At 41.8% G+C, this 461373-nt stretch carries 388 protein-coding genes, 4 tRNA genes, 6 pseudogenes, 2 riboswitches and 4 other annotated features (2 of these 404 cut by a window edge); of the genes and pseudogenes, 337 read left to right on the forward strand and 61 right to left on the reverse strand.

The window, feature by feature from the left end; translation table 11 throughout:
- The 4 genes from CDO33_RS05280 to CDO33_RS05295 all read left to right on the forward strand — a co-directional run.
- Positions 1-1202, forward strand: partial view of an ABC transporter ATP-binding protein gene (locus tag CDO33_RS05280; RefSeq protein ID WP_103083261.1) — the 3' portion only. It extends 535 nt beyond the left edge of the window; 1202 of the gene's 1737 nt are visible here — the last part of the coding sequence; the start codon falls outside the window, past its left edge; the stop codon is at positions 1200-1202.
- The gene (locus CDO33_RS05285; protein ID WP_103083262.1) at positions 1202-2992 is read left to right on the forward strand and encodes an ABC transporter ATP-binding protein; all 1791 of its coding nucleotides are present in this window, start codon (positions 1202-1204) and stop codon (positions 2990-2992) included. The genes CDO33_RS05280 and CDO33_RS05285 overlap by 1 nt, the downstream gene beginning before the upstream one ends.
- Before the next feature lie 453 nt (positions 2993-3445).
- The gene (locus CDO33_RS05290; RefSeq protein ID WP_103083342.1) at positions 3446-3976 is read left to right on the forward strand and encodes a helix-turn-helix domain-containing protein; all 531 of its coding nucleotides are present in this window, start codon (positions 3446-3448) and stop codon (positions 3974-3976) included.
- Complete coding sequence (locus tag CDO33_RS05295) at positions 3951-4538, forward strand: transposase (protein WP_103083343.1); 588 nt, start codon at positions 3951-3953, stop codon at positions 4536-4538. Before CDO33_RS05290 ends, CDO33_RS05295 begins: the two co-directional genes overlap by 26 nt.
- 268 nt (positions 4539-4806) lie before the next feature.
- On the opposite strand, the gene CDO33_RS05300 is transcribed toward CDO33_RS05295, so the two are convergent.
- A complete protein-coding gene (locus tag CDO33_RS05300; RefSeq protein ID WP_161496476.1) occupies positions 4807-5742 on the reverse strand; it encodes a transposase in 936 nt (311 codons plus the stop codon).
- A gap of 242 nt (positions 5743-5984) precedes the next feature.
- Here CDO33_RS05300 and CDO33_RS05305 point away from each other — a divergent pair, with 242 nt between their 5' ends.
- The 16 genes from CDO33_RS05305 to CDO33_RS05380 all read left to right on the forward strand — a co-directional run bounded on the left by CDO33_RS05305 (position 5985) and on the right by CDO33_RS05380 (position 26995).
- A complete protein-coding gene (locus CDO33_RS05305) occupies positions 5985-7025 on the forward strand; it encodes a hypothetical protein (protein WP_103081152.1) in 1041 nt (346 codons plus the stop codon).
- A gap of 134 nt (positions 7026-7159) precedes the next feature.
- Positions 7160-7750, forward strand: a complete 591-nt coding sequence (yihA, locus tag CDO33_RS05310; protein ID WP_103081151.1) for a ribosome biogenesis GTP-binding protein YihA/YsxC — start codon at positions 7160-7162, stop codon at positions 7748-7750.
- A gap of 127 nt (positions 7751-7877) precedes the next feature.
- Positions 7878-8927, forward strand: a complete 1050-nt coding sequence (locus CDO33_RS05315; RefSeq protein ID WP_103081150.1) for a LacI family DNA-binding transcriptional regulator — start codon at positions 7878-7880, stop codon at positions 8925-8927.
- A 222-nt stretch (positions 8928-9149) separates the two neighbouring features.
- Positions 9150-11255 carry a DUF6259 domain-containing protein gene (locus CDO33_RS05320; RefSeq protein ID WP_103081149.1) on the forward strand — a complete coding sequence of 702 codons (2106 nt, stop codon included), beginning with the start codon at positions 9150-9152 and terminating at the stop codon, positions 11253-11255.
- Positions 11256-11917: 662 nt separating this feature from the next.
- Positions 11918-12880 carry an NAD(P)-dependent oxidoreductase gene (locus CDO33_RS05325; protein WP_202849491.1) on the forward strand — a complete coding sequence of 321 codons (963 nt, stop codon included), beginning with the start codon at positions 11918-11920 and terminating at the stop codon, positions 12878-12880.
- Positions 12881-13177: 297 nt separating this feature from the next.
- The gene (locus CDO33_RS05330; RefSeq protein WP_103081147.1) at positions 13178-14005 is read left to right on the forward strand and encodes a VanW family protein; all 828 of its coding nucleotides are present in this window, start codon (positions 13178-13180) and stop codon (positions 14003-14005) included.
- 94 nt (positions 14006-14099) lie between these two features.
- Positions 14100-14693, forward strand: coding sequence for an HD domain-containing protein (locus CDO33_RS05335; protein WP_103081146.1), 594 nt, complete (start codon positions 14100-14102; stop codon positions 14691-14693).
- A 384-nt stretch (positions 14694-15077) separates the two neighbouring features.
- Positions 15078-17564: a single-stranded-DNA-specific exonuclease RecJ gene (recJ, locus tag CDO33_RS05340; RefSeq protein WP_103081145.1), complete on the forward strand. Its 2487-nt coding sequence runs from the start codon at positions 15078-15080 to the stop codon at positions 17562-17564.
- A gap of 23 nt (positions 17565-17587) precedes the next feature.
- The gene (locus tag CDO33_RS05345; protein WP_103081144.1) at positions 17588-18103 is read left to right on the forward strand and encodes an adenine phosphoribosyltransferase; all 516 of its coding nucleotides are present in this window, start codon (positions 17588-17590) and stop codon (positions 18101-18103) included.
- A 36-nt stretch (positions 18104-18139) separates the two neighbouring features.
- Complete coding sequence (locus CDO33_RS05350; protein ID WP_103102776.1) at positions 18140-20326, forward strand: RelA/SpoT family protein; 2187 nt, start codon at positions 18140-18142, stop codon at positions 20324-20326.
- A gap of 51 nt (positions 20327-20377) precedes the next feature.
- A complete protein-coding gene (dtd, locus tag CDO33_RS05355) occupies positions 20378-20827 on the forward strand; it encodes a D-aminoacyl-tRNA deacylase (protein WP_103081142.1) in 450 nt (149 codons plus the stop codon).
- Between the two features lie 804 nt (positions 20828-21631).
- Positions 21632-22243: an MBL fold metallo-hydrolase gene (locus tag CDO33_RS05360; RefSeq protein WP_103081141.1), complete on the forward strand. Its 612-nt coding sequence runs from the start codon at positions 21632-21634 to the stop codon at positions 22241-22243.
- Between the two features lie 778 nt (positions 22244-23021).
- Positions 23022-23990: a peptide-methionine (R)-S-oxide reductase MsrB gene (msrB, locus tag CDO33_RS05365; RefSeq protein ID WP_103081140.1), complete on the forward strand. Its 969-nt coding sequence runs from the start codon at positions 23022-23024 to the stop codon at positions 23988-23990.
- Positions 23991-24729: 739 nt separating this feature from the next.
- On the forward strand, positions 24730-25920 hold the full coding sequence (locus CDO33_RS05370) for a macrolide family glycosyltransferase (protein ID WP_103081139.1): 1191 nt from the start codon (positions 24730-24732) through the stop codon (positions 25918-25920).
- 2 nt (positions 25921-25922) lie between these two features.
- Entirely contained in the window at positions 25923-26468 is a 546-nt protein-coding gene (locus tag CDO33_RS05375) for a PadR family transcriptional regulator (protein ID WP_103081138.1), read from the forward strand.
- Positions 26469-26785: 317 nt separating this feature from the next.
- Positions 26786-26995, forward strand: a complete 210-nt coding sequence (locus CDO33_RS05380) for a hypothetical protein (RefSeq protein ID WP_103081137.1) — start codon at positions 26786-26788, stop codon at positions 26993-26995.
- Between the two features lie 217 nt (positions 26996-27212).
- On the opposite strand, the gene CDO33_RS05385 is transcribed toward CDO33_RS05380, so the two are convergent.
- Entirely contained in the window at positions 27213-27638 is a 426-nt protein-coding gene (locus CDO33_RS05385) for a DUF2871 domain-containing protein (protein WP_103081136.1), read from the reverse strand.
- A 518-nt stretch (positions 27639-28156) separates the two neighbouring features.
- Positions 28157-28403, forward strand: a binding site (T-box leader).
- A gap of 353 nt (positions 28404-28756) precedes the next feature.
- On the opposite strand from CDO33_RS05385, the gene hisS reads away from it, so the two are divergent.
- From hisS to CDO33_RS05405, 4 genes are all read left to right on the forward strand, one after another.
- Positions 28757-30037, forward strand: a complete 1281-nt coding sequence (hisS, locus tag CDO33_RS05390) for a histidine--tRNA ligase (protein WP_422678798.1) — start codon at positions 28757-28759, stop codon at positions 30035-30037.
- Positions 30038-30119: 82 nt separating this feature from the next.
- The gene (gene aspS, locus CDO33_RS05395; RefSeq protein ID WP_103081134.1) at positions 30120-31907 is read left to right on the forward strand and encodes an aspartate--tRNA ligase; all 1788 of its coding nucleotides are present in this window, start codon (positions 30120-30122) and stop codon (positions 31905-31907) included.
- 215 nt (positions 31908-32122) lie between these two features.
- Positions 32123-32668, forward strand: coding sequence for a signal peptidase I (gene lepB / locus CDO33_RS05400; protein ID WP_242973380.1), 546 nt, complete (start codon positions 32123-32125; stop codon positions 32666-32668).
- Between the two features lie 306 nt (positions 32669-32974).
- Entirely contained in the window at positions 32975-37300 is a 4326-nt protein-coding gene (locus CDO33_RS05405) for a 2-hydroxyacyl-CoA dehydratase (protein ID WP_103081133.1), read from the forward strand.
- 47 nt (positions 37301-37347) lie between these two features.
- Here CDO33_RS05405 and CDO33_RS21445 read toward each other — a convergent pair whose 3' ends face one another.
- A complete protein-coding gene (locus CDO33_RS21445) occupies positions 37348-37479 on the reverse strand; it encodes a hypothetical protein (protein WP_274540084.1) in 132 nt (43 codons plus the stop codon).
- Between the two features lie 324 nt (positions 37480-37803).
- Here CDO33_RS21445 and spoIIP point away from each other — a divergent pair, with 324 nt between their 5' ends.
- The 32 genes from spoIIP (at position 37804) to CDO33_RS05565 (ending at position 80083) form a co-directional block, all read left to right on the forward strand.
- Positions 37804-39093, forward strand: coding sequence for a stage II sporulation protein P (gene spoIIP / locus CDO33_RS05410; protein ID WP_103081132.1), 1290 nt, complete (start codon positions 37804-37806; stop codon positions 39091-39093).
- A 98-nt stretch (positions 39094-39191) separates the two neighbouring features.
- Positions 39192-39482, forward strand: a complete 291-nt coding sequence (locus tag CDO33_RS05415) for a hypothetical protein (protein ID WP_103081131.1) — start codon at positions 39192-39194, stop codon at positions 39480-39482.
- 161 nt (positions 39483-39643) lie between these two features.
- Positions 39644-40798 (forward strand): GntR family transcriptional regulator, encoded by a 1155-nt coding sequence (locus tag CDO33_RS05420; RefSeq protein WP_103081130.1) that lies wholly within the window; start codon positions 39644-39646, stop codon positions 40796-40798.
- Between the two features lie 1036 nt (positions 40799-41834).
- Positions 41835-43349, forward strand: a complete 1515-nt coding sequence (locus tag CDO33_RS05425) for an extracellular solute-binding protein (RefSeq protein ID WP_103081129.1) — start codon at positions 41835-41837, stop codon at positions 43347-43349.
- A 418-nt stretch (positions 43350-43767) separates the two neighbouring features.
- A complete protein-coding gene (locus CDO33_RS05430) occupies positions 43768-46605 on the forward strand; it encodes an extracellular solute-binding protein (RefSeq protein WP_103081128.1) in 2838 nt (945 codons plus the stop codon).
- Between the two features lie 24 nt (positions 46606-46629).
- Entirely contained in the window at positions 46630-47583 is a 954-nt protein-coding gene (locus CDO33_RS05435; protein ID WP_103081127.1) for a carbohydrate ABC transporter permease, read from the forward strand.
- Complete coding sequence (locus CDO33_RS05440) at positions 47576-48457, forward strand: carbohydrate ABC transporter permease (RefSeq protein WP_242973379.1); 882 nt, start codon at positions 47576-47578, stop codon at positions 48455-48457. Before CDO33_RS05435 ends, CDO33_RS05440 begins: the two co-directional genes overlap by 8 nt.
- A gap of 22 nt (positions 48458-48479) precedes the next feature.
- Positions 48480-50594, forward strand: a complete 2115-nt coding sequence (locus CDO33_RS05445) for a YIP1 family protein (protein ID WP_103081126.1) — start codon at positions 48480-48482, stop codon at positions 50592-50594.
- A 221-nt stretch (positions 50595-50815) separates the two neighbouring features.
- A complete protein-coding gene (locus tag CDO33_RS05450; RefSeq protein WP_103081125.1) occupies positions 50816-53407 on the forward strand; it encodes a DUF5696 domain-containing protein in 2592 nt (863 codons plus the stop codon).
- A 22-nt stretch (positions 53408-53429) separates the two neighbouring features.
- A complete protein-coding gene (locus CDO33_RS05455; protein WP_103081124.1) occupies positions 53430-54395 on the forward strand; it encodes a carbohydrate ABC transporter permease in 966 nt (321 codons plus the stop codon).
- Positions 54396-54399: 4 nt separating this feature from the next.
- A complete protein-coding gene (locus tag CDO33_RS05460; RefSeq protein ID WP_202849490.1) occupies positions 54400-55416 on the forward strand; it encodes a carbohydrate ABC transporter permease in 1017 nt (338 codons plus the stop codon).
- Between the two features lie 30 nt (positions 55417-55446).
- Positions 55447-56721, forward strand: coding sequence for a glycoside hydrolase family 76 protein (locus CDO33_RS05465; protein WP_103081123.1), 1275 nt, complete (start codon positions 55447-55449; stop codon positions 56719-56721).
- A gap of 280 nt (positions 56722-57001) precedes the next feature.
- The gene (gene lepA / locus CDO33_RS05470; protein WP_103081122.1) at positions 57002-58813 is read left to right on the forward strand and encodes a translation elongation factor 4; all 1812 of its coding nucleotides are present in this window, start codon (positions 57002-57004) and stop codon (positions 58811-58813) included.
- 101 nt (positions 58814-58914) lie between these two features.
- Positions 58915-60060, forward strand: coding sequence for a radical SAM family heme chaperone HemW (gene hemW / locus CDO33_RS05475; protein ID WP_103081121.1), 1146 nt, complete (start codon positions 58915-58917; stop codon positions 60058-60060).
- Between the two features lie 166 nt (positions 60061-60226).
- Complete coding sequence (hrcA, locus tag CDO33_RS05480) at positions 60227-61291, forward strand: heat-inducible transcriptional repressor HrcA (RefSeq protein WP_242973378.1); 1065 nt, start codon at positions 60227-60229, stop codon at positions 61289-61291.
- 141 nt (positions 61292-61432) lie between these two features.
- Entirely contained in the window at positions 61433-62095 is a 663-nt protein-coding gene (gene grpE / locus CDO33_RS05485; RefSeq protein ID WP_103081120.1) for a nucleotide exchange factor GrpE, read from the forward strand.
- Between the two features lie 122 nt (positions 62096-62217).
- The gene (gene dnaK, locus CDO33_RS05490) at positions 62218-64071 is read left to right on the forward strand and encodes a molecular chaperone DnaK (protein WP_103081119.1); all 1854 of its coding nucleotides are present in this window, start codon (positions 62218-62220) and stop codon (positions 64069-64071) included.
- Positions 64072-64416: 345 nt separating this feature from the next.
- The gene (dnaJ, locus tag CDO33_RS05495) at positions 64417-65571 is read left to right on the forward strand and encodes a molecular chaperone DnaJ (RefSeq protein ID WP_103081118.1); all 1155 of its coding nucleotides are present in this window, start codon (positions 64417-64419) and stop codon (positions 65569-65571) included.
- Positions 65572-65594: 23 nt separating this feature from the next.
- Positions 65595-66545, forward strand: coding sequence for a 50S ribosomal protein L11 methyltransferase (prmA, locus tag CDO33_RS05500; RefSeq protein WP_103081117.1), 951 nt, complete (start codon positions 65595-65597; stop codon positions 66543-66545).
- Complete coding sequence (locus tag CDO33_RS05505; protein WP_103081116.1) at positions 66527-67261, forward strand: 16S rRNA (uracil(1498)-N(3))-methyltransferase; 735 nt, start codon at positions 66527-66529, stop codon at positions 67259-67261. The genes prmA and CDO33_RS05505 overlap by 19 nt, the downstream gene beginning before the upstream one ends.
- Positions 67262-67532: 271 nt before the next feature.
- The gene (locus CDO33_RS05510; protein ID WP_103081115.1) at positions 67533-68411 is read left to right on the forward strand and encodes a YicC/YloC family endoribonuclease; all 879 of its coding nucleotides are present in this window, start codon (positions 67533-67535) and stop codon (positions 68409-68411) included.
- Positions 68412-68437: 26 nt separating this feature from the next.
- Positions 68438-68722 (forward strand): extracellular matrix/biofilm regulator RemA, encoded by a 285-nt coding sequence (gene remA, locus CDO33_RS05515; RefSeq protein WP_103081114.1) that lies wholly within the window; start codon positions 68438-68440, stop codon positions 68720-68722.
- A gap of 10 nt (positions 68723-68732) precedes the next feature.
- Positions 68733-69344, forward strand: coding sequence for a guanylate kinase (gmk, locus tag CDO33_RS05520; RefSeq protein WP_103081113.1), 612 nt, complete (start codon positions 68733-68735; stop codon positions 69342-69344).
- Between the two features lie 43 nt (positions 69345-69387).
- Positions 69388-69594: a DNA-directed RNA polymerase subunit omega gene (gene rpoZ, locus CDO33_RS05525; protein ID WP_103081155.1), complete on the forward strand. Its 207-nt coding sequence runs from the start codon at positions 69388-69390 to the stop codon at positions 69592-69594.
- A gap of 37 nt (positions 69595-69631) precedes the next feature.
- Positions 69632-71020 (forward strand): glycine--tRNA ligase, encoded by a 1389-nt coding sequence (locus CDO33_RS05530; RefSeq protein ID WP_103081112.1) that lies wholly within the window; start codon positions 69632-69634, stop codon positions 71018-71020.
- A gap of 366 nt (positions 71021-71386) precedes the next feature.
- Positions 71387-74011 (forward strand): pyruvate, phosphate dikinase, encoded by a 2625-nt coding sequence (gene ppdK, locus CDO33_RS05535; protein ID WP_103081111.1) that lies wholly within the window; start codon positions 71387-71389, stop codon positions 74009-74011.
- Between the two features lie 558 nt (positions 74012-74569).
- Positions 74570-75658: a hypothetical protein gene (locus tag CDO33_RS05540; protein ID WP_103081110.1), complete on the forward strand. Its 1089-nt coding sequence runs from the start codon at positions 74570-74572 to the stop codon at positions 75656-75658.
- Positions 75659-75751: 93 nt separating this feature from the next.
- The gene (locus tag CDO33_RS05545) at positions 75752-76321 is read left to right on the forward strand and encodes a DUF6273 domain-containing protein (RefSeq protein ID WP_103081109.1); all 570 of its coding nucleotides are present in this window, start codon (positions 75752-75754) and stop codon (positions 76319-76321) included.
- Between the two features lie 189 nt (positions 76322-76510).
- Positions 76511-77521 carry a 4Fe-4S double cluster binding domain-containing protein gene (locus CDO33_RS05550; protein WP_133158685.1) on the forward strand — a complete coding sequence of 337 codons (1011 nt, stop codon included), beginning with the start codon at positions 76511-76513 and terminating at the stop codon, positions 77519-77521.
- A 30-nt stretch (positions 77522-77551) separates the two neighbouring features.
- Entirely contained in the window at positions 77552-77680 is a 129-nt protein-coding gene (locus CDO33_RS21450; protein WP_274540229.1) for a hypothetical protein, read from the forward strand.
- A 213-nt stretch (positions 77681-77893) separates the two neighbouring features.
- Positions 77894-79399 (forward strand): glucose-6-phosphate dehydrogenase, encoded by a 1506-nt coding sequence (zwf, locus tag CDO33_RS05560; protein ID WP_202849489.1) that lies wholly within the window; start codon positions 77894-77896, stop codon positions 79397-79399.
- A gap of 63 nt (positions 79400-79462) precedes the next feature.
- Positions 79463-80083, forward strand: coding sequence for a cyclase family protein (locus CDO33_RS05565; RefSeq protein ID WP_103081107.1), 621 nt, complete (start codon positions 79463-79465; stop codon positions 80081-80083).
- A 155-nt stretch (positions 80084-80238) separates the two neighbouring features.
- On the opposite strand, the gene CDO33_RS05570 is transcribed toward CDO33_RS05565, so the two are convergent.
- Together CDO33_RS05570 and CDO33_RS05575 are read right to left on the reverse strand one after the other, a co-directional pair.
- Complete coding sequence (locus CDO33_RS05570; protein WP_103081106.1) at positions 80239-80490, reverse strand: hypothetical protein; 252 nt, start codon at positions 80488-80490, stop codon at positions 80239-80241.
- A 368-nt stretch (positions 80491-80858) separates the two neighbouring features.
- Positions 80859-82157, reverse strand: a complete 1299-nt coding sequence (locus tag CDO33_RS05575; RefSeq protein ID WP_103102777.1) for an IS30 family transposase — start codon at positions 82155-82157, stop codon at positions 80859-80861.
- A gap of 273 nt (positions 82158-82430) precedes the next feature.
- Here CDO33_RS05575 and CDO33_RS05580 point away from each other — a divergent pair.
- From CDO33_RS05580 to CDO33_RS05600, 4 genes are all read left to right on the forward strand, one after another.
- Positions 82431-82504, forward strand: a tRNA-Gln gene (locus CDO33_RS05580).
- Between the two features lie 430 nt (positions 82505-82934).
- A complete protein-coding gene (gene serS, locus CDO33_RS05585) occupies positions 82935-84212 on the forward strand; it encodes a serine--tRNA ligase (protein ID WP_103080153.1) in 1278 nt (425 codons plus the stop codon).
- A gap of 433 nt (positions 84213-84645) precedes the next feature.
- Entirely contained in the window at positions 84646-84993 is a 348-nt protein-coding gene (locus tag CDO33_RS05590; RefSeq protein WP_103080154.1) for a cupin domain-containing protein, read from the forward strand.
- A gap of 1097 nt (positions 84994-86090) precedes the next feature.
- The gene (locus tag CDO33_RS05600; protein WP_103080156.1) at positions 86091-87758 is read left to right on the forward strand and encodes a ribonuclease J; all 1668 of its coding nucleotides are present in this window, start codon (positions 86091-86093) and stop codon (positions 87756-87758) included.
- Positions 87759-87823: 65 nt separating this feature from the next.
- Here the strand turns inward: CDO33_RS05600 and CDO33_RS05605 are convergent, their stop codons facing one another.
- On the reverse strand, positions 87824-89086 hold the full coding sequence (locus CDO33_RS05605; protein WP_479690668.1) for a nucleotidyltransferase: 1263 nt from the start codon (positions 89084-89086) through the stop codon (positions 87824-87826).
- 459 nt (positions 89087-89545) lie between these two features.
- Between CDO33_RS05605 and CDO33_RS05610 the strand changes: the two genes are divergently transcribed.
- The gene (locus tag CDO33_RS05610; protein ID WP_103080158.1) at positions 89546-89989 is read left to right on the forward strand and encodes a DUF2383 domain-containing protein; all 444 of its coding nucleotides are present in this window, start codon (positions 89546-89548) and stop codon (positions 89987-89989) included.
- Positions 89990-90361: 372 nt separating this feature from the next.
- Here the strand turns inward: CDO33_RS05610 and CDO33_RS05615 are convergent, their stop codons facing one another.
- From CDO33_RS05615 to CDO33_RS20770, 7 genes are all read right to left on the reverse strand, one after another.
- A complete protein-coding gene (locus CDO33_RS05615) occupies positions 90362-90745 on the reverse strand; it encodes a type II toxin-antitoxin system PemK/MazF family toxin (RefSeq protein ID WP_103080159.1) in 384 nt (127 codons plus the stop codon).
- On the reverse strand, positions 90745-91053 hold the full coding sequence (locus tag CDO33_RS05620) for an AbrB/MazE/SpoVT family DNA-binding domain-containing protein (RefSeq protein ID WP_103080160.1): 309 nt from the start codon (positions 91051-91053) through the stop codon (positions 90745-90747). The genes CDO33_RS05615 and CDO33_RS05620 overlap by 1 nt, the downstream gene beginning before the upstream one ends.
- 423 nt (positions 91054-91476) lie before the next feature.
- A complete protein-coding gene (locus tag CDO33_RS05625; RefSeq protein WP_103080161.1) occupies positions 91477-91596 on the reverse strand; it encodes a cyclic lactone autoinducer peptide in 120 nt (39 codons plus the stop codon).
- Positions 91597-91598: 2 nt separating this feature from the next.
- A complete protein-coding gene (locus CDO33_RS05630; RefSeq protein ID WP_133158673.1) occupies positions 91599-92417 on the reverse strand; it encodes a hypothetical protein in 819 nt (272 codons plus the stop codon).
- Positions 92418-92780: 363 nt separating this feature from the next.
- The gene (locus CDO33_RS05635; protein WP_103080163.1) at positions 92781-92900 is read right to left on the reverse strand and encodes an AgrD family cyclic lactone autoinducer peptide; all 120 of its coding nucleotides are present in this window, start codon (positions 92898-92900) and stop codon (positions 92781-92783) included.
- A gap of 1 nt (position 92901) precedes the next feature.
- Entirely contained in the window at positions 92902-93870 is a 969-nt protein-coding gene (locus tag CDO33_RS05640; RefSeq protein ID WP_133158674.1) for a hypothetical protein, read from the reverse strand.
- Positions 93871-94419: 549 nt separating this feature from the next.
- The gene (locus CDO33_RS20770; RefSeq protein ID WP_161496430.1) at positions 94420-95454 is read right to left on the reverse strand and encodes a hypothetical protein; all 1035 of its coding nucleotides are present in this window, start codon (positions 95452-95454) and stop codon (positions 94420-94422) included.
- Between the two features lie 279 nt (positions 95455-95733).
- On the opposite strand from CDO33_RS20770, the gene CDO33_RS05655 reads away from it, so the two are divergent.
- The 31 genes from CDO33_RS05655 to CDO33_RS05805 all read left to right on the forward strand — a co-directional run bounded on the left by CDO33_RS05655 (position 95734) and on the right by CDO33_RS05805 (position 133078).
- Entirely contained in the window at positions 95734-96030 is a 297-nt protein-coding gene (locus CDO33_RS05655) for a hypothetical protein (protein WP_103080167.1), read from the forward strand.
- A 193-nt stretch (positions 96031-96223) separates the two neighbouring features.
- Positions 96224-96793, forward strand: coding sequence for a hypothetical protein (locus CDO33_RS05660; protein ID WP_103080168.1), 570 nt, complete (start codon positions 96224-96226; stop codon positions 96791-96793).
- 217 nt (positions 96794-97010) lie between these two features.
- The gene (gene pta, locus CDO33_RS05665; RefSeq protein WP_103080169.1) at positions 97011-98003 is read left to right on the forward strand and encodes a phosphate acetyltransferase; all 993 of its coding nucleotides are present in this window, start codon (positions 97011-97013) and stop codon (positions 98001-98003) included.
- A 25-nt stretch (positions 98004-98028) separates the two neighbouring features.
- Positions 98029-99225, forward strand: a complete 1197-nt coding sequence (locus CDO33_RS05670; protein ID WP_103080170.1) for an acetate/propionate family kinase — start codon at positions 98029-98031, stop codon at positions 99223-99225.
- 96 nt (positions 99226-99321) lie between these two features.
- Positions 99322-99825 carry a YceD family protein gene (locus CDO33_RS05675; RefSeq protein ID WP_103080171.1) on the forward strand — a complete coding sequence of 168 codons (504 nt, stop codon included), beginning with the start codon at positions 99322-99324 and terminating at the stop codon, positions 99823-99825.
- 32 nt (positions 99826-99857) lie between these two features.
- The gene (rpmF, locus tag CDO33_RS05680) at positions 99858-100031 is read left to right on the forward strand and encodes a 50S ribosomal protein L32 (protein ID WP_103080172.1); all 174 of its coding nucleotides are present in this window, start codon (positions 99858-99860) and stop codon (positions 100029-100031) included.
- A 226-nt stretch (positions 100032-100257) separates the two neighbouring features.
- Positions 100258-101610 (forward strand): DUF512 domain-containing protein, encoded by a 1353-nt coding sequence (locus CDO33_RS05685; RefSeq protein ID WP_422678793.1) that lies wholly within the window; start codon positions 100258-100260, stop codon positions 101608-101610.
- Positions 101611-101629: 19 nt separating this feature from the next.
- Positions 101630-102952 (forward strand): ribosome biogenesis GTPase Der, encoded by a 1323-nt coding sequence (der, locus tag CDO33_RS05690; RefSeq protein ID WP_103080271.1) that lies wholly within the window; start codon positions 101630-101632, stop codon positions 102950-102952.
- A 9-nt stretch (positions 102953-102961) separates the two neighbouring features.
- A complete protein-coding gene (gene plsY / locus CDO33_RS05695) occupies positions 102962-103567 on the forward strand; it encodes a glycerol-3-phosphate 1-O-acyltransferase PlsY (protein WP_103080173.1) in 606 nt (201 codons plus the stop codon).
- 315 nt (positions 103568-103882) lie between these two features.
- Positions 103883-104890: an NAD(P)H-dependent glycerol-3-phosphate dehydrogenase gene (locus tag CDO33_RS05700; protein WP_103080174.1), complete on the forward strand. Its 1008-nt coding sequence runs from the start codon at positions 103883-103885 to the stop codon at positions 104888-104890.
- A 169-nt stretch (positions 104891-105059) separates the two neighbouring features.
- A complete protein-coding gene (locus CDO33_RS05705) occupies positions 105060-105941 on the forward strand; it encodes a YegS/Rv2252/BmrU family lipid kinase (protein ID WP_103080175.1) in 882 nt (293 codons plus the stop codon).
- A gap of 125 nt (positions 105942-106066) precedes the next feature.
- The gene (gene spoIVA, locus CDO33_RS05710) at positions 106067-107545 is read left to right on the forward strand and encodes a stage IV sporulation protein A (protein ID WP_103080176.1); all 1479 of its coding nucleotides are present in this window, start codon (positions 106067-106069) and stop codon (positions 107543-107545) included.
- Between the two features lie 457 nt (positions 107546-108002).
- Complete coding sequence (locus tag CDO33_RS05715; protein ID WP_103080177.1) at positions 108003-109742, forward strand: phospho-sugar mutase; 1740 nt, start codon at positions 108003-108005, stop codon at positions 109740-109742.
- Between the two features lie 267 nt (positions 109743-110009).
- Positions 110010-111074, forward strand: a complete 1065-nt coding sequence (locus CDO33_RS05720) for an HD-GYP domain-containing protein (RefSeq protein WP_103080178.1) — start codon at positions 110010-110012, stop codon at positions 111072-111074.
- Between the two features lie 151 nt (positions 111075-111225).
- Complete coding sequence (locus CDO33_RS05725; RefSeq protein WP_103080179.1) at positions 111226-114738, forward strand: DNA polymerase III subunit alpha; 3513 nt, start codon at positions 111226-111228, stop codon at positions 114736-114738.
- Between the two features lie 437 nt (positions 114739-115175).
- Positions 115176-115373 (forward strand): hypothetical protein, encoded by a 198-nt coding sequence (locus tag CDO33_RS05730; protein ID WP_103080180.1) that lies wholly within the window; start codon positions 115176-115178, stop codon positions 115371-115373.
- Between the two features lie 92 nt (positions 115374-115465).
- Positions 115466-116437, forward strand: coding sequence for a 6-phosphofructokinase (pfkA, locus tag CDO33_RS05735; protein ID WP_103080181.1), 972 nt, complete (start codon positions 115466-115468; stop codon positions 116435-116437).
- A gap of 225 nt (positions 116438-116662) precedes the next feature.
- Positions 116663-117088 carry an acyl-CoA thioesterase gene (locus CDO33_RS05740; protein WP_103080182.1) on the forward strand — a complete coding sequence of 142 codons (426 nt, stop codon included), beginning with the start codon at positions 116663-116665 and terminating at the stop codon, positions 117086-117088.
- Positions 117089-117176: 88 nt separating this feature from the next.
- Complete coding sequence (gene pgsA / locus CDO33_RS05745; RefSeq protein WP_103080183.1) at positions 117177-117716, forward strand: CDP-diacylglycerol--glycerol-3-phosphate 3-phosphatidyltransferase; 540 nt, start codon at positions 117177-117179, stop codon at positions 117714-117716.
- Between the two features lie 265 nt (positions 117717-117981).
- The gene (locus tag CDO33_RS05750) at positions 117982-118878 is read left to right on the forward strand and encodes a DUF5685 family protein (RefSeq protein ID WP_103080184.1); all 897 of its coding nucleotides are present in this window, start codon (positions 117982-117984) and stop codon (positions 118876-118878) included.
- Positions 118862-119476, forward strand: coding sequence for a J domain-containing protein (locus CDO33_RS05755; RefSeq protein ID WP_103080185.1), 615 nt, complete (start codon positions 118862-118864; stop codon positions 119474-119476). The genes CDO33_RS05750 and CDO33_RS05755 overlap by 17 nt, the downstream gene beginning before the upstream one ends.
- 45 nt (positions 119477-119521) lie before the next feature.
- On the forward strand, positions 119522-120043 hold the full coding sequence (locus CDO33_RS05760; RefSeq protein ID WP_103080186.1) for a hypothetical protein: 522 nt from the start codon (positions 119522-119524) through the stop codon (positions 120041-120043).
- A gap of 150 nt (positions 120044-120193) precedes the next feature.
- Positions 120194-120481, forward strand: a complete 288-nt coding sequence (locus CDO33_RS05765; protein WP_103080187.1) for a hypothetical protein — start codon at positions 120194-120196, stop codon at positions 120479-120481.
- Between the two features lie 141 nt (positions 120482-120622).
- Positions 120623-122365: a glycoside hydrolase family 2 protein gene (locus CDO33_RS05770; RefSeq protein ID WP_103080188.1), complete on the forward strand. Its 1743-nt coding sequence runs from the start codon at positions 120623-120625 to the stop codon at positions 122363-122365.
- A gap of 49 nt (positions 122366-122414) precedes the next feature.
- Complete coding sequence (locus tag CDO33_RS05775) at positions 122415-124796, forward strand: endonuclease MutS2 (protein WP_103080189.1); 2382 nt, start codon at positions 122415-122417, stop codon at positions 124794-124796.
- A 306-nt stretch (positions 124797-125102) separates the two neighbouring features.
- On the forward strand, positions 125103-126929 hold the full coding sequence (gene typA / locus CDO33_RS05780) for a translational GTPase TypA (protein ID WP_103080272.1): 1827 nt from the start codon (positions 125103-125105) through the stop codon (positions 126927-126929).
- A gap of 15 nt (positions 126930-126944) precedes the next feature.
- Positions 126945-128084, forward strand: coding sequence for an endolytic transglycosylase MltG (mltG, locus tag CDO33_RS05785; RefSeq protein WP_103080190.1), 1140 nt, complete (start codon positions 126945-126947; stop codon positions 128082-128084).
- A 58-nt stretch (positions 128085-128142) separates the two neighbouring features.
- Complete coding sequence (locus CDO33_RS05790; RefSeq protein ID WP_103080191.1) at positions 128143-128781, forward strand: O-methyltransferase; 639 nt, start codon at positions 128143-128145, stop codon at positions 128779-128781.
- A 329-nt stretch (positions 128782-129110) separates the two neighbouring features.
- A complete protein-coding gene (locus CDO33_RS05795) occupies positions 129111-130346 on the forward strand; it encodes a peptidase U32 family protein (RefSeq protein ID WP_103080192.1) in 1236 nt (411 codons plus the stop codon).
- A gap of 202 nt (positions 130347-130548) precedes the next feature.
- A complete protein-coding gene (locus CDO33_RS05800; protein ID WP_103080193.1) occupies positions 130549-132207 on the forward strand; it encodes a peptidoglycan D,D-transpeptidase FtsI family protein in 1659 nt (552 codons plus the stop codon).
- A 127-nt stretch (positions 132208-132334) separates the two neighbouring features.
- Complete coding sequence (locus CDO33_RS05805; RefSeq protein ID WP_338053248.1) at positions 132335-133078, forward strand: rhomboid family intramembrane serine protease; 744 nt, start codon at positions 132335-132337, stop codon at positions 133076-133078.
- 22 nt (positions 133079-133100) lie between these two features.
- Here the strand turns inward: CDO33_RS05805 and sigK are convergent, their stop codons facing one another.
- Both sigK and ytvI read right to left on the reverse strand, forming a co-directional pair.
- Entirely contained in the window at positions 133101-133811 is a 711-nt protein-coding gene (gene sigK / locus CDO33_RS05810; protein WP_103080195.1) for an RNA polymerase sporulation sigma factor SigK, read from the reverse strand.
- 408 nt (positions 133812-134219) lie between these two features.
- Complete coding sequence (ytvI, locus tag CDO33_RS05815) at positions 134220-135272, reverse strand: sporulation integral membrane protein YtvI (RefSeq protein WP_242974844.1); 1053 nt, start codon at positions 135270-135272, stop codon at positions 134220-134222.
- A gap of 432 nt (positions 135273-135704) precedes the next feature.
- Between ytvI and CDO33_RS05820 the strand changes: the two genes are divergently transcribed.
- From CDO33_RS05820 to CDO33_RS06075, 52 genes are all read left to right on the forward strand, one after another.
- Positions 135705-137513 carry a sensor histidine kinase gene (locus CDO33_RS05820; protein ID WP_161496688.1) on the forward strand — a complete coding sequence of 603 codons (1809 nt, stop codon included), beginning with the start codon at positions 135705-135707 and terminating at the stop codon, positions 137511-137513.
- On the forward strand, positions 137514-139112 hold the full coding sequence (locus CDO33_RS05825) for a response regulator transcription factor (RefSeq protein WP_103080197.1): 1599 nt from the start codon (positions 137514-137516) through the stop codon (positions 139110-139112).
- Between the two features lie 251 nt (positions 139113-139363).
- Positions 139364-140308, forward strand: coding sequence for an ABC transporter permease (locus CDO33_RS05830; protein ID WP_103080274.1), 945 nt, complete (start codon positions 139364-139366; stop codon positions 140306-140308).
- 77 nt (positions 140309-140385) lie between these two features.
- Positions 140386-142113, forward strand: coding sequence for an extracellular solute-binding protein (locus CDO33_RS05835; protein WP_103080198.1), 1728 nt, complete (start codon positions 140386-140388; stop codon positions 142111-142113).
- Positions 142114-142192: 79 nt separating this feature from the next.
- Positions 142193-143098, forward strand: a complete 906-nt coding sequence (locus CDO33_RS05840; RefSeq protein WP_103080199.1) for a carbohydrate ABC transporter permease — start codon at positions 142193-142195, stop codon at positions 143096-143098.
- Between the two features lie 284 nt (positions 143099-143382).
- Positions 143383-144756 carry a family 4 glycosyl hydrolase gene (locus CDO33_RS05845; RefSeq protein ID WP_103080200.1) on the forward strand — a complete coding sequence of 458 codons (1374 nt, stop codon included), beginning with the start codon at positions 143383-143385 and terminating at the stop codon, positions 144754-144756.
- Positions 144757-144789: 33 nt separating this feature from the next.
- Positions 144790-145692: a carbohydrate kinase family protein gene (locus CDO33_RS05850; protein ID WP_103080201.1), complete on the forward strand. Its 903-nt coding sequence runs from the start codon at positions 144790-144792 to the stop codon at positions 145690-145692.
- A 59-nt stretch (positions 145693-145751) separates the two neighbouring features.
- Positions 145752-146258 carry a hypothetical protein gene (locus CDO33_RS05855; RefSeq protein WP_103080202.1) on the forward strand — a complete coding sequence of 169 codons (507 nt, stop codon included), beginning with the start codon at positions 145752-145754 and terminating at the stop codon, positions 146256-146258.
- Entirely contained in the window at positions 146251-147267 is a 1017-nt protein-coding gene (locus CDO33_RS05860; RefSeq protein WP_202972412.1) for a CehA/McbA family metallohydrolase, read from the forward strand. Before CDO33_RS05855 ends, CDO33_RS05860 begins: the two co-directional genes overlap by 8 nt.
- Before the next feature lie 303 nt (positions 147268-147570).
- Positions 147571-148428 (forward strand): DUF4438 domain-containing protein, encoded by an 858-nt coding sequence (locus tag CDO33_RS05865; protein ID WP_103080203.1) that lies wholly within the window; start codon positions 147571-147573, stop codon positions 148426-148428.
- 1 nt (position 148429) lies between these two features.
- Positions 148430-149353, forward strand: coding sequence for a metallophosphoesterase family protein (locus CDO33_RS05870; protein ID WP_103080204.1), 924 nt, complete (start codon positions 148430-148432; stop codon positions 149351-149353).
- A 112-nt stretch (positions 149354-149465) separates the two neighbouring features.
- The gene (locus tag CDO33_RS05875) at positions 149466-152321 is read left to right on the forward strand and encodes an alpha-mannosidase (protein WP_103080205.1); all 2856 of its coding nucleotides are present in this window, start codon (positions 149466-149468) and stop codon (positions 152319-152321) included.
- A gap of 485 nt (positions 152322-152806) precedes the next feature.
- The gene (locus CDO33_RS05880; RefSeq protein WP_103080206.1) at positions 152807-153475 is read left to right on the forward strand and encodes an MgtC/SapB family protein; all 669 of its coding nucleotides are present in this window, start codon (positions 152807-152809) and stop codon (positions 153473-153475) included.
- 278 nt (positions 153476-153753) lie between these two features.
- On the forward strand, positions 153754-154767 hold the full coding sequence (locus CDO33_RS05885; protein WP_103080207.1) for a LacI family DNA-binding transcriptional regulator: 1014 nt from the start codon (positions 153754-153756) through the stop codon (positions 154765-154767).
- Positions 154768-154995: 228 nt separating this feature from the next.
- Positions 154996-156018: a type II glyceraldehyde-3-phosphate dehydrogenase gene (locus CDO33_RS05890; protein WP_103080208.1), complete on the forward strand. Its 1023-nt coding sequence runs from the start codon at positions 154996-154998 to the stop codon at positions 156016-156018.
- Positions 156009-157271 (forward strand): phosphoglycerate kinase, encoded by a 1263-nt coding sequence (locus CDO33_RS05895; protein WP_103080209.1) that lies wholly within the window; start codon positions 156009-156011, stop codon positions 157269-157271. Before CDO33_RS05890 ends, CDO33_RS05895 begins: the two co-directional genes overlap by 10 nt.
- Before the next feature lie 34 nt (positions 157272-157305).
- The gene (locus tag CDO33_RS05900) at positions 157306-158154 is read left to right on the forward strand and encodes a transketolase (protein ID WP_103080210.1); all 849 of its coding nucleotides are present in this window, start codon (positions 157306-157308) and stop codon (positions 158152-158154) included.
- Positions 158151-159128, forward strand: coding sequence for a transketolase family protein (locus CDO33_RS05905; RefSeq protein ID WP_103080211.1), 978 nt, complete (start codon positions 158151-158153; stop codon positions 159126-159128). Before CDO33_RS05900 ends, CDO33_RS05905 begins: the two co-directional genes overlap by 4 nt.
- Before the next feature lies 1 nt (position 159129).
- The gene (locus CDO33_RS05910) at positions 159130-159927 is read left to right on the forward strand and encodes a 5-deoxy-glucuronate isomerase (RefSeq protein WP_202849471.1); all 798 of its coding nucleotides are present in this window, start codon (positions 159130-159132) and stop codon (positions 159925-159927) included.
- 108 nt (positions 159928-160035) lie between these two features.
- Positions 160036-161970, forward strand: a complete 1935-nt coding sequence (gene iolD, locus CDO33_RS05915) for a 3D-(3,5/4)-trihydroxycyclohexane-1,2-dione acylhydrolase (decyclizing) (RefSeq protein WP_103080212.1) — start codon at positions 160036-160038, stop codon at positions 161968-161970.
- Between the two features lie 242 nt (positions 161971-162212).
- On the forward strand, positions 162213-163109 hold the full coding sequence (gene iolE / locus CDO33_RS05920) for a myo-inosose-2 dehydratase (RefSeq protein ID WP_103080213.1): 897 nt from the start codon (positions 162213-162215) through the stop codon (positions 163107-163109).
- 22 nt (positions 163110-163131) lie between these two features.
- On the forward strand, positions 163132-164142 hold the full coding sequence (iolG, locus tag CDO33_RS05925; protein ID WP_103080214.1) for an inositol 2-dehydrogenase: 1011 nt from the start codon (positions 163132-163134) through the stop codon (positions 164140-164142).
- Positions 164143-164602: 460 nt separating this feature from the next.
- Positions 164603-165400 (forward strand): 30S ribosomal protein S2, encoded by a 798-nt coding sequence (gene rpsB, locus CDO33_RS05930; RefSeq protein WP_103080215.1) that lies wholly within the window; start codon positions 164603-164605, stop codon positions 165398-165400.
- Between the two features lie 216 nt (positions 165401-165616).
- A complete protein-coding gene (tsf, locus tag CDO33_RS05935) occupies positions 165617-166264 on the forward strand; it encodes a translation elongation factor Ts (RefSeq protein ID WP_103080216.1) in 648 nt (215 codons plus the stop codon).
- A 298-nt stretch (positions 166265-166562) separates the two neighbouring features.
- On the forward strand, positions 166563-167270 hold the full coding sequence (gene pyrH / locus CDO33_RS05940; protein WP_103080217.1) for a UMP kinase: 708 nt from the start codon (positions 166563-166565) through the stop codon (positions 167268-167270).
- A 16-nt stretch (positions 167271-167286) separates the two neighbouring features.
- Positions 167287-167844 (forward strand): ribosome recycling factor, encoded by a 558-nt coding sequence (gene frr / locus CDO33_RS05945; RefSeq protein WP_103080218.1) that lies wholly within the window; start codon positions 167287-167289, stop codon positions 167842-167844.
- A gap of 8 nt (positions 167845-167852) precedes the next feature.
- The gene (locus CDO33_RS05950; protein WP_103080219.1) at positions 167853-168092 is read left to right on the forward strand and encodes a hypothetical protein; all 240 of its coding nucleotides are present in this window, start codon (positions 167853-167855) and stop codon (positions 168090-168092) included.
- 135 nt (positions 168093-168227) lie between these two features.
- Positions 168228-168977, forward strand: a complete 750-nt coding sequence (locus tag CDO33_RS05955) for an isoprenyl transferase (protein ID WP_103080220.1) — start codon at positions 168228-168230, stop codon at positions 168975-168977.
- A 27-nt stretch (positions 168978-169004) separates the two neighbouring features.
- Entirely contained in the window at positions 169005-169853 is an 849-nt protein-coding gene (locus CDO33_RS05960; RefSeq protein WP_103080277.1) for a phosphatidate cytidylyltransferase, read from the forward strand.
- Between the two features lie 31 nt (positions 169854-169884).
- Positions 169885-171039, forward strand: coding sequence for a 1-deoxy-D-xylulose-5-phosphate reductoisomerase (locus CDO33_RS05965; RefSeq protein WP_103080221.1), 1155 nt, complete (start codon positions 169885-169887; stop codon positions 171037-171039).
- Between the two features lie 15 nt (positions 171040-171054).
- A complete protein-coding gene (rseP, locus tag CDO33_RS05970; RefSeq protein ID WP_103089957.1) occupies positions 171055-172353 on the forward strand; it encodes an RIP metalloprotease RseP in 1299 nt (432 codons plus the stop codon).
- Positions 172354-172463: 110 nt separating this feature from the next.
- A complete protein-coding gene (gene ispG, locus CDO33_RS05975; protein WP_103080223.1) occupies positions 172464-173531 on the forward strand; it encodes a flavodoxin-dependent (E)-4-hydroxy-3-methylbut-2-enyl-diphosphate synthase in 1068 nt (355 codons plus the stop codon).
- Positions 173532-173566: 35 nt separating this feature from the next.
- Positions 173567-177889, forward strand: a complete 4323-nt coding sequence (locus CDO33_RS05980; RefSeq protein ID WP_103080224.1) for a PolC-type DNA polymerase III — start codon at positions 173567-173569, stop codon at positions 177887-177889.
- A gap of 181 nt (positions 177890-178070) precedes the next feature.
- On the forward strand, positions 178071-178535 hold the full coding sequence (gene rimP, locus CDO33_RS05985) for a ribosome maturation factor RimP (RefSeq protein ID WP_103080225.1): 465 nt from the start codon (positions 178071-178073) through the stop codon (positions 178533-178535).
- Between the two features lie 31 nt (positions 178536-178566).
- Positions 178567-179673, forward strand: a complete 1107-nt coding sequence (gene nusA, locus CDO33_RS05990) for a transcription termination factor NusA (protein WP_103080226.1) — start codon at positions 178567-178569, stop codon at positions 179671-179673.
- A gap of 42 nt (positions 179674-179715) precedes the next feature.
- Positions 179716-179970 (forward strand): RNase P modulator RnpM, encoded by a 255-nt coding sequence (rnpM, locus tag CDO33_RS05995; RefSeq protein WP_103080278.1) that lies wholly within the window; start codon positions 179716-179718, stop codon positions 179968-179970.
- Positions 179960-180286 (forward strand): L7Ae/L30e/S12e/Gadd45 family ribosomal protein, encoded by a 327-nt coding sequence (locus CDO33_RS06000; RefSeq protein WP_103080227.1) that lies wholly within the window; start codon positions 179960-179962, stop codon positions 180284-180286. The genes rnpM and CDO33_RS06000 overlap by 11 nt, the downstream gene beginning before the upstream one ends.
- Before the next feature lies 1 nt (position 180287).
- A complete protein-coding gene (gene infB, locus CDO33_RS06005; protein WP_103080228.1) occupies positions 180288-183731 on the forward strand; it encodes a translation initiation factor IF-2 in 3444 nt (1147 codons plus the stop codon).
- 111 nt (positions 183732-183842) lie between these two features.
- Positions 183843-184220: a 30S ribosome-binding factor RbfA gene (gene rbfA, locus CDO33_RS06010; RefSeq protein WP_103080229.1), complete on the forward strand. Its 378-nt coding sequence runs from the start codon at positions 183843-183845 to the stop codon at positions 184218-184220.
- Positions 184183-185208 (forward strand): DHH family phosphoesterase, encoded by a 1026-nt coding sequence (locus tag CDO33_RS06015; protein WP_338053249.1) that lies wholly within the window; start codon positions 184183-184185, stop codon positions 185206-185208. The genes rbfA and CDO33_RS06015 overlap by 38 nt, the downstream gene beginning before the upstream one ends.
- The gene (truB, locus tag CDO33_RS06020; RefSeq protein WP_338053250.1) at positions 185205-186113 is read left to right on the forward strand and encodes a tRNA pseudouridine(55) synthase TruB; all 909 of its coding nucleotides are present in this window, start codon (positions 185205-185207) and stop codon (positions 186111-186113) included. Before CDO33_RS06015 ends, truB begins: the two co-directional genes overlap by 4 nt.
- An 8-nt stretch (positions 186114-186121) precedes the next feature.
- A complete protein-coding gene (locus CDO33_RS06025; RefSeq protein WP_103080230.1) occupies positions 186122-187057 on the forward strand; it encodes a bifunctional riboflavin kinase/FAD synthetase in 936 nt (311 codons plus the stop codon).
- Positions 187050-189716 carry a carbamoyltransferase HypF gene (locus CDO33_RS06030; protein ID WP_103080231.1) on the forward strand — a complete coding sequence of 889 codons (2667 nt, stop codon included), beginning with the start codon at positions 187050-187052 and terminating at the stop codon, positions 189714-189716. Before CDO33_RS06025 ends, CDO33_RS06030 begins: the two co-directional genes overlap by 8 nt.
- A gap of 479 nt (positions 189717-190195) precedes the next feature.
- On the forward strand, positions 190196-194788 hold the full coding sequence (gene gltB / locus CDO33_RS06035) for a glutamate synthase large subunit (protein WP_103080281.1): 4593 nt from the start codon (positions 190196-190198) through the stop codon (positions 194786-194788).
- 90 nt (positions 194789-194878) lie between these two features.
- Entirely contained in the window at positions 194879-196363 is a 1485-nt protein-coding gene (locus CDO33_RS06040) for a glutamate synthase subunit beta (protein ID WP_103080232.1), read from the forward strand.
- Between the two features lie 538 nt (positions 196364-196901).
- Positions 196902-197333: a MarR family winged helix-turn-helix transcriptional regulator gene (locus CDO33_RS06045; RefSeq protein ID WP_103080233.1), complete on the forward strand. Its 432-nt coding sequence runs from the start codon at positions 196902-196904 to the stop codon at positions 197331-197333.
- A gap of 2 nt (positions 197334-197335) precedes the next feature.
- On the forward strand, positions 197336-199081 hold the full coding sequence (locus CDO33_RS06050; RefSeq protein WP_103080234.1) for an ABC transporter ATP-binding protein: 1746 nt from the start codon (positions 197336-197338) through the stop codon (positions 199079-199081).
- 190 nt (positions 199082-199271) lie between these two features.
- Complete coding sequence (locus CDO33_RS06055) at positions 199272-200396, forward strand: aldo/keto reductase (RefSeq protein WP_103080235.1); 1125 nt, start codon at positions 199272-199274, stop codon at positions 200394-200396.
- Positions 200397-200578: 182 nt separating this feature from the next.
- Positions 200579-200803: a HypC/HybG/HupF family hydrogenase formation chaperone gene (locus CDO33_RS06060; RefSeq protein ID WP_103080236.1), complete on the forward strand. Its 225-nt coding sequence runs from the start codon at positions 200579-200581 to the stop codon at positions 200801-200803.
- Positions 200796-201887: a hydrogenase formation protein HypD gene (hypD, locus tag CDO33_RS06065; RefSeq protein WP_103080237.1), complete on the forward strand. Its 1092-nt coding sequence runs from the start codon at positions 200796-200798 to the stop codon at positions 201885-201887. The genes CDO33_RS06060 and hypD overlap by 8 nt, the downstream gene beginning before the upstream one ends.
- 229 nt (positions 201888-202116) lie before the next feature.
- On the forward strand, positions 202117-203124 hold the full coding sequence (gene hypE / locus CDO33_RS06070) for a hydrogenase expression/formation protein HypE (protein WP_103080238.1): 1008 nt from the start codon (positions 202117-202119) through the stop codon (positions 203122-203124).
- Positions 203125-203646: 522 nt separating this feature from the next.
- A complete protein-coding gene (locus tag CDO33_RS06075) occupies positions 203647-204447 on the forward strand; it encodes a class I SAM-dependent methyltransferase (RefSeq protein ID WP_103080239.1) in 801 nt (266 codons plus the stop codon).
- Between the two features lie 216 nt (positions 204448-204663).
- On the opposite strand, the gene CDO33_RS06080 is transcribed toward CDO33_RS06075, so the two are convergent.
- Complete coding sequence (locus CDO33_RS06080) at positions 204664-205725, reverse strand: zinc-binding dehydrogenase (protein WP_103080240.1); 1062 nt, start codon at positions 205723-205725, stop codon at positions 204664-204666.
- A 495-nt stretch (positions 205726-206220) separates the two neighbouring features.
- On the opposite strand from CDO33_RS06080, the gene CDO33_RS06085 reads away from it, so the two are divergent.
- The 7 genes from CDO33_RS06085 (at position 206221) to CDO33_RS06115 (ending at position 213470) form a co-directional block, all read left to right on the forward strand.
- Entirely contained in the window at positions 206221-206499 is a 279-nt protein-coding gene (locus CDO33_RS06085; RefSeq protein WP_103080241.1) for a hypothetical protein, read from the forward strand.
- Positions 206500-206615: 116 nt separating this feature from the next.
- Positions 206616-207173, forward strand: a complete 558-nt coding sequence (locus CDO33_RS06090) for an RNA polymerase sigma factor (RefSeq protein ID WP_103080242.1) — start codon at positions 206616-206618, stop codon at positions 207171-207173.
- Positions 207170-208684, forward strand: coding sequence for a hypothetical protein (locus CDO33_RS06095; RefSeq protein ID WP_103080243.1), 1515 nt, complete (start codon positions 207170-207172; stop codon positions 208682-208684). The genes CDO33_RS06090 and CDO33_RS06095 overlap by 4 nt, the downstream gene beginning before the upstream one ends.
- A 288-nt stretch (positions 208685-208972) precedes the next feature.
- Positions 208973-209338, forward strand: a complete 366-nt coding sequence (locus CDO33_RS06100; RefSeq protein ID WP_103080244.1) for a type II toxin-antitoxin system RelE/ParE family toxin — start codon at positions 208973-208975, stop codon at positions 209336-209338.
- Complete coding sequence (locus tag CDO33_RS06105; RefSeq protein WP_103080245.1) at positions 209331-209615, forward strand: helix-turn-helix transcriptional regulator; 285 nt, start codon at positions 209331-209333, stop codon at positions 209613-209615. The genes CDO33_RS06100 and CDO33_RS06105 overlap by 8 nt, the downstream gene beginning before the upstream one ends.
- A 183-nt stretch (positions 209616-209798) precedes the next feature.
- Positions 209799-210719: an AraC family transcriptional regulator gene (locus CDO33_RS06110; RefSeq protein WP_103080246.1), complete on the forward strand. Its 921-nt coding sequence runs from the start codon at positions 209799-209801 to the stop codon at positions 210717-210719.
- A 56-nt stretch (positions 210720-210775) separates the two neighbouring features.
- Positions 210776-211039: a binding site (T-box leader), on the forward strand.
- A gap of 64 nt (positions 211040-211103) precedes the next feature.
- The gene (locus CDO33_RS06115) at positions 211104-213470 is read left to right on the forward strand and encodes a valine--tRNA ligase (protein WP_103080247.1); all 2367 of its coding nucleotides are present in this window, start codon (positions 211104-211106) and stop codon (positions 213468-213470) included.
- A 46-nt stretch (positions 213471-213516) separates the two neighbouring features.
- On the opposite strand, the gene CDO33_RS20585 is transcribed toward CDO33_RS06115, so the two are convergent.
- Both CDO33_RS20585 and CDO33_RS06120 read right to left on the reverse strand, forming a co-directional pair.
- Positions 213517-213756: a hypothetical protein gene (locus tag CDO33_RS20585; protein WP_151898647.1), complete on the reverse strand. Its 240-nt coding sequence runs from the start codon at positions 213754-213756 to the stop codon at positions 213517-213519.
- A gap of 31 nt (positions 213757-213787) precedes the next feature.
- On the reverse strand, positions 213788-214972 hold the full coding sequence (locus CDO33_RS06120) for a cation:proton antiporter (protein ID WP_103080248.1): 1185 nt from the start codon (positions 214970-214972) through the stop codon (positions 213788-213790).
- A 53-nt stretch (positions 214973-215025) separates the two neighbouring features.
- Positions 215026-215099: riboswitch (Fluoride riboswitch) on the reverse strand.
- A 150-nt stretch (positions 215100-215249) separates the two neighbouring features.
- Here CDO33_RS06120 and CDO33_RS06125 point away from each other — a divergent pair.
- The 18 genes and pseudogenes from CDO33_RS06125 to CDO33_RS06205 all read left to right on the forward strand — a co-directional run bounded on the left by CDO33_RS06125 (position 215250) and on the right by CDO33_RS06205 (position 238145).
- A complete protein-coding gene (locus CDO33_RS06125) occupies positions 215250-215897 on the forward strand; it encodes a hypothetical protein (RefSeq protein WP_103080249.1) in 648 nt (215 codons plus the stop codon).
- A gap of 93 nt (positions 215898-215990) precedes the next feature.
- Positions 215991-216353, forward strand: a complete 363-nt coding sequence (locus CDO33_RS06130) for a BlaI/MecI/CopY family transcriptional regulator (RefSeq protein WP_103080250.1) — start codon at positions 215991-215993, stop codon at positions 216351-216353.
- 2 nt (positions 216354-216355) lie between these two features.
- Complete coding sequence (locus CDO33_RS21130; protein ID WP_202849472.1) at positions 216356-218587, forward strand: M56 family metallopeptidase; 2232 nt, start codon at positions 216356-216358, stop codon at positions 218585-218587.
- 341 nt (positions 218588-218928) lie between these two features.
- Positions 218929-219936 carry an ABC transporter permease gene (locus tag CDO33_RS06140; RefSeq protein ID WP_242974845.1) on the forward strand — a complete coding sequence of 336 codons (1008 nt, stop codon included), beginning with the start codon at positions 218929-218931 and terminating at the stop codon, positions 219934-219936.
- Positions 219937-219979: 43 nt separating this feature from the next.
- The gene (locus CDO33_RS06145) at positions 219980-220882 is read left to right on the forward strand and encodes a carbohydrate ABC transporter permease (RefSeq protein ID WP_103080252.1); all 903 of its coding nucleotides are present in this window, start codon (positions 219980-219982) and stop codon (positions 220880-220882) included.
- 67 nt (positions 220883-220949) lie between these two features.
- A complete protein-coding gene (locus CDO33_RS06150; RefSeq protein WP_103080253.1) occupies positions 220950-222539 on the forward strand; it encodes a DUF3502 domain-containing protein in 1590 nt (529 codons plus the stop codon).
- A gap of 134 nt (positions 222540-222673) precedes the next feature.
- Positions 222674-225538, forward strand: a complete 2865-nt coding sequence (locus tag CDO33_RS06155) for a carbohydrate-binding protein (RefSeq protein ID WP_103080254.1) — start codon at positions 222674-222676, stop codon at positions 225536-225538.
- 630 nt (positions 225539-226168) lie between these two features.
- On the forward strand, positions 226169-227560 hold the full coding sequence (locus CDO33_RS06160; RefSeq protein ID WP_103080255.1) for a DUF6298 domain-containing protein: 1392 nt from the start codon (positions 226169-226171) through the stop codon (positions 227558-227560).
- Positions 227561-227660: 100 nt separating this feature from the next.
- Positions 227661-227744 (forward strand): annotated as a pseudogene (locus CDO33_RS21670) (hypothetical protein); the annotation flags it as partial.
- A gap of 18 nt (positions 227745-227762) precedes the next feature.
- Positions 227763-227975 carry a hypothetical protein gene (locus tag CDO33_RS06165; RefSeq protein WP_161496689.1) on the forward strand — a complete coding sequence of 71 codons (213 nt, stop codon included), beginning with the start codon at positions 227763-227765 and terminating at the stop codon, positions 227973-227975.
- 152 nt (positions 227976-228127) lie between these two features.
- Positions 228128-229084 carry a transketolase family protein gene (locus CDO33_RS06170; protein WP_103080282.1) on the forward strand — a complete coding sequence of 319 codons (957 nt, stop codon included), beginning with the start codon at positions 228128-228130 and terminating at the stop codon, positions 229082-229084.
- A 47-nt stretch (positions 229085-229131) separates the two neighbouring features.
- Positions 229132-229962 (forward strand): transketolase, encoded by an 831-nt coding sequence (locus CDO33_RS06175; protein ID WP_103080257.1) that lies wholly within the window; start codon positions 229132-229134, stop codon positions 229960-229962.
- 19 nt (positions 229963-229981) lie between these two features.
- Entirely contained in the window at positions 229982-231517 is a 1536-nt protein-coding gene (gene xylB, locus CDO33_RS06180) for a xylulokinase (RefSeq protein WP_103080283.1), read from the forward strand.
- A gap of 74 nt (positions 231518-231591) precedes the next feature.
- Positions 231592-232848 carry a glycoside hydrolase family 140 protein gene (locus CDO33_RS06185; protein ID WP_103080258.1) on the forward strand — a complete coding sequence of 419 codons (1257 nt, stop codon included), beginning with the start codon at positions 231592-231594 and terminating at the stop codon, positions 232846-232848.
- A gap of 38 nt (positions 232849-232886) precedes the next feature.
- Positions 232887-233351 (forward strand): ribose 5-phosphate isomerase B, encoded by a 465-nt coding sequence (rpiB, locus tag CDO33_RS06190; protein ID WP_103080259.1) that lies wholly within the window; start codon positions 232887-232889, stop codon positions 233349-233351.
- Positions 233352-233382: 31 nt separating this feature from the next.
- The gene (locus CDO33_RS06195; protein WP_103080260.1) at positions 233383-234456 is read left to right on the forward strand and encodes a trimethylamine corrinoid protein 2; all 1074 of its coding nucleotides are present in this window, start codon (positions 233383-233385) and stop codon (positions 234454-234456) included.
- Positions 234457-234648: 192 nt separating this feature from the next.
- The gene (locus CDO33_RS06200; protein WP_103080261.1) at positions 234649-236082 is read left to right on the forward strand and encodes an L-fucose/L-arabinose isomerase family protein; all 1434 of its coding nucleotides are present in this window, start codon (positions 234649-234651) and stop codon (positions 236080-236082) included.
- A gap of 122 nt (positions 236083-236204) precedes the next feature.
- Positions 236205-238145, forward strand: a complete 1941-nt coding sequence (locus CDO33_RS06205) for a family 20 glycosylhydrolase (RefSeq protein ID WP_103080262.1) — start codon at positions 236205-236207, stop codon at positions 238143-238145.
- Positions 238146-238190: 45 nt separating this feature from the next.
- Here the strand turns inward: CDO33_RS06205 and CDO33_RS06210 are convergent, their stop codons facing one another.
- From CDO33_RS06210 to CDO33_RS06225, 4 genes are all read right to left on the reverse strand, one after another.
- A complete protein-coding gene (locus CDO33_RS06210; protein WP_103080263.1) occupies positions 238191-239978 on the reverse strand; it encodes a sensor histidine kinase in 1788 nt (595 codons plus the stop codon).
- Positions 239959-241527 (reverse strand): response regulator transcription factor, encoded by a 1569-nt coding sequence (locus CDO33_RS06215; RefSeq protein ID WP_103080264.1) that lies wholly within the window; start codon positions 241525-241527, stop codon positions 239959-239961. The genes CDO33_RS06210 and CDO33_RS06215 overlap by 20 nt, the downstream gene beginning before the upstream one ends.
- A gap of 206 nt (positions 241528-241733) precedes the next feature.
- The gene (locus tag CDO33_RS06220; protein ID WP_103080265.1) at positions 241734-242165 is read right to left on the reverse strand and encodes a hypothetical protein; all 432 of its coding nucleotides are present in this window, start codon (positions 242163-242165) and stop codon (positions 241734-241736) included.
- Positions 242166-242201: 36 nt separating this feature from the next.
- Complete coding sequence (locus tag CDO33_RS06225) at positions 242202-242747, reverse strand: ABC-2 family transporter protein (RefSeq protein WP_161496690.1); 546 nt, start codon at positions 242745-242747, stop codon at positions 242202-242204.
- A gap of 618 nt (positions 242748-243365) precedes the next feature.
- Here CDO33_RS06225 and CDO33_RS06230 point away from each other — a divergent pair.
- The 3 genes from CDO33_RS06230 (at position 243366) to CDO33_RS06240 (ending at position 245579) form a co-directional block, all read left to right on the forward strand.
- A complete protein-coding gene (locus tag CDO33_RS06230) occupies positions 243366-244598 on the forward strand; it encodes an MFS transporter (protein WP_103080267.1) in 1233 nt (410 codons plus the stop codon).
- 357 nt (positions 244599-244955) lie between these two features.
- Positions 244956-245138 (forward strand): hypothetical protein, encoded by a 183-nt coding sequence (locus CDO33_RS06235; protein WP_103080268.1) that lies wholly within the window; start codon positions 244956-244958, stop codon positions 245136-245138.
- Between the two features lie 126 nt (positions 245139-245264).
- Positions 245265-245579 (forward strand): hypothetical protein, encoded by a 315-nt coding sequence (locus CDO33_RS06240; protein ID WP_103080269.1) that lies wholly within the window; start codon positions 245265-245267, stop codon positions 245577-245579.
- 46 nt (positions 245580-245625) lie between these two features.
- On the opposite strand, the gene tnpC (CDO33_RS06245) is transcribed toward CDO33_RS06240, so the two are convergent.
- The 4 genes and pseudogenes from tnpC (CDO33_RS06245) to CDO33_RS21220 form a co-directional block, all read right to left on the reverse strand.
- Positions 245626-247197, reverse strand: a complete 1572-nt coding sequence (gene tnpC / locus CDO33_RS06245; RefSeq protein ID WP_103089411.1) for an IS66 family transposase — start codon at positions 247195-247197, stop codon at positions 245626-245628.
- A 77-nt stretch (positions 247198-247274) separates the two neighbouring features.
- The gene (gene tnpB, locus CDO33_RS06250; RefSeq protein WP_028992631.1) at positions 247275-247631 is read right to left on the reverse strand and encodes an IS66 family insertion sequence element accessory protein TnpB; all 357 of its coding nucleotides are present in this window, start codon (positions 247629-247631) and stop codon (positions 247275-247277) included.
- Positions 247625-247945 carry an IS66 family insertion sequence element accessory protein TnpA gene (gene tnpA, locus CDO33_RS06255; protein WP_028992632.1) on the reverse strand — a complete coding sequence of 107 codons (321 nt, stop codon included), beginning with the start codon at positions 247943-247945 and terminating at the stop codon, positions 247625-247627. The genes tnpB (CDO33_RS06250) and tnpA (CDO33_RS06255) overlap by 7 nt, the downstream gene beginning before the upstream one ends.
- Before the next feature lie 80 nt (positions 247946-248025).
- A pseudogene (locus CDO33_RS21220) lies at positions 248026-249348 on the reverse strand (tyrosine-type recombinase/integrase).
- An 868-nt stretch (positions 249349-250216) separates the two neighbouring features.
- Between CDO33_RS21220 and CDO33_RS06270 the strand changes: the two are divergent.
- Complete coding sequence (locus tag CDO33_RS06270) at positions 250217-250804, forward strand: RNA polymerase sigma factor (RefSeq protein WP_103083249.1); 588 nt, start codon at positions 250217-250219, stop codon at positions 250802-250804.
- A gap of 75 nt (positions 250805-250879) precedes the next feature.
- On the forward strand, positions 250880-251563 hold the full coding sequence (locus CDO33_RS06280; protein ID WP_103103167.1) for a DUF4367 domain-containing protein: 684 nt from the start codon (positions 250880-250882) through the stop codon (positions 251561-251563).
- A gap of 31 nt (positions 251564-251594) precedes the next feature.
- Here CDO33_RS06280 and CDO33_RS06285 read toward each other — a convergent pair whose 3' ends face one another.
- From CDO33_RS06285 to CDO33_RS06295, 3 genes are all read right to left on the reverse strand, one after another.
- Positions 251595-252086, reverse strand: coding sequence for a hypothetical protein (locus CDO33_RS06285; RefSeq protein WP_103083252.1), 492 nt, complete (start codon positions 252084-252086; stop codon positions 251595-251597).
- Between the two features lie 358 nt (positions 252087-252444).
- Positions 252445-253734 carry an IS110 family RNA-guided transposase gene (locus CDO33_RS06290; protein ID WP_103102778.1) on the reverse strand — a complete coding sequence of 430 codons (1290 nt, stop codon included), beginning with the start codon at positions 253732-253734 and terminating at the stop codon, positions 252445-252447.
- An 832-nt stretch (positions 253735-254566) separates the two neighbouring features.
- The gene (locus tag CDO33_RS06295; protein WP_338053251.1) at positions 254567-255937 is read right to left on the reverse strand and encodes a DDE-type integrase/transposase/recombinase; all 1371 of its coding nucleotides are present in this window, start codon (positions 255935-255937) and stop codon (positions 254567-254569) included.
- Between the two features lie 240 nt (positions 255938-256177).
- On the opposite strand from CDO33_RS06295, the gene CDO33_RS06300 reads away from it, so the two are divergent.
- The 12 genes and pseudogenes from CDO33_RS06300 (at position 256178) to CDO33_RS06350 (ending at position 265441) form a co-directional block, all read left to right on the forward strand.
- Positions 256178-257206 (forward strand): hypothetical protein, encoded by a 1029-nt coding sequence (locus tag CDO33_RS06300; RefSeq protein WP_103083193.1) that lies wholly within the window; start codon positions 256178-256180, stop codon positions 257204-257206.
- 7 nt (positions 257207-257213) lie between these two features.
- Positions 257214-258230 (forward strand): S8 family peptidase, encoded by a 1017-nt coding sequence (locus CDO33_RS06305; protein ID WP_151898648.1) that lies wholly within the window; start codon positions 257214-257216, stop codon positions 258228-258230.
- A gap of 123 nt (positions 258231-258353) precedes the next feature.
- Positions 258354-258794, forward strand: a complete 441-nt coding sequence (locus tag CDO33_RS06310) for a hypothetical protein (RefSeq protein ID WP_103083195.1) — start codon at positions 258354-258356, stop codon at positions 258792-258794.
- Between the two features lie 194 nt (positions 258795-258988).
- Positions 258989-259270: pseudogene (locus CDO33_RS06315) on the forward strand (transposase); the annotation flags it as partial.
- A gap of 359 nt (positions 259271-259629) precedes the next feature.
- The gene (locus CDO33_RS06320; protein ID WP_103083196.1) at positions 259630-260073 is read left to right on the forward strand and encodes a hypothetical protein; all 444 of its coding nucleotides are present in this window, start codon (positions 259630-259632) and stop codon (positions 260071-260073) included.
- A gap of 195 nt (positions 260074-260268) precedes the next feature.
- Positions 260269-261537, forward strand: a complete 1269-nt coding sequence (ltrA, locus tag CDO33_RS06325; RefSeq protein WP_103083197.1) for a group II intron reverse transcriptase/maturase — start codon at positions 260269-260271, stop codon at positions 261535-261537.
- Positions 261538-261726: 189 nt separating this feature from the next.
- Positions 261727-263049, forward strand: coding sequence for a group II intron reverse transcriptase/maturase (gene ltrA, locus CDO33_RS06330; RefSeq protein ID WP_103083307.1), 1323 nt, complete (start codon positions 261727-261729; stop codon positions 263047-263049).
- 80 nt (positions 263050-263129) lie between these two features.
- Positions 263130-263996 (forward strand): annotated as a pseudogene (locus CDO33_RS06335) (IS3 family transposase); the annotation flags it as partial.
- Between the two features lie 266 nt (positions 263997-264262).
- Positions 264263-264418: a hypothetical protein gene (locus CDO33_RS21225; protein ID WP_242974847.1), complete on the forward strand. Its 156-nt coding sequence runs from the start codon at positions 264263-264265 to the stop codon at positions 264416-264418.
- Positions 264418-264702, forward strand: coding sequence for a reverse transcriptase domain-containing protein (locus CDO33_RS21230; protein ID WP_242974006.1), 285 nt, complete (start codon positions 264418-264420; stop codon positions 264700-264702). Before CDO33_RS21225 ends, CDO33_RS21230 begins: the two co-directional genes overlap by 1 nt.
- Positions 264699-264866 (forward strand): group II intron maturase-specific domain-containing protein, encoded by a 168-nt coding sequence (locus CDO33_RS20775; protein WP_153051220.1) that lies wholly within the window; start codon positions 264699-264701, stop codon positions 264864-264866. The genes CDO33_RS21230 and CDO33_RS20775 overlap by 4 nt, the downstream gene beginning before the upstream one ends.
- A gap of 392 nt (positions 264867-265258) precedes the next feature.
- Positions 265259-265441, forward strand: a complete 183-nt coding sequence (locus tag CDO33_RS06350; protein WP_103083049.1) for a hypothetical protein — start codon at positions 265259-265261, stop codon at positions 265439-265441.
- 943 nt (positions 265442-266384) lie between these two features.
- Here CDO33_RS06350 and istB read toward each other — a convergent pair.
- The 3 genes and pseudogenes from istB to CDO33_RS06365 all read right to left on the reverse strand — a co-directional run.
- Positions 266385-267143, reverse strand: coding sequence for an IS21-like element ISCth9 family helper ATPase IstB (gene istB, locus CDO33_RS06355; protein ID WP_103083050.1), 759 nt, complete (start codon positions 267141-267143; stop codon positions 266385-266387).
- A pseudogene (locus CDO33_RS06360) lies at positions 267143-268511 on the reverse strand (IS21/IS408/IS1162 family transposase). The gene istB and the pseudogene CDO33_RS06360 overlap by 1 nt, the downstream one beginning before the upstream one ends.
- A 250-nt stretch (positions 268512-268761) precedes the next feature.
- A pseudogene (locus CDO33_RS06365) lies at positions 268762-268947 on the reverse strand (helix-turn-helix domain-containing protein); the annotation flags it as partial.
- A 571-nt stretch (positions 268948-269518) separates the two neighbouring features.
- Here CDO33_RS06365 and CDO33_RS06370 point away from each other — a divergent pair.
- Together CDO33_RS06370 and CDO33_RS21235 are read left to right on the forward strand one after the other, a co-directional pair.
- Positions 269519-270457 carry a class I SAM-dependent methyltransferase gene (locus tag CDO33_RS06370; protein ID WP_103083052.1) on the forward strand — a complete coding sequence of 313 codons (939 nt, stop codon included), beginning with the start codon at positions 269519-269521 and terminating at the stop codon, positions 270455-270457.
- 95 nt (positions 270458-270552) lie between these two features.
- Positions 270553-272286 (forward strand): phosphotransferase family protein, encoded by a 1734-nt coding sequence (locus CDO33_RS21235; protein ID WP_103083053.1) that lies wholly within the window; start codon positions 270553-270555, stop codon positions 272284-272286.
- An 89-nt stretch (positions 272287-272375) separates the two neighbouring features.
- Here the strand turns inward: CDO33_RS21235 and CDO33_RS06380 are convergent, their stop codons facing one another.
- Positions 272376-273329 (reverse strand): hypothetical protein, encoded by a 954-nt coding sequence (locus CDO33_RS06380; protein WP_103083054.1) that lies wholly within the window; start codon positions 273327-273329, stop codon positions 272376-272378.
- 237 nt (positions 273330-273566) lie between these two features.
- Here CDO33_RS06380 and CDO33_RS06385 point away from each other — a divergent pair, with 237 nt between their 5' ends.
- Positions 273567-274937 carry a DDE-type integrase/transposase/recombinase gene (locus CDO33_RS06385; protein ID WP_242973349.1) on the forward strand — a complete coding sequence of 457 codons (1371 nt, stop codon included), beginning with the start codon at positions 273567-273569 and terminating at the stop codon, positions 274935-274937.
- A gap of 250 nt (positions 274938-275187) precedes the next feature.
- Here CDO33_RS06385 and CDO33_RS06390 read toward each other — a convergent pair whose 3' ends face one another.
- Positions 275188-275394: a GyrI-like domain-containing protein gene (locus CDO33_RS06390; RefSeq protein WP_103083056.1), complete on the reverse strand. Its 207-nt coding sequence runs from the start codon at positions 275392-275394 to the stop codon at positions 275188-275190.
- A gap of 60 nt (positions 275395-275454) precedes the next feature.
- On the opposite strand from CDO33_RS06390, the gene tnpA (CDO33_RS06395) reads away from it, so the two are divergent.
- From tnpA (CDO33_RS06395) to tnpC (CDO33_RS06405), 3 genes are all read left to right on the forward strand, one after another.
- Positions 275455-275775 carry an IS66 family insertion sequence element accessory protein TnpA gene (gene tnpA / locus CDO33_RS06395; RefSeq protein WP_028992632.1) on the forward strand — a complete coding sequence of 107 codons (321 nt, stop codon included), beginning with the start codon at positions 275455-275457 and terminating at the stop codon, positions 275773-275775.
- Entirely contained in the window at positions 275769-276125 is a 357-nt protein-coding gene (gene tnpB / locus CDO33_RS06400) for an IS66 family insertion sequence element accessory protein TnpB (protein WP_028992631.1), read from the forward strand. The genes tnpA (CDO33_RS06395) and tnpB (CDO33_RS06400) overlap by 7 nt, the downstream gene beginning before the upstream one ends.
- Before the next feature lie 77 nt (positions 276126-276202).
- Positions 276203-277774 carry an IS66 family transposase gene (tnpC, locus tag CDO33_RS06405; RefSeq protein WP_103089411.1) on the forward strand — a complete coding sequence of 524 codons (1572 nt, stop codon included), beginning with the start codon at positions 276203-276205 and terminating at the stop codon, positions 277772-277774.
- Positions 277775-277820: 46 nt separating this feature from the next.
- Here the strand turns inward: tnpC (CDO33_RS06405) and CDO33_RS06410 are convergent, their stop codons facing one another.
- A complete protein-coding gene (locus CDO33_RS06410) occupies positions 277821-278390 on the reverse strand; it encodes a helix-turn-helix domain-containing protein (RefSeq protein WP_103083241.1) in 570 nt (189 codons plus the stop codon).
- A gap of 602 nt (positions 278391-278992) precedes the next feature.
- Between CDO33_RS06410 and CDO33_RS06420 the strand changes: the two genes are divergently transcribed.
- The 4 genes from CDO33_RS06420 (at position 278993) to CDO33_RS06435 (ending at position 283079) form a co-directional block, all read left to right on the forward strand.
- Positions 278993-279961: an ABC transporter permease gene (locus tag CDO33_RS06420; RefSeq protein WP_202849545.1), complete on the forward strand. Its 969-nt coding sequence runs from the start codon at positions 278993-278995 to the stop codon at positions 279959-279961.
- A gap of 17 nt (positions 279962-279978) precedes the next feature.
- The gene (locus tag CDO33_RS06425; protein ID WP_202849546.1) at positions 279979-280899 is read left to right on the forward strand and encodes a carbohydrate ABC transporter permease; all 921 of its coding nucleotides are present in this window, start codon (positions 279979-279981) and stop codon (positions 280897-280899) included.
- Between the two features lie 89 nt (positions 280900-280988).
- The gene (locus tag CDO33_RS06430; protein ID WP_103083243.1) at positions 280989-282740 is read left to right on the forward strand and encodes an extracellular solute-binding protein; all 1752 of its coding nucleotides are present in this window, start codon (positions 280989-280991) and stop codon (positions 282738-282740) included.
- 84 nt (positions 282741-282824) lie between these two features.
- Positions 282825-283079, forward strand: coding sequence for a hypothetical protein (locus CDO33_RS06435; RefSeq protein WP_103083244.1), 255 nt, complete (start codon positions 282825-282827; stop codon positions 283077-283079).
- 38 nt (positions 283080-283117) lie between these two features.
- Here the strand turns inward: CDO33_RS06435 and CDO33_RS06440 are convergent, their stop codons facing one another.
- Positions 283118-283705, reverse strand: coding sequence for a transposase (locus CDO33_RS06440; RefSeq protein WP_103083343.1), 588 nt, complete (start codon positions 283703-283705; stop codon positions 283118-283120).
- The gene (locus tag CDO33_RS06445; RefSeq protein WP_103083342.1) at positions 283680-284210 is read right to left on the reverse strand and encodes a helix-turn-helix domain-containing protein; all 531 of its coding nucleotides are present in this window, start codon (positions 284208-284210) and stop codon (positions 283680-283682) included. The genes CDO33_RS06440 and CDO33_RS06445 overlap by 26 nt, the downstream gene beginning before the upstream one ends.
- Before the next feature lie 120 nt (positions 284211-284330).
- Between CDO33_RS06445 and CDO33_RS06450 the strand changes: the two genes are divergently transcribed.
- The 3 genes from CDO33_RS06450 to CDO33_RS06460 all read left to right on the forward strand — a co-directional run bounded on the left by CDO33_RS06450 (position 284331) and on the right by CDO33_RS06460 (position 290074).
- On the forward strand, positions 284331-286343 hold the full coding sequence (locus CDO33_RS06450; protein WP_133158679.1) for a glycoside hydrolase family 2 TIM barrel-domain containing protein: 2013 nt from the start codon (positions 284331-284333) through the stop codon (positions 286341-286343).
- Between the two features lie 352 nt (positions 286344-286695).
- Positions 286696-288495, forward strand: coding sequence for a sensor histidine kinase (locus tag CDO33_RS06455; RefSeq protein ID WP_103080518.1), 1800 nt, complete (start codon positions 286696-286698; stop codon positions 288493-288495).
- Positions 288488-290074, forward strand: a complete 1587-nt coding sequence (locus CDO33_RS06460) for a response regulator transcription factor (protein WP_103080519.1) — start codon at positions 288488-288490, stop codon at positions 290072-290074. The genes CDO33_RS06455 and CDO33_RS06460 overlap by 8 nt, the downstream gene beginning before the upstream one ends.
- Positions 290075-290200: 126 nt before the next feature.
- Here CDO33_RS06460 and CDO33_RS06465 read toward each other — a convergent pair whose 3' ends face one another.
- The gene (locus CDO33_RS06465; protein WP_103080520.1) at positions 290201-290443 is read right to left on the reverse strand and encodes an MDR/zinc-dependent alcohol dehydrogenase-like family protein; all 243 of its coding nucleotides are present in this window, start codon (positions 290441-290443) and stop codon (positions 290201-290203) included.
- 969 nt (positions 290444-291412) lie between these two features.
- On the opposite strand from CDO33_RS06465, the gene CDO33_RS06470 reads away from it, so the two are divergent.
- The 6 genes from CDO33_RS06470 (at position 291413) to CDO33_RS06500 (ending at position 298042) form a co-directional block, all read left to right on the forward strand.
- Positions 291413-293392, forward strand: coding sequence for a methionine--tRNA ligase (locus CDO33_RS06470; protein ID WP_103080615.1), 1980 nt, complete (start codon positions 291413-291415; stop codon positions 293390-293392).
- A gap of 826 nt (positions 293393-294218) precedes the next feature.
- Positions 294219-295277: an HD-GYP domain-containing protein gene (locus CDO33_RS06480; RefSeq protein ID WP_103080522.1), complete on the forward strand. Its 1059-nt coding sequence runs from the start codon at positions 294219-294221 to the stop codon at positions 295275-295277.
- On the forward strand, positions 295277-295477 hold the full coding sequence (locus CDO33_RS06485; protein WP_103080523.1) for a GNAT family N-acetyltransferase: 201 nt from the start codon (positions 295277-295279) through the stop codon (positions 295475-295477). The genes CDO33_RS06480 and CDO33_RS06485 overlap by 1 nt, the downstream gene beginning before the upstream one ends.
- Positions 295467-296408, forward strand: coding sequence for a DUF1848 domain-containing protein (locus CDO33_RS06490; RefSeq protein ID WP_338053252.1), 942 nt, complete (start codon positions 295467-295469; stop codon positions 296406-296408). The genes CDO33_RS06485 and CDO33_RS06490 overlap by 11 nt, the downstream gene beginning before the upstream one ends.
- A gap of 55 nt (positions 296409-296463) precedes the next feature.
- Positions 296464-296943: a pyridoxamine 5'-phosphate oxidase family protein gene (locus CDO33_RS06495; protein WP_103080525.1), complete on the forward strand. Its 480-nt coding sequence runs from the start codon at positions 296464-296466 to the stop codon at positions 296941-296943.
- Positions 296944-297196: 253 nt separating this feature from the next.
- Positions 297197-298042, forward strand: a complete 846-nt coding sequence (locus CDO33_RS06500) for a helix-turn-helix domain-containing protein (protein WP_242973855.1) — start codon at positions 297197-297199, stop codon at positions 298040-298042.
- A gap of 229 nt (positions 298043-298271) precedes the next feature.
- Here CDO33_RS06500 and metG read toward each other — a convergent pair whose 3' ends face one another.
- On the reverse strand, positions 298272-299897 hold the full coding sequence (gene metG, locus CDO33_RS06505) for a methionine--tRNA ligase (RefSeq protein WP_103080527.1): 1626 nt from the start codon (positions 299895-299897) through the stop codon (positions 298272-298274).
- Positions 299898-301376: 1479 nt separating this feature from the next.
- On the opposite strand from metG, the gene CDO33_RS06510 reads away from it, so the two are divergent.
- The 3 genes from CDO33_RS06510 to CDO33_RS06525 all read left to right on the forward strand — a co-directional run bounded on the left by CDO33_RS06510 (position 301377) and on the right by CDO33_RS06525 (position 304411).
- Positions 301377-302951 (forward strand): ATP-binding cassette domain-containing protein, encoded by a 1575-nt coding sequence (locus CDO33_RS06510; RefSeq protein ID WP_103080528.1) that lies wholly within the window; start codon positions 301377-301379, stop codon positions 302949-302951.
- Between the two features lie 225 nt (positions 302952-303176).
- Positions 303177-303521, forward strand: coding sequence for a hypothetical protein (locus CDO33_RS06515; RefSeq protein WP_103080529.1), 345 nt, complete (start codon positions 303177-303179; stop codon positions 303519-303521).
- Between the two features lie 278 nt (positions 303522-303799).
- Positions 303800-304411 (forward strand): GNAT family N-acetyltransferase, encoded by a 612-nt coding sequence (locus CDO33_RS06525; protein WP_242974862.1) that lies wholly within the window; start codon positions 303800-303802, stop codon positions 304409-304411.
- A gap of 340 nt (positions 304412-304751) precedes the next feature.
- On the opposite strand, the gene CDO33_RS06530 is transcribed toward CDO33_RS06525, so the two are convergent.
- Complete coding sequence (locus CDO33_RS06530; RefSeq protein ID WP_103080532.1) at positions 304752-304970, reverse strand: hypothetical protein; 219 nt, start codon at positions 304968-304970, stop codon at positions 304752-304754.
- 206 nt (positions 304971-305176) lie between these two features.
- Between CDO33_RS06530 and yfmF the strand changes: the two genes are divergently transcribed.
- The 21 genes from yfmF to CDO33_RS06635 all read left to right on the forward strand — a co-directional run bounded on the left by yfmF (position 305177) and on the right by CDO33_RS06635 (position 329913).
- The gene (yfmF, locus tag CDO33_RS06535) at positions 305177-306469 is read left to right on the forward strand and encodes an EF-P 5-aminopentanol modification-associated protein YfmF (RefSeq protein ID WP_103080533.1); all 1293 of its coding nucleotides are present in this window, start codon (positions 305177-305179) and stop codon (positions 306467-306469) included.
- A gap of 52 nt (positions 306470-306521) precedes the next feature.
- On the forward strand, positions 306522-307805 hold the full coding sequence (yfmH, locus tag CDO33_RS06540; protein ID WP_170045774.1) for an EF-P 5-aminopentanol modification-associated protein YfmH: 1284 nt from the start codon (positions 306522-306524) through the stop codon (positions 307803-307805).
- A 13-nt stretch (positions 307806-307818) separates the two neighbouring features.
- Complete coding sequence (lgt, locus tag CDO33_RS06545; protein ID WP_103080534.1) at positions 307819-308922, forward strand: prolipoprotein diacylglyceryl transferase; 1104 nt, start codon at positions 307819-307821, stop codon at positions 308920-308922.
- A complete protein-coding gene (locus CDO33_RS06550; protein ID WP_242974848.1) occupies positions 308900-309118 on the forward strand; it encodes an aspartyl-phosphate phosphatase Spo0E family protein in 219 nt (72 codons plus the stop codon). Before lgt ends, CDO33_RS06550 begins: the two co-directional genes overlap by 23 nt.
- 154 nt (positions 309119-309272) lie before the next feature.
- Positions 309273-310412 (forward strand): rod shape-determining protein RodA, encoded by a 1140-nt coding sequence (gene rodA, locus CDO33_RS06555; RefSeq protein WP_103080535.1) that lies wholly within the window; start codon positions 309273-309275, stop codon positions 310410-310412.
- A gap of 212 nt (positions 310413-310624) precedes the next feature.
- Positions 310625-311056 (forward strand): division/cell wall cluster transcriptional repressor MraZ, encoded by a 432-nt coding sequence (gene mraZ, locus CDO33_RS06560; protein WP_103080536.1) that lies wholly within the window; start codon positions 310625-310627, stop codon positions 311054-311056.
- An 89-nt stretch (positions 311057-311145) separates the two neighbouring features.
- Complete coding sequence (gene rsmH, locus CDO33_RS06565) at positions 311146-312102, forward strand: 16S rRNA (cytosine(1402)-N(4))-methyltransferase RsmH (RefSeq protein ID WP_103080537.1); 957 nt, start codon at positions 311146-311148, stop codon at positions 312100-312102.
- A 246-nt stretch (positions 312103-312348) separates the two neighbouring features.
- Entirely contained in the window at positions 312349-312837 is a 489-nt protein-coding gene (locus CDO33_RS06570) for a septum formation initiator family protein (RefSeq protein ID WP_103080538.1), read from the forward strand.
- Positions 312838-312971: 134 nt separating this feature from the next.
- Entirely contained in the window at positions 312972-315155 is a 2184-nt protein-coding gene (locus CDO33_RS06575) for a PASTA domain-containing penicillin-binding protein (protein WP_103080539.1), read from the forward strand.
- 275 nt (positions 315156-315430) lie between these two features.
- The gene (locus CDO33_RS06580; RefSeq protein ID WP_103080540.1) at positions 315431-316894 is read left to right on the forward strand and encodes a UDP-N-acetylmuramoyl-L-alanyl-D-glutamate--2,6-diaminopimelate ligase; all 1464 of its coding nucleotides are present in this window, start codon (positions 315431-315433) and stop codon (positions 316892-316894) included.
- A gap of 225 nt (positions 316895-317119) precedes the next feature.
- Positions 317120-318502, forward strand: a complete 1383-nt coding sequence (locus CDO33_RS06585; protein WP_103080618.1) for a UDP-N-acetylmuramoyl-tripeptide--D-alanyl-D-alanine ligase — start codon at positions 317120-317122, stop codon at positions 318500-318502.
- 73 nt (positions 318503-318575) lie between these two features.
- The gene (gene mraY / locus CDO33_RS06590; protein ID WP_103080541.1) at positions 318576-319559 is read left to right on the forward strand and encodes a phospho-N-acetylmuramoyl-pentapeptide-transferase; all 984 of its coding nucleotides are present in this window, start codon (positions 318576-318578) and stop codon (positions 319557-319559) included.
- Positions 319560-319727: 168 nt separating this feature from the next.
- Positions 319728-320837, forward strand: coding sequence for a stage V sporulation protein E (gene spoVE / locus CDO33_RS06595; protein ID WP_202849481.1), 1110 nt, complete (start codon positions 319728-319730; stop codon positions 320835-320837).
- 37 nt (positions 320838-320874) lie between these two features.
- Entirely contained in the window at positions 320875-321984 is a 1110-nt protein-coding gene (gene murG / locus CDO33_RS06600; RefSeq protein WP_103080543.1) for an undecaprenyldiphospho-muramoylpentapeptide beta-N-acetylglucosaminyltransferase, read from the forward strand.
- Between the two features lie 266 nt (positions 321985-322250).
- Positions 322251-322679 (forward strand): UDP-N-acetylglucosamine 1-carboxyvinyltransferase, encoded by a 429-nt coding sequence (locus tag CDO33_RS06605; protein WP_103080544.1) that lies wholly within the window; start codon positions 322251-322253, stop codon positions 322677-322679.
- A 109-nt stretch (positions 322680-322788) separates the two neighbouring features.
- Positions 322789-323385: a sigma-70 family RNA polymerase sigma factor gene (locus tag CDO33_RS06610; RefSeq protein WP_103080619.1), complete on the forward strand. Its 597-nt coding sequence runs from the start codon at positions 322789-322791 to the stop codon at positions 323383-323385.
- 20 nt (positions 323386-323405) lie between these two features.
- Complete coding sequence (locus CDO33_RS06615) at positions 323406-324527, forward strand: anti-sigma factor family protein (protein ID WP_103080545.1); 1122 nt, start codon at positions 323406-323408, stop codon at positions 324525-324527.
- Positions 324528-324820: 293 nt separating this feature from the next.
- Positions 324821-327520 carry a DNA polymerase I gene (gene polA, locus CDO33_RS06620; protein WP_103080620.1) on the forward strand — a complete coding sequence of 900 codons (2700 nt, stop codon included), beginning with the start codon at positions 324821-324823 and terminating at the stop codon, positions 327518-327520.
- 35 nt (positions 327521-327555) lie between these two features.
- Complete coding sequence (coaE, locus tag CDO33_RS06625; RefSeq protein WP_242973856.1) at positions 327556-328161, forward strand: dephospho-CoA kinase; 606 nt, start codon at positions 327556-327558, stop codon at positions 328159-328161.
- 142 nt (positions 328162-328303) lie between these two features.
- On the forward strand, positions 328304-328747 hold the full coding sequence (locus CDO33_RS06630) for a lytic transglycosylase domain-containing protein (RefSeq protein ID WP_103080622.1): 444 nt from the start codon (positions 328304-328306) through the stop codon (positions 328745-328747).
- Positions 328748-328815: 68 nt separating this feature from the next.
- The gene (locus tag CDO33_RS06635) at positions 328816-329913 is read left to right on the forward strand and encodes a GGDEF domain-containing protein (protein WP_161496691.1); all 1098 of its coding nucleotides are present in this window, start codon (positions 328816-328818) and stop codon (positions 329911-329913) included.
- Between the two features lie 414 nt (positions 329914-330327).
- Here the strand turns inward: CDO33_RS06635 and aroF are convergent, their stop codons facing one another.
- Complete coding sequence (gene aroF / locus CDO33_RS06640; protein WP_103080547.1) at positions 330328-331341, reverse strand: 3-deoxy-7-phosphoheptulonate synthase; 1014 nt, start codon at positions 331339-331341, stop codon at positions 330328-330330.
- A gap of 121 nt (positions 331342-331462) precedes the next feature.
- Positions 331463-331707: a binding site (T-box leader), on the reverse strand.
- A gap of 421 nt (positions 331708-332128) precedes the next feature.
- On the opposite strand from aroF, the gene CDO33_RS06645 reads away from it, so the two are divergent.
- A complete protein-coding gene (locus CDO33_RS06645; RefSeq protein ID WP_103080548.1) occupies positions 332129-332587 on the forward strand; it encodes a chemotaxis protein CheW in 459 nt (152 codons plus the stop codon).
- A gap of 205 nt (positions 332588-332792) precedes the next feature.
- Here the strand turns inward: CDO33_RS06645 and ychF are convergent, their stop codons facing one another.
- Positions 332793-333887: a redox-regulated ATPase YchF gene (gene ychF, locus CDO33_RS06650; protein WP_103080623.1), complete on the reverse strand. Its 1095-nt coding sequence runs from the start codon at positions 333885-333887 to the stop codon at positions 332793-332795.
- 181 nt (positions 333888-334068) lie between these two features.
- Between ychF and CDO33_RS06655 the strand changes: the two genes are divergently transcribed.
- The 6 genes from CDO33_RS06655 (at position 334069) to nth (ending at position 340119) form a co-directional block, all read left to right on the forward strand.
- Positions 334069-334857 carry a glycerophosphodiester phosphodiesterase family protein gene (locus tag CDO33_RS06655; protein WP_103080549.1) on the forward strand — a complete coding sequence of 263 codons (789 nt, stop codon included), beginning with the start codon at positions 334069-334071 and terminating at the stop codon, positions 334855-334857.
- Positions 334858-334955: 98 nt separating this feature from the next.
- The gene (locus tag CDO33_RS21455; RefSeq protein WP_274540230.1) at positions 334956-335078 is read left to right on the forward strand and encodes a hypothetical protein; all 123 of its coding nucleotides are present in this window, start codon (positions 334956-334958) and stop codon (positions 335076-335078) included.
- Positions 335044-335730: a response regulator transcription factor gene (locus tag CDO33_RS06660; RefSeq protein WP_103080550.1), complete on the forward strand. Its 687-nt coding sequence runs from the start codon at positions 335044-335046 to the stop codon at positions 335728-335730. Before CDO33_RS21455 ends, CDO33_RS06660 begins: the two co-directional genes overlap by 35 nt.
- A complete protein-coding gene (locus CDO33_RS06665; RefSeq protein WP_103080551.1) occupies positions 335730-337238 on the forward strand; it encodes a sensor histidine kinase in 1509 nt (502 codons plus the stop codon). Before CDO33_RS06660 ends, CDO33_RS06665 begins: the two co-directional genes overlap by 1 nt.
- A gap of 325 nt (positions 337239-337563) precedes the next feature.
- Positions 337564-339264 (forward strand): S1C family serine protease, encoded by a 1701-nt coding sequence (locus tag CDO33_RS06670; RefSeq protein WP_242973858.1) that lies wholly within the window; start codon positions 337564-337566, stop codon positions 339262-339264.
- 207 nt (positions 339265-339471) lie between these two features.
- Positions 339472-340119, forward strand: a complete 648-nt coding sequence (nth, locus tag CDO33_RS06675) for an endonuclease III (protein WP_103080552.1) — start codon at positions 339472-339474, stop codon at positions 340117-340119.
- A gap of 5 nt (positions 340120-340124) precedes the next feature.
- On the opposite strand, the gene CDO33_RS06680 is transcribed toward nth, so the two are convergent.
- Positions 340125-340820 carry a PsbP-related protein gene (locus CDO33_RS06680; RefSeq protein ID WP_103080553.1) on the reverse strand — a complete coding sequence of 232 codons (696 nt, stop codon included), beginning with the start codon at positions 340818-340820 and terminating at the stop codon, positions 340125-340127.
- A 340-nt stretch (positions 340821-341160) separates the two neighbouring features.
- Here CDO33_RS06680 and CDO33_RS06685 point away from each other — a divergent pair, with 340 nt between their 5' ends.
- Positions 341161-341424, forward strand: coding sequence for a GlsB/YeaQ/YmgE family stress response membrane protein (locus CDO33_RS06685; protein WP_103080554.1), 264 nt, complete (start codon positions 341161-341163; stop codon positions 341422-341424).
- Between the two features lie 346 nt (positions 341425-341770).
- Here the strand turns inward: CDO33_RS06685 and rpmB are convergent, their stop codons facing one another.
- A complete protein-coding gene (gene rpmB / locus CDO33_RS06690; protein WP_103080555.1) occupies positions 341771-341959 on the reverse strand; it encodes a 50S ribosomal protein L28 in 189 nt (62 codons plus the stop codon).
- A 240-nt stretch (positions 341960-342199) separates the two neighbouring features.
- Here rpmB and recG point away from each other — a divergent pair, with 240 nt between their 5' ends.
- The 4 genes from recG to CDO33_RS06710 all read left to right on the forward strand — a co-directional run bounded on the left by recG (position 342200) and on the right by CDO33_RS06710 (position 346002).
- The gene (gene recG / locus CDO33_RS06695) at positions 342200-344302 is read left to right on the forward strand and encodes an ATP-dependent DNA helicase RecG (protein WP_479690738.1); all 2103 of its coding nucleotides are present in this window, start codon (positions 342200-342202) and stop codon (positions 344300-344302) included.
- 126 nt (positions 344303-344428) lie between these two features.
- Positions 344429-345013: a 16S rRNA (guanine(966)-N(2))-methyltransferase RsmD gene (gene rsmD, locus CDO33_RS06700; RefSeq protein WP_338053254.1), complete on the forward strand. Its 585-nt coding sequence runs from the start codon at positions 344429-344431 to the stop codon at positions 345011-345013.
- A 20-nt stretch (positions 345014-345033) separates the two neighbouring features.
- Entirely contained in the window at positions 345034-345513 is a 480-nt protein-coding gene (gene coaD / locus CDO33_RS06705) for a pantetheine-phosphate adenylyltransferase (RefSeq protein ID WP_103080557.1), read from the forward strand.
- A gap of 51 nt (positions 345514-345564) precedes the next feature.
- The gene (locus CDO33_RS06710; RefSeq protein WP_103080558.1) at positions 345565-346002 is read left to right on the forward strand and encodes an ATPase; all 438 of its coding nucleotides are present in this window, start codon (positions 345565-345567) and stop codon (positions 346000-346002) included.
- 33 nt (positions 346003-346035) lie between these two features.
- Here the strand turns inward: CDO33_RS06710 and ylbJ are convergent, their stop codons facing one another.
- Positions 346036-347334, reverse strand: a complete 1299-nt coding sequence (gene ylbJ / locus CDO33_RS06715) for a sporulation integral membrane protein YlbJ (protein ID WP_103080559.1) — start codon at positions 347332-347334, stop codon at positions 346036-346038.
- Positions 347335-347549: 215 nt separating this feature from the next.
- A riboswitch (cyclic di-GMP riboswitch) is annotated at positions 347550-347633 on the forward strand.
- A gap of 178 nt (positions 347634-347811) precedes the next feature.
- On the opposite strand from ylbJ, the gene CDO33_RS06720 reads away from it, so the two are divergent.
- Positions 347812-348969 (forward strand): HD-GYP domain-containing protein, encoded by a 1158-nt coding sequence (locus CDO33_RS06720; protein WP_103080560.1) that lies wholly within the window; start codon positions 347812-347814, stop codon positions 348967-348969.
- A 55-nt stretch (positions 348970-349024) separates the two neighbouring features.
- Here CDO33_RS06720 and CDO33_RS06725 read toward each other — a convergent pair whose 3' ends face one another.
- Positions 349025-350095, reverse strand: a complete 1071-nt coding sequence (locus CDO33_RS06725; protein ID WP_103080561.1) for a branched-chain amino acid aminotransferase — start codon at positions 350093-350095, stop codon at positions 349025-349027.
- A 457-nt stretch (positions 350096-350552) separates the two neighbouring features.
- Between CDO33_RS06725 and CDO33_RS06730 the strand changes: the two genes are divergently transcribed.
- The 33 genes from CDO33_RS06730 to spo0A all read left to right on the forward strand — a co-directional run bounded on the left by CDO33_RS06730 (position 350553) and on the right by spo0A (position 377693).
- Entirely contained in the window at positions 350553-351071 is a 519-nt protein-coding gene (locus CDO33_RS06730) for a YqeG family HAD IIIA-type phosphatase (RefSeq protein ID WP_103080562.1), read from the forward strand.
- An 11-nt stretch (positions 351072-351082) separates the two neighbouring features.
- Complete coding sequence (aroE, locus tag CDO33_RS06735) at positions 351083-351970, forward strand: shikimate dehydrogenase (RefSeq protein ID WP_103080563.1); 888 nt, start codon at positions 351083-351085, stop codon at positions 351968-351970.
- 207 nt (positions 351971-352177) lie between these two features.
- Positions 352178-352876: a prepilin peptidase gene (locus tag CDO33_RS06740; RefSeq protein ID WP_103080564.1), complete on the forward strand. Its 699-nt coding sequence runs from the start codon at positions 352178-352180 to the stop codon at positions 352874-352876.
- Between the two features lies 1 nt (position 352877).
- Positions 352878-353159 (forward strand): late competence development ComFB family protein, encoded by a 282-nt coding sequence (locus CDO33_RS06745; protein ID WP_103080565.1) that lies wholly within the window; start codon positions 352878-352880, stop codon positions 353157-353159.
- Positions 353160-353244: 85 nt separating this feature from the next.
- Complete coding sequence (locus CDO33_RS06750; RefSeq protein ID WP_103080566.1) at positions 353245-354141, forward strand: TIM barrel protein; 897 nt, start codon at positions 353245-353247, stop codon at positions 354139-354141.
- A complete protein-coding gene (aroQ, locus tag CDO33_RS06755) occupies positions 354107-354538 on the forward strand; it encodes a type II 3-dehydroquinate dehydratase (protein WP_103080567.1) in 432 nt (143 codons plus the stop codon). The genes CDO33_RS06750 and aroQ overlap by 35 nt, the downstream gene beginning before the upstream one ends.
- Before the next feature lie 677 nt (positions 354539-355215).
- Positions 355216-355773 carry an elongation factor P gene (efp, locus tag CDO33_RS06760; RefSeq protein ID WP_103080568.1) on the forward strand — a complete coding sequence of 186 codons (558 nt, stop codon included), beginning with the start codon at positions 355216-355218 and terminating at the stop codon, positions 355771-355773.
- A gap of 107 nt (positions 355774-355880) precedes the next feature.
- A complete protein-coding gene (locus tag CDO33_RS06765) occupies positions 355881-356291 on the forward strand; it encodes a CD1247 N-terminal domain-containing protein (protein ID WP_103080569.1) in 411 nt (136 codons plus the stop codon).
- Between the two features lie 246 nt (positions 356292-356537).
- Positions 356538-357551 carry a stage III sporulation protein AA gene (gene spoIIIAA / locus CDO33_RS06770; protein ID WP_103080570.1) on the forward strand — a complete coding sequence of 338 codons (1014 nt, stop codon included), beginning with the start codon at positions 356538-356540 and terminating at the stop codon, positions 357549-357551.
- A gap of 27 nt (positions 357552-357578) precedes the next feature.
- Positions 357579-358100 carry a stage III sporulation protein SpoIIIAB gene (gene spoIIIAB / locus CDO33_RS06775; RefSeq protein ID WP_103080571.1) on the forward strand — a complete coding sequence of 174 codons (522 nt, stop codon included), beginning with the start codon at positions 357579-357581 and terminating at the stop codon, positions 358098-358100.
- Between the two features lie 90 nt (positions 358101-358190).
- Complete coding sequence (spoIIIAC, locus tag CDO33_RS06780) at positions 358191-358385, forward strand: stage III sporulation protein AC (protein ID WP_103080572.1); 195 nt, start codon at positions 358191-358193, stop codon at positions 358383-358385.
- A gap of 23 nt (positions 358386-358408) precedes the next feature.
- The gene (spoIIIAD, locus tag CDO33_RS06785) at positions 358409-358795 is read left to right on the forward strand and encodes a stage III sporulation protein AD (protein ID WP_103080573.1); all 387 of its coding nucleotides are present in this window, start codon (positions 358409-358411) and stop codon (positions 358793-358795) included.
- A gap of 40 nt (positions 358796-358835) precedes the next feature.
- The gene (gene spoIIIAE / locus CDO33_RS06790; protein WP_103080574.1) at positions 358836-360041 is read left to right on the forward strand and encodes a stage III sporulation protein AE; all 1206 of its coding nucleotides are present in this window, start codon (positions 358836-358838) and stop codon (positions 360039-360041) included.
- A gap of 9 nt (positions 360042-360050) precedes the next feature.
- Positions 360051-360722, forward strand: coding sequence for a stage III sporulation protein AF (gene spoIIIAF, locus CDO33_RS06795; protein WP_103080575.1), 672 nt, complete (start codon positions 360051-360053; stop codon positions 360720-360722).
- Positions 360723-360808: 86 nt separating this feature from the next.
- Positions 360809-361429, forward strand: a complete 621-nt coding sequence (locus CDO33_RS06800; protein ID WP_103080576.1) for a stage III sporulation protein AG — start codon at positions 360809-360811, stop codon at positions 361427-361429.
- 107 nt (positions 361430-361536) lie between these two features.
- Positions 361537-362112, forward strand: coding sequence for a SpoIIIAH-like family protein (locus tag CDO33_RS06805; RefSeq protein WP_103080577.1), 576 nt, complete (start codon positions 361537-361539; stop codon positions 362110-362112).
- 175 nt (positions 362113-362287) lie between these two features.
- Positions 362288-362695, forward strand: a complete 408-nt coding sequence (locus CDO33_RS06810) for an Asp23/Gls24 family envelope stress response protein (RefSeq protein WP_103080578.1) — start codon at positions 362288-362290, stop codon at positions 362693-362695.
- 245 nt (positions 362696-362940) lie between these two features.
- Positions 362941-363492, forward strand: a complete 552-nt coding sequence (gene amaP / locus CDO33_RS06815) for an alkaline shock response membrane anchor protein AmaP (RefSeq protein WP_103080579.1) — start codon at positions 362941-362943, stop codon at positions 363490-363492.
- 17 nt (positions 363493-363509) lie between these two features.
- On the forward strand, positions 363510-363740 hold the full coding sequence (locus CDO33_RS06820; RefSeq protein ID WP_103080580.1) for a DUF2273 domain-containing protein: 231 nt from the start codon (positions 363510-363512) through the stop codon (positions 363738-363740).
- Positions 363741-363787: 47 nt separating this feature from the next.
- Positions 363788-364198 carry a transcription antitermination factor NusB gene (gene nusB, locus CDO33_RS06825; RefSeq protein WP_103080581.1) on the forward strand — a complete coding sequence of 137 codons (411 nt, stop codon included), beginning with the start codon at positions 363788-363790 and terminating at the stop codon, positions 364196-364198.
- A 141-nt stretch (positions 364199-364339) separates the two neighbouring features.
- Positions 364340-365560, forward strand: coding sequence for an exodeoxyribonuclease VII large subunit (gene xseA, locus CDO33_RS06830; protein ID WP_103080582.1), 1221 nt, complete (start codon positions 364340-364342; stop codon positions 365558-365560).
- 291 nt (positions 365561-365851) lie between these two features.
- Entirely contained in the window at positions 365852-366088 is a 237-nt protein-coding gene (xseB, locus tag CDO33_RS06835) for an exodeoxyribonuclease VII small subunit (RefSeq protein ID WP_103080583.1), read from the forward strand.
- A 1-nt stretch (position 366089) separates the two neighbouring features.
- Positions 366090-366980 carry a polyprenyl synthetase family protein gene (locus tag CDO33_RS06840; RefSeq protein WP_103080584.1) on the forward strand — a complete coding sequence of 297 codons (891 nt, stop codon included), beginning with the start codon at positions 366090-366092 and terminating at the stop codon, positions 366978-366980.
- A gap of 10 nt (positions 366981-366990) precedes the next feature.
- Positions 366991-367437, forward strand: coding sequence for a divergent PAP2 family protein (locus tag CDO33_RS06845; RefSeq protein WP_103080585.1), 447 nt, complete (start codon positions 366991-366993; stop codon positions 367435-367437).
- Between the two features lie 160 nt (positions 367438-367597).
- Positions 367598-367762: a hypothetical protein gene (locus CDO33_RS20780; RefSeq protein ID WP_161496692.1), complete on the forward strand. Its 165-nt coding sequence runs from the start codon at positions 367598-367600 to the stop codon at positions 367760-367762.
- A gap of 634 nt (positions 367763-368396) precedes the next feature.
- On the forward strand, positions 368397-369032 hold the full coding sequence (locus CDO33_RS06850; protein ID WP_103080586.1) for an Mg2+ and Co2+ transporter CorB: 636 nt from the start codon (positions 368397-368399) through the stop codon (positions 369030-369032).
- Positions 369033-369052: 20 nt separating this feature from the next.
- Positions 369053-370924 (forward strand): 1-deoxy-D-xylulose-5-phosphate synthase, encoded by a 1872-nt coding sequence (gene dxs, locus CDO33_RS06855; RefSeq protein WP_192874998.1) that lies wholly within the window; start codon positions 369053-369055, stop codon positions 370922-370924.
- Between the two features lie 29 nt (positions 370925-370953).
- Positions 370954-371769: a TlyA family RNA methyltransferase gene (locus CDO33_RS06860; RefSeq protein WP_103080587.1), complete on the forward strand. Its 816-nt coding sequence runs from the start codon at positions 370954-370956 to the stop codon at positions 371767-371769.
- Positions 371770-371879: 110 nt separating this feature from the next.
- A complete protein-coding gene (locus tag CDO33_RS06865; protein WP_103080588.1) occupies positions 371880-372761 on the forward strand; it encodes an NAD(+)/NADH kinase in 882 nt (293 codons plus the stop codon).
- Entirely contained in the window at positions 372751-373200 is a 450-nt protein-coding gene (locus CDO33_RS06870; RefSeq protein WP_103080589.1) for an arginine repressor, read from the forward strand. The genes CDO33_RS06865 and CDO33_RS06870 overlap by 11 nt, the downstream gene beginning before the upstream one ends.
- 22 nt (positions 373201-373222) lie before the next feature.
- Complete coding sequence (gene recN, locus CDO33_RS06875; RefSeq protein ID WP_479690702.1) at positions 373223-374965, forward strand: DNA repair protein RecN; 1743 nt, start codon at positions 373223-373225, stop codon at positions 374963-374965.
- 233 nt (positions 374966-375198) lie between these two features.
- A complete protein-coding gene (gene spoIVB, locus CDO33_RS06880) occupies positions 375199-376527 on the forward strand; it encodes a SpoIVB peptidase (RefSeq protein ID WP_103080591.1) in 1329 nt (442 codons plus the stop codon).
- Positions 376528-376886: 359 nt separating this feature from the next.
- Positions 376887-377693, forward strand: a complete 807-nt coding sequence (gene spo0A / locus CDO33_RS06885) for a sporulation transcription factor Spo0A (protein WP_103080592.1) — start codon at positions 376887-376889, stop codon at positions 377691-377693.
- A 283-nt stretch (positions 377694-377976) separates the two neighbouring features.
- Here spo0A and CDO33_RS06890 read toward each other — a convergent pair whose 3' ends face one another.
- Together CDO33_RS06890 and CDO33_RS06895 are read right to left on the reverse strand one after the other, a co-directional pair.
- On the reverse strand, positions 377977-378537 hold the full coding sequence (locus tag CDO33_RS06890) for a MerR family transcriptional regulator (protein WP_103080593.1): 561 nt from the start codon (positions 378535-378537) through the stop codon (positions 377977-377979).
- Between the two features lie 120 nt (positions 378538-378657).
- Positions 378658-379569 carry an RluA family pseudouridine synthase gene (locus CDO33_RS06895; RefSeq protein WP_242973859.1) on the reverse strand — a complete coding sequence of 304 codons (912 nt, stop codon included), beginning with the start codon at positions 379567-379569 and terminating at the stop codon, positions 378658-378660.
- 385 nt (positions 379570-379954) lie between these two features.
- On the opposite strand from CDO33_RS06895, the gene CDO33_RS06900 reads away from it, so the two are divergent.
- The 16 genes from CDO33_RS06900 (at position 379955) to CDO33_RS06975 (ending at position 401000) form a co-directional block, all read left to right on the forward strand.
- Entirely contained in the window at positions 379955-381247 is a 1293-nt protein-coding gene (locus tag CDO33_RS06900) for a methionine gamma-lyase family protein (protein ID WP_103080595.1), read from the forward strand.
- 122 nt (positions 381248-381369) lie between these two features.
- Positions 381370-382632, forward strand: coding sequence for a biotin/lipoyl attachment domain-containing protein (locus CDO33_RS06905; protein WP_103080596.1), 1263 nt, complete (start codon positions 381370-381372; stop codon positions 382630-382632).
- Entirely contained in the window at positions 382629-383333 is a 705-nt protein-coding gene (locus CDO33_RS06910; protein WP_103080597.1) for a YggS family pyridoxal phosphate-dependent enzyme, read from the forward strand. The genes CDO33_RS06905 and CDO33_RS06910 overlap by 4 nt, the downstream gene beginning before the upstream one ends.
- Positions 383334-383382: 49 nt before the next feature.
- Positions 383383-383838 carry a cell division protein SepF gene (locus tag CDO33_RS06915; RefSeq protein ID WP_103080598.1) on the forward strand — a complete coding sequence of 152 codons (456 nt, stop codon included), beginning with the start codon at positions 383383-383385 and terminating at the stop codon, positions 383836-383838.
- A 29-nt stretch (positions 383839-383867) separates the two neighbouring features.
- The gene (locus tag CDO33_RS06920; RefSeq protein ID WP_103080599.1) at positions 383868-384137 is read left to right on the forward strand and encodes a YggT family protein; all 270 of its coding nucleotides are present in this window, start codon (positions 383868-383870) and stop codon (positions 384135-384137) included.
- Positions 384138-384299: 162 nt separating this feature from the next.
- A complete protein-coding gene (locus CDO33_RS06925) occupies positions 384300-385091 on the forward strand; it encodes a YlmH family RNA-binding protein (protein ID WP_103080627.1) in 792 nt (263 codons plus the stop codon).
- Between the two features lie 14 nt (positions 385092-385105).
- Positions 385106-385567, forward strand: a complete 462-nt coding sequence (locus tag CDO33_RS06930) for a DivIVA domain-containing protein (RefSeq protein ID WP_103080600.1) — start codon at positions 385106-385108, stop codon at positions 385565-385567.
- Positions 385568-385620: 53 nt separating this feature from the next.
- Positions 385621-385940 (forward strand) — a binding site (T-box leader).
- Positions 385941-386265: 325 nt separating this feature from the next.
- A complete protein-coding gene (ileS, locus tag CDO33_RS06935) occupies positions 386266-389385 on the forward strand; it encodes an isoleucine--tRNA ligase (RefSeq protein ID WP_103080601.1) in 3120 nt (1039 codons plus the stop codon).
- 159 nt (positions 389386-389544) lie between these two features.
- Positions 389545-390615, forward strand: a complete 1071-nt coding sequence (aroB, locus tag CDO33_RS06940; RefSeq protein ID WP_479690739.1) for a 3-dehydroquinate synthase — start codon at positions 389545-389547, stop codon at positions 390613-390615.
- A gap of 807 nt (positions 390616-391422) precedes the next feature.
- Positions 391423-393690 (forward strand): helix-turn-helix domain-containing protein, encoded by a 2268-nt coding sequence (locus CDO33_RS06945; RefSeq protein ID WP_161496445.1) that lies wholly within the window; start codon positions 391423-391425, stop codon positions 393688-393690.
- Positions 393691-393914: 224 nt separating this feature from the next.
- Complete coding sequence (locus tag CDO33_RS06950) at positions 393915-395675, forward strand: extracellular solute-binding protein (protein WP_103080604.1); 1761 nt, start codon at positions 393915-393917, stop codon at positions 395673-395675.
- Between the two features lie 139 nt (positions 395676-395814).
- Positions 395815-396765, forward strand: coding sequence for an ABC transporter permease (locus CDO33_RS06955; protein ID WP_103080605.1), 951 nt, complete (start codon positions 395815-395817; stop codon positions 396763-396765).
- A gap of 31 nt (positions 396766-396796) precedes the next feature.
- The gene (locus CDO33_RS06960) at positions 396797-397720 is read left to right on the forward strand and encodes a carbohydrate ABC transporter permease (RefSeq protein ID WP_103080606.1); all 924 of its coding nucleotides are present in this window, start codon (positions 396797-396799) and stop codon (positions 397718-397720) included.
- 134 nt (positions 397721-397854) lie between these two features.
- Positions 397855-398592 (forward strand): PHP domain-containing protein, encoded by a 738-nt coding sequence (locus tag CDO33_RS06965; protein ID WP_103080607.1) that lies wholly within the window; start codon positions 397855-397857, stop codon positions 398590-398592.
- Between the two features lie 117 nt (positions 398593-398709).
- Complete coding sequence (locus CDO33_RS06970) at positions 398710-399999, forward strand: 6-phospho-beta-glucosidase (protein ID WP_103080608.1); 1290 nt, start codon at positions 398710-398712, stop codon at positions 399997-399999.
- Positions 400000-400013: 14 nt separating this feature from the next.
- On the forward strand, positions 400014-401000 hold the full coding sequence (locus CDO33_RS06975; protein ID WP_103080609.1) for an N-acetylglucosamine kinase: 987 nt from the start codon (positions 400014-400016) through the stop codon (positions 400998-401000).
- A 917-nt stretch (positions 401001-401917) separates the two neighbouring features.
- On the opposite strand, the gene CDO33_RS06980 is transcribed toward CDO33_RS06975, so the two are convergent.
- Positions 401918-402136, reverse strand: a complete 219-nt coding sequence (locus tag CDO33_RS06980; RefSeq protein ID WP_103080610.1) for a DUF6485 family protein — start codon at positions 402134-402136, stop codon at positions 401918-401920.
- A 128-nt stretch (positions 402137-402264) separates the two neighbouring features.
- Here CDO33_RS06980 and CDO33_RS06985 point away from each other — a divergent pair, with 128 nt between their 5' ends.
- Positions 402265-403473, forward strand: a complete 1209-nt coding sequence (locus tag CDO33_RS06985) for an IS256 family transposase (protein WP_103080776.1) — start codon at positions 402265-402267, stop codon at positions 403471-403473.
- Positions 403474-404067: 594 nt separating this feature from the next.
- On the opposite strand, the gene CDO33_RS06990 is transcribed toward CDO33_RS06985, so the two are convergent.
- Positions 404068-404853 (reverse strand): S-methyl-5'-thioadenosine phosphorylase, encoded by a 786-nt coding sequence (locus CDO33_RS06990; protein WP_103080611.1) that lies wholly within the window; start codon positions 404851-404853, stop codon positions 404068-404070.
- A 429-nt stretch (positions 404854-405282) separates the two neighbouring features.
- On the opposite strand from CDO33_RS06990, the gene CDO33_RS06995 reads away from it, so the two are divergent.
- The 3 genes from CDO33_RS06995 (at position 405283) to CDO33_RS07005 (ending at position 406986) form a co-directional block, all read left to right on the forward strand.
- The gene (locus tag CDO33_RS06995; protein WP_103080612.1) at positions 405283-405552 is read left to right on the forward strand and encodes a hypothetical protein; all 270 of its coding nucleotides are present in this window, start codon (positions 405283-405285) and stop codon (positions 405550-405552) included.
- Positions 405553-406033: 481 nt separating this feature from the next.
- Positions 406034-406345: a DUF5665 domain-containing protein gene (locus tag CDO33_RS07000; RefSeq protein WP_103080613.1), complete on the forward strand. Its 312-nt coding sequence runs from the start codon at positions 406034-406036 to the stop codon at positions 406343-406345.
- The gene (locus CDO33_RS07005) at positions 406342-406986 is read left to right on the forward strand and encodes a TraR/DksA C4-type zinc finger protein (RefSeq protein WP_242973369.1); all 645 of its coding nucleotides are present in this window, start codon (positions 406342-406344) and stop codon (positions 406984-406986) included. Before CDO33_RS07000 ends, CDO33_RS07005 begins: the two co-directional genes overlap by 4 nt.
- 161 nt (positions 406987-407147) lie before the next feature.
- Here CDO33_RS07005 and CDO33_RS07010 read toward each other — a convergent pair whose 3' ends face one another.
- Entirely contained in the window at positions 407148-407753 is a 606-nt protein-coding gene (locus tag CDO33_RS07010; protein ID WP_103080614.1) for a manganese catalase family protein, read from the reverse strand.
- 274 nt (positions 407754-408027) lie between these two features.
- Here CDO33_RS07010 and CDO33_RS07015 point away from each other — a divergent pair, with 274 nt between their 5' ends.
- Positions 408028-409392 carry a DDE-type integrase/transposase/recombinase gene (locus CDO33_RS07015; RefSeq protein WP_207655289.1) on the forward strand — a complete coding sequence of 455 codons (1365 nt, stop codon included), beginning with the start codon at positions 408028-408030 and terminating at the stop codon, positions 409390-409392.
- A gap of 371 nt (positions 409393-409763) precedes the next feature.
- Here CDO33_RS07015 and CDO33_RS07020 read toward each other — a convergent pair whose 3' ends face one another.
- Positions 409764-410006 carry a spore coat protein CotJB gene (locus CDO33_RS07020; protein ID WP_103081986.1) on the reverse strand — a complete coding sequence of 81 codons (243 nt, stop codon included), beginning with the start codon at positions 410004-410006 and terminating at the stop codon, positions 409764-409766.
- 15 nt (positions 410007-410021) lie between these two features.
- Positions 410022-410231 carry a spore coat associated protein CotJA gene (locus CDO33_RS07025; protein WP_103081985.1) on the reverse strand — a complete coding sequence of 70 codons (210 nt, stop codon included), beginning with the start codon at positions 410229-410231 and terminating at the stop codon, positions 410022-410024.
- 601 nt (positions 410232-410832) lie between these two features.
- Here CDO33_RS07025 and rpsO point away from each other — a divergent pair.
- The 5 genes from rpsO to CDO33_RS07050 all read left to right on the forward strand — a co-directional run bounded on the left by rpsO (position 410833) and on the right by CDO33_RS07050 (position 417251).
- On the forward strand, positions 410833-411096 hold the full coding sequence (gene rpsO / locus CDO33_RS07030; RefSeq protein ID WP_103081984.1) for a 30S ribosomal protein S15: 264 nt from the start codon (positions 410833-410835) through the stop codon (positions 411094-411096).
- Between the two features lie 448 nt (positions 411097-411544).
- The gene (locus CDO33_RS07035; RefSeq protein ID WP_103081983.1) at positions 411545-413653 is read left to right on the forward strand and encodes a polyribonucleotide nucleotidyltransferase; all 2109 of its coding nucleotides are present in this window, start codon (positions 411545-411547) and stop codon (positions 413651-413653) included.
- A gap of 362 nt (positions 413654-414015) precedes the next feature.
- Positions 414016-415278, forward strand: coding sequence for a M16 family metallopeptidase (locus CDO33_RS07040; protein ID WP_103081982.1), 1263 nt, complete (start codon positions 414016-414018; stop codon positions 415276-415278).
- A 516-nt stretch (positions 415279-415794) separates the two neighbouring features.
- Positions 415795-416667 carry a dipicolinate synthase subunit DpsA gene (gene dpsA / locus CDO33_RS07045; RefSeq protein WP_103081981.1) on the forward strand — a complete coding sequence of 291 codons (873 nt, stop codon included), beginning with the start codon at positions 415795-415797 and terminating at the stop codon, positions 416665-416667.
- Between the two features lie 5 nt (positions 416668-416672).
- Positions 416673-417251, forward strand: a complete 579-nt coding sequence (locus tag CDO33_RS07050; RefSeq protein ID WP_103081980.1) for a dipicolinate synthase subunit B — start codon at positions 416673-416675, stop codon at positions 417249-417251.
- 49 nt (positions 417252-417300) lie between these two features.
- Here CDO33_RS07050 and CDO33_RS07055 read toward each other — a convergent pair whose 3' ends face one another.
- Positions 417301-418158, reverse strand: coding sequence for an AraC family transcriptional regulator (locus tag CDO33_RS07055; RefSeq protein ID WP_103081979.1), 858 nt, complete (start codon positions 418156-418158; stop codon positions 417301-417303).
- 533 nt (positions 418159-418691) lie between these two features.
- Here CDO33_RS07055 and CDO33_RS07065 point away from each other — a divergent pair.
- Positions 418692-420440 (forward strand): ABC transporter ATP-binding protein, encoded by a 1749-nt coding sequence (locus CDO33_RS07065; RefSeq protein ID WP_103081977.1) that lies wholly within the window; start codon positions 418692-418694, stop codon positions 420438-420440.
- Entirely contained in the window at positions 420441-422228 is a 1788-nt protein-coding gene (locus CDO33_RS07070) for an ABC transporter ATP-binding protein (protein WP_103081976.1), read from the forward strand.
- Positions 422229-422718: 490 nt separating this feature from the next.
- On the opposite strand, the gene CDO33_RS07075 is transcribed toward CDO33_RS07070, so the two are convergent.
- Positions 422719-424893 carry a methyl-accepting chemotaxis protein gene (locus tag CDO33_RS07075; RefSeq protein WP_103081975.1) on the reverse strand — a complete coding sequence of 725 codons (2175 nt, stop codon included), beginning with the start codon at positions 424891-424893 and terminating at the stop codon, positions 422719-422721.
- Between the two features lie 352 nt (positions 424894-425245).
- Here CDO33_RS07075 and CDO33_RS07080 point away from each other — a divergent pair, with 352 nt between their 5' ends.
- The 10 genes from CDO33_RS07080 to CDO33_RS07125 all read left to right on the forward strand — a co-directional run bounded on the left by CDO33_RS07080 (position 425246) and on the right by CDO33_RS07125 (position 435218).
- Positions 425246-426391 carry an aminotransferase class V-fold PLP-dependent enzyme gene (locus tag CDO33_RS07080; RefSeq protein ID WP_103081974.1) on the forward strand — a complete coding sequence of 382 codons (1146 nt, stop codon included), beginning with the start codon at positions 425246-425248 and terminating at the stop codon, positions 426389-426391.
- A gap of 86 nt (positions 426392-426477) precedes the next feature.
- A complete protein-coding gene (locus tag CDO33_RS21055; RefSeq protein ID WP_170045778.1) occupies positions 426478-426651 on the forward strand; it encodes a hypothetical protein in 174 nt (57 codons plus the stop codon).
- A gap of 376 nt (positions 426652-427027) precedes the next feature.
- Positions 427028-427105, forward strand: a tRNA-Pro gene (locus CDO33_RS07085).
- A gap of 198 nt (positions 427106-427303) precedes the next feature.
- Positions 427304-428026, forward strand: a complete 723-nt coding sequence (locus CDO33_RS07090) for an Rv1352/Rv1906c domain-containing protein (RefSeq protein WP_103081973.1) — start codon at positions 427304-427306, stop codon at positions 428024-428026.
- 278 nt (positions 428027-428304) lie between these two features.
- Positions 428305-430365: a spore germination protein gene (locus CDO33_RS07095; RefSeq protein ID WP_242973917.1), complete on the forward strand. Its 2061-nt coding sequence runs from the start codon at positions 428305-428307 to the stop codon at positions 430363-430365.
- Complete coding sequence (locus tag CDO33_RS07100) at positions 430355-431467, forward strand: GerAB/ArcD/ProY family transporter (RefSeq protein WP_103081972.1); 1113 nt, start codon at positions 430355-430357, stop codon at positions 431465-431467. The genes CDO33_RS07095 and CDO33_RS07100 overlap by 11 nt, the downstream gene beginning before the upstream one ends.
- A complete protein-coding gene (locus CDO33_RS07105; protein WP_103081971.1) occupies positions 431457-432776 on the forward strand; it encodes a Ger(x)C family spore germination protein in 1320 nt (439 codons plus the stop codon). The genes CDO33_RS07100 and CDO33_RS07105 overlap by 11 nt, the downstream gene beginning before the upstream one ends.
- Positions 432777-433128: 352 nt before the next feature.
- Positions 433129-433734: a 3'-5' exonuclease gene (locus CDO33_RS07115; protein WP_103081969.1), complete on the forward strand. Its 606-nt coding sequence runs from the start codon at positions 433129-433131 to the stop codon at positions 433732-433734.
- Positions 433709-433930 (forward strand): DUF3006 domain-containing protein, encoded by a 222-nt coding sequence (locus tag CDO33_RS07120; protein ID WP_242973916.1) that lies wholly within the window; start codon positions 433709-433711, stop codon positions 433928-433930. Before CDO33_RS07115 ends, CDO33_RS07120 begins: the two co-directional genes overlap by 26 nt.
- 196 nt (positions 433931-434126) lie before the next feature.
- The gene (locus CDO33_RS07125) at positions 434127-435218 is read left to right on the forward strand and encodes a ComEC/Rec2 family competence protein (RefSeq protein WP_242973915.1); all 1092 of its coding nucleotides are present in this window, start codon (positions 434127-434129) and stop codon (positions 435216-435218) included.
- A 221-nt stretch (positions 435219-435439) separates the two neighbouring features.
- On the opposite strand, the gene CDO33_RS07130 is transcribed toward CDO33_RS07125, so the two are convergent.
- Positions 435440-435515, reverse strand: a tRNA-Lys gene (locus CDO33_RS07130).
- Positions 435516-435626: 111 nt separating this feature from the next.
- Positions 435627-435702, reverse strand: a tRNA-Trp gene (locus tag CDO33_RS07135).
- Positions 435703-435984: 282 nt separating this feature from the next.
- On the opposite strand from CDO33_RS07135, the gene proC reads away from it, so the two are divergent.
- The 9 genes from proC (at position 435985) to CDO33_RS07185 (ending at position 445704) form a co-directional block, all read left to right on the forward strand.
- The gene (proC, locus tag CDO33_RS07140) at positions 435985-436812 is read left to right on the forward strand and encodes a pyrroline-5-carboxylate reductase (RefSeq protein WP_103081968.1); all 828 of its coding nucleotides are present in this window, start codon (positions 435985-435987) and stop codon (positions 436810-436812) included.
- Positions 436813-436875: 63 nt separating this feature from the next.
- Positions 436876-437319, forward strand: coding sequence for a ribonuclease HI (rnhA, locus tag CDO33_RS07145; protein WP_103081967.1), 444 nt, complete (start codon positions 436876-436878; stop codon positions 437317-437319).
- A gap of 254 nt (positions 437320-437573) precedes the next feature.
- Positions 437574-438122 (forward strand): NUDIX domain-containing protein, encoded by a 549-nt coding sequence (locus CDO33_RS07150; RefSeq protein ID WP_103081966.1) that lies wholly within the window; start codon positions 437574-437576, stop codon positions 438120-438122.
- Positions 438123-438274: 152 nt separating this feature from the next.
- Positions 438275-438916 (forward strand): stage II sporulation protein M, encoded by a 642-nt coding sequence (gene spoIIM, locus CDO33_RS07155; protein ID WP_242973914.1) that lies wholly within the window; start codon positions 438275-438277, stop codon positions 438914-438916.
- Between the two features lie 318 nt (positions 438917-439234).
- On the forward strand, positions 439235-440119 hold the full coding sequence (gene xerD, locus CDO33_RS07160; RefSeq protein ID WP_103081964.1) for a site-specific tyrosine recombinase XerD: 885 nt from the start codon (positions 439235-439237) through the stop codon (positions 440117-440119).
- A 370-nt stretch (positions 440120-440489) separates the two neighbouring features.
- Complete coding sequence (locus CDO33_RS07165) at positions 440490-441542, forward strand: phosphotransferase (protein WP_103081963.1); 1053 nt, start codon at positions 440490-440492, stop codon at positions 441540-441542.
- 47 nt (positions 441543-441589) lie between these two features.
- Positions 441590-442702 (forward strand): transglutaminase domain-containing protein, encoded by a 1113-nt coding sequence (locus CDO33_RS07170; RefSeq protein WP_103081962.1) that lies wholly within the window; start codon positions 441590-441592, stop codon positions 442700-442702.
- A gap of 483 nt (positions 442703-443185) precedes the next feature.
- Entirely contained in the window at positions 443186-444352 is a 1167-nt protein-coding gene (locus tag CDO33_RS07180; protein WP_103081960.1) for a phosphopentomutase, read from the forward strand.
- Between the two features lie 149 nt (positions 444353-444501).
- On the forward strand, positions 444502-445704 hold the full coding sequence (locus CDO33_RS07185) for a D-alanyl-D-alanine carboxypeptidase family protein (RefSeq protein ID WP_242973913.1): 1203 nt from the start codon (positions 444502-444504) through the stop codon (positions 445702-445704).
- Positions 445705-445716: 12 nt separating this feature from the next.
- Here the strand turns inward: CDO33_RS07185 and CDO33_RS07190 are convergent, their stop codons facing one another.
- Positions 445717-446367, reverse strand: coding sequence for a site-2 protease family protein (locus CDO33_RS07190; protein WP_242973363.1), 651 nt, complete (start codon positions 446365-446367; stop codon positions 445717-445719).
- A gap of 159 nt (positions 446368-446526) precedes the next feature.
- Here CDO33_RS07190 and CDO33_RS07195 point away from each other — a divergent pair, with 159 nt between their 5' ends.
- Together CDO33_RS07195 and scpB are read left to right on the forward strand one after the other, a co-directional pair.
- Positions 446527-447318 (forward strand): segregation and condensation protein A, encoded by a 792-nt coding sequence (locus tag CDO33_RS07195; protein ID WP_242974849.1) that lies wholly within the window; start codon positions 446527-446529, stop codon positions 447316-447318.
- Between the two features lie 47 nt (positions 447319-447365).
- Positions 447366-448010, forward strand: coding sequence for an SMC-Scp complex subunit ScpB (gene scpB, locus CDO33_RS07200; protein WP_479690679.1), 645 nt, complete (start codon positions 447366-447368; stop codon positions 448008-448010).
- A gap of 128 nt (positions 448011-448138) precedes the next feature.
- Here scpB and CDO33_RS20785 read toward each other — a convergent pair whose 3' ends face one another.
- The gene (locus tag CDO33_RS20785) at positions 448139-448309 is read right to left on the reverse strand and encodes a DUF5412 family protein (RefSeq protein ID WP_161496545.1); all 171 of its coding nucleotides are present in this window, start codon (positions 448307-448309) and stop codon (positions 448139-448141) included.
- Positions 448310-448452: 143 nt separating this feature from the next.
- On the opposite strand from CDO33_RS20785, the gene CDO33_RS07205 reads away from it, so the two are divergent.
- The 3 genes from CDO33_RS07205 to CDO33_RS07215 all read left to right on the forward strand — a co-directional run bounded on the left by CDO33_RS07205 (position 448453) and on the right by CDO33_RS07215 (position 450456).
- Positions 448453-449142, forward strand: coding sequence for a DUF2953 domain-containing protein (locus CDO33_RS07205; protein ID WP_103081956.1), 690 nt, complete (start codon positions 448453-448455; stop codon positions 449140-449142).
- Positions 449078-449569, forward strand: a complete 492-nt coding sequence (gene ytfJ, locus CDO33_RS07210) for a GerW family sporulation protein (RefSeq protein WP_103081955.1) — start codon at positions 449078-449080, stop codon at positions 449567-449569. The genes CDO33_RS07205 and ytfJ overlap by 65 nt, the downstream gene beginning before the upstream one ends.
- Before the next feature lie 179 nt (positions 449570-449748).
- Positions 449749-450456 carry a pseudouridine synthase gene (locus tag CDO33_RS07215; RefSeq protein WP_103081954.1) on the forward strand — a complete coding sequence of 236 codons (708 nt, stop codon included), beginning with the start codon at positions 449749-449751 and terminating at the stop codon, positions 450454-450456.
- A gap of 108 nt (positions 450457-450564) precedes the next feature.
- Here CDO33_RS07215 and CDO33_RS07220 read toward each other — a convergent pair whose 3' ends face one another.
- Entirely contained in the window at positions 450565-451062 is a 498-nt protein-coding gene (locus tag CDO33_RS07220; protein WP_103081953.1) for a DUF5362 family protein, read from the reverse strand.
- Between the two features lie 503 nt (positions 451063-451565).
- Between CDO33_RS07220 and speB the strand changes: the two genes are divergently transcribed.
- From speB to CDO33_RS07250, 6 genes are all read left to right on the forward strand, one after another.
- Positions 451566-452438 carry an agmatinase gene (gene speB, locus CDO33_RS07225; protein WP_103081952.1) on the forward strand — a complete coding sequence of 291 codons (873 nt, stop codon included), beginning with the start codon at positions 451566-451568 and terminating at the stop codon, positions 452436-452438.
- Positions 452439-452462: 24 nt separating this feature from the next.
- Positions 452463-453041 carry a tRNA 5-(aminomethyl)-2-thiouridylate-methyltransferase MnmM gene (gene mnmM, locus CDO33_RS07230; protein ID WP_103081951.1) on the forward strand — a complete coding sequence of 193 codons (579 nt, stop codon included), beginning with the start codon at positions 452463-452465 and terminating at the stop codon, positions 453039-453041.
- 423 nt (positions 453042-453464) lie between these two features.
- The gene (locus CDO33_RS07235) at positions 453465-455015 is read left to right on the forward strand and encodes an acyl-CoA carboxylase subunit beta (protein ID WP_103081950.1); all 1551 of its coding nucleotides are present in this window, start codon (positions 453465-453467) and stop codon (positions 455013-455015) included.
- Between the two features lie 89 nt (positions 455016-455104).
- A complete protein-coding gene (locus CDO33_RS07240; protein WP_103081949.1) occupies positions 455105-455269 on the forward strand; it encodes a sodium pump decarboxylase subunit gamma in 165 nt (54 codons plus the stop codon).
- 50 nt (positions 455270-455319) lie between these two features.
- Positions 455320-455739, forward strand: a complete 420-nt coding sequence (locus CDO33_RS07245) for a biotin/lipoyl-containing protein (protein ID WP_103081948.1) — start codon at positions 455320-455322, stop codon at positions 455737-455739.
- Between the two features lie 119 nt (positions 455740-455858).
- Positions 455859-457256, forward strand: coding sequence for an oxaloacetate decarboxylase subunit alpha (locus CDO33_RS07250; RefSeq protein WP_103081947.1), 1398 nt, complete (start codon positions 455859-455861; stop codon positions 457254-457256).
- Between the two features lie 54 nt (positions 457257-457310).
- Here the strand turns inward: CDO33_RS07250 and CDO33_RS07255 are convergent, their stop codons facing one another.
- Positions 457311-457955 carry a hypothetical protein gene (locus CDO33_RS07255; RefSeq protein WP_103081946.1) on the reverse strand — a complete coding sequence of 215 codons (645 nt, stop codon included), beginning with the start codon at positions 457953-457955 and terminating at the stop codon, positions 457311-457313.
- A 321-nt stretch (positions 457956-458276) separates the two neighbouring features.
- Between CDO33_RS07255 and CDO33_RS07260 the strand changes: the two genes are divergently transcribed.
- From CDO33_RS07260 to CDO33_RS07275, 4 genes are all read left to right on the forward strand, one after another.
- Positions 458277-459176, forward strand: a complete 900-nt coding sequence (locus tag CDO33_RS07260; protein WP_103081945.1) for a MurR/RpiR family transcriptional regulator — start codon at positions 458277-458279, stop codon at positions 459174-459176.
- A 109-nt stretch (positions 459177-459285) separates the two neighbouring features.
- The gene (locus tag CDO33_RS07265) at positions 459286-460515 is read left to right on the forward strand and encodes a BaiN/RdsA family NAD(P)/FAD-dependent oxidoreductase (RefSeq protein WP_103081944.1); all 1230 of its coding nucleotides are present in this window, start codon (positions 459286-459288) and stop codon (positions 460513-460515) included.
- 257 nt (positions 460516-460772) lie between these two features.
- Positions 460773-461267, forward strand: coding sequence for a hypothetical protein (locus CDO33_RS07270; protein ID WP_103081943.1), 495 nt, complete (start codon positions 460773-460775; stop codon positions 461265-461267).
- An 85-nt stretch (positions 461268-461352) separates the two neighbouring features.
- Positions 461353-461373: the 5' portion of a HutP family protein gene (locus tag CDO33_RS07275; RefSeq protein ID WP_103081942.1), read on the forward strand. Its footprint extends 402 nt past the window's final position; 21 of the gene's 423 nt are visible here — the first part of the coding sequence; the start codon lies at positions 461353-461355; its stop codon lies off the right edge, out of view.

The following is a 461373-nucleotide window of genomic DNA, read 5'->3' on the forward strand; positions in this document are numbered from 1 at the left end:
AGGCTTATGGGCGGCTTAGCGACCAAAGAGCTGTGCTGAATACCACCGCACAGGAAAATATTGCCGGAGTAAGACTGGTAAAGGCTTTTGCGCGGGAAAAGTATGAAATTAACAAGTTTTTTGAGCAGAATAAGGAAAATTACAGGCTCAATGTGGAACAGGCAAAGGTGTGGGCGGATTTCTTCCCGAAAATAGAGCTTCTGTCCAATGTAGTTATTGTTCTGGTGACCGGAGTGGGAGGATTTTTCGTCATCGGAGATGAGATATCGATAGGAACCCTTGTTGCCTTCACCAACTATGTATACATGCTCATCTGGCCTGTGAGAAGTATCGGATGGATTACGAATGTTCTGGCTCAATGTAAGGCATCTCTCGCCAAGATAAACAAGATATTTGACGAGAAGCCGGAAATCCGCAGTCCTGAAAATCCGAAAACCCCGGCTAAATTCGAGGGTCATGTGGAATTTAAAAATGTTGGTCTGGAATTCGGCGGAGTACCGGTGCTGAAGAACATCAACATCGATGCCAAGCCGGGATCAACCATAGCCATCATGGGTTTGACAGGCTCGGGAAAAAGCTCCATCATCAACCTGATTGGAAGGTTTTATGACTGCACATCGGGAAGTGTGTGCGTGGACGGAGTTGACGTAAAGGATATGGACCTGAAAACTCTCAGGGACCAGATAGCGATAGTGATGCAGGATACTTTCCTGTTCTCGGACACAATAGAAGAAAACATAAGGTTTGGATCCAGCAGCTTGTCCGAAGAAGAGCTGATAAAAGCTTCGGAAGACGCAAAGGTCACCGAGTTTACAGAGCAGATGAAGGATGGCTTTAAGACTGTTGTGGGGGAAAGAGGCATTGGTTTGTCCGGAGGGCAAAAGCAGAGGATATCAATAGCCAGAGCTCTGTCAAAGGGGCGGAAGATATTGATTCTCGATGATGCCACATCTGCCCTGGATATGGAAACCGAATATGAAATACAAAAAGCACTGGAAAGCAGAAAAGGTATGACTAAGTTCATCATTGCCCATAGAATATCGGCAGTCAAAAATGCTGACGAGATATTGATAATTGATAACGGTGAGATTGTGGAAAGGGGTAATCACAAGCAGCTCCTTAAGCTCAAGGGCAGATACTATGAGACATACTGCGAGCAGTTTAACTGTGCTGAAGATATGCTGGAGGAAGAGGTGGTATAATGGCTGTCAACAATTTTAAAGAAGATGAACTTACCAAAGAAACGGTCAGCATACAGGTGGTAAGAAGGCTTTTTGCTTACTTGAAACCATATAAGCTGCCGATATTGCAGGTGCTCCTCCTCATTGGCCTGGTTATAACCGTAGAGCTTTTTAACCCTTACTTTTTAAAGCTCGGGATAGACAGGTTCATTGCCAATAAGGATGTAGTAGGATTGCTGGTATTAAGCGCGGTGATGGTAGCCTTAAATGTGGTGTCCATGGTGTGTTCAAGAATGAGAATAAAGATTATGTCGGGAGTCACTAACAAGGTGCTTATGACTATCCGGCAGGAGCTTTACAATCATATACAGAAGTTGTCCTTTTCCTTTTTCGATGAGCGGCCGGTGGGCAAAATACTGGCCAGGATAATAGGGGATGTAAACTCACTGAACGACCTTTTTACCAATAGTATTACAAGCCTTATTCCTGAAGTGACAAAAATAATAGCTGTTATGATAATTATGCTTTCTATGAATTACAAGCTGGCTCTGGCTTCGTTTGTAACATTGCCGTTTCTCGCAGCAGGCATGTTTTTGGTAGAAACGACATCAAGGAAGCGCTGGCAAATGTTCAGGAAGAAGAATTCCAACTTGAATGCCTTTACCCATGAAGATTTTTCGGGCATCAGGGTTGTGCAGAGCTTTACGGCTGAGGAAGAAACGAGCAAGACCTTTCTGGATCTCCTTAAAGCTACAAGGGATGCTTTTATGAAGGCAGTGCGGATAAACGACTCTTTTTGGCCGATGGTAGAGATGTCTTGGGGTGTAGGAACGGTAGTAGTATACTGGTACGGAATGCGCCTGATCGAAGCACAGGATATTACCGTAGGCTTGTTGGTTGCCTTTACGGGATATGTGTCCATATTCTGGCAGCCGATAATGAATATAAGCAATTTTTATAACACGCTCTTAACAAACATAGCAGGCGCTGAACGCATATTTGAAATAATGGATATCGAGCCGGACATAAAAAACGATGCAAAAGCTTTAACCATGCCCAAGATAAAAGGAAATGTGAGCTTCAAAAATGTTACTTTCAGCTATGATGGACAGAATCCGGTGTTGAAAAATGTTTCTTTTGATGTAAAAGCCGGTGAGACCATAGCTCTTGTAGGCCCTACAGGTATGGGAAAGACCACCATAGTAAACCTTATAAGCCGGTTCTATGAGACTCAGGAAGGAACAGTGTCCATAGACGGTTATGATGTCAAAAAAGTGACGATAGAAAGCCTAAGAAGCCAGATGGGAGTTATGATGCAGGATACCTTCCTGTTTTCCGGAACCATTAAAGATAACATAAGGTACGGAAAGCTGGATGCGACGGACGAGGAGATTATAGCTGCCGCAAAAGCTGTAAGCGCTCATGAATTCATCATGAAGATGGAAAAAGGCTATGACACTCAGGTAAATGAAAGAGGTTCAAGACTCTCAGCAGGACAGAGGCAGCTTATTGCCTTCGCCAGGGCTTTGCTTGCCAACCCCAGGATATTGATACTGGATGAGGCAACCGCCAGCATAGATACTCATACTGAGCGGCTGATACAGCAGGGAATAAAAAGCCTGCTGAAAGGGAGAACCTCCTTTGTCATTGCTCACAGGCTGTCTACCATACAAAGCGCGGACAGGATCATGGTTATCGATAATGGTTGTATAAGAGAGATGGGAACCCACGAGCAGCTTTTGAAGAATAAGGATCTGTATTATCAGCTGTATATGGCGCAGTTCAAGTTCCTGGAAGAGGAAGCGGTTTGAACGTGATGTGCACATAATGGGGACAGTTCTCAACTTAGGGGACAGTTCTCAACTTAAAGCACAAGGGGATGTTTCTCGAGAACTAGAAAGAGGGGACATTTGAATAAGGGAATGTTTCTTCAGAACAATAAAACTTGAAACTCAAAGCTATATTTCCCCGGAAAAATGAAACTGCAGGGTTTCGAAAAAAGGGACATTTCTCAAATAAGTAAAAGAGATAAGCTACAAAAAGCAAAAAAATATAAGACGGAGTATTTTTCTAAAGAAGAGATATATCTCAACATTGTGATAGAAATATGAGATGAGATTAAGCAATAGAAGCGATAATATTTTTAAGGTGTTTCCCGGTTTATATTTTACATTCATTGTTATAGATAACGAACTATATAGTTAAAATTATCCTGTGCAATTTTCCTCCGAAGCCCTTACAATATAGGGCAGGGGGAATGTATAATGGGTAGAAAATGTGTTGAGGTTAAATCACTTTATGGATTAACGATAGATGACTTAAATTTAATAGCCAATAGTTCTGACAGTAATTATACCAGAGACGTCGTCAAAGCTGTAATCATGAGGCATAAGGGTATCCATACGCAGGTTATTGCAGATACCTTGAGTAAATGTAACGCAACCATTGTGTCATATATCAACAACTGGAACGATAGCGGTATTGCTTGCATCGCCGACCTGCGGGGCGGCAATATTGAAAGTACTGTCACCGATGAAATGGTAGAGGATATCCGCAATATAGTTACCAGTAAGAGTCCTCATGAGTTCGGCTATGAACAAAACCGGTGGAACGCCAAGTTGTTAGTCAGGTATGTAGAAGACCACTGGGGAAAAGAATATTCCGACACCTGGATCCGTAAAATACTGGCTAATCTTGGTTTCTCGTACAAAAGGGGTGTTTATAAACCGAGCAAGGGAGACCCAAAGCTTCAGGAAAGCTTTAAAAAAAATGTCAGTTGTATTGGATATAATTGAGCCTTTAGGAGATGTCTCCCTGTGGTGTCAGGATGAAACCAGTAAAAGGCTCGAATCCAACAACTTTTATTCCTGGAGTCCTGTAGGCAAACCTACAGAAATTGAGTGTAACGGCTGTCATAAGGGCATCAATATCATTGGAGCTACGGAAGTACTGAATCATATGGGTTTTGTGTACGATGTATACTCCAAAAAAGAAGGCTCTTTGACAGCAGCTCATGTGGTCAAATATATGGAGCGTTTACTGGACTATGATAAAGCAAGAGGGATTTCTACCACCTTTGTCCAGTGGGATAATTCTCCGATTCATAAAGGCCCTTTGATACAAGAGTTTGTTGAGGCTCATAAAAGTGATTTAATAGTGTTGCATCAACCTCCTTATTCTCCACACCTGAATCCTCAAGAGGAGATGTGGCACTGGATGAAAAACTTTATTGCACAAGCCTCTGCTGTAAAGAACGAACAGGAACTATTGCATTTAGTAAATCGTTTTGAGGCATATATTAAAGCTCATCCTGATGAGGTTAGGCATCGGCTATATGCCCGGAACTACTTTCCATGATTGCCAATTTGGCAATTGTAGGCTTTAATGTTCGTTATCTATAGTTAAAGTTAAAAAGCTTGGACAGGTTTGGCATGATATAACATGACATAGGCTGATCCAAGCTTTTTATTTATATATGCAGGCACTAAAATAAAGGCATGAGCATAAGCTGTATATTTGAATAATACATAAAAATATTTGAAAAATCATGAAAATATGTGAAAAAACATGCATAACGTGTGGACTAAGTTTTCTGATGATGAATTCCGTAATGAAAGGTAATTTCTTACCAGGACACACTGCAATTTATCAAATCGTTGAAAATATTTTCATATGCAGGATTTTTGGCATTTAACAGTTCATACCCTCGCTCGCAGAGCTTCGAGCATCCTGAAAGGGTAATGTTATATATGTTGCTGCATATTTCCTTGTATCCAAGTCCGCACAGCACCTTCAGCACATAGGCCATGAATGCTCTGGCTTCATGAGTTTTTCGCTTGAGGTTGGCTGTTTTTATGTGTTTTTCTGGCATCAGCAGCTTATCAGAAATATATGAAATGACTTTTGAAGGCGATAAGTCCCTTAACACAACTTGCCTTCCACTTATGTATTCATATTTTACAGCACTTGACAATTGCTTCTTAAGCTCTTTAAAGCTTCCGATATCCCTTTGATGACTTACAAAGGCATAGTACTTCTCTGCAAATACTGATGGTTCATTTATATTAAAAAGCCCCATTATAAAGCTCATGTCCACCAGCTTGTGCAAATCTTCTCTAAGTCCCAGGTAAACTCCGTAAGAAGAGTATTTATAATTCTCCTCTCTGCCGGCAAAGCCTTCAATAGAATGAGGATTGTTGTGTATGTAGGCTGAAACTGCAAGGTTGTATTCATCGGTATCCAGTATTCTGCTTTCAAATCTGCCTTGAAATACATGCCCATGTCTTGCATACTTATTGTTATAGTACCTGACATAAGCTGTATTTAGGCTCTGCATGAATTTTGACACATCAAAACCCTTTGGGTCCAGATGTAGGTGCAAATGGTTGTCCATAAGACAATAGGCATATATGCTGCATTTATATTTGTCAGTATATCTTTTCAGGAGACTTAGATAATGCTCCTTGTCATTATCATCCCGAAAAAGCAAAAACTCTGACTCGCTTCGGCACATAATATGATAAATCGCTTCAGGGTACTTCTCGCGGGATTTCCTCGGCATGCATACACCACCAAACATATTATTTTTCAACTGCAACATACTAGTTTGTATAGGGTTACATACGTTTGAATCCTTATTTAATAGTGTTTACCAGTAATAGATAATAATAGAATTAATTATATTTTAACACAGAACAAATGTTTGGTAAAGAGTTTTTTGATTAAATCTATTTAAATAAGAAAGTCTCTACTAAAGGAGAAAAACTTGGTTAGTTGAGAAGTGTCCCCAATAAAGGAGGTAGTATGAAAGCAGCGCTTATACTGGGTGCCGGTTTTTCAAAAAACTCCGGCATACCGATACAGTCAGAAATACCAGGGATGCTGGTAACCAACGGATATGAAGGCGAATTTGAGGCTGCCGTATCGGAGGTGCTCAAAAAATTCATGGAGGAGGTTTTTAACTACGATGGAAGCCAGAACATGCCCAACCTGGATGATATTCTCACCTGTTTAGATATTTCCACAAATTCAGGACATCACCTGGGAATAAAATACTCGCCTGTTCACCTTAGAACTATCAGAAGACTGCTGGTTTACCGGGTGTTTACCATACTTGAAAAATCTTTCATACCATCTAAGGATGTGTCGGCATTGGTGCATAAGCTGAGCAAGACCTATGAAACCAGCTATATAGTGCTTAACTGGGATACTGTTCTGGAAAAATATATTAGGATGGTTTTGCCGGATACTGGTGTTGACTATTGCAGCGGAGGCTACGATTGGGAAAATGACGGCCTCTCAAAGGATAGGGTTAAAGTTATAAAGGTGCATGGTTCATGCAACTGGTTATATTGCGACAACTGCAGGGCTTTGTTTCATGATCAGAATGACAGCTTTTCTTTATTGGAAAAAGGTGGATTCCAAAATATTGATTTTGAGCTTTTTGATGAACTGCGAAAGGTTTCGGGCAAGGAGAAGATACTGTCAGGTAAAAAATGCAGGATCTGCGGTAATATAGTTTCTTCCCACATTGCAACCTTCAGTTACAGGAAATCCTTTCGGGCCAATTCTTTTCCGCGCATATGGGAAAAAGCTGAAGAGGTGCTTGCGGATTCCGACAGGTGGATTTTTATTGGATATTCTTTGCCGGAAGCCGATTATGAGTTCAAGCACCTTTTGAAAATTGCGGAGCTGAAGCTAAGGCATATGAGAAAAAAGGACTTATTGATAGATGTAGTTTTGCTCAACAGCAGCAGCACTCCTCAAAAGTACAAAGGCTTTTTTGGCAAGAGAATTAATGTCCTATGCAATGACGGCATAAAAGGATATCTCAGCTATATCTAAATCTGATTCAGAAGGCCATCTTCTCTCTCAAATGGATATAAAATCAACAATTATGTTATAATGATATTCAAGCATCAATTCAGAAGCTAATATCATTTTGTTTAACATTAAAATACGGAAAAGGAGTTTGTACGATGGTGGTAAAAAACGCTAAACTTGAGGCAACAGCTGTTAAGCCGGAGCAGTATCCAGAAAAGAATCTGCAGGAAGTTGTATTTGTAGGACGATCGAATGTAGGAAAGTCATCGATCATAAACTCACTGGCCAACAGAAAAAGTCTTGCACGAGTTGGCAGCACACCAGGGAAAACTAGGGTTATAAACTTTTATAACATTGATGATAAATTGTATCTCGTAGACTTGCCCGGTTATGGATATGCCGGTGTATCCAAAACTATGAAAGCATCCTGGGGAAACATTGTGGAAACCTATTTAAATACGAGGGAGAATATCCAACTTATAATAATGCTTGTAGACATACGGCACAAGCCTACCCAGGACGATAAAATCATGTATGAATGGCTGGCTGCCAACATGGTCCGGCATGTGGTGGTAGCTTCAAAGGCGGATAAAATAAGCCGTTCTGCCATAAAGCCAAGGCTCAAGGAAATAAAGGATGCGTTGGGAGTGCCCGATGAGGTAAAGATTATACCTTATTCTTCAGAGAACGGAGCGGGCAGGGATGAGCTGTGGACGATGATTGAAGAATCGATAAGCGGTATTTAGATTTTATAGAGAAGAGGATTTCTGCTAAACGGTGGGTAGTGTATAAAGAATTTGTTGCATATTGCACCGGTATGATATAAAATAACTTCATAGAAAAACGTTTTTTCAAAAAAGGCTGGGATAGAGAATGGCAAATATCAAAGATGTCGCAAAAAAAGCAGGAGTTTCGATTTCCACTGTATCCAATGTAATCAATGGCACTAAGTATGTGAGCGATGAGCTTCGTGAAAGAGTGAACAAAGCAATCACCGATTTGAATTATGAGGTGGACCCGGTGGCAAGGAGCCTGAAAAGCAAAAAGACCATGTCTATCGGGGTTATCATCACAGATATAAACAGAGTGTTTTTTCCCCAGGTTATCAAAGGCATTCAGGATACAGCTACCAGGAATGGGTATAGCATAACTTTTTGCAACTCCAATGACAGCTTCGATATGGAAAAACGTTTTGTCCAAATGATGGAAAACAGCCAGCTGGATGGCATAATTTTGGATTCGGTGGCCGATGCGGGACAGCAGTGCTATTTCAAAGAGTTATGCTGCCTGGGGAGTGGAAAGAAACGAATACCCGTTGTGAGTATTGAAAGAAGAATTGATGACTTTCCTATAGATTCAGTGGTGGTGAATAACGCGGAAGGGGGCAGCATGGCTGCCAGACATTTGATAGAATGTGGCTGCAGAAAGGTTGCGCATATCGCTGGTCCGGCAAATTCCTTTATGGCATTGGAACGGCTTCAGGGGTACAGAAATGAGCTTCAAAAGAGAGGTTTAGATCTGGATGATGCGAGGCTTGTTAAGGGGGACTATTCACCCTTAAGCGGCTATCAGGCTACCAAACAGTTGTTGATAAACGGGGTGGATTTTGACGGAATATTTGCAGCCAATGATCAAATGGCAATTGGTGCCATAAAAGCAATCAAGGAACATGGGTACAGTATTCCTGAACACATCAAAGTGATCGGTTTTGATAACACATTTGTATCCTCAATTGTTGAGCCATCGCTGACCACCATCAATGTACCGAAATATAAGCTGGGTAGCAGTGCGGTGGAGACTTTGATTAAACGCATGGAGAACAGATTGTGTGAAACAGCCTGCATCGAACTTCCGATCAACCTGGTTGTACGGCAGTCAACGGATTTGAAAGGTGATAAGAATTGGGATCTCTATGGATGGTAATAAGCTGCATATAACGTTTGGATTTTAAGATACTGCAATTTGGAAAATTCCCGAAGGCTTGAAACAGGTATATGAATAAATAAAGGCATAAAAACGTTTTTCTAGAAAAGGGTAAGTCCTTTATGCTGCCAAAATGATCCTGGCTTAAGAATGAATCCTTGTCAAGTTAAGGCTGTAAAGCGGTTAAGCTTATAATATAGAAATATCGGGAGGGAATCTTTTATGAGCACAATTACACTGGAAAATGAAAATTTGCGTCTGGAGTTTGATAGCACATACGCCACACTCATACGGCTTACGGCGGTAAAAACAGGATGGGAAATCCTAAACCGGCCGAGTTTGGGCCTGTCTTACCGTTTGATGGTACCTATGCCCGGAAGACGCAATAATCCTGTGTATGGAGAAAAGCAGATACCTGCTGCAATTGAGGTCTCACCAGATAAAAGAACAGCGACTTTTACCTGGGATGGAGTAACTTCGGAATACGGTGGAAAGCATGACATTAACATAGTCTTAAAAGTAAGTTTGACGCAACGTCAAGCTGTATTTGCAATGAGCATCAGCAATAACTCGCAATATACAGTAGAAAATGTATATTGCCCTTATCTGGGTGATGTGCAGCACCCACCGGAAGAAAAATGGTTCAAGACCTTTTTGTATAGCTATGCAACAGCCCAGGAATGGTCTCTGTGGCCTACATTTCAAAATTTGCGCGGATATTTCGGTGTGGACTATCCTACACAGTTCAGCCCCGGAACGCAATACGGCGGAAGCCCTATGTCACCGTTCATACTTCTGAGAGGGGAAAAACAAGGGCTGTACGCAGGGATTTGCGAGGCTAGTGCGGAGTTGGTGGCATGGCATACCGAACTGCGTCCTGGATACGGAAGCTCAATCGATTCCCGTGTGCCGGAAGAATCGGTGATTGGGGGTAAAGAAGTTTCCATAAGGTTTGCAGCCGTGCACCTGCCCTTCATTCTACCCGGAGAAACCCGGAAATTGACTCCGGTTGCCCTGGAAGCTTTTACAGGCGGCTGGCAGAAAGGTGTGGATATATACAAGGCATGGCGCAGCAGCTGGATGAAAACACCTGAGCTTCCTGAGTGGGTTAAGCAACCGCACTCCTGGCAGCAAATCCACATCAATTCTCCGGAGGACGAATTGAGGATGTCTTTCCGCGATTTGGTGAAAATCGGCGAGGATTGTGCTCGGCATGGTGTGAAAGCCATTCAACTGGTCGGCTGGAATGATGGTGGACAGGATCAAGGTAACCCTTCCCATGACCCGGATCCCCGTCTTGGAACCTTTGAAGACTTGAAGGAAGCGATTGCAAAGATTCAAGCTATGGGTGTAAAGGTGATACTTTTCGCGAAATTCACCTGGGCAGACAGAGCGACCGAATGGTTCCGCAACGACTTGAAACGCCTGGCTGTCAAGGACCCGTACGGAGACTATTATCACTATGGAGGCTACCATTATCAGACAGCAACACAGCTTTTGGATATAAACACAAAGCGTCTTATTCCCATGTGCTTTTTGAGTGAAGAGTATCTTGAAATTTGCAACCGGGAATTTAAGAAAATGGTTGACCTTGGAGCAGATGGCATTTTGTTTGATGAATGCCTGCATCACAGCCCTGCGCTGCTTTGCTTTGATAAAAGTCACGGACACCGCTATGCTGCTCCCGTGTACGCCAATGACAGGAAACTTATTGAGAATTTTAGCCTTCTGACTCCTGAAAACAAGGAATTCTTATTCGCCGGCGAGGCTTGCTATGATTGGGAGTTTGAAGCCTATCATCTTTCCTATCACCGAAGCGAGAGCAAAAAGCATATTCCACTCACACGCTATATGCTGCCTGATGTGCCGCTGATGACAGCTGTCACGGGCTTTAATGACCGAAACATGATAAACCAATGCCTGACGTATAAATATATTATCAGTTATGAGCCGTACAATTTCAAAGGCAGGCTTGAAGACTTTCCGGATACTCTGGAATATGGAAAGAAGATGGATGCATTGAGGATGGAACTCAGAGAGTATTTCTGGGATGGCGAATTCAGGCATGAATGCGGTGCTGAGGTTACCTTACAGGACGGAAATCCCCACACTCCTTATTCGGTTTTCATAAGCAGAAAGACAGGAAAGGCAGGTCTGGTGATATGCAACTACGATGAGAGAAACACTATCAGGGTACAAGCCAGGCTTGAAAATGGAGCGTTGCTGCGCAAATACCGTCTGGTAGACCATCCGGAATGGAAAGATGCTTCTTCCGGAATAACTATTCCTCCCTGTTCGGCTGCAGTTGTAATTGATGAAGGAGTATAGTAATTTTTAAAAATATATTGTATTTAAAAGAGAGTTAACATAAACATATTCATAAGAGCTCGGGTAATTATCGGATAAGTGAATTCCAGCCACATTCGTAGGTCTATATTTAGACCAAATATTTGCCCTGATTCAATCCTTAGTGCTATTATACAGGCTGAATTGGGGCATTTTATTTTGGGTACTTTTTTGGGGACAGTTCTCAACTTGTGATACATGGATTTGCAGATAGTTGCAAAACAATGAAAGAAGTATTTTCATGTAGATAATGATTCTTATATTCCCAGTATTTTAAGCGTTATACCAGTAACTGTCCTTACAAAATCATAATCTGACTATGAGTAAATAAGGATAATTGGTAAATGCCCCATCAAGTCTCGCACCGGCAACTATCCTCATAAAATCATGACTTGACTATAAATAGTATTTATAGTTAAGAAATGTCCCCATTAATTAATATATATAATTAAGAAATGTCCCTGTTGATTTATTTAGCTGTGAGTAGTATGCATAGTTGAGAAATGTCCCTATTAATGTCCCATTAAGACCAGAAATGTTTCAACCATCAGAGTAGTTTGAGAGTTGAGAAATGTCTCCGTTAATAGTTGAGAAGTGTCCCCATCTGTGGAATAATATAATAAAAAGATGTGCAAACAGATGGAGTGATATTATTGGAAAAAAACATACTAGTTCTGATACCTGTGAATGAGGAGCATAAAAAGCTGCTGGAGGAAAAAGCGCCCTCCGCAAACTTTACATATGCATCCCGCAAATCGCTTGACAAAGATCAAGTTCAAAAGGCTGATATCATAATCGGAAATCCTCCCGTGGACATGGTAAAAGGTTCGGAAAGGCTTGAGTGGCTGCAACTGGAGAGCGCCGGAGTGGGTGATTATGCAAAAACTGATGTGCTGCCGGAAAGAGTTTTGCTGACCAATGCATCGGGTGCCTACGGCCTCGCCATATCCGAATATATGTTGGGGGTTCTGCTGGAGCTTTATAAAAGGCTATACCTTTACCGGGATAATCAAAAAGAGGGTAAATGGTCCTATGAGGGACAAGTGAAAGCGATTTATAACTCCACTGCCCTGATTGTAGGAGTTGGAGATATCGGCGGTGAGTTTGCCAAGAGGATGAAAGCTCTTGGTGCATACACGATAGGCATTCGGAGAAGGGAAGCTGAAAAACCGGATTATTTAGATGAGCTTTACTTAATGGATAAGCTGGAAGAGTTGCTGCCCCGGGCAGATGTAGTTGCCCTGAGCCTGCCGGCTACAAAACTGACGGATAAGATTATAAACCAGGAGACATTGAAGCTGATGAAGCAGGACGCTGTGCTGATCAATGTCGGACGCGGGAATGCCATCGATACTGAAGCCTTGTGTGATGCTTTGGAAAGCGGGCATCTTTTTGGTGCAGCCCTGGATGTCACCGATCCTGAACCTCTGCCAAAGGATCACAGGCTGTGGAAGATAAAGAATGCCATCATAACGCCCCATGTTTCCGGTGGCTACAGTTTGAAAGAGACTCACGAACGGATAGTGAAAATAAGTGCGGATAATCTGGAAGCCTTTATGAACGGCAGAAGCCTTATCAATGTTGTTGACCGTGCAGCAGGCTATTGACAGAATATAAATAAAAAGGAACGTCCCCATAACCGTTGCGACAGCACTGCAGGCTATTAACTGACTATGAAAAGGAAAAGGGATGTCCCGGAAACCATCCGGGACCTCACAAAGAGGTGTCCTTTAACCGACTGTTTACTGAAAATGCAAAATATAAAGGAGCGCCCCCCAAGCCTTTCTTAAAAGAACCGTGCGTATAGGCTAACGCAAACGCAAGGTGGCATTAGCTGGAATAGTGTGGTATATTGATTGTAGAAATCATTATGAGCCGTGTTTTTCGGTGCGTACGGGGGCGAAATGATGCAGTACAGGTTTGTAAAGAGGAGCCCATTTCGGATATTTCTTGGCAGGAAGTGGTTTACTCTTAAAAGGTATGTTGAATGGTGTACGAACAGTAAAAAGTATGCCAAAACACGCGCTGCCGCTTTGCTGCCTGAAGTGGTATTCACCCATAAGACACCCCTTGTAAGACAGCTTGATAAGGTGGACATGTGGATGCAGCACAACAAAATCATAAACCTCAGGATTGCGGCTAAGAAGCTGGATGGTGTAATGATATATCCGGGGGAGACCTTCTCCTACTGGCGGTTGATCGGAAAGCCGACATACAGGAAAGGTTATGTGGACGGCATGGTGCTGGTAAATGGAAAGGTCAGCTCCGGGGTGGGCGGAGGATTGTGCCAGATGTCAAACCTTATATACTGGATGACGCTTCATACGCCCCTTACCGTGACGGAAAGATATCGGCACAGCCATGATGTATTTCCCGATTCGGGGAGGACGCAGCCTTTTGGCAGCGGTGCGACCTGCGTTTATAACTACATTGACCTTCAAATGCTGAATGAAACGGATATGCCCTATCAGCTCCATGTCTATTTGACCGACAGCCACCTGGTGGGGGAATGGAGAGCTGTAAAACCAACCGGCAGGCATTTTGAGGTTTATGAGAAAAAACATTGGATAACCCATGAGTTTTGGGGAGACTATATGAGACACAACATTATATTCAGAAGGGTGTACAATGCTTCAAAAGAGCTTATAGCCGATGAATACATTACCGAAAATCATGCGGTTATGATGTATTCTCCTTTTCTTGCAGAAGCCAATGAAACCTGTGAAAGCTAAAAATAGATGCCGGCATTCGGTATAAAGCGATTTGAATAAATTGAATAACAAATAGGATGACGAAATTTGACGAAATTCAAAGGAGGAAACGGAATTGTTCAACGAAAGACTGGAAAAGCAGGTGGAGTTCATCACCGAAATTGACAAGCTTAAGCATATTAACAGGCAGACAATATTAATGGATGGTTCAAGGCATGAAAACGACGCAGAGCATTCATGGCACCTGGCTGTGATGGCAATGCTGCTTTCGGAGCATGCTGTGGACAAGAACATCGACCTTCTGAAGGTAATAAAAATGGTGCTGGTGCATGACCTGGTGGAAATCGATGCCGGAGACACGTACTGTTATGATGAAAAAGCATGCGAAGATAAGGCAGAACGGGAGCAAAAAGCTGCCAACAGGCTTTTTAACATCCTTCCTGAGGATCAAGCCCGAGAAATTAGAAAGTTGTGGGAGGAGTTCGAAGAAAGAAAGACCCCTGAAGCATGCTTTGCATCCGCCCTTGACCGGTTCCAGCCACTGCTGCACAACTACAAAACTCAAGGAAAATCCTGGAGAGAGCATGGCGTCACTAAAGATAAGGTGATAAAAAGGAATAAAGCCATTGAAGATGGTTCGGTGACCATGTGGGAATATGCCGAAAGATTTATCAATGAATCTGTGGAGAAAGGCTATCTGGGAAAATGAAGGCTGGCATCAAAAGCTGATGAAACAGAAACAGCCGAAAGGCCTTATATTCCTTAGCTGTTTGACCGGAAAAACGTTTTTATAAAGGAATAAGCTCTTTTAAAAGAGTATTTCAGAGATGTTCAGGTGAGAAAATGAAAAAATTTCGAAGAACATCTCTTTCTTTTTGTGTGCCTTTTCGATTACTGCCGTGCTCCCAAACAGCAACTCGATGCTTGCGGACCACAGCTTCCGCCTTTTGCGGTGGTGATGATGCCAGGATGTTTGGAGTGTTCAAATCTGTACTTGCCGCTCCGGCATTAATCGTCTTGCACTGAAAAAAATTGAATAAAACCGGTATATACTTTATAATTAACTAAAGCGATTCGTAGAATGGGTGGTTCAATGCTGCATAATAAGCTATGGCTTTACAAGGAGATTCCTCAGGAGGATATCGACAGAGTCTCCAGTAATGCCGGAATATCTCGCTTTTTGGCCAAAATATTTATAAGCAGGGGCATGGAAGATAAGGAAAGCATAAAGAAATTCCTTAACCCTTCCTTGGACATGCTGTATGATCCTTTCCTCCTGAAAGACATGCAGAAAGCTGTCGACAGGATTATTCTGGCAATAGAGCGGAAAGAAAAAATTGTAATTTATGGCGACTATGATGTGGATGGGATAACGAGCACATCGGTATTGTACAATTTTCTGAAATCCAGGAATGCCGATGTGGATTATTATATACCGGACCGGATAGATGAAGGTTATGGGCTTACGGCAGGTACTGTAGAAAAGGTATGCGCTATGAATGCATCCCTTGTAATAACGGTAGATTGTGGTATAACCGCTATAGATGAGGTCAACTATATTAACAACAGGAAGATAGACGTGATAGTGACCGATCATCATGAATGCAAGGAGATTCTACCGGACGCTCATGCCGTGATAAGCCCATGCAGGCCTGACAGCCAGTATCCTTTCAGTTATCTGGCCGGAGTAGGCGTGGTGTTTAAGCTTGTCCACGCCATCTGCATAGCGATGGGACTGGGGACCGAATACTTGAATTATCTTGATCTGGTTGCCCTGGGAACTGTGGCCGACGTGGTGCCACTGGTGGATGAAAACAGGGTGATAGTGAGTTGTGGACTGGACAAGGTACGGAATACTGCCAACATAGGCTTAAAAAAGCTGGTGGAGAACTGCAATCCCAACAGCAAGCCCATTACATCCTGGATGATAGGCTATGTAATGGCTCCCAGGATAAATGCCGCAGGGCGCATGGGTGATGCCAGAAGAGCGGTAAGGCTTTTTACCACTGAGGATGAAACAGAAGCTTCCGACATTGTTCTGCAGCTGAATGATGAAAACAGGTTGAGGCAGGATATGGAGGCGGAGATACTCAATGAAGCAATTTCCATAATAGATGCCGATGAAAGCTATATGAAGGAAAAAGTGTTGGTAGTGGCCGGCGAAGGATGGCATCATGGAGTGATTGGAATTGTCGCTTCAAGAATAACGGAAAAATACCACCGGCCTTGCTTATTGTTTTCAAAGGAAGGGGATATTGCTAAAGGGTCCGGAAGGAGCATCGACAGCTTTGATCTCTTTGAAGCATTGACCCACTGCCAGGACCTTATTGACAGGTTCGGCGGACATGAGCAGGCTGCCGGGCTGACTGTACCGGCGGATAACTTGCCGGCTTTCAGGAAGAAGATTAATGAATATGCCGATTCGATTCTAAATGATGAGGATTTGATGCCCCAAATTGAGATAGATGTGCGCATAGACAAAGATGACCTAAACAGGGATAATATCATTGAGTTGGATGCTTTAGCGCCTTTTGGCGCCGGCAACCCGGCTCCTGTTTTTGTATACCGAGACCTTAAAATCGGCAACATCAGGACTGTAGGGGATAACAGGCATTTGAAGCTGAAGCTGCAGGATGAGGAACATCTTTTTGACGCGATAGGATTCAACATGGGTGACAAAGCTGATGTGTTAAGAACAGGAGATATGGTAGACGCCGCATGCACCCTGGAGATAAATACTTGGAACTCCATTGATACCATACAGATGAACTTGAGGGATTTGCGCTTCGGCAGTGAAACAGCCATAAAGGAGCAATATTATCTTAACCTCGATCGGTGCATGGAAATGAGGGAGTCGGCAGAGGCCGGTATTTTTAATGAGTCCTGCGACAGCATCCTGCAAAGGGTGAAGCCCATCAGCAGGAAGGAGTTTATAGATCTGGCCGGATCTCAGCAAAACATGGTCATCATTGCCAATACATTGGAGACTGTATTATATATAGAGAGTTTATTAAAAAAAATTTCGGTAGATATTAAAAAAGTGTTAGAAATTTGTTATACTATTTTTTATAACATTGATGTTAGCAAAATTTATGCATTGATCAATCCGGAGCCGGATACGCTGGACTTTAGCAAAATAGACAATGTGGTTTTTTGCGGAAGATGGGTAAAGGACAGCTATATGAAAAGCATCATAGGCAGGATTGATAAGAGCGGAATATATTTTCTTGATGATGAATTAATAGATAATATATACAGCGATGAGCTGATACCGGACAGAAGGGATATGGTGGCCGTATACCAGTATGTCAAGGCAAACTGCAGAAACAACAAGCTGGTGGATAGCCTTTTAATGCTGTCACGGCGCATATCAAACAGTTATAAAATAAATATGAACAGCTTTAAACTGAAGAGAAGCCTTGAAATATTTGATGAGTTAAAGCTGATGGAATACCGGGAGATTGGCGGGGAAAGAATTTCATTGCTGGTGGCCGACAATGGAAAAAAGAAAACCAACCTTGAAAACTCAAAGTCATACAGGTATTTACAACAGTTGAAAGCAAAACTTAAGGAAGCTTGAGAATATATACTGGGGGGATTTTAATGGATCTAAAAGCAAAGTTAAGGCATGTAATGGATTTTCCTAAGGAAGGCGTCGATTTTATTGATATCACTACGGTTCTTCAGGACGCAGAGGCATTCAGGCAGGCTTTGGATGAAATGAAAAAGAGGGCTTTGGGCTTCGGAGACTTTGACATGGTAGTAGGCCCGGAATCCAGAGGATTTGTATTCGGAACGCCTCTGGCTTATGCCCTGGGAAAAGGTTTTGTGCCTATCCGGAAGAAAGGTAAGCTGCCTTACAAGACCATCAGCGTTGAGTACCAGTTGGAGTATGGCACCGATATATTGGAGATACATGAGGATGCAATAAAACCTGGGCAGAAGGTTGTAATCGTTGATGATCTTCTGGCCACCGGAGGCACTATAGAATCAAATATAAAACTGGTTGAGAAATTAGGCGGCCAGGTGGCAGGCCTTGTATTTTTTATTGAGTTGGAATTCCTGAAGGGAAGAGAAAAGCTTAAAGGCTATAACGTAGAATCAGTGGTGAAGTTCTAAGAATGCAAAAATGTTTGGTTCCAAAGGAGGGATGTAATGAGTGACGGGTACAGCCGGTTGATTGAAAAGATTAAAGAAAACAAATTAAATTGCGATCTCAGCATAATAGAAAAAGCCTACAACTTTTCCAAGGCTGCCCATGAGGGTCAGCACAGGGAATCCGGCGAGCCATATATCGTTCATCCCTTGGAGGTAGCCGGCATTCTTGCCGAGCTGGAACTGGACTGCACATCAATTGTTGCCGCCATACTTCACGATATCATTGAGGATACTGCGTATACATCGGAGCAGCTTAGAGAAAACTTCGGGGATGAAGTTGTCATGCTGGTGGAAGGCGTTACAAAGCTGGGCAAAATTCCTTATACAACCAAGGAGGAGCAGCAGGCTGAAAACCTAAGGAAGATGTTCCTTGCCATGTCGAAGGATATAAGGGTCATCCTTATCAAATTGGCGGACAGGCTCCACAACATGAGAACTTTGAAGTACAAAGCACCGGAAAAGCAGACGGAGATTGCTAAGGAAACCATTGAAATATATGCGCCTTTAGCTCACAGGCTTGGTATATCCAAGATTAAGTGGGAGCTGGAGGATATAAGCTTAAGATATTTGGACCCCCAGGGCTATTATGATCTGGTGGACAAGATTGCCAAAAAGAGGAAAGAACGGGAAGCTTATATCACCCAGATAACCGAGACCCTTAGCGTTAAAATCAAGGAACTCGGCATAGAAGGCGCCCAGGTGGACGGCAGGCCGAAGCATTTCTACAGCATTTACAAAAAGATGAAAACAAAGCATAAGACTTTGGAAGAAATATATGACCTTTTTGCCGTGAGGGTTATTGTCAACTCGGTACAGGACTGCTATGCGGTACTGGGTTTGGTGCACGAACTGTACAAGCCCATACCAGGAAGATTCAAGGATTATATAGCCATGCCCAAGCCTAACATGTACCAGTCCCTGCACAACACGCTGCTGGGTCCGGAGGGAATACCTTTTGAGATTCAGATAAGGACATGGGAAATGCACAGGGTAGCTGAGGTAGGTATAGCAGCCCACTGGAAATATAAGGATGGTGGCGGGACCAACAGTACGGAGCTGGATAAGAAGTTGACATGGCTCAAACAACTCATGGAATTGCAAAAGGACATGAGGGACGCCAAAGAGTTTATCGACAATCTGAAAATCGACCTGTTTGCCGACGAGGTGTTTGTTTTCACACCCAAAGGCGATGTTATAAGCCTTCCGGTAGATTCTACGCCCATAGATTTTGCATATTCGATACACAGTGCCATCGGCAACAAAATGATGGGAGCAAAAGTTAATGGAAAGCTTGAGCCGCTGAGTTATAAGCTGAAAAATGGCGATATCATAGAGATCCTCACATCCTCCAGTATACACGGACCAAGCCGTGATTGGCTTAAGATTGCCAAAAGTTCCCAGGCTAGAAACAAGATAAACCAGTGGTTCAAAAAGGAGAAAAGGGAAGAAAACCTGCTAAGGGGCAAGGAGCTGGTGGAAAAGGAGCTCAAAAAGCAGGGCCTCACTTTCAGCCAGCTGTTTAAAGCTGAGTGGGTGGATATTCTTCTTAAAAAATACAATTTCAACACTCTGGATGATCTTCTGGCCGGGATTGGATACGGTGCTGTTACCGCAGCCAAGATAATTACACGGCTGAAAGAGGAATATAAAAAGACACTAAAGCCTGAAGAAATTGAGGCATTAGGTCTGGATAGCGCTGTTCAGGTGCGCCCTGAGCAAAAGAAAAAGGCTGTGCCCGAAAACGGCATTATTGTAAAAGGAATAGAAAACTGCCTGGTGAGGCTGTCAAGATGCTGCAACCCAGTTCCAGGCGACGATATAATAGGCTATATTACCCGGGGAAGGGGAGTTTCGGTTCACAGAAGGGATTGCTCCAACATGGTGAACATCATGGAAAACGATGACCGGCTTATCGAAGTAAGCTGGTATACATCGTCCAATGTTTCGTATAAAGCTGATATTACTGTCATGGCCAACGACAGGACGGAGCTTTTGATGGAGATAACGAATGTTATCGGAGAAGCGAAAATACCCCTTAAGGCTATCAACGCCAGGACTACCAGAGACCAGGTAGCCGTAATGAACCTTACCCTGGAGATAACAAATACCGAACAGCTGGATAATATAATTAAAAAGCTGAAAAAGGTCAAGAGCGTATTTGAAGTGACCAGAAACAAGCAATAAGCAAAAGACTGTAACAGGCAATATACGACGAACGATGAGGAGAACAGACAGATGCGTGCTGTAGTACAGAGGGTTTCAAAAGCCGGCGTATCAGTGGAAGGACAGGAAATAGGCCGGATTGGCAAAGGTATTGTTGTTCTGCTGGGAGTCGGACTGGATGATACTGAACAAGATGTAGAATATTTAGCTGATAAAATTGTAAACTTAAGGATTTTTGAAGATGAAAACGGCAAAATGAACATTTCCCTGATGGACATTAAAGGGGAGCTGCTTATCGTATCCCAATTCACTTTATATGGCGACTGCAGAAAAGGAAAAAGGCCGAGCTATGACAAGGCGGCAAGACCGGAAAGAGCAAAAGAGCTGTACGATAAATTTGTGGAACGCTGCAAACTTTACGGCCTGAAGGTGGAATCGGGTAAATTTCAAGCGGAGATGATGGTCGAGATATTCAATGATGGCCCTGTTACCCTGCTTTTGGATAGCAGCAGGAATTTTTAAACGGGGACTGATATCGGGGACAGTCCTCAACTTTGTGCCAATGAAATGGGGACAGTTCTCAACTTTGATTGAAATGTACCAATGAAGTGGGTACGGTCCTCAACATTATGTCTCAAGCCTTTTAAGGGACAGCTTTCAATGATTACATGAAATAGGGACAGTTCTCAATATTTGTTCGAAATGTGAAATGGGTACAGTTCCAACATTATGTTAAAAACCTTTTAAGGCACAGTTTTTCAATTATTTATATGAATAGAAGATTTTCTCTTATGGAAAATTGCTTGATAAAGTGACAAGAAGCCTATCGCTAATGCTGGCAGAAGCTGAGCTGCCCAAGGCCATTATGGTGGTTTCATTTGATTATGGACCATGATCTCTCATCTTATCTCAGAATAAAGAATTTACCATGAAAAAGGAAAATGAAAAGCCATTATTTATTCTATATTCTGTGGAAAGGGCTTTGGCCATGGGTAGCAGGAATATCAGAAAGTCCAGTAATGTCCCCATGTTAATAACTGTTCCTATGCCAGTAGGAAAGTTGAGAATTCCAGAACTGTCCCCAAGTCAAAGGGCTTAGGCCATGGGTGGCAGGAACATCATAAAGTCCAGAACTGTCCCCCATGTTAAGAGCTTTCCTATGCCAATAGGAAAACCGAAAACTTCAGAACTGTCCTTGCGGCTGAAAAAATTGGATTTATTATAGTACTATCTCCATAATATAAAATACAGGACTGTCCCCACGGACGGAAAAGTTGGAGAAATGGCAGAACTGTCCCCACAATGGAAGGAGGAGTTTAAGAAGTTATGATTTTTAAATGCTTGCCCACTGGAATGTTTGGATCAAATTGCTATATAATCGGCGACAAGGGAGAGGGCGCAATTATCGATCCGGGAGTAGAAACCAGTGAGATACTGGATGCTGCAGAAAGAGAAGGTCTTAAGATCAAATATATTATCCTAACCCATGCCCATATTGACCATATATGCTCAGTAGATGAGGTGCGGGAAAAGACAGGTGCCAAAGTGGTGGTGCATGAGGCAGATATTCCTGCGCTCAACGATCCTCGGCTTAACGTGTCCCACTATACGGGTCAGGGAAGAACTTTCAAGGCTGCTGACATGCAGGTCAGGGATGGGGATATCATAAAGGCCGGAGACATGGTGTTGGAAATAATCCACACCCCGGGACATACTCCGGGAGGTATATGTATAAAGACAGGAAATATGGTTTTTACCGGGGATACACTTTTCAAAATGTCGGTGGGAAGGACCGACCTTGGCAGAGGGAATATGGATCAGCTTATCCATTCCATAAAAAACAAGCTTTTAACCCTGCCGGATGAGACAGTTGTCTACCCGGGGCATGGAGAACCTACCACCATAGGAGACGAGAAGCGGAGCAACCCGTTTATTTAATTACGTCCATAAAGCCATCTGTTGCTCTGTGGCCAAAAATCCAGAACTGTCCCCATAGCAGATATATTTTCAGAATGGTTGCCATCAAGTGGTTGTGAGAAATCCATGGATTATGATATTCAGGTATATGGACCTGGTAATACACAGTCTGATGATTATAAGTATGGGATTTGGATTTCAATAAAAAAGATAACTAGATAAATGGGTATTACATTCATTCAACTGGTATTCTCAACAAAATGCCATTTTTATCGGATGAAATAAATAAGCGATTTCATCGTTCTAATATACCTTTTTCGACTGTATAATCTGTTAACTTAGTCGAAAAGGGCATTTTTTTGAGCATTTACGAAATTATCACAAACTGCATGTTTGAAAATATTTCGAAGCTTTTGCTTTTGAGATGTTGAGGATTTAGAACCGAAGCGTGTCAATAATGACGACATTAATTATAATGAAGATGCTGAGCATCAGATAACTTTTTTCTATTGATTCTCCAAAGCACTGTATAATTGAGAGGTGCTTTGGAGGTGCATATATACTCTTAATCCATTTTCATCGCTGAATGCTTCATTGCTATATATTACGCAGTAAAGAGGCTATAACTCAGTAAAAAAGAAAAATAATTGCTGGGAAGAGATTTTCACTGATTTATGCAGGGTATATTAAGGATATGGACAGTATAAAATAAATTTTATACATAGTAAGATCAAAATCTTACTGTTTGCTGTCGTGTGATTACTTTGGATACCTATGTGGGCATGGGAGGGTGAAAGATTTGGATAATAAAAAAGTAAAGGTGATATATCTTGCAGGAGGGTGTTTTTGGGGAACCGAAAAGTATCTTTCTCAGATATACGGAGTCCTGGAAACTGAAGTTGGCTATGCCAATGGCAATACAGAAAATCCTACTTACGAGGATGTTTGCCATAAAAACACCGGACATGCAGAAACAGTAAAGGTGCTGTATGACCCTGAGAAAATCAGCCTTGAATTTTTATTGCAGCTTTTCTATGATTCCATTGATCCAACATCAATAAATCATCAGGGAGGAGACTGGGGGACTCAATACCGTACCGGAATCTATTATGTAGATGAAGAAGATAGGGAAATCATTCAAAAGTCAATTGATGAGTTGCAGAAAAAGTATAAAAAGAAAATAGCCATACAGGTGCAGCCTCTGGAAAACTATTATCCTGCTGAGGAATATCATCAGAAATATCTGGATAAAAATCCAAGTGGTTATTGCCATATTAGCCGTGATAAATTCGAGAAAGCCAGACAGGCAAGGGAGATACCGGTGAAGTATGAACCTCTTTCCAAAGATGCTCTAAAAAACAAGCTCAGTGAGCTTCAATATAATGTAACACAGAACGCTGCTACTGAGCCGCCTTTTGAAAATGAGTATTACGATAATTTTGAAGAAGGCATATATGTAGACATCACAACCGGAGAACCGCTTTTCAGTTCCCGGGACAAATTTGATTCCGGATGCGGATGGCCAAGTTTTTCAAAACCAATAAATGATGATTTAATCAAGGAAATACCGGATTATTCCTATGGTATGAGCAGGACTGAGGTGAGAAGCAAAACGGGTGATGCCCATCTGGGGCATGTTTTTAACGATGGTCCTGCAGAAAAGGGGGGTTTAAGATATTGCATCAACAGCGCAGCCTTGGAATTCATACCTAAAAGCCAAATGGAGGAAAGAGGATATGGATATCTGCTCTCTATTTTCGAAAACTAGAAAAATATGTCTTGTATTAAGAGTGTAAATAATTTTGCTGGTTTGAATCTGGATGCTCCTTCTTGAGCAAGGAGACTTTAACTTAACTTATAGTTAAACTAACACCAGCAAGCTTGTTTTTTACGCATGAAATCAAAATTCTCTGGCAGTAATTTCATTAAGGCATGGATCCCCCTTATTTGTGGGGTCTAGCCTGCCCGGCAATGAGGGCGAGCTCCTCTGGATGATGGGGGACGGCATTTACTACAGGTACGTTTCAAGCCGTCCCTCGAACATTATGGCCAGCTGATTAAGAACTGAACTGCACCTAAAATGTTAGACTAAATAACATTTTGGGTGCAGTTCATACTTGGTGTGGGATTCTCTGAATCCCGCTCCATTATTTATAGGCTTCAGCCTGTTGAGCATGAAGCGGGTTTCTCTGCATATAATGAAGTCATTATTAGGAGTTATCTTCATATCTGTCTTGGAATGCAACAGAACACCAGCTACTTTTCCGGTTGAACTTTTGTCGCTGTCTTGACAAAGGTATATATTTGATAAATATCGCCGGATATAAAGGTAATGTTATCGAATCGGAAATCACCTGTATTGTATGCTCGTAGTACTTTGTATCTATGATTAACTTCTTGTCACCTTTGGAATTGATCATTTTGATTTAGCAAATGTTAAAAATATTTGACAAGTATATCAGAGTGATATAATATAACTATATCAGAGTGATATAAGGAGAAGAAAAATGAACATTTTGTTTGTAAATGCAAATTTGAATGGGCATATTAACCCTACGCTTGGATTGGTTAAGAAACTTACAGAGAAAGGAAACCAGGTCAGCTATTTTTGTTCTGAATCATTTTCGGAACAGGTAACAAAGATGGGGGCAAAATGGATTGGATTTAGTAACAAGTTGGATCTTTTTTTGAAAGAATACCGACCAACAGACAGACATCCTTTTTTTATGCTGATGGAATACATGCTTTTATATGATGAAGCAGTGCTGCCAGAGATATTAGAAATTATTAAAGAAGATCAGTATGATATGATTATTTGTGATTCTTATTTCGGAGGAGCATGTTTTTTAAAACAGATTGTTAAAGTTCCGGTTGTGTGTTCCCACTCCTCATTTGCGATGAGTAAAACACCAGTGCCGGAACGGATGCTTGTGCCAGGATTCCATCCTCAATTGGATCATTGCTATCAGATATTAAAACGAATTTGTGAAAGCTATAATATTGAGGAACCTTCATTAGAACAGGTTTTTACAAGTAAAGGAGATTTGAATATCGTATACACCACTCAAGATTTTAACGGAGATGATGGGGTATATGAGCCGGACTATTTATTTGCCGGTCCGTCCATCGAACGGATACAGGAAGCAGACGATTTGGATCTTTCCGTGGTAGGAGAAAGAAAGCTTATATACATATCGCTTGGAAGTTTGAATACAGCTTTTTTGGATTTCTATAAAACATGTATCTCGGCATTTCGTAATACGGATTATTATGTATGCATGTCCATCGGAAAGAAATGTGAAGTCTCACAATTAGGGGAAATTCCACAGAATTTCCTGGTAAAGAATTTTCTTCCGCAGCTGGAGATTTTAAAGCGGGCTGATGTATTTATTACTCATGCAGGTTTTAACAGCGTGAACGAAGCTCTATACTTTGGAGTTCCCATGCTTGCATTACCTCAGGTCAACGACCAGCATATGGTGGCCAAGCGTCTTGTTTCTATGGAACTGGGAATGTCAGAAAGCATAAAGGAATTGTCACCAGAAACATTGAGATCCAAGACAGAAGCGCTAATAATGGATAAAAAAATCAAGGAAAACTGCATGAAAATTTCTCGGGAAATGAGGAATTTAACTGAGTCTGAACAGACAGTATGGAAACTCGAAAAATTTGTTGATACTTGGAAAGAGAGGAAATAGGAATGGCATTGAAGAATAAATCCATATATGCTATTTTGGGTATTCTGAATCTGTCACCAAGCAGCGGCTATGACATAAAAAAGTACAGTGACAAGGTACTCTCTGGGTTTTGGAATGAAAATTTCGGACATATTTATCCAACATTGAAAATGATGCTGGAGGATGGGATGATTGAAGTCGTTTCCAGAGAAAAAAACGAAAAGAAAATAAAGTATGGAATAACTGAAAAGGGAAAGCAGGAGCTTGAGGCATGGCTTTTAGAAGAGACTACTCCGCAGCCGATGCGTTCTGAATTTTTGCTAAAATTATTGTTTTCAAGCAGCCAGCCGAGGGAGAAAGTTATCCATATGCTGGAGAATTATAAAAAACTCCATGAAAAGAATTTAGATAAGTATCTTGGAATGCTAAAGGATCTAGAACAGGGTAACCAGGACATATCGAAGGAGCGAGTCTGTTTTGTCAAAGCGGTTCTTAGAAGGGGTATCATATCCAATGAAGCTGTTATCCGTTGGTGTGATGAAACAATAGAAGAATTACAGCGCTCCTGAGCTCATAAATACAAAGCAAGCAGACTCAGTTGATATTCTTTATACCTTTTCGAACCATATTGATACAATTGCTGGAGTAAGCAATGTTATTATGTTTTTTAGCAATAGCTTGTAAGAAGTTCTCCACCTCTAAGCTAAAAGACATGTAATTGTATGTAATATTGGTCGATATGCTCCCACAAACGGCGGTTTTTCAAAAAAATAGAAAACCCCATTGACAAGCTTCTTCGAACAGATACTATAAAAATAGCATGCAGGCTTCAATTCCATATACTCGAACTGGTCGCATAAAACACTAAGTTGTTTAGGAGGACAAGATGAAAAATCATAGGATTATTTCGATTATTCTCTATTGTGTTGCAGTTGTTTTTTATGTTATTGCAGTTCTGAATATCATGAACGAAAATATGCGAACCATGGGAATTACTTATCTTTGCATCGGTTCAACGTGGTTTTGCCTTGGTTCTTTATATTTGATCAAATCAAAGAAAAATGACTCTGATGAAGAAGAGAATAAGGATAAGTAAAAAATACCAGTTTGTAGGAGAGTTTATAAGGCTCTCCTACAAAAAATCTTATTTATCAACTATTTGTTGTGACATAGCCTAAAAATATATAGCGCTATGATTGATACTCTTCCGAACCGAGAATTGATATGTGGATTTCTTTCAGATAAAGAAGAACTTATAAATCCCTTTCACTGGATGTCCAATAAAAGGGGTATAATCATATTTATAGTCTGTTTTATTTATTATCAGCATCATTGATTCTGTTAATCAATATCAGGAAGAATAAGATATAAGCTATTGTTATAATAATATGACCTAAACCTGCCATACCTGAAATTGAAGAATCTATCATAGTTGATATTTCAAGGTTTAATACCTCTATACATCCACGCATAGCCATCATTATAACTGTTAATAAAAGTCCGATATTGTAAGTTATAAAGAATTTATTGAAAATCTTATTCTTAGTTAATTCAAAGGATTTTTCCAGTAATAATACAATTAAAAAGAAAAATGCCCCTAAAACTAATACATGAGGATGTAGACCGCTTAAGACAGTTTTTCCCGTAAAGCCATTTATTTTTGTAAATTCCCTATAAAAAGCTCCAAGAAACAATCCCAACATACTATAAAAAAAGCTTAATTTTGCAATTCTCTTCATTTAATGCTCCCCCGTTCATTTTAATTTATTTGAACTTCCAACATGCTATGAAAGACCCATAATAAACATACCACCATTAGCACCAGTAAAAACAAGACATAAAAATAAGCACTTTGCACGATATTGAAAACTAGATATCCAAAGTCAAATACGCAGCATGAGTTATAGACTAAAATCTTAATAATGAAATAAGAATATAATTATCTCGGTGTAAAATTGTTATAGGATAAAAAGTACAAGAGACCACTCTTTTTTTGATAAAATGTAAGTCGCCATACAAACCAATTACCGAGGAAGGCCTTTTGTGAATAACATTATACAGCAAATTTATGAGAACTGCATGAGTGAAGTATTAAACTTTTATGGCGGAAGTGAACTAAGAAAGTTAGATGAAATAAAAGAAGTCTGCAATTCTTAAACCTACAACAAATTGACACTAACATAATCAGTTAATTTATATTGACAATATTTGCACACATGATTAAAATATATATAATATATACTATAAAAGCATTGTGTTAACAACTATGAAGGGGAAAAGTAGTCAATACTGCCTCAAGGGAGAAAGCAACGTGACTGAAATTGCTTTCAGGATAAGGTTGACGAAAGGACACCCTGGAGTTGTCCGGGTGAGCGTCTGCGGCGGGTAGTCCGGACCGTTGTACTTGCGTTAAAAGTAATAAAGTGGATACATCTATTTTCATGAAGGTTGAAGATGTATCTATTAGGGTGGCACCACGGGAATATCAGCCTCTCGTCCCTGACAAATGTCAGGCGAGAGGCTTTTATAGTATATGGAGAATAAGGCATTACATAAGGATTGCTTTTGGCAGGGAACAATATGAATTAGCTTGATGAGAAAGCCGGGCAATGTGAATCAAAAGTCTTGGGGCAGTGCCCCGTGCTTGGAGACGGATATGTATGCTGATGATAGCGCCTATATGGAGAAAAATTACCTGTGAGTTGCATCCTGGTGAATTTTAAAAAATTAAAATAATTAACTATCTATACATTCAGCAATACGCAGAATAGACCTGTTGAGTGAGCAGGTTTGCAAGGAAAAAGGAGGAAGAGAATTGAAAAAAAATATTACGACACCATCGATACTGCCGGGCTTTATGGAGCTTTTGCCTCCAGACCAGATGCTTTTCAATAAAATGCTGGACACGATAAAATCTACATATGAAAAATTCGGCTTTATACCACTGGATACACCGGTGATTGAAAAGTCGGAGATTTTACTTGCCAAAAGCGGTGGAGAGACAGAAAAGCAGATATACCGTTTCAACAAAGGGGACAATGACCTTTCCCTGAGGTTTGACCTGACTGTGCCCCTGGCCAGGTACGTCGCCCAGCATTATAACGACCTGACATTCCCCTTCCGCAGATATCACATAGGAAAGGTGTACAGGGGAGAGAGGCCGCAAAAAGGCCGTTTCAGGGAGTTCTACCAGTGCGACATAGATATTGTGGGCAATGAGAAGCTCAGCGTGATCAATGATGCGGAGATACTGAGCGTGATATATTCCACCTTTAAAGCTCTGGGCTTCGATGATTTCACCATAAGGATAAACAACAGGAAGGTGCTGAACGGTTTCTTTGAAAGCCTTGGGATTGAAGATAAGGCAGAAGTATTGAGAATAGTTGATAAGCTGGAAAAAATAGGCGTAGACAAGGTCAGGGAAGAATTGGCCGCTGCAGGCGTTGACGGGGATAAGGCCGAGAGAATCCTTGAGTTCATCAGCATTAAAGGAAATTACGCTGAAGTGCTAAACAGGCTTAAGGAGATGCAGACCGACAGCAGCATGTTTGCTGAAGGTTTGGATGAACTGGAAAAGGTCTGCGGATATATAAGCTCCTTTGGAATTCCTGAAAGCAATTTCGCCCTGGATCTTACAATAGCAAGAGGTCTGGACTACTATACCGGGACGATATATGAGACCATATTAAACCAGTATCCCGGCATAGGAAGCGTATGCTCCGGAGGACGTTATGACAACCTGGCTGAGAATTACACCGACAAAAAGCTGCCGGGGGTAGGTATATCCATTGGTCTGACAAGGCTATTCTACCAGTTGAGGGAGGCAGGACTGCTGGGTGCTTCCAAAAAGGCCACTCCTACGGATCTCCTTGTCATACCCATGCAGGATACTATGAACCATGCCCTGGACATCGCAACAAAAATGCGTGGAGCCGGCATAGCAACAGAGGTCTACTTTAATGAAGGAAAAATGGGCAAGAAATTCTCCTATGCGGATAAATTAGGCATACCTTATGTTGTAGTGGTAGGAGAGGATGAAGTAAGCAGCGGAAAGTACAAGCTGAAAAACATGAGCAGCGGTGAAGAAGTGGCTCTCAGCCTGGACGAAGTTATCGCCAGGATAAAGGAGTCGCTGTAATTCTGCAGGATGGTTTGTTGATACAGCACAATTCTTCAGGGAACTATGAGTTTATGAAAATAATGACATGGAGGTATTTATCATGGGTGAATCGATATATGGTATGAAAAGGACACACCGGTGCGCGGAACTGGGATTGGAAAACGTGGGTGAAACTGTCACATTGATGGGATGGACGCAAAGAAGAAGGGATCTCGGAGGTTTGATATTTGTATGGCTGAGGGACAGGAGCGGAATCATACAGGTGGTATTCGACAGCTCTTCCAACAAGGAGCTGTTTGAAAAGGCTTCGGGCATAAGGAGCGAGTATGTCCTGGCGGTGGTTGGAGAAGTGGCCAAAAGGGCTCCTGAAGCTGTCAACAGCAAGCTGAAAACCGGCGAGATAGAGGTTCTGGCGAAGGAACTGAGGATACTGAGCACTGCAGAAACACCACCCTTTAGCATCGAAGAGGATTCCGACGTCAATGAGGTGCTTAAGTTGAAATACAGGTACCTGGATCTGAGAAGGCCGGATATGCAGAGAAACTTTATATTAAGGCACAAAGTGGCTAAGGTTGCCAGGGATTATTTTGACGAGAAAGGCTTCCTGGAGATTGAAACTCCGATGCTCACCAAGAGCACTCCGGAAGGGGCGAGGGATTATCTGGTGCCCAGCAGGGTGCACCCCGGCAAGTTTTTTGCCCTGCCCCAGTCACCCCAGTTATTTAAGCAGCTTTTGATGGTTTCCGGCTTTGACCGCTATATCCAGATAGTGAAATGTTTCAGAGATGAGGATTTGAGAGCCGACAGGCAGCCTGAATTCACCCAGATAGACCTGGAGATGTCCTTCGTAAATGTGGATGATGTCATAGAAGTAAATGAGGGATTCATAAAAAGGCTGTTTAAGCAGGTGCTGGGAATCGAACTGGAAACACCGTTTCTCAGGATGCCGTACAGGGAGGCAATGGACAGGTTTGGCTCGGATAAGCCCGATATAAGGTTCGGAATGGAGCTGGTCAATGTATCCGACATCGTAAAAGACTGCGATTTTAAGGTTTTCACCGATGCCGTGGCTAATGGTGGAAGCGTAAGGGCTATAAATGCAAAGGGCTGTGGCGATAAATTCAGCAGGAAGGATATCGATAAGCTGGTTGATTTCGTGAAGACGTACAAGGCTAAGGGTATGGCCTGGATTACGGTGGGAGAAAACGACATAAAATCATCGCTTACCAAGTTTTTTACCCCCGAAAAGATGAAGGCTTTATTGGAAAGGATGGAAGCAGAACCCGGCGACCTTATTTGCCTTGTTGCCGACAAAAATGAAATAGTTTATGATGCTTTGGGACAGTTGAGGCTGGAGCTGGCCAGAAAGCTCGACCTCTTGAACAAGGATGAATTCAAGTTCCTGTGGGTAACGGAGTTCCCCCTCTATGAATACGATGAGGAGGAAAAACGCTGGGTGGCAAAGCATCATCCTTTTACTTCCCCCATGGATGAGGATATCCCTTTGTTGGATACCGATCCCGGAAAAGTCAGAGCCAAGGCCTATGATATAGTGTTAAACGGCGTAGAGCTGGGAGGCGGAAGTATAAGGATACATGATCAGGATCTGCAGTCGAAGATGTTTGAGCTTTTGGGCTTTACCAAAGAGCAGGCCTGGGAAAGATTCGGGTTCCTCCTCGAAGCTTTTAAATATGGTACTCCTCCCCATGGTGGTATGGCTTACGGCCTTGACAGGCTTGTAATGCTCATGGCCGGCACGAGCAACATAAGGGATGTTATCGCTTTCCCGAAGGTACAGAATTCTTCGTGCCTTATGACCAATGCGCCGGATTTTGTTGATGACAGGCAGCTGGAGGAGCTTCACATAAAGACAGATATAAAAGGTTGATTTCGAAAATTCAAAGGGTGGATGTCGCACTATAAAGCAAAAGGCATAATAGTGCGACTTGCCATTTTAACCGGTGCTGTTCATATACTGATCATGCAACTTTGAATTATTCCGTCCGCATATGGCCTGGTGCAAGCCAAAAGCCGGCGGACGGAAGCTGCATTTTCTTTGTTTTATCCATAGGTTTATTCTCAGGCAAGCAAGGGGGAATTTTTATGACCGGAAATGCTTTGAAGAAGGAAATTCTGGACTGGGCAATACATATATTGATCGCTCTGATAATAGCTTTTTTAATAGTTAATTTTGTGGCGCAGAGGACAATTGTGTTCAACTATTCCATGGAGCCTACCCTGAAAGAAGGGGACAATCTGCTGGTGGAAAAGATAAGTCCAAGGTTGAAAAAGTTCAATTATGGGGACATAGTGACAATTGACGCTCCGGAGACTGTGGGGGAGGAAAGGAGTCCTATTATAAAACGGATAATAGCTCTGGAAAATGACACTGTAGAAATAAAAGACGGCAAAGTATATGTGAACGGGGAAGCCATAAAGGAGCCTTACATTAAGGGCAGTTATACGCAGGAGCAAAACCCTGAATATAGCAAGATGACCGTGCCGAAAGGAATGGTGTATGTTCTTGGGGATAACCGGGAGGCCTTAATCGTTGACAGCAGGACCATGGGCGCCATCGATATGGATAAAATCACCGGGAAGGCCATATTTAGATTTTATCCCTTCAGCAAGTTTGGCAGCCTGAAATAAAGCATGTAAAACAATTGAGTTTATGTTATATTTTGGCACGAAAGCTATTAAAGCACTTTATTATTGTTGAAACTTGTGTTAAGATAAATAAGTATAATATAGAGGACACAAAACAGTGCAGCAGTGACTTTGGAATATGGTATTGCGGTACGGGATAAGGGCACTGCTTTTTGAATACTTGGGGGTATTCTGTATTTTGAAGGAGGTTAAGATATAAATTTTACAGCAATTGTATGTACTGAGAAAGTTTTAGGGTTTGATGCTTAATCGGAAGGATTTTGCATTGCTGTAGGTTTATATTCAAGTATGAACAATTTATTGCATTTAGGTTTGGATGTAGGTTCAACAACAGTAAAACTAGTTGTTATTGATAAGAATGATAAAATTATATACAGCAGATATCAGAGGCACTTTTCCGATATCAAGAAGACCATTTGCCAACTGGTAAGAGAAGCATACGATAATTTCCGGGATGCGAGCATTACAGTGACGGTTACCGGTTCAGGAGGTATATCCGTATCAAAATGGCTGAAGCTTCCATTTATACAGGAAGTGATCGCCGGTACTAAAGCCATTGAAAAGTTCATCCCTCAGACAGATGTGGTAATTGAACTGGGGGGAGAAGATGCAAAAATAACGTATTTTGACGGCGGAGTAGACCAAAGGATGAATGGTACATGCGCCGGCGGAACAGGTGCCTTTATCGACCAGATGGCTTCCCTTTTGCAGATTGATGCTCAGGGCTTAAACGAGTTGGCTAAAAAATACAAGGTCATCTATCCCATTGCCGCCCGCTGTGGTGTGTTCGCAAAAACGGACATACAGCCTTTGCTGAACGAAGGCGCAGCCCGGGAGGATATAGCGGCATCGGTTTTCCAGTCAGTGGTAAACCAGACGATAAGCGGTCTGGCATGTGGTAGGCCGATACGTGGAAATGTCGCGTTTCTGGGTGGACCTTTGTATTATCTTTCGGAGCTGAGGAAAAGGTTTATTGAAACTCTGGGACTTAAGCCCGAACAAGTGATATTCCCGGAGAATTCCCAGCTGTTTGTCGCCCTGGGAGCGGCTATCGCTTCAAAGAGTGAAAATTCGCTGGCTTTCAGAGAATTGAATGAACGCCTTTCGACTCTGGATGAGTTTCAGTCCAATGAGGTGGAAAGGTTAAGACCGCTTTTTATCGATCAGGCAGAATTGGATGAATTCCGGAAAAGGCATGGCAGCAACTCGGTAAAAAGAGGCGATTTGAGCACATTTAAAGGCAAGTGCTTCCTTGGCATAGATGCCGGTTCAACTACCACTAAAGCTGCTCTGATTGATGAAAACGGAGCTTTGCTCTATTCATATTACGGCAGCAATGAAGGCAGTCCATTGAAGTCTGCCGTCAGAATAATGAAGGATTTGTATTCCCACATGCCTCCGGAAGCGGAAATTGCAAACTCTACGGTTACCGGCTATGGAGAAAGCCTGCTTAAAGCAGCTTTGCATGTGGATATTGGAGAAATTGAAACTATAGCCCATTATAAAGCCGCTGATTTTTTCCTCCCCGGTGTAGATTTCATATTGGATATCGGCGGACAGGACATGAAATGCCTCAGGGTGAAAAACGGGGTTATAGACAGCATAGTATTGAATGAAGCATGTTCATCGGGATGCGGTTCCTTTATTGAGACCTTTGCCCGTTCCCTGAACATGGATGTGCAGGAGTTTGCTGCGGAAGCCTTGCATGCTGAGAATCCTGTGGACCTTGGTTCCAGGTGCACCGTATTTATGAACTCCAGGGTAAAACAGGCCCAGAAGGAAGGGGCTTCGGTGGGGGATATCTCTGCCGGGTTATCCTACTCCGTTATCAAAAATGCGTTGTATAAGGTAATTAAAATCAGAAATCCGCAGGAATTGGGAAATAAGATAATAGTACAGGGTGGAACCTTCAACAATGATGCCATACTCCGTTGCTTTGAAATCATATCGGAGAGGGAGGCGGTAAGACCTGATATCGCCGGCCTTATGGGGGCATTTGGTGCTGCATTGATAGCAAAGGAAAGATATAAAGAAGGAAGCAAAAGCACTATACTAAAAGCCGATGAGCTTAACAGCTTCTCTGCGGAAACCTCCATGAGAAGATGTGGTTTGTGCGGCAATAACTGCCTGCTTACCATAAATGAGTTTTCCACCGGTGAGGTGTTTATTTCAGGAAACCGCTGCGAAAGAGGAGCCGGACTGGAGCACAGGAAGAATGATATCCCCAATCTCTATGATTACAAGTATAAGCGCCTTTTCGGTTACAAGCCCTTAAGCGAGAATGAGGCGACGAGGGGAAGCATCGGTATTCCGAGAGTGCTCAACATGTATGAGAATTATCCATTCTGGTTCACCTTCTTTACGGAGCTGAAATTCAGGGTGGTGCTGTCGGCCAGGTCTTCCAAGAGGATATATGAGCTGGGAATGGAAACCATCCCTTCGGATACGGTTTGTTATCCGGCTAAGATTACCCACGGGCATATAATGGATCTTATCAACAAAGGGGTACAGGTTATCTTTTATCCCTGCGTGCCTTATGAAAAAAAGGAGCAGAAGGATGCCAACAACCATTACAACTGTCCGATAGTTACCTCGTATGCCGAAGTTATAAGGAACAACATGGACATACTGAAGGAAAGAAATATTAAGTTCATGAACCCGTTCCTGCCCTATGACGATAAGAACAGGCTCAAAACGAGGCTGTATGAAGAATTCAGAGAATTCGGAATATCTAAGAAAGAGATTTCCGCTGCCGTAGATAAAGCATGGCAGGAAGACATAAACTTTAAGGAAGATATCAGGAGAAAGGGAGAAGAGGTTCTTAAATATCTGGAGGAAACCGGCAGAAAAGGTATAGTGCTGGCCGGACGTCCTTACCATATAGATCCGGAAATCAATCATGGCATCCCTAATTTGATTACGGACTTTGGCATGGCGGTGCTTACTGAAGATTCGATAGCCCACCTGGGCGAAGTGGAAAGACCGCTGAGAGTGGTAGACCAGTGGATGTATCATTCGCGGCTTTACGCTGCAGCAAGCTACGTCAAGACCAGCAAGAACCTGGAGCTTGTTCAGCTTAACTCCTTTGGATGCGGCCTGGATGCGGTGACTACCGATCAGGTGCAGGAAGTGTTAAACAGTTTTGAAAAGATTTATACCACATTAAAAATAGATGAAGGAAACAACCTTGGTGCAGCCAGGATCAGGATACGTTCGTTGAAAGCAGCCATGGAGGAGAGGGACGGCAACGGCTTTGAGCCCCATAGGGTGGAGCCGCCTTTCAAGAAAATGATATTCACCGAGGAAATGAAGGCAAAGCATACTATTTTGGCTCCCCAGATGTCTCCTATACACTTCCAGTTCGTTGAAGCTGCCTTCAGGGCGGCCGGATATAATCTGGAGGTTTTGCCTTCGGTTGATAAGGAAGCCGTTAATGAAGGCTTGAAATATGTCAACAACGATGCATGCTACCCGTCCATCCTGGTGACAGGGCAGCTGATTGGAGCACTGAAATCCGGAAGATATGATGTTAACAATACTTCCTTAATAATCAGCCAGACGGGTGGAGGCTGCAGAGCTACCAATTATATTGCCTTTATCCGAAAGGCGTTGAAGGAAGCTGGTTTTGGGCATGTTCCGGTTATTTCCCTCAATGCCGCCGGTTTGGAATCAAACCCTGGCTTTAAAATTACTCCTTCACTGCTGAATAAGGCCATAATGGCTATCGTTTACGGAGACCTGTTCATGAGGGTGCTGTATAGAACAAGGCCTTATGAAAGGATTCCCGGATCAGCCAATGCGCTTTATGAAGGTTGGATAGAAAAATGCAAGCAATCAGTGATGGATGGCAACCATAGGACTTTTAAGGAAAACATCCGTCAAATCGTCAAGGATTTTGACAATCTGGAGCTTCTGAATATAAAAAAGCCACGGGTTGGGCTGGTAGGAGAGATACTGGTGAAATTCCACCCAACTGCCAACAACAATGTGGTGGATATTGTGGAACAGGAAGGTGGAGAGGCTGTAATGCCCGATCTATTGGATTTCTTCCTGTATACGGCCTATAACGCCAACTTTAAACATGACAAGCTTGCGGGCTCGAGAAAGTCGAAGATTTTGAGCAATGCAGCCATTATGGCTATGGAATTTTACAGAAAAGAAATGAAGAAGGCATTAAACAAAAGCAATAGATTTCATGCGCCTCCTTCCATATACGAGCTGGCAGAGGATGCTTCCAAGGTCTTGTCTATAGGCAACCAGACGGGAGAAGGCTGGTTTTTGACGGCTGAGATGATCGAGCTTATAAAAAGCGGAGCAAAAAACATAATCTGCATGCAGCCCTTTGCATGCCTGCCCAATCATGTAACCGGAAAAGGCATGATCAAAGAGCTGAAAAGAAGATATCCCGAAGCCAATATTGTGGCTATAGACTACGATCCCGGAGCCAGTGAGGTAAATCAGCTTAACAGGATAAAGCTGATGCTTTCGGTTGCCTTTAAGAATTTGCAGAAGGAAAGCGCTGAACTTTTAAGGGAAGAGTCTCTGGTGCGAAACAGCGCCAGAAATGCCCAGCTCGTGAAAGATGACGAGCATGGGGCGAACGCCGGCATCTAAAACGGACGACATGGATCAAAAAAACAGGAGACAGGCTTTACAACAGCCTATCTCCTGTTTTTTTTCTTCTTATTATTCATGTTATTTTTTTCGTACTTCTTTATAGATCTGTACATCATAAAACCGAGCACTGCAAATGTCGCAACAGTAGCTATCAAAACTATGATCTGTGTATCCATCGTATTCTCCTTTAAATTTTAGTAAGATATAACCCCGGAAATACAGAAAGCGGAGCTGTAAGTTACTAATCGGAGCATAAGAGGCATATATGCGTTTCCCGACCGCACAAAGCTCAGCACTGGCTAACAGGGTAAGAGTATTGCCTCATTAAGTATATATTGCGTCATTAAATATTATATATGCTGGAATCGCATAAATCAATCGAATGTTGAGAAGCTCAGAAAAAGGGCAGCCAACATACTGTCATATTGAAACATGCCTGTGAATATTAATGAAAAGGGGGATTGGTAGACAAAATATCTTGCTTTCAAACGGAGGAAAACATGAAAAAGAAATACAAAAATTATAGAAAAAATGTATTGGAGAGGGTACTTAAGACAGCAATCCTTGCGATACTGTCCTATTTGGCTGTAAGGCTTGGAATAGCGGGGGGAAATCTGTTATTTAGCACTGATGTCAATATAATCAGGAATGTGCATGTGGAATCTTTCAAATCAACTCTCAACAAGGCAATTCCCTTGATTGACACCGTTTACAACAGTGGCAATATCAGCATATCCCTTTCGAGGGAAATAAGCAATCTTATAGCCAATATATTTAACTTTAACCTGGACAATCCTGTCACCATTCTGAATGCTCAGTCTCCTATCATGTATAATTTTTATAATAACAGCTATAAGGAATATTTGGCGCAGGAAATTGAGAAGGAAAAGGAAAAAAGCAAGTATGAAAACAGCGATAGCGGCAATACCGGCGACAAGCCTGAAGGTAAAACGGATGAGGGTACGGAGCCGCATGAAGGCCCATCCGGCTTTTTGCAGGATCAAAGCTCTATTTATTACGACGGAACGGACGGGACCGGCTGGGATGATTCCGGCGGAAATAACGACTACAACAGCAATATTGCAATTAAAAATGAAAGTAAGTACGAAGTGGATGATGCCATGATAGAACAACTGCTAAAAGAGGAACTGAGCTTCAAGTTTGAGGAGAAGGGACCACAAATACTCATTTACCATACCCATACCTCGGAAAGTTATCTGCGAAAGCTGGAGGATTTGGGAAAGGAAAATGTGCCCAGCAGAACACAGGACAGCAGGTATAATGTAGTCCGGGTAGGGGATGAGCTTCACAAACATTTGGAGAAGAAGTATGGTTTTAACGTAATGCACAACGGAACAATAAATGATTATGATTATAATGATTCATATGTCAATGCCGCTAAAACAGTCGATAATATTCTTAAGGGAAACCCGTCCCTGAAGGTGGTTATAGATTTGCACAGGGATGGACTGGATGGGGTAAATAAATTGAGACAGGCGATCAAGATAGACAACAAGAATGCTGCCCAGATGTTCTTCGTCATCGGGACAAATCATGAAAACTGGAAGGAAAATTTCAAGCTTGCCTTAAAGTTACATAAATATATGAATGATAAGTATCCTGGCTTGATGCTTCCGATATTGCTGCGAAATGCCAGATATAATCAGCAGGTTTCAAAGGGTGCTTTCATTATAGAAATAGGCGGTGATGGAAACACGCTGGATGAAGCAATTGAAAGCACGAAATATCTGGCGGAAGCATTGAACGAAGTGCTGGGAGGCATGAAATAGCACAGTCTCATGTTATGAGATTTTCCTTTTTTGGGAATAATGGAAGTTGGATATATTGCCACGATACTTCCATTATTTTTTGCAAAGGATGATTTTTCATGGGCAGGGTTGAAAGATTCAGGGAGATCAGGATCAGCAGAAGAAAATTCAGATTGTCGTTTCTTTTCTTCTTTTTGCTGGTCATAACGGGATTGTGCGTTGTTGATTACTCCGTGAACAGCATTATGAAAAATGAGTATAGTGTTGAATTTGTTTCGCTGGAAAGAGAGGGTTCATCTCTTTACAGTCTGAATATATTCGATCATAAAATCTATATAAATACCGAGTATGTGGAAAAGGACTTTCGCAGGATAAAAAGCGCCATCAACAGTATTCTGGGTTTAAAATAACACAGGCCGGATATCGCTGCTGTTTTTAATGGACTATGCCAGTATGGTTTTTATATCGTTGATCCTTCGTTTATTGACATATCATTTGCAGATGTTATATCATATTGTTATTATTTAAACTAAGCCCGTGTTGCACTAATTTTTGTAAGGGAGCAGCCGCTATGAAAAAGGGTAGTCTGTCGCTATACAAAAGCATTTATAATGATTTGGAGAAAAAAATCCTGTCCGGACAATACAAGGTAGGAGACAGGATTCCGTCGGAAAAGGAATTATCGGAAGAGTATAAAGTGAGCCGGATTACCAGCAAAAAAGCATTGGAGATGCTGGCTGAAAAAGGACTGATTGACAGGGCCCCCGGTAGAGGATCTTTTGTAAAGAGCAATTCGACGGATGAAACAGATAATGAGTGTCTGAAAGATCCTAAAAATGAGGAAGACAAAGTTGCCCGCCCTCCTATGATTGGTGTGATTCTGCCTGATTTTGCCGAGTCTTATGGTACATCCCTGCTTTCGGGTATTGAAAAGGAAGCCTCCGAAAAGAATTGCTTCATCGTGCTAAAACGTTCCTATGGAAGACAGGACATAGAAGAGAACGTGATTGACTCCCTGCTGGAATTGGGAGTTGATGGCATCATAATCATGCCTGTCCATGGAGAACTGTATAACCGCGAAATTTTGCGGCTGACCCTGGATGGCTTTCCAATTGTCTCGGTGGATAGATGTTTGAGTGGGATACCGGTTCCGTTTGTAGGTACCGATAATATCAGCGCTTCAGCAAAAATAACTGATTATGTCCTCAAACTTGGGCATAAAAACATCGCCATCCTCTCGCCTCCGTATAAAAATACCTCAACAATCGAAGACAGGATAGAGGGTTTTATTAAAAGCCATGCGGAGCATGGGGTGGGGATAGATGATTCGTTGTGGCTGACCGACCTGATCAGCACATTGCCTGAAAAGGATGCGAAAGAGAACAGGCAAAGGGATATAGATAAAATAGTTAAACTCCTGAAGGAAAATCCCCAGATCACATGCATGTATGCCATGGAATACAATATCGCACTGCTGGCTATGAAGGCTGCAAAATCCTTGGGAAAGGCCATCCCGAAGGATTTATCCATTGTATGCTTTGACAGCCCATTCAATTATGCGGACGAGTATTTATTTACCTTTATCCAGCAGAAGGAATCTGAAATGGGAGAAACAGCCCTGAGACTGCTTTTGAACCTGATGAAGAAAAAGGGAGATGTGGAAAAGGTATATCTGGATGCAGATCTGGTTATAGGCACTACGACAGGCAAAGCCAGATCCGTATAGACATATAAAGCAAGATTACGTTATAAAAACAACTGCGGGGAGAAGAAAAAAGCTGTCACGTATGTGCACAGTCAGTTCATTTGCTATTCTTCTCCCCGTGCTTTTAATTTAAGAAATTCCAAATTCATTAATACCTAAAACCTGAAGATCTTTTTTACTCAAACTACGGAGCCTTCTTTAAAACTTACGAAGCTTCTTTTCCAAACTTCCAAAGCTTTTTTTGAATCAGGATGTCATCTTTCCGGATGCCCTTCCCCGAATGTGATCTCTTCAGGCTTTTTTAGAAGAGCAATGTCAAGGCCATTAAGCTTTCCTACGAGAATATATCTCCTTCTTAAAAACACAAATCCTTCGAATTTCTAAAAAAATAATGCAGCACTTAATATTTTCAGCAAACATGCATGTCTGACCTTCGGGATTCCTTTATACAAGCGCGTGGAACAGCAATGTTTTCATTGAAAAAAATTGGGTTTCAGGCGTTTCCGTAAGAAGGCATGCCAGTTTTATTTTTTTAAAGTCAAGCACGTCTGTTTTAAGATTTGCCTGAAAAGAGCATATCATGCCTTTCAAACCGTAACATCTGCCGTTGTAAATATTCGCAAGGAATATTTACCTTCAGAAATCTATGGACTATTAATATTCGATATACTAAATTTAACAAATAAAACATATAAATATCTTGACAGCGCAAAAAGCATATTATATTATATTGGTATAAATTCAGGACATATCATGCAGACATTTACGCAATAAATGCTATATATGTCATAAATGATACATACTTTGTCAATATTCGACAAGGAGAGAACGCACTAATGTCTATATCATTTAATCATCCTGATATCATGAAAAATAATGTACATATTATATACATTTCATCGTTATGTGAACATTCCACAAGTTGTTTTCATGCCTTCTTTAACATCGAATTATAAAGAAAAGGTTATAAAATACTGGCCCTGTTTTTTCGTGAAGACAAATATTTATGTCTTTACTTATCAAAATAATCACTTTAATTTTTTAAGGAGGGTTAAAAATGTTAAAGAAAAGGGGAATTACCTGGGTATTATTGCTGGCAATGATAATAGGCATCATTGCATCAGGTTGCGGAAGCAGCGATAAGAAAACTACAACGGATTCAACAACCAATGCCGGCTCAACTGCATCAACGGAGACTCCTGAGGAAACGACGCCGGAGGAACCGGAAGAGCAAGATGACGGCAGCGGCCTGCCGGATCAGGATTTGGGAGGATATGTATTTACCGTCGCAGACAACAATGCCAGCAGGTGGTTTCCGGAAGCCGGCAGCTCCGATTTGGCCAATGCTATTATTGAAAGAATCAATTGGGTACAGGAGAAGTTCAATTGCAAGATTGAAATCAGAAATCATTCAGAGGATGAGTTTGCAACTGCGGTTATGGCCGGGGACAAATATGCCGACATCATTGTAACGCCAACCTGGGAATTGGGAAGACATATCAAGGCAAAACGACTTGTGAACATGAACACAATACCTCACCTTAGATTGGATGCTGAGTATTGGAACAGATATGACAGCACATCCTACCTTTCTTACGGAGACATTAAATACGGCACTGCAGCTCCTTTTATCACACAGAGCGACGAGGTATGGGTCATAGCTTTCAATAAAGCCATTATTGAAGAGCTGGGACTGGAAAACCCCTATGATTTAGTGAAAAACAAACAGTGGACTTTTGAAAAGATGCTGGAAATGCAGCAGGCTGCCAAGAGAGATTTGAATGGTGACGGTGCTTTTGACAGCAACGACCGTTACGGTCTTGCCACAGGCCATGACTGGGACATCTCCGTAGTTCTTTACCTTGCGTCCGGCAATAAAATCATCGACGTAAAAGAAGACGGCACAATGAAATACGTGGTAAATACGCCTAAAGCTTTTGAAACTATAGATATGATTAAAAAGATGTGTAAAAGAGGCGACACCTTCTTCCCTAAGAACGACGGTGAAGATATGGATGCATATGTCAAAGCCTTTACAGAAGGAAAAGTGCTGTTCCTGGCATACTCCAGAGGCAGGGGTGTAATAGATCCGATTTATGAGATGGAAGATGATTTCGGATTTGTCCCAATGCCCATGGGTAACAACACCAATGAATACAAGTGCTGGGTAAGCCATGATGCACCTTCCCTGGCGGTACCTGTTTCCAATCCGGATCTGGATAAGACAGGTCTGATATTGGAGGCCCTTGCATGGAAATCCCAGGATGAGGATGAACTCCGCCTGAATGAAGTGGCCTATACAAAGCTCAGGGATGATGAGTCTTTTGAGATATTAAAAGAGCTGGGCAAGTATGCCGTATCGGATATGGCATTTATAGGCCAGCAGCTGGATGGCGCTATCTGGCAAGGCTTGAATGTACTGCCCCACTGCGGTTTCTATGTGCAGGATGAAGAACCGGCATCAAAAGTCGCTTCGGTTGAAGAGCAGGTAGCAATAGGTATTGAAAATGCGAGATTGATGCTCTTGGGTCAGTGGGTTGAACCGGAACCGGAGGAAAATAACGAAGGATAGTGTTGCAAATCATTAGCTGATAAAGTGGTATTGATGCAAGGAAACTCACAAAGAGCCCAGGGTTTCTTTGTGGGTTTCCTATTAGGCATATATAGGCATGTGTATGTGAATATCCCATTAAATATGTGTAGGCATGTATGTGCGAATATCCTATTTAGGCATATGAAGACATGTACATGTGAATATTTTGTTTAAGCATATGTGCAGGCATGTGGCTTTGGATATCTTTTTGGGCATATAAAGGTATGCGTGTGAATATGCCATTTGCACATATACATATATAAATGTAGGTAAGGATCCCAATTGATATATATGGTATATCATAACCGGATTATTACAATTGAGGCAGGAATTCGACGCATCACATCGCTTTTTTTTATTACAGTAAGCAGAATAAACAGTACGGAGCTGAGAAAATATGAGGAGTAAAATATCAGGATATATAGTTCTGGCGTTAGGGCTGGTACTTGCTGCCTTTTTTCGACCATGTACAGCTTATGGAAGTGAAAGGAATAGCCTTCTGGTTGAAAAAAGCTACAGGGAATATCTTGAGGATCACTCCGGCAAACCGGACGGAACGGATGACATAAAAATTCAGGCTGCCGATTTCATATCCAAGGATGCTGCCATGGAAACGGAGATTTTAGACGGGTATGAAGGTGTCGGCGGCAAGTCGATTTATACCGGTGAAACCGGATATATAGAATGGGAAGTGAATATCCAACAGAGCGGCCTATACAATATTGAGGTGCTTTACTACCCTGTACGGGGGAAAGGCAACACGATAGAAAGAGTTATATACATCGACGGAAAGGTTCCATATAAAGAAGCGAGATATGCTTACCTTTCAAGAGTTTGGAGTGATGATGGCGACATTTATCGCGATGCCAACGGAAATGAGATAAGGCCTTCCCAGGTAGAGACTCCCTGTTGGAGAAAAACCCAGATATATGATTCCCTGGGCTACTTCAATGAGCCTTTAATGTTTTATCTGGAAAAGGGGAAGCACACCATCGGGTTTGAATCTGTAAAAGAACCCGTGATTCTGAATATGATCCGTGTTTACAAGGCGGACAGAAAAAAATCTTACGCAGAGATAAAAGCTGAATACCAAAGCAAAGGATATACAGAAGCTGATGTGAAGCCTGTAAAAATTCAGGCGGAAGACACCTGGGCAAAGTCTGATAAGACCCTTTACCCTTCTTCCGACAGGTCATCGGCCATCAATGAGCCTCAGGACCCTTCCAAGGTGCGTTTGAATACCATAGACGGTGGAAAGTGGAAGATGCCCAGGCAGTGGATCACATGGCGCTTTAATGTAGAGCAGGACGGGCTTTATAAGATAGTGCTCCGGTACAGGCAAAACCTTCTTAGCGGTTTGTATGTAAACCGCAAAATAATGATAAACGGAGAAGTACCCTTTAAGGAAGCGGAAGCAGTAAAATTTGGCTACAGCACGGACTGGCAGGTAAGAGCGCTGGGGGATGACCAGCAGGAATTTGCCTTTTATTTGGAAAAAGGCGAAAATGAGCTGACCATGGAAGTTACCCTCGGAGATATGGCCGATGTGTTAAACAGGGTTAGCGACAGTCTTTACAATCTGAATGAAGCATACAGAAAAATCCTTATGATAACAGGAGCAGAGCCGGACTTGTACAGAGATTACGGCTTCAAGAAACTGATACCGGATGCGATAGAAGTGATGGCAAAAGAAGCCGCCAACCTCAGGCAGATATCTGCGGATATGGAGGAATACATAGGCCAGAAGGGCGAAAATGTAGTCATTCTGGATAAGATTGCCTTATTGCTGGAGCAGATGTCCGATGACCCGGAGGAGAATATCGCAAAATCCTTTAAGCCATTCAAGGAAAACATTGGGGCTCTGGGTACATGGATACTGACAGTGGGCCAGCAACCACTTACTGTTGACTATATCAGCATCATGCCGGTTTCAGACCCTCTGCCCAGGGCAGAAGGCTCCTTCTTTGAAAATCTGATATTCGAAATAAAATCCTTTATAATGTCCTTTTTTGTTGATTACAACAGCCTCGGCTCCTCTCTCCCAACCAAGGAGCTGAAAAAGGATGAAATATTGAGAGTCTGGCTTACTTCCGGACGGGATCAGTCACAGATCCTTCGAGAAATGATCAACGATTCCTTTACGCCGGAAACCAATGTGAATGTGGATATAAAGCTGATATCGGCAGACACCCTTCTCCCCTCGGTCCTGGCAGGGATCGGGCCGGATATATCGCTGGGCAATCCTGCGGGTGATCCGATTCAATACGCCATAAGGAATGCCGTGGTGAATCTTGAAGGAATGCCGGGCTTTGATGAAGTGGCCGGGAGATTCCATCCCAGTGCGTTAGTACCCTATACCTTTGAAGGAAAGGTATATGCGATTCCGGAGACCCAGGTATTTCCCATGCTTTTTTACAGGAAGGACATCCTGGCTGAGCTGGGTCTCGAGGTTCCGCAGACCTGGGATGATTTTTACAAGCTTATACCTGAGGTTCAGAAGCAAAACATGCAGATAGGCTTTCCTCAGGGAATATCAGGGATGCAGATATTCCTGTACCAAAAAGGCGGAGAATTGTATACCCCGGACAGGAGAAGATCAACACTGGATTCGGACATGACGATTGAAGCTTTTCAGAAGCAGACCGAGCTTTTTACTACCTATAAATTTCCCAGGGACTTCGATTTTCCCAACAGGTTCCGTACAGGGGAAATGCCGATAGGCATAGCGGATTATACAACCTATAACAATCTCATCGCCTTCGCTCCTGAAATAAGGGGTCTGTGGGAGTTTGTGCCGCTTCCGGGAACAGTTGCCGAGGATGGTTCAATTAACAGGGCTACCCCATCCACAGGAACGGGAGCCATGATGTTAAGAGGTGTGAAAAACAAAGAAGCCGCCTGGAGCTTTTTGGAGTGGTGGACCAGAGCAGAGACCCAATCCCGGTTTGCGGTGGAAATGGAGTCCGTTCTGGGACAGTCGGCAAAACATGCCACCGCAAACATGGAAGCTTTGGTCAATATGCCCTGGACCAAAACGGAATACGACCATCTTATGGAACAGTGGAAATATGTTACCGGAACTCCTGAAGTGCCGGGAGGCTATTATGTATCCCGTGCGATTGATTTTGCTTCTGCAGCTGCCTACATCAACGCTGACATGGAGACGCTGCTGGATTATGTGACGGAAACCAATGACGAGATAACAAGAAAAAGGCGGGAGTTCGGCCTTGAGTGAGAATATGCGGGGAGGATATAGAGTATGAATACCGGTTTGGCGGTAAAAAACAACATCAAAGCAAATTTTAATGCGAAGCATCGCCTTTCAAGGACATGGAAAGAGGTGAAGAAGAAGAGGATCTGCTATCTTTTTGCAGCTCCATATATGATAATATTCTTCACCTTTACAGCCCTGCCTGTTATCATATCTCTGTTTTTGGGCTTTACATCCTTTAACTTGCTGGAAGCTCCCGTTTTTGTCGGCGTGGAGAATTATATAAGGCTGTTTCTGGATGATGATATTTTCATAAAGGCAATAGGGAATACGTTTATACTTGCGGTGATGACCGGGCCGATCAGCTACATAATGTGCCTTATGTTTGCATGGCTGATAAATGAGCTGCCAAAAGCCCTGCGTACCATCCTGACACTGGTTTTCTACGCACCGTCCATATCAGGAAATGTATATCTCGTATGGGGAATTTTATTCAACAAGGATTCCTATGGCTTTGCCAACTCCCTTTTGCTTCGCTTCAACATCATTACTTCCCCCATCCTTTGGTTTGAAGATCCCAAGTATATGATGCCCCTGCTTATTATCGTGTCCCTCTGGACCAGTATAGGCACAAGCTTTTTGTCCTTTGTCGCCGGATTGCAGGGCATAGATAAAGGATTGTACGAGGCTGCGGCAGTCGACGGTGTAAAAAATCGCTGGCAGGAGCTTTGGTATGTAACATTACCCTCCATGAAACCCCAGCTCATGTTTGGTGCGGTTATGAGCATAACCGGTTCCTTCGGCGTCGGAGGCATAGTAACTGCATTGTGCGGTATGCCCAGCAAGGATTACGCAGCCCATACCATTATAAACCATCTGGAGGATTACGGGAACATACGCTTTGAAATGGGTTATGCTTCAGCTATAGCAACAGTTTTGTTCTTCATAATGATTTTTTCCAACAAGATTGTGCAGAAAATTCTGGCGAGGGTAGGTGATTAAGCTGAAAAGAATACGTTTGTCCAGAAACAAGAGCGGTATAAGGCGTTCATATTTTGTGGATTTTGGGATTTATTTGTTTTTGCTGTTTTTTGGGTTATTCATGGTTCTTCCGATGGTGTATGCAATTTCCAACTCACTAAAGCCTCTGGAGGAAATATGGTATTTTCCCCCTCGCTTTTTTGTAAGGAATCCAACCTTAAAAAACTTCAGGGATTTGTTTAGGATCATGAGCGAATCCTGGGTTCCTTTTTCAAGGTATATATTCAATACCTTTTTAATCACCGGAGTGGGTACCTTTGGGCATGTAGTGCTGGCATCCCTGTGCGCCTATGCCTTATCCAAGCATGATTTCCCGGGGAAAAACCTTATGTTCAGTATGGTGGTTCTCTCATTGATGTTCAGTGGGGTGGTTACCCAGATCCCGAATTTTATCATTGTTGCAAAGCTGGGCTGGATAGATTCCTATAAAGCCATAATAATACCGGCTTTCGGATCTTCCCTTGGACTATATCTGATGAAGCAGTTTATGGAGCAGATGATACCCGATTCGGTACTGGAATCCGCCAGAATGGATGGAGCCCATGAATGGAAGGTTTTCTGGAAAATTGTCATGCCCCTGGTTAAGCCTGCCTGGTTGACGCTGACCATTTTTTCAATACAGGGCTTATGGGGAATGGGAGCAAACAAGTTTATACAAAGCGAAGAGTTGAAAACCCTCAATTATGCGCTATCGCAGATACTGGCAGGAGGCATTGCCCGTGCCGGTACAGGTTCTGCAGCGGCTGTCCTTATGATGATCGTACCGATTGTCGCTTTCATCATAACCCAGTCCAATGTTATAGAAACCATGTCGACTTCCGGTATGAAGGATTAAGCTAAAGGGGGGATTTGACAGGATGAAAAAAAAGGCAATTTTGCTTATTGTATTGATAATAATGCTGTTGGACGGCATATCTGTTTTTGCTATGGTTCCTTATGAAACTTACTTCTATGATTCCGATGGCACTTACTTCATATCGCCGGATGCCTATGTCCCGGAAAAGGTTTTAAAGGCCAAGGACATGGAATTGGGCGACTTGGGGCTGAAGAACCCTTCCGACCTGGTGGTGGATAAGGAGAATAATGTTTATATAGCGGACAGCGGTAACAACAGAATTGTTATCCTGGACGAAAATTACCGGTTCAAATTTGAGATTAAGGAGTTCTATGCCGATGGCTCCGTTCAAACCCTGAATGCTCCAGCCGGGCTTTTTGTAACGGAGGATGGACGCATATATGTAGCGGATTCAAAGAATTTTAGAATCGTCTTATTTGAAAAGGACGGAACCTTCGTGCGGATATTTGATGCTCCGGATTCCGATGTATTTCCGGAAGGCTTTATGTATGAGCCTTCAGCTTTAGGAGTGGACCCGGCCGGCAGAATGTACGTTGTATCCAAAAGCACCAACATGGGCATTATGGCTCTGAATGCCGACGGAGGTTTCGAAGGCTTTATAGGCGCGGAAAAGGTAGTGCCCAATGTACTGGACATATTCTGGGATTTGATCACCACGGATGAACAGAAAAGGCGTACTGCCAAAAATGTTCCTACCGAATACAACAACATCACCATGGACGATATCGGATTTGCTTATGTGACCAGCAGTGCGATTCCGGCAGGAAACCAGCGCAGTGCGATGATGAACAGAGATAAAAGCAGCCATTATGCGCCGGTAAAAAGGCTGAACAGCACAGGAATAGATGTTCTGAAGCGCAATGGTTCCTTTCCCCCTGCGGGAGATATCAGAAACAACTGGTTCAATGTATCCCGGTTTATTGACGTTGCACTGACGGAAGACGGCGTATACAGCACCTTGGATACGACCCATAACAAGATTTTCACCTATGATGATAATGGAAACCTTTTATATGTTTTCGGAGGCACCGGTACACAGGAGGGTGTTTTTGAAAATGCTTCGGCCCTGGCATATCAAGGCACAAAGCTTTTGGTGGTGGACAGGAATACCGGATATATAACCGTGTTCAGAAGGACCGAGTACGGGGACTGTATCGCTGAGGCCATCCACCTGCAGAAAAACCGCAGGTATGATGAAGCGATAATTGCTTGGGAAAAAGTTTTAAAGCGTAATCCTTATTTTGAATTGGCCTATTCCGGCGCAGGGCAGTCCAATATGCGCAAGGAGAATTACAAGGAAGCTATGGCCAACTACAAACTGGCCAATGACTGGGACAACTACTTTAAAGCCTACAGTGAATACCGCAAGGATGTAGTTAGAAAGATAATCCTTCTTATTCCTGTTATTGTTGCGGCGGTAATAGGGTTATGCATGGCTTTTTTCAAATATGTAAGAAAGGTGAACGAGGCCGGATGGCAGAAAACAGGGAAAAGGACGCTCTGGGAGGAGCTTTTGTATTCCTTTCATATCATGTTTCATCCCTTTGATGGCTTCTGGGATCTGAAGCATGAGAAAAGGGGGAGCGCGAAGACAGCCACTGTGATTCTGGCGCTGGTAATGGCCGTGGATATTTTCAGAACACTGGCAGGAGGTTATGCATTGTATCCCACCGACTTTAGAGCGATTGATTTACAGGATACCGTGCTCAAAGTTCTGATTCCTTTCATGCTGTGGGTATGTGCCAACTGGGGTCTGACCACACTGATGGACGGGGAAGGAAGCTTCAAGGATATTTATACCGCTTCTGCCTATTCCCTGATGCCAATTGTTGTGATAAATATTCCGGTGACCATATTAAGCAACTTTATTGTGCTCAATGAACTGCAGTTTGTAAACTTTTTCACCACCCTTGCCTATGCTTGGGCATTTGCATTGATATTCTTCGGCGTTTTGGTTACCAATGCCTATGGATTGGTGAAAAATCTGGTCACATCCGCTCTTTCGGTAGTTGGTATGGGGTTTATCGCATTTATTTCGGTGTTGTTTATCAATATACTGCAAAGGATGAATACATTTATTACAACCCTTTACCATGAAATAGCTTTCCGCTTGTAAAACGTGTTTTACAGATGTAAAAGGGACGCAGGATGTGGTTGATACCTTCCAGGTGCTTTTTAGAAAGGCTTCTTTAACAATTAAGTTTACTTCGCTGGAAGGTTTAAGCGCGAGTTTTGCAGTCTCCGCGAACAAGCTCAATATTGCAGCTTGTGTCAATTTCTGCTCCCGCGCAGGAAGCGAGAGACTTATTGACACTTTTTAAAAGGAGGGCAGCTTGAATGAAATACAAACTGATACTGGCTTTGGCTCTTGTTATTATGATAGTAATCGCATTCAGCCCGGCTCTGTCTTACATCACACTATCGGAAGGGAACGCGACACAGCAAAACGATAGCCCAGGGGAAGGCACAGACCACAAGACGGGCGGTGGTGATGAGGAAAAGGAAATCTCCATGCAAAAAGCCAATCCTGAATTGGGTCTTGCAGCCGGTGCTGAAAATGAGCATCTGGTTTTGTACTTCGATAACACCACGGGGGGTATCGCTGTCCGCGATAAAGCTTCAGGGAAAATGTTCTATTCCAATCCCCCGACAGCCAAGGAAGACCAGAAGACCAGTGATGAAACGAAACAGCAGCTGATGTCCCAGGTGGAGCTGGTATATAATATAAAAGGAAAGGAAGGGGACTTCAGCTTAAACAGCTATTCCCAGGCCTTGCTTCTGGAGCAGGTGAGCTGGGGAAAGATCGAGAACGGGATAAGGGTTTCCATGACAATAGGACGCGCGGAACAACGGCTTCTGCTGCCGAAACAGATCGGGAAAACCAGCTTTGAGGAAAATATACTGGGAAAGATCAAATCGGAGCGGCAAAAAAAGCAGATGCAAGCTTTTTATATCTTAAATCCCAAGGAAGAAATGCCAGGAGCTGTCGAGGATGTATATACCTTAAAAACATCTGCTAACGACAGGGATAAACGGGTGCTGGAGGAAATTGTAAAGTCCACCGGCTATACTTATGAAATGCTGGAACAGGACTATGAGGCGATTGGTTATGAGCCTGAGAAGGCTGTTTTTCCGTCCTTTTCCATGGATATTGACTATATCCTCCAAGGCAATTCTCTGACGGTCCAACTGGATGCGGGTAATATTGTGTATGATGAGGACACCTTCAATCTTGTAAGCCTTTCCCTCCTGAAATATTTCGGGGCCGGAGAGACGAGGGAAAAAGGCTGGATTTTCCTCCCGGACGGCTCGGGAACTCTGATAGGATTCAACAATGACGGCACCAAAAAGACTTTATTAACCACCGGCAAGGTATATGGAGACGACAGTGCCGTTACCAGGTTTGAGAGGGGCAGCATCAAGCAGGATTTCCGCTTCCCTGTTTTTGGGATTCACAGAGGAGATTCCACGCTGCTGGCTATAATAGATGATGGCGATGCGGTGGCGGATATAAATGGAATGATGGGAGGAATTAACCACTCCTGGAACACGGCCTATGCCAATTTTACGATTAGGAACAAGGACAAATTTATTGAAGAAAATGCCTTTGAACAGGCTCCCTGGATCATCTATGAAAAAAAGCCTTACAAAGGAAACATTACATTGAAATACTATTTCCTGGTGGGTGACGACGCCGATTATCCCGGGATGGCAAAGGCTTACCGCAATTATTTGATTGAAAAGGGCGCTCTGAAAAAAATAACCGCCGGTGACAATATACCTTTTTATCTGGAAACATTAGGGTCTATAGATATGATAGTAAGAAAGCTGGGACTGCCGATATCAACCCAGGTGCCTATCACCACCTTTGAGCAGGCGGAAGGCATGATAAACCGTCTCTCCCAGAGAGGTGTGGATAATATAAAGCTGAGGTACAAAGCCTGGTATAATGGAGGCTACTATTATACCGCCCCTTCAAAAATGAAGGTGGAGAAGGTCATAGGCGGAGCCGGAGGATTATCTGAACTGTCGAAAAAAGCTCAGGCTATGGGGGCGGAAGTATATCCGGACGTGGATTTCGTACATGTGCCTTCCTCTTCGATGTTTGATGGATTTTCTCCGAGAAAGGATTCCATAAGAAACCTGTTTCAGAAGACAGCCTTCTACGCTGAATTGGACCCGGTGGAACAGGCTTATATGAACATTATGTGGTGTATCACCCCAAACAGGATACCGGAATACTTTAATAGATTTTCAAAGGCTTACGATAAGCTGAACATCCGCTCCTTCTCATTGTCTACGCTGGGAAAGAGCCTGTATTCCGATTTCAAGAGCAATAACCAGATAAACCGCCAGGAGGCCAAGGATTATTTTGTGAAAGTGTTGAAGGCAGCTTCCGAAAAATATGAAAATATCATATCGGATTATGGGAATGCTTACATTTATCCCTATGCCGACCATCTGCTGAACCTTCCGGAGGAGGACAGCTCCTTCCTCATATCCGATAAGCAGGTGCCTTTCATACAGATTGCTTTGCATGGCTACATTCCGTATGCAGGCCAGGCATTGAACCTTGCCAACGAAGTAAGGCCGGCGATGCTTAAAGCCATAGAATACGGAAATGGTGCATATTTTGTGCTGAACCATGGAGAAGACAGCATCCTTAAGGCAGCCGGAGTATACAACCAGCAGGGATCCATGAATTTCAGCTACTGGGAGGAAGAAGCTGCCGACATCTATGCCCGGATGAACGAGGCGTTAAGGGATGTGCAGGACCAGGCGATCACGGATCATAAAGAAGTTGCCGACCAGGTGTTTGTGACAACCTACGAAAACGGCAAATCGATCATCGTAAACTATAGCAGCCAAAAGGCGTCTTTTAAAGGGGTAACTGTACAGCCTCTGGACTTCGCAGTTATAAAGGACTGATAGGAGAGGAGGATTAGATTATATGAAAGAGATATCCGTAAAAACAATCAAAAAGAAAAGACGGAGGCTTTCCATGGAGCAAAAAAGGGATCTGAAAGGATGGATATTTGTCAGTCCGTTTGTATTGGGTTTTCTTGTATTGTTCCTATGGATATTTATAGATTCCTTTAGATTCAGTTTCATGAATGTCCAGCTGCAATCCCAGGGCGGCTACACCACCACCTTTATCGGATGGAAAAACTATCTTAAAATGCTGACCATTGATCCGGATTTTAACCGGCAGCTTATCGGTTCCGTACAGGATATGCTGCTGGATACCCCGATTATTGTCATGTTCAGCCTTTTTATTGCGGTGGTGCTAAATCAGAAGATGAAGGGGCGCACCTTTTTCAGGGCTGTGTTTTTCATTCCTGTTATCCTTGCCACAGGGATTATAGAACGGGCGGATATGAGCAATTCCATCATGAATGCATATCAGAACATTCAGGGGATAGATACGGGCATGGCACAGCTGCATGAAGCAACGACCGAGCTGTTTTCCAGGCGAGAGCTGGTATTCTATATGCAGAGGATTTTCGATTTCAGCCCAACGCTGATGAATATGACTGTTGGCGCGGCAAGCAACATTTACAGCGTGGTTAATAATTCCGGGGTGCAAATTTTGATTTTCCTGGCCGGGCTGCAGGCTATTTCTCCTTCCATATATGAGGCTGCCTACATGGAGGGATGCTCAGGCTGGGAGTGCTTCTGGAAAATAACTTTTCCGATGATCAGTCCTCTAATACTGGTCAATGTCATTTATTCCATCGTCGATTCCTTCACCGGAAGCAGCAATCAGGTAATGAACAGCATAACAGCATCGATGAGGGGTGGACAGTATGGGGAAGCTGCAGCCAAAGCGTGGATGTATTTCCTGGTAGCGGCGGTTTTCATAACTTTGATCAGCTTCGTTGTAAGCCGGTTTGTATTTTATCAGAATAAGGAGTGAGGATATGCGCGTAGTACAAACTTCCAGGCCAGCTGTAATTAAAGGGGATCTATCCCGGATGAAAAAAGTCAGCCGTAAGCTTATTCATAAATACTTCAATCAGTTTTTCTTAAGAAGGCTTGTGGGGATGGTAATGCGGTACCTCCTTCTTATAGGGCTTTCCTTTCTCATATTGTATCCGTTGATAGTCAAACTGACCAACACCTTTATGAGTGAGCATGACCTGATTGATGGTACGGTCCGCTTCATACCCAGGAACTTCACCCTGTTCAATTATCAGAAAGCAATAGAGCATACGAAATTCTTTGAAGGGCTTAAGAATACATTTTTAGTGTCCTTCCTCTGCGGTGTGCTTCAGATGTTTGTTTGCACGGTTATCGGGTATGGCCTGGCGAGGTTCAAGTTTAAAGGAAGGAACATTGTGTTTGCTTTGGTGGTATTTACGATATTGGTACCTCCTCAGACCTACATGATTTCTCTTTATATGAAGTTCCGATTCTTTGATGTATTTGGAATAGTAAAAGCAATAACCGGCAATACGGTCCGGCTGCTGGATACTTACTGGCCTATGGCAATTCTGTCTCTGACTGGCTTTGGATTTAAGAACGGTTTATACATACTGATAATGAGGCAATATTTCAAAGGCATGCCCAAGGAGCTGGAGGAAGCTGCTTATGTGGATGGATCCGGTTTGTTCCGCACCTTTACCACCATCATCCTGCCGCTGTCTTTATCCATGATGGTGACCATTTTCCTGTTTGCCTTTTCATGGCAATGGACGGATATTTTCTATTCCTCCATGTTCTTCAGCCGTATAAACCTTTTGTCCAATGCCCTGATGGTAGGCTTTGAAGGAATGATGCTGCCGGGCAGGACTTTGGGACTCAAGACGGGTCAGCCATTGACATCAACGCTGACCAATACCATGTCCCTGATGGTCATAGCACCCTTGCTCATAATCTACATATTCGCCCAGAGGAGGCTTGTGGAGGGTATCGAGCGAAGCGGCATAGTGGGATAATGCAAGTAATGATGAGATGGAGGTAAAAGCTTGAAATTAAAAAATGCTGTAATTGTACTGCTGGCATCAGCCGTATTTGTCATGGGCTGCAGCATGCAGACCGACGGCGGAAGGAACGGTAATGCCGGAAATGGGACTTTAAGTGCCGGTGAAAATCCGAAAAGTGAAACAGGTACAAGCTCTGTTGACGAAAACGGCGAAAAGGTTGGGAATAGTGATTATATTATAAAAGAAGAAAATGATGAGAAAGGGGCAGGAATGCCGATGGATATCAGAAACAAAAGCTATAGCGAACAAGCTGAATGGGCGCAAGAGATGCTCAAAAAGTACTACTGGAATGAATCCGAAAGGTTTATGAACAACACCTATCCTTCTGACAAGGATAACGGTCATCTAAACTACTGGTGGAAGGCCCATGCGGTTGATGCCATGATGGATGGGTATGAGAGAACCGGGGAAAAGAGATATACCGACATGGCTGAGCAAATTGTGAAAGGCATTATATGGAGGAACGGTTCCCTTTACAATGAATTTTACGATGACATGGAATGGCTGGCATTGTCGGCGCTAAGGCTTTATGATGCTACCGGCGACGAAACGATAAAGAATTATGTTTTGAAGCTGTGGGAAGAAATCAAGAAGGCGTGGTGGGAGGATGAATTGGGCGGTATGGCCTGGAAAAAGAATGATGACAACAGGAATACCTGCTCAAATGGTCCTGCGGCCATTCTTGCCGCAAGATTGTATACCCGGTTTGGGGATGAGGAAAACCTGGAATGGGCCAGGAAAATCCATGCATGGCTCAAGAAAAACCTTGTGGACCCTGAGAGTGGAATAGTATGGGACGGCCTGGCGGTAAAGCAGGACGGCACTGTGGAAGTAAATAAAAGCTGGCTGTTCACTTACGGCCAGGGTACTTATTTGGGAGCAGGGGTGGAGCTTTATAAGGCAACCGGTGAAGAGCAGTATCTTAGGGATGCGGAAAAAACGGCTGCCGCCGCTTTAGACAAGCTCGTCAATTTCTCGTCAGGTATATTGAAGGATGAAGGCCAGGGAGATGGAGGCTTGTTTAAAGGAATACTGATAAGATATCTGGTGAACTTGTATGAAGTAAACAGGGATGAAGCCATAAAAGAAATGATATATCATAATACCGATTCTCTGGTAAACATATCCTATTCCGACGGTTTGTTCGGAACCTCTTGGGATAAGCGGCGCCCGATGCCCCTCGACCTTTCCACTCAGCTCAGCGGTGTATTCCTGGTTGAAGGCGCGGCAAAAATCGATAGAATGGAAAACAAATAACGGTATCCTTTAGCAAATATCAAAGGAATTCAAAGGCGGTTTGAACCGGATGACAGTAGCCGGCTCAAGCCGCTTTTTACTGCCTGAGAAAAATATTCTATTCACAAATGGATGGGTATGTTATAATATATCGATGATAAAATATCAAGCTCCAGAATAATTATCGGTTATAATAGATACAATCACCATTGATGAATTAACTGGCACAACAAATTGATTCATTATATGTTTATTGAATTTTTACTGATTTAATATACGTTTTGCAGCGGAGGATATTTGAATGGCAAGTGAAAGACAAAGGAAGATAAGGAATTTTTGCATCATAGCGCATATTGATCACGGCAAATCAACCCTGGCTGACAGGCTTATACAGATGACGGGAGTCCTGTCGGACCGGGAGATGGAAGAACAGGTTCTGGATAATATGGATATCGAAAGGGAGCGGGGAATCACCATAAAGGCCCAGTCTGTGCGTATGCGGTACAAAGCGGAGGACGGGGAGGAATATATATTCAATCTTATTGATACCCCCGGGCATGTCGATTTCAATTATGAGGTGTCAAGAAGCATTGCAGCCTGCGAAGGAGCAATACTGGTGGTTGACGCTGCCCAGGGAATTGAAGCCCAGACACTGGCAAACGTATATCTCGCGTTGGAGCACAATCTGGAGATAATGCCGGTGATAAATAAGATAGACCTGCCCAGTGCACAGCCTGAAGTTGTAAAGAAGGAAATAGAGGATGTCATAGGCCTCGATGCCAGCGACGCACCATTGATATCGGCCAAAAACGGAATAAATATAGAAAGCGTCCTGGAAAACATTGTATACAAGATTCCATGCCCTGAAGGGGACGAGGATGCTCCTTTGAAGGCGCTGATATTTGACTCCTATTACGACAGTTACAAGGGTGTTATCGCCTTTGTGAGAATAAAGGAAGGCAGAGTAAAGACTGATGACAGGATAAGAATGATGTCCACCGGAAGGGAATTCCAGGTAACCGAAGTCGGTTATTTCAGACCGGGTTCCCTTATGCGTTGTGACGAACTGCTGGCAGGCGATGTCGGCTATATAGCAGCCAGCATCAAGAATGTAAGGGATACAAGGGTGGGAGACACCATCACTCTTGCGGACAACCCGGCAAAAGAGCCCCTGCCTGGCTATAAAAAAGCGAATTCCATGGTTTTCTGCGGCATATATCCTGCTGACGGAGCAAAATACGATGATTTGAGGGATGCTCTGGAGAAACTGCAGTTGAACGACGCTTCCCTTACTTTTGAACCCGAAACGTCGGTAGCGCTGGGTTTCGGCTTCAGATGCGGCTTCCTGGGACTGCTCCATATGGAAATAATACAGGAGAGATTGGAAAGGGAGTACAATCTTGATCTGGTGACTACGGCACCAAGTGTTGTCTACAGGATAACCAAGACCAACGGAGATGTGTTGATGATAGACAATCCCACCAATCTTCCACCTGCTGTTGAGATAGATAAAATGGAAGAGCCTGTGGTAAAGGCCAGCATAATGACCCCTACGGAGTATGTCGGCAATATCATGGATTTATCCCAGGAACGCCGGGGCGTATTCAAGGATATGAAATACATCGATGAGAAAAGGGTAATGCTCACTTATGAGATACCTTTGAATGAGATTATATATGATTTCTTTGACACCCTGAAATCGAGGACGAGGGGTTATGCTTCCCTCGACTATGAGCTCATAGGATACAAGGAATCTGATCTTGTAAAACTGGATATTCTAATAAACGGAGAACCGGTTGACGCTCTTTCCTTTGTAGTGCATTCTGAAAAGGCCTACTCCAGGGGAAGGAGAATAGCAGAAAAGCTTAAGGATTCAATACCGAGGCAGCAGTTTGAAATCCCGATACAGGCATGCATTGGAGGCAAGATTATAGCCAGAGAGACCGTAAGAGCATACAGGAAGGATGTCCTGGCTAAATGCTATGGCGGTGACATAACCCGTAAGAAGAAGCTTCTTGAAAAGCAAAAAGAAGGAAAGAAGAGAATGCGCCAGGTAGGAAGCGTGGAAGTTCCGCAAGAGGCCTTTATGAGCGTGTTGAAGCTGGATACGTGACGTGATGGCGAAAGCAAATGAAATTGGCAACTAAAGCAGAATATTAAATTCACAAAGGGGCACCCGATGAGGTTGCCCTTTATAATTAAGAAGGAGATTTTATGGGGACGGAAACCAAAAAGATAAGTTTATATATTCACGTGCCTTTCTGCAAGGCAAAATGCTATTATTGCGATTTTAACTCCTTCGCAGGCATGTCGGGCCGAATTGCACCCTATTTCAAAGCCCTTCTTGGAGAAATTGAGCTCTATGGAGAGCGTTTGAAGGGCTATGGCATAAAGACGATTTTCATAGGAGGGGGAACCCCCAGCTTTGTTGATGCTGAATATATATCAGCTGTTGCAGAGTCTTGCAGAAAGCATTTTGATTTGCTGGAAGATGCTGAAATAACTATTGAAGCAAATCCCGGCACGCTGAGCTTTGAGAAGCTGGCAGCCTACAGGAGCATGGGAATCAACAGGCTGAGCATGGGCTTGCAGGCGTGCCAGGATGATATTTTAAAGAGCATAGGCAGGATACATAAATACCAGGAATTTGTGGAGAACTTCCAACAGGCTAGAAGGGCAGGCTTCTCCAATATAAATGTGGATTTGATCTTCGGGCTTCCGAACCAGACTCTGGAGGACTGGAAGGAAACCCTTGATAAGGTTGCCGGCCTTGAACCGGAGCATATATCCTGCTATAGCTTGTCCATTGAAGAGGATACTGTATTTGGCGATAGGCTGAAAGCCGGCGAGCTCAAACCCGCCGATGATGAATTGGACCGCAGAATGTACCATATGGCAAAGGATATGCTGACCAGTTATGGTTATGGGCATTATGAAATATCCAATTTTGCCAAATCCGGCTTCGAATGCCTGCACAACCTGACATACTGGAAGGCGGAGGAGTATGCCGGACTGGGAGCAGGAGCCCATTCCTACCTGGATTCGGTGAGATTCAATAATGTTTATTCCGTCGAAGACTATATAGATTGCATATCCCGAGGGACCCTTCCGGTGGAGGACGAACATCCGCTGGATGCGGAGGAAAAAATGTCCGAATTCATGATGCTGGGGTTCAGGCTGATTGGCGGTATAAGCATAACAGAGTTCATGCAAAGGTTCGGCTCCGACGTATATGCTTTATTCGGAAATAAAATTAAGATGCTGGAAAACAAAGGATTGATTGAGGTTATAGGAGATTGCATCAAACTTACTGATTCAGGTCTCGATCTTGCAAATCAGGTTTTCATGGAGTTCATATAAGCGCAGCCTGCATAAATAGGCCAGCCTGAACAAATAATATCCGTGAATTCTGGTAATTGTAAATTTTCAAATACAGGAACAAATCTCTTGACAAAGATATGCTAAGGTGGTATTTTTAAAGTATATTAGCACTCGGCTTGCTAGAGTGCTAACAAGAGGGGTGTTAATGATGTTATTAGATGATAGGAAGATGCGAATTCTCCGCGCTATTATCGACGACTACATCAACACTGCGGAACCTGTAGGTTCAAGGACAATTGCCCGAAAGCATGAGCTGGGGTTGAGTTCTGCCACTATACGAAATGAAATGGCTGATCTGGAGGAAATGGGCTATCTGTCACAGCCGCATACGTCAGCAGGTAGGATACCTTCTGATAAAGGTTACAGGTTTTATGTGGATCAGTTGATGGAAGTGAGACAACTTACTCCAGCGGAGATAGAGAGCATACGGAGCACCATGGAGGTAAGAATAAATGAATTAAGTCAGCTTATAAGGCAGGCTGCCGCAGCTATGTCCCAACTGACAAAATATACGTCGGTAGCTGTCACCTCTCACAAGAAGAAAAGCATGATAAAAGCTGTACAGGTTGTTCCAATTGAGTCCGGCAAGGCGCTGGTTATAGCTGTTACAAACACAGGCACAGTCAGGAATGAGATCATAAGGATATCGGAGAGTACAACTCCTGACTTTTTGAATAGAATGTCAAATATGCTGAATGATAAAATCAGCGGTTTGACGGTGGGAGAAATCAATTTGCCTTTGTTGAACGATTTTTCACATCTGCTCGGATTGCCGGATGACCAGGTGTCACCCATATTGACCGGCATTCATGACTGCATTAAGCAGATTGACAGCCCTAACGTTTACCATGAAGGGGCTATAAATATATTTAATTTTCCGGAGTTCAGAGATATTGTCAAGGCGAGGGAATTTTTGCACATTCTGGACGAAAAGGAACTATTGTTTAATCTGCTGAATGACAATACCGGAAGTAATGAGATCACCATTCGTATTGGAACAGAAAATGAGCTGGAAGAGATTAAAGACTGCAGCCTGATAAGCGCTACTATTAGCTTTAACGGTATGGAACTGGGATCGATAGGCATATTGGGTCCCACGAGGATGGAATATCCGAGGGTTGTGTCTTCAATGAGCTTCATACAAAAGAAGATAAACAGGGAGATAAAAAAGCTCTTTGGAGAGAGTGACGACAGTAAAGACACATATTAGTTCAACTATTTATTAAAGAATGAAGCATTAAATGTTAAGTGTGATTATACCTGCTTTTAATGCTTCATTCTTAACTACTCATTAATCTCAGTTGCATCCGGCACGGGTGCGCGGACTAAAACAGGAGGTTGTAAGCGTAAAATGGAACAGCAAAAAGATCCACAGGATATCCTGAACAATGAGGTGTCCGGCAACAGTGGAAATGAGGAAGTACAAAAGGAAAATAACAATGCTGCAGGCCAGGAAGCTCAAGAAGTCCAATTGGAAACAGATTCCGAGGTAAAGACGGATCCTGAGGAGAATGCAAATTCCGAAGCTAAGGGGGATTCCGGGAGCAATGAGGAGCTGGAGGCTTTAAAGGCTAAGCTTAAGGAGCAGAGCCAAAAGTGCGATGAGTACTTTAGCAGGATGCAAAGGCTGGCAGCGGAATTTGACAATTACAAAAAAAGGACCGCCAAGGAAAAGGAATCGTTATATCTGGAAACAGTTGCAGATGTCGTGGCAGTGTTTCTGCCGGTTGCGGACAATCTTGACAGGGCTTTAAAGGCCGCGGAAGACAGCAGCGACCAGTCCCTTAAGGAAGGGGTGCAGCTTGTTCACAGACAGATGATGGATGTGCTAAAAAGCCTGGGTGTGGAAGAGATTAAGAGTGTGGGAGAGAAATTCAATCCCGATTTACATAATGCGGTAATGCACGTTACTGATGATTCGGTAGGCGAGGGAATTATAGTAGAAGAATTCCAGAAGGGTTATATCATAAAGGACAAGGTTGTTCGCTATAGCATGGTAAAGGTAGCTAACTAATTTTTTGAGTGAAAGAAATCATGATATGAAGCCCCGGAGGGGGTCAAACCATTTATGTCAGCTCGGAAATAGCTATAAAAATTTTATATATATTCAGGTGAAATACTTAGGAGGTAAAATTTATGGCAAAGGTAATAGGTATAGATTTAGGTACCACTAACTCGTGTGTAGCGGTTATGGAAGGTGGAGAACCGGTTGTTATCCCAAATTCTGAAGGAAGCAGGACAACTCCTTCAGTTGTTGCATTCTCAAAAACCGGGGAAAGACTGGTTGGTCAGGTAGCAAAAAGACAAGCTATTACAAATCCCGAGAGAACTATCATTTCTATAAAAAGGGATATGGGAACCGATAGAAGGATAGATATTGATGGTAAGAAATTTACTCCCCAGGAGATTTCCGCTATGATACTGCAAAAGCTCAAGGCTGATGCAGAAGCTTATCTCGGCGAAACCATTACTCAAGCGGTAATAACGGTTCCTGCATATTTCAGCGACTCCCAGAGGCAAGCCACCAAGGATGCCGGCAAAATAGCAGGGCTGGAAGTGTTGAGAATAGTGAATGAGCCTACAGCAGCAGCTCTTGCGTATGGCCTTGATAAGGAGCATGACCAGAAGATAATGGTTTATGACCTGGGAGGAGGTACATTTGACGTATCGATTCTGGAAATAGGCGACGGCGTCTTTGAGGTTTTGGCTACAAATGGTAACAACAGGCTGGGCGGAGACGATTTCGACCAGAGAATTATAGATTATCTTATAGAGACATTTAAGAAGGAAAACGGCATAGATCTGAGCACTGATAAAATGGCTCTCCAAAGATTGAAGGAAGCTGCTGAAAAAGCGAAGATAGAGCTTTCAGGCGTTACTACCACAAATATAAATCTTCCTTTTATCACTGCTGATGCTACTGGGCCGAAGCATCTGGACATGACTTTGACCAGGGCAAAATTTGAAGAGTTAACTGCCGATCTTGTGGAAAAGACTATGGTACCGACAAGACAGGCACTGCAGGATGCAGGATTGACCCCCGATAAGATTGACAAGGTATTGCTGGTAGGTGGTTCTACAAGAATTCCTGCGGTACAGGAGGCAGTTAAAAAGTACCTTGGCAAGGAGCCTTTCAAGGGAATCAACCCTGATGAATGTGTTGCCATCGGAGCTGCTATACAGGCTGGCGTACTTACAGGAGAGGTCAAGGATTTGCTTCTGTTGGATGTAACTCCGCTGTCTCTTGGTATTGAAACCTTAGGTGGAGTATTTACCAAGCTGATCGAAAGAAATACAACAATACCTACAAAGAAGAGCCAGATATTCTCCACTGCAGCCGACGGACAGACCAGCGTTGAAATCCATGTGCTCCAGGGCGAAAGGGAAATGGCTGCATACAATAAAACTCTGGGAAGATTCCAGCTTACTGGAATTCCACCAGCTCCGAGGGGTGTTCCTCAGATAGAAGTTACCTTTGATATTGATGCCAACGGTATCGTGCATGTATCAGCCAAGGATCTTGGAACCGGAAATGAGCAGAAGGTTACTATTACTGCTTCCACAAATCTCTCCGACGAAGAGATTGATAGGGCTGTTAAAGAAGCAGAAAAATATGCTGCAGAAGACAAGAAGAGAAAAGAAGAAGTGGAAATCAGGAATAACGCCGATTCCATGGTATACCAGTCGGAGAAGACATTGAAGGATCTTGGAGATAAGCTCAGTGCCGATGATAAGGCAAAGGTGGAAGCAGAAATCAATAAAGTTAAGGATGCTCTGAAAGGAACGGATACCGAAGCTATAAAGAAAGCGACAGAAGCTCTTACACAAGCATTCTATGATATTTCCGCCAAGATATACCAGCAGAATCCCGGCGCTCAGGGCGCAGGATTTAATCCTGGAGCAGGCGCAAATCCGGGAAGTGCAGCGGGTGGCAGTGATAATGTATATGATGCGGACTACAAGGTTGTAGATGACGACGATAAAAAATAAATAAAAAGATGATGCCGATATAAAATGCGGTTTCGGCGCTTGAAAGGCGAAAAACCTATTTATCAAAGGCAAGAAGAATGCTGTAAGCTTAAGAAAATAAGCCAAAGTCATGGAAATGGCATTGGCTTATTTTTAAGTTTGCTGATAAATTTACCGATGCGTCAGCTTAGTCGGTATTTCAATTGAAGTTTTAAATGGTATATTGTGATATAATGATACGGGTATTTTTGCACAATATTTAACTGGATGGATTGGACCTTTGTGCTGGTGAGCCGGGTATGCTGCAATACCTGCTCACCGGCACAAAGATAAGCTTAATACCGTTATTGGATTGGAGTTGATTGGATGGCAAACAAGCGGGACTATTATGAAGTCCTTGGAGTTGACAAAAATGCATCCGACGCAGATATAAAGAAGGCTTACCGAAAGCTTGCGAAAAAATATCATCCTGATGTAAATCCGGGAGATAAGGAAGCTGAGGCTAAGTTTAAAGAAATAAATGAAGCCTATGAAGTTTTGAGTGATTCCCAGAAAAGGGCGCAGTATGACCAGTTCGGGCATGCAGGTATGGACCCCAACAACGGCTTTGGTGGCTTCGGTGGCGGCTTCGGTGGCTTTGGCGATTTTGATTTTGGCAGTGTGGGAGATATTTTTGAGACCTTCTTCGGCGGAGGCGGCTTTGGCGGAAGATCAAGAAGCAGGACCGGCCCGCAGAAAGGCGCCGATTTAAAATACTCGATGGAGATTTCCTTTGAGGAAGCAGCCTTTGGTGTGGAAAAAGAGATAAAGGTTAACCGCATGGAGAACTGCAAAACTTGTGGAGGCACCGGTTCAAAGCCAGGAACATCACCGGTTACATGCAAGCACTGCAACGGCACAGGACAGGTTCAGTACAAGCAGAGTACGCCTTTCGGGCAGTTTGTCAATATTAAAACCTGTGATGTATGCCATGGGGAAGGCAAAATCATAGTCAACCCTTGCAGCGCATGCAATGGAAAAGGTAAGGTCAGGAACACGGTGAAGGTAAAGATCAAAGTGCCTGCAGGCATTGACAATGGACAGACGATATCCTTGAGGGGAGAAGGCGAACCGGGTGTAAGAGGAGGTCCGGCAGGAGACCTGTTCATAACGATAAGAGTGCGTCCTCATCCGTTGTTCCAGCGTCAGGGCAATGATGTCATCTGCGAAATACCCATAACCTTTGTGCAGGCGGCTCTTGGTGCCGAGCTGGAAGTACCTACCCTGGACGGCAATGTGAAATATACTGTGCCTGAGGGAACTCAAACCGGTACCGTATTCAGGCTCCGTTCAAAGGGAATACCTTATTTAAGAGGCAGCGGCCGGGGAGACCAGTATGTCAAGGTCCACGTGGAGGTTCCGAAGAAGCTGAACGAAAAGCAGAAAGAGCTGCTGAGACAGTTTGCGGAGTTGAGCGGAGATGAAAACCATGAGCAAAGAAAAGGTTTTTTTGATAAAATGAAGGATGCCTTGGGAATGTAGGATAAAATAGACGGAGGATGCACATGAAGTGGAATGAGATAAAAATTAAGACTACCGAGGAAGCATACGACGCAATCTCGGAGATGCTCACCTCGATAGGCTCCGGAGGTGTGGCCATCGAGGACCCCAATGAGATAAAAAGGGAAATTGAGAAACCTAATACTCTGGATTATGCCGATGATGAGTTTTTAAATTCATTAGGAGAGGACATAATAATAAAAGCATATTTTCCTGAAGACAGAAATATTACAGAACTGGTTGGATTGATAAAGGAAAAGCTGAATTTTATTTCGGAGTTTCTCGATGTCGGAGAGGGCTACCAGGGATACAGGGAAATGAATGAGCAGGATTGGGCGAATGAATGGAAAAAGTACTATAAGCCCGATTATATTACCAGCAGCATAGTTATAAAGCCAACCTGGGAGCAATATACGAAAAAAGGCAGCGAACTGGTCATTGAGCTGGACCCGGGGATGGCTTTCGGGACCGGTTCCCATGAGACCACCCGCATGTGTGCCCAGCTTCTTGAAAAGTACGTAAAAGAGGGTGACAGGGTTATCGACGTGGGGTGCGGCACCGGGATACTGTCGATAATTTCTGCAAAGCTGGGAGCAAGCTATGTTGCTGCTGTTGATATAGACAGCGTGGCGGTCAAGGTGGCCAGGGAGAATTGCAGAATCAACCATGTGGAAGAAACCATCGACGTATCTGAGGGAGTGCTGACGGATGTCGATATCGAGGAGCAAAAAGCCGATGTCATAGTGGCCAACATAATCGCCAGTGTGATTGTTGACATTGCGGAGGCAGTTCCAAGATATATAAAGAAGGGTGGATATTTCATAACTTCCGGCATAATAAAGGAGAGAAAGCAGGAGGTTATAGATGCATACACCGGCAGAAATTTCGTACCGGAAGAAGTAATAGAAACTGGTGAATGGGTGGCGATGGCGTTCCGATGCCTAGATTCTTTGTAGACAAAAGCAATGTGACGGCAGATTCCGTTAATATCACGGGGGATGATGTCAATCATATCAAACGTGTTCTGAGGCTGAGGCCTGGTGAAATCATAACTGTCAACGACTTAGACGGTACGGATTACCAGGTAAAGCTCGAAAGCTTTGACGAAGAAAGCATATATGGGAGCATTATAAGCTCCTGCCCCAATACAACGGAATCCATGCTTGATATAACATTATTCCAGGGACTGCCTAAGTCCGACAAGATGGACTTGATAATACAGAAAAGCGTTGAGCTGGGTGTTAAGAAAATCGTACCGGTTTTGACTGAAAGGACGATTGTAAAAATATCCGGTGAAAAGGATGCGCGCAATAAAGTTGTCCGATGGCAGAGAATTGCCCTGGAGGCGGCAAAACAGTGCAACAGGGGTTTTATCCCACAGGTGGTCGCTCCGGTGGATTTTGATGAGGCTTTGAAGATGGCGGCAGAAGCCGAACTGGGTATAATACCTTATGAGAAGGAAGAGGAAGCCAGGATGAAAAGTCACCTGAAAAGTGGAATCCGGACGGTTGCCGTGATGATAGGACCGGAAGGAGGGTTTTCTGAAGGAGAGGTGCAAAGGGCAATTGATGCAGGAATAAAGCCCGTAACCCTCGGACCCAGAATTTTGCGGACGGAGACAGCCGGCATTGTGGCACTGTCGATAATAGGGTATGAGATAGGTGATATATGACAATTTCAATCCCTATATCCGCATATATAGAAAAACGGAGCAAACAATAGAAAACAGGAAAAAAATTAATAAAAACTTCCTATATCGCATTTATTTTATTTTAAGTTGTGTTATAATATTAGAAAATTAGTTTGATGTTGGTAGTATTAAAATTAGATCGCTGTTCAGGCACAGCGTGCAGGTTTAAAGAATAATAAAATGAGTGAAGCCAAAAATTTATTTAATTTATAGCTTTGCCCATTTTAAATCCATAAAGAGGATGGCTGTTGACATGATAAAGAGCATGACTGGATTCGGCAGAGGGGAAAAGCGCGAAGACGGTAAGGAGTTTGTTGTTGAGATAAAGACGGTTAACCATAGATACAGTGATATTTACATAAAAATTCCCCGGCAGATTTCCTTCCTGGAAGACAGGGTAAGGGATGTTGTCTCAAAGAGAATATCGAGGGGCAAGGCCGATGTATTCATTTCGTATGATAACTATGGGGAAGACTCAAGGAAAGTAATTTTCGATGAAGCTCTGGCCAAGGCATATTTGAATGCGGTTGAACAACTTAGGGATAAATACGGCCTCAAAGATGATATATCGGTGTCATTGATATCCGGTTTTCCCGATGTTCTCAGAGTTGAAAAGGAAGAGGAAGATGCCGAAAAGCTGTGGGAGCTGCTGGGTGAAGCCGTAGAAAATGCTTTGGACGCGTTGGTTTCGATGAGGGAAATCGAAGGACAGGAATTAAAAAAGAATGTCCTGGAAAAAGCCGACTGCATAGAAGGCATACTGGCGGAGATCACCAAACGCGCACCCAATGTCGTTTATGAATATAAAAAGAGGCTGGAAAACAGGATAAAGGAACTCTTGGATCAGCAAACTGTGGATGAGAGCAGGATAGCGATGGAGGTTGCGATTTTTGCCGACAGATGCAGCATCGATGAAGAGCTGGTGCGCCTTGGCAGCCACATCAATCAGCTGAGGGAAACCTTTAACTTGGAACAGCCGGTAGGAAGAAAACTGGACTTTTTGCTCCAGGAAATGAACAGGGAGATTAATACGATAGGCTCTAAAGCAAGTGACCTCGAGATAACCAGGTATGTTGTGGAAGTAAAGAGTGAGCTTGAAAAAATAAGGGAACAAATACAGAATATTGAGTAAATGCCATAACACAGGGAGGTAGGCTTATGAAATTAATTAATATTGGATTTGGCAACATAGTATCGGCCAGCAGACTGGTAGCAATTGTGAGCCCTGAGTCCGCTCCGATAAAGAGAATAATTCAGGAAGCAAGAGAAAGAGGAATGCTTATAGATGCAACTTACGGAAGGAGAACAAGAGCAGTTATAATAACGGACAGCGATCATATAATCCTGTCGGCGGTACAGCCGGAAACAGTTGCCCACAGGCTGAATGATGCAAAAGAAGCTGAAGCAGAACCAATAGATGATATAATTGAAGATGGTGAATAGGAGGAGCCAGATGTCGCGTGAAGGTTTGCTGGTTATAGTGTGTGGTCCGTCGGGTGTAGGAAAAGGGACCATACTTTCTGCGCTTAAAGAAAGAAACGGCAATATCAGATACTCTATTTCCGCTACTACCAGGAGTCCCAGGCAAGGTGAGGAAGACGGGGTCAATTATTTCTTTAAGACTCGGGAAGAGTTTGAAGAAATGATAAAGAACGATGAGCTTATTGAGTGGGATGAATACTGTGGTAATTTTTACGGCACACCACGAAGCTATGTGGAGCAGACCATTAAGCAGGGATATGATGTTATCCTGGAGATCACAGTGGAAGGTGCTTTGAATATAAAGAAAAAATATCCCGATTGCGTTTCGATATTTTTGCTGCCGCCGTCCTTTGCTGAATTAAGAAGGCGTATAGTAGGCAGGGGTACGGAAAGTGATGAAATAATAACAAAAAGGCTGGAAGCAGCGCGAAAAGAAATAGAACAGGTAGACAAATATGATTATGTTGTCATCAACGATTACGTTGAGAAAACGGCAGACAGCCTTAACTACATACTGCATTCCGAAAAGCTGAAATACACTAGGAATACTGATGTTTTGCAAAGAATTGGCATGAAGGATTAATCCATATATTTTGTCTTATTTGTTAGGGAGGTTGATTATTATGATGATATATCCGCCAATTAATGAATTATCAGACAAAGTTGACAGCAGGTATACCCTGGTGGTGGAAACCGCAAAAAGGGCAAGGCAATTGGTTGACGGATCGCCAAAGCTTACAAAGTTTAATTCCGATAAGCCGGTTACAATAGCTATACATGAGATTTATGAAGACAAAATAACGTATGTGCGTACCAAGGACGGAATTAAATGAACGAATTAAGTTTAAATGATTAAGGGAGGACAAAGTAGTGGCAGTAGAAAAAACAATGGAAAAAATAGTTGCGTTGGCAAAAAACAGAGGTTTTGTTTATCCGGGATCGGAAATATACGGCGGATTGGCTAACGCATGGGATTATGGCCCGCTGGGGGTAGAATTGAAGAACAATGTTAAAAAGGCATGGTGGAAGAAGTTTGTCCAGGAGAGCCCATACAATGTCGGTGTGGATTGTGCAATTCTGATGAATCCTCAGGTTTGGGTTGCTTCGGGGCATGTAGGCGGATTCAGCGACCCTCTGATAGACTGTAAGCAATGTAAAACCCGTCACAGAGCTGACAAACTGATAGAGGACTGGAACAAGGAGAATAATATAAATCAGCCTGTGGACGGATGGACTAATGAACAGTTGATCGGGTACATAAAGGAAAAGGGAGTAAAATGCCCTGATTGCGGCTCAACTAATTTTACCGACATCAGGAAGTTCAATCTCATGTTTAAAACCTTCCAGGGTGTAACGGAGGATTCAAAAGCCGAGATTTATCTAAGGCCTGAGACGGCACAGGGTATTTTTGTCAACTTCAAGAATGTGCAAAGGACTACAAGGAAAAAGATTCCTTTTGGAATAGGACAGATAGGTAAATCCTTCAGAAATGAAATAACACCGGGTAATTTTACTTTCAGGACTCGCGAGTTTGAGCAGATGGAGCTGGAGTTCTTCTGCGAGCCGGGAAAAGACCTCGAGTGGTTCAATTACTGGAAGGAATTCTGCATGAACTGGCTTCTGAGTCTTGGAATAAAGAAAGAAAACCTTAAAATGAGAGATCACAGCAAAGAGGAGCTTTCTCACTACAGCAATGCCACCACCGACATCGAATTCAAATTCCCGTTCGGATGGGGCGAACTTTGGGGCATTGCGGACAGAACTGATTTTGACCTCAGACAGCATATGGAGCATTCCAAAGAAGATCTTTCATATTTTGATCCCAATACGAATGAGAAATATGTGCCTTACTGCATTGAGCCTTCACTGGGAGCAGACAGGGTTACCCTGGCATTCCTGTGCGATGCTTATGATGAGGAAGAAGTTGCAGAAGGCGATGTGAGGACAGTTCTTCGTTTCCATCCGGCTATTGCACCGGTCAAGATTGCCGTACTGCCTTTGTCGAAAAAGCTGGGAGATGAAGCCTACAAGCTTTATGAGAAGCTCACAAAGAAATATGTGTGCGAATACGACGAAACCGGCAGCATAGGCAAGAGATACAGAAGGCAGGATGAAATAGGAACACCTTTCTGCATTACCTTTGATTTTGATTCGCTGAACGACCAAAGCGTAACCATCAGAGACAGGGATACAATGCAGCAGGTAAGGCTGAAAATAGATGAACTGGATGAGTATTTTGCGGACAAGTTCGAGTTCTAAAGGCAGGCTTGAGTAAACAGCAAAATACATCCAAGCAATAAAAGATTCATAAGCGACATTTTTTCGAAAATGGTATATGCTTTATTCATCATGAAAAAAACCCCTGCAAAGACGGCTTAAAAGCCAAATTTGTAGGGGTTTTTTTAAGAAAATGTCATTTTTAAGAATAAAGTGGGTCAGTTATGGCAATATTTAACGTGTAACCCTGCTAAAACTCGATTTATTGTTAAAAAATAAACTTATTGCAAAAATAATGAAAAATTTTATGGATATGTTATAATGGTAACGGCAAACGGCGAATAATTCCATTACAGCATTTTTAATTACTTTTCCCTATAATATTAAAATTACATAGGAGGTTGCTTAATGACAAAGTATGTTTATCTTTTTAGTGAAGGAAATGCTTCCATGAGAAATCTCCTGGGAGGAAAGGGAGCAAACCTGGCAGAAATGACCAGTCTTGGCCTGCCTGTGCCCAGAGGATTTACAGTTACCACAGAAGCATGCACAAGGTATTATAACGACGGCAAAATTATTGCCAAGGAAATTGAAGATCAAATTTATGAAGCCCTGGCAAAGACAGAAAGCATCGTAGGAAAGAAATTTGGCGATCCTGAGAATCCGTTCTTGGTATCGGTCCGTTCAGGCGCCAGAGCTTCAATGCCGGGTATGATGGACACCATATTGAATCTGGGTCTCAATGATACCGTTGTTGAAGGTCTTGCAAAACTCACAAATAACCCGAGGTTTGCCTATGACAGCTACAGAAGGTTTATTCAGATGTTCAGCGATGTTGTAATGGAAGTTGAAAAGAATAAATTTGAGAGCATACTGGATGCCGTAAAAGAGGAGAACGGAGCTAAATTCGATACGGATTTGACAGCTGATCATCTCAAAGAGGTTGTCAGAAGATACAAGGAGCTCTTTAAAAAGGAAAAAGGCTTTGAGTTCCCTCAGGACCCCAAGGTTCAGCTGATGGAAGCGGTAAAGGCCGTGTTCCGTTCATGGGACAACCCAAGGGCTATTGTTTACAGAAGACTCAATGATATTCCCGGAGACTGGGGTACAGCAGTAAATGTGCAGGAAATGGTATACGGCAACATGGGGAACGATTCCGGCACAGGAGTTGCTTTCACCAGGAACCCAGCCACCGGTGAAAAGAAGATATACGGAGAATTTCTTATGAACGCACAGGGAGAAGACGTTGTTGCGGGAATTAGGACTCCTCAATCCATAGATCAGCTAAAGGAAGTAATGCCGGAGGTTTACGACGAATTCCTCAAAATAGCCGAAATCCTGGAAAAACACTACAGGGATATGCAGGATATGGAGTTCACCATTGAAAGAGGCAAGCTCTTCATGCTGCAGACGAGAAACGGAAAGAGAACTGCAGCGGCTGCCCTGAAGATTGCTGTTGACCTTGTTGCCGAAGGAATGGCAACCAAGGAAGAAGCATTGATGAAGGTAGATCCAAAGCAGTTGGACGCACTGCTTCACCCCAATTTTGACGAAAAAGCACTGAAGGCTGCGAAGCCCATTGCAAAAGGTTTACCGGCTTCACCGGGAGCAGCTACCGGAAGAATATACTTCTCGGCCGAAGATGCCATCGAAGCATCGAAAGGCGGAGAGACCAACGTTATTCTGGTAAGGCTGGAAACCTCACCTGAGGATATTGAAGGCATGCATGTTTCCCAGGGTATTTTGACCGGCAGGGGAGGTATGACTTCCCATGCGGCAGTTGTGGCTCGTGGCATGGGTACGTGCTGTGTGGCAGGATGCAGTGAAATAAAGATAAATGAAGAAGAGAAGTTCTTTATAGACAAGAATGGTAAGAAATATTGTGAAGGAGACTGGATTTCACTGGATGGCTCCACTGGTAATGTATATGGAGAAAGGCTGCCGACAGTTCAGCCGGAAATGACAGGGTACTTTGCTACCCTTATGCAGTGGGCTGATGAGGTCAGGAAATTAAAGATAAGGACAAATGCCGACACACCTAACGATGCAGCACAGGCACGGAAATTTGGTGCTGAAGGTATCGGCCTCTGCCGTACTGAGCATATGTTCTTCGATGCCGACAGAATACCTGCCATGAGGGAAATGATTGTGGCAAGGACAGTAGAGCAGAGAAGAAAGGCTCTCGACAAGCTGCTGCCCATGCAGAGAAGTGACTTCGAGGGATTGTTCGAGGCTATGGGAGGATATCCTGTGACCATCAGGTTCCTGGATCCCCCGCTGCATGAATTCCTGCCCCAGGAGGATGAGGATATAGCCGCTCTTGCACAGGAAATGGGACTCACCTTCGAAGAGTTGAAGGGTATAGTGGCAGACCTGCATGAATTCAACCCGATGATGGGACACAGAGGATGCCGCCTTGCGGTTACCTATCCCGAAATAGCTGAAATGCAGACCCGGGCAGTTATAGAAGCTGCAATAAATGTAAACAAGAAAGGCATGAACGTCATACCGGAGATCATGATTCCTTTGGTAGGAGAGGCTAAAGAGCTTAAGTATGTCAAGGACGTTGTTGTGAAGACAGCCAACGAGGTCATAGAAAAAGCAGGAGTCAAGCTGGAATACAAAGTAGGTACAATGATTGAGATACCGAGAGCTGCTATAACTGCAGACGAAATCGCCAGAGAAGCGGAATTTTTCTCCTTCGGTACCAACGACCTTACCCAGATGACTTTCGGCTTTAGCCGTGATGACGCCGGTAAGTTCCTTGAGGAGTATTACAACAAGAAGATATATGAGTCAGACCCCTTTGCAAGACTTGATCAGCATGGCGTCGGAAAGCTTATAGAGATGGCTGCCAAGCTGGGTAGAGGGACAAGACCTGACATCAAGCTTGGAATCTGTGGTGAGCATGGAGGAGATCCATCATCCATAGAATTCTGCCATAAAATAGGGTTGGATTATGTATCCTGTTCTCCTTTCCGTGTGCCGATAGCAAGGCTTGCAGCAGCTCAAGCTGCCATTAAAAATAAATAGTCTTAATATACAGAAAGGCAGTCCGTAAGGGCTGCCTTTCGTTATGGGCTTTAGTTTCTTAGGTTTTATAAAACTAGAGATGAGCAATTACACAAAAGTGGTTTAACATTAAAGGTGGCTTCGAAATTACTACAGACCTATAAGGGTTTAAGCAATATAGTATTTTAAACAGTATAGTATGAACTAACGGTTTAAGATAATTTTTAACATAGACCGTTTTCTATTTTTCTAGACAATGCATTTCTTTTGATAATGATAAAAATACTCTTATTTATTTACATAATTATGAAAATAATTCTATATTTTTACGGACAATAATGATAAAATATTCTATAAGAAACATTAAATATGGATAATTCTACTAGAAAGATGGTTTCTTTAGCAAAGGGATGAAAAATTCGAGCTTGTTGTAGTTATCAAATAAATGGGTATTCCCCGAAAAATTTAATTCACCTTCAGGCACAGATAAATTTTCACCCTCATTGTTCAACACCATCATATAAAAATCCACCGCAAAGATTCAGGTAACTGTAATATTTTAATGTGAGGAGTGAATTTATGCATAATAGTATTAGTGATATGGCGAGATATATAAAAAACATAATTCCGCCCAATATACCAGAAACATATACAATTAAAGCTGTGTTTAAAGACATTGCGGGAGAAGAGAATATCCGAAACGGCATTCTTGCTTTCAGGGACTTTCTCTATTTGATGTGCGACCGTTTAATTACTGACGGCAGTTTATATGACAAACCTGCCAAAACCACACAGAGTAATGATTCTCATCCAAGTTTACCGGTAAGCTATCCATTCCTGAACAACGTTAAAAGCATATTATTCAATATAGGATATCATGGAAAACTCATCGAAAACGGTGGCTCAATATTGCTTGACGATCTGAGATTGTTAACCTCCGTCATAGGTGCGGACGGCGGGCAGATGAGAGCGAAAATTTCTGCTCCGAAACTTGTCGAAGCCTTGAAATTTCTGAATTGCTGTGGTATCAATTTTGATGGCATAGACCTAGACGCGCGGGCATTGGATATGTCAAAAGCTGTATCACTAATAATTTCATATTCAAGTAATCCTGATATGCTGATAGGTTTGAAGGTTATGGCGATTGCCCAAAAAGATTTATACACCAAGGGCAATCATGATATTTTCTTGCGATGTGATTACAGTGTTTTGAAAGATGAAGATACGGAAATTACCTCTATCTTGCAGGATTTTGTTGCTCCATTGCCTGCCGTGGTACAAGATTTCGCCTTAAAACTTCATCAGCGTTATCTGGACGCGGGATTGACCTGTGTAAGGGATGTATTCTATCTTGGTATTCGCTTTATCTATTCACATAAAAATAAGGAAGTATGGACGCTTTCAGCAGCGCATGATTCCGGTTACCGCATTCTCATTAAAGCACAAAACACTCACAAATATTCTGATGTTATAGAAACATTTCCTTTGCCTTTACAGGAAAAAATCTCCCGGGGTTATGGATGCAACAAGAAATTATTCGGGGAACCCTGCCAAAAAGGTTGCCACGGTTTCAGCTTTCCTTTAGATGATTCAATAATTGATATAAGCCGGTATATTGAAGTATGGCTTGATAAAGAGGTGTCATGTATACAAAGAAAAGCCATCTGATTAATCAATGTTAAAAGTAGCTTTCTTTATAAAAATTATAAAATAATCTAACTATACATAGAGGTAACGAGGTAACGTTACAAGGAGGCAAAAATGCAAGTAGGAGATAGAATAGTATTTGACAGGTATGAATGGCGCGTACTTGACATGCAAAGCAGCATGGCTTTGATTATAACCGAAAAAATAGTGGAGCAACGCGCCTACCATAATGTTTATAAGGACACAACATGGAAGGACTGTGAGATAAGAAGATATCTTAACAGTGAATTTTATGACAGGTTTGAAGATGCTAATAAATCAAGAATCATTCAAGCATCAGTTATAAACCCGGACAACCCATGGTATGGCACAAAAGCGGGAGAAGATGTGCAGGATAACATATTCTTATTGAGCCTTGATGAAGTATGCAGATATTTTGGTGACAGCACCGAAAAACTATATAACCGAGGTAATAATAGGTATTGGAAAAAGAATGATGAGAATAACAGCAAGAGAATGGCAGTATTTGGGAATATGTATTTCTGGTGGTGGCTTAGATCACCCGGCCGTCATAACCGCCTCGCTGCGTATGTCCATGGAACCGACGGTTGCGTAGGTGTAAATGGCAATAATATAACCAACAGTAACGGGGGCATTCGTCCTGCTTTGTGGCTGAAATTATAATTTGAGTTATGGCTATAAGTTAAATCTGTGTTGAAGTATATAATTTTATTTAGAAAGCACATAAATGTGACATAATGAGAAAAGCGGAAAAATGAACCTTAGTGTTCTCTTTTTTATTAAAGATATAGTATTACTCTTGTACCATTATATTGCAAATTTGTAGATTTAACCCTGTGTTTGATTGTAATATTGAGTGAAACCGTTATAAAAAATCAAACAGATTATTTTATGGGTGGGATGCATCTATTTAGTTTTAAGAGCAATAATGGGGGGAAGAAGAAAGTGGAGAGTGTTTGTAATAGTATTAAAGAAGAGGCAATGAGATATGGATATAGGCTGCAGTTGATCGATATTAGGCATTTGGATGACCTTGAGAGGGAAATTAAAACATTTCAGCAGATAGAGGAGTTAAATGGATTTCAGAAATGGATAGTGAACGAGCTGTATGACTTTCATGTCCCAAAGTTGGAGTTTCAGGTAAAATCAATTATTATCATGGCAGTATATCATCCTATGAGTACAGATGTTACGTTCTGCTATGCAGGAAGAAATTATGAAGCTAAGGCATTGGTAAGGGCAGGGCTGGACAGAGCAAGGGAGTATCTAAAAGAAGGTTTATCCCGATGGGGATATCATGCCAAGGAAAGTTACAATCTTCCTATGAAGCGCTTGGCTGTTCATGGAGGATTAGCGGTGTATGGAAGAAACAACATCACCTATGTGGAGGGACTAGGGAGCAATGTTTCCTATCTTGCTTTTTTCTCTGATATGCCCTGTGAAGAAGATGTTTGGTTAGAACTTAAGGTGGCTGACCTTTGTGCCCAGTGCAAATGCTGTATTGAGTCATGTCCAACAGGCGCTATAAGAGAAGACAGATTTCTTATTGATAATCAGAAATGTTTATCTTTTTTTAATGAATCTGAAGGTGAATTTCCTGATTGGCTTTCCAAGGAGGTACATCATACCCTTTACGACTGTCTTAGGTGTCAGGAACACTGCCCACTTAATGCTTCTGTAGTTGAGGATAACATTGATGGGATAACCTTTACGGAAGAAGAAACAAGGATGCTCTTACAGGGGAAAGGTCCCGAGGATTTTCCAAAGGAATTTTTAAATAAGGTTGAGAAAATAGATCTGTTTAAGTGGAAGAATACCTTATCAAGGAATATGCGGGCTATTATGGAAAGCAAGAGGATGTAAGATAGAATGAAACCTTAGGAGAGTGAGCAGATGATAGGCACCGTAACGGCGAAAATTATAAACATTTTGCCGGGTAAATTTGTCACCTACGTGTCTAAAAAGATCATTGACAGATACTTAATACTGCAGATAAAGAGGGTCTTAGGAGTATATAAATAAGCAGGCTGATGTACCAATTACAAATAACTTGTCTACTCTTGCAGTTCATTCCGACGAGTAGGCATAATAAAACAGCATTAGCCCTGCCCGCTTGTAGGAATAATTAATAACCCATGTATTATTAGCAGCATAAAAAAATAAAAATATAGTTGTGAGATGTGTTGAAAATGATGGTAGAAATTATGAAAGCCTGTGTATGAAGGAAGGTAATATATGGATATGGTGAGCGGGGAAAACATAAACAAGGACTTGTCGGCGTGTATGGTCATATTTGGAGGTACGGGGGATTTAACCCACAGGAAGCTTATGCCGGCTTTGTACAACCTGGTGCACGACGGGCTGTTGCCAGAGCGTTTTGCAGTAGTTTCCGTGGGCAGGAGAGAAAAATCCCAGGAGCAATACAGGAATGAAGTGTATAATTCCTTAAACCAATACTCAAGAAATAAAATTGACGAAAATCACTGGGCAAAGCTTAGGGAATTGATATACTACTTTCAATTTGATTTTACTGAAATGGATGGGTATTTAAAATTGAAAGACTTTTTGGAGGAGCTGGATAAAAAGGCTCATACCGGAGGTAACCGGGTCTTTTATCTGGCTGTTGCTCCGGAGTATTTTGAGACCATTGTCCAAGGGATACACATTGGAAGACTTGCTGAAAATGAAGGCGCATGGAGCAGGCTGGTCATTGAAAAGCCCTTCGGAAAGGATTTGGCAACTGCAAGAAAGCTCAACAATAAGCTGCTGGAGGTATTTACGGAAAATAATATATACAGGATAGACCATTATCTGGGCAAGGAAATGATCCAGAACATAATGGTGCTTCGGTTCTGCAATTTCATTTTTGAGTCTTTGTGGAGCAACAAGTTTATTGATAATATTCAGATATCCTTAACTGAAAAGCACGGAGTCGGCACCCGGGGAGGATATTATGAAAACTCGGGAGCTATGCGGGATATGGTGCAGAATCACATCATACAGATACTTTCTCTGGTAGCCATGGAACCTCCCGTAAATCTTAAAACCGATTCCATCAGGACAGAAAAGCTGAAAGTGATTCAAGCCATTGAGGAGTTCACGCCGGAGCTTTTGAGAGATAATGTTGTGTTCGGGCAGTATGGCAGGGGCGTGGTAGATGGTGTGCCTGTTCCGGGATACCGGGAGGAGGAAAAGGTATCGCCCAATTCCATGACGGAAACCTTTGTGGCTTTGAAGCTCCATATCAACAATTTGCGGTGGGCGGGCACCCCTTTTTACATAAGGACGGGAAAAAGGCTGGGAGTCTGGTCTGCGGAGATCGTTGTCCAATTCAAATCCCTGCCTAAAATTCTGTACTTCAAGGACATGTATATACAGGAGCCAAACCTGCTGGTTATTAGAATACAGCCCAGCGTGGGAGTATTTTTCCAGTTTAACACCAAAGACTTCAGCACACATAATGATATAGTGACGACGAAAATGGACAGCAGCCATATCAGCCTCAACCAGGGCAATACTCCCGAAGCTTATGAACGCCTTTTATACGATATTCTGCGCGGGGATGCCACTCTTTTTTCCAGATGGGATGAGGTGGAAGCATCCTGGATGTTCGCTGACAGAATCATAGAATACAGGGAACAGAAAAAGCTCAACTTTCCCAACTATGAGGCCGGTACTATGGGACCGGTGAAGGCTTTTGAGCTGTTGGCCAGGGATGGACGGCAATGGTGGAATATTTAATTTAAGTATGAACCTCCAAAGCCCGTGGGCATTGAATGCAAATATTAGAAAGGAGCTGGGAAAATGAAGATATTTGATATTTCAATGAAGGTTTCTCATGATATGCCAGTCTATAAAGGGAAAGCTTCAAAAAGGCCGGTATTGAAAGTAGAAAGTGATTTTTCAACGGGGGCGGCATATGAAACCAGGCTGGAGATGAATATGCATACGGGGACGCACATAGACATGCCGCTGCACTTTCTAAAAAATGGCAGGACTATTGACACCCTGGAGCTGGACAAAGTGGTGACCCGGTGCAAGGTTTTTGATTTTAAGGAAGCGGAAGATAGGATAACCCAGGAACATCTGCAGGAAAAAGACATTGAAGATGGAGACTTTATATTGCTGAAAACCAGGAATTCTTATCTAGATATATTGGAAAAGGAATTTATATACCTTGATAAAACTGGTGCCGATTATCTAAAAGGCAAGGGGATAATTGGTGTCGGTATTGACTCTCTTGGGATTGAAAGGTCCCAACCGGAGCATGAGACTCACAAAATTTTGCTGGGAGCTGGTATTATAATTCTGGAGGGTCTTAGACTGAAAGATGTGGATGAGGGTGAATATATTCTTTATGCAGCACCGATAAATGTAGCCGGTGCGGAGGCTGCGCCGGTGAGGGCTGTCCTGATAGTCAATTAACAAACAAACCGTGTCAAAAATGCCCCCCATTCCCATGATCGGGGGTAATTAAATTTTATTGTATCGGGGGATTTGCGATTTTCTTTCTCATATGACAGTATAAGAGTCTCTATCTAACTAATAGAAGCAGAAAGTGGACTTTGATTTTTTGATATCTAACATCCTATCCCTCTGGAGGCAACGGAGGATTTTTCGATAATCATGTTCATCAGTGTCTCAATAATTTCATCCTCTGTTTCTTCCAGGTTGAAGAAAAACTTCAGATACCTTATTTTTTCACTCTTTTGCAGGTCGGATATGTCTACGGGCATCGTTTTGTGTCCACTGCTTAACAGAAAACTTCCCGTGAAGACATAATCATCTTCAGAAATGTGGAGACTGGACATTAAAAGATCGGAAGTTTTCATAAAATCCCTCCTGATTTTTTAATATATAATAATATATACCCTAAAAATACTGTTTAGTAACAAAGAATTCTGAATTTTGGTCAATTGAAAAGGTAATTTCCACTTTGCAAAAGTAAATTCCATGGATGCTGTTATCATTGAGAAAAATAGTAATTCAGCGGGTTTTGGATTAGTTTATTTAGGCAAATTTTTAATGCTTTTCAGTCAATAATAGGTTAAAATATGAGGTAGAGGAACAAGGCCAGCCCTTTTTTGGGTATATCAAACTAGAGGTGTGAAGATTAACTAACTTTTTGCAAGAGTAATTTCCACCCTGTTTGTAAATGCTTATAGAGTTGTGGCTGGTGGTGCCTCTGGTTATTTAATATTTATTTCTTAAGAAGGGATGAATGCAGGGTGACATTATCTGTCGGGATGAGTTCTACATTCATCCTTCTTAATATTTCTTCCCCGTAGAGCAATCCAAAAGCCCAATAAGGGGTTTTATCCCCGAGATTCAGTCGACTGTACGAGTTGATATGGTTCATCATAAGAGTTATGTCCCGCTGAGTAAACTCATCAAGAGAAGTACCCTTTGGGATAATGCGTCTAATCAAAGCATGGTTGTTTTCTGCTGCGCCTTTCTGGTAAGGAGCCAGCGGATTACAGTAGAATACACAGGTTCTGCGTTGCCCATGTGAATCGAATTCAATAGCGGACGGATTCGAGAACTCACTGCCGTTGTCACAAAGTAATACCGGGAACAATTTGCGGAAGGTATCCGGGCCTAGTTCCAGGTAAAGCTGATCAAAGATATCAATGACAGATTGGGAGGTATTAGCATCTCTAATGAATGCGAGCATGAGCTGTGGGACAGTAAAATGCAGTGTCAGCAGGACTTTGCCGCCTATTCTTCCTATTACCGTGTCCATTTCCACTACGGGAAGGTCCGGATGCTCTTGCATAAATTTAAGAAAGTCTTGATAAGTTCGGCCTATTCGGCATTTTTTATCCACTTTGAACTGGTCTTTTCCCTTTTTACGTCTGCCCATACGTACAACTCTTGGCATATCGATATTTTTTGCTGTAAAGATACCCTTGTCCACATAGTTGTAGAGTGTGCGTTCATCGAGCATGATTTCATCAGCATGGTTAATGCATATATGGTGGAGTGACTGGCCTTTAATTAGCAGCGGGCTAATAATGGAATCCAATCTTATCGCTTCTTCTTCAGTGATTTGTAAACCCTGACGGCACTCAGAGCGTACTGTCTCGTATTCTCTTTGTGCATGTGTTGCAGAATAAATCCTCTTCTCTAATGTACAAGACTGTTTGTCTTCACAACCATTACAAACATAGGGCGGCTTCGAAAGCTTGGGACAAATTTCCTGTTGATACTCATGACATAGTGATGAACACATGCGAGACTTGCAAGCGCGACAATAACGGCTACAACGCAAACTGCCGCAAAGATGCTTAACAGGGCAACCAATACGATGTTTACAATCATTGAACACTCTTCCATAACAGCCGGTTTTCCTAAATTGGATATGGTTCTTCACTTCCTTGGATATCGTGGTTGGGTCCTTTCCAAGCTCGCGTGCTATGCTTTTGAATGATTTCCTGCTGATTAACCTTTGATCAATTATATTTCTTTCTTCCTGACTCAAATGTTTAAAGCCACGCATATATGTACCCCCTTCAGAGGCACCACCATATATATCATAGCTTTTTGAGAGACAATATTCCAGCTTTCACAAGAAAATAGGAACAGTGTGATCTTTGCAAAAGTAACTTCCACCTTTCTCATTTCTAGCGATTTGCAAAACTAAATTCCACTGTCTATGAATTTGGGGTGGAAATAACTTTTTCAATTAAACCCTAAAAAATTTTTTAAAATTTCCGAAAGATACTATTGCATTCTTAGAATGTTGATGCTATAATATCAACTGTTGATGCGATGCGGGTTTGTGTAATGGTAGCACAAGTGACTCTGGATCACTCTGTCAGGGTTCGAATCCTTGACCCGCAGCCAAAATCTCTGAACTATCGGTTCAGAGATTTTTTTATACCTTATGGCAAAGCAGTATGGATGATGTGAGTGTTGGCAAAATAAAGACAATTTTAAGGTTTATTTATTGAAAAATAGACTTATAATATATATAATTAATAAATAATAATATGCGAAATGCGGCGATGACAAAGAAAATGGTTTAAGATTTCTTAAAGAGAGCCGATGGCAGGTGGGAATCGGTGAAATATTAAACCTTTCCGCTTTTGGAGCCGCCGATGATGAATCGGAAGGTTGGTACCCTTTACAGTACCGGTGTTGAGGGGCTGGTTCCTGTCAGGGACCGGCAACTTGGGTGGCAACGCGGATTACTTCCGTCCCATGAGTTTTGGGATGGAAGTTTTTGTTTATAGTAAAAAATAAATTTATATAAATGACCAAGGAGGATAAAAACATGCTGGACATTAAATTTGTAAGGGAGAACCCCGAAATCGTAAAGCAAAATATTAGGAACAAGTTCCAGGACAGCAAGCTGGGCTTGGTGGATGAAGTGATCAAGCTGGATGCTGAGCTCAGGGATACGAAGAAGGAAGCTGAAGCTTTAAGGGCAAACAGAAATGCGATTTCCAAAAAAATCGGAGGATTGATGGCCCAAGGTAAAAGGGAAGAGGCAGAAGAGCTGAAAAAGGAAGTTACAGCAAATTCCCAGCGTTTAGCTGAGCTGGAGGCAAAGGAAAATGAACTGGAAAAGAAAGTAAAGGATATCATGATGGTAATACCCAACATTATCGACCCCAGCGTTCCCATCGGCAGGGACGATAGTGAGAATGTTGAAATTCAGCGCTTTGGTGAGCCGGTGGTACCTGATTTTGAAATCCCGTACCACACCGATATCATGGCCAAGTTTAACGGCATTGATCTGGAAAGTGCCAGAAGGGTTTCAGGAAATGGCTTCTACTATCTGATGGGGGATATAGCCAGGCTTCATTCCGCTGTCATTTCCTACGCCAGGGACTTTATGATAAATCGCGGCTTTACATATTGCATCCCGCCCTATATGATCCGCAGCGAAGTTGTGACCGGTGTTATGAGTTTTGCGGAAATGGATGCGATGATGTATAAGGTTGAAGGCGAGGACTTGTATTTGATAGGAACCAGCGAGCATTCCATGATAGGCAAATTTATTGACACAATACTTCCGGAGTCAGCGCTGCCCCAGACATTAACCAGCTATTCCCCATGCTTCAGAAAGGAAAAGGGAGCCCACGGCTTGGAAGAGAGGGGAGTATATCGCATCCACCAGTTTGAAAAGCAGGAAATGATAGTAATATGCAAACCGGAAGACAGCATGATGTGGTTTGACAAGCTGTGGCAGAACACAGTGGATTTCTTCCGTTCCCTGGATATACCGGTTAGGACTTTGGAGTGCTGTTCCGGCGATTTGGCTGATTTGAAAGTGAAGTCGGTGGATGTGGAGGCATGGTCGCCGAGGCAGAAAAAGTATTTCGAAGTAGGAAGCTGTTCCAATTTGGGAGATGCTCAGGCACGACGCCTTAAAATCCGTGTGGATGGAGAAAAAGGAAGGTATTTCGCCCATACATTAAACAATACTGTCGTAGCACCTCCAAGAATGCTGATTGCCTTCCTGGAGAACAATCTCAATGCCGATGGCACCGTCAGCATTCCTCCTGCTCTGCAGCCATACATGGGCGGAATGACGGTTATTAAATAAGCCGTAGGAAAAGAAGCAGGCAAGCGGATGAAAGCGGATTTTTACACATAGAAGCGGTTTTTATTCAGTGCTTCCGGGAATAATGATATTGTAAAGCCTGAATTAAGCATAAAACGTTAATTACGTGCCTGATTATCATAATTAAACCCGAAATGGCATTTTATGCACATAAGGCTCCTTTTCCCGGTATGCCAGTAGACCATATACATGGGAGAACCGCATATGGGGCAAATGGATGAAGTTTTCTTGCGAAAAGCGCTGATAACTGAATTCATATAGCCTCCTAAAAACCAAATAATATTAGTCTATTTTGTGTAAGTTATCCGGATTTTACCCTTGTAAAAACTGGCAGCTTTGGGGTTGTGCAGTACCCGTTTTGGTTATATGCTTAATATAAGCAGTGGATAAACGTCAAATATACGGAGGTGTTCTTATGGTAAAAAGAGGAAGCGAAATGATTAAGGAAATAAAGGAACAGATGAGGGGAGGCAAAGGCTCTGTCGAAATTACCCATATATACAAGCAGGATGAAATGAAGGGTAAAGCCAGGCTCTTTGCAAAAATCACCATAAATCCGGGTTGTTCCATAGGATTTCATGAACATTCGGATGAGGAAGAGATTTTCTACATAATAAAGGGCAAGGGAATCTTTGATGACAATGGCACCAAGAAGGAAATAAGCGCCGGAGATGCCGCCATCACCGGAGGAGGGGCGTCCCATTCCGTTGAAAATACGGGAAACGAGCCTCTTGAAATGTTGGCGGTCATACTGTTATATTGATACCCAGGCGGCAGCTGTTATTCTGAAGCTGCCGCTTCATTTTTTAAAGGGTTTTATGTTTCACAGGAGATTTTATTTTTACAAAAAGTTTACATTACCGGGATTTTTCATAGAGAACATCTGGGGCTTATAAGGTTTTTACTTAATTCACAAATTGCACATACAACACTATTATAATCGCGATAGGCAAAAGCTCTTGCTAAGATTGCTATGTTTGGGGCTACCCACTTTTCCTTTTTTACCTTTAATGCACTAAAAATACGCCAATTCTCAGGATAATCAATTCAAAATGCAGACTCATAGTATACCTCCTATGTATGATACGGCAGATTTACAGGAGCATTATTCCTGATATAACTATATAAAACAACAAAACACAAAAAAATACGTGTTATTCTGTGTAAAATATGCTATAATATAAAAGTTGTTAAATCGGAGGAACACCCTTATACAGTATACCATATGTGGAACTCCGGATTTGGTATATAGAAGGTACTGCCGGGCGGGAGTATGTTTCTAAAATGTCTAGGAAATTTTTCGGGCATGAAACCGGTAATTTCCAGCTAGGGCGTTTTAATAGAATCTTCCTGTATTTTTGCTGGAAGGCTTTATTTTGTACCAACATCCTGAGTGAAAATTTTAATCATCGGGTTATTTTAGATTTCGCATATATGGGGAAATATATAAGCAGGGTTACAAGCTTGGCTAATAAATTACGGCAGGTAAAGTGATGGGGAAGGAGAAGCTGCACAATCACAGCGGAGGAAATTCCTTTACGGTACGGATTAAACAATGGAATTGTAAAGGAATTTTCAGATTGGCAGAGTTCCCTTCTTAATAGTAAGGTTATGGATGCCGCATCCATTGTTTTTGATGGAAAAGTCGGGGCGCCCATGAGCAGCAGAGGCTCATTTTTTCTGTTTTTTACTGCGGCTTCACTGCTCAATGCATGCAAACACATAACCTTATTATATGCTGTCTGAATTATCTGAATGTATATATGTATAACGGAAATTTTCAAGGCATGGCTGATACAGCACGTCTGAGAAGTGTTCTTTTTTACAAATAATTATAACATGAAACGTGGAGGTTTTTTTGTGGCTAAAAATAAGAAAAAATTAAAAGTAATACCCTTAGGTGGTATACAGGAGATAGGTAAGAATATTACCGTATTTGAGTATGGTGAAGATATTATAGTAGTTGATTGCGGTATGACATTCCCGGATGATGAGATGTTGGGTATTGACCTTGTAATACCGGATGTCAGTTACCTTATTAAAAACAGGGAAAAGATAAGAGGGATTGTCCTCACCCATGGGCATGAGGACCATATAGGAGCTCTCCCTTATGTTCTGAAGGAAATCAATGTGCCGGTATATGGCACCAAGCTTACGCTGGGTCTGCTGAAGAACAAGCTGGAAGAGCATGAACTGCTCTCATCAGTAAAACTGGAGACAGTAAAGCATGGAGATACGGTGGAACTGGGAGTTTTTAGGGTGGAGTTCATACGCTCCAATCACAGCATAGCCGATACCTCGGCTTTGGCAATTTACACTCCAGTAGGCATAGTTGTCCATACTGGCGACTTTAAAATTGATTATACCCCTATTGAAGGAGAGCCGATGGATCTGGCAAGGCTTGCCGAGCTTGGAAGAAAAGGTGTGCTGCTGCTCATGTCCGACAGCACAAACGTTGAGCATGAGGGTTATACCATGTCTGAACGCACGGTAGGAAGCACATTTGATGAGATATTCATGAAAGCTACGGGCAGAATCCTTGTAGCTACCTTCGCATCAAATGTCCACAGGATACAGCAGATAATCAATGCCGCAGTGAAATTCAACAGAAAAGTGGCAATGTGTGGACGAAGCATGATAAATGTATGCAATGTGGCTATGGAGCTGGGTTATATGAATGTTCCCGAGGGAGTGCTGGTGGACATAGATAATATAGGCAAATACAACCCTGAGCATCTGGTGATAATAACCACCGGAACCCAAGGGGAACCAATGTCTGCCCTCTCACGGATAGCAGCTTCGGAACACAAGAAAGTGGAAATCATTCCAGGAGATCTTGTGATAATATCCGCTTCCTCCATACCTGGGAATGAAAGGCTGATATCCAGGGTTATCAATGAGCTGTTCAAAAAAGGTGCCGATGTGATCTATGAAGCTCTGGCAGACATCCATGTGTCGGGACACGCATGCAAAGAAGAGTTGAAGCTGATACAGAAACTAGTGCAGCCGAAATTCTTCATGCCGGTGCACGGTGAATACAGGCATTTAAAACAGCATGGAAACCTCGCCCGCCAGTTGGGCAAGTCTCCTGATGAAATATTCATAATGGAAAACGGCAAGGTTCTGGAGCTCACTGCCGATTCTGCGAAGATAAACGGAAGCGTCACTGCGGGCAATGTCCTGGTGGATGGCTTAGGTATAGGGGATGTGGGCAACATAGTCTTAAGGGACAGAAAACATCTTTCCCAGGATGGACTTATTGTCGTGGTTATTACTTTTGCATCCGAAACCGGCTCGGTTATTGCAGGCCCTGACATAATATCCCGAGGCTTTGTATATGTAAGGGAGTCGGAGGATCTTATGGATGAAATGAAAGAAGTTGCAAAGGCTGCCCTGCAGAAATGTGAAGAAAAGAAGAAAAATGACTGGGCAAGCAAGAAGAGCGTCATAAAGGAAACTCTGAGGGATTTCATATATGAAAAGACCAAGAGAAAGCCTATGATATTGCCGATAATAATGGAAGTGTAGGAAATGTAAAGGCCAACCGGCAGTTTTTAAGCTGTCTGTTGGCCTTTTATGTAATCATTATTTTTCTATACAATCACTATATTCTGGGTGAATTCCTGCCCGGCAGTTCTAAAAGCCGGATTTGGATATCCCAGCACGTACATATCGGTGGCCAGGGCTTCAATCTCAAGCATCCTCCTTATGAGACGATTGTCGGAATTCTTGAAATCTGCTGCCTTCACGATCACAGGAAGGTCAGCATTGCGGGTGATGGAAGAAAGCATCTCCCGGCCTTTCCGGTTGAAGCCCAGGACCCTTATATACTGAGGGCCGCCCGAACTGTTGAACTCATTCAAATCCTGGGCAGTCAAACCTGCGAGAAAATTGAACAGTATCCTCTGTATCCGTGTTCTGGTGTATCTGCGGGTGGCTATTTTGTCAATCATTTCTTCCAGAGTGCCGGAGTTTTCGGTAGCATTCTTTATCCTGTTTTCCAGACCTTCAGTGATATAAGGAAGCTTTCTCAGACTCTCTAAAGATGCCCTTCTCAAAGCCGATAAAATTATGAGATCAAAATTGCTGCTTGAGACCGGACCTCTGCCGCATTTGAATTCCTCCTGCAGTATTGATGCGCTTGCCTCAGGAAGAGCATTAAAAAACTCTGCTTCGTTGGGTATATGGGCACTGGACAATATGCTCCTTCTTATAGCGGTAGCGCTGGAAATGCTTCCGGTTAATTCTTCGGTATGGTAGGTGTTGCTTATCCTTTTTATTGTCAGCGGAATTATGCGGCTTTTTAGCTTTTTCAGCGCTTTAAGATATTCTATTCCCAGAATATTGTTGGATGTCTTCAACACCGAAGTCATGCTGCCGTCCGATTTGCATTGAGAATCCAGATAGCCTTGCAGTGCGGCTTCCCTAGCGGCAGGGTAAGAGAGACCCTTTTCCAACTGCTGTTTTAAGAGCTTACGGTAGCACTCCGGCTCTCTGTGCAGGACATCGGCAATCATATCCAGCTCTTCGATTTTTCCGTTTTCGCTTCCAAAGCAAATATGGTCGATAATCCCAAGGCTGTCCAGAATTCTTACAGCCCCATAGGCAAAATACTCAGCACTGGAGACAGCATAGACAGCCGGCAGCTCCAGTACAAGATCTGCCCCCGACATTAGCGCCATCCTCGCCCGGGCCCACTTGTTTACCAGTGCCGGTTCACCTCTCTGTATAAAATTTCCACTCATAACACATACCAGATAGTCACAGCCGCTTAGAATCCGGGACTGCTGTATATGGTATAGGTGACCGTTATGAAAGGGATTATATTCCACTATTAAACCCAGTGCTTTCATCATAACCTCCATGAATCCGATGTACTGAAGGAATCGCTCCAGTGGACATTAAAAAGTCAATGCGCCTTTGTTCATGTTTTATGCTTGCCTTAAGCAGACGGATGCTTGGGATTTTCCGGAGAAAAACTGTAAACCGGTTCAAAACCGGCAAGTTTATCGGCATCCCATGCCATCAGCGTATTCTGTCTTAAATTTCCATTTCAATACAGCTAAACTTAAGGCAGATTTTGGCGCAATATCTATAATATTATAACCCATTATAAAAGGCATAAAAATATTAATTTTATCTTTGAAGGAGATAATATTTATGTATCGATAAAATTGCAGATCATCAAAATATGCAACTTTAGGATTTCCATGAGGACTACGGAAAATTCACCCATTCATGGTCCCGGGAAAATCCTTGTCAAATCGATACAATGAGCCTTATATCGCCAGATTACAGGAAAGGAGACGCATTGTATGGATAATCCTGCAATTACTGAACTGAATGCGCTGCTTAAGGGGGAAGAAATGGCTATTCATGCCTATGACAGATTTATAAACGACGTGGAGGATATAGATGCCAAAAATCAACTGAAGAAGTTTCAATCGGACCATAAAAAGCATTCAGAGATATTGGCAAAAAGGATAGCCGATCTGGGGGGGCAACCTCAGCATGGTACCGGTACCGCAGGCATGATGGCGAGCGTTAAGGGAATGATGGAAGAACTAAAGGGCAGGTCCACTGCGGAAATTTTAAAAGATGCATATGATGGCGAAGATAAGGGAATTGCTGCAGCGGAAGAGGTAGTAAAAGGGGATTTGGACAGTGAAAGCTCTAGGATTGTAAATCAAATACTGACGGAAGACCATGCCCATTTAAGGGAGATGGCAAAGCTGATAAACAAATATGAAGAATCTTAGGTGATATGCTCTTTACTGCAAGGTAGGGCTGTCTCAAAGCAAAGTTTGAGATGGCCTCTTTTTGTTATGATAATCATCTTGCTTTGGCATATGTCAAAAACAGCTCCATTTTAGAGTACAATGGAGTTAACACTAAAAAAGTATTTGCAGATTTAAGGACAGCTTTTCATGGGCAAATGTAAAGCGTCACCCTGGTTGCATGCCTGATAAGGGATATACCGATGTTTGCATAATGTCTGCAGTATTATGCGGGTTTATAAAAGAGGGTAGAGCAGGAAATAGAAAAAACCAGTGTAGCTCTTTTACCGACAGCAATAAATATGGCATATCAGGTAATATGGGCTATCCCAAAGTTGATTTTGGAACAGCCCCTTATGTAAGGTATGTGGCTATTTTAGCTAGACATTCATCAATTATTGCATCTATTTCTTTTATTTGTGCATCATTTGGATCGTAGTTTTTCAATATTTTTATATTACGGGCTGTCCAATCCAATGATTTAACTTGATCAGTTAAAATTACCCCTGTTATTGGGCTGCCACCACTATCAAGGAATATCCCATTAACTGGTAAGTCCACTTCAAAAGGATATCCCTTCTTCTGATTAGTGATCGGACAAACAACTACAAATCCTGTTTTTCTATTGAATTCTTTAGGTGATAAAACAATAGCATTCCTTCTCCCAGCTTGCTCATGACCAGCTTGTGGATTAAAGTTTAAAACAATAAAAGCACCTCTCTCAGGTATATCTGCCATTAAATTAATTCACGCCCTTCGCTTCCAAAATCAATTTCATTGTGTCGGTTTTCAGGAGTAATTTGTGATAAAAGATCTTCTAATGTGTATTTCTTTTGTAATCTTTTTGGTTTTAATGTGATGATTTCATCGTTTTCAGCAATAATCAATTCAATTTCGGAACCTTGTTTGATGCCTACTTTCTCGGCAGCTTCTTTTGGAATACGTATTCCCAAGCTGTTTCCCCACTTTTGGGCAATGACTGTAGCCATGTAGTCAGCTCCTTTCGTTTGGATTATTTTGGTTTCTAAATGTTCCTTTGAATCCATTATATCACCTATACACAAAAAAGTATATACATAGTATATACTTTTTTGTGTATAATGATACTCTTATTAATTGAATAAATTTAATATATGTAAACTGGTTAGAGTAATAAAAAATACTAAAGCAAAAAGTTTGAGTATTACCATTTAATATAAGAACACAGATAAAACTCAACATGCTTAGCAGGCATGCTTTATGGTAGAAAATCATTATTTGATGAAAATTACTACGCAAACTTAAAAGTAAAATTACTAAAAATCTTTATCTTCAGTGCTTTTTGAGGACGTACTGGGGATTAATGCTTTTCCATGGTAAGGATGGGGCCACTAGTTCTATTATTGGTTGAGAGGTTCAATATAAAAAAAGAGGCTATCTCAAATATTATTTTGAGACAGCCTTTTTAATTGTGATAAAACACATATGTACTACTTCCTCAAGCATTTTGGAGTAGCAGGCTGGTAAAGGAACCAAAAACATGCCGTGCTGCTTACTGTAACAGCTATAAGTGCGATCAAAGCGCCTAATAATGATATTAATTTTTTCATGCTTAAGCAACCCCCTTATTATTATTTGATATATCGTAGAGATTGAGAATGTCCGCTTCCATTTCATTGATAAGCTCGTTCACTTTTGTGTAATTTCCGTTTTCTGCAAATATTTTCATGTCATAAATAAAACTCTCTATATTTTCCTGAATCACATACCTGTCATGTTCTTCCTTGTTGAATATGTGGTAAATAGTTAATATAAATATTGCTATATTAACAATTGGAAATACCAATACCATGATTACTACAACTGACTGAACTGCGAAACTTAACTCATTTAAAATCCCGTCGAATCCAATTAATTTGCCCATTACCAACAAAAAAATGATATTAGTGATGATTGTGGCGAAAAAAGCTCCTGTAATAAATCTTCTATTAAATATGACGCGTGCAAGCCGCAATTGGGAAAAGGATGCTTTTTTCATGAGTGCATATGCAAGAATTGAATACTCAACTATCCTCTCCGGCAAAGCGCATAGGAAGGTCAACCAGGAATTGTTGCTAATATCAGTGATACTCTTTCCAGTAGCGGATATAAGCAGGGGAAGATAGGAAAACTCTATTAACATAAAAATAAGAATGCTACAGGCTGTATACACAAAAACTTTTATTGCTTTGAAATAATTTTTATAAAGGAGTAACATACTTAAAGCAACACACAAATAACCTGACAGTAATGTTAAAGTAGAATCAATTTTAAATAAATGCAGTATGTTAGAGATTGCGGCTGAAAATACCACCATGAAGACTACCTTTTTGATATCCTGCATCAGAAAAATTTTGCTATATTCTTTGTATCCGGATATCTCTTCCTCCATCAGCCTGTCCACCTTAATGTCCTCAAACCGCTTTAGCAGGATCAAGGTAAACATGACAATGAACGTTTCTTCAGGTATGGAAACAAAGGCAAAGTTTGCCAGCACATTTCCTACTTTATACCAACTTTCATTGAACATCATATATCAACCTCAAACAAGCATTTTACATCAATTACATTATATAACATTTTATACAATTTGAAAAGAACTTTTTTCAAAATTATTACATTTATTTGCAGCTTACCTTATTTAATGGTTATCCACACTGGCGCATTTAACATAGAAAATTGCCTAAATGTGGCATATATGATAAAAACCATCCACAAAGAGGATGGTTTTTATCAGTGAATTAATACATATGTACTACTTCCTTAAGCATTTTGGAGTGACAGGCTGGTAGAAGACCCAAGCAGATGCCGTGCTGCTTACAGTAACAGCTAACAGTGCGAGTAAAGCGCCTGCTAATGACAATAATTTTTTCATCTTAAGTGCCCTCCTTTATACAATTTTTTGATATATCGTAAAGTTTAAGAATGTCCGCTTCCATTTCGTTGATAAGCTCATTCGCTTTTGAATACTTTCCGTTTTCTGTAAATATTTTAATATCGTAAACATAGCTCTCTATATTTTCCTGAATCTTATACCTGACATGCTCTTCTTTATTGAAAATATGGTATATGATTAATATAAATGCCGCTATGTTAAATATAGGGAATATCATTATTAAGACGACAATAAAAACCTGGTTAAAAATGCCAAGACTACTCAAGGCTTGATCAAATATGATTATTTTACCCATTATAAGAAGGAAGAAGAAATTTATACCGATAAACAAACAGAAAGACACAGTCATAAATCTATTGTTGAATATGATGTTTGCAAGCCGCAACTGGGAAAAGGAAGCTTTTTTCATAAGCACATATGCCAGAAGGGAATATTCAACTGCCCTTTCCGGTAGGGAGCACAGGAAGTTCAACCATATATCATTGTTGAGGTCGGCAACACTCTTTCCGGCTATGGACAGAAGAAGGGGAACATATGAAAACTCAATTAACATAAAGATAAGCAAGCTACAGGCTGTACACAGAAACACTTTTAATGCGCTTCGGGTCTTAAAATGGCTTCTGTAAAGGAATAACAAACTTAAGGCAACACAGAAATAACATGATAGCAATATTATTGAGGAATCAATCTTAAAAAAACGTAGAATATTAGTCACAATAGCCGGTAATATTACCATGAAGGCCACCTTTTTGATATCCTGCATCAGAAAAATTTTACTGTATTCTTTGTATCCGGATATCTCTTCCTCCATCAGCCTGTCCACTTTAATATTCTCAAACCGTTTCAGTAGAACCAAAGTAAACATTACAATAAATGTCTCTTCAGGAATGGAGACAAAGGCTATGTTTGCCAGCATACGTACTATATTACTCCAATTCACACCGAACATCACATATCAACCTCGAACAAGCATTTTACATTACTAACATTTTATAACATTTTGCGCAGTTTGTAAACCACTTTTTTTCAAAATTATTACATTTGTTTTTTATAGTATCATCTTTTGGCTTCCTGTATTGAAATATATGGCAAATAAAATCACCATGCAAGAGGTTTTCTTTTTTATGTATCCAGCTTGTTGCCTGTAAGTTTTTATGCTAACCTCATTATGTGAAGATATTTACAAAGACAGGATCATTATCAAGGAAATCTATAGATAAGAGTTCAGGTAAGGAAAAAATAAAACTCATAGAACAGTAATATTAAACTGGAAAACAATAGCTTTAAGGCTCCTTCAATTTCCCATGGCACTGCTAAAATCCACCTGTTGAAGCTTCAGTAATATGCTTGGCTATTTCTAAGTCCATTTACTGCCTTTGGGAGAAGTGAGCCTTCCGGCAATTGTTTTCCATGTCTATCGAAATAATAAGGTGGAGTTAATGCAAATTATCTAATATTTATTTCAGGCCATCTGCCTGACATATTCGCTTTCGCTCTTCTATCTGCCTTCACCTTTTGAATCTCCGCTTTCGGAGCCGCCGTCAGAAGAACCTCCTCCGTCTTCCTCATCCATCGCTTTTTCCATCTCATCTACGTTGGACAGGGTTATTCTTCCTTTAATGTCTATGATGGGCTGGTTTTTTTCTTTTATTGCCTTTTCCAGTTCAACTATCGAAAAATCGAGCTTGCTGGCCAAATCCTGCTGTTCCTTGGATATGGTGTTCTTAAACAGTGACCAGGAAGATTTGAGGTTATCCATATCATTGTTTGCCTGTATCCAGTTTGCTGTCATTGAATTGAGCATGGCATTTCTTGCATAGTACCGAACTCTTTTTATTTCCGGAGAAGTCTTGGTTCTATATAGAGAGTAAAAGTCCGGTATATTTGCATACAGCATGCTTGCTGCCATAAGGGTGTTGGTTTTGTTCTTTGCGATTATTGTGTTTGTAAGGCTGTTTAAGGAAGTTCCGAAGCTGTCTATCAGCTTGTTGCTGGCGCCTTTTTTAGCAGCTGAGGGCATATAGCTGTTCCACTTGTAATGAAGATCGTTTATAATTGGTGTTATCTTCTGCCAAGGATCCTTTTGGGCTTGAGGCTGCTTCTGTTCCTCCTTCATTGTCTCCTCCTGCTGGGTACCTTGGCCTTCACCCTGTGAGCCTCCTTGGCCGCTACTTTGCTCCTTGTCCTTTTGCTCGCCTTGTTCCTTTTCCTTCTGGCCGCCTTGCTGCTCCTGGTTTTTTTGTCCCATCTCTTGACCTCCATCTTCCTTTATCCCTTCTTCTTTCTGCTCCTTTATACCCACGGCAGGACCGTCCAGTTCTTTTATTATTTTTTCGATATTCTCTTCAATGCTTTTAAGCTGGTCGGGAATTTTCTCCGACTGCTGCTGCTGGCTTGTTGACTGCCTTTCAGGAGTGGCTGTATCGCCACCACTGCTTCCGCAGGCTGAAAGCAGAACTACGGATAGGGAAAGGACAACAGGCAAAATTGCTTTACGAATGATATCCGGCAGTGAGTGTTTGTTTTGCAGCATAATATTCCTCCTTAATTTACATAAACCAAATGTTCCAATTTAATCTATAATAGTGCTTTAATTCCGCTTGAATTCCAATTAACGCCTTTTATTCCGAATGCTTTGGCACGTTTTATACATATTATTTCTATATAATCTATAAAAAATACTAAAATACTGTCTTATACATTCAATGAAATAATTACATAAAGGATTTCGCAGCTTTTTGTCAAATAGTTATTATGTAAACGTATGCCGATAAGCATAACAAATGACAAAATAAGCACACGGAGGTACAAAATGGCTATAACAGTTAATTTGTGTTCAAAAAGCAATGGTGAGATAAAGAAATTCCTGGAAAGTTATTACGAAAAACAGGTTAATATGGATGAAGACGTGGGTAGATGGATGTATGTATATAATAAGCCATTGGATGCGGTAGATATAATATGTACAGTTATGGATAATAAAGATAAATATAATATTACAATGTACATAGAGTTGGATTCAGGAGATGTGCATCCGGTAACATATGAAAACCACAATGATATTGTAAAGGGGCTTTTTTCTCTCTTTTACTCCGAAGAACAGGTTTAGCATAATCCTCTGCGCCATCATTTCGAGGTCTAAATCCCAGAAGCGATGCGTATAAATTTTGTATGAAGCTGTTTTGGACAAAATTGCATAAGGCAGCTCATACAATTGGGTGGAAAACATTTACAATTAGGCCGTTGCTGTGTTATAATAACAACGGTATTTTAGCATGGCTTGAAATGGACGGAGATGGATAATGAAAAAGGCACATTTGATTTTACTGGTGATAACTTCTGTAATGGTATTATATTCGGCATATTCCCTGGCAGCCATAAGCCAGGTATACAATATAGATTTTGAATGGTATTCTGCTTATGAGGGCAGATTTTCAGATAAGTCTAGAGATATGTCCGGTACTAAAAGGTCCTTGGATACTTTGCCGAAGGACCTTTTGTTTGAGGTGATTACTAATGAGGATGACCTGCTTCGGTTGAAAAATAAAGGAATAAATACAGATGCATCGATAGATGGGACCGATTTTGACGAATACATACTCCTTTTTTGCTCCTTGGGAGTGGTTAATTCGCCTGAATACGGTATAAAAGTCGAAGACATTGCCCAAAGGGGTAATTCTGTTGAAATAAAGGTAGGTATGATCATCCCTGAAGAGTCTTTCAGCTCTTTCGGAGATTATCGATATACATTTATGCCTGCAGATGTTGTCAGAATAAAAAAGTCTTCTCTTTCATCCAGGGGAAATCTCATCTTCATTTTCAAAGACAGGAGCGGAAAACCTCTGGCAGAGGTTAAATGCAAAATTGAATAGCTTCCTATATAAATAAATAGTAGTTATCTTTTGCATAATATATATTACATAATATATATTTAGGTAAGTTTTTTTATGTTAAATCTTGTATACAAAGAACAGTTTGATTATAATGGTACTGGACGGGAAATGCTTGATATAAGCAGATATTAGTACCTGGTCATAGCTATATTTTTTTACATAACGACTATATTGTATATATGAAAGGAACAAAAAAATGAATTTCTTGGAACAAATCAGCAAGAGAGCAAAAGAAAATAAAAAGACAATAGTGCTTCCTGAAAGCAAGGACATCAGAACGTTGAAAGCAGCAGCTATGGTACAGCAGCAGGGAATAGCAGATATTGTGCTTGTCGGAAATGAAGATGAGATTAAACAGCTTGCAGGGGATCTTGATATTTCAAAGGCGAAGATAGTGGATCCTCTTAAATCTGATAAATTTGAGGACTATGTAAACTCCTTCTATGAGCTTAGAAAAGCCAAGGGAATGACTTTGGAAAAGGCCAGGGAAATTATGAAGGACGAGCTCTACTGGGGAGTTATGATGGTAAAGAAAGGCGATGCAGATGGAATGGTTTCCGGAGCCGTGCACTCCACTGCAGATACTTTGAGACCAGCACTGCAAATTCTTAAGACAGCGCCTGGGACAAAACTTGTTTCGGCCTTTTTTGTTATGGTTGTCCCGGATTGTGAATATGGACATAACGGAATATTTGTATATGCCGACAGCGGATTGGTGGAGAACCCCAACGCAGAGGAGCTTTCTGAAATAGCGATTGCATCGGCTAAATCTTTCAGAAGTCTTGTACAAGCCCAGCCTAAGGTTGCCATGCTGTCCTACTCCACTTATGGAAGCGCGAAAAGCGAGTTGACGGAAAAAGTTATCGAGGCTACCAGACTTGCAAAGGAAAAGGCTCCTGATCTTATAATTGACGGAGAGCTTCAGGCAGATGCCGCTCTTGTTCCATCTGTTGGAAAATCCAAAGCTCCGGGAAGCAATGTTGCGGGAGAAGCAAATGTATTGGTATTCCCGGACCTCAACTGTGGTAACATAGCGTACAAGCTTACTCAAAGGCTTGCAAAAGCAGAGGCTTACGGACCAATAACTCAAGGCTTGGCAAAACCTGTAAATGACCTTTCCAGAGGCTGTAGCGCGGAAGATATAGTCGGAGTTGTAGCGATAACTGCAGTGCAGGCACAGAATTCATAAACATAATTATAAGGGGGATAAAAAAATGAAAGTTTTGGTTATCAATGCCGGTAGTTCATCTTTGAAGTATCAGCTCATTGATGTATCCAGCAAGGAAGTTTTGGCTAAAGGGCTTTGTGACAGGATAGGCATAGAGGGTTCCATTCTGAAGCACACCAAATCAGGTGGCGATCCCGTTATACATGAGGTAAGCCTGCCTAACCATAAGGTTGCTATAAAAGAAGTAATCAATGCTTTACTGGACAAAGAAATAGGAGTTATATCGGATGTGTCGGAAATAGATGCGGTGGGACATCGCGTAGTACATGGAGGAGAAAAATTCCACTATTCGGTGCTCATCGACGAAAATGTCATGCAGGCATTAAAGGACTGCATTGAGCTTGCTCCGCTGCATAATCCGCCGAACATTATCGGAATAGAAGCGTGTAAGAATATATTGCCCGATACACCTATGGTGGCTGTATTCGATACGGCTTTCCATCAGACAATGCCAAAGCATGCATATTTATATGCTCTGCCCTATGATGTTTATGAAAAATATGGCGTGAGAAAATACGGTTTTCATGGAACTTCCCACAAATATGTATCGGAAAGAGCAGCTGAGATGCTGGGCAAACCGTTGGAGCAGCTAAAGATAATTACCTGCCACCTGGGCAATGGTGCCAGCATATGTGCGGTTAGTGGAGGAAAATCCATGGACACAAGCATGGGCTTTACTCCTCTTGCCGGACTGGCGATGGGAACAAGAAGCGGAACCATTGACCCGGCGGTTATTTCATACTTGATGGATAAAGAGAAGATGTCCATAAAAGATATTAATGATTATCTCAACAAGCAGTCCGGCGTTCTTGGAATCTCCGGCGTTAGCAGCGACTTCAGGGATATACAGGCTGCAGCAGAAGCAGGAAATGAAAGAGCGGCTCTGGCAATTGAGATATTCTGCTACAGGGTCAAGAAGTATATAGGTGAGTATGCTGCTGTTATGGGAGGCGTAGATGCAGTAGTATTCACTGCCGGTATAGGAGAAAACAATCCTCTGGTAAGGGAAAAATCAGTAGCCGGTTTGGAGTACATGGGTATAGAAATCGACCTGGAGAAAAATCAGGTAAAAGGAAAGGAATTGGATATAAGCAAACCTTCCGCCAAAGTCAGAACTCTGGTTATACCTACTAACGAAGAGTTGGCAATAGCAAAAGAAACAGTGGCTATATTGAGCAAATAATCTCACCCCGGCACAGAATGGGTACAGTTTTAAATATCCTTGACAATGGTATTATTAGTTAGTATAATATCATTTGTCGGTTTATGAGGTGACATTATGAAAATTGATATATCTGACATTTTAAAGTTTGATGGTGCTTCTTTAGATGTCAAGTTTGAAGGCTCTCAGGAAGATTTTGATATTAAATCCATAGACGATGATTTAATATTTGCAGACCCTATCAGGTTCGACGGGAAGCTGGTAAACGTAAGCGGTGTTATAAAGCTGGACGGAAGTCTTGAAGCTGACTATACTGCTGTATGTTACAGGTGTCTGAAAAAGATTGACCGGCGTATGAAGCTTGACATAAAAGAGGAGTTCGTCGATGCCTCAAAAGACACGGATGGAGAAATGTATACCTACGAAGGTAAATATATTGATCTGGGTAAAGCTCTAAAAGACAATATAGTTTTGAATTTACCCATGAAGCAGGTTTGTACATCCGACTGCAAGGGATTGTGCCCAAAATGTGGTGAGAATCTCAATGAAAAGGAATGCAGCTGTAAGGAAGAGTACATTAATCCACAAATGGAAGTTTTGAAAAACTTTTTTAATAATTAGAAGTGGTTGTTATACGGTAGGGAGGTGTTATCATGGCAAATCCAAAGCGCAGATGGTCAAAAGCAAGAACCGGTAAGAGAAGATCCCAGTGGAAATTGTCCGTACCCGGTTTAGCAAGGTGTCCAAAATGCCATACTTTCAAGCTACCTCACAGAGTTTGCAAGGAATGTGGTTATTATGACGGTAAAGAGATTATTAAGGTGTAATCAGAATATTATCGCATAAAAAGCAGCAGATGGAAAACTGCTGCTTTTTGCTTGACTGGAATTAATTTATCGGTGATACTTAAGTTAGGGGCAGTGGAAATCCATGGGACGGTGCGCGTAAGCGCAAGGAAGCGAGACGATGCGAATTGCCCTGCCGGTCGGCATCGGCCGAAACTGGCTTGAAACACGACTTCACCGTATATTTACTGAAGGAGGAACATATCGGTTGAAAGAAAGTTTTATGGTGATACAGAGCATTATTCCGGGAAGTATCGCCGAGGAAGCAGGTATCGAGCAGGGAGATGCCCTGATATCAATAAACGGACAGAAAGTAAACGACATATTTGATTACAGGTTCTTTATAACAAACGAGGACCTGCTGTTGGAAATTAAAAAACCTGATGGAGAAATCTGGGAAATTGAGATAGAGAAGGATGAATATGAGGATCTGGGAATAGAATTCGAATCTTCCATGGATCCTAAAAACTGCACCAATAATTGTGTTTTCTGCTTCATTGACCAGCTTCCCAAAGGCATGAGGGAAACTTTGTATTTTAAGGATGATGATTCCAGACTTTCGTTCCTCATGGGAAACTATGTGACGCTGACCAACATGAAGGATGACGACATAGACAGGATAATCAGATATCATATGTCGCCCATAAACATATCGGTGCACACTACAAATCCGGACCTGAGGGTTGCCATGCTCCGAAACAGGTTTGCCGGCAATCTGATGGGAAGGATAAAAAAGCTTGTTGACGGAGGAATCACCGTCAACTGTCAGATTGTTCTGTGTAGAGATATAAATGATGGCACGGAACTGGACAGGACCATAGCCGATCTGGCTGACATGTATCCGGGGATAAACAGCATTTCGGTTGTGCCGGTGGGCATAACCAAATACCGGGGAGGACTTTATCCGTTAAAACCTTATGACAGGGAATCGGCAAAACAGGTGGTTTCCCAGGTTGAAGCATGGCAAAAAAGGCTGCTTCAAAAAAACGGCTCCAGGGTAGTTTACCTTGCCGATGAGTTTTATATCATGGCAGGGATTGGAATCCCGGATTATGAGGAATATGAAGACTTTCCCCAAATCGAAAACGGAGTCGGTCTGATCGCCCAATTCAGGCATGAATTTGACGAACGCTTTGAAGAACTGAAATCCTCGCCCGAGGGTGAAAATACGAGCAGTATACCGCAGGTTCAAAGGAATGTCGGCATTGTCACGGGGGTTTCTGCCTACGGCCATATATCGGAAATGGCCGGCATTCTGGCAGAGGAATACAAAAATTTGAACATCAAAGTATTTGATATAAAAAATGAGTTTTTCGGAGAAAATGTAACAGTAACTGGATTGCTGACCGGAAGGGATATTGTTTCACAGCTTTCCGGAAAGGATATAGGAGATGAGCTCCTTATATGCCGGTGTACACTGAAGGCCGGGGAAGATGTATTCCTGGATGACTATACCGTTGCCATGGTGCAGGATAAGCTGGGAGTAAAGGTGACGGTGGTGGAAAACAACGGCAGAGATTTTGTAGATGCGATAATTGGTGTTAAAGATCACATATATTGATTTTACGGAGGTGGATGGATTGGCTAAACCGGTAGTGGCTATCGTTGGAAGGCCAAACGTCGGAAAATCTACTTTTTTTAACTATGTGACCGGAAAAAGGATATCTATAGTGGAAGATACCCCTGGAGTTACCAGGGATAGAATTTATGCCGAGGCTGAATGGAGAGACAGAAAATTCACACTTATTGATACCGGAGGTATCGAGCCTTACTCAGAGGATATCATAATGCAGCAAATGAAAAGGCAGGCGGAAATTGCCATAGAGACAGCCGATGTCATACTTTTTATGGTGGACGTAAAGGATGGTCTTACAGCGGCCGACAAAGAAGTGGCTACATTGCTCAGAAAGACCAGGAAGCCTGTCATTCTCGCCGTAAATAAGGTAGATAGGATTGGAGAACCTCCTCCGGAGGTGTATGAGTTCTATAATCTTGGCATAGGCGATGTAATGCCCATTTCCTCGATACATGGCCTGGGGATGGGGGATCTGCTGGATGAAATATACAAGCATTTCCCTGAGGATAAGGAAGAAGACTATGATGAAGATGTCATAAAAGTAGCCGTGGTAGGCAAGCCCAATGCGGGCAAATCCTCTTTGGTTAACAGCATCCTCGGCGAGAACAGGGTGATAGTGAGCGATATCCCCGGAACCACCAGGGACGCCATAGACACCTATGTCGAAAAGGGTGAAGACAAATTTGTCTTTATTGATACGGCGGGGCTTAGAAAGAAAAGCAAGATAGTGGAGAATATTGAAAGATACAGCACTATCCGTTCCTGGTCCGCCATCGAGAGGGCGGATGTCTGCCTGATAATGATTGATGCGGTGGACGGCGTTACCGAGCAGGACACAAAAATAGCCGGATATGCCCACGAGCAGGGAAAGGCATCGATAATAGTAATAAATAAATGGGATCTCATTGAAAAGGAAACAGGTACCCTGGAAGAATACCGCAAGGTAGTGTATGAAAAGCTTGGCTTTATGACTTATGCTCCTGTCATTTTTATTTCGGCAAAGACCGGACAGAGAGTGCACAAGCTGTATGATTTGATAAAATATGTTGCCGGTCAGGCAGCCTTCAGAATATCCACAGGTATGCTTAACGACCTTGTAAATGAAGCGATTGCCATTGTGCAGCCTCCGTCGGACAAAGGAAGAAGGCTGAAAATCTATTACATGACCCAGGCTGGAGTAAAACCTCCTACATTCATCATATTTGTAAACGATGCCGAGCTTTTGCATTATTCGTATGTCAGGTACCTGGAAAATCAACTGAGAAAAAGTTTTGGGTTCGAGGGTACTCCCATCAGATTCATTCATAAGGAAAAAGGTAAGGAGTGATACATAGAAATGGGCTCAGAGGTGTTGAAACTGTGTTTTGTGGGTGTTGTCGGTTATCTGCTTGGCAGTGCGAACAGTTCCTTGATAGTCGGAAAGTTCTACGGTGTTGATGTGCGCAAGCATGGAAGCGGAAATGCAGGAGCGACCAACACTCTTAGAACTCTCGGCAAAAAGGCTGCATTATTTACGACTATAGGCGACATGCTGAAGGGATTCATAGCATGCCTTATTGGAATGTATTTGGCCGGCGATACCGGAGTTATCATAGGCGGTATGGCTGCTGTAGCGGGACATAACTGGCCTGTGTTTTTCGGGTTCAAAGGGGGTAAAGGTATCCTCACCACCCTTGCCGTCGTATTGATGATGGAATGGAAGATAGCTTTGATACTGCTGGGAATATTCATTATTATAGTGGCCATATCGAGATACATATCTCTGGGTTCAATAACCAGTGCGGCGCTGCTTCCCGTATTTGCCCTGATTTTCAACAAATCCGTTGAATTTGTCGTAGTGTCATTTATACTCGCTTTGATAGCAATCGCAAGGCATCGTAAAAACATATCGAGAATCCTGAATGGCACCGAGTCGAAATTTGGTGTGAAAAAAAGCAGCTAGCATATAGTCTGCTTATTTAATACATTTTAGTATATCTAAGCATAATATGGTACAATTTTGTACATATTAATATAATTCTACTTAAATTTAGAGCTGTTTAGGTGGATAAATCACTGGAAGGCTTGCTTCACCCTAAGGGCGGTAAATTGGTTCATAAGTCAACCCATCTTGTTCCTGCGGCTTCAAAAGGTTGATTTAAGCGCCGCCAGGGAAATTGAAGGAGCCTTAAGGTCATTATTTACGGAATGACAATGCGATACTGGTATCGTATCAACACTATGCTCATTGGCATGAATTGAAAGGTGGAATTTACATATGAAAAAGAGCATTGCAATAATAGGTGCAGGAAGCATGGGCACGGCAATATCCATTCTGTTATCCAAGAATGGAAACAGTGTAAGGATGTGGACCCCTTTTAAAGAAGAAGCTGATATGATTAATACGGCAAGGGAGCATATACACAGGCTTCCCGGGGTTATTGTGCCGGAAGGGGTAATTTGCACCGACGATCTTGAGAAGGCGCTGGACGGAGCAGAGCTTGCCGTATTGGCGGTTCCTTCCCAGACTATACGCCAGAATTCCCGGAATATTTCCAAATATATAAAGAAAAACATGATAGTGGTTTCCTGTTCCAAGGGAATTGAAGAAGGTACCCGCATGCTTCTTACGGATATAATCAGGCAGGAAATACCGCAGGCATTGCCGGTTGCCCTGTCAGGCCCCAGCCATGCGGAAGAGATAGCCAGGGATATACCTACTACCGTGGTGGCAGCCAGCGAAAACCGGGAGGCAGCGGAGCTCGTTCAGAACATATTCATGTCACCCAAATTCAGGGTTTATACCAATTCCGATGTAAAAGGCGTGGAGCTGGGGGGAGCTCTCAAAAACGTAATCGCCCTCTGTGCCGGAATATCGGATGGTCTGGGCTTTGGTGACAATACCAAGGCTGCCCTCATGACAAGGGGTATAACGGAAATCACAAGGCTTGGGACGGCGATGGGCGCAAGGCCTCAAACCTTCGGAGGGTTGACCGGAATAGGGGACCTCATTGTAACGTGCACCAGCATGCACAGCAGAAACAGAAGGGCAGGCATCCTCATCGGGCAGGGCAAATCAGTAAAAGAGGCTCTGGATGAAGTTAAGATGGTAGTAGAGGGTGTTGCTACGGCAAAGCCTGCTTATGAGCTGGGTCAGGAATATAATGTCGATATGCCTATAACTAGAGAAGCAAATGAAGTCCTGTTTAACGGGAAGAATCCCAAGCAGGCGGTGGTAGACCTGATGATGAGGGAAAAAAAGGATGAAATAGAAGAACTTATTTGATATACTAAAAGGTGGGGTTTTACCTTACCAAATAAAATCAAGCGGACGGGCAATCTAAAAACCTGTTCCGCTATAAATCTTGCCCGGGGAGTAGGGTATTGTCCGAATAATAAACCTGTAAAAAACACAGGCTGACACTGCCATATAAAAGGGGTGAAAGGATGAGACCATGAAAAAGGCAATTTTGATATACAACCCGATGTCGGGGGATCACAGTGCTGACAAAAATCTCGATTACATAATCAAGCGTTTCCAGAACGAAAATATTCTTCTCCAGCCTTACAGGATTTTCAGCAACGAAACGGAAATCCTGGAGGACGTCTTAAAACAGGAGGATTATGTTTGTGCGGTTGTCTCCGGCGGTGACGGCACTTTGAATTATTCCATCAATGCTCTTATGAAAAACGACATCAGGATTCCCGTAGGGGTGATACCGTCGGGCACCAGCAATGATTTCGCCCGATGCATAAACATGCCCCATGAAATCGATAAGTGCATGGATGTAATACTGGGCGGAAATACGATAGATGTAGATGTGGGCCTTATAAACGACAAGCAGTACTTTCTGACCACATGTGCCGGAGGGATATTTGTCGACGTTTCCTTTAATACGCACAATGAGCTAAAGAAAAACTTCGGAACCTTTGCGTATTATCTTAAAGCCATCAGTGAGGTTACAAACATCCGATCTTTTCCCATAAAAATTGAAACCGAAACCCAATCCTTCGAAGAAGAAATTCTGTTATTTATCATATTGAACGGCAAACACGCGGCAGGCTTTACCAACCTTTTGGAGATAGCCGACTACTCCGACGGCATAATGGACATCATTATGCTGAAAAACTGCTCCCACCTGGACATGGCGACGGTGTTTTTCAATGTGTTAAGCGGTAATCATATAAATAATAAAAATGTTATAAGCCTTAGGGCCAGAAAATGCATCATAAAAGGCGGCAGCAGCATCAACCTTAGCGTGGATGGTGAAAAGGGCGACAGCCTTCCTATAGAGGTGAAATTCATACAGCGCGCTTTGAAAGTATTTATACGGTAATCTTAAAGAAAACCTCCCCTAATTTTTTGTTCTATAAATTTAAGACGAACATATATTTATAATGAATAATGCGTTGTACAACATTGGCCTAAATGGCTATCCAAACAAAATTAGGGGGGTTGCGGGTGGAAGCTTACAACATATATCAACAGATCGCAGAAAGAACTCAAGGTGACATATACATAGGAGTAGTAGGGCCGGTAAGAACAGGTAAATCGACCTTTATTAAAAGATTTATGGATTTACTGGTAATCCCTAATATAGAAAACACTTACCAAAAGGAAAGAGCAAAGGATGAACTGCCTCAGAGTGCAACCGGAAGGACAATAATGACCACCGAGCCTAAGTTTGTTCCCAATGAAGCAGTGGAGATAACCATCGACGAAAATGTGAAGCTGAAAGTCCGTTTGATTGACTGCGTTGGCTATCTTGTAAAGGGTGCGCTGGGATATTTGGAGAACAATGTGCCGAGGATGGTATCAACTCCTTGGTATGACCACCAGATACCTTTTGAGGAAGCGGCAGAGATCGGAACCAAAAAGGTGATCAATGAGCATTCAACCATCGGCCTTGTAATAACGACTGACGGCTCAATTACTGATATAAGCAGGGAAGAGTATATTGAAGCTGAAAAAAGAGTGGTCAGCGAGCTGAAGGAAATCAACAAGCCCTTCGTAATAGTGCTGAACTCAACGCGGCCGTCGGACCCTGAAACCCTCAAGCTCAAGGAGGAGCTGGAAGCAAAATATTCCGTTCCGGTTATAAATGTAAACTGTGCTCAAATGAGGCTGGAAGATATCAATACGATAATGGAAAAAGTGCTCTATGAATTCCCGGTATCGGAGATAGGCATAAATATTCCCAGATGGATTGAGGCGCTGGAAGATGACCACTGGCTCAAAGTCGATCTGATCGATTCCATAAGGGAGAGCCTGAGGAATATATCCAAAATACGCGAGGTAAAAGGCTGCGTCCAAAACCTTGGGGAATATGAGTTTGTAAAGAAAGCCTACATAGAGAGAATAAACTTAGGCGAAGGCAATGTGTTGGTCGAACTGAGCGCGGAGGATGGCCTGTTCTACCGCATACTCAGTGAAGAGACAGGATTTGAGGTGGATGGAGACCATAGACTCATAGGGCTTTTGAAGGATCTGGCAAGGATAAAGAAAGAGTATGAAAGGGTCGAATATGCGCTGCATGAGGTCAGGGTAAAAGGATATGGCATGGTTATGCCTCAGATGGACGAACTTTCGTTGGAAGAGCCGGAAATTATCAAGCAGGGTAACCGATTCGGAGTTAAATTGAAAGCCAGTGCGCCATCCATCCATATGATCCGGGCGGATATTGAGACTGAAATCGCTCCGCTGGTGGGAACCGAGAAGCAATCGGAGGAGCTTGTGAACTACCTTCTGAAAGAGTTCGAAGGTGAGCCGGGCAAGATATGGGAGTCCAATATATTCGGAAAATCGCTGTATGAGCTGGTAGGCGAAGGACTGCAGAACAAGCTGTTCAGAATGCCCGAGGACGCACAGCTAAAGCTCCAGGAGACGTTGCAGAGGATAATCAATGAAGGCAGTGGCGGATTGATATGTATTATATTGTAAAAAGATATATTTCCACATGAGGATGCCTGTTAAACGCGGGGCATCTTCTTTTTTTGCAAAACAGTGAATTTTCGTCTAAGCAAAAAATAAATGTCGTTCAAAAGAATAACTGATAAAAAAGAGAAGCTGATAAAGAGAAGGTATGCTATTAAGCTAAAGGAGTGCTGAAGTCCTGAGGGGTGCCAAAATCGAAAGAGCATGGGAAGTGAAAAATAATGGGAGTAACTTAAGGGCAAAAAATAGCTGCCTGGCAAAAGATATACTATTATGCTAAAGGGATGCTGAAAGCAGGTGGGCTGAGGAAATCGAAAAAGCAGGGGAAAGGTATAAAAAGAGGGAAAAATCCACAATATAGAATTCAAATGCTGCAGATTAATATACCATGCTTTTACTTCCGTTATTGGCATAATTGTGCTATACTATTTTCCAGATATTTATGCTCTAAAGGAGGACTGCTATGGATGCATATGAAAAATTCAGGTTCTGGCTGGAGAATGAGTATTTTGATGAAGAGACCCGGCGGGAACTTGATGAGATAAAGGATAACCCCAAGGAAATCGAAGAAAGGTTTTATAAGGATCTGGAATTCGGTACCGGGGGTCTCAGGGGGATAATAGGCGCCGGAACCAACAGGATCAATGTCTATACCGTGAGAAAAGCTTCCCAGGGTGTGGCAAATTATATAAGCCAAAAAGGTGAGGAAGCAAAGAAAAAAGGTATAGTTATAGCTTACGACTCCCGCCATAAATCACCGGAGCTGGCCCTGGAGACAGCTAAGGTGTTTGCCGGAAACGGAATAAAAGCATACCTTTTTGACGAGCTAAGGCCCACACCGGAATTATCCTTTGCCGTCAGAGAACTTAAAGCTTCGGCAGGTATTGTGATAACAGCGAGCCATAACCCCAAGCAGTATAACGGATACAAGGTTTATGGGGAGGACGGCGGGCAGCTTCCGTTGGAAGGCTCCAATGCCGTGCTGAAAGAGATCGACAGCATTGAAGACATAACCAAGGTCACTTTCATGGAAAAGGATGAAGCGCTGGAAAAAGGCTTGATTGAGATAATAGGCAGTCAAGTGGATGACTCATATATCTCAAAGCTGAAGACTCTTTCCATCAATCCGGAAATAGTGAAGGAAGTCGGCAAAGATTTCAGAATAATTTATACGCCGCTTCATGGAACCGGAAATAAACCTGTCCGCAGGATTTTAAACGAAACCGGATTTAAGAATGTGCTGGTGGTAAAGGAACAGGAGCTTCCGGATCCGGATTTTTCGACTGTAAAGTCTCCCAATCCGGAGGAAAAGGCTGCTTTTGCCCTGGCAATTGAGCTGGCCAAAAAGGAGAATGTCGACCTGATTATAGGTACTGACCCGGATTGCGACAGGGTCGGCGTGGTGGTCAGAAACGCCGTGGGTGAGTATGTGGTGCTCACCGGAAACCAGACAGGATGCCTGCTCCTGGAGTATATACTGTCCCAGAAAAAAGCAAAAGGAGAGCTTCCGCCCAATGGTTTTGTGGTAAAAACCATTGTTACCACAGAACTGGCCAGAAAGATAGCAGATAACTACAATGTGGAACTGGTGGAAGTGCTGACTGGCTTTAAATTCATCGGAGAGCAGATAAAGCTGCTGGATGAACAAGGCGACAAAAAATACCTGTTTGGTTTTGAAGAAAGCTATGGATATCTGGCCGGTACCTTTGCAAGGGACAAGGATGCGGTTGTGGCATCGATGCTCATCGCGGAGATGGCAGCATATTATAAGTCCCGGAACATGTCCCTCTATGAAGGGCTCCAGGAGATTTTCGAAAAGTACGGATATTCCCTGGAAGGATTGACTACCTTTACATTGGAGGGTAAGAGTGGACTGGAAAAGATAAAATATACAATGAATAAACTCAGAACTGAGGAAATTTCAAAGTTCGGCAATTTTGAGGCAAAGGCCATAAGGGATTATCAGGAAGGTTACAGGTACGATATCGCCAATAATCGTAAAGAAAGGCTTTCTCTTCCCCAATCCGATGTTTTGTATTATGAAATTTCGGATGGTTCATGGTTCTGTATAAGACCGTCGGGAACAGAGCCGAAAATCAAGATATATTATGGCGTATCAGAAAGCAGCTTGGAATTATCTGAGAAAAAGTTAAATGAATTACAGGATAGCGTATTATCCGTTGTGAAGGAAATGTTGTACTAATATAAAAAGGGGTGAGGGATTATGTCTTCTCATCCCTTTTCAATATTATAGGCCTGAAAGACTATGTTTTTTAGGACAAAAGAAGGTAGCATTCCATGACTAATAGGGTAAATAGTCAGTATTTTGCATTTTTATGCAGGATTTATTAAACGGCTGTCGAATATAACATTCATTCGGTGCATTGTTTAGGTAGGTTGAAGTGTAATATGCAGGGAATTTTAACTTAAAAAACAGTCATTTGTCATATTATAATTGCGGAGGAAAAAAATGCACAGATTGCCTTTTGATAGCTTAAAAGCAGGGGATAAACTTGCCAAGTCGGTTTTTAGCCATGAGGGAAGGAAACTGCTTCCGGTAGGCACCGTAGTTAATGAAGACCATTTAAATATACTTTACGAAAACAATATAAATGACGTATATATAGAAGATGATAATTCCTGCTTTATTAACCTGCCCAGGGCTTACTGCGAGGATACGCAAAAACAAGCCAAAATGCTTATGGAACAGCACTTGGAAAGCCGCTCTTTAGTTCCTCCGGTAAATAATCCCAAGGTGAAGGACACAATTTGCAAAATCATGGACGAAATGCTCGGAAGCGAAGACATAATCACATGCCTGGCCAATATGAAATTCCTTGATGAATATACTTTTGAGCATTCATTGAATGTCTGCCTGCTTTCCTTGGTTATGGGTATAGGCATTGGCTATAACCTGCGCAGACTGGAAGACCTTGGGGTGGGGGCAATCCTCCATGATGTCGGTAAACTGAGAATACCCGAAAGCATTCTGAAAAAGCCGGCAAAACTTACAGATGAGGAGTTCGAAGAGATAAAGAAGCATACCATTTATGGATATAAAATCCTCAAAGAAAACAAGGATATCAGCATGATTTCGGCATTTATCGCCATCGGACACCATGAGAGGTATGACGGAAGCGGGTATCCACTCCATATTAAGCGCAACAACATACACGAATGTGCGAGAATCGTTGCAGTAGCCGATGTTTTTGATGCTTTGAGCACGGACCGCGTTTACAGGAAAAAGATGAAGCTTAATGAAGTTATAGAGTATATTACAGATTTCAGCACAAACTATTTCGACCGGGATATAGTGAATAACTTTGTGGGCTGCCTGCCGCTGTATCAAGTGGGGACAGGCGTTATATTAAATACCGGAGAGCGGGGGCTGGTGGCCAATGCTAACAAGGTTATGCCCACAAGGCCCGTTGTGAAGATCATATACAACAGGAAGGGAATTAAGCTCAAAAGAAACTATAAAATCGACCTGACCAAGAAATCCAACGTGCTGATTGAAGGGGTTTGCGAACTATAGACTGACAAGCCTGATACATAATGAATCAAATATAATAAAGCCAAAGAGAAAGGTACAAAAAGATGCACTTGATGCATCTTTTTTTGAGTAAAAACGCTATGTAATGGTATAATTAAAGAAAAAGAAGTAGTAATCTGGAGGATGTTGTATAATGAATAATTCTGAAAACGTCAATACATCCGGTGATTTTGTCCATCTGCATGTGCATACCGAATACAGCCTGCTGGACGGAGCCAACAGGATAAAGGAACTTATAAGCCGCGCGGTGGAATTGGGCATGAAGAGCATGGCTATAACGGATCACGGTGTGATGTATGGCGTTGTGGATTTTTATAAGGAAGCTGTAAAAAACGGAATAAAGCCGATACTCGGATGTGAAATATACACTGCAAGAAAGAGCAGATTCGACAAGCAGCCCAATATAGATTCGGACCCGGGACACCTGGTGCTGCTGGCTAAAAATACGGTAGGCTATAAAAACCTCATGAAGATCGTTTCCATAGGCTTCACTGAAGGGTTTTACTATAAACCTCGAGTTGATATGGAAATCCTGGAAAAGTACAGTGAGGGGCTTATAGCCTTGAGCGCTTGCCTGTCGGGAGATATACCGAAAGCGCTTATACGGAATGAGTATGAAAAGGCAAAAGAAATAGCTTTGAAATTTAATGAAATATTCGGTCAGGATAATTTTTATCTTGAGCTGCAGATAAACGGCATAGAGGAACAGAATCTTGTCAACCAGAAGCTGATTAAATTAAGCAGGGAAACCGGCATACCTCTCATAGCGACAAACGATGCCCATTATTTAAGACGGGAAGACGCCAAAGCCCATGAAATACTGCTGTGCATACAGACGGGAAAGAGCATGGACGATGAGGACAGGATGAGGTTTTCCACCGATGAGGTATATGTCAAATCCGCTGAAGAAATGAGGCAGCTGTTTAAAAACATACCGGAAGCGGTGGATAATACGCTGAAGGTTGCTGAAAGATGCAATGTGGAGCTGGAATTTGACCAGCGGCATATGCCGGAATATAATGTGCCAAACGGTAAAGATCCTTATGAATATCTGAGGGAGCTGTGCTATGAAGGTCTGGAGCGCCTTTATGGGGAGAAAAAGGATCAGAATGTGGAGAGGCTTGAATATGAGCTTTCTGTTATAAAGCAGATGGGATATGTGGACTACTTCTTGATAGTCTGGGATTTTATCAAATATGCCAAGGATAACGGCATCATGGTGGGACCGGGCAGAGGCTCCGGAGCAGGGAGCATAGTCGCTTACTGCCTTGGAATCACAAGCATAGATCCTATAAAATACAATCTGCTTTTTGAAAGGTTCTTAAATCCGGAAAGAATAAGCATGCCGGATATAGACGTGGACTTTTGCTATGAGAGAAGGTCCGAAGTTATAGATTACGTCGTGAAAAAATACGGGGAGGACAGGGTGTCGCAAATAATCACCTTTGGTACCATGGCAGCCCGGGGAGCCATCAGGGATGTGGGCCGTGCCCTGAACATACCCTATAATGAAGTGGACAGCATTGCCAAGATGGTACCCTTCCAGATCGGCATGACCATAGACAAAGCCTTGGAAATCAATCCGGAACTGAGAAACCGGTATGAAAACGATGCGGTAATAGGGGAACTGATTGATACCGCAAAACAGCTGGAAGGAATGCCGCGGCACGCGTCGACCCACGCCGCAGGAGTGGTGATATCGAAAGAGCCGATAGTCAATTATGTGCCTTTGCAGAAAAACGAAGGCAACGTGACAACCCAATTCCCCATGGGCACCCTTGAGGAGCTGGGGCTTTTGAAAATGGATTTTCTTGGTCTCAGGACGCTTACAGTGATAAGAGATGCCTTGGAGCTCATCAGGAAGAACCATGGCAAGGAAATTGACATAAGCAGGCTGAAAATGGATGACCCTAAAGTGTTTAAAATGATTGGGGAGGGAAAGACCGCCGGGGTATTCCAGTTGGAAAGCGGCGGGATGACCCAGTTCATGAAGGAACTCCAGCCATCATCCCTGGAGGATATAATCGCGGGTATCTCCCTGTACCGTCCCGGGCCGATGGATCAGATACCCAGGTATATACAGAATAAAAGAGATCCTTCCAATATAAAATATGATCATCCTTTGCTGGAAAATATCCTTAATGTGACCTATGGATGCATGATCTATCAGGAGCAGGTTATGCAAATTGTCCGGGACCTTGCAGGATATTCCATGGGCAGGTCGGACCTGGTAAGAAGGGCAATGGCAAAGAAAAAGCACAGCGTCATGGAGCAGGAAAGGCAGAATTTCATTTACGGTATAACCGATGAAAAAGGGAATGTGCTTGTAAAGGGAGCCTTGAGGAACGGGGTGGATGAAAAAACTGCCAACAAGATATTTGATGAAATGATGGATTTTGCCAGCTACGCTTTCAACAAGTCCCATGCAGCTGCCTATGCGGTGGTGGCTTATCAGACGGCTTGGCTGAAATATTATTATCCGGTGGAATTCATGGCAGCGCTGCTCAACAGTTTTCTTGGAAGCAGTGAAAAGGTATCCCAGTATGTTTATGAATGCAAGACAATGAATATTGATGTACTGCCTCCCGACATAAATGAGAGCAATGTGAGGTTTACGGTTGCCGACGGAAAAATACGGTTTGGGCTGGCAGCAGTCAAAAATGTAGGAGAAAGCGCTGTTAAGGCTATAATTGAGGAAAGGGAAAGGAAAGGCTGCTTCAAAACCTTCAGGGATTTCTGCGAAAGGGTGGACGGAAAGGATGTAAATAAAAGGTGCGTCGAAAGCCTTATCAAGTGCGGAGCCTTTGACTCGATGAAGGTATATAGATCCCAGCTTATGGCCGTATATGAAAAAATGCTGGACGGTATACAGCAGGACAAAAAAAGGAATACAGACGGCCAATTGTCCCTTTTTGAGCTCTCCGGAGAAATGGAAGCCATGCTGGTGGCGCAGGAGGATTATCCGGATATTAAAGAATATCCCCAAAAAATGCTCCTGTCAATGGAGAAGGAGATGCTGGGCCTTTACATTTCCGGTCATCCTTTAAGCGAATATGAAAACGAAATCAAAGCGCAGGTTACGCTTTACAGCTCGGATTTGAATGAAAATATGCCGGGAGACGAAGTCGAATTTGGTATGACCGATATAAGAAATATAACGGACGGTATGCCGGTAATTGTTGGCGGAATAATAACCGGCAAGAAGACAAAAACTACAAAAAATAATAATATCATGGCTTTTGTGACTCTGGAAGACAATTACGGCTCCATGGAGATAATTGTTTTTCCCGCTGTTCTGGAAAGATACGCGTCTCTTCTCAAGGAGGAAAATATAGTATTAGTGCATGGCAGAATAAGCGTAAAAGAAGAGGAAGCTCCCAAAATTATCTGCGACGAAGTCAGACCTCTTGTAAAAACGGCATTCAGGAAGCTTTATATAAGGTACAACAGAGATCCGGACGACAAAGTGATGAGATCAACAATGTGCATGTTGAAGTACTTTAATGGAAATACTCCTGTTTGTATGTATAAAGAGGGAGATAAAAAGGCAAAGGTTCTGGGCAGGGAATTTTGGGTTAACTTGAATCAAAGCCTTTTATCAGAATTGAAGCTTCGTTTTGGAGAGGAGAATGTAAAGGTTGTTTAAAGGGGCAAAATCCTCTGTTACCAAATTAAATATTGATTTTTGATGGTAAATAATATATAGTTATGACAAGGTGTTTTTTAGGACTTTTTCTACTTCTGAAGGATCAACACCCATATTTTCGGAACTTTAGACATGAGCAAGGATGCGGTAGAGCAGGAATTGTCCCAATGAACGCCTGTGGAGATGCAGATTATGAGATTGATGAAGCAGGAAGCCTACGGTTTTAATCGTGGTAGGTTCACATAGGATGATTTTTGAATACAGGTTACAGTTGCATATTATAACGACGGAAGGAACTACTATAACTGTTCCGATACACCGTTTTCACAAAGCGGGGTACGTTTTATTGCCTCGTTATTATACAAAACAGAATGACCGATAATTTTCCTATAGATTGGCAATATATGCCGACTATATTTTAAAAGGGGCGTGTTTATATGTGGACTGTAGTGTATATGGCTCAGAGCAAGGAAATCGCCACAAAGCTACAAGAGTTGCTGACAAATGAAGGCATATTAGTGAAACTCAGGCCAATAAGCAAGAACCATGAAAACAACGATAACTATTTTGAGGTGCTGGTGCCTGAAGCAGAAGTAGAAGAAGCACATAGCGTCATCATTGAAAAGGGATATTGAATCAACTTGGCCGGTAGATATACCGGAATTATGAAGTATTCCCGTGTTTGTGACAGCATTCACGGGTTTGATATTTAATAAGGAGGTAATTTATGCCTGATATAAGAACTATAGGAGTCCTTACCAGCGGGGGAGATGCTCCCGGAATGAATGCAGCTATCAGAGCGGTAGTAAGAGCCGGGATTTTTTATGGGATGAAGGTTTTTGGAATCCAAAAGGGTTATAACGGCCTCATTCACGGGGATTTTACGGAAATGACCTTGAGATCTGTTTCGGATATCATACATAGGGGAGGAACAATTCTTCAGACGGCGAGATGTCCAGAGTTTAAAACAGAAGAGGGTATCCAAAAGGCTGTAGACATGGCTAGAGTCTTTGGAATTGATGCTATCGTAGTTATAGGTGGGGATGGTTCTTATCGAGGCGCCAGGGACTTAAGCAAGCATGGCTTAGGTGTAATTGGCTTGCCGGGTACTATTGACAATGATATTGGTTGTACCGATTATACCATCGGTTTTGATACCGCCTGCAACACCGTTCAGGAGGCCATAGACAAGATCCGGGATACCGCATATTCCCATGAGCGGTGCAGCGTTCTGGAAGTAATGGGCAGGCACGCAGGCTATATAGCCCTGAATGTGGGTATAGCCGGTGGCGCTGAAGTGGTTCTGCTTCCGGAGAAAAACTATGATATCACCAAGGATGTTATAAAGCCGATAATAGAAGGCAGAAACAGAGGAAAGAAGCATTATGTGGTCATTGTTGCCGAAGGTGTGGGTGGCGCAATTGAAATATCAAATGCGATAGAGGAAAAGACAGGTATAGAATCCAGAGCCACGATCTTGGGACATATCCAAAGAGGCGGCAGCCCTACGGTTTATGACAGGGTGATGGCCAGCAGAATGGGTGTGAAAGCGGTAGAGCTTCTCAAAAATAATATAACCAACAGAATAGTTGCCCTTAAGGATAATAAGATAGTTGATATAGAGATAAATGAAGCTTTGGAGATGAAAAAGAACATAGATGAAAGCGTGGTTGAGTTAAGCAGGATACTGGCCTTATAACAATTTATGGCTTTGTTGTGATTAAATACAGCTCTTTTAGCTTCAAAGCTTAGTGCGTCGTAAAATTGGTGATGAACTTTATTTAAAGATAAGTTTTATTAAAAATGAGGCAGCTGTGAGCGAAATTTGCACAGATTGCCCATTTTGGGCATTGAGCTTGAACTTCGATCATGGCAGAGTTGTGTTTGATCTAACTTATAACAAGCTTTCCTGACAGGTGGTTTTATGTTTATATCGGAGACACATTTTACAGTGCGCTACGCGGAAACAGATCAAATGGGTATAGTGCACCACTCCAACTACCCTATATGGTTTGAAGCAGGAAGAACAGACTTTATAAGAAAAATGGGTATGCCTTATTCCAGTATTGAGAAGGAAGGCCTGATGCTCCCTCTTCTTGAGTTGAAATGCAAGTTTCAGGCTCCGGCGAGGTATGAAGATGAGGTGGTGGTGAAGACTTGGATAAAGGAGGCCACTTATACCCGACTGACCTTTTCTTACGAAGTTATCAAGGCCGGAGAGAATGAAATTCTTACTCTTGGTGAAACTATGCATGTTTGGACGAATAGGGATTTAAAGCCTGTAAATATAAAAAAGAATGCCCCCCACATTTATGCGCTCATAATGGAGTGTATGAAGCTAGGTGATTGAACTTTGCCTACAAAAGCCATATCTTGAGCGTTAAGGATTAGGTAGTGAAATATGCTGGTAGCTAATATTTTTTATAGGTGGTGAGTTGGTGAATATCCCAAACATATTGACAGCATTAAGATTCGTTCTGATACCCATTTTCGGCTATGCCCTCTATAATGAGCATTATCTCGCTGCAATAATCCTGTTCACGTTGGGCGGGATCACGGATATATTGGATGGGTACATAGCCAGAAAGTATAATCTGGTGACTTCTTTTGGAAAACTTGCCGATCCGATAGCAGATAAGCTTATGCAGATTACAGCTCTGATTCTGATGACAATGCAGGAGCTAATACCTGGAGTTGTACTCATCGTCGTTGTTGCTAAAGAGATATTTATGGGATTGGGAAGTATTTCATTATATAAAAAGCACATAATTATTTCATCAAGCTGGTATGGCAAGCTTGCAACAGTGGTTTTCTATTTCGCCATAATTATGACCATCATATTCAAAATGAGCGATTTAAGCAATGGCTATGCTGATATGCTGGTAAAGATTTTTATCGGGATGGCGGTTGCTTCTACGCTGTTTGCCTTTGTAATGTATGTAATTTCCTATAGAAAAATAAGCAACAAATCAAAATAAAAGTCTTGGGCTGGCAATCCTTGCTTGACCGAAAGGTGACGGCAATTTCTGAAGACTGTATCTAAAGTTCCTGAAATAGATATGGTTTTCATGCCGTTGACAGGCGGCAATTTGCGAAAGCTGATTTATCAATTCCTATAGATGGCTGTATAACGGTCATATGCGATATGAAGTGTGTATATTCACAAATTTATGGTTTTATTTCGACAAGGCATTGTATTAATATATGCCAATGAGACAAAATGCTGAATCTTAGGAGTTTGGAATGTTCGGGTATATTCTTCCGGAAAAGCCGGAATTAAAGATAAAAGAATATGATTTGTACAGAGCTTATTACTGCGGCGTATGCAAATCTATAGCCAAGAGATACGGACAAGTCCCGAGGCTCACCCTTAATTATGATTCAACCTTTCTTGCCATATTACTGGCCTCAGTTTCGGAAGAAAAAAGAGATATCCGAATTGAGCGTTGCATTGCTCATCCGGTTAAGAAAAAGATTGTTGTAAGAAACAGTGAAATAATTGATTATGCATCAGACATGAACATAATTCTTGCGTATTATAAACTGGAAGACGACTGGAGAGATGAAAGGTCTTTAATATCCGGAGCGGCTTCACTATTTTTAAGGAACACTTATAAAAAGATCCGGAAGAAATATCAGGAAAAATGTGATATAATTTTGAGACGGTTGAACGAACTGGCAGCGCTGGAGAAGGAAAAATGCAATTCCATGGACAGAGCTGCGGAGCCTTTTGCAAAACTCATGGAAGAGATCATGCTTTACAGAAACGACCGGATGGATGAAAAGCATGCAAATATACTTAAATGGATGGGTTACAATATAGGTAAATGGATTTATATCATCGATGCATATAATGATCTGGAAGACGATATCAGGAATAATTCATACAACCCTTTTATTTACCAGTATAATTATACAGAGGGTGCAAAGGGCGATGTCTTAAGCTTTAAAAATAAAATAAGGGATAGAGTCGAATTCAACCTGGTATATGCTCTGAACCAGATAGCAAAGAGCTATGAGTTGATGGAAACCAGATGCAACAGGGGAATACTTGAAAATATTATTTATATGGGGATGCTGAGAAAAACAGAACAAATTCTTGGAATAGGGAGTTGTAAAGAAGTTGAGAAATCCGTATGAAGTATTGGGCATAAAAGAAGGAGCCAGCGAAGAAGAGATAAAAAAGGCATACAGGGAGCTTGTTAAGAAATATCATCCGGACCAGTACCATGACAATCCTCTGTCCGAACTTGCGGAAGAAAAGCTCAGGGAAATAAACGAAGCCTATGACTATTTGATGAAGAACCAGTCCGCCGGAAACAGGAGCGGTTCTTGGGGGCAGAGCTATGGGGGTAACGGAGGTTATGGTACAAATGAGTTTTACAATCAGGTAAGAAGGCACATTCAGACCGGAAACATCAGTGCGGCAGAAAGCATGCTGAACAGTACCAACGACAGGTCTGCCCAGTGGTATTATTTAAGAGGGTTGATATTTTTGCGCAAAGGCTGGTATGATGAAGCCTATAACAGCATTCAGATGGCTGTAAATATGGATCCTACAAACTTTGAATACAGGAATGCTCTGAATAATATGAGCATGAGAAATGCCACATACAGGGAAACAGCATACGGGAGTGGATATAACCGGAATGACGATCTTTGCGCCATATGCCAGTTCCTATGGTGTGCCGACTGCTGCTGCGAGTGTACCGGTGGGGATTTGATAGGATGCTGTTAGTTTTTACGGACGGCATTTTATGTTTTCAGATACCGGAGGTACTTTATGGAAACTGGTAACAATGTATCAAATTCGAAAAAGGTCACTTTAAGCGGTTTGTTGCTTGCTCTGGTTGTAATTACCCTTTTTCTTGCAACGGTTTCGCCGGTAAACGAAATGTCTTTATATGCTTTAAGCTCCTTTTTCGTTTCAGTGGTAATTATAGAGCTGGGAATAAAAGCCGGCTGGGCTTTTTATGCTGCATCGTGCCTGCTTTCCCTTATAATTCCCAATAAGGTGGCCTTGATACCCTACATCGTTTTTTTTGGATTGTACGGCATTGTAAAATTTTATATAGAAAAACTGAGCAAGTTGGCTCTGGAGTATATATTAAAGCTTATTTTCTTTAATATCTTTGTGGCTGTGACGGTATTGTATCTGAACCAGTTAATACCCGAAGGGTTTCAAAGGTATTCTATGTGGGCTTTGATTGTAGCCGCTGAATTGGTATTCGTTATCTACGATTATGCATATACGCTTTTTATTCAGTATTACAGGCACAGAATAAGAAACAGGCTTCGTATGTAAAGAGCCGGGGGTATCCTCGGCCCATCCGAAGTGTAACGCTTTTGGATTGTCAAAGATCGGTTTGATGACGCTCCGTAACTTGTGTATTGAAAAAGAAAAAATTATGTAATAGAATTATTGGTAAAATATGTTAACGGGGTGGAGCAGCCGATGACTGATATTACATACTCTATTGGCGTTTTTATCGTGATTCTGGCAGCCGGATGTGTTGTAAACCTGCTGGAAAGGCATTATGTTGTCCAGCTATCCGGGATTGCTTTCTTTGTCCTGTTTGCTGCTTTCAAGGCTTATCAAATAGTCGCCATACATGATTCCATATCCCCAAGTCAGCTTTACCAACTGCTTTTGCCGATGTTTTCAGGGATATGTGCCTGCCTTATAAGCATGGTGCTGGGGTTCTTTTTGTTTCCATCCCTGAGAAAGCGATTCAAGGACTAGGTTTTGCAGTTTCTATGCCTTTTTAAAAGCACTCCCCTTTCTGAATCATTTTGTAAAATTATGCTTAATAAAATTGATTTTCCTCAGATATTATAATAATATCTTATAAGTGGAAGAAATAATGTTCAGGAGGAGTTTTTTATGAATATACCAAGAAGTGAGTATCCGAGACCGCAGTTCTTTCGTGACAGTTGGCAATGCCTGAACGGCGAATGGGATTTTGCCTTTGATTTCGGCAAAAGCGGAAAGGATAGAGGATATTTTAAACCTGAAACCAAATTTGATAAAAAGATATTAGTTCCCTTTTGTCCCGAATCAAAACTGTCGGGCATAGAATGCAAGGATTTTCTTAATTCTGTCTGGTATAAAAGGACGATAACCTTGACGGAAGAACAATTAAAAAACAGGGTACTGCTTCATTTCGGAGCCGTTGATTATTACTGCACTGTTGCGATTAATGGCGAGATATGCGGCAGCCACAAGGGTGGCTACAGTTCCTTTTGCTTTGAAATTACTAAGTACCTGCATGTTGGGGAAAACACCATAACCGTCAATGCCGTGGATGAGCAGAGAAATGGCAAGCAGCCCCGGGGAAAGCAGTGCGGAGGATATTACTCGGCAGGTTGTGATTATACCCGCACAACAGGCATCTGGCAGACAGTATGGCTGGAGTTCGTCCCTGAAATATATCTGAAATCCGTAAAAATAATCACCGATTATAAAAACAATTCGGTATCCTTTACTGCCAAGGTTGATGGTGAAAGCAGCAACATGTCTTTATTGACCCGGATATTTTTTGAAGGCGAACTGCAGGCTGAAAAGGAGGTATCCTTAAATTGCGGCAGCACGCCATATTCGATGACGGTGGATAATGTCCGGCTGTGGGAGCCTGGAAACCCGAACCTGTATGATGTAGAATACATACTTTATGTAGATGGAAAAATGATGGACAAGGTGCAAAGCTATTTCGGATTCCGCACCGTCACGCTGGAAAACCACGCCATATACATAAACGGAAAGCCTGTGTATCAAAGGCTGGTGCTGGATCAAGGCTTTTATCCCGATGGTATATATACAGCCCCCAGTGATGCCGATCTTAAGAGGGATATCGAGCTTTCCATGGCGCTGGGCTTTAATGGAGCGAGACTTCACGAAAAAATGTTCGAGGAGCGCTATCTGTACTGGGCGGACCGGCTGGGATACATTGTGTGGGGAGAGCATGCCAATTGGGGCCTGGACATCACTACCTACGAAAGTCTGGCTAACTTCCTGCCTGAGTGGATGGAAACTTTGGAAAGGGATTTCAATCATCCGTCCATCGTAGGATGGTGCCCCTTCAATGAAACATGGGACTATAACCACCGCCGTCAGGACGACCGCGTGCTTTATACGGTGTACCAGGTGACGAAGGCTATCGACAGTACCCGGCCTGTGATTGACACCAGCGGTAATTTCCATGTGATTACCGATATTTACGATATCCATGATTATGAGCAGGATACGGAGATATTCACCAAGCGTTATGCTGCGGTGACCAAAGATGAGGTATATGAAACATTTCCGGACAGGCAGCGTTATGGAGGACAGCCGTATTTTGTCAGTGAATATGGAGGCATGTTCTGGGCTCCGTACGAAAAAGACGGTTGGGGATATGGCAAAGCTCCGGAGGATGAAAAAGAGTTTGCGAATCGTTATGCCAGCTTGACCAAGGCACTGATGGATAATGAAAATATATGTGCCTTCTGCTACACCCAGTTGTACGATGTGGAGCAGGAAAAGAACGGATTGTATACCTATGACCGCAAGCAGAAATTCTCTCCGGAAACTTATGAGCTTATCCGCAGCGTGAACCAGGCTGTTGCCGGAATTGAAAAAAAGAAATAATAAATAATAGAATTAAAAGAAATAATGAAATATTAAGAGGAATATCTTTATGGATGAAAGAGCGCTAAGAGTACTGGAGTACGACAAGATAATAAAAAAGCTGGCCGATATGACTGCATCGGTACCGGGCCGGGAGATTGCCGAATCTCTTAAGCCTGAGACGGAGCTGTCCCGGGTGGAGCAAAGCCTTAAGGAGACCAGCGATGGTGTAAGCTTCATTGTAAGAAAAGGAAGCCCTCCGATGAGTGGAATCCACGATTTAAGGTCTATATTGAAGCGGGTTGAAATAGGAGCAATATTGAATCCCGGAGAGCTTTTGAAGGTATCCGACGTACTCGGGACGTGCCGTAGGCTGAAAGCTTACAGCTCGGAAAGCGTTTCGATGGAACAGGACAATGTAGTCACTGAGCTTATTAATTGTCTTGTGTCCAATAAAAGAGTGGAAGACAAGATAAAGATGGCGGTGCTGAACGAGGAAGAGCTGGCAGATGGAGCGAGCCCGGCTTTGGCTGATATCAGGAGAAAGATCAAGGATGCACAGAATTCTATCAAAGAAAAACTGAATGATCTGATAAGATCTTCTAAATATCAGAAGTTCATGCAGGAAGCTATAGTCACCATGAGGGGTGACAGGTATGTGATCCCGGTCAAGCAGGAATACAGAAGTGAAATACCAGGTCTGATTCATGATGCTTCCGCCAGTGGGGCAACCATATTCATTGAGCCCATGGCGGTTGTGGAGGCAAACAACAATATCCGGCAGCTGAAAATCAAGGAGCAGGCAGAGATCGAACGCATCCTGTATGAACTTACAGCTGATGTCTCAGGCATCCTGGATGGACTGAAAGGGAATGTGACTCTGCTGGCAAAACTGGATTTCATATTTGCCAAGGCAAAATTGAGCGTGGACTATAAATGCGTGTGCCCCAAGCTTAATAAGGACGGGCATATAGTGATAAAGAAGGGAAGGCACCCGTTGCTTGACCCGAAAACGGTGGTTCCGATTGATTTCTGGATAGGAGATCAGTTTAATACCCTGGTGGTGACTGGTCCGAATACAGGCGGAAAAACCGTTACATTGAAAACTGTAGGTCTTTTTACCCTTATGACGCAGGCAGGCTTGCATGTGCCGGCCAATGAAGGTACCGTCATGAGCGTTTTCGAGAAAGTTTTTGCCGATATTGGGGATGAGCAGAGCATAGAGCAGAGCCTCAGCACCTTTTCATCCCATATGAAGAATATTGTCGGCATCCTGGAGAAGGCTGACGACTCATCCCTGGTACTGTTTGATGAGTTGGGTGCCGGTACGGATCCTACGGAGGGAGCTGCTCTGGCTATGGCGATATTGGAATGCCTTCACCAGACTGGCACCATCACAGTGGCTACAACTCATTACAGTGAGCTGAAGGTTTACGCCATATCTACAAAGGGTGTGGAAAATGCCTGCTGCGAGTTTGATGTGGAAACTTTAAAACCGACATATAAGCTGCTGATCGGGGTTCCGGGCAAGAGCAATGCCTTTGCCATTTCCAAAAGGCTTGGCCTGGGAGAGGATATAATCGAAAGAGCGAAGGAGTTCCTCACCCAGGAAGATATAAAGTTTGAAGATCTGCTGATGAACATAGAAAAGAACAGAAGTGAAGCGGAAAAGGAAAGGATTAAGGCTGAGCGCTACAGGATTGAGATAGAAAACCTGAAAAAGGAGCTGGAGGAGCAGAAAAAGAAGCTTGAGCAGCAAAAGGAAAAGCTTCTCAGGGAAGCCAAGGAAGAAGCCAGGAAGATCCTTCTTAATGCCAAGGCGGAAGCAGAGGACATTCTGGAGGAAATGAGACGCATTGAGAAGGAACAGGAAACCATCGAAAAGAGAAAAGAAGCAGAACAGTTTAAGATGAAGCTTAAGAACCGGTTAAACGAGATTGAGGATTCCCTGGCTGAATCGGCAATGCCAAAACATGGATATGTAAAACCTCCGGAAAATTTGAAGCCCGGAGAAAGCGTGCTTATAGTAAACCTCAACCAGAAGGGAATTGTCATAAATCCTCCTGATCATAACGGTGAAGCCCTTGTGCAGGCAGGTATAATGAAAATAAACGTACATGTAACCAACCTGAAGCGCATCGATGAGCAGAAGGAAGAAATAAAGAAAGCTATGGGAATAGGAAAGATCGGAGTTTCTAAAGCCAGGACCATATCCACGGAGGTGGATGTCAGAGGCCAGACTTTGGATGAAGCGATAGAGGTCGTTGATAAGTATCTGGATGATGCGGCAATTGCAGGCTTAAAGGAGATTTCGATCATCCACGGCAAAGGTACGGGTGTATTGAGAAGCGGAATACACCAGTTTTTGAAGACTAACCGGCATGTGAACAGCTTCCGTCTGGGGAAATATGGTGAAGGGGAAACCGGTGTGACCATAGTTGAATTAAATTAAGCCTTCATTAAAAGGCAAATTTGCTGACATACACAACTACACAACGCTAATACTGACTGCAATCTATCTATGAGAATGCAGTTAATGGTAAAAATAACCAAATGCCGGAAGGCAAGTTTCACCGGCCCATTTAAAACGATTGATTTTAAGCCCGCAATTTGACAACTGCGGGCTTTGCTTTTACGTCAGGAGCTGTCGTTATTGGTGATTGCACAATAAAGATGTTGACAAGAAAAAGAGGTTAAACTAGAATTATTATGTTTATTATAGACATTTGATGTTAAAGGGAGAATTTAAGTGGAAGATATAAAAATAAGAGAAGACATAAGAAACATAGCAATAATCGCCCACGTTGACCATGGAAAGACTACTCTGGTGGACGGAATGCTTAAGCAAAGCGGAATTTTCAGGGAGAATGAGCAGGTTCAGGAGAGGGTTATGGACTCCAATGACCTGGAAAGGGAAAGGGGTATCACCATTCTTGCCAAAAATACCGCTGTTAAATATAATGGAGTAAAAATCAACATAGTTGATACCCCGGGACATGCAGATTTTGGCGGTGAAGTTGAACGTTCCCTCAAGATGGTGGACGGTGTGCTTCTGCTGGTTGATTCTTTTGAGGGTCCGATGCCTCAGACGCGATTTGTGCTTAGGAAGGCTTTGCAGCTTAATCTTAAGCCGATTGTTGTCATAAACAAAATTGACAGGCCGGATGCCAGACCGAAGGAAGTCATCGATGAAGTGCTGGAGCTTTTTATCGAACTGGGTGCCGACGACGACCAGCTGGAATTTCCGATAATATATGCTTCCTCCAAGGATGGGTACGCAGTTTATGAGTTAACCGATGAAAAGGTGAATCTCAGGCCTTTGTTTGAAACGATAATAGAAAAAGTGCCTGCACCGAAGGGATATTTCGACAAGCCCCTTCAAATGCTGGTGTCCACCATTGACTATGATGATTATGTAGGCAGAATAGCCATAGGGCGTGTTGAGCGCGGAGTCATCAAGGCAGGCCAGCCGGCAGTGATATGCAAAAAGGATGGGCGGATAGAAAACATAAAGATCAGCCGTCTCTATAAGTTTGAAGGATTAAAAAGAATAGAGGCCAGCGAGGCAACTGTGGGGGATATTGTATCGATATCCGGAGTCGGGGATATCACCATAGGCGAAACCGTCTGCGATGTGCAGAACCCCGAACCACTGCCATTTATAGATATCGATGAGCCTACCATAACCATGACCTTTAGTGTAAACAACAGCCCTTTTGCCGGCCGGGAAGGGACATATGTCACATCCAGGCATTTAAGGGACAGGCTGTTCAAAGAACTGGAGACCAATGTCAGCTTAAGGGTTGAGGAGACCGATTCACCGGATTCTTTCAAGGTTTCCGGCCGTGGAGAGCTTCATCTTTCAGTATTGATAGAAACAATGAGGCGACAGGGATATGAGTTCCAGGTTTCAAAACCCTCGGTTATTTATAAGGAAATTGACGGTGTGATCTGTGAACCTGTGGAGTATTTGATTATAGATGTTCCGGAGGATTACATGGGGGTAGTCATGGAAAAGCTGGGCGCAAGGAAGGCAGAGCTGGTAAACATGCATTCTGCCAATCAGGGATATATGCGTCTGGAGTTTAAAATACCTTCCAGAGGCCTTATAGGATATCGTTCGGAATTTTTGACGGACACAAAGGGAAATGGTATAATGAATTCTGTATTTCACGGTTTCGAACCTTCCAAGGGCGAAATCCAGGGCAGGCAAAGAGGTTCAATGATTGCATGGGAGGACGGGGAAGCTGTTACCTACGGCCTGTACAATGCACAGGAGAGGGGAACCCTCTTCATTGAACCCGGTGTAAAAGTGTATGAAGGAATGATAGTTGGTGAAAATGCCAGATCAGAGGATATTGTGGTCAATGTATGCAAGAAGAAGCATGTGACCAATATGCGCGCTTCGGGTTCGGATGAAGCCCTGCGTTTGACGCCTCCGCGTATTTTGAGCCTTGAGCAGTCACTGGAGTTTATCAATGACGACGAGCTGGTAGAAGTTACTCCTAAGAGCATAAGGCTTAGAAAGAGAATATTGGATACCGAACAGAGGGCTAAAGCCGAAGCAAAAGCTAGAAAAGGATAGGAATGGGGTAATTGCATGGGAGATGCAAAAATGGAGCATGGAAAAAAGAAGGTTAAAAAGAGGGGAAGAAGTGCTGTTTTCTGGCTTCTGACTTTTCTGATCCTGATGGTGATTTTTCTCGTATGTGCCCAATGGTCATACAGGTATGTCATTGAGAGCGCGACGGAAAGGGCGGAAGGGACTCCTATAACCATAGCTCCTCAAGAGGGTATCAGCGTGGATATACCTTTAGGTTCAGGCACTGAATCGATAGCCAAAATACTAAAAGATAAAGGAATTATCCGATATCCCTTTATCTTCAAAATTATATCCAAGTTTGAAGGGTATGACGGTTACTACAAGTCGGGAGTTCATATTCTGAAAAAAGGATTGACATATCAGCAGATAATGAAGATATTGACAGCCAACCCGGAGCGTTCTCCCAGCGTAAAAGTTACGATACCTGAAGGCTACACATACAAGCAAATTGCCGATCTTCTGGCTAAAAAAGGCGTGGTGGACAGGGAAAAATTCGATGAAGTCGCCAATAACTATGATTTCGATTTTGATTTCATTGATGATATACCGGAAGGACGCAAATACAGGCTTGAAGGTTACCTGTTCCCTGATACCTATGAATTTGATCCCAAAGCCGGGGAAGCAGCTGCCATCAAAAAGATGCTCACCCGTTTCAATGAAATGATTACCGAAAGTGAATATAAGAGGATGGAAAAGCTGGGTATGACACTGGATGAGGTGATAATCATAGCATCCCTCATTGAAAGGGAAGCAAAAGTATCCTCGGAGAGACCTATCATATCAGGAGTTATCCATAACAGGTTAAACAGCAAGGATCCAAGCATGAGGAAGCTCCAAATAGATGCAACCATCCAGTACATCTTCTTGAATGAGCAGGGTTCGGTAAAAGAAGTACTGCTTACCGAGGACACCAAGATAGACCATCCTTACAACACATATAAGCATGAAGGACTGCCTCCGGGACCTATCAGCAGCCCTGGAGAGGATTCCATAAGGGCGGCTCTGTATCCGGAAGGGGATTATCTGTTCTATGTGCAGAAAGAGGACGGAACAGGGGAACACTATTTTACGAAGACTTATGATGAGCATCTAAGTGCTATGGATAAAGCTAAAAAGAACAAACAATCCAAGGAATGATGAAAAAATAAAAATGTGAGGCCGAGGTCTCACATTTTTTATGAATGGAGCATCGGTGATGATATGTTACGATTATATAAATGAGTACATCAGAAATACTATAAAGAGAAACAGCGGAATATTGAAGGAGATGGAAGAGTTTGCTGCGGAAAATCACGTTCCGATAATCCAGCCTGAGGTTGCGCGGCTCATTACCGTGCTGGGAAGGCTTAAGAAGCCTGAGCGCATCCTGGAGGTAGGAACTGCCATCGGTTACTCAACCCTCATCCTTTCAGAAATCCTTCAACCCGGCGGAAAAATTGACACTATTGACAGATATGAGCTTATGCTGAATCTTGCAAAAGAAAACATAAAAAGGGCCGGCAAGGAGGATGTTATAAACGTCATAGCCGGAGAGGCCCTTGATGTGCTGAGATGCCTTGATAAAGAATATGATATGATCTTCCTGGATGCAGCTAAAGGCCAGTATCTGGAGTTTTTGCCGGAATGCTTGAGGATGCTGAAAACAGGCGGGCTTATAATATCGGATAATATCCTTTATAAAGGCATGGTTGCCAACGATGAGCTGGTGGTTAGAAGGAAAAAGACCATAGTAAAAAGGATGAGGGATTATCTGGACCATATATGCAACTGTGAACAACTGGATACCAGCATTATCCCCATCGGGGACGGCGTGGCCGTAAGCTATAAGCTGTAAGCTTAATGTTGCATGTTGGAAGCTGCAAACTGGATGTTGCAAGCTATAACTGCTAATCATAAACTAAGAGAAGAATGCAGTAAGTAAAAAACTGTAAGCTGGAAGCCGCAAGCTGAATCCTATTTAAAATTAACCGGAAATCTGTAAAATGGATTTTCTACCGCTGGATCAAAGCTTAGACGGGTAGATGAAGAGGCAGTATATTTACAAGCTTGTGAAGCACAATATTTGGCTGAGTTAATGGGAAGCAAATGATTATTGGAATGAGCCATAGATAGTGTAAGCAAATATGAAAAATGTGATATGACGCTAAAGCGGAGGATTGGAATATGAATAAAATAGAGTTGCTTGCTCCGGCAGGAAGCTTGGAGAAGTTAAAAATGGCGATTGAGTATGGTGCCGATGCAGTGTATCTGGGAGGCGAAGCGTATGGCCTGCGGGCCGGTGCAGAAAACTTTGCCCCGGGGGAAATGGAAGAAGGGGTGGAATACGCCCATTCCCGGGGGAAAAAGGTATACCTTACCATGAATATAATACCCCATAACGAGGACATTGAAGGAATGGCCGAGTATGTCAAGGTGGTTACCAAAATTGGTGTGGATGCAATTCTGGTATCCGATCCCGGTGTGTATTCCATTGTAAGGGAAGCTTCTCCGGATATGGAGATACATCTCAGCACCCAGGCCAACAATACCAACTGGAAGAGCGCAGAATTCTGGTACCGCCATGGGGTAAAAAGGATTGTGCTGGCCAGGGAGCTTTCACTAAAGGAGATCGAAGAAATCAGGGAAAGAGCTCCGAAGGACCTGGAGTTTGAGGTTTTCGTGCATGGAGCGATGTGCATTTCATATTCGGGAAGATGCCTCTTAAGCAGCTATATGGCCGGCAGAGATGCCAACAGGGGTGAGTGCGCCCATCCCTGCCGCTGGAAATATTACCTGGTGGAGGAAAAGAGACCCGGGGAGTATATGCCCGTATATGAAAATGAGAGGGGTACTTTCATATTCAACTCAAGAGATCTGTGCATGATAGAACACATTCCCGAGCTTATCAATACCGGAGTGTCCAGCCTTAAAATCGAAGGCAGGATGAAGAGCTCCTTTTATGTGGCGACGGTTGTCAAAGCTTATCGTGATGCGATTGACGCCTATTACAGCGATCCTGAAGGATACAGGTTCAATCCTAAATGGCTTGAGGAAATATCCAAGGTGAGCCATAGGGAGTTTACCACAGGCTTTTATTTTAACAAGCCCACGGAGAAAGATCAGATATATAACACCAGCTCATATATCCGGGGTTATGATTTTGTGGGAATAGTGATGGAGTATGACAGCAAAACGGGAATAGCCACCGTAGAGCAGAGAAACAGGATGTTTCTTGGAGATGAGATAGAAGTGGTAAGGCCTAAAGGAGACTTTTTCATACAAAAAATAGAGAGCATGAAGAATTCCGACGGAGAAAGCATCGATGTGGCTCCGCACCCTCAGATGACCGTTTATATGCCGATGGAAAAGTCTGTGGAGAAGTTCACCATGCTGAGGCGAAAAGCCGGAGGAGATCAGTAGAAAAAGCATTTAACAATAAATGGGATAAGGTTTGATCAAGGCTCATGTAAATAGATTTTGCTTTTTGCAATATGTGAAAACAGATACTAAAACTTGCACGAAGCAATAACCGGAACGAGCATATGCACGGGATCAAATATGTAAAGTATAAAGTTTCCCTTTCCATGGAAGAATTAAAAAATGGAAAGGGGAATTTTGCTATATGCTGGATAAAAGGAAAAAGATATTGCTTATAGGCATTTACATCATATTTGCAGCTCTCATAGCCCGTATGTCCTATTTTCAGTTGTTTCAGAGCAAGGAGCTTTCAAAAGCGGCCTCCAGCCAGAAATTTACCGACGTTGTCATTGAAAAAGCCCGGGGAGACATATTGGACAGAAACGGCATCAGTTTCACCGGAAGAGGCACAGAAACTTCCGTCGTAATCAAAACGCTGATGCTGAGGGGAATGGATTCGGACATAGACAGGCTCAGCTCCATACTGGGTGTGAATTCAGCCAAGCTCAGAAGGGAAATCGGTATTAAAAAGGAACCGATAATCCTCGAGATCAATGAGAGACAGAGAAGGGAACTGGTGGATTCCAAACTAAACGGGATATCGGTGGTGCATGCCCGGAAAAGGTATGATGACAATTCTCTGGCGAAGCATATAATCGGATATATAAACCGGTCGGAACAGGTTGGCACTGCCGGTATTGAAAGATCTTACGAAAAGGTGCTGAACAGCGGGACAAACAAAGTCATAGGAGTAATTACCGATGCGACGTATAATCCTTTGTACGGTCTGGGATACAGGATTATGGATAATGTGCAAAGCAAGAAGCTCAATGTCAAGCTCACCTTGGATTATCACATACAAAAGATAGTTGAAGATGTTATGGAAAAAAACAATGTCAGTGGTGCGGTGGTAGTTGAGGACGTAAACACCGGAGATATTGTAGCCATAGCCAGCAAGCCGGATTTTGATCAGAACAGGGTTGACGAGTACCTGGACAGCCCGGACAAGGAATTGTTCAATAAGGCTGTCGCTTCTTATAATGTAGGGTCCATCTTCAAGATAATAGATTCCGCCTGCGCCCTGGAGACCAACCAGGATGTCGACGACAGGTATTTCTGTAAAGGATATATAGAAATCGGAGATACGATAATAAAATGCGGCTCGTACAACTCAGGCGGGCATGGAGAAGTGGATTTTACCAGGGCTTTTGCCCTGTCCTGCAATCCTTATTTTATTGATCTGGGGATAAGGATGGGTCCGAGAAGCATAATTGACATGGCCAAAAAGCTCGGATTCGGAGAAGTTACAGGGATAAAAGAGCAGGGAATTGATGAGTCCGGCGGCAGCCTGCCGGATATCGGAAGCCGGGTCTTTACCTATGGGGATACGGCAAATATGTCCATCGGACAGGGTGAAGTGCTGGCAACACCGCTTCAGGTTGCGGACCTGGTTGCTACTGTGGCAAACGGAGGCATCAAAAACAAGATAAACATAGTCGACAGCATAGTGGATGAAAATGGCAACAAGGTCAGCAGTATAAAAAAGCAGGAAGGCAGAAGGGTGATGTCTAAGGAGACTTCGGACTTCTTAAGGAGCATGATGGAAGAGGTGGTGGATGCCGGTACCGGTACCAGAGCCAGTTTGGAGGAATACGGAGGATCCGGAGGCAAGACCGGCAGTGCGGAAACGGGATTGAGCGCTGGCAACGGCAATGTTGTACAGGCATGGTTTGCAGGGTATTTTCCAAGGATGAACCCGAAATATTCCATAGCTGTTTTTGTAGAAAACGGAAGGGCCGGAAACAAAACCGCCGCACCGGTTTTTGAAGAAATAGCCGGAGAGATAATGAAGAAAGGTTATTGACTTTGTTTGTATTTTCTCGTCACAAATGGTAAAATGGTGATAACCTTATCTTGATATTGGGGTGTATGCTGTGCGCTTTCTTAATAAACTTGAAAAAAGCTTGGGTAAATTTGCTATCAAAGGCTTGATGAAATATATTGTCGCTTTTAATCTGGCGGTATTTTTGCTAATGTTTGTGGACCCCACAGGAAGCTTGGTGAGTAAACTCATGCTGTATCCGGACAGGGTCATGAAAGGAGAAGTATGGAGGCTGATTACCTATATTTTTATACCTCCGTCCACATCTCCCTTCTGGATATTGTTCACCTTGTATTTTTATTACATGGTGGGTTCTGCATTGGAGAATGAGTGGGGCAGCTTTAAATTTAATGTTTACTACCTGGTTGGCATGATCGGTACAACAATTTCCTCCTTCATTACTGGTGCCGCCGGAACAGCCTATTACCTGAATATGTCCTTATTCCTGGCTTTTGCTTTCATATATCCGGATTATCAGATACTTATTTTTTTCTTCCTGCCGGTGAAGATGAAGTATCTGGCCTGGCTTGATATAATATTGCTGGGGATTTCCTTCATAGGAGGAAGCTTTGCGGCAAGGCTTGCAATAATAGCAGCGATAGCCAATTACCTGTTATTCTTCGGGAAAGACATGATGCTGGCAATAAAGAACAGGGGCAATGCTTACTCCAACAGGCAGAGATTTGCAAGGAGCATGTCCAGGATAGAGGCATTCCATAAATGCACCATATGTGGAATAACTGAAAAGGACGATAAGAATATGGAGTTCAGGTATTGCTCAAAATGTGAGGGGGATTATGAGTACTGCATGGATCATTTAAAAAATCATGAGCATATCAGGAAGGAAGCATAGGAGTATAACTAAAAAACTGCCTTTAACGGCAGTTTTCCGGCTTAAACTCCTTGCTGAGCTTCTTGATGGCTTTTTTCTCTATCCTGGAAACATAGGATCTTGATATTCCGAGCATCTTGGCGATTTCCCTCTGGGTTTTTCCCGATCCGTTGAGAAGGCCGTATCTTAACTCAAGCACAGTCTTTTCCCTTTTTTTTAGAACATCCTGCATTTTATTATATAGACGTTTAACCTGCATCTTGAGCTCTACTTCGTCGAGGACTGAGTCGGCTTCATTTCCCACCACATCTATAAGGGTGATTTCATTGCCATCCCTGTCAACCCCGATCGGGTCCTGGAGGGATACCTCGTTCTGGGTTTTCTTATTCGACCGGATCTGCATCAATATCTCGTTTTCAATGCACCGGGCGGCATAAGTAGCAAGTCTGGTTCCCTTAAGATTATCAAAAGTGGTTATTGCTTTGATCAATCCTATGGTGCCTATTGATATCAGGTCGTCAATATCATTTCCATAGGAGTTGTACTTTTTTACAATATGGGCAACCAGGCGCAGATTTCGTTCTATAAGTATGTTCCTTGCTTCTTCATCACCGTTTTTGTACATTTCCATGTATTTCTGTTCTTCTTCTGGTGTAAGTGGTTGCGGGAATGAGTTTGGGTTTGAGACATAACCGCACATTAAAAACATGCTTTTAATTGCGTTTATAAGGGCAGTAGGCAGTATAGGCAGCAATTATGGCACCCCCTGTCAATTTCACTGCTGCAAGCTTATATAAAACTCCCATCTCTGTATTTTTCTTGAGATGGTTCTTTATATATAAGTTACCTTTTCATGATATGAGGCAACCTGACGGGGTGTGCATGTACAAAGGTGGACAGAAAGCTGGTGTATTCCTGTTTTGCGGCAGTACAGCCCATTTATTTTCTTCTTTTAATAGGGTATGGGGTAGACATGCAGTAGGTTAGATCATATATGATTTGTTCACAGAATATTAACAAAATGTTATCATTATCTTAACATTTGGTTGATAATATAAGGCTGTAGAAGTACTTTTCATTAGGCCTCCTCAATATAATATAAGCACGCATAAAAAAGCCTTAGTCAAAAGGACTAGGGCTTTTTGCATACCTTGTAAACCATTCAGGTTGGTTTTTCGTCGGGTGACAGCAGTTCTTTTAAAGTCCGGTTTTTCAATATGCCGGATATTATATTCCTCAGCAGCAAAAGGGTGATAGGTCCTACAATCATACCGGCAAATCCCATTAGCCTCAAGCCTGTATACATGGCCACCAAAGTAAGCAGCGGATGAACTCCGATTTGATGCCCCAGTACCTTTGGCTCGATCATCTGCCGGACTACCAGCACAATTAGATATAAAATTACCAGGGATACGGCAAGCCTGAAATCTCCGGTGAGCAGTTCATATATAGCCCAGGGTATCAAAACTCCTCCGGTACCCAGTATGGGAAGCGCATCAATAATGCTGATAACCAGTGCCAATGTCAGGGGATGGGATATTCGAATTATCAGAAATCCCGTATATAGCTCGGTAAAGGTTATGGCCATCAGTATGAGCTGTGCCCGGATATAGCCGAAAAGGGCGGAAAACATATCATCCTTTATTGTTATGACCTTATGTACCCAGCTTTCAGGAACCTGCTTTTTAATGAAGGAATATATTCTTTCTCTGTCGCTGGTCATGAAATAGGTGGACAATATGGTTACGATGGTGAAAATCAGCGCTTCAGGCAAAGAAATTGCCGTATTCAAAATCCCTGTAAAGAGGGAGTTTATGAGATTCATCAGTGTGGATGACAGGTTGGACAGCATTTTCTCAATATTCAGGGTAACTTCCTTGGGAAGGCCCAGATATATGTCCATGCCCTTTCTGACTATGGCGTCTATGTTATTATATAGCTCGGTAAATAATTGGGGCAAGGTGGCAGACATACTGGTAATCTCCCTGATCAGGCTGGATACGGCTTTGGTGATAATAAGCCCCAGGACCAGAAGCACCAAAAGGATGGTTATGGCACTGGCAGCCTTCCTGGGCAGCCTTACTTTATTTACCAGCAATTTGACCAATGGTTCCATCATATTGGACAATGCAAAAGCGATGATGAATGGTATGAGATAAAAAGCCAGCTTAAAAAACACAAAAACCCCAAGGAATATGCCGGCTATAGCAAGCAAGAGTTTTAAGACATTTTTTGCATTTAAATCAATACCCATAAGTAGCACCTTTACTAAGTAGTTGGAAAATGTACCGGGTAAAGCCAGGGCTAAACTCCTGTTTTTCCGCCGGTTGGCACATACCCGACCGTACTATTATTAGTTTATACCAGGTTTTTACTAGAGTCAATATTGTTGTAATCCATTATAAAGCAAAGTCGGGCTGACCATCCATATCTTTACAAATATTGATGCCATTTAAATACATATTAAGGAGGACTGCCTTAATTTTTTGCATGTTATGATATATGCACCCATAAAGGATGAATTTATTGAATTTAGTTTTATAATTATGTATAATTTATGTTATCGAATTTGCTTTTTCAACAATAATCAGGCTCAGGTTCATTCCACATTCAAACAGTATTGATTTCAGAGAGGCGTAAAATGATTATGAGGTTTTATACGTTCATCAGGAACGTAATTGTAAACACCAGATATTCCGTGAAGATGATCTTTTTTGTCATTTTTTTCAGCGCTCTGCCGCTTTTCACCATAAGTACGCTGCTGGGCCATAAGATGGGACAGATAATTGAAAATGAACTCAGCCAATCCTATGAGCAAACTTTAAATCAATACATATCTAATATAAACTACAAGGTGGATATCTACCAGACGCTTCTTACAAACATTGCATCCAACTCAACAATTGGTGAACAACTGTCCTATGATGACGATACATCACCCGATGATAGCTATGATACTGCACTTAAAGTATCCAAAGAGCTTGGCATGCTGATAGGTTCAAGAAAAATCAGTGAATTATATAATTTCATGATCTATTCATACAATACCAAGAATCTCATATATGGACCAAGAGTCAGCAACATAAGTGCCATAAAGGATGAGAAGTGGTACATGGAAATGAAAGAGCGGGGAAAGGTAAATGACTATTTTATATACAAAACTGGAAATGGAAAAAAGGAAATATTGTCCTTTACAAAAGAGATAGTAAATCTTAAAGGAGAAAGATATGGAGAGAAGGTCGGATTTGTAAAGCTGGATGTCTATGCTCAGTCTTTTTTCAGTTCCATTGCCAACTTTGAAAACAAGGAGAGCATGAAAATATACATACTGGATGAAGCCGGAAATGTGATTTATAATGAATCCAACGAAAAGCTGCCTTTATTGGAGGATCAAATAAGCAAACTGTACCAGAGTGTAAGCGGTCTTGAGAGAGCAGTGGTCCCGGGTGGAAAAGTGATGCTTGTGCACAGGAACATATCTGCATATGGATGGAAAGCCTTATTTATATTTCACTATGGAGAGATAGATAAGAAAGCCAGTGACATAAATAAAACGATAATCACTTTTTTGCTGCTGGCTTCTATAGGGATTCTGATATTGGCCATCATGTTTTCAAAGAAATTTTCAGCCAGGATGAAGACGCTGCTGAACAAGATGGAAAAAGTCGAGGAAGGAGATATGGAGATCACAGAGGAGATAGAAGGAAAAGACGAAATTGGAATTATTGATACGCACTTTAACAAAATGGTTAGAAAGGTACAGTATCTGATCAACAACAATTATGTCAATCAACTGGAAAAAAGAGAAGCGGAGCTGAATGCGCTGCAGTTTCAAATCAATCCCCATTTTCTTTACAACACTCTGGAATCCATCAACTCCATCGCTGCCATGAACAAATGCTTTGAGATATGTGAGATAAGCCAGAAGCTGGGCGAAATGTTCAGATACAGCATAAACAACGGTAGAAGTGAAATGATTCCCCTTGAAGAAGAGCTAAAACATATCGCTAACTATATTTACATTCAAAAGATACGCTTTCAGGATAAGTTTGAGGTTTTTTACAATATTGAGGAAAGTGCAAAGAGCATCCGAGTGCTGAAATTCATATTGCAGCCAATAATAGAAAATGCGATTGTCCATGGCTTCAAGGACAAAACCGAGACCGGGTATATTGAAGTATCCGCTTATATCGAAAAGAACAAGCTGTTTATAAAGGTGGAAGATGACGGCAATGGAATGACGGAAGATAAAGTTGAAGCACTTAACGACTATATAAATAAAAAGGATGACAACATCACTAAGGCTTACAGAAAAAGCATAGGCATCAGAAATGTGAATATGCGCATAAAGCTTGCCTGTGGCGATGAATACGGAATAAAAATCAGCAGTGATCCCGGATCAGGCACTAAGGTTTTATACACGCTGCCGATATATGGCTTGGAGGAGGAAATCTGAATGTATAGGATACTGATAGCTGAGGATGAGTATCTGATAAGGAAAGGCATAATATCAAAGCTTGAATACTATAAATTGGAATTTGCTGAAATACTGGAGGCAGAAAATGGAAAACAAGCCTTTGATATAATCATGGAGCAAAAGCCTGATATTGTGATTACAGACATTAGAATGCCCTTCATGGATGGATTGCAGTTGATAAGGAAAGCAAAGGAAGTGGACAGCAACATCAAGTATATTATAATCAGCGGATATGCGGAGTTTGAGTATGCAGAACAGGCTTTGAATATGGGTGTCAGTGGTTATATACTAAAGCCCATCGTAGATCAGGATTTGGTCAGGACTCTGAAAAAGGTGATCGAGGAAATAGAGTATGAATACAAGGCTAAGGAGGCGAGCAGCAGAAGGGATGTACTGGAAAAATACTGTGAAGATATTGCTCTGGAAAAGAGGCTGAATCAAGCCATATATTCTTTCAGGCATGACGAAGAAGACATGGATTATTTAGATTTGCTCAAGGACTTGAAGCTGGATGAAAGCTACAGATATGTGCTGGGCTTGATCAATATTGATGGAAAGACCTACTATCAGTCTGCATTTAATTATCAGGATGTAGAATTGATTAAATTCAGCGTCAAGAACATCATCAGCGATATTGAGACAAAAGGTGTAAAAATCGCTTTCAACAGCTATAAGGATAAGAATCAGATATTGGTTATTTTATGCAGTAATGATGACAATTATCTCAAGGTTAATTCAAGCAGCTTTTTTGCAAAGGTCTACAACAGCATAGTAAAATACCTGGGTATATCTATAACCATAGGCATAAGCAGTTCGGAGGATATGATCTGCTATGAGCTTTTCCGGCAGGCCAGGGAAGCCTTTGACCAGAGGCTTATCAACGGTGATGGCAGGTTATATAGCTATGACAGCATTGCCGGTTCAATGAACGTAACAATACCCCAGGATGAGATCAACCTGCTGAGAAAATACATCGAGCGTCGAGATATCGGTAATATAGAGATAATTTTAAAAGCCATCTTTTTTGAAAAGAATTTGGAAAATTCAGCAGCGATATATATAAGGGTAGTGTGGACTGAGATTGCAAATATGCTGATAAAGGCAGCCAATGAATCAAAGCCGGATTTGGAAAGAAGCATTGATCCCGACATGCTCAACGGGGAGATACTCAACAGGTTTAATAATGTAGAAGAAATAGTCAGCTATCTGTATACATCCATAATCGATTTCTTAAAACTGGATAAAGTGGCTGATATGAAGAGCAGAAGTAAAATAAAAATGGCAATCCAATATATCGATCAACATTATAACGAAGAAATCTCAATAAATGAGATAGCATATATGTATGCAATGAGCCCCAATTATTTTTCCACAGTTTTCAAAAAGGAGACTGGAATGACAGTCGTCAATTATATAACCGATATGAGAATAAAAAATGCATGCAGGCTTCTGAAGGAGACAAGGGCAAGCATTGTAGATGTTTCCCATGAGGTTGGATATCAGGATACACAATATTTTTTCAGAGTTTTTAAAAAGATTACCGGAAAAACTCCATTGGAATATAGAAAAGGTGATTAATTAAACACCAAATCATATTCCAATCATTTCAAATTAAAATTATCCACTGAAATTTAAAGTTTTGTCTATTGTGAAAGAGGCGATAAGCTATCATAATAATGATAGAACATTGCCTAATGTCTCATGCAAGGCATCAATATGCTATTGATCATGGTTATTCCGTCGCTTTGGCTGTCGTTTCTGTGAATTAATATTAAAACTAAAAAGAAAGGTAAAGATAATACATGGATAAAAATACTAATCTTCGGACTATGCCTTTAGGAGAAAACAAGAAAAACAAAAGCAAGGGCAGAGAATTGTTAATAAACATTAAAAGGCATTTTCCGTTATATATCATGCTTTTGCCTTGTATTGCCTCATTTATAGTATTTTCATATCTTCCGATGGTTGGCCTGGTTCTGGCTTTTAAGGAATATAAATTCAATATGGGTATTCTGGGAAGTCCGTGGGTTGGGCTGAGATATTTCAAGAACTTCTTCCTAAGCTATGATGCTTACAGGCTGGTAATCAATACAGTGGTCATAGGTACCATAAAAACGATATTTGAATTTCCCTTTCCCATAATATTGGCCCTTATGCTAAATGAGGTCAGAAATGAGAGGTTTAAGAAGTTAACCCAGACCATATCCTATCTGCCCAACTTCATATCCTGGGTTATTATAGTAACAATGCTGCAGAGGATACTGGCACCGGATACAGGCTTGCTGAACCAGTTTAAAGCCTTGCTTGGAGGAGACCCCGGCACTTTCTACATGATGGAGGAGAAATACTTTTATCCCATTATTTTTCTGAGCGATTTGTGGAAAAACATGGGGTGGAGTTCTATTATATATCTAGCTGCAATATCAGGAATCGATCCTACATTGTACGAGGCTGCAAGAATCGATGGAGCCAACAAATGGAGAGAAATTTGGAATGTGACACTGCCCGGCATAAGAACCACTATAGGAGTTTTATTCATAATGGGTGTGGGTGGAATAATCTCTTCCGGTTACGACCAGATTTATCTTCTCCGGACACCCGGAAATATGTCCCTGGCTGATACTCTTGATGTATATGTGGTGAGAGTGGGACTATCCGGAGGACAGTATGGCTATGGAACTGCTATTGGCATGATTCAGGGAATAGTGGGATTGATCTTGGTCATAATCTGCAATAAGCTGTCTCGAAAATATACTGAGGTAAGCATTTGGTAGGCCAGCATACGATTGGATTTTAGGGATCAAACAAAGATACCCTGAAATAAATAAGTTAAAAAGTTAGGGGGATTAAAATGAAAAGAAAGCTTGCACTATTGCTTGCGGTTGCGCTTATTATAACCGTAATGTTTGCGGGTTGCGGCGGAGACAAGAATGAAAATTCTTCAGGTGATACTTCAAGCGGACAAAAATCTGAAAGCAGTTCATCAGATAAGCCGGATACATGGATAGCCGATCGTCATATTGTCGGCAGAGCTTTTATTGATGACTTGGGAGTATCGCTGCCGGAGGACCAGTTGAACAATCCTGTAGCCAAAAAGCTTAAGGAGCTCACGGGAATGAGCATTGAGTGGCAGTACACAGCAGGTACCAGTGACCTCGACGTTTTGACCACAGCCATAGCAGCAGGGGATTTGCCTGACTTGATTGTATACTATCTCAATGACTCAAGCCGTCCTGAATTTCCTGTAGTGCTAAAGGCTGCCCGTGAAGGTATGTTCACCGATGTGGCACCATTGCTTAAGAACACTAAAATTTATTCAAAGTATTTTGAGGAAGGGTTTTTGCCCAGTGATACCCGGGACAACGTAATGTTCAGGCCGGAATTCAACGGAGCGTGCTATATAGTACACATGAGGATACCAAGGGAACCAGGTTCCAATGATTATCCCATGATCGGCGGTATGTGGCTCCAAAAATCCATAGCTGATGCTCTGAACGTTGACCCCAGAACTATAAAAACGCAGGATCAGCTTTATGACCTGCTAAAGAGGATTAAGGCCGGAGGTTTCAAGGACGCCAACGGAAATGAAGTTTATCCTCTGGGACCAAGGATTTGGGGCGGTTCTTTCAATGCCCATGTAGTAAACAATTATAATTTTGGAGTAAGCACCGGATTTAACCTTTTGGATGGTAAAGTTGTGCATGAAGCAGAAACCGACTATGTATTCAAGCAGATAGAGTTCTATCAGAAGCTTTTGGCTGAAGGCTTAATACATCCTGAGTATTTCACCATAGACCCCACCAGAGCTGAAGAACTAAGCCTGAATAACTCCGCAGCTATAATTGGCGATGCACACAACTATCTGGAGATATTCAGAAACACTGAATACCTTAATGTTGGTCCCCTTTATGACTATAAGGGTGAAAACAAAACTTACAGAAAAGGTAAGAGCGGTTACGCCGCATGGTCCATACCATCTACGACAAAAAATCCGGAAGAAATCGTAAAGTTCCTGGACTTCCTTGCAACAAAAGAAGGAAAAATGTTATGGATGTACGGCATAGAGGGCGAGCACTATGATATGGTTGACGGAAAGCCTGTAGTTAGACAGGAAATGCTGGATTTGATGGAGTCCGACAGAAAAGCTGCAAACAACACCGGTATTTTCATGGATGGCAATGGTGCTTGCTGGCTGAACTTCATCGGCGGTACAGACGTTGATAACATTTCAGACTTTGGCGAACTGTCCTATGGTGAAAACAGAAACCCTGACCAGTATGCTTTTGCCAACAAGATGTACGAATACAATCCACCGAAGAATATTGTGTATTATGAAGGCTTCTCATCCTTTGGCTTCCTGCAAGAGCTTCCGGATATAGAGCCTCAGCTCAAGCCTTTGATCGATGAACAGGCTTATACGGAAGTAAGAGTTAAGGCAATATTCTCAGGCTCAATGGACGAAGCCAGAAAGATCATTGAGAGCTATAGAAAACAGCTGAAGAATGCCGGTATTGACGAATTCAAGGAGTTCCTGCTGAAGAAATACCAGGAGAATCCAAATCAGATAGATTTCCATTAATATTTTAAGCTGTTTATGTTATTATCGGGCTGGCAGTTAAGTTTCGCTGCCGGCCCAATTAATCAAAAAGGTGAAGAATATGAAGAGAAACAGACTGCAAAAAGAGTCACCAATTGAAAAGTTTTTTTACTGGATTATTATAATAGCACTAGCGTTATTTTCTTTATCAATAATTTTACCCTTTGTGCATATACTGGCCTTATCCTTTAACGGGGGTAAAGACACCGCCATGGGTGGGGTGTATTTCTGGCCAAGAGCATTTACATTGAACAACTATAAGGAAGTTTTCAGCGATAACCGTATAATAAATGGCTATAAGATAACCCTTGCAAGAACTATCTTGGGAACATTTTTAAGCGTCCTGCTGACCGCCATGGCAGCTTTCGCCTTAAAGAGCAAGACTTTGCCGGGGCGAAACTTCATCACATTTATGATCTTCTTTACAACGCTTTTTGGCGGTGGAGTAATTCCTTATTACATGCTTCTTAAAGAACTGCATTTAAGAAACACTTTTTGGGTGTATGTTATCCCAAGCCTGTATAGCGCTTGGAACATTATAATGATGCGTACGTTTTTTGATTCATTGGGCACTGAACTGGAGGAATCTGCAAAGCTTGACGGATGTGGATATTTCCGAATATTTTTTCAGATAATACTGCCCTTGAGCAAGCCGGTGGTTTCGGTAATTGCGCTTTTTAACGGTGTAGGTCATTGGAATGACTGGTTTACCGGAGCATTTTATGTGACGGACAGAAATCTCCAGCCGGTCCAGACCGTGCTCCAGGAAATGCTGACCAATCAACAGAAATTAAAAAGCCTTATGATAAACTCATATCAGTCAGCTATGTCGGCCAAGACCCTGGTGACCGGTGACTCGCTAAAGATGGCTACAGTAATGGTGACCACAGTTCCAATTATGTGCGTTTACCCCTTTATTCAGAAATATTTTACCAAGGGTGTAATGATTGGCGCTATTAAAGGATAGTGCGCGTAGAAATTGAACTTATTGTTTAAATAAACGGATAAATGGGAAAAAAACAGCCCTATAAAGGCTGACATAGAAAAAGTAGGGAAGAGCATTCCTTGCTTTTTCTTTACTTATACAGATTTATATATTGTAAATAACATATGCAGCAACAGCATTTAGTAATTGAAATACAGTTGAACAACATGGCAGTATATGATTTAATAGCATTGAGCAGCATATTGAACCAATCCATTATTTGCCAAATGTATGGAGTTCAAAATCTGGAAACGGAGGTAATATAAATGAAACTTGCAGTATTAGGTGGGGGAGGCGTCAGGTCTCCTATGCTGGCCAAATCCATAATGAACAGGGCCGGACTTCTGGGAATCGACAAAGTGGTTTTCATGGACAACAGCAGTGAGAAACTCAGGATATACGGTGGGCTGGCTAAAAGAATTGCCGGTATGATAGATAGCGATATATCTTTCACCCTTACCACAGATCCAGTGGAGGCTGTCAAAGACGCCGATTTTATCATCACCACCCTGAGAGTGGGAGGAGACAGAGGAAGGACGCTGGATGAGAGAATAGCCTTAAATCACGGGATATTGGGTCAGGAAACTACAGGGGCTGGCGGATTTGCCATGGCCATGAGATCAATCCCTGCTCTGCTGGAATATTGTAAATTGGTTAAGCAATATGCCAAGCCCGGAGCATATATATTCAACTTCACAAATCCATCCGGACTGGTGACACAAGCGCTGAGGGACGAAGGCTATGATAATGTATACGGAATATGCGACGGCCCCAGTGAGTTTATAAAGGAACTGGAAGCTTTAATAGGCGCAAAACACAAGGATGTATCGGTAGAGTGCTTTGGCCTCAACCATCTGTCCTGGTACAGAAGTTTCAAGGTGAAAGGTCAGGAAATTATAAAAGAACTGATAGATAATCCTATGTTATATAAGAAAACAGAAATGCGTTTCTTTGATCCGGAACTTGCCAAGTCCATGGGTATGCTTTTTAACGGTTATCTGTACTATTATTACAGCCGGGAACAAGCCATAGCCAACATATCCAAGTCAGGAAAGACAAGAGGCGAGACCATTCTTGAAATAAACAACGATATGCACGATGAGCTGGCAGGTTTGGACATAGAAAAAGAATTCGATAAAGCCATTCAGATATACCTGAAGTATTATGATAAAAGAGAGAAAAGCTATATGGCCATAGAATCAGGCACCCAAAGAGAAGAGAAGAAGCTGGAGTTTGATCTCGGCACCAAGGGAGAGGATGACGGAGGCTATGCAGGAGTAGCCCTGAACTTTATAGAAAGCCTGATAACAGGCGAGAAATCAGAAATGGTGCTGTCTGTGCCCAATAACGGGTCAATGGAAGGTCTGAACGATAATGATGTGATAGAAGTGACTTGCCATATAGATAAGAATGGTGCCAAACCTATAAAAGTTGGAAAAGTTGATGAGATGCAAATGTACCTTATCAGACAGGTGAAACTCTATGAGAGGCTGGCAGCCGAAGCCATACGCACAAAAAACATTGAAGCTGCGAGAAAAGCTTTGATGGTACATCCATTGGTCAACTCTTATACGCTGGCAAAACAGCTGGTGGCGGAATATCTGGAAGCACATAAAGAGTATGTGGGACAATGGCACTGAAGCAAAAGCGAAATTCTTTAAAGGGGAGATATTATGTACGATGTATTATGCACCGGGCTTACCTGCTGCGATTTGATATTCGCAAAGCTGGAGAAATTTCCTGAGCTGGGCAAGGAAATGGTATGTGAGGACTTCATGATAAAACCGGGTGGGGCGGCCAATACGCCTGTTGCCCTGACCAGGCTTGGGATGAAAACAGCTTATGTGACAACAATTGGAGGAGATACCGCCGGCAATATCATATATGAGTATTTAAAAAAGACCGGCCTTGACATGTCTTCCATCATATACGATGAAAGCCAGCGAACCAATGTGTCTGCGGTGTTGTCCATCGGAAAGGAAAGAGGCTTTGCCACGTATTTTGCCAAAGCAAACGAAGAGATGGAGCTAAAGCGCATCCAGGAGATAGCTCCCAGGTGCAGGCATTTACATACATATATACATGATTGCCTTAACATGCCCATGCTGGAAATAGCAAAAAAGAACAATATGACTTTGTCGGTGGATACGGCGTGGGATGAGAGCATAAAGCTGAAAGACATTAAGCATATAATCGAAAATGCCGATGTATTTATGACAAACGAGGTGGAGGCTTGCTGCCTGACCGAAACGGATGATGCGGAAAAAGCCCTTTCATTGTTGGGAGAACACGCAAAGATATTGGTTATAAAGCTGGGCGGAAAAGGCAGCATTGTAAAGCGTGGGGATAAGATCATCCGGGTACCGGCCGCAGAAGTGGGAGAAGCTCTGGATACTACCGGTGCAGGAGACCTCTATGGAGCAGGCTTTGTTTATGGGTATTTGAAAGGCTGGGATTTGGAAGAGACAGCCCGGTTTGCATCTGCATCCGGAAGCCTTGCAGTTACTTTTTATGGAGGAATGGACGAAAGATATACTCTGGAACGGGTTACGGAACTGTATGAAAGCATACGGTAAATCTGGCGTTCATGTCCGATAGCGGATGAATTTTAGATTCTGTCGTGCAGTCCGGTTATATGTATTTAGTAATAGAAGATTTGTTAATCGAAAAGGGAGTGGTCAGAACGGGAACGCTGATATTTGCTGAGGGTAAGCTTACTCCGGCATGTTCAAAGAGCCATATAAAGTATACATTCAATCTGCCTGTCCAATCCAGACGGTTGAATATCGATTTTGAATACCAACCCAAGAAGCTTTTTGATGAGGAGAGGTCAAAAATGCTTATACAGGAGGGTTTGCGCAGGTTTTGCGAGAATCCTGATGAGAATGAGCTGAACAGTTGGAAGTCCTACATGCCTTTATCTAACTTGCTGACAATTTCCATTGATGACCCAAAGGGTTTCAGAGGCAGTGTCCACAGGCACACACCGGTTCAGCACCTTTTTATTACGGAAGACGCGGCATCCCCGGGACTTATTCAAGGCAGCCTGCCTGAGGGTCAGTGGAGTGTTACCATCAGTGCGCATGCTGTGGTAACTGAAGAATGCTGCTATAAGTTGCATGTGTGGGAGGGCGATGATTAAAATGAGAAAATGGATACCCTGTGAGCTTCACACTCACACGGTAAACAGTGACGGAGAACTCACCCTTACGGAACTGGCGAAAAAGGCCAGGGATATGGGCTTCTCCTGCATTGCGCTTACCGATCACAACACGATATCCGGGCATTGGGAAAGGGACAAAGCCCAGGCTGAATCAGGCATAGACATAGTAAGAGGATTGGAATGGACTACTTTTTACGGACACATGGTTGCAATGGGAATCGACAAGTATGTGGACTGGAGGGAAATAGGCCCAAAGGACATAGATAGAGGCATTGCAAACATACACCAAGCCGGAGGATTGGCAGGGGTGGCTCATCCGTTCTGCATGGGCAGCCCGATGTGCACCGGATGTTATTGGTCCTATGAAATAAAGGACTGGAGCAAGGTAGACTATATTGAAGTATGGTCTGAGCCTTTTCCTTCTATAGAAGCAAAAAACATAAGAGCCTTCAGATTATGGACAGACCTTTTGAACCAGGGATACCGGCTGACGGCAGTAAGCGGAAGAGACTGGCACGGAGGTGATTGCGGCAGCGATCCCGTTTCAGTCACTTATCTTGGGATTGAAGAGGATGCGAAGGATATGGAAAAGGCTGTAAAAGAAGCCATAGCCGGAGGCCGGGCAAGCCTGACCATGGGGCCTCTGCTCCTTATGCAGGCCGAACTGGAGAAGGACTCATCGTTATATGCTTTGGGGGATATCGCATACATAAAATGCAGAAATCAAAAAGCAAAAGTAACGGTGAACATAGATTATTCCGTGAGAAAAGATAAATGGAGCCTGGATGATGCGGATATGAGCATTGCTCTTTTTGGCAATGTCGGCAAACTCTGTGAAGGAAAAATCTCCCGGGAAAGGTCGGAGATCAGCTTTGAGGTTCCTTTGGAGAATCTCAAATGGGTAAGAGCAGAGTTGTACGGAAGGATGAAAAATATTGACACCATGATAGCATTTACCAATCCCATATATTTTGAGGAAGGCGCATAAAGGCGGAGCAGCCGCGCCTGCATTTTAATCATGTTTTTAATGTATTCTGAATGGAATTAAAGAAATAAAGAAATGAACCAAGAAAATGTAATTTGCCATTTTGAACTGCGTTGGAATATTGATGAATTTTAGCTTTGATAGCCCTGCCCATGATTCAAACACTATCTGCAACGCTGCTTTAAGTCACAAAGCTCAACAGATTGATTTAATTTACAGGCTTGCAATAGCAGTTTTGAGTTGTGGAAAGCAGGTGTTATCAAGGCATTATTATTTATATTTTAAAACATGGGGGAATGATACAAGATGCTCAGAACCAACATAGACAAGCTGGTTATGCAATCGGTGCAGGGATGCATTAAACATCCGGTAACAGCCAATCCATATTATATAACAGGGGAAGGAAAGCCTATAACCCTGCCGGCTATGGGGGGTATTACATATAATGTAAAAACCGGAGACCCTGTATTTGGATGGGCAGGGGACCATATAGAGCCGGGAGTGACAATTAAGAATGAGGAAGATGTGGCTAATGATGCCTTGAGCCTGCTTTCTTGCATAGGCAATGAAGCAACAGTTATAAGCGGAGATGCAAAGGGTACAAAGGGATATGTGACGGGAACCCATGGCGGGGTAGAGCATGTAATAATTAATTTTGATGAAAATCTCGAAAAGATGGTAATTGGGGACAGTGTTATGATAAAAGCCTGGGGTCAGGGACTGGAGCTTCTTGATTACCCCAATGTAAAGGTTATGAACATATCTCCGGATCTGTTTTTGAAGCTCGGCATAAGGGAAGAAGACGGCAAGCTCAAAATTCCGGTAGCCGGGATAGTGCCTGCTTATTTGATGGGATCGGGCATAGGAACTGCCAGCAGCACCCGGGGCGATTTTGACATAATGACTACCGATATGGATGAAATTAAAAGGAATGGGCTGGATCAGCTTAGGTTTGGAGATATAGTACTGATAAAGGATTTTGACAGCAGCTATGGAAGAGCTTATTTAAAAGGTGCAGCCACTGTTGGAGTTGTAATTCATGGTGATTGTGTCAGAATGGGTCATGGCCCTGGGGTAACTGCCATTATGACATGCAAAGAGAGCTTGATAGAAAGCTTTATTGATAAGAATGCCAATATTTCGACATATATCAGGGGGAAATAAAATGGGAAAAGAACTGAGATTCAGACAGGATGGAACTTTTAAGATAGTTCAGTTTACTGACGTCCATATGGCCGACGGAAGTGAGAAGGATTTTAGGACGATGGAAGGCATGACCAGGATTTTGGATATGGAGAAGCCGGATCTGGTGGTATTCACCGGGGATATGACCTATGGTGAAGAAAACGAAAAGCTGCTGAGAATGGCATTAAAGCCGGTCAATGAAGCAGGCATACCCTGGGCGGCTGTATTTGGCAATCATGATGCGGAGTTAGGTTCGGGGAAGGAAGCACTGCTTAAGGTAATGCAGGAAAGCAGCTTGTGCCTGACAGAAGCCGGTGAGCCTGAAGTAAGCGGTGTGGGCAACTACTGCCTCATGGTCAAGGGATACGAAAGCGATAAGCCTTTATGGATCATGTATTTTCTTGACTCTGGCGATTACAATAAAAATAAAGCGGTAGAAGGGTATGACTATATAAAAAGGGATCAGATAGAATGGTACATGCGAAAATCCCGGGAATTCAGCAGCAGGTACGGCAAGCTTCCGGCCTTGAGCTTCTTTCACATTCCCCTGCAGGAATATAAAGTTGTCTGGGATTATAAGACATGCTACGGAATGAAAAATGAAGAGGTATGCTGCTCACAGCAGAATTCCGGAATGTTTTCAGCTATGCTGGAGATGGGAGATGTCAAAGGTGTTTTTGTAGGCCATGACCACATAAATGACTACTGGGGAGAGTTGTTCGGCATAAAGCTTGTCTATGGAAGAGCCACCGGACATAACACATATGGGGCCGATGGTTTTACTCATGGCGCCAGAGTGATCATCTTGAAAGAAAACAGTGAAGATTTTGACACATGGATTAGGCTAGAGGACGGAAATAAAATAGTGAATCCTGTGGAGCACAGGCCTGAAAAGAGATCCTGATGCCCATGAAAAGCAAACGGTGTACTTAAAGCTCACCTCTTACGGAATCAAATTAATTAAACTACGAGATATGCCAATATTATGCCCTTATTCCTCGTAAAGGAGAGATGACATGAAAACTCTTTATATAAGGACGGAACAACTAAAGAACCAAGCTTCATCAAATTACTGGGAGACTAGAATCCTTGCCGAGCTTGAGTATGCTTTGCGGCTTTCCGTGGTCAATGAGCATAAATATGACAAAGAGATTGCCGATGCTTTGGAATTTTTGGAAAAAGAGATGAAGCATTCCGGCGACATTTCCAAAGAAGCTGTTCTGGAAGCAGAAAGAATGATGTCTCCTATTTGCGAGGAAGCTAAATCATATCAGGTTATCTGCGCTTCCCACTCCCATATAGATCTGAATTTCTTATGGGGTTACGATGAAACTGTCAGTGTTGTCTTGAACACTTTCAGGACGATGCTGAATCTCTTGAAAGAGTATCCCGAATTTATTTATTCCCAAGATCAGGCGGCTGCCTATAGAATTGTGGAAGAATACGATCCGGAGATGCTGGAGGAGATAAAGCAAAGGGTTAAAGAGGGCCGCTGGGAGCTTACGGCATCTTCATGGGTTGAACCGGATAAAAACATGCCGTCGGGGGAAAGCCTGACCCGGCATATTTTATATACAAAAAAGTACCTGCAGTCGATTTTCGGTGTTGATGCAGAGGATTTAAAGATAGACTTTGAACCGGATACCTTTGGACACAATGCCAATATTCCGGAGATTCTCTCCAACGGAGGAGTGAAATACTACTATTACTGCAGAGGACACAATGACGGAGGAAACCCGGTATTTAAGTGGATGTCCCCGTCGGGCAAGTATATAATTGCCTATAAGGAGCCTCACTGGTACGATTCCCGGATTGAGCCTTCCATGGTATTGAGTGTGCCTGAATTTTGCAAAAAAATCGGACTGAAAACTATGCTCAAGGTATATGGTGTCGGAGACCACGGAGGAGGACCGACCAGAAGGGATGTTGAAAGAATTAGGGATATGGCTGAATGGCCTGTATTTCCGAGCATAAGGACGGGCAAATACAGCGAATATTTTGCCATGCTTCATGAAATTGAGGATAAACTTTCGGTCATAAAGGAAGAGCTTAATTTCATTTTCACCGGATGCTATACTTCTCAATCGAAGATCAAAATTGCCAACCGGGTATCGGAAAGATTATTAAATGAAGCTGAGCTGTTTAGCAGCGCTGCAGCTTTAAACGTATCGTCTGTGTACAATGCCGGGGATTTTGAAAAGGCATGGAGAAATACGCTTTTCAACCAGTTCCATGATATTCTTCCAGGCTCTTGTGTTCCGGAGGTCCGGGATTTTGCATTAGGACGGTTCCAGGAGATTACGGCTATGGCAAACAGCAAGAAAGCCGGCGCATTGAGGAAGATAGCCGAAAATATAGACACATCCCGATATATGGATGAGAATGAAGATATAAGCGATACCATATCCGAAGGTGCAGGGGCCGGGGTAGGTGTGCATTTATTCAGGACTGGCGAATGTGAAAGAGGAAGCGGAAAAACCAGGGTTTTTCATGTGTTTAATCCGTCATTCCATGAACGGACAGAGGTCACTGAGATAACCCTGTGGGATTGGAACGGGAATGTAAATAACATTGTTTTCAAAGACGACAGGGGAGAAAAGGTAGAACACCAATTAGTGGATAAAGGTTTTTCAGAACACTGGGGACATTATTTCCTCCGGGTATTGATCAGGACGAGGGTTCCTGCCTGCGGATACTCCACATACATAATGACAGAAGATGATGAGCGCAGGCTGGAAGATGTGAACCAGCATCACAGGGATTATCCCCTGGCGCTGGAAAATCTTCCTCCCAGCGAGCAATTCAATTTTATTATGGAAAATAATAAGATTAGAGTTGAATTTGATACTGCCGACCTTTCAATAAAATCCATTATTGACAAGCAAAGCGGGGAGGAGATGGTTGATGCTGCCAGAAGCGGAGGAATTTTTAGGCTCATTGAGGAGGATGCTTATCAACATGGGGGTAATGCCTGGGTTATAGGCCGGTATAAAAGCATGGTGAGCTTAAATGCCAATGTCAAACTGGAAAAGTCTCTGTTAAATCCAAATGCTTTAAGACAGTTCATAGTATATGCAATTGAAACAGGGAACTCGCAGCTGAAAGTTACCGTATATCTGGATAAGGATAGCACAAGGCTTAATTTTGTCGTCGAAGGAATGTGGAATGAAATGGGGAGGAAAGGCGACGCCACTCCTCAGCTGAGTTTCTTTTTGCCTCTCGGCTACAAATGCAGTTCCTATAGATATGACATTCCGTTTGGCACTATAAACAGGCCGGCATTGAACTGTGATGTGCCTGCCAACAACTGGGCATTGGCCGAAAGGGATGCAGGAGGAAGTAAAGCCTTGATGCTCATGTCCGGTTCTACCTATGGATTCAGAGGAGACGGCAATGCTTTATCCCTCACGCTCATAAGAAGTACCTTTTCGCCGGACCCCTATCCCGAATCCGGCATGCACCGGTTTGAATTTGCCTTATGCCTGGCGGATAGCTCCCGGAATAAGGAGTTAACTGATATTTCCTATGATTATGCCCATCCCTTGGAATATGTATCGGTTAAAGCGCATGAGGGTTGTCTGCCGGAAACAAAGAGCTTCATGCAGTTGGAAGAGGGAAATGTGGCAATATCCGCAGTAAAAGTGCCGGAGGCTGAAAATGACGGCAAAAGGCTCATTATAAGGGCATATGAAACGGATGGCGGTAGTGGCAAAGCAGTCTTAAACCTGCATAGGCCTGTTAAAAATGCATGGTTTGTGGATGCCAATGAAAACATGCTAGAAAGCGATGCTTTCATATATACCGATGCTACAAGAGTAGTATTTCAATTGAGACCTTATGGAGTGCTCAACATTTGTGTGGAATTTCACTAATCTAACTCTTTGTACTAAGTCTGAATTGTTAATGACAACATAAAAAATAGTATCAATTGCACAAAGGAGCATCCCTTTGTGCAATTTCTCTAACAGAAAGGAGGCGAAAGTGCTACGGATAATGCTTTACCGGCGAATTCCATAATGCCGGAGTAATTATATGCGCTGCTGACTAATATATTATTGTAGAGGCAATAAAGGTCTGCATCGGAACATAAATAATAATTTAATTTGCTGTGGTTGGTTAATTTAAGACAGAGTTGCGGAGAGTTTGGAGGTATAGGCTCGGAACTCAGTTATCGAGGTTGTTTAGGGTATATCTGTTTGGGGTATATAAGTTCCAAAGCATTGCACATATTTTAAGCTTCGGAATAAAATATGTATTATGCATTTAAGCTTGCCAAAATCAAGTTTTTTCTTATGATTGCGTATCAATCCTTGTTGCTACATATGCAGTAATTAATATTAGGAAAGAGTGATATTTTTTGAATACGTTTTCAATAATTATCAGGCTGGTTCTGGCAGTGGTTCTGGGTGGATTGGTAGGACAGGAGAGGGAAAATAAGAACAGACCCGCCGGATTCAGGACGCACATATTGGTTTGTGCAGGTTCTGCACTGGTAATGACGACTTCAGAGTTTCTTTTCAGCAGATATAACGAATTTACAAATTTGGATCCTGCCAGGCTGGGAGCCCAGGTAATAAGCGGTATAGGCTTTCTGGGAGCAGGTACCATAATCCGCCAGGGAAGCAGCGTCAAAGGACTTACCACAGCTGCCAGTCTCTGGGCCGTCGCATGTGTAGGTCTGGCTGCAGGTACGGGTTTTTATGAGGGTGCGATTGCCGGAGCAATTATAATATACCTTACGCTGTTCTTGTTGGGGAGATTTGGGAAAGCCATCGAGAGAAGAGCGTCTCATCTAACCGTATGCCTGGACTTGGAAGACAAACCCGGAAAAGTGGGAGAAATAGGACTGGCATTGGGAAAATGCGATGTGTCGATCAGAAACATAGAGTTCATTGATGAAGATGAGTCGGAAGATAAACTGGTTTCCATCAGACTGACTTTAAAATTGCCAAGAGGCGTTACCCATGATATGGTGCTGGACGCCCTAAGGCGTATAGATGGCGTGCACAATGTTGAAGCTGTGTGAAAGCCGGGGGCATAAACTTTTTAATTGACATTGTAACTTATACTTTTAAATGAAAGCGTTTTCGATGAATTTTTAACTATCTCTCAGTCAACTTGACTGAGAGATAGGTTGTTTTGAATGAAATATATAAAACCACTGAACAAAATATATAAAACCATTGAACAAGCTTCAGTTTTTTGGTAACATATAGATGTGAATTAAAGATTGATTAATTACGGATCAATAATTATTTTTTATCAAATTTATGAAAACGTTAACATTGTTAAAGGGTGCGGATTATGGATTTTTCCTATCCAAAAGTTACAATAACGGATATTGCAAATAAAGCAAATGTTTCCATTACAACAGTTTCAAGGGTATTGAACGGAAACCCGGCGGTAAGCAAAAAAACCCGTAAGAAGGTAGAAAAGATAATCGAGGAGATGGGTTATATCCCCAATGCACTGGCACGGGGGCTTGTTAACAACTCCAGCAATACCATAGGCCTTATTGTGTCAGATATTACCAACAGCTTCTTTGCGGATGTGATACAAGGAATAGAAAGCGTGCTGAGTTCTTACGGAATATCGGTTTTTCTTTGCAACACCGGGTATTCCCGGGAAAAAGAGGATTCGTATATACTGCAGATGCTGAGCAAAAGAGTTGACGGATTGATCATATTCAGTACTTATGCAAATCATGAGGATACCATAAGAAAAGCAAAGGAAATTGTTCCGATAGTCACAGTACAGTCATCTTTTGATGGCGTGGATTGCATCAACACCACCGATGAAAAGGGAGCTTATGATGCAGTAAGCTATATGATCAAATGCGGTCACAAACATATCGCCTTTTTGACATATGGCTATGACAATACCACCATCCTTGATCGGAAGAAAGGCTATATCAGGGCGTTGGAAGACAACGGCATACCGGTGGATGAGAAGTTGATTATTTCTTCCGAGTTCAAGCCGAACTGTGGATATCACATGACCCAGGAGCTTCTGGACAAAGCTCCTTATGTAACGGCAATCTTTGCATATAATGATCAGATAGCCCTGGGGGTTTACCTTTGCTTGCAGAAAAGAGGCCTCAGAATACCGGAGGATATTTCAGTGGTTGGCTATGACGATACAGAGCTTGCAACGCTTGTAAACCCTTCTTTAACCACTGTGGGACAGCCACGAAAAGAGATGGGTACAAGTGCCGCAGAGCTGCTGGTAAAAAGAATACGGGAGCGCAAGAGCTTTATACCCCAGACGGTTCTGCTGCCGACGACGCTGATTGAAAGAGAATCGGTAAGGAAACTCTAAATTGGCCAGCACAACCATTCATGCATGCAAAGCGCAACCAATTATGAAAATACCATTTTTACTTACATGTAATCAAATTAAGTTAATATAGCTTTTGCAAGAATAACAAACAGCACCTTTGCTGAGGCATAATCAATCAAACTTGGACTAACTCTTCAGAGTATGGCAATCTCGCCTTTACTCTGAAGGTTTATATTTTCTTTAAATGAATCAAAGGAGGAGTTAGTAATGGTAAAGGTTGGAGTGGCCGGATATGGTGTAATAGGCCAAAGATTAGCTGATGGAGTAGCTCTGCAAAAGGATATGGAGTTAGTTGGTGTGGCAGACATAGCACCAACCCTTGCTGTAAGAGCATTAAAGGAAAAGGGGATGCCTTACAAATTCTACAACTCTCTGCCGGAAAACCAAAAGCTTCTTGAGGATGCAGGAATCCCGGTTTCAGGAACACTGGAAGACCTGGTACAGCAGGTTGACATTATGCTGGATGCAACCAGTGCCGGGATTGGTGCAAAAAATAAGGAAATCTACGCTAAATACAATAAGAAAGCTATTTTCCAGGGAGGAGAGAAAAACAGCGTAGCGGATGTATTCTTCCATGGGTATGCTAACTATGAAAAAGGTGTAGGAAAGCAATTTCTCAAGCTGACTTCCTGCAATACCACCGGCTTGATCCGGGCGGTTGACTGTCTTGACAGAGTTGTTGGAATAGAAAAAGTTGCCATCACGATAATCAGGCGTGTCGCAGACCCCGGAGACTACCATAGGGGACTTACAAATGCACTTCAGATAGACAAGGCTCCTAACCACCAGGCAGTGGATCTGATGACCATAATGCCTCATATCAATGCTACGGGAATACTGGTACATACACCGGTGACCCATGGACACATTATTACTGTTGTAGCAACACCAAAGAAAAAAATCTCAAAAGATGAGGTGCTCAAGGCCTTCAATTCCCATGACAGAATAAGGGTTGTCAGGATAGCCGACGGTTTCCTTGGAAATGCATCCTTGTTCAGATATGCAAGGGACCTTGGAAATCCGAGGGGAGATATGTATGAGATAGCTATCTGGGAGGAATCAATAGTAGAATCCGGCAATGATATCATGTTTGCAATAAATATACCACAGGAATCGGTTGTTATACCGGAAACCATGGATGCTATCAGGGCAGCTATGGAAATGCAGACTAACGGGGCGGAAGGTGTCGCCATCACAAATAAATATCTGGGGATGGGAAAATGGAAGTAAAAACAGATATCGGAATGAAATCCATGCGCGATTTCAATTATAGCGGAAAAACAGTGTTGCTGAGGGTGGATATAAATTCACCCTTGGACCCTGTGACAAAGAGGATTGTCAACACCAACAGAATTGACATGAGTCTTCCAACCATAAAATATATTCTGGATCAGAATGCCAAGCTTGCGATAATTGCTCATCAGGGTGACACTTTGGATTACCAGAACCTGATACCAATGGAAGAACATGCACAGATCCTTAGCCAAAAGCTGGGAAGAGAGATAAAGTACATTGATGATGTTGCCGGTCCGGCAGCAAAGCAGGCGGTAAAAGATTTAAAGCCCGGAGAGGCTATACTACTGGGTAATCTAAGATATCTTACAGAAGAAATATCCACCTTTGAGGATGCGGTAAAATTAAAACCGGAAGAAATGCTAAATACATATCTTGTACGCAATCTAGCCCCATTGATGGATTTCTATGTAAATGATGCTTTTGCTGCAGCTCACAGAAATGCTCCCTCCATGGTTGCTTTCCAGGAGATATTGCCAACAGCGGCAGGAGATCTCATGGTGAAAGAGATAACTGCCCTCACCAGGGTTATGGAATGTCCGGAAAAGCCATCCATTTTCGTACTGGGTGGAGCAAAAATATCCGATGCTTTTGGTATGATGAAGCAGGTTTTAATGAACGGAACTGCCGATAAGATTTTGGCATGCGGCGTTACCGGTATTACGATGCTCATGGCTAAAGGTTATTCTGTAGGCGCTGCCAATGAAAAATTCATAAAGGACAGGTCCCTGGATGTTTTCATAAAGCCGGCTATGGAGTATTTAAGGGATTATCCTGAAAAAATCGTTTACCCGGTGGATCTTGCTTACGAAAAAGACGGACAGAGGGTCGAGGTCGATATTGAGGATCTCCCTGTGAACGAACTTACTATGGATATAGGAAAAAAGACAATAGAAATGTTTAAAGCAGAAATATCCAAGGCAGGCACCATCTTTGTGAACGGTCCGGCCGGAGTATACGAGAACAAGCTTTTTGAAACGGGAACCCGGGAGATATGGAGTGCCATCGCCGATTCAAAAGGCTACTCTGTGATAGGCGGGGGAGATACCGTAAGCGCAGCCCAAAGGTTTATTGATACGAGCAAAATAAACTATGTATGTACTGCCGGGGGAGCGATGGTAAGGTTTTTGTCGGGCAAGCAGCTTCCATTAATTGAAGCTATGAGAAAAGCAGCAAGAAAGGATGTTTAAACCCTATAGATAATGCAAGAATGGGGGCGGTGAAATGTTAAGCAAACAGGAGATAAAAGAACTGGAAATATTGGCACTAAAAATAAGGATAGAAACCATCCGGGAAATAGGCACACTGGGCTTTGGGCATCTTGGCGGTGCGATGTCCATTGTTGAGACTCTGGCAGTGTTATATGGCAAGGTTATGAATGTAGATCCCAAAAATCCCCGTTGGGAGGACAGGGATTGGTTAGTCTGCTCTAAAGGGCATGCAGGGCCGGCAGTATATGCCGCCCTGGCCATTAAAGGCTACTTCCCTATGGAAGAATTGAAAACCTTGAACAAACCAGGGACCCGTTTACCGAGCCATTGCGACAGAAACCTGACCGTTGGTATAGATATGACTACCGGATCTTTGGGACAGGGTGCATCCACAGCGGCAGGTATAGCACTGGGAAACCGTTTGAGCGGTAGGGACAGCAAAACATACCTCATATTGGGAGACGGTGAAATCCAGGAAGGCCAGGTTTGGGAAATGGCTTCCTTTGCAGCTCACCGGAAGCTGGACAACCTGATAGCCTTCGTCGACAATAACAAAAAGCAGCTGGATGGTTACACAAAGGACATCAACGACCCGAGGGACATCAGGGCGAAATTTGAAAGCTTCGGATGGTATGCCCAGGATGCGGATGGCAAGTGTGTAGCCAGCATATACGAAGCTATAGAGCGAGCCAGGAATACAAAGGGAAAGCCTTCGGTTATTGTTCTGGACACGATAAAAGGACAGGGATGCAGTTTTGCAGAGAATCTTCTGTTCAACCACCATATAGAAATCAGTGAAAGTCAAATGAAAGAAGCGATTGAGGAGCTGGAGAAAAAACTGGAGAAGGTGGTGAGCTTATGAAGGCAATTATCGCAGCAAACAAGGTAAAAGAGAGTATTGAAATGAGAAAAGCTTACTGTGACGCATTGATGGAGCTGGCCGCAAAGGATGACAGGATTGTGGCGCTGGATGCGGATTTGATGAATTCCATGGGAATGATGCCGTTTTTGAAAGCATTTCCGGACAGAGCCATCGATGTTGGAATACAGGAAGCCAATATGATAGGGGTGGCAGCAGGTCTTTCAGCCACCGGAAAGGTGCCTTTTGCTCATAGTTTCGGACCTTTTGCTTCCAGAAGATGCTATGATCAGATATTTCTTTCATGTGGTTATGCCAAGCTCAATGTCAAAATAATCGGAAGCGACCCGGGGATTACCGCTGCGTTCAATGGAGGAACCCACATGCCTTTTGAAGATATGGGAATCCTTCGCAATGTACCGGGAATAACCATCATGGAGCCTACCGACTCAATGATGCTAAAGGACATTATACGGCAGGTGGCCGATATATACGGTGTCTTCTACATAAGGCTTTTAAGGAAAAATGCCCTGGGCATATATGAAGAAGGCTCAACTTTTGAAATAGGAAAGGGAATACAGTTAAGAGACGGTAAAGATGTAACCATATTTGCCATGGGCTACATGGTAGGTGAATCCCTTAAGGCGGCTGATATGCTGGAAAAAGAGGGGATTTCTGCCAGGGTGGTGGATATGTTTACCCTAAAGCCCATAGATGTGGAAATGATAGTAAAATGCGCCCGGGAGACCGGAGCGGTTGTTACTGCAGAGAACCACAGCATAATAAATGGCTTGGGTTCTGCTGTAGCTGAAGTCCTGGCGGAGAATTGCCCGACTCCCATGGAAAGGATAGGTTCAAGGGACAGGTTTGGCCAGGTGGGTCCGGTCGATTATCTCGCCAAAGAGTATAACATGACTCCGGAAGATATTGCTGAAAAATGCAGGAAAGTGATTACAAGAAAACAGGGAGGGTGTTGAATTGATTCATATAAGGCCTGATAGGGAGTTTTCGATAGGATATAATCCAATAACAACAATTGATGAAAAAGAAGACAACACAATGATGGACTTTGGCATATTGCTCATGAGCAAGGGTATGGTGGAAACCAGTTCAGAAGGCAAGGAAAGAGCTTATCTGCTTCTCAAAGGCGAGGTCGTGCTCAACTGGGAAGGAAACAAAGTCACGGTAAGAAGAGATTCGTTCTTTGATGAAAACCCCTGGTGTCTTCATGTGCCCAAGGATGTGGAGGTAAGCATTGAATGCCTCAGGGATGGTACTGAAATTGCGATAACAAAGACATATAACGATAAAATCTTTACGCCGAAGCTATATACGAAGGAGGAATGCAGGAGCGAACTCCGGGGTGAAGGCACGATGGGAGAAACATCTACCCGAATAGTGAGGACAATATTTGATATAACAAATTCCGGTGATTCGAACCTTGTCCTGGGGGAAGTAATAAATTTCCCGGGAAGATGGTCCAGCTACCCACCTCATCATCATCCCCAGCCAGAGATTTATTTTTATAGATTCAATCCCGAAAATGGATATGGTTTTGCTCAACTGGGCGAAGATGTTGTCATGGTAAAGAACAACGATACCATCAAGATTCTCAACGATGCCAGCCATCCCCAGGTGACCGCACCGGGCTATGCGATGTTCTATATATGGGCTATTCGCCATTTGGACGGCAATCCTTATATAATACCCACATTTGAGCCGGAACACCTCTGGGTGACCGACAAGAATGCGAAATTCTGGCCTGACAGCAAATAGCATATCTTCAAAGGATGTTTAGTGTTTATAAAGGTATATAGCATAAAGAGGCTTATTATAAGCGCCAGTTGGCACTGCCAACCGGTATAAGGTAAAAGGAGGTATTAGATGAAAACCATACGATTGACGATGGCACAGGCCTTAGTGAAATTCCTGGATAATCAGTATGTGGAGTTTGACGGAGTGCAGCATAAATTCGTAAAAGGTATATTTACGGTATTTGGACATGGAAATGTACTGGGATTGGGTCAGGCTCTGGAACAGGACCCGGGTGAACTGGTGGTGCATCAGGCACGCAATGAGCAGGGAATGAGCCATGTGGCAGCAGGATATGCAAAGCAGAAGCTTAGGAAGCAAATCTATGCATGCACCTCTTCCGTCGGACCAGGCGCCGCCAATATGGTTACAGCAGCAGCAACCGCCACTGCAAACCGCATTCCTGTGTTATTCCTCCCGGGTGATACTTACGCATCCAGGCAGCCCGACCCTGTGCTGCAGCAGATTGAGCACTTTCATGATATAAGCATAAGCACCAATGATGCTTTCAAGGCAGTCAGCAAGTACTGGGATAGGATAAACCGTCCGGAGCAGCTGATGAGCGCTATGCTTAATGCCATGAGAGTTCTGACCGACCCTGCAGATACTGGAGCCGTAACAATTGCGCTTCCCCAGGACGTACAGGCAGAGGCCTATGACTATCCCGTAGAATTTTTCAAAAAGCGCGTTCACAGGATAGAAAGAAGACCTCCTACAAAGGAAATGATAAACGATGCCGTTAATCTGATCAGGACTAAGAAGAAGCCTATCCTGATATGCGGAGGAGGAGTAAGGTATTCGGAAGCTTCGGAAACCTTCCGGGCTTTTGCAGAAAAATATAACATACCTTTTGGAGAGACTCAGGCTGGAAAGAGCGCCATACCATGGGATCATGAATTAAACCTGGGCGGAATCGGTGCGACCGGTAACCTGGCTGCCAATATGATTGCCCGGGAAGCAGATCTGGTCATCGGTGTAGGCACCAGGTATACGGACTTCACAACCTCATCCAAATGGTTGTTCCAGAATGAGAACGTAGAATTTGTCAATATAAATGTCGCTGAATTTGATGCCTATAAGCTGGATGCCGTCAAGGTTGTCGCCGATGCAAAGGTTGCGTTGGAGGCATTGATGCAAGAGCTGGACAAAGTCGGCTACAAATCGGCCTATACCAATGAAATCAAGGAAGCTAAGGATAAATGGGCTGAAGAACTTAAGAGGCTTGATACTCTGCAATATACGGGCAAAGGCTTTAAACCCGAGATAGCAGGTCATATCGACCATGTCCTGGAAGAATTCGGTGAGGCAACCGGTTCATATCTGACGCAGACAAGGGTTTTGGGCATTTTGAATGAGATTTTGGATAACGATGCCATCGTAGTCGGCTCTTCCGGAAGTCTGCCCGGAGATATGCAAAGGGTTTGGAGGGCAAAAGCTCCGGAAACCTATCATATGGAATACGGTTACTCATGCATGGGCTATGAGATCAATGCAGCATTGGGAGCCAAGCTGGCATGTCCGGACAAGGAAGTATACGCAATGGTGGGTGACGGCTCTTATATGATGCTCCACTCGGAACTGCCTACCTCCATACAGGAGAGGAAAAAAATCAACGTTGTCGTCTTTGACAATATGTCCTTTGGGTGCATTAACAACCTACAGATGGGCCACGGCATGGGAAGCTTCGGTACTGAGTTCAGATACCGCAACCCTGAGACAGGAAAGCTGGACGGTGACCTGATTTACATTGATTTTGCAAAGAATGCGGAAGGATATGGATGTAAAACCTATACGGTCAGAACCGAAGAAGAATTAAGGGCTGCGGTGGAGGATGCAAAGAAGCAAACTGTTTCCACTCTTATAGACATCAAGGTTCTGCCCAAGACCATGACCCATGACTATGAGTCCTGGTGGAGAGTCGGAAGTGCCGAAGTGGCTGAGAAAGAAAGCGTTTTGAGTGCAACCAGGAGAGTTAAAAAGGAATTGGAGAAAGCCAGAAAATACTGATGTATTGGAGCATATACACGACACTTTTATCGTGTATCAAATATAAAACATCAGGGAAATTGCAATTCAATAATGAAGAGAAAGCAATTGCCGGAAGGCAATTGGCTTTCTCTTTCATGCTGACTCTTTGTTGCTGCTTATTAATTAAAGTCGTATCGATTGAATTGATTTAATTGATTTCACATGTTTAATGACGGATAAAGTTTTAACCGAGCTCACTATAAAGCTGGGAGGATGGAATTATGTTTGATAGGAACAAGGTAAAGCTTGGTATAGCCCCTATTGCCTGGACCAATGACGATATGCCGGAATTGGGTGCGGAAAACACCTTTGAGCAATGCATCAGCGAGATGGCTTTGGCAGGATATACAGGGAGCGAGATCGGAAACAAATATCCCAAGGACCCGGAAGTATTAAAGAAAGCCTTGGATTTAAGAAACTTGACTATCTGCAATACCTGGTTCAGTGCTTTTCTGACAACAAAACCCCTGGAGGAAACCGTGGAGGCTTTTATAAAGCAAAGGGATTTTCTGTATGAGTTGGGAGCAAGGGTCATAGGCGTAGCAGAGCAGGGACACAGCATACAGGGCATGATGGATGTGCCTGTTATGGCGAATAAGCCGGTATTTACGGACGAAGAATGGGAAAGACTTGCGGCAGGCTTGAATGAACTGGGCCGCCTTGCTGCTGAAAAGGATATGGTGGTGGCGTACCATCATCATATGGGTACAGGAGTACAGACCTTTGAAGAAATAGACAGGCTCATGGAAATGACGGACCCCAGGCTGGTATATTTGCTTTTCGACACAGGACATCTGACGTTTTCAGGGGTGAATCCGCAAGAAGTCCTCAAAAAATATGTGCATAGGATTAAGCATGTACACCTGAAGGATATCCGAAAAGACGTGCTGGACAGGGTGGGCAAAGAAAATATGAGCTTCCTGCAGGCAGTAAGGGAAGGAGTATTTACTGTTCCCGGAGATGGTATGATAGATTTTGTTCCGCTGTTTAAAATACTGGCTGAAAATAATTATGAAGGCTGGTTTGTGGTAGAGGCTGAGCAGGATCCGGCCAAAGCAAATCCTCTGGAATATGCAATCAAGGCAAGAAAATATATAAGGGAAAAAACAGGACTGTAAATTTTGAATGGGGGTTTATGGAATGGAAAAGAAAATTACGATTGGTATAATCGGGGCAGGAAGAATCGGTAAACTTCATGCGGAAAATATAGCCAATAATTTTAAATATGTAGAAATCAAAACCATATCCGATCTTTATGCCGATAAGATAGCTGATTGGGCAAAAAGCCTGGGTGTTAAGAATGTATGCAGTGATTACAAGGAAATCATAAATGATCCGGAGATTGACGCTGTTCTGGTGTGCTCGTCCACCAATACCCATTCCCAGATATCCTACGAGGCTGCGAAAGCAGGAAAACACATTTTCTGCGAGAAGCCTATAGATTATGATATTGACAGGATAAAAAAGGTTATGGAAGCAGTGGATGAAGCTGGAGTAAAGTTCCAGGTAGGCTTTAACCGCAGGTTTGATCACAATTTCAAAAGGGTGCGGGAGCTGGTGAAAGAAGGTAAGATCGGAGAGCCCCATATAATAAAGATAACTTCCAGAGATCCGGAACCACCTCCGATAGAATATGTAAAAGTATCCGGAGGTATGATGCTGGATATGACAATCCATGACTTTGACATGGCCAGATACCTCTCGGGAAGTGAAGTGACGGAAGTTTATACCTCTGCTGCCGTGCTGGTGGACCCGGAAATAGGAAAGGCAGGGGACGTAGATACGGCAGTCATAACCTTGAAATTTAAGAACGGAGCAATAGGCGTGATCGACAACAGCAGAAAAGCAGCGTATGGATACGACCAAAGGGTGGAAGTTTTCGGCTCCAAGGGTGGAATAACCGTTTCCAATGATACCCCCAGCTCTGCAGTTCTGAGCACAAGCGAAGGCGTATTTAGTGATAAGCCAAAATACTTCTTCCTGGAAAGGTACAAAGATTCATTTATTGAAGAACTCAGAGACTTCTTTGATGCTGTGCTCAATGACAAACCGACTCCGGTGACTGCAATCGACGGTTTAAAGCCGGTAATTATAGGGTTGGCGGCTATGGAGTCATATAAAACAGGAAAGCCTGTTAAGATAGAAGAATAGGCTGAAGTGGCTATTACAAAAATAGGGTCAATATGCAATTCTACATACTTTAGAATTAAATTTACCTGTTGTGCCAGCTAATTTGAGACAGCGTTGCGGAGAGTTAGTAGTGGATTAGGGGACATTCCTCATCGCAAAAGGAGTATATCTTATCCGAAAGAGGTGTGTCCCCTTACTGTATCAGAAGGAGATATTCCTCATCGCAAAAGGAGTACATCTTATCCGAGAGAAGTGTGTCCCCTTACTGTATCAAAAGGGGACATTCCTCATCGAAAAAGGAATACATCCTGCTCGTAAGAGGTTTGTCCCCTAACATTATTAAAAAAATGTTGATAAAAATTTTACCATGTGTTATACTACTTAGCGGAAAATACGCACGCAAGTGGATTCACAAAGAGTTGCCGAAAGGTACTTTGTGAAGATGAAGATTGCGGAGGTATTAAACAAAGGAGGTAGAAAAATGTCAGTTATTTCAATGAAGCAATTGCTGGAAGCCGGTGTGCATTTCGGACACCAGACCAGAAGATGGAATCCTAAGATGGCCGAATATATCTTTACAGAGAGGAACGGTATATATATTATCGATCTCCAGAAGACTGTAAAGAAAATAGAAGAGGCTTATTTCTTTGTTCGTGAAGCCGCAATGAACGGTGAGGATGTGCTGTTTGTAGGAACCAAGAAGCAGGCACAGGAAGCGATTAAAGAAGAAGCCGAAAGATGCGGTCAATTCTATGTCAACGCCAGATGGTTGGGCGGCATGCTCACCAACTTCAAGACTATCAGAAAGAGGATTGACAGGCTGAATCAGCTGGAAGAAATGCAGAATACCGGTGTGTTCGATGTACTGCCCAAGAAGGAAGTCATCAAGCTTAAGAAGGAAATGGCAGACCTGGAGAAGAACCTGGGTGGTATAAAGAACCTCAAGAGACTGCCGGGAGCTATGTTTGTGGTTGACCCGAGGAAAGAGAGAAATGCGATCCTCGAAGCCAGAAGACTTGGTATACCTGTAGTCGCTATTGTTGACACAAACTGCGATCCTGACGAAGTTGATTATGTAATCCCTGGCAATGACGATGCCATCAGGGCTGTCAAATTGATAGCTTCAAAAATTGCCGATGCAATAATTGAAGGCAGACAGGGCGAACAGCTTACAGATTCCGGAGTTGAGGAAACTGTAGAGCAGGAAGAAAGTTTTGAGACAGAAGCAGTAGCAGAGTTGGAAGCAGAACCTGCAGCTGAAGCACAAGTAGAAGCATAATAGTGACAGAGCCGGTCTTCGGTCTTTTGGAGGCTGGAGACCGGTTTCATATTATAAAGATGAATTGTGAGCACAGCCTTGTTTTTTACAGGCATCAAAGCCCTGAGTTTTACTAGTGCAGCTTGCAATTATACATATTTGTACCTTGCGAAGGGTATTTTATTAGTCAGATACGGAAAACTAATATATTAATTATACAAGTTTGGAGGAATTACCATGATTACTGCCGAAATGGTCAAGCAGCTTCGTGAGAGAACCGGAGCCGGTATGATGGATTGTAAAAAAGCTCTTACCGATGCAAACGGTGACATGGAGAAAGCTATTGAGTTGCTCAGAGAAAAAGGACTGGCTGCAGCTGCTAAGAAAGCTGGAAGAATAGCTGCAGAAGGTATTGTCGATGCTTACATCCACGGAGATGGAAGAATAGGTGTTTTGGTGGAAGTTAACATCGAAACGGATTTTGCAGCGAAAAATGAAGATTTCAGAGCTTTTGTAAAGGATATCGCAATGCAGATTGCCGCAAGCAAGCCGGAGTACGTTAGAAGAGAAGATGTTCCGGCTGAAGTGGTAGAGAAGGAAAAAGAAATATTGAGGGCTCAGGCTCTTAATGAAGGCAAGCCTGCAAACATCGTGGACAAGATGATAACCGGCAGACTTGAGAAATTCTATAAGGAAGTTTGTCTGCTGGAGCAGCCGTTTATAAAAGATCCAGACAAGACTATACAGCAGCTCTTGAATGAAAAGATAGCTGTTATAGGAGAAAACATTAATATAAGAAGGTTTGTAAGATTTGAAAAAGGCGAAGGACTGGCAAAGAAGGAAGAAAACTTCGCTGAAGAGGTCATGAAACAGATAAATGGTTGATCATGATAAAGGGAACATATTTTTGTATGTTCCCTTTATTGTGGACATAGGGCAATTTCGCGGGATGCTGTGGTTGACGTTGAATATTATGTGGATAGCAGGACATAATTTTACTTGAATTGTGAACAGTGCGTTGAAGTTTTTGAGTTTGAACAAAATTATTTTGTCCCGGGGCAAAAACTTAAAGGCTGCTTAACCTGTGGCAACATGGAATAGTACCGCTGGGGCAAATTTTAAATATCACAGGAAGGATTTTTAATTTCAATGTAGAAAATAAATTTAGTGGGGGTATTTATCAATGCAAACACCTAAGTACAAAAGAATAATTTTAAAACTCAGCGGAGAAGCCCTGGCAGGTGAAAAAAAGGCAGGCATCGATGAAAACTATCTCAGCTTGATATGTGATAAGATAAGTGAAGTATATAAATTAGGTGTCGAAATAGCCATTGTTGTCGGCGGAGGCAACTTCTGGAGGGGAAGAAGCGGCAAGTCGATGGATCGGACGACAGCCGACCATATGGGAATGCTGGCAACTGTCATAAATGCACTGGCCTTACAGGATGCCTTGGAGTCAAGAAATATTCCCACAAGGGTGCAGACTGCCATAGAAATGAGACAGATAGCTGAGCCGTACATCAGAAGGAGAGCAGTAAGGCATCTGGAGAAGAAAAGAATTGTCATCTTTGCTTGCGGTACAGGCAATCCGTACTTTACTACAGATACAACCACCGCATTGAGAGCTGCCGAAATAGATGCGGAAGTCATACTCATGGCTAAGAATGTTGATGGCATATATGACAGCGATCCGGTAAAAAACCCGGATGCAAAAAAATTCGACAAGCTGTCTTATATGGACATCCTCGGAAACCGACTTGGAGCCATGGATTCGACAGCTACATCCCTTTGTATGGATAACAACATACCGATTATATTTTTTGGTCTCGATAAGCCGGAAAATATTGTGAAGGTGGTACTTGGCGAAAATATAGGAACGATTATTTCTTAAAGAAAGGGAGGATTTTATGGTAAAGGACGATTATAAGCCTTTTGAAGAAAAAATGAAAAAAACCATCAGCGTGCTCAAGGAAGAACTGGCAGGCTTAAGGGCGGGAAGAGCCAATCCGGCGATACTGGATAAAGTAACCATTGATTATTACGGAACTCCCACCCCCATCAATCAGTTGGGCAATATATCAGTTCCCGAGGCCAGGGTTATTTTGATACAGCCTTGGGATGCAAAGATTTTGAAGGAAATTGAAAAAGCCATTCAGAAATCGGATATCGGAATTAACCCTAATAATGACGGAAAGGTAATAAGGCTGGTATTCCCACCTCTGACCGAGGAAAGAAGAAAAGAGCTTACCAAAGTGGCAAAGAAACATGGCGAGGATGCAAAGGTTGCCATCCGTTCGATAAGAAGGGATGCAATAGAGCATTTCAAAGCCCTTAAGAAAAAGAGCGAGATTTCTGAAGATGATCTTAAGGTTGCTGAGAAAGATATGCAGAATATCACCGATAAGTACATAAGTGAAATAGATAAAATTGTAGAAATCAAGGAAAAGGAAATCCTTGAGGTATAGATCGGACGATGGGCGGTATGAAAGCTGAAGGAAGCAGCAATCGGCATGCGGCAATACCGGACGTTGCCGGCTATACTTTTAAGAGAGCGGCCAAGCTTCTTGAGGAATCGGGAGTGGCTATACGGGCTGTGAAGATTGCTGCCCAACCAAAGGAAACAATTATGGAGCATGACGATACATTTAGGGTTATTAAGGTCAAACCCCTGGATGATAATACGGTAGAATTGCTTGTTTGCAAACCCCTCTGATACATGAGGGGTTATTTATTATTTTCTTAGTACCGGTCCAATATTTGTTAAAACAGTTTCAATAATTTTGCTTCTATATTATAATATTGGCGATGGGGTTTAACTAAATTGGCTATGGAGCAGCTGGAGGAATAGGTGTTGTTTTTTAAAGGCTTGTTTAGAAAGAAAAAGCACGAAATTGATTACGGCAAATTGCCGGAACACATTGCAATTATAATGGACGGTAACGGAAGATGGGCCAAAAAAAGAGGCTTGTCAAGAAGCATAGGGCACAGGGAAGGGTCTAATACCTTGAAAAAGATCGTAACCTTCTGTGAAGAGATCGGCATAAAATACCTTACAGTCTATGCCTTTTCGACGGAGAACTGGAAGAGGCCTAAAAGTGAGGTTGATTCCCTGATGTCTTTATTAAAGGAGTATTTAAAGAATGCGGACAAGGAGCTGTCAGGTAAAAATGTGCGCATTAATGTTATAGGTGATATCAGCAGACTTTCTCCCGAGATTCAGGCATTGACGAAGAAGGTAATGAAGTCCACCTCCCGTAATACAGGCATGCTTTTGAATATTGCGTTGAATTATGGGGGAAGGGATGAGATTTTAAAGGCAGTTAAAGCTATTGCCAAGGAAACGGCGGCAGGAAAGATTTCTGCTGATGATATAGATGAAAAAATGATTTCGGACCATCTTTATACTTCAGGGATTCCAGATCCGGACCTGCTGATAAGGACCAGCGGAGAAAAGAGGCTGAGCAATTTTCTTATCTGGCAGAGTGCATATAGTGAGTTCTGGTTTACCGACGTACTCTGGCCTGATTTCAAAAAGGAAAACATGTTGGAGGCGATATATGCCTACCAAAATAGGGACAGGCGATATGGGGGTATTTAATTGTTGAGAAAAAAGGATATTAACACGATGAAGACTAGGATTATAAGTGCGGTAATAGGATTGGTGCTGCTTTTTGCGGTTGTCCTGTCGGGGAAGTACCTCCTGGGAATAGGAATATTCATCCTTGCACTCATAGGTGTTCATGAATTTTATAATGCCATTGGGAAGGCAGGCTACAAGCCGGTAAGAATAATCGGATATATTTCCTGCCTGCCTATACTTTTTATCGGGATGGGTGTCACTTCCGCCAAAGTATACAGCTATATCAGCTTATTTAAGTCTATAAATTACTTTTCTCTGGGAATGTATGCGGCTTTAGTGTTTCTGTTTGCCATGACAATATTTTTACATGACAGGTATAACATTGCAGACATAGCACTGACGCTTTTTGGAGCTTTTTATGTGGCTTTTCTGTTCTCCTTCGTGCCGCTGACCAGGAACTTGCCAAATGGAAGCTACTTTATATGGATGGTGTTCATAGGCGCTTTTGTGACGGATACCTTCGCATATTTTACGGGAGTCTTTTTCGGCAAAACAAAGTTCCTGCCTGCCATAAGCGCCAATAAAACCCTGGAAGGCTCGATAGGAGGAATTATCGGGTGTACGGTGATGATGGTCCTTTACGGAATGTTTATAAATTCCTATAGTCCTGTAAATCCTGATATTCCACTGTACCATTTTGCCATTCTGGGGCTTTTAAGCGGAGTCCTTTCCCAGATAGGCGACTGGTCCGCTTCGGCTATAAAGAGATATGTTAAGATCAAGGATTATGGAAAGATCATGCCGGGGCATGGAGGGGTGCTGGACAGGTTTGACAGCATACTCTTTATAGCTCCTGTAGTTTATTTCTACTTAAGCTTTGTGATACTTGCATGAGTATCAACAACCGAACAGGGAGATAGGATAAATGGCTAAGAAAATAGCAATTTTGGGTTCAACCGGGTCAATAGGCATACAGACTTTGGATGTAGCCCGCAATTTAGGAATAGAAGTGCTGGGACTGACAGCAAACAAAAATATTGAGCTTTTGGAAAAACAAGCGAGAGAGTTTAAACCCCAGGCTGTGGCGGTGGCGGATGAAAAGCTCGCCAATTTGCTGTATGAAAGGCTCAGAGATTTGAATATAGAGGTATATGGAGGAGTTGACGGACTGAAAAAAGTTGCGTCAATGGATGGTACGGATACAGTGGTATCCTCTGTTGTGGGAATTGCCGGATTGCTTCCGACAATAGCAGCGATAGAAAAAGGCAAGGATATTGCCCTGGCCAACAAGGAAACTCTTGTAACTGCAGGAGCTATAGTCATGTCCATGGCAAGGAGCCGCAATGTAAGAATATTTCCTGTAGATAGCGAGCATTCGGCTATTTTTCAATGCCTTGCGGCAAATGACAAAAAGGATCTCGCCAGGATAATCCTGACAGCTTCCGGAGGGCCATTCAGAGGCATGAGCTATGAGGAGCTGGAGAAGGTTACTGTCGAGCAGGCGTTGAAGCATCCAAACTGGAGTATGGGCAGCAAGATCACCATAGATTCTGCGACGCTCATGAACAAGGGCTTTGAGGTTATAGAAGCAAGATGGCTGTTTGATGTAGGTGCTGACAAGATACAGGTTCTTGTACATCCTCAGAGCATAATCCATTCCATGGTTGAATATGTGGATGGATCGATCATTGCCCAATTGGGGGCGCCTGATATGCGCATTCCCATTCAACTGGCCCTTACATACCCGGCCAGGATGCCCAATGATTTCTCAAAGCTGGATTTCTTAAAGGTAGGAAGCTTAACTTTCGAAGATCCCTGCTATAGGACTTTTCCATGCCTGAGGCTTTCCTTTGAGGCTCTTAATGCCGGAGGTACAATGCCGGCTGTTTTAAATGCTGCCAATGAAATTTCTGTAAATTTATTTTTAAAAGGAAAAATCGGTTTTAACGACATTTCCCGAATAAATGAAAAGGTGATGGATAAACACATTTTGAATATTAGTCCAAGCATAGATGATATAATAGATAGTGACGTGTGGGCCAGGAAGAAAGCAATGGAATTGGCCGCGTCCATTAACTGATTCTGGAGGTAATTTATGAATATATTTATTGCTGTAATCGCACTGAGCTTTCTGATACTTGTCCATGAGTTCGGACATTTCATCGCGGCAAAGCTTTCAGGGATAAAAGTCGAGGAGTTTTCGCTTTTTATGGGCCCAAAACTCTTTGGAATACAGCGGGGAGAGACTATGTATTCAGTACGCCTCGTTCCCCTTGGTGGTTATGTTAAGATGGAAGGTGAAGAGGAAGCATCGGACGATGAAAGGGCTTTTAACAAAAAGCCGATACCGGTAAGGATGGCTGTGATATTCGCCGGACCTTTAATGAACCTTCTGATTGCAGTGATTTTTGTCGCTATAGTGTTTTCTGCAAGCGGTTTCAGCACGACGGAAATATCCAGTGTGGCACCGGATTCACCGGCCTATGCGGCAGGGATTAGAAATGGTGATACCATTGTAAGCTATAACGGTAAAAGGATATATCATCCGTCGGATTATGTTCTCTTTTCCTATACACAAAACAATGAACCTGTAAAGATTGGCATCAAGCGGGATAAAGAAATTATTGAAGTCATGGTGACTCCGGAGGTGATCCCGGCTAAAACCAGCTATATACTGGGATTTACCCCCAAAGAAAGCGAAGGACCGGAATCCAACGTGGTAGCTTCCGTGCTTTCGGGTACAGATGCGGAGAAAGCCGGGCTTAAAGCCGGGGACAGGATAGTCGGATTAAACGATGTGGAAATAACTAGCAGGCAGGATATTGCGGATTTCATGGCTAAAAACAATGATGCTCCGGTTCAGGTAACGGTGGAAAGAGGCGGTCAGAAGCTCACTCTTGTGATAAAACCTGCCCTCCAGACAACAAAAGAGACTATTTCCATAGGTATAAACAGGTTTAAATATGCCCGGGGCAACCTGCTGGAGAATATAAAGCAGTCGGTCATATATAACTATTCTACGGCAAGGAGTGTCTACTACTCTTTTTTGTACCTTATACAAAGGAAGGTTCCTGCCAATGAGATGATGGGACCGATAGGGATAGTTACAACAATAGGTGAAACAGTTGAAATGAGCCAGACCATTAAGGATAAACTGGTTAACCTTGTGGGTATAACTTCCCTTATAAGCGTAAATCTGGGAATTATGAACCTTATTCCGTTTCCGGCTCTGGACGGAAGCAAGATAATCATTCTCATCATAGAGGCCATCAGAAGAAAGGCAATGCCTCCTGAAAAGGAAGCGATAATCTCAATGGTGGGCCTGGTGCTTCTGCTTGTGCTTATGGTTTTTGCGACATCCAATGATATAATGAGGATATTCGGTGCCGGGTAAATAAAGAAAAGATAAAAGATTTTATTTCTAAAAACCGGGGACGGCCTGCAGGAATCCAGACTTATCAGCAGTTCGTCCCTTTACATAACTTATGAAAAGAAGGTAATAAAATGCATGATAGCTATATAAAACGCAAACCTACAAAGAAGATCCGAGTGGGAGATATATTTATCGGGGGAGATGCCCCGATAACAGTTCAATCCATGACCAATACCGACACGAGAGATGCGGCGTCCACAATAGAACAGATAAAAAGGCTGGAAGAAGCCGGTTGTGATATTGTCAGGGTGGCAGTTCCCGATAATGAAGCGGCAGCTGCCATAGCGAAGATAAAAAAGGCAATAAGTATACCACTGGTAGCCGATATCCATTTTGATTACCGCCTTGCCCTGGCCAGCATGGAAAACGGTGCCGATAAAATCAGGCTTAATCCGGGAAACATAGGGGGCAGGGACAGGGTCAAGGCTGTCGTGGAGCAGGCGAAGCAAAGAGGCATACCCATACGGATTGGAGTAAATTCAGGATCGGTAGAAAAGCCCATCCTTGAAAAATACGGTGGGGTTACGCCAGAGGGCATGGTGGAGAGTGCCTTGAACCATGCCGCTATTCTGGAAGATTTTGATTTTGACAATATCGTCTTCTCAATCAAAGCTTCCAGTGTGCCTATGACTATTGCGGCCTACCGCCTGATGTCGGAAAAGTCCCGGTATCCTCTGCATATTGGCGTCACTGAAGCCGGAACTATCAACAGGGGTACGATAAAATCCTCTGTTGGTCTGGGATGCCTTCTGGCAGAAGGTATTGGGGATACCATAAGGGTATCTCTTACCGGAGACCCGGTGGAAGAGGTCAGGGTGGGACTGGAGATTTTGAAGTCTCTTGGACTTATGACCGGAGGAATAAATTTTGTTTCCTGCCCTACCTGCGGAAGGTGTCAGGTGGACTTGATACGCATCGCCAACGAGGTGGAAGAAAAATTAAGGCCTTTGAAAAAGAACATAAAAGTGGCAGTAATGGGCTGTGCCGTAAACGGTCCGGGAGAAGCCAGAGAAGCAGATATTGGAATTGCCGGAGGGAAAGGCGAGGTGCTTCTTTTCAAAAAAGGAAAAGTCGTAAGGAAGATTCCCCAGGAAATAGCCGTTGAGGAGTTGCTGAGGGAGATAGAGAACGACTTCTAACAAACAAAGGACAAACATCAAAGGGGTAGTTTAAGGTGCAGAACGTAGCAACAAGCAATGGAAAGCTGTTGGACTTGTTTCCTGAAATCAGGCTGGAAGAGGATGTTTACAACCTTCTGGCCAATCTTTCGATACAGAATATAAATGTTTACAGAAAATCCAGAAAGCTTGAGATATTCACTTTATCAAGGGAATTAATTCCGGCAGAAGTCATACTGAATCTGGAACGAAATCTGGAAAAAAGCTTTAATCTGGAATCGGTGGGAATAAAGGTCAAATATGATTTGGATATGTCTCCGGAGAAAAAACTGGAGCTGTATCAGGACAGTATAATACATATGGCCAGCAAAGAGGTGGCCATGTGCCGCGGAATTCTCGCAGGCAGCAGATGGGAGCTTGCGGACAAAAAGCTGATGATCCGGCTAGGCACAAAAGGAGAAAACATATTGAAGTCCAAGGCCTGCGACAGCCTGATCGAGAGAATCATCGAGGAGTGCTTTTCTTTTAAGGTTAAGGTAGAATTTATTGATTGTGAGATGGATGAACAGTTGAAAGAAGAATATATCAGGCAAAAATCTGATGTGGAAGCCAAAATTATCAGCAAAGTCATAACCGGAGCATCTGTTGCTGAGAACAAGCCGGAGTACAAGGTTTCACAAAATGGACGGAAGGATGAACAGCAGGAAGGAAAAAGCTCTGATGTGATTTTGGGTAAGAATTTCAGCGACAGCATTATTAAAATGTCGGAGGTGACCCAGGACTCGGGGAAGGTATCCGTATGCGGCGAAATTTTCAGGGTCGAGTTCAAGGAAATACGGGGAGAACGTTATATATGCACTTTTGATATCACCGATAAAACCAATTCCCTTACTGCAAAGTTTTTTATCAAAAAGAATGATTATGACCTTATGAAGGAGCTGGTGAAGGAAGGGACCTATGTAAAACTCCGCGGAGAGGTGCAGTATGACAAGTTTGCGCGGGAGATCGTGATAATGGCTTCCGATATAGTGGAGGAAAAGAAGCCGGTAAGAATAGATGATGCGGAAGTCAAGAGGGTGGAGCTTCACCTTCACACGCAGATGAGTGCGATGGATGGAGTTACATCGGCAGCCGATCTGGTGAAGAGGGCGGCAAAATGGGGCCACAAGGCTATTGCCATTACCGACCACGGAGTGGTGCAGGCCTATCCCGATGCCTACAGCACAGCAAAAAAGGAAAATATAAAAATCATATATGGAGTTGAGGCATACCTTTTGGATGACAGGATACCTGTGGTATACAATCCTAAGGATCAATGCCTGGACGACTCCTTTGTGGTTTTTGACATTGAAACCACCGGCCTTGATGCGGAAAAAGACAAGATAACGGAGATAGGAGCCGTAAAAATAAAGGGAGGAAAGATAGTCGACAGGTTCAGCACCTTTGTAAACCCGGAAGTTCCGATACCGGCCCATATAACAAAGCTCACCGGAATAACTGATGAGATGGTAAAGGATGCTCCGGTGATAAGCGCTGCTTTGGATGAATTTCTGCGCTTCTCGGAGGGCAGCGTGCTGGTTGCCCACAATGCCAATTTTGATGTGGGGTTCATCAGGCACAATTGCCGGGTGCTGGGGAAGGATGCCACATTTACCGTTTTGGACACCCTTCAGCTTTGCAGAAACCTGTTTCCGGAGCTGGGAAGGCACAAGCTCAATATTGTGGCAAAACATCTGGGAGTGTCCCTGGAAAACCATCACCGTGCCGTAGACGATTCAAAAGCGACGGCCGATATCCTTCTTATTTGCTTTGATAAGCTGAAGGAGAGAGGTATACATGCTATAAGCGAGATAGATACAGCTTTTGAGGGCAACTACGATTTCACAAAGGCTGCATCCTACCATGCCGTAATACTGGTCAAAAATACGGTGGGTTTGAAGAACCTTTACAAGCTGATATCCCGGTCCCATCTGGAATATTTCCATAAAAAGCCCAGGGTTCCCAGAAAGCTTTTTATGGAATACAGGGAAGGACTGATAATCGGTTCTGCCTGTGAAGCAGGAGAGCTTTACACGGCAATCGTTAACAAAAAATCGGAAGAGGAAGTGGAGCGCATAGCTTCCTTCTATGACTATCTTGAGATACAGCCCTTGGGGAACAACCGATTCCTGGTGGACAGCGGAAAGGTGGAAAGTGAAGAGGAACTGAAAAATATAAACAGAAGGATAGTGGCGTTGGGTGAAAAGCTTAATAAGCCGGTGGTGGCCACCTGCGACGTCCATTTCATGGATCCGGAGGATGAGGTTTTCCGGCGCATACTCATGGCGGGGCAGGGGTTTGCCGACGCCGACAATCAAGCGCCTTTATATTTCAGAACAACAAAGGAAATGCTGTCCGAGTTTGATTATTTGGGACCTGAAAAAGCTTATGAGGTGGTGGTTACCAATACAAACCTGATAGCCGATATGATAGAAAACGTTCCCCCTGTTCTCCCGGGAACCCATCCTCCCAGAATAGATGGTGCCGAGGAGGAAATAAAAAACTTAGCCGAAAGCAGAGCCCGGGAGCTCTATGGTGATCCGCTGCCCCAGATAGTAAAAGAACGTCTTGACAAGGAACTTAACTCTATCATTAAAAATGGTTTTGCAGTTATGTACCTCATCGCCCAGAAGCTGGTGCACAAGTCTTTGAGCGATGGCTATCTGGTAGGATCGAGGGGATCGGTAGGTTCCTCTTTTGTAGCCAATATGACAGGGATAACGGAGGTTAACTCCCTGCAACCCCATTATCTTTGTGAAAACTGCAAGCATTCGGAATTTATCACCGACGGTAGCGTTGACTGCGGATTTGACCTGCCGGATAAGAACTGTCCGGTATGCGGCACCAAAATGAAAAAGGACGGTTACGATATCCCCTTCGAAACATTCCTTGGCTTTGACGGCGACAAGGAACCGGATATTGACCTGAACTTCTCCGGTGAATATCAGCCTGTCATCCATAAATATACCGAGGTTTTGTTCGGGGAAGGCCATGTTTTCAGAGCCGGAACCATCGGCTCCGTTGCGGAGAAAACAGCCTTCGGGTTTGTTAAGAACTACCTCGAGGAAAGGGGCAAGGTTGTTACTAATGCGGAGATAAACAGGTTGGTCAAGGGGTGTACCGGGGTGAAGAGAACCACGGGACAGCATCCGGGAGGTATAATGATTGTGCCCAAGGATAAGGAGATATATGATTTTTCTCCCATACAGCATCCTGCGGATGACACCCAATCAGATACCATAACCACCCACTTTGATTACAACTTCCTGCATGGCAGTATACTAAAGCTGGATATACTGGGTCATACGGTGCCGACAACCATACGCATGCTGCAGGACCTTACGGGGGTTGAGCCTACAAAAATACCTTTGGATGATGAGAAAACCATGCAGCTCTTCAACAGCACCGAGCCACTGGGGGTTACCCCGGAGGAGATAGGAAGCCCGGTGGGGACTTTCGGCATCCCTGAATTTGGTACAGGCTTTGCCATCGGAATGCTGGTGGATACAAAACCTAAAGCCTTTTCCGACCTTATAAGGCTGTCGGGGCTTTCCCATGGTACCGACGTATGGCGCGGCAATGCTCAGGATCTGATAAAGAACAATATTGCGACCCTTTCGGAATGTATATGCTGCCGCGATGATATAATGCTGTACCTTAAATATAATGGAGTCCCTCCCAAAACTGCGTTTAAGATAATGGAAGATGTCCGTAAGGGTAAAGGGCTGAAGGAAGAATATGAACAGGTTATGAGGGAGAACAATATACCCGAATGGTATATCGAATCCTGCAAAAAAATAAAATACATGTTTCCGAAGGCGCATGCTGCTGCATATGTCATGATGGCTTTCAGAATTGCATGGTTCAAGGTGTATTATCCTGAAGCCTTTTATGCGACATATTTTACCGTGTCTGTCGACGATTTTGATGCTGATATAATGACCCGTGGACAGGATAAGGTCAGGAACAAGCTTAAGGAGTTGGAAAGAAAGCTGAAGGAAAACACCATATCGCCCAAGGAAAAAAGCATGATAACAATGCTGGAAATAGTAAATGAGATGTACGCCAGAGGTATAAAGCTGCTGCCCGTAGACCTGTACAAATCCGATGCAGTCAAATTCCAGGTGACGGAAAACGGCATAAGACCTCCCTTTATAGCCCTCCAGGGCTTGGGAGAGGCAGCGGCGCGAAGCATAGCCGAAGCCCGCGCCCAGGGTGAGTTTTTGTCAATAGATGACCTTAAGATAAGGGGCAAAGTGGGTAAAGGAGTGCTGGAGATACTGCAGAACCACGGATGCCTGGAAGGGTTGCCGGAAAGCAACCAGTTGAGTTTCTTTTAGCGAAAAGGCTCTCTACTCATGAAAATTTGTATAATAAATTGTTGATAATTGTAAACAATAATGATATAATATAGTCGTTGTGTTATTCAAATAGCATTTATTTCAAAGAGTGGGCGTAACCCACTCTTTCGCATTATTTGTATATGACGCTGTTTGAGGCATAGAGTTACTGGAGGATTATATGGTTAAGAAGAATATCGAAGAGCTGGTTACTGAAATTGTTTTACCCATAACTGAAAAGCATAAGTTTGAACTGGTGGATGTGGAGTATATAAAAGAAGGGCCTTACTGGTATCTGAGGATATATATCGATAAGCCCGGGGGTATTACAATTGATGATTGCCAGCTGATAAGCGAAGAAATTGATCCTATTCTTGATAAAAAGAATTTTATAGAGCAGAGCTATTTTCTTGAGGTATCCTCACCAGGCTTGGAACGGCCTTTAAGAAAGGACAAGGATTTTGAAAAGTTTAAGGGCGAGCCTGTGGAAGTGAAGCTTTTTGCTCCCATCGATGGGAAAAAGGTTTTTGAAGGGGAACTCGTGGGACTGATAGATAACAAAATAGTAATTAAAAAAGATACAGCCGAGACTGTTGAGTTTGATAGAGATAAGGTTTCCTCTGTAAGACGGATTATTAAGTTTTAGTAAAAATCATTTAGGGAGGTTGTAGGAAAAAATGAGTGCAGAGTTAATCCATGCATTGGAGCAGTTGGAAAAGGAAAAGGGTATTAATAAGGAGACTTTGATCAGTGCTATAGAGGCAGCACTGATAACAGCATATAAGAAGAACTTCGGATCGACCCAGAATGTGAGAGTCAGCATTGACAGCAAAACGGGCGATGTGAAGGTTTTTGCACTTAAAAGAGTTACCAGCAATCCTCAAAATGATCAGGCTGAAATTTCACTGGAGGAAGCCAAGAAAATTGATGCAAAACTTGAGGAAGATGATATCGCAGAAGTCGAGGTAACCCCAAGAAAGTTCGGACGTATAGCAGCTCAGACAGCAAAGCAGGTAGTGGTGCAGAGAATAAGGGAAGCTGAAAGAGGAATAATATTCGACGAATTTTATAATAGAGAAAATGATATAGTAACGGGAATTATACAGAGAATAGAGAAGAAAAATGTTATAATAGACCTTGGAAAAGCCGAAGCCCTTTTGGTACCGGCCGAACAGACTCCAGGCGAAGAATATAAGTTCAATACCAGGATAAAAGCCTATATAATTGAAGTTAAAAAGACGACAAAAGGACCTCAGATCCTGGTTTCAAGGACTCATCCCGGTTTGGTGAAGAGGCTGTTTGAACTGGAGGTTCCTGAGATTCATGACGGAACGGTGGAAATAAAGAATATTTCCCGGGAGCCTGGTTCCAGAACAAAAATTGCAGTATACTCCAAAGACAGCGATGTAGACCCGGTAGGGGCATGTGTCGGGCAGAAGGGTACGCGTGTTCAGGCTATTGTAAATGAACTTAGGGGCGAGAAAATTGATATAATAAAGTGGAGCACCAACCCTGAAGAGTTTATTTCCAACAGCTTGAGCCCGGCTAAGGTGATTAGGGTGGATATAAACGAAGAGGAAAAAACAGCCAAGGTAACAGTGCCGGATTACCAGCTTTCCCTCGCCATAGGCAAGGAAGGGCAGAATGTTCGCCTGGCAGCAAAGCTGACCGGATGGAAGATTGATATTAAGAGCGAGTCCCAGCTGCGGACAACGATAGAGCAGGGTCTGTTGAATTATGACGACAGCTATGTGCAGGATGAGGATGAGTTTTCTGAAAATTAAAATGATTGAGGTGTTAAGGTGGTAAAGCAGAAGAAGATTCCTATGAGAATGTGCCTCGGGTGCCAGGAGATGAAACCCAAACGGGAATTGATCAGAGTGGTCAAAAATAAGGAAAATGAGATTTCGATAGATTTCACCGGCAAGAAACCCGGAAGAGGTGCTTATATTTGCAGGAACTTGGCCTGCTTTGAAAAGGCAAGGAAAGGGAAACGGCTGGAGAGAGCTTTTGAGGCTCCCATCAGTGAAGAAATTTACGAAGCCTTACACAAACAACTGGAGGAAGATAATGGCCAATAGGATTTACTCCTTCATTGGGCTGGCTCAGAAAGCCGGTAAGCTGGTATCCGGAGAATTTGCATGTGAGAAAGCTGTAAAACAGGGCAAGGCATATCTGGTTATTGTAGCCGAAGATGCTTCGGATAATACGAAGAAAATGTTCAAGGATATGTGCGAGTTCAGGAAAGTACCGATACGATTTTTTGGAGCCAAGAGCTTACTGGGAAGTTGCATAGGAAAGGGGACAAGAGCAGTAATAGTGATTTTAGGGGATGGTTTTTCTAATAAGTTAATGAAGTTGATGGATGACACGGATGCACAAAATGGGGGTGAGTAGTATGGAAAAATATAGAGTTTACGAATTGGCTAAGGAATTAAACACAACAAGTAAGCGCTTGATGGAGAAATTGGCTGAAATTAATATTGTAGTCAAGAATCACATGAGCCTTTTGGACGAAAAAGAGTTGGATGCTTTATATAACCATATTGGTGTGATTAGACGCGATGATACTAAAAAGGCTGATGTCGAGGAAAGAAAAACTCCTCCAGCGGTGCAGCCCAAAGCTGAAACTGCAAGAGACGTTAAAAATGCACCAAGGATTATTAGAAAAACTGAAATAATAATCGATTCAAATAACGATGGAAAAGATGAAAATTCGGATCTCAGGAATGCAAAAAAAGGTTTTGGCAAATATCAGGATAGATCAGAGCAAAAGAAGCATGGAATTATAAGAACAGCCGATTCCAATTCAGGGTTAAGGCCTGGATTTATTCGGGATACCAGACCGGTTTATCAGAAGGGTGTCAAACCTATGACAAAAAGCGAGGATAAAAAAGAGCCTGCTAAAACAGCGGCAAAAGAACTTGATAAGGTATCAGCCAAGGATTTGGTGAAGGAGCCTGTAAAGGAACCGGCCAAAGACGCAGCAAAAGAAACGGTCAAAGAAGTGGCCAATGCCCCTGTCAATGCACCGGATAAAAAGACTGTAAAGGAAGCTGAGAAAGAACAGCCCAAGATGGAAATCAAGCAGGAGGGGAAGGCTGAAGTTCAGACCGTTCCAGAAACTCAAACTGCCGAGGATGCAAAGGCAGTAGTAAAGGAAGAGCAAAAATCTGCCGTGAATATTACACAGGAACAGAAAATAATTAAGAAAGATGAGAAGATAGAGCAAAATATGGTATCAACCAATATTAAAGAAATGGAAACCACGAAGACGATAACAGATAATTCTTCTAAAACCGATGGTAATATAGCAGAAGGCCCAAGGAACTCCGATGTTCCCGCTGTTGAAACACAGCAGAGTGAAGCTTCCAAAGGAAAGCCGGATCAGAAAGCGAAGGACAGCTACAAGAATCAGAATGATCATCGGAAAAATGACGGGCCGAAAGGCCAGGCCGAGCAAAAACAGGGTGCCCACAAGCAGGGTGAGCATTCCAAAGGTCAGGGTAATAAACCTCATAATAATTTCAGAGGACAGAACGACCAGCAGAAGGATGCCAACAAGAGCCAGGCTGATCAGCAGCAGAGGGATAGTCAAAAAGGCCAGCAGAGCAAACAATATAACAACCGTCAGCAAGGCGGAAATAGAGGCCAAAACGATCTGCAGGCAAATAACTTTGACAAGCAAGGCTCAAGGCCGGCTGCCAATAGAAATACAGGCGCGCAGCGTTCTGCTTCCAGACCACTGGAAATACCAAAGCCAGATATGACACTGGTTCAGAATGAGGAAATTAACTCGCAGCGCAATGAATCAAGGCGTGAATACCAGAACAAGGATGCGGATAAGGGCGCTAAACGGGAACAGAAGAGAGAGCTTCTGAAGAATCAGATAAACGCAGGAAGAGCTAAAAAGGTTAAGCCTTTGAAGGTTGGATTGGGAGATAAAAAGGATCTTTCTGAAATCCTGTCCGACGATTTTGTGCTGGATGAATTGTATGCCGACGATGCAAAGAAGGCTAAAAAACCTTCAAAGAAAAAGGAAAATAAGGCTGCTGCGGAAGATATCCAGAAGCATGTTCCTCCTAAGGCAGTGCTTACATCCATTACCATTCCTGAAAGTCTGACGGTTAAGGAATTGGCGGAAGCTTTGAAGAAGACATCCACCGATGTTATTAAGAAGCTCATGAGCATGGGAGTAATGGCCACTGTAAACCAGACCATAGACTTCGATACAGCAGCAATTATTGCTGATGAGTACGGAGTAAAGGCTGAAAAGCAAGTTGTCATAAGTGACGAGGACATCCTGTTCGATGATAGTGAAGATGATCCGAAGGATCTTGTGCCAAGACCTCCGGTGGTTGTTGTAATGGGACATGTCGACCACGGTAAGACCTCACTTCTGGATGCCATAAGGCAGGAGCATGTGGCAGAGAATGAAGCCGGTGGTATAACACAGCATATAGGTGCGTACATGGTTACCATTAACAACAGGAATATAACATTCCTGGATACACCGGGTCATGAAGCTTTCACAGCCATGAGAGCCAGAGGTGCACAGGTTACGGATATAGCTATTCTGGTCGTGGCTGCGGATGACGGCATAATGCCTCAGACGGTTGAAGCCATAAACCATGCCAAAGCTGCCAATGTTGCCATAATTGTTGCAATTAACAAGATAGATAAACCTGGAGCCAACCCTGAAAAGGTGAAGCAGGAGCTCACAGAGTATGGTCTGGTTCCGGAAGAGTGGGGTGGAGATGTTATAGTTGTTCCTGTATCGGCAAAGCAAAAGACCAATATAGATCTGTTGCTGGAAATGGTGCTTTTGACCGCCGATATGCTGGAGCTTAAAGCAAACCCCAACAGACAGGCAAAAGGTACTGTCATAGAAGCAAAACTGGATAAGAACAGAGGACCTATAGCTACCGTATTGGTACAGAGAGGAACTCTTAAATTGGGTGATTCCGTTGTAACCGGAACTACCGTAGGAAGGATCAGAGCTATGGTAGACGAGACAGGGCGTAGGATTAAAGCAGCCGGTCCGTCAACTCCGGTGGAGATCCTCGGATTGCCGGAAGTGCCCGAAGCGGGAGAAATCTTTTATGCCATAGAAGATGAAAAGGTTGCAAAGCATCTGGCAGAGAGGAGAAAACAGGAACTCAGGGAACAGCAGCTTAAATCCACTGCTAAGGTGTCTCTGGATGACCTCTTTAACCAGATAAAAGAAGGAAAAGTCAAGGATCTGAATATTATAGTAAAAGCGGACGTTCAAGGCTCCGTGGAAGCAGTTAAACAGTCCTTGGAGAAGTTAAGCAACGATGAAGTAAGGGTAAAAATAATACATGGAGCTGTCGGAGCGATTACGGAATCCGATGTCACCCTGGCCCAGGTATCCAATGCGATAATCATTGGTTTTAATGTCAGACCTGGTGCAAATGTCATGGAAGCTGCTGAAAATGCTAATGTGGATATAAGGCTGTACAGGGTAATATATAATGCCATAGAGGATATTCAGGCAGCTATGAAGGGAATGCTGGAACCGACATATAAGGAAGTTGTGCAGGGGCATGCGGAGGTAAGGCAGACCTTTAAGGTATCAGGTGTTGGTACGATTGCCGGATGCTATGTAACAGATGGAAAGGTAGTCAGAAACTCCGAAGTGAGACTGGTAAGAGACGGAATAGTGGTATATGAAGGAAAGCTGGCTTCCCTCAAGAGATTTAAAGATGACGTTAGGGAAGTTGCCCAGGGTTATGAATGCGGAATGTCCCTGGAAAAATTCAATGACATCAAGGAAGGCGACGTTATAGAATCTTATATAATGGAAGAAATTAAACGATAAATTATCTGAATTGCAGAAACTAGGATTGAGAATTGTGAAAGGGGAGTGGAGCTCTATAATGCTGTACCATTCTGAATTTCCAGTTCTCAATTTCTTTAAGGAGTGTTTGTAATGGTGGATAGAATAAACAGGATATCGGAGGAAGTAAAAAGGGAAGTAAGCAACATCATAAGGAATGAGATCAAGGACCCAAGACTTCCTTCCATGGTCAGTGTTGTTTCAGCTAACGTAACAAAGGACTTGCGTTATGCGAAGATCTACGTGAGTGTGCTGGGGACCGATGAAGAAAAGAAAAATGCGATGGAGGCGCTAAAAAGCGCGGCTGGGTTTATACGCCGCGAGGTTGGCCGCCGCGTGCAGCTCCGCTATACTCCGGAAATGCATTTTGAGCTGGATACCTCCATTGAGCATGGTGTATATATTACAAAGCTGATAAATGAGACGGTGAAAGATGATGATGCTAAAGGAAATAGCGGAGAAAATATCTAAAGCAGGCAAAATTGCAATTCTGCCCCATATCTCTGCAGATGGTGATGCTTTGGGGTCGTGCCTCGCCTTAGGCCTTGCCTTAAGGAAAGCAGGGAAGGATGTGGCTGTTTTTTCCGAAGAGGAGGTTCCTGCTGTATATGGTTTCCTTCCCGGCCTGGATATGCTGAAGGTGTATAAAAGCGGGGGCTGCGAAGCGGAGGAAACCGTATCCGGCTGCAAATCCGGAAAGGATGAATGCAGTATGGATATCATGCCTTTCGATTTGGTGATAGCCCTGGACACCGGTGATATGGATCGCCTTGGAAAAAGGGCTGCCCTATTTAACTCTACTGAAAATACTGTAAATATAGATCATCACACCACCAATACGGAGTTCGCCGCGATTAATTATGTGGATGTGCATGCTTCGGCTGTCGGTGAAATTATATACCGGCTGGTGGAAATCATGGGAATTAGCCTGGACCGGGATATTTCCACCTGCCTGTATGTTGCTATTTCAACGGATACGGGTGGATTCAGATACAGCAATACCACTTCGGATACCCATCGGATTGCGGCGAATTTGGTGGACAGAGGCATTGATGTGGCAGCAATCTCCCAGAGGGTCTTTGACTCCACTTCCCTGCCCAAGGTAAGGCTTATGGGAGAAGTGATAAATTCACTGGAATTGCTGCAGGATGGGAAGGTTGCCTTCTGCGCCGTCACCAGAGAAATGCTGGAAAAGTCAGGGGCGAAGGAAGAAGATTGTGATGGGCTGGTGAATATTGGCAGGAATATCGAAGGCGTCGAAGTGTCAGTTTTGCTGAAGCAACTGGATCACAAGCTGGTTAAAGCAAATTTGAGATCAAAGGAATATGTGGATGTGGCTGCTATTGCCAATATATTCAATGGCGGAGGACATAAGAGAGCTGCCGGTTTTACCTTTGAGGGACAGATAGACGATATAAAAAACAGGATTCTGGATAAGATCGGAGAAGTGTTAAAATGACCGCTGGGAACGTGAATGGCATACTAAACGTTATGAAACCCCCCGGCATGACTTCCTTCGATGTTGTAGCAAGCCTTCGCCGCATCCTGAAGACAAAAAAAATCGGCCATACGGGGACTCTTGACCCCGGAGCCGTGGGGGTGCTGCCTGTGTGTGTAGGCAGTGCAACAAAGGCCATAGAGTTTATGACAGAAAAGGACAAGCTATACCGTGCAGAACTGAAACTGGGCATAACCACCGATACCCAGGACATTACCGGTCAGGTTACGGATACCAGGAAGGTTAATGTAACCAGGGAACAGGTGCTGGATGCAATCATGAGCTTTGTGGGCACTTACAGCCAGGTGCCTCCTATGTATTCCGCCGTAAAAATAAACGGGCAAAAGCTTTATGAGCTTGCCAGAAGCGGAAAGACGATAGAGAGGGAGCCCAGGGTTGTCAATATATACTATATAAATGTAATTGACATATCGGAGGAAGATGGCAGCGTCCTTTTTGATGTGGCCTGTTCCAAAGGCACGTATATAAGGACTCTTTGCGCGGATATCGGGGAAAAGCTGGGATGCGGAGGCTGCATGTCCTTTCTTATCAGGCTGAAATCCGGGCCTTTTGACCTGGAGTCATCCCTTACCCTGGATGAAATTGAAGAGCTTTATTCGGCAGACAGGCTGAAGGAGAAGATGTTTCATGTGGACAGAGTATTTGCCGACCTGGATGAGGTGGTGCTGAAAGAAGCTGAAATAAGGAAAATCATAAATGGCGCAGCTGTAAGGATGTTTAAAGGTATGAAGCCCGGTGTGCAGCTTAGGATATATGATCAGGACCATAGGTTTGTCGCATTGGGTATAACGGAAAAATACGAAGACTCTATTCTATTGAGATCAAGAAAACTATTTCTTGCGTGAGGGACAAAATGAAGGTTATATATAATGAGAAGGATAAGTTTAAATTTGATACGCCTACCGGAGTGGGGCTGGGCAATTTCGACGGACTCCATGTGGGTCATATGGCCCTGATTAATACCCTTATCGAGGAGTCACAGAAAAATGGCCTTGAATCGGTGGTGTATACCTTTGATAAGCATCCGGAAAATATCCTCAGAAAAAAGTTGATTACTCCGCTGCTTACCACCGTCAGGAAAAAGATTCAGCTTCTTCAGGAAACTCCTCTGGATTACCTCTATTTCGACAAGTTCGATGAAGCTTTTTCAAGGCTTAAGCCGGAGGAGTACGTCAAAACCGTGCTGGTGGACAGATTGAATGTAAAGCTGGCAGTAGCCGGCTTTAACTACCGCTTTGGATATATGGGACAGGGAAATACGGAATTATTAAAAAAGCTGGGTGAAATCCATGGCTTTAAGGTGATCATCATAGAGCCTGTCAAAATAGATGATCAGATTGTGAGCAGCACGCTTATCAGAAATGAGCTTTCAAAAGGCAGAATGGATAATGTCACTAAGTATCTGGGCCGATATTACTCCATCACCGGACAGGTCTGCGGAGGAAAGCAGATAGGAAATACCATAGGCTTTCCCACCGCCAACATAGACCCGGAGGACTATCTCATCATGCCCAGCTATGGTGTATATGTGACCAGGACGCTGCTGGACGGAGTTCTGCATGACAGTGTCACCAATGTTGGCTTAAACCCGACTTTTGGGGAGATAAAAAAACCGGCAGTGGAGACTCATATACTGGACTTCAATGAAAACATATACGGAAAGGACATCGAAGTTTTCTTCCTCAAAAAGCTGAGGGGAGAGATGAAGTTCAAAAGCGTGGATGAACTGGTAGCGCAGATGAAAAAGGATGTGCAAAATACGAGGGAGTTTTTGAAATTAAATGGCTAACATGTCTAGATATGAGATTATTGTAGATGGGATTGTGCAGGGTGTGGGCTTCAGGCCTTTTATACATAACCTTGCAGAATCTCTTTCTTTATGTGGATGGGTAAACAACCGGGGCAGCAGTGTGGTTATTGAGGCGGAAGGAGATAAGGACGTCCTCGACGCTTTTGTTGGAAAGATAAAGAAAGAGGCTCCGGTGCTTTCCCATATAAAAAGCATCAAGGTAACGGAAAGGGAGCCGGCAGGGTATACAGGTTTTGAGATCAGGAAAAGCGAGAAGAGCAGTGATGAAAAAGTATATATCTCCCCGGATGTTTCCATTTGTGCGGACTGTGAGAGGGAGCTTTTTGACAGAACCGACAGGAGGTATCTTTACCCGTTCATAAACTGCACCAACTGCGGGCCCAGGTTTACCATCATAAAAGATATTCCCTATGACAGGATAAACACCACCATGTCTGTTTTTGAAATGTGCGGCCGGTGTAAAGACGAGTATACCGACCCTGCCAACAGAAGATACCATGCCCAGCCTGTATCATGCTACGAATGCGGGCCAAAGCTGGAACTCCTCGACCACTGTGGCAGGAAGCCGAAGCATGTTTTGGCACAGGGAGATGTTCATGGGGATTATTGTGGTCATTCGGCATACTGTCATGAAAATATCAGAACAGAAAAGACGATAATCGAGGCAAAGGATTCCATAAGCTCTAATGCAGCTATTTGTCCGGAAGTACAGGACGATGGTGGTAAAAAAAGCCGGTTTATGCCAAAGGAAATGCTAAATGCCATAGCCCAGGCGCAGAAGCTTTTGCTGAACGGCAAAATTGTGGCTATAAAAGGGCTGGGAGGCTATCACCTGGCGTGCAATGCTTTGGACGGGGAAGCCGTCAGCAGGCTGCGCCAGAGGAAGCTTAGGGATGAAAAGCCTTTTGCCGTCATGGCCAGGGATTATGAGACCGCATTGAAGTATGCGTACATCAATGAGCAGGAGAAGGAACTCCTGATGTCGGAAAAGAAGCCTATAGTGCTTTTGAGGAAGCGGGAGAACAGCGGACTGCCGGAGGAAATTGCGCCGGGAAATCCGTATATCGGGATAATGCTTCCCTATACGGCTCTTCACATTCTCCTTTTTCACCAGGATATTCCTTGTCTGAATGACCCTTATGATGACCCTTGTCGGAAAGCCTTGCATCAGCAAGATAATGCGCACATAAAGGCTTTGCATCATGACTTTTTGCATCATGATATCCCTTGTCAGAATACAAAGTCTTTAGCCACAGCTCCGGAGTTGCTGGTGATGACCAGCGGGAACATAAGCAGCGAGCCCATCTGCTACAAAGACCAAGAAGCTATGGAAAGGCTGGGGGATGTAGCCGATTATTTTCTAACCAATAACAGGGAAATACACATGAGAACCGATGACTCAGTGATAAGAATCTTCAGGGGTAAGGAGTATCCTATCCGGCGTTCCAGGGGATACGTGCCCTATCCTGTATCATGCGAGGAAGCCGTGGGAAGCATTTGCCGGGGAAAGACCCCGTCGGTGCTTGCCTGCGGGGGAGAACTTAAAAACACCTTTTGCATAAACAGGGATTATGAGTTTATCATGAGCCATCATATAGGCGATCTGGAGAATGAGGAGACATTGATATCCTTTGAGCAGGGAATTGAGCACTTAAAAAGGCTGTTTAATATAAAAAGCGATATTATAGCTTACGATTTGCATCCGGAGTACCTATCAACCAAATATGCCCTTGATCAAGATGTAGATATGAAAAAGATCGCGGTACAGCATCATCATGCCCATATCGCGTCCTGCATGGCCGAGAACAATTTGACCGGGGATGTCATAGGTGTGGCTTTTGACGGTACAGGCTTTGGAGAGGACGGACACATATGGGGAGGAGAGTTTTTTACAGGAAGCTATGCCGGCTTTAAGAGAGAAGGGCACCTGGACTATATCCGGATGCCCGGCGGTGAAAAGGCCATAAAGGAACCATGGAGAATGGCTGTCGGATATATTCATCATATGAACATGATGGCTATGAATAAAGGAGCAAAATCCCAAATGGTGAGTATGGAACAACCGCTTTTTTCCACTGTCTTTAGCGGTATTGAGGAATACAAGTTATCAGCTGTTTGGCAGGTGCTGGATAAAAATGTAAACTGCCCTTTAACATCCAGCATGGGAAGGCTGTTCGATGCTGCCGCATCCTTAGCCGGTATAAGGCACGCGATAAATTATGAAGGCCAGGCTGCCATAGAATTTGAGCATATTGCAGAAAAAAGCCATTGTGGGATATATCCTTATGATATGCCGGATGTAGGGGAAAGCTTCAAAATAAATGTGACTCCTATGATGGAAAATATCATAAAAGACAGGTGCTGTGGTGTCTCTGCCAGCATAATCTCGGGCAAATTTCATGAAACCATTGCTGATATAGTCCTAAAAGCCTGCCTTCGAATCAGGAAGAGGACAGGCTTGAACAGGGTTGTTTTGAGCGGAGGCGTGTTTCAGAACATGACTCTCCTGGGAAAGTCCATGGATAAACTGGAAGGCTCAGGCTTCAAAGTGTTCATACACAGCCGGGTTCCCTCCAATGACGGCGGTATTTCACTGGGGCAGGCCATGATAGCTATAGCCAGGGCAAGTGGCAGCTGACTCCAATGCTCATAGGGGACTTAAATAGATGTGTTAACTGTTATATTCATTATTGGTTACGATTTGCAAGTATGAGGGGTTGTGCTGGCACAAAGAGTTTTTTTTATGCACATCTAACACCATAGGTTTATCTCTGTCAAACACCACCCCCCCTATGCTAAATATGCTCTGTACTTCAATTTTGCAAGTTTTGATTGCTAAAATTGCAAAATTCCTCTCTTTTTTTGATAAAAATATTGAATTCCCGCAACATCTATGCTATAATTATACCACTTAACGCCGGTATGGCCGGTGTGGAATTACTTGTAACAGAAAACATTATGATTTTATAAAAACAATCGATGCAATAAGACACTGAGAAAATTGCAAGACGCACTCAACGAAGAGTCAAAAGCCTTTGGTTGAGTGCGTCTTTTTTTACGCTAACAACTATGCTGTTGGAAAATAAAAGGTCATATAAGGAAAGAAAGGTGTTGGATATGAATCAAAAGGATGTACCCCAAAAACAGGGACTCTACGACCCTCAATTCGAGCACGATGCTTGCGGCATTGGCTTTGTGGTGAATATAAAAGGTAAGAAGTCCCATGCCATTGTAAGGCATGCCATTACCGCCCTCAAGAACCTTTCCCACCGTGGAGGCAGCGGATCGGAGGAAAATACGGGTGACGGAGCAGGAATATTGATACAGCTGCCTCATGAATTCTTTAAATATGAGTCCACAAAGCTGGGCTTTGATTTGCCACAACCAGGAAAGTACGGCGTCGGAATGGTTTTCTTTTCCCCGGATGCTGACCGGAGAGAACAGTGCGAAAAAAAGCTGGAGGATATCATAAGAGAAGAAGGGCAGATATTCCTGGGATGGAGAACGGTGCCCTGTGACGACAGCTCCCTGGGTGATACGGCAAAGGCATGCATGCCTTGCATAAGGCAGATTTTTATCGGACGCAGTGAAGATTTAAAAGATGACATGGATTTTGAGAGGAAGCTTTATGTGATCCGCAAGCTGGCGGAGAAGTCAATCCGTTATGCTGAAAAAGACAATGATGAATATTTTTATGTGGCAAGTCTCTCTTCCAGGACCATCGTATATAAAGGAATGCTGACGGCGGAACAAGTGGATGAATTCTATCCCGACCTTAAGGACCCGAGAGTTGAAAGCGCCATTGCTTTAGTGCATTCCCGTTACAGCACCAATACCTTTCCCAGCTGGGAGAGAGCCCATCCTAACCGCTATATCATCCATAATGGAGAGATCAACACGCTGAGGGGAAATGTCAACTGGATGAATGCGCGCCAGGCTGCTTTGAAATCCGATCTTTTCGGGGATGATATGTCCAAGGTTCTGCCGATTATAAACCAGGATGGAAGTGATTCGGCCATGTTTGACAACTGCCTGGAATTTCTTTCGCTGACCGGGCGTTCCCTGCCTCATGCGGCCATGATGATGATACCGGAACCCTGGTCCAACCATGAAAGCATGAGCGATGAGAAAAAAGCATTCTATGAATATCACAGCTGCCTGATGGAACCATGGGATGGCCCTGCAGCCATGGCATTCACCGACGGTATTGTGGTGGGAGCCGTTTTGGACAGAAACGGGCTGAGGCCTGCCCGTTATTATGTTACAAAGGATGACATGGTAATAATGGCTTCGGAGGTAGGAGTCCTGGATATACCGGCAGAGAATGTGCTATGCAAGGAAAGGCTCAGACCAGGCAGGATGTTGCTTATAGATACAAGGGAAGGACGCATAGTTAACGACGATGAGTTAAAGCATAATATTGCCAGCGCCAACCCATACCGGGAGTGGCTGGACAGATATCTTCTGGATATGGAAAAGCTGCCTGAGGTTCAGGCAAAAGAAGACAGAAGCACCGAGACTACCGTACAGCGGCAGAAGGCTTTTGGCTATACCTATGAAGAGCTGACCAAGGTTATAATTCCAATGGCCAGGGACGGGGTAGAGGCGGTGGGTTCCATGGGAACCGACACTCCTCTTGCTGTGCTTTCCGACAAGCCCCAGCTTTTATACAACTATTTTAAACAGCTTTTCGCCCAGGTTACCAATCCGCCCATTGATGCTATCCGTGAGGAGATAATAACATCCACCGAAACCATGATAGGTTCGGAAGGCGATTTAATTAATCCTTCGCCGGAAAGCTGCCGTCAGATAAAGATAAAGCTGCCTGTCTTAAGCAGCAAAGAATTTGCCAAGCTGAAAAACATTAAAGAGCCGGGATTCAAAGCTGTTACCCTGCCCATCCTCTTTAATCCTGCGGATGGAGGTCAGGGTCTTGAGAAAGCCCTGAGTGAGCTGTTCAGCCATGCGGACGATGAGATAAAGGGTGGAGCAAACCTTTTGATTCTTACCGACAGGGGCATCTGTCCGGAAAAGGCGGCCATACCTGCCCTTTTAGCGGTAGCCGGCCTGCATCACCACCTGATACGCCAGGGCACCCGCACCAAAGTCGCTATAATTCTGGAGTCGGGGGAACCTCGTGAAGTTCATCATTTCGCTTTGCTTTTGGGCTATGGTGTTTCAGCTATCTATCCCTATCTGGCTTATGAAACCATTGACAGCCTTATAAACCAGGGCATGCTGGAAAAAACGGACTATGAGCATGCCGTAAATAAATATATTAAAGCTGCTGTAAAAGGCGTGGTAAAGGTAATGTCCAAAATGGGCATTTCAACAATCCAGAGCTATCAGGGGGCTCAGATATTTGAGGCAATAGGTCTGCAGCAGTCGGTGATTGACAAGTATTTTACCAATACCCCCTCAAGGATAGGCGGCATTGATATGGATATTATAGCAAAAGAAGCTGCAATGCACCATTCGGCTGCATACTGCGAGCGCTCTCCTGTAAATATGACGCTGGAAAGCGGCGGACAGTATCAATGGCGGAGGAATGGCGAATATCATATGTATAACCCTGAGACCATCCATAAGCTTCAATATGCTTGCCGCACTAATAATTATGAAATGTTCAAGGAGTATTCAAAGCTTTTGAATGAGCAGACTCAAAGCCTTTGCACTATAAGAGGGCTCATGGAATTCAAGTTTTCTGAAAATCCGATTCCCATAGATGAGGTGGAATCGGTGGAATCCATCTGCCGTCGCTTCAAAACCGGAGCCATGTCCTACGGCTCCATCAGCCAGGAAGCCCATGAGGCCTTGGCAATTGCGATGAATAGAATCGGCGGAAAGAGCAATACGGGAGAAGGCGGAGAGGACCCGGCGCGCTTCATTCCCGATGCCAGTGGGGATTCCAAAAATAGTGCCATCAAGCAGGTGGCTTCCGGGCGTTTTGGAGTGACCAGTGAATACCTGGTGAATGCAAAAGAGATACAGATAAAAATGGCTCAAGGGGCAAAGCCCGGCGAAGGCGGGCAACTTCCGGGGCGCAAGGTTTATCCCTGGGTTGCCAAGGTAAGGCATTCAACACCCGGAGTAGGTCTGATTTCACCGCCACCGCATCACGATATTTATTCCATTGAGGATTTGGCGGAGCTTATCCATGACCTGAAGAATGCCAACCGGGACGCCCGCATCAGTGTCAAGCTGGTTTCTGAGGTAGGCGTAGGCACCATAGCCGCAGGAGTAGCCAAGGGACATGCCGATGTGGTTCTGATAAGCGGTTATGATGGTGGTACCGGAGCTTCTCCGAGAACCAGCATAAGGCATGCAGGTCTTCCATGGGAGCTGGGACTGGCGGAAACCCACCAGACCCTCCTGTTAAACAACTTGAGAAGCCGTATCGTTGTTGAAACCGACGGCAAGCTTATGACAGGCCGGGATGTGGCGATAGCTGCCCTCCTGGGCGCTGAAGAGTTCGGCTTTGCCACTGCTCCTCTGGTGGTTCTGGGATGCGTGATGATGAGGGTTTGCAACCTGGATACATGCCCTGTGGGTATAGCCACCCAGAATCCCGAATTGCGCAGGAGATTTGCAGGAGATCCCCAGCATGTGGTCAACTTTATGCGCTTCGTAGCTCAGGAATTGAGAGAGATAATGGCTAAGCTGGGCTTCCGCACCGTAGATGAGATGGTAGGCCGTTCCGATAAGTTGGAAGTCAAAAAGGTTGTTGACCACTGGAAGGCAAAAGGATTGGATCTTTCTCCCATCCTATACCAGCCGGAATCGAAGGATGAAAGGCATTATGTGAAGCCCCAGAATCACGGGATTGAAAAAGCTCTTGACTGCCACGTTCTCCTGGATATATGCAAGCCTGCCTTGGAAAAGGGTGAAAAGGTCAGCGCCATACTGCCTATACGCAATACGAACCGCGTTACAGGTACGATCCTTGGAAGCGAGGTTACAAAAAGATATGGATCCAAAGGGTTGCCGGAGGATACTATTTGCCTGAACTTTAAAGGTTCGGCAGGCCAGAGCTTCGGAGCCTTTGTTCCAAAGGGTATCACTCTGATACTGGAAGGGGATTCCAATGACTATATAGGAAAAGGACTGTCCGGAGGCAAGATTATTGTATATCCGCCCAAAGGTTCAACCTTTGCGCCGGAGGAGAATATAATAATCGGCAATGTTGCCTTCTATGGAGCTACCAGTGGTGAAGCATATATCAACGGAGCTGCCGGTGAAAGGTTCTGCGTCAGAAACAGCGGACTGAATGCGGTAGTAGAAGCTGTCGGAGACCACGGATGTGAATATATGACTGGAGGCAGGGTTGTGGTGCTTGGTTCCACAGGACGGAACTTTGCCGCAGGCATGTCGGGAGGCATCGCCTATGTTTTGGATGAAGCCGGTGGTTTTAGCAAAAAATGCAATATGGAGTCGGTAGAGCTGGAATCCCTGGAAGATATAGAAGAAATAAATATGGTCAAGGAAATGATACAAAAGCATGTGAATTATACCGGCAGCGAAACCGGCAAAAGGGTGCTTTCTCAATGGAATAAGATGGTATCCAAATTCGTCAGGGTAATACCCAAGGATTACAAGCGCATGCTAAAAGCGATAAAGGATATGGAAAGAAGCGGATACAGCGGAGAAGAAGCGCTTATGGCGGCCTTTGAAGCAAATAACCGTGATCTTGCTCGAATCAGCGGCAACTAAACATTTTATAACTATAAAAGCCAACTTTGCAGCCTATATGGGATTTATTTAACTGAAGCTGCAAAATCAAGATAAATTGGAGGAAGTGCTATGGGTAAACCAACAGGATTTTTGGAATATAAGCGGGAAGTTCCGCCTGACAGGGCTCCTCTTGAAAGGATAAAGGACTGGGAGGAATTTCATCTTCATCTGGATGAGGAAAAGCAGAGAAAACAGGGTGCCCGCTGTATGGACTGCGGCACGCCTTTCTGCCACTCCGGACTATTGATTAACGGGATGGCTTCCGGTTGCCCTATAAATAACCTGATTCCGGAATGGAATGATTTGATATATAGAGGGCGATGGAAGGAAGCCCTTGAACGCCTTCATAAAACCAATAATTTCCCCGAATTCACAGGGAGGGTTTGCCCCGCACCCTGTGAAGGGTCGTGCACCATGGGCATAAATGAGCCGCAGGTGACCATCAAGAGCAATGAATGTGCCATAATCGACCGTGCTTATGAGGAAGGCTGGATTAAGCCTGAACCACCAAAGCAGCGCACAGGCAAAAAAGTTGCAGTCGTGGGATCGGGACCTTCCGGTCTGGCATGTGCGGACCAGCTGAACAAAGCAGGGCATATGGTGACTGTCTTTGAGCGTGCCGATAGGCCGGGCGGTCTTTTGATGTATGGCATACCCAACATGAAGCTGGACAAAAAGATAGTTCAAAGGCGGATAGATCTGATGGCTGCTGAAGGTGTGGAATTTGTGACAGGCACGGAGGTGGGAAAGGACTATCCCGCTGAAAAGCTTTTGAAGGAGTTTGATGCCGTCGTTCTGTGCGGAGGGGCTACAAAGCCAAGAGATCTGCAGGTGGAAGGCCGAAACTTGAAAGGCGTTCATTTTGCAGTGGATTTTCTGGGGAGGAATACGAAGAGCCTCTTGGATTCCGGACATAAAGACGGTAAATATATAAGCGCTAAAGGTAAGGATGTCATTGTCATAGGTGGTGGAGACACAGGCACCGATTGTGTGGCTACATCTCTTCGCCACGGATGCAACAGTGTCGTTCAGTTTGAAATAATGCCGATGCCGCCGAAGGAAAGGCAAAATGATAATCCTTGGCCCCAATGGCCGAAAGTTTACAAAATGGATTACGGCCAGGAGGAAGCTGCGGCCTTATATGGCAGGGATCCCCGGGAATACTGTATCATGACCAAAAAGATCACAGGGGATGCCGAAGGAAATGTAAAGGAAGTTCATACCGTGCAGATAGAATGGAAAAGGGATGATTCCGGACGAATGATGCCTGTGGAGATACCAGGAACGGAAAGAGTCTGGCCTGCACAGTTAGTTCTTATCTGTATGGGCTTTTTAGGCCCTGAAGATACGCTTCTAAAGCAGCTGGGTATTGAACAGGACGGCAGGACTAATGTGAAAGCCGAATACGGAAGGTTTGCCACCAATGTGAAGGGGGTATTCTGCGCTGGTGACATGCGCCGCGGCCAAAGCCTTGTCGTATGGGCAATAAACGAAGGGCGTGCCGCTGCCCGGGAATGTGACAGGTATTTAATGGGAAACACAAATTTGCCGTAAATGTATGGATTTATAAGGTATACATTATATAAAGTTATAATTATATAAGATGTGTAATATGAGGGGATGTTCTTAAAAAGAACATCCTTTTTGCATGCCCTTTCTATATCCTGTTTTCAATTTCCACATCTTTTTAATATCTATAAAAGAATATTTTTCTCGGAATGGCATTTTTCTCTTTACTGAATTAGTTTATTAGTATATAATTCACATGTGAAATATTTATACCTTAATACTACATATGATAATTGTATATACAGCTATAACGAGGCTATAGGTGTCCCCCACCTCTTATAGGTGGACTTAATTTTCATAATAGACGGTGAGTTAAAATCTCCTGCCTCGTTGAAACGATGTGTTGAAATTACTACGCGATTTCTTCCGTTGTTTAAAATTGTAAGTTTACCGGTACATCACAGCAAGCTTGCTTTCTAAAAATCAAAAGGGTTTTAACCCTCACCAAAATGACTGCCATATATCTGTTCTTGTTATTATTACGCTGCAAAGTTTGCCACCGGTCAAGAAAGGAGGGGATGGGATGGATGATAATATGATTCTGGATGTTTACTATACCCTAAAGCGTACCAGCTTCAAAGTCAAAAAGGATTTAATGAATAAGCTGGCAGAGGGAGGAATTACCTGGCCGCAGTTCCATGCCCTTTATCATATAGGAGAGGAGGGTATTTCTGCCAATGAGCTGGCAAAGGAGCTTAGCTGCAATGCCAGCAACATGACGGGGCTTATTGACAGGATGATGGAAAATAACTGGGTATACAGGGAACGGTGCGCACAGGACAGAAGAATATGGCTCATCAAGCTTACCGAGGAGGGGATGAAGCTTAGGGCAAGGCTTATCCCGGAGCAAAACAGAAACATAATAAACCGCATGTCTGCCCTCAGTGAAGAAGAATTAGTGACGTTGAAAAGGTTATTGGAAAAATTGGAGCGCAATGATAGGGAGGATACATAATAATGAAAGAATTAAAAGCACTGCTGCATTTTGCAAAGCCATATAAATGGTATATTGCACTGGCTACACTGTGCATGATTACAGTCACTGCGATGAACATGGTAGCTCCATGGATGATCCGAAATATTGTCAAGATAATAACAGACGGGCCTTCCAATCAGATTGACATGAAGCAGGTTACCATCCTTGCTCTCACAGCCCTGGCTGCATATCTCATAAGAGCTGCTTCCCAGTTTGGTTCCGATTACATATCCCACTATTCGGCCTGGTATATATTGAATGATATACGGCGCTATATGTATGAGCACATGCAAAAGCTGCCTCTTAAATACTTCCAGGACAGGCAAACCGGAGAGCTGATGTCCAGGGTGATGAATGATACCCGAAACTTTGAGGAGTTGCTGGCTCATGCAATTCCGACACTGATAGTGAATGCTCTGACATTGATCGGTGTGTCCTCAATACTTTTATCCCTGAACATACAATTGACTTTGTATACCTTGATTCCAGTACCTATTCTGATATGGTTGGTTGCTAAATTCAGCAAGATTTCCAGGCCCAGATTCAAGGATGCCCAGGTGAAAATTGCGGAGGTCAATTCCATACTTCAGGACAATTTTACAGGGATCAAAGAAATAAAGGTTTTCACCAAGGAAGAGTATGAGCTGAAAAGGACAGGTAAGAGCATATATGACCATACACGGTCAATATTAAACGCAGTGAGGTTGAGCAATCTGTTCCATCCCGGAATAGAGTTTGTATCCAGCCTGGGGACAGTTATAGTAATATTTTTCGGTGGCATTCTCGCCCTTTCAAACCAGCTGTCTCTGGAGAACATGGTGGCTTTCCTGCTGTACCTGAACTCCTTCTATCAGCCGGTTATCGTCCTGGGAAGGATAAATGAAGGGCTCCAGCAGGCTCTGGCCAGTGCGGAAAGAGTGCTGGAAATACTGGATGAAGGCGTGGAAGACTATGACAAGCAGAATTCCATCCGGGTAGACAGGGTGAAAGGGGATTTGGAATTTAGAAATGTTAGCTTCGACTATATAAAAGGAATTACAGTCCTCAAGGATATTTCCTTCAAGGCAAAAGCAGGAGAAACGGTGGCATTGGTAGGTCCTACAGGAGTGGGCAAGACCACGCTGGCCAATCTGATACCCAGGTTTTATGATCCTGATGCCGGACAGATTTTGATTGACGGTAAAGATATAAGAGATATGGATTTGACGAGCCTCAGAAAGCAGGTGAGCTTTGTATCCCAGGATGTGTTCCTGTTCAATGGAACCGTAAAGGAGAATATACTTTACGGCAGGCTCGATGCCAGCGATGAAGAAGTGATAGCTGCTGCCAAAGCTGCCAATGCCCATGATTTTATAATGGAGCTGGCGGATGGTTACAACACACAGGTGGGAGAAAGGGGAGTGAAGCTTTCCGGTGGGCAGAAGCAGAGGATATCCATTGCCCGGGCAATACTTAAGGATGCTCCCATATTGATACTGGATGAAGCCACTTCTTCGGTAGATACCCAGACGGAAAGACTGATTCAGGAAGCACTGGAGAAGCTGATGAAGAACAGGACTACTATTGTGATTGCCCACCGCCTGTCTACCATCCAGAAAGCTGACCAGATTATTGTTATTAAGGAAGGAAAGATAACAGAAAAAGGCAAGCATGAAGAGCTGCTGGAGCTGAAAGGGCTTTACAGTCAGCTGTGCGAAGCGCAGAGCGGTGGTTGCATCGTTGCATGACGGTTTTTGCAATTGCGGGTCCGGATTGTCCCGATGCTTGCAATTACATCTATAGGACAGCTCAAAGCAGAATTGATAAAAAACTTTGTATGTACTATTATTAAGAGGACATAATTTTTGAGTAATACCTGTGAATGACGCATAAGGTGAGGCATAATCAAATAAAAATTCTAAGAGGAGATGAGTGTACATGCAGTATAAAGATTTCGGAAAAACCGGTATAAAGATTTCCGCCCTCGGCTTCGGAGCCATGAGGCTGCCCCAGACCAATATTGACGGAAAGAGTGTTTTTGACACGGAGAAAAGCATAGAAATGATACACAGGGCCTTTGAACTGGGAGTTAATTACATTGATACCGCACCAGGCTACTGCAATGGTGAAAGCGAAATAATTGTGGGAAAAGCTCTTAAAGGCTGGAGAGACAAGGTATATCTTTCTACCAAGAACCCCATAGAAGATGATTCCGGAGACCACTACCGTGAAAGGCTGGAAAAATCCCTGAGAAAGCTGGATGTGGATTATATTGATTTTTACCACATGTGGGGCATAAATTGGGATACTTATGTAAACAAGATTGATGTGAAGAATGGCCCGCTGCAGGCTGCTTTCAAGGCCAAGGAGGAAGGCTTGATCAAGCATATTTCCTTCTCCTTCCATGACAAGCCTGAAAACATGATTAAGATCATTGATACCGGGAACTTCGAAACCGTGCTGTGTCAGTACAACCTTCTGGACAGATCGAATGAGGAAGCCATCGCCTATGCGAAGGAAAAAGGTTTAGGTGTGGTGGTAATGGGCCCGGTGGGAGGAGGAAGACTGGGAAGCCCTTCAGAGGTTATAAGGAATCTGCTTCCAGGCAAAGTGTCCAGCAGTCCTGAAGTGGCTTTAAGGTTTGTTCTTTCAAATCCCGGTGTTTCATGCGCATTGTCCGGCATGAGCACTATAGAGATGGTGGAGGAGAATGCTAGGATAGCATCCAATGAATCGCCGCTCAGTGAAGCTGAAGTAGCGGCTATAAAAGCTTCCATGGAGGAAAACCGGCGTATGGCGGGGCTTTATTGCACAGGATGCAACTATTGCATGCCATGTCCCCAGGAAGTAAATATACCTCTTAACTTCCAGCTTATGAACTATCACCGGGTTTACGGACTGACCGAGCATGCCAGGGAGCAATACAAAAAGATCGGTACCGTGGACTGGATGAAGGGTAAAAAGGCTGAAGAATGCGTAGAGTGCGGCTTATGCGAGGAAAAGTGCCCGCAGAAGTTAAAAATACGTGAGCAGCTTAAGGAAACAGCCAAAGCATTGGCATGATGAAGCTGACATGATGAATCCGGCATGATAAAATAATACAGGATGGTTGAAGGTTATTTAGGCGCAAAAGCGATTTTTGCGCCTAAATCAATGTTTACATTAAATTTGCTTTTTTATATTATAGGTTGAGGAATGAGATATTAATAATATAGAAATTTATTATCAGTATTGGAGTGTTTAATATGTGTCTTGCCATACCCGGTAAGGTGGTTAAAATCACAGAAAAAACCTGCGTTGTAGATATCATGGGTGCTGAAAGGGAGGCTTCAACAGAGCTGCTTGACGGTGTGAAAGTGGGAGATTATGTATTGGTTCATGCAGGCTGCGCCATACAGAAAATGGACGAGCAGGAAGCGTTGGATACGATACGGATGTTTGAAGAAATGAAGGATATTGCCCATGAATAATTTGATAGATGAGTTCAGAAATTCAGATACAGCCCGCAAAATGGTAAGGATATTGTCGGAATACAAAGGAAGACCCGTAAACCTGATGGAGGTATGCGGCACCCACACCATGTCCATATTCAGGTTTGGTATAAGGGATGTGCTGCCGGAAAGCGTCAGGCTGCTTTCCGGACCCGGCTGTCCTGTATGCGTTACTCCAAACTATTTTATAGATGCAGCCATCGAATTGTCAAAGATGGATGATGTGATAATCACCACCTTCGGGGATATGATGAGAGTACCGGGCAACGGTTCTTCGCTGCTTGAGCAGAAAGCTTCCGGAAAAGACATAAGGATTGTCTATTCACCTTTGGATTCATTGAAGATAGCGGCTAATAACCCGGATAAGAAGGTGGTTTTCCTGTCCGTGGGTTTTGAAACCACCACTCCGGTTTCTGCTCTGACTGTTATAAAAGCAAAGGAAGAAGGCATAAATAACTTTTACCTGCTGTCGGCCAATAAAACCATGCCTGAAGTCCTGAAAACCCTATGCTTGGACCCTGAAGTAAATATTGACGGATTTATTTATCCCGGTCATGTAAGTGTAATAACCGGTACCGCCATGTACGATGAAATTGCCGAAAAGTACGGCATGCCGGGTGTAATAGCCGGATTTGAGCCCCTGGATATCCTCCATGCCATAATAAGGCTTGTGTCAAACATAATGAGCGGCAGGGTACTATCGGAGAACGGCTATAAAAGGGCTGTTAATCCCGAAGGCAACCCTGTGGCCCTGGCCAGGCTTTATGAAGTTTTTGAACCATGTGACGCCAGGTGGAGAGGAATCGGATTGATACCCGGTTCCGGTCTGAAGATGAGGGATGCATACGCAGATTATGATGCTTGGAAAGTGTTTGACATACAAGTTACGGATCACAGCGATCCCAAAGGGTGTCTGTGTGGAGAGGTTTTAAAAGGAAAGAGGACACCGAAGGAGTGCAAACTGTTTAATACTATATGTACGCCTGAAAATCCGGTGGGCGCATGCATGGTATCCTCCGAGGGTACCTGCGCGGCTTATTACAAGTATGACATGAAGCGGTGATGCTATTATAGAGCTGAGAGCCGACAATAAAATTCCGGGTTTTATTGCTTTGTTGACAGTGGGAAATATTACCATCAACGTTTGCGCTGGGGAACATTACTGTTAACCAGCACTGTTAACCGGCAATGCCAGGTGATAACCTAACCACATTCTGCTGTAAAGGCTGATGGAAGCTTGCGTCAGATTACGGCAGTCATAACAGCAAAGGAGAATGATAAGGAGAAAAAACATGAAAGATATAATCACCCTCGCCCATGGAAGCGGGGGTAAACTTACCCATGAATTAGTAAGAGAAATATTTAACAAGCATTTTGCCAATGATACCCTGCTGCAGGGTAATGATGCAACCTGCTTTGATGTTCCGCAGGGGAAAATTGCGTTTACCACCGATTCCTTTGTCATCAGTCCTGTTTTCTTCAAGGGGGGAAACATAGGAAAGCTTTCCGTATGCGGGACGGTGAATGATTTGGCTGCCTGCGGAGCCCACCCCATGTATTTGAGCTGCGGCTTTATTATAGAAGAAGGATTTCCCCTTGCAGACCTGGAGAGGATAGCGGCATCCATGGGAGAGACGGCCCGGGAATGCGGCGTGAAAATTGTTGCCGGGGACACCAAGGTTGTGCAGAAGGGCGCTGCGGATAAGGTTTTCATAAATACATCCGGCATCGGAGTTGTTCCTGCCGGCATAAATATATCCGGGTCCAATGCCAAACCCGGCGATAAAGTCATAATAACAGGATATATAGGCGATCACGGCTGCTCCATCCTTTTGGAAAGGGAGGGCCTGGATATTTCGTCGGATATTCAAAGTGACTGTGCTCCCTTAAGCGGGATGATGGGAGAAGTCCTGGCAGCGGCAAGCGATGTGCATGTTTTGAGAGATCCGACCCGAGGCGGCCTGGGAACCACATTAAATGAGATTGCCATCCAGAGCAATGTGGGCATACGTATATTTGAAGAAAAAATACCTGTAAGGAATGAAGTCAGGGGGGTATGTGAACTGCTGGGAATGGACCCGCTGTATATGGCCAACGAAGGAAAGATGATCATCATTGCTCCGGAAGCTTCTGTAAATACCATTTTGGAAGTCCTGAAAAAGCAAAGGTATGGGGTTGACTCCTGTGTGATAGGGGAGGTTATCGATACCCCGGCCAAAAGGGTTGTTATGAAAACTGTGACCGGCGGCAGCAGGATAGTGGACATGCTGACGGGGGATCAGCTGCCGAGGATTTGCTGAATTAACCGGATGGTAGATATTGCTGTGCCGGGTAAAGAGGCTATTTAGGAGCAAATATTTCGTTATAGCTAAATATGAGATAAGTAAGAATTCAATAAGTAATCTCTTTGAATAATTGTGATTTATGCGGAATGCAGGTTATCTACAAGAATCAAAGGCTTTAGCTTTAAGCTTAGGATATATGATTTAAGGGATTACATCGACTGATTTCTTCAATTATCATGAATTAAAGCACAGGAAACAATACTGACGTTCTCCTGTGTTTTTTCTTGATTATATAAATTTGCTGGGATAGAATAGTAACATACACCATGGCTTCTTCTTTTTACCAGATGATTAATTAGGGTGGAGTTCCAGAAAATTAGTTAAGTATAAGTCGGTGACAACATAATTGCAGATGCAATAGGTGCAGAGTATTCGGGTATAAAGGAGTGCGTATAAGAAGTCCTAGCGAAGTTGAGGTTGAATATTGATCAGTAGTAAAAGGGGATACACCTAGTGATTATATTGTGAGGTAAGGTGATGATGATGTCCAATATTAATAATGCTTCAATGTTAAGACAGCAATATAAGGATGACAGCAACTTAGATATCAGGATTAAGTTGCACCAAAAATACAGCACCAACAAATATGGGTACACCAATTGGATGTTCGATTTATATGAATTTTTCGATGGATGCAAGGTTTTGGAGCTGGGATGCGGAAACGGAAGCATGTGGGAGAACAGAATGGAGAAGCTGCCTGCCGGAACCAGCCTTGTCCTTTCCGACATTTCCGAAGGTATGATAGAGATTGTCAAAGAGAAATTCAAAGATTATTCTTTTGTCTCAACGGAGCTGATAGATATTCAGGATATACCTTATCCCGATAATACATTTGATATAGTAATAGCAAATTCCATGCTTTATCACGTTCCTGACTTGCAAAAGGCGATATCGGAAGTTTATCGTGTCTTGAAGCCGGGCGGTAAATTTTATGCCACAACTACAGGAGTGAATGGAATGCAAAAATATCTATATGATAGGTTTCAGGAGTTTAAACCTCAGTTAAATGCCTTCAGCCAGCCGTTTCCCTTTAATCTGCAAAACGGAAAGGAGATATTAGGCAAGAGCTTTTCAAAGGTAGATAAGTATGAGTATGAAGATTCGTTGGAAATAACAGAAACGGCAGACTTGATGAATTGGATATATTCCTCGTTGCTAATGTTGAGGATTGATAAGAATGATTTGGAAGGCCTTGATGAATTCTTCGAAAACTGCAAGGACGAAAGGGGAGTAATCAAAATCCCAAAGGAAGCCGGCATGTTTGTGTCTTCAAAATAAAGACTGCCTTTTTCATTTCATGCCACATGTTTTAAACGTCCTGAACCTGGTGGACGATGTAGCAAGGAGTGATCTGGGATGAAAAAAAAAGAACTGAATTGCATATGGGAAAATAGTGAAATCAAGGGCTTGTGAGCCCAAAACTGGCTCACAAGCCCCATTAAATTATCGTAGAAAATCAATTTGCATAAAAAGTTGCATGTATTTCCATATAGCCTATTCCATTATCACAATTGGTTTTATAAGGTCTTTTGGCTTTTTCGCCATGAGATAAAAGGCGTCTTCAATTGATTCAAGTCCCTTAAATCTATGAGTTATCATTCTGCTGGGATCAACCCTTCCTGCCTTTATCATGGAAAGGAGTCTTTCAATTCTCTTTCTTCCGCCAGGGCAGAGGCCTCCTTTTATGGTCTTATGGGATAGGAATCCTGCAATATATGCATTAGGGATGCTCAATACTTCAGTTTCAGTGATAACCTCAAGCATTGCCACATTTCCTCCTCCGGCTTTTACTACAGCTATGGCATTGTTCAGAGCTTCAGCACCTCCGCCTGCAACAATGGCAGCATCAGCACCCTTACCGCCAGTAAGCTTCATAATCTGCTCAATAAGGTCACCATCTTTGTAGCTTACTATGTCTGTTGCTCCATACTCTTTTGCAAGCTCCACGCAATTAGGTCTTGTTCCAACAGCAATTAACCTTCCGGCCCCACGTAATTTTGCGCCTGCTACGGCCATCAAACCAACAGGTCCGATTCCAAAGACCACCACAGTGTCCCCAAATTTCACGTCTGCCAGCTCAGAGCCGTAAAATCCGGTGGTCATCATATCTGTTGCCATAACAGCGGACTCGAGAGATACACCTTGGGGGATCAATCCCAGATTCATATCAGCAGAACGAACTTTTACCTGATTTGCAAAAGTTCCATCCTCATAATTTGAGAAATTTATGGCAGTAAACAAGCCACCTGCATCCTGGTGCGTTCCATCCTGAATATCGGGATGCTTCCATGTGGGAGTGGTACATGGGATCGCAACCCTGTCGCCAACCTTGAAGTCTTTTACATTGGCGCCGACTTCTATTACTTCTCCAACACATTCATGACCGAGTATTCTATTCTTCAAGTGTGGTCCTTCCATCTCATAGGCCGAGTGAACGTCGGAAGAACAGGGTGAAATCGCAAGAGGGCGAACTATAGCATCGTCAGGACCACAAACATAGTCTGGTTTTTCCATCCAACCTACTTTGCCTTTTTCTAATACTCCAAATCCTTTCATATATAAGACCTCCATGGGTTGTTAAAATATTGTCAATCTATAGTTCATCATAGCACTAGATGGACAATAAATCAATAGAAATATTTATGTAAACTAAGAATAAAGGACAGGGTATCGGCACAAAGGTAGCAGTATTCAAATAAAACTCTTAATGTAAATAAACCAACCTAAAAACCTAGCTTTAGTATGCCTGGTAAGAAATTTTCTTTATTCATGAGATTGAATAAAATATAGCTTCGGCAGTAGCAGCATTATTTTTTGATGTGCTTTCAAGAATGCCCTGTTAGCAACTCAATCGAAAAATCGTTGATTTGCTCCTATTTGGCCTATAGTAAAATAATGATAAAAAATGTAGCTATGGGAAAGATGGATATGCCTTTCCAATGTGTCCACTTATATGTCTATATCATGTATTAAAAAAGTTGCTATATTTTTGGCAAACTTTGCAGCCTTTCCGTCGTCTAAAGCGTATATAGGTGGAAAGAGGTGAAGCGAATGGCATATAAGTCCTATCGGCCGGAGGACTTTGAAGCGGTTGTGACAAAACATGAAAACAGACTGTATCGCACTGCCCTTGACAACCCCATCTTTCTCATAGATGAACTGACCCTTGACGCGGTACTGGCACGGACTTATGAGGTTTCAGACTCAGGGGATGAGCCTGGCCAGCGAATGAAATTCAGTGTGTTGTATGGGGATGTCCTGGTGGAACTTAACGCAAAAGGTGTTTCATCCGAAGTAATATTTGAAATCTTACAGCAGCTTTTGATGTAAGCATGGGTGGAAATAGATGAAATATTTTCAAATTTAATTTTTGTGGCGAATATTTTCATTAAAATCCTGTCTATTTAGATGAAGGCCTTCAATTTTTCGGTGAAAGGGGGATGCATATGGAGGACTTGCAAATTATTGAGCTGTATAATGCTCGCATTGAAACCGCGATCAGTGAAACCGATTCTAAGTATGGTCGGATGCTTCATGGGATTGCGTTGAATATCCTGTCCAATCATTGGGACAGCGAGGAAGTTGTTAATGATACTTATGTAAAAGCATGGAATGCCATTCCTCCGGAAAAACCAAAATCTCTTGGTGCATACCTCGGGAGAATCACCCGTAACCTTTCAATTAACCGTTGGCATGAGCAAAGAGCCAAAAAGCGGTACAATGGCGCGGAAATGCTGCTTTCCGAGCTTAGTGAATGCGTCCCCGCAACTAAAACCGTAGAAGCTGCGGTCGAAGTAAAGCAGCTGGCATGGGCAATTGACCGTTGGCTGGGCACATTGTCCACCGACAACCGTGTTCTGTTTCTGCGGCGTTACTGGTTTGGAGATGCTGTAGATTTGCTGGCCAAGGAATGTGGAACATCGGCAAATAAGATGGCAGGACGCTTGTATCGTTTGCGGCAGAGTCTGAAAAAGGCCTTGGAAATGGAGGGGATTTCGATATGAAAGAAAAGAAAATCTTTGATGCTATAACCGAAGTGCGGGATGAATATATTGAAGAAGCAAGAACAGCGAAGCTAAAAAAGCAGTCCGCAGGTTGGAGGAAATGGACAGCTATCGCTGCTTGCACAGTCATGGCTGTCAGCATTATAGCTGCACTTATACAGCAAAATTTCCTTCCTTTTGGCGGAAGATCAGGAAGCGGCGGTGCAGGACACGGAGAGGGCAGTATTTTTATGTCCTATGCGGGACCTGTATTCCCACTGATTTTGAGTGAGGAGGACAGCACAATAACTGCCCTTCGTAACATTAGCTATGATTTTTCTTTAAAAAGTGAAGATAGCGTTCGTGTCTGGGGGGCAAAGGTAAAGGACAGCTACACCTTAAGCAATTCTTCCCCTGAGGAAAAAAAGGTAAAAGTTATTTACCCTTTTGCCGGAAGCTTTAATGAACTACAGCAGCTGATGCCTGTCATTACCGTAAATGGACGGGAAATTCCATGCACACTATATGCAGGAGGCTATTCCGGAGGATTTACCGGTGTGTATGGCGCAAACGATCCGGATGGAAGCTCCAATTTGCTATTGCTAAACAGCTGGGAGGGATATAAAGCGCTTTTGGAGGATGGCAGTTACCAGAGGGACGCTTTCAAACCATATCCCGTGCTATCCCAGAAAGTTATTGTGTACAGCTTTTCAGATTTTAAGGCACCTGAAGAGTATGAAGCGGCAACACAAGCCATATCCTTTAATATTGACCCTGATAAGACCACCATTTTGCAATATGGTTTTGAAGGTAGTGCTATTGGTGAAGACGGATTCAGGCAGTTTGACTACTTTGTACCAAAGAATGAAGCTTCGAGAAAAAGTACAAAAATGCTCATTGTAATTGGAGACGACATAGGCGATTATACTTTGCAGGGATACAAAACCGGTGCCTGTGAAAAAGGCAATGAGCTGGATGGTGTATCGGCGACAATCACACGAACAGAGCGTGTTCTTTCTGATGTTTTAGTAGAGCTCATTGATGATTTCTATGAACAATATGATGATAAAAGCTTTCTTATGGTACCCAAGGATATGTTCCTCGGCGCTGTTTCAGAATTTTTACTTCAATACGGAGTGCTTTCTGAGTCGGTTCGTGACCGATACAAGTATGGAATGCTGGAGGTTATAATTTCAGAAACTAGAACTCTTCAACGCGTATTCTATCTGGAGTTTGAGGTGACGATACCTGCCGGTGGCAGTATTTCTGTCGTAGCAGATATGTATAAGAAACCAAGCTACGATTTTGCCTGTTCCGGGTCTGAAAACATCGGCATACAGGGTTACGATATGGTGACCCGGTTGGGAAGCAACTTGCATTTTAACGCTCTGACTGCGGAGTTAACCTCCACAGAAAATATCGAAATTGTCCGTCAGAATTTCGGTTTCAACTTATCTCAAGGGATCACCAAGGTGGAGCTTGATCTTATGAAAGAGCATTACTACTTAGAGATAAGACCGGTGGAAAAGTAAAATACAAAAATATGTAATACGATCGTATGTAAAGAGCATAGATTGCAGATTTATGCAAGAAATGTTTGATAAGAGTATCAAGTAAGAAGATATAATTGGAATATGATGAGGAGCATTTCTTTCGGTAAAAATACTGCAACGAAATATTTTGAAAAGATTGATACTTTATTTTTGTTTTATTATATTTAATAAATGTGTCTAATAAATATGTCAAGCCTCTTGATGTGAGTTATCATATATGATAACATATTTATATAGCATGATATACACTAATATTGGAGGTGTATCATGAAGTGGCAAGTGGAATACTACAAAAAGAAAGATGGAAGTATACCTGTCCTTGATTATTTGCTTTCATTAGATACTAAAATGCGAGCAAAAGTCTTTAGTGAAATAGAACTGCTTGAAAAACATGGACCTAAGTTGAGAGAGCCTTACGTAAAGGCTATAAAAGGTGAACAGTACAAAGGGCTTTTTGAACTGAGAGTAAAATTTGCGTCAAATATTAGCCGAATATTCTATTTTACATACCGGCAAAATACCTTTGTACTACTCCATGGATTTACGAAAAAAACTGAAAAAACACCACAAAGGGAGCTTGACCGGGCACTGCGTTATAAAGAAGATTATGAAAGAAGGTGTGATGATGAGTAAAGCTGGAATAAAGTTTTCAGAAGTAAAAGAACTTTTAATGAAAGATGAAGAATTCAAAACAGAATACGAGAAACTAAAGCCGCGCTATGATATAATTTCTCAAATCATTGAGGCGCGAACAAGCCAAAACATTACCCAGGAAGAATTAGCACTTCGGGTTGGTACTCAGAAGTCCAATATCAGCCGCCTAGAAAGTGGAACGTATAATCCTTCTCTTGACTTTCTAATTAAGGTTGCTCGATGTCTTGGGAAAGAGATACAGGTAATTTTGAAGTAAAGATATTGAGATCGTATAAGGCACTGAGAAATCAGTGTCTTTTTTGATATGTGTAATTTTTCACATGATGGTCATTTTTATTGTAAGTTTTTTCAAATTGTAATACAATTTCATATAAGTTCAGCAAAGCAAGTCAAGTAATTATTATTTATTCCTGTTACTCTATATACAGGAGGAGAAATCATGGATAGTTGGGAAAAGATAAATGCTGTTCAGCGCATGCAGGATTATATTGATGAGCATATTACGGATCCGATATCTCTTCATATGCTTGCAAAAGCTGCAGGATACTCACCCTGGCATTCCGCGAGAATTTTCAAGGAATTGACAGGTAAGACGCCCTTTGCGTACATTCGGGAACTTCGGCTGTCAAGAGCTGCTATCAAGTTAAGGGACGACAATGTGAAAATAATTGATGTAGCGCTTGACTTCGTCTTTGATTCCCACGAAGGCTTTACAAGAGCCTTCTCCAAGCAATTTGGCATGACGCCGCAAGATTATTGCAAAAATAAGCCGCCGTTGAAGCTTTTTATGCCAAGGCGTATCTGTGATTACTACCTCATGTTGCAAAAAGGAGTGAATAAAATGACAAAGAACAACAACACAAACACTGTTTTCGTTCAAGTTATTGAGCGCCCTGCAAGAAAATTGATTTTAAAACGTGGTGTAAAAGCAACCCATTACTTTGAATACTGTGAAGAAGTAGGATGTGATGTTTGGAGCATGCTTTGCAGCATTAAAGAGGCTATTTATGAGCCTATCGGCATGTGGCTGCCTGAAAATTTAAGAAAGCCTGGAACATCCATATATGCCCAGGGTGTAGAAGTGCCGGAGGATTACTCAGGTGAGGTTCCGGAAGGATTTGAAATAATTGACCTTCCACCATGCAAAATGATGGTTTTCCAAGGACAGCCCTATGAGGATGATAAATTCCAGGAGGCGATAGGCGACTTGTGGGAAGCTATGAAGAATTATAATCCTGAGATTTATGGATTCAGATGGGCAGATGAAGATGGCCCCCGGTTCCAGCTTGCACCTATGGGATATAGAGGCTACATTGAAGCAAGGCCGGTAAGGCAGCTTAATACAAAATCTGGAACATAAATGTTGACTTCCTGAGTATAATATAATATCATATAAAAAAACAAGCGAACACAAGCAAAATGGCGTTGATAAGGAGGAGTACATGCTCTCCTGAAGCAGAGAGAGAAGATGGGTGGTGAAAATCTTCGTGACGGAAGCATGGAAGTAGCCTTTGAGCTGTGAACCGAAAGGATATTGTCCCAGTAGGCTTCAACGGAAGTTTCCACCGTTAAAAGGAAAGCAATATCGGATGGTTATTAACATCATCCCGTATTGGCAGAGTGCAGATAGTCATATCTGAATTTAGGTGGTACCACGGACGCATATGGTTCGCCCTAAGCAATTACAAAAAAGCTTAAGGCGAACCTTTTGTTTTGTGTTCGTAAAATTCAAGGAGGTATTACCATGCAGAAAAAATATGACTTCAGGCTAGTAGAAAAAGAGATGCAGAATTTTTGGAAAGAAAACTCCATTTATAGCTTTGACCCGGAGAGTCATAGCGAAATCTATTCTATTGACACGCCGCCGCCGACTGTTAGTGGCAGCCTGCACATCGGGCACATTTTTTCCTATACGCAGGCGGAAATGATCGCTCGTTTCAAGCGCATGCAGGGTTATAATGTTTTTTATCCCTTTGGCTTTGACGACAACGGTTTGCCAACCGAAAGACTTGTGGAAAAGGAAGAGGGTATTATTGCCAAGGACTTTCAAAGGAATGAGTTTATTAAAAAATGCATCGCAACTACTGCGAAATATGAAAAGGAATTTAAAGATTTATGGCAGTCTCTGGGCTTCTCGGTTGACTGGTCTCTTCAATATGAAACCATCAACCCAATGGTTCAACGAATATCGCAAAAATCCTTCATCAAACTTTTACAGGATGGGAAGGCATATATGATGGAGTCGCCGGTTTTGTGGTGCACCGAATGCCAGACTTCAATAGCTCAGGCTGACTTAGAATCCATTGAAAAGGAAACAACTTTTAATTATGTTAAGTTTAAGACCAGCGGAGAAGATTTAGTGGTTGCCACAACGAGGCCTGAGCTGCTTTATGGCTGCGTTTGCCTTTTTGTAAATCCGGAGGATGATAGATTTGGGCAATATATCGGCAAAAGCGCCACTGTTCCTTTGTACAACTATGAAATCCCCATATTGGCAGACAGCAAAGTTGATATCAGTAAAGGAACAGGTGTGGTTATGTGTGCAACCTTTGGTGACAGCACCGATGCAGAATGGTATAAGTCACATAAGCTGCCGTACAGAAAAGTCATTCTGCCTGACGGCACAATAGATAAAAGTGTTCCTCTGATCGGAGGATTGGAGGTCAAGCGAGCCAGAAAAGAGATCATCAGACTGCTTGAGGAAAATGGACTTTTAGCAGAGACAAAAAGCATAACGCATACTGTTTCCGTACATGAGCGTTGCGGTAAGGAAATAGAGATTATACCCTCAAAACAATGGTATATTGATATTCTTACCAATAAAGAGCTGTTTTTAAAAGCAGCCGATGAAATCAATTGGTATCCGAAAAGCATGAAAAGCAGGTATATATCATGGGTAGAAAATCTCAAATGGGATTGGTGCATATCCCGTCAGCGTTATTTTGGTGTTCCTTTTCCGATATGGTACTGCAAGAGCTGTGGAAAGGTAATAATCGCAAGGGAGGATATGTTACCTGTAAATCCCCTTGAGACAAAACCAGATGGGCCTTGTTCCTGTGGGTGTGATGAGTTTTTGCCTGAAAGCTCGGTATTGGATACATGGGCTACATCGTCCATCACTCCGCAAATAAATGCGAAGTGGGGAGAAGAAAAGGATATTTCAGACAGGCTTTTGCCGATGAGTTTGAGAACACAAGCTCATGAGATCATACGCACATGGGCATTTTATACTATTGTTAAAAGCCTGTATCATACAGGCCAAATTCCCTGGAAGGATATAATGGTTTGCGGTTTTGTTCTCGCTAAAAAGGGAGAAAAGATCAGCAAATCAAAAGGTAATTCCGAGTTATCGCCCAAGGAGCTTATAGAAAATCATTCTGCCGATGTTATAAGGTATTGGGCTGCCAATTCCAAGCTCGGGACGGATACATTTTTCTCTGTTGATGACTTGAGGATAGCCAAAAGGTTTATAACAAAGCTATGGAATGCGTCCAGGTTCGCGCTGTCTCATTTGCAGGATATCGACATCAATGCAGATATCGAGCTGATGCCCGTGGACCGATGGATAATCGAGCGCTGCAAACAGACCATCGTTGAAGCCCGAAGCTTGCTAGAGCAATACGAAATCGGATCAGCGCGCCATAAAATTGACGAATTTTTCTGGAAGGATTTATGCGACTATTATCTTGAAATTGTTAAGGAACGCCTGTATCAGCCTGAGAAACGCGGGGTCAGGGAGCGGCAATCAGCCCAACATGCCTTGTATTATTGCATGCTTAATGTGTTGAAGCTGTATGCTATTTACGTACCGCACATCACCGAATACATTTACCAGAGCTTTTTCAGGCAATATGAGAAAAGCATTTCCTTGCACAGGCTGTGTTGGGAAACTGAAGAGATTGCTGACCATGAAATACTCGTTTTCGGAGAAAAGCTAAAGGGCATTGTTTCGGAAACAAGAAAATACAAGACCGAGAACGCTTTGCCAATGAATGCGGAAATGGAAAAGATTGTTATTGCCACCGATGAAAAATTGATGGAATTATTTCAGCAAACAATAGATGATATAAAAGCTTGCTGCCATGCAAAGATAGTAGAAATTAGCTCATAGTGGCTGAGCTACAATCAGTCAACCAATATATGGTCGCTCCATGTAATCAAAACTTTCTGATGCGTAAAGATGAGTTGGTGAGCATTGCTTTCATGCAACTAATAATGCTGCTTCTGTTTACCAATAGGAAGGCTGCTGTAGGTACCCCATCGGGATTAAAGGAACTATAGTTGAGCCTGAGAATACCTTTATCATACATGTGAGATAAAGGTATTCTCGTAAAAGACCACTGGAAAAGTGCACAGCAGTCAACTCCTTTTTCAACTGTCCACTGAGGAAACAGCATGGTTCTTTTGGAAATTGATTACTTGAACCTTCTACTCATCACTCCTTGAAAGCAACCTTTTGTATGTTGAATCAATAAAGGCCGCGCCAAGGGGGGCAGTAATTAGAATGGACAACACTGCTACAGTTAAAACAATATCGCCGCAGGCAAGTCCCATAGACAGTGGCAGACCTCCGATTGCTGCCTGTACTGTGGCCTTTGGCACATAAGCAAAGGCGGAGAAAATCCGCTCTTTCTTATTAAGCTTGGTTTTAGTGAAGCATACAAAAACGCCAAGCATGCGAAAAACTAAGACACATAATATGAGGATAATCGCCATGGGTCCTGCTTTTATGGCATAGTTTATATTTACAGTAGCTCCTACAAGGACAAACAATAAAACTTCTGCACCAACCCACAGCTTAGAAAACTTGCTGGATAAACGTTTTGAAAGCTCATATTTTCTTTGCTGCAGAGTAGCCCCCAGCGCCATTACTGCGAGAAGCCCAGAGAATCCAATTATTCCAGTAAAACTGTGCTCCAAAGTAACGAGGAGAAAGGAGATTGATAGTACGATGATTACCTTGCTGCTATCTCTAACATGTGCCTTTGAAAAGAAGGCGGACAGCAAAAGACCTATTGCAATGCCTCCCATGAGTCCAAAAGCAATGGAGGTGGGTATGGTCATAAAGCTCAAAGGTGTGATGGTACCACCTTGGGCTAATCCAGTAAATGCAGTAAATAGAATAATTACAAATACATCATCAACGGAAGCTCCTGCCATGATTATTTGAGGAATGCTCTTTTCTCTGCCATATCCGCCTTCTATAAGCTTAATCATTCTTGGAACGATAACCGCAGGGGAAACCGCTGCTACAACTGTTCCCATGATGGCGGCATCTAAAAGCGATATGCCAAGAAGCATCGGAGCGAATATCAGCATCCCTATAATTTCAAAGCATGCAGGCACAAAGCACATTAATATGGCCGGACGTCCGACTTTCTTCAAGTCTTTGATATCCAAATTCAGTCCTGCCCGTGTAAGGATGATTATTAAAGCAATCTGCCTCAGCTCGGTAGATATGTTTAGGATGGCAGGATCTAATATATTAAGTGCGTATGGACCAAGAACAATGCCTGTGACAAGCATTCCAAGCAAACTCGGCATCTTTAGTTTCTCAAGTACTTTTCCCAGCGCCATTCCACAAAGGAATATAAATGCAAGTGATAAAAGCATAGTTTTCTCTCCAATCTTTTGCAAAAATAAAAAACTGATGAGCCTGCGATTGTAAAATCACAGAAGTCATCAGCTTATAAGCGGTTTAGGGATTTACCCATGGGAGAACTTCATTCCCTGTAAAACATAAAAACATTGTAACATATTTTCGTAGTTTTGCAATAAGGTTGAGATAATATATACAGAAAATTGCTCTTTAAATTCAATCCTAAAATCACTAATGATGGAACCAATTGTAAGATTCATCGTCTGATGATATAAAGGAGTTGATTTTGGTATGAAAAAGTTTAAACATACCCTATTGTGTGCTGTCCTAATAATCTCTGTAGTATCGTTTATGACAGGGTGTGAAGACAATCATAAGGATGATGAGCCAAAAGCCGAAAAACCGGTAATCTATCTATATCCGGAAAAAACGATGGATGTGACAGTTAAGCTAAATTACAATGGAGAAGTTACCTGCACCTATCCCACATATTATGAAGGCTGGAATGTAACCGCTCATCCGGATGGAACGTTAATCAATAAAAGAGACGGAAAAGAGTATTCTTATCTGTTTTGGGAAGGCAAAAGCAATATTGAATATGATATGAGCAAGGGTTTTGTTGTGAAAGGCGAGGATACGGCTGATTTTTTAAGGGACAAACTGGAGTATATCGGTTTGACGCCAAAAGAATATAATGAGTTTATCGTCTACTGGCTTCCCAAAATGCAAAACAATCCATACAATCTTATCACTTTTCAAAATGAAGTCTATACGGACAATGCAAAACTGGAAATAATACCTGAGCCTGATAGAATTTTGAGAGTTTTTATGGCATATAAACGCCTTGACAAGGCTGTTTCCATCGAGGAGCAAAATCTTGTGCCTTTTAAGCGGGAAGGCTTTACCGTTATAGAATGGGGAGGCACGGTTGTAAAATAACATTGATTTTTACTCCAGCTATTGACATTTTGGTCTATTAAGTATAGACTTAACATATGAGGTCTATAAATAATAGACCAAGGAGGTTATAGCATGAAGGATTATAAACTTGCAAAAAGTGAAGCAAGATTTGCCGATCTGATTTGGCAGCATGAGCCCATTGGCTCCGGTGAGCTGGTGAAGCTGTGTGAAAGGGAAATGGGCTGGAAGAAATCTACCACATATACAGTCTTAAAAAAGCTGTGCGAGAAAGGTATCTTTAAAAATGAAAATGCAGTTGTATCATCTATGATAAAAAAAGATGAGTTTTACGCAAAGCAAAGCAGGCGATTTGTTGAAGATATCTTCGGAGGTTCATTGCCTAAATTCCTGACAGCTTTTATCGGGGAAAAAAAGCTCAGTGAGCGCCAGGCTGAAGAGCTTAAAAAGCTTATTGACGAGTATAAGGAGGGATAACCTTGGAGGAATTGTTCCTTTCCGTTTTGAATATGAGCCTTACGGCGAGCTATGTAATCCTTTTTGTGATACTCGTCAGGATGCTGCTCAAAAAAGCGCCAAAAGTGATTTCCTATGCCTTATGGGCTGTGGTGGCCTTTCGCCTGATTGTTCCATTTTCATTTGAAAGTATGTTCAGCCTTTTGCCACGCAGCATGAACACTGCTCCAATCACCCCAGACATCATCTATCAGCAAAGCCCTCGTATTAATAGCGGAATAGAGGTAGTCGATTCATTTGTAAATAAATCCCTTCCTGCACCGACTATCGAAGCAAGCGCCAACCCATTACAGATTTACATAGGAATTGGAGCATACATTTGGATTTTGGGAATAGTGGCATTAATCTTTTACAGTGTGATATCAACTTTACATTTAAAAAGACGGCTCAAAGGCTCACGGCTGATAGAGCACAACATATACGAAGCCAATAATTTGAAAACACCCTTTGTGCTTGGATTGATAAAGCCCAGGATATATTTGCCGGTGGGACTTAACATTCAGGAAAGAAGATATATTTTACTGCATGAACAGACCCATATCCATCGAAAAGACCACATAATAAAAATACTGGCCTTCTTAATATTGTCCTTGCATTGGTTTAATCCTCTTGTGTGGATCGCGTTTATGTTAATGAACTCAGATATGGAGATGTCCTGTGATGAAAAAGTATTGAAAGAAATCCAAGAAGATATTAAAAAACCCTATGCCTATTCGTTATTATCCCTTGCTACCGGAAGGCATGCTATAAACGGAAGCCCTCTTGCTTTTGGTGAGGGAATTATGAAGGGCAGGATTAAAAATGTATTGAATTACAGGAAACCTGGGTTTTGGGCAATTGCTTTATCAATCATCCTTGTTGCGGCAGTTGGAATTGGATTAATGGCAAACCCAAGGACAGTAACTGGTGATAAGTCAATTATAAGCAGCGTGAGGGATGTTTTAAAAATCACTGTCAAGACACAGCCAGGCGACGAAAGCAGTCTTAAAATGATTGAAGACAAAGAACATATAATGGATGTCATAAATTATATTAATGGCTTGGATTTAAAAAAGACGGCCAAAGATCCCAGTCAATACGATGGTATGTCTTATATAATAACAATTTACTATAGCAATGACACAAGCATGGAGTATATTCATTTTGGCAACAGGTTTTTTAAAGAATCCGGCAGTGATTGGTATGAGATGCCTTACAAACAAGCTGTAAAATTCGCAGGTATTTATAAAAGCTTATCCGTTGGCGTTAAGGACTCTGAGCAAGACAGGGATGCCGGCTATGAAGATGAAATCACCAGATTGGCATGGGAGTATATAAATAAAGATATCGCTAACTATGAATTAAGCCCGGGAGTAAAAATTATTGACAGCAAAATTACCCGGTTGGAGTTAATCGAAAGCTTTGACAATTTGGCAGAGGCGCCTGTTGAAGTTTATGCGCTGGAATACCGGCTGCTTCCTGAAGATTTGAGCAAAGTTGTATTAGCCGGTGGAATGCAGGTGGATGAGGAAGGTTGGCTTAAAGAAACCAGCAGCATGGGCAAACCGCTCATGGTTGTATTGCGAAATGGCGATTCAGTAACTCTTATCGGAACGCTTTGGACGGCTGAGGTTAGAACTGAAACAGAAATGAAATCCCGAATTAGGTCTTTGCTTGGTCTTACCACCATTGAATCTGCCACCTTAGTGCCTGCTGCACCTAAATTATCTCCTGAGCAAACCTTGGGAGTTGATATGGCTGAGCTCGACTATGCTTCTGATGATATATTAATCTTTCATGATTATTTCGGGCTGTTTGTATATGATCTAAACTCATCTGGCATTATACGCAGCTTGGACTTGGAACCTTTAAACTGTCATCAGACGCAAGGAGACAATTATTGTGAGGTTTCGGTTAGCATGGACGGCAATACGGTGCAGTTGCATCCCATGAGCAGCAAAAACATGTTCGTGTATACCATTTCAGATAACACATTGCAGGAAACAATCTATAAGCCAATGGACAACCGATTTGGCAATCAGTTTGTTCCCATAGAAGAGGTGATAAATTCAACGATGCTTGGCAATTACAGTCACCACGCAGTACTCTTTGACACAGGAGAATACGGATACCTTCATACGGAAGATTGGACGATCAGCACCCTGTCATATGTGCGCGGGGATAAGGTATTCAGGCTGTTTGATTTGAAAAGATAATTGCTTTGAGTTGATAATAATGCAATGTTATACATAAGAGACCCTCCTTGGTAAAAGGTGCGTTTGGCAACTTACACTTTACCAAAAGAGTGGTCTTTTGCCCATTTTATCCGATAACGATTTTACACCGGGTTTGGATATAGCAAAGAGGTATATTTATATCGAAAAATTAAAGTACTAAAAGCTTTTACTCTTGACGATCAGCTTCAAATCAAAATTTTTGATAAAAGACTTACTTTGCTTCCATGTTACAGCCTATCTATTTCATCTGAAAGATTGAGAATCCGATTGAGAGAAAAATACATTACTATTTTCCACCTTTCATAGTTTTTTTGCGTTTTATGTTATGGCTAAATGAAGTATTATTATATCATCAAGATCAGAAAATTATATACAAAGAAGGAGAAAAAATGGCTGCTAAAAGAGATTTACGCAAAAACAACTTTTTTATGAATTTAGCAAAAAACAAAACATTGCTTTTCATGCTCATGCCTGCCGTAATATATTATTTTATATTTTCCTATATACCAATGATCGGATCAGTAGTGGCATTTAAGCGATATAATTATACCGATGGATTATTCGGAAGTCCATGGACAGGGTTTGATAATTTTAAATTTCTTTTCGCTAACGGAAAAATATTCAAAGTTGCGCTCAATACAATTGCTTATAATATAGCATTTATAATTGTCAATCAGATTTTACAGATAGCTTCTGCTATTTTTTTGTCTGAGATAAATTCAAAAAGCTTTAAAAAGGTTTCACAGTCGGTAATGTTTTTTCCGTATTTCATCTCATGGGTTATTGTTGGTGGATTTATGTATAATTTTTTTAATTATGATTTTGGGTCACTGAATACATTATTAAAATCCATTGGGTTCAAACCGGTAGATATATATAGCAATGCTGGTATATGGAAATATATTATTATAGCAATAAATGCATGGAAAAATGTGGGATACGGAACTGTTGTTTATCTGGCCTCAATAACAGGCATTGATAAAGAATTATATGAGTCTGCAGAAATTGATGGAGCCGGGAAATTTGCAAAGACATTCTTCATTACATTACCATTAATGGTACCTCAAATTGTAATCTTAATTCTACTGAGCATTGGTAATATTTTCAGAGGCGATTTTGACATGTTTTATCAGGTGACAGGAAATAATCCGCTGCTATATGATTCCACAGATGTAATTGATACCTTTGTGGTAAGATCGCTTCTCCAGATTCAGGACATAGGTATGTCTTCGGCTGCCGGTCTTGCCCAATCGATTGTATGTTTTGTAATATTGATAGTTGCCAATACTCTGGTAAGAAAATATCAGGAGAATTATGCCCTGTTTTGAGATAGCCTGCAAAAAATAAGCTGCCACATGGAGGAATTAACACATGTCAAGAATAAACAAAATGCAAAAGGACGAGATAGTTTTTAATACATTAGCTTATTCGTTTATAACTATTTTTTCGTTATGTTGCCTGATACCATTCTTGTTTATTATATCTGGTTCGTTTTCAAGTGAACGCTCTATTATTGAAAACGGCTTCAGCCTTATACCAGGTGAATTTTCGCTTCAAGCATATAAGACGGTTTTTGCAGTGCCGGAAAGTATTCTTAGAGCATATGGCGTAACGATATTTATTACAGTGACAGGTACGTTAGTGGGTCTTTTCCTGTCAGCAATGACTGCTTATGTGTTGCAGAGAAAAGAATTTAAGTACAGAAACGTATTTTCGTTTTACTTTTACTTTACCTCTTTGTTCAGTGGAGGATTGGTTCCCTGGTATATTTTGATGGTACGGTACCTGAATATGAAGAACAATATTCTAGCTTTAATACTGCCTTCACTTTTTAATATATTTTACATTATTATTATTCGTAGCTTTATTTACAGTTCAATTCCGGATTCAATTTCGGAGTCAGCCAAGATTGATGGTGCTGGAGATTTCAAGATTTTCATTAAACTGGTCCTTCCGTTATCAAAGCCGGTACTTGCTACTATAGGACTGTTCATAGCAATAGGGTATTGGAATAACTGGTTCAACGCAATGCTTTTCATTGATAAAAGTAACATGCTACCGTTGCAATATTATTTGTATAAGTTGCTTTCGCAAATTACCATGCTGAGAACTCTTATCAGTAAGGTGCCTCAGCTCAGCGTTTCTGTAACGCCTCCGGAAGAGTCGTTCAAAATGGCGATGACTGTGGTGACCATAGGACCTATAATATTCTTGTATCCTTTTTTGCAGAAATACTTTGTTAAGGGAATTATGATAGGCGCCGTGAAAGGATAAAAGGAAAATGACGCACTGCGTTGAGCAGTCGTGATATAAATTAAAATAAAGTTAAGGGGGATTTTTTATGAAGAAGAAGTTGGAAGTGATCAGTTTAATGCTTGTTTTGCTTCTGTCTTTTTCACTTATTATTACGGGCTGTGGTAAAAGTGATGAAAAGCCGGATACGAAAGGAACTGCAGACCAGACCGGTACAACTACGGAAACTTCAACTACAACTACTGAAGACATAACAGCAGAACATGTTAAACTCAAGATGTATTTCCTGGGAGAACCTCAGCCGGACAATGAAAAAGTATTTGCAGAAATAAGCAAAAAACTTACGGAAAAGATTAATGCAGAACTTGAGCCGGCCTATCTTTCATGGGGTGATTGGGATAAGAGATATTCATTGTTGTTTTCTTCAGGTGAAGACTTTGATATGATTTATACAGCAAACTGGGCGTTTTATTCTGAGACAGCTTCAAAAGGAGGCTTTTACGAGCTTACTAAGGAGATGCTTGAAACCTACTGCCCACTGACAATGCAAAACCTTCCTAGTGCTGCATGGTCCGGAACTCAAATAAAAGGGAAAAATTACATGATTCCCAATAATAACTACTTTGCCAATCACTATGGCGTCATAATAAGAGGGGATCTGCGTGAAAAGTATGGGCTCCCTGAGATTAAAACAATTGAAGACGTTGAAAAATTCATGGATGAAGTGTTAAAGAACGAAAAGGGAATGATTCCTCTTAATGTTTCCAGGGATAATTGCGAGATGCTGATGCGTGCAATGGTAATGTATCCTAATGAACGTTACTATATCGCCGGAGGAACTACAGGAACTCTAACATATGACATTACTGATCCTAAGGTGTTTGATCTTAAGCCCTATTATGAAATGACTGGTTATGTAGATTTTCTGAAGCGGATGCATGAATGGAATAAAAAAGGCTATCTTTCAAAAAGCGATCTGACTACTGCCAACACAGAAAGATTCGAGGCAGGCAAAAGTGCAGTTAGGTTTGATAATATAGGAGCTGCTAATACTCTCTGGCAGATGGCAAAAAAAGACCATCCTGACTGGAAAATTGAATATGTAAACCTTCTGGAAGGAAAGAAACTTGGTTCTGCAGGATTTACAGGCAACGGTTGTGCTTTTAACGCAAGAACCAAGAATATAGAAAGAGCTTTAATGGCCGCTGATTTATTGAATTATGATCCCGACATCAATTTCTTAATCAACTATGGTATTCCAGGAGTACATCATAAAATAGCAGGAACCACTAAAGTTGGAGAACGTGAGTTCCTTAAGGTTGAAGCGATTGATGCCAATGGTTTTGGAGGTATCAGTAATTGGTGCTTTGCAAATGCTCCGGTGCTCCCGACTGAATCCTTCCCTGGGTATGCTGAGCTTACTGCAAGTTATTTCTATGATCAAATTTCATACCATCCACTTGATGGTTTCCCATTTGTGACAGATGCGGTAAATACTGAAATTGCAAATACTACACCAATTATTCAAGAGTACATACCTATAATGTACATGGGCTTTAATGATGATCCTGAAAAGACTCTGAATGAGTTTATAGAAAAGATCAAAGCAGCAGGCATAGACAAAATTAATGAAGAGATCACAAATCAGGCTAAAGTCATATTTGATGCAGCACAATAACTTAGTACTTCCAACAACAGCCACATTATAGTGATGTGGCTGTTGCTGTTGTGTACCATGATAATGCGTAATTTTAAATAAAAATTTTATTCTATTTCGTGCCTTGAGTACAACGAAAGGAGTGTGATGCTAATATGTCAAAAAGTATAAAAACATGGGCGGTCTTATTGACAGCCGCATTGGTATTCCAGGTGTTTTCATTTTTAGTTCCACAACAGGCAAAAGCAGAAGGGAACATCTACTATGTTGCAACAACAGGTAATGACAATAATTCAGGATCAAAAGACGAGCCTTTTCTTACCATACAGAAGGCAATGGATGTGGCATCTCCAGGAGACACTGTATACATAAGGGGAGGTACATATTATATTACCTCACCGATTACCATTACTAAGTCAGGAGAAGCTGGTAAACCTATCACGCTTGCTGCATATCCTGGTGAGACTCCTGTGATCGACGGACAGAATAAATATCCTGATTTCAATTTTGCAACATATACTTATAACGGACAAACTTATGAACATTCCTGGGAACCGTTGATAAAGATCCTGGCAAGCCATATAGTAGTTGATGGACTTGAAATAACGAGGTCATATGGTAAAGGTATCGAAGCAGGTAATGTTACAGGTGAAATAAGATACTCGGATATTACTGTAAAGAACTGTAAAATACATCATAACTGGGCTACCGCGCTGGAATTTGAGCACCTTGACAACTCCCTGGCTGATAACAATGAAATATGGCAGAATAACATATTTGCACCCTTCGACAGAAGGCCGGAAGATGTAAGATGGCCGGTTATTTTATTGATCGCAACCTGCAGCCATACTACTGTCCAGAATAACAAGATTTATAACAACTGGGGTGAAGCAATAGGCATTTGGTCAAACTTCAGAACGCCTTCACAGATATCGAAATATATAACCGTACAGGATAATGAGGTTTTTGACAACTATGCCGTTGAAATATATATAGATCATGGTGCGTATGTCACAGTACAGAGAAACTTGGTATATAAAACCGGCGATACAACCTTTTACAGGGATGGTGCGCCTTGTGCCGGAATTCTGATATCCGATGAGCTTTATGGAGACGGTACACCCCCTGTAGGTCATCACAGAAAAATTATAAATAACTTTGCAAAAGGCAACCTTTCCAACATAGCATACTGGTATCAGGGAGTTGAAGGATCAGCTTTAAATAACGACTTAATTGCTCACAACACATTGGTTGATGCATATAATGACGGCATATACATTGCTGCAGCTGATCATATAAATACAAGAATTGAAAACAACATCATAAAGCAAAGCAGCGGCAATTTAGTGAGGACCGAACAGGATCCGGAACTGCATTTTTCTCATAACTGTTGGTCCGGAAGTGTTTCAGGAATTGCATCCAGTGCTAATGATGTTATAGGTGATCCTAAATTAACAGGTGGAGCCTTAGGAGAAAACTATTTCAAACTTAAGAGCGATTCTCCATGTATTGGTGCTGGGAAAGAAATTACCTCGGATGTGCCGTATGACTACTTCAATAATTTAAGGTCAGATCCGGACATTGGGGCTCACGAATATAATGGTTCATCACCAACACCTACTCCAGTAATGCTATTTAGTGATGATTTCGAGGACGGATATGCTAATGGCTGGACAACAAATTATGGTACATTTTCAGTTGTAAATGACGGAAGCAATAAAGCGTATTATTCCAGTGAATCTGTTGGAGGAGCAAATTCATATGCCGGCGAGAGTACGTGGGATGATTATACAGTTGAGGCAAAGATAAAAGTCGACAGCTGGGAGGGCACCAACTCAAGAGCTGGTATAGTAGCAAGGCGCCAGAATTCCAGTAATTATTATCATATGTTTTATAGCAAAAGTGATTCTAAAATAAGCATATATAAATTGCAGGGTGCAAATCATACACTACTGGCATCTTCAAATGTGATTCCAGCACCGTCCACAGGTGTTTATCATACATACAAATTCGAGGTCAGCGGTAACATACTAAAAGCATATCTGGATGGCCAGCTGATGGCTACGGCAACAGACGACACATTCACTACTGGAAACATAGCTTGCTATACACACTTTCAGAAAGCATTCTTCGATGACATAAAAGTTGAAGGACAGGGGGTATCCCCTGAACCAGATTACCTGTTCAAGGAAGCGGAAAGCTACGATTCAAAATTAGGAGACTTGATTGCGCTTAACAGTACGACTGTAGGGGCAAGCGGAGATGCATATGTAGGATGGACACAAAACAATGATTATCTGGTATTCAGCAATATTGATCTTTCGAAAATAGACTCGGTTGAAACAAGAACAGCAACAATATATGACGATTCAACCATTGAATTCAGAGCGGGAAGCCCCACAGGAACACTCCTTGGGATCATAAACGTACCCAATACAGGCAGCTGGGCGGCTGTGGACAAGTGGGCAACTGCTTCTGCAGAGTTTTCTGACGCATCAGGGATTCAGGACATTTATGTAGTATTCAAACGCAGCGGAAGTGGAGTGGCCGACATTGACTGGATAAAATTCTATCTAAATTCTGATACGCCAGTATCAGGCAATCTGTTAGCCAATCCGGGATTTGAATCCGGCAGCGAAGACTGGGATCTTTGGGAAAACGCTTCTATCGTTACCAATAATGCATACAGTGGTTCAAGATGTGTAAGAATTGGCACGGGGATAGGCGGGTTTTCACATAGTACGATAACTTCAGGAGTTTATGAAAATACAAATTATTACATTGAAGCATGGGGAAAAGCAGATAGCGGGAACAACATTTATGTGTATGTTGATTGTAGGAACTCAAGCGGTACTACTATTCAAAGCTTTACGATGCCGATTTTCAATTCGACTTCCTATGTGAAAAATTCTTTACAGTTTACAACACCTGCCGGCACGACGCAAATTGCTGTGTGGACATGGAAAAATGGCACATCGGGTTATGTTTATATGGATGATTTTCTTTTGAGGCAGGATTGATAAGATACATGCAATAGTAGTAAAGGTATTGTTTACATTGCCTGCGGAAAAGACGCTTATAATATACCTTAACCATGATGGCATCTTTCTGCTGACTTATTCAAGTACAAAAAGTATTTTATATTTCGCGTATAATAGAGTTTCTGATTAGTACTCAACTTGGTAAATATTTATGCAGCAACAGCCACATTGTAGTTATATGGCTGTTGCTCCTTTTTATAAAGAGGGTTTTGAAACGTTAACGCTATAAATTAAAGTTCGTATAGATTGAGTGAATGCAATTGGCAAATGCATTTTACTTCAAGCATGTCTGAATAGGAAACTCCGTTTAATTTTCCACCTTTTATAGTTTATTCATCTTACTTACATAGTTGAAATGAAATATTATTTAATTGAAAGGTATACGTATCAAAAACGAAACGAGAAAAATCAGATCATTCAGTGGTGAAAAGTGCATAAAACAGCAAAATAAAAAATTACATTGGTTGTGATGTGATGCCAATGTATTGCTGCAGCATAGAATCTGATAAACTTTTTGAAAAGTTTGTACCAAAGGTGGAAGTATGAAATAAACAATTGGGAATGCAAGTGACTAATGAATGTATTTATTTAATGGTAGGAGGATTAGAGGTGCTGAAATGTGAAAAGACGATTGGGGAGCCTGTAAAGTTACATCCTGAGAACAAGCGGTATTTCTATTATAACGGTAAGCCGATGGTGCTGATCACATCCGGTGAAGATTATGGTTCAATATTGAACCTTGATTTCAATTATTCCATTTATCTTGACGAACTTAAAAGTCATAGATTAAACCATGCCAGGGTATTTTCAGGTGTTTACAGGGAAATACCGGGTGTTTCTTTCAATGTGGAGGGAAATGCTATCGCACCTCTGAAAGGACGATACATCTGCCCCTGGGCTCGCAGCAGCAAACCTGGCGCGGATGACGGAGGAAATCTGTATGATCTGGATGTCTGGAATGAAGAGTATTTTAAGCGTCTAAAGGATTTTATGCGACAGGCCCAGGACAAAGGAATTATAGTTGAATTTGTCCTGTTTTGCACTTTCTATTTTAATTACTTTGGTAATGACCTATGGCAGATATGTCCATTGAATAATCGCAATAACATAAACGGAACTGAGGAAGTAGAAGCGCATGAAGTATATAAACTCCGAAATAAAAGGCTGATGGAATATCAAGAAAAGATGGTTTCAAAGCTTGTACATGAGTTGAATGAATTTGATAATCTGTTCTATGAAGTTCTGAATGAGCCATGGAACGATAATATTGACATGGAATGGCAGCAGCATATTGTAAAACTGATTGTTTCTGAAGAAGCAATGCTTCCGAAGAAACATTTAATATCAATGGATGTAGCCTGCGGATTTGAGAAAATCAAGGAACCATATGAAAATGTATCAATATATAATTTTCATTATGCTTCTTCGTCGACGGCTATTGAAAACCAGCATTTGAACAAGGTCATAGGTTATAATGAGACCGGTTTTTGCGGACAGGATGATTATATCTACCGCACTCAAGCCTGGGAGTTTATGCTTTCAGGAGGAGCTCTTTTCAATAACATTGATTATTCCTTTTCCCCCGGTTTCGAGGACGGAACTTTTAAGTATGGACCTAATCAGCCTGGAGGCGGAAGCAAGCAATTAAGAAAACAATTGGGAATATTGAAGACTTTTCTTGATTCTCTTGATTTTATTCATATGACACCTGATAACTCACCGGTAATAAAGCTTTATGCAAACTGTCCATCATTGTATATGATGCATGACGATGGTAATCAATATGCAGGGTATATAAGAGCTTATGGTATCATCTCCATATCTCTTGATGTTCCAGCAGGAATTTATACAGTAGAATGGATAGACCCTGTGTCCGGAAGTATATTGAAGTCTGAAGAAAGATTTAGTGACGATGGTGTATTGAACTTGGAAGCTCCAAATGGCATGTATAATGAACTGGCTTTTAAAGTCTTAAGAAAGCAGCAGAAGGAGGCACTATGATGGATAGGAAGTTAACCATATAAAAGAAGAAGGTGTGTGTGAAAAGAATTACCATATCATAAACCAAAGATTACTTTGAGGTAGATGGGAGGCCTTTTTTTATCAGGCAGACACTGTCTGGGCTGCTTTATATAATGCTCCCATGGAAGATTGGCAGGAATATCTCGACTATAGAAAAATGTAAGGGTTCAATGCCTTGCAGATGATAATAATACCGATAACCAATGATCAAAGTGAATCGAATCTGAATATCAAGCCGTTTTTGGTGAATATGGAGAAAGTCGTTATATATGTACCGTTCAACATTGATGCAAAAGTGGATTTTGATGCAGGCCTGTATTACTGGACGATGTTCCGCCTGGAAAAAAGCTGGTGGGTAAACCTGAAACAAGTTATAAAGATGGAATTTCAATGATAAATATGCATGAGTTTAATGCTGAAGATATGTTGATGATAGGATTAAGGAAAAAATCATAGCAACTTGGTAATTAGCAATGAGGATAATCTTTTTTGTGGACTTACCTTTTGCAAAAAGAGTCATTAAAACAAACTTCTATAATTTTCAGAATGTTGGTGGTTATTTTGAAAAGCGCTTCTTTTAGGGATGCTTTGGGAAAAGCATTGGTTGAGATGGGAAAAGCATACCAGTCTATGGTGGTTATAACCCCTGATCTTGCTAAAGCAGTACGTATTACGGAATACAAGAAATTATATCCGGAAAGATTTATTTCGGTGGGAATCAGTGAAGCAGACTGCATATCAGTAGCAGCAGGGCTTGCAACTGTAGGTCTAATCCCTGTTGTTACAGGTTTTGCCATGTTTGTTGCAGAAAAGCCTTTTGAGCAAATACGCAATTCCATTTCCTATCCCTGTCTGAATGTAAAAATATTTGCAACCCATGGAGGAATTAGTGTTGGGAGGGACGGTGCAACTCATCAGGCCATTGAGGATATTGCCATTATGAGGACTTTGCCGAATTTCTCGGTAATAACAGCGGTGGATGCAACAGAAACCAAAGCTGCTATAAAAGCTGCTTTGAAGCATAAGGGTCCAGTATACCTGCGACTTGGAAGGGATCAGGCAGAAACTATTTATAACCAAGAAAAGGAATTTGTCATCGGGCAGTGTGATGTCTTAAAACAGGGGAAAGATGCGACGATTATTGCCTGCGGGCTCATGGTCGCTGAGGCTTTAAAGGCGGAATCTGCACTGCGTGAGGAAAGGATAAATGTCCGGGTTATAAATATGCACAGCATAAAACCACTGGACGAAGAGGCTGTAATGAAGGCTGCATTAGAAACCGGTGCTATTGTAACAGCCGAAGACCACACACGGATCGGCGGACTGGGAGGAGCTGTAGCAGAAATGCTGGTTAGAAACTGTCCTGTACCAATGGAGCAGGTTGCAGTAGAGGATTGCTTTGCAGAATCAGGCTCACAGGATGAGCTTTATCAAAAATACGGGTTAACTGCTGACAGGATTGTTGAAGCAGTTAAAAAAGTAATGGCAAGAAAAAATGTTTAGCAAATATGTATGTAGAATCAGACAAGAATACGAAAGGAAGTTTTGCTATGGAGTATAGTGATAAGGACATAGAACAGCTGCAGCTAAAGTGTAAAGAAATAAGACGGGATATATTAAATATGATATACAACGTTCAATCAGGTCATGGCGGTGGATCGTTATCAATTGTGGAAATATTGGTGGCACTTTATCATAAAAAACTTAAGGTGAATCCTAAGATTCCACAGTGGGAAGATAGGGATCGTTTTATTTTGTCCAAAGGCCACTGTACTCCTGCATATTATGCAGTTCTTGCAGACATGGGCTATTTTCCTCATGAAGATCTTATGACTTCCTATAGAGTAATCAATGGCAGACTGCAGGGACATCCTGATATGAAGAAAACACTGGGAGTTGACATGTCAACAGGTTCCCTGGGTATCGGACTTTCGGCAGGCTGTGGTATGGCTTTAGGGGCGAAGATAAAGAAAAAGGACTTCAGGGTATATGTTCTGATAGGAGACGGTGAGACAAATGAGGGCCAGATTTGGGAAGCAGCAAAGACGGCAGCGCATTATAAGCTTGAAAATCTCACTGCTATAGTTGACGTTAATGAATATCAGAATGACGGTGCAACAAAGGAAGAAATGGATATGTCACCTTTGGGTGCAAAATGGGAGGCTTTTGGATGGAAAGTGCTGGAAGTAGACGGCCATGATCTAAGGCAAATTTTAGCAGCCTTTGATAAGGCGCAGGAATGCAGGTCAGGACCTAGTGTGATTATTTGCCATACGGTCAAATGCAAAGGTGTCTCATTTATGGAGCAAGACAAGGTGAAATACCATGGAGCACCGTTAAATTACGAGCAATTGCAGCAGGCATTATCAGAGATTGGATGATGGAAGCATGGAGGGAATTATGCAGCATCAATATTTAATAGGAATTGATATCGGAACATCAGGATGCAAATCGGTTATTGTTAACGAATTAGGCAAAATAATTTCAGAAGCTTATTATGAATATGGCATGTCCACTTCTGAGCCGGGATGGTGTGAACAGGACCCTGAGGATTGGTGGCGGGCAGTTAAGATCACTGTTGGTCGACTTTTGAAAGATTTTCCTTCTGTTCAAAGTATAAAAGGTATAGGCTTATGCGGACAGATGCACGGTATGGTATTACTGGACAGTAAAGGGGATGTAATAAGACCATGCATATTGTGGTGTGATCAGAGAAATGAAAAACAATGCCAGGATATTCAGGAACGTGTCGGTGGAGTAGCTGGACTTCTGAAACTCACAAGCAATAAAATGCTAACTGGGTATACCGGTGGTAAGATTTTATGGACGATGGAGAATGAACCAGCAAACTTTGAGAAAACCAGAATCATATTGAACCCGAAAGACTACATTAGATTCCGGCTTACCGGAGAATATGCCACTGAAGTATCCGATGCGTCGGGAACAGGTTTGTTTGATGTAAAAAACAGGAAGTGGTCAGATGAGCTCTTATCAATTCTGGGAATTTCAAAGGAATTACTGCCTTCATGCTATGAATCAATTGAAATAAGTGGTAGATTGTCTAACAACGCTGCAGAGGAATTAAAACTGCCTTATGGTCTGCCGGTTGTAGGAGGTGGAGGGGATGCAATTGTCCAATCCATAGGCTCAGGTTTGGTGAAAAGCGGTGTGATGGGAGCTACCATTGGTACAGGAGGACAGGTCACTGCAAATTTGGACAGCTGTTGTAACAACCCTGAGGGTAAGCTTCAGATATTTTGCAATGTAATTCCCGGAAAGTGGCATGCTATGGGTGTTATGCTCACTGCCGGCGGTGCCTTTAAATGGTTGAAGAATTTGCTTTATGAAGACATGAAAGAGATCGACAGTAGAACAGGAAATGTTTTTGAAATGATGGACAAAAAAGCAGAAAATGTCCCGGTTGGTTCAGAAAGACTCTTTTTTTTGCCGTACCTTAACGGGGAACGATGTCCGCATAATGATCCATATGCGCGGGGGGCTTTTGTGGGATTGAATCTAAGACACAAAAAACCTCATCTTATAAGAAGTGTGCTGGAAGGGGTAGCCTTTGGGCTTAGAGATCTGTCTGAAGTGATAATGGAACTGGGAATAACTCCTAAAAGAATATATGCATCTGGTGGAGGAGCAAACAGCAATTTATGGCGGCAGATAATTGCTGAAATCTTAAACATGGATGTATACACTATGAATACTGCGGCTTTTGGTGGTGCTTACGGGGCTGCTTTGCTCGCTGGCGTAGGAACTAATACCTGGGCTTCAGTTGAAGAAGCAGCAATGGTAATGAAAGTGAAAACGAAAAACCATCCTGAAAACGAAAACACTGTTAAATATAATTCATTATTCCCGATTTACAAGCAGTTGTACGGGTCTCTTAAAGAAGATTTCAGAAAAATATCCAAAATAGCAGAGGTGTAATATAAAAAAATTAAAAAACACCATAAAAACTTGCTGTTTGCTTTCATAGCTATAGACTTGGAGGTAAAAGGATTATGAACTGTATAAAAATACAAAGCAAAACTGAAAATGTAATTCCTGCTTTCCCACTAAAAATTAGTGAAAACAGGCGTTATTTGGTTGATCAAAATAATAAGCCTTTCTTTTATCATGGGGATACTTGCTGGAAGCTCTTCTGGGAATTTACTGAAGAAGAAGCGGAGTTGTATCTTGAGGACAGGAAGCAGAAAGGCTTTACTGTGATTCAAGTGCAATTGCTACCCCACCGGAATTATCAGGCAAACAGGGAAGGCAATACTCCATTTATGGTACGGGGAGATCTTACAACTCCAAACCCTGCATATTTTGCTCATGTAGATAAGGTGATAAAAATTGCCATGGAAAAAGGTCTTGGCTTGCTTATTGCACCTGTTTGGGCAAGCAAGTGGGAGCAGGACTGGTATAAGCACCTTAACACAGATAATGCAGAAATCTTCTCCCGTTATCTGGCAAACCGCTATAAGGACTTCAAGAGTATTATCGGGTGGATACATGGCGGTGACGATGATGCGCTGGAATTGCACAATTGCATCCGTATCTTCGGCAGAATATTTAAAGAAGTTGCTCCATGGCAAATCAACACTTTTCATGCGAATCAAAAAGGCGGATGGGAATTTTTCAATAATGACACATGGTATGACATGAACATGGCGTATTCCTATAATTACAGCAATATGGTTGAACAGATGACGAAAGCCTATCATCTAAATCCAGTCAGACCTGTAATTCTGGGAGAGACCCATTATGAGTATAATACAGGTATTTCCAGCTCTCTTCTTCGTAAATTTGCCTATACCAGTGTAATACTGGGAGGAGCAGGACAAACTTATGGAAATAAGGATATCTGGATTGCGACATGCTTCTGGCGAGTAGCAATGGATGCACCTGCAGCACACCATATGAGTCATTTAAAAGAGCTGTTTACATCAGTGAAATGGTATCAGATGATTCCGGACACCACCCATGTTCTGGTTACCAAAGGATACGGCTCTGGTGAGGAATTCGCTCCTGCATGCTATTCAGAGGATGGCAGTTTAGCAATTGTTTACATTCCAACGGCATGTACACTTACGATAGATACTGATAAATTTTCAGGTGAAACAGAAGCGTATTGGTTCGATCCAACCAGTGGAATGTATATTGACATCGGAAATGTCACTATACAAGGGGAGAAAAAGTTCAAAACACCTGGTAAAAATTCTGATGGGGATGAGGACTGGGTTTTGTTATTTAAGGGAAATTGCAGTATATAAGAGGAGTTTAGCATTTACGCGAGCGGGGGTGATTATGTATGAAGCATATTGTCATTGGGTGTGATAATGCAGCCTTTGATTTGAAAATGCAAATCACTAAAATGCTGAAGCAGGATGGAGTGGAGTATGAGGATGTAGGTGTGTATTCTGTTTCCGATGAAAAAATGTATCCGTTGATTGCAAAAGAAGTAGCGGAAAGAATAATCGAAAGCGGATATAAGAAAGAAGGTATCCTGCTGTGCGGTACAGGTATAGGTATGGCCATCACTGCCAACAAGTATCGGGGAATTTATGCAGCGGTTTGTCATGATATATATTCTGCAGAAAGGGCACGTTTGAGCAATAACACTAATGTTATTACGATGGGAGCAAGAGTGATTGGCTGTGAACTGGCAAAAAAAATTGTGAAGGAATGGCTTAAATTGGAGTTCAAGCCTGGCAGTTCATCTCCTAAAATTGAAAAGATTTATGAGATTGAAAAAAGTAATTTTATGGATAAATAATATAAATCTAATTTGATAAGAGGTAAGCCATATGTATTATATTGAAAACTGGGATAAAATTCAAAAGCGTTTTGAGGAATTTTGGGCCAGGGAGAATCATGACAGGCCGATTATTAGTATTAAAGCACCAAAAAACAGACAAACTGCCGGCAAGCTTCCTTCTTTTGCAACTTTAAAGGAACGGTGGCTGGATACGGAGTATATGCTGCAGGAAGCTAATCTACAGTTTCAAAACACATTTTATGCAGGAGAAGCTTTTGCAGCCTTAAATCCCAACCTCGGGCCGGATCTGTTTGCTGCTTGCTACGGCACGGAATTGGAATTCGGAGAGGATACCAGCTGGGCAATCCACAGCATGACCGACAGCGAAGTTGAGGAATACAAAGGTCTTGTAATCGAGAAGCAGGGATTTTACTATCAAAAAATACTCGAAATGACTCGTGCAGCGGTGGAGGATGGAAAAGACAAGTATGTTGTGGGAGTTACCGACTTACATCCTGCTGCAGATGCGCTGGTTTCACTTAGGGGGCCGGAGACTTTATGTATTGATACAATCGATAATCCTCAATTTGTCCGTAAGGCCACTTTAGATCTGTTTGAAGGCTTTAAGCAGATTTTCACCGATTTGTGTGATATTACTACAAAGTATCAAAAGGGGACCACTAATTGGATGGGTATCTGGCATCCCAAAAGGTGGTATGTGACAAGCTGTGATTTTTGCTGCATGATTTCTACAGATATGTTTGAAGATCTGTTTATGGAAGAACTGGAAAAGGAACTAGATTTCCTGGATGCCAGTATATTCCATCTGGATGGGCCCGGTGCACTGAGGCATCTTGACAGGCTTCTGCAGATTGAAAAATTGAAAGGTATACAGTGGGTTTACGGGGCAGGACAGCCGACTGCATCTCACTGGCTGGAGGTTTTAAAGAAGATACAAAATGCAGGTAAGCTGATACAGGTGGCAGTAGAGCCTCAAGAGTTGGATGTTATGCTTGAGAACCTTGCTCCCGAGGGAGTGATGTATGTGATTAATGCTGACTCAGAGGATCAGGCAAAAGAACTGATGAAAAAGGCCGAGCAATATAAAAGGAAAGTTTTTTAATCGACGTGAGAAAAGCAGGCATTGTTTTGTATCAATAAAACCTAAAATCCCTTGATAGATAGCATTTAATATGGAACAAGCGTAATTTTAATTGACGCTACCATAAAGGCGCAGTGTAAAGTAACTTATGAAAATCACCCCAAAACACTATCAAGATAAAAATGAACCTTGAAAAAGTTAGGAGGCCTATTTATGAAAAATAGAATAAAACTCGGATATGCTCCGACAAGACGCTTTATATTCAGCAAGGAGGATGCATACAAATATAAGGAATTAACACTTAAGAAAATTAAAAGCTTTACAGATGCTGAAATTGTTGATATCGAAGGAATAAACAAGGAAGGTTTGCTTTTTGACGATAATGATGATATTAAAAGAGTAATTAAGAAATTCAAGGACGAGGAAGTGGATGCTGTGTTCTTCCCCCACTGCAATTTTGGCACAGAGGATTCTGTAGCCAGGGTGGCAAAAGCGGTTGGAAAGCCTGTGCTTATATGGGGTCCACGGGACGAGGCTCCTCTTCCAGATGGAAACCGTCTTCGTGACACACAATGTGGGCTGTTTGCCACAGGCAAGGTATTAAGAAGGCATAATGTTCCTTTTACATACATTGTTAACAGTACGTTGGAAGATCCGGTATTTGAAAGGGGATATATAAATTTTATCTCAGCTGCTAGTGTTGTAAAAGCTATGAGCAATTTACGCATACTTCAAATATCAACAAGACCAGCCAGCTTTTTAACAATGATGTATGATGAAGGAATGTTGCTGGAGAAGTTCGGCATAAGCGTAATTCCCACAACTTTGCAGGATATTAAGGCTACATTGGAGAAAATTGAAACGGAAAATGGGTCTGAATTCAGAGAGACCATAGAACTGATTAATTCCAAATTGGACTGCAGTGAAGCTACTGCTTCTGCTATTAGCAAAGTGGCAGCACTGAAGGTAGCCATAAAGAAGCTTGTCACCGAAAATGGATGCACCGCTGCAGCGATACAATGCTGGACGGCTTTACAGGATAGCATAGGCATTGTGCCTTGTCTTTGCAATGCGCTTCTTACAGACGAAGGAATTCCTGTTACCTGTGAGACGGATATACATGGAGCAATAACGGCAGTCATGGCACAGGCTGCAGCAATGGGAAAGGCAGCCCCTTTCTTTGCTGATCTGACAGTGAGACACCCTGAAAACGATAATGGAGAATTGCTGTTTCATTGTGGAAATTTCCCTGTTTCATTAGTCGCCAACGGATGTACACCGAAATTCGGAACACAGTTTGCATTAGATTCCCATGCTCCGGGTACGGTTGAAAATGAAATCAGAGGCGGAGATATATCTGTTGTAAGGTTTGATGGAGACCATGGCGAATATTCATTGTTTTTGGGTAAGGCAAAGGGGATCAAAGGACCTTTCACCCGGGGAACCTACTTGTGGGTTGAAGTTAATGACTGGCCGCTCTGGGAGGAAAAACTGGTAAAGGGACCCTATGTTCATCATTGTACGGGAATTCATCATGATGTTATACCTGCATTATATGAGGCCTGCAATTATATCCCTGGTCTGAAAGCCGATCCTGTGGATCCCACTGAAGAACAGATTAAAGCATGGCTCAGAGGCGGGGATTAGAATAGTTCGGAACAACAATCCATTATTCAATTAGATTGTAGTAAAGCTGATCGTCATAACAGAAAATGCAGTGAATTCGGTTTAAATTATTTAAGTTTGCCATTCGGCAAAGGGAGGTTAAAATGTCTGATATTCGACCACAATACATTAAAATTAAAGGAAACGGTAAATACGTAACAGGCAATACAGAAATAAGATGCAGCATACCAATTGTAAAAGAAATGTTTAAACAGGCTTCTGTAGGAGCTTGTTGCAGTAAAGCTGAATTTTCAAAGATTTCCTTTATGTCTGATATTCCAAAAAATATTGAAGAAGAAGTGACAAAAGAGTTTAACCTGTCTTTTGTTGACAATGAAGAGGCCTTTGTTATTGATATAGACGGAGATATAAATATTTATTCACGATCAGACAGAGGATTGTTCTATGGCTGCATAACACTGCTTCAGATGATGAAAGATCAATACCTGGACAGAATGCTGGCGTTTGATTATCCGTCATGCCCTGAAAGAGGTGTAAAAGTATATCTGCCATCGGAAAGAAATATTGAATATTTTAAGCAATTCGTTGATATGATCTGTTATTTCAAGTACAACACCATAATGATTGAAGTGGGGGGAGCAATGGAATATAAGAGGCACCCTGAAATCAACAGCGGTTGGATTGAGTACTGTAAAGAGATGTCCGAGTATTCGGGAAAAACCACAAAAATCCAGGATCATACTTATAAATGGTATAAAAATTCAATACATGTGGAAAACGGAGAGGGTAGCTTCTTAAGTCAATCCAGGGTGAGAGAATTGGTGGAGTACTGCCGGGAAAGAATGTTGGAAGTAATTCCTGAAGTGCCGTCATTAAGCCATTGCGATTATTTGCTGTTGAACCACCGGGAGATTGCAGAAAGGCAGAATGATCCTTATCCTGATACCTATTGTCCATCAAACCCGAAATCCTATGCACTTCTGTTCGATATACTGGATGAAGTTATTGAAGTATTCAAGCCTTCGGTAATTAATATAGGACACGATGAATATTATTCCATCGGTATTTGCGAAAATTGCAAGGATAGAAAGGCAGAGGACATTTTTGCGGAAGATATAAGAAAGATTCATGACTACCTCTCAAAGCGGGGAATAAGAACCATGATATGGGGCGATAAGCTTCTTAAAGATGTTTATGTCAAGGACGCAGGCCCTTTTGGTGGAGCTGAGATAAAAATGTATCATCCTGCCTGGCATATTAACGATGGTGAATATGTAGGAATGATCCCAGCTACATATAAAGCTATTGACTTAATTCCGGCAGACGTAAAGATCTTGCACTGGAACTGGGGCTTGGGAGAAAAACTGGAGGATCAATTCCTTGAGAGGGGAATGGAAATTACATATGGCAATTTTGAGGGATATGAATTTCCTGGTTGGAGCGAGCATATACAAAAAGGCATTAAGGGTGCAATAATATCCAATTGGAGTACACTCAATGAAATCATCCTTCAGAGAAATGGGATACTTTTCGGCATAGCATATGCTTATTTCATGTTCTGGAATGATAAGTACAACGATTCCATGTTCCAGGAAGTAAGAGACAGGGTTTTATCTGAGTTATTCAACTACAAGTATGGAAACATATTGGATTTGGATATGACAGAAGATAGAAAGGAACAGGTCGAGTTCATTGAGTTTCTGCATGCTACCGATTATAATGTAGCTTATAAATCATTTGTGGATGGAGTTTTTACTGAATCAGACATTTATACTATAGGACAATATGTAATTCGATATGATGATGGCACAAAGGCAGTTGTTCCTATCGTTTATGGGGAAAATATCAGTAGCAGGGATGTCTCATGGGATAGGAAGAGAAGCGAATTTGAACCGGTTTATAAGATTGACCGACACCTTGCTGAGGTTTCAATGACAACATTGCCAGTCAAAATGGGTGAAGACACCTATTATAGATTTATTTGCAGAAATCCCTATCCGAAAAAACGTATAGACACTATATCCATAGAATGTGATGAGAGCAAAAAATGTAATATTTATCTTAAAAGCATAAAGTATTTATGATTTTTATTTCAGGAACAATGCGCTCAGAGATATATGTTATATGTATTATGCTATTACAGCGGGGAGCTTTATGCGTACAGTTGTACCTTTACCCAGGATACTGCTGTAGCTAAGACCGTATTCCTGACCATAATACAGTTTGATTCTGTCGTTGGTATTTTTTACTCCATATCCGTGCCTACGGGTTGATTTGTCTTCAAGAAGTATCTGGTTGACCACTTCTTCAGGCATACCCACTCCGTCATCCTTGACTTCTAGAATGATAATATTGTTTTCTTTTTTTGCAGATATATTTATTGTTCCTGATTTTTCTTCCTTTTCAAATATACCATGTATGATTGAATTTTCTACTATCGGCTGAAGAATGGTTTTCAATGTTGAATACTCATATATACATGGTTCAATATCCAATATTAATTTTATCTTGTTTTCAAAACGTAGATTTTGTATTTGCACATATAACTGAACATGCATCAACTCATCTTTAAAAGAAATTACATCTTTTCCCTGACTGAGGCTCAGCTTGTAAAACTTTGATAAGGAAGCGACCATTTGTGTAATTTCTGGAATGCTGTGCTTAATAGCAAGACAGTTTATAAGATCCAGTGAATTATATAGAAAGTGGGGGTTAATTTGGGCCTGCAGGGCTCTTAGCTCCGCACTCTTCATTTCCTGACCCATGATGTATTTTTCTTCTATCATATCAGACATACGTGTCACCATTTTATTGAAACTGCCTATAAGCTCACCTATCTCATCTTTACCTATCTGCCTGAGCGATACTTTTAAATTACCGTTTTCAACCTTTTTCATTTCACGGTTAAGAAGGAATATCCTTTTGAGACTTGATTTGGAAGTGAAATATGCAAGAAAATAAGATACGGAAGAAATCAGAATTAATAATATTATCATTTCATTTCTTAACTTGTTCTGAAGTACGACTATATCGCTTTGTGGGATGATTGCGTGAACATACCAGTCTGTAAAATTAAGCTTCTTTGATGTGATGGCATATTTGCTATTATCGACTGTTATGAATTCCCATTGCCGTAATCCAGATTTGCCGGAAACAGTCTTCATTTTGTCCCAAAAAGAGTTTTGCTTAGCGTTCGGTATAGGAAACAGAATTTCGTCGCCATCGGTAATGAATACAGCGCTGTTTTCAGTTATTGCAGCATTTTTTAAAGCAGTTTCCACCTTTTCTGTCTTAATGTCCACCCTTAAAGCCGCAAGGGGCTGCTTAAGCGATTCCAAACTGTAAATGATTCTTACATATGAGAAAAAATCCAGGCTGGATGTGTCTGAATCCTCTAATTTGAATGGAGGTGCCCATAACTTGTTTTGATCGTTGCTGAGTAAATTTTTATACCAGCTCTTATCTGATATTTTTGCAAGGCTGAATATATTAACATTGTTTTCTGAGTAATAGGAATTAATATTTATATAAAAGCGGATAATATCAATATCTGACACTTTCTGAATATAATCAAAGCGTTTTATCAGCATTTTGTAATCTCCCAACTGTTCTATAGGGGAGTAATCTGTTGTATCCTTGGATGCGATTATATAGATATCTTCGTCAAATAATATGTTTTGCATTGCATTATTCATGCTTTGGAAATATCTCTCAAGGATCGACACACTTTCATCAAAGGACTGAGACGCAGAGTTTATTGTCTGCGTGAGAACAAGCTCGTTTATCCTGCTGTATGAAATGAGTGTGAAAATAATCAAAGGAATAATGATAAACGCAATAAATATAAAAACGATTTTTGTTTTTATCGAAACACTATCAATAATATTGGTAATTATCTTATTGAGCATTGTTTTCATTGCGATGCTTCTCCCTGAAATGTTTGGGTTTTATCCCCACAACTTTTTCAAATACTTTCGTAAAGTATTTGGCGTCATGATAACCGACATTTTTTGCAACCTTATTTAGTTTCACGCTGCTGTCTTTCAAAAAATGCTTTGCCTTCTCAATCCTTACTTCGGTAATGTACTGATTGATCGTTTTTCCGGTCTCCTTTTTGAACAAAAAGCTTAAATAATTAGGAGTGAGATATATATGTTTAGCGATTTTATCTATGGTTAACCGCTCGTCATGGTAGTTCGCCAAGATATAAGATGTAACCTTTGAAATTATGTTTTTATCATTACTATCTTCAATTCCTTGAAAAAGCAAGTCAATTACTGTGGACAGGCAGTTTATAATCTCTTCCAGAGTCGGTGCGTTGTTTATGTATTGCAACAGTGAAGTACGCATATTTGTAAGCACAGAAATATTTCTGTCTTCAGCAAAGCGTAAAAATAACAGTATAATATCTGTAAAAATTTTTTTAATGTACTCTGAATGAGTATTAGGATATAATTGAATGTCATTTCTCAGCCTTTTTATAAATAGAATAGCCTCATCCTTTTTGCCAGATTTGATATTTTCCAGTAAGTCATTTAGTCTACTTTCATTGAAAGAATAGGGGAGGCTGTTATCTGTATTATAAACATTTATACTTCCGGTAATAAAGCACCTTTTTTGTGCAATAACAGCCTTTTGAAAGGAATTATAAATATTATCCCTGCCCTGAACTTCGCATCCGATACCGATTAGCACTGTTTTTATATCGGGACGGAATGCTTTAATATCCGACTGCAGCTTTTGCATAAGGGATATAAAAAACTCCTTATTAAAAGTGCTGTCTGTTTTAAAGTGGATTATTATATATTCCTCATCTTTTAGAGCTGTAAGGCATCTTTCATTTGTAGAATGTGTGACATTATTGATGTTTTGTTCAATATAATCTCTTATCTGTTCCAAGTTTTTTTCTATTCCGTCTTTTGCAGACTGTAACCAAATTAGCGATGAAATGTAAGTACTGCATTCCGGGAGTTCGAACTCCGTAATGTGAGTACTTACAAAGGTGCTTTTGCCAGCAGGTGCTTTCTCTGTAAGCATCATACAAAGCTTTTGCTTTATGAGCGGTAAGCTAAACAGCATTTTTTCTCTTGCCATTATACATTCTGAGGCAGCTTCTCTAAGAGCATCAGTTATTTCCTCAATATTAACCGGTTTTTCAACATAATTGACTGCTTTGAGTCTAATGGCCGACTTAAGATATTCCTTGTCTGAGTATCCGCTTAAAAATATAAATCTGCATTCGGGCAACCGTCTCTGTAAATTCTCGGCTAATTCGATACCATTCATTTTAGGCATCTTTATATCACTCAAAACCATGTCAGGTTTGAAATCTGAGGCTATTTTGAGTGCGCTTAGACCATCATCGGCTTCTCTTACTTCTGCTATACCAAGAGAAGACCAAGGAAGGAAATTTACCAATATATCCCTGGTAGTTTTCTCATCATCAACCACTAAAGCTTTCAGCAAGTCAGGTTCACTCCTTTAGCAATCATATGCACAATGGGAAAACAGAGAATAGCTTTACAAATGATTATAACACATGTTGATGTTATTTTAAATATGGTGGCTGATAAAGTTTCCCAGTAAAAATATGACCCACTTCCTGTCAAAAACTCCTTTTGAGAGTTTTTAAGAATGCCTTTTCAGCAGTGCAAGGTGATGAAAATTGGGTGTCAACTAACAGCCTTTTCTGCTTGCTGTTTATATACCTGCCGGATAATGTCTTCAATATTTGCTTCCTCCAAGGTTAAATCCTTAATAGGATATTTTTTGGATATATCGGTGATGAGCTCGTGAACCGATATGGATTCTTTTTCAAACTCAAAGCAGATGTGGTTTCCGTTCTGGTACACAATTCTGGCTTTTTCATGATGAATGTCCCGGGGAGCGTTATAAAATTCCACTATGAGCCTTCTAACCGGTGCTATCTTTTTTATGATGGAATCCAACGAACCGTCTTCAACGATTACACCCTTGTTTATCACAATGATTCTTTCACAAAGCTCCTGAATATCCACCAGGTCGTGGGTTGTCAATATGATGGTGGTCTTGCTGCTTTGGTTTATATCCCTGATAAACTTGCGGATGGAATGCTTTCCATCCACATCCAGACCGATGGTGGGAAAGCAAATCCCATATCTTTATTTAGAAATTCTGCTGCCGGATAGGAAATTTACTATATAATCCCTAATTTCTCCCAGTAGGCCTAAATCTATAACCCAAAAATATAAGAGCCCAAAAATTGCCGACAGCAGCCATATAATCAAAAACCCAAGGGCCACGCTGACTAAAAATAGTATAAAGTTTATTATTGATGCAGGCATCAGACTTTTTATGAAAATGCTGTAAATGAGCAATAAAGGCAAAAACCTTTGCACAAGGTTTACGACAATTAGACCTAAGTCGTCAGCTAAATACATGGCAAACACATTGATGGGCTTTATGTAATCAACTGCCACATTCCCCATCCTGATCCGCCCGCGCAGGGTTCCTTCTATACTATGCACGTAAACATTGTTAAGAAAGGCTATTAAAATTGTAAAGGTAAGCATCTGTTCGTAGGTAACGTCCGAAACAGCAGCTTTATCGCTATACAGGGTTTTCCATAGCAATAAGTTCAGCGAAATAAATATAATCTGTTTTGGTATAGCAAAAATCAGCTCAAAACGATATGTCAGTGAAGTCAATATTCTTATTTTAATCAGGTATAAGTATGCTGCTACCAAGCTTAGTCACTTTCTTTGCATAGAAATAGATTAATCAATAATGTCATATGTGGCATAAGTTTATGAACGAGATAAGGAAATATCCTGATTGGCATGCTGATTTAATAATACTAGCACAGATTCTCATGGTTTCCAAGATGAACTTACATTATATCTAATTTTTACCATATTATAATTACAAATGTATCATCATTAAGGCTAATCACTATGCGGGTAATAAGAGTAATTATAGCAGCAATTAGCTTATTTACAGCATAACGCGAAGATGAGAAGTGATTTTATATTGAAATATGAGAATGACTGATTTATAATTATATAGGTTTTTGTGGCAGGAGGTGCGCAGGAATGTATTGCTTTGCCGGAGCAAAAGCAAATATTGCAGGTATTATACCAATAATATATGTTACAAGGGATAAGCATGTACCTTTTCAATTAAATAGTATTCCGGAGAAGACACATTCTTGCTGTTAACATATTCTGTATCGTTGTATATGAAGTGACAGTGGTTATGTGCCTCTGTCATTTTTTTGTGTCGTTCTCCCTTGGATAATAAATGAAAGGATGGATGAATCGCAATTTATGAAAACAGACATTAAACATAAGGGGAACACCCTTTTCAATAAAAAAATTTTACTATTTTTACTAAGTCAGAACATATCATTATTCGGCTCCTCTGTTGTGGGTTTTGCCATTATATGGTATATTACCCTGAAGACTTCATCCGGGCTATGGCTGATGTTGTCCACTATCTGCTCCATGCTGCCGCAAGTGGTGATATCCCTTTGGGGCGGTGTTTGGGCAGACAGGTATAACCGCAAGTATCTGATCATGCTTTCGGACGCATTTATAGCCATAGCAACCCTTGGCCTGGCTATTTCGTTCTGGGCCGGATTTCAGCGCATGGAACTTCTGCTTGCGGTTTCAGTAGTGCGTTCAATTGGTTCCGGTATTCAAGCTCCTGCCGTGAATGCTATTTATCCGCAGATTGTACCTCAGGAGGGATTAACAAAGATACAGGGCATAAACCAGACATTGAGCTCTGTTTTAATGCTTCTTGCTCCTGCTGTGGGAGGTGCCATGCTTGGCACGATGGATATTGCGTGGACTTTTATGCTGGATGTAGTTACAGCAGCACTTGCTGTCCTGATTATCAGCTTTATCAAGGTGGAAAGAATCGAACGGACCGACGAATCCACATCTGTATTTGTTGAGCTTAAGCAGGGCATCCAATATACATTCCGCCACCCATTATTACGGGGAATCGTTATCTGCTATGCATGCTCTTTCTTCTTGATTACTCCTGCGGCGGTACTAACTCCCCTTCTGGTGGAAAGAAGCTTCGGCAATGATGTATGGAGGCTGACTGCAAATGAGATGGTTTGGACAGTCGGCTCCCTGGTTGGAGGCATGTTTGTTGCGCTGTATGGCAGCTTTAAAGACAAGGTCCGTACTACTGCCATGTGTCTTGTGGCTTTTGGCATAACTTTTGGACTGTTGGGTATGGCAGGAAATTTTGTGCTATATCTGATTATCATGGGGACTTCAGGCTTCTTTATGCCGATTATCGCCACAGCACAGACAGTGTTAATCCAGGAAAACACCGAGCCAACCATGATGGGACGGGTCTTTTCCATAATACAGATTATCGGAGCCAGTGCTATGCCGGTAGCCATTTTACTTTTTGGACCATTGGCTGATGTTGTGTCGGTAGAGATCATATTGATTATAACCGGAGTTCTTTTGGCACTGGTGGGGATTGCGTATGAGCGCAGCAATAAAAAGACATCTGCGCTGCAAAAGGATATGCAATAGCTAAGGGAGTTTTAGAATGAGTGATTGTGAATTTTACAAATATAAAACAGAGTTTGTTGATTTAACTTGGCAGCATGATCTCATCGGCTCCGGTGTACTGGTGAAACTGTGTGAAAGAGAAATGAACTGATAGAAATATACCACATATACATTATTACAAAGTTGTGCGTGAAAGGTATCTTTCAAAATAAGGTAATAATTAGCAATTTGTTACTTAGATGTAATTAGATTGTAACAAACACATGATATAGTATTTTTAATAAAATAAATTATATATTGCTATCGAAAAAGCATGTAAATCCAATACTTTCATAGTAAAAGGTGAATTAAAGTCATTTATATCAGTGGAGGCTATAAATGAAAGATATCAAAATTATGTTATTTGGTATTGCTCTTATTCTGTTTGGAATTGCTTTAAAAGCAATGTTTATTGAGTATATAGAATCAGGTTTTCTATTATTTATGGAAAGAGTAATACCATTTATAGGTATTATCGTAACGGCAGTTGGTTTACTTACAACAGATTATGACAGAAAATAGGTTATTTCAAATAAGTGTTAACATGAAAATAAAAGTGTTATTTCGTGTTGACACTTATTTATTTATGTAAGTTACTTCGTTTCACGCAATATTATTACAGTAACATTGTAACTGGAGGATATGTAAATGAAAACCAGAATAGTTATTGTAATTTTACTTCTCTATTTGTCATTGTCGGTAGGTTGCAGTCGAACATACATCGATTCAATGCTTAGCGACCAAAGCACAGATGGATATGTTTTATTTCATGAAAGCAATAGTACTGACAGTGAAGTTATTATTGAAAAAAAACTAAATATTGATACTCAAAGCAGAGAAACTGATAAGCAAGTGCCAAAGGAAGACGATGAAAGCTCAACATCCAGGAAATATGTATATTATGAAGACACAATACAGACTTTGCTGGGCTATAAGCATTACAGCGGCAATGGTCCTTTGTAAGCGTCAAATAGCCCCCACCTTTGATTTAGCAGGGGCATAATATATATTATTTATTGGGCACTTTGCAATGACCCGGAAGATTTGCTGACCATGGCAACAAGGTGTCTAATGCATGTTGATCCTTGATATTTATATTCGGTAGACGTTCAAAGAGATAAGTAAGATATTCAAACGGGTTCAACCCATTCTCTTTTGCCGTCTCCACAATACTGTAAATTGTTGCGCTGGCATTGGCTCCTTTAGGCGTGTTGCTAAACAGCCAATTCTTCCTCCCGATTACAAAAGGCTTTATCGACCGTTCACTTCGGTTGTTATCAATCTCTAGCCTGCCGTCCAGCATAAAGGCCTCCAGCTTGTCCCACTGGTTCCGGCAGTATTGGATTGCTTTTCCTAATGAACTTTTGGGAGTTACTCTTGGACTCCAGTATTTGAGCCATTCCTTGAATTTATCAAGCACTGGTCGGCTGTGTTTCAATCGGCCCTCATATCTTTCTTCCGGTGTAACATCATGAAGCATTTTTTCTATCTCAAACAAGTTATTGCAAAATGCCAAACCTTCTTCTGTTACTGTGGGCTTGTCATCTTTTTTTGGAGGCATGGCTTTTAAGGCGTCGACAAAATAACGCCTTGCATGTGCCCAGCAACCAACCTGGATGATTCCGGGCATGCCACTATAACCATCATACCCATCCGTATGAAGGTAACCTTTGAATCCTTCAAGAAATTTTTTAGGATGTTTGCCAGCCCTGGTAGTTTGGTAGTCATAAAGAATAATCGGAGGCCCTTCCCGGCCGGTCCGGTATAGCCACATGTAGGAGGTTGAATCTGCGGCTCGCCCGGGTTCCTTGAGTACTTGGAGGGTAGTATCATCGGAATGGAGGATGTCCCTTTGCTGCAAGTGTTCCCGCATTCGTTCATATATCGGCCGCAGCCACCTGTCGGAGCTTTGTATCATCCAGTTCGCCATGGTTTGCCTGGATATTTCAATCCCCATCCTCTCCCAGTCCTGCTCTTGACGATAAAGAGGAAGCCCTTTTACAAATTTCTCCGTCATTACATGAGCTATGGCGGATGCCGAAGCCAGGCTTCCAGGAAGTGCCGGCTTTGGCATTGGGGCTGTTACTATCGGTGTAGATATTTCATTCTTCTCGCAATTACGGCAGCCATATACATACTGCACATGTTCCTTTACACGCACCTGAGCCGGAATAATTTCTATTTCCCGCCTTACTTCCTTGCTCATTTCATGCAGTTTGCCGCCACAGCAATCACAAACCTGCTCTTCTTCAGGCAAGCGATACTCTATGGTCTCTACAGGAATGTCTTTAAGCATTTCTTCTCTGTGCCCCTGCTTTTTACGACGTTTATATGTAATTTCCTCTAATGTTGGTTCGGGAACTGCAGGCTTGGCTTCTGATTCCGCCTCGTTGAAAAGATTTAGCTGTTCAGGGACTTCCGTCTTTTCACTTGAACGCCCAAAAAGCTTATGCTGATGCAGCCGGAATTGTTCTTCAAACCATTTGAGTTTTGCTTCAAGCTCGGCTTTTTCCTGCTTCAATATTTCAATTTCTGTTTGGAGTTTTTCTATTGTAACCGTTGATTTCACTGTGTTTTCCATAATTTTATTATATCATTTTTCTACGGTTTTTTCCAGGAAAATGATAAAAAATATAAATATTTTTGTCTTGAAAGTATTCATATTACTGCACTTACTGTCACTTTTTTGTGTGCCTGCTTCTGCTCCAAGGATAGTCCATCCAGCAGCCAACCCAGTTCACGGACACCAACCTTCATTGGAGTGCCGCAACTTTCTTTAGGCCATTGGAATTTGCCTTTTTCAAGCCTCCGGTAATATAGCCAGAAACCATTATGTTCCCATTGGAGGATTTTAAGCTTATCACGTTTTTTATTGCAGAACACAAATAGACAAGACGAGAAGGGGTCTAATGCGAAGCTTTGCTGGACGATGGCAGCCAGGCCATCGATAGACTTACGCATGTCGGTACTTCCACAGGCAAGGTAGACCTTGTCGGTGCCGGCTATGCTCAGCATAATTCCCTCAGCACCATTAGCACATCCAACAGATGCTTCTGGTCAAAGCCTGGTTTGACTTGAACTTCAGCTGGGCCAAATTTGATTTCGATTGATTGGCCTTTGCCTGTATGCTCTTTATGATCTACTTCTACCGGAATCCATTTGGGAGATTCTGATTGTATGATTCCGTTTTGTCTTTCTTTTCTCAACCAGTAGCTTAACTGACGAAGACTTATCCCCGCGGATTTGCAAAATGAAGTTTGCGTCTGTCCGCTGGATTTGTACTCTGCAATTATGGATGCCCATTTTTGATAAAGATCTGCTTTGGTCATAAAGTTATACCTCCAGTATATTTTCTGGAGAGATTATCTCATAAGCCTGTTTGCATTTAAATGTGGGTATTATTTACCGCTTACTTCAATACTATCTCCCTTTTAAATAAGGATTCTTCAGGGAAACGCGCCTGGCAAAAGCGGTCAAAATCACGTAACAGGGGTTCATACGATACACGCGTATAACCAAGGGATTCCTTGTAGGTAATCATATCATGTACGCTGTCCAGAGAAATATATTGTTTTGCAGATTCAATGTCACCATGGCCAAGCACCTGTGAGATTGTTGTAACCGGAATTTCGGCAACAGCCATATTTCTACCAATAGCGCGTCTGATTGCATGAAAACCCTTTCCATCAAAAGGTTTTCGGATAATTCCGGCTTTCTTTTGATAATCATTGAAAATATCAGCAATATATACACCGTTACTCAGATTTTGGTATGGTGCTTTTGTTCGAAGGAAAACATACATAGATTCGGAATTAGGCCTGCCATGAATAATGTAATCTTTAACTGCCTCACCGACAGCATGTGTAAGTGGTAAAGTTAATACTTTTTACGTTTTCTGCTGTACAATGTGGATTTCACCAGTCTTCCAGTCGATGTCCCTAAGCTTAAGATTTACAATATCGACAGCACGCAGTCCTGTATGTATTGCTAGAATAATGATGGCAAAATCACGTTTGCCAATGTTTGTGGTTCTGTTAATCTGATTCAGTATTTTATCTAGTTCATCGTAAGTAATGTAAGGAAATATCTTTGTTTCCCGGACGATGGGTTGGGAAAAAACCTTCTCACAATCAAAGTAAAGTCTCCCGGTTTTTTGCAGATATATGTGGAAGCTCTTGATGTACCCTCTCACATTTGACAGACTTCCGTATTTTAAATGATGCGAACAGCTTATCAGAAACAGTTGTATATCCTTGATGCTGATGTTTACAAGATCGTCATGCCCTTGTGCCTCCAAAAAAGCTAAATATTTTCGGATAGCCCAGGTGACATCTCCTTTGGTGTTTGCATGATATGAAGTCGAGGAAAGGAATTGTTCCAGAAGCTCTTCAAAATAGTCATTTAACTTGAATTTAGAGCCTCTTAACCTACAGGTCCACTGAATCTTACCAGTGGTGTAAAACTCACTCATGCGGTCTGCTGCCTTCAGTAGAGTACAATACCGGTCACGCTTGATTTCACCGTTTCTGAACTTCTCTTCGACCATAGAAATATAATCTGCCATAATCTCTGCGCTATATTGAGTTGCTCTGCGGCTGTGATAATATTTGCTGATGGACAAGTACAAATTATGATGGTACCTCCAGATACTGTGCTCTGTCAAACCGAAATTCCTTAATGCATCCATTATTTGAGGGATCATCTGATTAATATCTGTTGTTTCCATGTTCATAAATACCACTCCTAAGAAATAGAGTCAGAATTGCTATTTGCCATTCTGCCATTTCCATTATGGGTATTTCATGAACCAGATAAACACTTTTTGGAAGTTATCCCGACTTTTAATTTGATAACATAAATTTAATTGCCTTGGAACACCCGCTACGTGTATGAAATTATCCCGACTTCTGAAAATGCACTTTTACTGAAAATCTTATTGTTACACGTGTTGCAGAGATTTTATTTTTGTTTTCGGTATAATTCTTTTTTCGGGATAACTACAATATGAGACACACTGTCTTCCAGCAGTGCACATGCCGAAAAGAATAAGTGGTATGATGCAAAGCCTTATCCTTTTCGGCTGGTTTGCCATATTGTTCTGAAAAATACCTCTCACTATCCATTTCACTTTTTAGTTTAGCTAAACCGGACAGGGCTTAAATCAAAATATATTTCTTCCCAATAATCAGCAGACTTTTGGACATTTGTTGACCCCTCTGATTAAAAAGTTACGACAAGATAATTTATCCTACCGGGAGCATGTAAAATGAAAAAATGGAAATTAAGACTTCACTTTCTTAATAGTGAGGACTATTTGGCACTTTCATAAGTAACGAGAAACCCACTTGATTGAATTCCGATTTGGTATCAATCGTGCAAGATTTCGTTTATTGGAGATTATCTGGATTTTTTGTTCAGAATGAATAAATTAGTGTTCCATCTATATGCTAATAATGTTAATTTTCTATTACAAATCATATCTATTGCTTGATGGGGTTTTCCATAAAATGTATTATATTATTATGGCAAAAAAATTTTAATTTTGCTGTAACATTTTGAATACATTAAATATCTTATATATTTATTGAGGAGTCGAAGATATGATTTTTATTTTTACGAATGATAGGGACGATGAACGCTATGAGGACTCTATACAGGTATTGTTTGAGGAAAATTACGATAGAGCATTCAATACGGCAATAGCTATTCTTTTTAATAAAGAATTGGCTAAGGATGCAGTGCAAGAGGCATTTACTAGAGCCCTTTTAAAAATAAAAACGCTTAATGATAAAAGCAAATTCAATTCATGGATTTGCTCAATAACTAAAAATATAAGTAAAGACATGCTCCGGCAAATATGTATACAGAAAGGTAGAAACATATCGATTTATGATGAAGACGGTGATGTTAAAAATATAGTGGAGTTAAGTGATTTCAACGTTCCAGACAAAATATGTGAAGATTTGGAGATAAGACGAGAGATAAAAGAATGCATGGGTGAACTGGACATTGACTCACAACAGATTTTAAATTTGAGGTTTTATGAGGATCTTACTTATGAGCAAATAGCCGAACATATGAATATAAGTGTTAATACTGTAAAGGTAAAACTTCATAGGGCAAAGCATCGAATGAAAGAAAAGCTGGAAAAGCATTTTGATTCTAGGGAAGTGAGTAAAAATGTCTAAAGACTTCGATTCTTTTATAAAAGAGTTAGTAAAGGAAAGAATTGAGGAAATGCCGCGACCTCCAAAAGAGAAAGTGTGGGAGCAAGTAAAAAGCAGGTTAAGAAAAGAACGGAAAAAAGAAAAAAGAAAAAAGAAAAAAGGAGTGCCTTTAAACGGTTACGCCTGGCTTTTGTTGCCTGTGTTTTAATTGCATTGTTAACAGGATTATTTGTTAACTTTCAAACTCCCGTTATGGCGTTTACTAATAGAATTATAAAAAGCATAATAGTGATAACAGAAGATACTATTAAAATCTACAAAAAGGTTAACTCTCCTACAGATGGAAAGACTCCTGACTACCTTTTCGGCAGGGATATTGACGATCCAAGGATTGGTGAAGCACAAAAGAAAGTACATTTTAGACTGTTTATGCCGGAATATATACCGAAAGATTTCAAATTAGACAAAGTTGATGTTTTAAATAAGTATGAGAAGAAAGAAACCGTTACTTTTTTATATGTAAATACTAACAGTGATAATAAAGATTGTTTTGAAATTACGCAGCGGAGCTTCCCGAATGGGACAAATGTAGCATTAAACATTAAGAAGGATGAAAATACAAAGATTGAAAATTTAGTCATTGATGGAATAGAATATACTTTGGTGAATCATGAAGAACATCTTAATGGGTTATTATGGGATAGCGGTGAAATTGGGTGCGAAATCAATGGTAATATAACCAAGGATGAAATAATAAAGGTAGCAAAGTCAATGAAATAAGGGTGTACAAGTTGTACACCCTATTTTTTACCTAATCTACATATATGTAAGAGGATGTTGAATTTTGTGTTTCAGTTTGTGTACCATACTTGATATAGTGTACAGCCCTTGTCCTGTAATAATTTCCATGTTGGAAGCTTGTATTGGCACCTTCAGTTACACTTTTGGAGTTATATTGAGTAAAAGGCCAGCTTTGGACGTCAATCCACTGTGAACCATCCCATATTTGAAGGTATAGAGTAAGTTTTACTTGGTCTGACAAATAATTGGCTACCGTTGAGCCTTCAAGATATAAATCGCTTCCCGTATTGTCTATAGAGCAATAGTAGTTATAAAAAAGGCCGCTTGCTCTTTGAACAGATTCATTATCACTATCTGTACTACTACCATGATTGGGATCAGAGGACTCAATACCTTCAGTTGGCTTTGGAGGACGTTTTGTTTCCTCATTTGCAAATGCTATCTGTTGGAGGGATAGGACTACTAGTACAGTAAAAACAACCATTTTGATACACTTGTGCATTTTAAACTTCCCCTTTCGTGTATAAAAATATTTTTTCAATTATATTAAGACGAATTAACACTAAAAATGTTACACTTTTTCCGAAAATCAATTTGGGGAAATTTACAATAAACCTGTAACAAAATTTACCTCTAGACTGTCTTATAATATAACAAAGAAAAAAATTAACTCTCTTTACAAGCGAAAGACCAGCTAATTAAAGTCAAGAGTTTTTAAGAAAAAGCTTTATGAATTTTTGAAAACTCCTGACATAGAAAAAATGCATAACAACAAGACCACCTTTGCGAAGTAGACATAAAATAGCTGGTCTAAAATGAAATACTGATCCTTGAAAACTAAACATCAAGTGCAAGTACTGCTAAGCTGCTATATGCTTTGCTGCTAACATCTGAGCATGTTCCTGAGGACTGCGTAACTGGTACGGTTTTCTGTCCCTTAGAACAGCAAAGATGTAAATGATGATCTTACGCATAACTGCTCCCAAAGCTACCTTCTTAGGTTTGCTCTGGCACTTTTGCTTGTAGAATTCAAGTAATACAGGGTTGCAAGCCTCTTTATTCCGCTTAGTTCGGATATTGGCAAGAGCAGTTGTAAAAAGAACCCTGCGAAGTAGCCTGGAACCTCTCTTGGACATTTTATTCCGTGTGCCGGTAAATTCTCCAGATTGCATCACAGAGGGGTCAATGCCAAAGTAAGCAACCAGTTTTCCCGGCTTAGAGAAAGCGGAAAAATCGCCGATTTCTGCAAGAATGGTGGCAGCAGTAAGAAGGCCAATACCTGGCAGGCTCTGCAAAAGTTCAAGAGTTAATGCTAGCATGGGCATGTCCTTTGCCATATCTTCAGCGATCAATAGATGAATGGTTTTTAGGACCTTCGCCAAGTTATCTTCCAGAGTTCTGATCATGGATATGTAGACACCCAGCATAGCAACGTTCGAGGAATTATGAACAGTCAAAGGCGCAAACTCTCTGGCTTTGGAGACCAAAAGATTATACTTTGCAGTTGACCACTTAAGGCTTCTGCGAGAATTCTTCTGGATCAGTGCAATCAACTTGTTCCTGTTCGCTTTAAGAATATGCGCAGGCGTAGGATATTTCTCCAATACTGCAAGAGCAGCCTTTGAAAAGATGTTGGGGAATACATCCTTAAAGTTTAACATGAGTTGGTCAACAATACCCGTAAGCCTGTTTTTGTAGGCAGTAAGTTCGTCAGAGAGCTTGTAGTACTGTCGGCAAAGGCTTCGCAGACATTCAATATCCTCATCGGGGATATTAGTAGTTTTAAGCTCCTGAAATCTGTATAGCAGGGCAATTTTCCGGGCATCAACTTTATCATTTTTCACTTTCCTGATTCCAATATTTTTGATAGAATCAGTTTGGATGGGGTTTATGATGGAAACCTCAAATCCAGCTTTACAAAGTGAATGGAAAAGGATTTTGTGATAGTGCCCGGTGGATTCCATGACGACGAAAGGCCTAGAATCAAAGTCCTTTTCCGTTTTTTTCAGTAATTTAACGGCTCTTTCAACGTCAGAACTGGAATCATGGCGGATCTTCATGCGGGCAATTACTTCATTGGATGGAGAAAGAATTGCCATCTCACTAAAGAATTTACCTACATCGATTCCTGCCATAGGTCTGAAATTCATAAAAAATGCCTCCTTTACAAGATGAATGGACTTAAAAGTCTCCATTCCTTCCCATGTAAGCAAACAACCTTGCATGTGACACGAGGAACCAGCTATAAAGCTGGCCTCAACCAGCCAAATCATGTAGACTTACCGGAATGGATAAATACTCTTTTTTACGGGTAATCGGCCCGTTAGGGCCCGTCCCAGGAGGTGCCGCAAACACCTTCCAAGTCCGGATGATATTATACATGATTGTCAAAGTTCAGGCCAACAAACGCTGGCATAATGGCTAAGATGTGAAGCCGGATGATGTGCTTGATGTTTGGAAAAGAATAAAATTTGAAGTGTTATGTTAACTATGACTTTTAATGGGTCGAACAGTGGCTTTGGTCACTGATTTAATACAAAATAATTGTACAAGGAGGTGGACAAGCTATGTTACATATAAGGTCACCTGACAAGTTAAAAAGGCTCTTGCATATCCCCATATCTTGACCCCTCAAAAGTCTTATGATTGTGTGGATATTTAAGAACCTTTAACCCTATTATACGTCAGTGTTTCACTTGGTGCAACGAAAATTTTTTAAAAAGATAGTGTAAAGTAGCTTATGAAAAACGCAGGCAGCCACTATCAAGACAAAAGTGCACATTGAAAAGTGAAAAATGTACTGAGTTTCCGCATTTATTCCATGGTCCTCTTGACAATGAACCTCTTCCGGCATGATGAAAGGCGTCACGGCCTCACCCATGCTGAACAAGGTGTAGGGCTCTGGAGGATGGATGATGCTAGGCAGGATAGCCTAACATGCCGGATACTCATTATCAAGAGGCTTTCGCAGCATAAACGCTGCTAGGAGGCTTGCTTTGAAAGTATGAGTAGTTGAGAGAGCTCGATTAGCTTCTGCCACTTACCGGGAATGTTGGGAATGGATTCGAGTTCCGGGATAGAGTTCAAAGGCTGCCAGTAAGTATAGGAGTGGGGCCGCAGGAAATTGTAATAGGCGACAAACAGAGCAACATGAGTATTGGAGCCTTCTGCACTACCGTAACCATTCGTGACCTGATAAGAGAACTTGAAGGTCCGGTTAAGGCGTTCGATTATCTGTTTCAGCCAGCGGTATTCAGTTGATACTGGATCATCATTGGTAAGCCCGATGACCTGGATCAGGTTGAAATCCATACCTTGCAGCATGAATTGTTGCTGAGCGAGCTTGTAGGCAGTATAGCCGTCAGCAGCGAACTTGAGGGCCATACCAGGGAACTCTTTGAACTTGGCAAAGGCCATACGCATTGCAAGGATGCAAGGACCTACATCACGGGTACTGGATATTTGATATCCGAGGATGGACTTTTTAATAGCATCCACGATGAACCAGACATAGTGGCGGACACCTTTCACTTTTGTATAGGTTTCATCTGCAGCTAGGTAGTTAGTAGGCTTGTAGTCGAAATTATCTACGAAAGGTTTCACAATGGCAGCAGCAGTCTTGGCATAGTTAGCAACCATGGTATGGGAGATTTTAACCTGGTGCACTTCCCAGAGAGCTCTGGCAGTGGCCCGTGTAGACAGCCCCAGGTTGACGTTGTAAGTCAAGCAAAGCCCCATGATGTGAGAGGAAAAATTCCTGAAGGTAAGGTTTGTAGCACCTTTGGGCATGGAGGATAAATCCATCTTAAAGAAGTCAATGGTGAATTCCCGGTAAATGTAGTGGAGCTTAAACTTATGCTTGTCCTGCTGATATTCTGCTTGATCTTCAGGCGATAATCTGTTTAGGGCATCAAGATAATAAGGACAGCTTTTGTTAACGCACTTGTGAATGTTGAAATGCTTTCGATCCTTCTTCTTGACAAGGATATGGCCGCAGTATGGACAGACAAGGGCACCAATTTTGAAGTCGTTTTTATCCTTGTTGAATCTAAGTCCGCAAACCTTGCACAGAAGTTGTCCACGGCCGCCGGTATTGTTATAGAGGTAGTCGTGGGGTGCACCGCAGCGATGGCATACAGTATCGGTAGGCACGGGATTGCTGCCACGGGACTTGACTGGCTTAAGATTCTTGCCGTGATTAAATTTGTATTCATCAAGCAGAACTGTGTAATTCAACCTTTCAGGCTGCTTGATGACAGGGAGCTTATCGATAGTGAGCTTGTTGTATTTAGGGCTTGTAACATCGTATTTTGGAGACTTGAGAGGTATATTTTTCACTATGAACAAAAGCAATTGTTGGATTTGTAAAAGTAAAAATTGATTATATGCTACTAAAACTGATATAATTGAGTTCAAACAATGACACTTCCTTTCTGGGTTGTTGGTGTTGTAGCAGACTCAATTATACCAGAAAAGAGGGGGTCATTGTTTTTTTGTTACAAAAAACAATGAAATCCTTGATATATCAAGTTTAAGAGTCTATTTCTATGTAAATAGATTAACACTACGATTAAAAATAGGGAGGTATATTTTATGAAATTTTCATTGAAGGCTTTGCGTAAAATAGCAAACTTATCATTAGTAATTTCCTTGCTCTTTTCATTAACTCTGCCAGCTAGTGCAGCAACTGAGGAAGAATTACTGGAAAAGGTTACCGGAGACACAATAAATGCGGGAATTCCTAAACAGATAATTTCATCTACTGAAAAACTCCTTAGCCAAACTACAGGTACTACAGACGTGTCATATCATGTCATGACAAAGGAAGAACTGATTGCCGAGGGCTTAACAGAAGAGCAAGCAGAAACAACCTATGAAGTTGGTAGAATTATTAAGGAAATGGAGGTAACAGGTCAGAAAATTGATTTGGTTAACGGGAAGGTTACTATAATCAATCCAGCAGATATGAAACAGTCAATATCAAAGAAAGATGAAGCATATATTATAAAATTCTTTGAGGAAGGATTGAAAAAGCCGAAAGTTTCAAGGAAGGATAAAATTGAAAAAATTAATAGGCTTCTTAATGAAAATCCAGGTCGATCTGAATTTAAAGCTACATTTGACGACGGTTCATGGATTAGAGTTAGAGAAAAGCTAAATAGGGTCGATACAATTGATAGTGATAGTGTAAACACGTACGAAACAGTTGAAACATTGGATGAAAGCATCTTAAGTCTAGGTAACGGAACATTTATAAGAGAATTTTTATGGACAGAATCAGGAACTGGTTATTTTACTGAGCAAAAAATGGTTTACAATTTTACAATACAGAATGATAATTATGACGTGTATTTGAACTCTTGTGTAGGCTCTGTAAAAAGTTCCAATGTTTTCACTCTTGTAAGTTTGGATGATGATGTAGATGTGGGAGAAACGCATTATGATGAAAATCCTGATATTTGGACGCAAGGTCATGTTCAAGTTGTGTGGAAGTGCAGCGGTAGTGTTAGTGGAACATTATTTGGGGTTTTCTCTATCGGATTTGAAACGGGACAAACATGGACTCAAATTCAACAGGTAGCTATCAGCCTTGCCGCTCGTCACCACTACTGCGTATTCTAATGATATTGTGAGAAACGGGGTTGCAATATCAACCCCGTTTCCTATTGAATTAGGAACTCGATTACTAAATAGATTTAAGGTGATGTTAATGAGGAAAAAGTCTCTTGTTTTAATTATATGTTTTTTAGGTGCTATACTAACGTTATGCTCTTGGATGTTTTGCAGACAGCATATCATATTTGAAGCTAGTGAAAACTCAGAATGGCCATATGATGCAATTAAATATGTAGACATTAGTGATGTACCGCACAACAAATTAAACATTGCAATTATTGATACGGGAATAGATTTAACGCAGCCCGACTTTCAAAGAATTCATATAAAAACATACAGCGTATTAAATGAAAATGAGCCAGATAATGATAATGAACATGGGACAATGGTAGCTAAATTAATATGTAATAGCAAACTTATAAATCAAAAAAATGCAAACATTACAAGTAATATAACATTTCATGTTATTGATATTGGTGATGGAAAAAATTTAACTATTCAAAAACTCGTAGATGGAATAGATCTTGCATTGAAGTTAAAAGTGGACATAATCAATTTGAGTTTAGGCACATATAAGAATGATGAAACGCTTAAAGCTAAAATACAAGAAGTAGTTGATGAAAGAATTATTATAGTTTGCGCAAGTGGAGATGATGCTACTAAACAATATTTGTATCCTGCATCATATGAAGGTGTGATTTCGGTTTCATGTACAGATATGAACAATGTTAATCTTTTAAACAATAATATGAATGATAAAATAATTGTTTGTGCACCAGGAGAAAAAATTCCTGTTGGTGAAAACAGTGGTAAAATTAAAATCACGAATGGCTCTTCGGCTGCGTCAGCTATAGTTACAGATGTAATCATTGTACTAAAATCTATCAAGCCATCTTTGAATTCTTATGACATAATAGATATTTTTAAAAAGACTTCAATGGATTTAGGTGATAAAGGTAGAGATGAAATATACGGCTATGGTTTAGTAAATTTTAAGGACTGCATAATGTATGTAAAATCATCATTATAATACACTTTTTAACATAGCATATCATTGGATGTTTAGGTTTATTGAGTAAGCTGATGTATGGGTATAAAGCAACTTAGTAAACATGCAGAGTTAATTATAACATTACGGAAAGGAAGAATTATTATGAAAAGTAAAATTTTATTACTAATGATTGCAATAATGAGCTTTGCGGTCGTAAGCTGTACAAATGGAAAGAAGGAAATTAATGCAACTGAGTTTCAAAGAGAAGTTGGTAATATAGAACTAGCAGTCGCAAATATAGAAAAAACTTCTGAAGGTATGTTATATACTGTAAAAGTTATAAATAATAGTTCGTATATAATTAAACAAGCAAGTGTTTTTTTGAGTTATCCTAAAATGAAATATAAATCTGAGGCTGATGAAAAGCAATTTGATGTGGAAGCTAACAAGGATAAAGAGCTAAAAATGCTTCTGCCTGCTGGAACATATATAGGCAACGTTACTACTAATGAAGTATTTTTGGAGTTGAGAGGTTATTTAAAAGAAATTGTTGAAAAGAATGGATTTCATATGAGTGGCAGTGTTGAAGCTTATATAAAGTAATAGTATTTACGCATTAGTGTTGCATCATTAGTGTTGCATAAAATGTAATACTAAGCTTCTTGTCTTACAGTCTCCAGGTAGGAATTAATAGTATCTATAGGTCGCTTTCCATTATTCCTATAACCCTGATGTGGTCTATAATGATACCAGAAATTAAGACAGACAAAACGGCCAAAATAAGTTAGAATGGAACTATGGAAAAGAGAAGAAATTTTACACCGGAAGAAAAAGCAAAAATAGTAATTGAGGTCTTAAGGGAAGAAAAAACGCTGATTGAGATTGCTGCCGAATATGAAATACATCCGAATCAGCTAAGCCGCTGGAAGGCAGAATTCATAAGCAATGCAGGCAGGGTATTCAGCAAGGAAACCGATGAAGTAGAGAAGGTCAAGCAGGCGTATGAAAAGGAGAAGGACGAACTGCTTAAGCAAATTGGTCAACTCTCATATGAGGTTAACTGGCTTAAAAAAAAATCTGGGTGCGGCTGAGAAAGGACGAAATGTTTAGTGGGTGGAACTCCTACCTGTTTAATGCCTGAGCTGGGCAGACAGTAGCAAGTCATGGATGTATCATAGTAATAGGGTACATTAAGCGTTGACAGTTAGGTAATGGGCCTGAAAGTGATTGAGCTGCGAAATTTTTAAGATTGTAATGGTCGACGAATTCCAGATTTCGGAAGACAAAACTGGTGAATGCGTTACCGGCGAGCATTCATAAGCATTACCGCAGTCGAAGAGCCAGGCACGTTATACAATGACACTTCGTTAACTCAGGAGACCCTGCCTATTCTCCGAAAGGAGTATGATAAACAACCAATAGCACGGAAGAATATCAAATGATAGACAGGGAGTCGGATAGTTCCATATTGTGTGTGCATGGCAGCGCAGCTGCCAGGCGGGTTAAAGTCCCGCTGGACTTCGGATTGGGAAGTTCATATCCAAACTTGGGAGTAATGTCTCAGGGGCTGGCAGAAGCCAGAGGACAGGGTGTCCACTGTGAAATGGAGTCCGAAGGGTTTGAGGAGAAGTACCAGGCCGTAATCAACGGAAGCGATTCCACTGATGAACCGGTCGGCCAAAGACGGGGCAAGGTCGAGCCTGCACTATGGAGGCGAAGGCGCTCCAATTCACCCGTCGCACCAAGGTGTTTGCGGACGGCATGGTATGGAAGGAAGCTGCGTGACCCATGGAGACCTTGTATCGTCTGCATGGACAGTAAAGCAAGCTATAAAGCAACCCCGAAATGTTTGCTGACGCGATGCAAGGAGTCGGAGAGCTGAATAGTACTTTAACTGCCGAACAACAAAAACGGCGGGACTGTTTCTTGAAAACAGCTAAACTTCAACCCAAAAGGTGGAGTTCAGGGGAAGGCAGCTCACATAACAAACTGAAATCGAAGGAGAATCAGCGAGTATGAAGCAAGGAAAGGAAAGTTCCCTAAGCGAAAGACCCGGAACTTGTGGCAGAGGATACTGATGATAACGGAGACAGTAAGTGCAGGAAAGAAACTCAAGGCACATTCATTAATTGACAAGGTGTACCACCCGACAAATTTGGAAATGGCCTGGAAGAAGGTTAAGGCCAATGGAGGAGCCGGGGGAATAGACGGGATTTACATGGATGAGTTCGAAAAGGCAGCAACAGAGGAACTTAAAAGTCTCCATGAACACCTTAAGAACGGGACATACGAACCTCTACCGGTAAGGCGGGTATACATACCCAAAAGAGGAAAACCACAGGAGAAGCGCCCGTTAGGAATCCCGGCTATCAAAGACCGAGTATGTCAACAAGCATTAAAGAACAGGATGGAACCAATATTCGAAAAGACATTCAACGATTGCAGCTTTGGTTACAGACCTGGACGTTCTCCTCATGACGCTATGCGGAAGATATGGCGAGAAATACAGCGGGGGAACGAATGGATCGTAGACGGGGATCTCCGCGACTACTTTGGGACGGTCAATCATGGAAAGTTAATTGATATGGTGGCTGAGCAGATAAGCGATGGAAGAATCCTTGACTTAATCAGGAAAATGCTCAAAACTGGTTATGTAGAAAATGGCCATAGGTATGAAACCGAAGCCGGAACACCGCAGGGGTCGGTGATTAGTCCCCTATTGAGCAATATATATCTGACACCATTCGATAATGCCATGACAGGAAAAGGTTTCAAACTTACCCGTTTTGCCGATGATTGGCTGATAGTCTGCAAAAACAGAGCAGAAGCCGAAAAGGCGTTAAGGACGGCGAAAGAAGAACTTGCAAAGCTCGGTTTAATGCTCCATCCGGATAAAACGCGAATAACCAACATCAAGTGGGGATTTGAGTTTTTAGGATACAAAATCAAACAGGGAAAGGGATTGAAGCTACCGAAAGATAGAATCAAAGCGGTGGCAAACGCACTTAATCTGTATGCATTCCCAACGGACAAATCCATAAAAAGATTTATGGATACAATCCGGCAGAGAACTAAAAGAAAAATACCCATAACACTTAAAGAACTGATCAATACTATTAATCCGGTTATCCGCGGGTGGGGAAACTATTACCGTAAGTCACATGTTCGAAAACTGTTCAACAAATTGGACAGATGGATAATCAGACGGCTTTTGAACCATCAGTATAAAAGATGGAGAAATACTGGCTGGAAAAAGTATCCTGCAAAAAGGCTTTATGGTGAATACGCACTAGTTAACCTTATACAACTAATACCAGGACTTGAGAAGAAACCTGTTCTTAATTAGCATTGTTATGAGAAAGCGGACTGCGGGAAAACTGCACGGTCCGTTTGGTCGAGCGGACGGAGGAAGGCCAAGGCCGACCTCTTCCGACTCTACACTGATGAATACTGGTAATGCGGTAGGAGAGAAGGGAACTACATATCACCACCATTGGCAGTGAAACGTTAACTATACTCAGGGATAGGTGAATTAATGGAAACAAAACTGACAAGAATAGCACAAATCGCCAAACAAAGGCCAAAAGAAGTATTTACTTCGCTCTACCATTTGTTAAACGAAAACTTATTGACACAGTGCCACAGGGAGCTGAAAGGCAACAAAGCAGCGGGTATCGATCATATTACCAAAGAAGAATACGAACAAAACTTAGCCGGCAACATTGCCAACTTGGTAAACAGGCTCAAGAACCATAGCTATAAACCTCAGCCAGTTCGCAGAACCTACATACCTAAAGGAAACGGCAAGGAAGTGCGCCCATTAGGCATACCTTCGTATGAAGATAAAATTGTGCAAATGGGGTTGAACAAAATACTGCAAGCCATATATGAAACAGAATTTATGGAGTTCTCATATGGCTTTAGACCAAACAGAAGCTGCCACGATGCATTAAGAGAACTTAATAGGATAATCCATACCGGGAAAATAAACTACATTGTCGATGCTGATATCCGGAAGTTCTTTGATACTGTAGACCACGAGTGGATGATTAAATTTCTGAAGTTAAGGATAGCAGACCCGAACATCAATAGACTTATTACAAAGTTCATGAAATCAGGATGTATGGAAGAAGGCCAGTTGATACCAACCGACGTAGGCACACCTCAGGGGTCGATTGTTTCACCAACCCTTGGAAACATATACTTGCATTATGTTCTGGATTTGTGGTTTGTAAAAGTTGTGAAGAAAAGGTGTAAAGGTCAAGCTGAAATAGTAAGGTATGCAGATGATAGTGTGTTCTGCTTTCAATACAAAGAGGATGCAGAATGGTTCTATAAAGAATTAATTCAGAGGCTTGAGAAATTCAAGTTGAAGGTGGCGGAAGAAAAGACTAAGATAATAATCTTTGGGAAATATGCAGAAGAGCGCTGTAAAGCTGCAGGATTAAATAAACCGGAGACTTTTGATTTCCTGGGATTCACGCACTATTGTGGCAGGAGCGTCAATGGTAAGTTCAGGTTAATGAGGAAGACGAGTAAGAAGAAATTCAAAGCAAAAGTTCAGGAGTTTAAGCAGTGGATAAAAGCTTCAAGAAATCTGAAAATAAGCGAAATATTCAGAGCTACCTCTTCAAAGCTCATAGGCCACTATCAGTATTATGGAATTACAGATAACATGAGAATGCTCTCGAAATTTCTGTACAACATACAGAAGCTACTGTACAAATGGCTTAACAGAAGAAGTCAAAGGAAAAGCTTTAGCCTTGATAAGTTTAATTTGTATCTGAAAATTAATCCCCTGCCGAAACCCAGAATATATGCAAGTATGCACTATGTAGGCGCAAGTAGTGTTAAGTGATATGAGGAGCCGTATGCCTTAATTGGGTACGTACGGATCTTTGAGGGTTGCACGCTGTGAAGCGTGCTTCTACTCGACCCTCCTCTAAATCCCGTGAAGACCGCATGAAAATGATTGACAAAGATGAAAAGAAATTAAGCATCACAAAGCAGGCCGAACTGTTGGGAATTAACCGTACAAGCCTTTACTACAAGCCGACACCGGTAAATGATGAAGAATACCTGATAAAGCGGATTATTGATGAGATTTATACGGCTCATCCGGAATATGGCTATCGTAGGATGACGAATATCCTGAACCGGGATTATAAGATTCATATAAATCGAAAGCGAACCCGGCGTTACATGAGGGAAATGGGTATACATGGCTTATGTCCTGGACCTAACCTTAGCAAACGTCTACATGACAAGTACTCATATCCGTATCTGCTGAGAGGCTTGAACATTGATCGTCCAAATCAGGTATGGTCCATAGATATTACTTACTGCCGGATGAAACACGGTTTCATGTATATGGTAGCCATAATAGACTGGTATTCCCGCTATGTAGTTGGATTCGAGTTATCAAACACTTTAGATAAGGTATTTGTCGTAGAAGCAATACAAAAGGCAATAAAACGGTACGGTAAGCCTGAAATCATGAACAGTGATCAAGGTTCACAATTTACAAGTGATGAATACATAAATCTATTGAAAGATAATGGTATTAAAATATCTATGGATGGAAAAGGAAGAGCATTGGATAATCAACGGATAGAGCGTTTCTTCCGTACCTACAAGTGGGAAAAACTTTATCTTGAAGATTGCGAAACAGGACAACAGCTTCGGCAGATAACAAGAGAATATGTGGAGTATTATAACAACCGAAGGCCTCATCAATCGCTGGATTACAAAACGCCGGCAGAGTATTACTTCGGGGGTTGTAAGCAGCTTCCGGCAGTCGTATAAAACCTTGGGGCTCTGCCCCAAACCCCGTCCTCGCCGGAAGACAGCCGGTCTGTCATAACAGACCGGAAAGCAAAAGGATGTATGTCCATTGGATGTCAAGGGTCAAGATGAACTCGCTTACGCTCGCCCTTGACATCCTCCAATAGAGTGCATAAATGTAGAAATTATACAAAATTAAAGAAAGGAGAACCTAACTTAGAAAAGCTAAAAAATTGTCTTGACAATGGGGGGCATTATAATCCTTTGACACAGTAAACCAGTCAAAGATGATAGAGATACTGTTAAGGAGCATAAAGGACAGCAGGGTAATATCCCTCATACACAAATGCCTCAGGGCAGGGGCAGAGAAAGAGGTAGGTTTGAAGAAAAAGAGAAAGGTCTGGCATAAGGCGGGAATATCAGCTCGTTATGCAGCAACATAATGCTGAATGAACTAGATCACGAACTGGAACGAAGAGGAATCAGATTTGTGAGGTATGCGGATGACATGTTACTGTTTGCAAAGTCAAAAAGGTCAGCGCAAAGGATACAGAAGCATATTATCCCATTCATAGAGAACAAACTGTATCTCAAGGTGAACAGGAAAAAAACAGTGGTGGCATACATCGGCAATGTAAAGTTTTTGGGATATGGGTTTTATCCGTCGAAAGATGGAATAAAACTGAGAGCACACCCCAAAAGTATCAGCAAGATGAAATCCAAATGAAGGAAATCACAGCGAGAATCAACGGAAGGTCATATGAATTGCTCAAATCGAAACTGAGACAATTCATAACCAGATGGGTGAACTATTTCAAACTTGCAGATATGAGAAAACTACTAAGTTCAACCGATGAATGGCTTAGAAGAAGGCTGCGCATGTTTATCTAGAAAAGATGGAAGTAAATCCGTACCAGATACAAAATGCTAAGAAAGCTTGGGCTAAACTGCAAAGAGGCCTATGAGTTTGCATGTGCAAGAAAAGGCTACTGGCGAATAGCTAATAACCAATAACCAAATTCTAACTATCACTATCACCAACGCCCGCTTATTACAGGCAGGATACACATTTTTCTGGGATTACTACAAAACTATAACGGCGTAAACTTGGGAACCGTCTAGTACGGGTCCGTAGGCTAGGTGGTGTGAGAGGTCGGTAGGTGAATTAATCGTCTACCTCCTACTCGATGTTGTAGAACATGCTCTGTAACTCAACGGTGAAAGTATGCTATAGTATAATTAATTTTTAAATAAAAACTATTTATATCAGTGGAGGTTATAACATGAAAAATTTCAAAATTATGCTATTTGGGATTGCTCTTATTCTATTAGGGATTGCTTTAAAACTAATGTTTATTGAATATGTAGAATCAGGTTTCTTATTGGTCCTGGAAAGAGTAACACCATTCATAGGTATTATTGTTACGGCGATCGGTTTATTTCTAACAGATTATGACAGTAAATAAAAATTTTAATCAACTTGTTGTATTAGCTGAAGTTTTACAGATCGTGAGAATATTATAACGAGTACAATTGCTATAGTATCTCTATAAAAAAGATACTGTCTATGAATGTAAAGAAATAACTTTTTCTTAGCAAGAGATAAATCAAATTGCTAGAGAAAGGTATTGCTATTATGAGCAATGCCAAAGATCAGATGACGATTAATTGCAAGATGGATATATGATCCGATTGATGATTAAAAAATGTAGGCAGTATGTATATTTTACTTAACTGGTTTTCTTTCAATGTTAGTGTCCAAGTGTATTTTAAGGCTCATGCTCAAATGGGGGCGCTCTCATTGCCTGATGGCTAGACCCTGTAAAACAAGGGGTATCTGCATTTTATTAGATTATTACCAGAAAACTATGATTTCAAGCATAAATCAAGCTTTCTGGCAATATCCTAATTGTAAAATTGAAAAAGCTTCTTTGTCCTAGAAAGTAGTGTCCTAAATTTTGTGTCAACTCAAGGATAATATATTTTTTGATGTTGGGATGCCTAATTTTTTGGTATCCCTGTTGTTTTAACTCTATCATTCGCTTGCATCTTAGTCAATACATATTTGTGAATTCTGATTAAATTCCGGAATCCTGAAAAGGCGTTTATGCTGCAAAGCCTCTTGATAATGAGTAAAGCGGTATGTTAGGCTATCAGCCAGGCATCATCCATGCTGCAGAGGAGGACTCCCTTGTTCAGGAATGGGTAGTGCATGCAGGTATCTACTAACATGCCAGCAGAGGCTCATTGTAAGAGGATTGTGGAATAAATGTCCGTAGTTTATATGTCTTTTTCTGATATCCGTCCATCAAAATAAATCACAAGCTGTCCGAGAATAGTGCCCTGTAAATGTCAATAAAAATTTAGGCCAGTTACCGGAGTAAAATTAGGCCACCAATTCATAAAAAATCAGCCTACATCTGTCTGCTTTGAAAGAGCCTGCTTAAACCTGTAGCTTTCCCCATTAATGTTCAGTATATGAGCATTATGGGTCAGGCGGTCAAGCAAGGCAGCTGTCATTTGTTCATCACCTAACACCTCCGTCCATTTTGGAAATTCTAAGTTTGTAGTTATTATCAGGCTGCCTCTCTCATATCGGGAAGAGCAAAACTGGAAGAGTAATTCAGCCCCGACTTTGCTGAAAGGCACATAGCCTAACTCATCAAGAATTACTAAATGCGGGGCCAGCCATTGTTTTTCAAGCTTGTTGAGGCGATATTCCTGCTGTGCTGCAAGCAATTCGTTAATCAAACCGGCTGCCGTGTAGAATTTAACTCTCATGCCCTGCCGACATGCCTCATAACCGAGTGCAGTCGCAATATGGGTTTTACCAACCCCGGAGTTGCCTATCAACAGGACATTTTCTCTTCTTCGTATATATTCCCCCTGCATAAGTTTCAGTACTCGCGGCTTGTTTAGAGATGGTATAGCGAGAAAGTCAAAGCTTTCAATCGTTTTAATTACTGGAAAGCCAGCTTGCCGGATTCCTCTCTGGATTCGATTGTTTTCCCGCTGATGTACTTCCTGCTCAAGTACGCACAGTAGGTATTCTTCATAATCCAGATTGTTGTCTGCGGCTTCTCTTGCCAGGGATTCATAGGTTTTTGCAGCCTGGGGCATTTTCAGCTTTTTCAAGTAAGCTTCGATCAGCATTTTATTGACCGGCATTATTGTCCACCTCCTGACATGAGCGCGCTATATTTACTAAGATCAGGGGGCATTACAACAACCTCGGGGATACTCAGAAGCCTGTCCTTGCTGACTGGGGCCATCTTAGGGCTGCCTGAAACCAGTAGCTGCCCCAATATGTTCAATACACCGTCATAGCTGTATACGTTGTATACTATAGCTATTTCAACAGCTTCTGTCACTAGTGCCGGAGGATAATCCCTGTGCAGCATAAGTATCTTTACAAACTCTCTGTTGCCCTTCTGACTTCTGGCATTTAAGCTTCGGCGATACTGTTCATAAATGGGTGCCAGGGTTTGGGGCTTATATACTTTTGTGTTGCCTAATGCGCGGGATTTTTGCAGCAGTAGTTCCAGATAGTGATCCAGCTTTATTTGTTCCTGGTATCGTCCGTATATTCTTGGGTGGCTCGCTATTATTGTTCCTTTGCATAGTATCTTCACTTCATCCGCAGTAGCTTTAACGGTGACTTTCTCTCCCACATATATCGTGGGAACAGAGTATCGGTTAGTCTCAAACTGCACCATCGAATAGCGATTTACCTTTGCCTCCTTATACCTTGCTCCATCAAACCTTATCGCCGGCAATGGCCTTAATGCAGCTCTTTCAGCCTCCCATTTCGGATTCTTTTCCAGAAGCTTAACACATTCTTTATGCAGATATTCATTCAATTCCTCAAAGGAATCAACCTCAGGGTAGGGAACAAAAAACCTTCGGACAGCCTCTTTACCTGCATTTTCTACACCGCCTTTATCGCTCCCTTTTGCTGGCCGACAAAAGGTGGATTCATAAAGGTAATGAGTTCGTAAGGCGATGAATTGCTCCTGTTCTTCTCTGTTGCTGCCTTCAAGTATTTTCTTCGTAGAAACCGCCCGAGCCTCTCAATTTCATTACAAATACATGTGCCTTGGTTTCCTTGCCCTTAAGATAGAAATATGCTTCTGTCCAGTCTACTTCTGCATAGGTTCCCAGTTCGAATTCCAATGGCAAAAAAGCTTCTCTTTGCTTTCTGTACTCTTTTCTTAGGTAATCCGAAACGGTATTGTACCCGCCTGTAAAACCTTCTGCTTTAAGTATCTCAAATATTTTTGTTCCTGTGTGACGTTGTTTACGGTGTCTGGTTCTATCCTCTTCTATTATCTGCTTGATCATTGGTATGTACGGACCCAGCACCGGATGCTTTCTCTCTTTTGTCAACTTGTACTTAGGCGGTTTTGGTTCTTCCAGGGAGATATATTTTGAGATTGTATCCCTGTGTATTCCAGTCCTGCGGTTAATTTCCCTAATACTTAGGCCTTCCATAAAGTACATTTTTCTGATATCCTCTAATTGTGCCATCTTAATCATATCCTTTCCTCCTGTACGATGATGATGTCAACATAATCATACAGGAAAATTTGATTAAGGTGGCCTATTTTTTTACCGGTATGTGGTACAATTTTAGAGTAGCATTAACAGTGCCCCAACCTTGAATCCGGCCAGACCATTTTTAGTAATTTCTCGTACAGCCAGGTAGAGGTCCTTAATTAGGGCGTCATCGGAGGATATGCTGATTTTGTCTTTGTAACTTTGCAAAGCTGTCGATTGACATTAACATGCAGTTATTGAACACTCTTCCATAACAGCCAGTTTCCCTAAATTGGATATGATTCTTCACTTCCTTGGATATCGTAGTTGGATCATTTCCAAGCTCGCGAGCTATGCTTTTGAATGATTTCCTGCTGATTAACCTTTGCTCGATTATGTTCCTTTCTTTCTGAGTCAAATGTTTGAAGCCATGCATATGTGTACCCCCTTCAGAGGCACCACCATATATATCATAGCTTTTTGAGAGACAATATTCCAGCTTTCACAAGAAAATGAAACAGTGTGATCTTTGCAAAAGTAACTTCCACCTTTCTCATTTCTAGTGATTTGCAAAACTAAATTCCACTGTCTATGAATTTGGGGTCGAAATTACTTTTTCAATTAAACTTGGTATAAATTGTATGATTTATGAGACCCCAAATATTGTAACTTATAATTTTGTTTGATATAATAATAAATCCAATATTATCCATGATATAGTAATTGAATTAAGAATAATAAAATCCGCTCTAGTGTTTTCTTCAGCAAGCTTTATTATTAAATAATTACTGATCGCGAAATCAAGAATGGTCGGTTAAGTTATGGAAGTTGGTATCAGTAAATTTACAACATCCAAAATGAGCAGAAATAGGAATGCAACTCTTATTGCGCTACTCTCTGTTTTATCAATACTAGCGGTATGACATAGGAGATATTATTGGAGTTGTTTCATAGGAAAGAAGCATGAAGGATAAAATACTTCAATTATAAGTAAGGGGTATAATAATATGATAAATTCTAAGATCAACACAAGCAGTAATGAAATATGGAAGAATGCTGATAATTATGAAGATTGGGAAACTTCAAGGCCTTTGCTGTTCCGTGAAGATATGAGGGATACATTCTTTCGGTGGTTTAGAATTAAGCCATCTGACAATGTGCTTGATGGTGGCTGTGCAACCGGAGTGCTGACTCGCTTTATTGCGAAAGGCCTGGATACTGGCACAATTACCGGATTTGATATTAGTTCCAACTTTGTGGAATACGGCAACAAAAAAATTGCTGAGGAAGGGTTAACTAATAAAACAAAGATTGTACTCAATGACGGTTTTGCATTATCCTTTGCCGACAACTCCTTTGATGTAGCGGTTAACCATACATATCTTGGGGTGTTATCCGATCCGATGGCCGGACTTAAGGAGTTAATCAGAGTGTGTAAAAAGGGCGGCTTCGTTTCTGCTTCTGTTTCTGCAAGAAACTTTCCTAGGATTGTTTGGGACGGTGATTGCCCTTTTGAAGGAAATGCAAGATTGAACGAGTTGATTGCCAAGTATGAAGCTGCATACAGTAAAATTACAACGACTACTGTATTGAAGCAGGATAGCTATTGGAATGCCATGCGTTACCCAAAGATGTTCGCAAAATGCGGTTTGGTGGACATAACAATCCATCCATATGCCTCAGGATTTTCATATAATGATAGTTACTGGTCGGATGATTTTAAAGTATATAAAATCAAATCGGGTATAGGTCGCGAAATAGAAATATTGGAAAAGCAACGAAAAAATCCGCTTTATGCAGAAAATGGCTTTACGAATGCCGAATTTGATGAATTGATTGATTTATATCGGAAAAAGCAAACTCATTTGCTGAGCAATATCCATAACATCGAGAACTGGGATTGGGAAGCAAGTGTGCATTACATAGTGACAGGCAAAAAACCGTAATATATTAGCTGCAAAAGACGGAAGCTGCAGCATCAGTAAACAGGATACTATTAAAGAAAAGCGTAACATATTAGCTTTAAAGAGTCGGTGATAATATGCAGAACATAAAAGACTATAATTCTTTCAAGAAAATTGAGCCTGTAAATAAAGGCTGGTCAAAGGATAAAAAGTACTATATCGAAACTGTGGATGGTAGGAGACTTCTCCTTCGTGTTGCAGACATATCCGAATATGAAAGAAAAAAGGCCGAATTTGAAATGATGAAACAGGTTGCATCTTTGGGTGTCCCAATATCACAGCCTTTGGATTTTGGTATTTGTGATAATGGAAAGAGTGTTTACTCGATCTTCACATGGTGCGATGGCGAAGATGCTGAGACAGCCTTGCCGTGTTTAACTGAAACCGGGCAGTATGTGCTTGGAATGAAATCCGGTGAAATATTAAAGCTGATACATTCTATCCCTGCCCCAAAAGAGCAGGAAGAATGGAGTATTCGATTTAACCGCAAAATAAATAGTATTATTGAGAGATATAAGGCTTGTAAAATAAAGTTTTATGGCGATGATAAAATCATTGGCTATATTGAAAATAACCGGCATTTGCTTTCCGGAAGACCACAGTGCTATCAGCATGGTGATTATCATGTGGGCAATATGATTATCTCGTCGGATAACATGCTTTCAATCATTGATTTCAATCGTCAGGATTTCGGTGACCCCTGGGAAGAATTCAACCGGATTGTGTGGAGTGCGAAGGCCAGTCCGCATTTTGCCACGGGACAGCTCAGAGGTTATTTTGGTGGTGAGCCTCCCATGGAATTCTTCAAGCTTCTGGCCCTTTACGTTTCCAGCAACACCCTTTCGTCAATTTTTTGGGCCGTACCTTTTGGGGAAGAAGAAATCGCTACTATGATAAATCAGGCACAGAATGTGCTCTCCTGGTTTGACAACATGAGCAATCCTGTGCCTACCTGGTATTTGAAAGACTTTTATGTTCAGTATATAGACGATATTCCCTATATGTTGAAAGCGCCTTTTGATATGTCCTTTATCCGGAAGTACGGTAAAGTATTCAAGGTTTACGATGATCAGGACTCCGGTAATATTTGCTTTGGAGTACAAAATGGCGTTAATCGATATTTCATCAAATTTGCAGGTGCACCTACAGTACGGTATAAGGGGATGCCTGAAGATGCCATAACACGTCTGAAAGCCACTGTGCCGGTATATCAGGATTTGGCTCATCCCAATCTGGTAAAATTAATAAAAGCTGAAGAAGTTGGTGGTGGTTTTGCGGCAATATTTGAATGGGCAGACGGTGAATGCATGGGTAGGCAATACCCTCTCTCAAGGCAGAAGTTCCTGCAAATGCCAAACAGCACAAAACTCGATGTATTTGATGCTATATTGTCTTTTCATACCCATGTTATCGACAAAAGCTACGTAGCAATTGACTTTTATGATGGCAGCATTATGTATGACTTTTCTGCAAAGAAAACCTTTATATGCGATATTGATTTTTATTCGAAAGCCCCTTACAGCAACAACATGGGCAGAATGTGGGGTAGCTCCCGGTTCATGTCACCGGAGGAGTTTGAGCTTGGTGCCACGATTGATGAGATAACTAATGTGTATCTCATGGGAGCTACAGCCTTTGCATTGTTTGCTGGCTTTGACAGAACACCTGAAAAGTGGCAGCTAAGTAAAGAGTTATACAAGGTGGCATTAAAAGCTGTCAGCAGTGAGCGTAGCCAGCGGCAGCAATCCATACGCCAATTTATTGAAGAATGGAACGAAGCGAGGAAGCAACTATCATTATATAGAGGTTAAAACAAGTCCTGTTATCCACCCTGGCTGAATAAAAGATAATATAAGGATTATATGGATGGTGAGATGTTGAAACATATGCTGTGGTGTATCTATGTTGTGAGAGATTCCATTATCTGAACTGCTTTCTTTTCGTTTTCATATGCGGATTTTAATAATGATGCAATCCTCGCTCTGACCTCGGGTGATGTTGCATCCTCGTTTGTCTTAATTCTAAATGCTTCCATCCAGGCATTAAAGACAGCTTTGTATAATTCAGACAGTTCAGTCATTTTAACTTTTTCAAAATATTTGTAGACATATTCTTTCAAAGCTGCATATGTACCAAGAAAATATTCAGCATTCCATGACGCAGCAATTTCGGGATTATCGTCAAATACCCTGATTAATGCAGGATAAGCATCAAGACCCTTTGCGTTGTCACACCATTCTCCGCCTTTCAGGTGATTTACCGCCAGTTTCATCGTATCTTGTAAAATATCTTCCTTTGCTTTATCTGAAGTGCCTTTTATGGTCAGAACCGAAAGAATAGGAAGCTCACGTTTACCCAAGACATCATAGGGCATTTGAACATAATTATATTCGGGGCTCGTCGGATCGGCTTTATCTGCGTTGATTGGCAAGGTGTAAAACATCTGCATGGCATCATCATAGCCAGTGATAAGACCCCATTCCGGAACGCCAATGTCCCATGATACAGCGGGAATACCCCTGTCAATAGAAGATTTGATAATGCTTATTGCTTCGCGCTGTTTTTCCTTTTCGATATGCTCCTGGCCCCAATATCGCCCGGCATAATCACAGAGCAGGCCTCCGTTTTCCACCCACGGCTTTTGGCCCTCAAAGTCCCATATGCTGGTTGCTGATGGACATAGGTCTGCACTGACCCACATGCGGAAACCAAAGCCGCTGGTTGCAATAATATCTTCGGCATACTGAGACCATGGACTGTTTTTTACTGCGCAGGCCAATGATTTGGCAAAAGAAAACAGATAACCGGTCGCATCCTGTATACCGTCCCAAGAAATTTTAAGCTGTTTTTTCATTATTCTCCCTCCAATTGTATATAGTTAGTGTAAAGTTAATTACACTCTGTTTATATTGAAGTATGCTATTTGTCAAGGGTTTCAAGGATTTTTTGAAATAAAAAACAATGACCCCCTCTTTTCTGGTATAATTGAGTTTCTCAGTCCACAAAATCCAGAAAGGAAAGTGTCATTGTGAACTCAATTATATCAGTTTTGATAGCATACAATCAATTTTTATTTTTTCAAATCCAGCAATTGCTGGTCTTTATTGCGAAAAACATACCGTTAAAGTTTCCCAAGTACGATACTACAAGCCCCAAGTACAATAAACTTACTGTTGACAAGCTGCCAGTCATCAAGAAGGTTGAGCCTCTGAACTACATACTTTTGCTGGAGGAATACCACGCCAAGCATGGCAAGAGCCTCAAGCCGGTTAACTCCCGTGGGAAGAATCCTGTTCCTCCTGATTGCGTCTGCCCTTACTGTGGAGCTCCTCATACCTACCTCTACGATAATACCGGCGGTCGCGGGCAACTATTGTGTAAAGTCTGTAACAACAGATTTGCCAAAGGAAAGACTGATTTCAAGCCAATTACGCTCATATGCCCCTATTGCGGTCATACCCTGACTAAAAAGAAGGACCGAAAGCATTTCAACATCCACAAGTGTGTCAACAAGAACTGTTCCTTCTACCTGGATGCCCTTAGGAAGCTGTCTCCGGAAGATCTTGCCGAATACCAGCAAGACAAGCATAAATTCAAACTCCACTACATTTACCGGGAATTCACCATCGACTACTTCAAGATGGATTTGTCTTCCCTGCCCAAAGGCGCTACCAATCTTTCTTTCAGGAATTTCTCCTCTCACATCATGGGGCTTTGTCTTACATACCATGTCAATCTGGGTCTTTCTACCCGAGTCACTGCCAGAGCCCTCTGGGAAGTACATGGTGTCAAAATCTCTCATGCCACGGTAGCTAACTACGCCAAGACTGCTGCAGCCCTAGTGAAGCCTTTTGTTGATAATTACGATTACAAACCCACCAACTACCTGGCTGCCGATGAAACCTACACAAAAGTCAAAGGTGTTCGTCACTATGTCTGGTTTGTCATGGATGCCCTTAAGAAGTCTATCCTTGGTTATCAGATATCAAACACCCGTGATGTGGGGCCTTGTATCCTTGCTATGCGTATGGCATTTTCAAAGTTCAAGGAGTTCCCATGTAAAGCACTCAAGTTTGCTGCTGACGGTTATACAGCCTACAAGCTTGCACAACAGCAATTCATGTTACAGGGTATGGACTTTAACCTTATCCAGGTAATCGGCCTTACCAATGATGATCCTGTCTCCGAGGAATACCGCTGGCTGAAACAGATCATTGAGCGTCTTAATAGAACATTCAAGTTCTCCTATCAGGTCACCAACGGCTACGGCAGCGGAGAAGGCTCAAATACCCATATCGCTCTCTTTGTTGCCTACTACAATTTCCTTCGCCCCCATCCCTACACTTACTGGCAGCCTTTAAACTCCATTCCAGAGCTCGAATCTATCCCCAATATGCCGGCTAAGTGGCAGAAGCTGATTGAATTGTCTCAGCAACTCATTTTATCGAAACAGGCAGGTTAGTAGCGTTTATGCCGCGAAAGCCTCTTGATAATGAGCACATGGCATGTTAGGCTGTCCGCCAGGCATCATCCATCATGCAAAGCCCTGCTCCCTGTTCAGCATGGGGGATGTCCCTGATGCCATCAAACATGACATGGGAGGCTCATTGTCAAGGGGACCGTGGAATAAATTCGGAAATTTAGGTACATTCTTCACTTTTCAATGTGCATTTGTTCGTTGATAGTGTTTTCCCAATTTTTCATAGATTACTTTACACTATCGGTATATAAATTTTCTCGCTGAATGTGCGAGATTCTTCGATATACGTTTCAAACTCGTAGCCGGCTGCGCGTCTGTAGCCGCTGTTTGGCAGCCAAATGCTGTTTATATAATCCCATGTGCGATGAATGGCATTTACAAAATCATAATGTGAAGTCTTGGGAGTTGAGAAAACGTAAGCGGTAAATAATACCCACATTTAAATGCAAACAGGCTTATGAGATAATCTCTCCAGAAAATATACTGGAGGTATAACTTTATGACCAAAGCAGATCTTTATCAAAAATGGGCATCCATAATTGCAGAGTACAAATCCAGCGGACAGACGCAAACTTCATTTTGCAAATCCGCGGGGATAAGTCTTCGTCAGTTAAGCTACTGGTTGAGAAAAGAAAGACAAAACGGAATCATACAATCAGAATCTCCCAAATGGATTCCGGTAGAAGTAGATCATAAAGAGCATACAGGCAAAGGCCAATCAATCGAAATCAAATTTGGCCCAGCTGAAGTTCAAGTCAAACCAGGCTTTGACCAGAAGCATCTGTTGGATGTGCTAATGGTGCTGAGGGAATTATGCTGAGCATAGCCGGCACCGACAAGGTCTACCTTGCCTGTGGAAGTACCGACATGCGTAAGTCTATCGATGGCCTGGCTGCCATCGTCCAGCAAAGCTTCGCATTAGACCCCTTCTCGTCTTGTCTATTTGTGTTCTGCAATAAAAAACGTGATAAGCTTAAAATCCTCCAATGGGAACATAATGGTTTCTGGCTATATTACCGGAGGCTTGAAAAAGGCAAATTCCAATGGCCTAAAGAAAGTTGCGGCACTCCAATGAAGGTTGGTGTCCGTGAACTGGGTTGGCTGCTGGATGGACTATCCTTGGAGCAGAAGCAGGCACACAAAAAAGTGACAGTAAGTGCAGTAATATGAATACTTTCAAGACAAAAATATTTATATTTTTTATCATTTTCCTGGAAAAAACCGTAGAAAAATGATATAATAAAATTATGGAAAACACAGTGAAATCAACGGTTACAATAGAAAAACTCCAAACAGAAATTGAAATATTGAAGCAGGAAAAAGCCGAGCTTGAAGCAAAACTCAAATGGTTTGAAGAACAATTCCGGCTGCATCAGCATAAGCTTTTTGGGCGTTCAAGTGAAAAGACGGAAGTCCCTGAACAGCTAAATCTTTTCAACGAGGCGGAATCAGAAGCCAAGCCTGCAGTTCCCGAACCAACATTAGAGGAAATTACATATAAACGTCGTAAAAAGCAGGGGCACAGAGAAGAAATGCTTAAAGACATTCCTGTAGAGACCATAGAGTATCGCTTGCCTGAAGAAGAGCAGGTTTGTGATTGCTGTGGCGGCAAACTGCATGAAATGAGCAAGGAAGTAAGGCGGGAAATAGAAATTATTCCGGCTCAGGTGCGTGTAAAGGAACATGTGCAGTATGTATATGGCTGCCGTAATTGCGAGAAGAATGAAATATCTACACCGATAGTAACAGCCCCAATGCCAAAGCCGGCACTTCCTGGAAGCCTGGCTTCGGCATCCGCCATAGCTCATGTAATGACGGAGAAATTTGTAAAAGGGCTTCCTCTTTATCGTCAAGAGCAGGACTGGGAGAGGATGGGGATTGAAATATCCAGGCAAACCATGGCGAACTGGATGATACAAAGCTCCGACAGGTGGCTGCGGCCGATATATGAACGAATGCGGGAACACTTGCAGCAAAGGGACATCCTCCATTCCGATGATACTACCCTCCAAGTACTCAAGGAACCCGGGCGAGCCGCAGATTCAACCTCCTACATGTGGCTATACCGGACCGGCCGGGAAGGGCCTCCGATTATTCTTTATGACTACCAAACTACCAGGGCTGGCAAACATCCTAAAAAATTTCTTGAAGGATTCAAAGGTTACCTTCATACGGATGGGTATGATGGTTATAGTGGCATGCCCGGAATCATCCAGGTTGGTTGCTGGGCACATGCAAGGCGTTATTTTGTCGACGCCTTAAAAGCCATGCCTCCAAAAAAAGATGACAAGCCCACAGTAACAGAAGAAGGTTTGGCATTTTGCAATAACTTGTTTGAGATAGAAAAAATGCTTCATGATGTTACACCGGAAGAAAGATATGAGGGCCGATTGAAACACAGCCGACCAGTGCTTGATAAATTCAAGGAATGGCTCAAATACTGGAGTCCAAGAGTAACTCCCAAAAGTTCATTAGGAAAAGCAATCCAATACTGCCGGAACCAGTGGGACAAGCTGGAGGCCTTTATGCTGGACGGCAGGCTAGAGATTGATAACAACCGAAGTGAACGGTCGATAAAGCCTTTTGTAATCGGGAGGAAGAATTGGCTGTTTAGCAACACGCCTAAAGGAGCCAATGCCAGCGCAACAATTTACAGTATTGTGGAGACGGCAAAAGAGAATGGGTTGAACCCGTTTGAATATCTTACTTATCTCTTTGAACGTCTACCGAATATAAATATCAAGGATCAACATGCATTAGACACCTTGTTGCCATGGTCAGCAAATCTTCCGGGTCATTGCAAAGTGCCCAATAAATAATATATATTATGCCCCTGCTAAATCAAAGGTGGGGGCTATTTGACGCTTACGAGAAAACAGCATATAAGCCGCCTTGAATCAAAAGCTCCACCGTTCCTTCGGTATCACCATGGGCATTATCTTTTCGTATGCCGATAAAATAGTCAAGCTTATTTTCCTGTTCGTTCCATGCACTTATACCATAATCCTCGCAAACTTTTCCGCCTGAGAGCTTTTTAGACCATTTACGGCTGTTGTATTTATTCCAGAAGTTCGGCGTATAGATTTCATCGCTTTTATAAGCTGTCACCACAAAAGGATCAAGGTATATAAATTCCGGCGATATTTCAAAGGGAGGTGTTTCAAAACTAATAGCTTCGTATAACTTCAGACTGTTCAAAGCAGATTTATATTCGGTCGGCAAGATATGGTGCTCTGAGAAAAATGCCCTGGTGAAATTTTCCTTTGAATTGAAGCCGTATTCAAAGGCTATCTCAGAAATCGGTACATCCTGCCGCATGTGCTTGATAATCTCTGTAAGTCTGCGTTTTCTTATATAATCAGCCGGCGTTAAACCAGTTGCCTCCTTGAATACACGGATAAAGTGGTAATTGGAATACCGGATACACGGGCACAATCAGCTAGCGTAATTTCGTTTTTAAGATTGCTTTCAATATAATCTATCGCCCGCATAACATGGGTTTTATAATCCATAATCTTCCTCCCTGTTTCAGAATATAACATACTATAGCGGTAAATAATTGATAAAAATTGCGGGATTTTACATTTATTATATCGTTCAATCAGATGTATTTCCATGCCTGAGGGTATTAACAGATGATGAAAAATGGGTAAACCAATGCAGGCATCGCTGTTTTAAAGGGATCAATAAGCTGCTTTATGATTTTCTATAATAAAAAAATGAAGATATTTTATGCAAGTAATTTTTCAAGGGGTGCGGACAGAGTTTAATTACGAAACCAATTTTACTGATATGAATCAAAGATTATTTATATTGATAACGTATAACTCTGAATTTATAATTATAAATGACTTGAAGAAATCAGCCTTGTATCTGGTTTTACTAAGAATGCGAATATTCGTTATTCTATGATGGTATGCTTGTCAGACAGCAATAGAGATGTTCCGCAAATAACACAAAGATGAAATTGGATAGCTGAAAAATTTACCTATAAAAAACTGCTAACAATCTGCAGAAGTCATGGAAGGGTTGATAAAGTGAAAGCAAAAACTATTACCAGTTCCAGTAAATTACCAGCCAATATGAAAGAAAGAAGAAGTCATAGAAGCCGTTTTTTGCATAATATTATTAAATACCGTTGGCAATATTCTATGATTCTTCCAGGCATCATAATGATAATATTGTTTAACTACATGCCGATGGTAGGACTTCAGATAGCTTTTAAATCATATACCGTGGGCAATACTATCTGGAATGCTCCATGGGTTGGATTCAAAAATTTCTGGTTTCTGACTGATTCGGAATTTTGGCGCATTGTAGGAAATACATTATCTATTACTGTACTCAGATTTATCACTTCACTTCCGGCACCTATAATATTAGCATTGCTTATATCTGAGGTGAAACGTGAATGGTTTAAGCGTACTGTTCAAACAGTCAGTTATCTTCCTCATTTTGTATCATGGATAGTTGTTGCGTATATTATTGATGCATTTTTATCACCTAATGGAGGAATCGTCAATCAGATAATTCAATTCTTTGGTAAAGATCCAATATTTTTCATGGGTGAAATCGAGTGGTTTAGACCGATAGTGGTAATTAGCGCAATTTGGAAAGAAACCGGATGGAACAGCATAATATATCTTGCGGCAATTGCCTCTATTAACCCGGAATTGTATGAATCTGCAAAAATAGAGGGAGCTGGTAAGCTGGCGCAGCTTCGGTATATTACTCTTCCTTGTTTGATACCTACGATAATGCTGCTTTTCACCCTCTCCATACCGAGCATTTTATCCGCCGGAACGGATCAGATTTATCCGCTTATGAATAATGCAAATCTTGAAGTATCCATGGTTCTTGATACTTATATATTGATAAACGGTTTGCAGCAAGGCTATTATAGCATGGCATCAGCTGTGGGATTGTTGTCTTCTACAATTGGACTGATATTGGTGTTATGTTCCAATAAACTCGCCAAAATCATTAGCGGCGAAGGCTTATGGTAGAAAAGGGGGAGTGAAGAATGGCGAAGCGTTCAAATAGCATAAAGATGAGTATGGGAGAAAAGATTTTCCAGACATTTAACACACTCTTATTGACTCTCCTGGGTATTTCGACTCTGTACCCGATGATTTACATATTAGTAGTTTCACTTAATGAAGGACAGGATTCCATGAAGGGGGGGCTATTTCTCTGGCCTCGAGTATTCACACTTTTTAACTATCAATTTGTGTTAGGCAATGGGTTAATACAAAATGCGTATATGATTACAATAGGTCGCACCGTATTGGGGACGATACTAGGAATTGCTTTAACCGCATTTGTTGCATACGGTCTTTCTTTTAGGAATCTTCCATATAAAAAGTTCATACTGTTTTTAATGCTGATACCAATGCTTTTTAACGGTGGTCTCATACCATATTATTTACAACTCAATAGACTAAAACTCATTAACACTTTTTGGGTTTATGTAATTCCAGGTCTTTTTAATATTTGGAACATGTTTGTAATGCGCAGATTTTTTATGGACATTCCTGAAAGCCTCAGAGAATCGGCAATTATTGATGGCGCAAATGAAGTTGTTGTACTGTTTAGAATAATTCTTCCCCTTTCCTTGCCAATGCTTGCAGCATTAAGCCTGTTTACGGCAGTGGGTCATTGGAATGATTGGTTTTCAGGTGCATTCTATGTTAATGATAATAAACTGATTCCAGTTCAAACATATCTTCAACGTTTGCTATCAGCAGACAGCCTCTCAATGATTTTCGGAAACAACAGGATGATTGGAGAAGCTGCATTCAGGCAAACTCAAGTCAGCAAAATGACAGTTACATCTATAAAGATGGCGGCGGTAATGATCGGTACATTGCCAATATTGTGTCTCTATCCTTTTCTGCAGAAATATTTCATTAAAGGCGTCCTTATAGGCTCTATAAAGGAGTGATAGATATTAAGCTTCGCGCTATATTGTACAATTTGTGCAATATAGACAAGCCTAATATAAATGAGATAAAATTAAAGAGGAGGTAGACCATGAAAACTTTGAAGAAGCCTGTAGCGCTTATTGCAGTAATAGCAATACTGCTGACCAGTATGTTGGTATCCCTTTCAGGCTGCAGCAAAGAAAGCGGTGCACAAAACACTTCAAGCTCTCAGAATACGACAACTCAGGCTAAATCCGGTGGCGAGGACATTACGGAAAGCGAAGGGGCTGTTCCTGAAAGTGAAGGCGGAAAGATTTCCGATGAATTCACCATATGGGTTGGATGGAACAAGAACAGTCCTGATGAAACCACATGGCAAAAAGTCATGCGGGAAAAGTTGAACATTAACATCAAATGTGAGTATGTTCAAGGAGACGATGCCTTAACCGCGGTCAACCTTAAACTCAACAGCGGTGGATTTGAAGATTTGGCTGTATTCTGGATGGATCAAACTATAAAGAAAGCTATGATTAATTCCGGTAAAATACAGCCGGTTGAGCAGTATTACCAAATGCCGGATAAGCTTCCTAATTTAGCCAGTGTTCCGGAAGCAATAAAGAAGTATGCAACAGACTCGGACGGCCACATGTGGTACGCGCCGGGATGGTATGCCCAGGAACCTGACAATCCTTGGCCGGGTTGGACAGTTGATGCTTGGTGGGTACGCACTGATATACTTGAACAGGTTGGAATGACAAAAGATGACATTTCAACGATAGAAGGTGTGGAAGAGTTTTTACGTAAGGCATCAGAGCTTAAGGATGTTGATGGAAATAAAATTATACCGTTAGGTTTCATGGCTGAAGAAGAAAAGCTGATTGTTGCCACTTTCGGAGTGGACATGACCAGCGGAGTTAGTGGCATGCCTGGGATCAAAAAGGATGGAGACAATTTTATATTTGCTTATGATGATCCTCAGTACAAAGAAGCATATAAATGGATAAACAAGATGTACAGGGAAAAGCTCATAGACATAGAAGTCACAACTCACAAAGCAGAAAGGTATAAGGAGAAAGTTGCCAGAGGTTCATATGCCATGATTGTAGGTAGCGCATGGTCAGCCGAGCTTAACAACTTATGGTATGGTCTTGATGGTCCTACTGAACCAGCCTGGTATTTAGAACCTGTAGCTACACCAAAGGTAAGCAATGTTGAAAATCATGGTGCTGTCACTTATGTCAATCCATATCCCGGAAGCACGATATATATAAGCAAGAACACTAAACATCTTAATGCAATATTGAATTTCCTTGACTGGTGCAACGAACAGAAACCCGAAAAGCAGCATGAAGTAAATGAGGGACCAGTTGGAACAACCTGGGACTGGGTTAATAAGCCCTATGGCGAATGGGATTTCAAACCTGATTATAAGGCAGACAGGGATTCCGGCGACCAGGCTCGTGTAGACAAGTGCACACCACAGCTATATGCTTTTTCCGGATACAGCAATAAATGGTATCCATGGTGGACTCAAAATCAAGGCAGTAATAAAAAAGGCGCAACTCTTCTTTACGACTATTGCCAATTAATTGGAAACGAGTTGGTGAATCATCGTATCATGCATACATATGATGCAGTTCCTTTAGCTCCGGGTGGTGTTATAGAGGCAAATCTGCTTATGCTTAGCAAAACAGTTGAAGAATATACGGCAAAGATGATCATGGCAAAGAGTGACGATGATTTTGAAAAAGCTTATAATGATTTCAGAGAGCAGATTGAAAAACGTGCCCATTGGTCAGAAATGAAAAAAGAATGGATGGAAGAGTACAATAAGTATGTTGAATTACAAGGTGAATGGTAATTAAATTAATACTCAGAACTGCAAATGAGTGCACAGCTTAACTGTGCTCATTTGCAGTTCTTGCATGAAAGGAAGTCATGAGAAATGGAGAAGAGAAAGATAACAACTTTAAACCGTGGATGGTTATTTATTGACCGGGATGTAGCTAATGCCTTTGAAAATGAACATGATGACAGCAATTGGTATCATGTTGATATACCTCATGATTGGGCAATCAGCCGTCCTTACAAAAAAGATACTCCTTGCGGAAGCTCCCAGGGATATTTTGACCGTTGGGGAACAGGATGGTATCGGAAGTATGTTGAGTTTGATGAAATCCCGGAAACATGCATTTTATAGATAACGAACATTAAAGCCTACAATTGCCAAATTGGCAATCATGGAAAGTAGTTCCGGGCATATAGCCGATGCCTAACCTCATCAGGATGAGCTTTAATATATGCCTCAAAACGATTTACTAAATGCAATAGTTCCTGTTCGTTCTTTACAGCAGAGGCTTGTGCAATAAAGTTTTTCATCCAGTGCCACATCTCCTCTTGAGGATTCAGGTGTGGAGAATAAGGAGGTTGATGCAACACTATTAAATCACTTTTATGAGCCTCAACAAACTCTTGTATCAAAGGGCCTTTATGAATCGGAGAATTATCCCACTGGACAAAGGTGGTAGAAATCCCTCTTGCTTTATCATAGTCCAGTAAACGCTCCATATATTTGACCACATGAGCTGCTGTCAAAGAGCCTTCTTTTTTGGAGTATACATCGTACACAAAACCCATATGATTCAGTACTTCCGTAGCTCCAATGATATTGATGCCCTTATGACAGCCGTTACACTCAATTTCTGTAGGTTTGCCTACAGGACTCCAGGAATAAAAGTTGTTGGATTCGAGCCTTTTACTGGTTTCATCCTGACACCACAGGGAGACATCTCCTAAAGGCTCAATTATATCCAATACAACTGACATTTTTTTTAAAGCTTTCCTGAAGCTTTGGGTCTCCCTTGCTCGGTTTATAAACACCCCTTTTGTACGAGAAACCAAGATTAGCCAGTATTTTACGGATCCAGGTGTCGGAATATTCTTTTCCCCAGTGGTCTTCTACATACCTGACTAACAACTTGGCGTTCCACCGGTTTTGTTCATAGCCGAACTCATGAGGACTCTTACTGGTAACTATATTGCGGATATCCTCTACCATTTCATCGGTGACAGTACTTTCAATATTGCCGCCCCGCAGGTCGGCGATGCAAGCAATACCGCTATCGTTCCAGTTGTTGATATATGACACAATGGTTGCGTTACATTTACTCAAGGTATCTGCAATAACCTGCGTATGGATACCCTTATGCCTCATGATTACAGCTTTGACGACGTCTCTGGTATAATTACTGTCAGAACTATTGGCTATTAAATTTAAGTCATCTATCGTTAATCCATAAAGTGATTTAACCTCAACACATTTTCTACCCATTATACATTCCCCCTGCCCTATATTGTAAGGGCTTCGGAGGAAAATTGCACAGGATAATTTTAACTATATAGTTCGTTATCTATAGTCTTTGACGGCATATATGAAAACAGTACGGTGTGGGTGAACGGTACAAAAGCAGGTGGCTGGGGATATGGGTACTCCGGGTTTTCCCTGAATATAACTCCACATATAAAGGCAGGAAAAAACATAATTGCGGTTAATGTTGATAATACGCGACAGCCTGCTGACAGATGGTATTCCGGGGCAGGAATATACAGGGGAGTAAGATTGATTGAAACCGGTCTGAGCTATATAAAACCTTGGGGAGTATATATTACCACACCTTCCATAAGTGAAACGGAAGCGGGAGTAAAGGTACAAGTTGAAGTTGAAAACGCAAATATGGAATCCATGGTTGAGGTTACAGTTGACATAAATGGCAAAAGAGTTGCTCAGGCGTTGGCTAATGTACATGATAATGTTGCTGTCTTGGAGATTGGCGTGCCCGATCCGGTTTTGTGGGAAACAGAGAATCCGGTGCTTTATAATGCTACCATTAAACTATATAATGGGAATACTGTCTGCGATGAAGAGCAAGTTAGATTCGGCATACGGGAAGTAACAATAAATGCTGGTGAAGGATTGCTGATAAATAAAAAGCCAGTCAAATTAAAAGGTGTTAATTTGCATCATGACGGAGGATGCCTTGGCGCTGCAGTACCTGTCTGGGCTTGGAAGCGCAGGTTGTTGCAGTTAAAATCCATGGGCTGCAATGCCATTAGAACAAGCCATAACATACCGGCTCCGGAGTTGTTGGATTTATGCGATGAAATGGGTTTTCTCGTTATAGATGAAGCCTTTGATAAGTGGAAAAGCGGTAGCTATGAAAGATATTTCGAAGAGTGGTGGAATAAAGACCTGGAATTCATGCTCCGCCGTGACCGCAACCACCCATGTGTTATTATATGGAGTGTGGGAAACGAGGTTGAGAATCAAGGGAAAGAGGATATGATTGTGATTCTCAGGGAACTGACTGATTTTGTACGGAAGTATGAACCGACAAGGCCTGTGACCTTTGCAATGCATCCTTATCATGTGCCGGACCAGAATCATTTACCAGTGGAAGAAAAAGTAAAACTGACAATGGAAATGGCAAAGTACGTGGATCTCATTGGCTGTAATTATCACGAACAATGGTATGAAGCATATCATAAAGCTAATCCCGATATTGTTATCATTACCACAGAAGCTTATCCGTATTATCGTGGAAAGGGTAATGATTTTGCAGCTTTTGAACCGTTCAATCCATGGTTTGATGTGGAGAAAAACAGCTATGTGATTGGAGAGTTTATTTGGGCAGGCATAGATTATCTCGGTGAAGCCCGGCCGTATCCAAGTAAAGGATGGTCCTCATGTCCCATTGATACATGTGGGATACGTAAAACCCGTTCATGGTTGACCCAAAGCTTGTGGACTGATGAACCTATGGTACATATAGCAGTAATGGATGACACTATGGACAGCGATATGGAGCAACCTCATTGGAGTTCACCCAAGATGGCTTCCCATTGGAACTTCAAACACCGGGCTGGAGAGGTATTGAATATTGCTACATTTACCAACTGTGATGCTGTAGAATTAATTCTCAATGGAAGATCCTATGGGCAAAAGCAGTTAAGAGATTTTCCAAACAGAATTATGACATGGCATTTGCCTTATGAGCCAGGTGAAATCCAGGCGTACGGATACAAAGACGGGAAAAAGGTATGCGATCACAAGTTATGTACCGCTGGCGAACCATATAAAATAGATATACAGGCAGACAGGCAGCAAATCCTTGCTGATGGCAGTGATATCTTTTATGCGGATGTCCAGATCGTAGATGAAAATGGCATATTGTATCCACATGCAAGCAATCTGGTAAGGTTTGAAGTTTATGGTCCTGGGAAAATAATAGGAGTGGACAATGGAAATCTTTGCAGTGATGAGCCCTATGTATCAGATCGCAGACATGCCTTTAGAGGAAGATGTTGCGCAGTCATCAAGTCCGATGGAAGAGAAGGAGTGATAAGAGTGCGGGCTGTGGCTGAGGGGCTTAAGTCAGCTGAAGCTACAGTAATAGCATCGGGATAGGTTATGGTTGGTCTGGCAATAATTGCATTATTTTATAAATGATAATTACCAAACAGGTTTCAAAACTAATTTATAATGAAATTTCATAAAACAACGAGGCAAAAGTTGCTGTATTCATGGTGATATTCCGATATTCCATTTGTTATTGCATTGGATAACATAATAAGTGGAGTATCGGATTATTGATTTTGTCATAGGTTTGTGTAGTAAACATAAATTTGCAGAAAATGGGGAACATCGGAAAGCGCATATAATGCTCAATTGCTGAAATAAGCTTTCTTGACAAGAATCGATTATGTATAATAAAGTATAATTGTACTCTCTGTTATGTCTTTTTAGTAGGTGTTCAAATATGAGGCACTTTAAATGCACTAACGCGTTCTATAAAAGATTTGACAAACTGTCATTAAGAAGCAAAATAATGTTTTTGTACTTTGCAGTCATATTAGTATTGATAAACATGCTGATGGTCATGTCCAATAATATAATTTATAATTCATATAGAAAAGATTACGGTATATCGGTTTTGGAATCAGCAAAACAAGTTGCAAAAAATGTGGAATTCCGTAAGGATGTGTATAAAAGGACTCTGTTGCACATTTCCTTTGATGGTGAGCTAATACAGCGCTTATCACAAAAGTACGAGCAATACTCTGATTGTTGGGATACGGCCAATTACATATATAATTCTTTCAGTTTTATCAGAGATTACTTGCCTGAGGTGCAAGACTTCAGGATATATCATACCAATAAGACTTTTATAAAAGATATGGGCATTATTTGGATGCCGGATGAACATTTGATAGCAGGTATTTCATCAGAAGAATGGTTTGCTGAGGTTATGAGAAGTACAACTCAGCCTGTATGGAGATTTGCATATGATCCCCGTAAAGGTAATTATGTGATGATATTGTCCAGCCGTTTGAACTCTTTGACATCAAGCATGGAAGGATGCGTTTGCCTGGTCATAAAAAGCAAGGAGATATTTAGCAGCATAGTAGATGATTCCTTTAGCACTCATGGTGAATATTACATAGTCAATGAAGACGGAACAATCTTTGCTGCTACCGATGCAAAATACGTTGGCGTAAATATAGCAGATACCAGTTTAAATCATACGATTCCTGAAAATGAAACTGAAGTTCTCAACATAGGTGGAACTGATAGATTTGTGGCGGTTCAGCATCTCTCTGATAACTGGCGTGTTATAATTCTGTCTTCAATTACTCAATTTCAAAATAAATATACAATAATAAAGTTCTGGTTTTTGGCAATCATGTTAATATTCACTGTATTGTCCGGTTTAGTAATATTAATGTGCCTCAATAAAATGTTTGCAAGATTGGACCAGATAGGTGAACGAATGTCTTATATTATGAAAGGTCAGTTTGATGTAAAAGTGCAAAAAGGTGGCTCTGATGAAATAAGCGTGCTTGAAGAGCAGTTTAACCTTATGACTTCCCGCCTTAACGGTCTTTTGCAGGAAGTTATATCTGCACAAAACCGTCAAAAAGAAGAAGCTCTTAAAGTATTGGAGGCACAGATAAATCCACATTTTCTCTATAATACATTGGGTATTATCCGATGGGAAGCTCTTGATATGGGAAATGAAAAGCTTTGCAATCTTGTTGATGCGATGACTACATTTTACAGGCGCGTTCTTAACAAGGGAAAACCTATAATAAAAGTACGGGATGAAATTGAGCATGTACGTGCTTATGTATCAATTCAGCAAATCCGTTACAGAGATGTAGTGCAGGTAAAATGGGATATTGATTCTGAGGTTTTGGATTTTTACACAATAAAGCTTTTATTGCAGCCAATTGTTGAAAACTCATACATACATGGTATGATAACAAGCGCAAATGCCAGAAAACTGTGGATCAGTGCCAAATATGACAATGACTGCATTGTATATCAAGTTCGGGATAATGGTGTTGGTATGAGTGAAGCAGAATTAAAATCCGTTCTTGAAGAAAATGGCAAAAATATAGGAATAGGACTTAGATATATAAAAGAGATGATAAGGCATTATTATGGAGATAAAGGGAAATTTCATGTAGAAAGCGAAAAAGGAAAGGGAACAACCGTTACCATTAAAATTCCAGCATTATCAGATGAAATCCCTGAAAGGAGTGCCATGAATGTTTAAAGCTATCATTGTCGATGATGAACCAAGCCACAGGGAAGGTATCGCGCGCCATGTCAATTGGAAAGGACTTGGATTTGATGTGCCGTTACAGGCAGAAAGTGGGGAAGAGGCAATCAATCTGATTAAAGAAAATGAGATTGATGTAGTTATAGCAGATATTTGCATGCCCAGTATGAATGGTTTGGAGATGATACACCGGATTAATAGTATTAGGCAAAATCTTGACATCATTATTATAAGTGGGTATGACGAATTTGAATATGCTCGTGCCGCTATGGAAGAAGGTGCAAGAGCCTACCTCCTCAAGCCGGTAAAGGTTGAGGAGATAGAGAAATGGCTTAAAAAGTTCAGGGATGAAATAATTCATCGTCAGCAGACCATAGATGATGATATGAAGTTAAAAAAAAGCCTAAATGTCAGTATTGATTTGGCAAGAAAGAGCTTTTTGGAATCCATAATTGTATCCTATGATAGCCATAAGGAATATTCGGAACAGATACTGAATACTTTAGGGCTTCCAACACACGACTTTGATTGTTTGCTTGGAGTTATAACTACATATGACTGTGATAAGCAATTGTACAATGACTCAAATTTCCAGGACAGGATTATAAGCAGGCTGGAGGACTATATAAAAAAAGATGCGTTTTTCGATGAAAGATATATATTGATTGCACCAACTTGGATAAATGAGATTATCGTGTTGGGCTATGATTTTCAACGGTATACGAAAAGCGAACTAACACAATATTTTAAAAATTTATGTAAGGTCATTCAGGAAGAATATGGAGTAAGTGCATCAGTAGCGCTAAACTTGGCAAGAACAGACTGGCGAGGTGTGAATGACTTATATAAACAAACAGCTCTATATATGTATAATCACAAAAATGAAGGAACAAGCCAGGTGTTTCTTATTGAAGATGAAAGAACCCTAAATGACAAGCAGGAATCCATTGATTTTGCAAAGGAAATGTCTAATGCCATCGCCGTACAGGATGTTGATGGTCTGGTTAATTTGACCAATATATTTTTCTGCAGAGACAAAAAAGTACCTTTTGTCAGCATAAAAGCTATTGTGTGCAGTATAGTAAATGAAATATTAAAAGCTTTAAATAACATGGATAAATATGATAATGCTCAATGTATGAATGTATGGCAGGATATTTTGATTACAGATAATACGGTAGAATTAAGGAGAAAGCTGTTAAAACTAATATTTACCTTTAATGAGAGTATAAACGAGAAAAATAAAAACAAAAAACATTATACAATAGACAGGGCATTAGAATATCTCAATGCAGATTTGAGCAGAGATGTTACCGTTCAGGATCTCGCGCTATATCTCAATATTAATCCGAGCTATTTAAGTGTTTTGTTTAAGAAAGAAGTTGGCCTGACCATTACTGAATATGTTACAAAAAAAAGAATAGATAAAGCTAAAGAATACTTGAGAAGCTCTACAAAAAAAGTAAATGACATAGCATCCATGGTTGGATATCAGACACCGGCTTATTTTATTTACCAATTCAAAAAATTAGTGGGATGTACTCCAGCAGAATTTAGAGAACGTCGTTTATAACTGCATTAAATTTTTCTTGTCTGGTTACCGATAGGCTGTTTCAGATTTGCCCATGGGAGTATTGTTGTTTTCTTTAAGAAAAATCCAAGGAGGAATTTACCAGCCTTGGATTTTTTAACTTAATTCTTATTCCATTATTACAATTGGCTTTATAAGGTCTCTAGGTTTGTTTGCCATGAGAACAAATGCTTCTTCAACTGACTCAAGCCCTTTGAATCTGTGAGAAACCATTTTGCTTGGATCAACTCTTCCTGTTGCTATCAGGGAAAGAAGTCTTTCAATTCTCTTTCTTCCTCCAGGGCAAAGACCGCCTTCTATAGTTTTATGAGCCAGGAATCCTCCGGTATAAGCATTAGGAATATGCAACATTTTGGTTCATATCATAATAAGCTGCCGTATGATTTATGTATGTCTTTTGTTTTGGTATATTGCAGTTTTTCGGATGAGAAAAAGAGAAAGACTTCATTGAGGTATCAGCATTTGGACCGGAATGATTTAGGCTCACCGCTCATTAAGTGTATTACCTTTGTTCATGTTAGTGCTAATATTAGCCGTATTTTATAGCATCTTTGGGAACATGGAACATTCCGTACTGAAAATTAATAAACTCTTTTGCTGCTTTACATTTTCGTTTAAAATGCATATAATAATGTAAACTAAAAACGATAAATGTGATGAAAAGGGATAGTAAGCCAAGTTTTTTCATTTACAGAGAACCCTGGATGCTGAGAATGGGGATGAAGAGCTGGCTGAACAGGCCTTGGAACATTGTACCGAACAGGTTGGATGATCAAAAGGGAACACTTCTTACATAATAGGTAAAGAAGTGTGTGTCCTATTCAAGATGGGACATTCCTCAATACAAGAGGAATACTTCTTGCTTGAGAGAGGTGTGTCCCCTTACCTTACTAGGCTACAACGGCTGCACCCGTTATAGTGCCAGGGAATAATGTGTAAACTGCGCTTTCAGGGAGAGGATACTCTTTGTGAAAAGGAGTCTCAAAGGAGAATGGGACATTCGAAACACCTTTAATTCAGAGGGTATGTATTCCTACCTGTTTGTGTACCTTTACATAAGTTCTTGCTGAGGTTGATACCGTAAGGTATCAATAAACCGGGGTGGCACCACGAAGTTCATGCTCTCGTCCCCAGGATTATATCCTGGAGATGGGAGCTTTTTTAGTACATTTTATATAGTTTTTCAAAATATAAAATTTAGGAGGATGTGATTATTTTGGGACAGAAATAATTTGCAAAGAGTTAAAAAGAACAAATCAAGATCATGAAAGCAAGGTGAACAGGGAAGAATTAAACCCTGCTTTGGAAACTGCTGCACTTATGAGAAGACCTGAGTTTCCCAAGCGCGCTGTAATTACAGCAGGAATGCCTTATGGCAATAAAGAATTGCATCTGGGGCATATAGGTGGTGTTTTTGTCCATGCCGATACTTTTGCACGATTTTTGCGTGACCGCATAGGGAAAGAAAATGTAATCTTTATTTCCGGTACAGACTGTTATGGCTCTCCAATACTGGAGAATTACCGCCAACTGGTTGCTGACGGTTTATTTAACGGAACCATTGAAGAATTTGTTCAGTTCAATCATGAACGGCAAAAGGAAATTTTAAAAGATTATCATATTGAGTTAAATCTTTTTGCCGGGTCGAGCATTGGGCGTGCTGCAGAGATACATCGGGAGGTTTCTGCCGATTTCATCAAAAAATTATATGCTAATGGACACCTTGTAAAAATGACCACATCCCAGTTTTACGATGCTGAAGCGGGGACTTTTCTCAACGGTCGTCAGGTTGTCGGCCAGTGCCCTATTGCAGGTTGCTCATCAGAAAGAGGATATGCGGATGAATGTTCATTAGGGCATCAGTATATGCCTGCCGATCTAATAAATCCTAAGAGCACTCTCACTGGCAAGAAACCTGAGATGAGAGATGTGACAAACTGGTATTTCAAGCTTGATAGCTTTCACAAGCTTCTGACTCAGTGGGTAGAAAAGCTTAGAAATAAACCTGGCTTCAGGAAGTTTGTCATAAAAAGCATACAGGAGTTTCTAGAGCCACCTGTCATCTATGTGAAGAAGGATCAACTGGATATGCTGGATTCAGTTAAAGAAAAGCTTCCGAAATATACTTTGCATGAAGAAGAAAACAAAACCTCAGTTGTAATGGCTTTTGACGATCTGGAAAGCAGAGAAAAAGCTTGCTCCATATTGGCAGAGAAATCCATACGTTTCCGAACAGGAAAGACACTGGTGCCATTCAGGTTGACCGGAAATGTGGAGTGGGGTGTTCCCGCACCGAACATTGAAGGACTGGAAGGCCTGACTATTTGGGTTTGGCCTGAGTCTCTTTGGGCACCAATATCCTTTACAAAGACTTATCTTGAGATGGAAAAGAAGGATAAGGATACATGGAAAGATTGGTGGTGTTCAAAAGACTCCAAGGTGTATCAGTTCATTGGAGAGGATAACGTATATTTTTATGGCCCTGCAGAAATGGCAATGTTCATGGCACAGCAAGGCAAAGAGCCTTCCGTTGATCCGCCTGAAGGCGAACTGCAGCTGCCGGAGCTGATAGTAAACAATCATATTCTCTTTTTGAATAAAAAAGCTAGCAGCAGTGGAAAAATTAAACCTCCAACCGCCAGGGAGCTGCTTGACTATTATACAGCTGAGCAGTTAAGGGCACATTTTCTTGGCGTAGGGCTCGGAATCAGGAGCGTTGGATTCCAGCCAAAACCATTGAACCCTGCGGCCTCTGAAAAGGATAGTGATCCGGTGCTGAAAGAAGGGAATCTGCTTTCTAATGTGTTTAACCGTGCGGTAAGGTCCTGCTTTTACACAGTCCAGAAATATAATGATGGGAAAATACCTGTAAGAGAGATCAGCAAGCAGGTGCTGGAGGATGCCAATAATACCATACTTGAGTATGAAAGGTTGATGTATGAATACAATTTTCATCTTGTAATGAACCTGATGGATACTTACATCCGGAACATAAATAAATTCTGGTCAAAAAACATCAAGGAGGCAGAGGATAATAACGATGATGATCTTCGGATGCAGGTGCTTGCCGATGCATTCCATATGGTCCGGACAGCAGCAGTTCTCATGCACCCTATAGCCCCTGAGGGTACGGAGATGATTCGGGAATATTTGAGGCTTGGAGAAGAGTTCTGGAGCTGGGAACGCATATTTGAACCGGTTTATTCTTTCATGGAAAATCCGGAGGAGCATAGACTAAAATTCTTAGAGCCCAGGGTTGATTTCTTTAAAAAGCATCCAAGCCAGATTAATAAGCAATAAACCTATATATATAGGATATAGGAAATTTGAATGCTTTTTTCCGATTGTCCTGGCTAAAAAAAGGGGTATTTTGTATATTTATAAGACAATTTCAAACTTCGACAAGTTTCAACAATGCTTTTGGTGTATAATGCTGTTATGTAAATATTAAGAGTTGGCAAGGGCAAACTTGTTGAAAGACAAGGATGCAAAGAACCACGCCAATATATTCTCAAATATGATGGGCGATTGTTGGAACTTTGCAATTTTAGGCTCATTGGTGCTCAATAATATCAATGAGCCTTTCTCTTCAAAATTATATGTTTGACATGCGAATATCGTTTTCCGGACAAATTCTGTTCAATGTCAATGCTAATGCTGTTTTGGTTGATGGAAGCAGTTCGACTTTAGAAACCTTTTTGATCGACATTTTTATTTGGGATAAAAATGTTTTTTTGGAGAATTTTATAGTATAATGTAATTAATGTGCGAATAGAGAAATGTGATACAGCATGTTCACTTCAACAGCTTACTTTATTGCAGGCATCTATGCAGCAAGATTTGCGACGATCTGGTTTAAAACCGCCCATTGCGGGCTGTAGGTAAAGCAAACTGAATTACTGGTCTGCCGAGTCTACATAAGGGGGTGTACATTTAGGCAAGGAATGGTACCGAAAGCATACATGTTTTATGGATTTTGCCTTGATTTCTTTGAAGAATTCATAGATGGTAAGGCGCTAAGCAAAGCAGTATTAAAGCTTTATGAAGTACTAAAAAGATGAAGATGATTTGAAATAATTTTAGTTATATCAGCAAAGACCTAAAAGTTATCGGAGGGATTATTTCAATGAATAAGAAACTGATTTTTAGTGCACTCAGATGCCCTGATGGTTATATGATTGCCGATGATATATTCAGTAAATACGGAACTCTGATTGTTGCAAAAGACACAATAGTGAATGAATTCATAAGGCAAAAATTAATAAGTTTTAATGTGGACAGGATTGCTGTATTTGAACCGGAATTACCAAAGAATTCCAATAACAGCCCAAAAGAAGCTTTTGCTGACACCAAAAGAAAATACTCGGAGGGCACTAATTCTATCAAAGTTATTATTAAAGACCTTGCTGTAGGAAACAAGCTTGATTATGAGAATATTAACGAGATATCCAATTCATTTTATGAGAACATGAACAGCAATTTTGCAGTAATTGATTGCTTGAATCAGGTGAAAAGTGCTGATGAATATATATATACCCATTGTGTAAATGTTTCCCTCTATTCAATGCTAATCGGCAAGTGGCTCAAGCTTTCTGAGAATGAGATCAAGATTCTTATGAATGCAGGTATTTTGCATGATGTGGGCAAGTCAAAAGTGCCTGCGGAAATACTGAACAAACGTGGGCCATTGACAGAGAGTGAGTTTGATATCATCAAGAAACATCCGTTGTATGGACTTGAGATGATAAATGATATACCGGATATGAATGATGAAATTAAAAATGCCGTATTGATGCATCATGAAAGGGAAAACGGGACAGGTTACCCTTATGGTTTGAAAGGCGCAAACATCAGCTATTTTGCCAAAATAATATCCATAGCAGATGCATTTGATGCAATGACCTCAGAATGTGTTTACAGGCATAGGTTAACTCCCTTTGAAACTTTCAGAGAGTTTGAAAAGGCGGGCATAGGAGGGGGATATTATGACCCTGACATCCTGCTTACGTTTTTGCATAACATTTCACAATATTATATTGGCTCGAAGGTAATGATGAATACGGGCAAAGTAGGTGAAGTTGTGTATGTGCCACCGCATTGCATTTCACGCCCAGTGGTTCGGGTTGAGGATGAGTACATAGATCTGTCCATCCAAAAGAATATTAAAATCGTAGAAATGCTGTAATATTAACGCATAAGGACTATAGATGCCGGGGATATGCCCAGGCTCTTATGCAAAGGGCAGTTGAGATTGCTGAAAGCAGATCATGCTGCAAAATTATGCTGCTTACCGGTTCTAAAGATGAAAATGCATTGAAATTTTACGAAAAATGTGGCTTTAATAGTGAGGATAAAACTGCATTTATAAAATGGATTGAGGGTTAAGATCATGATATTGAGCGCTTCGCGAAGGACGGATATTCCGGCGTATTATTCCGAGTGGCTGATCAACCGGTTGCGTGCTGGGTTTGTTTTAACAAGAAACCCTATGAATCATGCCCAGGTGAGCAAAATATTGTTATCTCCCGATGTTGTTGATTGCATCGTGTTTTGGACAAAAGACCCGCAAAATATGCTGGATAAGCTGGATGTCCTGGATGAACTAGGCTACAGGTATTATTTCCAATTTACATTGACGCCCTATGATAAATCTGTGGAAAAGGGCTTGCGGGATAAGGAAGAGATAATAAAAACCTTCTGCGAGCTGAGTGACAGAATAGGAAAAGATAAGGTTGTTTGGAGATATGACCCTATTATATTAAATGACAAGTTTGATTTTGATTTTCATAAGGAACAGTTTTCGAGGCTTTGCATCAAACTTGGAAAGTACACAAGGCAGTGCACTATAAGTTTTGTGGATTTATATCCTAAACTGAAAACCGATATTTTAAGGGAAATCAGCATGGATGAGATGATTGAGCTTGGCAAAATGATATCATCCACTGCAAAAGACTTTGGTATTGCAGCAAAAGCCTGTTGTGAAAAGTCATTTCTATACGAATATGGCATACAGCAGGCAAGTTGCATCGATAAAGGCCTGATAGAGAGCATTTGCGGCTATAGTCTCGACATAAAAAGAGACAAGAATCAGCGTGATTCCTGTGGATGCTATGAAAGTATTGATATCGGCGCATATAATACCTGCAGAAACGGCTGTATATATTGCTACGCCAATTATAGTGATGTGTACGTGGTTAACAACTGTAAGAAGCACGATCCTCAAGGGGAGCTTTTGATCGGCCGGGTTGGAGATAATGAAAAGATAACAACGAGGAACGTGAAAACTAGCAAAGATGGACAGATGAAGCTTTTTTAGAACAAATGGGAATGGATTTTTTTTACATATTATTTATTTGAGAGGGGATTTAATAATGGGCAGATTTGTGCTTGATCCAAAGGAAATAAAAAAAGAAATTATTGAGATGCTTGAGAGAGAAAAGTACATAGTATTGGCGTCATGCTCAGACGGACGTGTGACGGCAAGGACAATGAGCCATATTAATATAGGAATGGATGTTTACGTACAGACTGACAAGAAGTTTCTAAAAGTTGAGCAAATAACCAAAAACCCGAGAGTTGCCCTTTGTGTAGGAAATCTTCAAATTGAAGGAGTGGCAGAACTGAAAAATCACCCATCTGACCCTGAAAACGCAGAGTTTTGCAACCTCTATAGGCAGAAACATCCTGGTTCCTTTGAAAATTACTCATCAATGAAGGATGAAGTTGTAATATTAGTAAAGCCTACTCTTGCAATTCTATGGAAATATATTGACGGAAAACCCTGCAGGGATTATTTGCTTTTAAACGAAAACATTGCTTACAGAGAATATTATGAGTTGGAGGGTAAATAAAGGGAATGGGTTTACATAAATGCTTATCCTTCCCTTTGTTTTTCCTCTCACGGTTTATTGACTTATAGCCTACAACAAACTATTTAGTGCTATAATTGAGATACATGGCAAATTCAACTCGCCTTTGAATTCTTTCCGTAATATCAAACGATGGTTGTTTTTATCAAGATTGCTTACATTGTTTACAACCAAACCCAGATATATAATATCAGCGTAAGACGTCTTACAGATTAATTTTCGAAGGAGTGATACTGTGTCATTACAAAGTATTGGAATGAACATTTCGAAATTAAGGAAATCTAAAGGCGTTACACAGGAGGAGCTTGCAAACTTCTTAGGGGTATCAGCACAAGCGGTTTCAAAATGGGAATGCGGTGGCACACCTGATACTGAATTGCTGCCCCGGATTGCTGATTACTTTGGTGCATCAATTGATAGCCTTTTTGGAAGAAATGCTAATGAGTTTATTGATATAGAAGCAGAAACAGCCAAACATATAGCATCGTTTGAACAAGAACAGAGAATAGCAGTTGCATTTAACCACTGCTGGACTGTTCAGAAAAGCCTATTTGGTGCTATAGAGCAGGAGGAGCGGGAAACCCTTGATGCGATTAATTCAAAGCTCAACAATGATTATATCCATTCACAGTCGCTGTTTAATAGCGGAATAACACTGATGCCTTTGGCAGAAAATTTGCAGTACTTCATGATAATGCCTCAGCCCAAGGCAGGATGGACTAAAGGACTTTTTGATATATCGGACTATCAAAAGCTGTTTCAAACCTTGGCAGATCCAGCTGTTTTAAATTGCTTGTTCTTCCTATATAAAAGAGAAAACAAGCCTTTCACTTCGAAGCTTTTTGAAAAGGAGTTCAGCATGAGTCCTGAAAAAGCCGATGAGGTTCTCAACTTGCTGGAGCAATATTCCTTCGTCAAGTTCTCATATGTAGAAATAGATGATGCAATTCAAAAAATCTATAATTTTCATCCCAATCCTGCGTTTATAGCCATGTTGGCTATAGCCAAAGAAATAATAAGAAAGCCGAACTCTTTTATTTACTATTCAGGATGCAGGGCTATGCCATATCTGGAGAAATGACTTAATCCATCATCTTAAATCATTAAATACAGAGGACACTATCCGTTGTCACTCAAAAGGATGCGATGGTAGTGTCCTCTACATTCTTGGGATACAAAAGCGCTTTACCTGGCTTATACCGGTAAAGTAAGGTGCTTTTATACTCAATTAAATAAAATAATAATTTGCGCACAGTTACATAAAGACATCTTATGGTATAAAGTGGAAGTGACTATCAATCCCTTTTCGCCTAGTCACCTCTCAGCCTTGCCTCTTCCTCCTGGATGACCTTTTTGTCAATCCGTTCAAACAAGATTTCCACCTGACCAAGCTCCAGGCCGGACGGAACTTCTATATACTGCCATGTTGCCTCTTCAATTTTCAGTAAGTTTCTGACTTTGGCAGATGAAAACGGCAGAAAAGGCTCAAGCAGATGTGAAAGATTGGCGATAATCTGAACACAGGTATTCAGAGTTCCCTTACACTTTTCAACATCGCTCTTTATTGTAATCCAGGGCTGTTCTTCATCAAAGTACTTATTTGCTGCCCGTATGAATGCAAAGACTGCATCCAGTGCCTCCTTGAAGTTTCCCTGTTCTATAAGCTCACCGGTACAAGGGTAGAGCTTTTCTAATGACTGAATGATATTCTGGTTACATCGCCCTTCCGGTATCTTGTTGCTAAAATACTTTTGAATAAACACCAGACTGCGGTTCACAAAGTTGCCATAAGCACCTAAAAGCTCTCCATTATGGCTGTTGATGAACTCCCTCCAGGTAAAGTCGGTATCCCTTTTCTCAGGTCCGTTGCCGATAAGAAAATAACGGATGGAATCAGGATTGTATCGTTCGATGATATCCTTTACCCATATTGCCCAGTTGCCGCTGGTGGATATTTTCCTGCCTTCAAGAGTCAGATATTCGCTGGATATAATATCATCGGGGGGCTTCAGCCTGACATCAGCGCGGCCTAAGAGCAGAGAAGGCAGAATAATTGTATGGAAGGGTATATTATCCTTGCCATGCACATAATACTGCCTTGAGCTGTTCCAGAACTCATAAAAATCAATTCCCTGACGGCAGCACAGTGTATAACAGTCCGAAAGGTATCCCAGGACATTTTCTGCCCAGATATATATTTTCTTATCGTCAAACCCATCCTTCGGGACATCAATGCCCCAGTCAAGATCCCGGGTCAGGCTTCTGTCCCGCAGCCCTTCGTGAATATATCTTTTTGACATCTCATAAGCATTTTTTCTCCAATGGCTGTGACTCTCAATATATCTTTCCAGTTGTTCCTTCATGCGGGTGATAGCCAAGTAAAGATGATTGGTAGGCCGGAATTCAGGTGGTTCCTTGCATATGCTGCATTCCGCCTGAAGAAGATTTTCCGGCTCCAGTACACTTCCACATGCTTCACACTGGTCGCCCCTTGCGGTCTCACCACAATGAGGACACAGACCTTTTACAAAGCGATCGGGTAGAAATTGCCTGCAATGGTTGCAATATGCCTGTGGAGTGCTTTTCTCATAAACATACCCTCCGTCATAAAGCTTCTTGTGAAAGTCTTTAACAAAGCTTTTATGCTCACTGCTGGATGTTTTTCCATATAGGTCATAAGAGAATCCAAGGCGATTAAAACATTCGGCAAACTCGTTGTGGTAGTAATCGCTTATTTCCTCAGGCGTTTTGTTTTCCTGCCTGGCTCTTATTGCTACAGGCGTACCATGACAATCACTGCCTGAAACGAAAAACACTGTATCACCCTTTGCTCTGAAATACCTCGCCAGTACATCTCCCGGCAATAATGCAGCTATGTGGCCGATATGCAAAGAGCCGTTTGCATAAGGCCATGCATTTCCAATTAAAACATTCATAAACACACCTCATTTCTTAATATTTTATATTAGAAAATTAGAGAGAAATCATCATATGCAAGGATTACAAGGAAGCAAACTGCAAGGTACGGAGTTTTATCAAAGGAAAAATCCCTCATGCTTCAAAGACTGTCCTCCTGCTTAAAATAAGCCTTGACCTTGATAATAAACCTTAGCCCTGAAAGCTAGCACCTCAGCAGTGAAGCTTGACCAAGTAATCCGTAGCATATCATGATTTCAATAAAAAAGCTCTCGTCTCCAGGATAAATATCCTGGGGACGAGAGCATGATACTTCGTGTTACCACCCCGGTTCATTGATGCTTCGCAGCACCAACCTCAGCAAGAACTAATGTAAGGGAACACATTCCTCTTCCTGGAAGTGTAGCTTACACGCTATTCTCCGGCACTATAACGGGAGCACCCGTCGCAGCCTAACAAGGTGAGGGGACACACCTCTCTCTAGCAAGAAGCATTCCTCTTATGTTGAGGAATGTCCTCTTTTGAATAGGGACACACTTTTTCAAGCAAGGGGGGGTCCTTATTATGTCGATGAGTGTCCCCTTTTGAAAGAAATGTCCCGCCTTTTCGGTGCGAAAGCTCTGAGACCATCTTCGGTTATCTATTCTTTGCTCCTTTTCAGCTTACCGGAGCTCTCTGTGAAAGACATCAATAACTTACTCTTCTCTTCATCGCATCTACAATTTTTAATTTTAACGCAATCAAGCCATATATCTATTATGATATGGCTCCGAATCCGGTTATATTCACATTTTTCATTTAAATGCAACTTTCTGCAGGTTATATATATCTTATTATGCAATGTGCTGACAGTCAATAGTATATGTTAATAACCTTCAACAGAATTCCTGATTGGATGTTATGATTCAGGAATAAAGTTGTAACAGTTAGGCTGTCATTATGTTTAGTCTAGTGTTCTAACTGAATGTACACTCTATTTCTGTTTGGACTGAAGAGAAGTTACTATTCTGCATATAAAAGTATTACCAAAATTTATGATGTTAATAAGTTTTAGATACATAAATGGGTTTAAATGACATGTGCTATTAAAATGATATTTATACTATACAGCTCCTTTTTTAATCTGAAATTACCATGATGCCCAAAGTTCAATCCAATATATTTTTAGAAGATGATATCCGTCTGTTCTAAGGATGTATCTTGTTTAGGGAACATTTTGTAAACATATGAGCATCAACGAAAACAAGGATATCTATAAGTAACGCAATGATTGATTGTGAAGATATTTATATATTTGAAACGGGAGGAATAAAAGGCATATATTGACATAAAATTTATACCTAAAGTATAATGTAACCAAATTGTTTTTCCGTTAATATTACAGTTTATACACAAAATTACACAATGGGTTAAAAGAGATAAGGTGAAAATTAACGAAGAAGTGCATAAGTTCTTTATTGTCAATAATTTCACAAGAACCCAAGAGATTTATAAGTTTAATGCTTATTGGTATTGTAAATGCTGTTGTTACAATATTTTATACTGTTATATTGCAGAGATTTGTTGACATAATTCTAGTTAATGTAGAATATCAAGAGCTGATTTATATTGTCTCTCTCTTTTTAATTACGGCTATTCTTACTGCCATATCTGCAGTTTTGCAGAGAACTTTACTTGAAGTACTTTGTCAACGAATTCTTCGCGCAAAAAAAATAAAGTTTATACATCATATTCTTAATGCTCGTTATTCAGCAATTCGCAAATGGAATACTGGCCAATTATTAGACAGATACAATAAAAATGATACATATGCAAATATATCATCAGATTTTATTAATGATTTTGTTGTAGAATCAATTTCTTTTGTTGTAATTATAGTTTATCTTTTTCGCTTAAACACTTTATTAGCAGGTATTGTATTCATTGGCACCATTATAACATCATTGGCAAAATACTTCATTAGCCGCAAAGCCATGGGATTTTCCAATGAAAAAAGCAAAATAGAACAGGATATTGCTATGAAAACCAGCGAGTATATAGAGAGTATTGTACAAATAAAGAATATGAACATTAATAGTTATGTTGAGAGAAAGATATATACTCTTCTAAGCAAATTATACGAAAAAAGCAAAAGTTATACTGTTATAGTCAATTTTCTGGACCAGGCATCCTACATTATAATGGAAGTGCTCAGAGCTATTACATATATCGTTGCTGGTTATCAAGTTCTAAAAAGTCAATTAACACCAGGCGTTTTCTTTGCTTTTTATGCATTTACCGGATGGTTGGATTATTCTTTTGGGCAGTTGTGGACATTAGCTGTTAAATATGCAGGTTATTCCGCAAGTATTGAGGTTGTTGAGGAGATTACCTCGTTACCAGATTGTGCTGATAATGCAGATGAGAGTGTTGAAGCCTTTGACAATTTGACAATTTATAACTTATCATTTAAATATCCTATTGACGGTGGTTTTTCGCTAACGAATTTAAATTTGAAAGTATATGCAGGTGTTCCCACAATCATAATGGGTGAATCAGGTTGTGGGAAAAGTACATTACTCAACCTGATAGCCGGACTGCTTGAGCATGAAAGTGGTCATATAAAGCTGGGATCAAATATTATTGATTCTTGGTCACCGGAAAAGCGCGGAAAATATATCGGATATGTAAGACAAAATATAAATCTTTTTACGGGTACTATAAGAGAGAATCTGTCCCTGGATAGATTTTACGATGATGATACACTTTGGAATGTTCTAAAAGTCGTCAACCTATATGAATACATACACTCATTACCAAACGGCCTGGATACGGAAATTGGAAGATCAGGTTTGGAGCTTTCACAAGGCCAAACACACCGTTTGGGAATTGCAAGAACTTTGCTTAGAGATACACCTGTAATTATTTTGGACGAGCCTACGGCAAGTCTTGATGATATGGCTAAAAAAGTAGTCTTTAATGAACTTAATAATTTCTGCAAGGACAAGATTTTGCTTTATGTAATGCATGATTATGAAAAAGATTTATCGGACACAGAAGTTAATGTGATTAGTTGGGATAGGTTAATATCATAAATTTGCAGTAATAACCTTTGCATCTTATGATTTACTTATTATTATAGAACTAATTTTGGTAAAATAGCTAATTAACTAATGCAACTTATTTCTTTTTTTTAGAGGTAAATTATAGATTTAAGTTAATATGGGGAAATAGCCTGAAAAGTAAATAAAATCAAAGGCTAAAAGAAAAGATTGCATCAAAGCTTATGACACTGCTATTATATAGAGGGGAGTAGTAAAATGATTTGTCAGATGCCGGAAGAAGCAATTAAAAGTGCGCTTGACGTCTCTGATTTCAATATTGTTGAAATTCGTGGCGGAATGTCCAAACAGGTGTATAAAATCAAAACACCTGCTGACAACTTTATCCTCTATATATGGCGTCGTCCCTTTGACAACAAATTGACTGAAAATCAAACCAAGGGAATAGAATACTTATTTCCCGACTTCATGCATAACACAAAATTGCTGGCTGATTTAGGTATTCGTGTACCCTATGTTCTTGCAGCCGGGCACCATGAAGAGGGCGATTTTGACTACGCAATTGTTGAGTGCTTTAAAGGCCAAAGCTTGGGCGATTATTAACTTAATATATGGGGATATAATACCTTTACCGAAATCTATCAATGCTGCAAAGCTTGAGTTCTATAAACTATGCTGGAAAATAGAATATGTTTCGGTGGCCGTAGATTATCTTATGCATGTAGACAGCAGCAATGAATGGTTCAAAAACAGCCGTGAAAGCAATTTGCGTGATTTGAAAAAGATGCTGTAGAAAGGAGAAAATACGATAAAAAGCTTATGGAGAATGCTTTCATCGGATACTGAAGGCTGGATGACTGTGGGTCGAATGTTTGAAAGATATGAAAAAGCTTAAAAAACGGTTTGAGTACATACTAAAGAGTAAAAGGAGTAATGACATGATAGACTTAAAATATAAACCAACCATAATAGGCAATAAAGTGATACTTCGTCCCTTTGAGACTGGAGATATTGATTACATGGAAGAATGCTTAAAAGATCCGGAAGTGCTTAAATTCACAGGGAGTATAGATGATTTTGACAGGGATTTCATCACCAGATGGTATAGTACAAGAAATGATCAAACTGATCGCCTGGATCTTGCCATAGTTGATAAATGCAATAATATCGCTGTTGGAGAGGTAGTTGTAAATGAGTATGACGAAACCAGGCACAGCATGAATTTCAGAATCCTAATTGGCCCCAGGGGAAGAGATCGTGGATTGGGAACAGAGGCTACAACTCTTTTCGTGGATTATATATTCACAAACACAGATTTGAAGCAGTTGACATTAGGTGTTTATTCATTTAATCCAAGAGCGCAAAGAGTATATGAGAAGGTGGGTTTCATTCTGGAGAGCATTGATAAGGATGAACTGGAGTATGAGGGTGTTATGATTGACTCACTTAACATGGTATTAACGCGTGAAAATTGGGAAAGGATGCACAAATAGCATATAATAATAAAGCATTTGATTTTAGAAAATGAAATTATTAAACTTATCAGTCGTAGCAACAAGTAATTTTCAGGTGGAATGGACTGCTATTTGCCAGTGCAAGTAACTTAAAAGCAGACTCAACCATACCGTAGGAAGGGGTTTCATGATCTAACATTATATAAAATGAAACCCCTGATAAACAACATATTTTTAAGTAGAAGGCAATTTTGGAACCATATTGTTACACTTAAAAATGGTTTCTGGTCTGCCTTAACTTCCCTGATGATGCTTAAATCAACCTGTTTAATGAACGGAACTCAGGTAAAAATCAAGGGCTTTTATGAGCCCCTGAAATTCACATTACCCTTCTTTTCATTATACAGCCGAGAATTAACCCGTTAAGAAAAGCCGCTGCCAGTATTCCGGCTGCCGCTCCCATGCTGAGCACAATGCTTCTTTCTTCCTTTTTCGCAAGCTGAGCAGCCTGGGTGTTATCCGGCTGAACGCCTTGTGCTGTGCATCCGGCGGTTTTGTTATATGAACGCGGGTATTTCCTGTTTCTTGGTGCAATCATGCCTCTTCCTCCTATCAGATAACCAAATATGGATATAAATATTTCTGGTTCATATTATTTACATGTTATCCTTTTATTATTTAACCTATATGAATTTAGCCTGTATACTACGTTCGGAAAGGTGCTAAAATCTTTCTTCCATATATTGAATATTATAGCTGAATTTTATTATACTATAAGTATTAAAATATGGAAGGAAGGTACAGATGCTGGATAAACGTTCAAATGAGAAATTAAATAAAGTCGGTTCCTTTGACGGAATAGATATTTACACCATCAAAAGCGATAAGTTCAAAACCAACACCATCAATATATTTTTCCATGACAATCTGTCCAGGGAAAACGCGGCAAAAAACGCTCTGCTGCCTGCAGTACTTAGAAGAGGATGCAGCAGGTTTCCCACGTTTCAAGACATCGCCCTCTATTTGGAAGAGCTTTATGGCGCAGCCTTTGACTGTGGGGTGACAAAGAAGGGTGAGATGCAGATAATCCAGTTTTACATAGACTATGTTTCCGACAGGTATACGGGGGAAAACACAAGGCTTTTTGAAAAGGCTTTTGATCTTTTGTATGAGATCATCACATCTCCGGTTCTGGAAGAGGGCAGCTTCAAAAAGGAGTATGTTGAGCAGGAAAAGGAAAATTTAAGGAAGCTCATAGAGAGCAGAGTTAACGACAAGATGCAGTATGCCATTGAAAAATGCCTGGAGGAGATGTGTCGGGAGGAACCCTTTGGAATTTATGATTATGGCTCGGTAGAGGATCTGAAACCCATTGATGATAAAATTTTATATGATCATTATACCAATTTCCTCCGGACGCTTCCCATCAGCGTATATATTACCGGAAACGTAGATGAGTCCGAGGTTGACTATGCTGTTAAAAAGTTGTCGGGAATAAAGCGTGCTTCCATCAAGAAAATTGAGACCTGCAATGTTGAAAAGGAAGTGGTTGAAGTCCGCAATATTACTGAGAATATGCCGGTCAACCAATCAAAGCTTTCATTGGGATTCAGGACAAATACATCGCCTTGCGATGTGGATTACTATTCGCTGGTGGTATATAACGGCATACTGGGAGGCGGTGTCCATTCCAAGCTGTTCCAAAATGTCAGGGAGAAGGAAAGCCTGGCTTATTACGCTTTTTCACGGCTGGAGAAGTTCAAGGGTCTTATGGTCATAAGCAGCGGAATCCTGAGTGAAAACAAGGATAAGACCATAAGAATCATTAAAGAACAGCTGGAGGACATAAGCAAGGGAAATATTTCCGATTATGAATTCGACTCTACAATAAAAACTATTGAGACCGGTATGAGATCCCTTATGGACAGCCAGCTCCAGATAGTTGACTTTTATCTCAGCCAGTCCATTGTGAACACCCATGACGACTTTGAAAGCTTTATAGAGAAGGTTAAAAAAGTCACCAAAGACGATGTGGTCAGGGTTGCAGGAAAAATAAAGCTGGATACTATTTATTTCCTGACAGGAATGGAAGCTTAGACTAAAAAAGTGTTCTGCCAAAATGATGACGGAAGGAAGGTGTCCTTAAATAATGGATATTAAGACAATCAGATTTGAAAAGATAAATGAAATAATGCATATGCATGAACATTCCAGCGGCCTTAAGGCCTTCGTAATACCGAAAAAAGGCTATTCAAAAAAATATGCCACTTTTGCCACCCATTACGGTTCCATAAACAATGAGTTTGTCGTACCCGGCGAAAAAGAAGCTATACGGGTTCCGGATGGGATAGCCCATTTCCTTGAGCACAAGCTGTTTGAACAGAAGGACGGCAGCGTAATGGACAAATTCTCTGCCCTGGGTTCAAGCCCCAATGCTTATACTTCTTTTAACCAAACCGTATATCTGTTTTCCTGCACGGAAAAATTCGATGAAAACTTCCAGCTGCTTTTGAATTACGTGCAAAATCCATATATTACCGATGAAAGCGTTGAGAAGGAAAAAGGCATAATCGGGCAGGAGATACAGATGTATCAGGATGACCCGGAATGGAGGGTGTTCTTTAATCTTCTTCAGGCTTTTTACAGGGAAAATCCTGTAAGAATCGATATCGCTGGAACCATAGAGTCCATAAGCCAGATAAATAAAGAGGTGTTATACAAATGCTATAATACTTTCTACCACCCTTCCAACATGGTGATACTGGTAGTCGGGGACGTGGACCACGAAAAGGTCTTTGAACAGGTGGAGGAAAGCATAAAGATCAAGCAGGAAAAGCCGGAAATCAAAAGAATATTCCCGGAAGAACCCGATACGGTATTCAAAAACTATGTGGAAGCAAAGCTGGCAGTGGCAACACCAATTTTCCAGGCGGGTTTTAGGGATAATATATCTGAAGTGAAGGGTATTGAGGCTCTAAGGCGTGAGGTGGCGGTAAAGATACTGCTCAACATGATAATGGGGCGCAGCTCGGCTCTTTATAACGAGTTATACAACGAAGGATTGATAAACAGCACCTTTGACTATGATTATACAATAGAGGAAAGCTATGCCTATTCCATGTTTGGAGGGGAATCGCCGGACCCTGAAAAAGTAAGGGACAGAATTGTGCAGGCCATAAAAGATATCCAAAGAAACGGTCTGGACAGAAACAGCTATGACAGGATTAGAAAGGCTATGACAGGAAGGTTCCTTAAGCAGCTTAACTCTGTGGAAAGGATTTCCCATACTTTCATGTCGGTATATTTTAAAGGAGTTACCATATTTGACTATTTCGATGTTTATGATAAAATTACGTTTGAATATGTAAATAGCACATTTGCCGAACATTTTAACCTTGATAACCTGGCGTTATCGGTTATAAAACCGGCTTAGGGGGACTGTAGGAATGATAGAATTTCCAAAGCTTGGCCTGAGGTTCGAAATTGATAGAGTTGCTTTCGTAATATTTGAACAGGAAATTTACTGGTATGGGATTTTAATTGCGGCAGCGTTTATGACAGCTATTCTGCTCGCGTTGAGGGAGTGCAGCAAATTTGGGATTGAGCAGGATACTATAATAGACCTGGTGTTGTTCATAGTGCCTTCGGCAATAGTCGGAGCGAGACTGTATTATGTCATATTTGCATGGGACGAGTTTAAAGATAACATCTGGTCTGTTTTCAACACCCGCCGGGGAGGCCTGGCGCTGTACGGAGGAGTTATAGCTTCGCTTCTGGTGGCATATCTCTTTGCCCGGTGGAAGAAGATAAAAGTATGGAAGCTGATGGATTTCGGCGTGGTCTATATACCAATTGGACAGGCAATAGGGCGCTGGGGAAACTTTGTCAACCAGGAGGCATTCGGTACCAATACCACGCTCCCCTGGGGCATGACCGGAGATGAAATCAGAGAACAGCTTTCGTATATGAAGCTGGACGGAATGAATGTAAACCCGGATTTGCCGGTACATCCTACATTTTTGTATGAGTCCTTGTGGAATATAGGAGTGTTTATATTCCTGCACTGGTACAGAAATAGGAAAAAAGCGGACGGTGAGGTTATATTCCTCTATTTGATACTATACGGCCTTGGGAGGTTCTGGATAGAAGGCTTGCGTACCGATAGCCTTATGTTGGGAAATATCAGGATATCTCAACTTCTATCCCTGATATTCGTAGTTGTATTCAGCTTCCTGCTTTACTTTAGAAGAAAAAAAGCTTCTGACATCAATGATGACGGTGCAGTTGCGTATTCCAGCGAATACGGGAATATTCTTAAGAAAATGAAGGAAGAAGAAGAGATGGAAGCTGCTAGAGCTGAAGGAGCAGCACAATCATCCGACGGGGAGGGACCGGCCATGATGACGGAATCCGCCGCGGAGGGAGAGTCTTCGGATACTGTGCAGGAAGATGGTGGCATGGAGGATAATTCCGAGATTAATGATATCGAAGACCAAATGACCAGCATAAATAATTCCGGCAGTGGAGATGATAAGAAAACAGAGGTATAGAAACTTTTTACAAAAGATAATAATGGTGGTGGTACAGAATATGATCAAATCTGAGATTGAGGCACTGAAACGTGAGTTGAACTGCAGAATCAACGAGGGGGCAGATTTCAACGACGTGTATGAGCTCAGTGTGAAGCTGGACAAATTGATCCTGCAATACTATAAGGAGCGTGGCATCAACAGGCAGCTAATCTGAGTTTGCCCACCAACCCTGACCTTTGCCAAAAGCCAACATCAAGTTGACATAGGCAGAAGGTACACATATAATTAAGTTAAATGTATTAATCAACAGGCTCTTTTATTAAAGAGCCTGTTTGATATTTGGATGAGTTGAAGCATAGGAGAGATTTATGTATTTTGTTGAAAAGACCAAGGGAATGAATATTTTCAAGCAGTATGATTACCTGCTGTTTATAACTGTTTTGCTGCTATCCGCCATGGGACTGGTTATACTGCGAAGTGCCACCCTTACGATGAACGGTGGGGACAAAATGGTGATTAAGCAAGCTTTGTTCATAGTTGTCGGAGTGGTAGCAGCGGTAATAATCAGCATTATTGATTATAAGGATTTGAAGGTATTGGGAATACCCCTTTATATATTAAGTGTGGCACTGCTCGTTTATACGTATTTTAGAGGTGTAGGAAAGGAAACCTGGGGAAGCAACAGCTGGATAGATATAGGTGGTTTTTTCAGTTTCCAGCCTTCGGAGATAGCCAAAATAAGCGTAATTATTATGGCATCCATATTTCTGGAGAGGATCAAGGAAGGACAGGATGTCGGGAAGAACATAGCCAAGCTTATTTTCTATTTCTCAGTTCCGGTGGGCTTGGTAGTCATTCAGCCTGACTACGGAACAACAATAGTCTTCATGTTTATTATTTTTGTGATGATATTTGTGTGTGGGTTTCCATACAAATATATATTGGGTGCAATTGTCGCACTAATTCCCACAAGCCTGTTTACATGGTTTTTCCTGCTCAATGACAACCGGCGGGAAAGAATCCTTGTGTTTCTGGACCCCAGCAGAGATCCCCAGGGAGCAGGATGGCAGGTAAGATACGCCATCAGAGCTGTAGGATCGGGGCAGATCTTTGGCAAAGGCTTGTTCAAAGGCGTACTTAACCGCAGGAACATGGTTCCGGTTAAGGAATCCGACTCAATTTTTGCTGTTGTGGGGGAAGAGCTTGGTTTTGTAGGCTCAATGATCTTGCTGATACTTATATTTATTATCCTCATGCGGTGTATATATATTGCAAAGAATTCCCGGGATTTGTTTGGTTCGTTTTTAACCATAGGTATAATGGGAATGCTGGGATTCCACTTTATTCAGAATATCGGCATGAATATAGGACTTCTGCCTTTGACAGGCATACCTCTTCCTTTTGTTAGTCAGGGGGGAAGCGCCATGCTGACCAACTTTGCCGCAGTAGGCATTCTATTAAGCGTATCGATGCGAAGGAAAAAAGCTATATTCAACAGCTCACAATAAAGAATAGGGAATGAAGAGGCGTTTATGATGCCTCTTTTTTTATCTCCAAAATACATATCCCCTATAGGTCTTATTACCTATCTTAGAAAATTTATGCCCAAAAATAGTAAATTAATCTTGATTATTTCTAGGATATACAATAAAATAACAATTAGAAGTGGGACAAAGTGGAGGAAAGTGGTGGTAAAAATATAAGATGTGGGGTGAAATAGTTGTTCTATGGTGAATACCAGCATGCGGTTGACCCTAAAGGACGGGTGATCATACCTTCAAAATTTAGGGAAGGCCTTGGTGAGAAGTTCATAGTGACCAAGGGCTTGGATAACTGTCTGTTTGCGTATTCCACCGAAGAATGGAGCAACTTGGAAGCCAAACTAAAAGCACTACCCTTCACGGATAAGGATGTAAGAGCCTTCGTCAGATTTTTCTTTGCCGGAGCCTGCGAGTGTGAGCTGGACAAGCAGGGAAGAATTCTGATACCACAAAATTTGCGGGAATATGCCGGTTTGGAAAAGGATGTTTATATCATAGGCGTTTCGACAAGAGTGGAGATTTGGGATAAGAATAAATGGGAAAGCTATAGTGGGGATGATAATATGAGCGCCGACAAAATAGCGGAGAAGATGGCTATGCTGGGAATATGATTTTCCCGGCCGGTGTTATGAATCCTGTGAAGGCGAAAATTCTAGCTTTCACCATGAAATTCGAATTTTAGTCTTGTATGAGGTGCCCGATGGAATTTAATCACAAACCGGTTTTACTGGAAGAATGTATTGAAAATCTGAATATCAAACAGGATGGAATTTATATAGATGGTACTCTGGGTGGCGCAGGCCATTCCAGTGAAATTTATAAAAGGTTAGGCAAGGATGGCGTATTGATAGGCATAGATCAGGACTCATACGCCATAGAAGCTTCAAGGGAAAGACTGAGCAGCATTGGCGGACAAGCAAGGATAATCCTTGAAAATACCAACTTTAAGAACATTAAGGAAGTCTGCCGGAAACACAATATCGAATATGTTGATGGTATACTCTTTGATTTGGGTGTTTCATCCTACCAGTTGGACGAAGGAGAAAGAGGATTCAGCTACCAGAAGGATGCTCCTTTGGATATGAGGATGGACCGTCGCCAGGCTCTGGATGCCGGAACTGTTGTAAACGAATATGATGAGGACGCCATAAAGAGAATAATCCGGGATTACGGAGAAGAACGCTGGGCTGCAAGGATAGCTTCGTTTATAGTAAAGGCCAGGAAGGAAAAGAGGATAGAAACCACCGGGGAACTGGTGGACATAATTAAAGCAGCCATTCCGAGCTCTGCTCGAAGGGAAGGCCCACATCCGGCAAAGAGAACTTTCCAGGCGATAAGAATTGAGGTAAACAACGAGCTGGGAATTTTAAGGCAGGCAATCGACGACGCCATATCATTGCTGAGGCCGGAAGGAAGGCTATGTATAATAACCTTTCATTCCCTGGAAGACAGGATTGTAAAGGAAGAGTTTCAAAGAAAAGTGAAGCCATGCACCTGCCCTCCGAGTTTTCCGGTATGTGTGTGTGGCAAAGTTCCTGAGGCGGAGTTGGTTTTCAGAAAGCCGATATTGCCGTCCATCAGGGAATTGGAAGATAATCCAAGGGCAAGAAGTGCAAAGCTTAGGGTCATAAAAAAGATCAATAATCCAAAACAGTAGTTTTGGTTATTTATACAAAAGAATTTGATATACAGAAGACAAATGCGCATATACGGCTGCGCAAGGGAAAGCAAAAGAAAAAGACAAAGTAGGATTTACCAAAGAAAAGCAGAGAAACAATAAACTCAGGAAGAAAAACTGCAGTGTGTTTACCGAGGACTTGCTCTTGCCGGTCCTCGGGTTTATTGTCTTTGTTTCAATGCTTCAATTCGGGGATGGAATATTAAAGCATTGGGGTGAATATAATTGACTAGAACAAGCGATAAGTATGTACATGGAACATTGGCGGAAAAAATCGAATACGACGTATATGAAGAGAACAAGGTACTAAAAGCCAAGAAAATACATAAGCAGAACAGAAAAATCAAGTTTAGGATGATACTGAATACAGCTTTTATATTTTCCTTATGCTTTATCATTATATACAGGTATGCTCTGGTGACGGAGCTGAATTATGAAATCGACAAGCTGGGAAGGCAGTATGAAGAGCTATTGGAAGAAAAGACCACTCTCGAATTTGAGCTGGAGAAGGGTATGAACCTGGCCAAGATTGAAGAAATAGCCAGGAATAAGCTGGGTATGGTAAGACCTGACAAAAACCAGATCGTCAATGTCAGCGTGCCCAAAGACGACTACACTGTTGCAGCTGCTGAAGAAAAGACTAAATCTGAAGCGCAGGGATTATTCGACGCCCTTGTTTATAAAATCAATAGTTTTGCAAGTTTGCTGTATTAGAATAAACCAACTTAATACTCTTATATTGGAATTCCTCAGTACCAGTAGACTGTGGATGGTATAAAATTTGATTTTATACAGTCTACAGTCTATTTGCTATATTGGCAAGAAAATCTGCATTAGGGGGATGTATTTTGGCGGGAACGAGTTTGTCCGTAAAAAAACGCTTACTGGTCATGTTGATAGCTTTTACCGTCTTTCTCATAGCTTTGACATGCAGAGTAGGATGGTTGCAGATTGTAAAAGGCAGCGAGTACCAGAAGCTGGCATTTGAACAGCAAAACACCAACAGACAAATCCCACCTAAGAGAGGCACCATATATGACAGAAACGGAAAAAAACTGGCGATAAGCGCATCGGTTGAACAGGTTGTGATAAATCCCCGACAGGTCAGGGAATCCAGCAAGGATATAGAGAAGACGGCTGAAGAATTGGCTGAGATACTGGACCTGAAGGTTGAAAATGTACTTAAAAAAATACGGAAAAATACCGGTTATGAAATCATAAAAAGAAGGATAGACAAGGAAATTGGAGACCAGGTGAGAAAGTGGGCAAAAGATAATAAACTGTCAGGCGTTTTTGTTGATGAGGATACCAAGAGGTACTATCCCAACAACAATCTCGCAGCCCATGTAATCGGATTTACGGGTGCCGATAATCAGGGACTTAACGGCATTGAAGCCATCTTTGACGATTATTTGAAAGGCGTCCCCGGGAAGATATTGACAGGCTCGGACGCAGTAGGAAACAAACTGCCCTTTGGTGAGGAAAAGCGTATTGATGTGCAGAACGGCCTGGACATAGTGCTCACAATAGATGAATCCATACAGTATTTTGCTCAGAAAGCCCTTGAAAAAGCCATAGCCGATAATACGGTCTTAAACGGTGCTGCAGCCATTGTAACGGACCCACGGACAGGGGAGATTCTGGCAATGGTTTCCAAACCTGATTTCGATCTGAATGCACCCTTTGCTGCTCCGGAAGGGATAACCGACGAGGAATGGGCCAGGATGACCGAGGATGAAAGAATGGAAACTCTCTATAAAAAAATATGGAGAAACAAGGCTGTAGTAGATACCTATGAACCGGGTTCCACCTTTAAGGCAATAACCGCTGCGGCAGCAATTGAAGAGGGGATAATGACACCCGATACACCTGTTAACGACTTTCCTGTCATTGTGCAGGGACATAAGATAAACTGCTGGAGAAGTTATAGACTGCATGGTGAAGAGACTTTCAAGGAAGGGGTATATAATTCGTGCAACCCTGTATTTGTCAGGGCTGCACAGGCGATGGGCATAGAAACGTTCTACAAATATGTGAAAGCTTTTGGTTTCATGAACAGAACTGGGGTGGAAATCGTCGGAGAAGCGAAGAGCATATTCCACGAAAAGCCTGTGGAGGTCGATATGGCGGTTGCGTCCTTCGGACAGAGATTTCAGATAACTCCCCTGCAGCTGATAAACGCATATGGAGCCCTGGCTAACGGCGGCAAGCTTATGAAACCCCTCATAGTGAAAGAAATAAAGGACAGCGAGGGAAATATTGTTAAAAAGTATGAACCTGAGGTCGTAAGGAATGTCATTTCCGAGGAGACTTCGAGGCAAATAAGGGAAATTCTTGAGGGAGTAGTGTCCATAGGTACCGGAAAGAATGCATATATCAGCGGTTACAGGGTAGCAGGCAAAACCGGTACTTCGGAAACGACGGAAACCAAGAAAAACAACAGGTATATAGCTTCCTTTTCATCCTTTGCACCGGCTGATAATCCGGTGGTTTGCGTGCTGGTAATACTGGATTTTCCTACAGGGCCTTTTGGACATCAGGGAGGTGTCATAGCCGCTCCTGTAGCCCGGGAAATCCTCGAAGATACCCTCGAATATCTGGGGGTGGAAAGAAGATATACGGAAAAAGACGAAGCGTCCATGGAACAAGAAGTATATGTTCCGGATGTAAGGGAAAAGACTATAGCGGAAGCAAGAAAAATTCTTGCGCAATATGATCTCAGATTTAAAGTGGACGGAGAAGGGAATAATAACGACATGAAGGTTTTAGACCAGACCCCTAAACCGGATGTCAGCGTTCCCAAAAAGTCCGTAGTTGTCTTGTACACGGTAGAACAACAGAATCAGACGGTGAAAATGCCTGATGTGCTTAACATGACGGTGGAAGAAGCCACCAATGAGCTTAACAAACGGGGACTTAACATAAAAGTTATAGGCAGCGGTATAGCTGTGAGACAGGAATTCAATCCCGGAACGCAGGTTGATAAAGGAAAACCTGTAGAGGTGGAATTCAGGCATCTGGATACGGAGTAAGCGGATGAAAACTCGGTAAGGGTACAGCTCGAAATCCATTGTAAGGCAAGCGGTAGCTAGTGCTTTGATGCTTTACACTTAATTGATTTCCATCCCTCTATAAATATAACATGGTATCATCAGCTTGCTCACATAAGCCGGCGGACGGATGGATTTCAAAAAAGCAGGAAAGCTGTGAAAAAGGAAGGAAAAAACATGGTACCAGGGGCATTCCGCATAAAACGTATAAAGCGCGGCGTGTCCCTGTAAATATTGTTAAACAAAGGAGGATATAAATGTTTCTCAGAGATTTGGTAAAGGGATTGAAGGTATTGGATGTAAAAGGCAATTTGGATATTGATATCAGCGATATTGCGTATGATTCCAGAAAGGTAAAAAAAGGTTCCCTTTTTGTATGCATAGATGGCATGACTACCGATGGACATAAATACATACCGTCGGCTCTGGAAAACGGAGCAGCCGCTCTTCTCGTTCAAAAGGATGTGACGGTAGAAGACGGTGTCACCGTGGTGAAGATAGAGGATACCCGATTTGGACTAGCATTCGTGTCCGACGCTTTCTTTGGCCATCCTTCCCAAAAACTGCATTTGATCGGGGTCACCGGTACAAAGGGAAAAACTACCACCACATATATGATTAAGTCGATACTTGAGCATTCCGGACAGAAGGTGGGGTTAGTAGGAACTATTGCCAACATGATTGGTGATGAAGTCCTGTATGCCCAGAGAACTACACCTGAGTCCTATGATCTCCAGTCGCTTTTTGAAGAGATGCTGGAAAAGGGCGTGACAAGCGCAACCATGGAAGTTTCATCCCAAGGACTGGCTCTGGACAGAGTGGGATGCTGCGACTTTGATATTGGAATATTCACCAACATAACCAGTGATCACATAGGACCCAGAGAGCACAAGGACTTTGATGATTATCTTGAAGCAAAGGCCAAGCTTTTCCGCATGTGCAAAAAAGGAGTCATAAACATCGACGATCCCCATGCCCAGAGGATCATGGAAAAGGCAGAATGTGAAATAACCACCTTTGGCATAGAAAAGGATGCGGATATCAAGGCATATGATGTGGTAAAGCACTCCACCGGAGTGGATTTTAAAATCACTTCCCCATGGGGAAATGAGCCCATCAGCGTCAGCATACCGGGTAAATTCAATGTATATAATGCTCTGGCAGCTATTGGAGCATGTGCCCTTTCAGGAATTTCCATGGAAAGCATAAAAGCTGGCCTGGCCAATGTCAAGGTTAAAGGCAGGGCTGAAGTGGTGGAAACAGGAAGAGACTTTACAGTCATGATTGATTATGCCCATAACGCCATAAGCCTTGAAAATATACTGACGACCATAAAAGATTATGCTCCCGGAAGGGTAGTTTGCCTGTTTGGATGCGGCGGAGACAGAGACAAGGCCAGAAGGTTTGAAATGGGAGAGGTTTCGGGCAGGCTTGCCGATTTTACTATTATAACATCGGACAATCCACGCACGGAGGACCCGGATGCGATTATAAATGATATTGAGACCGGAATCAAAAGAACTACAGGAAAGTACATAAAAATTACCGAACGCCGTGAGGCCATCAAGTATGCGATAGATAATGCACAGCCAAAAGATATTATACTGCTGGCAGGTAAAGGTCATGAAACCTACCAGGAGTTTAAGGATAAGACCATTCATTTTGATGAAAGGGAAGTAGTTGCAGAAATACTGGAGAAGAAACAGGCAGCCGGCTGTTGATAGTAAATAGTTTGCCGTAAATTTCAACCGCAGGAGCGCCGCAGGAGGAAAGTATGGCTTACGGGGCATACCCGGCGGAGAAAGACCTGGCATAGGACATGGATGTGCTGAAACGGCTTTCATAAAAGCAAATTGTTCTGCGGTGCGTCAAGCTAAAAGGCGGATTATGGTTTTACCGGCAATTTGCCGGCAGTGCCCGGCGATAAAAGGGGTGATGATGGAAATATGCAAAAAATTACATGCAGGGACATATTGGAAGCTACCAAAGGAAAGCTCATTTCAGGTGAAGCTGATACAGAAGTTTTAAGAGTGTCTACCGATTCTAGAAAAATAATAGATGGGGATTTGTTTATTCCCTTGAAGGGCGAACGTTTTGACGGGCATGATTATATCCCGGCTGCCCTGGAGGCAGGAGCCCGGGCTGTTCTTACCCACAAGGATATCGGCCCGGTTTATAGCAAATGCGTCATCAGGGTTGATAACACGTCGACGGCGCTGCTGGATCTGGCCGGGTGGTACCGGAGAAAGTTTGATATACCCTTTGTGGGAATAACCGGCAGTGTAGGAAAAACCAGCACGAAAGATATGGTGGCCGGAGTTCTTTCCCGGAAATTTCGGGTGCTGAAAACCGAGGGGAATTTTAACAACGAAATTGGTCTCCCCCTTACAATTTTCAATCTTGACAGCTCTCACCAGGCAGCAGTCATTGAAATGGGCATGAGCGGATTTGGGGAGATAAGCAGGCTTACAGCCGTCGCAAGGCCTGATATAGCCATAATAACCAACATAGGAGTCTCCCATATTGAGAAACTGGGCTCGAGGCAAAATATACTGAAGGCTAAGATGGAGATACTGGAGGGGCTTAGTGAAAAAGGCCTGGTGGTATTAAACGGCGACGACAAGTTATTATACGGGCTAAAGGACCTTTTGAATTTCAGGACGGTATTTTACGGCATAGACGAATGCTGTGACTATCAGGCGTATAACATCCATACAGCAGGAGAGCAGGGCACATCCTTTGAAATAACCGTCGGCGCTGAGGATTACAAAGTTCATGTTCCGGCTCCGGGAGTGCATAATGTCTATAATGCGCTGGCCGCAATTGCCGTGGGATTGGAACTGGGACTAACTATGAATGAAATAATCGACGGCATAGCATCTTTTGCTCCGGGAAATATGAGGATGAACATAATAAACCGGGGAGATATAAAGATAATCGATGATACCTATAATGCAAGCCCGCAGTCCATGGAGGCAGCCATTACCGTGCTTAAGGACATTTCAGCGGGCAACCGCCGTACGGTGGCAGTGCTGGGTGATATGCTGGAGATGGGTGAATGGGCGTATGATGCCCACTATAATGTTGGAAAATTCGCTGCTTCCAAAAAGATAGATTACATAATAACGGTGGGCGATAATGGAAGGGTAATAGCAAAAGGAGCGTTAGAATCGGGATTTGACGCCAATTGTGCTTTTTCTTTCAATAACAATGCTGAAGTCAACCGTTTTTTGAAGGATTTCGTAAAAAGCGGCGATGTTATATTGGTTAAAGGTTCCCGGGGAATGAAGATGGAGGAAATAATCCGTCAGTTGACAGGCGGTGCCTGACGGTTTAAAATTTGTTTGGTAACCAATGGGGCTGTGCCCCTTGGAATATTTAATTTACAAGAGGTGAAAATAATTGGATGCACTTTTTACCGGATCAGTGCAAGTTACAGTATTTGTAATTACGTTTGTATTAGCATTAATTGCCGGACCAATTCTTATACCGATACTGACAAAGCTGAAATTCGGGCAGACAGTCAGAGACGACGGGCCGAAGACACATTTTAAAAAGATGGGCACACCCACCATCGGAGGCTTGATATTTCTTATACCCATCACCCTGGTGCTGATGTATTTTTCTTTAAGCTACCCCAAGATATTGCCCATGCTATTGGTTACACTGGGGTTTGGGGTCGTAGGCCTTATCGATGACCTCATTAAGGTCTTAAAAAAAAGCAAGGACGGTTTGTTTGCCGGACAAAAGATGTTGGGACTGCTTCTGATTGCTGCTGCGTTTGCATTTTATATTGCGTATTTCACTGATCTGGGAGTGGATGTAACAATACCTTTTGTGGGAACTGTAAATTCGGCATGGTTTTTTATTTTGTTCACCATTTTCGTTTTCATTGCCACTACCAACGGGGTTAACCTGACAGATGGTCTTGACGGCCTTGCTACAGGAGTTACTCTGATTGTAATGGTGTTTTTTACCGTAGTGGCTATGACGAGAGCGGAATGGGATTACATAAAGGTGTTTACAGCTTCCGTAGCCGGAGGCTGTTTGGGCTTTTTGGTTTTTAACATCCATCCTGCCCGCGTCTTTATGGGTGATTCAGGGTCTCTGGCCTTGGGAGGAGCTGTAGCCAGTACGGCTATAATGCTGAAAATGCCCTTTATCCTCCTTTTAGTTGGAGGAATATATGTGGTAGAAGTCCTTTCGGACATAATCCAGGTGACTTCTTTCAAATTGAGGCGCAAAAGGGTATTTAAAATGGCTCCCCTTCATCATCATTTTGAGCTGTCGGGATGGAAGGAAACAAAAGTTGTTGCAGTGTTCTGGACCACAACCTTGGTATTGTGCATAATCGCACTTTTGCTATTGGGAGTGCGGTTTGTCTAGGTTAAGCCGTTGTACCGGAGGACTGGAGATGGCTTGTGGAGAGTTGTTGGAGATAAAACCCTTAAAAAGTCTCCGGCTTTGCTATCGAATATGCTGATATAGTATGTTAGTTATTTAATTGTTGTAATGCTCATATAATTATATGAACAACAAACTTTAAAGAGGTTGATGATGAAATCAAGAAAGCCTGTGGATTTCTGGATATTGATAACAACTTTTATATTGCTTGCTTTAGGTACAATAATGGTGTTTAGTGCCAGTGCTGCTTATGCATATAACTATTATCATGATACTTATTATTTTCTGAAAAAACAGCTTACAATGCTTCCTATCGCTTTTACGGCAATGCTTTTCACAATGAATATCGATTACAGGAAGCTGGGAAAATGGTCTCCGATATTTGTTGTGGTGAGCATTTTCCTGTTGATCCTTGTTTTCGTACCAGGGATCGGAACGGCTACAAAAGGGGCGCGGAGGTGGCTGGATTTGAAAGTTACCAGTTTCCAGCCGTCGGAGTTTGCCAAAATGGCAGTTATATTGTTTTTTTCTTATAGCCTTTCTAAAAGAAAAAACCAACTGCACAGCTTTTTTAAAGGCTTGCTCCCTTACCTGGTTCTTATAGGCATATATGCGGCACTTTTGCTTTTGGAACCTCACTTGAGCGGCACGATGATCATAGCCATGGTAGCATGCATCATACTTTTCTGTGCAGGAGCGAGAATAAAACACTTTGTGATACTGGCACTGCCTGCTGTGGCAGGACTTGCGGCTGCCATAGCTTTTTCCGACTACAGGCGTGAAAGATTTCTTTCCTTTCTAAATCCACTGGAAGATGCACAAGGGTCGGGATGGCAGATCATCAACTCTCTGTATGCCATAGGATCGGGAGGCTTATTCGGCAGGGGGTTGGGCAAAAGCCTGCAGAAGTTCCTTTACATACCGGAACCCCATAATGACTTCATTCTGGCGGTTCTTGCCGAGGAGTTGGGATTTGTCGGTGTACTGCTGGTAATGATCCTGTTTTCAATATTTATCTGGCGAGGCATCAAAATATCGATAAATGCGCCGGATACCTTTGGGAGTCTTACGGCTGTGGGAATAACTTCCTTGATAGCAGTCCAGGTCATAATAAATGTTGCGGTTGTAACTGCATCAATGCCCGTAACAGGGATGCCACTGCCTTTCTTCAGTTATGGAGGAACCTCCCTGGTATTCCTTATGAGCGAGGTCGGCATTCTGCTTAACATATCGAGATATGCCAATTATGAGAGAATCTGATGTATATAATGTGTAAATCGTTTTGGAGGTGGAACTTTTGAAAGTTCTAATGGCTGGTGGCGGAACTGCGGGTCATATCAATCCGGGTCTGGCCATCGCAAATTATTTGAAGCAAAAACATCCTGATGCACAGATAAAATTCGTTGGTACCGAAAGAGGTTTGGAGACCCGGCTTGTAACAAGGGAAGGCTATGAGCTCGAGCTGATAAAAGTAAGAGGTTTCAAGCGCAAGCTGTCCTTTGACACGATTATAGCCATAAAAGAGCTTTTTCAGGGAATGGTTGAGGCAAGGAAAATTATAAAAAGATATAAACCGGACATCGTTATAGGTACAGGGGGATATGTATGTGGTCCTGTGCTTTTTAATGCGGCAATGATGAAAATACCTACCCTGATCCATGAACAGAACGCATACCCGGGGGTTACCAACAAGATCCTTTCGAGATATGCTGACGCAGTGGCCATAAGCTTTAAGGAATCAGAAAAATATTTCAAATCTGCAAAAAAAATTGCACTTACCGGCAATCCTGTAAGGGATGAGATTTTGCATACCGATAAGGTGAGTGCAAGGAAAAGGCTTGGTATAAGCTCAAATTCCCGTGTGGTCGTGGTGGTAGGAGGCAGCCGGGGGGCACAGAACATAAATAATTCGGTAGTGGATATGCTGAAAAAATATTATAACAGCAATGACTTCAATATTATTTTTGCTACCGGCGAAGCCCAGTACGACAGAACTATGGAAAGCCTGGGAAAAGATATTGCACCGACGGTGGAGGTAGTACCGTATATTTATAATGCTGCTGATGTATATGCAGCCGCAGATTTGATGGTATGCAGAGCTGGGGCGATAACCTTAAGTGAACTTACCGCCATGGGAATACCCGCCATATTGATTCCGTCACCTTTTGTGACAGCCAATCACCAGGAGTATAATGCGAGGTCGTTGGAAAAGAATGGAGCAGCGGTGGTGATATTGGAGAAGGAACTAAGCGGCAATGTGTTGTATAATCAGATAATGAGTCTTTTAAAAAACAGGGAGCAGCTTTCCAGGATGGCTAGTAACTCAAAAAAAATGGGCATAACAAATGCCACAGAGAAAATATATTCGATGATAAGAGAAGTGATGAAGCAAAAAGGAAAGCTCTGAGTTGCGGAATAAGAGGGAAATTTTATGACCCTTTGACATATTATACAGACTGAGACCTAAGAATAAGGAGCGGCAGGCTAGGAAAGCCTGAACCGCTTTTTTTTACAGCCGACTGCACATCAACGTTCAGAAGCAATTTTTATTACCTCCGAATTAAGTCAATATCAAAAAATGAAGTTTTTTATAACAAAATCACACTTTGGCAACCTACGCATAGTATATACTATGGTGCGTAGTAGCTACGGACTTTATTGGAGGTGTTATTATTGAGTAAAATTGCTGTAGTAGGCGGACGAAAACTGAAAGGTGAAGTGATGATCGAAGGTGCAAAAAATGCAGTATTGCCTATATTAGCCGCAACTGTTTTAAATAGTGGGATTAACGTAATAAAGAACTGCCCCAAACTAAGGGATGTGGATATCATGCTGGAAATATTGAGAAAGCTGGGGTGTCTCGTAAGTGTCGAGGGCAGCACAATTATCGTTGACTCGTCAACCTTAAACAGCACAGAAGTACCTGAAGATCTGGCGGCAGAGATGAGGTCGTCGATCATTTTTATGGGGCCTCTCCTCGCACGAGGAGGAAATGTGACTATAAGCTATCCGGGTGGGTGTGTAATATCATTGGCTATAAAGATGGCTGATGTTAAAAACATCTGTTTCTCTGAAGTAAAAAATGTCAGGAGCAGTATATAAAATTATTAGTTTTCGGTGTTTAAAAAGTTGATAAAAACATGTATAATGGTTTCGTAGATGATGGTAATATCCATCATCTTTTGTTTTACAAAGGAGGATGGCATACACTGTGAGCGATAGGGAAAAAGACCTTCTTAAGAAGGCTCGCAATGGGGATATAGAAGCCTTTGAACAGTTGATTGAAGACTACCAGAAAAGAGTATTCAATATAGCTTTGCGCATGATTGGCAATTATGATGACGCCAATGAGCTGGCGCAGGAAGTTTTTATCCGCATATTTAAATCTATCAAGGATTTCAAGGAGGAATCTTCTCTTTCCACATGGATATACAGAATTACCACTAATGTATGCCTGGATGAAATAAGAAAAAGGAAAAATAAAAATGTGGTTTCTCTGGATGAAGAAGTCAAACTGGAAGAAGGAGATCTCCAGCGGCAGGTAGAAGATACCAGGCCGACACCCGATGTAATTGCGGAAAAGAACGAAGTCCGAAAGTTGGTGAAGGATGCAATTATGTCGCTGCCTGAAGAGCAAAGGACGGTTATAATATTGAGAGACATTCAGGGCTTCAGTTATGAAGAAATCGCAAAGATTATGAAATGCCCCGAAGGAACGGTAAAATCAAGGATAAACAGATCCAGACAAATTTTGAGGGATCGGCTTAAACCAAAAATGGAACTTTTAAAGGGAGATTACGTCAAATAACGTGAAAGAAGGGTCTGGATATGATGATGAATTGTAATGAAGCAAGAGATTTAATAACTTTATATATTGATAATGAACTGCAAGGAGAAAAGCTGGAAAAATTCAAAGAACATGTTGAAAGCTGTGAGGCTTGCAGAATCGAACTTGCAGAAATCACCCGAGTGGTAGAGCTTTGTGCCGATATGCCTGAGGAGGAGCTCCCGGAGACGTTTAAGGAGCAGCTCCATAGCAAGCTTGTTGATGTCAGCAGGCAGGATAACAACAATAGAAAGGTCATTTTCTTTAAAAACAGTTATTTGAAAGTTATTACCACTGTTGCAGCCGTTTTCCTTGTCTTTGTTGCTCTAAGCGGCATTTATGGCAATGATCTTCTAAAAGGCAGATTTTTGAATCTAAAGGACATGAACAAGACGGCTCAAATGGATGAAAAGAAAATGGAAAGCAGTGAAGCCGAAATTGATGCCGGAATGGCAGAAGATCAGAGCGAAGCTCAACTCAGGATAGCCAGTGGAGAAGCTGGAGCTTCTTCAGCATTGGAGTCTGATGCAAGTAAGAGTGCTCAGCCGCGGGAAGCGTGGGATTCGGACGGAACAGCCAAGGATGTTACCAGGGGCACTATGGAAGGAAGAAGCTTTATGATGATGGCCCTGCCTGAGCTAAGAGAGATAAGGATAGCTGCAAACACCGATGATATAGAAAAAGTGATTGGTAAAATAGAGGAATATGCTGATGAGTTAGGTTTGGAAGCGGCTAAAAAAGACGACACAAACCAAAACCTAAGCATCGAGCCCACGGCTAAGTTTGCAGGGGAGAAGGCAGAAATGCAGCTAATTGTTCCCAATGCATCCTATGAGGGTTTTATCCAGAATTTAAAAAGCGATCCGGAACTGTCAAAGATTTTGAGCTTTGGTGAAATGCAAAAATTAAATGCCGATGATTATATAAATAAGTTAAACAGTGAGCTGGATCAGATAATACAATTGATAGACAAAACCGAAAACATCGGAAGTACAGCGGAAAAATCTAAGGAAACGCTGAAACAGTTAAAGGAGAAAAGGGACAGCATACAAGCAGAGATAGAAAGCATAACCATTAATCCTGATTGCACAATAGTAAAATTCGAGATTCTAAAAGAAGGATGAAATAAATCAAAGCAACCGTTTACGGTTGCCTTTTTTTTGTGTAAAATTAATACATGGGATAAATGAGGAAAAATGAGAGATTATTATAATCATAGGCATAAAAAATATAAATATCCGGCGTCATACTGGCAAGCTTTAAATCGGGGCTTAGGTGGGACGCCGTAAAATGTGGCGGAGAGCAATGTGCGGCATTTTTATTAGGATGAAATATGGCATCCGTCAAATTGCTGAAGCATCCGCTGCATAAACATATAAATCGCATTGCTTTTAAATATATCAGGATGAGGTATAAAATGAACAAGGAAAAATTGATGATAATCGATGGAAACAGCATTTTAAACAGAGCTTTTTACGGACTTCAGGGAAAACAACTTCTTTCCACCTCCGATGGCTTGTATACCAATGCTGTTTACGGTTTTTTGAACATACTTCATAAATATGTAGAAGAAGAAAAGCCCCAGTACTTATGTGTTGCTTTTGACTTAAAAGCGCCAACCTTCAGGCACAAAGAGTTTGAGGGATATAAGGCCAACAGAAAGGGAATGCCGCCTGAACTGGCTGTCCAGCTTCCGGTCATAAAGGAAGTTCTGGATGCCATGAACATAAAAAGACTTGAATGTGAAGGTTATGAAGCGGATGATATCATCGGATCGGTTTCCCTGTGTGCAGAAAAACAGGGAATGGATGTGATCATCATTACGGGGGACAGGGACTCCTTACAGCTGGCAACGGAGACCACCAGAATAAAAATACCCACCACCCGGGGCGGTAAAACCGAGACGGATGAATATGACAAAAACAGGGTTATGGAGAAGTATGGAGTCACTCCGTTGGAGTTTATCGATGTAAAGGGTCTGATGGGAGATACTTCCGATAATATCCCCGGAGTTCCGGGAATAGGGGAGAAGACAGCTATAAGCCTTATAAAGGAGTTTGGCAGTATTGAGAACCTGTATGAAAACCTGGATAAGATAGATAAAAAAAGCGTGCGGGAGAAGCTGGCTGCCAACAGGGAACAGGCTTTCTTAAGCAAAAGGCTTGCCACCATAGACAGGCATATGAGCGAGTTGTGCAGCATCGAGGATTTAAAAAGGAACGATTTCAACAAAGAAAAGCTCTATGAGCTGTTTAAGCGCTTGGAATTCAAGAGCTTTATAGATAAGTTCGGGCTTGACGAGGTCCAAAGCAGTGCACATTCGACGCTGCAAACGGTAAAGGTGGAATGCCTGGAGAGTTCCGAAGGACTGAAAAAGCTCAAGGAAGATATTGCTTCACAAGGCAAATTCGGGTTTTATTGCCTTATTGATAAAATTGACAACTTTGACAACAAACTGGTGGGAATAGGCTTTTCCCTTGGTGAAAAATCAGGAACTTATGTAAATCTTAACGGGTGCGTTGACGAGGATGAGTTTTTAAAAGAGTTCAAAGATGTTTTTGAAAATGGAGACATTAAAAAGTATGGTCATGATGTTAAGAATTTCATAGTATATTTGAAAAATAAGGGCATATCGCTGGAAGGACTGGCCTTTGATACCATGATAGGCGCTTACCTCATCAACTCGACAAGGGCCACATATACTGTATCGGAGCTGGCGAGGGAGTACCTGGGTTTTGAGATCAAACCCATTGAGGAATTATCCGGAAAGGGAAAAAATTTCGTAGCCTTTGGTGATATGCAGGAGGATGTTATTTCCCAGGCAGCGTGTGATCATGCCTGTGCAGTTATGGGCATCGCCAGGGCTTTGGATGAAAAGCTGAAGGAATATGATCAGGAAAGCCTTTATTATGACATAGAGCTGCCTTTGATAAAGGTTCTTGCCTCCATGGAATACTGGGGCTTTAAAGTGAACGTGGAGGAACTGAAAAAGTTCTCGGAGGAGCTTGAAGGGAAGATTGAGCTTCTGACCCGGGAAATATACAGCATTGCCGGAGAAGAATTCAACATAAATTCTACAAAGCAGCTGGGGACAATTTTATTTGAGAAGCTGCAGCTCCCGGTGATCAAGAAAACCAAGACAGGATATTCCACCGATGCGGAGGTCCTTGAGGAGCTTTCCGACCGCCATGAAATAATAAGAAAAATATTGGATTACAGGCAGTTGGTGAAGCTGCAATCCACATATGCAGAAGGCTTGCAGCATGTGATTAACCCCAGAACGGGCAAGATACACTCCAGCTTTAACCAGACAGTCACAGCTACCGGGAGGATAAGCAGTACTGAGCCTAATCTTCAGAATATACCCATCAAGCTGGAGATGGGTAGAAAGATCCGAAAGGTTTTTGTGCCCAGCAGCAGTGAATTCATGCTTCTGGATGCCGACTATTCCCAGATTGAACTCAGGGTTCTCGCCCATATTACCAATGACCAGAACATGATTGCGGCATTCAACAACAATGAAGATATCCATACTACCACCGCATCCCAGGTTTTTGGAGTGCCTATGGAGGAGGTTACACCTCTGATGAGAAGCAGGGCAAAGGCCGTAAACTTCGGCATAGTGTATGGAATCGGAGATTTCAGTCTGGCAAAGGATCTGGGAATAACAAGAAAGGAAGCCCGCCGGTATATAGACAGCTATTTGGACAAATATCCCGGGGTTAAGCAGTATATGCATGATATCGTGGAGTTTGGCAAGCAAAACGGATATGTGGCTACCCTGTTCCACCGAAGAAGGTATCTGCCGGAATTGCAATCCAAAAACCACAATATACGATCCTTTGGGGAACGTGTAGCCATGAACACTCCTATACAGGGAAGTGCGGCGGACATCATCAAGATTGCCATGGTGAAAGTATACGAAGAACTGCAAAAAAGGAACTTGAGATCGAGACTGATACTGCAGGTGCATGATGAATTGATCATAGAAATGCATGTGGATGAAAAGGAAGAAGTGACAAAACTTCTCAAGGACAGCATGGAAAATGCGGTAAAACTCCGGGTGGCTTTAAATGTAGACATTAACAGCGGAAACAGCTGGTATGATACAAAATGATGCTTTACCGGAGCGACAATTTGAGGAAGACAAGGATGGGTAAAGTGAAAATAATTGGAGTAACAGGACCTATAGGAAGTGGTAAAAGCACTGTTTCCGGCATTTTGCATGATGAATGGAAGGCCAGGGTTATCGATGCCGATCAGATAGCCAGGGAAGTAGTGCGAAAGGGTGAAAAAGCCCTCAGTGAAATGGTGGACTATTTTGGACCAGAGATATTGGATGAAAAGGGAGAACTGATAAGAAGCAAACTGGCGGAAATGGTGTTTGGAAATGAAGAAAAGGTAAAGGTGCTGAATGCTATAACTCATAAGCATATAATGGAGCGCCTGTTAAACCGGCTGGAACAGGCCAAATCCGAGGCTTGGCCGGAGGGAGTTATTGTAGTTGATGTTCCCTTGCCTGTAAAACATGGTTTTCTGGATACGGTGGATGAGGTTTGGGTGGTATATGCCGATCCGGAGACCAGAATAGGCAGGGTTATGGAAAGAAGCGGACTGTCCCGACAGGAAGTGATAGCCAGAATGAATTCCCAAATGAGCGATGAGGAATACCTTAAACTGGCAGATAAAGTAATTCTTAACAACGAGAGCAAGGAAAAGCTGAAAGAGCAAATTATAAGATTAATGAGATCCGGGTGATGAAGTGCAAGCAAAGAGAAAAAAACGTTCTAAAATTCCCTTTTTTTTAATATTAGTTTTGCTTTTGACCGCATTTTTAGCCGTCAGACCTGAACCGGTCCTAAAGCTGATATACCCTTTAAAGTATGATGAACTGGTTTTTATGTATGCCAAGGAGAATGGAATAGATCCCTATCTTGTTTTTTCGATAATAAAAGCAGAAAGCAACTTCGATCCGGATGCCACCTCCAGCAGGAATGCCCGGGGGCTTATGCAGGTAACCGACAAAACTGGAGCTTGGGCTGCTGAAAAGCTAGGCATGGATGACTTTGTTACCGATGATCTCTATCGTCCGGATGCAAATATTAAAATAGGCTGCTGGTATATCCGCCAGTTGATGAGAGAGTTCGGAAGCAATATCAATCTGGTAATTGCAGCATACAATGCCGGCAGCGGCAATGTCAGCTCCTGGCTGAAGGACGAAGAGCTGAGCAGGAACGGGGAGGAACTGGTGAGAATTCCGTTTAAGGAGACGGACAACTATTTGAAAAGGGTAATCAAATATTATAAAATGTATCAAAAGCTATATGCAAAAAGAGGCAATTAGTTCAAAAGGGCAAGGTTTAATAGTTTATATTGAACGATGCCAGAGGCTTTTATCAATTTATGAAACGAATGGGATTGTTTATGGAAGACTTTATGAAAAACGCTTCTTATATTATCGACCAACATGGGTCTTACTGGAAGGGCTTTGATTTTCGCTTAAGGTGCATAATCCTTGCTGTTTCGGTGATATGCTCTTTTACTTCAGAAGTCAGGATATTCACCGGATACGGCACATTCATATTATCGGCAGTTTTTTTCCTGTATTGGTTGCTGAGCGTACTGTATTTGACGAAGTCAAAGGGCAATTTTAAAAAAGCGCTGAGAGTAGTCTCGTACTTTGATATTGCGATGATTTCCTTCCTATGCTACTGCACCGGTGGAATAGGTTCCGACGGTTATGTGGTGTACTTTTTTATCATAGGCATCATAGGCATTCAAAACAGCCCTGCTCCGACTATAAAAGCAAGTATTTTTGCGGCTGTGACTTATACGCTCGCAGCATTGTTGTCCAAAAGCGTTATGGGGATGAAGGATTTCTGGAGGTTGGGCTTAAGGGTCTTCTATATCTTTGCCTTATGTGCTGCAGTTTTGAGGATTTATCGAGAAATAAGGAAATATGAAGAACTGCACAAAAGAGAATTTAAGCTGGCCAGAACGGACAAGCTGACAGGCCTCGCAAACCGGCGCTATTTTGAGCAGAAGCTGGCCGAAGAGGCAAGATATTCCGATGCATCCGGCAAGCCAGTGAACATATTGATCTTTGATATAGACAATTTCAAGAAATTCAACGACACTTATGGTCATATTTTTGGAGATAAACTCCTGGAATTGTTTGCGGATATCATCAAGAAGAATATAAGAAAATCAGATATCCCCATAAGATATGGGGGAGAAGAATTTTTGATACTGATCCGGGACCTTGATAAAAAAACCGCCCGTAATGTTGCTGAAAGGATTAGAAGCCAGCTGGAAAAGCAGTGCATAGTTTTAGTGGATTCTACCAACGAAAGCAAAATGATGACGGTAAGCTGCGGATTATCCCAGTATCCTGAGGATTCAAAAGACATCAGTGAAGTGGTTAAGTTTGCCGATATGGCTCTTTACAGGGCAAAACAGACAGGTAAGAACACAGTGGTAAGTTATGATGAGATTAATAACAAAGTGTGACTGGGGTAATGCAGGGTAAACCTCCGGGGTATGCTGCCCGTACTCGATCCAATCTGTAATCATGTAGATTGGCACTGTTTGACACCAAATTACCGATATCAAATTCGAATTACTGATATGTTAAATTCTAAGAAAAAAGGCCTGTTAATATACTGTCAGGCCTTTTTCTTATGTATTAAATAAGGTGTAAAATCTTCTTTTTAGTTAATGAGCAAATTCATTTTTTAAATGGATGTATTGATTGCTATGGGCTTTGAATAATACCATAGCAATCAACTATTTTAATCAGCTGAACTCAAACCGGCTTTATACAGCCATAAGGAAATAATTCCTTAAGCGGTTACCCATGTCCAGTACACACCTTTGGTATATGTTAGCACCGTGAGTTTTGCTGATTTGTCATCATGGTTGCCGTCATATTTCCCGACCTACAGCGTGGGCTACAGGTTCCAGTTCTTTCATTAACTGCGTGAAGTGGACGGGTTTCAAGGACTGTGGACCGTCGCTCAACGCAGTGCTGGGATCGAAATGCACTTCTATAATAAGGCCGTCAGCTCCGGCAGCGACTGCTCCCTTGGACAGGGAGTTTACATATTTCCAGGTACCGGCCGCATGGCTTGGGTCTACCACCACGGGGAGATGGGAGAGCTCTTTTATCACAGGTATCGCGCTAATATCCAGAGTATTCCTTGTGGCTGTTTCGAAGGTGCGTATGCCTCTTTCACAGAGTATGATATTGGGGTTTCCTTCGGCAATGATATATTCCGCAGCCATCAGCCATTCCTCTATGGTGGCGGACAATCCCCTTTTTAGAAGCACCGGTTTTCCGATCATGCCAACTTCCTTAAGCAGCCGGAAATTTTGCATGTTTCTGGCCCCTATCTGGAGTATATCCGCATAGGATGCTACGGTTTCCACATCCCGGGTATCCACTACTTCTGTTACGATTTTCAATCCCGTAGCCTCTCGAGCCCTTGACAGTATTTTCAGTCCTTCCTCTTCAAGGCCCTGGAAAGAGTAAGGTGAGGTCCTTGGCTTATATGCCCCTCCCCGGAGGATTTTTGCCCCGGCTTTTTTTACTTCCAGCGCGGTGCTCATATAGATATCTTCATTTTCAATAGCGCAAGGCCCTGCCATGACAATGATTTCCCGGCCTCCGATTTTTACATCCCCCACTTCAACTATCGTAGGGTCCTGTTTTAGTTCCCGGCCGGCAAGCTTGTATGGTTTCATTATGGGTACTATGGTTTCCACACCGGGCATATGGCTTAGTGACTGCATGTTTACCTGGCGTTTATCTCCTATGGCACCAATAACGGTTTTAACTTCTCCGGTGATGGGATGTGTTTTGAAACCGAGATCGGATAACATTTTTTCTACATTGCTTATTTCTTCCTTGGTAGCTGATTTTTTCATTACAACTATCATAATAATACCTCTCTTTCCCAATTGATATCGTTAAATCGCATTTCCCAAAAACTATTACTTTGCCTTCATATGGCGAATTTGGATAGGTTTCTTTATAAGCTCATCAAAAAACTCCTCATCCACAAGGGACGAGGAGTTATAATCCACGCGGTACCACCCAACTTGGCAAAAGCCCACTTTGATGTACGAGACTTTCGTCTGATACATTCTTTCTTGTAACGGTGAAAGTGTCCGGCGCAGCCTACTGCAATTTCAGCCTGCAGCTCAAAGGAGAACTTCAATTATATGGCTTTTACAGGCTTTCACCCTTTCCTGCTCGCTTTTAAAAGCCGGGTATAATCTACTTTTCCTTTTCATCGCTTTTGAATATCATACTTTTTAATTTTTCTCATATTAACATGATAGATTCCTATTGTCAATAGTGCTACAGATTCTGGATAAAAAACATTAAAAATATTTGTTGCTTGTACAATAAACAGAAAACCGGCAACCATTAGAACACACAATATGTTAATCATCTGTCGATTTTGATTATTATATGTAAAAAGTTGCAATCATATGCAAAAACATGGTATATTTATTTTAATAAGAAAATACGGAGAAGGGTTTGAATTATTGCCGGTTTCGTTTGCAAGCACAGGTATTGGTTATGCCGGCAAGTTCGATGATGCTGAGGTTATTTGATCTGCCGTTTCTTTAGTTTGGTATTGGGGCTTTTGATTCAGGTGCGGCAGGACGGCTTGATTATTACTATCTCATATTACGATACTAATATGGAGGGATTGGAATGTCCGAGATACAACTGGCTGTAGTCAAGGTGAAGGATGAAGTTTTTGGTGTGGATTCTTCTTGTATCAAGCAAATTGTTAAATACCAGGATGTTAAAAAAGCGAAGAACATGCCGGATTTTATAGAAGGATTTGTGAGACATCAGGATGAAGATATTCCGGTGGTAGGCCTTGCCGGAAAGCTTGGGCTGGGTGAAACTGAAGCCACCAAGAAAACCAAGATACTGCTGACCAGGGCAGGGGAATTCTCGTTAGGTTTTACGGTCGATGATGTAACCGAACTTGTGAAATATGAAGATAGAGAAATCGTACCAATTCCTGATGTAATACGCAGAGCCGGAAACTCACATATAAAATACATCGGCAGGAAAGATGATGACATATTATGCATACTGGATTTGAATGGTATCCTCTCTAAGGAGGAAGCAGACAAGCTGAAAGAAAAAAGCGGCAGTTAAAGCCGCTTTTTCCATAGCTTCGGGTTGCTATTTAAGATTGATTTTATTAGTTTATTTTCTTAAGAAATATTTTTTTAAGATTACTTTTACTTAAGATCTTACTATTTCTCAAGACTTCTTAAGACTGCCTTTCCTCAAGACTGGCCTTACGGATTACTTTGCATTCAGTTGATTTTTTTCTGCCTTTTACCGGATAAAGACGGGATTATACGTTAAACCTGAACAGAGTGACATCTCCATCCTGCATTACATAGTCCTTTCCTTCGGAGCGCACCAATCCCTTTTCCTTGGCTGCGTTATAAGAACCGCATTCTATGAGGTCCTTGTAAGCAACAACTTCAGCTCTGATAAATCCCCGTTCAAAGTCGCTGTGGATTTTTCCTGCTGCCTGGGGTGCCTTGGTGCCTTTAACAATGGTCCAGGCTCTTACCTCCTGGGGACCTGCCGTCAGGAAACTGATAAGTCCCAGAAGCTTGTAGCTGGCTTTTATAAGCCTGTCCAGGCCGGATTCCGACAGCCCGAGTTCTGAAAGAAATTCCTTCTTTTCATCCTCATCCAGTTGGGCTATCTCTTCTTCAATTTTAGCACATATTACCATTACTTCGGCATTTTCCTTTGCAGCATGGGCTTTTAGCTCGGCAACATAAGGATTATCCTCTTGGGACTGTAGGTCCTTTTCAGATATATTGGCAGCGTACAGAACCGGCTTCGAAGTAAGGAGGAACAGCTGATCCACCAAGGATTGCTGCTCTGCGTCAAATTTCATGGAACGCACCGGCATTCCTTTTTCCAGGGTTTCTTTAATGCTCTCATACAGATCCAGCTCGATCTGGAATTTTTTATCTCCGGACTTGAGCATTTTGCGGGTTTTATCTATCCTTTTTTCCATGACTTCCAAGTCCGCAAAAATGAGCTCCAGCTGGATGGTTTCAATATCCCTCACAGGGCCTATTGAACCGTCAACATGCACAATGTTGCCATCCTCAAAGCATCTTACAACATGAACTATTGCATCCACTTCCCGTATATGTGAAAGGAACTTGTTTCCAAGACCTTCACCCTTGCTTGCGCCTTTTACCAGTCCGGCTATGTCAACGAACTCTACCACTGCGGGGGTAACCTTTTCCGGATTATACATTTCGGCCAGCTTGTCCAGTCTTTCATCAGGAACAGCCACTGTACCCACATTAGGCTCAATCGTACAGAAGGGATAGTTTGCACACTCAGCTCCGGCTTTGGTTATTGCATTGAAAAGAGTGCTTTTCCCTACGTTTGGTAAACCAACGATACCCAACTTCATATATATCATCTGTCCTTTCGTTTTCTACAAAATATTCTTCGTGCCCTTAAGCCATTCTAAATTATATATTATCCGACAATTATATGCAATAAAAATGCTTTGCCTCAAAATTTCTGGCAATCTGTGTTATAATTAAGTATACTTGCATTATAGTTACGGAAGTTAGTGGGGGGTACAACTTATGCGAAAACCTGGGAAATTTACCGTGCCGCTAGTGGCATTACTGGTACTGGTATCGGCTGCTGTTACGGTGAAGCTCGTCTTGAGCAAAGCAAAAACCGCAGTTCTGCCTGCCGAATATGTAGCCCATGGAGGCGGAGGAGTGAACGAAGAGAGGATAACCAACTCCCTGGAGGCTTTTAATGAGAATTATGCTCAAGGTTTCCGGTTTTTTGAAGCGGATATAGAGAAAACAACCGACGGCCACTACATACTGATCCATGATTGGGGAAGGCTGAAATGGCTTTTTAATTCAGAGCCTGAGCCTTGCGACCTCGAAACTTTTCTTGGGCTGAAGATGGTTAAAGGGCTTACCCAGATGACTCTGGATGATTTGATGCGCTGGCTTAAGGATCATCCCGATGCATATATCATCACCGACGCCAAGAGTGACAATATAGGGCTTCACAAGTACATAAAGGAGAAATACCCGAAGGAAAGCCGCCAGGTTATTCCCCAGGCCATGAGCTTTGAAGAATATCCGGAGATTAAAGCCCTTGGCTATGAAAACATTATACTCACTCTCTATAAAGTGAAATATACCCCGGAAATGATTATTGAGTTTGCGGAGAATAATGAGCTATTTGCGGTAACCATGCACAGCAGCACCGCAAAAACCGATTTTCCTTCGAAGCTCAAGGAAAAGGGAATATTTATGTACGCTCACACAATAAATGATGCATCGGAGGAAGAACTGATGAGAAATGCCGGTATAGGAGGCATTTACACCGATTTTTTGCAGCCGGACTGATATTTCGGTAAATATTAAGGCTATCATTATTTGTTCATGAATTGTTTACATCTCCTGCATTGTTGTTAAAATATATAAATGCTATTATATGAATAGATATGAAAAGAAAGGTCTGTGAATATTTTTCGGCACAGGCACGGATAGATTTGAAAGCATTGTTGCCAAACAGAGGGAAGGGAAGCGGTGATGGCTACAAAATCAAAAGTGCTGATAGTGGATGATGATGTAAATATTTGCGAGCTGGTCAGGCTTTATCTCGAAAAGGACGGCTATGAAACACAAACAGTATACAATGGAATCAAAGCTCTGGAAGTTTTTAAGGAGTTTACCCCCAGCCTGGTGATACTGGACATTATGCTGCCGGGAATTGACGGTTGGCAGGTATGCAGGGAAATCAGAAAAATCAGTTCCATACCCATAATTATGCTGACAGCAAAGGGAGAGACCTTTGATAAGGTATTGGGACTGGAGCTGGGTGCCGATGATTATATGGTGAAGCCTTTCGAGCCTAAAGAGCTGGTTGCAAGAGTAAAAGCCGTGCTTAGAAGATATGAGCACAAGGAAGTGGATGTCCAGGAGGTAGTATATCCTAATCTTGTTGTCAACAGGACAAACTACACCGTAAAAGTAAACGGAAAAGATCTGGAGCTCCCGCCAAAGGAACTGGAGCTTTTGTTTTTCCTTGCCTCAAACCCCAACAAGGTTTTTACCCGGGAGCAGCTTCTTGAGCATGTGTGGGGCTTTGACTTTTACGGGGATTCGAGGACGGTGGATGTCCACATAAAAAGACTCAGGGAGAAAATAGAGTCGGAGGATCAGAAATGGCAGTTAAAGACAGTGTGGGGCGTGGGCTACAAATTTGAGGTGAAATAATGTTCAGATCGATATTCAGCAGGCTGATTTTCCTTTTTATTTCCCTGCTCACCATCAGCTTTCTTATAACCGGAGCTATCCTTTATTTTTTTCTGGGAGATTTCCTTTCCGACAAAAAAGTTGATTTGCTTGAGCGCGGCAGTGAAGAGGTCAGTGAAGCTTTTGAGGATTTCCTGCAAAATCCGGACAGCATTTTAGTGCAGATATATCTCGAAAGGATCATTAATATGTCCAGCGCCTATACCGATTCAATAGTCTGGATTGTATCCAAAGATGGGCATATTTATTTCAGCAGCTACATGCCCCAAAGGATAAAAATGAAATATGTTGATGAAAAAAACGGTTTTGTGAAGCTGCCGGATGAAAGGCAATACAAGAAAATCGTATCAGGACAGGAACAACTTATGAAGCTGATAGGCGGCGATTTTTATGGCTTTTTCAGGGATGAGGCTTTTAGCAGCTTCGGATACTCCTGGCTTACCGTGGCAAGACCGTTAAGATATACCGATACCAACGGAAATACCAGCATTTTCGGGGCCGTATATTTTCATACTCCGATTCCGGAAGTCCAGAAGGCGCGCAGTACGGTGATCGGATATTTTACAATAGCAGTGGCAATTTCAGCCCTGGTTTCCATAGTGCTGGCTTATTTATTCTCTCTGCGCATCACCAGGCCTCTTAAGCAGATAAAGGACGCAGCCAGGATAATAGCCGGAGGAGAATTTCAAAAACGTCTGGATATAGATACAAAGGATGAAATAGGTCAGCTGGCCACCAGCTTCAATCAGATGGCTTTTGAACTGGAGCATCTGGAGGAAATGCGCAGGGGCTTTATAGCCAATGTCTCCCATGAACTGAGGACTCCGATGACTTCCATAAGAGGTTTTATCGAAGGAATTCTTGATGGTACCATACCTCCGGAAAAGCAAAAGGACTATCTGGTCATAGTGAGAGATGAAACATTAAGGCTCAATCGTCTTGTGAATGATCTGCTGGATTTGGCAAAAATGCAGTCCGGAGAAATAAAGCTGAATTTTAAAACCTTTAATGTGAATGAGCTGGTAAGAAGAAGCATCATAAAGCTGGAAAATCAGATTATAGAGAAGGATCTGGAAATCCACGCGGATTTTGAATCGGAGGATATTCTGGTATATGCCGACCCCGATGCTATAGAAAGAGTCATGATGAATCTGCTTCATAATGCTATCAAATTCACCGGGGAAAAAGGAAAAATCAATATAAGGATTTTCCGGCAGAAGGACAAGGTATTGGTCTCGGTTCAGGATAACGGAGTAGGTATAGAAAGGGATGAATTGGACCTAATCTGGGAGAGATTCTACAAGTCCGATAAATCCAGGGGCATGGATAAGACGGGTACAGGGCTTGGACTGGCTATAATCAAAAACATCATAAACGAGCACAATCAGGATATCTGGGTGGAAAGCGAGATCGGAAAAGGTACAAAGTTCACTTTCACCCTGGAAAAAAGCCGTGGTTCAGAAAGTTAATGTTCACAGATTATTCATACATTTTTAAAACTAATCATATAAAATATAATTACTAACAGATGGTTTGTTGAAAGCTTTGTTTCAAGCAGGTTTAAATTAAGGCTGCAAGATTGACTTCATGAAGTGGTATCACAGCTTGGGTTTATCAACAAGCGGTATAACGCTGGACGGTAATTTTGATACGGAATAAAAGATGGTCTTTGTGATAAAGCTGTAGGTGGCAAAAACCGGGAAAGGGATGGAAGCCGCTTTTAAGGATTTCGAGGAGCAGGTTTATGCACCAGGACCAGCTTATTTTCAATATTTTGAAGGAGGATTTGTGTGCATGGATAACTTTGATTTTTTGGGCAATGAATTGGATAACAACAGCAATAAAATAGACCGGAATGACAATGTCTCAGGCGGCACTCCACCGGCAGAAGAAATTGCAAGGGAGAGCACCGATAAGAAGGGCTTGGACGAGGAAGTTGGCTCCTTTTCCACGATTGACGGACAATACGGTATCGGCAGTGATACACAAAGCAATGCCGGCAGCGGTATAGATTACAATGCCGCAAGTAGCGCACAATATAATTCCGGTAGCGGTGCAAACTACAATGCCGATGGTAATGCACAAATTAATGCCGACAGCAAAATGAACTATAATTCTGGCAGCGACGCTAAAGAGAAGCCAACCTCAAGTTATCAGAGCAATCCTCAGAATTATTTTTACAGCAGCAATTATAGCTCCGGGTCCAACGCCAGCGGTGCTCAATACACCAATCCGGGAAGCCGTTATCAGGGAAATGCGTCCGGAGATTTTGATAATACTAATAAAACACCTTATTATTATACGGAAAATTACAAGAAAAAGAAGAAAAAGGGCATCGGACTGGTGCACATAACAGCTGTGGCTCTTATCAGCTCAATACTGGGTGGAGCTGTTGTGGGATCTTTTCTGTTGTTTGTTGCTCCGACCATACCGGCCTTCAGCAAATACCTTCCTACCCAGACAGCTGCAAGTTCCAATACCACTACGAAGGTGGAGTATAAGATAGCCGAGGTTAATTCCCAGGTTACGGCAATCGCAGAAAAAGCCAGCCCCTCCATTGTGGGTATAAGAGTTACGGCATTCCGTCAGAATTTCCTGTTCGGAAGCATGCAACCGTCGGAAGGTTCCGGCATTATCATCAGAGAGGACGGATACATTCTGACAAACAACCATGTCATTGAGGACGCTGTAAACACTGAAACGGGCAAAATCAGCGATGCCGCCAAGATAGAAGTGATCCTCCCCAACCAGCAGGATAAGCCCTATACCGCTCAGATAGTAGGCAGGGATGCAAGGACCGACATGGCAGTAATCAAGATTGACGCAACAGGTCTTCCGGTGGCAGAACTGGGTGACTCCGACAAAGTCAAAGTCGGTGAGATGGCTGTCGCTATTGGAAACCCGGGAGGACTGGAATTCATGGGCTCGGTTACAGTGGGTGTTATCAGCGGTATCAACAGAACAGTACAGATTGATGAAAAGAAGCAGTTAAAAGTTATTCAAACCGATGCTTCCATAAACCCGGGAAACAGCGGCGGAGCATTGCTAAACTCCCAAGGCCAGGTAATAGGCATTAATACTTTGAAAGCCCAAACCCAGCTGGGATATGAAGGTATAGGTTTTGCAGTGCCGATTAACGAGGCTAAAGCAATAGCCGATAGCCTGATAGCCTCCGGATATGTAAAAGGAAGGCCGAAATTAGGCGTAACCATTGATTTGACATATACCGAAGATATAGCGAACAAAAACAATATGCCTGTAGGACTCCTTGTATCAGCAGTTGAACCGTTTAGCGCAGCTTTCAAGGCAGGTATTCAGAAAAATGATATAATCACGAAGTTCGACGGCAAACCGGTGAAGACTTTTGATGAACTGGAAGAGATAAAGAATTCCCATAAACCCGGAGATGTTGTAAGCATTGAAGTGTACAGGTATCAGGAAGACAAGACATTAAAACTGGAAATCACCATAGGAGAAGACAAGTCGGGGAATTAACCGGTTCGGTGTATGGGCAGAAAGCTTCTACCCCAAATAATGATGGTGCAATTCACCGTGGCATGAACGAGATTTTGAACAAGGCAGGCATCATTGCCTGTCTTGTTTTTTTTCTCAGGAATTAATACAATATAATACAGAAATATTATTAAAAGCCTACAAAAAACGAAGACACAGGATTTGATTTTTTCCATATAGGAGGAACTGATGCTAAAGAAAAAGGAAATAGAAAAAACACTGGAACTTCTTGAAAAAACTCATCCTACAGCCCACTGCGAACTGAATTTCAGGACGCCGTTCCAGCTTTTGGTGGCGACAATGCTAAGCGCCCAGTCCACCGATAAAACCGTCAATAAGGTTACGGATAGATTGTTTGAAAAATACCCTGCCCTGGAGGATTTTTTGAAGCTTGGGCAGGAAGAGTTGGAACAGGAGATCAAAGAAATCGGCTTATACAGAAATAAAGCAAAAAACATACTGGCTATGTGCAGCAAGCTGGTGAAGAAATTTAACGGTGAAGTGCCTGCGAACATGGAGGATCTGGTTTCGCTGCCGGGGGTAGGCAGAAAGACTGCCAATGTGGTATTGAGCAATGCCTTCGGAGTACCTGCGATTGCGGTAGATACCCATGTCTTCAGGGTTTCAAACCGCATCGGACTGGCTGAGGCAGATAATGTTGAGAAAACGGAAGAGCAGCTCATGAAAAACATACCCAGGGAAAAGTGGTCAAAAGCCCACCACTGGCTTATATGGCATGGGAGGCGCATATGCGAGGCCCGTAAGCCTAAATGCGAGATATGCCCTCTGACAGAATACTGTAAATACTATAAAAGTATAGCAGCAAAGGGCAAATAAGGTTATCAGCTTTCCACTTTAAAAGAGTTTACTATGTTCTGAAAGGTGTCGGACTGAGCTTTATTCCACTGGTTTTCCGGGAGGAAATAGCTTATTCTGTACATCCTTTCGTCCTTTTTCAGGAACACCTCGGAACCCTTGTAATACTTTCCGTCATTTCCGAGCACGGAATAATCCCAGTAGTAACCCGGGATACCATTTACCTGTATGGATTTTGTGTTAAAAAACTTGTAGCTCTGTGCGAAAGAAGCCTTTGATGCTTCCAGAAAATCCTCCAGAGGGTAAGGCATTTCCCAAACCTGCACGAATCCGTGGGAAGCCGTCGTGCTGTCTTCGAAGTCAATATGGTAGAGTATATCACTGCCTTCAAAATCTTTACGGCTGAGAGTGAAGGATGAGGGGTACAGGAAGCTGAATTTTCCTTCCGGTATCCTGAAATTCTTTAGCTTCCGGGAAAGGGGCTTCTTAAGTGAGAAGCCGGTTTCTATCACTTCACTGACCATTTCATTGCCAACAAAGACATTGTTTATCTTAAATCTCAATGGATAGGAGAAGGTCAGGCAGTTGTCTATTGTGATATTGAAAAACAAGCCTTTGTTGAACAAAGCATTAGAGGCTGCAAACATCACGACCCACAGCCCGATTACCATTAAAGCCATCAATATTTTGATCCTGGGGTTTTTCACAATAATTACGAACAAGAGACACACCACCTTAAAAATCAGAAATGATTACAACGAACAAAAGAGAATATTCTTATCAATATATACTTATTCAGTACAACGGGATTAAAGAATTGATAATCATCCCATTGCTAAATAAATTTTAATCGGCAGTGAAATCCGTAGAATCAGATGATGGCACCTAAATAAATGTTCGGAGCCTTTGGACAGGAGCCTGCGGTTAAAATATAAAAAATAGTCAATTATATTAAAGAGAAGATGGGATACTGCATGAGATAAATTTTAGCAACCACATAAAAAGCAGGACTTTTGTCATTAATGCAGGTTTATTTGCAGAAAAGGCTGGGAGGATAAGAGAATGATAGGATTTCTACTCACACTGTTTTTTGCTGCAGTTGCAGGCTTGTCCGGCAACCGGCTAGCGAAGCGTGAAATGCCCGGGGGTAATTTTATTGCCATACTGTCCGGTTTGGTTGGGGCATGGGTCGGAGGCTATATGCCTGTTTTCGCTGCCTTTGGTCCTTCGGTGGACAGCCTTGCACTATTTCCCTCCATAATCGGAGCAGCTGTATTCGTGTTTTTTCTTGGGATATCAAAAAGCGTTTTAAAGCAGGCAAAATAGCAATCCTTGCTGCATATGTTCCGATATTTTTGCAAAGGGACAATCACAAAAAAATTCCTGCTGAATATATTGTTGGTATCCATACCTTTTGAAGGGGGCGTAATTATGCGGATACTGGTACTCAAGATGCCTAAGTTCCTGGGGAATTTTTTAAAGAGAGTTTTAAGAATGAATTAATAAAAAGACACTATAGTAAGCGGAGTTTATCCAGCAAATATAATGCCGCTGAAACTCCGCGGTTTTTATTTATAACCGCATTTATCCGATAGCTTCCAATTTAATATCAATATTTTCAACATAAAAAAAGCGTATCGACGCTTTTTTTATGTTGAATAGTTTTTTTCTTTTATACTGCTCTTGTTACCTTATTTGAACGCAAGCATCTCGTACAAACATAAGCTGTCTTTACAGTTCCGTTATCAACAACCTTAACTCTCTTTACGTTAGGTTTCCAAGCTCTATTTGTCTTTCTATTTGAGTGGCTTACCTTCAAACCAAAACTCATGGATTTACTGCATACATCACATTTTGCCATTTATACCTACACCTCCTTTTAAACCGGAGAAATACTATACTTTAATTGCTCTTTAACTCCGTAATAAAAACATATTAATTTTATCATATAACCCGGAACAACTGCAAGTTTTTTTGTTAACAAACAGGAAAAGTATTAGCAAAAGATTGTACTATATATTAAAATATTGTATAGGACATCGCAATATAAAGTTATAAATCGGTTCCGGAAAGCTTTGTCCATGCTTATTATGCAACATTAATGATGAGGTTATTAAGCATTATGGGTACAGATGCGAAGGATATTTTAAAAAGGTCTGTAAAGACGCTTAAGGGTATTGGAGATTCAAGAGCAAAGCTTTTTTACAGGCTGGGAATATATACAATTGAAGACTTGATTACATATTTCCCCAGGGAGTATGAAAACAGGAGCAATGTGAAAAAAATAATTGACCTGGAGGATGGCGAGTCCTGCACTTTTGAAGGAACGATAGCATCCGGTGTTTCCGAGTTTCGCCCGAGGAGAGGACTTACCATTTACAAGCTGCTTGTAAGGGATGAAACAGGGACAATTGCGGTTACCTGGTTTAACCAGCACTATGTCAAGAACATCTTTCATGTGGGGGAGAGGTATTTATTCTTTGGAAAGGTGAGCAGAAAATTCAGGAGCTTCGAAGTGCAAAACCCTGTTTATGAAAAATCCGGAACCGGGGAAAGAAAAAATACCTGCAGGATAGTACCCGTATATCCTTCAACGGCAAACCTTACGCAGAATATGATCAGAAATGCGGTGAGCAGCGCGCTGGAGTTGGTTTCAGGGAACATGGAGGAGATACTGCCCCAGACTGTACGAAGCAAATATCATCTGGCAGAGATAAACTATTCTCTCAGAAATATACATTTCCCCAATACCGAAGAGGATTTTAAAATAGCCAGATACCGCTTGGTTTTCGAAGAGCTTTTGCTTTTGCAGATGGGCTTGCTGAGCATTAAAAATTCTTTTGGGGAGGACCGGGAAGGAATTCAATTTAAGCCTGTAGATTCCATGGAGGAATTTATAAAGAATCTGCCTTTCCAGCTTACCAACGCCCAACGGAAGGTTTTTAAGGAAATAGAAAAGGATATGGAGTCGAAAAGGGTAATGAACCGGTTGGTGCAGGGTGACGTGGGCTCAGGAAAAACAATAGTGGCGGTGATGGCACTTTATAAAGCAGTTAAAAACGGTTATCAGGCTACTATGATGGTCCCGACGGAAATACTGGCAGAACAGCATTACAGGAGCGTCAACAGCCTTTTGGAAAAATATGGAATAAAAGTGGAGCTGCTGACGGGAAGCCTGACCAAGAAGCAGAAAAGCGAGATTTTGTCCAGGGTTGCATCGGGGGAAGCAGATATTGTAATAGGTACCCATGCATTGATCGAAGATGACGTCCGTTACAACAACCTGGGGCTGGTAGTGACGGATGAACAGCATAGGTTTGGAGTACGCCAAAGAGCAGCGCTGTCCAAAAAAGGTGAAAATCCTGATGTGCTGGTTATGACGGCAACACCGATACCCAGGACCCTGGCTCTCATATTATACGGAGATCTGGATATATCTATAATAGATGAGCTTCCTCCTGGCAGAAAACCGGTTAAAACATATGCTGTGGATGAGAGCATGCGGGAGAGAATCAATAATTTCATAAGAAAAAAGGTGGCAGAAGGGCGGCAAGTGTACATAGTCTGTCCACTGGTGGAAGAATCCGAGGAAATTGAGGCCCAATCTGCAACCGAACTGGCTGACCGGATTGCAAGGCAGGATTTCAGCGACCTTAAGGTAGGCCTTATCCACGGTAAAATGAAGCCGAAGGATAAGGATGCGGTTATGAGGAGCTTTGTCGAAGGTGAAACAGATATACTGGTTTCCACAACAGTCATTGAAGTGGGAGTCAATGTGCCCAATGCGACAATAATGGTCATTGAAAATGCCGAAAGATTTGGTCTGGCACAGCTTCATCAGTTAAGAGGAAGAGTAGGGAGAGGAGAACATCAGTCTTACTGTATTTTATACAATAACGGAAAGACCCAGGTGGCTTCAGAAAGAATGAAGGTTATGGAAAAGACCAACGATGGCTTTGTGATATCGGAAAAGGATCTGGAGCTGAGAGGTCCGGGGGAATTTTTCGGAACCATGCAGCATGGAATACCGGACCTTAAAATCGCTAACCTCTATAAGGATGTGGATATACTAAAAAAGGCCCAGGAAGCTGCCATTAACATACTGAAAGAGGACAAGCTCCTTAAGAAAGAAGAAAACAGGCTCCTTAGAGAGACGCTTATATGCAAGTTTAAGAACAAGCTGGATGAATTAAGCCTAAACTAATTTGTCGTGCCATCGACTTAAGGCTGTTAAATAAAGAGTAAGACATGTTTTTATGGTAAACTTTATGTTGACATTTATTTACTATAGTATAAAATAACATATATTAAATACTGTGAGGAAATTTGCTTGAAAATTGGAGGAATGGCTATTTTAAGGGTTATTTCAGGCAGTGCCAGAGGCCATAAGCTGAAAACTCCCGAAGGAGACTCAACCAGGCCTACTTCAGACCGAGTAAAGGAATCTTTGTTTAATATTTTGACACCTTATATTGCCGGCGCCCATGTTCTGGACCTGTTTGCCGGAACAGGGAATTTGGGCATAGAAGCTTTAAGCAGGGGAGCGGAACATGTTGTTTTCGTAGACAGAAGCCATGTATGCTTCAGGATTATAAATGAAAACCTTGAGCATACAAAGCTGAAGGATAAAGCTACTGTGATTGCCGGTGATGTGGCAGGCTCCATAAAAAAATTGCATGACCAATCCAAAAAGTTCGATATTATATTTATGGATCCTCCATACAACAAAAATCTGGTGGATGATACTATAAACATTTTGACTAAAAATGATATAATGAAAGCTGATGGCATAATAGTTGCAGAAATGGATATAGACGATAAGGTTTCGGAAAGGTACGGACCTTTTAAGCTCACGAGGAGCAGGAAATACGGAGATACCGTACTGGCATTTTACGTGAAAACCGACGATATTTGACACAAGGAAGGAAGATATTATTGAAGATATGTGTATATCCGGGGAGCTTTGACCCGGTGACAAACGGACATTTGGATATCATACACAGAGCGTCGAAAATATGTGATAAATTGATTGTGGCAGTTCTTGTAAATCATAGCAAAACGCCTGTATTTTCGCTGGAAGAACGTGTTGATCTTTTAAAATGCGCTCTGAAAGACAGGCCTGATATAGAAGTGGATAGTTTTTCCGGCCTTTTGGTCAACTATATGAAAAAGAGGAATGCTACTGCCATTATAAAAGGCTTAAGGGCTATATCCGATTATGAGTACGAGCTTCAGATGGCGCTTACTAATAAGACACAGAACCCGGAAATTGAAACCCTTTTTATGATGGCAAGTGTTAATTATTCCTTTTTAAGTTCAAGCATTGTTCGTGAGCTGGCAAAAAACGGCGGGGACATCGACGGACTGGTACCGGATTGCATAAAGGATGCGGTGCTCAGAAAATTTAGAACTTAGGATAAAACATCATCAATTACCTGAAGCAATTCTATTCCTGGGGGGAGAAAGATGGAGATACTGGCTATTTTAGAGACACTTGAGGATTTGATAGAAAAAAGCGTAAATGTTCCGGTATTAGGAAAATGCCTGGTTGACAAGGAAGAAGTTCTTGAAATCATCAAGGAGATAAGGCTTAAGCTGCCTGATGACATCAAACAGGCGAAATGGGTCAAGGAAGAGCGTCAAAGGATACTGCTGGAGGCACAAAAGGAAGCCAACAATATAGTCAAGGAAGCGGAAAACAAGATAGCAGCTTTGGTTGATGAGCACGAAATAACAAAAAGGGCTTATGAACAGGCCAATGAAATTATTGCCAATGCCCAGAAGAATGCCAGAGATATACGTTTGGGAACCAGAGAATATGCCGACAGCATCCTGAATAAGGTGGAAGAAATTTTAAGAGATACTATAGATGTTATAAAGAGCGACAGAGAAGAGCTGAAATAGCCTATCGAAGTTTTGGCACATAAAACGGCTGATTTATAAGCCGGAGTATCCGGTTTTTCTATTTCTCCGCTTTTCTTTTTTGCGGGCAGCTATAAAAGATATCAGAAAAAGGACTGCCATCAAGAAGACCGACAAAACCAGGTACCTTACGGAGTTAAAGAAATTTCCCTGAAGCCGGACCAGAGCATCAGGATGCTCTGCTATAAATGCCGGATGAGTTTCAAGAAGATCCGGCCAGACTATATTTAATAATATGTTGGAATAAACTCCTGCAAATACGCCTTGAAGGAATTTTCCCAACAGATATGGCTTTATGCTGATGTCGGTGCCGCCAACCATGCTGATAACCTGGGAGTGAACCGACAATCCTGCCCATCCCATTATGAAGCTGGCGGCTGTCAGACGGTGGATTAATGGAGAATACTCCGCATTAGCAGCCATGTTTACCCCTGTGGTTATTTCAAAGAATCCGCTTATTATTGAAGCCGATATTTCCTGGTTTATTCCCAAAGGCCGAAGAATGGCGGATACAGCATCCGATAGACTTTTTATAAATCCGGTCTCCAGCAGCAGATTGATGATAACTGAGAAAAATATTATAAAACCGCCGATAGCCAGCAGTAAATTTACCGAGTTTCGCACGGCATCTCCGAATAGCTTGCCCGGATTAAGGGCGGCATGGGAAGGTGCCAGCTCATTTTTCAGTCTTTTCAACAAATTACCTTTAAAATTGTATCCGGAACTTTCTTTTTTTCTGCCGTAAAATCTGAAAATGATTCCCACCGTAGTGGAGGCAAGTACATGGCATCCCAGTAAAAACAAACCTAATCGGGGCATTTTAAACATACCTACGGAAACAGCCCCAATTATAAAAAGAGGTCCGGAATTATTGGTAAAGGTAAGAAGCCTTTCTGCCTCAACTTTGGTCAATAGTCCTTCTTTTCGCATTTCTGATGTAATTTTTGCTCCGACGGGATATCCGCTGGTAATACCCATGGCAAAAGCAAAGGAACCGCATCCCGGCACATTAAACAAAGGGCGCATTACCGGCTCCAGTAGAATTCCGACTGCTTTTACAAGCCCTGTTTTGTTCAACAGTTCCGATGCCACAAAAAACGGGAACAGGGACGGAAAAACTATCTCAATCCACAGTTTTATCCCTTTATAAGCTGAAGCAACTGCAGTTTTCGAGAATATGACAAGGCATATAATAAAAAGGACACACAGGGAAGGTAGAACCAGATTCTTAAGGTAAATAACCTTGAAGGACCGGCAACTGAATGCCAGTGATATGATGATTAAAGCAATAATAATGTAAAAATACCAGCTCATGTGCTACCTCCCATAACAGCATCTATCAAATCTTATTACGACTTTTTAAAAATATGCATACCATATAAACTGTTGTTTTTCATAATATTGACATTCCTATATGTTATATGATAAGCTAATGCCGGTGTAGGTCTATAGGATTATCCATGTAGTGCTCAATACTCACAAATCCGATAGTACTACAGGATTTTTTTTCCATGATCTATTTAAAATGCTTATGAAAAGGGTAAACCTGCCGAAAGGCAGGGGCACAAAGCTGCGGGTCTAAGGTGTTGCACTATGACAGCCGGGCTACCATAGCATGACATGCATGTATATACTATTGTCATGGCTTTGGTTTAGCCATGACTTTTTGTTTAACGTTGGGATAACGGGGTAATTAAATTTAGCAAAAGCATATGCAATAGCTAAAGCTTACAGTCTAACCAACTATGGGCTATCATTCATGATATACGACATAACAGGGAGTGTAGGAATTTGCGTCTGGTACCAATTAATAGTGTAAAAGAAGGATATTTTCTGGGAAAGACATTGTATGATACCAGCGGCAGGGTACTGCTCAAGCAGGGTACCCGCTTTAATAAAATGCTGATTGAAAGCGTTAAGAAGGCTGGAATTCAAAAGATTTATATAAACGATGAGTTTAGTGACAGTGAGATTGAAGACATAATAAAACCGGAAATAAAAATCAAAGCAGTAAAATCTGTTAAGGATTTATTCAGCCACGTAAAGAAAAAGGAAAAGGCATATAGGACAAAAGCAGGCAGTCTAGGAAGCAGTTCTCTGCTTAGAATCCAGGATGAGCAGATAGAAGATGTGCAGGAGGTTTCCAAGTCGATAGTTGAGGATGTTTTGTCCAACAGCAATACATTGATCAATCTTGTGGACATAAAAACTGCCGATAATTACACCTACGAGCATTGTGTAAATGTAGCGGTGCTGTCTCTGGTGCTGGGTATCGAAATGGGTCTTAATCAAAAGCAGCTCAGCGACCTTTGTGTCGGAGCACTTTTGCACGATATAGGAAAGGCGTTTACACCTACCGAAATACTGACAAAACCTGACACCCTGGATGATGCGGAGTTTAACATCATTAAGAAGCATCCCGTGGACGGATATGAATACATAAAAGATGATAATAACTTAGCTTCCGCCGTTAAGGTTATTGTGCTGGAACATCACGAAAAGGTGGATGGAACAGGTTACCCCAGGGGCTTAAAAGGCGATCAGATACACAAGCTGGCAAAGATCATTTCCGTCGTTGACGTATACGATGCGTTGACATCTGACAGACCATACAGAAAAGCGGTTTCTCCCAGTGAAGCATTGGAGTTGATAATGGGAAGCGCCGGAAGGCATTTTGATTTTGAAACAGCTCAGGCCTTTGTTAGAAGGGTGGTACCTTATCCGATAGGGACTTTGGTCAGGCTCAGCAATGGAGATGTCGGAGTGGTGGAAAGCATAAAACCTAATTTCCCACTGCGTCCTACCGTAAAAGTAATAAGACAGAATGCGGTAGATGTGGATATTGAGGTGATTGATCTCATGAAGGAGAACAGCTTGGTTATTGAAGGCATACAATATGATTATCCGAACCTGTCGATTCCTTATTATCTGAAACATGCGAAAGCATAAAAGACCGCCTGTATTGGAAAACAGACGGTCTTTTCTCATACTCTAATTATCCTTTTTATTTCACCTCTAAGGTCCAGCCGAATTCATCCTTAAGCCTGCCGTTTTGAATTCCGGTGATGGTGTCATAGATTTTCTGGGAAAGCTCTCCGATTTTACCGTTGTTAATGATCATTTTTTTGCCTTCCCAGCTAAGCTCGCCTATGGGTGAAATTACAGCGGCGGTGCCGGTTCCAAAGGCTTCTTCCAGGGTACCGTTCTCAGAGGCTTCGTACAACTCCTGTATGCTCAGCCGTCTTTCGGTTACTTTTACTCCCCAATGATTCAGAAGGTCTATGGTTGATGCCCTGGTTATTCCCGGAAGTATACTGCCTTCGAGAGCCGGAGTGATTACTTCTCCGTTGATTTTAAAGAAGACATTCATAGAACCTACTTCTTCGACATATTTCTTTTCAACTCCGTCCAGCCACAAAACCTGGACATAACCTTCATTATGGGCTTCGTCCTGAGCTTTCAGGCTTGCTGCATAGTTTCCTGGAGTCTTAGCGTAGCCTGTTCCGCCTCTGACAGCTCTTACATACCGGGGCTCCACATATATCTTAACCGGGTTGATGCCTCCTGGGTAATATGCTCCGCTGGGAGAAAGAATTATCATAAACATATAGGTTTTTGAGTTTCTGACTCCGAGATACGGGTCTGTTGCGATGATAAAAGGCCTTATGTAAAGGGATGTCCCTTCGGCTTCGGGAATCCAATCCTTGTCGATGTTGACCAGGGTTTTTAGCGCTTCAACGCAAAAATCAGGATCTACAGGAGGTATGCAAAGCCTGTCGTTGGAAATGTTTATGCGTTCCATGTTTTTTCTCGGCCTGAAAAGAAGAACCCTTCCGTCTGTGGTTTTATATGCCTTCAGTCCCTCAAAAACTGCTTGCCCGTAATGAAATACCATGGTGGACGGCTCGAAGGGAATAGGACCATATGGTACTATTCTTGGATCATGCCAGCCTTTGCCTTCCGTGTAGTTCATTATAAACATGTGGTCTGTAAAATACTGGCCGAAACCCAAATTGTCCTGATTTGGCTTCGGCTTCGGAAATTTGGTTTTTTCAATCTTAATTTGAAGTGACATATCTATTCTCTCCTTTCAAGTAATTGCAGACTTCAATGCGAATGAAATAATACATAAAAAAGCATTCAATTGTGTATAATTATGCATTGTATAAGCAACACAATCGATGTTATGTTATCAATTTAATCTTTACCTAAAGGGAGCTTGCTGAAGCAAGTTTTCGGATTTTACATCCCCGAAGGCCTTCTTATAACGCTGCGAAGCCCTTGGCAGGCATAGCGCGGAAAATATAGAGCATAAGCCGGAAAAAGGTAATTTTCCATTAATGCTTCATGCTTTGCCAAAGCTTACATATATTATGCTACTTTTCTGTTTAAAAATCCAGTATTTTTTCATAATAATAAATGCGCCTGTATTGATATGATTATTTTTATCTGCTATGATATTCATAGTTTTATGGATAATTTGCCCTTTTGGCAGCTATGTTGTTTTTAAATTTTGATCCGGAGGAATGGAAATGCTGCAGAAATTCTATCCTGAAATGATTGTAGACAGGGTGCAGGATATAGATCTGGAAGTTCTGAGAAATAGAAATATAAAAGGGCTCATTCTGGATATAGATAATACTCTTGTACCAAACCATGTAAAAGATGCGGATGAAAATGCCGTCAAATGGATTGAACGGGTCAAGTCCAGCGGCTTTAAGACATGTATTGTTTCTAACGCTTCCAGGAAAAGGGTTGTAAGGTTTAATGAAAGGCTTAAAATATTTGCTCTCCACAGAGCCTCAAAGCCTGGAACTGCCGCGTTTAAAAAGGCACTCAGGCTTATGGAGCTGAAAGAGAACGAAACTGCTGTAATTGGAGACCAGATATTTACGGATATATATGGAGGCAACAAATTAGGAGCATTTACAATATTGGTAAAGCCCATAGATAGCAAGACGGAGTTTATTTTTGTCAGGCTTAAAAGGATTTTTGAGAAGGTTGTGCTGAAAAGCTATTATAAAAATATTAAAAGGACTAATTTGAAATAAGAAGGGTTGAAATGAATATCGATAGCAGAGTTTCAGGGAAAACAAAGCTTGTGGGACTTATAGGGAACCCGGTGGAACACACTGTTTCTCCGCTGCTTCACAATACGATAAGCTCAAAACTCGGGATAGACATGATATATGTGCCCATGAAGGTGGAAAAGGATGGGCTCATGGATGCGGTCAGCGGATTGAAAGCGCTGAATTTCACCGGCTTTAACGTTACGGTTCCATATAAAAATGAAGTGATGAAGTTTATTGATGACATCTCAAAGGATGCTTTGCTTATGGGAGCTGTAAACACCGTAAAGATAATGAACGGCAGATTGTACGGTTATAATACCGATGGAGAAGGCTTTTCCAGATCTTTTAAAGAAGAGTCGGGCACTACACTCAAAGATAAAAAAGTGGTAATGCTGGGCGCCGGAGGAGCTGCCAGAGCGATAGCCGTAAAGCTGGCTCTTGAAGGAGCTAAAAAAATAACCGTGATAAACCGTACTGTTTCAAAGGCAGAGGAAATATGCCAGCTGGTGAACAATAATTTGCATCCGGTGGCGGAGCATTACGGCTGGGACGATGTAGAAGCCGACGTTTCTCTGGAGGAGAGCGATGTAATAATAAACACAACTTCGTCGGGAATGTTTCCCGATGTTAATGGTTATCCCTATCCAAAGCCCATCAACTTTTCAGCAAGGCAGATCGTGTACGATGTGATATACAACCCGTCAAAAACCAGATTTCTTGAAGAAGCTGAGAGATGTGGATGCACTGTTATAAACGGTCTCGGCATGCTCTTCTATCAAGGTATATATGCCTATGAAATCTGGACGGAAGTAAAGCTTGGAGAAGAACTCCTTAAGGATATTTTCAGCCAATTCAGATGTATAACGGAAAGCACATAGGCGTAGCCGGAAGCATCAATGGTGGCCACTGGCAGGAGATTAAGGCATAAAAGCAAAAGCAGCAAGCCCCTGTCAGGGGCTAGAACACAAAAAATAGAATAATTTACAGAAAATAAAGGATTTTTTCACCTTTTGGCGAATATGCAATAATATTCGTAAAAAAGGTATAGCTCTGTGCTTTACAGTGATAGAGGATAAGGTAACGATATGATGGCATATTACATATTCTTTTGTGTTGTCGGTCTTGCTGCGGGTATGTTTCTGGATGTATGGATTGAATGCCTGATTGCGGAAACATCCATAAAGGAAGGATTAAAAAAGCGCCGACGCCTGCCAAATCCGCTGGTTATGTTTTTAACGGCAATTATCTTCATGCTTTTATTAAAAAGATATTCCATATCAATTGAATATTTTGCAGCCATATTTCTGATGGCCTTATTGATTGCTGTTTTTTATGTAGATTCAAAGCGCAGGATAATACCCAATGAACTTGTGCTGGCGGGTCTCCTGGGGTCGGTGCTGCTTCTTGCAAGCAACCTGTTCGGCTGCAAGTACATATTTGGAGAAGGATGGCAAGAGCATCTTCTGGGGCTTTTGCCCGGCTCAGGATTTCTGATGCTGGTGGCTCTTATGGGAAAGGTTTTATACAAAACCGATAATGCCATGGGCATGGGGGATATAAAGATATATGCGCCTATTGGACTAATCCTGGGATGGAAGCTGTGCATGGTGTCCGTTTTCATTGCCATGGCTGCAGCAGCTTTTACAAGCATCGGGCTTCTGGTGGCGGGAAAGAAAAAAAGAAAGGATTCAGTGCCTTTTGGACCGTTTATTGCTGTCGGAACTCTGGTGGCTCTGTTGTGGGGCCATGATATGATCAAAGGATACATGATATGGGGGTTGTAGCATGTTTCATATTAAAAATTACATGGAAGAAGCCGTTTTTCAACGGCTTGAGGAGATCCTCGACGATATAAGCATATGCCAATGTGAAAAGTGCAGGATGGATGTTGCCGCTATAGCATTGAACAGCCTTCCGCCCAAATATGTTGTCAGTGAAAAGGGAGAACTGTACTCAAAGGTGGACTCTCTGATGCAGCAGTTTGAAGTGGATATAATAGCTGCCATCACCAAGGCTGCGGTTATCGTAAAGCGAAACCCGAGGCACGACGGCAATCATATATGTTAACGGGTTCCAAGAGGATGAAGCTTGTAAAATTCAAAGAGGCTGCATATACTATTAGAAGTTTCTTAAACGGACAAAGGAGTGCAATATGATAAGGTTTGGACCATCCGGCAATTCGGACAGCTTTTACGAACAGGGGTACAAGTCATCGGTGGATATGCCTGAATGGCTTGCCAATATGGGCCTCAGTGCTTACGAATATCAGTGCTCAAGGGGAGTTAACATAAGTGAATCTACAGCCAGGAAGCTGGGGGAGAATGCCTGGGCAAAGGATATCTTTTTAAGCGTGCATGCCCCATATTATATAAATATGGCCAGTGAAGAAAAGGAAAAAAGGGAAAAATCCATCGGGTATGTGCTGGACACCCTTATGGCAGCGAAATGGATGGGGGCCAAAAGGGTTGTGATCCACACCGGATCAGTCGGCAAGGGGAACCGGGACAGGGCGTTTAAAACGGCGGTATCCACCCTTTTGGAGACCATCAGACAAGCCGATGCCATGGGTTACGGAGATATTACCCTATGTCCTGAGGTGTTGGGGAAGATGAACCAGCTGGGCTCCCTTGAAGAAATACTGGAAATGTGCAAGCTGGATGAGAGGCTTATACCGACGATTGATTTTGGACACTTGCATGCCAGGGGATTGGGGGCCTTAAATTCGATAGACGATTTTGAAAAGGTAATAATAACGATTGAAAATGCCATAGGCTACGACAGGCTTAAAAACCTGCACTGCCATTTCAGCCGTGTTGAGTTTACTGCCGGGGGAGAAAAAAAGCACTGGAGGATTTTCGATGACCAGTATGGCCCGGAGTTTGAATACCTGGCCGAGGTTCTGATAAAGAAAGCCATGGAGCCGGTGATAATCTGTGAATCCAGAAACTATATGGCAGAGGATGCGCTAGAACTGAAAAACATTTACGAAAATGCTTTGACGGGGGTAAAAAAGAATGGTAAAGAGAGTATTGGTCATAAACGGGCCTAATCTGAATCTTTTAGGTATGCGGGAAAAGGATATTTATGGCGTCGAAACGCTGGAAGATATAGCAAGAAGAGTGGTCGCTGAAGCGGAAGCCCTGAATATGGACGTCGATTTTGTGCAGTCCAATCACGAGGGGGAGATAATAGATAAAATCCATTTTGCCAGGGGAAGGTATGATGCAATCATAATAAACCCCGGTGCATATACCCATTACAGCATAGCAATAAGAGATGCGATAAAGGCTGTGGAAATCCCGACCGTTGAAGTGCATCTGTCCAATATCCATGCTCGGGAGGAGTTCCGCAGCAAATCGGTAATAGCTCCTGTATGCATAGGACAGATTTGCGGCTTTGGCGGCAACGGATATATCCTGGCCTTGTCTGCGGTATCCATGCTGTAGCATTAGTAAAAATGCTGTAACAGCAATGTCAATGATAGATATCAATGCTGCAGTGTCCTTTTTACCTGGTTTTTCTTTACTATTTGGGCGTGAATTCAGCTAATAGTGGATGTATTGTCTGCCATGTGCTCTGAATCTTTCCGGAACAACCACCCTTTTCAATAAGATGAATTCAAACCAATTTTATATAGTGATAAAATGATTAAGTTAGCACAAAGGTTTCAATTATACACGAAGGTTATATTTTAATCAAAAAGACTTAATCTATAAAAGTAATAAGCTTTTAATAAAAATTGCTGTGCCGAAGAATACTAGGGAGGGAGACCACATCTTTGTTAAATATGTGGTATTGCCGTAAACAAAATTTTTCTTGAAATAAGTAGAAATTTATTTTAATATAGACTAGTACTACATTGTTATACTGGAAAACAATGGCTTTATGGCTCCTTCAATTTCCTGGCGGCCATCAGATCCACCTGTCGAAGCCGCAAGAACATGATGGGTATATTTTTGAGCCAATTTACCGGACATCGGGTAAGGCTGACCTTCCACCAATTGTTTTCCACTTAAATGCCGGAATAACAAAGTAGGACCAGTATATCAAACATATTGCCGGATAAATGCAAAGAGAAAGAAATAATTTTACTAATATATATAAAACATGGAGGTAGATATTAATGATATCAGCTGGAGATTTTAGAAATGGAGTAACCTTTGACATTGATGGACAGGTATTTCAGATAGTAGAATTCCAACACGTTAAGCCAGGCAAAGGTGCAGCCTTCGTCAGGACAAAGCTGAAAAACGTGATCACCGGCGCTACTGTAGAAAGAACTTTCAGCCCGACGGACAAATTTCCGGAAGCATATATCGAAAGAAGAGAGATGCAGTACTTGTATAATGACGGAGATTTGTACTATTTCATGGATGTGGAAACCTATGAGCAGACCCCTCTTAGCAAGGACACCTTGGGAGATTCACTGAAATTTGTCAAGGAGAACATGACAGTTAAAATTCTTTCATACAAGGGCAATGTTTTCGGCGTTGAGCCTCCGACCTTTGTTGAGCTTCAGGTAACTCATACCGAACCCGGATTCAAGGGCGATACTGCAACAGGTGCCACCAAACCTGCTACTGTTGAAACCGGTGCTGTGATTAAGGTTCCGCTCTTCGTAAATGAAGGTGATATAGTAAGGATAGATACAAGGACCGGAGAATATATGGAAAGGGCATAATGCCCTTTTTCATTAACAATCTTTTTAAAAAGGGGTTATTAATTCTATTTGATTTGTTAATAATAACTACATATGATTGAATATATAAGGTTAATGGAGGTGTACCTGTGAGCTACTTAAAGGAAAAGGTTGCTTATTTAAAAGGCCTTGCCGAGGGAATGCAGATAAACGATGCTTCTAATGAGGGGAAACTGCTGAAAGCCATCATCGACGTGTTGGACGATATAGCACTGGAAGTGGATGATATCAGAGAAGTACAGGAACAGTTGAATGAACAGGTTGATAATATTGATGAAGATTTGGCTGAAGTGGAAAGGATAATTTTTGATGATGAAGAGGATTATCCGGCTTTGGTGGAATGTCCGTACTGTCACAAAGAGTTTGAAGTTGATGAAGATCTGATTGATGATGAGGGGGATACGATAGAGTGTCCTCATTGCCATAAGAAGGTTGACATCGACTGGGATTGTGAATGTGAAGAGTGCGGAGACGACGATCATGATCATGATGCTGAATGAGTGAACAATCTTAGAATGGAAAAGGAATGGTTAAAAATTAACCATTCTTTTTTTATTGTCATAAATTTGGACAAAGCTAAATATCTATATTAATAACATAACATGTTGTCCGGCATTTCCAGATCAGGCACCGGGTCAAAATCCTGCTGCGGCGCTTCTTTTGGACAGCCGGCGAAGCCTTAAGCATATGATTTTGCAACAGATAAAATTTCTGCCTCTATGGCAATAACGGAGGGATGAAAGTTGATGACTGAAGATAAGCCAAGGGATAAGAAAAGCACACTGGAAAAAGAAATTCTAAGGTATTTTCCGCAAACCATCAGGGATGTTTTATTAAAAGCAGATCCTGCGGTATTATCGGATATTGAGGAGATAAGGTTGAGAGCAGGAAAACCTGTTACCCTGCTTAATTCGGATGGGGATTGGTTTGTCAATAAAGAAGGCAAGCTGACCTGCCGCAAGGAGAATGCATACATAGCAGATCCTATGGAAATAACCAGGACGCTGGAATTGATGAGCGAGAAATCAGTATATGCCTACCAGGACGAAGTACGAAACGGTTTTATAACCTTAAGGGGAGGGCACAGAGTAGGAATAGCAGGCAGGGTGGTCCTGGAAAACGGAATGGTAAAAAACATAAAGGACATATCCGGCCTGAACATAAGGATATCCAGGGAAGTTCCCGGATGCTCAGGGGATATAATCCGGTATATCATCCACAACAGCAGCGATATTTACAATACGCTGATCATATCGCCGCCCCAATGCGGCAAGACCACCCTTTTAAGAGATATAGCACGTATCATAAGTGACGGAACAGACAGATACAATTTCAAAGGCGTAAAGGTGGGGGTGGTGGATGAAAGGTCTGAAATAGCAGCATGTTTCAAAGGTGTGCCTCAGAACAATGTAGGGATAAGGACGGATGTTCTGGACGGCTGCCCAAAAACTGTCGGTATGGATATGATGCTGAGATCCATGTCCCCCAGGGTGATAATTACCGATGAAATAGGCAACCAAGGTGACCGGGATGCGATTTTAAGGGTTGTAAATGCCGGCGTGAAAATCATTGCCACCGCTCATGGTTACGGCATATCCGATCTGAAAACGCGGCGAGAGGTATTAAACTTGATGGAAGATAAAATATTTGAAAGATATATAGTGCTGAGTAATGCCAAGGGACCGGGTACGCTGGAAGAGGTTGTGGATGGGTTGACCATGAGGCAGCTTGTTGCCGGCAGGCAGAGACTTACCGGCTGAACGTCCGTAAGTCAGGAGGTGGTCGCAATGCTGCTGAAAATAATAGGAAGCATACTTATAATATCAGCATCCGGTTTTATAGGGTTTCTATATTCCAAGGACTGTTCAGCAAGGCCGCAACAGCTTAGGGAAATTCAGAGCATGCTGCAAATGCTGGAAAACGAGATCAGCTTTTTGTCCACTCCACTGTCGGAAGCCTTTGAAAGAATATATAAAAGCAGCAATAATTCAATTTCGGCCATATTCAAATCAGCCCACGAATATCTCATCGACAATCTTAACTATAATGCCTCAGAGGCATGGGCGCTGGCAGTAAGGGATAACATTAAAAAGACTTCCTTGAAGGAAGAGGATGAGGAAATACTTGTTTCGTTTGGGAAAATTCTAGGAAGCTCGGATGTGGAAGGTCAGATAGGAAATATAAGGCTTACTGTAAACCAACTGAAAATGCAGGAACACAAGGCCGAGGAGATCAGAAAAAAGAACGAAAACATGTACAGGACTTTAGGAGTGTTGGGCGGTATAGCAATTGTAATATTGCTTTTATGACAATTTTAATCGTTTCTGAGGTTGTAAAAGCGTATATAATGCTTGTATCCCTCGACACCAACAACAATTTATACCAGTGAGGAGAAAAGTATGGGAGTAGACTTGATTTTCAAAATTGCTGCCATAGGTATTCTGGTGGCTATACTGCACACGCTGCTGGACCAGTCCGGACGCAAGGAAATCGCGCTGATGACATCAATTATAGGCTTGGTGGTGGTGCTGGCTGTGGTGGCAAGGGAAATTTTCAAACTCTTTGAATCTATAAAAACAATGTTCCAGTTTTGATTTCGAATTATAGGAGGTTCCCGGTGGAAATATTTCAGATAGTGGGTCTGGGATTGATCTCGACCATACTGATAGTAGTTTTAAAAGCGCAAAAACCTGAGATGGCAATGCAGGTGGGAATTATAACAGGCATTGTGATATTCATGCTCCTGGCTGGCAAACTGTCGGCTGTGATAAGCCTGTTTTATGACTATATGTCCAGAGCTGATATTGATACTTCATATATCGCAACGCTCCTTAAAATAATAGGAATTGCATATGTAGCCGAGTTTGGGGCGGAGATATGCAAGGACGCCGGGGAAAGCGCAATAGCGTCAAAAATTGAGCTGGCCGGAAAAGCTATCATTATTGTTATTGCCGTGCCCATATTTGCATCGCTTCTTGACCTGATTATCGACCTAATGCCCTAACTAAAGTATAAGCCTGACTAAAAAATAGGAGAGAAAGAACATGCTCGCAAGACACAAAAGATATGCCAGGTGTATAATGCTCATCATATTTGCTTTCATTATTCTCCAAACACTAATACCTTTAAAGGCTTATGCAGCACCGGAGGATGGCAGTGACGCAATTTTAGAACGCCAGATAGATTCCGAAGAAGTGCGGAGCCTTGAGGAGGGTCTGGAAAAGTATGCCGGGGAAAGCCTGGAGGAGATTTTTCCTGAATTTGATCCCCATGCTATAATAAGCGATGCGGCAAAAGGCAATATGGAAGTAAATGCCTCCGGCTTAATTAACAGGCTGGGAAATTATCTTTTCCGTGAGTTATACCAAAATCTTCACCTTTTAATCAAGCTTGTGATTTTAGCCGTCATTTGCGCGGTACTGAAAAACCTTCAAACCTCTTTCATGAGCGAAGGTGCCGGAGAAATTGCGTTCTATGCCTGCTATATTGTCATGGTGTCAGTGATGATGATCAGCCTGAATATAGCCTTGGAGTATGGCAAGCAGGTGATTGGAAACATGGTTGATTTCATGCAGTCATCCATACCGGTCTTGATCACGCTGCTGATATCGGGAGGCAATATAACATCAGCAGGTATATTCCAGCCGATACTGTTCATGATCGTTGAAATAACGGCGACCATCATGAAAGATGTGTTCATACCTCTCACATTTTTGTCCGCAGTGCTTTCGATAGTGGACAATATCTCAGAAAAGGTCCAGATATCAAGGCTTTCCAAATTTCTGAACCATATCAGCGGATGGGTTCTCGGATTGGTCATGACAGTGTTTATTGGTATTGTATCGATACAAGGCTCCATGGGCGCCGTTGTAGACGGAGTTGCCAGCAAAACCGTAAAGTTTGCTGTGGGCGCTACGATACCCGTGGCAGGAAAATACCTTGCAGACGCGGCCGATGCTGTCATAGGCTGCACCCTTCTTATAAAAAATGCTGCCGGGCTGGCTGCCATGATCGGAGTAATCGGTATATGCCTTGTTCCGCTTCTTAAGATGACTGCTATCATGCTTATGTACCGACTGGTTTGCATTCTTGTGGAACCAATATCAGAAAACAGGATCACCAATTCCATCAGCGCAATAGCCAACTCCATGACTTTCATCATCGGCATTACGGCTTCGGTAGGCTTTATGTTCCTCATTTCTATAACAACAATAATCGGTGCCGGAAACATTTCGGCAATGATAAGGTAGGGGTCATTAATGCTGGCTTTTTTGGAAAATTGGGTTTTTAACATAGTAATTCTCACAATTCTTATAATCCTGCTGGAAATAATCCTTCCGTCAGGGAAAACGAGGAAGTTTGTGAAGCTCATTTCAGGCTTCATCCTGATAATAGCCCTTATAAATCCGGTACTTGCCCTTTTTGGGAAGAATTTTGATTTCCATGGATTCGAGATTGCCGGAAGCAACTATCTGGACCGGAAGGAGATCGTGGAAAAAAGCAGGATGCTTAAGGAAAGCCAGATGAAGGAGATTGCTGAGGTTTACAGACAAAAGCTGATAAAGCAGTTGGAAGACAGGTCAGAGATGCTGGCCGGGGAAGGAAGGGTGACGGCAGATGTGATAATTAATGAGGATTATACTTCAGAGAGTTTCGGAGAAATAAAGAGAATATATCTTTATATAGGTGAAGCTGCAAAGAAAGACAGGATAGAACCTGTAGCCAAAGTAGAAAAGATTGAGATATCAAAAGGGAGCACCACGGATTTGGATGGAGCAGAAAATGACAAAAATGCTGTCAAAGATGGAAGCAGCAGTGGCAGTGGCATCACCGGTGCGGAAGTGGACCGGGAGCTAAAAAAAAGCCTGGAGGAAGAAATCAGCCGGGTGTTCCATGTGGACAGTGAAAATATCATCATTTCGGCCCAATAAATATGTGCGGAAAGTATGGTCAACAGGTCAAATATGCAAGGTAAAGAAGCTTAATTGTGAAAGCATACCTGAGGAGGGAGGATAAAATGAAGTTTATCCATAAGGCGGTGGATATTGTTAAGGCTTTGCTTGACGGCAAAGATAGGAAAAAATTGGTGGAATCTGCGTTGATGGTCCTGATTGCCGGAATTATCATAGTGCTTGCAGGGAGCATGTTTTTGGACCACGGGGAAAACAGCGGCAAGGACGTAAAAAAGAATGCTGCAGTTCCGGAGGCCATGGAGGCAGCAAGCAGAAATGTAGAAAAGGACGATTCCGGGGATATTGCCCGTGAAATCGGAAGGGTGTTGTCGGAGATAGAGGGAGCAGGGAAGGTAACCGTTATGATTACATATGTTTCCGGTGAGGAAATCGTACCGGCACAGGATATAAGAAAAATTCAGAACAACACTCAGGAACGGGATAGTGGAGGTGGTACCAGAACCATAAGCGAGGATGAATATGAAAGCAGCATTGTTTTTGTGGATGGGGAAGGAGGGGATAAAAAACCGATAATATTGAAAACCAAGATGCCTGAAGTTAAAGGTGTGGTAATAGTGGCAGAAGGGGCCGGAGATTCTGTTGTTAAGGAAAATCTGGTACGGGCTGCCCAGGTTTTAATGGATGTGCCTGTTCACAAGATACAGGTGTTCAAGAAAAGCAAATAGTTTTTCTTAAAAGATTTTTATTATAAAAATGAAATAAACGTTTGGACAATTGAATATATATTTATTAAGTACAAAATATCAAAAATGTTTGGGGAGGGCATTCCAATATGACAGTATTTAAAAGAAAGCAGGTTGTAGCATTAGCTTTAGTTTTGCTGATAATTGTAGCTGGTTATTTGCAGTACAGCTATAAGAAGAGCAGCACGGCCAGCGCCGACAAGGATGCCGGCAAGATAGGCGAGGCCGTATATGTTGAAAACTCTGATTCTGAAGATCCCGACTTTGTTGCGCTGGATGAAGAAGGAGATGCTGCGGCGGCTTCTAAAGAAGCAAATGATCTGTTTGCCGAAGCGAAGCTGAACCGGGATATGACCAGAAGCAAAAGTGAGAGCGCATTAAAGGAGATCATTGAGGACGAAAACGCCAGCCAGGAATCAAGAGATGAAGCCAATAAAAAAATGATAGAAATGGTAGAGAGGACCGACTGTGAAGTGAGAATTGAAACCTTGATAAAAAACAAAGGTTTTGAGGATGCACTTGCAGTATTCGCCGACGACGGCACTCTTGATATATGTGTAAAAGCACCGACTCTTACAGCTTCTGATGTTGCCAAAATTGCAGATATCGCATCAAGACAAGCCAATATAGAAATCAGCGACATTACGGTCAAGAATATTTATTGATGGTTATAGCTTAAAATGCAGGCCTTCCTGCTAAATAATATGGGGACAAAAGTCAGAAAGCCAACAAAGGATTGATATTGCCCACATATGATGATATAATGGTTTTACCTGTTTATAGAAAAGATCACATCAGGTATGTAGTGGATTCAGAATATTTCGGCAGGGAGGGATTTGAATGGATGATAGTAATCAGAGTGTTGTCAACGAGTCTGGTGCAGTTAAGATATCCGAGGAGGTTGTTGCCATAATTGCCGGCATCGCAGCCATGGAAGTTCCCGGTGTGGCTGGTATGAGCGGCGGCATAGCCGGTGGAATAGCCGAAATGCTGGGAAGGAAAAATTTATCCAAGGGAGTAAAAGTCGAAGTTGGCGAAAAAGAAGCAGCTATTGACCTTTATATTATTGTAGAATATGGCTGCAGGATACCTGATGTAGCTTGGGAAATACAGGAAAAGGTTAAAAAAGCCGTGGAAACAATGGCAGGTCTACATGTAGTTGAGGTAAATATACATATTCAGGGCGTTAACATAGAAAAGGACCACAAGAAGGACAAAAATGAGGATGATGGATCAAAGCTAAGATAAGCATGCTGCAATCTTCATGTCGTTTTATATGTTTGTCCTGCAAAAATATTAAATTTTTATTAAATATGGAGATAAAATAATATAAACCCCATGAAAAACCGCTACCTGTACGAGTTATATCCGGTTACCGGACTGGTATGTTTTTCACCTAAAGGGTTTATTTTTTCTATAAAATAGAATATAATGTAAAAGGATGAACATACGTGAAGATAAAGTACAACAGGTACAAAAGAGGAGGTTTTGGTATGAATCTATTTTTCAGGGTTTTGCTCACTATCTATGCCATTATCCTGGCAGTAATTTCCGTTCTTTCTATGATAGTCACAATTAAACCTGATGTTTTTCTGGATATATCGAGTTATATGTATTATAATATATTGACGGCAGGCCGCGGGGCCTCTTTTGCGATGTTTTTTCTATCGCTGGTTATTTTTGGGTTGAACATAACATATTTATTTTCGGGCATCAGAATGAGCAAGGATAAAAAGGGTGTAAGCAAGTATACTAATATTGGAGAGATTAAGATTTCATTGAACTCAATAGAGAACATTGCACTGAATGCCTCCAGAAGGTTAAACGGTGTAAAGGATACGAAAGCTCATGTTTCAAAATCGGAAGATGGTGTTTCCGTCACGATTAAGGCAGTTGTACTGGCTGACATCAACATACCGGATGTTTCCAGCGATATTCAGGTGAAAGTGAAGAATTCGATTGAGTCGGCAACAGGTGTAAGAGTTAATGATGTAAAAGTTATGGTGGAAAACATTTATGCCGGATATAAACCTAGACTAGAGTGAAGTTGGGGGTATTCATAATGGATAAGGAAAAGCTTATTCAGTTTTATATGACACATCGTGGAGGTATCAATGGCGCTCTGACAGGTTTTGTAATATCTGTGCTTGTGCTGACTATTGGCCTTTTCAGGACTTTATTTATTGTGATTTTTGTGGCGTTAGGGTACTTTCTGGGAAAAAAGCTTACAGAGGACTCAGATTACATAAAGAATCTTTTGGACAAAATATTACCACCAGGTATGTACAGGTAGATGCAGATTGTAAGTTGCAGTAGATTTAGTTGGGAGGTAGAACTTGAATGGGAAGACGTGCATCCAGGGAGATTGCAATGAAATTGCTTTATCAACTGGAGTTTCAGAAGGAAGACCGGGATGAACAGCTAAATGCAGTTTTGGAAGATAATAGCCTCACGGAATCGGACAGGGAGTATATAAAGGATGTGGTTTATGGAGTCTTGAATAATATAAGTGATATAGACAAGACGATAGAGACCAATGCAAAAGGCTGGAAAATCAACAGGATTTCCAAAGTTGATCTTGCAATCCTGAGGCTGGGCATATATGAGATAGGTTTCAGGGAGGATATCCCTTACTCGGTGTCTGTCAATGAAGCAGTGGAACTGGCTAAAAAATACAGCGGAGAGGATGCAGGGTCGTTTGTTAACGGCATTCTCGGAAAAGTGCCAAAATCAAAGGAGTTATTATTGTAAATCTTGGAAGAAAAGGGGTAAAATGCTATTAGTGGTCTGAATCAGAAGTGTGCGATGAAGAATGGGGAAATAGTTTCTTTGTTCTTCATTTTTATTATTTACGGGACTTTGCTTAAGAGCATCCTGGTTTGAGGTGGAATCATGCGGTATATATTGTCGGTATCGGAAATAAACAGTTACATAAAAGATGTGATATCAAGGGATCTTATCCTGTCCAATCTCTGGGTAAGAGGTGAGATATCAAATTATAAGTATCATTATTCGGGGCATATGTATTTTACCTTGAAGGATGAGAGCAGTGTCCTCAAGTGCGTTATGTTTAAATCCTATGCTTCAGCCTTGAAATTTCAGCCGGAAAATGGTATGAAAGTTATAATAAAGGGATATGTTTCGGTTTTTGAGAGAGATGGACAATACCAGCTATATGTGGAAGAAATGCAGGCAGATGGCCTGGGAAATCTTCACCTGGCCTTTGAACAGCTCAAGAAAAAGCTCCAGGAAGAGGGCTTGTTTGATCCATCCCACAAAAAAAAGATTCCTCTTATGCCGGAAAGGATAGGAGTTGTTACATCTTCCACCGGAGCTGTTATCCGTGATATTATTAATGTGGTAAGCCGCAGGTTCCGGAATGTGGAAATCAAAATCTTTCCCACGGCAGTACAGGGTGAGCAGGCGGCAGGACAGATATCCAGGGCCATACGCAAGCTGAATGAGCTGAATTGTGTGGATGTGATCATCGTTGCCAGGGGAGGAGGTTCCCTTGAAGAATTGTGGCCGTTTAATGAGGAAATTGTCGCCAGAAGCATTTATGAATCCAAAATACCGGTAATATCGGCCGTAGGTCATGAAACCGATTTTACCATAGCCGATTTTGTAGCAGATCTTCGAGCGCCAACTCCTTCAGCGGCAGCAGAGATAGTAGTCCCCGAAAAGTACATGATGGTGGACAGAATACAGAATTTGAATTCAAGGCTCAAAAATTCTTTGATAAACAGCATGAAAATGAATAAAATGAGGTATATAAAAGTAATGAACCGGTTGCCTTTCCGCCAACCCTATGATAGGGTGTATCAGGAGCGCATGAGGTTGGATGTTTTGGGGAAATCCATGTACAAATCCCTGCTGCTCATCAAGAGAAAAGCTGCTTCCGACTTCGGACTGCTGGCCGGGAAGCTTGACTCCCTCAGCCCTTTGAGCATACTGGCAAGAGGCTACAGCATAGCAAAGCAAGAAGGCAAGGGCAAAATCATAAAATCGGTAAAGGATGTGAACACAGGCGACAGGGTAAGGCTGGAAGTAAGCGACGGGGAGATTAGCTGCGTGGTTGACGGTATAAGTGATAAAAATGCTTTTTTTAAATAAGTGCGTAAATTTATTGCGATAGAGATTTGAAAGCTGTGTAAAATTGATGCGGCGGTCTATTTGTTTGATGCATTGCTGCGAAGCTCTTTGTTATTTTATTGTTATTTTATTAATAAAGAGAGAATAAAAGTGAGCTGGAACATGAATACATCGCAGACCAATATGGGGACTGTATCAAAAAAGGTGAAAGGATGGAATTGAAGCTTGCCGGAGGAACAGGTTTGCATTCGATGGACATATGGCCTCTGTCGCAGCATAATACAAGATTCGAACGATTGAGAGGGTAATATTATGAGCAAGAAGGAAAAGAAGTTTGAAGAAGCAATAAAGGAATTGGAAGAAATTGTTGAAAAACTGGAAAAGGGTGATTTGTCTCTGGATGAATCCATTGAGTTTTTTCAGAAAGGTATAGAGTTATCAAAATACTGCAGTAAAAGGCTCGATGAGATAGAAAGGAAAATCAGCCTGCTGGTGGAAGACGAAAAAGGCCGGATAATCGAGGAACCCTTTAATGTGACGGAGGTTTGAGATGGATTTCAAGGAAAAACTGAATTGCTATACAAACATTATTAACAACGAATTGGACAAACTCTTATATATTGACGGTTCCGAGCAAAGAAAAATCCGGGAAGCTATGAGATACAGCCTTATGGCCGGAGGAAAACGCTTGAGACCGGTACTTTCTCTGGCTGTCTGTGAAGCTTTGGATGGCGATAGAGATCAGGTGCTGCCTTTTGCGTGCGCTTTGGAAATGATACATACTTATTCCCTTATCCATGATGACTTACCGGCGATGGACGATGATGATTATAGAAGAGGAAGGCTTACAAACCACAAGGTTTTTGGTGAAGCCATGGCGATTCTGGCCGGAGATGGGTTGCTTAATTATGCTTTTGAAGTTATGCTGGATCATGTCCGCAAGGATAGCAGCAATATATCAGCAAAGTTAGAGGCAATGCATATTATAGCCCGGTCTTCGGGAATAGACGGCATGATTGGCGGCCAGGTGGTGGATCTGGAGTCGGAGGGTAAATTGATTCAGCCCGAATTGCTGGAGCTTATGCACAGGAAAAAAACCGGTGCTCTTATAAAAGCTTCTGTTCTGGCTGCTGCCGCCCTTTGCAATGCCGGTACGGAGGAAAGAGCTTCCCTGGAGCGTTATGCAGATAACTTAGGTATGGCTTTTCAGATAAGGGATGATATCCTGGATGTGGAGGGCGATCCCGCCGAGATGGGCAAAAATACCGGCAGCGACCAGGTAAAAAACAAAGCTACCTTTGTTACGCTTTATGGGCTGGAGGAATCGAAAAGAATGCTCAAAGAAATGACCCGGGAAGCGGTAAACCCGATAGAGATGTTTGGTGAAAAGGGAACATTCCTGAGGCAGCTGGCAGAATACCTGATAACACGAAATAACTAGGGGGCCTTCGATGCAGATTTTAGTCGAGATATTTTCCAATAGAGCTATCATCATACCAGCACTGGCATGGTTTATTGCCCAGGCGCTCAAAGTTGTAAGTGTTGTAATCCATGACAGGAAATTGGATTTCACCAGGTTTATAGGCTCAGGCGGCATGCCCAGTTCCCATTCGGCTTTTATAGTGTCCCTGTCCGCAGTGGTGGGCAAAAACCTCGGTTTCGATTCCATGGAATTCGGCATGTCGGTGGCTATAGCGTTAATAGTTATGTATGACGCTGCCGGCGTCCGCAGAGCGGCAGGCAAGCACGCTAAAGTGCTGAACAAGCTGACCAGAGTGATATCCGGACAGGAAAAGATGCAGTTTGATGAGGAATTAAAAGAGCTTCTGGGGCACACTCCGCTGGAAGTTATAATGGGCGCGCTTTTAGGTGTCATCATGGGTTTGTGGTTTGGATGAAAGCCAAAATTCCGGCATATCGATGGAAAAGGATTTTTAAAAGACCATTAAGGAGCATTAATTCGATAGAGTGAATTAAAGGCGTACTTTTCACATATGTGCTTTGATTCCGGATTTACTGAGCCTTTTAAGTTTTTCTCAGATGTGATATAATTTTTGAATGTATCGTCCAGATGCAAAAATTGTTAGCAAAACAGGGTGGTGCAGTATTCTAGTCGGTACTGCCGGTTCTGAAGACGGGCCTAAAAATCCGTTTAAGGGCACATCGATGAAGTTCCTTGTGTCGGCTTGCTACGCCCAGTGGTGGGCTGATGCTGGGAGTTAAGGTTTAGGGGCGATCTGCAATGGCATGCAGGCGTTGACCCCTTTACCGTGGAGACCCTACCTTTTGGAAGAAAAGCCAACAGTAAAGCAACAATGTTTCACTGTTGCCACCTCGACCACGAGTAGGGATTAAACCTGTTAGGCGGTATTGTAAAAGATGCTGTGAACAGAGTAGCCTGCCTTGAGTGAAGTTGGTGGATAATGGATCAGATGTGGATGTATAGGCCAGTATATCCACATTATCGCTGTTTGAAACCAATTTTGCAAAAGAGGCTAGGAATCGGTCAGACCGTTGGGGAAAACTCCTAGACTGTTCTGATAAGAGGCGTATTGAGGATTAAAGTGTGGTCTAAGTGGCAATCAGGCCTCGCTTATGGTAACATAGCGACGGAGGTTTTAAAGGGAAACCGCTGATTTGGCGACATTTCAGCAACTTCCGGGGAAATCCTGCCTGACCTAAGCCGCAAAATTTATTCAATACGCTACCACCTGTTTTTATATAAATTTAATGAGCACATTTTGGATTTGAGCATTTTAAGAAGCAAAATATTCGGATTCCCTGGGCGATTGCCCGGGGATGTACGAGTATTGCAAATAAATTGATATTTTGATTTACATATTTGTTGGAGGACATTTTGCAAGATAATTATAGGCATCCTGTTGATGAAAAAAAGGTGAAGTTCAAGCCTAATCTGTTGGGCTCCGGTGGAAATAACAAGAAGTGGAGCCTTATAATAACTTTAGTTTCGTTTTTCCTGTCCGCATCCATGTCGGTAATCGCATCAAATATTTTGGGTAATGTCGGGATTCTGGTTTCATTTTTTGTGGTTTTTGCTATAATCGTTATAAATATATTGTTTGATATAATCGGTACAGCTGTGACAGCAGCTGATGAGGCTCCTTTTCATGCAATGGCGTCCAGAAAGGTGTATGGGGCAAAGCAAGCCATAAAGCTGATTAGGAACGCTGATAAGGTATCCAACTTCTGCAATGATGTCATTGGGGATATTTGCGGGGTAATAAGCGGAACTGCCAGCACTTACATAGTGCTGAGGATTGCTGCAGACAGTGAAAGCCTGAGAGGTGTGGTAATAAACCTGATAATGACCGGAATGGTGGCGTCCTTTACTGTCGGAGGCAAGGCGTTTGGTAAATCTCTGGCCATCGAAAACAGCAATTATATTATTTACAAGGTATCCATAATTATTAATTTTTTCAAACTAAAAATAAAGTGGAAAAGAGATAATAAAAATAAGCGCAAAAGAAAGTAAAGGTTGAAAGTAGGTAGGAGATGTTGGAAAGTATACTGGAGACCATCAAGTCACCAGATGATATAAAAAAACTGAATATTCAGCAAATGCGGCAGTTGGCCCAGGAGATCAGGGAATTCCTTATAAACAGCGTTTCAAAAACGGGGGGTCATCTGGCGTCCAATTTGGGAGTTGTGGAGCTCACTCTTGCGCTCCACAAGGTCTTCAACTCTCCAGAAGACAAGATAATATGGGATGTGGGTCACCAATCCTATGTGCATAAGATAATCACAGGGCGGAGGGAAAAATTCGACACTCTGAGACAGGCCGGGGGGATTTCCGGATTTCCCAAAACCAGCGAAAGCCCTCATGATGTGTTCAATACGGGACACAGCAGCACATCAATTTCCGCCGCTTTGGGTATGGCAAAAGCCAGGGATATCAAAAAGGGAGAATACTCTGTCATAGCCGTAATAGGTGACGGCGCCCTGACCGGAGGAATGTCCTTTGAGGCTCTGAATGATGCCGGAAGGTCTCCTAATAATATTATAGTCGTTTTGAATGACAATGAGATGTCCATATCAAGAAATGTAGGAGGCTTGTCCAGATATCTTAGTAAAATCAGAACAGCACCTATTTATTTTAAAATGAAGGAAGATGTGAGCGGTATATTAAGCAGAATACCGGCTATAGGTGAAAGTACGGCCAGAGCTTTGGACAGGGCGAAGGGTGCTCTGAAATACATAATGGTTCCGGGAATCATATTTGAAGAGCTGGGATTTAAGTACCTGGGACCCATAGACGGGCACAATCTCGAGGAACTCAATGATGTCCTGTCTAGAGCCAAACAGTCCAAAGGACCGGTTTTGGTGCATGTATGCACAAAAAAAGGAATGGGGTATACATATGCGGAAAAAAATCCTCTTGTTTTTCATGGCATATCCCCCTTCGACATAGAGACCGGTGAAGTGCTGAAATACAATGGTCCCGGTTATTCCGATATTTTTGGTAAAGAATTGGTCAAGCTCGCCCATGAGGATGATAACATAGTCGCGATAACTGCGGCTATGCCCCAAGGTACTGGCCTTGGACTTTTTTCAAAGGAATTTCCCGGCAGATTTTTTGATGTGGGTATAGCCGAGCAGCATGCGGTAACTTTTGCAGCAGGCCTGGCTGCCAGCGGGTTAAAGCCGGTAGTAGCCATTTACTCATCCTTCCTGCAGCGCGCCTACGACCAGATACTGCATGATGTTGCATTGCAAAACCTCCATGTGGTTTTTGCGATAGACCGGGCAGGGGTAGTTGGTGAAGATGGTGAAACCCACCAGGGTTTGTTTGATTTATCCTATCTCCGTCAGATACCCAATATGTCCATCATGGCTCCCTGTGACAACACGGAGCTTAGACTGATGCTGGAATATGCCCTTAAAAAGCACAAGGGACCTATCGCAATCCGTTATCCCAGGGGTATGGGCAAAGAAAAGCTGGTGGAAGCCACGTCCTGCGGTATAGAATTCGGACGGGGAGTGAAAATAAAGGAAGGAAAAGATTTTACGGTGGTTGCATTGGGCAGCATGGTGGAAACAGCTCTTAAAGCTGCTTCAATGCTGGAGCAGATGGGAATAACCTGTGATGTGATTGACGCCCGATGGGCAAAGCCTATGGATATGAAGCTTATTTCCGCATCCGTCCATAAAACCGGAAAAGCTGTCGTTATCGAAGATAATACGGTGGTTGGAGGCTTTGGCAGCGGAGTTCTGGAGGAATTTAACAAGGCAGGCATAAATGTGCCGGTTAAGCTTTTGGGTTTCCCCGACCAGTTTATAAAACATGGTTCCAGGGATTACCTGTTTGAGAAATACAAGCTTGATCCTGAATCCGTGAAAAATGAAATGTTAAAACTATGGAAATAGCAAAATAAAAACGCTGTGGAGGTTTATGCTTGGAAAAGGAAAGATTGGACCTTTTGCTGGTAAAGAAAGGTCTTTTTGAAAGCAGGGAAAAAGCCCGGAGCGCGATTATGACGGGCATTGTTTTTGTTAACGGTGAGAAGGAAGACAAGCCTGGTGCCAAATTTACAGAAGATTGTGAGATCTTAGTGAAAGGAAATGTAAATCCCTATGTGAGCCGGGGCGGTCTTAAGCTGGAAAAGGCCATTAATACGTTTGGAATAGTTCTTAAAGATAAGACAGCCATTGATATAGGCGCTTCCACAGGAGGTTTCACCGACTGTATGCTGAAAAACGGAGCAGCGAAGGTCTATGCCATAGATGTTGGTTATGGTCAACTGGCCTGGACATTGAGAAATGATGAACGGGTCGTTTGCATGGAAAGGACCAACATACGATATGTCAAGCCGGAAGACATCGGCGCTCTGGCGGATTTTGCATCGATTGATGTTTCTTTTATATCCTTAAAAAAGGTTTTACCGGCTGCGAAGGATCTGCTGAAAGAGGATGGAGAGCTTGTTTGCTTGATAAAGCCACAGTTTGAGGCAGGAAGGGAGAAAGTCGGAAAAAAGGGTGTTGTCAGGGATTTATCCACCCATGAAGAAGTCATCCGTGAGGTTGTGAACTTTGCGTTGAACATGGGATTTAAGCTCAAAGGCTTATCCTACTCACCGATAAAAGGCCCCGAGGGAAACATTGAATACCTGATGTACATCACAAAGGCTTGGGACGGTAACGCATTGAAGCATGAAGATATTGAACGGCTTATAGGCGATGTCGTCAGAATTTCCCATGAGAGCCTTGATTAAAAGTGCATTTATTGTACTTTTTTTATTTATCCTATATAATGGAATTGAGTTTTGAAAGAATATGCTGGAATAGTTGGAAGTTTTGAAAGAATAAAGCTGAGAGGACAATAATGAAGCGTATTGGTATTTTTACGAACAGGGATAAGGATAAGGATCTGAAGTATACAAAGCTGTTGGTGGAGAGCATCACAATGCAGGGAGGGGAGGTAATTATCCCCTCGGATTTAGCAAAGGATATAGGTATAAAAAGCAAATATGAGGATGAAAAGGAATTTCTGAACAATTCCGAAATTATAATAAGCCTGGGAGGCGATGGCACCTTTCTAAAGGCGGCCAGAAAAGTATACGGCATGGGAATTCCCATTATGGGGATAAACCTTGGAAATCTTGGCTTCCTGACGGAGGTTGAGACGGGTGATGTCCATAGCGCTGTTTCCAGCATACTTGAGGATAAGTTTGAACTGGAGAACAGGATGATGCTGGAAGCCAGGATTGTAAGCGACGGCAGGACAATAGCAAGGGATGTTGCCGTCAATGATGTCGTGATATCCAGAGGATGCCTGCCGAGGATAACCCGATTAAAAATGTATATAGATGATGTCCTGACGGAAACATTTCCAGGGGACGGACTGATTGTGTCCACTCCTACGGGCTCGACAGCCTATACCCTTGCTGCCGGAGGGCCTATTGTGGAACCTAATACGGATCTCATAATAGCAACCCCCATATGCCCCCATATACTGTATTCCAGGTCCTATATAACTTCATCGGATAAGGTTTACAGGATAGCCGTGAATGAGGATTACCATCATAATGCCACCGTGACTGTCGACGGACAGACAGGCTACGAGATAAAGGCCGGCGACTATGTTGAGATAAGAAAATCACAGCATTATGTGAAATTGGCCCGGTTAAAAAAGAGGAACTTTTTTAACGTTGTCAGATACAAAATCTATACCCGAGGGGAGAGTATAAGGAACAATGAAGTATAATCGACAGGCTAAAATTCTTGAGTTGATTGACAGGTATGCTATTGAGACTCAGGAGGAACTGGCAGAAAAACTGAAGGAGATGGGCATGGATGTGACCCAGGCTACTATCTCCAGGGACATTAAGGAGCTCAGGCTGATAAAGGTCATGACGGAGGATGGCAAATATAAATATGCTCCCTTTTCTCAGACCGAAAACATGCTGTCCAATAAGCTGCTGACGATTTTTGCTGAATCCTTTGTGTCCTGTGATTATGCCAATAACATAGTCATAGTCAAGACCTTACCTGGTATGGCCCAGGCAGCCGCATCCGCTGTAGACTCCCTTAAATGGATAGAGATATTGGGAACGATAGCTGGAGATGACACGATAATGATAGTGTGCAGAGCTGAGAAGTTTGCTGAGGAACTGGTGGAAAAGTTCAATAGAATGAAAAAATGATGCCTTCAATCCTGTTTTTAAAGTGAGGTTGGTGAAAGTGCTTGTACAGCTGGAAATTAGGAATATTGCCCTTATAGACCATGTGAGTATTGAACTGGCGGGCGGTTTAAATGTTTTAAGTGGTGAAACCGGCGCAGGCAAATCGATAATAATCGATTCCATAAATGCCATTCTCGGCGGAAGGGTTTCAAAGGACATCATAAGGACAGGCAAGGAAAAAGCTATGGTGGAAGCTGTTTTTCAGGTGGATGCCGAAAGGGTGAGGGACCTCCTGGAAGGCTACGGCATAGAGCCGGAAGAGGACAATACCCTCGTGGTCTCAAGAGAGTTCAACATCCACGGAAAAAGCATATGCCGGATAAACGGCAAAATGGCTACCGTTTCTATGCTCAGAGAGCTGGGGGAAAGGATTATTGATGTTCACGGACAGTACGACAACCAATCTCTTTTGAGAACGGAAAACCACATAAAGCTTCTGGATTCTTTCGGAGGAGAGCATATAGAGAAATTAAAGCTGGAATACGCACAAGCGCTTCAGAAGTATAAGTCCATATGCAACAGAATAAAGGAGCTCAGTGGAAATTCAGGGGAAAGGGAGCGAAGAATCGACCTTCTTAAATATCAGATAGATGAGATACGAAAAGCCGGCCTCAAGATTGGTGAGGAGGAAGAATTGAACAAGCAGAGGCTTTTGCTGTCCAACTCCGAGAAGGTGCTGGGAGCATTGTCGAAAGCTTATGAGCTGCTTTACACGGGAGTTGACGGAAGCATGTCAGCATCGGACGGGATAAATGAGGCTATTCAATGCATAAGCACTGTAGCCAATCTGGATGTTAAGTACGAGTCCATTTCCAAAAAGCTTGAGGATTTGTATTACCAACTGGAAGACGCTGCGGAGGAGATACGCAGCGAAAGGGATAAGGTGGAATATAATCCTGAACTCCTGGAGAGCATTGATGAGAGAATTGACCTGATTTTCAGGCTGAAGAAAAAATATGGACAAAGCATAAGGGATATATTGGAGTATTGTGAGAAAATAGAACAGGAACTGGAGGAGATCATCAGCAGTGAAGAAATAATCAAGAAGCTTCAAAGCCAGATGAAAGAAGCAGATAATGAACTGTATGCTTTGTCATGCAAATTGAATGAAGAACGGCATAAAGCAGCACAGATTTTGGAAGACAGGATTGGCAATGAGCTGGATGATCTGGAGATGAAAAAGGCTAAATTTAAAGTGGACATACTGTTTGACCAGGAGCCGGATTCATCCAGACATAGGCCATATAACAGCAGCGGTCTTAATCATGTGGAATTTTTGATCTCACCCAATGCCGGTGAACCATTAAAGCCGCTATCCAAAATAGCTTCCGGTGGTGAGATGTCCAGAGTCATGCTGGCTATAAAGAATATACTGGCTAATGTCGACAGCATGCCTACATTGATTTTTGATGAGATCGATACGGGGATAAGCGGACGCGCTGCGCAGAAGGTAGGCGAAAAGCTTTCCTATATATCCAAAAAACATCAGGTTATATGTGTAACTCACCTGGCTCAAATAGCATGCATGGCTGATTCCCATTACCTTATAGAGAAGGTGTCCGATGATGTGAGCACCGAAACCCGGGTGGTCAAGCTGGAAGGAAAGGCAGTGGATAATGAAATAGCCCGCATTCTGGGAGGTGCGAGCATATCGGATACGACATTGAAATATGCAAAAGAGCTGCTTCAAAATGCTCGAAAATTTAAAAAATCCGCTTGTATTTAACAAAAGCAGAAAAATCGGCCTGAAGGCCGATTTTTCTGCTTTTTTCATTTATTTTGCCTGGGATGCTTTAATTTACTTGAATAATTAGCTCCTCGAAAGGTTACCTTATGATTAGAAATTTGCTGAAAAAATCAGATAAACGGATGTCACGCCCTTATACGCCAAAAAGCAGGAAAAAAGCGTGACATTTATTATCTTATCGCAGCAGACCGACATCGAGGAGTGAGTTTATCATGAAGTTATTTGCCAATGGTTTATCATATAAAAAGAAGCTTTTTATATTCTTAGCCGTCTGTTTCGGGGTTATGCTTTTAAGCTACATACAAGCTGTATTGAGTGTTCCCGGACAGATTACCATCATCGAAGGGGAAGAACACATTCTAAATTTCAAAAGCCCTTTTCTGGTCAGCATAAAAGCCGATAAAGAGGACGTATTAAAGGTTAATGGAGAGTTTGTGAAAAGCAGAGGAAGCTTTTACAAAATGTTCAGCCCCATGTCCTTCTGGTCTCAGAAGGGTGGCAGTGTAAGCTTGAGAGTAAGTGTGTTCGGCCTTATTCCGTTGAGGACGATGAAGGTTGATGTTGTTCCCGACAAGATGCTGGTGGCATGCGGAAATACCATTGGCGTCAAACTTAGGATAGATGGAATCCTTGTGATCGGAATGTCAGATGTGGAGACTAAGGACGGCAGAAGGCTCATTCCAGCCAGGGATGGCGGCATAAGGGAAGGAGACCTAATAATTGAAGCCAATGATAAAAGCTTGAAATCCATTAAAGAATTAGTTGAGGAAATTGATAAAACAGGAGGAAAGCTGCTTAAGTTAAAATATAAAAGAGGGGAAAGCTACTATACAGCTTTGGTCACTCCGGTAAAAGCTGCCGATGATGATAAATACCATATTGGATTATGGGTAAGGGACAGCACTGCCGGGATTGGAACTTTAACATATTACGACCCGGACACTATGGGGTTTGGTGCCCTGGGGCACGGGATAACCGACATTGATACCGGTACCCTTATGCCTGTGAAAACAGGAGAAATACTGGAGTCTCGGATACTGTCCATAAAAAGGAGCAAAACCGGAGTACCCGGAGAGCTAAAGGGTGTGATAGAGGAAAGCGGACAGCTGGGGCAAATTAACTCCAACAGCAAGTTCGGGATATACGGAAAAGTAAATGAAGATGCGCTGGACAAGATATCCCGAAGGATGTACCCTATAGCTTTAAAGTCATCCATAAAGGAAGGACCGGCTGTCATACTCTCCAATATTGACGGAAAAAGCGTTGAGGAATATGAAATTGAAATATTGAAGGTTTCCAGGCAAAATTATGACGGTTCCAAGGGAATGGTTATAAAAATAACGGACAAAAGGCTTCTGGATGCGACAGGGGGCATAGTGCAGGGTATGTCCGGAAGCCCTATAATCCAAGACGGAAGGATTATAGGAGCTGTAACCCATGTACTGGTCAATGACCCGGCGCGGGGGTACGGAATATTCATAGAAAATATGCTCAAATGCATGACTGAAGTGAATCAGGGGAGTCATGCGAAAGCCAGCTGACAATAACGGATTATATGCGTGCATTATTTCCAAGGGACGGAATTTATAAACCAGCAAATAATATTGCTATTTCTACAATAATATAATTCCGGCAGGAATGAGTAAAAAAAGCATAAAAAACTTTATAAACCTGACGAAAAATCATAACAATAGGTCTGGAGCATATATCCAGACCTTGTTTTAATTGGCTAAAGGGTGGTAATATAACAGAGTTATATATATAGCTAATTAATACTAAAAATTAACAATTGACACTTGAAATTTTGTCGAAATGAAAATATAATATTACATATAGTTTCCTTAAAAATAAATTACTGGAAGCGTCATGAAAAATCAACAAATGTTGAGGGGGAGTTAACTTGTTAGCGAAAAAAATTCAGGTGGCAATTGCAGATGATAACAGGGAATTCGGTGATATTTTGTGTGAGTATTTGAACAGCCAGGAAGATATTGAAGTAGTAGGTATTGCCCGGGATGGGCTGGAAGCCTATGAGCTGATAACAAGCACAAAGCCGGATATAGCGATATTAGATATTATCATGCCTCATCTGGACGGATTGGGTGTACTGGAAAAGCTAAATGCAACTCAAATGGAAAAAAGACCATTATACATAATACTCTCAGCAGTTGGACAGGATAAAATCACACAAAGAGCGTTGGCTTTAGGTGCCGAATACTATGTTGTAAAACCTTTCGATATGGATGTACTGGTGTCAAGAATAAGGCAGCTGAAAGGAAGCAACCAGACGTCTGTAATCAGGCCTGAATCGATCAAGGAAGCAAAACAACCTCCTAGCCCTGAAAATTTCCAGCATAGTCTTGAGGTTGAAGTGACAAATATCATGCATGAAATAGGAATACCCGCCCATATCAAAGGCTATCAGTATCTCAGAGATGCCATAATGATGGTGGTAAAGGATCTTGATATCATAAATTCCATAACAAAGCAGTTATACCCTTCAATCGCCAGAATATACAATACTACACCCAGCAGAGTTGAAAGAGCCATAAGACATGCTATTGAGGTGGCATGGAGCAGAGGCAAAGTTGATGCTATAGATTCGCTTTTTGGATACACAGTGAGCATCGGCAAAGGTAAACCTACCAATTCCGAGTTTATAGCAATGGTGGCAGATAAGCTTAGGCTTGAGCTTAAAGTTGGATGATAAATTTCCTTTCGCATAAAGAACCGGTGGAGGTTTTGTATTCCTCCACCGGCCGATTTGCAGGTTGTAGTCGGAGTGCCTTTCAGGAGAATTTTATATATAATATCGCTTTGCATCCCTCTGAGTGAAAGGGATTTTTTTGCCTCAAAGTGTTTAAAACAAATGATACATAGGCAAATTTTAGAAATCAATATACTTCATTATTTTCCCAATACATTTCTATAACCATAGTGTACTATATAAGCATTAAAACTCACATTCCCGATGAATGTGAGTTTTTAAATCATTTGAAAAAGCGACGGAGAAAGCTCTTTTTCTTCCTATCCCTCCATTCCGCCAGAGAGCGGTCAACCTCCGAAAAATGCTTATCCAGCTTGGTTTCCAGCCTTCTCATGCTGTTTTCGACACATGCTCCCAGCTCCAGTTTTGTTTTGTTTAATTCCCGGGACAGGTGGTCTCTTGCAGAGCTGACTTCTGCAGCAACATTGGCGGAAATCTCATTTTTGAATTCATCAAAGAATTGTTTGAAATTCGTCGAATTGGTGCTCACCTCCGCAGGGACTACGGTTGTAACATAATTCTCAGATGCCAATGGCGGGGGAGTGGGCAGCATGTTCTCGGAATGCAGAATTTTTTTGATTGCCTTTATTTCCAGTCCTTCATTTCGCATATTTTTTATCTGATACATTAGATTAGCCAGTTCAGATGTATAATAACGCCTGCCGCGCTCATCCTTGGGTACGCATATGCCAAACTCTTTTTCGTAATATCTTAATGTGTGGTCAGTAACTGAAAGCTGTTCACTAAGTTCAGTGATGGTATACCTGTCTTTTATAATATCCAAGCTGTTTCCCTCCAATTACCATTTTTATCGTTTGTAAAAACTGATAGGTTAGTCAAGCATCCATATCATGTACATTTATATATAATACCATTAATGTAAATTACTGTAAACAAATATGGGCTATTTTCTCAATATTTCCAAGAGCTTTGACATATCCTCCGGCAATGGGGCAGTAAGATGCATTTCGGTTTTATCGACAGGATGCACAAACCTGACTGTATGGGAATGGAGGGCCTGCCTTTCTATCAAGGGTTGATTTTCATAAGCATTGCTGCCGGTTCCGGGGTATAAGGAGTCTCCGATCAAAGGATGCCCTATAGCCTGACAGTGGACTCTGATCTGGTGTGTCCTGCCGGTTTCTAGCCGGAATTCCAGACAGGTGGCGTTGCTTAGGCGCTCAATTACTTTATAATGTGTAACCGAAGGCGCTCCGTCCGGCGACACATGCCTTTGCATTATGCTTCCCGGCATCCGTGCTATAGGGAGATTTATGGTTCCGGTTTCCTCCTTTACCGACCCATGCACTATGCCTATATATTTTTTTATAAAACTACCGGAAGCCATTTGCCTCACGAGGGATTCCTGGATAAACTCATTTTTTGCAAATATTATAAGCCCGGAGGTATCCCTGTCCAGCCTGCTTACCGGGCGTACTTTTTTTGACATGCCTTTTTGCTTCATATAATAAACAATGCCATTGGCTATTGTCCCGGATTGGTGGTAACTGGTGGGATGAACTACCGTGTTGGGACGCTTGTTTATAACAATCATGCCGTCATCTTCAAAAACTATATCCAGATCCATTTTTTCCGGTGCTATATCATTTTCTTCCTCTGTAAAATCGACGCTAGCCTCTACAATATCTCCCGGATTGACCGTCGCATTTACAAAAACCGGAGTGGAATTACAGAATATGTTTCCGCTGTATTTCAACCTCTTTATGAGCCTTTCCGAAAGCTCCAGCTTATTTTTCAGAATGTATTTAACTGTCTTTCCTGAAGACTGGCTGTCCACAATGTATTTTAGCTTCAATTGTCTCACCCGGTTAATTATATATATATTGATAGCTTGATAATGACAGGGATTTGCAGGACAAATACTGTCCATGTGCCCAAGCGGCTATAATTATTCCGGTGCTGCCAGGCTTTTATCCCTGTTTTGATATCAATATGGTACAATATGCCCTTCCATAATTCAAGGAGGGAATTTCCTGGCCAGCTTTATGATGCTTTAAAACCGGTGTCTTCCTGAGAAACAATGCATTCTAATTTAACTCATAAGCTTTATCTCAAATTAACTGGAACAGCAAATTAATTTATCCCTCCTGTATATTGAAATGGCTTGGCCACTTGTATAAAATAGGTTATACAGGATAAAACATAATACTTGATTCAAAAGAGAAAGACGAGGATAAAAAATGAACAGCAACTCACGAAATTATTTTATTAATGAATTTGGAATAAGCAGCAGCATAATAAATATTTCCAATGAGGTAGAAAAAGAAATTGCGGAAGTTATAAAAGAAATCGACTATGTCAGTGAATACAACCAGATAAAGGTCATCCGGGCTATGCAGAAAAACAGGCTCAGCGACTCCCACTTTGCAGGGACTACAGGCTATGGATACAACGACAGGGGAAGGGAAGTGCTGGATGCTGTTTATGCAGACATTTTCAAAGCCGAGGATGCATTGGTGAGGCATCAGATTGTGTCCGGAACCCAGGCGCTGGCCGTGAGCATGTTTGGAATTTTGCGCCCCGGTGATGAATTGCTGTCGGTTACAGGCAAGCCTTATGATACACTGGAAGAAGTCATAGGAATCCGTGGGGAAGGAGGAGGCTCTCTAAAGGAGTTCGGAATTTCCTACAATCAGGTGGATTTGCTGCCGGACGGAAAGCTGGATTTCGACGGCATACGCCGGGCTATCGGCGACAAAACAAAGCTGGTGCTGATACAGCGTTCAAGGGGTTATGCCTGGAGGCCGGCCATAATGATCGATGATATTGCCAGGGCAGTGTCGCTGATTAAGAGCATAAAAAAGGACGCAGTGGTGCTGGTGGACAACTGCTATGGCGAGTTTGTGGAAGACAGGGAGCCGACGGAGGCCGGAGCAGATATGGTAGCCGGATCATTGATCAAAAACATTGGGGGAGGCCTTGCTCCAACCGGCGGATATATTGTGGGGAAAGCCGAGTGTGTTGAAAAAGCGGCATACCGTTTAACTACCCCGGGCTTGGGTAAGGAGGTAGGCTCCACCCTGGGAAATAACCGGCTGATGTTCCAGGGGTTGTTTATGGCTCCCCATGTCGTGGCAGAAAGCCTCAAAGGTGCTGTTTATTGCGCTGCCATCATGAACAGGCTTGGTTTTGAAACATCACCCATGCCTACAGAAAAGCGCGGGGATATAATCCAGGCTATAAAATTCAATAATCCCGACAGCCTTATAGCTTTCTGTCAGGGAATACAAAAAGGTTCTCCCGTGGATTCCTTTGCCACTCCTGAGCCTTGGGACATGCCAGGCTATGACTGCCCTGTAATAATGGCTGCCGGTGCATTTATACAGGGCGCATCGATAGAGTTAAGCGCCGATGCTCCGATTAAACCTCCATATATTGCCTATATGCAGGGAGGACTGGTTTATGAAAGCGTCAAGCTGGGAGTGATGAGTTCGATACAATTGATGAAAGATAGGGGTATAGTAAAAATATAATGGCATAGGACTTAACCGGCTGATTTAACCAAGCATTCACTATGCCGATCAGATTCTGACACAAACAGTGATACCTGTGCTGACAAACGGCGGTTATACCAAAATTGGATCTGGGGGTTGCAATGGGTACTAATGAAAAAGAAAAGGATAAAAAACCGCGGACGAAATATCGAAATATATTGGTGATAGTATTCCTGCTGGTATATATACCATCTTTTATCCACTGGGTATTTGGAAGAACAACGCCCACGGGGATAATACAGATGGGAAACCTTGAGGATTCCATAAACACCGATGGATGGTTTATTAGAAATGAAGTTGTGCTAAAGGCGCCCTTTGATGGCATTTGCATACCGTCCTTCAAGGAAGGGGAGAAGGTTCCTGCCAAATTCAGCATAGCCACCGTTATAAATGGTTCATCGGAAAATCTGATGAGCGAATTAAAAGAGAAGGATTTGAAAATATTAAAAGCTCAGGAGGAGAATGATGCGAATCTTGCCATATTCTCCGGTGATGTGGAAAAGCTGGATAAGGAGATAAAGCAGAACCTGCTTCGGATAATCGAAGACAGCAACAGAAACAGCATGTCGGCTTCTTATGCATTAGAAGACGAAATTGACATGCTGATCCAAAAAAGGAATATGATTAAATCCGGGGCAGGCAATGCGGAGGCTTATATAAATTCATTGCAGCAGGAAAAGCAGGAACTGCAGGAAAAACTGAAGCAGAATACCCGGGAAATAATTTCAGACTACTCCGGAATCGTTTCATATGCCGTTGATGGTTGTGAAAGTCTTCTGAAACCGGAAGGCATAAGGGAATATACTCCGGAGTTCCTGGAAGGGTTAAAGCCGATCCCTGCAGATGTCGCTTCAAGCATTAAACCGGTTGAGGCTGAGAAGCCTTTTGCCAAGGTGTTGACCGATCTGGATGTTTATATAATGTTTATCCTTGACAAAAATCATGCTTCGTTGTTTAAAACCGGTGAGTCCGTACAGATAAGATTGAATGAGATAGGAAAGATCATTGACGGAACAGTGGAATATATATCTCCTGAAACCGGTGGGAGATCCACATTGGCGGTAAAAACTTATCAGGCTGTAAGCGAGACGGCATCAATCCGCAAAACCAATGTCGATTTGATAAGAAAAAACTATGAAGGCTTAAAAGTACCCTTAAGCAGCTTAAGAAACATAAACATGGTTAACAAAAAAGCTGAAATAGTTCTGGTGAAAGCCAACTTCGCATATGTGAGGGAAGTCAGGATAAAGGCTGTGGATGAGGAGTTTGCAATATTGGATGAAGCGGAATCCGATGTGTCTCTGTATGATACTTATGTGCTAAGACCATTAAATATCGAGGAGGGGCAGTATATAAACCAATGAACAGTGGAAGCAATATTGCATCAAATGTGGAGGAAGTCCGCAAAAGGATTGCCGCTGCTGCTGAAAGAGGCGGAAGAAAGGCGGAGGATGTTCATATCATTGCTGTAACCAAAACCATGGGAGTAGACGTCATAAAGGAAGCAGTGGATGCAGGAGTTTATGATCTCGGTGAAAACAGGGTTCAGGAGCTCATGGAGAAATACGACCATATTGGTGGGGGGTGCAGATGGCATCTCATCGGCCATTTACAGACCAACAAGGTGAAATACATTATCGACAAGGTAAGCCTGATACATTCCGTAGACAGCCTTGAGCTGGTACAGGAAATTCAGAAGCGGGCAGAAAAGGCAGGGAAGGTTATGGATATCCTGATACAGGTCAATGTTTCGGGAGAAGAGTCAAAATTCGGGATATCCCCTGAGCAGGTGAGGGATTTTCTCCTTGGCATTAACGGATATAAAAACATACGGGTAAGGGGGCTTATGACTGTCGCTCCTTTTGCTGAAAACCCTGAGGAAATAAGATGGGTTTTTAGAGATTTACACAAAATATTTATTGACATAAAGCAAGAAAGAATTGATAATATATATATGGATTATCTTTCCATGGGCATGAGTAATGATTTTGAGGTTGCCGTGGAAGAGGGTGCCAACATGGTAAGGATTGGTACGGCGATTTTTGGCAGGCGTAATTATACGTAAACTGCCTTAGATATAATTTTTACAAAAGAAAACAAGGAGGGCTTTAACAATGGCAAGTTTGATTAACAAGATGCTTAATTTTGTAGGTTGGGAAAGTGAAGAAGAGGAAGAAGAAGTTGTTGATGTGGAAGATACTTCCAAAGAAGAGGTGTTGCAGCCTCAGTTTCTCCAACCGAGCCAGAAAAGGCAGCAGGGCAAGGTGGTTAATATCCACTCTGCAAGCCAGTTCAAAGTAGTAATTATACAACCTGAGAGTTTCGATGATGCTCAGGATATATGTGAGCATCTTAAGAGCAAAAAGCCTGTTGTTATAAACCTTGAAAACATGGATAAAGACAATGCTCAAAGGGTAATTGACTTTTTGAGCGGCTCCGTATATGCACTGGACGGCAGTATCCAGAAGGTTTCAAACGGAATTTTTATAATTGCTCCGAACAATGTCGACCTTATGGGAGATTTTAAAGACGAATTGAGAAATAAAGGAGTATTCTCCTGGGCAAAATAGTTGTCAGGGGTGATTCCGGAGGAATTTAAATGAACATAATTTATAATGCGTTTGATTTGCTTTTGGCGTTCATAGAGTACGCAATTTTGGCGCGGGTACTTTTGTCATGGTTTCCCATCTCAAGGGACAACCAGTTTATAAGGCTGCTTTATCAGATAACCGAACCAATACTTGCTCCAGTAAGAAACCTTATAGAGCGTACTTCCTCAGGAAGATACATGATGCTGGACTTTTCCCCGATTGTTGTGTTTTTGATAATAGGCCTGATACGGAACATATTAAGAAGATTTTTATTTTAACAGACAAAATAAGCGTTCGATTATACGGACTTTAGCCTTGATAAAGGACGCAAATGGAGCAGGGACTATCCGAACTAATGCCTGTGGAGATGGTAGGTTGCGAGCTTGATGAGGCAGGAAGCCTACGATTTTGGTCGTGGGAGGTTTTACTTAGGATTTTATATGACAAACAGAGAAAGGATTTTACAGAAAGCTACAAACATAGAGGACAAGTTGCTTCTATCCAGGATTCTGGACAGAGCTTCAAAAGCTGAAGAAATATGCGATTTCGTGTGGACGGATTTTCTTGATCCCCACCAGAGAAATGTTGCAGAAAAGGCTTTAACCGCCATGAGGGATGTGGATTATGCATTCAGCGGCGGTTATGATGATGCAGAAAGGGTTGTTATTGTTTTCAACCCTAATTTTATGTCTTTTGAGGATTTGGACCCCGGTAGAATTTTTAAGGTTATAGATGTAAGCGTAAAGGGGAAGGAAACCTTATCCCACCGGGATTATCTGGGTTCTTTGATGGGATTGGGTATTAAACGGGAAAAAATAGGCGATATTCTTGTAAGGGAAGGTTCATGCAGCATCATCACCCTGAGCGATATAGCGGAATATATAAAATATAATCTGACAAAAGTAGGTAATTCCAGAGTGGAGACCGAAATATCGGAAATTGAAGATTTGCGACTCCCGGAGCGGAAGGTCAAGGAAATAAGAACAACGGTTGCTTCCTTAAGGCTTGACTGCATTACCGGGGCGGGATATGGCATATCAAGAACCAAAGCGTCGGATTTGATCAAGGCGGAAAAGGTAAATGTAAATTGGGAACTGGAAACGAGTCTTACCAGGCAACTCAAAGCCGGAGATACGATTTCTGTGAGAGGTAAAGGCCGGGTTGTCGTGGAGGAAATAGGTTGCCCCACGAAAAAAGGTCGTATTGGGGTATTACTAAAGAAATTTATATAAGAGAGGTGTTGAAAATGAATTACAGTCCGAATGATTTGCAGAATATCACTTTTAAAAAATCCGTAATGGGTTACAGCGAAGATGCTGTTAATGAAGTGTTGGATAAAATCATAGAGGATTATACTGAGTACATACGGGAAAACATTGAATTAAAGGACAGGATTGCTGTGCTTAATGAAGGCATGCAGCATTACAAGAACATTGAAGATTCCTTGCAGAACACCCTCCTTGTAGCCCAGCAGACCAGCGAGGAAGTTAAGAAAAACGCCTATGAAAAAGCCGACAATATCATTAAGGAAGCTGAACTAAAAGCTCAGAAGATAATCAATGATGCCAATCAGGAAGTGATTAAGATAAAGTTTGAATATGAGGAGTTGAAAAAGAAGCTTCATGTATTCAAATCAAAATCCGAGACTCTGCTGCTTTCCCAGCTGGAGATACTGCGGCAGATGTTTGGAGATGACGACGATACTTGACATGGAATTGCACAATATAGTATAATCTGTAATCAGAACAATTTGAATATATCGTAAATACGATGATTGGAAAGAGTATAAGGCGACACTTTTATAGAGAGCAGGTGATGGTGGAAATCCTGTAAAGTTACCCTTAGAAAATCATCCATGAGTAGCAGCCTGAAATCTTGGTCAGAGTAAGGTATGCCGGCAAAAACCGTTATGAAATGAAGTGATTATAACACAGAAAAGCCAGCTTCGGTAGTGGTCCGTATTCTAAGTCGGATACATGGGCTTGGATATGGAATAACATGAACTTCCGTTACGGCTGGGTTTCTGTTAAGTCATAATAATTTGGGTGGTACCGCGTGAGTTATACCCTCTCGTCCCTTTACGGATGAGAGGGTTTTTTGATGCAGGGGAGTTAATTCCCATGCTGCCTGAATTGATACACCTTTCGATAGGCGTTTTGAAAGTATAAAGCATATATGTGTTAAAACCAAAATCAATACTTATGTATTTATGGCAGTAACGATGAAACATTAATAGTCAGACATGACTGGCAGGAAATCGCATAGAAAAGCATAAACCAGCAAAAGATATTATGTTATATAAAGACAAAAAAATGCAAATAAAGCTCGAGCCAGACATAAGTTACATGCAGAGCTTTGACAAATAGAAATATGTGAATTTTTATAGAATTTTCAGGAGGGAGAGCCATGTACGAAAAAGTGTCTACAAGCCTGAACTTCGTTGATAGAGAGAAAGAAGTTCTGGAATTCTGGAAAAAGAACAACATATTTGAAAAAAGTATAGAATCTCGTGAAGGAGGCCCTACCTATACATTTTATGATGGGCCGCCGACAGCAAACGGAATGCCCCATATAGGACATATCCTTACCCGCGTCATCAAGGACATAATACCCAGGTACAGGACGATGAAAGGCTACAAGGTTCTCAGGAAAGCCGGTTGGGATACCCATGGGCTTCCGGTGGAGCTGGAAGTGGAAAAACAGTTGGGCATAAACGGCAAATCCCAGATAGAGAACTATGGCGTTGAGCCCTTCATCAAGCAGTGTAAGCAAAGCGTATGGAAATACAAGAATGAATGGGAGAAAATGAGTGACAGGGTAGGTTACTGGGCTGATATGGAAAATCCCTATGTAACCTATGACAACAACTATATTGAGTCGGAATGGTGGGCTCTTAAGAAGATATGGGAGCAGGGACTGCTTTATAAAGGACACAAGATAGTACCCTACTGTCCGCGCTGCGGAACTGCGCTGTCAAGCCATGAAGTTGCTCAGGGATATAAGGATGTAAAGGAAACATCAATTTATGTGAAGTTCCGCGTAAAAGGCGAGGAACAGGTATACCTGATGGCATGGACCACTACACCGTGGACTTTGCCTTCCAACGTAGCGCTAACGGTTAATCCTGATGAAACCTATGTCAAAGCAAAATGCTCGGATGAGGTGTATATCCTGGCGGAAGCTCTGGCTGAAACTGTGCTCAAGGAAGAATTTGAAGTACTGGAACGGGTTCAGGGAAAAGATCTCATCGGTATGGAATATGAACCTCTCTTTGATTTTGTGGTACCGGATAAGAAAGCATATTACGTGGTTGGAGGAGACTTCGTCACATTGACGGACGGTACCGGAATAGTGCACACAGCGCCTGCTTTTGGTGAAGATGACGCAAGGGTGGGAAGGGCATATGACCTGCCTTTCGTTCAGCTGGTAAACGAGCAGGGAAGGTTTGTGGATGCCGTAAAGCCATGGAAAGGCGTTTTCGTGAAGGATGCCGACCGTGAAATCATAAGCCATTTGGATCAAAGGAATCTTTTATACAAAGCTATGGATTATGAGCATTCCTATCCTTTCTGCTGGAGATGTGATACTCCGCTGCTGTACTATGCCAGGGACACATGGTTCATAAAAATGACGGAAGTAAAGGATAGATTGATTAAGAATAACCGCACGGTTAACTGGCTCCCGGAGAACATTAAGGAAGGACGTTTTGGAAACTTCCTGGAGAATGTTGTGGACTGGGGACTTAGCCGTGAAAGGTATTGGGGAACTCCTCTTCCCATATGGGAATGTGAATGCGGCCACAGGCATGTTGTAGGAAGCATTGCAGAACTTAAGGAAATGGGAGAGAATGTGCCGGAGGATATCGAGCTTCATAAGCCATACATTGACAATGTATATCTCAAATGCCCGAAATGTAAGACAGGCAGGATGAAGAGGGTAACAGAGGTTATAGACTGCTGGTTTGATTCCGGCTCAATGCCTTTTGCCCAATGGCATTATCCCTTTGAAAACGAGGACTTGTTCAAAGACAATTTCCCTGCTGATTTCATAAGTGAAGCAATCGACCAGACCCGTGGATGGTTTTACTCTCTCATGGCCATATCCACGCTGCTGTTTGATCAGTCACCCTTCAAAAACTGTATAGTTATGGGCCATGTGAATGATAAAGACGGTCAGAAAATGAGCAAGCATAAAGGAAATGTGGTAGATCCGTGGACAGTACTGGATAAACAGGGAGCTGATGCAGTCCGCTGGTATTTCTATACTGAAAGCGCACCGTGGCTTCCCAGCCGTTTCTACGAGGAAGCTGTAAGCGAAGCCCAAAGGAAGTTTATGGGTACTCTCTGGAATACCTATGCTTTCTATGTGCTTTATGCAAATATTGACCAGTTTGACCCGACCAAGTATGAACTGGATTTTGAAAAGCTGTCCGTTATGGATAAGTGGATCTTGTCAAGACTGCACACTTTGATAGGAATTGTGGATAAGAACCTTGAGAACTACAGGATTACTGAGTCTGCCAGGGCAATAGAAGATTTTGTAGATGAGCTGAGCAACTGGTATGTAAGAAGGAGCAGGGAACGTTTCTGGCAGAAGGAAATGAACCAGGACAAGATAAACGCGTATATGACTCTCAATACGGTGCTTGTCACTGTTGCAAAGCTGTCCGCTCCTTTTGTACCTTTTATGGCGGAGGCCATGTACAGGAACCTGGTGAAGACTGTAGATCCCAATGCGCCTGAAAGCGTTCATATGTGTGATTTCCCTGTGGTGGATGAAACCTTTGTGGATGCTGAGCTGGAAAAGAACATGGAGCTGGTGCTGAAAATAGTGGTAGAAGGCCGCGCTTGCAGAAATACTGCCAACATAAAGAACCGCCAGCCTTTGGGCAAAATGTTCGTAAAATCGGAATTCGAGCTGCCGGAGACCTTCAGGGAACTTGTAATGGATGAGCTGAATGTAAAAGAGCTTATATTCACCAATGACGCAAAACATTTTACCACCTACAAATTTAAACCTCAGCTCAGAACATTGGGACCCAGATACGGCAAGCTGGTGCCTAAAATAGCACAAGTCCTGGCGGGATTGGACGGAAATGAAGCCATGGACATATTGGATAAGGGTGAAAAACTGACCTTTGAAGTGGACGGAACAGCAATTGAGCTGGCAAAGGACGACGTCCTGATAGAAACAGCCCAGAAGGAAGGCTATGTTTCCGAGACGGACAGGGATGTCACCGTAATATTGGATACCAACCTCACTCCTGAACTGGTGGAGGAAGGCTTTGTCCGGGAGATAATCAGCAAGGTGCAGACAATGAGAAAAGAAGCCGGATTTGAGGTTATGGACCATATTAAGCTTTACTACAATGGAAATGAAAAAATAGCGGAAATAATGAGAAACAACATGGCAACTATCTGTGATGAAGTTCTGGCCGACAGCGCTGAAGAAGGAAGCGCCGAAGGCTACGGCAAGGAATGGAATATAAACGGCGAAAAGGTATTCATGGTAGTTGTGAAAGTATAAGTTATCGAGTAAGAGAAGAATTCAGCTAATGCAAGCTTGATTTGCTCTTGAACTGATTATAAGCTATTGTTTGTAAACTTCGGAGCAATAAGCTTGCTTGGCTGAATTCAGACTATTTATAAAATAAAAAGGTTGCTTGGTGAACAAACTATGATTAAAATGAGCATTAATCTGGGTGAAAGAAGCTATCCCATATACATTGCCACCAATTACGCCGATATCGGCAAAAGCATAGCCTCTGCGAGGCTTAGCGGCAAAATGGTTTTGATAACCGACACCAATGTAGATATGCATCAAGCGGATGAGTGCATCAATGCATTGAAGGAATCCGGCTATGATGTCCACAAATATGTGATTGCCGCCGGAGAAGAAAATAAGAACCTGGACACAGTCAACGAAATATACCGGTATCTGGTGAAACAGAAGCTGGAAAGGAATTCGGTATTAATTGCCCTTGGAGGCGGCGTAGTAGGGGATATTACGGGATTCGTGGCTGCCACCTTCCTCAGGGGGATAAATTTCGTCCAGGTGCCTACTACCCTTATCGCCCAAGCCGACAGCAGTGTCGGCGGAAAGGTGGGGGTTGACTTTGAAGGCAGCAAGAATATAATTGGAGCTTTCTATCAGCCCAGACTGGTTTACATAAATGTAAATTCACTGAAGACGCTGCCTAAGCGCGAGGTTCAAGCAGGGCTGGCTGAAGTCGTAAAACACGGCATTATAAAGGATAGGGACTTTTTTGATTATGTTGAATATAATTTGAATAAGATTTTTGAATTCAAAGAGGATGTGCTCCAGTTTACCGCCAGAGCAAACTGCTCCATTAAGGGGAGCGTGGTGGAAGAGGATGAAAGGGAAGGCGGCTTAAGAGCCATACTGAATTTCGGCCATACGATAGGTCATGCGGTGGAGAGTGTGTCAGGCTTTCAACTGCTCCATGGAGAATGCGTGTCCATAGGTATGGTAGGAGCTTTCAAAATGGCTCAGCATCTTGGTATGGTTGATGCAAAGGAATCGGACAGAGTTATAGGGCTTCTTGAAAGGATTGGACTGCCCACTGGGATAAAGGGCATGGATGTTGATAAGGTCTTTGCGCAGATGTACCATGACAAAAAGATAAAGAACAATAAGCTTGTTTTCATCCTTCCGAAAAGGATCGGCGAGGTGCTGCAGATCAGCATCGACGATACGGCATTGATCAAAGAGGTGCTGCAGGAGCTGGCTCAGTAACTCAAGATCTTATATTATATCTATACGCGTTGAGTTAACTCATCGTGCCAGCCTTTCCTAAGCATGGTTTCAAGTTGAAGAGATATATAATTAATAGAAATGTAAATCTCCAATTTCTTGTACAGCTGCTCATGCTCATAAAGCTGCACCAATAATGAAAATAACATTCATATTTACATGTTGGGAAGTTAAAAAAGAGAATACTTGTATAAGTTATGTCCGGGAAATAAAAGCTTTCCCGGACAATTTTTTATAGGTAATACAGGCATTCGAACCGCAGCTTGTTTTCAGATCATATAAAACTGCATCATGATGCTGACCATCTTACCATATTGAGACTTTTGACATATGGAATGAAGCTGAAATTTTGAAATAGCCAAAGAGAAGAAACAGTGGCCTTTTGCAAATACAAAAGACAATTTTCAATGTTCAAGTCAAAAAGCAATATAGGGATTGGTCAAATATCATCTTTAAGTTACAATAATACACTTTATAAATAGTCACATCTCATGTAAACTTATAAGAGCAGGACTCTACCCTAAAAGATGTTTTTGCATTTTTATTTTAGCAGTGTTTTTATTGCTAACCGGTTATATTAGTAAATAACGAAACTTAAAGCTATGTTAACTTATCCGAGCTGCACTAAATTATCTGGAAATGTTTGTGTAAATGCATGGTTTGTAATTTTGCTAAATATGTAGCTTAGCTTCTATGGAATTGAAATCTTGAAAAGACAAAAAGTCAGAAGTTTGTTTCGGTATGGATGGTAAGCCAATACACCAAAAAGTTGGTGAAAGGAGGCTACTTATGAAAAAGATCAAGAGGTTTAGCAAAATTAAAATCCCTGTTTTATGGAAGTTTATCATAATGTACCTTTTAATATCAATGCTTATTATTGCTGCATTGACACCGATTTACTATAAGGTTTTGGAGTTATCCAAGCTGAGTTATCTGGCAGATGTGGAATACTCCTTTAAAAAGAACGGTGTAAGCATGCAGAATACCTTGAAAAGGGCATACGAAATTTCGACTCAGATGGATGAATCGCCATATTATGTGAAACTGAAGCTTATGCACCCTGGCGATTCACCTCTATTGTTATATTCTAAGCTTTACATGTCCCATAAATATTTTTTAAAGCAAATGGCAACTTTCGATGATATTGACGAGGCATTTCTCTACCTGCCGAATAGCTATACTATTTTCGGGAAAAAAAGAGTTTTCGATTCAGCTGCTGAATATTTTAATTTTGACGTAATCTATCGGGATTATTCACCGGATGAAATCCTGCAATGGATGTCGGATATGAATGAACGTTTTAAAATATTACCGGCCACTTTGGCTAAAGTCCACGGAGGTGTGCAGAAAAGCTATTTAACCATTGTAATGAGCAGACCGGGAGACAGTGCTATAACAGGAGTTCTTTTATCTGAAGAAACATTACTGAATCAATTCAATATATCCAATTTACCTGTGGGTAGCTTTTTGTACATTACGGATAAAGACAACAAAGTTCTGTTTTCATATGGATATGATGATAAGGAGCCTTTGACCGGTAACCTTGGAAAGGCTGAGTACGATGACACGACCTTTTCTGTTCTAAAGACAACCATAGCAATACCTGGTTGTAACATTACCCTGGGCATACCGGATTACCATTTTGAAGAGATGTATCTTCCGCTGAAAAAAATGATCTACAAGTATATTTGCGTTGCCATGGGAATCGGGATTCTTTTCAGTATTCTTTTTGCATTAAATAATTATATTCCGATTAAGAAACTGGCCAGCATTCCTTTGAAAAACGGATTTTTCAAAGAAAAAGACACAGCTAACGAGTATAGTTACATAAATAAATTTATGGAATCTTGTTCTTCTGAAATAAAGAAGCTTAAAACGGACATTTTAAATATGGAGAATACATTGCGAACCAACATGCTTATAAAACTTCTTTATGGAATGGTGAACTCCAAGGATGAATATGCCCTGGTTTCCAAGCTTATACCTCAGGTAAATTCCCCTTTCAGAATTGCGTTGTTTGAGGTCAAATGCCAGTCTGAATCACAGAATGCTGACTATATTGGCTACATTGCATATGACAAGATCCAAACTCTGTTTCCAGGTAAATTTATGCACGTTCAACTTAATAATGATAAGGTTGCGATGATATTTGCTGATACAGAAGACAATCTGAAAGAATTAAAGAAACTTTTTATTACAGCAAATCAAGAACTGTATGGTTTTGGCATATCGTTGAATGCCGGGATAAGTGACAGATTTGAAAACAAGGATGAAATAAATAAAGCTTTTTTCCACGCTCAATCCAGTCTTACTGCAGCAGAAAACAACGGCCTGAATTTTTACAGCTATGATTTAATAAAGCAGTCACAAGCACCAAAGCTTATAGACTTTTATGGCATCCAAAAGCTCTATGGATTAATAATTGCGAGAAATAAAGAAGCAGTAGAGGAAACCATCAAAGAAATAACAAGGAAGCTTATTTTCGGAGGGGCAAACTCAAAGCATGAGGTAATAGAGGTTTTCTGCTTGATACGTTTTGTAATTGCATCGGTCATCGCTGACACTGAACTGGAAATTGACGATTTTTCCATTATTGAGTTCAGGGAGGATGAATCCATCGATGTCTTGTTCAAATCTCTTTGCAAAAATGCTTTGGCTGTTATGGAAGCATTTGAATCGAAAAAAAGAAATGCCAATAAGGAGCTTAAGGAAAGGATAATGAAATACATTGAGAATAATTTTGCCGATCCTGATATTTATGCAGACAGCATAGCGGAAAAATTCAATATATCCAGAAATTATGTCTACAATTTGGTGCGCGAAGAGACAGGAAAAAGCCTCAACGACTATATTGAACATTTAAGGATGAAAAGGGCGATTGACCTGCTTAAATCTACCAATATGCTGGTATCTGATATATCTGCCGAATGTGGCTATAATTCCACCAACACGTTTTATAAAGTTTTCAAGAAAGTTTTTAATGTATCCCCAAGTACTTTCAGAAGCGGTCTGCATGAGAGTCACCTGACGGTTGAGAGCCTGAACAGCAATAGGTAGTGTTATTTTGCAACTGCACATTTTTCAACATGAAACACAATTTTCAATTCATAAGACAAAATATATGGTAAAAGCAAGGTTACGAAGATTTTAGCCAAATGTCACTTTTAAAGTACAATTATACACTTGATTTACAATTTTGATCCCTGTTACATTATGAGTGTGCAAAAGCATTGGTTGGCCAATCATGCGATATAATCCAAAGGGAGGAAGTGCAACTGCAAATGTCAAAAAAAATAATTTCTTTATTATTAGTTTTAGTACTGTTGCTTGCACCTATGATGGGTTGCTCCAAACAGGACGCCGACAGTTCTGATACCCAGTCCGGCTCAACAAGCGGATCGTCTGGATCATCGGATGCCAGTGCAGCTGAAAAGTCTGGAGATTCACTGGTAACAGAGCCGGGAGTGCTCCCAATAGTAACAAAGCCTGTAACTCTCACAATTGGATTGGTTGAGAGCTCAAACGTCACGGATTATGAAACCAACTATTACACAAAATATCTGAAAGAAAAAACCGGAATTGATTTGGATTTTTACTTTTTCCCATCAAGTGAAACCAGCCAGAAGCTTGAACTCATGGTTACAGCCAATGAAGAACTGCCGGACATTATCATGTATGTAGATCTTAGCGATGCGGCAAAAGCCAGCTATGGCAAGCAAGGAGTTTTCATACCTCTAAATGAATACATGGATAAGTATGCTTACTTCTGGAAACAGACTTATGATAAATACTGTTCGGACACTGAAAAGAAAGTTATAGAAACCTTAAGCAAATCACCTGATGGAAACATTTACGGTTTTCCCTTTATGGACGTTGACCCGACAGATTCCCAGGTTGAATCAATTTACATTAACCATGTATGGCTTGAAAAGCTTGGTTTGAAAGTACCAACAACCACCGATGAGTTATACGAGGTATTGGCTGCTTTCCGCGATAAAGACCCCAATGGTAATGGTAAGAAAGATGAACTTCCATTAGTTGGCTATAATACCATAGATGTCCGTGGTGATCTGATTTTCATATTGATGAACTCATTTATTTATTACAACTATAGTAACTATGGCCGTTTCAACGTTGAAAACGGCAAATTGAGTGTTCCATATATCACCGAGGATTACCGCGAAGGCCTCCGTTATATACACAAGCTGTATAAAGAAGGTTTAATTGCACCTATCAGCTTCACACAGGATTACAAACAGCTTAAAGCCTTAGCCGACAGGCCTAAGAATGAGGATACCATAGTTGGAGCATTAGCTCACCATCCGTGGAGTGGAAGCCAAGGTTGGACATACAATGATGAAAATTACGGCAAGTTGGTAGAATATACAGCTATAGGACCACTGAAAGGGCCCAAAGGCGTAGCCTGGTCACCATATAAATTAGTTGGAATTGATTTTACCACATATATTACCAAGGACTGTGAATATCCTGAAGTTGCTTTCCGCTTGCTGGACTTCATGGCTGATGAGACCACAAGCCTTATCTCCCGTCGCGGAGAGCCTGGTGTTGACTGGGAGTATGTTGAAGGTGACGTAGAAGCTCATTATTCAAAACTGGGATTTAAAGGTGTCTATCGCGTACTCAACGACATATGGGCTGAGCCTGAACAGAACAAAAACTGGCATGCTCAATTACAATTCTTGCCAGCATCACTGTTTGCCGGATTCGCGAAACGTGATTTCGCCAACGAGCTCGAGAAGAAAAGGGATGCATTGTTCCTGGACGGTTTCTATCGTAGATATGGACAATATCCTGATGAAATTGTTACCAATTTGGTTTATACAGATGAAGAACTTAATGAGATCAGTGAAATTTCTACAACTATTACCAACTACGAGAATGAAGCAAGAGTGCTGTTTGTGACAGGAGAAATGGACATTGAAAAGGATTGGGACAGCTATGTACAGCAAATTAAGGATCTCGGCTTGGATAAGTGGCTGAGCGTTGCTCAACAAGCTTACACAAGGATGAATTCGAAATGATAAAATTGGTATCTATGTGAGAGAGTAAATACCAGCAATCAATTGAGTCAGAATCATGGGGAAAGCTTAAAAGCCGACCCTATGATTCTGGCATATGTTCTCCAAGTTTTGTTAGGCAGCTCTTCAAGGAAGGATGATTATGGTGGCGATAAAAAAAAGGAGTTCACGAAAGTCGTGGGTAAATATTTTTAAAGAACAATGGCAGCTTCATTTGTTGATGTTGCTACCGGTTATATATATTTTAATATTTGCGTATTACCCGATGTTTGGCTTACAGATAGCGTTCAAGGATTTTAAGGCAACAGCCGGTATTTGGAGCAGTAAATGGGTTGGCTTTAAACATTTTTCCACTTTTTTTCATTCATACATGTTTAAGCGCGTGATAATCAATACGCTCCGAATTTCAATATATTCAATAGCAACAGGTTTCCCTCTGCCGATAATTTTTGCATTGATACTGAATACTATGCGCGGCATGCGGATAAAAAAATTTGTACAGACTGTGACCTACATGCCCCACTTTATTTCCACCGTGGTAATGGTGGGGTTGCTGATGCAGATTTTAAGCCCTGTGACCGGACTTTATGGTGGTTTATACCGCCTATTGACCAATGGAATGTATCCCAGTGATATTTTTGGTCAACCAAAGGCTTTTATACATTTATATGTATGGTCCGATGTATGGCAAAGCCTGGGCTGGAATTCTATTATATATCTTGCAGCTTTATCAGGAATTGACCCTCAATTGCATGAAGCAGCACAAATTGATGGAGCAACCCGTTTCCAAAGGATGATACATATCGAACTTCCCGGAATTCTGCCTACTGCAGCTGTATTACTGATCATGCGTTTCGGTTCTGTTATGAATGTAGGATTTGAGAAAGTATATTTGATGCAAAACAGTTTAAATCAGTCCTATTCTGAGGTTATATCAACGTATGTCTATAAAGTGGGTATGCAGGCAGGATCTAATAATTTTTCCTATGCTACAGCGATCGGGTTATTTAATTCTGTAATCAACTGCATTCTGTTAGTATTGGTAAATCAGTTATCACGTAAGTTGAGCGATAGCGAGGCAAGTCTTTGGTAGACTGGGAGATTGAATCAAGGAGTTGAAAATCATGACTGTGACAAAAACGGCAGCCAAATCAAAAAAGCGTAGGATTAAAGATCCGATTGAAGATAGAATATTGTATGCTGTCACCTATACCCTTGTTTTTTTGTTTGTATTATTAGTTTTATACCCGATAATATTTGTTATTTCTGCATCTTTTTCTTCGGCGACTGCTGTAAGTACGGGTAAAGTTATCCTTTGGCCTGTAGATCCAAGCTTAGACGGTTATAAAGCTGTTTTTTCTCATAAAAGGATTCTTACCAGTTTTAGAAATACCGTGTTTTATACAGTTGCAGGCACATTTATAAATGTCGTAATGACCCTGATAGCGGCTTACCCCTTGTCCAGGCCAAGATTTCAAGGCAAAAGATTCTATATGTTGCTGTTTGTATTTACCATGTTTTTCAGTGGGGGGTTAATTCCTACTTATATACTGATGACTCAAATTAAGTTTGTGAACACAATATGGGCAATGCTGATACCAGGTGCCCTGAGCGTATACAACATGATTATCGTCAGAACCTTTATCTTGAGCAATATACCGAATGAACTGCTGGAATCTGCAAAGATGGACGGATGTTCTGACATAAGGTATTTGGTTTCAATCGTTATTCCGCTGTCAAAAGCCGTCATTGCCGTTATTACCTTATTTTATGCAGTCGGTCACTGGAATTCGTATTTTAGTGCTTTGATATACTTGAACAATCCTAAGCTTTATCCACTGCAGCTTGTACTCCGTGATATTCTGGTACAAAATGAAATTGCCAGCAACGATTTCAAGAGCACAGCTTTCATGGAGGCAAAACAGAATCTGGCCGCCTTGTTAAAATACTCGCTGATAGTGGTGTCCAGTGTGCCTATTATTGTAGTTTATCCTTTTGCTCAGAAGTACTTTATTAAAGGCGTTATGGTAGGATCCCTGAAGGGATGATTTTTATAAAGCCCGTATTTGTGAATCGTGTTTAAGGTATAGATGTTGAACATATAACGATAAGCATTTATATACGAATGTTTGAAAATATTTTAATACTTATGTGAAGAATATAATGGAAAGAGGAGAAGTATATGTTTTACAAATATGAAACTCATTTGCATACTGCCGAAGTTAGTAAATGTGCCAAAAGCACTGCGGTAGAAATGGTAAGGGGTCATTATGAAGCCGGATATGCTGGAATAATTGTGACAGACCATTTTATTAACCCGGATTCGGAGCAATGGAAAGGGTTAAGTTGGGAAGAACAGGTAAGCAATTTCACAAGGGGATATGAAATAGCAAAAGCTGAAGGAGACAGGATTGGGCTTGACGTATTCTTTGGGTTTGAGTATAGCAATCGCCCGTTGGGAGAGGATTATTTGACCTATAATATTGGTAAGCAATTTTTGCTTGATCACCCGGAAATTGTGAATTTATCCATTGAAGAATACTGTAAACTTATAAGGGGGGTAGGCGGATTTATATCGCAAGCTCATCCATATAGAGAGGCATGGTATATAAAGAGTCCAGCAAGTCCAAAGATCCATCTTGTTGATGCCATTGAGGTTAATAACGGGTCATCTGATGACCCGGATAATTTCAACTATAAAGCCTGGGAACTGGCCAGAGCCAATCCGCAATTGATTCGCACCTCAGGAACGGATATTCACCAACTGGATCATGAGTTGAGCGGATTGGGTGTTTCAGGTATGGCATTCAAGTATAAGCTGAGGGATATCCGGCATTTCATTGAGGCTCTGCGTGCAGGAGATGGCTACTTGATTATTGACGGTAAAGTGACTGACAGGGAAGGCAACATCGTTGAATGAAAAATTTGAATAAACTTTCTTGATGGGATATAAATATAGCAAAGATCTTTATTTATATCCTCAATACTGATATACTATCCATAGATGGATTTAATTTCAAAAGGGGGAAATAAATGTATGAGGGAGTTAAAATTTGCTATCATAGGTGCAGGAAGCACCTACACGCCAGAACTTATTGAGGGATTGATAGTTCGAAAAGATAATCTTAAACTGGACAGTCTTTATCTGATGGATATAGATGATAGAAAACTGGAGATAATCTACCAGTTTACCAAAAGGATGTTGGGAAAGGGTGGAATAAATTCTAAGGTGGTAATGACCAAGAGCTTGGATGAAGCCGTGGAAGGCGCAAATTATGTCATCTGCCAGGTCAGAGCCGGCAAGCTGGATGCCAGAATCCTGGATGAAAAAATACCGCTGAAATACAACCTGCTGGGGCAGGAGACCACCGGTGCCGGCGGATTTATGAATGCTCTTCGTACCATACCCGTCATCATGAATGTTGCCAGAAAGATGGAGAAGCTGGCGCCTGACGCCTGGATGATCAACTTCAGCAATCCTTCGGGGATTATTGCAGAAGCAGTGCTGAATAATTCCAATGTAAAAATGATTGGACTGTGCAACGGCCCTTACGGGATGATAAAACGTGCCAAGGAAATGCTTCCTGAGGGTACAAAGGAATTTGATTATGATTTTGTAGGGCTCAATCATTTATGCTGGATTACCGGCATCTATGCAGACGGAAAGAATATAATTTCAGAAAAGCTGAATTCGAATACGGAATTTGCCAAGCTGAAGAACCTGACTGAAACAAAACGGGATGATGTTCTGTTGAGGGCAACGGGCGGCATTCCGGTAGGTTACCTTGATTATTACTATTTCCGTGATAAGAAAATACAGGAATGCAAAGAAAAAGAAAAAACCAGAGGCGAAGAATGCAAGATTATTGAAGAGGAACTTCTTGAGCTTTATCAGCAACCGGAACTGAATGAAAAGCCTAAGCAGCTTGAAAAAAGAGGTGGAGCAAATTATTCCACTGTGGCTGTCTCTTTAATTGATGCCATTGAAAATGACAAGAACGAATACCATGTAGTTGACGTTAAGAACAATGGCGCTCTTGATTTCATGGATAAGGACGATGTGGTCGAAGTAAAATGCCTGGTTAATAAAAACGGAGCAACGCCTGTTAAGATAAATAATTTTGATAATCAATACATCATCGGGCTGATGAGAGCGGTCAAGGCATATGAGAAACTCACTGTAAAAGCAGGATTGACCGGCGACTATGATGCGGCATTGGCTGCGCTTATGGTTCACCCGCTCATTGGCGATTATGTAAAAGCAAAAGGTGTCCTTGACGAAATGTTGCAGGCAAACAAGGAGTTTTTACCGCAGTTCAAGCTTTGATACGGAGGTTGCTTATGAAGAAATATGTTTTGGGTATGGATGGTGGAGCTACCAAAACCCATGCTGCATTGTTTGATATTGACGGCAACAAGGTGGATATGCTGGAATGGGGTCCGACCAATCATGAGGTATTGGACGGTGGCTTTGACGGGTTTAGGAAAGAAATGAAAGATTTGTTGTCCTCTCTGTTTTCACGAAATTCCATAACAGCTGGCGATATAGTTTCCAGTGCGTTTGGGATGGCAGGAGTGGATACAAGGAAACAACATAAGATAATTTCAAGTATCATTGATAACTTGGGTATAAAAGATTTTGTTTTATTCAATGATGCATATCTTGGTGTTAAGGCCGGATGTCCGTCAGGTGTTGGCATTTGCGTAATCAATGGTTCAGGATGCACCATAGCCGGCATCAATGCAGAGGGCAAAATGATTCAGATTGGCGGGCAGGGGAGCCTGACCAGGGATGTAGGAGGCGGAGGAAGCATCGGAATGGAGGCCATAAGATGTGTTTATGACCATCTGTTCCGTCTGGAGCCTTATACTATATTGAAGGATATGCTGTTTGAAAAGCTTCAGATCAGCTCGAAATACGATTTTATGGAAGTGATGCCTGAGGCATTGAGCAGCGGAATCATATCTGCAGGCGAGATAGGAAAAATGGTTTTTGAAGCTGCGAATAAAGGGGATGAAACGGCCATATCCATTCTGGAGTTTGTAGGGGAAAGCCTTGGCAAATCAGTAAATGGTGCCATACATGAGTTGGGTTTCAAAGAAGGAGATGTGATAGAGGTAGTACTTGCCGGTTCAGTAAACGTCAAGGGTAGCAATCCTTCGCTAGTGAATGCCATTAAGAAGGAGGTAATAGACAAGAATCCCGATAAAAAGCCTGAATTCATAATCCTGCAGAAACCTCCGGTTACAGGTGCGGTAATTTGGGCCTTGCAGAGAACAGAGCACAGAATAGATAATTTGTTTGAGAAGGTCACATCGCAATTTTGAACGACAATGGTAAAGAACTGACAGATATTAGTATATGCTTGTACATACGGCAAAAATATTTAAAAGACGCAAAACAACTCATAACAGAAAAATAACGTTGAAGAATTTTAATAAAAAAGAATTTATGACGGCATTAAAACATGCGGACATGGGAAGACATACCCCACTATCAGGTTTAAAATCTGGAGTTCATGTGTGAAAGTGGGGTGTGTCTTTTTGGATTTAATTGAGTTTTTGACGCTATCTCATGAAAATGATATGATTTTGGAACAGTATGGAGCATGATTATGAAAAAAGAGTTTTACAGTTTAAGCGAGATAAGCAATTAACAGTTTGATTTTGCAGTAAATTGAAAATTCCAGTCATAAGTTTCCTGTTTTTGAACGGAAAGTGTTATCGTACAAAATATGAACCTTCTGAGAAACTAAATGCTTTTGGCAATAGAATTTTGAAAGGCCAATAGCTCATGTTACAAGTGGGAGGAGCTGCCGATAAGGCTTATAGCAAAGCAACTGAACTTAACGGAATAAATAAACTTTTTCAAAAGCTTTTTATAATTATCAGGGAGTCATTTGTTCATGAAAGAAGCAGGATTGTTTTTTAATGCTATGTTTCATGCAGGAATTGTCTTTGTGTTTATCGGATTATTTATAATAATTCCGGTCGGAGGTCTGTTTGGCGTTTTCTGAGCGCTGGTCGCATAGCACAGTAAGATGAAAAAAGGATAATCTTTATCAGAACCCGTTTTGAAAAATCGCTGAAAACATAAGAAAGGATACATTGTATATAATATGCCCTTTCTTCAATATGTCTTAAAGCGTTCTAATAAGCTTGCTTCCAACCTCTAATTTACATAATCAAGAGATTATGAATCAAGAGAGTATGAAAACTGAATACTTACCAACACAAGCAGTTATTTACTGTTTCTTATTTCTAAGATAAAAGTCAACAAAACTGTCAATTGTAAACTCTTTAAGTTCAGAAATATCATCATTAACCAGTTTAAAAAAACAACTTGGAATTTCTCCTGCTTTAAGGTTTTTCTTTATACAAAGGTCACACCCCTTAGAGTTATTATGAGGATTCAGCCTGCAACTTAAATCGGTACATGTACAAAAATGTTTACTATTTTCCATAATTACTCCTTTCTGTGGTATTGGCACGATTAAGTCTATATAATGGTGTAAAAAGAAGTTGAGCCAAAGCTCATACCTCGGTTAAAATATAAGTTGCCAAACAAATACCAAACCGAGGAGGATGAACCATGGCTCAGTTTAATATTACTATAACCGAGGAACTTTTGCACGGATTATTTTTATCAAATGGTAAGGAAGAAGCATTTTCCAAATTATTGGAGGAAATCTTCAACCAGATCCTTTTGGCTCAATCTACAGAGCAAATAGGTGCGGAACCCTATGAGCGCACCGAAGAAAGAACCGCATACCGCAATGGATTTCGGGATAGGCAAATAACAACTCGAGTTGGTACGCTCACATTGCGGGTTCCCAGGCATCGCAATGGGCAGTTCACTACAGAGCTTTTTGCTCGGTATCAGCGTAGTGAACAGGCATTAATGCTTGCTATGATGGAGATGGTCATCAATGGTGTTTCTACTCGAAAGGTTGAATTAATAACAGAGGAGCTATGTGGTAGAAAGTTTTCAAAATCGACCATCTCAGAACTTTGCAAGAACCTGGATCCGATGATAGAAGCATTCCGCACAAGACCGTTGCAAAGCCAATATCCCTTTCTCATGGTGGATGCCATCTATGTTAAGGTGCGGGAAAATGGACGTATACAATCGAGAGGCATGCTGATTGCCATTGGCGTTAACGAAGATGGCTATCGTGAAATCATCGGGTTTCAGCTAGCAAATAGCGAATCAGAAAGCAGTTGGGGTGAGTTCTTTTCTTCTCTCAAAGATCGTGGGTTAAAGAACGTGCGCCTGGTTACCTCTGATGACCATAAAGGGTTGGTCAATGCAGTTAGAAAACATTTTCAAGGCGCTAGTTGGCAGCGTTGTCAAACCCACTTTTCCAGGAACATGCTGGATCATACGCCTAAAGCATTGCAGGCTGAAATGAAGGAAGAACTGCATCAGCTTTATGAGGCTGTTGACCTTGAGAGTGCTCGTAAAATCAGAGACCATATTATTCAAATATATGAAGTCAAAGCACCAAAAGCCACAGCTCTCCTGGACGAGGCGTTTGATGATATTACTGCTGTTCTTGCACTACCCTTGAAGTATCGTAAGAGGCTTCGTACTACAAACGGTGTGGAAAGACTGAATGAAGAAATTCGTCGCCGAGAACGGGTCATTCGAATCTTTCCCAATGCTGCATCCGTTATCCGGCTCATGGGGGCCTTATTAATAGAGCAGGATGAGAAATGGCAGACCGGTCGCAAATACTTTGATATGCAGCTATATTATCAAGTGCAGAATAAGGAATCCAAGTCTGGCACTGCTGCATAGAAATCGCATTTATTCCACGGTCTGTTGACAATGAGCCTCCCATGGCATGTTTTCAGGCATCAGGGCCATCCCCCCTCATCTTTGAGGTGAAGTCTTATGCTGGAGTGGTGATGCCCGGCTAACAGCCTAACATGCCATGTACTCATTGTCAACAGCTTTCGCGGCATAAACGCTTAGGTATCGTTTGATTAGCTACTGCTTAATGACCGAGGTAATTTACACACAAATTTGGACTTGACTTATTGGCACGTGTCAAATTTATTATAATATAGTTCAGACTATCTAATAAAGATGCTAATTCTAATCTTATATTAGTTAGTTAAGTATTCCAAAACTGCGGCATGGAAGTTATTTTCCAAGTCTCCTGGAGCCGGGGAAAATGTTGGAGAAAGCTTTGCCGAATGTTGTCCCGGAAGCCTAGTAATTATGGCATTGGCATATCCGGAAGGAGCAGTATCTAAAGGTGAGTCTCATACTTCTGCTCCCTCCGGGGGTAACATGTATGTCTTACATATATTGATTCTTCTGCCTATGAGGATGTGATATAAATGATTATAAGTTACAGCATAATTGTATATACATCATTTCTTCCGCTTATACCTTATTGCAGGAGCATTTGTCCTGAGTCGGGTCTACTCTTTTTATCACCTCAAAAAGCAGGCGTTTGACATTTTCAATGTTTTCATTGAACACCCTGAGCACTTCGTCATTTGTGACGGGGGGAATATCATCCCTGCCTTCCAGGCCTGCATCATAGTCGGTGATCAGCGCAATGTTGGCATAGCAGATGCCCAGCTCCCGGGCAAGATAGGCTTCGGGGTACTGGGTCATGTTAATGACCTCCCATCCCATTTTGCTGAACCAGCGGCTTTCTGCCACGGTGGAAAACCTTGGCCCCTGTATCACTACCACCGTTCCCTTTTCATGAATGGTCAGTCCCAGGTTTTTGCCGGCTTCCACTGCAAGAGCGCGAAGCTCCGGGCAATAAGGATGGGCAGCACTGGTATGTCTAGTTTCAGGACCATCATAGAAGGTATCCTTGCGGCCCCAGGTGCGGTCAACAAACTGATCGCATATGACAAAATCACCAGGTTTTATATGAGGCTGAAGGCTTCCTGAAGATGTGGGCGCCAGAATTTTTTTTACTCCCAGCAGTTTCATGGCATAGAGATTTGCCCTATAGGGTATCATGTGGGGAGGATACTGGTGGTCTCTGCCATGGCGGGGCAAAAAGGCAATCCTCTTTCCTTCATATGTAGCCAGCGTGAATTTGTCGCTGGGCTTGCCATAGGGGGTATCTATTTCCAACTCTTCAACATTGTCCAGAAACGAGTAAAATCCTGAGCCTCCGAATACACCGATATCAGCTTTGTATTCCATAAAAAACCTCCTCAAGATTATTGATTAACGCAATCAAGCATAACTACTTTTTTCTAATTCAACAATATGGTAATTAACTTATTGAATATTATACATCAAATATTCTGAGTATACTATGATTATATAGTTTAGGAATGAATTCAGCCAATAATGGATGTATTGATTGTGTAGAAAGGATTCACTACTTAAGAGCATAGCTGCAAGACACCACTTTTCGGGGCAACAATCATCCATTTCAATTAGCTGAATTCAAACTGATTATATTATAGTAGCTTTTTATTGGAGTTGGAATGAATTCAGATGACGGCAGGTGAATAGATTTTGGAAACTCTGACGAAGGGAATGGATTTTGAGTTCTTTTGGATAGAGTGCATCTGTCTTTCCGTAGGATGAATTCCTATCAATTTTAGTGGTATGAGGAGGAGTTTTATGTCAGAAATATTGACCCATGAAATAAAAAGTGATCTGGAGAATATATACAAGTTAACCGGCGATCTTCTGAATATGATTTCTATGAAGGATTTTTCATCGGAAAAGAGCGAGATACAGGAAATGATGGAAATGATCAAATTCAGGCTGGCGGACATCGGAGGTATCCTGCAAAAGGACATCTTCAACTGTGATTACCTGCTGATGAAAATGAGAACATTGGAATCCCGGAGAAATGAAGTCACGATGATAAATGCTCATATGAACTAGGCTTATATGCCGCATTAGAGGTGAAATAAGAGCTTCATTTTACTTTGATTATTCAATTTTATAGATTATTTAATTTAAAGAACAATTAATTAGATATAGAGTAGTTAATTGCATGATTAATTTTAAAGAATGATTAATTTTAAAGAATAATTATGTTCTGAAGAATAATTCATATATGAACCCTTAAAAGTTATTCCAGGAATAAAGCAAGAAGAGATTTAGACAGCTATAATACTGATGACGACCAATACGGCACAATAGAGGCTTTACACAGCATAATGTGTCCGGAAAGGATGGATGAATAAGGGAGTATACAGTGAAATTGGCAAAGCATGTGATAAGGAAATAATCCTTTATATGCTATAGCTTTTAGTTTTTGGATTCATACCGATATTTGGATTGATATCGGTTTATATAATTTCGCACGGACACATATTAATAAAACACTATAATGGGCAGAATATCTACAGGAGGTTTGATTATGCCAGGAGAAAAAGCCCTATTGGAGAAAATCAGCCGGAAAGTTGACAAGTTAGCCGTGAAAATGGAGAGGTCAAAAATCGAAGAATATGTTAACTATCTTGAACATCCCAAAAGACTGTTATGGTCAAATTTCCTTGCCGGGCTTTCAAGAGGATTTGGGATAGCAGTTGGTGTCACAATACTGGGTGCGGTGGTCATATATTTGTTGGAAATTATAGTGGATTGGAATTTGCCTGTTATTGGCAAATTTATCAGTGAGATAGTTAGAATAGTACAGGAGGATCTGAATAACAGAGGAGGCTTAAGATGATGGACAGGTCGAATATGGAACACTTTAAGGATATGCTCTTTAAGCAGGGCAGGGACGTGGAAAAAACCATAAACAACATGAAGGTGAATAAGTCAGGGGAGCAGGACAAGTTTTCAAATAACGAGCTTTCCAGCTATGACAATCATCCTGCGGAGCTGGGAAGCGAAGTGTATCTGACAACTATGAACAACGCCCTTAGAGTTCACCAGGAGCATATACTCAAGGAAATACATGATGCTTTAGACAGAATAGAAAAAGGAACCTATGGAAAATGCGCCTTTTGTGGAGATGAGATAAGCTATGAACGATTAGAAGCTCTTCCCTATGCCAGGCTATGCATAAAGTGCGAGGAAAGCAAGGAAGTAACACCGAGGGTGCTGGATAATGAACGCCCGGTGGAGGAACTTATCTGGGACGCACCCTTTGGTAGAAAATACTTAAACCGCCGGGAGGATGACGAGCATGAAGGCATGGATTACTTCAATGATCTGATGAAATATGGCAGTGCTGACAGCCCTCAGGATTTGGGTGGATACCACGATTATGAAGAGTTCTACACCAATGAGATAGACCAGCAGGGTATTGTGGATGATATGGACCGAGTGACCAATGATGAATACAAAAGGCAGCTTCCGGATTAGTGCTACGTGTGGTCAACCGGGTAGTGGATGATAAATCCCTCATATGCCTTTTGAGGCAATCTTGCAAGAAAAAAGATAAAGCAAAAGGTATGCAATGTAAGAAGCAAAAGACCAGGATATTTATTGGCATATGTACAAATAAAGCCCTTATAGGGCTTTATTCAGGATTTTTTATTCAAATAGCCGGGACTCTTTATATAAAATTTCTTCTGAGCCAGCTTTTCTTCGACTATCCTCAAAGCTTCTCCAAATCTCTGGAAGTGGACAATTTCCCTTTGCCTGAGGAATTTGAGAGGTTCACGCACATCAGGGTCATCCACCATGTTCAAAAGGTTTTCATAAGTGGCTCTTGCCTTCTGCTCTGCAGCCAGGTCTTCCATCAGGTCTGCTATAGGGTCTCCCTTGGACTGGATATATGCCGCCGTCCATGGAGTACCTGCCGCGCTGAGAGGATATATGGCATGATCATGATCTGCGTAATAAGCACCAAGACCTTCCCTTTCCATAACATCGGCGGGTACGCCTCTGGTGAGCTGGTGCACGATGGTGCCAACGATTTCTAAGTGGGCTAGCTCCTCGGTGCCTATGTCATTTAATGTAGCCCTTGCCTCTTCAGTGGGCATGCTGAATCTCTGGCTCAGATACCTGAGAGAAGCCGATAGTTCACCATCCGGGCCGCCGTATTGAGTTATAATGTATTTTGCCAATCTGGGATTTCTGTTTTTGATTCTTACCGGATATTCCAGTTTTTTTTCATAAACCCACATATATAAACCTCCATTCTGAGTTGGGTAGTGTCAAAAGTTTTGATATGCTTTTGACCTCTAACCCTTGGTTTTACTTGCTTTTATATTATTAAGGGTTTTACCCTCATTTAACTGGAAATTAAGAATGTATAGAAAGGCAAAGGTACTTGCCCTTTTTTTGGTATAATGTTGTTGCTGGACAACCCCCAAAGAAAGGAGTTAAGTACCTTTGAACAACATTATAACAGTTTTACTACTATACATTCAAATACAAGCTAAAATTATCATTTACCTCATGTGTGCACTCTTTAGTAAAGGATCCGTCCGCAAGTACTACGATGAGCCTGTTAGGAAGCCTTACCGCAAGCTTGTGGTGGATACCATGCCGATTATTGAGACACTTGAGAAGCTTGATTATAAGCAGCTTATTTCAAATCATCTCAAGGAAACCGGTAAGCTTATAACCCCTATTACAAGGAGAAAAGCTTCTACAGTCCCTGATACTATGGCCTGCCCAAGATGTGGAGCTCCTCATGAATACCTTTACGACAATACCGGTGGTAAAGGCCAGTACTTATGCAAAGTCTGCAAGTGCACTTTCAACAAGAAAAACCGTTACCTAAAAAATCTCATCTTCCTCTGCCCCCACTGTGGAAGGACACTGGAACTTAAGAAAGAGCGTAAGGACTTCAACGTACATAAGTGCACCAACTCCAAGTGCCCCTATTACCTTGACAGGCTCAATTCCATGTCCGAGGAAGACAAGCAGCGCTACAAGTCTTCTCCACATGATTTCAAGCTCCATTACATCTACAGGGAGTTTGATATTGACTTTGAGCCTTTGGTAAGAAAGCCTTCCCAGCCTCCGAGTGTAGATATATCAAGGCTTTATGTCTCTCCTCACGTCCTGGGGCTGATACTTACATACCATGTCAATTTTGGCCTTTCTACCCGGATGACAGCTGCCCTTATGCGTGAAGTACATGGTGTAAGTGTTTCTCATCAGTCGGTATCAAATTATGCCGATGCTGTTGCCACAAACATTAAACCCTTCATTGACAACTACAAGTATGATCTCTCAGATTCCATCTGCGGGGATGAGACGTACATAAAGGTTCTGGGCAAATGGCATTACGTATTCTTTATATTCGACGCAGTAAAGAAGATTATCCTCTCATACCCCGTCTCTGCCAACCGTGATGTTAAAGCTGCAATTTATGCTCTTGACGAAGCATTGTCCAAGTTCGATAAGCTTCCTGAGGATCTTACCCTGATCTTTGACGGGAACCCTATTTACATGCTTGCTCAACACTATTTCGCCCAGTACGGCATCCACTTTGACATAAAGCAGGTAATCGGTCTTACCAACGACGACCCTATCTCCGAAGAATACAGGCCTTTAAAGCAGATCATCGAAAGGTTAAACCGCACCTTCAAGGGAAACTACAGACCCACCAACGGTTTTAACAACTATGCAGGTTCAGTATCCTTCCTTACACTGTTTGTAGCCTACTTCAACTTCCTAAGGCCTCATTCCTCTCTGGAAGGCAGGGTGCCGGTGGTCTTAGAAGAGCTCAAAGACCGGCCTAATATGCCTGCCAGGTGGGTTACACTCATTAAAATGTCCCAAGAATACATCAAAGCCCAACAATCTGCTTAAGGAACGAAATTCATCCTCTTATTTTTGTAGCATAGCATAGCAAAACAGTCGCCGCCGAACCTGTGGAGTTTGTGGGTAACCCGCTGATTTGAGGGGTGTGGGTAACTTGTGTGATAAAGTGTTGGCAACACGCTTTTCGTTGCCAATGCTTTATCCACTTGTTATCCATGCCTCGGGCGGGTTATCCATCAAATCCACAGGTATTATATTCCCATGGTTTTTCTTGTTGCTTATTTGGTTTCCAATGTGCATATTTGGTAAATACTCTCATTTCTGGCGTCAAAATTTTATTCTTTCATAGAACTTTTGACACTACCCTGAGTTGTAGTTTATCGGCAATTTATAATGGTTTGGGTTTTTCGCCGGCGGTTTTACTGCCACGGCCATGGATCTTCTATCCACTGCCATGGGCATTTGCTTGGAGTCATAGGCGTTATGGGACCATAAAGCCTCTCGTAATTTTGCCTTAAGGCTTTAGCTTTTTGCAGGCATTCATTGAATATTGTTATGGCCCTCTGGTCGTAAGGATGCGTATTAAGATACAGGTTCAGTTCGATAAGGGTAAAATCCGCTGCCATCACTTCCCTTAACAATCTTTCCCTTGCACTATCCATAATATTACCTCCAATCTAGGCATCTACAGTATACTCTGGGTCTACGCCGTATGGTCTGTAAAGCTCAGGGAAAATGGTGCCTTTGCTTAAGCCTTCCATAGGATTAAAAATATTGCCCATATGCTGGAAAGGAACATAAGCATGGGCAAGCATTGGTGAAGGCGGCCATGCCGGAAAACTATGTGGTGCCACCGCCATCGGGTTTAAAGGTTTTTTCATATCCATTTTAATCCCCCCATAATAGTTTGCTGCAATATAATGCTTACTGCCATTTTAACTGCCAAAATGCTCAAAATAACATGTTAGCTGTCTTTAACTGAATTGTTGTCATAATACCAGTTAAGACTAAGCCGATGCTAAAATCATAAAGCTGCTTTCACGTAGGATGGATGAATTACATGAGCAGCTTTATCCTATTTACATAATATTCTTGATCTTATCAATTGGTGCATTGAGATTGCGGAACTGAAACCTGCAAACATAAAAATATTGAGAAGCAACAGGACTTCTATTCTTTATCCGGAAGAACTCAAGAATTACGTCGACTTGGAAGATTAACATAATAAGAACCTTTCCATGAAGGGAATGAAGCCTGCTTTGCAGGAAAAAGAGGCTTTGCTGGAGCGGGAAATGATACTTGCAGGTGGCGGAGGTGGCTTATAATATCAATGAAGTAAAATTTGTAAAATTTTAAATTACTCATTTACAATTATCCTACTGTTATGATAAAATACTCTAGTATGATATTTAGAAACCATTTGCTAGGTTATCGGAAAACTCCGACCGATTACCAAGCTAATGGCGATTTATAATAAGGAGGGTTTATATGTTAAAGGAAAAAAAGCAGGAAATAATAGACAAGTACAAAATCCATGAGAACGACACAGGATCTCCGGAAGTTCAGATAGCTTTACTTACGGAGAGGATCAACCATTTGAATGAGCATCTGAAAATTCATAAGAAGGATCATCATTCAAGAAGAGGTCTTCTGAAGATGGTAGGTCAAAGAAGAGGACTTCTCAATTATCTCATGGAAAACGATATTGAGAGATATCGTGCTATTGTTGAAAAACTTGACCTTAGAAAATAAGATGAGCGGAGTAGTCCGCTCATTGTTTTATAGCGAGGCTAAAGATGTCCCCCACCTCTCATAGGTGGCGGGCACCTGATTTTACAGTAGACGGTGAGTTAAAATCTCCCGCCTCGTTGAAACGGTGTTTTGAAATTGCTACGCAATTTCTTCCGTTGTTTTAATGTTCAGGCACAGAACTTAAGTATGCTTACAAGGAATGCCGCAGTGCCTTGACATTTTTACATATTTTTGGCGCATGATGCGCAGGATTTATTTTGTTAAATATGAAATAAAATTTGTGCAATAATAAATAATATAAATTTGATGTAAAAGCTACGGACGGTAGACGGTAGATTGTACACTAATATGGCGGCGGCAGTTAATTGATGAATTCCTTGTATTAAGCATATTAGTGCAGAATCTACATGCTACAGTCTGTAGTTTTTATGCAGAAGGAGGCATAAAAATGCAAAAATTCAGTATGGAATTGGCAGGAAGAACATTAACGATTGAAATCGGAAAAATGGCTCAACTGGCAAATGGATCTGTTTTAGTAAGATATGGTGATACAGCTATACTTTCAACTGCCACTGCATCCGCTACACCGCGGGAAGGGATAGACTTCTTCCCTTTGAGCGTGGATTATGAGGAAAGACTGTACTCAGTAGGTAAGATTCCCGGTGGTTTTATCAAGAGGGAAGGAAAACCGTCGGAAAAGGCAATATTGACTTCGAGGGTTATAGACAGGCCTATTAGGCCTTTATTTCCCAAAGACCTCAGAAATGATGTTGTCATAGTAAATACGGTTTTATCGGTGGATCAGGATAACTCACCGGAAATTGCCGCCATGATAGGTACCTCAGCTGCAATAAGCATATCCGATATACCATGGAATGGTCCTATAGGTGGAGTAGTGCTGGGACTGGTGGATGGCGAAGTGGTAATAAACCCGAATACCGCCCAGAGGGAAAAGAGTCAGATGTATGTGACTCTTGCCGGCACCAAGGACAAGATAACGATGATAGAAGCCGGAGCCAACGAAGTGCCGGATGATGTGATGCTGAATGCGGTCAAGAGAGGACATGAAGACATTAAACGGATAGTTGAGTTTATTGAGGGAATCAGGAAAGAAGTAGGAAAGCCTAAGTTTGAGTATACCTCTTATGAGGTTCCGGAAGAAATATTTGCTGCTGTCAAAGAGTTTGCATATGAGAAAATGAGAGAAGCTGTTTTGGCAGTGGACAAGCAGGACCGGGATGCAAAAATCGAAAAGCTGACTCAGGAAATCCAGGAGCATCTTGCTGAGTCCTTTCCGGAAATGGAGACCCAGATAAATGAAGCTATATACAAGCTGGAAAAGAAGGTTGTAAGAGAATATATCTTAGAAGAAGACAAGAGGGTTGACGGAAGAAGGCTGGATGAAATCAGGCCGCTTTCAGCAGAGGTTGCACTGCTGCCAAGGGCGCACGGCTCAGCCATGTTCCAGCGTGGACAGACCCAAGTGCTTACCGTAGCCACTCTTGGAGCTCTTGGTGATGTTCAGATATTGGATGGTATAGATCTTGAGGAATCAAAAAGGTATATGCATCATTACAACTTCCCCGGTTATAGCGTGGGAGAAGCAAAGACCTCAAGAGGTCCCGGAAGAAGAGAAATAGGCCATGGAGCTCTGGCTGAAAGAGCCCTTGAGCCGGTGATTCCCAGCCAGGAGGAATTTCCTTATGCCATCAGGCTGGTATCCGAAGTGCTGATGTCCAATGGTTCTACTTCCCAGGGTAGTGTTTGTGGAAGCACCCTGGCTCTTATGGACGCCGGAGTACCGATAAAGAGTCCGGTAGCAGGTATTTCTGCCGGCCTTGTCATAGATGAGAATAATCCGGAAAGATTCAAAACCTTCATGGATATTCAGGGAATTGAGGACTTCTTCGGAGATATGGATTTTAAGGTTGCAGGAACAAAGAAAGGTATAACAGCAATACAGGTGGATATCAAAGTAGAAGGTCTGACATACGAAATAATAGAGCAAGCTTTTGAATTGACCCGCAAAGGTCGTGAGTATATTATTGACAATGTCATACTGAAAACTATTGAGAAACCCAGAAAAGAACTTTCACCCTATGCTCCGAAGATACTGACAACCATCATTGACCCTGATAAGATAAGGGATGTAATCGGTCCCGGCGGAAAAATGATAAACAAGATAATTCAGGAAACCGGGGTAAAAATTGATATAGAAGACGATGGAAAGGTATTTGTATCCTGTGTTGATATCAAGGCAGGCAAGAGGGCCATTCAGATAATTGATGGTATTGCCAAGGATGTTGAGCCTGGTCAGATTTATATGGGCAAAGTAATGAGGATAACAACCTTCGGAGCTTTTGTCGAAATTCTGCCTGGCAAGGAAGGCCTGGTTCATATTTCCAAACTTGATAAAAAGCGGGTTGCAAAAGTTGAAGATGTGGTCAATGTAGGTGACGAGATTCTTGTAAAGGTTATTGATATAGATAAGCAGGGAAGAATAAACCTTTCAAGAAAAGATGCTATGTCTGAGGAAGAGGAGAGGAAAGAAAACTAAGAATTAGCGTCAGAAATCGCATCATAGGTTGTAAGCAAGGCGTAAACATGGTGTTTGCGCCTTAAATTTTATAAGATAGTTGTGAAATGCAACATTGAGCTGCCGGCGATTAAGTTGTCTAAATGTAGAAAGCTAGGCTATGAACTATCAGTAAAACAGCAAGTATTTTTCTGCTACATTGGAAAACAATGGCTTTAAGGCTCCTTCAACTTAATCTGGCGAAGCTTATATCAACCGGTTGGAGCCGCAAAAAATGGCAGGTATTTTTACTCCAATTTACCGCACTTTGGGGAAGCAAGCCTTCAAGAAATTGTTTTCCACGGTATACCACAATAACAAAGTAGATTTAGGTTGGAGGAAACATGTTCAAAAAAATCACTTTAAACAATGGTTTGAGGATTGTGTATGAGAAGATACCTTATGTGAGGTCAGTGTCAACAGGCATATGGATAGGAACGGGATCAAGAAGTGAAAATGCTGCAAACAACGGGATTTCCCACTACATAGAACATATGATGTTTAAAGGTACGACCAATAGGAGCGCAAAGGAAATTGCCGAGAGCATTGACAACATAGGCGGCCAAATAAATGCCTTTACAGGCAAGGAATGCACCTGCTACTATACCAAAACCTTGGATGATAATTTAGATATTGCTTTGGACGTGCTGGCAGATATGTTTTTTAATTCCAGATTCGATAAGAAAGACATGGATCTGGAGCGTAAAGTCATACTGGAAGAAATAAGGATGTATGAGGATTCACCGGAAGAATTGGTGCATGATATGCTTTCTGAAACCGTTTGGGGTGGAGATACGCTGGGATATCCCATTTTGGGCACGGAGGAAAGCTTAAACAGGATAGATAATAATATTATCAGAGACTATATCGCCAGGAATTACACTCCCGGCAACTGTGTAATATCAGTTTCGGGCAACTTTGATGAAGATCGGTTGATAGCTTTGGTGGAGAGATACTTTGGAGGGTGGAGCTCTGAATTTGACGGCAGGAGGAGTTTTAAAGCCGCACAGTTCAAAAGGGAAGTAAACATAAAGGAAAAGGATACAGAGCAAATTCATATGTGCATGGGATTTAACGGACTTGAACAGGGAGATGACAGGTTATATACGCTGCTTGCTGTAAATAATATCTTCGGAGGCGGCATGAGTTCAAGGCTGTTTCAGGGAATACGGGAAGAAAGAGGATTGGTTTATTCCATTTATTCCTACCCTTCTTCCTACAAAAATGCCGGGCTTTTTACAATATATGCCGGTATGAATCCGGAGCATCTGGAAACTGTTATTCAACTGGTTTCAAAAGAAATTAAGAAGCTTAAGAAGGATCATATCACTCCGGATGAACTGGAAAAATCCAAGGCTCAACTGAAAGGCAGCTTTATTTTAGGCTTGGAAAGCACCAGCAGCAGAATGAACAGCATAGGAAAGTCTGAAGTGCTGCTAGGGTATATAAACACTCCGGAAGAGATTCTGAAAAAGATTGATGATATAAATATGGACCAGGCGGTTGAAGTCATAAACACTATTTTTGATTTGGACAACTTTGGATTTACGGCTGTCGGTAATATAAAAAAGGAATTTGATGTAAAAATGCTGGTAAAAGACATGTGACAATTGCCTTGCCCAATGCAAGGCAATACTTTTATGCCTTATACCCAATGTATAGCAGTGATTGCATGCTATATGCCTGATATGCGGCAATGTTTTATGCTATATGCCCACATCGTGTGACAGTACTTTCATGCCATATAATTGATGTGCACAATACTTTAAGCAATATACTTGATATGGCAGTATATTTATACTTTAGGAAAACAGAGATCAAATCTCTGTTTTTTTTGTGCAAAAATCTGTCCCTGGCTATACAAGCACCCATAAAAACCTAGATACATAATATATAGGGAAGGCAAAGCCTTAAAAACAAGCAGACACATGGTATGGACCGTCATAGATGGGAAAGCTGCACTGTTAAAGTACAACTCGGGTACTATGGCTCGCTTTTGGTTCTGGTATCCGAAACATATGCTTGCTGGCGGCTTTAGCTATAAGTAAGCCATGTTGCATTGAGCTGTTGACCGACATCAACCAGCAGAAGTACTACTTGAATTTTAAAAGGGGGAGATTTATATGCGCAAAAGGAAGTACACAGTCATAGGTGGAGATTTAAGAAGCTTGAAATTAGCCAATCAGATTGCTGATGATGGAAATGCTGTAAATATATATGGATTCAGTAATGCGGAATTCGACCTGGGAATCGAGGAAAGCAAGGATTTGATGCAGGCTATAGACGAGTCGGATGTGGTTATCGGTCCCTTGCCATGTTCTAATGACAATGAGACGCTTAATGCACCGTTTTTTCCGGATAAGATATACATAAACGAAGTTTTCAAAAAGATGTCCAAAAATCAGCTGTTTATTGCCGGTAGAATAGGCGATAAGATACAGCAGCTCGCCCAGATATATAACGTCTATGTAGTAGATTTGCTTGAAAGGGAAGAGATGGCGGTGTTAAACGCCATACCTACCGCAGAGGGAGCAATCCAGATTGCCATAGAAGAAATGCCAATAACTCTTCATGATTGCAATGCAATGATTCTAGGTTTTGGCAGGATTGGCAAGGCCCTTTCCAAAATGTTGCACGGCATAGGGGCAAACGTCTTCGTAGCAGCCAGGAAGTATGCAGATATTGCTTGGATAAGAAGTTACGGATATAAACCGGTTTATCTTGATGATATGGATAGGTATCTTGGACAGATGGATGTCCTGTTCAACACAATACCCCATGTCATACTTGAAGCCGGCTCACTTGGAGCGCTGAAGAAGGACTGCCTTGTCATAGATCTTGCGTCTAAGCCGGGAGGAGTCGACTTCAATAAGGCAAAAGAAATGGGAATTAAGGTTATATGGGCGTTGTCCCTTCCTGGCAAAGTAGCTCCGGTAACAGCTGCAAAGTTTATGAAGGACACAATATATAACATTATTGATGAGTTGGGGGTGTAGTATTTATGTTGCTTGAGGGGGTTAAGGTTGGTTTTGCCCTGACAGGATCTTTTTGCACCTTTGCAAAGGTATTTGCAGAGATAGAGAAGCTTGTCGGTGAGGGAGCGGATGTTTATCCCATAATTTCTGAATCGGTAGACAAGACGGATACCAGATATGGCAGCGCTATTGAATGGAAAAACAGATTGAGAGTTATAACCGGAAAGGACATAATATCTACAATAGCCGCCGCAGAACCTATAGGCCCTAAAGGTCACCTGGATATTCTTGTTGTTGCTCCATGCACGGGCAATACTCTTGCCAAATTGGCTAATGCAATAAATGACACACCTGTGACCATGGCCGTCAAGGCTCATTTGAGAAACCAGAAGCCTGTGGTGCTGGCTGTGTCCACCAATGATGCCCTGGGAAACAACGCCAAGAATCTTGGAGTTTTGCTGAATGCAAAAAACATATATTTTGTTCCTTTCGAGCAGGATGACCCAGAAAAGAAAGTGAATTCGCTGGTGGCAAAGATGGATTTACTGATCCCTACCATACAGGAGGCTTTGAAGGGAAAACAGATACAGCCTATTTTAAGGTAAGGGGCTATTGAAGAAAGGGGACACTTTTAAATTAAGTGTCCCCTTTTTTTCATGCACTCTTTGATACCTTAGAAGGCGGATAACCATAGTACTTTTTAAAAAGCTTGCTGAAATAATAGGCATCGTGATAGCCAACGCTTTTTGCGGCTGTTTTTATTGATACTTTTCCTTCTTCCAGCAACTCCTTGGCTTTCGACAATCTGACCTTTATCAGATAATTTATAGGTGAATCTCCTGTTTCGTCCTTAAAAATCTTGGATATATACACAGGGCTCAAATAAGTGTTCTGTGATATCTTTTCCAGGGAGATTTCCTCCATATACCTGTCGTTTATATAAGATATTATTGTATTTACCACATTAGTCTTGTCATAGGGTTCAAAGCCTAAAGCGCTGGAATCATTTTGTGAATTCCTCCTGGAGAAGGAATTGATATTGGTCGCTTTCAGTATCAACACTATAAGCTTCATCACAGCCGACTTCAGGAACAGTTCAAAGCCAGGCTCATTTTTTTCCTGTTCATTAAGGATTTCCGAGCATGTTCTGGCAAAATCATACTCATACTTGGAAAGGTTTACTACCGGTGAAGCGTCCTGGCTGATTATAAAATCCCGGGGCAAGTCTCGAATGGACAGGTTGTTAAAGCCGGCATGGAATTGAGTAACAGATTCGCTTTTGTCAACAACTTTATAGTGACATACACCTGGATTTATGACTAATAGGTCGCCTTTTTTCACTGTATAACAGTTGTTTTCAATATAATAGGTGCATGAACCGGACAGTGTGTAAATGAAAGTGGCAAAATCGTGGGAATGCTGATTTATCACATAATCCCCGGGAAACGATTTCTTAAAAATATATAATACCCTTGGGTTAAAACTCTCGGGATTTAATCCCATATCGCACATATAGATCACTCCGTTATTACTGTATGCTATGTTGTGATTATAACATATTTGTTGCTAAATATCTTATCGTAAATTTTTGCGTTCTATTTTATAGAGGGCACCTATATAAAAATATACATCATTTTTTTAAAAATGTACATTTACTTTTAAAATTATTAGTTCATAATAAAGTAATTGATTATAATAAGCGAAATATATACTATAGAATACCCTGGCAGATATTTCGATAATTTTAGACAGCCCAAATATTTCTGGAATATAGTTTCCAGAAGTAAGAAGTGAAGATATAGACTCTGATTTTAATTAGGGTAAATCCGTTGAAGGGACGGTGAAAATTAAAATCAGAAGCATGCATACAGGCGCAGCACCGGATGCAGGGGAAAGCACTCTTCCGTTTTGCTCTTTTGGATGCGCAGCATCACAGGATGCAAGTGTTTGCTTCTTAAAAGGAGTTTGCTGTCGATAGAATGGGTAGTTTTGCTTGTTTATAATCACTTTTAGAAAACCTGCTTTTTTACTTGGAGGAGGAGAAAATGGAAGTTTTTAAATGGTTGTGGAGCAATCTGAAAGGGTATAGACTGCGAATGTTATTGGGACTGGTTATGGTTGTCGCAGTTTCCTCCTTTCATCTGGTTAACCCCTATATTTCAGGGAGAATCGTGGATGATGTCATCTATGGCGGAAAAACTGATATTTTATTAAACCTCGTATTGCTTATGATAGGGGCAACGTTGGTAAGATCCATGCTGAAGTATTGCTATCAGTTGAACTTTGAATCCGTCTCCCAGAAAGTAGTACATAATATCAGAATGAATATTTTCCGCAAACTTCAGGAGCTCGATTTTGGATTTTTCGACAAAAACAGAACCGGGGACCTGATGGCACGAATGACAGGCGATACGGACATGATGAGGCACTTTATTGCATGGGTGATATATGCTACGTTTGAGAATGGAGCCATATTCATATATGCCCTGATTTCCATGTCCATGATAAGCTTAAGGCTTACCCTTATGCTGCTGGTATTAACCCCTTTAACTGCCTTTTTCGCAAACAAAATGTCCAGGACGATAAGACCTGCCTTTTTTGCCGTAAGGGAGCAGTTTTCGCGATTGAATACCGTTGTCCAGGAAAATATCAGCGGCAACAGGGTAGTTAAAGCCTTTACAAAAGAAGATTATGAAATCGAGAAATTTGACAGGGAAAATAATGAATACAGAAATAGAAACCTGGATATTGCAAAAGTGCATGAAAAGTATCTGCCGATCCTGGAGCTTATTGCAGGTTCGCTAACCGTGCTGGTAATCCTTGTGGGCGGCATTCTGGTGATCAGCGATGTTATTTCCATCGGCGAGCTTGTCACCTTTAACGGATGCATATGGATGATGAACGGTCCCATGCGTATGCTGGGTACGATAGTAAATGACTACCAGAGGTTTTCGACCTCCGGAGAAAAGATACTGGCAGTATTGAAAACAGAACCAAAAATCAAAAATTCAGAGCACGTTGTAAAGAAAGACCGTATAGACGGAGCTGTAGAATTTAGAAATGTAAGCTTCAGCTATGGGGACGAGGAGGTTCTGAAGGATATAAGCTTCAAAGCATATCCTGGGCAGACCGTCGCAATAGTAGGTCCTACAGGTTCCGGAAAATCGACGCTGATAAGCTTGATAGGCAGATATTATGATTGCACGGATGGTGCTGTTTTAGTTGATGGTATAAACGTGAAGGATATCGACCTTAAACTTCTGAGAAAGAATATTTCTGTTGCGATGCAGGATATTTTCCTGTTTTCAGATACCATTGAAGGCAATATAGCTTACGGAATTCCCGATGCCGATATGGAGCAGGTAATAGCCGCCGCTGAGGCTGCAGATGCGCATAATTTTATAACAAAGCTTCCTGAAGGATATGACACAATAATTGGTGAGCGAGGAGTGGGCCTGTCCGGAGGGCAGAGACAGAGACTGGCCTTAGCAAGAGCTATTTTGAAGGATCCTTCCATTCTTATTCTCGATGATACCACATCCAGCGTGGATATGGAGACCGAGCATAAGATACAGAAGACGCTCAAGTCCATTTCTCAGAACAGAACAACGTTTATTATAGCTCACAGGATATCATCGGTTAAAAATGCCGATTTGATATTGGTTTTGGAAAAGGGAAGGATTATTGAGAGAGGAAAACATGACGAACTCATAAAGCAAAAAGGATATTACTATAAAGTATATATGAACCAATATGGTGACTTTGATGAAGCTATTTCCAGGGAGGTGGTATAAATGGCCAGAAATAAGTATGATGTAGATGAGGAACTTGAGACCCCATTTAATGTGAAGCATATAATACGATTAATGAAGTACGTAAAGCCATATAAAAGCAAAATCATCATAACTGTTATACTGATGTTTGTCGCAAGCATAGCAAATCTACTTGGGCCATACCTGACTAAAATAGCCATAGACAGTGAAATACCCAAGAAGAATGTTAAAGGACTTATACTCCTGTCGGTGATATTTGTGCTGACCTTGCTTGTTAATGCTGTCTGCCAGAAATGGAGAATTCGGGAAATGACCAATGTGGGTCAAAGCATCATTCTGAACATCAGGAGGGATATTTTTACCCATATCCAGAAGCTTCCCTTCTCGTATTTCGACAGCAGACCTCATGGAAAGATACTGGTAAGGGTAGTAAACTATGTAAACTCCCTTAGCGACTTGCTGTCTAACGGTATTGTCAATCTGCTGACCGACCTTTTTAGCTTGTTGGTTATTTTGGTGTTCATGTTTATAGTGGATGCCCGTCTGACTCTCATATGCATGATTGGACTGCCGTTGCTGGCTATAGCGATAATGACCATTAAGACCACCCAGCGCAAAAGATGGCAGGCCGTCAGCAGGAAATCCTCCAATATGAATGCCTACATACATGAGAATATTGCAGGAATAAAAGTTACCCAATCCTTTGTAAGGGAGGAAGTTAATGCAGGCATTTTCAGGAACCTCAGCAACGCCTACAGAAGTGCATGGATGAGCGCTCAAAGGGTATCCATGCTTTTATGGCCGACCGTTGAAATGATTTCGATAATGGGCACAGCAGCGGTTTATCTGATAGGAGTTTCCTGGATTGGAGAAAGCATAACTGTTGGTGCCTTGATAGCATTTACCAGCTATATATCCCGATTCTGGGCACCGATATCAAACCTTGGCAACTTCTATAACCAGATAATAAACGCTATGGCCTATATGGAAAGAATTTTCGAAACCATAGATGAAAAGCTTATAGTGGAAAACCTTCCCGGTGCAACTGAGATGCCGGTTATAGAGGGCGATGTGGAGTTCAAAAATGTGAGCTTCAAATATGAAGAGGACGGCAATCTGATTCTGGAAAATATGAGTTTCAAAGTCAATAAAGGGGATACCATTGCTTTGGTAGGACCGACCGGAGCAGGAAAGACCACCACCATAAATCTGCTCAGCAGATTCTACGATATAAGTGGCGGACAGGTGCTGATCGATGGTATTGACATTAGAACCGTGACGTTGGAGTCACTGAGAAAGCAAATGGGAGTCATGCTGCAGGATACTTTCATTTTCTCCGGTACCATAATGGACAATATAAGGTATGGTAAACTGGATGCTACCGATGAGGAAGTTATGGAAGCCGCAAAAGCGGTTAAAGCCCATGATTTTATCATAAAATTGAAGGACGGTTATTATACCCAGGTTAATGAAAGAGGCTCCAGGCTTTCGGTTGGGCAAAGGCAGCTGATATCTTTTGCAAGAGCCCTCCTGGCAAATCCGAAGATACTTATATTGGATGAAGCGACCTCCAGTATAGACACGGAAACGGAAATGGCTTTGCAGGAAGGTTTGGAAAGACTCCTTAAAGGAAGGACATCCTTTGTTATCGCCCACAGGCTGTCTACGATTAAAAACTCCACCAGGATAATGTACATCGATAATCGTGGAATAGTGGAGCAGGGTACTCATGATGAGCTTATAGCTAAAAAGGGTGCCTACTGGAAACTGTACACTGCTCAGTTCAAATTCCTTGAAGCTGCGGTGTAGAAATCAATAAGGCTAATAAATAATATTTCTCACACAATTCATAAAGGCATTTTCCCAGTGTAAAGTGGAAGCGAAAAGCAACCATCAACATAAAAGGAGAATGCCTTTATTTATTTGAAAAATCATATGCTTAAAATAGGGAAAATATGAAGTATATAAAGTTAAGCTATATGAAGTTAGTCATACGAATGGGCAATCTTTTCAAGTGATGGTAATGATATGATGCATTAATGGAATGTGAATGTATGACTGGAACGAAGGGCTGCCTAACAATAGTTTATTTGAACATGACAACGGTCCAGAAATGGAAGTATATTTCGATTATAATAAAATAGAATACTGGTCACCAATAAGAAGAAAATAAAGGCGTAGCAATTCTTTTCATTCCCAAAAAAATGAAGCTGGTTTTTTCCAGCTTCATTTTTTATCCAAACTTCATTCATTGTTTTCAATATGCGGTCTAAAGTGTATTTCTGACTAACTTCAACCGTTATACCTTAAACTTGATAGCCGACTGTTCCAAAGCGGATGCCAGGTCGTTCAGATCCTTTGCGAGGTCAGCCAACTGGTTTGCTGATGCTATCTGTTCTTCTGTTGTGGCATTTACCTCTTCCGTTGCAGCAGCAGCGGACTGGGATATTCCGGCTATGCTTTCCATGGAAGCAACGGCTTTGTTTTTAATTTCATCCATGGATTTTATTTGCTCGTTCATGCTTTCCAGTTGTTCAGCAATTTCTTCTGTGGCTGATACTATCGACTTGAATGCATCATCAGTTTGCTTTACCGCACCCATTTGCTTTTGTATGTAATCAGATGCGGTATGGGCTGCATCTACCACTTGAGCTGTCTTTTTCATAATTTTTGTTATTATATCGCTTATGGACAAAGATGCATTTTTGGACTGCTCAGCCAGCTTTTTAACCTCATCGGCTACCACGGCAAATCCTTTACCTGCTTCTCCTGCCCTTGCAGCTTCTATTGCCGCATTAAGCGCCAGGAGATTTGTCTGATCCGCAATCTTAAAGATCACTTTCATTATGTTGTTTATCTGTTTCATATCATTATTGAGATCATTTATTTCTCTTACTATTGTTTCAGCAGCCATGTTTGTTTCTCTGGCACTGGTATTCAGATAATTTACCACATCCATGGAATTTTCACACAGGTCTCTTGTCTTGCTTGTGGCCGCTTGTACGGAAGAAGTGCTTTTAACTACATGGTTGAGCTTCTCTGCAAGCACATCAATATTCTCTTTACCCTTTTGGGATTCCAGAGCCTGTTCCGATGATCCTGCGGCTATTTCACCTATGGCTTCTGCTATCTGTTCGGATGCGCTTAGAGACTGCATTGAATGATTTTCTATTTTTTCCGAACCGGTAACAACCTCATGGGTTATTTTCTTAACATCCTTAATCATCTCTCTTACATTGGATATCATGCTGTTAAAATTCAGGGACAGAACTGAGATTTCATCCTTGAACCTTACATTGAGCTGCTGAGTAAAATCTCCCTGTTTTAAAGATTCTACAGCATTGTTTATTTGTCCCAGGGGCATGGAAACACTCCGTGTTACCATGTAGGATATCAAAAGGGCAAATATGAAGCAGATAACGCCCAAAGTAGCAACTGTGGTACCAATGGTTTTGGTTTTTTCCATCAAATTCGCGAAGGGTACTGTGGTTATCAGTTTCCAGCCGTATTCTTCAATGATGCTATAGCTTACCAGGCAGTTTTTACCGTCTATATTGACCTGGAAATAACCTGCTGGTGAAGCATTATCAGAAAAATATTCGGAATCCAATTTCTTGGTAATTTCTTCTGGCACTTTTTCGCCCATCAATTCGCTGCTGTTGGATCCGACTATTATGTTTTGGCTATCCGCAACATACACTTTGCCTTCACCGGCTTCATCAAGTTTAATACCGGTAACTAAGCTGGTGAAAGTATTTTTTTCCGGCAGTAAATATATGACACCTATGTTTTTTGCGCTTAAAGTATTCCTTGCAGACCTGAAAAGGACAGGCACTTTTAACTCAGTAGTAGGAGAGCTTGGGTTGCTTTCGTTTTTTTCGCTGGTTTCCATGTATATCCATTCGCCTTTGCTGTCGGAAGCCATGATTTTCTTATATATTCCATCTTGATTGTCTTTTACAATAACGTTTTTATTGCCGAACCCCCTGTCCGCTGCATCGGGTATAAAACCGATTTCTTCAATCTTTGATGTCATCGACTTGGTAAGCAGATAACGCTCCAGTTCCTTGGATGTCTCCATCTTCATCAGCATATCGCTGTCAGCATTTAAGCTGTCTACATAATTTTTAACCTGAGAAGATACAGAGACCTCCAGAAGCGTGTCCGAAAATACTTTTAGCTGCGATGATATTTGAGCTCCGAGCTGTTTTGCAATTTCTATGGAGTATCTGCTTACATTCTCCTCCATAGCCTTTGAAGATCGATTTATAGATACGGTTCCCACAATTAGAATCGGCAATAGCGACAATATGAGAAAGGAGGCTATTAGTCTATAATTTATGCGCACCTTTCTTAATGAATTTACCGACAGATTGTCCACAAGTTCTCTAAACATATTAAATATTTTAATATTCTTTAGAGAATTGGCAAAAGATGAGAATTTTGGGGTAAAACTAGGTTTAGATAGTTTCATAACATTCCTCCTGAAAAAGATATTGTTATATGCTTCCAGTGTCGTTGTTGTATGTAAATTTTTCTAAAATGTTATTTATGATTAGTATTCGACATAAGATATTATAATCCTTCTTAATAATGAAAATTATTACAAATTTGATGACCTGTCCGGATCAGCCTTTTGAAATTAGAGAGCACAGTTAAGTGCAGGAAAGCTTTTTAAGGCATGATTTACCGCACCGGCACTTTTTCGTCATGAGCTTGTGGGTGTAGAGGAAAGAAAAAATATCATAACATATTTTCTCAGGTTGGCATATTTAGATTATATGGGGAATATAAGGTAACTTAGACATATGAAATGAGGTTGGAAAATGATTTATCTGGATAATGCAGCAACATCCTGGCCAAAGCCGGAGAAAGTTTATGATGATATCAACAGGTGCATGAGAGAATATTGTGCAAATCCGGGTCGCGGAGGTCATGCCATGTCCATTGCTTCAGGCAGGGCAGTCATTAATGTGAGAGAGCTTTTGGCACGATTTTTTAATATTAAAAATCCCATGCATCTATGCTTTACCAAAAACACTACTGAAGCTATAAATATAGCCATTAAAGGCATCATCAACCCCGGAGATCATATTATAACTACCTGTATGGAGCATAATTCGGTGATCAGACCGCTCAAAACCTTAGAGAAATATGCCGGTATAGAATTGACGATTGTAAAGGGAAATGAATATGGGGAGGTGGATCCCCATGATGTGAAAAACAGTATAAAAAAGAATACAAAGCTTATAGTCTGCACTCTCTCTTCCAATGTCAACGGAATTATCATGCCGGTAGGGGAAATCGGCAGAATAGCCCGGGAGCATGGTGTGCTTTTTCTGGTGGATGCAGCCCAAGGCGCTGGTTCGATTCCTGTGGATGTGGAAGAGATGAACATTGATATGCTTGCTTTTCCTGGGCATAAGGGACTTCTGGGTCCCCAGGGAACCGGCGGACTTTATGTGGCGGATGATGTTCGCTTAAGATCCTTCATGGAAGGTGGTACCGGCAGCAACTCAGAGAACACTTATCAACCGGAAATAATGCCCGATTTCCTGGAAAGCGGTACTTTGAACACACCTGGCATTGTGGGACTAGGTGCTGGAGTGGAATTTATAAACAGCTTTGGACTCAACAATATAAGGCTGTATAAGCATATGATACTTTCCAGGTTTTTTGAAGGACTGGAGGAAATAAAGAATGTGAAAATATATAGTAAAAAAAGCATGGAAAATAATTCGGGCATAGCTGCTATTAATTTTGAAAATACCGATTCTTCTGAAATCAGCAATGTATTGGACAGCATTTATGGCATAGCTACCAGGCCGGGGCTTCATTGCTCCCCTTTGGCTCATGAGACATTAGGCACGTTAAAACAGGGAATTGTAAGGTTTAGTCCGGGATGCTTCAACACGGTAGAGGAGGTTGATCTGACGCTGGAAGCATTAAGGGAAATATCCGTCAAGCTTTAATTTTTACAGAGCAATGTGTAAAAAAATCAGACATAAATGGATATACGCCGTATTAATTAATAAAATTACAAAGGGGGAAATTTTACATGAACAATAATAATAATAATATAATAAAGTCAGTTATAACGGTAGGTATATTGATATTGCTGTTTATCGTAGCAGTATCGTTGCTGAAATTTGCTATAAGGACTTTGCTGCCAATTGCTATAATCATAATTGCAGCTTACATTGTCTATATGGTGATCACCGGGAAAAAATAGAGAAACAGGATGACAAAAATTCGGGCACAGAATATACACTGTGACCCTTTTTTTACTATCGAATTAATATGCAAATTAATTTTTTTAATGATGAACATGATAAAATTCACAATTTATTAATAATTACTTTAAACAATGTTCAAACTTATGTTGTACCATATAACCATCAAGGTGCCCCCTTGTTTATATATCAGGCCGGTCAGCAACACTGCTGAACTGGCCTGTTGTGTGTAAGCAGCCCAATTCTTGACTATATTTATAGCTTTTCATGAAAATCCTGTGCCTAAAAAATGCAAATTACCTGTAGGATTCAAAAATATTTTTAAAATGTGTATTTACAACCTGCTTTTTTTGTGCTATAATCAATTCCTGTCGGCGGGGTGTAGCTCAGTTTGGCTAGAGTGCTTGCTTGGGGTGCAAGAGGTCGCCTGTTCAAGTCAGGTCACTCCGACCATTAAAAATGAAGGGTTTGCATATCAGCAACCCTTCATTTTTTTGCTTAAAATCCACTATTTATCCATCATCATGCTTGATGAGAAATTTATTCATCAATCTTATAATAAATGTCAGGAAGCTTTCCAAAATCGTTTGCTGTATTAGAAACTGCCAGTTGTGCACATAATATGTCCAAAGATCATAAGGAGGCTATTGTATGGCAAAGGATGGAAAGCCTATTTATAAAAAATGGTGGCTTTGGGCAATTGTCGCAATTCTGATTATTGCCATTGGAAGCTGCAACAGGGATAGCAACCAGGATGGAAACAACAATGTCGGAAATAACGCGAACACCACGACAGCAAAGGAAGATACAAACAACATAACCGAAGACAACAGACAAGCAGAAGATACGGTGGAGCAATCTCCTGATGCCCAGAGCAAAAAAGAACAAGACAAGCAGCCTGAGTATATTCGTGCGGGCATGTATAAGGCTGGAACAGATATAGCAGCAGGAGAGTACCTGCTTATAAATGATTCGCCAATTATGTCATATTTCCAGGTGACAAAGGATAGCAGCGGTACATTGGAGAGCATAATAGCCAATGACAATTTTTATGGTTCCAGGTATGTTACCGTAGGTGAAAACCAATATATCGAGTTCAGGGACTCCAAAATGTATCCGGTGGCTTCAGCTCCTGTTTTGCAGCCGGAAAACGGGAGATATAAAGAGGGAATGTATAAAGTCGGCAGAGACATTCCGGCAGGAGAGTATAAGGTTATACCGGAGGGAGAGCTGGGCTCCTACATTGAAGTGTCCAAGGATTCCAGAGGAGTATTGGATTCAATCATATCCAATGACAACTTTACCACTGAAAAATATATTACTATAAAGGATGGACAATATATCAAGCTGGTGAGCTGCTATATACAGAAATAAAATTGATAATTAAATCCGGATTTCAAATATCGTTTAAGAGGGCTTTATAAGCCCTCTTGCCTTTTGCTGATCATTCCAAAATGTAACAGTATTCTAACAGAGCTTTATGACAACGGGTATCTGTCATTGTCCCACGCATTGGCATACCTTTAAGGAAATTTACCGCATATTCTTTCTTTGAGCAACTAATAATATACATACATGATATTCATAGACAGAAATAAAAAGGAAATAATAAAGAATCATGCTTGTGAAGCTTATTTCAAGGAGTGAAGCTTTTGAAGGATCTGAAAAAAATAATTAAAAGCCTGCTGCTTTTTAGTGAGCCGGAGGAAAAGGAGCAGTTTATTTTAAAAGAGAAAGAAGATGAGATGAGCAAATACAGAGAATCCTTTGATGATGCCCAATCCGGCAGCGATGAGGAAGCTATTCAGATATTCGAGCAAGCCAGAAAAAAAGAACGGAATAAAAGGGATAGAAGCCGGTCAGTTTTAAAAAAGCCTGTTGAACTGTCCGAGATTATGGCAAATAGATCCGGAAAAGGCGATGAACCCGACAGTGGAAAGGACCAGGGAGAAAAGCAGACGCAGGAACAGACTTCAGGACAGTCAAGGGAGGAGGAACATTCAAAAGACAAGAGACAATCAAAGGATAAAGGACAAGGAGATGACCAGGGTCAATCGGCAGATGGGGATAAAGATAAAGCGAAAGGCGCCGAGCAAGACCAGAAAAAGCAAGCCAAAACAGGAGATACGGATAAAAAAAGCACCAAGAGCGAGGAGGAAAACGAAGAGAAGGAAGATACTGAAATAGTCGGTGATATAACTGCAAACCTTAGATATATGAAAAAAGTATACAATGTGCCGGTAAACAGCGACATTGTTATCAGAGAATTTGACATCAATGTCAAGGATAAGGTCATTCCCGCATTTTTAATATTCATAGACGGAATGGTGAACAGCAAGCTGATAGATGATGCAATTCTAAAGCCTCTCATGCTGCTGTCCAACATGGATATAAAGTCGGATGAGAACGGCATTGAGGAGTATGTGGAAAGCCATATTCTGCCTCATCTTCAGTTAAAAAAATCCGGAAGGTACAGCGAAGTCATAGGGGATATAAATTATGGGAGCTGTGCGCTGTTTATCGACGGAATGAAGATAGTGTTTGTCGCTGATGTAAAGGGATGGGAGCACAGAGGCGTCGACAGGCCGGTGAGCGAGATGGTCATCCGGGGCCCACAGGAAGGCTTTACAGAACAAATCAGAGCAAATACTTCTTTGGTCCGCAGAATGTTAAAGGACGAGAACCTGATAGTAGAAAATATACAGGTGGGCAGAAGGAGCAAAACTCCCTGCGCAATGCTTTATATAAAGGACATAGCCAATGATTCCCTGGTAAATGAAGTGAGAAGAAGAATAAAAAGTATAAAAACCGACTATATTCTGGATTCCGGAGAGCTGGAGCAGATGATAGAAGACAGCACTTTCTCTACCATACCTCAAATTGTATCCACAGAAAGACCCGACAGGATATGCTCCATGCTTGCGGAAGGCAAGGTAGCCGTAATAGTAAGCGGCAGCCCTTATGTGCTGGCAATGCCGGCTACACTGGCTACTTTAATGCAGACCCCGGAGGATGCCTACCTAAGGTTTCCATACAGCAATTTGCTCAGATTATTGAGAGTTATTGCCATGCTGCTTTCACTGCTGCTTCCCGGAATATATGTCGCTATCACGAATTTTCATCAGGAGATGATACCTACCGACCTGCTCTTTGCTATAGCCGCTTCAAGGGAGACGGTTCCTTTTCCTTCAGTGCTGGAGATTTTGATAATGGAAATAGCTTTTGAACTGATACGAGAAGCAGGTTTGAGGATACCGGGTATTATAGGGACCACAATAGGAATAATCGGTGCATTGATTTTAGGACAGGCAGCTGTTGCCGCCAATATCGTAAGTCCTATACTGATTATAATAGTAGCGGTTACGGGCATAGGCTCCTTTGCAGTTCCCAATTTTTCCATGGCTTTTTCCTTCAGGATAAACCGCTTTATATACATAATATTGGGAGCAATGGCGGGATTTTTAGGAGTAACAGTAGGGCTTTTCATACAGGGGATTATGGTCGCTGCATCCAAGTCTTTCGGAGTACCGTTCCTGACGCCTTTTGGACCAAAGACAATCAGGACATTTTCAGACACAATAACCAGAGGACCCATATGGAAGCAGGAATTCAGGCCGGATTATCTCAATGCAAAAGAAGTAAGGAGACAGCCTCATATTAGCAGGGAATGGACTTTAAAGGGTAAAAAGGGGGAAAAGAAAGATGAAGAATGAGACTGTTTTTGGTAGATGGGAAGCTAATTGCTTACTTATAATTTTAATCGGAGCTAAAATTTTTCTGAATTTCCCTAGAGTGATTGAAGAAATTGTCGGTAATGCAGGATGGATACTGGTATTGGTTACAACAGTGCTGGCATTCATACTTTTTTACATCATAACCAGGCTATATGAGCCTTTTGAGGGGATGGACCTGATAGATATAGCTGATAGAGCCATGGGTTCTGTAGGAAAGCTCATCGTAGGAGGAGTGCTCATAGCGTATCTGATATTTACAGCCTCCATAATGCTGCGGGAGTTTGGTGAGGATATGAAAACCATATCCTTTGCCATGTCGCCCATAAGCTTCATGCTGATTTTATTTATTGCCGGAATGATTGCAGCGGCATATTTCGGACTGGAGCCCATCGTTAGAATAGCCGCTATTCTGACCCCGGTAATTGTAGCAGGATATCTGATAATAATTTTGGGGGTTATACCCTACTATAGATTTAATAATCTATATCCCTTGCTCGGGCATGGGGTGAATGCTATTGCGGCCAACAGCATCCCTCAGCTGTCAATGTTTTCTTTATTTGAAATGCTGTTTCTGATAACTCCATATATAAAGACCAATAAAAATATGAAAAGAGTAGGCTATTCCGTATTGGGAGCGTCCTGTTTTGCTTTAATTACCAGCACCTTGGTTTATGCTCTGGTATATCCTTATCCTATAGCCTTGGAAAACTTTCTTCCGATCTACCAGTTGGCGAGGCTTATAAACATAGGAAGATTCTTTCAAAGAATTGAGTCCATGTTTGTTTTCATATGGGCGGCAGGAGCGCTCCTTCATCTGAGTGCCACCTTTTATCTGGCAATTCACTTATTCGCAAAAATTTTGAGGCTCAAATACCAAAAGCCGCTGATTATACCTTTTGCAATACTGGTTTTTAATATCAGCCTTTTACCTCCCAGCTTGATGGAGACCATAAAATTGGAAACCCAGTTCTCCAAAAACTATTTTGCGTTTATAAGCTTTGGATTGCCCATTATGGTTCTATTAATTGCACGGATTAGAAAAAGGACGGTGAAAGGAGCGGTAGAGTGCAGTGAAAGGTAGAAGAGTACTTGGCTTTCTTTTATTGACGTTTTTTTTAATCTTCATGCTCAGCGGATGCTATGACAGCATAGAAGTGGATGACCTTGCTTATGTAATTGCCATAGGTGTTGATAAAGGGACTGTGGATATGGTCAAGGTCACATTGCAGTTTGCGCTGCCCCTGGCCATGGGCACAGGAGGAGAAGGTGGAGGCGGCGGAGGCGGCGGAGGAGAAAGCGAAGAAAATAAAACCGTATATAACTTGACCATTGATGCGCCGTCCATATTAACCGGAATAAGTATGGCCAACAATATAGTTAGCAAGCAGATAAACCTCTCCCATACGAAGATAATCGTATTTTCAGAGGAAATGGCTCGGGAAGGCATAGGAAATTATATAGTCAGGCTTTCCAGCATGAGGCAACTAAGGCCCAATACAGCTGTATATGTCACCAGAAGCAGTGCGGAAGAATTCCTGAAAGCTGTTACCCCGCAATTGTCAACCAATACGGCCAAATATTACGAACAGGGGGTATTGGTCCATGAACGCGTAGGGGCTACGGCAAACACACAACTCCATAGTTTTTCAGCAGCATCCAGATCTCTTGGAGCTCAACCTGTGGTGACGCTGGCTGGAATTAACCGATATGAGACCTCTGCTGATTTTAAGATTCCCAAAGATGATGCAAGCATGGGAGAAGATAACAATATTAATCACTTGGAGTATAAAGCGGGAGAAATACCGAGGGCAGCCAAAAACAAAGCGGAAGTTAGGGGGCTGGCGGTATTCAGAGGTGGCAAGATGATTGGAGAATTAAGCGGACTGGAAACGATATTTTATATGATGGTAACCGGTGAACTTAGATATAACAATATTACCTTACAGGACCCCCATGACAGCAATAATTATGTTGTCCTGAACGTGAAAAAGAGCAGAAATCCTGTCCACAGTGTGGAAATCGTTGATGGCAAGCCTTTGATTGGCGTTAAAATACTGCTGGAGGCTGATATTTCTGCAATAGGGAGTGAAATGGACTACCAGGAGCCGGAAAAAGCAAGTATTCTGGAAAAGGAATGTGAGAAATATATAAAAAGGGAGATTGAGTCCTTGTTATATAAGACTTCAAAAGAATTCAATACCGATATATTCGGATTTGGTAACAAAATAGCTGGAAAATTTGCTACATGGGAAGAGTGGGAAAAATTCGGATGGCTGCAAAAATATAAAGATACCTCTTTTAGTGTAGAAGTGGATCTGGTGATAAGAAGACCAGGACTTACGGTAAAGTCCATACCAATTATTTCATCGGAAGGTGCTGAGGGGAAATGATCAATGGATTTGCCTTATTCATCATAATAATTATACTGGCGTGGTGTTTTGTGTACACGCTGAGTTATGGCATATGGACGTGGAAAGACAAGAATCGTTTTGGTTCATTAATGATAATCCTGTTAGCAGCGGCGATTATTATACTACCGATATATACGCTTTTCTTCAAGGGAAGTTGATATGGCAAATTCAATACAATAAAAGCCTTAAAAAAGAGTGCCTTATAAGGCCTTATCCCCGGTTCTCTGGCCATAACGCTAAATATTTAGGCAGGTATTGCAAAACAAGATGTGTAGTACCTGCTTTATTGTTATAATTATATTATGATAGCAAAACAGAAAGGAAAGTGTCAGTGAATTACATAATTTTTGATCTGGAATTGAACAGCAAGCCTTTCAAAAACCGGCACCCTAACGAAATAATAGAAATCGGTGCGGTAAAATTAAATGAGGATCTGGATGTGCTGGGCACATTTCAATCCTTTGTGAAACCCAAATTATATAAAAAACTGTTTTCCGTAGTTAAAAACAAAACCCATATAACTCAAGCGGACGTCAATAATGCGGAGGATTTCAAAAGTGTGATCACACGATTTCGTCAATGGATTGGAAAGGATTATATATTATGCAGTTGGGGACATGATGATATGCATCATCTTAAGTCTAATTGTGAATTTCAGCGTATCGGCTCCAAATGGATAAGGGGAAGCATAGATATCCAGAAACAGTTTTCAAGGATAAGTGGTCTGCCGGCAGGCCATTCATTCAGCCTCAAGAGCGCTTTGGAGAGGCTGGAAATACCCATAAGGGATGAACTTCACAGGGCAGACATTGATGCTTTGTATACAGCTGAAATATTTAAGCGGATATATGATAAACTGGACACTCAGGTTGTAGCACCACAGAATAAAGCGAAAAAAGGACTTATCGGAGGTGATCCGTCTGCTGGTCGTAATTGACAGGTTTGAAGGAAGATTTGCCGTATGTGAAGGCGAGGACGGAAGGATGATAAATATAGAAAAAGAGAGAATCCCCGATTCTGCCAGGGAAGGAGATGTGCTTTCCTTCAATGGTGAAACCATCACAATTGACGAGGAAGAGACAAAGAGAAGGCGGGAAAGGATTCTGAAACTGGCAGAAGATGTCTGGGAATGATTATTGTGTATTCTTCAGTCTGCTACATGGCATAGGAGCATATATTTTTCCTGGTGGAGTTTTTTACCACAAGTGTAACGGGTATACAACTATTACATTTTTGAAGCATTGATTCTTCTACCTGGCTTGTTTATCATGTTGTAGTATGTATTAACCTTTGACTATACTAAAAACACATTTTGAGAGGATGACGCAATTGAAACTACCTGGTTACAGGAGCAAAAACCGCTGGAAAATGACCCTGGCGACCCTGGTTTACAGTGCGCTTGTTTTTCTAATTGGATTTGGCTTACTGAATTCAGACTTATCCTACCGTGAGCCTGATGTGGGAAATAACACAGGAAAGACTGCGGAAGGAGCAATACAGCCTGATGACGGTATGAAAACCGGAGGGGATGAAGCCGGGGGTCCCCCTCGAAATCAAGAAGATGAGGTCATACCCGGTAAGGATGAAACGGGTGCGGATTACGGCGGTGGTAAGGCAGCACCGGCAAAAGATGGAAAGCTCATTATCCATTATATAGATGTAGGCCAGGCTGACAGCATATTGATAATAACGCCGGGCAAAAAGGTTATGCTCATTGATGCAGGCAACAATAACGATGGTGATGATGTGGTGGAGTACTTGAGAAATCAGGGCATAAGCAGGATTGATGTTGCAGTTGGCACTCATCCCCATGAAGATCATATAGGCGGGCTGGATACGGTCATCAGGAATTTTGATATAGGGAAAATTTATATGCCCAAAGCTGTGAATGCGACAAAAACCTTTGAGGATGTCCTGGCAGCGGTCAAGGATAAGGGCCTCAAGATAAACACTGCTGAAGGCGGAAGGGATATTGCCATTGATTCCCGGATTGAGTCCTTGTTTCTTGCCCCCAACAGCGGCGAATATAAGGATCTGAACAACTATTCCGCAGTAGTTAAGCTCACCTTTGTAGAGACTTCTTTTCTCTTTGCCGGCGATGCTGAAGATGTATCGGAGGAGGAGATGCTCCAAAAAGGTTATGATTTGAAAGCAGATGTCCTAAAAGTAGGGCACCACGGGAGCAGTTCATCCACTACACCGGAGTTTTTGGAAGAAGTTGATCCGGAATATGCCGTCATTATGACGGGAAAGGACAATGAATACGGACACCCCCACAAAGAAGTCATGGAACGACTTAAAAATAAGGGGATTAAGGTCTACAGGACGGATCAGAACGGTACTGTGGTAGTTGAAAGTGACGGCAGAAATATAACCTTCAGCACCAAACCGGGAGACTACACCTATCCGGAAAAAGGATAGATGTTAAAATATTATAATCTGTATCCGGGGTCTGATTTCGAAATAATGCAATCTCGAGGAGCATTTATACTGGCATAATCGGTTCTTTTAAAAGGTACACATCAAGTTTTCCTTATCCGTGGGGCCTTAAACCAGCTTCACGGATATTTATTTTAAAGAATATTTTATATCCCTCAATTTCAATAAAAAACCGTCAATCTATGAGATTGACGGTTTTTTATTGGTGCGCCATCAGGGACTCGAACCCGGGACACCCTGATTAAGAGTCAGGTGCTCTACCAACTGAGCTAATGGCGCAAATGCCTTCTTTAGACTTGTCCAAGAGAATTTGGACAAACCTGTCCAAATTGTATTTTAATATAAGAGCCGAAGTCTTCATTTCAAAGAAGTACGACTCTTATAATATTGTGGCAGGGGAGACAGGACTTGAACCCGCAGCCGACGGTTTTGGAGACCGCTACTCTACCAATTGAGCTACTCCCCTACGAGCGACTATTATAATATACAATACCCGAAGCTTGTTTGTCAATGGTTTTTTTAATATTTAATTTAAAGATAAATGGGAATAGATAATAAAAATGCGTTATTTCTTTCTCTTGCTACGAAATAAAGCTTGTTTTATGCCGTTTCCTGCTAATTGCGTATAGATTTTTGATGGATATATGATATTATAAAAAGGTATCATAACGGGATAAAATGTAAAAACACAGCCGGAGGACGGCTTGCTGCTATAAAAATCAATGACGACCTTAAGGAGGATTAGTTTATGGATATAAAATTAGGTATAAAATTAGGGTTTATCGGAGCGGGGAATATGGGCTCCGCAATGATGAAAGGAATTCTTTCGTCAGGGCTTATCAAAGCCGGAGACATATATATGTCGGATGTCAATCGCCGGAAGCTGGAAGCTTTAAAGGAGGAAAACGGTGTAAACATCGTTTCCTGCAATAGGGAGCTGGTGGAAAAATCCGATGTGATCATACTTGCTGTGAAACCCAACATGGCAAAGGAAGTTTTGGAACCGTTAAAAGAACTGATTGATGATAAAAAGCTTCTGATAACGATAATTCTGGGGCTGCCTATAAAGTTTTACAGGAGAATATTGGGAGACGGGCTGAAAATAATACGTACGATGCCTAACACTCCTGCTCTGATAGGTGAGGGAATGATACTTATGTCCTATGACAGCGCGGTGGGAGAGGAAGATATAAAGACAGCGAAAATGCTTCTGGAAAGCCTGGGCAAAGTGGAAGTATTGGATGAAAAGCTGATGAGCGAGGTTACGGCAGTAACCGGAAGCAGCCCGGCCTATGTATATATGTTTATTGAAGCTATGGCTGACGCGGCAGTCCGGTCGGGGATTCCGAGAAACCTCGCCTATGAACTGGCAGCTCAGGCAGTTGCGGGATCTGCGAAAATGGTGCTTAGGACCGGAAAACATCCTGGCATTTTGAAGGATGAGGTATGTTCGCCTGCCGGGTCGACGATTGAAGCTGTTGCTGCCTTGGAAAAACACGGTTTCAGGTATGCAATAATGGATGCCATGGAGGAATGCACCAAGAAGGCCAGGGAAGTAGGCAAAATGTATGAGTAAGCTGCTGCTTATGCAGTGTAAATATCTAATTTTATTAAGAAAAGAGAGAAAAACGGAGATAGTATGAAAAAAGTCATTATATACACAGACGGTGCATGTTCAGGCAATCCTGGAGCCGGAGGCTGGGGTGCCATACTGAAGTACGGCGAACACGAGAAGGAAATATCCGGCTATGAAGACAACACCACCAACAATAAAATGGAGCTCACCGCTGCAATAGAGGCGCTAAAGCTGCTTAAGGAGCCGTGTGAAGTCGAGCTTTACAGCGACAGCGCATACCTGGTCAATGCCTTCAACAATAATTGGGTGGAAAAGTGGAAAAACAACGGATGGAAAAATGCAGGCAAAGAAGAAGTGAAAAATATTGAGCTTTGGAAGCAATTGGACGAAATGACAAAAAGGCATAGAATCACATGGATAAAGGTAAAGGGGCATGCGGATAATGAATACAACAACCGTTGCGACAAGCTGGCAACGGATGAAGTGAAGAGAAACAGGAAGGAATGAAGCTGTGAAACTAACAGGCAGGCCAAGTAACCAATGAAAAGCGTTATCCGGCACTGACGAGAAGAAAAGGACAGTGCAACTTAACTTAATTTATCAACTTAAAATTTAAATGCTATTTTTTCTATTGATCATACTTTTGGTTATACTTTGCAAGCATGAGTGGTTGTGTTAGGCTGGTCGTATGCTGAAAAATGCCGGCACAACGGCTTAACTTGTGAACACAATTTGAAGATATAAATTGAGGAGGTAGCAAAATGAATTACGAAGAAAAAACAGTTTCCAGAGAGCACAAGTATAAGGGAAATATAATAAGCGTGGATATGCTTACAGTGACCCTTCCGGACGGAAGACAAGCTACAAGGGATGTGGTGAAACATCCGGGGGCATCGGTGGTTATACCTTTGAATGAAAACGGGGAATTGTATATGGTTAGGCAGTACAGGAAACCTATAGACAGGACTTCACTGGAACTTCCTGCCGGAAAACTGGATCCCGGGGAAGCTCCGGAAGTTTGCGCCCAAAGGGAGTTAAAGGAAGAAACCGGTCTGGAGGCAGGGGAAATAAAACATGTAATCAGTGTGCACAGCACACCGGGATTCTGCAATGAGGTGCTTCACATGTACATAGCCACCCAACTTAAGGAAGGAGAATCCTGCGCTGACGAAGACGAATTCATATCAACGGAGAAAATCCCTGTGCAAAAGCTCATCGGAATGATTCTTAATCATGAGATTACTGACGCCAAAACCATAATCGGAGTGCTTCTTGCAGACAAGATACTTAAGGGTGAAATCAGCATATAAGCTTTGAACCAATTCAAATACATATAAATTAAATATTAAATTTTCATAAAGTTTACAATACACAGCGTGTATTGTAATTTTTTTTATTTTCACAGCATACAATCATTATGTACATAATAAATCAACAGACAAAGTGGCGGGGTGGATTGTATTTGCTGTCAAAAGCTCGAGGTATTCTTACAAGACACATAAAAAACAATATAAAAACGTATTTCTTCCTGCTTATGACCTTTGTTGTAGGAGTATCTGCCGGTGCTTTTACAGTAAATGGATTAAGTACCATGCAACGGGAAGAGCTCACATATTATTTTCAGGGCTTTCTGCAGCTTCTAGACAATCAAAAAGTTGATAATATTGAGCTTTTAAAGCTTGGATTTATGGAGAATATTAAGATTATCGGACTGCTATGGGGTCTGGGAGTGACAATAATCGGAATACCTTTCATTTTTATAATAATTGGCATAAGGGGTTTCATAACTGGCTTCACTTCAGGTTTCATAATCGGAATGTTGGGATGGAAAGGCATAGTTTTTACACTGCTGGCTCTTTTACCCAAGGAATTCATAATAATACCCTGTTTAATCTCTCTTGGAGTTAGCGGAATAAACTTTTCCAGGAATATCATTAAGAAAAAATCCATGCATCATTTATCCAAAGGCAATTTAAAAACCAGTTTCATAGCATACTGCATGGTTACGCTGTTTTTTACCTGCTTTATATTTGCCGGTGTTTTGATGGAGGCATATGTCACTCCGGTTTTTATCAGGATGATAAGGCCAATGATTACATCATGAGTTTACAATAAAAAAAATTATATGCAAAATCAAACAAAATAAAATATAATACGTATACATTAGTAATTTATGGTTAATAATCATTAGTGGAAAACTATAGAAATACATTAAGATGGACCGATAATAATGTTCGAAAAAAGTATCAAAATATGTAAATTCTGAAGCAGGATTTTTGGAAATCTTGCAGAATATAGTACTGATATGAATATTTTATATATATTAGAAAAATTTTCTTGATGTTGCTTACGAATATAAGGACACAGTTGTTATGGTTAAGCCTAGCGTTAATTATAGATATGAGAAGGGGTAGATTGTTTAATGGAAGCATTAGTACAAAAATTTATTAGCTTTCTCGAAAGGGATAAGCGGCTATCAGCAAATACACTGCAGTCATACAGAAGGGATGTAGACCAGTATATTACATATTTGCGGGAGATAAATCTGCTTAATATATCCAACACCAATAAAACCACGATAATTGCTTATCTTCTTCACTTGCAGAAAAAAGGGCGTGCTACATCCACAATTTCCAGAAATCTCGCTTCAATCCGGTCCTTTTACCAGTATTTATCCAAGAACAGAATCATTGATAATGACCCGACCACCGGACTTGAATCGCCGAAAGTTGAAAAAAAGCTGCCGCAGATATTGTCAACACAGGAAGTTGAACTTCTGCTCGAGCAACCTAAATGTGTTGACTTAAAAGGATATAGGGATAAAGCGATGCTGGAATTGCTGTATGCTTCCGGCATTAGAGTGTCGGAACTGATATCCCTGGATGTGGAGGATGTAAACTTAGAAACAGGGTTCATCCGGTGCAGCAAAGGCAACAGGGAAAGGATGATTCCCATCGGGTCGATTGCCATGAGCGCCTTACAGGATTATCTGACCAACGCAAGGGATATGATGATTCATAGCAAGGATGAAAAAGCCTTGTTTGTTAACGTGAACGGAAAGAGGCTGACCCGTCAGGGATTCTGGAAGATTATCAAGCAGTACAAGAACATGGCGAAAATCAACAAGGATATCACGCCTCATACCTTGAGGCATTCCTTCGCCGCCCACCTGCTGGAAAATGGCGCTGATTTGCGTTCCATACAGGAAATGCTCGGACATTCCGATATTTCCTCCACGCAAATTTATGCTCAGATAGCAAAGAATAAGATAAAAGATATATACAAGAAAACGCATCCAAGAGCATAACAGGAAGCAGCCTCTCTTTTTGAGGGTTGGTCTTAGGGAATTTTATCCCGTAAAAATATCGGCATATATTGGTACGTTTTACCGGCTATGCCGATTTTTCTTTTTCTGGTGCCGATGCAGAGATCGGTGGATCAAACATGCCAATGGAGTTAGAATGATTTTGATATGCCATACCTGTCTACCATCATTGAAAACATGGATTATATCAAAGAGCTCACAGGTGGTCTTTTCTGTGAGGTCTTTATTGCTGTGTACTTTTGTCCCAATGTATTGAAGTGGCCTGAATTATGTGAACATAGAATTTGCACCGATTAGGGTGCTGGACAGATGAAAAATTGAATAAAGGATTGTAAAGGGGAAAGAAATAATTATGGATCATATTAAAACATTTAGTCTTTACGGGTCGGAATCTCCAAAGCAAATAGCTTTGCATAACAGTTCCCGCGGTGAAAATGATATTCGAATGACTTATATTGTTGAGTTCCCGAATATGGATAAGCTTGCGGTCAAGGTAACTAAAAATTCCTTTACAACGCCAGAACGTGTAAAAGGGTGGGCAGAGCTTATCGAGCACTACAATAATCTCGGTATATATTGTCCTAAAATAGTGCGTAATAAAAATGGTGAATATTGCTCAAACATTGACGGATACCTGGTTTTCGCCGAAGAATATATGAAATACAAGCCGGCTGCCGGAAGGAACGAGAGTCTTACCGGTGATCAGAAATACGAGAGAAAGCTATATGAATCAATAGGTCTTGTTGCAGCAAATCCAGCACCACTTGTGCCATGGCATACGGCATACTGCATTTATGATAAATTTGACATAACAGATGAATATGATGAAAATTACCAGTGTGCTATGGAGCTTCGGGATTATTATCGAGACAACATACCTGAGCATGCAATGCGGGCACAAAAGCTTTTCGAAGAATACTGCCGCCGAAGGGAGAAATTTGAGCCTATATACCGTTTGCTCCCTAAGTCGGTTTTTCAGGGTGACATAAACGATTCAAATATCCTTGTCGATGAAGCAGGTGATTTCAAGGGAATGATTGATTTCAACCTCTCCGGTACGGAAACAATTTTAAACTATGCTTTCTGTGAAAGTTTTTGCTGCCTAGAGGATGATTCGGAAATCGATGTGCTTCTTGACACTGAAGCTTTGAAAAAGCGTGATGCATGGACTGCACAGCGCCTGGCATGGATTGGAAAGCACTATAAATTCACCGATGAAGAAAGGGAAGCTTTTAACGAGTACTACAATATAGTGGCTCCGTTTCGATGGACATATCATTGCTTTTTCCTGTCACTTCTGAAAAATAGAGAAAAATATCCGGAAGGGAGGAAATATGCAGGACATATTCTTGACTGGACGGAATATCAGATGACAAGAAGTGATGTAAGCAGCTTGCTTCCATAAATAAAAACTTGAAAGGATATTCTTGAAATTGTCAAGGAGGATTTTTAATGGATAAAAGGCTGGTAGGAAAATGGTATACAGCTGACTGGGGTGAAACAATCAACATATTTGATGAAGAACCGTTACGAATGAAAATATCCTTTTCACTTTCCGGAAATTATAATTTTGAACCAAACCGAGTTTATGAAAAAGATGACTATCTATGCTTTGAAATAAACGATGGAGACCAGCGTAAGGTGTATCACGTACGATACGTAGACGGCTTTTTAAAAGGATATTATATATATCATGGAAAGGAAATACCTGCAACATACGAACGGATCTCCGAGATACCTGAGGACGGACAGTTCGAGTTCAATCCTCATCAGATGGTTGTTCCATATCCCGATGTGCCACGCATTGAAATACTTAAAGAATACGCTGAATACGACAATAGACAATCATCAAATCCCTGTTGCATTGAATACAGGCTTTATGAACCGGTCCCCGACATACTTCAGAAATACGATTACAAAAAGTATATAGAAGGTTATACCCCCACTGATGACAGATTGGCTTTTTCTCTACTTGATTTCGTGTGTGATCACTTTGGTCATGACGGCACGAGCGGATTTCCGAAGGGATGCCGGGTAGAAGATATTATTGCTTACTGCGAAAACCACAACGGAAAGATAAATTGCAGGGGACTTGCCATTCTTCTGGCTGCCTTGCTGCGTATGAACGGGATAAAAGCATCACACGTAACTTGTATGCCCTATGAAGATCCGTTTGACGATTGCCATGTGGTTACTGACTGCATTCTTCCCTCCGGAGCAAGAATCATGTTTGATCCTACATATAGATTATATTTGAGGGACTCTAACGGTGAATATGTTTCACTGCAGAGGCTTCGTAAAATGCTAATTAACGGCGAAGTGTACTATCCCAACTCGGAAGCATCATATAATGGAGGCAGATTCGATTTGGATTTTCAAAGACAGTATATGATTAAAAATGCTTTTCGTTTTTCACGAGGCACTTTCTGTGCTGATGGTTATGATGATAACAGCAAGCGCCGGATTGAATTGATTCCAAGCAATTACCCCATCGATAATTTTAGCGATCAACGGAGGAGTGAATTTGTGTTCTGTGAATCTGAGTTTTGGGGTTTGATGCCTTAATTTTAGTTGAATTAGTGAGCATTGATTTCAACGACACGGTTTTAAACTTCCCAGATGCTCCCAGTATTATAAAATCATAAAGGAGCGTGATAATAATAGATATTGAAAAAATAGGGCAGCAAATATGCTATTTAAGAAAGGCTAAGAGATTGACGCAAGCAGATATGGGTGAAAGGCTGGGGGTGTCATTTTAAACAGTGTCGAAATGGGAACGAGGCGAGACTTTACACGATATATCATTGTTGGGCGCCTTATCTGATGCTCTTGAAACCACTATAGATAACATACTTCGCGTCGAAGATCGCCCGGCTTTCATGAGGCGTATTACAGTATCACAAATGAGAGAGGGAATAGAGTGTTTTGAAAAAATAGGTGAACTGCTAGGGACAGACAGTTACTTTTTTATGCCGATATAAATGGGTATATATCATAAGTAGATATGTTAAAATATTCATGTAAAAATCATAGGCAAGGAGAATTGTGATGAAGAGAGTCATTTTGATAGTATTGGACAGCGTAGGTATGGGAGAACTGCCTGACGCAGGCAAATATGGAGATACAGGCAGCAACACCCTGGGCAATATTGCAGAGAGGATAAAAGGATTCAGTCTTCCTGAGCTTGAGAAGCTCGGGTTGGGAAATATCGACGGGATGAAGGGAATAAAGAAATCAGATAAGGCGGAAGGATGCTATGGGAGAATGGCTGAGCAATCTGCGGGGAAGGATACGACCACCGGACACTGGGAGATCGCAGGGCTGATCTTGAAAAAGCCTTTCCCTGTGTATCCTGAAGGGTTTCCGGCAGATATAATTGAAAGGTTTGAAAAAGCCATAGGCACAAAGATAATTGGAAATGTAGCAGCATCCGGGACGGAGATTATAAAGCAACTGGGAAGAGAACATGTGAGAACCGGATATCCGATTGTATATACCTCTGCGGACAGCGTGTTCCAGATAGCTGCTCATGAAGAAGTGATTCCGGTAGAAAAGCTGTATGAAATGTGCGCCAAAGCCCGGGAGATAATGAGTGGGGAGCATGCCGTAGGCAGAGTTATCGCCCGCCCTTTTGCCGGCGAAGAAGGAAATTATAAAAGGACCGACCGTAGGCGGGATTTTTCCTTAAGCCCTTTTGACAAAACGATACTGGATTATGTGTCGGAGGCTGGGTATGAAGTCAAAGCAGTAGGTAAAATAGAGGACATATTTAATAAGCAAGGTATAACGGAAGCGGTTCATACCCATGACAACATGGATGGTGTGGACAGGACCTTGTCCTATATGGAGAAAGATTTTGAAGGTATGATTTTTACCAACCTGGTGGATTTTGATATGCTGTTCGGGCACAGGAATGATGTGGAAGGATATGCCAGAGCCTTGAAGGAGTTTGACAGAAGAGTGCCTGAAATACTTGACAGGCTGAAGGAAGACGACATGCTGATCATCACTGCCGATCACGGATGTGATCCGACAACGGAGAGCACAGATCATTCTAGAGAGTATGTTCCCCTGCTTGTATATGGGAAAAAGCTTAAGCAAAACGTAAACTTGGGCACGAGGGGCACTTTTGCCGACATAAGCGCAACTATAGCTGAATTCTTTGGGATTAAGTCTACCGGAAATGGTACAAGCTTCTACAACAGTATCGCATAATCAGAAGTTTAAAATAACTTTGATGTCAGTACTCCCGTTACAGGTAGAAATCCTACGCGGCATATGAATTTTAACTGTTTTTATGGTAAGAATATAATGGAAACTCCCGGCATAACATTTAGTAAGATGATATGACGGGAGGGTATCTCGTGTTGAAAAAAATTATAATATATAGTCTGCTTTTTGCTATTATTTTTACAATGCCTATAGCATCAACTGTTCTGGCCGGAGCCGACAGTGATGTCGAAGTATTTACGCAAACCTCGGGTAGTGGAAATGCTCTGAACTTAAAGGCTAAAGGAGCAATATTGATAGACGGTACTACGGGAACAGTCCTTTTTGAGCATAACAGCCGTGAAAGGCTGCCCATGGCCAGCGTTACAAAGATAATGACTATGCTTTTGACCATGGAGGCGATAGACACAGGACGGATAAGCTATGATGATATGATTCCGGCATCCCCGCATGCCATTTCGATTGGTACGACCCAGCTATGGTTGAAGGAAGGCGAGGAGTTTTCAGTAAGGGATATGCTAAAGGCTGTTACTATCCGTTCGGCTAACGACGCTGCAATTATGCTTGCTGAGAAGATTGCCGGAAGCGAGGAGGCCTTTGTTGCCAAGATGAATGAAAAGGCAGCCGAGCTTGGAATGAAGGATACCAAGTTTATGGACTGCAGCGGTCTCACTGATGAAGGCCAGTACAGCACTGCCTATGATATTGCCATAATGTCACGGGAACTCCTGACCAAATACCCTGAAATAATTGAATATACTACCAAATGGCATGATACCATAAGGGACGGCAAGACATCTCTGGACAACACCAACAAACTGATTAGGAGTTATGACGGTATAATCGGCCTTAAAACCGGTTACACGGAAGCTGCAGGCTATAACCTTTCTGCTGCGGCTAAAAGGAACAACCTTATGCTCATATCGGTGGTTCTTGGCGAACCGGATTCCAACACAAGGTTTAGGGAGTCGGCAAAACTCCTGGATTATGGTTTCGCCAATTATGAATTGGCAGATGTGAACAAAAAGGGTGAAGAGCTTTTGACGATCGAAGTAAAAAAAGGTTTATCAAAAAATGTAGTGGGTGTGTTAAAAAGCGATGTTCAGCTCTTGCTTCCAAAAGGGTATAAGGGCAAAATCGAGCGAAAAGTGAGAGCCGTCGAAGAACTGGTTGCACCGGTTGCCGAAGGCCAGAAAATTGGAGAGGCAGTATATCTGATGGACGGAAAAGAAATCAACAAAGCAGATATAGTTGCTCAGTACGGTGTTGAGAAAACAACCTTCACCAGACTGCTGATAAAAATGCTGTCCATGTGGTTTTGCATAGGAAGAAGATAATATCAGGTATAGTCATATAAACATAGGCATATTGAGCAGCCTCATAAGAGCACTGAATATAAATCTGATGGGAGGCCTGATGATAAATGAAACAATTGGAGTTATGACTATGATGATCAGTATTATCGTGCTATACTGCTGCAAAATGTAAATTATCTTGTACCTTCTTGGCGGAATGATTTCAGCCAGAATATGAAAACCGTCAAGGGGTGGGATGGGCAGAAGATTAAACAGGAACAGGACAAGGTTTATATTGATGGTGTAGAGAAACATGCTTGCCACAGTGCCGAACAACGTAACACTCATGGATGTTTTTTCACCATATACGACAAGAATTTTTAGAAAAACAGCGAATACCGCAGCAAGAAACAGGTTCATTGCCGGTCCTGCGGCGGATACTATAACTTTGTCGCGTCTTGGATTTTTATAGTACCTGGAATCCACAGACACCGGTCTTGCCCAGCCAAAGCCGGCAAATATCAATAGCATGAAACCTATGAAGTCTATATGGGGAAGAGGATTCAGTGTAAGCCTTCCCTGGGCCCTGGGTGTAGGGTCTCCCAATCGATCGGAAGCAAGCGCATGGGCAAATTCGTGGAAAGAAAGAGCCAACAAAATGCCCGGCAATGTTAACAGAATTCTCTCAATATCAAAATCAAACATAAGCATCTCCCGAAACTTTTATATAATTTTTATTCAACTTTTCAACAAATATTAATAAAAGTTTAGCAGACAAGCCTCTCATTGTCCAGGGGTTAGCCGCCGGAATATCCATATTGTAAAATTGCTCAACCATATGCTATTATATAGTAATAGTGGTTTTTGGGAACTTTATGGGTATTTATTGAGATTGGTGGTTTTATGGAGAGTGCTCTCACAAAGGCGTGTAAAATTAAAATACAGAATTTTGAAGGACCTTTTGATTTGCTGTTCCACCTGATTGAAAAGAATCAGGTAAGCATATATGATATACCTATCAATGAGATAACTGATCAGTACATGGATTACTTGTTTGCCATGCAGGAATTTGATATGGAGATTGCCAGTGAATTTCTGGTAATGGCAGCCACTTTGCTCCACATCAAATCGAGAATGCTATTACCCGAAAAGAAAGTCCAAAAAGAGGAAGAAGAGGTTGATCCCAGGGAAGAGCTGGTACTCAAACTTGTCGAATACAAAAAGTATAAAGAGTTTTCCAAGACCCTTAAGGAGAGGGAGGAATACTGGGACAAAGCTTTCTACAAGCTGCCCGAAGTATATGATTTCAAATGGGAACCGGAGCCACTGGAGTTGTCTCCCGACGAGCTAAAGCGGATTTACGGGGAAATTCTCAGCAGAAATAAAAAAAGATTTAACAATACGGAAGTTAAAATGGCTCAGATTATGCAGGGTGAAAAAGTTTCGCTGAAAAGCAAAATGAAAGAAGTGATCCGAAGCCTATTAAACAGGGCGGTCGTAGCTTTTACCGATCTGTTTTCGCCCAGAAGAAAATCAAAGGCAGAGGTGGTCACCGGCTTTATGGCCATATTGGAGCTGTCTAAGCTGAAAAAGGTCAGGTTGGAGCAAAAGAAGCAATTTGACGAGATTCTCATTTACAAAACTACAGACAACTGAAAAACAGTTCAGCAGAAAAGCAGAATTAATGCAGCGGAGTGAAGAAAATGGATATGGAGATGGATATAAGGGAAATAGAGTCAGTGGTGGAAGGCTTGCTCTTTGCGGCAGGGGACCCGCTTCCCCTGGAGAAGATAGCCGATATAACCGGCGTGGACAGGAAAACTACAAAACTGATTTTAAGCAATATGATGATAAATTATCAGAATTCCAGGCGAGGCATAATCATCAGGGAAATTAACGGCAGTTACCAGTTATGCACAAGGCCTGAGCACCATGATTACATAAAGAAGCTGTTTGAACCGAGACAGAAGCAGGGATTATCCCAGGCAGCTTTTGAAACTCTGGCGATAATCGCATACAATTCACCCATCACCCGGGCGGGAATTGAGAATATAAGAGGGGTAAATTCCGACAGCGCAATAGCCAAGCTTATTGAAAGAAATCTTATAAGGGAAGCCGGAAGGATGGACAGCCCGGGAAAGCCGGTGCTATACGAGACAACCGATGAGTTTCTGAGGTGTTTTGGTTTCCGATCCTTGGCCGATCTGCCCCGGACGGAAATGAATGAGCTTGAGTCGGTGCCGCCGGCACAGGAAAGCTCTTCCCGAGAAAATCCTACCGGGGATAATACTCATGATGAAAGCGCCTCTAATGAAATTTCTTCTGAAGGCAATCCACCTAAAGAGTGATTCTTTTATTTGGGCTCTGTTTTAAGATAATGTTGATATTTTTCTATTAATTTAAAAGACCAGTAAAATTACTGGTCTTTAACACGTAATTATTTAATATTTCTAATTAGGTAATTAAAAATATCAATCTATTTTCTTCTGTAATCATAAATTTCACTTTTTACATTTAATTCTACACCGTTTATTATTACAATTTCATCATTTATCCATTCAATTTCTGCTTTTTCACAATGATATTGCCAGTAAATATTTTTGGTTTTACCGTTTTTATTATATATTAATTTTGTATTAAAATTCATGATCAAACAGAACCTTTAATAAAAAAACATCTAGGGGAAGCCCTACTGATAAAAATAAGATTCTTAAGATTATTTCTTAAATTTCCGGAACTTCTGTGTAATATTTGATTAACAAGGAAAAAATAACTAGATGAGGTGGAAGGATGCTTTATTTAGTTATTTTTTTTGTTGTCGCCTTGTTATTATTGGTGCTGTTTGTTACAAAACTCAATGTCATTGTTGATTATAAGCTGAGCGGCAAGGATGACTGGGGAACGGTTACCTTTTCCGCATTCGGAGGGCTGCTTAAGTATAATATAAAGCTGCCTGTAAGAAAAAGGAAGGATGCCGGGGACAGCATCGAAAAAAAGGGCCGGGAAGGCGCTCCGCGGGACAAATTGAATAATATAAAAGAAGTGTATAAATCGATTGCTGAGATCAGAAAATATCTCGGCAAGAAAATAATACTGGACATGCTCCGGCTGAAAGTCCATATAGGTACGGGCGATGCATGTGAAACAGGTATCTTAAGCGGATTTGCATGGACAATATTAGGAACGGCCGTCTCATATGTCATAAACTCCTTCAGGCTATCTAAAGCTTTTAATACGGATATAGCAGTAAACCCCTATTTTGTGGAAAAAAAGTTTATTATTGAATTATATTGCATATTTGATATCAAATTTGTCCATATTATAGTAGTAGCTTTAAAATATAAAATCTCCAAAAAGAAAAAGCAGAAAAAAGCTAAAAATAAAAATAAAATGACAAATAAAGGTGGTATGAACAATGTCTCAGCATCCAATAGAAGGTCTGATGAAAACGGCTATGGAAAGCATAAAGGAAATGGTTGACGTCAATACTATAGTGGGCGATGCCGTGCAAACGCCGGATGGTACAGTTATAATACCCATCTCAAGGGTGACTTTCGGCTTTGCGTCCGGAGGCGGGGAGTATAAAGCCGCAATGAGGGTTGATGATGATAATGGTGATGAAGAAGAGGAAGGCTCATCCCAAAGCAGGACAAACAGCAAATTTCCTTTCGCAGGAGGTAGTGGCGCCGGTGTCAGCATAAACCCTGTGGCATTCATGGTGGTAGGGCAGAATCAGATAAAGCTGCTGCCTGTAAATACCAATTATACGGTTGAAAAGGTGATAGATCTGGTGCCGGAGCTCATGAAAAAGGCAAATGAAACGTTCAGAAAAAAGATCACAGTCAAAAAAGAGATAAAAACCGGCGATAAAAACGGAAAAGTTGTAGAAGAAGTAGAAAATGAGTGAGTGGGATGTGAAAGCACCCACTTTTTGTATATAATATTGTCTGGAATATATATTAGCTGGAAAATATCCAAAAATCACTAATGGCAGAATCAAAGATATCTGTTATCTGCGACTGTGCTTAAGGAGCGCAGGACTATGCGGTGTACTTTGGATGCTTATATCATGGATGGGTGGGTTGAATGGATAAAATGAGATTGCAGAAATATATTGCCGAATGTGGGGTCGCTTCCAGAAGAAAGTCGGAGGAGCTGATAAAACAGGGGAGAGTTAAGGTTAACGGAATTCCAGTATCGGAAATGGGAGTTAAGGTTTCGGATGAGGACGTTGTAGAAGTGGATGGCAGGAGGATAAGCCTCGAGCAAAAAAAAGTATACATAATGCTCAACAAGCCTGTGGGATATATTTCATCGGTCCGGGACCAATTTTCCAGAAACACGGTGGTGGACCTTATAAAAGGTGTAAAGGAGAGAATATATCCTGTAGGAAGGCTGGATTATGACACATCGGGCCTTTTGCTCCTGACCAACGACGGCGATTTTGCCTTCAGACTAACCCATCCCAAGCATGAAATGAAAAAGACGTATATAGCCGAGGTGGAAGGCGTACCCGACAGCAATGACATAGAGAGCTTTCAAAATGGACTTAGAATAGAGGATTATGTCACTTCACCGGCAGAGCTGACTGTTCTGGAAAAGAAGAAGAGCTCTTCCATGGTGAAGGTGGTTATTCATGAGGGAAAAAACAGGCAAGTCAGAAAAATGTGCGATGCAATTGGCCATCCGGTGATAAGCTTAAAAAGGATTGCTATAGGAGACTTATACTTGAAAGGCCTGCCCGAAGGACAATGGAGGTATTTGAAGGAGGAGGAAATAAAAATGCTGGGCTGATCAGCCCAGCATTTTAGTATCTGCAATTTCAGCGTTTCTAAGGTAATAACCGGATTGAGGCTCAATTGAAGCATAAAAATTCGCTTATTACTAAAAGCTGTGCCTATTTTAGAAGCTGTACTCATACTTATAATACTCGTCTAAATTGGGTATGGGAGCATAATCAAAATTGCCTAGGTTGCTGAAAAAGTAAATGATAACTGTAACGTATAGTATTATAGCTATTATGGCAAAAATAATCTTGATAATAGTTGCAGCGCCGTTCAGTTTGAAAAATTTGTTCAAACTGTTGAAAGTATCTTCAACTCTCCTTAAATCATTGGTGGCAACATACATCTTCAACTGGTCAATTGCATTAAGCAGCCGTACCCCTGCTATTATCATGGGTACCCCATATACTGCCGTTATTATTCCAAGGCAGGATAAGGAACCGAAAATGATGTCTATTATGGCTCTAAAGGTAGCCCAACCAATAAAACTCTTGAGAAAAGGCAAGTTTATGCTTGGTGGCTGTGGCTGATAGGATGAGTATGATTGACTCTGTTCAGGTTGAGTCGGATAAGGCTGCATCTCGCCTGGGTTAAATTGGCTGTTGTTTTCGTCCATGAGGGAACCTCCTTTATTGTCACACGCAAATTCAAAGTCTCATATTTCCTTAAGTTCACAATCTGCAAATTTACCGATAGTTTGTAAACATTCTATCGATTATGAATGGCAGGATTTATATGAAAATTAAGGAAAAATCAAAATCGTATTATATTTTATCATATATTTCGGCTGCAGTACACTGCCTGGCACAAGAACATAATGCAAAACCAGCTTATCAGTTCTAACTTGTGTAAAATTGCAATACCAATTCAGATTTTCATATGGGGTATTAAGTTGCTATATAGCTTAAAAAACAGTTGCCAAAGCTTATGTACATAGATGAAATATTTTGACAAAAATTGCATTCCTAATTACAATAATATTGATGAATCGGGGTTTCAGCACTGGAGCAGCTGTTCTGAAAAAGCCGTATGTGACATCAAGCTTTGCTGAAATCCGGGAATATCGGTAGCGTAAATGCGTAAAATAAAGCCAAAAGGTAGGAATGTGCGGAGGTACAAATGGGTTTAAAAGATGGTAGTTTTACTTTAACAACGAAATTCATGGCCAGCTGTGATAGCTATGAGGAAGCGTCAGTGGTCATGGTTGGTGTTCCGATGGATTTTACCTGCAGTTTCAGACCGGGGACCAGATTCGGGCCTCAGAAGATAAGAGAGGTGTCCATCGGCATCGAGGAATACAGCATATATATGGATAAAGATCTCACAGATTTCAAGTACTTTGATTGCGGAGATCTTGACCTGCCTTTCGGAAATGTGGAAGGCAGCCTTGCCTTGATTGGGGATTCAGCCGGTGAGATCATAAAGGACGGAAAATTTCCTTTGTTCATCGGAGGAGAGCACCTTATAAGCGTACCGGTGATAAGAAAAGTATATGAAAAATACGGTGACGATCTGATTGTTATTCAGTTTGACGCTCATGCCGACTTGCGGGAAGGGTATATAGGTTGCGCCAATTCCCATGCTTCGGCAGTCAGGCGTCTGACGGAATTTATGCCGGCGGGCAATATATATCAATTCGGGATACGTTCAGGAACCAGGGATGAATTTAAGTTTGCAAGGAAAAATACCCACCTGTATCCCTTTGAGGTGCTGGAACCTGTAAAAAAAGTCATGGATAATTTCCGGGACAAACCGATATATATAACATTGGATATTGATGTTGTGGATCCTGCATATGCCAATGGAACCGGAACTCCCGAACCTGGGGGGATAAGCTCAAAAGAACTGATACAGGCTGTGAATCTCCTTTGCTCCCTCAATATAGTAGGGTTTGATATAGTTGAGGTTTCACCGCCATATGATGCTTCAGACCGGACAGCTCTTCTTGCTGCCAAGATCATAAGAGATGTGATACTGTCGACGGATAAATAAGCAGCTGACGGATGGAGGATTTAAGTGAGGAACAAGGATGTTATAAAGAACTCTCTGGGGCAATCCCATGAAATTATTGAGAAAGTGGTAAAACCCGGTGATGTAGTGATAGATGCAACGGCAGGCAATGGATATGATACGGTTTTTTTAGCAAAGCTTGTGGGCGAAACAGGACGGGTATACTCTTTCGATATTCAGGAGCAGGCTATATTGAACACCAGAAAGAAGCTGGAGGATTTAGGACTGGCCGGCAGGGTGGTGCAGATAAAAGACGGGCACCAGAATATGGATTTGTATGTGAAAGAAAAGGTTAAGGCAGTCATGTTCAATCTTGGCTATCTTCCGGGAGGCGACCACAGCATCGGGACAAAGGCTGATACTACGATTGCTGCCATAAAAAAAGCTCTGCAGCTTATACAGGTCAATGGCATAGTCACAGTTGTAGTATATTATGGGGGCGACAGCGGCTTTGATGAAAAAGAGGCTGTTATGGAGTTCATAAAAGGAATTGAATTCAGACAGTTTAACGTTATGAAAACTGAGTTTGTAAACCAGCCTAACTGTCCTCCGATTTTAGTATGCATGGAAAAATTATTTGAATAATTTGCCTGCAGATGGGTATGTATATTTTATCAAACATTATTCACATTTGCATGGCAAGAGGATGATGTATCAGAGCTTCAAAATTATGGTGGGAGAGAAGGGCAAGGATTATTAATATTTGCCAAAATATAATTGCAAAACAAGGAATAATTTTATAAAATAGTTATTGTTAAAATAATAGCAATAGCACAAATATTGATTAACCATTTTTTATGTAATATAATATTTATTTAGTACCAGGTAATAACATCTTATAATAAAGACTTGTTTGACCGCATCACAAATTATACATAATGCAGCCTGCCGGAGAGGCAAGTTGCAGCCTTACATAGCGATGCTGTCATGGCAGGTTGGGATGATATATAAAACTGAACAAAAGTTTCCAAAGCATTATAAAATTATAGAATATGAGGTGGAAAGCAAATGGCAGCAAGTGACAAAATTAACGAATTGCGAGAAAAGAGAGCAGTTGTAGAGCAAGGCGGAGGACCAGACAGTGTTGCAAAGCAGCATTCTTCCGGAAAGCTCACTGCCAGGGAAAGGCTTCAAATGCTGTTTGATGAAAAGAGCTTTGTCGAAATTGATGCCTATGTAGAAACTAGAGCTACTGATTTCGATATGCAGAAAAAGAAGGTCCTTGGAGATGGAGTAGTTACAGGCTATGGTACTGTAGACGGCAGGCTTGTATACGCGTCAGCCCAGGACTTTACAGTAATCGGCGGATCCCTTGGCGAAATGCATGCAAAAAAGATTACCAAAGTAATGGACATGGCGGTTAAAATGGGAGCTCCCTACGTAAGCTTGAATGACTCCGGCGGAGCAAGAATCCAGGAAGGTGTAGATGCTTTAAGCGGTTTTGGTGATATATTCTTCAGAAATACCCTGGCATCCGGTGTTATACCTCAGATATCCGCTATAATGGGGCCTTGCGCAGGAGGCGCTGTTTATTCCCCTGCAATAACAGACTTTATATTTATGGTGGACAAGACAAGCTATATGTGCATAACCGGACCGGAGATTATAAAAGCTGTGACCGGTGAGCAGGTGACAACGGATGAACTGGGAGGTGCCGGCGTACACAATTCCACCAGTGGAGTTGCTCACTTTAGATATGCAAGCGATGAAGAGTGCATAAAAGGAATAAAGAGACTTTTAAGCTTCCTTCCTGACAACAACCTTTCCGATGCTCCGATTTATGCAACCGATGATGATCTGAACCGTGTCTGCGACGAACTCAATGAGCTGATTCCTGATGAGGCAAACAAGGCTTATGATATGATGGAGGTTATCCGCCAGGTAGTGGACAACGGAGACTTCATGGAAGTGCAAAAGGATTTTGCAGGCAATATAATAGTTGGTTTTGGCAGAATCAACGGAAGGTCGGTAGGTATAGTTGCGAACCAGCCCAATGTTTCAGCCGGAGTTCTCGATGTGAACTCAGCCGACAAAGCGGCCAGGTTTGTACGTTTCTGTGATGCTTTCAATATTCCGTTGGTTACTTTCACTGACGTACCGGGATATCTCCCTGGAGTCGGTCAGGAGCACAGCGGTGTCATAAGACATGGGGCAAAGCTTCTGTATGCTTTCTCCGAGGCTACTGTTCCGAAGATAAATGTTATTGTAAGAAAAGCCTATGGTGGAGCATATATTGCAATGAACAGCAAGCATCTGGGCGCAGATTTGGTATTTGCATGGCCTACGGCAGAGATCGCTGTAATGGGTCCGGAGGGAGCTGCAAACATTATTTTCAGAAAGGATATAGCTAACGCTCAGGATCCTGTTGAAGAAAGGCAGAAAAAGATCCAGGAATACAGGGATAAGTTCTCCAATCCGTATATCGCGGCAGCAAGAGGTTATGTAGACGATGTTATCGAGCCTTCGATGACGAGAATAAGATTGGCGGATGCTTTGGAAATGTTGGCAAGCAAAAGGGAGAACAGACCTTCCAAGAAGCATGGAAATATACCACTGTAATTTGAAGGGATTTTACCTGTTAAACTGCATATGGCATTTGATATGTGCATACCGCCGTAACTGGCAGGATTGCAGGAGGGAAATATATTATGCATGACGAAAATGAAATTCTGGCTGTAATTTCAGCAGCGGTAGCCATGCTGAACGCCACGCCGGAAGTTAAACTGGTCGTAAGATCGTATAGAAGAGTAAACCAGACATCACCTGTGTGGAACACGATAGGAAGGGAAGAAATCGTAAGCAGCAGGTTATGATGCGGTATTGATATCCTAACAACAATAAAGAAAAATGAGGAGGATTTGCCATGAAGAAATTTTTGATAAAAGTTAACGGAAGCCAATACGAGGTTGAGGTGGAAGAAATAAGAGGTGAAGGCGCAGCAGTGCAGCCTGCAGTTGCTGCAAGCCCGGCTCCGGCAGCCGCTCCTAAGCCAGCAGCAGCCGCAGCACCAGCTCAAGCTCCTGCTCCAAAACCGGCAGAGCCCAAGAGAGATACTGCCGTACCTGCTGGAGCGCAGACAATTACAGCACCAATGCCCGGTACTATTCTCAGGGTTGATGTCAACACCGGGGATCAGGTTAAGAGGGGACAGGTACTGTTAATACTTGAAGCCATGAAGATGGAAAATGAGATAGTCGCTCCTAGCGATGGCAAAATTGCATCGGTAAATGTAACAAAAGGTACTTCCGTAAATGCCGGTGATGTTCTCGTATCAATGGTGTAAACTTAATTAAAATGAAGACTTAAAATCGCAGTTTGGCAATTACGGTCATCTCGTGAAGATGCTCGGATTGATCCAAACTAACACCAATCACAATTATTTTGATTGAAGGAGATATTATTATGGCAAAGGTTGGAATTACAGAAACCGTTTTAAGGGATGCGCACCAGTCTCTTATAGCCACTAGGATGAAGACTGAAGAGATGCTCCCTATAATAGAAAAGCTAGATAATGTAGGTTACCACTCCCTGGAAGCATGGGGAGGTGCAACCTTTGATGCATCATTAAGATTTTTGAATGAGGATCCATGGGAAAGGCTCAGAAAGATAAGGAGCAAAGCTAAAAAGACAAAGCTCCAGATGCTTTTCAGAGGGCAGAACATACTCGGTTACAAGCATTATGCCGATGATGTGGTGGAATACTTCGTACAGAAATGTATTGCCAATGGAATGGACATTATAAGGATTTTCGACGCCCTCAATGACCCAAGGAACTTAGAAGCGGCCATCAAAGCCTGCAAAAAGGAAGGTGGCCATGCGCAAGGCTGTGTTTGCTATACCATAAGCCCTGTTCATAGTCTGGAGCTTTTTGTAAAGGACGCAAAGACTCTTGAGAATATGGGCGCAGATTCCATATGTATTAAGGATATGGCCGGGCTTCTGACCCCATATGTGGCTTATGATCTTGTAAAAGCTTTGAAAGAGAATGTGAAGGTACCGATACAGCTGCATACCCACTATACCAGCGGTGTGGCTTCCATGACATACCTGAAGGCAATTGAGGCAGGCGTGGATGTTGTAGACTGTGCAATATCCCCCATGGCTTTGGGCACATCCCAGCCGCCTACAGAGCCTCTGGTAGCGACATTAAAGGATACGCCTTATGACACAGGACTGGATCTTGGATTGTTGACTGAAATAGCAGATTATTTCAGACCGATTAAAGAAAAATATATTGAAAGCGGATTGCTCAATACCAAGGTAATGGGTGTTGATGTAAATACCCTCAAGTACCAGGTACCCGGAGGTATGCTCTCCAATCTGGTTTCGCAGCTGAAGCAGGCAGGAAAGGAAGATAAGTTTGAGGAAGTGCTCAAGGAAGTTCCGAGAGTGCGTAAAGATTTCGGTTATCCTCCTCTCGTAACGCCTACCAGCCAGATTGTTGGTACTCAGGCGGTTATGAATGTTATAACCGGTGAGAGATACAAGATGGTTCCGAAGGAATCAAAAGCCCTGGTAAAAGGTGAATACGGCAAAACTCCTGCAGAAATACCTGAGGAGATAATTAAGAAGATCCTGGGAGACGAAGAACGCATAACCTGCAGACCTGCAGACCTGATTGAACCTGAATTGGAAAAGATCAAGGAGCAGATGAAGGTATATATGGAACAGGATGAGGATGTATTGACCTACGCATTGTTCCCGCAGGTTGCAGAGAAGTTCTTTAAGTTCCGCCAGGCACAGAAATATAAAATAGACAGCAGCCAGGTAGACTATAATGAAATGGTCCATCCGGTATAAGGATGAAATATTGTTAAATGAAAAAGGAGAACACATCAATGGTGTTCTCCTTTTTCAGCTTTTGCACTTATAATGAAGATATACATAATTTACCTTGTTGCTGACATATTTTATCACTTTGACCTTGCTTCCTTTTTTGATATGATTGCCGCATTTTAAGCAAAACAGGTTCGGCAGGTTTGTGATTTCCGTATATTCCTCCGTTTGCGTACCCTCTACCTTCTGCCAAGCTTTCCATCCGCTCTTGCAAAGTTTGATCCTGTTGTCGTAGTCTGCAAAGACCCAACGCAGAAGCTTATGGAAGTGGAAGGGATAGCTGGTGTATTTTATAAAAGCCTCCGGCAGGCCAAGATTTATGGCATACAGTTCAAAATTTTTCTCAACGATATCCTGCACGCGCCCGGTTATATGGGTGCAATACCAGCTGTAGTTGTTTTCGGAAAGCCATGTCTTGAGCTTCTCGAACATATAACCTCTGCAAATTTCGATGGTCTCCGTCTTGCGTACATTCATATTAATAAATGCCCGTGACACTATATTTACAACTTCGTCAAGATAGAGTTTTTTTTTGAAATTTTCTTTGTTATACAGCTCTACCGGTATTATGTCAAAGAAGTACTCGTTGGTTTCCGGCCGGTAGATGCCTATGCAAGTTCCTCCAACGAAGCTCCCGCTTCCTGAATCGTCTATCTGTATCATCTGGTCCACCTTTTATTGCCGTATAGTAGAATATTATATGCGTAAAATAAAAATATATTACCGGGCGATGGTATTTCCGGTCAGATAACGATATTTCCGGTTCTGGCTTATCGATCCGTGAAAATAATTGCCCGGCACATCTAAAATTCATGTAAAATGCATCAGCTTGATTTTTAGAATGCAAAATTGTAATATTAGTATAAGCAGGCAAGAAGTAAAAAACTCGGGCTTTTTAGTATTTCCTGCAGCCTTGCTGCCGGTTTTGTTTGTATTCCGGTGGTTTTACTATGAATTTCACATTTTGCGAGGAGTCAGTGACATATGGAAAACAAAGTATATGATTTGATTGCAAGAATTGAGGACGGACTTGGGAGATTCAGCAAGGGGCAAAAACTGATAGCAAATTACATTATTGAGCATTATGATAAAGCGGCTTTTATGACGGCTGCGAAACTCGGCGAGGTTGTTGGTGTAAGTGAATCCACGGTAGTAAGGTTTGCCAACGAGGTTGGTTTTGACGGTTATCCGAAGCTGCAAAAGATGCTTCAGGAGTTGATCAAAAGCAAGCTAACCCCGGTGCAGAGGTTGGAGGTTTCCTCCAACAGAATAGGTGAGGAGAATATTCTTAAAAGTGTATTGCAGTCAGATATGGAAAAAATAAAAGTAACTCTGGAGGAGATTGACCAGGAAGCATTCAACAAGGTGGTTGAAAGCCTGATCAATGCCCGGAAGATTTATATTTTGGGAGTAAGGAGTTCTGCTACGCTGGCAAGCTTCCTTGGCTTCTATTTCAACATAATTTTCGATAATATAAGGCTGGTTCATACTACCAGCGTAAGCGAAATGTTTGAGCAGATCATGAAAGCGTCTGAAGGAGATGTGGTGATCGGAATCAGTTTCCCAAGGTATTCCAAAAGGACGATAAAGGCTATGCAGTATGTAAAAAGCCAGGGAGCTACGGTCATTGCCATCACGGACAGCAAGGAATCGCCGCTGGCAGCTCATGCGGACCTTTTACTTACAGCCAGAAGCGATATGGCATCTTTTGCCGACTCGCTGGTGGCTCCGTTGAGCGTTATCAATGCTCTTATAGTTGCCATAGGCATGAGAAAAAAACAGGAAGTATACGATAATTTTGAGAAACTGGAGAAAATATGGGATGAGTATGAAGTATATGAGAAATATGATAATGTGGGGTCCCGCAAGAATAAGGACTACTAGGCTTTTAACAGCGAAGAGCCTAAAGATTTTGTGCCTTCCTGGACATAACAGGACGGTATGATAAAGACATCCTTTGATGCTGCAATGAATGAAAAGACGGTGGTGTAAGATGGACAAAAAAGTTGTTGTGATAGGAGCAGGTCCGGCCGGGCTTATGGCAGCGGGCAGGGCTGCGGAACGTGGACTTGATGTAATACTTGCAGAAAAAAACGACCGCGTAGGGAAAAAAATCCTTATATCGGGCAAGGGAAGGTGCAACATAACCAATAGTACCGATATTGAAGGATTGATTGAGAATGTTCCCGGAAATGGGAACTTTTTATATTCCGCCTTTTATACCTTCTCAAACCAGGATCTTATTGATTTTTTGGAGGGATATGGCTTAAAAACCAAGGTGGAAAGGGGAGGCAGGGTATTTCCCGAATCGGATAAATCCTCCGATGTGGTGGATGTGCTGCTGAAATTCATCAAAAAAAGCGGTGTCAGGCTCATGCTCAACACCGCAGTGAAAGATATAATCACGGAAGACAACTGTGTAAGGGGTGTGGTTACCGAGGACGGAAAAGCTATGGAGTGCGACTCGGTAATAATTGCCACAGGAGGTGCATCCTATCCGGGAACCGGTTCTACGGGGGATGGCTACAGAATGGCTGAAAAGCTTGGACATACCATAGTGGACCTCAAGCCGTCTCTGGTTCCATTATTGGCGAAACAGGAGTGGGTGAAGGAACTGCAGGGGCTTTCGCTTAAAAATGTGGAGATAACAGTAAAAAGCAAAAGTGGTAGAAAACTGTATACGGATTTTGGAGAGATGCTGTTCACCCATTTTGGTGTGTCAGGACCTGTGATATTGAGCGCAAGCCGCCATCTGCTGGATTATGATTATAAGGACGTTAAGCTTATAATAGATTTAAAACCTGCATTGACTGAAGAAAAGCTTGATGCGAGGCTTCAGAGGGATTTTGAGAAGTATTCCAGAAAGCAGTTCAAAAATTCATTGGATGAGCTGCTCCCTCAAAAGCTGATACCGGTCATTGTCGACCTTTCCGGAATACCTTCCGACAAGTTTGTAAACCAGATAACCAGGGATGAGAGAAGAAGCCTGGTTAGGCTTCTTAAGAATCTGGAAATAGAAATAGTGGGGTCAAGACCCCTAAAAGAGGCGATTGTCACCGCCGGAGGAGTATCAACCGGCGAGATCAACCCCTCCACTATGGAGTCAAAGCTCATAAAAGGCTTGTTTTTTGCCGGGGAAGTGATAGATGTGGATGCATACACAGGAGGCTTTAACATGACCATAGCCTTTTCCACCGGACATCTTGCCGGAATGAATTGTTAAACAGGGCATGGGCCTCATCAATTCCGCGTATTATTGCTTTTGATTGTGCATATATATTCATTATGGATAGATAAAAGTGCAATAGCTTTCCATATAATAATTCCGACGGGCATTCATAAATGCCCCGGTATAAGGACTCTTTATCAGATGCATAATTTATAATGGGGCAAGTGTGCTCACTTGATGAGAGAATCGGTGGGTAAACAGCTTGCACAATTATCCCGTTGTTATGATGAATTATATGCGAGGTGCGGTAAATGAGGTTTGTTATTTTCAGAGTCGGCAACGGACGTTATGCAAAAAAGAGGGAAAAGAACAGATTAGATATCGAAAAAATACTCATGCTGTTGTTGATGTTTATTTTTGCTGTGGTGATCATAGCCCAGACGACTCTAATAGGGCCTTCCATAAGGACTTCGTCAGGCAAAGCGGCCGGAATCGAAGGAAAGCCCTTGGGCCTGGAGGAGTATTTGTATGACGAAGGAAGAATCGGTCTGGAACTGTTAAAATCCGCACCGGATGAAAACATAAAAATACTGGTAAACGGGGAGGAGGTTGCTGCCTTTAGCGATAATTATGTCAGCATTACCGTAAGGGATGGCGACATAATAGAGATAGACGGAAGCGAAGCTACCCGCACTGCTGAGGTGGCAATAGTCTCCAAAAGCGATAATATAAGTGATTCCTGTGCCAATAAAAGGTTAAAAATTGATTCCGGGGTCAAAATACTGACACAAATAAAATTTGATTGATATTTTTTTGTTGTTTTAAATCGTTTATTCTTATATAATATTTTAGGTAGTCAATGAAAAGATTACAGAAGGCGAGAACCAACATATGGATAATGAAAAACAGTAT

The organism is Clostridium thermosuccinogenes (assembly GCF_002896855.1).
GTDB lineage: Bacteria > Bacillota > Clostridia > Acetivibrionales > DSM-5807 > Pseudoclostridium > Pseudoclostridium thermosuccinogenes.

What these genes read in the sequence shown, in the direction of transcription:
- CDO33_RS05285 (WP_103083262.1), top strand. Translation starts at nt 1,202, where the DNA reads ATGGCTGTCAACAATTTTAAAGAAGATGAACTTACCAAAGAAACGGTC.
- CDO33_RS05290 (WP_103083342.1), top strand. Translation starts at nt 3,446, where the DNA reads ATGGGTAGAAAATGTGTTGAGGTTAAATCACTTTATGGATTAACGATA.
- CDO33_RS05295 (WP_103083343.1), top strand. Translation starts at nt 3,951, where the DNA reads ATGTCAGTTGTATTGGATATAATTGAGCCTTTAGGAGATGTCTCCCTG.
- CDO33_RS05300 (WP_161496476.1), bottom strand. Translation starts at nt 5,742, where the DNA reads ATGCCGAGGAAATCCCGCGAGAAGTACCCTGAAGCGATTTATCATATT.
- CDO33_RS05305 (WP_103081152.1), top strand. Translation starts at nt 5,985, where the DNA reads ATGAAAGCAGCGCTTATACTGGGTGCCGGTTTTTCAAAAAACTCCGGC.
- yihA (WP_103081151.1), top strand. Translation starts at nt 7,160, where the DNA reads ATGGTGGTAAAAAACGCTAAACTTGAGGCAACAGCTGTTAAGCCGGAG.
- CDO33_RS05315 (WP_103081150.1), top strand. Translation starts at nt 7,878, where the DNA reads ATGGCAAATATCAAAGATGTCGCAAAAAAAGCAGGAGTTTCGATTTCC.
- CDO33_RS05320 (WP_103081149.1), top strand. Translation starts at nt 9,150, where the DNA reads ATGAGCACAATTACACTGGAAAATGAAAATTTGCGTCTGGAGTTTGAT.
- CDO33_RS05330 (WP_103081147.1), top strand. Translation starts at nt 13,178, where the DNA reads ATGATGCAGTACAGGTTTGTAAAGAGGAGCCCATTTCGGATATTTCTT.
- recJ (WP_103081145.1), top strand. Translation starts at nt 15,078, where the DNA reads ATGCTGCATAATAAGCTATGGCTTTACAAGGAGATTCCTCAGGAGGAT.
- CDO33_RS05345 (WP_103081144.1), top strand. Translation starts at nt 17,588, where the DNA reads ATGGATCTAAAAGCAAAGTTAAGGCATGTAATGGATTTTCCTAAGGAA.
- CDO33_RS05350 (WP_103102776.1), top strand. Translation starts at nt 18,140, where the DNA reads ATGAGTGACGGGTACAGCCGGTTGATTGAAAAGATTAAAGAAAACAAA.
- dtd (WP_103081142.1), top strand. Translation starts at nt 20,378, where the DNA reads ATGCGTGCTGTAGTACAGAGGGTTTCAAAAGCCGGCGTATCAGTGGAA.
- CDO33_RS05360 (WP_103081141.1), top strand. Translation starts at nt 21,632, where the DNA reads ATGATTTTTAAATGCTTGCCCACTGGAATGTTTGGATCAAATTGCTAT.
- CDO33_RS05370 (WP_103081139.1), top strand. Translation starts at nt 24,730, where the DNA reads ATGAACATTTTGTTTGTAAATGCAAATTTGAATGGGCATATTAACCCT.
- CDO33_RS05375 (WP_103081138.1), top strand. Translation starts at nt 25,923, where the DNA reads ATGGCATTGAAGAATAAATCCATATATGCTATTTTGGGTATTCTGAAT.
- CDO33_RS05380 (WP_103081137.1), top strand. Translation starts at nt 26,786, where the DNA reads ATGAAAAATCATAGGATTATTTCGATTATTCTCTATTGTGTTGCAGTT.
- CDO33_RS05385 (WP_103081136.1), bottom strand. Translation starts at nt 27,638, where the DNA reads ATGAAGAGAATTGCAAAATTAAGCTTTTTTTATAGTATGTTGGGATTG.
- hisS (WP_422678798.1), top strand. Translation starts at nt 28,757, where the DNA reads ATGGAGCTTTTGCCTCCAGACCAGATGCTTTTCAATAAAATGCTGGAC.
- aspS (WP_103081134.1), top strand. Translation starts at nt 30,120, where the DNA reads ATGGGTGAATCGATATATGGTATGAAAAGGACACACCGGTGCGCGGAA.
- lepB (WP_242973380.1), top strand. Translation starts at nt 32,123, where the DNA reads ATGACCGGAAATGCTTTGAAGAAGGAAATTCTGGACTGGGCAATACAT.
- CDO33_RS05405 (WP_103081133.1), top strand. Translation starts at nt 32,975, where the DNA reads ATGAACAATTTATTGCATTTAGGTTTGGATGTAGGTTCAACAACAGTA.
- CDO33_RS21445 (WP_274540084.1), bottom strand. Translation starts at nt 37,479, where the DNA reads ATGGATACACAGATCATAGTTTTGATAGCTACTGTTGCGACATTTGCA.
- spoIIP (WP_103081132.1), top strand. Translation starts at nt 37,804, where the DNA reads ATGAAAAAGAAATACAAAAATTATAGAAAAAATGTATTGGAGAGGGTA.
- CDO33_RS05415 (WP_103081131.1), top strand. Translation starts at nt 39,192, where the DNA reads ATGGGCAGGGTTGAAAGATTCAGGGAGATCAGGATCAGCAGAAGAAAA.
- CDO33_RS05420 (WP_103081130.1), top strand. Translation starts at nt 39,644, where the DNA reads ATGAAAAAGGGTAGTCTGTCGCTATACAAAAGCATTTATAATGATTTG.
- CDO33_RS05425 (WP_103081129.1), top strand. Translation starts at nt 41,835, where the DNA reads ATGTTAAAGAAAAGGGGAATTACCTGGGTATTATTGCTGGCAATGATA.
- CDO33_RS05430 (WP_103081128.1), top strand. Translation starts at nt 43,768, where the DNA reads ATGAGGAGTAAAATATCAGGATATATAGTTCTGGCGTTAGGGCTGGTA.
- CDO33_RS05435 (WP_103081127.1), top strand. Translation starts at nt 46,630, where the DNA reads ATGAATACCGGTTTGGCGGTAAAAAACAACATCAAAGCAAATTTTAAT.
- CDO33_RS05445 (WP_103081126.1), top strand. Translation starts at nt 48,480, where the DNA reads ATGAAAAAAAAGGCAATTTTGCTTATTGTATTGATAATAATGCTGTTG.
- CDO33_RS05450 (WP_103081125.1), top strand. Translation starts at nt 50,816, where the DNA reads ATGAAATACAAACTGATACTGGCTTTGGCTCTTGTTATTATGATAGTA.
- CDO33_RS05455 (WP_103081124.1), top strand. Translation starts at nt 53,430, where the DNA reads ATGAAAGAGATATCCGTAAAAACAATCAAAAAGAAAAGACGGAGGCTT.
- CDO33_RS05460 (WP_202849490.1), top strand. Translation starts at nt 54,400, where the DNA reads ATGCGCGTAGTACAAACTTCCAGGCCAGCTGTAATTAAAGGGGATCTA.
- lepA (WP_103081122.1), top strand. Translation starts at nt 57,002, where the DNA reads ATGGCAAGTGAAAGACAAAGGAAGATAAGGAATTTTTGCATCATAGCG.
- hemW (WP_103081121.1), top strand. Translation starts at nt 58,915, where the DNA reads ATGGGGACGGAAACCAAAAAGATAAGTTTATATATTCACGTGCCTTTC.
- hrcA (WP_242973378.1), top strand. Translation starts at nt 60,227, where the DNA reads ATGATGTTATTAGATGATAGGAAGATGCGAATTCTCCGCGCTATTATC.
- grpE (WP_103081120.1), top strand. Translation starts at nt 61,433, where the DNA reads ATGGAACAGCAAAAAGATCCACAGGATATCCTGAACAATGAGGTGTCC.
- dnaK (WP_103081119.1), top strand. Translation starts at nt 62,218, where the DNA reads ATGGCAAAGGTAATAGGTATAGATTTAGGTACCACTAACTCGTGTGTA.
- dnaJ (WP_103081118.1), top strand. Translation starts at nt 64,417, where the DNA reads ATGGCAAACAAGCGGGACTATTATGAAGTCCTTGGAGTTGACAAAAAT.
- prmA (WP_103081117.1), top strand. Translation starts at nt 65,595, where the DNA reads ATGAAGTGGAATGAGATAAAAATTAAGACTACCGAGGAAGCATACGAC.
- CDO33_RS05505 (WP_103081116.1), top strand. Translation starts at nt 66,527, where the DNA reads ATGCCTAGATTCTTTGTAGACAAAAGCAATGTGACGGCAGATTCCGTT.
- CDO33_RS05510 (WP_103081115.1), top strand. Translation starts at nt 67,533, where the DNA reads ATGATAAAGAGCATGACTGGATTCGGCAGAGGGGAAAAGCGCGAAGAC.
- remA (WP_103081114.1), top strand. Translation starts at nt 68,438, where the DNA reads ATGAAATTAATTAATATTGGATTTGGCAACATAGTATCGGCCAGCAGA.
- gmk (WP_103081113.1), top strand. Translation starts at nt 68,733, where the DNA reads ATGTCGCGTGAAGGTTTGCTGGTTATAGTGTGTGGTCCGTCGGGTGTA.
- rpoZ (WP_103081155.1), top strand. Translation starts at nt 69,388, where the DNA reads ATGATATATCCGCCAATTAATGAATTATCAGACAAAGTTGACAGCAGG.
- ppdK (WP_103081111.1), top strand. Translation starts at nt 71,387, where the DNA reads ATGACAAAGTATGTTTATCTTTTTAGTGAAGGAAATGCTTCCATGAGA.
- CDO33_RS05540 (WP_103081110.1), top strand. Translation starts at nt 74,570, where the DNA reads ATGCATAATAGTATTAGTGATATGGCGAGATATATAAAAAACATAATT.
- CDO33_RS05545 (WP_103081109.1), top strand. Translation starts at nt 75,752, where the DNA reads ATGCAAGTAGGAGATAGAATAGTATTTGACAGGTATGAATGGCGCGTA.
- CDO33_RS21450 (WP_274540229.1), top strand. Translation starts at nt 77,552, where the DNA reads ATGATAGGCACCGTAACGGCGAAAATTATAAACATTTTGCCGGGTAAA.
- zwf (WP_202849489.1), top strand. Translation starts at nt 77,894, where the DNA reads ATGGATATGGTGAGCGGGGAAAACATAAACAAGGACTTGTCGGCGTGT.
- CDO33_RS05565 (WP_103081107.1), top strand. Translation starts at nt 79,463, where the DNA reads ATGAAGATATTTGATATTTCAATGAAGGTTTCTCATGATATGCCAGTC.
- CDO33_RS05570 (WP_103081106.1), bottom strand. Translation starts at nt 80,490, where the DNA reads ATGAAAACTTCCGATCTTTTAATGTCCAGTCTCCACATTTCTGAAGAT.
- CDO33_RS05575 (WP_103102777.1), bottom strand. Translation starts at nt 82,157, where the DNA reads ATGCGTGGCTTTAAACATTTGAGTCAGGAAGAAAGAAATATAATTGAT.
- serS (WP_103080153.1), top strand. Translation starts at nt 82,935, where the DNA reads ATGCTGGACATTAAATTTGTAAGGGAGAACCCCGAAATCGTAAAGCAA.
- CDO33_RS05590 (WP_103080154.1), top strand. Translation starts at nt 84,646, where the DNA reads ATGGTAAAAAGAGGAAGCGAAATGATTAAGGAAATAAAGGAACAGATG.
- CDO33_RS05605 (WP_479690668.1), bottom strand. Translation starts at nt 89,086, where the DNA reads ATGATGAAAGCACTGGGTTTAATAGTGGAATATAATCCCTTTCATAAC.
- CDO33_RS05610 (WP_103080158.1), top strand. Translation starts at nt 89,546, where the DNA reads ATGGATAATCCTGCAATTACTGAACTGAATGCGCTGCTTAAGGGGGAA.
- CDO33_RS05615 (WP_103080159.1), bottom strand. Translation starts at nt 90,745, where the DNA reads ATGGCAGATATACCTGAGAGAGGTGCTTTTATTGTTTTAAACTTTAAT.
- CDO33_RS05620 (WP_103080160.1), bottom strand. Translation starts at nt 91,053, where the DNA reads ATGGATTCAAAGGAACATTTAGAAACCAAAATAATCCAAACGAAAGGA.
- CDO33_RS05625 (WP_103080161.1), bottom strand. Translation starts at nt 91,596, where the DNA reads ATGAAAAAATTAATATCATTATTAGGCGCTTTGATCGCACTTATAGCT.
- CDO33_RS05630 (WP_133158673.1), bottom strand. Translation starts at nt 92,417, where the DNA reads ATGGAGGAAGAGATATCCGGATACAAAGAATATAGCAAAATTTTTCTG.
- CDO33_RS05635 (WP_103080163.1), bottom strand. Translation starts at nt 92,900, where the DNA reads ATGAAAAAATTATTGTCATTAGCAGGCGCTTTACTCGCACTGTTAGCT.
- CDO33_RS05640 (WP_133158674.1), bottom strand. Translation starts at nt 93,870, where the DNA reads ATGTTCGGTGTGAATTGGAGTAATATAGTACGTATGCTGGCAAACATA.
- CDO33_RS20770 (WP_161496430.1), bottom strand. Translation starts at nt 95,454, where the DNA reads ATGCTGCAAAACAAACACTCACTGCCGGATATCATTCGTAAAGCAATT.
- CDO33_RS05655 (WP_103080167.1), top strand. Translation starts at nt 95,734, where the DNA reads ATGGCTATAACAGTTAATTTGTGTTCAAAAAGCAATGGTGAGATAAAG.
- CDO33_RS05660 (WP_103080168.1), top strand. Translation starts at nt 96,224, where the DNA reads ATGAAAAAGGCACATTTGATTTTACTGGTGATAACTTCTGTAATGGTA.
- pta (WP_103080169.1), top strand. Translation starts at nt 97,011, where the DNA reads ATGAATTTCTTGGAACAAATCAGCAAGAGAGCAAAAGAAAATAAAAAG.
- CDO33_RS05670 (WP_103080170.1), top strand. Translation starts at nt 98,029, where the DNA reads ATGAAAGTTTTGGTTATCAATGCCGGTAGTTCATCTTTGAAGTATCAG.
- CDO33_RS05675 (WP_103080171.1), top strand. Translation starts at nt 99,322, where the DNA reads ATGAAAATTGATATATCTGACATTTTAAAGTTTGATGGTGCTTCTTTA.
- rpmF (WP_103080172.1), top strand. Translation starts at nt 99,858, where the DNA reads ATGGCAAATCCAAAGCGCAGATGGTCAAAAGCAAGAACCGGTAAGAGA.
- plsY (WP_103080173.1), top strand. Translation starts at nt 102,962, where the DNA reads ATGGGCTCAGAGGTGTTGAAACTGTGTTTTGTGGGTGTTGTCGGTTAT.
- CDO33_RS05700 (WP_103080174.1), top strand. Translation starts at nt 103,883, where the DNA reads ATGAAAAAGAGCATTGCAATAATAGGTGCAGGAAGCATGGGCACGGCA.
- CDO33_RS05705 (WP_103080175.1), top strand. Translation starts at nt 105,060, where the DNA reads ATGAAAAAGGCAATTTTGATATACAACCCGATGTCGGGGGATCACAGT.
- CDO33_RS05715 (WP_103080177.1), top strand. Translation starts at nt 108,003, where the DNA reads ATGGATGCATATGAAAAATTCAGGTTCTGGCTGGAGAATGAGTATTTT.
- CDO33_RS05720 (WP_103080178.1), top strand. Translation starts at nt 110,010, where the DNA reads ATGCACAGATTGCCTTTTGATAGCTTAAAAGCAGGGGATAAACTTGCC.
- CDO33_RS05725 (WP_103080179.1), top strand. Translation starts at nt 111,226, where the DNA reads ATGAATAATTCTGAAAACGTCAATACATCCGGTGATTTTGTCCATCTG.
- CDO33_RS05730 (WP_103080180.1), top strand. Translation starts at nt 115,176, where the DNA reads ATGTGGACTGTAGTGTATATGGCTCAGAGCAAGGAAATCGCCACAAAG.
- pfkA (WP_103080181.1), top strand. Translation starts at nt 115,466, where the DNA reads ATGCCTGATATAAGAACTATAGGAGTCCTTACCAGCGGGGGAGATGCT.
- CDO33_RS05740 (WP_103080182.1), top strand. Translation starts at nt 116,663, where the DNA reads ATGTTTATATCGGAGACACATTTTACAGTGCGCTACGCGGAAACAGAT.
- CDO33_RS05750 (WP_103080184.1), top strand. Translation starts at nt 117,982, where the DNA reads ATGTTCGGGTATATTCTTCCGGAAAAGCCGGAATTAAAGATAAAAGAA.
- CDO33_RS05760 (WP_103080186.1), top strand. Translation starts at nt 119,522, where the DNA reads ATGGAAACTGGTAACAATGTATCAAATTCGAAAAAGGTCACTTTAAGC.
- CDO33_RS05765 (WP_103080187.1), top strand. Translation starts at nt 120,194, where the DNA reads ATGACTGATATTACATACTCTATTGGCGTTTTTATCGTGATTCTGGCA.
- CDO33_RS05770 (WP_103080188.1), top strand. Translation starts at nt 120,623, where the DNA reads ATGAATATACCAAGAAGTGAGTATCCGAGACCGCAGTTCTTTCGTGAC.
- CDO33_RS05775 (WP_103080189.1), top strand. Translation starts at nt 122,415, where the DNA reads ATGGATGAAAGAGCGCTAAGAGTACTGGAGTACGACAAGATAATAAAA.
- mltG (WP_103080190.1), top strand. Translation starts at nt 126,945, where the DNA reads ATGGGAGATGCAAAAATGGAGCATGGAAAAAAGAAGGTTAAAAAGAGG.
- CDO33_RS05790 (WP_103080191.1), top strand. Translation starts at nt 128,143, where the DNA reads ATGATATGTTACGATTATATAAATGAGTACATCAGAAATACTATAAAG.
- CDO33_RS05795 (WP_103080192.1), top strand. Translation starts at nt 129,111, where the DNA reads ATGAATAAAATAGAGTTGCTTGCTCCGGCAGGAAGCTTGGAGAAGTTA.
- CDO33_RS05800 (WP_103080193.1), top strand. Translation starts at nt 130,549, where the DNA reads ATGCTGGATAAAAGGAAAAAGATATTGCTTATAGGCATTTACATCATA.
- CDO33_RS05805 (WP_338053248.1), top strand. Translation starts at nt 132,335, where the DNA reads ATGAAATATATTGTCGCTTTTAATCTGGCGGTATTTTTGCTAATGTTT.
- CDO33_RS05820 (WP_161496688.1), top strand. Translation starts at nt 135,705, where the DNA reads ATGAGGTTTTATACGTTCATCAGGAACGTAATTGTAAACACCAGATAT.
- CDO33_RS05825 (WP_103080197.1), top strand. Translation starts at nt 137,514, where the DNA reads ATGTATAGGATACTGATAGCTGAGGATGAGTATCTGATAAGGAAAGGC.
- CDO33_RS05830 (WP_103080274.1), top strand. Translation starts at nt 139,364, where the DNA reads ATGCCTTTAGGAGAAAACAAGAAAAACAAAAGCAAGGGCAGAGAATTG.
- CDO33_RS05835 (WP_103080198.1), top strand. Translation starts at nt 140,386, where the DNA reads ATGAAAAGAAAGCTTGCACTATTGCTTGCGGTTGCGCTTATTATAACC.
- CDO33_RS05840 (WP_103080199.1), top strand. Translation starts at nt 142,193, where the DNA reads ATGAAGAGAAACAGACTGCAAAAAGAGTCACCAATTGAAAAGTTTTTT.
- CDO33_RS05845 (WP_103080200.1), top strand. Translation starts at nt 143,383, where the DNA reads ATGAAACTTGCAGTATTAGGTGGGGGAGGCGTCAGGTCTCCTATGCTG.
- CDO33_RS05850 (WP_103080201.1), top strand. Translation starts at nt 144,790, where the DNA reads ATGTACGATGTATTATGCACCGGGCTTACCTGCTGCGATTTGATATTC.
- CDO33_RS05855 (WP_103080202.1), top strand. Translation starts at nt 145,752, where the DNA reads ATGTATTTAGTAATAGAAGATTTGTTAATCGAAAAGGGAGTGGTCAGA.
- CDO33_RS05860 (WP_202972412.1), top strand. Translation starts at nt 146,251, where the DNA reads ATGATTAAAATGAGAAAATGGATACCCTGTGAGCTTCACACTCACACG.
- CDO33_RS05865 (WP_103080203.1), top strand. Translation starts at nt 147,571, where the DNA reads ATGCTCAGAACCAACATAGACAAGCTGGTTATGCAATCGGTGCAGGGA.
- CDO33_RS05870 (WP_103080204.1), top strand. Translation starts at nt 148,430, where the DNA reads ATGGGAAAAGAACTGAGATTCAGACAGGATGGAACTTTTAAGATAGTT.
- CDO33_RS05875 (WP_103080205.1), top strand. Translation starts at nt 149,466, where the DNA reads ATGAAAACTCTTTATATAAGGACGGAACAACTAAAGAACCAAGCTTCA.
- CDO33_RS05885 (WP_103080207.1), top strand. Translation starts at nt 153,754, where the DNA reads ATGGATTTTTCCTATCCAAAAGTTACAATAACGGATATTGCAAATAAA.
- CDO33_RS05890 (WP_103080208.1), top strand. Translation starts at nt 154,996, where the DNA reads ATGGTAAAGGTTGGAGTGGCCGGATATGGTGTAATAGGCCAAAGATTA.
- CDO33_RS05895 (WP_103080209.1), top strand. Translation starts at nt 156,009, where the DNA reads ATGGAAGTAAAAACAGATATCGGAATGAAATCCATGCGCGATTTCAAT.
- CDO33_RS05900 (WP_103080210.1), top strand. Translation starts at nt 157,306, where the DNA reads ATGTTAAGCAAACAGGAGATAAAAGAACTGGAAATATTGGCACTAAAA.
- CDO33_RS05905 (WP_103080211.1), top strand. Translation starts at nt 158,151, where the DNA reads ATGAAGGCAATTATCGCAGCAAACAAGGTAAAAGAGAGTATTGAAATG.
- iolD (WP_103080212.1), top strand. Translation starts at nt 160,036, where the DNA reads ATGAAAACCATACGATTGACGATGGCACAGGCCTTAGTGAAATTCCTG.
- iolE (WP_103080213.1), top strand. Translation starts at nt 162,213, where the DNA reads ATGTTTGATAGGAACAAGGTAAAGCTTGGTATAGCCCCTATTGCCTGG.
- iolG (WP_103080214.1), top strand. Translation starts at nt 163,132, where the DNA reads ATGGAAAAGAAAATTACGATTGGTATAATCGGGGCAGGAAGAATCGGT.
- rpsB (WP_103080215.1), top strand. Translation starts at nt 164,603, where the DNA reads ATGTCAGTTATTTCAATGAAGCAATTGCTGGAAGCCGGTGTGCATTTC.
- tsf (WP_103080216.1), top strand. Translation starts at nt 165,617, where the DNA reads ATGATTACTGCCGAAATGGTCAAGCAGCTTCGTGAGAGAACCGGAGCC.
- pyrH (WP_103080217.1), top strand. Translation starts at nt 166,563, where the DNA reads ATGCAAACACCTAAGTACAAAAGAATAATTTTAAAACTCAGCGGAGAA.
- frr (WP_103080218.1), top strand. Translation starts at nt 167,287, where the DNA reads ATGGTAAAGGACGATTATAAGCCTTTTGAAGAAAAAATGAAAAAAACC.
- CDO33_RS05950 (WP_103080219.1), top strand. Translation starts at nt 167,853, where the DNA reads ATGGGCGGTATGAAAGCTGAAGGAAGCAGCAATCGGCATGCGGCAATA.
- CDO33_RS05960 (WP_103080277.1), top strand. Translation starts at nt 169,005, where the DNA reads ATGAAGACTAGGATTATAAGTGCGGTAATAGGATTGGTGCTGCTTTTT.
- CDO33_RS05965 (WP_103080221.1), top strand. Translation starts at nt 169,885, where the DNA reads ATGGCTAAGAAAATAGCAATTTTGGGTTCAACCGGGTCAATAGGCATA.
- rseP (WP_103089957.1), top strand. Translation starts at nt 171,055, where the DNA reads ATGAATATATTTATTGCTGTAATCGCACTGAGCTTTCTGATACTTGTC.
- ispG (WP_103080223.1), top strand. Translation starts at nt 172,464, where the DNA reads ATGCATGATAGCTATATAAAACGCAAACCTACAAAGAAGATCCGAGTG.
- rimP (WP_103080225.1), top strand. Translation starts at nt 178,071, where the DNA reads ATGGTTAAGAAGAATATCGAAGAGCTGGTTACTGAAATTGTTTTACCC.
- nusA (WP_103080226.1), top strand. Translation starts at nt 178,567, where the DNA reads ATGAGTGCAGAGTTAATCCATGCATTGGAGCAGTTGGAAAAGGAAAAG.
- rnpM (WP_103080278.1), top strand. Translation starts at nt 179,716, where the DNA reads ATGAGAATGTGCCTCGGGTGCCAGGAGATGAAACCCAAACGGGAATTG.
- CDO33_RS06000 (WP_103080227.1), top strand. Translation starts at nt 179,960, where the DNA reads ATGGCCAATAGGATTTACTCCTTCATTGGGCTGGCTCAGAAAGCCGGT.
- infB (WP_103080228.1), top strand. Translation starts at nt 180,288, where the DNA reads ATGGAAAAATATAGAGTTTACGAATTGGCTAAGGAATTAAACACAACA.
- rbfA (WP_103080229.1), top strand. Translation starts at nt 183,843, where the DNA reads ATGGTGGATAGAATAAACAGGATATCGGAGGAAGTAAAAAGGGAAGTA.
- CDO33_RS06015 (WP_338053249.1), top strand. Translation starts at nt 184,183, where the DNA reads ATGATGATGCTAAAGGAAATAGCGGAGAAAATATCTAAAGCAGGCAAA.
- truB (WP_338053250.1), top strand. Translation starts at nt 185,205, where the DNA reads ATGACCGCTGGGAACGTGAATGGCATACTAAACGTTATGAAACCCCCC.
- CDO33_RS06025 (WP_103080230.1), top strand. Translation starts at nt 186,122, where the DNA reads ATGAAGGTTATATATAATGAGAAGGATAAGTTTAAATTTGATACGCCT.
- CDO33_RS06030 (WP_103080231.1), top strand. Translation starts at nt 187,050, where the DNA reads ATGGCTAACATGTCTAGATATGAGATTATTGTAGATGGGATTGTGCAG.
- gltB (WP_103080281.1), top strand. Translation starts at nt 190,196, where the DNA reads ATGAATCAAAAGGATGTACCCCAAAAACAGGGACTCTACGACCCTCAA.
- CDO33_RS06040 (WP_103080232.1), top strand. Translation starts at nt 194,879, where the DNA reads ATGGGTAAACCAACAGGATTTTTGGAATATAAGCGGGAAGTTCCGCCT.
- CDO33_RS06045 (WP_103080233.1), top strand. Translation starts at nt 196,902, where the DNA reads ATGGATGATAATATGATTCTGGATGTTTACTATACCCTAAAGCGTACC.
- CDO33_RS06050 (WP_103080234.1), top strand. Translation starts at nt 197,336, where the DNA reads ATGAAAGAATTAAAAGCACTGCTGCATTTTGCAAAGCCATATAAATGG.
- CDO33_RS06055 (WP_103080235.1), top strand. Translation starts at nt 199,272, where the DNA reads ATGCAGTATAAAGATTTCGGAAAAACCGGTATAAAGATTTCCGCCCTC.
- CDO33_RS06060 (WP_103080236.1), top strand. Translation starts at nt 200,579, where the DNA reads ATGTGTCTTGCCATACCCGGTAAGGTGGTTAAAATCACAGAAAAAACC.
- hypD (WP_103080237.1), top strand. Translation starts at nt 200,796, where the DNA reads ATGAATAATTTGATAGATGAGTTCAGAAATTCAGATACAGCCCGCAAA.
- hypE (WP_103080238.1), top strand. Translation starts at nt 202,117, where the DNA reads ATGAAAGATATAATCACCCTCGCCCATGGAAGCGGGGGTAAACTTACC.
- CDO33_RS06075 (WP_103080239.1), top strand. Translation starts at nt 203,647, where the DNA reads ATGATGATGTCCAATATTAATAATGCTTCAATGTTAAGACAGCAATAT.
- CDO33_RS06080 (WP_103080240.1), bottom strand. Translation starts at nt 205,725, where the DNA reads ATGAAAGGATTTGGAGTATTAGAAAAAGGCAAAGTAGGTTGGATGGAA.
- CDO33_RS06085 (WP_103080241.1), top strand. Translation starts at nt 206,221, where the DNA reads ATGGCATATAAGTCCTATCGGCCGGAGGACTTTGAAGCGGTTGTGACA.
- CDO33_RS06090 (WP_103080242.1), top strand. Translation starts at nt 206,616, where the DNA reads ATGGAGGACTTGCAAATTATTGAGCTGTATAATGCTCGCATTGAAACC.
- CDO33_RS06095 (WP_103080243.1), top strand. Translation starts at nt 207,170, where the DNA reads ATGAAAGAAAAGAAAATCTTTGATGCTATAACCGAAGTGCGGGATGAA.
- CDO33_RS06100 (WP_103080244.1), top strand. Translation starts at nt 208,973, where the DNA reads ATGAAGTGGCAAGTGGAATACTACAAAAAGAAAGATGGAAGTATACCT.
- CDO33_RS06105 (WP_103080245.1), top strand. Translation starts at nt 209,331, where the DNA reads ATGAGTAAAGCTGGAATAAAGTTTTCAGAAGTAAAAGAACTTTTAATG.
- CDO33_RS06110 (WP_103080246.1), top strand. Translation starts at nt 209,799, where the DNA reads ATGGATAGTTGGGAAAAGATAAATGCTGTTCAGCGCATGCAGGATTAT.
- CDO33_RS06115 (WP_103080247.1), top strand. Translation starts at nt 211,104, where the DNA reads ATGCAGAAAAAATATGACTTCAGGCTAGTAGAAAAAGAGATGCAGAAT.
- CDO33_RS20585 (WP_151898647.1), bottom strand. Translation starts at nt 213,756, where the DNA reads ATGCTGTTTCCTCAGTGGACAGTTGAAAAAGGAGTTGACTGCTGTGCA.
- CDO33_RS06120 (WP_103080248.1), bottom strand. Translation starts at nt 214,972, where the DNA reads ATGCTTTTATCACTTGCATTTATATTCCTTTGTGGAATGGCGCTGGGA.
- CDO33_RS06125 (WP_103080249.1), top strand. Translation starts at nt 215,250, where the DNA reads ATGAAAAAGTTTAAACATACCCTATTGTGTGCTGTCCTAATAATCTCT.
- CDO33_RS06130 (WP_103080250.1), top strand. Translation starts at nt 215,991, where the DNA reads ATGAAGGATTATAAACTTGCAAAAAGTGAAGCAAGATTTGCCGATCTG.
- CDO33_RS06140 (WP_242974845.1), top strand. Translation starts at nt 218,929, where the DNA reads ATGTTATGGCTAAATGAAGTATTATTATATCATCAAGATCAGAAAATT.
- CDO33_RS06145 (WP_103080252.1), top strand. Translation starts at nt 219,980, where the DNA reads ATGTCAAGAATAAACAAAATGCAAAAGGACGAGATAGTTTTTAATACA.
- CDO33_RS06150 (WP_103080253.1), top strand. Translation starts at nt 220,950, where the DNA reads ATGAAGAAGAAGTTGGAAGTGATCAGTTTAATGCTTGTTTTGCTTCTG.
- CDO33_RS06155 (WP_103080254.1), top strand. Translation starts at nt 222,674, where the DNA reads ATGTCAAAAAGTATAAAAACATGGGCGGTCTTATTGACAGCCGCATTG.
- CDO33_RS06165 (WP_161496689.1), top strand. Translation starts at nt 227,763, where the DNA reads ATGATAATAATACCGATAACCAATGATCAAAGTGAATCGAATCTGAAT.
- CDO33_RS06170 (WP_103080282.1), top strand. Translation starts at nt 228,128, where the DNA reads ATGTTGGTGGTTATTTTGAAAAGCGCTTCTTTTAGGGATGCTTTGGGA.
- CDO33_RS06175 (WP_103080257.1), top strand. Translation starts at nt 229,132, where the DNA reads ATGGAGTATAGTGATAAGGACATAGAACAGCTGCAGCTAAAGTGTAAA.
- xylB (WP_103080283.1), top strand. Translation starts at nt 229,982, where the DNA reads ATGCAGCATCAATATTTAATAGGAATTGATATCGGAACATCAGGATGC.
- CDO33_RS06185 (WP_103080258.1), top strand. Translation starts at nt 231,592, where the DNA reads ATGAACTGTATAAAAATACAAAGCAAAACTGAAAATGTAATTCCTGCT.
- rpiB (WP_103080259.1), top strand. Translation starts at nt 232,887, where the DNA reads ATGAAGCATATTGTCATTGGGTGTGATAATGCAGCCTTTGATTTGAAA.
- CDO33_RS06195 (WP_103080260.1), top strand. Translation starts at nt 233,383, where the DNA reads ATGTATTATATTGAAAACTGGGATAAAATTCAAAAGCGTTTTGAGGAA.
- CDO33_RS06200 (WP_103080261.1), top strand. Translation starts at nt 234,649, where the DNA reads ATGAAAAATAGAATAAAACTCGGATATGCTCCGACAAGACGCTTTATA.
- CDO33_RS06205 (WP_103080262.1), top strand. Translation starts at nt 236,205, where the DNA reads ATGTCTGATATTCGACCACAATACATTAAAATTAAAGGAAACGGTAAA.
- CDO33_RS06210 (WP_103080263.1), bottom strand. Translation starts at nt 239,978, where the DNA reads ATGAAAACAATGCTCAATAAGATAATTACCAATATTATTGATAGTGTT.
- CDO33_RS06230 (WP_103080267.1), top strand. Translation starts at nt 243,366, where the DNA reads ATGAAAACAGACATTAAACATAAGGGGAACACCCTTTTCAATAAAAAA.
- CDO33_RS06235 (WP_103080268.1), top strand. Translation starts at nt 244,956, where the DNA reads ATGAAAGATATCAAAATTATGTTATTTGGTATTGCTCTTATTCTGTTT.
- CDO33_RS06240 (WP_103080269.1), top strand. Translation starts at nt 245,265, where the DNA reads ATGAAAACCAGAATAGTTATTGTAATTTTACTTCTCTATTTGTCATTG.
- tnpC (WP_103089411.1), bottom strand. Translation starts at nt 247,197, where the DNA reads ATGGAAAACACAGTGAAATCAACGGTTACAATAGAAAAACTCCAAACA.
- tnpB (WP_028992631.1), bottom strand. Translation starts at nt 247,631, where the DNA reads ATGCTGAGCATAGCCGGCACCGACAAGGTCTACCTTGCCTGTGGAAGT.
- tnpA (WP_028992632.1), bottom strand. Translation starts at nt 247,945, where the DNA reads ATGACCAAAGCAGATCTTTATCAAAAATGGGCATCCATAATTGCAGAG.
- CDO33_RS06270 (WP_103083249.1), top strand. Translation starts at nt 250,217, where the DNA reads ATGATTTTTATTTTTACGAATGATAGGGACGATGAACGCTATGAGGAC.
- CDO33_RS06285 (WP_103083252.1), bottom strand. Translation starts at nt 252,086, where the DNA reads ATGCACAAGTGTATCAAAATGGTTGTTTTTACTGTACTAGTAGTCCTA.
- CDO33_RS06290 (WP_103102778.1), bottom strand. Translation starts at nt 253,734, where the DNA reads ATGAATTTCAGACCTATGGCAGGAATCGATGTAGGTAAATTCTTTAGT.
- CDO33_RS06300 (WP_103083193.1), top strand. Translation starts at nt 256,178, where the DNA reads ATGAAATTTTCATTGAAGGCTTTGCGTAAAATAGCAAACTTATCATTA.
- CDO33_RS06310 (WP_103083195.1), top strand. Translation starts at nt 258,354, where the DNA reads ATGAAAAGTAAAATTTTATTACTAATGATTGCAATAATGAGCTTTGCG.
- CDO33_RS06320 (WP_103083196.1), top strand. Translation starts at nt 259,630, where the DNA reads ATGATAGACAGGGAGTCGGATAGTTCCATATTGTGTGTGCATGGCAGC.
- ltrA (WP_103083197.1), top strand. Translation starts at nt 260,269, where the DNA reads ATGATAACGGAGACAGTAAGTGCAGGAAAGAAACTCAAGGCACATTCA.
- ltrA (WP_103083307.1), top strand. Translation starts at nt 261,727, where the DNA reads ATGGAAACAAAACTGACAAGAATAGCACAAATCGCCAAACAAAGGCCA.
- CDO33_RS21225 (WP_242974847.1), top strand. Translation starts at nt 264,263, where the DNA reads ATGATAGAGATACTGTTAAGGAGCATAAAGGACAGCAGGGTAATATCC.
- CDO33_RS21230 (WP_242974006.1), top strand. Translation starts at nt 264,418, where the DNA reads ATGCTGAATGAACTAGATCACGAACTGGAACGAAGAGGAATCAGATTT.
- CDO33_RS20775 (WP_153051220.1), top strand. Translation starts at nt 264,699, where the DNA reads ATGAAGGAAATCACAGCGAGAATCAACGGAAGGTCATATGAATTGCTC.
- CDO33_RS06350 (WP_103083049.1), top strand. Translation starts at nt 265,259, where the DNA reads ATGAAAAATTTCAAAATTATGCTATTTGGGATTGCTCTTATTCTATTA.
- istB (WP_103083050.1), bottom strand. Translation starts at nt 267,143, where the DNA reads ATGCCGGTCAATAAAATGCTGATCGAAGCTTACTTGAAAAAGCTGAAA.
- CDO33_RS06370 (WP_103083052.1), top strand. Translation starts at nt 269,519, where the DNA reads ATGATAAATTCTAAGATCAACACAAGCAGTAATGAAATATGGAAGAAT.
- CDO33_RS21235 (WP_103083053.1), top strand. Translation starts at nt 270,553, where the DNA reads ATGCAGAACATAAAAGACTATAATTCTTTCAAGAAAATTGAGCCTGTA.
- CDO33_RS06380 (WP_103083054.1), bottom strand. Translation starts at nt 273,329, where the DNA reads ATGAAAAAACAGCTTAAAATTTCTTGGGACGGTATACAGGATGCGACC.
- CDO33_RS06390 (WP_103083056.1), bottom strand. Translation starts at nt 275,394, where the DNA reads ATGTGGGTATTATTTACCGCTTACGTTTTCTCAACTCCCAAGACTTCA.
- tnpA (WP_028992632.1), top strand. Translation starts at nt 275,455, where the DNA reads ATGACCAAAGCAGATCTTTATCAAAAATGGGCATCCATAATTGCAGAG.
- tnpB (WP_028992631.1), top strand. Translation starts at nt 275,769, where the DNA reads ATGCTGAGCATAGCCGGCACCGACAAGGTCTACCTTGCCTGTGGAAGT.
- tnpC (WP_103089411.1), top strand. Translation starts at nt 276,203, where the DNA reads ATGGAAAACACAGTGAAATCAACGGTTACAATAGAAAAACTCCAAACA.
- CDO33_RS06425 (WP_202849546.1), top strand. Translation starts at nt 279,979, where the DNA reads ATGGCGAAGCGTTCAAATAGCATAAAGATGAGTATGGGAGAAAAGATT.
- CDO33_RS06430 (WP_103083243.1), top strand. Translation starts at nt 280,989, where the DNA reads ATGAAAACTTTGAAGAAGCCTGTAGCGCTTATTGCAGTAATAGCAATA.
- CDO33_RS06435 (WP_103083244.1), top strand. Translation starts at nt 282,825, where the DNA reads ATGGAGAAGAGAAAGATAACAACTTTAAACCGTGGATGGTTATTTATT.
- CDO33_RS06440 (WP_103083343.1), bottom strand. Translation starts at nt 283,705, where the DNA reads ATGTCAGTTGTATTGGATATAATTGAGCCTTTAGGAGATGTCTCCCTG.
- CDO33_RS06445 (WP_103083342.1), bottom strand. Translation starts at nt 284,210, where the DNA reads ATGGGTAGAAAATGTGTTGAGGTTAAATCACTTTATGGATTAACGATA.
- CDO33_RS06455 (WP_103080518.1), top strand. Translation starts at nt 286,696, where the DNA reads ATGAGGCACTTTAAATGCACTAACGCGTTCTATAAAAGATTTGACAAA.
- CDO33_RS06460 (WP_103080519.1), top strand. Translation starts at nt 288,488, where the DNA reads ATGTTTAAAGCTATCATTGTCGATGATGAACCAAGCCACAGGGAAGGT.
- CDO33_RS06465 (WP_103080520.1), bottom strand. Translation starts at nt 290,443, where the DNA reads ATGTTGCATATTCCTAATGCTTATACCGGAGGATTCCTGGCTCATAAA.
- CDO33_RS06470 (WP_103080615.1), top strand. Translation starts at nt 291,413, where the DNA reads ATGAGAAGACCTGAGTTTCCCAAGCGCGCTGTAATTACAGCAGGAATG.
- CDO33_RS06480 (WP_103080522.1), top strand. Translation starts at nt 294,219, where the DNA reads ATGAATAAGAAACTGATTTTTAGTGCACTCAGATGCCCTGATGGTTAT.
- CDO33_RS06495 (WP_103080525.1), top strand. Translation starts at nt 296,464, where the DNA reads ATGGGCAGATTTGTGCTTGATCCAAAGGAAATAAAAAAAGAAATTATT.
- metG (WP_103080527.1), bottom strand. Translation starts at nt 299,897, where the DNA reads ATGAATGTTTTAATTGGAAATGCATGGCCTTATGCAAACGGCTCTTTG.
- CDO33_RS06510 (WP_103080528.1), top strand. Translation starts at nt 301,377, where the DNA reads ATGCTTATTGGTATTGTAAATGCTGTTGTTACAATATTTTATACTGTT.
- CDO33_RS06515 (WP_103080529.1), top strand. Translation starts at nt 303,177, where the DNA reads ATGATTTGTCAGATGCCGGAAGAAGCAATTAAAAGTGCGCTTGACGTC.
- CDO33_RS06525 (WP_242974862.1), top strand. Translation starts at nt 303,800, where the DNA reads ATGAAAAAGCTTAAAAAACGGTTTGAGTACATACTAAAGAGTAAAAGG.
- CDO33_RS06530 (WP_103080532.1), bottom strand. Translation starts at nt 304,970, where the DNA reads ATGATTGCACCAAGAAACAGGAAATACCCGCGTTCATATAACAAAACC.
- yfmF (WP_103080533.1), top strand. Translation starts at nt 305,177, where the DNA reads ATGCTGGATAAACGTTCAAATGAGAAATTAAATAAAGTCGGTTCCTTT.
- yfmH (WP_170045774.1), top strand. Translation starts at nt 306,522, where the DNA reads ATGGATATTAAGACAATCAGATTTGAAAAGATAAATGAAATAATGCAT.
- lgt (WP_103080534.1), top strand. Translation starts at nt 307,819, where the DNA reads ATGATAGAATTTCCAAAGCTTGGCCTGAGGTTCGAAATTGATAGAGTT.
- CDO33_RS06550 (WP_242974848.1), top strand. Translation starts at nt 308,900, where the DNA reads ATGATAAGAAAACAGAGGTATAGAAACTTTTTACAAAAGATAATAATG.
- rodA (WP_103080535.1), top strand. Translation starts at nt 309,273, where the DNA reads ATGTATTTTGTTGAAAAGACCAAGGGAATGAATATTTTCAAGCAGTAT.
- rsmH (WP_103080537.1), top strand. Translation starts at nt 311,146, where the DNA reads ATGGAATTTAATCACAAACCGGTTTTACTGGAAGAATGTATTGAAAAT.
- CDO33_RS06580 (WP_103080540.1), top strand. Translation starts at nt 315,431, where the DNA reads ATGTTTCTCAGAGATTTGGTAAAGGGATTGAAGGTATTGGATGTAAAA.
- CDO33_RS06585 (WP_103080618.1), top strand. Translation starts at nt 317,120, where the DNA reads ATGCAAAAAATTACATGCAGGGACATATTGGAAGCTACCAAAGGAAAG.
- spoVE (WP_202849481.1), top strand. Translation starts at nt 319,728, where the DNA reads ATGATGAAATCAAGAAAGCCTGTGGATTTCTGGATATTGATAACAACT.
- CDO33_RS06615 (WP_103080545.1), top strand. Translation starts at nt 323,406, where the DNA reads ATGATGATGAATTGTAATGAAGCAAGAGATTTAATAACTTTATATATT.
- polA (WP_103080620.1), top strand. Translation starts at nt 324,821, where the DNA reads ATGAACAAGGAAAAATTGATGATAATCGATGGAAACAGCATTTTAAAC.
- coaE (WP_242973856.1), top strand. Translation starts at nt 327,556, where the DNA reads ATGGGTAAAGTGAAAATAATTGGAGTAACAGGACCTATAGGAAGTGGT.
- CDO33_RS06630 (WP_103080622.1), top strand. Translation starts at nt 328,304, where the DNA reads ATGTATGCCAAGGAGAATGGAATAGATCCCTATCTTGTTTTTTCGATA.
- CDO33_RS06635 (WP_161496691.1), top strand. Translation starts at nt 328,816, where the DNA reads ATGGGATTGTTTATGGAAGACTTTATGAAAAACGCTTCTTATATTATC.
- aroF (WP_103080547.1), bottom strand. Translation starts at nt 331,341, where the DNA reads ATGATAGTTGTAATGAAAAAATCAGCTACCAAGGAAGAAATAAGCAAT.
- CDO33_RS06645 (WP_103080548.1), top strand. Translation starts at nt 332,129, where the DNA reads ATGTCCGAGATACAACTGGCTGTAGTCAAGGTGAAGGATGAAGTTTTT.
- ychF (WP_103080623.1), bottom strand. Translation starts at nt 333,887, where the DNA reads ATGAAGTTGGGTATCGTTGGTTTACCAAACGTAGGGAAAAGCACTCTT.
- CDO33_RS06655 (WP_103080549.1), top strand. Translation starts at nt 334,069, where the DNA reads ATGCGAAAACCTGGGAAATTTACCGTGCCGCTAGTGGCATTACTGGTA.
- CDO33_RS21455 (WP_274540230.1), top strand. Translation starts at nt 334,956, where the DNA reads ATGAAAAGAAAGGTCTGTGAATATTTTTCGGCACAGGCACGGATAGAT.
- CDO33_RS06660 (WP_103080550.1), top strand. Translation starts at nt 335,044, where the DNA reads ATGGCTACAAAATCAAAAGTGCTGATAGTGGATGATGATGTAAATATT.
- CDO33_RS06665 (WP_103080551.1), top strand. Translation starts at nt 335,730, where the DNA reads ATGTTCAGATCGATATTCAGCAGGCTGATTTTCCTTTTTATTTCCCTG.
- CDO33_RS06670 (WP_242973858.1), top strand. Translation starts at nt 337,564, where the DNA reads ATGGATAACTTTGATTTTTTGGGCAATGAATTGGATAACAACAGCAAT.
- nth (WP_103080552.1), top strand. Translation starts at nt 339,472, where the DNA reads ATGCTAAAGAAAAAGGAAATAGAAAAAACACTGGAACTTCTTGAAAAA.
- CDO33_RS06685 (WP_103080554.1), top strand. Translation starts at nt 341,161, where the DNA reads ATGATAGGATTTCTACTCACACTGTTTTTTGCTGCAGTTGCAGGCTTG.
- rpmB (WP_103080555.1), bottom strand. Translation starts at nt 341,959, where the DNA reads ATGGCAAAATGTGATGTATGCAGTAAATCCATGAGTTTTGGTTTGAAG.
- recG (WP_479690738.1), top strand. Translation starts at nt 342,200, where the DNA reads ATGATGAGGTTATTAAGCATTATGGGTACAGATGCGAAGGATATTTTA.
- CDO33_RS06710 (WP_103080558.1), top strand. Translation starts at nt 345,565, where the DNA reads ATGGAGATACTGGCTATTTTAGAGACACTTGAGGATTTGATAGAAAAA.
- ylbJ (WP_103080559.1), bottom strand. Translation starts at nt 347,334, where the DNA reads ATGAGCTGGTATTTTTACATTATTATTGCTTTAATCATCATATCACTG.
- CDO33_RS06725 (WP_103080561.1), bottom strand. Translation starts at nt 350,095, where the DNA reads ATGTCACTTCAAATTAAGATTGAAAAAACCAAATTTCCGAAGCCGAAG.
- CDO33_RS06730 (WP_103080562.1), top strand. Translation starts at nt 350,553, where the DNA reads ATGCTGCAGAAATTCTATCCTGAAATGATTGTAGACAGGGTGCAGGAT.
- aroE (WP_103080563.1), top strand. Translation starts at nt 351,083, where the DNA reads ATGAATATCGATAGCAGAGTTTCAGGGAAAACAAAGCTTGTGGGACTT.
- CDO33_RS06740 (WP_103080564.1), top strand. Translation starts at nt 352,178, where the DNA reads ATGATGGCATATTACATATTCTTTTGTGTTGTCGGTCTTGCTGCGGGT.
- CDO33_RS06745 (WP_103080565.1), top strand. Translation starts at nt 352,878, where the DNA reads ATGTTTCATATTAAAAATTACATGGAAGAAGCCGTTTTTCAACGGCTT.
- CDO33_RS06750 (WP_103080566.1), top strand. Translation starts at nt 353,245, where the DNA reads ATGATAAGGTTTGGACCATCCGGCAATTCGGACAGCTTTTACGAACAG.
- aroQ (WP_103080567.1), top strand. Translation starts at nt 354,107, where the DNA reads ATGGTAAAGAGAGTATTGGTCATAAACGGGCCTAATCTGAATCTTTTA.
- efp (WP_103080568.1), top strand. Translation starts at nt 355,216, where the DNA reads ATGATATCAGCTGGAGATTTTAGAAATGGAGTAACCTTTGACATTGAT.
- spoIIIAA (WP_103080570.1), top strand. Translation starts at nt 356,538, where the DNA reads ATGACTGAAGATAAGCCAAGGGATAAGAAAAGCACACTGGAAAAAGAA.
- spoIIIAB (WP_103080571.1), top strand. Translation starts at nt 357,579, where the DNA reads ATGCTGCTGAAAATAATAGGAAGCATACTTATAATATCAGCATCCGGT.
- spoIIIAC (WP_103080572.1), top strand. Translation starts at nt 358,191, where the DNA reads ATGGGAGTAGACTTGATTTTCAAAATTGCTGCCATAGGTATTCTGGTG.
- spoIIIAE (WP_103080574.1), top strand. Translation starts at nt 358,836, where the DNA reads ATGCTCGCAAGACACAAAAGATATGCCAGGTGTATAATGCTCATCATA.
- spoIIIAF (WP_103080575.1), top strand. Translation starts at nt 360,051, where the DNA reads ATGCTGGCTTTTTTGGAAAATTGGGTTTTTAACATAGTAATTCTCACA.
- CDO33_RS06800 (WP_103080576.1), top strand. Translation starts at nt 360,809, where the DNA reads ATGAAGTTTATCCATAAGGCGGTGGATATTGTTAAGGCTTTGCTTGAC.
- CDO33_RS06805 (WP_103080577.1), top strand. Translation starts at nt 361,537, where the DNA reads ATGACAGTATTTAAAAGAAAGCAGGTTGTAGCATTAGCTTTAGTTTTG.
- CDO33_RS06810 (WP_103080578.1), top strand. Translation starts at nt 362,288, where the DNA reads ATGGATGATAGTAATCAGAGTGTTGTCAACGAGTCTGGTGCAGTTAAG.
- amaP (WP_103080579.1), top strand. Translation starts at nt 362,941, where the DNA reads ATGAATCTATTTTTCAGGGTTTTGCTCACTATCTATGCCATTATCCTG.
- CDO33_RS06820 (WP_103080580.1), top strand. Translation starts at nt 363,510, where the DNA reads ATGGATAAGGAAAAGCTTATTCAGTTTTATATGACACATCGTGGAGGT.
- nusB (WP_103080581.1), top strand. Translation starts at nt 363,788, where the DNA reads ATGGGAAGACGTGCATCCAGGGAGATTGCAATGAAATTGCTTTATCAA.
- xseA (WP_103080582.1), top strand. Translation starts at nt 364,340, where the DNA reads ATGCGGTATATATTGTCGGTATCGGAAATAAACAGTTACATAAAAGAT.
- xseB (WP_103080583.1), top strand. Translation starts at nt 365,852, where the DNA reads ATGAGCAAGAAGGAAAAGAAGTTTGAAGAAGCAATAAAGGAATTGGAA.
- CDO33_RS06840 (WP_103080584.1), top strand. Translation starts at nt 366,090, where the DNA reads ATGGATTTCAAGGAAAAACTGAATTGCTATACAAACATTATTAACAAC.
- CDO33_RS06845 (WP_103080585.1), top strand. Translation starts at nt 366,991, where the DNA reads ATGCAGATTTTAGTCGAGATATTTTCCAATAGAGCTATCATCATACCA.
- CDO33_RS20780 (WP_161496692.1), top strand. Translation starts at nt 367,598, where the DNA reads ATGTATCGTCCAGATGCAAAAATTGTTAGCAAAACAGGGTGGTGCAGT.
- dxs (WP_192874998.1), top strand. Translation starts at nt 369,053, where the DNA reads ATGTTGGAAAGTATACTGGAGACCATCAAGTCACCAGATGATATAAAA.
- CDO33_RS06865 (WP_103080588.1), top strand. Translation starts at nt 371,880, where the DNA reads ATGAAGCGTATTGGTATTTTTACGAACAGGGATAAGGATAAGGATCTG.
- CDO33_RS06870 (WP_103080589.1), top strand. Translation starts at nt 372,751, where the DNA reads ATGAAGTATAATCGACAGGCTAAAATTCTTGAGTTGATTGACAGGTAT.
- spoIVB (WP_103080591.1), top strand. Translation starts at nt 375,199, where the DNA reads ATGAAGTTATTTGCCAATGGTTTATCATATAAAAAGAAGCTTTTTATA.
- CDO33_RS06900 (WP_103080595.1), top strand. Translation starts at nt 379,955, where the DNA reads ATGAACAGCAACTCACGAAATTATTTTATTAATGAATTTGGAATAAGC.
- CDO33_RS06905 (WP_103080596.1), top strand. Translation starts at nt 381,370, where the DNA reads ATGGGTACTAATGAAAAAGAAAAGGATAAAAAACCGCGGACGAAATAT.
- CDO33_RS06910 (WP_103080597.1), top strand. Translation starts at nt 382,629, where the DNA reads ATGAACAGTGGAAGCAATATTGCATCAAATGTGGAGGAAGTCCGCAAA.
- CDO33_RS06915 (WP_103080598.1), top strand. Translation starts at nt 383,383, where the DNA reads ATGGCAAGTTTGATTAACAAGATGCTTAATTTTGTAGGTTGGGAAAGT.
- CDO33_RS06920 (WP_103080599.1), top strand. Translation starts at nt 383,868, where the DNA reads ATGAACATAATTTATAATGCGTTTGATTTGCTTTTGGCGTTCATAGAG.
- CDO33_RS06925 (WP_103080627.1), top strand. Translation starts at nt 384,300, where the DNA reads ATGACAAACAGAGAAAGGATTTTACAGAAAGCTACAAACATAGAGGAC.
- CDO33_RS06930 (WP_103080600.1), top strand. Translation starts at nt 385,106, where the DNA reads ATGAATTACAGTCCGAATGATTTGCAGAATATCACTTTTAAAAAATCC.
- ileS (WP_103080601.1), top strand. Translation starts at nt 386,266, where the DNA reads ATGTACGAAAAAGTGTCTACAAGCCTGAACTTCGTTGATAGAGAGAAA.
- aroB (WP_479690739.1), top strand. Translation starts at nt 389,545, where the DNA reads ATGAGCATTAATCTGGGTGAAAGAAGCTATCCCATATACATTGCCACC.
- CDO33_RS06945 (WP_161496445.1), top strand. Translation starts at nt 391,423, where the DNA reads ATGAAAAAGATCAAGAGGTTTAGCAAAATTAAAATCCCTGTTTTATGG.
- CDO33_RS06950 (WP_103080604.1), top strand. Translation starts at nt 393,915, where the DNA reads ATGTCAAAAAAAATAATTTCTTTATTATTAGTTTTAGTACTGTTGCTT.
- CDO33_RS06955 (WP_103080605.1), top strand. Translation starts at nt 395,815, where the DNA reads ATGGTGGCGATAAAAAAAAGGAGTTCACGAAAGTCGTGGGTAAATATT.
- CDO33_RS06960 (WP_103080606.1), top strand. Translation starts at nt 396,797, where the DNA reads ATGACTGTGACAAAAACGGCAGCCAAATCAAAAAAGCGTAGGATTAAA.
- CDO33_RS06965 (WP_103080607.1), top strand. Translation starts at nt 397,855, where the DNA reads ATGTTTTACAAATATGAAACTCATTTGCATACTGCCGAAGTTAGTAAA.
- CDO33_RS06970 (WP_103080608.1), top strand. Translation starts at nt 398,710, where the DNA reads ATGAGGGAGTTAAAATTTGCTATCATAGGTGCAGGAAGCACCTACACG.
- CDO33_RS06975 (WP_103080609.1), top strand. Translation starts at nt 400,014, where the DNA reads ATGAAGAAATATGTTTTGGGTATGGATGGTGGAGCTACCAAAACCCAT.
- CDO33_RS06980 (WP_103080610.1), bottom strand. Translation starts at nt 402,136, where the DNA reads ATGGAAAATAGTAAACATTTTTGTACATGTACCGATTTAAGTTGCAGG.
- CDO33_RS06985 (WP_103080776.1), top strand. Translation starts at nt 402,265, where the DNA reads ATGGCTCAGTTTAATATTACTATAACCGAGGAACTTTTGCACGGATTA.
- CDO33_RS06990 (WP_103080611.1), bottom strand. Translation starts at nt 404,853, where the DNA reads ATGGAATACAAAGCTGATATCGGTGTATTCGGAGGCTCAGGATTTTAC.
- CDO33_RS06995 (WP_103080612.1), top strand. Translation starts at nt 405,283, where the DNA reads ATGTCAGAAATATTGACCCATGAAATAAAAAGTGATCTGGAGAATATA.
- CDO33_RS07000 (WP_103080613.1), top strand. Translation starts at nt 406,034, where the DNA reads ATGCCAGGAGAAAAAGCCCTATTGGAGAAAATCAGCCGGAAAGTTGAC.
- CDO33_RS07005 (WP_242973369.1), top strand. Translation starts at nt 406,342, where the DNA reads ATGATGGACAGGTCGAATATGGAACACTTTAAGGATATGCTCTTTAAG.
- CDO33_RS07010 (WP_103080614.1), bottom strand. Translation starts at nt 407,753, where the DNA reads ATGTGGGTTTATGAAAAAAAACTGGAATATCCGGTAAGAATCAAAAAC.
- CDO33_RS07015 (WP_207655289.1), top strand. Translation starts at nt 408,028, where the DNA reads ATGTGTGCACTCTTTAGTAAAGGATCCGTCCGCAAGTACTACGATGAG.
- CDO33_RS07020 (WP_103081986.1), bottom strand. Translation starts at nt 410,006, where the DNA reads ATGGATAGTGCAAGGGAAAGATTGTTAAGGGAAGTGATGGCAGCGGAT.
- CDO33_RS07025 (WP_103081985.1), bottom strand. Translation starts at nt 410,231, where the DNA reads ATGGATATGAAAAAACCTTTAAACCCGATGGCGGTGGCACCACATAGT.
- rpsO (WP_103081984.1), top strand. Translation starts at nt 410,833, where the DNA reads ATGTTAAAGGAAAAAAAGCAGGAAATAATAGACAAGTACAAAATCCAT.
- CDO33_RS07035 (WP_103081983.1), top strand. Translation starts at nt 411,545, where the DNA reads ATGCAAAAATTCAGTATGGAATTGGCAGGAAGAACATTAACGATTGAA.
- CDO33_RS07040 (WP_103081982.1), top strand. Translation starts at nt 414,016, where the DNA reads ATGTTCAAAAAAATCACTTTAAACAATGGTTTGAGGATTGTGTATGAG.
- dpsA (WP_103081981.1), top strand. Translation starts at nt 415,795, where the DNA reads ATGCGCAAAAGGAAGTACACAGTCATAGGTGGAGATTTAAGAAGCTTG.
- CDO33_RS07050 (WP_103081980.1), top strand. Translation starts at nt 416,673, where the DNA reads ATGTTGCTTGAGGGGGTTAAGGTTGGTTTTGCCCTGACAGGATCTTTT.
- CDO33_RS07055 (WP_103081979.1), bottom strand. Translation starts at nt 418,158, where the DNA reads ATGTGCGATATGGGATTAAATCCCGAGAGTTTTAACCCAAGGGTATTA.
- CDO33_RS07065 (WP_103081977.1), top strand. Translation starts at nt 418,692, where the DNA reads ATGGAAGTTTTTAAATGGTTGTGGAGCAATCTGAAAGGGTATAGACTG.
- CDO33_RS07070 (WP_103081976.1), top strand. Translation starts at nt 420,441, where the DNA reads ATGGCCAGAAATAAGTATGATGTAGATGAGGAACTTGAGACCCCATTT.
- CDO33_RS07075 (WP_103081975.1), bottom strand. Translation starts at nt 424,893, where the DNA reads ATGAAACTATCTAAACCTAGTTTTACCCCAAAATTCTCATCTTTTGCC.
- CDO33_RS07080 (WP_103081974.1), top strand. Translation starts at nt 425,246, where the DNA reads ATGATTTATCTGGATAATGCAGCAACATCCTGGCCAAAGCCGGAGAAA.
- CDO33_RS21055 (WP_170045778.1), top strand. Translation starts at nt 426,478, where the DNA reads ATGAACAATAATAATAATAATATAATAAAGTCAGTTATAACGGTAGGT.
- CDO33_RS07090 (WP_103081973.1), top strand. Translation starts at nt 427,304, where the DNA reads ATGGCAAAGGATGGAAAGCCTATTTATAAAAAATGGTGGCTTTGGGCA.
- CDO33_RS07100 (WP_103081972.1), top strand. Translation starts at nt 430,355, where the DNA reads ATGAAGAATGAGACTGTTTTTGGTAGATGGGAAGCTAATTGCTTACTT.
- proC (WP_103081968.1), top strand. Translation starts at nt 435,985, where the DNA reads ATGGATATAAAATTAGGTATAAAATTAGGGTTTATCGGAGCGGGGAAT.
- rnhA (WP_103081967.1), top strand. Translation starts at nt 436,876, where the DNA reads ATGAAAAAAGTCATTATATACACAGACGGTGCATGTTCAGGCAATCCT.
- CDO33_RS07150 (WP_103081966.1), top strand. Translation starts at nt 437,574, where the DNA reads ATGAATTACGAAGAAAAAACAGTTTCCAGAGAGCACAAGTATAAGGGA.
- xerD (WP_103081964.1), top strand. Translation starts at nt 439,235, where the DNA reads ATGGAAGCATTAGTACAAAAATTTATTAGCTTTCTCGAAAGGGATAAG.
- CDO33_RS07165 (WP_103081963.1), top strand. Translation starts at nt 440,490, where the DNA reads ATGGATCATATTAAAACATTTAGTCTTTACGGGTCGGAATCTCCAAAG.
- CDO33_RS07170 (WP_103081962.1), top strand. Translation starts at nt 441,590, where the DNA reads ATGGATAAAAGGCTGGTAGGAAAATGGTATACAGCTGACTGGGGTGAA.
- CDO33_RS07180 (WP_103081960.1), top strand. Translation starts at nt 443,186, where the DNA reads ATGAAGAGAGTCATTTTGATAGTATTGGACAGCGTAGGTATGGGAGAA.
- CDO33_RS07190 (WP_242973363.1), bottom strand. Translation starts at nt 446,367, where the DNA reads ATGTTTGATTTTGATATTGAGAGAATTCTGTTAACATTGCCGGGCATT.
- scpB (WP_479690679.1), top strand. Translation starts at nt 447,366, where the DNA reads ATGGATATGGAGATGGATATAAGGGAAATAGAGTCAGTGGTGGAAGGC.
- CDO33_RS20785 (WP_161496545.1), bottom strand. Translation starts at nt 448,309, where the DNA reads ATGAATTTTAATACAAAATTAATATATAATAAAAACGGTAAAACCAAA.
- CDO33_RS07205 (WP_103081956.1), top strand. Translation starts at nt 448,453, where the DNA reads ATGCTTTATTTAGTTATTTTTTTTGTTGTCGCCTTGTTATTATTGGTG.
- ytfJ (WP_103081955.1), top strand. Translation starts at nt 449,078, where the DNA reads ATGTCTCAGCATCCAATAGAAGGTCTGATGAAAACGGCTATGGAAAGC.
- CDO33_RS07215 (WP_103081954.1), top strand. Translation starts at nt 449,749, where the DNA reads ATGGATAAAATGAGATTGCAGAAATATATTGCCGAATGTGGGGTCGCT.
- CDO33_RS07220 (WP_103081953.1), bottom strand. Translation starts at nt 451,062, where the DNA reads ATGGACGAAAACAACAGCCAATTTAACCCAGGCGAGATGCAGCCTTAT.
- speB (WP_103081952.1), top strand. Translation starts at nt 451,566, where the DNA reads ATGGGTTTAAAAGATGGTAGTTTTACTTTAACAACGAAATTCATGGCC.
- CDO33_RS07235 (WP_103081950.1), top strand. Translation starts at nt 453,465, where the DNA reads ATGGCAGCAAGTGACAAAATTAACGAATTGCGAGAAAAGAGAGCAGTT.
- CDO33_RS07240 (WP_103081949.1), top strand. Translation starts at nt 455,105, where the DNA reads ATGCATGACGAAAATGAAATTCTGGCTGTAATTTCAGCAGCGGTAGCC.
- CDO33_RS07245 (WP_103081948.1), top strand. Translation starts at nt 455,320, where the DNA reads ATGAAGAAATTTTTGATAAAAGTTAACGGAAGCCAATACGAGGTTGAG.
- CDO33_RS07250 (WP_103081947.1), top strand. Translation starts at nt 455,859, where the DNA reads ATGGCAAAGGTTGGAATTACAGAAACCGTTTTAAGGGATGCGCACCAG.
- CDO33_RS07255 (WP_103081946.1), bottom strand. Translation starts at nt 457,955, where the DNA reads ATGATACAGATAGACGATTCAGGAAGCGGGAGCTTCGTTGGAGGAACT.
- CDO33_RS07260 (WP_103081945.1), top strand. Translation starts at nt 458,277, where the DNA reads ATGGAAAACAAAGTATATGATTTGATTGCAAGAATTGAGGACGGACTT.
- CDO33_RS07265 (WP_103081944.1), top strand. Translation starts at nt 459,286, where the DNA reads ATGGACAAAAAAGTTGTTGTGATAGGAGCAGGTCCGGCCGGGCTTATG.
- CDO33_RS07270 (WP_103081943.1), top strand. Translation starts at nt 460,773, where the DNA reads ATGAGGTTTGTTATTTTCAGAGTCGGCAACGGACGTTATGCAAAAAAG.